Here is a 461373-nt window from a genome sequence, read left to right on the forward strand (position 1 = left end):
TCGCGGGGCAGAATACAGCGTGAATTTCCTGCCAAAGGTCAAAATTGATATCGCCATTGCTGACGATCAGCTGGACGAAGTGGTTGATGTCATCAGCAAGTCGGCCTACACCGGCAAGATCGGCGATGGCAAAATTTTTGTTGCAGAACTGCAGCGCGTTATCCGCATTCGTACCGGCGAAACCGACGAAGCAGCATTGTAATTTCAGGCACAGTGATGGGGTGGAATAAAATGAAAAAAATAGTGACCAAATCCGGTCTGGCCAGTCTGGCGCTGCTGCCCTCGCTGGCAATGGCCGCGGCTCCGGCCGTTGCGGACAAAGCTGATAACGCCTTTATGATGATCTGTACCGCGCTGGTACTGTTCATGACCATTCCAGGCATCGCGCTGTTTTACGGCGGCCTGATCCGTGGCAAAAACGTGCTTTCCATGCTGACCCAGGTTGCCGTTACCTTTGCGCTGGTGTGCGTGCTGTGGGTGCTTTATGGATACTCTCTCGCCTTCAGTGAAGGCAACGCTTTCTTCGGCAGCTTCCAGTGGGTAATGCTGAAGAATATTGAACTCAAAGCGTTAACCGGCTCTTTCTATCAATATATTCACGTGGCTTTCCAGGCTTCTTTCGCCTGTATCACCGTTGGCTTGATCGTTGGCGCTATCGCAGAACGCATTCGCTTCTCAGCCGTACTGATTTTTGTCGTGGTGTGGTTAACCTTCGCTTATCTGCCTATTGCGCACATGGTGTGGGCGGGCGGATTCCTCGCGCAGGATGGCGCGCTCGATTTTGCCGGCGGCACCGTGGTTCATATCAACGCAGCCGTTGCTGGCCTGGTGGGTGCTTATCTGGTTGGCAAACGTGCCGGATTTGGTAAAGAAGCCTTTAAACCGCATAACCTGCCGATGGTGTTCACCGGTACCGCTATTCTCTATGTGGGCTGGTTTGGCTTCAACGCCGGCTCTGCCAGCGCCGCCAACGAAATTGCTGCACTGGCTTTCCTGAATACCGTCGTGGCTACTGCTGGCGCGGTATTAACCTGGACCTTCGGCGAGTGGTTGCACCGTGGCAAGCCTTCGCTGTTAGGTGCCAGCTCTGGTTTTATTGCTGGCCTGGTCGCCATTACGCCAGCCTGTGGTTATGTTGGGGTAGGCGGCGCGTTGGTTATCGGCTTAATCGGCGGCGTTGCTGGCTTGTGGGGCGTCACCGTGCTGAAAAGATGGTTACGTGTTGATGATCCATGCGATGTGTTTGGCGTGCATGGCGTTTGCGGCATCGTAGGCTGTTTGCTCACCGGCGTGTTTGCTTCCTCTTCGCTGGGCGGCGTGGGTTACGCGGAAGGCGTGACTATGGGTCATCAGATGTGGATTCAGCTATTGAGCGTTGGCGTGACCATTATCTGGACCGGTGTGGTGGCGTTTGTGGGCTTTAAAATTGCCGATATGGTTGTTGGGCTACGCGTCTCTGAGGATCATGAGCGCGAAGGTCTGGACGTTAACAGTCATGGCGAGAACGCCTATAACCAATAATGTGCACCTGATTTAATGGGGCAGATATCAGAAGGGCGATGCAGCAGCATCGCCCTTTTTGTTACACGTTGCGCAGGCGCATCACGCCTTCCTGGACCGTCGAGGCAACCAGCTCACCCTGTTGAGTATAAAACTCACCGCGCACAAAACCGCGTGCGCCAGATGCTGAAGTGCTTTCAACGCTATAGAGCAGCCATTGGTTCAAATCGAAGGGGCGATGGAACCACATGGAATGGTCGATGGTGGCTATTTGTAGATCGGGTTCAAGAAAACCTTTGCCATGCGGCTGTAGCGCGACCGGCAAAAAATTAAAATCTGAAGCGTAGCCGAGCAGATATTGATGAATGCGCCGATCATCCGGCACGTCGCCATTGGCCCGGAGCCAGACCTGACGCGTGGGTTCAGCGACTGCGCCTTTTAACGGGTTATGAAAGGTGACGGGACGAAACTCAAGCGGCTTATCGGCGAGAAATTTATCACGCACCGCCGCGGGCAAATGCGCCGAAAGCTGGCGGGCTATCGCGGTTTCGGAGGGTAAATCATCCGGCGCCGGTGCGGCTGGCATCGTTTTTTGATGCTCCATGCCGCTTTCCGGGGCCTGAAAAGAGGCGGTCATAAAGAAGATAGGTTTGCCGTTCTGAATAGCACTCACGCGTCTTGCGCTAAAGCTCTGCCCATCACGCAAATTTTCAACGTCATAAACAATCGCTTTTTTGCTGTCGCCGGGGCGCAAAAAGTAGCTATGAAAGGAGTGCACCACGCGTTCCGTCGGCACGGTATGTTTGGCCGCGGATAGCGCCTGGCCCACCACCTGTCCGCCAAAAACCTGACGCAGGCCGAGATCTTCACTTTGACCGCGAAACAGGCCCTCTTCAATTTTTTCAAGATTAAGCAGATTTAACAGATTATCCAGCGCCTGACTCATGGTCACGTCCTCTTTAAAATGATGATCATAGTGTGCGAGATCGGACCAGTTTTCGTCAACCTGTCCACAAGCAGGCAGGATCGCGGGCAAAGCGAGAAAATTGTGCCAGAATGATAGACATGCAGCATTGAAAACGCTGTTCGGTAACGATGTTATCGATATTCACATTGATCTTAAGGAGATTACATCAATGAAATTATGGCAAGTTATGAGTGGCGCTGCGCTGGCAGCGATTTTGGCAGGTTGTGCGGACAAAGCGAAGGATGTACCTGTTCCAACATTAGGTGCGCCAACAGCCGGACAACAGGCGGCCATTGCCCAGCCTAACGTTAGCGGGGCGATCTACATCCGTCAGAAAATTGCACTGCCGCCAGACGCTGTGCTGACGGTGACCTTATCGGATGCGTCGGTCTCAGATGCGCCGTCGAAGGTTATTTCTCAGCGCGTTGTGCTGACTCAGGGCAAACAGGCGCCATTCCAGTTTGTGCTGCCTTTCAACCCGGCCGATATCCAGCCAAACGCACGTATTCTGTTAAGTGCGGCGATTACGATTGACGGTAAAATTACCTTTATCACCGACAACGTGAAGCCAGTGCTGAACGGCGGCGGTTCGAAAGCGGAGTTGACGCTGGTGCCGGTCCCATCGGTCGCGATGCCAACGCAGCCAGGCGCGGCAACCACGGTGCCATCTACCTCGCCAACCAAGGTGACGCCTTCTTCAGCCGTACCTGCACCAACCTCTTTGTAATACCAGACGCCCCGTCAGGGGCGTTTTTAAACCTCCCAGCGATACCTCTTTAGCTCAACGATGCCCGCATCGCTGATCTCAATGCCTTCCGCCTCCAGCGCGTCCCGTTGTCTCATCAGGCCATCGCCGATAAGCGAAATATGTCCATGGCGATTAAGCACCCGATGCCACGGAATCTTGCTGCCTTCTGGCAGGCGCTTCAGTACGCCGCCAACCTGCCTCGCAGCACGCGGTGAGCCAGCCAGCCGGGCCACGTCGCCATAAGTGGTAACTTTTCCCGGAGGAATTGCCGCCAGAATCTGCAGCACGCGCTGCGGAAAAGAGTCGTCATGGAATGTCATATTTGGCCTGCGAAGAAACAATCTTGCCGAAAGCATAATAAATTATGCGGATAAAGAGGCGGAAATGTGCGGTTGCTTAAGAAAACAGCGGTCGCCCGGCAGTGACTTGCAATTCGGCAGGGCATCATTGATAATGCCTGCGCTCTGAAGGTTGGAGCAATCAATGGGGATCCGGTTGGTTCTCCCGCAATGCTAACTTGTGAATTCGGTCAGGTCCGGAAGGAAGCAGCCGCAGCAGGTGACGCGTGTGCCGGGATGTAGCTGGCAGGATCCCCACCCAATTCTGCACTACCCCTTTCCCTCAACGTACAGCATGTTTATTTTTGATAAATAAAACGGGCTTGCGTTTCAGCATGCCCGTTCAGATCAGCGTACAAATTTCCAGACAGAAACCGGCACTTTATCGTAAAGCTTATTCATCGTCAGTTCTGCTAAACGATGATCGGCAGCTGAATAAAATATGGCCAGTTCATTATCGGGTAATTCATATTTGTTTTTTTCAATAACACGCTCAAGGGTATCGATAGATCGGCAACGTCTTAAGCGCATCAGGTAATCAGTTTTAGTCAGTGTTTTGTCACTCATGGTTTAACCGTCATTATCAATAAGAACTAAGTCTAAAATGAATGGCTCGGTTGTAACAGAGCGCATTCCTCGGCAAATATATTAAAAAGCCGCTTTGCCGAACGTTGCCAACGCTGCAGATCTTGCGCACTTACGCCATAGTTACTAAATAACATAAAAGTATCGTCAAGATATTCATCAATCTGAGTAATCAGTTCTTCATCTTCAACATGTTTAATTTTGTAATTCATGGTGAAGGATGCGATATGTTCAATCAGGTCATTGAGCTGCAAATTGCTGGCAGAGGTTGGATCATTAACCCAGCCGTGATGGCTGTCACTTAAGGTGGCCATGCTATCGTCATGCAGACTTTCGCACAGGTACTTAAGCTGCGCCATATCATGCCTTTTAGGTGAGTATTCGTCCATCTCTTTCCCCTCCATAGCCGACATCAACCCGCAGAGCTGCGGAACCGTATTCAGGTGTAATTGTGGAAGTGAGCGGTAGAATTAACGTTAAAGGACACAGTAAATATAATGCAGATCGGTAAATTCTGCTCATCGCTTTGACTAAAAATTACAATTCATCCGCGGGTGAAGGACGCTGATTTTCAATGATGTCAAACAGCAGGCCTTCCGGAACTACCTGAAAAGTCACTGTTTCAGTTTGCGTTTCGCTTTCATTAATATTCAGGCATGCATTAAAAACGTTCCACTGGTAATGATAATGCATTTTAAAGAAAGATGGGGCTATCGCACTGATTGAAATAATAACAAAACTGTCGGGAACTAATAGGGCATTTTGTGAATACCATTGTAAATCTCCTGCCAGCGCCGCTGACAATTTGAGAATATTCTGGTTAATAACCGCTATTAATTTAGTGGTATCGGTTTCATTTATTGAAAGTGTAGCAGGAATAAGGAGAGACACGACAATTCCTAAACAGCTGATCTGAACTTTATAATCAACATAGCAGGCATAAATTTCAAGTTATCTTGCTGATGATTTTGCAACAGTTCATTGACTGTTTATCTTTTACCCAGCTTTAGCCCTGCCAGCTGCGGAGTATTCGACGCCAAAGACACAGTTTGCAACATACGTACCGATGCCTCACTGCACGTAGCTGTGATAGATTATTGTTATGTTATAACATTATATCGGTGGCAATGGTGTTCTCTTCTGTTCCTTTGTTCTGCTTTTCCCTTATTCAGCGCCTGCTGGTCATTAGCCTGTTAGTCGCCATGCTGGTTTGCGCGGTACGGTGGGCGATCGCGATATGATCACCTTTTCTCAACTGCAGGTGGGCTATCAACGCCAGGCCGTTGCGCCTGAAATTACGCTGCATCTCAATACTGGCAGTATGACCGCGCTCACTGGCGCCAACGGCAGCGGTAAGTCGACCTTGCTGAAAACGCTGGCTGGATTGCTACCTGCGGTTTCGGGTCGATGGGCAATAGATAGCGCACGAGCGCAAATTGGCTGGATGCCGCAGCGCGCCGAACTGGAAAGTCATTTTCCGATCACCGTGTTTGAGCTGGTGGCGATGGGCTGCTGGTCACGCTGCGGATGGTTTGGCGGCATTAACCGTGCACATCGTAAAGAAATCATGGCTTGTCTGGAAAAGGTGAACATGGCGGATTTCGCCCAGGCACAGCCGGGTACGCTGTCCGGCGGTCAATTGCAACGGGTGCTGTTTGCGCGTTTGCTGATGCAACAGTGCCGCGTATGGCTGCTTGATGAGCCGTTCAGCGGCGTCGACCAAAACACCACATCACTGCTGCTGAAGATATTGCACCAGCAGCATCAGCAGGGCGGTACGCTGTTGGTCGTGCTTCACGATCGGGCAATGGTTGCACATGATTTTCCGCAGCAGCTTCATCTCGATGTGGAGAAAGCCCGTTTTCGACCGACCCTCAGCGTAACTGCATCGCAGTCTGAGGTAATAGCATGCTGAGCCTGTTCCATCCTTTCATTGAGTTCGGCTTTATGCGACGTGCGCTCATCGCCTGCGTGGCGCTTTCCATCAGTGCTACGCCGCTGGGCGTGTTTCTTTCCTTACGCCGTATGAGCCTGATTGGCGACGCCTTATCACACGCAGTTTTGCCCGGTGCGGCCATAGGTTATCTGCTTTCCGGACTCTCACTGGTGGCTATGGGCATCGGTGGATTGATCGCAGGCCTGGCCGTCGCGCTGCTTTCCGGCGCGGTAAGCCGTTTTACGCCCCTGCGCGAAGATGCCAGCTTTGCCGGTTTCTATCTGGGATCGCTGGCGCTTGGTGTCACGCTGGTTTCGCTGCGGGGATCCAGTGTCGATCTGCTGCACGTTCTGTTCGGATCCCTGCTGGCGGTTGATGCACCGGCAATTATTTTGGTGGGCGCTATCGCGGCGTTCACGCTTATCGCTTTGGCCTTTCTCTATCGCCCGTTAGTGATCGACGCTTTTGATCCCACCTTTCTGCGGGCGCAAAGCCGCTGGAGTGCGCCGCTGGTACATGGCCTGTTTTTAACGCTGGTGGTACTGAACCTGGTGGCGGGCTTTCAGGTACTGGGAACGCTCATGTCGGTGGGCTTGATGATGCTCCCGGCCGCCAGCAGCCGTTTCTGGAGCCGCCATCTTTCCATGATGCTACTGAACGCGATGGCGCAGGCGGTAGCGGCCAGCGTCACAGGGCTGCTGTTATCCTGGCATTTTTCATTGCCAGCGGGGCCAGCGGTGGTGTTAAGCGCGACGGCACTGTTTTTTATCTCCATTTTAACCGGGCCCTGCGGTGGCTTATTACGCCGCACATAAACTGAGAGGAAAAAGTATGAAAGCGTTACCCGTTGCATTGCTGATTGGTGCCATGAGCGCCGCGCCCCTGGCGATGGCGAAAGAGCTAAGCGCCGTGGCCAGCTTTACCGTGCTGGCTGATATCGTAAAAAATGTGGGTGGTGAACACGTGCAGGTAAAAAGCCTGGTGGGGCCGAACGGCGATCCGCATACGTTTGAACCGACGCCGCAGGACAGCCAGGCGCTGGCACAGGCTGATGTGGTGTTTGTCAGTGGTTTAGGAATGGAAGGATGGATGGATCGACTGGTGACCGCGTCTGGCTACAAAGGAAAAGTGAATGTGGCGTCGGCAGGCATTGATACACGCAGCATGGAAGAGGAGGGCAAGCGCATCACCGATCCACACGCATGGAACAGTATGCACAATGGCGCACGCTATGCCACTAACGTGATGAATGCGCTGATCGCTGCCGATCCCCAGGATGCCGCTTACTTTCGCCAGCGAGGATCCGCGTATATTGCACAACTCAATCAGCTGGACAGCTGGGCTGAAAAAACCTTCGCGGCCATTCCTCAGGCAAAACGCAAGGTGCTGACCAGCCACGACGCTTTTGGCTATTTTGGCCAGCGCTATCACGTCACTTTCCTCGCGCCGCAGGGGTTTTCAACGGAATCGGAAGCCAGCGCGGGCGATATGGCATCGCTGATTAACCAGCTCAAAGCAGAGAAGATTAAAACCTACTTTATCGAGAACCAGACCGATCCACGGCTGGTTAAGCAGATCGCCACCGAAACAGGTGCTGAGCCAGGCGGAGAACTCTATCCCGAAGCGTTATCAGCTGCGGACGGACCGGCGGCAAGCTACGTCGATGCTTTCAGGCATAACGTTACTGCCATTGCGAACAGCATGAAATAACAGGGAGCCCGCTGAGCGCGGGCAAAAAAAAAGCCGGATCAATCATCCGGCAAATCACATCATGCACAACGTGCTTATCTTCTTTTCTTTCTTCCCTGAACGGCCTTGAAACGTGGATTGGTTTTACAAATCACATAAATGCGACCGCGACGACGTACCACTTTGCAATCTTTATGGCGCGCCTTAGCGGAGCGCAGCGAGCTAAGCACCTGCATCTGTTTCCCTTACTTCGCTGAACCAAGAAAACGGCCAAAACGCTTATTGAAGCGTGCCGCGCTGCCTTCTTTAGCAAACTCTTTCTGCTTGCCGGTGTAATAGACATGTGAGGCGGAGGAGACATCCAGCGTGACGTAAGGATAGGTTGCGCCTTCGAATTCCACGCTGCGGTCGGTCTTGATGGTTGAGCCAATTTTAAACCAGCTGTCGACGGTGGTGTCATGGAAGACCACCTGACGATAGTCAGGGTGAATACCTGATTTCATACATGCTCCAATTTGTTATGTTATAACGTAACAATAGTATAGAGCGTGCAGAATGACTTTGCAATCCTCGAATAACAGGCAAAAAAAAGAGGCCGCAAAAGCGGCCTCTTAACGTGCAAAGATTACTTACTGATGGTGTTCAACCGGATGGCCTTTTTCCACTTCATCTTTGTTCTTGCTGAAGCGGCGGCGAACCACCACAAAGAACACCGGTACGAAGAAGATAGCCAGCACGGTTGCCGTCACCATACCGCCCATTACGCCAGTACCTACGGCGTTTTGCGCGCCGGAACCGGCACCGGTACTGATGGTCAGCGGCAGTACACCGAGAATAAAGGCGAGTGAGGTCATCAGAATCGGACGTAAACGCATACGTACCGCTTCCAGCGTCGCCTCAATTAAGCCTTTGCCCTCTTTCTCCATCAGATCCTTGGCAAATTCCACGATGAGGATGGCGTTCTTCGCCGATAGTCCCACCGTCGTCAGCAGGCCTACCACGAAGTAAACGTCGTTGCTCAATCCACGCAGCGTGGTAAAGATCAGCGCACCGATAACCCCTAATGGCACCACCAACATAACCGCAAACGGAATGGACCAGCTCTCATACAGTGCAGCCAAACAGAGGAAGACGACAATCAGCGAGATAGCATACAGCGCTGGTGCCTGGTTGCCCGACAGACGTTCCTGATAGGACATGCCGGTCCAGTCGTAGCCGATACCGGCTGGCAACTTAGACGTAAGCTCCTCCATCATTTTCATCGCATCGCCCGAACTCTTGCCCGGTGCAGGCTGACCCAGAATCTCCATTGACGGCAGGCCGTTATAACGCTCAAGACGCGGTGAACCATACTGCCATTTTGCCGTAGCAAAAGAGGAGAAGGGCACCATCTCGCCGTTGCTGGCGCGTACAAACCACTTATTAATATCGCCAGGCAGCATGCGCGATTCAACGTTACCCATGACATACACTTTCTTCACGCGACCGCGATCGATAAAGTCATTGACGTAGGAGCCACCCCAGGCTGCACCCAGCGTGGTGTTGATATCAGACAGTGATACGCCTAACGCCTGCGCTTTCTCCTGATCGATCATCAGTTTGTACTGCGGCGTATCTTCCATACCGTTTGGACGAACGCCGACCAGCGTATCGGGGTGCTGAGCGATCATGCCGAACAGCTGATTACGCGCCTGCATTAACTTGTCATGACCGAGGTTAGCCTGATCGATCAGTTCAAAGTCGAAGCCGGTGGCGTTACCCAGTTCGATAATAGCCGGCAGGTTAAACGGAATAACCATACCATCGCGAATCGCACCCAACGCCTGCATGGCGCGACCGGCAATGGCTGGCACTTTGTTGTCAGCGCCGCTACGTTCATCCCAGTCTTTCAGGCTGACGAAGGCGATACCTGTGTTCTGTCCACGACCGGCAAAACCGAAGCCACTCACGGTAAACACCGACTTCACGTTCGCTTTTTCTTTGGTCAGGAAGTAGTCCGATACCTGATTCAGCACCTTCTGCGTACGTTGCTGTGTTGCACCGGCAGGCAGCTGCGCCTGAGCCAGCAGCAAGCCCTGATCCTCTTCCGGCAGGAACGAAGAGGGCAGACGCAGGAACAGGAATGCCATACCAACTACGATCAGCAGATAGATCACCAGATAACGACCGGTGCTGCGCACGATGTGGCCCACGCTGTCGGTATAATGGTTGGTGCTCTTATCAAAGACGCGGTTAAACCAGCCGAAGAAACCGGTGGTTTTGCCGTGATCGCCTTTTTTGATCGGCTTCAGCATGGTGGCACACAGCGCTGGCGTCAGAATCAACGCCACAATGACCGACAGCACCATGGCAGAAACGATGGTGATCGAGAACTGGCGATAGATGACACCGGTTGAACCGCCGAAGAAGGCCATTGGAATAAAGACCGCAGAGAGCACCAGCGCAATACCGACCAGCGCGCCCTGAATCTGTTCCATCGACTTCTTGGTCGCTTCTTTAGGCGAGATACCTTCTTCGGCCATCACGCGCTCGACGTTTTCCACCACCACGATCGCATCATCCACCAACAGCCCGATGGCGAGCACCAACCCGAACATGGTTAAGGTGTTTATCGAATAGCCAAAGGCGTTGATGATGGCAAACGTTCCCAACAGCACTACCGGCACGGCAATCGTTGGGATCAACGTGGCGCGGAAGTTTTGCAGGAACAGGTACATAACCAGGAAGACCAGCACGATCGCTTCAAACAGCGTTTTCACCACTTCGTGAATAGAGATTTTCACGAACGGCGTGGTGTCGTACGGATAAACTGTTTTCATACCTGCCGGGAAGTTTGGTGCCAGTTTAGCCAGCTCCGCTTTTACCGCTTCAGCGGTATCCAACGCGTTAGCACCGGTAGCCAGTTTGATACCGATGCCGGAGGCAGGCTTACCGTTGTATTCGGCTATGGTTTCGTAGTTTTCACCGCCAAGCTCGATTTTCGCTACGTCGCGCAGGCGCACCTGCGAACCATCCTGATTGACCTTCAGCAAAATTTTGCCGAACTCATCAGTGGAGGTTAAACGTGTCTGTGCAATGATCGAGGCATTGAGCTGTTGGCCCGGCGCCGCTGGCGTACCGCCTAACTGACCTGCCGCGACCTGGGCGTTCTGCGTGGTGATTGCAGTGACGACATCCACAGGCGTGAGCTGATAGTTATTGAGCTTGTCAGGATCCATCCAGATACGCATCGCGTACTGCGCACCAAAGATTTGCGTATCGCCTACGCCGGTCACGCGGCTGATCGGATCTTTGATGTTAGAGGCAACATAGTCAGAAATGTCATTCTGCGTCATGCTGCCATCTTCGCTCACAAAGCCTGCTACCATCAGGAAGCTGCTGGAGGATTTCTGAACCTGAATACCCTGTTGTTGCACTTCCTGAGGCAGAAGCGGCATAGCCAGCTGCAGTTTGTTCTGCACCTGAACCTGAGCAATGTCTGGGTTAGTTCCTGATTCAAAAGAGATAGTCAGCTGCAGAGTGCCCGATGAATCGCTGTTTGAGGACATATACATCAGCCCGTCAATGCCATTCATGTTCTGCTCGATAACCTGCGTAACCGAATCCTGCAGGGTCTTCGCATCCGCACCCGGATAGCTGGCGCGAATTTGCACGGCCGTTGGCGCAACATTGGGATATTGCTCAATCGGTAATTGCAAAATCGACAGCGCGCCTGCCAACATGATGATGATGGCGATGACCCACGCGAAGATAGGGCGATCGATAAAAAACTTAGCCATGTGTCAGTGGCTCCTGTTAAGGCTGCTTGTTGTCAGCATTGGCTTGCGGAGCAGCATCAGCTTTAGCATCTGCTGAAACTTCCTGCGGCGTGACCTGCGCGCCTGGCTTCGCTCGCTGGGTACCCGTGGTAATCACCCGATCGCCATCTTTCAGACCTTCAGTCACTAACCATTTGTCGCCAATCGCCTGATCGGTTTTCAGCGAACGTACGGCCACTTTATTATCCGCACCCACGACCATTGCCGTTGCCTGACCGGTTGGCGTACGAGTTACCGCCTGTTGCGGCACCAGCAGCGCATTTGGATTGATGCCTTCTTCCAGACGTGCACGGACAAACATCCCTGGCAGCAGACGATGTTCCGGGTTAGGGAAGACAGCACGCAGGGTGATGGAGCCGGTGGTTTGATCAACGCTGACATCAGAGAATTCTAATGTACCGGTCTGACTATATTCGCTACCGTTTTGCAGCAGAAGGGTGACGCTGGCTTTGCCGTCATTCTGTTTCAGCTTGCCAGATTCGAGTTCGTTACGCAGACGCATGAAATCGTCACTGGATTGGGTGACGTCAACATAGATAGGGTCGAGTTGCTGCACGGTTGCCAGCGCATCCGTTTGGCCATTTTGCACCAGCGCACCTTCGGTAAAAGCAGATTTACCAATGCGGCCGCTGATAGGTGAGGTTACTTTGGTGTAGGCCAGGTTAATGCGCGCGGTTTCCACGCTCGCTTTTGCAACCTGAACTGCAGCAGAGGTTTGGCTCTGAGTAGAGATCGCCTGATCGTAATCCTGCTGACTGATATATTTGGTGCCGAGCAGCGGTTTGTAACGCTTAACCGTGGTGGCCGCGATTTGTGCATTAGCCTGCGCCTGAGCAAGATCGCCTTTTGCACTGTCGTAAGCCGCCTGGTAAGTCGCCGGATCGATCTGATAAAGCGATTCACCCGCTTTAATATCCGTTCCCTCAACAAAGTTGCGCTTTAAAATAATGCCGGAAACCTGTGGGCGTACTTCCGCAATGCGATAAGCATTGGTTCTGCCTGGTAGCTCAGTGGTAATTTTCAACGGCTCGCTTTTCAACGTTAACACGCCAACTTCGGGTGCTTGTTGAGCCGGTGCCTGTTGAGATTTGTTATCATCACAGCCTATCAGTGCCACGCTGCCTGAAAGCATCAGGAAGGCCGCCAGAGGCTTGATTCCTCTGTTCTTATTCATAAATAAACCTCGAGTGTCCGCTATCGATCGTCCAATGGATCACAAACCCTTGAACCCATTGCTGCGTTTAAATTATGGTCGTGCTATGGTACATACATTCGCAAATGTATGTAAATCTGCCTTTCCGCAAAAAAACACCTTATGGCACGAAAAACCAAACAACAAGCACTTGAAACACGAGGCCATATCATTGATGCAGCGATAAGCTGCTTTTCAGAACAGGGTGTTTCTGCAACCTCACTTGCTGACGTTGCGGCTGCTGCTGGTGTAACGCGCGGCGCCATCTACTGGCATTTTAAAAACAAGACCGATTTACTCAATGAAATCTGGATGCAAACCGATTCCAGTCTTGATGAAGTGGAGCTTGAGTATCAGTCAAAATTCCCTGGCGATCCACTCTCCGTTTTACGCGCCATGCTAATTCATCTGCTTGAGGCGACCGTCCATGACTGTCGCCGACGTGCATTAATGGAGATTATCTTTCATAAATGTGAATTTGTCGGTGAGATGGCTGTTTTGCAGCATATGCAGCAACGGTTGCTGGCAGAGTGTTATGAGAAGATAGAAGAAGTGCTGCGACAATGCATTGACGCCGGACAACTCCCTTTGGCGTTAAATACGCGACGCACCGCCATTATTATGCGCAGCTACGTTACCGGTTTAATGGAGAACTGGTTATTCAGCCCGGAGAAATTTGATCTTGCTGCCGAAGCCGCCACGCTTATCGATGGTTTTATCGATATGCTGCGGCTCAGTCCGTCGCTACGCTTGGCTGATTAAACGCGCGGCTTTTTTTTCATAATCCTGCTTAACGATCTCCAGCGCGGCCAATACCGTATCGGCCTCTATCTGGCTCTCTTCGAGTAGCATGATCAGATCAACGGCCAGTTTGACCTCATCCGGCGCACTTTCCAGGGACATTATCGTTTCCTCACAGGCGAAGTTTTCGGGCAACCAGAATCATCAGCAGGGCACCGACCAGCGCCAGCCCCAGCGCACGTGGATGAATCACCGCCAGCGTTCCCCAGTCAAAATAACTGCTGATATAGCCGCCGATCAGGGCGCCGATGACAGCCAGCACCAGAACGGCAACGAATCCGCCGGGACGGCCCGGTAAAAAATAGCGTGCCACCGCTCCGGCAGCAGCACCGGTGACAATCCATGACAACAAGCCCATAGCGCCTCCTCTGTTAAATCTGGCTCATAAGTATAGTTAACGCGCGGGCAAATCCGCTTTAAGTTGGTTCAGCGCCTGCATACAACGCTTGAGACGCTGCTCCAGCGCTTCCAGCTCACGTTTAAGCGTCTGCTGCTGAAGCAGCGTGTCAGCCTGCGCCAGCTGCGCTTCCCGCTGATCGAGCATCGCCTGCAAACGCCGGGCAAACTCCTCATGCTGCGCGATCGCATCCGGCACCACCGCGGGCACGGCGCGCACCACTGCAGGCTGGCTGGCGAATTGGCGCTGTAGCGCGGTGATCTGGTTAACCAGTTTCTCCGCCAGCCAGCCTGCTCGCGCCACATCTTTTTCATCCCTGAACTGCGTCAGGTGTTGCGAAATTTCCTGCAGGTAGTCCTGCGGCGCGCTGCTACGGGTAGTGAAAAGCTGGCGATCGAAACTGCCGCGCTTCACTTTATAATGTTTCAGATCGGCGGCCTGCGCCGTTAGCCGCTGCTGAAGTTTTTCGATTTCAAGGAACAGCTGTTGCCGGTTCATGCTTCAGGGGCCGCTATGATAAAGTGGCCTCAGTTTATTCCTGTTGAGCCGCATTATGCAGCGTATTATTTTAATCATTATTGGTTGGTTAGCGATTGTGCTGGGAACGTTAGGCATTGTGCTGCCGCTGCTGCCGACCACGCCGTTTATGCTGCTCGCCGCCTGGTGTTTTGCCCGATCGTCACCGCGTTTTCATCACTGGCTGCTGTGGCGCTCGTGGTTTGGGCGTTATATTCGTCACTGGCAGCAGCATCGCGCGCTGCCAAAAGGGGCTAAATCGCGGGCGATCCTGTTTATTCTGGCAACCTTTGCCCTGTCGTTATGGCTGGTGCCGGTGCTGTGGGTACGCATTATGCTTTTGATGATGTTGACCATTCTGCTGATTTTCATGGCGCGCATGCCGGTGATCGATGACGGGGAGTAATTTGCCGTGCCGCGGTAATGAGGTTGCAATTATTCGGCGGTTTGCTTAGATTTAGGCGTTTTCGTGCGTAGTTTCCCTGACTCATCATCATTTCGCCCTGTGGCCCCTCTGCTGCGGCGCGCTGAAGCTGCGCGTAACACTGTTTTTACCAGGCATCTCATTATGACCGCAACTGCTCAGCAGCTTGAATTTCTGAAACAGAGTATTAAAAGCGTCCCGGATTATCCAAAGCCAGGCATTCTTTTTCGTGACGTCACCAGCCTGCTGGAAGATCCCAAAGCCTTTGCCCTGGCTATCGATCTGCTGGTTGCGCGCTTCCGTGATAGCGGCGTCACCAAAGTGGTCGGCACCGAAGCGCGAGGCTTTCTGTTCGGCGCACCCGTTGCTCTGGGATTGGGCGTCGGCTTTGTGCCGGTGCGTAAACCTGGCAAGCTGCCACGTGAAACCTACAGCGAACGCTATGAGCTGGAATATGGCAGCGATCAGCTTGAACTGCACCGTGATGCGATCCAGCACGGCGATAACGTGCTGGTAGTGGATGACTTGCTCGCTACCGGTGGCACCATTGAAGCGACGGCAAAACTGATTCGCCGTGCCGGTGGTGAAGTCACCGATGCCGCCTTCATCATTAACCTGTTTGATCTCACCGGCGAAGCCCGTCTAAATGCCATGGGCATCCAGTGTTATAGCCTGGTAAACTTCCCGGGCCACTAAGCGTTTTCCGCTCCGCACAAGCGGGGCGGACTATTTTCATCTGTTCGGAACCCCTTCTTTCAGCCCACAACTCACTGTTTATCATCCTGAACAGCGAGGCGACTCAACGTGTGGCATCCATTATTAAACCTGTTAATCGGCACTTTCTCTGTTTTTCTGTTCGCCTGCGTGATGCACTGGCGTCTGCTGCGTAAAAGAAGCCTGCGCGCATCGCGCCTGCATCGCGCCTGCCTGAGGAGGCGATAATGGCGGGCCTAAGCGCAGAGCGCTGCTGTGCTGGCGCGTTATCTGCCGCCATCATCGACAGCTCATCCATGACGCTGCACGGCATTGCCACGCTGCTACAGAACTTGCCCGTGCCGGTTAACGTTGTCTGGCAGGAGCGGCAAACGGCGATCATGGCTGTGCGCCTGCAGCAGCAGCCGGTTGATCTTCTGATCAGCGAGCGAAGCGGCGTGGGAGAAAGCGATAAAGAAGGGATTACTATGCTGCTGAATCTGGCTGCGCAACTGCCCGCGCTGCGGATAGGGTTGTTCAGCGATAAGCTGTCGCAAGTCCAGCTCTGCCAGCTGCACGGTATGACACAGTTCAGCCTGTTGTCGCGTAAAGCCTCGTTGATCGCCATCCGCGAGCAGCTCATCGCTATTGCACTTGGCGAGCGGGTGATCAGCCCCTGTATTGCATCAAAACTGCCGGTTAACGCCCGCGCGTTGCGCTATCTGTGGGGAGAGTTGACCGCGCGAGAGAAAACCGTGCTGCGGGCGCTGATCGCCGGTGAGTCGATAAAGGCCATTGCTGAAGCGCAACAAATGAGTATAAAAACCGTCAGTAGTCATAAGTATAACGGCCTGCGTAAGCTCTATATTGATAGCAAGTTTGAGCGGGCGCGCTTTATTAGCGAAGGCATCGATCTGGATCATAACTGACTGTTTCCGCTAATCTTGTACAGTGCAATGCGGGCGGAAAACCGCGGCTGATGAGTGGCCCACCGACTGCCTAAAGTGATAGGCATATCAGGGTGCTGCTGCTAAACTAGCACGCAGTTTCGTTGCAATGAGCATGCGCTGTGTTGTTACCCACTTCCGCTCGCAACAGGTGCATTTTGCACTCCAGCTTACAACCACACACGTTCAACGATTGAGTCCTCATGAGCTATCAGGTTCTTGCCCGCAAGTGGCGTCCACAAGCCTTTTCTGATGTCGTTGGTCAGGAGCACGTACTGACAGCGTTGGCCAACGGTTTATCCCTTGGCCGCATCCATCACGCCTGGCTGTTTTCCGGCACGCGCGGCGTGGGGAAAACCACCATCGCACGGCTGTTAGCCAAAGGGTTGAACTGCGAAACCGGCATTACGGCCACGCCGTGCGGCCAGTGCGATAACTGCCGCGAGATTGAGCAGGGCCGCTTTGTCGATCTTATCGAGATCGATGCCGCGTCCCGTACCAAAGTCGAGGACACGCGCGATCTGCTGGATAACGTTCAGTACGCCCCGGCGCGGGGTCGCTTCAAGGTTTACCTTATCGATGAAGTACATATGCTGTCGCGGCACAGCTTCAACGCGTTGCTGAAAACGCTGGAAGAGCCGCCGGAGCACGTGAAATTTCTGCTCGCCACCACCGATCCGCAAAAGCTGCCGGTCACCATCTTATCGCGCTGTTTGCAGTTTCATCTCAAGGCGCTGGATGTCGATCAAATTCGTGGTCAGCTGGCGCATGTCTTGCAGCATGAGCAGGTTGAGGCCGAACCGCGTGCATTACAGCTGCTGGCGCGCGCCGCCGATGGCAGCATGCGCGATGCGCTCAGCCTGACCGATCAGGCCATCGCCATGGGGCAGGGCAGTGTCACCACCGACAGCGTCACCGCGATGCTGGGCACCATGGATGATGAGCAGCCACTGGCGCTGATTGAAGCGCTGGCCGCTGCCGATGGCGAAGCGGTCATGGCCTTGCTTAATCAGGCCGCGAGCCGCGGCGTGGAGTGGGAAGCGCTGCTGGTGGAGATGCTGCGCCTGCTGCACCGTGTTGCCATGATTCAACTGCTGCCCACCGCCTCAGGCGATGAAGACGCGATGAATCTGCAGCGCCTGCGCGAACTGGCGCGCACCTTGCCGCCGGTTGATGTGCAGCTCTATTACCAGATGCTGCTCACCGGGCGTAAAGAGCTGCCGCTGGCGCCGGATCGGCGCATGGGCGTGGAAATGACACTGCTGCGTGCGCTGGCGTTCCATCCTCAGCAAACTATCGATGAACCGGTCAACGCGCGTCCGGCGATGGTGGCACAGCCTGCGCCAGCGATGCCGCCGCAAAAGCTGCAGCCCGCAGCAGCGGCGCAGGTTGCCGAAAAAACGACTGACGTGACGCCGCCGCCCGCAGATGCTACGCCGGCGGCCTCCAGCACCACCAGCCAGCTCCTGCAGGCGCGTACGCAATTGCTGCGCCAGCAGGGAGTATCCCGGCCAAAAAAGAGTGAGCCGGCAGCGCCTGTAGCGCGGCCGGCAATCTCGGCGCTGGAACGCCTGGCTGCGGTCTCTGAGCGCGGCCTGCCGCGTAAAGCGCCCGCTGCCGAAAGCGAGCCGGCAAAAAAAGAGGCCTATCGCTGGACGTCCCAGCAGAAAGAGCAGGAACAGGTTGCCGAGCCGGTTGCCACGCCAAAAGCGCTACGCATGGCGCTGGAGCTGGAAAAAACGCCGGAGCTGGCTGCTCGTCTAATGTTGGAAGCGCAGCAGCGCGACAGCTGGGCAGCCGAGATAGCCACGCTGACACTGCCGAAGCTGGTGCAGCAGCTGGCGCTAAATGCCTGGAAAGAGCAGACCAGCAACGGCGTCTGCTTACATTTACGCTCCAGCCAGCGCCATCTACACTCACCTTCAGCGCAGAAAGTGCTGCAGGAGGCGCTAAGTCAGGCGGCAGGAGAGACGGTTGAACTGTCGGTCGTAGAAGATGATAATTTAGCAGTGTTGACGCCGCTGGAGTGGCGGCAGGCAATTTATGACGAAAAGCTGGCGCAGGCGCGTCAGTCTATAATCGCGGATAGCCATATTCAGGCGCTGTGTCGGTTCTTCGATGCAGATCTGGATGAAGAGAGCATTCGCCCCGTTTGAAAACGCTGCTCAATGCATATGCTTGATGCAGCCTTAGCTGAGAGAGACGACTATGTTTGGTGGTAAAGGCGGTTTGGGTAACCTGATGAAACAGGCCCAGCAAATGCAGGACAAAATGGCGCAGGTTCAGGAAGAGATCGCCGCCATGGAAGTAACCGGCGAATCAGGTGCCGGTCTGGTAAAAGTCACCATCAACGGTGCACACAACTGCCGTCGTGTTGAAGTCGACCCCAGCCTGCTGGAAGATGACAAAGATATGCTGGAAGATTTAGTGGCTGCGGCCTTTAACGACGCTGCACGTCGCGTTGCTGAAGCGCAGAAAGAGAAAATGGCGGGCGTGTCGTCCGGTATGCAGCTGCCACCAGGCTTTAAGATGCCGTTCTGATGCAAACCAGTCCGCTTCTTGAAGCCCTGATGGAGTCGCTGCGCTGCCTGCCGGGCGTGGGGCCAAAGTCGGCACAGCGCATGGCGTTTCAGCTGCTGCAACGCGATCGCAGCGGCGGCATGCGGCTGGCGCAGGCACTGACCCGCGCCATGTCTGAAATCGGCCACTGCGCGCACTGCCGCACCTTTACCGAGCAGGAAATTTGCACGATTTGCGCCAATCCTCGTCGGCAGCAAAATGGGCAAATCTGCGTGGTGGAAAGTCCGGCGGATATTCACGCCATTGAGCAAACCGGGCAGTTTGCCGGACGCTACTTTGTGCTGATGGGCCATTTGTCGCCGATGGACGGCATTGGTCCACAGGATATCGGCCTCGATCGCCTTGAGCAGCGGCTGGAAAGTGAAACTTTGCAGGAAGTGATCCTTGCCACCAATCCCACGGTGGAAGGCGAGGCCACGGCCAACTATATTGCTGAGCTCTGCGGGCAATATGGCGTGGACGCCAGCCGCATCGCGCACGGTGTGCCGGTAGGCGGTGAGTTGGAAATGGTCGATGGCACTACGCTGTCGCACTCGCTGGCCGGGCGTCACAAGATTAAATATTGACCATTCACCGGTGCGGTTCGCCGCACCGTCTTGAAAAGCTTTTTTTTATCCCCATCTTCTCCTCAACGTTCGTTAAACCTGCTTCAGTTGAGGTATCAATGACCATGAAAGGACAAGAGACACGTGGCTTCCAGTCAGAGGTGAAACAGCTTCTGCACCTGATGATCCATTCCCTCTATTCAAACAAAGAGATCTTCTTGCGTGAGCTGATCTCAAACGCCTCCGATGCGGCCGATAAGCTGCGCTTCCGCGCGTTATCCTCGCCGGATCTGTATGAAGGTGACGGTGAACTTCGTGTGCGAGTGGCCGTAGACAAGGAAAAACGCACCCTGACGCTAAGCGATAACGGTATCGGTATGCGTCGTGACGAGGTCATTGAGAACCTGGGCACCATTGCCAAATCAGGCACTAAAAGCTTTCTGGAATCCCTCGGTTCCGATCAGGCGAAAGACAGCCAGTTGATTGGCCAGTTTGGCGTCGGCTTCTACTCTGCTTTTATCGTGGCCGATAAAGTCTCGGTACGCACGCGCGCTGCCGGTGCTGCTGCTGACGAAGCGGTATTCTGGGAATCCGCAGGCGAAGGTGATTACACCATTGCCGATATCACCAAAGAAGATCGCGGCACCGAAATTACCCTGCACCTGCGTGAAGGTGAGGATGAGTTCCTCGACGCCTGGCGCGTGCGCAACATCATCAGCAAATATTCCGATCATATCGCGCTGCCGGTAGAGATCGAAACGCACGATGAAGAGAACGACACCACCAGCTGGGAAAAGATCAACAAAGCCCAGGCGCTGTGGACGCGTAATAAAGCGGACATCAGTGAAGAAGAGTACAAAGAGTTCTACAAACATATCGCCCATGACTTCACCGATCCGGCGGCCTGGAGCCATAACCGCGTTGAAGGTAAGCAGGAATACACCAGCCTGCTCTATATCCCGGCTCAGGCTCCGTGGGATATGTGGAACCGCGATCATAAGCATGGACTGAAACTCTATGTGCAGCGCGTTTTCATCATGGATGACGCTGAACAGTTCATGCCGAACTATCTGCGCTTTGTGCGTGGTCTGATCGACTCCAACGATCTGCCGCTCAATGTTTCCCGTGAAATCCTGCAGGACAGCCGGGTTACCCAGAGTCTGCGCAACGCGCTGACCAAACGCGCGCTGCAGATGCTGGAAAAACTGGCTAAAGATGACAGTGAGAAGTATCAGCAGTTCTGGCAGCAGTTCGGTCTGGTGCTGAAAGAGGGTCCGGCTGAGGACAGCGCCAACCAGGCGACCATCGCGAAGCTGCTGCGTTTTGCTTCCACCAGCAGCGAAGGCAGCGTGCAGAACGTCTCGCTGGAAGAGTACGTCAGCCGCATGGTTGAAGGTCAGGAAAAAATCTATTACATCACCGCAGACAGCTATGCTGCGGCGAAAAGCAGCCCGCACCTGGAGCTGTTCCGTAAAAAAGGCATTGAGGTGCTGCTGCTCTCCGATCGCATCGACGAATGGATGATGAGCTACCTGACTGAGTTTGACGGCAAAGCGTTCCAATCGGTCAGCAAAGCGGATGACGCGCTGAATAAACTGGCGGATGAGGAGAGCGAAGAGCAGAAAGAAGCGGAAAAAGCGCTTGAGCCATTCGTTGAGCGGGTGAAAACGCTGCTGGCCGATCGGGTGAAAGAAGTGCGTCTGACGCACCGCCTGACCGACACGCCAGCCATCGTCACCACCGATGCTGATGAGATGGGCACGCAAATGGCTAAGCTGTTTGCCGCCGCCGGACAGCCGGTGCCGGAAGTGAAGTACAACTTTGAAATCAACCCGGATCACGCGCTGGTCAAGCGCGCGGCAGAGACCACCGACGAAGCGCGCTTTGCCGAGTGGATTGAGCTGTTGATGGATCAGGCGCTGCTGGCTGAACGCGGCACGCTCGACGATCCAAACCAGTTTATCCGTCGCATGAACCAGCTGCTGACGGCATAAACAGCAACACGGGGCGGCAGCGATGCCGCCCTTTTTTTATTCCCGCACCGCCTGCCGTAACCAGTCACGAAACTGCGTAATCTCTTCTTCCTGCTGCCGACGACGAATCGTCATCATCCAGGTGGCCCGATCGGCCAGCTCAAATCCCAGCGGCGCGACCAGCGTGCCATTTTTCAGCTCCTGTGTGACCAGCGAACGCGGCGCCATAATAATCCCCAGACCATTGCGTGCAGCCTGAATGCCCAGAGTCAGATTGTCGAAACGGCGTCCGGCGTCAAAATTGCCCGGCACGCCGCTTTTTGCTGCCCATTCTGCCCAGGCGTAGCGCTTGGTATCCGCATGCAGCAGCGGCAGGGTAAAGAAATCGCTGTGCCCGGCGACGATGGTTGCCAGCTGCGGCGAGCAGAGTGGCCCAATGTAATCATCTTCGATCAGCGTGACGTCAATATCCTGCGCGTGCCCGGCGGTGGCACTGAGGATCAGCACGTCAATATCGCCGTTGCGCAGCTGATCGGTATCGCCCAGCGGCAGAAACTGCAGTTCTGTGGTGGGATAGCGGGCATAAAAGCTCGCCAGTCGGGGAATCAGCCACTGCGACAGAAAGCTCGGCGCGCAGGAGAGCCGCAGTCGCCGCACGTCATCGCTACGGATATGCTCACAGATGCGCGTCAGCTCACCAAACGCGCTGTGGCAGCTCAGCAGCAGGGTTTCACCCTGAGCCGTCAGCCGCACGCCGCCGTTAATACGCAGGAACAGGGGCTTGCCCATCCAGGCTTCAAGCTGGCGGATCTGATGGCTGATAGCGCTGTGCGTTACGTTCAGTTTTTGCGCCGCCAGGCTAAAACTGTTACAGGCCGCAGCCTGATGGAAGTAGTAAAGCGCCCGAAGAGAAGGCAGTCCGGCCATCGTTGCCTCCTGTAAGAAATACTCACAGGGATTGTTCATTTATATCAATTTAATGTCCAGCCACGTTCACCTAACCTGAGGTACAGATATTGGCAGGTTGACGTGCCCTTCGGGCTGTGCGTTGCCATTCGGCGAAGGAATGCCCTGATGAGAATAACGGTCGCACGTCATGCACACCCGATCAGATAAAACGCTATCCGCGCGACATCGCGAGAAACAATGTCATCAGCTACGCCTGCAGCTGTCACGTCTCTACAAGCTGGATCGCTTTGATCTGTTTTTCATGCCTTCGCAACGCGTTGCCCGTCTGATTCTTTCTCAGCTGATGATCCGTCAGGAAGCGATGAATCGTCAGCGGCGCCAGTTCGCGTTTGCCGCCAGCGAACTCCAGCCATCGCCGCGCGGGCTGCCGCCGCAGGCCGACAGCATCGCGATCATCGAACATGTCAGCCCGCTCAACGGCAAGGTAACAGCGCCTGACGATCACGGCAGTCAGGGGGTGATTGACGCCAGCGAGAGCTTCGCCACGCTGTTGCACGGTGAGCTGGTGGAGCACGGGCAGCTGTTCATTACCACGCTGGGGAGCCATGCCGCGTTGACCCATTCGCTTGTTCTGGTGGCATTACGCACCTGCGCCTTCAGCACCTGGATGCGTAGTGAACTGCGGCTGTTTGAGCAGTCGCTGGTAAAAGTCACCGCGGTGGAGGCCGCGTTACAGCGTATCGCCAGCCGCGGCTGGCAGCCTTATAACGTCGCGCGGGTCGCGCCCATTTGTCTGGAGCAGCCGTTGCTGGTACGTTCGGTCAGCGCGCCCGGCCTGCCATTTAGCTGCATCCCGTTGACGCCAGCGTGGGGCAGTGCACTGGCCTTGTCGTCTGGCGACGGCTTCTATTGCCGCGAGCGCGGCTTGTTGCATTTGGCTGCCAGCGCGCGCGGCGACGGCAGCCAGCCGGTAACAATGACAGAAGCGCTGACGCAGCGTCTGCAACGGCTGTTACTGGCGGCTGCGCGTTAGCCAGGATTCTGAAAAAAGGCGCTTCGTCCGCTTAAGGCTGGCAATTCGCTAAAAAGGTGGCGATCATGGCATGCAATGGCCGCTAACCGGGCCTTTCTTGCTGGGCGCAGCCGCTATCCGCTTCCTTGTGGAGAGCGGGCCATAATGGTATGTTCTTGGCCTTCGCAGTTTTTCACATGCTATTCGCAAGGGGATTTACGCAATGCGTATTATTCTGCTCGGCGCTCCGGGCGCAGGTAAGGGCACTCAGGCTCAGTTTATTATGGAGAAATACGGTATTCCGCAGATCTCTACTGGCGACATGCTGCGTGCAGCTGTCAAAGCGGGCACGGAGCTCGGCAACCAGGCTAAAGCGATCATGGATGCCGGTAAACTGGTCACTGATGAGCTGGTTATCGCGCTGGTTAAAGAGCGCATTGCGCAGGACGATTGCAAGTCAGGTTTCCTGCTTGATGGTTTTCCACGCACCATTCCACAGGCCGACGCTATGAAAGAGGCGGGCATCAAGGTGGATTACGTGCTGGAGTTTGCCGTACCGGATGAACTGATTGTCGATCGTATCGTGGGTCGTCGCGTCCATGCGCCGTCTGGCCGTGTCTATCACGTCAAATTTAATCCGCCGAAAGTGGAAGGCAAAGATGACGTCACCGGCGACGAACTGACCACGCGTAAAGACGATCAGGAAGAGACCGTGCGTAAACGTCTGGTGGAATACCATGAGATGACCGCACCGCTGATCGCTTATTACAGCAAAGAAGCGGCCGCAGGCCATACCGCGTACCACAAAATTGATGGCACGCGTAAAGTCACCGAAGTGAGCCAGGAACTGGCACAGATTCTCGGTTAATTTCAAAAAGGGGCCGCTCTGGCCCCTTTTGCAGCAATTGCTTTTCCCGTCGTGGTTTTCCGCTACAATCCCTCTGGTTTTTACTTATCCTGTTCTGCCGAAAGGAGTTTGACTTTGAGGCTCGATAAACCCGGCGTTCTGCTGGTCAACCTGGGCACGCCTGATGCCCCGACATCCGCTGCCGTTAAACGTTATCTGAAACAATTCCTCAGCGATCCGCGCGTGGTAGATACGCCGCGCTGGCTGTGGTGGCCGCTGCTCAACGGCGTGATTCTGCCGCTGCGCTCACCGCGCGTGTCAAAACTCTACGCATCTGTCTGGATGGACGAAGGTTCGCCGCTGATGGTTTACAGCAAGCGCCAGCGCGAGAAACTGGCGGCGCGGCTTGATATGCCGGTGGCGCTGGGCATGAGTTACGGTAATCCCAGCCTGAAAAGCGCGGTCGACAGCCTGATGGCGCAGGGTGTAACGCGCCTAATCGTGCTGCCGCTCTATCCGCAATTCTCCTGTTCAACCGTGGGTGCGGTCTGGGACGGTTTGACCGAGGTGTTCCGCGGTTATCGCTCGCTGCCGGACGTGCAGTTTATTCGCGATTACGCTGAGCATCCGCGTTACATCGCCGCCCTGAAATCATCGGTCGAGCGCTCTTTTGCAAAGCATGGTCAGCCCGACCTGCTGGTGATGTCATTCCACGGTATCCCGCAGCGCTTTGCCAACGAAGGGGATGACTATCCGATACGTTGCAAAGATACCTTCGCGGCGCTGACGCAGGCGCTGGGCCTGCCTGCCGACAGAGTGATGATGACCTTCCAGTCTCGCTTTGGCCGCGAGCCCTGGCTGATGCCTTACACCGATGAAACCCTGGGTGGCCTTGGCGCCAAAGGCATCAAGCATATTCAGGTCATGAGTCCGGGCTTTGCCGCTGATTGTCTGGAGACGCTGGAAGAGATCAGCGAAGAGAACTGCGAAATCTTCCTCAAAGGCGGCGGCGAGAAGTTCGAATACATTCCGGCGCTGAATGATGATGATGAACATATCGAGATGATGCTCGATCTGGTCAATGCGCAACGCTGAAAGCACGGGCAGAGAGTGATATCATTCTCTGCCTGATTTCTGCTGAAGCGCCCACACCTGATGAAATTTCCCGGTAAACGTAAATCCAAACACTATTTCCCCGTTAATGCCCGCGATCCGCTGCTGCACGCTCAGGTTGAAAATGAGCAGGGCAGCAGCTGGATAGCGGGTATCGATCAGACACTGGTCGATATCGAAGCCAAAGTCGACGATGAGTTTGTGCATCGTTACGGCCTGAGCGCCGGGCACTCGCTGGTGATTGAAGATGATGTCGCTGACGCGCTCTATCAGGAGCTGGTGGATAAGCAGCTGATTACCGATCAGTTCGCGGGCGGCACCATTGGTAACACGCTGCATAACTATTCGGTACTGGCCGACGATCGCTCTGTGCTGCTCGGCGTGATGTGCAACCACGTGCAGATTGGCAGCTACGCCTATCGCTATCTCTGCAACACCTCCAGCCGCACCGATCTCAATCATCTGCAGGGCGTCGATGGCGCTATTGGTCGCTGTTTTACCCTGATCGGCGACAACGGCGAACGTACCTTCGCTATCAGCCCGGGCTTGATGAATCAGCTGCGTCCGGAAAGTATTCCCGAAGCGGTCATTGCCGGTGCTTCTGCGCTGGTGTTAACCAGCTATCTGATTCGCTGCAAGCCGGGCGAGCCAATGCCGGAAGCCACCATGCACGCCATTCACTGCGCGAAAAAGCATAACGTGCCGGTGGTGCTGACGCTGGGGACCAAATATGTCATTGCCGACGACCCGGGTTTCTGGCGGGCGTTTCTGCGCGATCATGTCTCCATCGTGGCGATGAACGAAGATGAAGCTTGTGAGCTAACCGGCGAAAGCGATCCACTGCTGGCGTGCAATATGGCGCTGGACTGGGTTGATCTGGTGCTCTGCACCGCCGGGCCGAATGGCCTCTATATGGCGGGCTTTACGGAAGAGGCATTTAAACGCAAAACCAATCATCCGCTGCTGCCGGGCGCCATCGCAGAATTTAATCAGTATGAGTTTAGCCGCGCGATGCGCCATCAGGATTGCGAACAGCCGCTGCGTATTTTCTCGCACATTGCCCCCTATATGGGCGGCCCGGAACGTATCCGCAATACCAATGGCGCAGGCGACGGCGCGCTGGCGGCGGTGCTACACGATATCACCGCTAACAACTTCCATCGTTCCAACGTGCCGAACTCCAGTAAGCATGCGCGCAGCTATCTGACCTATTCCTCTCTGGCGCAGGTGTGCAAATATGCCAATCGCGTGAGTTATCAGGTGTTGAATCAGCATGCGCCACGGTTAACGCGCGGCTTGCCGGAGCGTGAAGACAGTCTGGAAGAGGCGTACTGGGAACGGTAATGCCAGTGTCAGCCCTTGCCATCACAAGGGCTGATAAAAAAGGGCGATCAGATGGGGCAGGCCTGCACCAGCGGTTTGGTGTCCAGTTCCTGCTGCAGCAGCTTTAGCATGCTGCCGGCGATTTCACGCTCGCCCATAATTACCTGATTGGCACCGCGATCAAAAATATAACTCACCTCGTCGTCGTAATGAGCGCGGGCGATAATCGTTAAATCGGGATATTTTGCCCGTGCGGCAGTGACCACTTCGCCAGATTCATAGCCATTGGGAATGGTGATAATCAGCCAGCGCGCGCAATCGAGCCGCGCCAGCTGCATGGTTTCTGCCCGCGCGGCATTACCCAGCACCGCGCTAATGCCCTGTTCGCGTAGCGCCTCAATGCGCGGCCGGGAATTCTCCACCACCACCATTGGCACTTCGCTTTCAATCAGGCTGATACCCAGCAGGCTGCCCACGCGGCCATAGCCCACAATCACCGCATGATTACAGACATCGACCGGAATCTGCTGCTCTTCGTCAGCAGGCACATCAGCGGTTCGATCGGCTTTGCTTTCCGCTCTTGCCAGATAGCGCTCCAGCAGTGAGAAAAGAATCGGATTAAGCATGATCGACAGGATGGCCGCCGCCAGCACCAGATTGCGACCTTCCTCGCTGAGCAGGTTAAGGGAAATACCGAGTCCGGCGAGGATAAACGCGAACTCACCGATTTGCGCCAGGCTCACGGAAATGGTCAAAGCGGTGCGGCGTGAATGCCCCAGCAGCGTGACCAGCAGCCAGGCGGCTGCGGATTTGCCGATAACCACGATCGCCAGCGCGCCCAGCACCGCCAGCGGCTGCTCAACCAGAATCATCGGATCAAACAGCATGCCGACCGAGACAAAAAACAGCACGGCAAAGGCGTCGCGCAGCGGCAGTGTATCGTGCGCAGCACGATGGCTCAGTTCCGATTCGTTGAGCACCATGCCAGCAAAGAACGCGCCGAGCGCGAAGGAGACGTCAAAAAACTCCACGGCGCCAAGGGCGATACCCAGCGCCAGCGCCAGCACGGCGAGCGTGAACAGCTCCCGTGAGCCTGTAGCGGCGCTTTTGGCGAGGATCCACGGCACCACGCGGCGTCCCACCACCATCATTAGCACCATAAAGGCGGCCACTTTGCCGATGGTCAGCAGCAGATCCCAGGCGAGCAGCGACGCGCTGGCGTTGCCCTGTTCCAGCATACCGGCAATCGCGGGCAGCAGCACCAGCGCCAGCACCATCACCAGGTCTTCGACAATTAACCAGCCAATGGCGATCTGACCACGTTGGCTGTCAATTAGCTGTCGCTCCTCCAGCGCGCGCAGCAACACCACGGTGCTGGCGGTGGAAAGACAGAGACCAAACACCAGTCCGGTCATGATCGGCCATTCCATGCTCCACGCCAGTCCCCACCCCAGCAGGGTAGCGACCACTATCTGGGCAATAGCGCCTGGAATGGCGATCGCTTTCACCGCCATCAGATCTTTCATCGAAAAGTGCAGGCCAACGCCAAACATCAGCAGGATAACGCCGAGTTCTGCCAACTCTGGCGCCAGGTTGGTATCGGCAACAAAGCCCGGGGTAAAGGGGCCCGCCAGCACGCCCGCCAGCAAATAACCGACCAGAGGAGAAATGCGCAGGCGTTGTGCCAGCATGCCCAGCACGAAGGCGAGAACCAGGCCACCAACAATGGTGGTAATAAGCGGTGTGGTGTGATGCATGCCAGTCTCCTTGTGAGTAATTGTGTCCGGTTGTAACCATTAAGTGTATGGCAAAAATAGCCATACCGTTTAAAAATTTACCGTTAAACTACAAAAAAGAGGACTCTGGTCAATACACTGGATGGAACACGCCTTTTTTGTCACTTATCTCTTTAAAAAGGCCAGTAATCGAGGGTTATTGCCACGGGGCGAAAGCAGATTTCCCTGCGGGAATGTCGTCAATTACAACAAACGAAGCCTGATAATGACGATGAGAGCACGATTTCCCTGACGCTGCACTGAATGCATTGCCTGATGATTGAGGCTTTTCGCCGCGTTGCAAAATGCGACATAATCGGTGCCAGCCCCTTTCCGGGTGTAGATAAAACACCGATTCCTGCTGGTCTCAGGCGGGACTGCCTGTCGCCACTGACAAGGAGATTGCTTTGCCATTCGCTAAAAAAACCGTTCTGGGTACGTTGCTGCTGTCGCTGCTTGCCGTTCCGGGCCTGTCACAGGCCTTTGAAAAAGATCGCAGCTACCGTTTCTCGGTATTGCACACCAACGATCATCATGGCCGCTTCTGGTACAACGAGCGGGGCGAATATGGTCTGGCGGCGCAAAAAACGCTGATGGACAGCCTGCGTTATGACGTACAGGCCAAAGGTGGCGGGGCGCTGATTCTGTCGGGCGGCGACATCAATACCGGCGTGCCTGAATCCGATCTGCAGGATGCCGAACCCGATTTTCGCGGCATGAACCTGATTGGTTATGATGCGATGGCCATCGGCAATCACGAATTTGATAATCCGCTGGCGGTGCTGCGCCAGCAGGAGAAGTGGGCTAAATTCCCGCTGCTGTCCGCCAATATCTACCAGAAAAGCACCGGCAAACGCCTGTTCAAGCCCTATGCCATCTTCAACCGCATGGGACTGAAAATTGCTGTTATCGGCCTGACCACCGACGACACGGCGAAAATCGGCAATCCGGAATATTTTACCGACATGGAGTTCCGCAAGCCTGCCGCGGAAGCGAAGGCGCTGATTGAAACCCTGCGTGCCACCGAAAAGCCTGATGTGATTATTGCCGTAACCCACATGGGGCATTACGACAACGGTAATCACGGTTCCAATGCGCCTGGCGACGTGGAAATGGCGCGTGAGCTGCCAAAGGGCTACCTCGATATGATTGTCGGTGGCCACTCCCAGGACCCGGTTTGCATGGCCAAAGAGAACGTTAAGCAGGCTGACTATGTGCCCGGCACGCCGTGCGAGCCCGATCGGCAGAACGGCACCTGGATCGTGCAGGCGCACGAGTGGGGCAAGTATGTGGGTCGTGCCGACTTTACCTTCCGCAACGGTGAGCTGACGCTGGAGCACTACGCGCTGGTGCCAGTGAATCTCAAGCACAAGGTGAAAAACAGCAGCGGCAACGACGAGTGGGTCAACTACGAAGCGGAGATCCCAAAAAACACCGCCATGATGAAGCTGCTGACGCCATTCCAGAAAAAAGGTGAGGCGCAGCTGAATGTGAAAATTGGTAGCGTTAATGGCCGCCTGGAAGGGGATCGCAACAAGGTGCGCTTTGTGCAAACCAATATGGCGCGGCTGATTCTGGCCGGACAGATGGCGCGTACCGGCGCGGATTTTGCCGTAATGAGCGGCGGCGGCGTGCGTGATTCGATTGAATCCGGTCCGATCACCTACAAAGATGTGCTCAAGGTGCAGCCGTTTGGCAACACGCTGGTTTACGTGGATATGAAAGGCAGTGAGATCGCCCGTTATCTGGCGGTGGTGGCAAACAAGCAGGTCGATTCGGGTGCCTATGCGCAGTTTGCCAACGTCAGCCTGGTGGCCGATGGCACCACGGTCAGCGACATCAAAATCAAAGGTGAGCCGCTGCAGCAGGATAAAACCTACCGTATGGCGACGCTGAGTTTTAACGCCACCGGCGGCGATGGCTATCCGCCGCTAAATCAGCTGCCGAGCTACGTCAATACCGGCTTTGTTGATGCTGAAGTGCTGAAGCAATATATCGAGAAAAACTCTCCGCTCGACGCCGCGAAATTTGCGCCGCAAAACGAGATAGTGCATCTCACCGCTGAAGAAAAAGCGGCGCGTGATAAAGCAGAGCAGCAGAAGAAACGCAGCTATCCGAAGATGATTCTGGCGTGGTTTGGCTGGGACGACGAGTAAAGGTAAAACCGGCCGCCGTGGCGGCCGGTTATCGTGATATCAGGCACGACAATCTTCTTTATTCACCCATTTCACGCGCAGGCGGTCCCACATCCAGTTCCACACCATGGTATAGGGCAGAAAGAACAGGAAAAAGCCGATCTCCAGCAGGAAGGCATTCCACAGCGGAATATTCAGCATAGCGGCCGCAATCGGCAGGCCAATCAGAATAAAACCGCCCTCAAAGCAGAGCGCGTGAGCCGCGCGCACTAGCCAGCTGCGCGGCTGACCTGGCGGAAACAGTCGGTCGAAGCCAACGTTGTAAATCATATTCCACAGCATCGCGACGGTAGAAAGCATCACGGCCAGCGCGCCCATCTGAAACAGCGGCTTATCCATGATCCAGGCCGCCAGCGGCGCGACGGTAATGAGCGCCACCAGCTCGAAGCCGACGGCGTGGAAAATACGTTCTTTGAATGAACGGGTCTGCATAACATCTCCTTACGGGTAGGCCGCTATTATCATCGGCTTTTATGCCAAAATTAAATGAGTTCCCATCGGAAAAAGCGATAGATCACCATGCGATATTCACCCGAATCCCTGCAGGCATTTGTACAAACCGCTGAAAGTGGGTCGTTTTCTGCCGCCGCCCGCGCATTGGGCAAAAGTCAGTCCACCGTTAGCGCGGCGGTGGCCAATCTGGAGATCGATCTGGGCTTCAGCCTGTTCGATCGACGCGGACGGCAGCCATCACTGACCGAGGCGGGGCAGCGGGCGCTGGCGCAGGTGCGAGAAATTCTGGCCGCCAGCCAGCGGCTGGATGAGTTAGCGGTACGACTGTCGGGCAACATCGAACCGCGTCTGAGCCTCGCGATGTCCGATTTCTGGCAGGCGAACCACCATGAGCAGCTGCTTAATCGCTTTGCCGAGCGCTATCCCGATATCGAATTTGAATGCATGATTGCTGAGGATGAAGATGTGATCGATCTGCTGCAGCAGGGCAGAACGCACATCGGCATTATTCGCAGCCAGGCACAGTTACCCGGCGACATCGCCACCTCGCGGCTCCAGGTGAAGGCGGAGATGGCCATCTGGCTGCATCATCAACATCCGCTGGCTCAGTTGCCGCAGGTTGAGATGGCGCAGCTCAGGCCGTTGCGTCAGCTACGGCTCAACACCTGGTTGCAAAACGCCGCGCAACCCGCCGTGGGACGCGTCTGGTCGGCACCCTCGTACTTGCTGCTGCTGGAGATGGCGGAACAGGGGTTTGGCTGGAGTATCTTACCGCGCTGGCTGGTGCATCAGTTTGGTCATCAGCTGCTGCACGAGCTGCCGATTGCCGGCTGGCCGCAGAGCATCTCGATGGACGCAGTGTGGAACCGCAACCGTCCGCCTGGGCCTGCCGGGCGCTGGATGATCGATCGCCTCTGCGCCCAGCGCGCCGATGATTAATCGCGGCGGGCGATATCCGCCAGCGTGGCGTTGAGCAGGCGGGCTAAATCGGCGGGTGCCAGTTCAATATCGAGGCCGCGCTTGCCGCCGGAAATAAACAGCGTGCTAAAACTGCTGGCCTGCTGGTCAATCACCGTCGGCAGGCGTTTTTTCTGCCCCAGCGGGCTGATGCCTCCCACCAGATAACCGGTAACGCGCTGAGCGATCTCCACGTCAGCCATCTCCGCTTTTTTTGCCGACAGCGCTTTTGCCACTTTCTTTAAGTCGAGCTGGCTGGCTACCGGCGTCACCGCCACCGCGAGGTTTTTGGCATCGCCGTTCAGTGCCACCAGCAGGGTTTTATAAACCTGCAATGGATCGAGATTGAGCTTGCGCACCGCCTCGTCGCCAAAGTGTGTTTCACTGCTGTCGTGCTCGTAAGGATGCAGGGTAAAACGGACTTTCTGCTTTTCCAGAAGTTTTATTGCCGGTGTCATGATCGTTTTTCAACCTCAGCAGAGCGCAAGGCGCTAAATAATAAGTAGTGGCGAAATTCCAGGCTTTAAGCGACAATCGCCGTCGCTCAACGAGTCCCTCGTTGATGACAACTAAAATTATACAAGAACTCCTCTTTGACAGGCCGATAGCAATATCGGCCTTCTTTTTTACCTGTTTTTCAGCAGATCCAGCAAGTTGCATTCGCCATACAGATGCAGCGCGCCAACCGCTACCACATAGCGGCCTGCGGGCAGCTGCTGCAGAAAATGGCACCAGCGCTGGTTGCGGGCGTTCATCAATACGTCATTCAGCTCGCTGCTGAAGGTGCCAGGTAAGGTCAGTGAGACCTCTTTTGGCGGCGTTTGCATCCACCAGCCGATCATCAGCTGCAACAGGCGGGCGTTGGTATGCCAGTGCTCCAGCGTGTCGCTGAGCAGCGCCAGTCCACCTTCCGGCAGATTTCGCAGCAGCTGCAGCTGCTCTTCCGGACTTTCCAGTTCAATAATCCGTTTTTGCGTGTTGCCGGCGATCTGCAACAGCTGATAGTCGATGCCATATTGCGGACGCAGGCCGAGCCGCTGCGCCTGCTGCGCCTGTAAGGTGAGGGCGATTTGCCAGGCGGGCAGGGTCATAAAGGGCGTGGCGCTCAGGCCGAGCTCGTCGCAGAGACGGGTAAAGTAAGCCAGCTGTTCGTCGGACAGGCGTTCTGATAAGGGGCGATCGGTTTCACGATGGCTGAACGGCGATGCGCCCTGGGTGATATCCGCTTCCACAATCAGCGCATCGGCGCGCTGCAGCTGCTTGATCAGCCCACCGGGCAGCGGCTGCATATCCTGCGTGCCCATGTGAATGCTGCCGACCAGATGCAGCCGCTGACCGCCAGCCAGCATAATATCGCGCGCTGGCCAGGCATAACTTCGCGGCCAGCGCGCGGCGATCTGCGCAATAAGTTTCTGCAGCACGCTCTCATCCTTCTGTTTTTCCGCGAGATCCCTATGCTAGCGGTTTCGCTGGCGCTTTAACAGGCGCGGCAGGCGGCTGAAAACGTAACAGCCGGTTAGCGTTGCTGACCACGGTAACCGAAGAGAGCGCCATCGCTGCCCCGGCGATCACCGGGCTGAGCAGCGTGCCGGTCAGCGGCCAAAGCACGCCAGCGGCCAACGGAATGCCCAGGCTGTTATAGATGAACGCGCCCAGCAGATTCTGCTTCATGTTGCGCAGTGTTGCGTTGGCAATGGCCAGCGCGTCGACAACCGCATGCAGATCCTGGCGCATCAGGGTGATCGCTGCGGTTTCGATAGCGATATCGCTGCCGCCGCCCATGGCGATGCCGACATCGGCCTGCGCCAGCGCTGGCGCATCGTTGATGCCATCGCCGATCATCGCCACTTTCTTGCCCTGCTGCTGTAGCTGCACGATCGCCGCCGCTTTGCCGTCGGGCAGCACATCGGCAATCACCTCATCGATACCGGCCTGGCGGGCAATCGCCTCCGCCGTGGCACGATTATCACCGGTCAGCATCACCAGTTGATAACCAAGCTCACGTAAACGCGCCAGCGCCGCGGTGCTCTCTTCGCGCAGCGGATCGCGGATCTCCAGCAGCGCCGTGAGTTTACCGGCCAGCGCCAGCAGCACCGGCGTGGCACCGCGCTGGGCCATGCGGTCGATTTCTGCCTGCGCCGGGCCGATATCCACCTGCTGCTCAACCATCAGCGCCGCGTTGCCGAGTAAAATCAGCTGGCCGTCGAGTTCACCGCTGACCCCTTTCCCGGCATGCGTGCGGAAACGCCTGACCGCGGGCAGGGCGCCTTGCACATCGGCGGCGGCGATAATGGCGTGTGCCAGCGGATGGCGGGAACCCTGCTCCAGCGCCGCTGCCAGCCGCAGCAGCCGGGCATCGTCGCTCTGGCCGCTGAGATTCACCAGCTGGGTCAGGCGCGGTTTACCTTCGGTCAGCGTACCGGTTTTATCGAATACCAGCGTATTGAGTTGGCTGGCCTGCTGTAGCGCATCGGCATCGCGCACCAGAATGCCCAGTTCGGCCGCGCGACCGACGCCGGAAATAATCGACATTGGCGTGGCCAGCCCCAGCGCACACGGACAGGCGATGATCAGCACCGTGGTGGCGATGACCAGTGTGTAGACCATCTGCGGTGCCGGGCCAAAGAGATACCAGACGGCGGCACTGATCAGCGCAATGGCGACCACCACCGGCACAAACACCGCGGAAATACGATCCGCCAGCTGGCCCAGCGCCGGTTTGCTGCTTTGCGCCTGACGCACCAGCTGGATAATGCGCGCCAGAGTGGTGTTTTTACCGGTGGCCTGAGCGGTAAAAATCACGCTGCCATCCTGCAACAGCGTACCGGCATACAGCGTAGCACCTGCGGTTTTACGCTGTGCGGCGGCCTCACCGGTCAACATCGCCTCATCAAGCCAGCCTTCGCCTTCCACAATTTCGCCGTCGACCGGCACCCGATCGCCGGTTTTAAGGCGAAGTCGCATGCCGGTACGCACCTCGCTGACCGGCAGCGTTTCGTCACCGCGATCGGTAACCTGCTGTGCCGTCGCGGGGGTTAAATCAAGCAGGCGTTCCAGCGCCTGTGACGAGCGCGCCCGTGCCCGCTGCTCCAGCGCATGGCCAAGATTGATCAGACCAATAATCATCGCGCTGGCTTCAAAATAGAGGTGCCGCGCCTGCGGTGGAAACACATCAGGCCAGATTGCCACGCTCATCGAATAGAGCCAGGCAGCCGCGGTACCGAGCGCCACCAGCGTATCCATGGTGGCACTGCGGTTCAGCAGGCTGCGCCAGGCGTTGCGGTAAAAATGGCCACCGGCTATCACCATTACCAGCAGCGTAGCGACCCCGACCGTCAGCCAGCCGGTGCGGTTACTGCTGGTGAGCTGCATATTGTCGCCAAACAGGCCGTACACCATCAGCGGCACGCCCAGCGCCAGTGCCAGCGCTGACTGCCAGCGAAAGCGACGGGTAGCACGCTGCGCGCTCAGCTGCTGCTTTTCACGGCGGCTCTGATCGTCATCGACCACTTCTGCGTCGTATCCCGCCTGTTGTACCGCCGCGACCAGGCTCTGCGGCGACACCTCGCCGATCACCAGCGCGCTACGGTCGCCGAGGTTAACGCGCGCCTGCTGTACGCCGCTTACGCCTTGCAGCGCACGCTCAACCCGACTGACGCAGCTGGCGCAGCTCATGCCTTCAATCAGCAACTGATGACCATCCTGATCTGCCGGAAGCTCGCTGTTCTCCGCTGTCAGCGCTTCCGGCTGAGGTTCTGATTCTGGCAACGGATCAGCCTTTGGGTATGCAGGCACCGCGTGATAACCGGCCGCTTCTACGGTGGCAATCAGCGCCTCAACCGGTGCCTCGCCGCTGACCTGCGCATCGGTGATCGTGACCTCGGCATGGGTCACGTCATCGCGCTGTTCAAGCGCCTCTTTAACGCGTTTAACACAGTGGCCGCAGGTCAGGCCCTCTAACGCCAGTGATATTGTCTGTGACATAGCTATCGCTCCTGTGAGGCCGGTTTGACCCGGCAGAAAATATCGATTAGTTATAGAGCGTAAACCTTCCATCAAGGGGAAGGTCAAGTGTCTGCTCCCGACAACGCACAATTTATTCAGCTCAGAACAACGGAACACACAGTATGAACATCAGCGATGTGGCGAAGAAAACTGGCTTAACCAGCAAGGCGATCCGTTTTTATGAAGAGAAAGGGCTGGTCACGCCGCCGCTGCGCAGTGAGAACGGCTATCGCAGCTATACGCCACAACATATCGAAGAATTAACCCTGCTACGGCAGGCGCGGCAGGTGGGATTTAATCTGGAGGAGTGTGGCGAGTTAATCAGCTTATTTAATGATCCTGCGCGTCACAGCGCCGATGTTAAAGCGCGTACGCTGCAAAAAGCTGCCGAAATTGAAGCGCATATCACTGAATTACACGCGATGCGCGAGCGCTTGCTGGCGCTGGCAGCGGTGTGTCCGGGCGACGACGGCGCCGAATGCCCGATCATTAAACAGCTTGCCGGTGGCTGCCGTTAAGCCGGGCAGAACAGCGGGCCGCGGAAACGGCCCGCGTCGCACTCAGTAGAGCAACGAGTAAAGCTGACGACGGTACTTAGCCGCCAGCGCATCGCCGGTGCCCAGCGCCGCGAGGATCTCCTGCAGCATCTTGCGCGCCTGGCCATCTGCCGCGTTAAGATCCTTCTTCAGGAAGCCCATCAACAATTCCAGCGCCTCTTCATTACGGCCAACATGATGCAGCTGTAGCGCCAGCTTGGCGGCCAGATCGGCATTGTCCGGCTGCTCGCTCATTTGCTGTTGCAGCTGCTGGATTTCCGGCGTATCGGCGGCCTGCTTCAGCAGATCGATCTGCGCCATCAGGCTCTGATAACGGGTGTCCTGATCCTGCAAAGGCACCGCGGCCAGCACCGTTTCCGCTTCGTCGCTGCGGTTCAGCGTGATCAGCACTTCGGCCAGCAGAAAGCCGATCTCCGATGCCTGGTTGCTCAGCTGCCAGGCCTCTTTCAGCAGCGGCAGCGCCTCCAGCGGCTTGCCTTCCTGCATCAGCGCCATCGCTTCCTGCGCTTTCATCTCTTCTTCGCGCGGCAGCACTTTTTCCAGCAGCGCACGAATCTGCTCTTCGGGCTGTGGCCCCTGGAAGCCGTCAACCGGCTGACCATTCTGGAACAGATACACGGTAGGAATCGCCCGCAGACCAAACTGTGCGGCAACCGCCTGTTCGGCATCGCAATCGAGTTTAGCCAGAATAAACTGCCCGGCATACTGCTGCGCCAGACGCTCCAGCACCGGCGTTAACTCCAGGCAGTGTTGACTACGCTCAGACCAGAAGTAGAACAGCACCGGCAGCTGCATCGACTGCTCAAGCGTCTGCTGCAGGTTGGTTTCATTGATATTGATAATAGTGGCTTGTGGTGACATGAGTGAGTCTCTCAGGCTGATGACTGTGTAACGATATGGGGATGGAATAGCCCGCTTCAAGTTCAGTGCGTTACCGCAGTTTAGTGGCCACGCAGAATACGATCCAGCATCCAGCCCGGCAGCAGGCGTTTGAGGATGGTCATCGCGTGCGCCACCAGCGTAACCGGATAACGCAGCCGGGGATGCGAACTCTCCAGCGCATGACGTAATTTCGGTAAAATGGCCTCTGGCGGCAGGGTAAAGCGGGCGGCGATACCGGGATTTTGCACCGGCTTATCCTGCTGTGCCTGGCTGACATTATCGGTAAAGCGGGAGTGAATCGGCCCGGGCTCGATCAAGCTAACGCGAATACCGTAGCGGCGTTGCTCCATTCGCAGCGCATCAGACCAGGCTTCCAGCGCATATTTGCTGGCAGCATAGGCACCACGGCCGGGCGTGGAGATCAGTCCCAGCACCGAGCTGGTGTTGATAATGCGGCCATTGCCGCTGGCCTGTAACGCCGGCAACAGCAGCATGGTCAGCTGATGCGTGCCGAAAAAGTTGGTCGAGAACTGCTGCTCCAGCTGCTGGCGGGAAAGGTGCGCCAGCGGCCCATAAACGCCAAATCCGCCGTTATTAAACAGGCCATGCAGGCAGTTATTGGTCAGGGCGATCACCTGTTCCGCCGCCCGGCTCACGCTTTCGGCATCGTCCAGATCGAGTAAAATGCCGCTAAAGCCTTGGTGTTCCATGCGCGCAACGTCATCGGGTTTACGGCAGGCGGCCAGCACGTGGTAACCACGCGCCTGTAAATCCATGGCGGCCGCCAGGCCAATACCGCTGGAACAGCCGGTAATCAGTACTGATTTTTGCATAACTTTACCTGTCGTCGATCACGGTTATCCGTTACTCGTGTTTTACTAATGGTGCCAGTTCCTGCGCCATTAGCCCGCTAATAAAGGGCTGCGCCGCCGGATTGGGGTGAATCCCATCCTGCTGCATCCATTCTGGCTTAAGATAAACCTGCTCCATAAAAAACGGCACCAGCGGAATGGCGTACTCTTTAGCCAGCGCCGGATAGATGCCGCTGAACGCTTCAGTGTAGCGACGGCCATAATTAGCGGGCAGACGCACCTGCATCAGCAGCGGTTTGGCATCTGCCGCTTTGACCGTGGTAATGATCTTACGCAGGTCCTGCTCAATCTGCTGCGGCGAAAAACCGCGTAGCCCGTCGTTGCCGCCCAGCTCAATCAGCACCCATTGCGGACGATGTTGCTTCAGCAACGAAGGCAGGCGTGCCAGCCCCTGTGTGGCGGTATCGCCGCTGATGCTGGCATTCACCACCGCAGGTTTTTTTTGCCACTTTTCATTCAGCAGTGACGGCCAGGCCGCCGTGGCTGACATGCGATAGCCGGCGCTCAGGCTGTCGCCAAGAACCAGCAGGGTATCTGCCGATACGCTGCGTGCAAATACCAGCAATAACAACAGGAAAGGGAAATGCCAGCGGAAAACATTGTTGAAGTTCATGGTCTTAGTAAGTCCGTAGGTCAGGGAGAGCATCAGTTAACCATCCTTACCGGAGTTGAGCTGGTTGTCAAACCGGCTGAAACCATCGCCCTGATTGGCGAGTCGGGTTCGGGTAAATCAACGCTGTTGGGTATTCTGGCCGGTCTTGACGACGGCAGCAGTGGCGAGGTGAACCTGTTTGGTCAGCCGCTGCATAACATGGATGAGGAGCAGCGCGCCGCGTTGCGTGCCAGCCAGGTGGGCTTTGTTTTCCAGAGTTTTATGCTGGTGCCGACTCTCAACGCGCTGGAAAATGTCCAACTGCCGTCGCTGCTGCGTGGTGACGGTGAAAAGCAGAGTCGTCAGCAGGCCACCGAATTGCTGACGCAGCTCGGGCTGGGCAAGCGGCTGCATCATCTGCCCGCGCAGCTTTCCGGCGGTGAACAGCAGCGTGTGGCGCTGGCGCGCGCCTTCAGTGGCCGTCCGGGGCTGCTGTTTGCCGATGAACCCACCGGTAATCTCGATCGCAAAACCGGTGAACATATTGTCGATCTGCTGTTCAGCCTCAACCGCGATACCGGCACCACGCTGATTCTGGTGACCCATGATGAGCAACTGGCGGCGCGCTGCGACCGTCGTCTGCGGCTGCGTGACGGCAAGCTGTGGGAGGAAGCATGATCTGGCGCTGGTTCTGGCGCGAATGGCGCTCGCCCTCGCTGCTGATTGTCTGGATGGCGCTGACGCTGGCGGTGGCCTGCGTACTGGCGCTGGGATCGATCAGCGACCGCATGGAAAAAGGCTTAACCCAGCAAAGCCGTGATTATATGGCGGGCGATCGCACCCTGAGCAGCAGCAGCGAAGTGCCCGCCGCATGGCTGCAGCAGGCGCGGGAAAACGGCCTGCAGGTGAGCCGTCAGCTAACGTTTATGACCATGACCTTTGCCGATCAGACGCCACAGCTCGCCTCGGTGAAGGCGGTGGACGACAGCTATCCGATGTTTGGACAGCTGCAAACCGATCCGCCGGGTCAAAAACCGCAGGCGGGCACGGTGCTGGTGGCCGCCCGATTACTGGCGCTGCTCAATCTGAAAACCGGCGATGCTATTGATGTCGGCGATGCCACGCTGAAGATTGCCGGTGAAGTGATTCAGGAGCCGGATGCCGGGTTTAATCCCTTTCAGACAGCGCCGCGGCTGCTGATGAATCTCAGTGACGTGGCAAAAACCGGTGCCGTTCAGCCCGGCAGCCGCCTGACCTGGCGCTATAAATTCGCCGGGGATGCGCCGCAGCTGGCTGCCTATGACGCGTGGCTGCAGCCAAAGCTGAAGCCGGATCAGCGCTGGACCAGCGTTGATAACGCTGACGATGCGCTGGGCCGCTCAATGCAACGTGCCCAGCAATTCCTGCTGCTTTCGGCGTTGCTGACGCTGATGCTGGCGGTGGCCGCGGTGGCGGTGGCGATGAGCCACTATTGCCGCAGTCGTTACGATCTGGTGGCGATCCTGAAAACCCTGGGTGCTGACCGCGCCGCTATCCGTAAGCTGATCGTCGGCCAGTGGCTGGCGGTGCTGCTGCTGGCTTCCGTCGCTGGCGGGCTGCTGGGCAGCGGGTTTGAGCAGATTCTGATGATCATGCTGCGGCCGGTGCTGCCCGGCCAGCTGCCCGCCGCCAGCCTCTGGCCATGGGTGTGGGCGATCGGCTCGCTGTTTGTGATCTCGCTGCTGATTGGCCTGCGTCCTTACCGGCTGCTGTTGGCTACCCAGCCGTTGCGTGTGCTGCGCCGCGACATCATCGCGCAGGTCTGGCCGCTGAAAATATACCTGCCGGTGATGGCGATAATTGTGGTGACGCTGCTCGCGCTGCTGGTTGGCGGCAGTAAGCTGCTGTGGGCGCTGCTGGGCGGCATTGTGTTGCTGGCGCTGCTGCTTGCCGCGCTGGGGTGGGGCAGTTTGCTGTTGCTGCGCCGCGTGTCGGTTCGGCATCTGGCGCTGCGTCTGGCGATCAATCGTCTGCTGCGTCAGCCGTGGACCACGCTCAGCCAGCTGGCCGCCTTCTCGCTGTCGTTTATGCTGCTGGCGCTGCTGTTGGTGATGCGTGGCGATCTGCTCGATCGCTGGCAGCAGCAGCTGCCTGCCGACAGCCCGAACTATTTTTTGCTCAACATGACCGCCGATCAGGTGCCGCAGGTGCAGGCGTTTCTGCAATCGCATCAGGTGAAAGCCGAGCCGTTTTATCCGGTGGCGCGCGTGCGGCTGACCGATATCAATGGTAAAGCTGCCGATCCGGGGCTGGATAACGCCCTTAACCGCGAGCTGAACCTCACCTGGCAGCGTGAACGCCCCGATCACAATCCGTTGGTGGCGGGCGAGTGGCCACCAAAAACCGGTGAAGTGTCGATGGAAGCGGAGCTGGCGGGAAGGTTGGGGGTGGGTCTCGGTGACAGCCTGACCTTTACCGGCGATACCCAGCAGTTCACCGCGAAAATCAGCAGCCTGCGCAAGGTTGACTGGGAGAGCCTGCGGCCTAACTTCTTCTTTATTTTCCCGCCGGGCGCACTCGACGATCAGCCGCAAACCTGGCTGACCAGCTTCCGTCTGGAGAATAATCCGCCGCTGCTGGCGCAGCTCAACCGGCAGTTTCCAACGCTCAGCCTGCTCGATATCGGCAGCATCATGCGGCAGATTGGTCAGGTGCTGGCGCAGGTGAGCCAGGCGCTGGAGATCATGGTGGTGCTGGTCACCGCCTGCGGTGTGCTGTTGCTGTTAGCGCAGATTCAGGTTGGCATGCGCCAGCGCCGTCAGGAGCTGGTGGTGTGGCGCACGCTGGGCGCCGGTAAAAAGCTGCTGCGCGGCACGCTGTGGTGGGAGTTTGCGCTGCTTGGCGGCGTCTCCGGCATTGCGGCGGCGATTGGCGCGGAGGCGGCGCTGTGGGGATTACAACGCAAGGTGTTTGATTTCCCGTGGGAGCCCGATCTGACGCTGTGGCTGGCGTTGCCGCTGACCGGCGCCATCCTGCTGTCGCTGTGCGGCGGCTGGCTCGGCGTACGACTGCTGAAAGGCAAGGCGCTGTTCCGGCGTTTTGATGGCGCATAAAAGAAGGGCCGCTAGTGCGGCCCTTTTTCATCTGCATCCGTGGCGATCAGCCATTAAGCTGCTGCTGCGCCCAAATGATGCCAGAAGCGTATTCCGCTGGCAGCAGCGGTTGTAGCGCCGCCAGTGCCGCAATCAGCGTGGCGGTATCGTTGTTGCACAGGTTCAAATGGCCCACCTTGCGTCCTTCACGTACCGCTTTCTCATACCAGTGCAGATGCACCAGCGGCTGCGACAGCCAGTCAGCATTCAGATCGGTGCCGATCAGGTTGATCATCACCGACACCGCACCGATCGCGGGCGTTGGCATCGGTAAATCGAGAATCGCCCGCAGATGTAATTCAAACTGGCTGATGGAGGCACCATTCTGCGTCCAGTGCCCGCTGTTATGCACGCGCGGCGCCAGTTCGTTAATCAGCAAACCCTGCGGTACCACAAAGCATTCCATCGCCATCACGCCGACATAATCGAGCTCCTGCAGAATAGCGCCCAGCATGCGCTCGGCTTCCTGCTGCAGCGCGTCATCAGCCTGAGGAAAGGCGACGCTGGCGCGCAGAATGCCTTCTTCATGCAGATTATGCGTCAGCGGATAAAACACGGTTTGCCCGGCACGATTGCGCGCGCCCACCAGCGACACTTCACCGCTGAAGGCGATGCCTTGCTCAACAATACATTCGCCGTAGCAGTCGTCGGGCAGGCTGTCGGCGCTGTCAGCGCGTAGCCGCCACTGACCACGGCCATCGTAGCCGCCGGTGCGGCGTTTAACGATCGCCAGCTCGCCTAAGGTGGCAAACACCTGCGGCCACTCGGTTTTTGCAGCCAGCAGCTGCCACGGCGCGGTGGCGAGACCAAGACGGTCAAGCAGCTGCTTCTGCGTCAGACGATCGGCCAGCTGCGGGAAAATATCGCGGTTAACAAAAGCGGGATGACGCGCCAGTTCGCGGGTCAGCGCGGTTTCCGGCCAGCGCTCAATCTCAGCGGTAATCACGCTTTGCTGAATCGGCAGGCTGTCCGGCTCGGCGTCGAGCCCGACCGGATAAACGGCGATGCCCAACGGTTCACCCGCCTGGCGCAGCATGCGTCCCAGCTGGCCGTTGCCCAGTACGCAAACTGACTTCATGCCTCCTCCCGCGGATCCGGATGGCTCAACACCTCATCGGTTTGCGCCTGGCGCCAGTTCTGCATGCGTGTCGCCAGTTCAGCGTCGTGCAGCGCAAGAATCTGCGCCGCCAACAGCGCCGCGTTAGCCGCGCCCGCTTTGCCAATCGCCAGCGTACCGACCGGAATACCGCGCGGCATCTGCACGATGGAGTAGAGGCTGTCGAGGCCGCTCAGCGCTGCGCTCTGCACCGGCACGCCCAGCACCGGCACCAGCGTTTTGGCCGCAATCATGCCCGGCAGGTGCGCCGCACCGCCTGCGCCCGCAATAATCACCTGAAAACCCTGGTCAGCCGCCTGTTCGGCAAAGCTGAACAGCTTATCCGGCGTACGGTGTGCTGACACCACTTCGGTATGAAACGGGACGTTAAGCGAGGTGAGGATTTCCGCAGTAAATTGCATGGTTGCCCAGTCACTTTTTGAACCCATGACGATGGCGATACGGGCCGGGGCGGCGTTGGATGACATGCGGTCAGCTCCTGTCGAGTGAAATCAATGCATACGTGCGCAGCGGCACAGGATTTGAAGGGCACCGAGAATAGCATGTCATGCCCGCAAGGAAAACGGTTGCGTCGCCGTAAAACGGGCAATTTAGAAGGGAAATTCCACTAGTCTGATGCCGCTGGCGTCCAGCACGATCATCGATCCCCGTTCATGCCAGGCGCCGAGCACCGCGCGTTCGCCCTTGGCGGAAACGTGTACGGCAGGGCGATGGGTATGACCGTGAATCAGCAGACTCACCTGATGACGTTGCATCGCCTCCTGCACCGCGGCTGCATTCACATCCATGATCGCCTGCGATTTATGCTGATTGGCCTGCTGGCTGTCGGCGCGCATACGCGTGGCCACTTTTTGTCGCAGAAACAGCGGCAGTGCCAAAAACAGCGTTTGCAGCCAGCGCTGATGCACTTTACGGCGGAAACGTTGATAGCCTTGATCATCGGTACACAGCGTGTCGCCATGCATGATCAGCACGCGATGACCGTACGCACTCAGCACCTGCTCTTCCGGCAGCAACTGCATGCCGCTGGCGCGGGCATAGCGTTTGCCGAGCAGGAAATCGCGGTTACCGTGAATAAAATAGACCGGCAGCGGCAGGGCGCTCAGCGCGGCGGCTACCTGCGCATGCAGCGGATTGGGATCGTCGTCACCAATCCACACTTCAAACAGGTCGCCAAGGATATAAAGCGCATCGGCCTGATGCGCTTCTCGCTGCAAAAAATGCAGAAAACCGGCAGTAATTGCCGGTTCTTGCTGACACAGATGGATATCTGCGATGAAGAGCGTGCGCGACATTACTCGCTGACGATCACTTTCTGGATCACCACGTCTTCTTTTGGCACATCCTGGTGCATGCCGCTGCGGCCAGTTTTCACCGCTTTGATAGCGTTAACCACGTCCATGCCTTCAACCACTTCGGCAAACACGCAGTAGCCCCAACCCTGCAGACTTTCGTCGCGGAAGTTCAGGAAGTCGTTGTCTGCCACGTTGATGAAGAACTGCGCGGTCGCGGAGTGTGGCGCGGAAGTACGTGCCATCGCCAGCGTGCCCACGGTGTTTTTCAGACCGTTGTTGGCTTCGTTGCGGATTTCGTCTTTGGTCGCTTTCTGCGTCATGCCCGGCTCAAAACCGCCGCCCTGAACCATGAAGCCATTAATCACGCGATGAAAAATGGTGTTGTCATAAAAGCCTTCACGGCAATAATCCAGGAAGTTTTTGACGGTCGCAGGGGCTTTGTCATCAAAAGTCTTGATCACGATGTCGCCGTGATTAGTCTGGAAGGTAACCATAATTTCGTCCTGTTCAGTATATTTGTCAGTGCCGGCGGCGGGTGAATCCTGCCTGCCATTTAATAGACGTTTCTTATATCACAATTTGCTATGACACGTCAGCCCACCGCGCGCGCGCCTTGCTTTACATCGCGCGAGCGTGAAAAATACGGCACAATATCAAATTCATATTTGTTAACCCGCACACGTAAAAACGGAATGTCTCAATGCTAAAGATTTATAACACCCTGAGTCGTCAGAAAGAGGAGTTCAAACCTATTCATGCCGGTAAAATTGGCATGTACGTGTGTGGCATTACCGTTTACGACCTCTGTCACATTGGTCACGGCAGAACCTTCGTGGCCTTTGATACCGTGGCGCGCTACCTGCGTTACTGCGGCTACGAGGTCAACTACGTGCGCAATATCACCGATATTGATGACAAGATCATCAAACGTGCCAATGAAAACGGTGAAAGTATTTACGATCTGACCGATCGCATGATCGCCGAGATGCACGCCGATTTTGCCGCGCTGAACATTCAGCCGCCGGACGTTGAGCCACGGGCAACGCAGCATATCAGCGAGATCGTCGAGCTGGTGGAAAAGCTGATTGCGCGTGAGCACGCCTACGTTGCCAGCAACGGCGACGTGATGTTCTCGGTGGCCAGCGATGCGGATTACGGCGTGCTGTCACGCCAGGATCTGGAGCAGCTGCAGGCGGGTGCCCGTGTTGAAGTGGCGGATGTTAAGCGCAACGCGATGGACTTCGTGCTGTGGAAAATGTCCAAGGCGGACGAGCCGGGCTGGCCGTCGCCGTGGGGCAAAGGGCGTCCGGGCTGGCATATTGAGTGTTCAGCGATGAACTGCAAACAGCTGGGCGAACATTTCGATATTCACGGCGGCGGTTCCGATCTGATGTTCCCGCACCATGAAAACGAGATTGCACAATCGACCTGCGCGCACGACGGCCCGTACGTCAACTACTGGATGCACTCCGGCATGGTGATGGTGGATCGCGAGAAGATGTCTAAATCGCTCGACAACTTTTTCACCGTGCGTGACGTGCTGGCGCATTATGACGCTGAAACCGTGCGCTATTTCCTGATGTCTGGTCACTATCGCAGCCAGCTTAACTACGGCGAAGATAACCTGAAGCAGGCGCGTGCGGCGCTGGAACGTTTATATACGGCGCTGCGTCAGACCGACGCTCAGGCTGCGGTAGCGGGTGGAGAAGAGTTTGAAGCCCGTTTCCGTGCGGCGATGGATGATGATTTCAATACGCCGGAAGCCTATTCGGTGCTGTTCGATCTCGCGCGTGAAGTGAATCGTCTGAAAAGTGAATCACCGGAAGCGGCCAACGGCCTGGCTGCGCGTCTGCGTCAGCTCGCGGGTATCGTTGGGTTGCTGCAACAGAATGCGGAAAGCTTCCTGCAAAGCGGCGCGCAAAACAGTAATGATGAAGTGGCGGAGATCGAAGCGTTGATCAAAATGCGTAACGACGCGCGTCAAAGCAAAGACTGGGCGCAGGCCGACGTGGCACGCGACAAGCTCAATGCGCTTGGCATCATTCTGGAAGATGGCCCGCAGGGCACCAGTTGGCGTCGTAAGTAATCTGTAATAAAGGCGCCTTCGGGCGCTTTTTTTTGGCTTGTTGAGTGGTTCAGAACGGTAAAAGAGGTGGTGGGGAAAAGCATTGCCCTCCGCAGAGGGCAGGGCAATCAGGCAACAACGGTCACGCTGTTGTCGGCAAAGCTCACCGTCTGGCCCGCTTTGATTTTGCAGCGCTTGCGGGTTTCCACATTGCCATCGACGGTAACGTGGCCTTCCGCGATCAGCGATTTGGCCATCGCGCCGCTTTCCACCCAGCCTTCCAGCTTCATTAAGTCGCACAGATCAACGTGCTCGTGTTTGTCTAAAGAAAAAGTCGCCATTGTTAAGCCTTTGCTCCATCGTGATATTCTTCGCACGCCTGCAGCGTGTTCTGGATTAGCGTCGCCACGGTCATCGGGCCAACGCCGCCCGGTACGGGCGTAATATAGGCGGCGCGCGCTGACGCCTGTTCGAAATCAACGTCGCCGACCACTTTACCGCTCTCAAGACGGTTAATACCGACATCAATCACAATTGCGCCGGGTTTGATCCATTCGCCGGGAATGAAGTTAGGTTTACCTACTGCCACAACCAGCAAATCGGCATGTTCAACGTGATGGCGCAGATCGCGGGTAAAACGGTGCGTGACGGTGGTGGTGCAGCCCGCCAGCAACAATTCCATGCTCATTGGGCGCCCAACGATATTAGAGGCGCCCACCACCACGGCATTCAGGCCGTAGGTATCGATATTGTAGCGCTCCAGCATCGTGACGATACCGCGCGGCGTGCAGGGACGCAGCTTGGGCGAACGCTGACAAAGGCGGCCGACGTTATAAGGATGAAAACCATCTACATCTTTATCGGCGGCGATGCGCTCCAGCACCTTAACGTTGTCGATACCGGCGGGCAGCGGCAGCTGAACCAGAATGCCGTCGATTTCACCGTCAGCATTCAGGGTATCGATCAGTTCCAACAGCTCCGCTTCGCTGGTGGTAGCAGGCAGATCGTAAGAGCGGGAGATAAAGCCAACCTCTTCACACGCACGACGTTTGCTGGTGACATAGATTTGTGAGGCAGGATTTTCGCCAACCAGCACCACTGCCAGACCGGGCGCGCGTTTGCCTGCGCTCAGACGCTGCTGAACTTTTTCCGCAACCTCTTGACGCACCTGCTGCGCAATCGTTTTACCGTCAATAATTTTTGCTACCATCAGAGAGGAAATCCACTGTGTTGAGTTGAAACGGGGGAGTTGCGCCTATTCTGGCAGAAGCGGTGGCGTCTGTCAGGCATTGAATTATCTGAAGTTGCGCAGAACTTCAGCATCAGGAGCGCCAGCGGCGCAAAAACGTTGACTCACCGGTCGCTGACCGTATAATTCGACCCAACTCCATGCGCCCTTAGCTCAGTTGGATAGAGCACCGGCCTTCTAAGCCGTAGGTCACAGGTTCGAATCCTGTAGGGCGTACCAATACTTTTCAATAAATTACTGCCATCCTCCAGTTTTCCAGCCCTTCACCCATTGCAACTAAACATCACCAACATATCTTCCTGAACCGCTATTATCTAAGCCCCGCTTTCACGAGGCTCTGTGATCTTTTCTATTCAATCGGCTCAGGATGGTGCAGATCGATTGCGTCGTCGATCTCATTGCTGGCCGCGTGCCTGTCGAGTGCAACGGCGTATATTTTACCCCGGCAGTAGTGCTTGTTAACCGCAACACGATGGTTATCAGTATTCGGGATGACGTTGCCCGCAGAGGTGTGCAGGGGCGGGGTAATCACTAATTCATCTTCAAGGGTGTCTGCGTCGATAATGCGATCGTTACCGTCGCTGGCAAGTAGCAAATGCTGAGTAGGCATGTTGTTCCTCCTGTTGATCAATGAGAATGAGTGAGTCATCAGGAAATTGTAGCGCAAGGTACCGGTCCTGGCAGAAGTCTGGTCTGGGCTAAAAGCCATGATGCCAGACAGCGTTTCGCTTGAACTGGCGTAATACATAGCGAATAAGCATCGATAAAAACCACTTCCGCAGCCAACGCGTTATCCCGTCGTCAACCCTGTCCCACCTCGCTTTACGCTTCGCGGGCTAAGCGTTTGCGAGCCGCGTCACACTTCGCGCCGCTTTAGCAGAATCGTCCATGGCAAGCAGGCGATCCCCCTAATGCCTTACCGCCGCCGTTTTGTATCCTGCTGAGACATTACATGCTGAATAGGCGGAGCTTAATGATGTCTCATGTAAACCAGACAATAAATTTCCAAACTCAACACCGGCAAAAAGTACGACGCATGAACCTGTTTGTCTCCATATCCGCGGCGCTGGCCGGGCTGCTGTTTGGCCTCGATATCGGGGTGATATCGGGAGCGTTGCCGTTTATTACGCAGCATTTCAGCCTGACCAGCCATCAGCAGGAGTGGGTGGTGAGCAGCATGATGCTGGGCGCGGCGGGCGGGGCGATCTGCAATGGCTGGGTCTCACACCGCCTGGGCAGAAAATATAGCCTGATGGTGGGCGCGGTGCTGTTTATTCTGGGATCGGCGGGCTCGGCGTTCGCGACCAGCGTAGAGTTTCTGCTGATGTCGCGCGTGTTGCTTGGCGTGGCGGTGGGCATCGCATCTTACACCGCGCCGCTTTATCTCTCGGAAATGGCCACGGAAAACGTCCGCGGCAAGATGATCAGCCTGTACCAGCTGATGATCACCTTTGGTATCGTGCTGGCGTTCCTCTCGGATACCGCCTTCAGCTACAGCGGTAACTGGCGCGCGATGCTGGGTATCCTGGCGCTGCCCGCGGTGATTCTGTTTGCGATGGTAATCTTTTTGCCCAACAGCCCGCGCTGGCTGGCGGCAAAAGGGTTACACGTTGAGGCGGAAGAGGTGCTGCGCATGCTACGCGATACCTCTGAAAAAGCGCGTCAGGAATTGAATGAAATCCGCGAAAGCCTGCGCATGAAGCAGGGCGGCTTTGCGCTGTTTCGGGCGAATAAAAACGTTCGCCGCGCAGTGTTTCTTGGCATGCTGTTGCAGGGCATGCAGCAGTTTACCGGCATGAACATCATCATGTATTACGCGCCGCAGATATTCAAAATGGCGGGATTCCAGAGCACGCAGGAGCAGATGCTGGCCACGGTGATCGTCGGCCTGACCTTTATGTTTGCCACCTTTATTGCCGTGTTCACGGTGGATAAAAGTGGCAGGAAGCCGATTCTGAAAATTGGCTTTGCGGTGATGGCTTTTGCCACGCTGGTGCTGGGCTGGTGCCTGATGAAAGCGGGAGAAGGCGAGATCTCAACCGGCCTGTCATGGGTGTCGGTGGGCATGACCATGCTCTGCATTGGCGGCTACGCGATGAGCGCCGCGCCGGTTGTGTGGATCCTCTGCTCAGAGATTCAGCCACTGAAATGCCGCGACTTCGGTATTACCTGTTCCACCACCACCAACTGGGTCGCCAACATGATTATCGGCGCCACCTTTCTGTCGCTGTTGGGCAGCATTGGCGCGGCAGGAACCTTCTGGCTCTACACCGGTTTTAACCTGCTGTTTATCGTCGTGACCTTTCTGCTGGTGCCGGAAACCAAAGGCGTGACCCTCGAACACATCGAAAAGAACCTGATGGCCGGCAAGAAACTTAAAGACCTGGGAAGCTGATTTCTTCCCCAGACGATGGCAGGCAGAAGATGTTCTGCCTGCCATCATCTCAATAAAAAATGCGCGCCATGATGCGGTTTATTGATCGCGTGCTGATTTATTCAAGGCGTCTTCTCAACGTCTTAAGTTATTCATCCGATATACAAACAGTTAATCAGCAAACGGAGCCGATGATGCAGATTAATAGCCGCTAATGTTGCGGCGTGTTGAGATCTGAAATCGAACTCAGAAAGCGTGACGCCATTGCCCATATGTAAACCGCTGTTCTGTGTAGCCACGCGGCCTGGATCCCTCGGTAAATCAGTTATTTTAATCGTAGCGCCTCAAGCACCAGTGAGAACGCCGGTGAAGGCTGCTTTCTGCTGGGATAATAGAGGTAATAGCCTGGAAAAGGCGCGCACCAGGCTTCCAGTACGCGAATCAAACGTCCTTCCTCAATGTGTGGCGCAAACTCCTCTTCCGGTAAAAAGGCGATTCCGGCCCCGGCCAGCGCGGCATGCACCACCGGTTCGGAAGTATTAAAAATCAGCTGCCCTTTAACCCGCACGTTGAGATCGCCACCGTCCTGATCGAAATCCCAGACGTAAAGCCCGCCAGAGCTGACCATGCGCTGATTAATACACTGATGTTGCGTGAGTTCGTGCGGTGTCTGTGGCGCCGGGAAACGCGTGAAATAGTCGGGTGACGCCACCGCTGCCATGCGCAGTGGGCCGCCAATCGGTAAGGCGATCATATCTTTGTCGATGGTGTCGCCAAGCCGCACGCCCGCATCAAACCGGTCGGCAACAATATTGCGGAAGCCGTGGTTGGCATCAAATTCCAGCGTGATATCGGGATAGTTTCTCAGCAGCGGCAGCAACCTTGGCAGCAGCGTGGCGCGCAGCACATCGGGGCCACAGGTGATGCGCACCGTTCCGGCAGGCTTGTCGCGCAGTTCGGTCAAATTATCCAGCTCTGTTTCAATCTCATCAAAACGATCGCCAATGGCATTCAGCAACCGTTCACCGGCGGTAGTCAGCGAGATGCTGCGCGTAGTGCGGGTAAGCAGGCGAATCTGCATGCGGTTTTCCAGCCCGGATATCGCCTGGCTAAGCGCAGGCTGAGTGACCCCCAGCCGCGCCGCAGCGCGGGTAAAGCTGCCCTCGCGCGCGACGGTAACGAAAGAGATCAGATCGTTATAGTTACGTTTCATCCTTCTGTCCTGTCCACTATTTATAAGTTCTACTTATAACCGCATTAAGTATTCATTAGCTAGTCAGGCGGCATTAAACGCGTACAATTTCTGCAATCCCACCGCAGTGCGCAGGTCGTAATAACGTACCGCCTGCTGATAACCCATTGATTACGTCGTTTTTATTCTGCGAATAAAAATGCGCCCCCGGCTTGCCTGAATTTGCAGGTCGGGATGAATAAGGAGACTGGTTTGACAACGCTTTCTGAACACGAATCTACCCGCCAGCCAGAAGCCCGCTGGAGCGCGGTGATGGCAATGACGCTGTGCGTTTTTGCGCTGGTGGCCTCGGAATTTATGCCGGTCAGCCTGCTGACGCCGCTGTCGCGCGATCTGGGTGTCAGCGAAGGCCTCGCAGGGCAGGGCATTGCGATTTCTGGCGCGCTGGCGGTGTTAACCAGCCTGTCGATTTCGCGGCTGGCACGCAATCTCGACCGCAAAATGCTGCTGCTGGGCATGACGCTGCTGATGGCACTTTCCGGCGGCATCATTGCCGTGGCGCCTAATTACCTGACTTACATGGCTGGACGCGCGCTGATTGGCGTGGCGATTGGCGGCCTGTGGTCGATGTCCGCGGCGATGGCTATCCGCCTGGTACCGGGCGACAAGGTGCCGCTGGCGCTGGCGATTTTTAATGGGGGCACCGCACTGGCAACGGTCATCGCTGCGCCGCTCGGTAGCTATCTCAGCAGCACCATTGGCTGGCGCGGTGCCTTCCTTTGTCTGGTGCCGGTGGCGCTGATGGTTTTCATCTGGCAGTGGATCAGCCTGCCAGCCATGGCGGCGGATAAGCCTAATCCACGCGGCGGCAGTCTGTTTAGCCTGTTGCGTAATCCGCTGGTGGCGGTTGGCATGGCGGCCTGCGGCCTGTTCTTTATGGGCCAGTTTGCGCTCTTCACCTACGTGCGTCCGTTTCTGGAAACGGTGATTCACGTCAGCGCGACCGGCTTATCACTCACGCTGCTGGTAATTGGCGTGGCGGGCTTTATCGGCACCTTGCTGATTGGCTGGTTTTTGCGCCGGGGATTTTACCTGACGCTGGTGCTGATCCCGCTGTTGATGGCCACCATCGCGGTATTACTGATCGCCGCCGGGCATAGCACCCTCACCGCTACGCTGCTGCTGGGCCTGTGGGGATTGATCGCCACCGCTGCGCCGGTCGGCTGGTGGGCGTGGGTGGCGAGAACGCTGCCCGATAACGCCGAGCAGGGCGGCGGATTGATGGTTGCCGTGGTTCAGCTGTCGATTGCGCTGGGATCGACCCTTGGCGGCGTCGCCTTCGACCATACCGGCTATCAAAGCACGTTTGTTATCAGCGCAGCGTTGCTGCTTATCGCTGCCGCACTGACTTTTTTCGCCTCACGGCGAGATTCTTTCACTGACCACTGAGAAACTGACCATGAAAAAATATACCCTGCTGTTCGGATTGATGATGAGCGCGTTTGCCGTCAGCGCTGCTGATATGTCTCGCGGTGCAGATAACTTCTATAAAAGCGCCACGGTTAGCCAGCAAAAAGTGACCTTTGTAAATCAGTACAATATGCGCGTGACCGGCAATCTGTTTATGCCGAAATCGATGGACCGCAACGCCAAACATGCGGCGATCATTGTCGGTCATCCGATGGGTGCGGTGAAGGAGCAGAGCTCAAACCTCTATGCGCAGAAGCTGGCGGAGCAGGGCTTTGTCACCCTGGCGATTGATCTGTCGTTCTGGGGGGAAAGCGAAGGCCAGCCGCGTAATGCCGTTTCGCCTGATATCTATGCGGAAGATTTCAGCGCCGCGGTGGATTATCTCGGCACGCAGGCTTTTGTCGATCGCACCCGCATCGGCGTGCTGGGCATCTGCGGCAGCGGCAGCTTTTCCATCAGCGCGGCAAAAATCGATCCGCGTATGAAGGCCGTAGCCACCGTCAGTATGTATGACATGGGTTCGGCTAACCGCAACGGGCTGAATCACGGCCTGTCAGTGGAGCAGCGTAAGAAAATCATCGCCGATGCTGCCGGGCAACGCTATGCGGAGTTTACCGGTGGCGCAACCCGCTACACCAGCGGAACGGTACAGAAGATCGATGCGAATTCGTCGCCGATTGAGAAGGAATTTTATGACTTCTATCGCACGCCGCGCGGTGAGTTTACGCCGAAAAACGCCTCGTCTCTGCACACTACGCAGCCTACGCTGACCAGCAACGTGAAGTTTATGAATTTCTATCCTTTCAACGATATCGAAACCATTTCACCCCGGCCAATGCTGTTTATCACCGGCGATCAGGCACATTCTAAGGAGTTCAGCGAGGATGCTTACCAGCGCGCCGCAGAGCCAAAGGAGCTCTATATCGTGCCGGGCGCAGGCCATGTCGATCTCTACGATCGCACCGATCTGATCCCGTTCGCTAAGCTCTCGCAATTCTTTAAAGATAATTTGAAATAGTCATCATGGCCGCTGAAAGGCGGCCTTTTTATTAAGGCGAGCTTCATGAACACCCGTCCGCTTATCGCGCTGTTGTTGGCGACTCTCATTGGCTATCTGCACGTCAGCCAGGCTGAAGCTGAAACGGCGAAGGAACATCCCATGAATATTACTGTGCAGATCGATCGGCAACATTTTACCCTGACGCTGAATGACAGCCCGGCCGCTCGCGCTTTTGTTAACAGGCTGCCGCTAACGCTGGATATGGCTGAACTCAACGGCAATGAAAAATATGCCGACCTTGCCGAAGCGCTGCCGGAAAATCCCGTGCGCCCTGGCCATCTGCGTGCTGGCGATCTGATGCTCTACGGCGATAAAACCCTGGTGTTGTTCTATAGCCGTTTTGATTCCGGCTATCGTTATACGCCGCTGGGCAGAGTCGATAATCCTGTTGGCCTGGCGCACGCCGTCGGCAACCAATCGGTCAGAATACACTTTGCTGTGAAATAACCCGGCAGACTGGCAGCGGTAACATTTGCCACATTACGCCATCAAAAGTTACATCCTGTGAGTAATCAAATCACCGGGATGTCTTATCACTGACGTAGATTAAGGACTCCTTTCTTCTCAGAGGCTGACACACTATGTCGTATCTTCCGCTGTTTCTCTCTTCTCTGCTGCTTTGCAGCTGTGCCGTTGCCGCCGCGCCGCCGTCACTTGACTCCCTTTCCACCGTTTTAAATCAGCGCATGCTGTTGATGAAGGAGGTTGCCACCTGGAAAGCGGAACATCATCTGCCGGTTGAGGACCTGCCCAGAGAGCAGGCGGTGCTGAAAGAAGCGCGTGAAAAAGCCGCGGCGGCGGGTCTGGCGCCACAGTCGGTGGATCCGTTTATGCACGCCCTGATGAATGCCGGTAAGGCGATTCAGTATCGCTACCTGGCGGACTGGCAGTCGTCGCCAGATGGGGCTCATCATGCGGTGGATTTAGCCGTGCTGCGCCAACAGATTATTGCGCTCGACAGCCAGCTGTTGCAGGCACTGCATCAACGTTTGCAGGCGGGGGCGTTTGCCGATGAGGATATCATGTGGCTCTCAGCGCAGCTGAATGTGCCGAACCTGAGCGCGGAAGACAAGAAGGCAGTGCTTGCCAGCCTGCGGCTGATTCGGCTCGGCACCTGAGAAAAGCACAGGCCGCTGTTGAGGCGGCCTGCACACAGATTAAGGCATTGATGCTCTGCGAGCCACAATGGTCAATGCAATATCGACGTGATCGTCAACGATACCCACCAGCCGATCGACATTAAACGCTGACCGTGAAATGCCGGTGGTGGCATGCATCGCCAGCTCCGGTGCGGCGTCGATCTCGCCCGCATCGAGTGTCGCTTCCATTACCACCGGACGCCGCACATCCTTCACCGTCAGCATGCCAAAAATCCTGAATTTGCCAGCGCCCAGCGCCACCACCCGGCTACTGCTGAAGAAAATCCACGGATAGCGATCCGCCGCAAAGAACATGTCGCTTTTTAGCTGGTGGGTCAGCAGCGCATTAGAGGCCACCAGCGTCGCCAGTGGAATTTTTACCTCAATATGGTCGTCGCGGTCATCCTGCGGATTGAGGATCACGGTGCCGGTCACGCCCTGCAGATGCGCCTGAGAAAAGCTATGGCCAAACGCCTGCCATGACAGGCCGATGGCGGTTTTATCGGTCGCGATCGTCCAGGTCAGCGGCGCGGCAACCAGCAGTGGGCTGGTGAACAGCAGGGTAAACAGCAGCAGGTAACGGATCATCGATGGTCCTTGGTGTCACAGCGCAGGGTTAAGCGGCTGCCCGCTTATTTTTTTATCCCTCCGCATGTCATCAACGCGGCAAAAAATAGCGCGGGCGGGGATGCAATAAACTGGCAGTTGCCCCGGTAATAAGTCAATAAAGCCCCGTCGTTTTTTACGTAACACATTACGTCGGTAAACACAGAAAATAACCGGCGTGCCTGTTGATATAATAATGCGAATGATAAACGATTGCGAATGAGAAGCCGGTATTATATTAGGGCTATTATTTATCCGGTAAGTCATAAGAAGGGTAAGCAGCAAGCTGTTATCGGCGGCGATAATTATTACTTTAGCGTTATTTTTCCTGGCTGAATTTTGCGGCTTTTAATTAATGCTTTACTAAATTTGATACTATTTTCTTATTTTAATTATATGATAAATATGTATTTAATTTGATTTGCGTTAAATGCAGGCTACAGAAAAAATTACCTGTTTATCGTGTGGACAATTCAATGGTGCAATCTATAATTCAATTTCTTAACGAAAGGGATTAATAAAAACATTAATTATTAATATTAGCGGGCCATTTGGTCTGCTCAGTTGCGTTTTTTATTCATTAAATCTGCATCGACTAAAAATAAAACGGGATAAGTGCAGGCAACAAACAATGCACAAACCTAAATCGCCACATTAATTAGATATGAGACACCATGAAAAACATTTTGGATAACATGAAGCTGCCTGCAAAATTTCTGCTGCTGGGGGTTTTCGCCCTGATACTGTTTATTTTTCCGACCTGGTTATTTATTCAAACCGGCAATCAGCAGATTGATGCTAAGAACAGAGAGTTGAGCGGTATTCCGGTAGAGAAAGAGATGCTGACGCTGCTTAACATGTTGCAGCGTCATCGCGCCGAAAGTGCGCTGGCCATTTCAAAAAATACGCCGGATACCGCCTCACGTAGCGAACTGGTGGCGCAGATTAATCAGCTCTCAACGGCGATTATTGCCGATCTCAGCCGCACGGATAAACAGGCGCAGCCGTTACAGCAGTTTGATAAGGTCAGTAATGAATGGAATCAGCTGCAGCAGGATATTTCTGCTGGCAAGCTGACGCTGGCCAACAGCCTGAACCGCCACGCCAGGTTGATTCAAAGCCTGCTGAGCGCTAATCAGGATGTGCTCGATTTTTATGGCCTGTCGCTGGATGCCGATCTGAATACTTATCAGCTGATCATCAGCATCTATTCACGCCTGCCTGATTTAACGGAAACCCTGGGGCAGATTCGCGCCGCCGGAACCTCGCTGATTGCTGCCGGTAATACCAGCGATGCCGATTATGCGCGCATGGAATTTCAGGTGGATAACGGCCAGAAGGCACTGCAAGATTTCAGCAGCAGCCTGCAAAAATCCTTTGCCATTGATGACGCGCTGCACAGCCGCTTTGCCAACGCGTCCGACGGTGCTAACGACGGCGCGGTGAAGGCGCTGCAGCTGGCAGAAAGTATCTTTATCACCAAAAACGCCAGCGTTACCCCAACGGAATATGTCCGTGTATTCACCGACGCCATCAACCGCTATACCAGCATGGGCAGCGACATCAGCGATACGCTGGTGCAGATGCTTGATGCTCAGGTAGAGAAAAGCCGTCATGAGCAATACACGCTGCTGGCCTGCTTGCTGGCGGTGGCGCTGTTGGTGATTTTCGTTGCCGTTATGATTACGCGCTCCGTGACGCGTCCGGTGCAGTCAGCGGTAATGATCGCCAGCAAGGTGGCTGCGGGCGATCTCACTTCACAGATTACCTTTGCCGGTAATAACGAAATGGCCGATCTGCTGCGCGCCCTGCATCTGATGCAGCAGCGTCTGGCACAGCTGGTGTCGGATATCAAAAACAATGCCGTGACCATTGCCAGCTCCTCAGAAGAGATTGCCAAAGGCAATGGCGATCTTTCGTCGCGTACGGAAGAGCAGGCGTCATCGCTGGCTGAAACCGCGGCCAGCATGGAGCAGCTGGCATCCATTATCAGCCAGAACGCTGACAATACCCGTTACGCATCGGGCATGGCGGTTTCCGCTACCGATGCCGCGCTGCTCAGTGGTGAAGCGATGGGCTCGGTGATGGCCTCCATGGAAAAAATCCACAGCAGCTCTGGTGAAATCAGAGAGATCACCTCGGTGATCGACAGCATCGCCTTCCAGACCAATATTCTGGCGCTGAACGCCGCGGTAGAAGCGGCCAGAGCCGGTGAGCTGGGTAAAGGCTTTGCGGTGGTGGCCTCAGAGGTGCGTGCGCTGGCGCAGCGCTCGGCGGCAGCGGCTAAAGAGATCAAAGGCCTGATTGAGCAGTCGGTTGATCATGCGCGGCAGGGCATTTCCATGGCGCAAAATGCCGGTGAGAAAGTGAAGCAGAGCGTGGCGGCGATTGAGCAGACATCGCAGCTGATTAAAGAGATTTCGTCATCATCTGACGAGCAGAGTGGCGGCATTTCGCAGATCAATATTGCCGTGAACCAGATGGATCAGGTGACGCAGCAGAATGCGGCGCTGGTAGAGCAATCCGCCGCCTCGGCAGATGAGCTGGCCGAACGCGCGGTTAGCCTGCGTGACATGGTGGCCGTGTTCCGCACCGCCTGATGCTCTCTCCTGCAGCGGCCTGCAACAGCAGGCCGTTCTTTGCAACGTGCTTGCACGGCGCGTTGCGTTTTCCGCCAGCCGCCAGCGCAAATTTCCCCCCTTTATCTTGTCGCCTCCCGCCGAACGTTCTAACGTAATGTTCTACACAGCGTTTAACGTTATTTTCGGATGGAGGAATTATGTCGCAGGTAAAACTGGTTGCGGTGGATATGGATGGCACCTTTCTGGACGACGCCAAAAAATACAACAAGCCGCGATTTTTGCAGCAATATGCCGAACTGAAACGGCGCGGCATCCGCTTTGTGGTCGCCAGCGGCAACCAATATCACCAGTTGATCTCGTTCTTTCCGGAGATAGTTAACGACATTGCCTTTGTGGCGGAAAACGGCGGTTATATCGTCAATCAGGGCGAAGATGTGCTGGTGGGCGAATTCTCGCGTGATGATATTGCCGCGGTGATCGATACCTTGCGTAAAGGCGGTTATCCCGATCTGCAGTTTGTGATTAACGGCAAAAAGAGCGCCTATATTCTGCCCGGGGCCAGCGAGGCGTTTTTACAGAAAATGCAGCACTATTGTCATCGCTTACAGCCGATCAACAGCCTTGATGATATTGACGATAAAATCTTCAAATTCGCCCTTAACCTCTCCGACGATTATGTTCCCCAGTTAATGAATGATATTAATCGACTGCATGCGGGCGCCGCAGCGGCAACCAGCAGCGGGCACGGTTCGGTGGATCTGATTATTCCCGGCCTGCACAAAGCCAACGGTCTGGCGCTGTTGCAGCAGCGTTGGGGAATCAACAATGACGAGGTGCTGGCGTTTGGCGATGGCGGAAACGATCTGGAAATGTTGCAGCAGTCAGGCTTCAGCTTTGCCATGGCCAATGCGCCGCAGGCGGTAAAACAGGCGGCCCGTTATCAGGCGGGCAGCAATAATCAGCAGGGCGTGCTGGAAGTGATTCAACAGATGCTGGACGGTGAACCGCCGTTTACCGCCGTTTACCGCCAATAGCGTGACTCAGCAATAGCAGGAAAGGGCGCGCTGTCGGGCGCGCCACCTCACTTCAGCCGCAGTGAAATGCGCCGCTGAGCAGCATCCGCTGCTGCGTTTTATCATAATCCACCACGCCGTTTTTATTGTTGGCACGGGTCAGCACCCAATCGATCTCTGCCGGCGTCAGCGCTGGCGGCTGCTGCCAGAACGGTGTTATCGCCGTGCGCTGTAACCATTCACTTAGCTGTGCGGCCGGAGAACCCGCAGTGCCGGGAAACAGCACCCGCTGCATCTCCGTTAGCCACTGCTGCTGTTGCGCATTGGGCGCGCTGTCCAGCAAATTGAGAAACGGCAACAGCAGTCGCCCGCAGACTTCACCGTGATGCCAGGGTTTGATGGCGCCAATTTCTCCCGCCAGCCCGTGAATCACACCTAATCCCGCCGTGCTCAAACTGACGCCGCCCAGCCATGAGGTGAGCATCATCGCTTCACGCGCCTCATCGCCCTGGGCATCATCACGCAGCAGATCCGGCCAGCCGCGCATAAAATTTTGCAATCCGGTGAGCGCCAGCTGGCGGGTGAAATGATTCCCCTTGCCTGAAAGGTAGGCTTCAAACAGGTGAGTAAAGGCATCAATGCCGCAGTGCGCCAGAATCGTCGCGGGCGTGCCGCGCAGCAGATCGGCATCCAGAATAGCCACTGCCGGGACGAATACCGGATGGCGCAGCGACGCTTTTACCGGTCGTTCGCCCTGATCGGTAATCACCGCATTCTGCGTGACTTCGCTGCCGGTACCGGCGGTGGTGGGAATGGCGATCAGCGGCAAGGTGGCGGCAATAACGGCTAAATCACCGACTTTTTCCAGGTAGCGCAGGGTATTCTCAGGTTGCTGACTCATTGCCGCAAAGGCTTTCGCCGCATCAAGCACGCTGCCGCCGCCGATCGCCACCACGCGATCGACATGGCCACGCCAGCGCTGCACCCAGGCATCGACGTCGGCCGGGCTCGCTTCATGGCCGACAATTTCGTAACCGATGATCTGCTCGTTAAGCTCAGCTTTGATCGCCGCATACGCTTCGCTGTTAAGGAACGAGCGTCCGCAAAAAAGCAGCGTGGGCTGCGGCGTCTCCGCCAGCATCGGCAGCAGCTTCTGCAGGCTGCCGCGGCCAAAAAGGGTGTGCTGCCCGCTGTACATCTGGCTGATAGTCACTTCAACTCCTCGCAGTTAATCTGATCGTATCGGCTCAGTGTATCCGCTTTATGCACCGGTGCGACGGCCGGAAGCGCGCTGACAGCGGCTGAAAAGTTTGATCCCCTTCGCAAAACGCAAATTACCTTAGCAGCCTACGTTTCAGCCTGTGATTGTTACCGTTAACATGTTATCGGTAACAGCGTGTAACACGCGTATTGTTTTCTGTCATCCTGCACGGCTCAGGCCGTCATCCTCATCATTAAAGTGGCTGTTGCAACGGCCCAACGACTCGGAGAAAGACCTATGCCATTAGTTATCGTGGCGATCGGCGTGCTGCTGTTGCTGCTGCTGATGATACGCTTCAAGCTGAACGGCTTTATCGCCCTTATTCTGGTCGCGCTGGCGGTTGGGGTCATGCAGGGCATGCCGGTGAACAAGGTGATCACCTCCATCAAGATGGGCGTGGGTGGCACGCTCGGCAGTCTGGCATTAATCATGGGTTTTGGTGCCATGCTGGGCAAACTACTGGCCGACTGCGGCGGCGCACAACGCATCGCCACCACGCTGATTGCGAAGTTTGGCGAAAAGCACATTCAGTGGGCGCTGGTGCTGACCGGTTTCACCGTGGGCTTTGCGCTGTTTTATGAAGTGGGCTTTGTGCTGCTGCTGCCGCTGGTGTTCAGCATTGCCGCGTCGGCGCGCGTGCCGCTGCTCTACGTTGGCGTACCGATGGCTGCTGCGCTGTCGGTGACTCACGGCTTTCTGCCGCCGCATCCGGGTCCCACGGCGATTGCCACACTGTTTAACGCTGACATGGGCAAAACGCTGCTTTACGGCACGCTGCTCGGCATTCCCACGGTGATTCTGGCCGGCCCGGTTTACGCCCGCTTTCTGAAAAGCATCGACAAGCCGATCCCGGAAGGGCTCTACAATCCCAAAACCTTTACCGAAGCGGAGATGCCGGGCTTTGGTGTCAGCGTCTGGACCTCGCTGGTACCGGTGATTTTGATGGCGCTGCGCGCGGTGGCGGAGATGGTGCTGCCAAAAGGCCATGTGTTGCTGCCCTACGCCGAGTTCTTTGGCGATCCGATTATGGCCACGCTGATTGCGGTGCTGATCGCGATTTTCACCTTTGGTCTGAATCGCGGCCGCAGCATGGATGAGGTCATGGGCACTATTACCGACTCTATTAAAATTATCGCCATGATGCTGTTGATTATTGGTGGTGGCGGCGCGTTTAAGCAGGTGCTGGTGGACAGCGGCGTGGATAAGTACATTGCCGGGCTGATGCATGAAACTAACGTGTCACCGATTTTTATGGCCTGGTCGATCGCCGCCGTGCTGCGTATCGCGCTTGGCTCAGCGACCGTGGCGGCGATTACCGCCGGTGGCATCGTCGCCCCGCTGATTGCCACCTCTGGTGCAAGCCCGGAGCTGATGGTGATTGCTGTGGGTTCCGGCAGCGTGATTTTCTCACACGTTAACGATCCCGGCTTCTGGCTGTTTAAGGAGTATTTCAACCTGACCATTGGCGAAACGCTGCGCTCCTGGTCGGCGCTGGAAACCATTATCGCCGTATGCGGCCTGATCGGCTGTCTGCTGCTTTCAACGGTGATATAAGCTGTCACGCGAGGGCAGGCCACTGCTCTCGCTTTTTGGTCCTACCAATCCCACCAAAAAACTTCTGAGCGTTCACATAACGCAAATATCCTCGCCGCATTTATTGCCTGTAAGCCCTCTGGCGTGAACTATGTGCGTTCTGAACGCTGTTTTGGTATGACCAATCATGAAAAATACCCCGGCGCGGCTGGTTGATGACATCGTCACGCAGCTGCGCGCGCTTATTGCACAACGTGACCTGCAGCCAGGCATGCGTTTGCCTGCGGAACGGCAGCTGGCGGCCGAGCTGGGCGTATCGCGATCGTCGCTGCGTGAGGCGATTCAAAAGCTGGTGGGCAACGGCCTGCTGGTCAGTCGGCGCGGCGGCGGCACCTGGCTGCAACAGCAGCTTGCCCCCTGGTCAGAACAGCAGATTGTTACGCCAATCCGTTCGCTGCTGGCGGCCGATCCCGATTACCGCTATGACATTCTGGAAGCGCGCCACGCCATCGAAGCCAGCACCGCCTGGCATGCCGCGCTGCGCGCCACCGAGGCGGATAAAGAGCGACTGCAATATTGCTTTGACGCCACGCTTGCCTTTCTGGAACACGACGATCCCGAACTGGCGGCGCAGGCCGACGTCCGTTTTCATCTCGCCATTGCGGAAGCGTCCCATAACCTGGTGCTGTTACAAACCATGCGCGGCTTTTTTGAGTTGATGCAGTCCAGCGTTATTCACAGCCGCAGGCAGATGGTGATTCAGCCGACGCTATTCGCCCAGCTTACCGATCAGCATCGGGCATTGTTGCAGGCGATTCTGGCGGGCGATGCCGAAGGTGCGCGCCAGGCAGCGATGACTCATCTGGCGTTTGTCCACAGCACGCTGAAAATCCAGAGTGAAAACAGCGCCCGCCAGGCGCGTATTACCCGCTTGCCCGGCAATCAAACTCATCAACAGGAACCTGAATCATGATTATTTCCGCCGCCAGCGACTACCGTGCCGCTGCCCAGCGTATTCTGCCACCTTTCTTATTTCACTATATTGATGGCGGCGCCTATGCCGAACAGACGCTGCGTCGTAACGTCGAGGATCTGGCTAACATCGCGCTGCGTCAGCGAGTGCTGAAAAACATGTCGGCGCTGAGCCTGGAAACACGTCTGTTCAACGAAACGCTGGCGATGCCGGTTGCGCTGGCACCGGTAGGACTCTGCGGCATGTATGCGCGCCGCGGCGAAGTGCAGGCGGCCCGTGCCGCAGACAGCAAAGGCATTCCGTTTACGCTTTCTACCGTTTCCGTTTGTCCGATTGAAGAGGTGGCACCGGCGATTAACCGCCCGATGTGGTTTCAGCTCTATGTGCTGCGCGATCGCGGCTTTATGCGCAATGCGCTGGAGCGGGCGAAAGCCGCCGGCTGCTCAACGCTGGTGTTTACCGTGGATATGCCCACGCCCGGCGCACGTTATCGCGATGCGCATTCCGGCATGAGCGGCAGCAATGCGGCGCTGCGCCGTTACATTCAGTCAGCGACCCATCCACAATGGGCGTGGGATGTCGGCATCAACGGGCGGCCGCACGATTTGGGCAATATCTCAGCCTATCTCGGCAAGCCTACCGGCCTGGCGGATTACATTGGCTGGCTGGCTAATAACTTCGATCCCTCTATCTCCTGGCAGGATCTGGAGTGGATCCGTGATTTTTGGGATGGCCCGATGGTGATCAAGGGGATCCTTGACGCCGACGATGCGCGTGACGCGGTGCGTTTCGGTGCCGATGGCATCGTGGTCTCGAATCATGGTGGTCGCCAGCTCGATGGCGTGCTGTCGTCGGCGCGCGCACTACCGGCCATCGCCGACGCGGTAAAAGGGGATATCGCTATTCTTGCTGACAGCGGTATCCGCAATGGCCTTGACGTGGTGCGCATGGTGGCGCTCGGTGCTGACTGCGTGCTGCTTGGCCGGGCGTGGCTTTATGCGCTGGCGACGCACGGTGAAAAGGGCGTCGCCAACCTGTTGACGCTAATCGAAAAAGAGATGCGTGTGGCGATGACGCTGACCGGCGCGAAGTCGATAGCCGAAATTAACAGCGATTTACTGGTGCGTGAACTCAGGCGAGGGATTGAAGAGGCGGCAGACAGTGTGTGGTGATCGCGCCGGGCAGAGTCAGCAATAACGGCGAGCAACCGGGCCACGCGAGTGTGGCCCGATGTCAGGGACTTAGTGCGGCTGTTCGAAGCCGGCTTTAATCATCTGTTCACGCAGCGCACGCGCAATATAGCGGTTGCCGCCGGTGACCGGATAAATGACGTTGTTAACTACATCGTCAAGATAGTGCTCTTCAAATTCCTGCTTACAGAGCTGCGTACCGCCTTCATCATTGATAGCGATGGACCCTTTGATCAGGTCACCTCTGTTTTTAGCTTTCAGGCTGTAACGCCCCATGCTGGTATTAATCGTACTCATGCGTTCTCCTTATGACTCACTAACAGGTCATATATCTGCATCTGCTCTTGGTACCGCATAAAGTTTAGACAGTGAGCAAAAGCAAAGCGAAGCGGCAAAACAGCAAAATATTCCATGACGCGATCGCCATCGCAAAAATTATTCCCGCAAAGCGCACCTGCTTAACGTGAGGGAAACAGAATTTTAGCAAGATGAGCGTGCTAACAGGCATAAACGCTGAAATAATCTATGCTTATTATGAACGTAATACATTGAACTAAAAGGCGAGGGAAAAGGGATGAAAATTTTACTGTGGATCATTGCCATCATCTTCATTGTGGGGCTGCTGACGCTGACCGGCGTATTTAAGCTGATTTTCTGATAGCAAGCGCTCCTGTCAGGGAGCGCGTTTCGCTACCGGCTGTTCTGACGATCGATCAGTGCGCGGGTAGCGGGATCGATTGGCGTCTGGGGTAGTAGATCGTGTAAGCAGAGTCGCTTACGGCATGCTGCACAGCAGGCGCCATGCAAATCCTGCGGATGTTTGCCAAAGTGAGTAAATGAAAATTTACTGCTGCCGCACGCAGTACATCTGATCTTCATGACCACAATCGTCCTCCCTGTTGCTTCTTAATAAGACAAATCTTAGCAAAACCCTCCCGCTATAAGTAAGTTTTATTTATTAATTGTTGCGCTAAATCAATTCGTCTTTTTCACCCCATCGAAGCTGAAAATGCCGGTACGTGCGATGAGTGCCTGATTGTAAAAAGAAAATTTACGCATTTCTGTTACCGGTTCGTCTGCTCACGCATGGGAGAAGAGAGGTAATGATGTCAACGCTGGAGGCAGTTTTGTTGCGCAAGAACCGCAGAAAGCCGCCTGCTACCCGGCTACAGAGCCAACTTTCTCTATTTTTAGCCAGTAAGCGCGCGTACTAATGATAAAACATAAATATAACAATCAATTAACATCGCAGGCGTGGTTAAAGTCGCAGCAATCAAGGCATAAACAGGGCTAAAAGCGCGTACATAAAATGCCCGGTTATGAAAAGAAATCGATATTTATCACTTTTTACGTAAGTGGCACTGGACAAACGCCACAGCAATTGCTGTACTTAATAGCGACACAGTTAAGTGTCCATTTTCAAGTAAAGGTAATTTAGATGTCCAAGATTAAAGGTAGCGTTAAGTGGTTTAATGAATCTAAAGGATTCGGTTTCATTACTCCTGAAGATGGCAGCAAAGATGTATTCGTACACTTCTCTGCTATCCAGAGCAACGGTTTCAAAACACTGGCAGAAGGCCAGACTGTTGAATTTGAAATCACTGATGGCCCGAAAGGTCCTTCTGCCACTAACGTTATCAGCGCATAACCTTCTGGCACAGATTCTAAAAACCTGCCGTTTGGCGGGTTTTTTTTTGCCTAAAAATCATCTCACTCATTAGCCTGACTGCACTTCTTGCCCTGCGTTAATTCGCTAAATTTTCTGTGTGGGCTGCCATAGCGCAGTGACATTTCTCACCTTTTTACGTTCTGGCGTCCATCCAGCAGCAATGATTGCTGCTTTTATTATGTGCACGCTATATAACTAGACGGAAAGAGACATCACGGGGAAGCGGCATGAATATTCGTCCGGCACAGGTTAATGACAGTTTTGCACTCAGCGCGTTGCTCAGCGAGTTGGGCTACGGCAGCACCGATGACGTTATGACCCGGCGACTGAGTCAACTGATCGCCGACGAAAAAGAGACGCTGCTGGTGGCGGAAGAGGGCAGTACGGTGCTGGGATTTATCTCGCTGCATTTTATTCCGCAGCTGGCGCTGGCCGGGGACTTCGCGCGCATTAGCTATTTCTGTATAGCGGAAGGTGAGCGCAGCAAAGGGCTTGGACAGCAGCTTCTGGCCCACGCCGAACAGATCGCCGTCCGGCACGGTTGCGATCGCATGGAAGTGCACTGCAACGCGCATCGACACAAAGCGAATCAGTTTTATCTGCGTGAAGACTATGAAGAGTCACCGCGCTACCACATCAAACCGCTGAATGTCGGACAGTGAGGCAACAGCATGAAAATTGCTATGGGACAGTTTGCCGTCAGCCGCGATCCGCAAGACAACGCGGCAACCTGCATTAGCCTGATGCAGCAGCAGGCGCTGGCAGGCGGTGCTGCGCTGCTGGTCCTGCCGGAAGCGGTGCTGGCGCGTGATAACGCCGATCCTGACCACGTCATCAACGCCGCGCAACCGCTGAATGGCCCCTTTATGACTGCGCTGCGAGCGGCCAGCAAAGACAACGCCTTAACCACCGTTTTTACCCTGCATGTGCCCACGGCCGATCGCAAAGCGCTTAATGTACTGGTCGCTCTGCGCGGCGGTGAAGTGATTGCCACCTACGACAAGTTACACCTTTACGACGCCTTTAACGTACAGGAATCACGACGGGTAATGCCAGGCACGCAGATTCCGCCGTTGATTGAGGTTGCCGGCATGAAGGTGGGATTGATGACCTGCTATGACGTGCGCTTTCCTGAACTGGCACGACGTCTGGTGCTCGACGGCGCTGAAGTGCTGGTTCTGCCCGCCGCATGGGTGCGAGGGCCGCTGAAGGAGCGCCACTGGGAAGTGCTGTGCAGCGCACGGGCGCTGGAGAATACGGCGTTTATGGTTGCGGTGGGGGAATGCGGGCCGCGGAATATCGGCAACAGTCTTGCCATCGATCCGCTGGGCGTGATCGTCGCCAGAGGCACGGAAGCACCGGGGCTTATTTTTGCTGAGCTTGCTGCGTCTCGCCTTGCTGAGGCCCGCAGCGCGCTGCCGGTGCTGGAAAATCGGCGCTTTGCTAAACCTGAGCTGGAGGCTAAGAAATAGCGCCGTTTTACGCTAATGTCGTTTACGGGCAGGGAAGCAGACCACTATCACGCCCTGTTACAGATTGCTGTTGTATTGAGCAATCAGAAAGGCGTATATAAGCAGAACAGCTTATTCTGAGGTTAAGAGTTATGGAAGGTATCAGCATTGCCAAGTTGCTTATCATCGGTGCGCTTATCGTACTGCTGTTTGGCACCAATAAACTGCGCTCGCTGGGCGGCGATTTAGGCTCCGCCATTAAAGGCTTTAAAAAAGCGATGAGCGATGATAGTACCACCGCGAAAAGCACGCCAGCAGAAGACGCCGCCGCCGCTGAGCGCGTAACGCATAAAGAATCCTGATTCTCTGTAAATAAATGTAACGACGCGCTGGGTTCACCAGGGCGTCGTTTTTTTATGGCTGCGAACCGGCGAGCAGGTCGAGATCCTGATGCCAGCGATCGCTCTCTGTGCTGCCTGCAGACATCGGCGTGATGGTCAGGCCAGAAGGCAGCAGATCGGTCCATATGTCGTCCGCTTCAGGCAAGATCTGCAGGCTAAACTCTTCTGACGCCGCTGCCTCTTCTGGGGGTAACAGCAGGCTAAAATCTATTTCGCTTGCCGGACTCAACAGTTCTTCAATCCACAGCCCGGAAGGTTGCTCAGCAACATCAATGGTAAAGGTTAACGGCTCTGCCAGTGAAAAAGTGCGTCCTTGGGGATCAATGATCGAAGTATCAAGTTGATACGTGCCGTTCTCCAGCCCTTCATCGTGTCGCCATGTCCAGATGCCCGCCGCATTGCTTTCGCTGATACCAGCCAGTTGATCGTTGATATAAATTTCAATCTGGCTGTTAGCGGGCGCTATGCCCTGAAGCAACGGATGATTGCCAGCATCAAGTACCACGTCGATACTGTCTGCTGAATGCGTTTCAGAGGCCGTTTCGACATTGTTGGCCTCTTCTGCAGGTTCGGCTGTTGCTGTGATGGGCAGCATGTCTGTGCTGACATCATTGTTGCCAGCGGCGTTGATCATCGCGGGTTCATCTGCGACAGCTAAAGACAAGTCGGCTGTATGGGCAGTCATGCTACGGTAGCTCCCTTCCTGAGCGTTAAGTGAAGGTGAAGGCAATGAAAAGCCATCGGCAAATACGGGCTGTTGCTGATAACCCGTATTCTGCGAGAACGACATGATGTGATCCTCAACGTTGCCGTTCTGCACTGCTTCCTGCGCCAGCCATTCGGCGATAAAAGCGGGCTGGTGTTGATAGAGATACTGCATGCTTACCGCAGTAGCGATCAGGGCCAGGCCACAGGTGGCGTGATTGGCGTGAAGGTGAGATGTATTTTCGAGCAGAAGCTTTTCCCGCATCTGCTCAATGTGCTCTGCTGAGGTAACGCCGCTGCCAACGTTCAGGCGAGAAGTGTTCAGGTGTGCCGGCATTGCCTCTGGCAATAAAGTGGCGCGTGTTTGCATAGCTGACCTTAATATAAAAAATAAAAGTGCAAAGGCACTTAAAAAGTGATTCAGCATTAACAGGCGGCCAAAAAGCGTGGGCCTTAAACGAAAAAAAGCAGCCCGCAGGCTGCTTTTTTGATCGAGCGCAAGTTTACTTCACTTCGAGCCCTTTGGCCTGCATATCGGCGTGATAAGAAGAGCGAACAAACGGGCCACAGGCGGCATGGGTAAAGCCCATCGCCATCGCTTCCTCTTTCATTTCGTCGAATTCGGCAGGGCTAACGTAGCGCTGCACCGGCAGGTGGTGACGGCTTGGCTGCAGATATTGACCCAGCGTCAGCATCGTAACGCCGTGGCGACGCAGATCGCGCATCACCTCAACGATTTCAGCGTTGGTTTCGCCCAGTCCAACCATCAAACCCGATTTGGTAGGAATGTCAGGATGCGCCTCTTTAAAACGCTCCAGCAGCTTCAGAGACCAATCGTAGTTAGCTCCCGGACGCACCTGACGATAAACGCGGGGCACGTTCTCCAGATTATGGTTAAACACATCTGGCGGCGTGGCGGTTAAAATGTCCAGGGCACGATCCATACGGCCACGGAAGTCAGGCACCAGCGTTTCAATCTTAATCGTCGGACTCTTTTCACGAATGGCCGTGATGCAGTCGGCAAAGTGCTGTGCACCACCGTCACGCAGATCGTCACGATCCACCGAGGTGATAACAACATAACGCAGCGCCATGTCGGCAATGGTTTGTGCCAGTTTGCCCGGCTCGTTGCTATCCGGCGTCACCGGACGACCGTGGGCCACGTCACAGAAAGGGCAGCGACGGGTACAGATTGCGCCAAGAATCATAAAGGTGGCCGTACCGTGATTAAAACACTCTGCCAGGTTAGGGCAGGAGGCTTCTTCACACACCGAGTGCAGTCCATTTTTACGCATTGCGGCTTTGATGCCCTGAATGCGACTGGAATCGGCCGGTAATTTAATCTTCATCCACTCCGGCTTGCGTAAGATCTCCTGACGCTCGGTCACCACGGTTTTCACCGGGATCAACGCCATTTTGTCTGCGTCACGATATTTGACGCCGCGTTCCATCTGAATTGGTTTACTCATAAATGTGCCGGTTCCGGTTTGGATAACGGTTCAACGGCGTCAGCGAGCACGCCATCAACTTTATTTGATAAATTGGCAAAAATTATATCATTCTGCCGGGCAATTATCAGCCTGCTGATGTGCGGTAACGTTACAATTTTGTAAAACAGCACATACAATCACAGAACATCCAGTTCATCTGCCGACCGCCACTCGCAACGGGTGATGGCCAGCTGCTGGCAGAAGGCATCGATCAGGCGTGGCTGAACGTCGGCTGGCGTTACGCCGGGCGCAACATCACTCAACTGCATCATCTGCATACCGGCATAGCCGCAGGGATTAATGCGCTGGAAGGGGGCTAAATCCATGGCGATATTCAGCGCCAGACCATGGAAAGAGCAGCCTTTGCGGATGCGCAGGCCAAGCGAGCAGATCTTCTTCTCGCCAACATAAACGCCCGGCGCATCGGCCCGTGCGCTGGCGCTGACATCATAGTGTGCCAGCGTCTCTACCACCGTCTGTTCCAGCGCGGTGACCAGCTCACGCACGCCGGTTTTACGGCGCTTCACATCCAGCAGCACATACATGATTTGCTGGCCGGGACCGTGATAGGTTACCTGGCCGCCGCGATCGCTTTGCACTACCGGGATATCACCGGGCACCAGCACGTGTTCCGCTTTTCCTGCCTGACCCTGCGTGAAAATAGGCGGATGCTCCACCAGCCAAATTTCATCGGCGGTTGTCGCGTCACGGGTATCGGTAAATTGATGCATGGCCTGCGAGACGTCATGCCAGGGGCGCAGACCCAGTTGGCGAATGATGAGAGTATCTGATTGCAAAGCTGCTATCCGCTGAGGGCACAAGAAGGGCAGTATAACGCTGGCAAAGGGCAACACCAAACGCCCTTTGCCGTCGGGCAAGGTCAGAGCACCATACGAACAATTTCGATGTTACCTAACTCTTCATACAGGATTTCAACCTGCTCAATATGCGTGGCGGTAATGGTAATAGAAACCGAGTGATAATTACCTTTACTGCTGGGTTTCACATCCGGCGAGTAATCGCCAGGCGCATGCCTTTGCACCACTTCAACCACGTGATCAACCAGCTCCGGTTGCGCCAGACCCATTACTTTGTAGGTAAACGGGCAGGGAAATTCGAGCAGCTCTTTCAGATTGGTTTTCATAATAACTCCGGTGCACAAAAAAGGCTCCCGCCGAAGCGGGAGCGAGAGATAATAATGTTATAAGGGCGGCGAGGGAGAAATTCAAGCCTCTCGCCGCGCCGGGCTTAACCGAACCAGTGGTGGAACATCAGTTTGATGTAATCCACGATGCGGCCAAGGAAGCCGCCTTCCGGCACTTCATTCAGCACCACCAGCGGATGCTGCTCAACGGTTTTGCCATCCAGCTGGAAGTTAATGCTGCCAACTACCTGATTTTTCTTCAGCGGCGCATGCAGTTCAGTGTTGGTCAGCACATAGCTCGCTTTCAGATCTTTCATGCGGCCACGGGGGATAGTGAGATAAACATCTTTATCCACGCCCAACTCAACCCGATCGCGATTACCAAACCACACCGGCTCAGATGAGAACTCTTTGCCCGCTTTCAGCGGCGCAACGGTTTCAAAAAAGCGGAAACCCCAGGTCAGCAATTTTTTACTCTCAACTTCGCGCCCTTTAAAGGTGCGTCCGCCCAATACGGCAGAGATCAGACGCATCTGGCCTTCGGTTGCTGAGGCGACAATGTTATAACCTGCCGCACTGGTATGACCCGTTTTGATGCCGTCAACGTTGAGGCTGGTATCCCACAGCAAACCATTACGGTTGGTCTGACGAATATTATTGAAGGTAAACTCTTTCTCTTTATAAACCGAATACTCTTCCGGCACGTTACGAATCAGTGCCTGGCCAATCAGTGCCATATCGCGCGCTGAGCTGTACTGACCATCGGCATCCAGACCGTGCACCGTCTGGAAATGGGTATTCTGTAGGCCAAGCGCCTTAACGTAGTTGTTCATCAGACCAACAAACGCATCCTGGCTGCCGGCAACATAATCGGCCATCGCCACGCAGGCGTCGTTACCTGACTGCAGCACAATGCCGCGTGTCAGCTGGGATACCGGCACGCGATCGCCTGGCTTCAGGAACATCAGCGATGAGCCTTTAAACACCGGATTGCCGGTCGCCCACGCATCCTGACCCACGGTGACCATATCATCCTGATGGATTTTGCCCGCTTTCACCGCCTGACCGATAACGTAGCTGGTCATCATTTTGGTCAGGCTGGCAGGATCGCGTCGCGCATCGGCATTTTTCTCTGCCAGCACTTTTCCTGAGTTGTAGTCGATAAGCACATAGGCTTCGGCATCGATATCGGGCACGCCCGGAATCATCGTTTTCAGATTAACATCTTCAGCCAGGGCGAAATGGCTAAGGCTAAGTGCGATCAGCGATCCCACTGATAAACGTTTAAAGAGAGAAGCAGGTTTCAAAGTGTTCATGTGTGGGACGACGGCATCCATGGGGTTAGGTTTAAAAAAGTGGCTTACTATAACAAATGCCGGTTTTACCGGCATCCTGTCTCGCCATTCCGTTGTGATCAGACATTGCTCAGTGCTTACATTTCAGGGCGAGCGCTGGTAATAAAGCCATCGATCTGCGCTTCACTTTTCAGGCGCTGCTGCAGGGCGGCTGCTTCCGCACGGGTTTTAAAGCCGCCAAGCTGCACGCGCTGCACATCACCTGCAGCTTCAACCGCACCCGGGACGCTGAAGCGCTGGCTCAGATTATTCATCAGCTGCTGCGCACGAGCGGGATCTTTCACCGCGCCGACCTGCACAACATAACCAACTGCCGGATGCGCCGTTGTGGCACTGGCAGCGGCAGGGGGAGCGGGCTGAGTCATGGCCGGAGCAGCAGGCGCAGGCTCGTTGCTTTCCAGCACGCCGCCTGGCAGCGGCTGTGGTGCACCAAGGAAACCGCTGCTGCGCACCGGTGCGCCCACATCGCTTTCGCTGTTTAGCGTGCTGTTGTCAACCGGATGGCTCTCACCCTGGTTCATCTCTGGCGCCGGTGCCGATGGCGTACCGAGCACCGTCATGCCGCCGCCAGCGATATCCGGACGTGCGGGCAGGGCATAGCTCTGTTTAGCGACGCGAGTGCCGATGGTACCGGGACCGGAAAGCGTGCCGTCTGGCGCCACATTAATAAAATCAATGCGCACCTTGCTGTTATTAGAGATGTTCAGGCGATCGCCCGCCGCACGCGACAGGTCAATAATGCGGCCTGGCTTATAAGGGCCACGGTCGTTGATACGCACTACAATCTGTCGGCCGTTGGCGATGTTGGTCACGCGAACGTAGCTGGGGATGGGTAGCGTGGGATGCGCTGCGGTAAGGGCTTCGGGATCAAAGTTCTCGCCCGAGGCGGTGCGCGTACCGTTGGCTTCCTCGCCGTACCAGCTGGCAAGGCCCGTTTCGCTGTAGTTCGACGGATCCTTAACGATACGGTAGTTTTTGCCGTTGACGCTGTAATCCTGGCTGGTGGCCGGATTCACAGGTTCATAACGCGGCTCAACGCCGCCGATTTCCACCACCGGTCCGTTGTAAGCGGCAGGCTGTTGCGATGAAATCGGTGCCTGTTGATCGTTGGTGCTACAGGCGGCCAGCAACAGTGAAGCCACGCCAATCCAAAGCCAGTCCTTACGCATGTGTGAAGCCTCTTAAACGCTTTTCGATAACATTTTTCGATGAGTGTGGATCGACATCACAATGCCAAATCCCGCCATAAGCACAATCAACGCTGAACCGCCGTAGCTGACTAACGGCAACGGCACGCCAACTACCGGTAAGATACCACTAACCATGCCGATGTTAACAAAGACATAAACGAATAAAATCAGCATCAGGCCACCCGCCATCACGCGGCCAAAGGTAGTTTGCGCTTTAGCTGCAATCATCAGGCCTCGAATGATCACCAGCAGATACAGGGCCAGCAGAATCAGCACGCCCACCAGGCCCAGCTCTTCAGCCAATACCGCGAAGATAAAGTCGGTGTGGCGTTCCGGCAAAAACTCCAGCTGTGACTGGGTGCCATGCAGCCAGCCTTTGCCGCGCAGACCACCGGAACCAATAGCGATTTTTGACTGAATAATGTGATAACCAGCACCCAGCGGATCGCTCTCGGGATCGAGCAGCATCATGACGCGGTCGCGCTGATAATCGTGCATCAGGAAGAACCAGAGCACCGGAATAAAGGCGGCAACCAGCAGCACCGCCACGCCAATCAACTTCCAGCTCATGCCCGACAGGAACAGCACGAACAGTCCGGATGCAGCGATCAGAATAGAGGTGCCGAGATCGGGTTGCGCAGCCACCAGCAGCGTGGGTAAAAAAATCAGTATCAGTGCGATACCGGTGTTTTTCAGCGTGGGCGGACAGACGTCACGGTTGATAAAGCGCGCCACCATCAAAGGTACGGCGATTTTAGCGATCTCCGACGGCTGAAAGCGCACCACGCCGAGATCGAGCCAGCGCTGCGCGCCTTTACTGATTTGGCCGAAGGCGTCAACCGCCACCAGTAAGATGACACAGACGACATAGAGATAGGGTGCCCAGCCTTCATAGACGCGCGGCGGCACCTGAGCCAGCGTAATCATCACCACCAGCCCCATCAGAATCTGGCCGATTTTGCGCTCCATCATACCCGGGTCCTGGCCGCTGGCGCTCCACATCACAAAGGCGCTGTAGATCAGCAGCCCGGAAATAATGACTAAGAAAATGGGATCGATATGGAGACGTGTCCAGATCGATCTTTTTTGCGGACTATCGCTCATGGACATGATTATTCACCTTCGTAGCCGGGTGGCACCGGCGCGGCGTCGGGCAGCACGGTGTTATTGTCGCCTAACATAATATGATCGAGGATTTGACGCATCACGGTTCCCACCGCCGGACCTGCGCCGCCGTTCTCCAGAATAATCGTTACCGCAACGCGCGGTTTGTCATAAGGGGCAAAGGCGGTCATCAGTTTGTGATCGCGCAGGCGCTCGGCAATTTTGTGGGCGTTATAGGTTTCGTTTTCTTTCAGGCCAAAGACCTGCGCCGTTCCCGATTTGGCCGCAATTTTGTAAGGCGCATCGGCAAAGCTTTTGTGCGCCGTGCCGTTGGCGCGGTTGGCAACGCCATACATGCCATCTTTGGCAATTTCCCAGTAGCCGGAGTGAATATCGGCAATTGGCTGACCCGGCGGCTGACGCCAGGGAACCAGTCGATTATTCTCACGGGTGGCGCGCAGCAAATGCGGCACCTTCACCTGGCCATCGTTAATCAGAATCATCATCGCTTTGTTCATCTGCAGCGGAGTAGCGGTCCAGTAACCCTGGCCGATGCCGACCGGAATGGTGTCGCCCTGATACCACGGTTTTTTGAACCGCTTCTGCTTCCATTCGCGGGTTGGCATGTTGCCGGGATTTTCCTGCGGCAAATCGACGCCGGTGCGCTCGCCATAGCCGAACTTGTTCATCCACTCGCCCAGACGATCGATGCCCATGTCATAGGCGACCTGATAGAAAAAGGTGTCCGCTGACTCTTCCAGCGACTTGGTGACGTTCAGCCGGCCGTGGCCCCACTTTTTCCAGTCACGGTAACGCTTTTCAGAACCCGGCAGCTGCCACCAGCCCGGATCGAACAGGCTGGTATTGCGGTTGATAACGCCAGCGCTGAGCGCTGAAACAGCAACGTAGGGCTTAACGGTTGAGGCGGGCGGATAGGCCGCCTGTATGGCGCGGTTGTAGAGGGGGCGATTTTCATCGCTGAGCAGCGCCTTGTAATCCTTACTGGATATACCGTCAACAAACAGGTTGGCGTCGTAGCTCGGGGTCGAGACCAGCGCCAGCAGTTCGCCGGTACGTGGATCCGAAACCACTACCGCCGCCCGGCTGCCAGCCAGCAGCGTTTCGATATATTGCTGCAGCTTGAGATCGATAGTCAGCCAAATATCACGGCCCGCCTGAGGCGACTGTTCATGCAGCTGACGGATCACGCGCCCGCGGTTGTTGACTTCAACCTCTTCATAGCCGGTTTTGCCATGCAGGACGTTTTCATAAAAGTTTTCGATACCGAGTTTGCCGATATCGTGAGTCGCGGCGTAGTTAGGCCACAGCCCCTCTTTGTCGAGGCGCGCAACGTCGCGATCATTAATTTTGGATACGTAGCCCACCACGTGGGTTAACGTCGGACCGTAAGGATAATAACGGCGCTGATAGCCTTTGACCTCAACGCCAGGAAAGCGGTACTGATTAACGGCAAAACGCGCGACCTGCACGTCGTTCAGCCCGGTCTTTAATGCAATTGAGGTAAAGCGGCGTGAGCGCTTGCGCTCTTTCTCAAACGCATCAAGATCGTCATCGGTGAGATCAAGCACCGGACGCAGCGCCTGTAGCGTCTGCTGCAAATTATCGACCTTTTCCGGCACCAGTTCGGCCTGATAGATCGTGCGATTCAGCGCCAGCGGCGTGCCGGCACGATCGTAAATAATACCGCGGCTCGGCGCCACTGGCACCAGCTTGATACGGTTCTCATTGGAGCGCGTACTGTAATCTTCGAAGCGCAGGATCTGCAGGTGGTAAAGATTAACCACCAGAATGCTGGAGAGGAGAAGAATGCCAAAAAATGCGATCAGCGCACGGCGCACAAACAGGGTTTGCTCGCCGGTATAATCTCGAAATGAGTTACGTTGTAATTTCATCCGCTGCTTGAGTTGTCCGGTTAGCTCTGTGGTTTATTCACGGTGATAAGGATGATTGGTCGTGATACTCCATGCACGGTATAAACTCTCCGCCACCAACACGCGCACCAGCGGATGAGGCAAGGTGAGGGCTGAGAGTGACCAGCTCTGCTCCGCTGCGGCTTTGCAGGCGGGAGCCAGTCCTTCCGGACCGCCGATAAGCAGGCTGACATCACGTCCGTCCTGTTTCCAGCGTTCAAGTTGCTGAGCAAGCTGTGGCGTTTCCCACGGCTGACCCGGTATATCAAGCGTCACAATGCGATTGCCTTTGCCGACCGCCGCCAACATCGCTTCGCCTTCTTTTTCCAGAATGCGTTTGATATCAGCATTTTTGCCGCGTTTACCCGCCGTGACCTCGATCAGCTCGAACGGCATATCCTTCGGGAAACGACGCAGGTACTCCATAAAGCCGGTTTGTACCCAATCCGGCATTTTGGTGCCAACGGCAACCAGCTGCAATTTCACCGCTTAGCTCCAGAGTTTTTCCAGCTCATACAGAACACGGCTCTCTTCCTGCATAACGTGGACAATCACTTCGCCCAGATCGACCACGACCCAGTCAGCGGTGTTCTTACCATCAATACCTAATGGAATCAGACCTGCGGCGCGTGATTCCTGCACGACATGGTCGGCAATAGACATAACATGACGAGTGGACGTACCGGTGCAGATAATCATGCAGTCGGTGATGCTGGATTTACCCTGCACATCCAGTGAAACGATATCCTGACCTTTAAGATCATCAATCTTATCAATAACGAACTCTTGGAGTGATTTACCTTGCAAAAGGTTCCCCTTCGATAACATCAGATTAGTGGGAGTAGCGGGCGCAGATGATAAACGGCTGTTGCCGCAGAGGTGAACCCGCGTTGCGCAGCCCGGCGCCTTGCCGAAAATTAAGCGGCGTAGTATATCATGCGTGCCTTAGCCGCGATACAAGCCAGCATGGCTAATATAATCGATAACCGCGTCGGGCAGCAGATCGCTGCAGGATTGTTTTTGTAAATATCGTTGACGGATTTCGGTGGCGGAAATATTTATCATCGGCGTATCGGCCAGATAAATTAAGCCGTGCGGCTGCTGGTGAAAGCGCGCCGTGTCGCGGCAAACATGGCGGTCGAGCCAGTTCTGCATCTCTTCATTGGCCATCTCAGCCGGATAGCCGGGCCTTTTACACACCAACAGGTGGCACAATTCCAGCAGTTCCTGCCACTGATGCCAGTGGTGCAGCGTCAGCAAGGAATCCTGACCGATAATGAATCCTACCGGTTGCTGTGGGCCACGTTCAGCACGTAATCCGCGCAGGGTTTCCACGGTGTAAGAGGGCGTTTGTCGCTGCAATTCGCGCAGATCGATGTTGAACAGGGGACGATCGGCGATTGCCTGTTCAATCATCGCTACCCGCTGAGCTGCGCTCGCTTCCGGCTGCGGTTTGTGCGGCGGAACATTATTGGGCAGCAGCGTGACCTGCTGTAACCCGATCTGGCGAGCCAGTGCCTCCACCGGGCGCAGATGACCATAATGGATGGGATCAAAGGTGCCGCCAAACAGCGCCTGCAGCGCCGGGCTATTCACTGGCGAACGCCGCTGGAAATTGAGGATGACATAACATCAGCGAGAGCGTCTCCAGCTGTGACCAGAGCGACTGGCCGTAATCCTGCTTCAACGTAATCTCCATCTGCGTCAGCAGGGAGATCGCCTGATGCAGGCGCTGCAGATTCAAACGTTGCAGCGCGTCGGTAAACAGCTGGCGTCGATTTTGCCAGACGCGCAGTTGATCAAGCTGCGTGCGCAACGGCTGATTGTTAACGTTACGCTGCAGCGTTAACAGCGTCATGAGATCGCGCTGCACGGTACGTAACAAAATTACCGGTTCGCCATCTTCACTGCGCAGCTGCTGCAAAATATGCAGCGCGCGTTTGCTTTTACCGGCCAGCAGCGCATCAACCCAGTGAAACGGCGTGAAATGTGCTGCATCATTGACCGCCTGCTCGACACGAGGCAGCGTCAGTTTGCCATCGGGCCACAGCAGCGACAGACGTTGGAGCGCCTGCGACAACGCCAGCAGATTGCCTTCATAGCAATAAGCCAACAGCTGAACCGAAGGGTCGTCAATGGTCAGTTGCATCGCTTTGGCGCGGCTGGCGATCCAGCGCGGCAGCTGAGCCTGTTCCGGCGTCTGGCAGGGAACCAGCACCGCATTGCTGCTTAATGCTTTAAACCAGGCGGCATTTTCCTGAGCTTTGGTCAGCCGATTACCGCGCACGATCAGCAAAATGTCGTCGTGCAGCAGCGTGCTGAGTTTCAGTAACTGTTCGGCGATAGCGGCATTGGGGCCGTTATCTGGCAAGGTTAAGGTCAGGGTTTGCCGCGTTGCGAACAAGCTTAACGCCTGGCATACGCTGAAAATGGTTTCCCAGTCGGTGCTGGCATCCAGCGGCATGCTGAGATGTTCAGTAAATTCCTGCTGATGTGCTGCAGAGCGTATGGCATCCTGACTTTCCTGCAGCAGAAGCGGCTCATTGCCCAGCAGGAAATAACAGGCGCGCAGCCCCTCACGGAGCTGCGCGCCAAGTTGCTCAGGATAAATCCTGATCATTGCAGGCTGGTTGCCGAAGAAGAGGGCACTTCTGCGGATCCGCTGCCGGGCTCAATGATCTCCGGCTCCGGCAGGGTCGCTTTGTTGTTCTGCTGTGCCGCATGAACCGTCAGCAGCTTGCGCACCAGTTGCTCGGCTGCACGCTGACGCATCTCCTGCACGATCATGTCCTGCTCGGTATCTTTAGCCAGCGCCGCCTGCGGGTTATCGAAGAACGAACGATAGACCGTGGTGCTTATTGGATAAATGCCCTTACCGGGCAACAAGACCTGCGCATTCAACGTCATGACCAGCGAGTACTCGGCCGTTTTACCATCACGAAAAACGGTCGCGGTGTCGCGGCCCTGCACTTCACCCTGCAAACGCAGCGAAGGAATATTGATACGATTTTTCTTGCTGTCCTCAACAATTTTAACGTTGTTGATACGCAGCTGCTGGCGTACCGCACGCGCCAGCGGTCCATACGGGTCGCCACTGTCGACGATGAGGGTTTTCATTTCAGACGGCACCTGCGTGGTGCCGCGAGGATGAAAGCCGCAACCGGCGGTGATTAACACCGCCAGCCCCAGAAACATACTCAGAATCGGATGTCGCACACTTCCTCCTGAACTCAACCTACAACCAGGTTAAGCAGTTTGCCTGGGATATAAATCACTTTACGGATGGTGACGCCTTCCAGATATTTTGCCACCAGATGCTCTTCCGCCGCGCGCGCCTGAACCTGCTCCTGCGTAGCCGCGGCATCAACGGTAATTTTACCGCGCACCTTGCCGTTCACCTGCACCACCACCAGCACGGTATCTTCTACCATGGCGGATTCGTCGGCCTGCGGCCATGGCGCATTGTCGATATCGCCGCTGCCACCCAACGCCTGCCACAGCACAAAGCTGGTATGCGGCGTGAAAGGATAAAGCATACGGGTTACCGCCAGTAACGCTTCCTGCATCAGTGCACGATCCTGATCATTTTCCTGCGGCGCACGCGCCAGCTTGTTCATCAGCTCCATAATGGCAGCAATAGCGGTGTTGAAGGTCTGACGACGACCGATATCATCCGCCACTTTTGCGATGGTTTTGTGCAGATCGCGACGCAGTGATTTCTGCTCATCATTCAGCGCGGCGCTGTTCAGTTCGCTGACGCCGCCTTTAGCGGTGTGTTCAAAAGCGAGTTTCCAGACGCGCTTCAGGAAGCGGTTTGCCCCTTCTACGCCGGACTCCTGCCACTCCAGCGTCATATCTGCCGGTGAGGCAAACATCATGAACAGGCGCACGGTATCGGCGCCGTAACGCTCAACCATGACCTGCGGATCGATGCCGTTGTTTTTCGACTTCGACATTTTGCTCATGCCCGCGTAGATCAGCTCATGACCGGCGGCATCGCTGGCTTTAGTGATACGGCCTTTCTCGTCACGCTCAACGGTAACGTCAACCGGAGAAACCCAGTTACGTTCACCGTTTACGCCAACGTAATAGAAGGCATCCGCCAGCACCATGCCCTGACACAGCAGGCGCTTTGCCGGCTCGTCAGAGGTCACCAGGCCAGCATCACGCAGCAGCTTGTGATAAAAACGGAAGTACATCAGGTGCATGATGGCGTGTTCAATACCGCCCACGTACTGATCCACCGGCAGCCAATAGTTAGCCGCTGCCGGATCCAGCATGCCCTTGTCATAGTCCGGGCAGGTGTAACGCGCATAATACCAGGAGGACTCCATAAAGGTGTCAAAGGTATCGGTTTCACGCAGCGCAGGCTGACCATTAACAGTAGTTTTAGCCCATTCAGGATCGGCTTTAATCGGGCTGGTGATACCATCCATGACCACATCTTCCGGCAGAATAACCGGCAGCTGATCTTCTGGTGTTGGAATCACGGTGCCATCTTCCAGCGTGACCATTGGAATCGGTGCACCCCAGTAACGCTGGCGCGATACACCCCAGTCACGCAGACGGTAATTCACTTTGCGCTCGCCGACGCCTTTATTAGCCAGCGCCGTAGCGATAGCATCAAAGCCTGCGGCGTGATCCAGCCCGTCGAACTCACCTGAGTTGAACAGCGTGCCTTTTTCGGTCATGGCCGCTGCGCTGATGTCCGGCGCGCTGCCGTCAAGATTCAACACGACCGGTTTGATTTGCAGGTCATATTTAGTGGCGAATTCCCAGTCACGCTGGTCATGCGCCGGTACTGCCATTACCGCGCCGGTGCCGTATTCCATCAGCACAAAGTTAGCCACCCAGACAGGCACATTTTCACCGCTCAGCGGATGAATGGCGTGCAGGCCGGTTGCCATGCCTTTCTTCTCCATGGTCGCCATGTCCGCTTCAGCCATTTTGGTGTTGCGGCACTCGGCGATGAAATCAGCCAGCACGGGATTATTCACAGAGGCCTGAGTCGCCAGCGGATGACCCGCGGCTACGGCAACGTAAGTTGCGCCCATGAAGGTATCCGGGCGCGTGGTATACACGGTGACGGTCTCTTCGCTTTCCGCAACCTTAAAGGTGATTTCAACCCCTTCAGAGCGGCCAATCCAGTTGCGCTGCATGGTTTTGACCTGCTCAGGCCACTCTTCCAGCTTATCGAGATCGTTGAGCAACTCTTCTGCATAATCGGTGATTTTAATAAACCACTGTGGAATCTCTTTGCGCTCCACTTTGGTATCACAGCGCCAGCAGCAGCCATCGATCACCTGCTCATTGGCCAGCACGGTCTGGTCGTTTGGACACCAGTTCACCGCCGAGGTCTTTTTGTAGACCAGGCCTTTCTCATAGAGCTTGGTGAAGAACCACTGTTCCCAGCGATAGTATTCTGGCTGACAGGTAGCCAACTCGCGGCTCCAGTCATAACCAAAACCCAGCAGCTTCAGCTGGTTTTTCATGTACTCGATGTTGTCGTAGGTCCAGGGCGCTGGTGCGGTATTGTTTTTAACCGCAGCACCTTCCGCTGGCAGGCCGAATGCGTCCCAGCCGATTGGCTGCAGCACGTTTTTACCCAGCATGCGCTGATAACGGGCGATCACATCACCAATGGTGTAGTTACGCACGTGTCCCATGTGTAGGCGGCCAGAAGGATAGGGCAGCATGGAAAGGCAGTAATATTTCTCTTTGCCTTCCTGTTCGGTCACTTTGAAAGTTTGATTTTCGTGCCAGTATTGCTGGACGTGGGATTCTATCTCTTCAGGGCGGAATTGCTCTTGCATGGCAGCCGGGAGTCCTTTGTGAATAGCGCGAAGCTTAAATCGTCTCATTTAGATCCGCATAGCATAGCCGATAAGGCCTGGCAGCAACAACACTTCAGGGAAGGGCCCGGCGCATTTCTCATTAAGCTGGAAGCCGCACGGCAATATTTGATTCTCCCCTGACGAACGACACGGCAAATTTACCAGACGCGCTATTCTTAATAGGTCACTTATGGGCTAAAAGGAGCAATAAAATGAATAAGGTTGCGCAAACCTATCGCGATCTGTTGGCCTCATTAACCGAGCGCTTGCATCAGGGCGATCGTGATGTGGATGCACTGGTTAGCGATGCGCATGACCAGCTTTTATCACGCGGTGAACTCACACCGGAACAGGTCGATGAGGTCACGCGCGCGGTGCGCCGAGATTTAGGCGAGTTTGCCCGCAGCTATCAGAAGACGGAATCGCCCGCCAGCGACAGCGTGTTCATGCGCGTAATCAGAGAAAGCATCTGGAAGGAACTGGCAGACATTACCGATAAAAGTCAGCTTGAGTGGCGCGAGGTGTTCCAGGATCTGCATCATCACGGCGTCTATCAAAGCGGCGAGGTGGTGGGATTAGGTAATTTAGTGTGTGAGAAATGCCATTTCACCCGCGCTATCTATACGCCTGAAACCCTGACGCGCTGTGCAGAGTGCGGTCACGATCAGTTTCAACGGCAGCCGTTTGAGCCCTGAGTGAAAAGGCGAAGCGGTGCTTCGCCCCTTTTTCATTGATGCAGATTTATCAGTGCAGAATCTTGGCGAGGAAATCTTTTGCCCGATCTGACTGTGGATTGTTAAAGAAGGCATCTTTAGGTGAATCTTCAATGATTTTGCCTTCGTCCATGAAGATCACCCGATTCGCTACCTTGCGCGCAAAGCCCATTTCATGGGTTACCACCATCATGGTCATGCCTTCGTGCGCCAGCTCAACCATCACATCAAGCACCTCATTGATCATTTCCGGATCCAGCGCGGAGGTGGGTTCATCAAACAGCATCGCCACCGGATCCATACACAACGCACGCGCAATCGCCACACGCTGCTGCTGGCCGCCCGACAGCTGACCTGGATTCTTGTTGGCATGCGCGGTTAATCCCACACGTGCCAGCAGCTTGAGGCCTTTTTCCTGCGCGGCAGCCTTATCACGCTTCAGCACTTTTACCTGCGCCAGCGTCAGGTTTTCCAGAATAGTTAAATGCGGAAACAGCTCGAAGTGCTGGAACACCATGCCGACTTTGGCACGCAGCTGCGCCAGATTGGTTTTCTTATCGGTCAGCTGAATACCATTGACGTCGATGACGCCTTTTTGAATGGGCTCCAGCCCGTTGACCGTTTTGATCAGCGTTGATTTACCCGATCCTGACGGACCGCAAACCACCACCACTTCGCCTTTTTTTACCTCGGTTGAGCAGTCGGTTAGCACCTGAAAGTGACCATACCACTTCGAAACATTCTTCAGGGTAATCATTTACACTGTCCTTCTTTTTTTCAAATAGCTCACCAACAGCGAGGCGCTGAGGCTGATCACAAAGTAAACCAGGCCCGCAAACAGCACCATTTCTACCTGAGTACCATCGCGTTCGCCGATAGACGAGGCGGTGCGGAAGAAATCCGCAAGGCTGAGTACATAGACCAGCGAAGTGTCCTGAAACAGCACGATGCCCTGCGTCAGTAACAGCGGCACCATCGCCCGGAACGCCTGCGGTAAAATAATGAGTTTCATCGATTGCCAGTGTGTCATGCCGAGCGCCAGTGCTGCATTGCCCTGACCGCGCGCCACGCTCTGGATACCGGCGCGAATAATCTCGGAATAGTAGGCGGCTTCAAACAACGAAAACGCTACCATGGCGGAAATCAAACGAATATCAGCCTTCGGTGACAGGCCCAATACCTGTTGTAAAAAGCTTGGCACCACCAGATAAAACCACAGCAGCACCATTACCAGCGGCACTGAGCGGAACAGGTTGACATACAGTTTGGCAAACCAGCTGATCGGTTTGAACGTAGACAGGCGCATGACCGCCAGCAGCGTGCCCCAGACAATGCCGAATACGATCGCCGTAACGGTGATTTTCAGCGTGATCGCTAAACCGTTCAGCAAATAGGGCAGGCTGGGAACAATGGAACTCCAGTCAAACTCGTACATTATTTACTCCCTGCCGCGCCCGGCAATCGAATCTTGCGCTCAACCAAACTCATAATGAACATGATCACCATATTGATGGCGATATAGGCCAGCGTAATCGCGGTGAAGGATTCATAGGCGTGCGCGGAATAATCGAGCAGCTTTCCTGCCTGCGCGGCCATATCGACCAGGCCAATGGTGGAAGCGATGGCGGAGTTTTTAACCAGGTTAAGCATTTCGGAGGTCAACGGCGGCACAACCACGCGATAAGCATTGGGCAGCAGCACGTAGCGGTAGGTCTGCGGCAACGTTAATCCCATCGCCAGCCCGGCATTTTTTTGGCCGCTGGGCAGTGACTGAATGCCGGCTCTGACCTGCTCGCACACGCGTGCAGCGGTAAACAGCCCAAGGCAAATCATCGAGGAGAGAAAGAACTGAATGTTGGGATCGAGCTCGGATTTGTACCACATGCCCAGATCTTCACCGACCAGCTCCGGTGCCACCAGATACCAGAAAAAGAACTGCACAATCAGCGGGATATTACGGAAAAGCTCGACGTAGCAGGTGCCAATAGCGGAAAGAAAGCGGTTAGGTACGGTGCGCAGAATCCCGAACAGCGAACCGATAAAAAAGGCGATCACCCAGGCACAAATCGATACCGCAATGGTGACCTGAAACCCCGACCATAGCCAGCCGAGATAGGTGGTGTTTCCGAACGGAGCCTGTTCAAGAAATATGCCCCAGTTCCAATCAATACCCATAACAAACTCCGGTAAAAAAGGGTAGCGAGGCTACCCTGAAGATTGATGTGAAGCTTGTGGTTAACGCCCGTCAGGGAACGACTGACCGGCGCTCTGTCTGTCCATGCTTCTTTACAGCAATCGAGAGGGCAGCGGGCTGCCCTTGTTTTTCTGATTAGTTTAACGCTTTGTCATTCGGCGTTTTGAACAGCGTTTTCATGTCATCCGACAGCGCAAAGCTCATGTTTAAGTTTTTAGGTGGGATCGGCTGCTTAAACCACTTATCAAACCATTTCTCCGCCTGACCCGAGGTCTGCGCTTTGGCAATGGTTTCATCCACTAAGGTTTTAAACGCCGGATCGTCTTTACGTAGCATACAGCCGTAAGCTTCTTTCGACTGCGGCGTGCCAACAATTTCCCAGTTATCCGGCTTCTTGGCTTTGGCGCGTTCGCCAGCCAGCAGTGCATCATCCATCATAAAGGCGACAGCGCGGCCGGTTTCCAGCGTACGGAACGAGTCGCCATGATCTTTGGCGCTGATAATACGCAGTTCAAGTTTTTGCTCATCGTTCAGCTTGTGCAGCAGCACTTCCGAGGTCGTGCCCGAAGTTACCACCACCGTTTTGCCTTTCAGATCGCTGAAGTCTTTAATCGGGCTGCCTTTCTTCACCAGCAGACGGGTGCCAATCACAAAAATAGTATTGGAAAAGGCGGCCTGCTTCTGACGCTCAACGTTGTTAGTGGTTGAGCCGCACTCGTAATCGTAGGTGCCGTTTTGTAGCAGAGGAATACGATTCTGCGACGTGATAGGCAGCATTTTGACCTGCAGATCGGGTTTGTTCAGTTTGGTTTTGATCGCTTCAACGATAGCGTTGGAATAATCCTGTGAGTAACCGACGACTTTTTGCTGGTTGTCATAATATGAAAAAGGAACTGAAGATTCGCGATGGCCAACAACGATAACGCCGTTGTCGTTGATCTTCTTAAGCGTGCCGGTGAGCTCCTCCGCCTGGGCTGCTCCAGCTGCTGTAGTAATAAGCAAGAGGGATAAAGCCACTTTGCGCATCTGCATGTTACAACTCCTTCGCTATGGTGACGCAAACGTTGCCCTGCGCCGATTATGATGTGGTGATGCATGCGTTGTCAGACCGGTGCCATGCGTAAACCAGCATGGTCGGGAGCCTGTCAGGCGCTGCGTCTTGCTGCTTTTCTTATCGTCCCAAAGCGTCTTGCGCTTTGAATAGCCCTAACATAACGGATTGTTAACGACTCGAAACAGAATTGTTCGCTTTTTGAGAGCCAGTCCGCACCAAAAAAAGGCATATCTGCGCGTTTGCCCCAATTCAGGGCGCCGGAATGTGCTTTTCTGGTGCGGTTAGCCAGGATATTTCTCAGCATTACTGTTTCGTTAACTTTTCCGATAAAAGGATAAGCAAGCGTTATGCCAATATTGAGAAGAATGCTGAAGCGAGCGCGGAAGATGCAGTGGAAAAAAGGGGCCGCAAGGGCCCCCAAAGCATTAACGGCGTTGTGAGAAGCGGCGAATAAGCGCTATTACGGTGCCAGCCAGTGTGATCAGCCAGATAGTGGTATTGCCTGTGCGGGCATAAGGCGTCAATCCGCTGGTTGGCATGACTCGGGTGGTCAGCACCTGACGCGTAAACTGCGGGATCATGCTTTGCACCTCACCGCTAGCATCCACCACGGCGGTCACGCCGTTGTTAGTACTGCGCAGCAGAGGGCGGCCCAGCTCCAGCGCGCGCATACGGGCCATCTGAAAATGCTGCCACGGCCCGATTGAATGGCCGAACCAGGCATCATTTGACACGGTAAGCAGGAAGTTAGTATCCGGACGGAAATTGTCGCGCACCTGTTGTCCCAGCACGATTTCATAGCAAATAGCCGCGGTGAGATGATAGCCCGCCACATTCAGCTGTGGCTGAACATAGTCACCCCGGCTGAAAGAGGACATTGGCAGATCGAAGAACGGCGCCAGAGGACGCAGCAGGCTCTCCAGTGGTACGAACTCACCAAAGGGCACCAGATGGTTTTTCTGGTAGCGATTACTGCTCTGATAATCGTAAGCCTGCTCGCCGCCCAGCACGATAATTGAGTTGTAATCGTGATAGCGATTTTGCTCCAGCCGTGAATCAACGATACCGGTGATTAACCCGCTACCGCCGCTACGTAGCGCACTATCGAGGCTGTGCAGGAAAGGCTGCTGGTTGACCTCTAAATCGGAAATTGCCGACTCAGGCCAAATGATAATGGGCGCCTTGCCGATAAAAGGCCGGGTAAGTTCGGTATAAATACGCAGCGTATTAATCAATTGCTGCGGATCCCACTTCAGCGACTGGGGAATATTCCCTTGCACCATAGCGACGTCAACGCTGCGATCGGGCAGAGGCTGATACCAGTGAATAAAGCGCAGTGGCCACGGCAGCGCCAGTAACAGTAGCGCGGCGATCGCAGGCAGCCAACGGCGCTGCATCACAGCGTACACCGCTAATCCTGCCACTATCATTAAGACAAAGGTGATGGTCTCCACGCCAGCCACAGGCGCGAGGCCTTTTAACGGGCCGTTGATCTGACTGTAACCAAACTGTAGCCACGGAAAACCGGTGAGGATCCAGCCGCGCAAAAACTCGGTAATCTGCCACAGAACCGGTGCCGCTATCGCCAGGCGTAGCAGGGTTGTGGTACGAAACAGGCGATTAAGCAGGGCGGCAAACAGCGCGGGATAGATGGCCAAATAGGCGGCCAGCAGGATCACCAGAAAGACGTTTACAGCGCCAGGCATACCACCAAAGGTGGCGATGCTGACGTAAACCCAGTTAATGCCGCTACCAAAAAGGCCAAATCCCCAGGCAAAGCCAAGAGCGCTGGCCTGTGGCGTGGTGCGATTAAGGATTAGCGCCTGCAGACCAAACAGCGAAAAAAGTGCCGCTGGCCAGAAGTCATAAGGAGAAAAAGCAAGGGTGCCAACGGCACCCGAGAGTAACGCCAGCAACAGGCGAATCCGCTGGCGTTGTAGGACAGAGGCAATAACCATAACGCTGTTATTCATCCAGTTGAGGTTGAGCCGAATTTTCCGGAATTTTTACATGGACCTGGATGATACGGCGGCTGTCGGCCATCGCAACTTTAAAATGGTAACCATCGATGGTAATGCTTTCACCGCGAGCGGGAAGATGACCAAACGCCTGCATGACGAGGCCGCCAATCGTATCCACTTCTTCATCGCTGAAGCTGGTTTCGAACACCTCATTGAAATCTTCAATCGGCGTTAACGCGCGAATGGTATAGGTGTGCTTGCTGAGCTGACGGATATCACGATCTTCTTCGTCGTCATATTCATCTTCAATCTCGCCAACAATCAACTCGAGGATATCTTCAATGGTCACCAGACCCGAGACGCCGCCAAACTCATCGATCACGATAGCCATGTGATAGCGCTGCGAGCGGAACTCTTTCAGCATGCGGTCAACCCGCTTGCTTTCCGGCACCACTACCGCAGAACGTAACACTTTTTCCATGCTGAAGGGTTCAGATCCGCTGCTCATAAAAGGCAGTAAATCTTTTGCCATCAGAATGCCTTCGACATGATCTTTATCTTCACTGATCACCGGGAAGCGGGAATGCGCGGATTCGATAATGACATCGAGGCACTCTTCCAGCGTCTGATTCCGCTTGAGGGTAATCATTTGTGAACGTGGAATCATGATGTCACGCACGCGTTGTTCCGCGATATCCATGACGCCTTCCAGCATGTCGCGGGTATCCTGATCGATCAATTCGTTTTGTTCGGAATCGCGGATAAGTTCCAGTAAATCCTCACGGTTTTTTGGTTCGCCGTGAAAAAGCTGGTTGAGGATCAGGGAAAAAAATCCCTTTTTACTACTGGGGCTGTCGCTATTTTGTGAATGGTCATCGCTCATGGCGTTTACGTTCAGGTCTCTCTACTGCGGATTGGGCTGCCAGCGTCATGCTGGCAGATGGGAATTGCTGTTACTCACGCCGCTCAGGGCGCTTCTTTCTCCGAAATGTACGGGTCAGGATAACCAAGAGCAAGCATTATCTCTGTCTCGATGCCTTCCATCTCTTCCGCTTCATCATCTTCGATATGGTCGTAGCCAAGCAGATGCAAACTGCCGTGGATGACCATATGCGCCCAGTGAGCTTCCAATGATTTTTCCTGCTCGACCGCCTCACGCTCAACCACCTGACGACAAATAATCAGGTCGCCCAGCAGAGGTAACTCTATGCCAGGCGGGGCTTCAAAGGGAAAAGAGAGCACATTGGTGGGCTTTTCTTTACCGCGATAAGTATGGTTGAGCTGTTGGCTTTCCGCCTCATCGACGATGCGGATCGTCACTTCGCTCTCCTCCTGAAACTGCGGCAGAACCGCCTCCAGCCAGCGCTGAAAATCAGATTCTGGCGGCAGGCCGACGTCAGATTCACAGGCCTGTTGCAGATCAAGAATCACTTCACTCATTTTGGCTCCTGCGCAGCAGCCTGCGCTGCCAGCGCCTCACGCTTGCGCTCTTCGGTTTGTTGATCGCGTCGCTTCTGGTCTGCTTCTTCCCAGGCTTCATAAGCCGTCACGATACGCGCAACCACCGGATGACGAACCACGTCTTCACTATGGAAGAAGTTAAAGCTTAGCTCTTCAACCTCGGAGAGTACTTCAATAGCATGACGCAAGCCTGACTTAGTATGTTTTGGCAGGTCAATCTGCGTAACGTCGCCGGTGATAACCGCTTTGGAGTTGAAGCCAATGCGCGTCAGAAACATTTTCATCTGCTCGATGGTGGTGTTCTGACTTTCATCCAGGATGATAAAGGCATCGTTCAGCGTACGGCCGCGCATATAGGCCAGCGGAGCCACTTCGATCACGTTGCGCTCCATCAATTTTTCAACTCGCTCAAAGCCCAGCATCTCAAACAGCGCATCGTAAAGCGGGCGCAGGTAAGGATCGACTTTCTGACTCAGATCGCCGGGTAAAAAGCCCAGTTTTTCACCCGCTTCGACCGCCGGACGCGTCAGCAGAATACGGCGTATTTCCTGACGTTCCAGCGCATCAACCGCTGCGGCGACGGCAAGATAGGTTTTACCGGTACCTGCCGGGCCAATGCCAAACGTAATGTCATGGGCAAAAATATTGGCAATGTACTGCGCCTGATTAGGCGTGCGGGGTTTGATCACGCCGCGCTTGGTTTTGATGTTAACCGCTTTACCGTATTCCGGTACGCTTTCCGCGGTCTGCTCTAAAACCCGGCTCTCTTTGATCGCCAGATGAATCTGCTCAGGCTCAATGTCCGGGCTGTTGCCGCGCATCGGGGCAGTATCAACATAGAGATCGCGCAGAATATCAGCCGCTGCGTTAACGCACAGCGTACGTCCTGAGAGCGTAAAAGCATTGTCATGACGTTTAATCTCAATCCCCAGGCGTCGCTCGAGTTGTTTAATATTGTCGTCAAAAGGACCGCACAGGCTCAGCAGGCGACGATTGTCGGCAGGTTCTAATACGATTTCACGCGTTTCAATATTCAAACTAATCCTTTGGGTCACTCAGGGCCAGGTTGGAAGTGTAATAGGGGCCGCGCCAGTTGCGAATAGCAGCAGCCATAACGAAATTATTTATTCCGTCCGGCAATGGCGCAAGGCTGAGAGTGGATATTTGGGCGAATTGTTGCGAAAGCAAGTGCAAAGCGGTGAAAACTCGCGGCGCATCAGGGTGATGCGCCGCAAATTTTCTATTACGGCTGGAACTGGCCTACGCCAATCTCATTTTCTTTGCGGGTGCGGGCAATCACCGAAGCGGGGCTTTCCATGAGACGTAATCCCATCTCTTCTTCTGTGCGTATCACTTTACCGCGCAGCGAGTTGGCATAGACGTCAACGATTTCAACATCAACGAATTTACCGATCATCTCCGGCGAGCCTTCGAAATTCACAACACGGTTGTTCTCTGTGCGGCCAGAAAGTTCCATCACGTTTTTACGCGACAGTCCCTCAACCAGAATACGCTGAACGCTGCCCATCATGTGACGGCTCAGGGACATCGCCTGCTGATTGATACGGTCCTGCAGAATATACAGGCGCTGCTTTTTCTCTTCTTCGCTGACGTCATCCGGCAGATCGGCTGCCGGCGTGCCCGGACGCGCCGAGTAGATAAAGCTGAAGCTCATGTCGAAGTTAACGTCGGCAATCAGTTTCATGGTCTTTTCAAAGTCGTCCTGGGTTTCGCCAGGGAAGCCAATGATAAAATCGGAACTGATCTGAATATCAGGACGCGCCGCACGCAGTTTACGAATGATAGCTTTGTATTCCAGCGCGGTATGGGCACGTTTCATTAGCGTCAGGATGCGATCCGAGCCGCTTTGTACCGGTAAATGCAGGAAGCTAACCAGCTCCGGCGTATCGCGATACACCTCGATAATATCGTCGGTAAATTCGATAGGATGGCTGGTGGTAAAACGAATGCGGTCGATACCATCAATGCCGGCAACCAGACGCAGCAGATCGGCAAAGGTACACATGCCGCCATCAAAGGTTTCGCAGCGATACGCATTAACGTTCTGACCCAGCAGATTCACCTCGCGAACGCCCTGAGACGCCAGCTGAGCGATCTCAAGCAGGATGTCATCGCTGGGACGGCTGACTTCTTCACCGCGGGTATAAGGCACCACGCAGAACGTACAATATTTATTACAGCCTTCCATGATGGACACAAAGGCGGTTGGGCCATCGGCACGCGGTTCCGGCAGACGGTCAAATTTTTCAATTTCCGGGAAGCTGATATCCACGACCGGACTTTTTGAGCCGCGTACGGTGTTGATCATTTCCGGCAGGCGATGCAGCGTCTGCGGCCCAAACACGATATCAACATAGTTAGCGCGTTGACGAATGTGATCGCCTTCCTGTGACGCGACGCAGCCGCCAACACCGATGATAAGATCGGGGTTACGCTCTTTCAGCGATTTCCAGCGTCCCAGCTGATGGAAGACCTTTTCCTGCGCTTTTTCGCGAATAGAACAGGTATTAAGCAGCAGGACATCCGCTTCTTCAGCGTTGTCGGTCAGCGTATAGCCGTGCGTGCTATCCAACAGATCGGCCATCTTCGATGAATCATATTCATTCATCTGACAGCCCCAGGTTTTTATGTGCAATTTTTTCGTCATCAGACTGGCCATTGATTTAGTGCAGAGAAGTGCAGGGCGCGTATTGTAATGCTTTGCTGCTGTTGTGACCAGTGCAGTGGCTTTTCTGTTTGCCTGCTATTTTTCCGGTACACTTTCATGATACCCGTCAGAACATTCGGTCTTAACGGTGGCGCTTTCTTAGAAGGAAAAAACAATGCAGCCTGAACAATATGATGTCGCGATCGTGGGTGGCGGCATGGTGGGCGGTGCGCTGGCCTGCGGGCTGGCACAGCACGGCTTTAAGGTTATCGTGCTGGACCGCGACGTGCCGACTGAATTCGATCGCAGCAGCGATCCCGACCTGCGTATTTCAGCCATCAGCTGCCGCTCGGTAGATCTGTTGAAACAGCTTAATGTCTGGCAGGCGGTGCAGGAAATGCGCCTGGCGCCTTATCGCAAGCTGGAAACATGGGAGTGGCAGACGGCGAAGGTTTCGTTTGATGCTGCTTCTTTGGGCTTGCCGGAGCTGGGATATATGGTGGAAAACCGCGTGCTGCAGTGGGCGCTCTGGCAGCAGATGCAGCAGGATAATGTCACCCTGCGCGCGCCAGCGACACTGCAGTCACTGCAGGAGAAAAATGCCGGCTGGGAATTGACGCTGGATAACGATCAGAAGATTCATGCCAATCTGGTGGTAGGCGCCGACGGGGCCAATTCACAGGTGCGGCAGTTGGCGGGCATCGGCATTCATGGCTGGAACTATGCACAGTCATGTATGCTGATCAGTGGTCGCTGCGCGCAGCCTGTTGGCGATACCACCTGGCAGAAGTTTACGCCTGACGGCCCACGCGCTTTTCTGCCGCTTTTTGATGAGTGGGCTTCGCTGGTGTGGTATGACAAACCGTCACGCTTGCGCCAGTTGCAGACACTCTCAATGGATCAACTAAGCAAAGAGATTAAAACGCACTTTCCGGCAAGGCTGGGGAATTTCACGCCGGTGGCGGCGGCCAGTTTTCCGTTGGTGCGCCGACACGCCACGCAATATGTGCTGCCGGGCCTTGCGCTGGTGGGCGATGCCGCGCATACCATCAATCCGCTGGCCGGGCAGGGAGTGAACTTGGGCTATCGCGATGTTGATGCCTTGATTGACGTGTTGCTGGCCGCGCGCAACGCAGCTGAAGCCTGGTGGACGCAGCCGGTGCTGCTGCGTTATCAGCGTCAGCGTCAGCGCGACAATATGCTGATGCAAAGCGGTATGGATCTGTTCTACTTTGCCTTCAGTAATCAGCTGGGGCCGTTAAAGGCGTTAAGAAATATAGGTCTGATGGCGGCGCAGAATGCTGGCGTGATGAAGCGTAAGGCGCTGCGTTACGCTCTGGGGCTTTAAGCGCAGGGGAGCCGGGCTAATTGCGGCGGCTCCTGTCAATAAATAGCAACCAATAAAAAACCCGCCGAAGCGGGTTTTTTACTTGATTTGGCTGGGGTGCAGGGATTCGAACCCCGGAATGCTGGTATCAGAAACCAGTGCCTTACCGCTTGGCGACACCCCAATAGGTGTTAAATCAAATTTTTTACATCTTAGTATGGCTGGGGTGCAGGGATTCGAACCCCGGAATGCTGGTATCAGAAACCAGTGCCTTACCGCTTGGCGACACCCCAATAATATGGTGGCTACGACGGGAATCGAACCTGTGACCCCAGCATTATGAGTGCTGTGCTCTAACCAGCTGAGCTACGTAGCCAAATTATTGTACTGCTCTGGATTGGCTGGGATACCTGGATTCGAACCAGGGAATGCCGGTATCAAAAACCGGTGCCTTACCGCTTGGCGATATCCCAATTCGTACACGTACCCGTGAACTCACCAGAAAAAATGGCTGGGGTACCTGGATTCGAACCAGGGAATGCCGGTATCAAAAACCGGTGCCTTACCGCTTGGCGATACCCCATCCGTGCAAACCGATGACTGAAATGGTGCGGGAGGCGAGACTTGAACTCGCACACCTTGCGGCGCCAGAACCTAAATCTGGTGCGTCTACCAATTTCGCCACTCCCGCAAAAAAGATGGTGGCTACGACGGGAATCGAACCTGTGACCCCAGCATTATGAGTGCTGTGCTCTAACCAGCTGAGCTACGTAGCCATCTTTTTTCGCGCTACCTTCATCGGCGTTGCGGGGCGCATTATGCGGAGTTGACCTAAAAGCGTCAACAAGTTTTTTCCCGTTTTTTACCCTGATGCGATTGTTTGTCTGGCTTATAACCAGCATGGTCGAATATTAAACAAAATTCATTGTTGCAGCTGTTTTTCTGCCAGATTAACGGGCCATTGCTGGCCCGCTGCACATCGTAACAGAGCGATCAGTAAGCTGACTGATGAACGCCCACCGCACGGCCTGACGGGTCATCCATGTTTTTGAACGCTTCGTCCCACTCGATCGCTTTGGCTGATGAACAGGCAACGGATGGGCCACCCGGAACGCACTCAGCAGCGCTCGGAACCGGGAACAACTCTTCAAAGATCTCACGATAGAGATAAGCTTCTTTGGAGCCAGGCGTGTTGTAAGGAAAACGGAAGTGCGCCGTTTTCAGCTGTTGATCGCTGACCTCCTGCGCGGCCACCACTTTCAACGAGTCGATCCAGCTGTAGCCAACGCCGTCAGAGAATTGTTCTTTCTGGCGCCAGGCGACGCTTTCCGGCAAATAAGAGGAGAAACATTCACGCAGGATATGCTTTTCCATTTTACCGTTGCTGCCACACAGCTTGTCGGCCGGGTTGATGCGCATGGCCACATCAAGGAATTTCTTATCCAGGAACGGCACGCGCGCTTCCACGCCCCAGGCGGACATCGCCTTGTTGGCGCGTGCGCAGTCGTACATATGCAATGCCATCAGCTTACGTACGTTCTCTTCGTGGAACTCTTTAGCGTTTGGCGCCTTGTGGAAATAAAGATAACCACCGAATACTTCATCCGCGCCTTCGCCCGACAGCACCATTTTGATGCCCATCGCTTTGATTTTACGCGACATCAGATACATTGGCGTTGAAGCGCGAATCGTAGTGACGTCATAGGTTTCAATGTGATAGATCACGTCACGGATAGCATCAAGGCCTTCCTGCACGGTGAAATGGATCTCATGGTGCACGGTGCCAAGATGCTCAGCCACCGCTTTGGCGGCTTTGAGATCCGGCGAACCTTCCAGTCCTACCGCAAACGAGTGCAGCTGAGGCCACCAGGCTTCGCTCTTATCCTGATCTTCCACGCGCTTGGCCGCAAACCGTTTGGTCACTGCGGAAATGATCGAGGAGTCAAGGCCGCCAGAAAGCAGCACGCCATAAGGTACGTCAGACATCAGGTGGCTTTTCACCGCATCTTCCAGCGCGTTTTTCAGCACGCCAGCATCGGTAACGTTGTGCTCAACGTTTTTATATTCCATCCAGTCGCGCTGGTAATAACGGTGAATTTCGCCGTCGGTGCTGCTCATGTAGCTACCGGCCGGGAACTCTTTGATCGAGCGGCATACCGGCACCAGCGATTTCATCTCTGAGGCGACAAACAGGTTGCCGTGCTCATCGTTGCCCATGTAGAGCGGAATTATGCCGATGTGGTCGCGGCCGATCAGCCAGGTCTGTTTTTCACTGTCATAGAGAATAAAGGCAAACATGCCTTCCAGCTCATCGAGGAAGTCGACACCTTTTTCCTGATAAAGCGCCAGAATCACTTCACAGTCGGAGCCGGTCTGGAATTCATAGCGATCGCTCAGTTCAGCACGCAACGCCTGGTGGTTATAAATTTCACCGTTCACCGCCAGCACATGGGTATGCGCTGCGTTATACAGCGGCTGAGCGCCATTGTTTACATCAACAATAGAAAGGCGTTCGTGAGCCAGAATCGCGTTATCATCAGCATATACGCCGGACCAGTCCGGGCCGCGGTGGCGCATCAGACGTGACAGCTCAAGCGCCTTTTTGCGCAGCTCGGTAGGATCGCTTTTTAAATCCAGAACACCAAAAATCGAACACATATCTTACTCCTGGCTCTCACCGCTGAGGTGATGTTGTCATAACGTCTTTGTATGAAGCAGCGCGAATGACTGCGTGATGTATAAGAAAATGCGCTATTTCCCCCCGATGATGCAACTGTTTTAGCGATTTGCTGATAAAAAGGCTGTTGCAGAGGTGATAAAATTAGATTTTATCTAATTTTATTGGCATTTCATTGAGGATTCGGCAATAAAAGTGGCGTTGAGTATGAAAAGTAGCCAGCATAAAGACCAAAAAAAACCTGGCGGCGCCAGGTTGGTTTCAGAACAGATCGATATCCGCCACGCTGGGATAGATATAGTTTGGCCGGAATGGCATGGCATCAATATCACTTAGCGTAGAAACGCCCGAAAGCACCAGAATGGTTTCGAGCCCCGCCTGGAAACCCGCAAGGATATCGGTGCGTAAATTATCGCCGACAATGACCGTCTCTTCCGAATGCGCCTGCATTTTGTTCAGTGCAGCGCGAATGATAAGCGGGCTCGGCTTACCGACATAGAAAGGCCGACGGCCCGAGATTTTTTCGATACCGGCACACAGAGCACCGCAGGCGGGCACAAAGCCACGCGCATGCGTATCCGGGTTGGTAGCGATAAAGCGTGCACCATTGGCCACGAAAAACGCCGCCTTGTGCATCATGTCCCAGTTAAAGGAGCGGGTTTCACCCACGATGACAAAGTCAGGATTGATATCCGTAATGGTAAAGCCTGCTTTATAAAGTTCGTGGATCAGCGCGCCTTCACCGACCACATACGCCTTTTTACCTTCCTGATGCTTGAGGAAATCTGCGGTTGCCATGGCCGAAGTATAAAAAGCGGAAGCGGGCAGTTCTATGCCAGCAGAAAGAAAGCGGTTGGCCAGGTCCTGCGCGGTTTGGGAAGGGTAGTTGGTCAGCAGAACCAGCGGCATCTCTTTTTCAACGATGCGCATCAGAAACTCGCCTGCACCTGGCACAGCGGTGTTGTCGTGCATCAGCACGCCATCAATATCGCAGATTACATTTTTAATCATCTTGGTTTTATCCATCGTAAAAGGCGCAGTTACTCTTCCAACAGGTGTTGTAAAAGAAGGCCATTGAGCATCGCGCGTTTCGCCAGGGCAAAAGCGCCAATAGCTGAGCGATGATCGAGTTCGGAACGTACCACTGGCAAGTTTTTGCGGAATGCCTTCAGTACCTGAGTATTAATGCAGCTTTCCACTGCGGGCAGCAATATCCTACCAGCATCGGTGATTTCACCTGCGATCACCACTTTTTGTGGGTTAAACAGGTTGATGGCAATGGCGATCGCCTTGCCTAAATAGCGTCCAACAAAGCCAATCACCTCGCAGGCCAGCGCATCACCTTTATTAGCCGCTTTGCAAATGGCGGCCATTTGGCAATTATCCAGCGTTAATGAGCTGGAATAGCCCTGCTGTAGCAGATGGCGCACGCGGTTTTCTATGGCACCGTTGGCCGCGATGGTTTCCAGGCAGCCGAAATTGCCGCAATGGCAGCGCTCACCCAAAGGATCGACCTGAATATGACCAATCTCACCGACATTGCCATTACTGCCGAGAAAAATATGGCCGTTGGTGATAATGCCGGCACCGGTTCCACGGTGGACACGCACTAAAATAGAGTCGGCGCAGTCGCGAGATGCACCAAAATAATGCTCTGCTAACGCCAGGCTGCGAATATCGTGACCGACAAAGCTGGTGACGCTGAATCTTTTTTTCAGGTTAGCGACCAGCGGCCAGTGGCTAACGGTGATATGCGGCATATAGCGGATTACGCCTTTATCAGGATCTACCAGTCCGGGCAGAATCACGGCAATGGCAATCAGTTCACGCAGCTTGCGCTGATAAAGCTCTTTAAATTGCGCAATGATGTCGAACAGCGCATTTTCCAGCGTTTCCTGCGTGCGCTGAGGCAAAGGGTAATGCTCTTCCGCAAGGGATTTACCGCTCAGGTCGAACAGCGTCAGGGTGGCATCATTGCGGCCGAGGCGCACGCCGATGGTATTAAAGCCGCGGGTTTCGGTGACGATAGAGATGGCGCGTCGTCCGCCGGTGGAGGCCTGCTGCTCGACCTCTTTGATCAGGCCGCGCTCAATCAGCTGGCGGGTAATTTTTGTGACGCTGGCGGGCGCAAGCTGGCTCAGTTCCGCAATCTGAATACGTGAAATCGGCCCTTGCCGATCGATCAGCCGATAGACGGCCGCGCTGTTGAGTTGTTTAACGAGATCAACATTTCCGATTTGTGCCTGGCCGCCAGTGGTCATTCAATACTTACTCGCTGAGGACTTCGTCGCCGTTAACGATAGTCTTGGTAATTCGATAATCGCGTGTAAAAACAGTAAGGTTAGCCACTTTTCCCGCTTCTATAGTGCCTAACTGCCGATCAACGCCGATTGCCCGTGCCGGATAAAGCGTCGCCATGCGCACCGTTTCATCCAGTGCAATGCCAACCTGTTCAACGCAGTTTTTGACCGCTTCAATCATGGTCAACGCTGAACCGCTGAGCGTGCCGTTTTCATCAACGCAGAGTCCGTCGCGATAGTATATTGTTTTTCCTGCAAAAATGAACTGGTCAATCTCTGCGCCTGCCGGGGCGGTGGCATCGGTGACCAATACCAGCTTATCGCCTTTGAGACGTTTGGCATTGCGCACATTGGCGTAATGCACGTGAAGTCCATCAACGATAATGCCGCAGTAAACGTCAGGCGCGTCGAACAGCGCGCCAGCGAGACCAGGCTCGCGGCCAATCATCGGCGGCATAGCATTATAAAGATGGGTAGCGAAACGGGCACCGGCGCCAATGCCTGCCTGCGCTTGCTCATAAGTAGCATTTGAGTGGCCAACCGAAACCACAATACCTGCAGCCACAAGCTGCTCAATCACCGCCGAGCCCGCCATTTCTGGCGCCAGCGTGACCTTGCTGATGACCTCTGCATGCTGGCAAAGGTAATCAACTAATGCCGGATCGGGCGTGCGAATCAAATCAGGATTGTGGGTACCTTTTTTAATCACGTTAAGCCACGGCCCTTCCAGATGCAGGCCCAGCGCCTGATGGCGATGTTCAGCCAGCCAGCTACCCATTACGTCAATGGCACGCTTCATCAGCGCATCGGTGCTGGTAATCAGCGTCGGCAGGAAGCTGGTGCAGCCCGATTTTTCATTGGCTTTTTGCATGGTGTTCAGTGTATCGAGGCTGATGGCCTCAATGTCGTCATTGAACTGCACGCCACCACAGCCGTTAAGCTGTAGATCGATAAAGCCAGGGGTAATATTCGCCCCCTGGACATCGCGTTGCTCAATTCCTGCGGGCAGCTCAGTGAACGGACAAACGCGGTCGATCAGGCCATCAGCGATGACGACAGCATGGTTATCAAGAACGTGATGACCGGTAAAAACGCGGCCATTGGTCAGAGCATACATATTTTCTCTCCCGACAATTCCGGGTAACTAAAACGCACCCCTTAAGGCAGATGCGTTTAGCGAAGCCCGGATAATTATCGATGTGTTCAAAGGTTTTTCATATTTTCCGCTTCCATCTCGCGGAAATATTTTACTGTTTTGACTTTCAATTCCATGGTGGCCGGCTCATCGCATACCACAATCGATTTGGCATGCAGCTGCAAACAGCTGATGGTCCACATGTGATTCACATTGCCTTCGACCGCGGCTTGTAGCGCCTGGGCTTTGACATGACCAGTAACCAGAATCATCACCTCTTCGGCATCAAGCAGCGTGCCAACGCCCACGGTCAGCGCATATTTCGGCACCTGGCTGACGTCACCGTCAAAGAAGCGTGAATTCGCCACGCGGGTGTCATGCGTTAAGGTCTTGATGCGCGTGCGGGAGGCCAGCGATGAGGCCGGTTCATTGAAAGCAATATGACCATCGTTGCCGACGCCGCCCATGAACAGATGGATCTTGCCATAAGCGCGAATTTTCTCTTCGTACTGGCGACATTCTGCGTCAATGTCCGGGGCATTGCCATTAAGAAGATTGATATTTTCTTTTGCAATATCAACGTGGTCAAAGAAATTGCGGTGCATGAATGTGTGGTAACTTTCCGGATGTGACTCCGGCAGGCCAACATACTCATCCATATTGAACGTCACCACATGCCTGAAGCTAACCTGGCCCGCTTTATGCATCTCAATAAGATATTTATAGGCTTCAAGTGGCGTGCCGCCGGTTGGCAGGCCAAGGACAAAAGGGCGATCGGCGGTGGGGTTAAACGCGTTGATACGGTTAACGATGTGGCGCGCGGCCCATTTGCCCACGTCGCTGGCGGAAGATAGTGGAATCAGTCTCATGCGGCACCTCAAATAAATGGAGAAGACAAGTTTAGTTGGAAAGGATTCGTGACGTTAATCTACCAATAGCAGCGGAAGTAGCCGTACAGCAGACATTTTTACGCCTTGTTATTTTTAATAATAAAATAAGTTTTGTCTGCAGGCCATTAGTAAGTGTCCTAATAAACATATTTAGGTGATAACTATCACACAAAGCGCGCTTTAATTTGCGAAGCGAATTAATTTCTTTTTACACTGCGCAGCGTGGTGTGTAGTGTCATGAAAATGCCTGAAGATGGTGACAAAAAAACAAACAACTTCAGGTACCGGTTCGGCTCACAGGGGGAAGGGTAAATGCTAGGTTACTTACAACGGGTTGGCAGGGCGCTGATGGTGCCGGTGGCAACGTTACCGGCGGCGGCAATATTGATGGGCGTCGGATACTGGATCGATCCTGACAGTTGGGGTGCCGGCAATGCCTTTGCCGCTTTACTGATTAAGTCGGGCGCGGCAATTATTGAGAATATGTCGGTGCTATTTGCGATTGGTGTCGCTTACGGCATGTCAAAAGATAAGGATGGCGCGGCAGCACTGACCGGTTTTGTCGGCTTTCTGGTGGTGACGACACTCTGTTCACCGGCAGCGGTGTCGATGATTCAAAAAATACCCGTTGAGCAGGTGCCGGCGGCCTTTGGCAAAATCAACAACCAGTTTGTTGGCATCCTTGTTGGGGTGCTCTCTGCTGAGGTTTACAATCGCTTCAGCCAGGTTGAACTGCCGAAGGCGCTCTCATTCTTCAGCGGACGTCGACTGGTACCGATTCTGGTCTCATTCCTGATGATCGTGGTCGCCTTTATTCTGATGTATATCTGGCCGGTAATCTTTAATGGCCTGGTGGGCTTTGGCGAACATATTCAGAAAATGGGCTCGGCGGGCGCGGGCATCTACGCCTTCTTTAACCGCATGCTGATTCCGGTCGGCCTGCATCATGCGCTGAACTCGGTGTTCTGGTTTGATGTTGCGGGTATTAATGACATTCCTAATTTCCTCGGCGGCGCGCAATCTATCGAAAGCGGTAAAGGCATCGTCGGCATCACCGGTCGTTATCAGGCGGGCTTCTTCCCGATTATGATGTTTGGCCTGCCGGGCGCTGCGCTGGCGATCTATCACTGCGCCAGGCCAGAAAATCGCGCCAAAGTTGCGGGCATTATGTTAGCCGCTGCCTTTGCCGCCTTTTTTACCGGTATTACCGAGCCGCTGGAATTCTCTTTCATGTTTGTGGCACCAGTGCTCTATGTTATCCACGCCTTCTTGACTGGCGTGTCGGTGTTCATCGCCGCCAGCATGCACTGGATTGCTGGTTTTGGCTTCAGCGCCGGGCTAGTGGATTTGGTCCTGTCGACGCGTAACCCGCTGGCCACCCACTGGTACATGCTGATTCCGCAGGGCATCGTCTTCTTCGTGCTTTATTATGTGGTTTTCCGTTTTACCATCAAAAAGTTCAACCTGATGACGCCTGGTCGCGAACTGGCCGTAGTGGGCGATGAAAGTGACGGCTATGACGTTAATATCGACACGAAAACGAATGGCGAAAGCGAGACCGAAACGCTGGCTCGTCGTTATATCAGCGCGGTGGGCGGTTCAGATAACCTGACCAGTATTGATGCCTGTATTACCCGTTTACGCCTGAACGTCAAAGATGCGGCCACCGTGAATGAAAGCGTAGCCAGGCGGCTGGGTGCCTCTGGCATTATTCGTCTTAACAAGCAGAGCGTGCAGATTATCGTGGGCACGCGCGCCGAAGCCATCGCCTCTGCTATGAAAAACGTGCTGGCTAAAGGACCGGTTGCCGCATCGACCGCGGTTCCCGCTACCGTGGCAGAACCGGCACCGCAGGCGGTAAGAAACGTCGATAAAACGGTGATTGCCACGCTGGTGGCGCCGGTGAGTGGCGAGGTCGTTGCGCTGGAGAAGGTTGAAGATGAGGCGTTCGCCAGCAAAGCCGTAGGCGAGGGTGTGGCCATTCGGCCCACCGGCAGTACGGTAGTGGCGCCAATTGCTGGCACCATCGTTAAAATTTTCAACACCAATCACGCTTTCTGTCTGGCCACCGATGATGATCTTGAGATTGTGGTGCACATGGGGCTCGACACCGTGGCGTTGCAAGGACAGGGCTTTACCCGGCTGGTGGAAGAGGGCGCCGTTGTGACCGCAGGCCAGCCGATACTGGAGATGGATCTGGCGTTTCTGAACGCCAATGCCCGCTCCATGGTTAGTCCGGTTGTCATCAGCAATATCGATGATTTTGCCGGTATTACGTTGCTGGCAGGACAGCAGGTTGTGGCGGGGGAAACGCCACTGTTTGAGGTCAAAGGCTAATCAGCTAAAACGTCACGCCAGGGCAGGAACACTTTCCTGCCCTTTTTTATGGGATTCAACGAACAAACGGTTGTTTCCCATCTCCGCTTTGTGGATCATACCGGTTATTTCGTGGTGCAAATCACAGACATTCGCGTTGAGGAAATTGAGATGAGTGAGGCTGAAGCCCGCCCAACTAACTTTATTCGTCAGATTATTGATGAAGATCTGGCGAGCGGTAAGCACGAACGTGTGCATACCCGTTTTCCACCGGAGCCTAATGGTTATCTGCACATTGGCCATGCAAAATCGATCTGCCTGAACTTTGGTATCGCGCAGGATTATCAGGGCGAATGTAATCTGCGCTTTGATGACACGAACCCGGCGAAAGAAGATATCGAATTCGTTGAGTCGATCAAGCAGGACGTCCAGTGGCTGGGCTTTCAGTGGAGTGGTGAGATTTGCTATTCCTCTAACTATTTTGACCAGTTGCATCAGTATGCTATTGAGCTGATCAATAAAGGCCTGGCGTATGTTGATGAGCTGACGCCGGAGCAGATCCGTGAGTATCGCGGTACGCTGACTTCTGCGGGTAAAAACAGTCCCTATCGCGATCGCAGCGTGGAAGAGAACCTCGCGCTGTTTGAAAAAATGCGTAACGGCGAGTTCGCGGAAGGCACTGCCTGCCTGCGGGCGAAAATCGATATGGCCTCTAACTTTATTGTGATGCGCGATCCGGTGATTTACCGTATCAAGTTCGCCACTCACCATCAGACCGGTGACAAATGGTGCATCTACCCGATGTACGATTTTACGCACTGCATTTCTGATGCGCTGGAAGGCATTACGCATTCACTGTGTACGCTGGAGTTTCAGGATAACCGCCGCCTTTACGACTGGGTGCTGGATAACATCACCATTTCTGTGCATCCGCGTCAGTATGAGTTTTCGCGGCTCAACCTTGAATACGCCATCATGTCGAAGCGCAAGCTGAGCCAGCTGGTCACCGAAAATGTGGTGGAAGGGTGGGACGATCCGCGCATGCTGACCGTTTCAGGCCTGCGTCGTCGTGGCTACACGTCTGCGTCTATTCGCGAGTTCTGCCGCCGTATCGGCGTGACCAAACAGGACAACATCGTTGAAATGGCCTCGCTGGAATCCTGTATTCGTGACGATCTGAATGAGAACGCGCCGCGTGCAATGGCGGTTCTGGATCCGCTGAAAGTGGTGATTGAGAATCTGCCATCAACGCACGAAGAGATCATCACCATGCCGAATCATCCGAATAAGCCGGAGATGGGCACGCGCGAAGTGCCTTTCAGCCGCGAAGTCTGGATCGATCGCGCCGATTTCCGCGAAGAAGCCAATAAGCAGTATAAGCGTCTGGTTCTGGGCAAAGAGGTGCGCCTGCGTAATGCGTATGTCATTCGTGCTGAACGCATTGCCAAAGACGAAGAAGGCAATATCACCTGCATCTACTGCACCTGTGATACCGATACGCTGAGCAAAGATCCTGCTGATGGCCGCAAAGTAAAAGGCGTGATTCACTGGGTGTCCGCGGTGCATGCGCAGGCTGCGGAATTCCGTTTGTACGATCGGCTGTTCAGCGTGCCGAATCCTGGCGCAGCGGACGAATTCCTGGCGACGATTAATCCAGATTCACTGGTTATCAGGCAGGGATTTGTTGAGCCTGGCTTACGCAACGTGGCGGTAACAACACCGCATCAGTTCGAGCGGGAAGGCTACTTCTGTGCGGACAGCGTCTATTCAACGCCATCTAACCTGGTGTTTAACCGCACCGTTGGCCTGCGTGATACCTGGGCTAAAACAGGCGAATAATACCTGTAACTGAATGAATGTTAAAAAGGAGCGAGGATTCGCTCCTTTTTTTATGCCTGCCTAGCAAACACAGCCGCTGGTCGCTGTTAAAAATACCCACTCAGTTAACAAAAATTAATCAATCTCCGGGTGTTAAATATTCTTTTTAAGGTAGGCTATGCGCACTTAATTCTACCGAGAGAAGCAGGAACAGGTAATGACAGATATGGTCCAGGAAGCGAAGCATAGCGTGGTCGTGGTGCACCAGCTGATCGAAAGAATATTTAATAACGCTTCCGAATCCGAAGAAACGCTTAATCTTTTCCTCTCTTACTTTCACCCCTCTTTTATGCTGATTACGCCTGCCGGGCAGCGACTCTCTCTGACCGCGATGGAAGCGCTGTTTCGTGGCTTGAAAGGCCAGCGGGAAGGGGTGCGTATTGCGACCGGGGAGTATGAAATCCTGTCACAGAATGGCACTGACGTGGTAATTCAGTACTGCGAGTTACAGATGCGCAATGGTGAAACCCAGAAGCGCATTGCGGTGGCGATTCTTGACTGTTCTACGGCTAACCCGCGCTGGCGTTATCTGCAGGAAACGTTGTGTGCCTGAATTCAGGCGTAAAAAAACCGGTGTATTCACCGGTTTATGACGCTACTGAGTCGAACTTACTTATCGTGCAGCGTGTCATCTTCACGGCAGTCGCCGGTTGAGCAGTGGCCGTACAGATAGAGACTGTGGTTAGTGAGTTTGATGCCATGACGCGTGGCGATATCGCGCTGACGCGATTCGATAGATTCATCGCTGAACTCAATGACCTTGCCACAGTCGAGGCAGATCAGGTGATCGTGATGATGCTGCTGCGTCAGCTCAAATACCGATTTGCCGCCTTCAAAATTATGGCGGGTTACGATACCGGCATCATCAAACTGGTTCAGCACGCGATAAACGGTCGCTAAACCAATCTCTTCGCCCATATCAATCAGGCGTTTATACAAATCTTCCGCGCTGACGTGATGGCCTTCAGGTTCCTGAAGCACTTCCAGAATCTTCAAACGAGGAAGCGTGACTTTCAGGCCGGCCTTCTTTAATGCGGAGTTGTTGTCAGTCATGCGGATATTGTCCTGTTACTTTGCTAGTCACAATGTGGCTGAAAAGCCCTGAACATCGGTCGACGTTTAGACGAATTGTGTCTCATTATAAAATTCAAGCATCGAAATGAAAACTACAGGGGAAGCCTGAAAACTCAGTTGGATGTAAGGAGAAATGTCGCTACGTCCGAAGAAATCATGCTGCAAGCATATGTTAACATTTCGCTTACCACCAACACTTTTATGGTTAAGATGATTAAGCGTGTGACCGATGGGGGTATTCTACAGATTTGCCGATTAAAGTTACAAATATGTATCTATTATTTCCATAGGAAAATCCATCTGCTCAATGTGAGCCAGCGCCCACATTGAGCGTTCAGCTTACGCCTCAATAATTTCCTGCAGATGAAGCTCATCAGAAATTTGTTTTACCCACGCGTCCACGCGTGCGTTGGTCAGCTCTGGCTGACGATCTTCATCAATAGCTAAACCAAGGAAGTGCTTATCGTCCGCCAGGCCTTTAGAAGCTTCAAAGTGATAACCTTCGGTTGGCCAGTGACCGACGATAACCGCGCCGTTCGGTTCGATGATATCGCGCAGAGTGCCCAGCGCATCACAGAAGTATTCTGCGTAATCTTCCTGATCGCCACAGCCAAACAGCGCCACCAGTTTGCCATTGAAATCCACTTCTTCCAGCGTCGGGAAAAAGTCGTCCCAGTCGCACTGCGCTTCGCCGTAATACCAGGTCGGAATGCCTAAAAGCAGAATATCGAACGCTTCGAGGTCCTCTTTGCTGCTTTTGGCAATGTCATGAACTTCTGCAACGTCTTTACCGAGTTGCTTCTGAATCATCTTTGCAATGTTTTCGGTATTGCCCGTATCGCTGCCGAAGAAAATGCCTACGATTGCCATGCGCTTGATAACCTCTTGAAACGTAATTAATTGGTGGTGAATTTTATTCACAGATAAACGCAATGATAGCAGAGAGGCGGAGAGGGCGGAACTCACAAAGCCCGTGCATTTGTCGCTTTGTGCGTTCTTCCCCTCGCGCGGCGATGACTATAGCTTTAATTGCGCCATGATCATCTCTTCAATCAACTCGCTGCGGCTCATCTGCCGCCGATCGGCCAGCTCATTAAGTGCATCAACCGCATCGGCGTTCATTTTCAGCTCAACACGACGCAAGCCGCGCACTTTATCGCGTTTTAGCTGGTTTCGCTTGTTGATACGGAGCTGTTCATCACGCGTCAGCGGACTGGTTTTTGGCCGACCCGGTCGACGTTCATCTGCGAACAGATCGAGTGTGGTGCGGTCCGTGTTTTCTTTTGCCATAGCTTCGCGATAGTGAAAGGATGACGAGGGTGAACCTGTCAAAGTGTAACTGAAATGAGCCGATTTACCTGATGCCGGTAAATTTTAGCGCGGTATAATAACCCAGCTGTAGCGCAGGGAACAATTATTTCCCGCTTCGACAGACATTTATGCTGGCAGAGCTAAAAACCGGCGCACGGCGCGCAGCACCGCATCGGGCTTCTCTGCGTGCACCCAGTGTCCTGCATCGGCAATCACATGGGCTCGCGCGTGCGGAAACTGCGCCAGCAGTGTGTCGCGATAGGCGTTATCCAGATAGGAAGAATCGCCGCCGCGAATAAACAGTGCAGCATGCGGCGAGGCGGGCAGGCTGTTCCAGCCAGAGATAGCAGCATAGTTGTCCCACAAAACCGGCACATTGAAACGCCATTCACCGGCGTGAAAAGACTTCAGTAAAAACTGAATAATGCCCTCTTCATCGATGTACTGGCGCATGAGCTCGGCGGCCTGAGCACGCTGTTCCACTCCCGCTGCCGTCACCGCGTTAAGCGCGGCAAAAATGGCGTCATGACGGCGCGTTTGATAATCCACCGGCGCAATATCGATCATCACCAGTTGCTCAACGCGCGCCGCGGCCAGCGATGCCATGGTCATAGCAATTTTTCCGCCCATTGAGTGACCAATCACCGATACTTTCTCAATGCCCAGCGTATCCAGCGTATCGAACATATCAGCTGCCATGGCGGCATAGCTCATCTGATCTGAACGCGGGGACAGCCCATGATTGCGCACGTCAACCTGGATCACCTGACGCCTATCGCGCAGGCCGCGCGCCAACACGCCTAAGTTATCCAGGCTGCCAAACAGGCCGTGGATTAACAGCAGTGGCGTGCATTGGGGCGCAGATTGTTCAGTTTGCAAGCGAGCATTCAAATTCATGGCAAAGTTCTTACGGCGGGGACGAAGGCTTAGGGTATCATGTTTTTTACTTGTCCTGGAAAAGGGCGCCGCGCGAATAAGGCATATTCTGACTTTTGTCTTCTGGCGACGTCAGCGCTACCGACCCTCAGGATTTAACTTTATAATCCTTATGTTAGAACCAGGTCACATTTTGCAGCGCATTGCGTACTGATGTCACACTCCAGGATGGACTGGTTCTGCCACTCGTTAAAACCGTACGGATAAAGATGAAAACGATTGAAGTCGACGAAGAGCTGTATCGCTATATTGCCAGCCACACACAGCACATTGGTGAAAGCGCCTCCGACATTTTACGGCGCATGCTGAAATTTACCGCAGGTCAAAGCGCACCGGTAAAAACCACCCCGGTGGTAGCTGGCTCGCCGGCTGTTGCGGAAAAAGAGGAATCGCGTCCGCAGGATCGCGTACGGGCTGTGCGTGAAATGCTGCTGTCTGATGAATACGCAGAACAGAATAAGGCGGTGAGCCGTTTTATGCTGATTTTGTCAACTTTATATCGTCTTGATCCTAAAGCTTTTGCTGATGCGACCGCCTCTTTGCAGGGCCGGACGCGCGTCTATTTTGCTGGCGATCAGCAAACGCTTTTACAGCACGGCACCCATACGAAGCCAAAACATGTTCCCGGCACTCCGTACTGGGTCATTACGAATACCAACACAGGCCGCAAAGGCAGCATGATCGAACACATCATGCAGTCCATGCAGTTCCCACAGGAACTGACTGACAAAGTCTGCGGCACCATTTAACCGAAGCGTCAGGGAGAAGCGCCAATGGCCAGTCACCCAAGAGCTGGGCAACCTGCTCAGCAGAGCGATTTGATTAACGTTGCACAGTTAACATCTCAGTATTATGTCCTTCAGCCCGAGCTGGGCAATCCGGAACATGCGGTGAAATTTGGCACCTCCGGCCATCGCGGCAGCGCGGGACGCCAGAGCTTCAACGAAATGCATATTCTGGCTATTGCGCAGGCAATTGCTGAAGAGCGTCAGAAGAACGGCATTACTGGCCCGTGCTACGTCGGTAAAGACACGCACGCGCTCTCCGAGCCCGCTATCATCTCCGTGCTGGAAGTACTGGCAGCGAACGGCGTGGATATCATTGTGCAGCAGGATAACGGCTATACGCCAACGCCTGCTATTTCCAATGCGATTCTCGAGCATAACAAAGCGGCTGGCGCACAGGCTGATGGCATCGTTATCACGCCTTCGCATAACCCACCGGAAGATGGCGGTATCAAGTACAACCCACCTAACGGCGGACCGGCTGATACCAACGTGACCAAAGTGGTGGAAGATCGTGCTAACCAGCTGATCGCTAACGGCCTGAAAGAGGTTAAGCGTCTGCCATTGAGCGAAGCCTGGGCCAGCGGACGTATTCAGGAACAAGATCTGATCCAGCCTTACATCGAAGGCCTGGCGCAGGTTATCGATATTCCAGCCATTCAGAAAGCGGGTCTGAAAATCGGTGTTGATCCATTAGGCGGTTCCGGTATCGCTTACTGGCAGCGCATCGCAGAGTTCTACAATCTTGATCTCACCATTGTGAACGATGCTGTCGATCAGACGTTCCGCTTTATGCACCTTGATAAAGACGGCGTGATTCGTATGGACTGTTCATCCGAATCTGCCATGGCAGGCCTGCTGGCGCTGCGTGATAAATTCGATCTCGCCTTCGCCAACGATCCTGACTACGACCGTCACGGCATCGTTACGCCGGCGGGCCTGATGAACCCGAACCACTACCTGGCGGTAGCGATTAACTATCTGTTCCAGCATCGCCCGCAGTGGGGCAAAGACGTTGCGGTCGGTAAAACACTGGTATCGAGCGCGATGATCGATCGTGTGGTTAACGATATTGGCCGTAAGCTGGTAGAAGTGCCGGTTGGCTTTAAGTGGTTCGTGGATGGCCTGCACGATGGCACCTTTGGTTTTGGCGGCGAAGAGAGCGCTGGCGCTTCATTCCTGCGCTTCGACGGTACGCCGTGGTCAACTGACAAAGATGGCATCATTCTTTGCCTGTTAGCCGCTGAAATCACCGCAGTTACCGGCAAAAACCCACAGCAGCACTATGATGAGCTGGCTGAGCGTTTTGGTGCACCAAGCTATAATCGCCTGCAGGCCTCTGCGACCTCCGCACAGAAAGCGGCGCTGTCTAAACTGTCACCAGAAATGGTCAGTGCTGACACGCTGGCAGGCGATCCAATCATTGCACGTCTGACCGCAGCACCAGGTAACGGCGCGGCAATTGGCGGACTGAAAGTGATGACGGAAAACGGCTGGTTTGCTGCGCGTCCTTCGGGCACCGAAGATGCATACAAAATCTACTGTGAAAGCTTCCTCGGCGCTGAGCATCGCGAAAAGATCGAAAAAGAAGCGGTAGAGATCGTCAGTGAAGTGTTAAAAAACGCCTGATAATTTCCCGTTACTGTGTGAAAGGCGCTGCTGGTCAGCGCCTTTTTTTATGGCCTTTTTGAGCGCGTTTTTCTTTTCCGTGTGCTGTCGTCTGGCGTGATTAAAAAAAGCACAACAATTCTGGTCTGATGAGTAGTAATTGTACAGCTCCGGGCGTAATATTAGAGCCAGATCACATTTACTTTCGCAGCACATACGCAAGAGGGAGGGCCGAACATGTATGAAAACTACTCTTCACTAAAAATAATTACACGACGCATCGCCGTTATCGTGATCGGCTTATTGGCATTACCGATTATGTTACTGCGCGACGATCGCGCGCGGTTTTACAGTTATCTGCACCGTGTCTGGTGTAAAACCAGCCAGAAACCGGTGTGGCTGGCTCAGGCTGAGGCCGCCGGACGCGATATCTGGTAATTTTCTGACTGGCATGATGAACAGATCGACAAAGCCCCGTATTAACGGGGCTTTTTTTATGGCTGCGGTTTGAGACATCGGCCAGGGCTGGGCTAAACGGACTGAATACGCTACACTGAAAACCTATACAAAATTTAAAAAGGTTGTACAAGTATGAGCGAGAAAATACCGGTTGGCATCAGCGCCTGTCTGCTTGGAAACAGCGTCCGCTTCGACGGCGGTCATAAGCGTCTTGCGTTTGCTACCGATGATCTCGCACCTTATGTCCGCTATGAGCCGATTTGTCCTGAAATGGCAATTGGTTTGCCGACGCCTCGCCCGGCGTTGCGATTGGTTAAAGCGGGCGAAGAAGAAGGTGAGGTAGCACTCTGCTTCAGCAAAGAGGGCGGTGAAGACATCACCGATCGGATGCGCGGTTGGTCTGCAGATCGCGTCGCTTCTCTGCATCATCTCTGCGGCTATGTGCTTTGCGCGAAATCGCCAAGCTGCGGCATGGAACGCGTGCGGGTGTATGAACCTGACAATAACAACAATCGCAAAGCGGGCATGGGCATTTTTGCCCGCGAACTACAGCGCGAAATGCCGTGGTTGCCGATGGAAGAGGATGGCCGTCTGCATGATGACGTGCTGCGCGAAAATTTTGTTGGCCGCGTGTACGCTTTACATGAATTCAATCAGTTGATGAATGAAGGCTTGAGTCGCTTTGAACTGATGGAGTTTCATACCCGCTACAAGCTGCTGCTGCTGTCACATCATCAGGATGAGTATCGTGAACTGGGACGCTTCGTGGCCAAAATGAGTGAATGGGATTCACTGGAAGATTATGCCGTCGAGTATCGCAGCCGGTTAATGCGTCTGCTGAGCTATCGCGCCAGCCGTCAAAATCACACCAATGTTCTGATGCACGTGCAGGGCTATTTTCGTGAGCAGCTCAAGCCGGCGCAGCGTCAGGAATTGACCCAGCTCATCGACCGCTATCGCAAAGGCGTGCAGCCGTTGCTGGCGCCCATCACGCTGCTGAAACATTACATGGCGGAATATCCGCATCCCTGGCTGGCAAAGCAGCGTTATTTCGACCCGTATCCGGAAGCACTGCGTCTGCGCTACGGCAACTAAACAGGGATCGTTATGGCAACTCATCTGGTTTGGCTGCGTAATGATTTACGCATCAATGATAACTATGCGCTGCATGCCGCCTGCCGCGACAACAAGGCTACCGTTATTGCCCTTTATGTTGCCACGCCCGGGCAGTGGCAGGACCACGATATGGCGCCCAAACAGGCCGCCTTTATTGCAAAAAGCCTGCATCTGCTGCAGCAGTCGCTGGCCGAGCGCGGCATTGCGTTGCACTACCAACAATGCGATCGCTATGACGATGCGGTGGAAACGGTAAAAACGTTTTGCCAGCAGCAAAAAGTCGATGCGTTTTTTTATAATTATCAGTATGCAATTAATGAACGCGAGCGCGATGCCGCCGTGGAACGTGCGCTCAATGCGCTAAACATTACCTGCCAGGGATTTGATGACGGCCTGCTGCTTCCACCGGGCAGCGTGCAGAGCGGCAGCAACGGCATGTATAAAGTTTTCACGCCCTTCAGTAAGGCATTTGTGCGTCGCCTGCATCAGGAATTGCCCGAGTGCGTTCCGGCACCGGCCGCACGCGACGGGGCGCCACTGACTACGCTGCACCGCCTTACGCCGTTTGATTATCCTCAGGAAGCGTTTGATGAAACGCTGTTTCCGCCGGGTGAGCAGGGCGGCCTGGCGCGACTGCGTGAATTTTGCCAGCAGCCGGTGGTGCAGTATCAGGATCGACGTAATTTTCCGGTACTGGACGGCACCAGCCGTTTATCGGTGCATCTCGCTACCGGTACGCTTTCGCCGCGCCAGTGTCTTCATCGGTTGTTAAAACACCATCCAGATGCGCTCGACGACGGCAAAAGCTTCATCTGGCTCAACGAGTTGATCTGGCGAGAGTTTTATACTCACCTGATGGTCGCCTGGCCAATGCTGTGTAAGCACCAGCCCTTCATTGGCTGGACCAGAAAAGTGCAGTGGCAGGAAAACAATGCTTTGCTCACCGCATGGCAGCAGGGGCAGACGGGCTATCCCATCGTGGATGCCGCCATGCGGCAGATGAATGCGCTGGGCTGGATGCATAACCGGTTGCGTATGATCACCGCAAGCTTTTTGGTCAAAGATCTGCTGATTGACTGGCGAACAGGTGAACGGTACTTCATGCGTCAGTTGATTGATGGTGACTATGCCGCAAACAACGGCGGCTGGCAGTGGGCAGCGTCTACCGGCACCGATTCCGCGCCCTATTTTCGCATTTTCAATCCCACCACGCAGGGCGAACGTTTTGATAAAGACGGCGAGTTTATCCGCCGCTGGCTGCCGGAACTAAAGGATGTGCCGGATAGCGACATTCACTCTCCGCAGCAGTGGGCAGAGAAAAACCATAAGAAACTCGATTATCCGCAACCGATCGTGGAACATAAGGACGCACGTAAAAAAACGTTGGACGCCTTTGAAGCGGCACGCAATGCCTCATAAGGCGCGGGAGAACGAGATATGCAAAATTTTCAGTTAGAAGCAGTCGTTAATCAGCAGCTTAATAGCGACAGTTTTAAGGATTACGCACCGAATGGCCTGCAGGTTGAAGGGCGGGCAGAGGTACGAAAAATCGTCACCGGCGTGACGGCCAGCCAGGCGCTGTTGGACGAAGCGGTGCGGTTACAGGCCGATGCTGTGATGGTACATCACGGCTATTTCTGGAAAAACGAATCGCCGTTGATCAAGGGCATGAAACGTTCGCGCCTGCGCACGCTATTGGTAAACGATATCAATCTGTACGGCTGGCATCTGCCGCTGGATGCGCACCCGCAACTGGGTAATAACGCCCAGCTGGCGCGCATGCTGGATATTCAGGTCAAAGGCGAAGTCATGCCGCTGGTGCCCTGGGGTGAGTTAACGGAAGCCTTAAGCGGCGAGCAGCTGGCTGAGCGCATCGGTACGGTGCTGGGGCGGCAGCCATTGCACTGCGGAGATAACGCGCCGGCACGCATTCGCCGTATCGCCTGGTGCAGCGGCGGTGGCCAGGGCTTTATCGATAACGCCGCTGAGTTTGGCGTGGATGCGTTTATCACCGGCGAAGTTTCAGAGCAAACGATCCACAGCGCCCGTGAAAACGGCCTGCATTTTTTTGCCGCCGGACATCATGCCACCGAGCGCGGCGGCATCAAGGCGCTGGGGGAATGGCTGGCCAGCGCCCATCAGCTCGACGTTACCTTTATCGATATCAACAATCCTGCCTGAGCCACTTCTTCCCGCATCCTCATGCAACTTCATGAGGATGCAAAGCAGTTGACACATTCCTGACACTTCCGCATAACTGTTTGCCTGCTTGAGGTTTTTGTTACATCAACCCGGAGGTACGTTTTGCAACGAGCACGTTGTTACCTGTTAGGTGAACGCGCGGTAGTGCTTGAGCTTGAACCCCCAGTCAGCCTGGTCAGCCAGCAGCGGATTTGGGGATTGTGTGAGCAGCTAAAAGATCATCCGCAGATAATCGAAGCCATCCCTGGCATGAATAACCTGACCTTACTGCTGCGTAATCCGCAAGAGATGGCGCTGGATGCCATTGAGCATTTGCAACGCTGGTGGGAAGAGAGTGAAAGCAGCATACCGGATGCCCGACAGGTTGATGTTCCGGTGACCTACGGCGGCAGGGCGGGCCCCGATCTCCCCGAACTTGCGCGCTACTGCCAGATGACAGAGAAACAGGTTGTCGAGCTTCACAGCAGTAGCCTTTACGTTGTCTATTTTATCGGCTTTCAGCCTGGCTTTCCCTATCTTGGCGGCCTCGATCAACGTCTGCATATGCCGCGCCGCGCCGAGCCGCGGGTCAGCGTTCCGGCAGGTTCGGTTGGTATTGGCGGTAGTCAGACCGGCATTTATCCGGCCGCTTCGCCAGGCGGATGGCAGCTGATTGGCCACACTTCAGCAGCGCTTTTTGATCCCTACCAGCAGCCACCTACGCTGCTGCGCCCCGGCGACAGCGTGCGCTTCGTGCCACAGCAGGAGGGCGTATGTTAACCATTATTCGCAGCGGTATGAGCGCCTCAATTCAGGATGCTGGCCGCAACGGTTGGCGGCAATCGGGTATTGGTCAAAGCGGCGCGCTTGATCTGCCCGCTATGACCACCGCCAATCTGCTGGCCGGTAACGATCCGCTTAGCGCAGTCATTGAAGTGACGCTTGGTCAGTTTTGCTGTCAGTTTGAACGGGATGGCTGGTTTGCACTGACCGGCGCCGGATGTCACGCTGAGCTGGATGGCAAAGCTGTCTGGACCGGCTGGCGGCTGCCGGTGAAAAAAGGCCAACGGTTGACCCTGGCGACGCCGGTGCGCGGCATGCGCAGCTATCTGGCGATCAACGGCGGCTTCGCCATTACGCCCGTGCTTGGCTCTGCCAGTACCGATCTCAAGGCGGGATTTGGTGGTTTTGGCGGCCGGGCTTTGCAGGAGGGCGATCGCATTCCCCTGAACGCAGCGACCCGACACTTCACTCAGCCCGCAGGTGTGCGGCAGCTGCTGTGGGGAAACCGCATCCGGGCATTGCCGGGACCGGAATACCATGAGTTCAGCCATGAGTCTCAGGAAGCGTTCTGGCGCGTCTCTTGGACGCTGAACCCGCAAAGCAACCGTATGGGTTATCGCTTGCAGGGGCGTCCGCTTAACCGCGAAATACCACGCGAGCTGCTGTCACACGGGACCTTGCCGGGCGTGGTGCAGGTGCCGCCAAATGGCCAGCCGATTGTGCTGATGTCCGATGCGCAAACCACCGGCGGCTACCCACGCATCGCCTGTGTTATTGAAGCTGATCTCTATCATCTGGCGCAGATTCGCCTGGGCGAGCCGATCCATTTTGTCCACTGTTCGCTGCAAGAGGCGCTGGAAGCGAAGCGGCAGCAACAGCACGTTCTCAATCAGATCTCATGGGGGCTGCAACATGAAAATTGATTTTAATGCCGATTTGGGTGAAGGCTGCGCCAGCGATCGCGCACTGCTGCAACTGGTTAGCTCCGCCAATATCGCCTGTGGCTTTCATGCAGGCGATGCGGCAACCATGCTGCAGTCGGTGCGCTGGGCGCAGGAGTTTGGCGTAGCTATCGGCGCGCATCCCAGCTTCCCCGATCGGGAAAATTTTGGCCGTACCGCCATGCAGTTACCGGCTGAAACGGTCTATGCGCAGGTGGTTTATCAGGTTGGTGCGTTGAAAGCGCTGGCCGAAAGCGAGGGGGCAAAGCTGGTGCATGTGAAGCCTCACGGCATGCTTTATAACCAGTCGGCACGCGATCCACTGCTGGCGGATGCGATCGCCCGTGCGGTCAAGGCGGTCGATGCAGGGTTAATTTTAGTCGGGCTGGCCAACAGCGTCTCAATCGAGGTGGCGAAACGAGTGGGGCTGAAGACCCGGCAGGAAGTGTTTGCCGATCGCGGTTATCAGGCAGATGGCGCACTGGTGCCGCGCGGCCAGCCTGGCGCGATGATCGACAGCGAAGATCGCGCTATTGCACAAACGCTGGCGATGGTGCAGCAGGGCCGGGTGCAAAGTGTCGATGGGCAATGGGTTCCATTGCAGGCAGAAAGCGTTTGCCTGCATGGCGATGGCGAACATGCGCTGAATTTTGCCCGCCGGCTACATCAGGCGTTTGCCAGTGAAAATATTACCGTCACCGGTCAATAGACCGGGCGGATTTGCCGCCCTCTGAACGGCGGTGCTGACCTTTACCTTGATGGGAAAATATGATGGAAACAGCAGTTAACCTCTGGCCTCTGGTGGGTATCGCCGCCATCGTCGTCGGCTTTTTACTTCGTTTCAATCCCGTATTAGTGGTTATCGTCTCGGGATTTATTACCGGATTTGCTGCACTGATGCCGGTGATGGATGTGCTGGAAAAGCTGGGCACCGGTTTTCTTAATACCCGCAATTTACCGTTGATTCTGTTGCTTCCACTGGCGGTGATCGGCCTGCTTGAGCGGCACGGTTTGAAAGAGCGCGCGCAGGGTTGGATCGCGCAAATCAAAAGCGCCACGGCGGGGCGATTGCTGATCGTCTACCTGTTCGTCCGTGAAATTACCGCTGCATTGGGCCTGACCAGTTTGGGCGGCCATCCGCAAATGGTGCGCCCACTGCTGGCACCGATGGCCGAGGGCGCAGCAGAAAATCGTTATGGTGAACTGCCTGCCGACGTGCGTCATCGGCTCCGGGCGATGTCCGCCGCGACCGACAATATTGGCCTCTTTTTTGGCGAGGATATTTTTGTCGCTTTCGGTGCGATCATTTTCATGCACAACTTTATGCTGGAGTCCGCCGGTATTCAGACCGAGCCGCTGCACATTGCGGTTTGGGGCATTCCCACTGCGGTAGCCGCCTTTATTATTCATGCCGTTCGCCTGCAGCGAATGGATAAAAAATTGGCTGCTGAGCTGGCGAGCCTGAATGCACAGGCATTGCAGTCACGGGGAGATCGCTGATGTTTCAACAACACTATCTTTTCTGGCTGGCCGGACTGATTTTACTGGTGGTGGCGGTGATGTCATGGCGTGACAGCGCCAATCCGCGACGCCTGACCACCGGCCTGTTTTGGGCGCTTTATGGGCTGATTTTCTTTGTCGGTGACTGGACGCAAAACCTGTTTGCGCAGCTGGTGGGCGTGGAAGAGAGTGCGCGTGCGCTGCATATTACCGTGGGCGTGCTGGTGGTGATTATGGCGGTCATCGCCGGTTGCGGCGGCGTGCGCCTGGGTCGTTACCATCAGCGCAGCGCTGAAGAGCGCCAGCAGAGCGCCAAACGTCTGCATAACAAACTGTTTCTGCCGGCGCTGGTGATCCCGCTGGTAACGGTAATTGGCGTGCTGGCCTTTAACCATATACCCGGCCTGCAAACCGCGATCTTTGGCGCCGGTAATCACGCCACGCTGGTAACCCTGTTTTCGATGACGCTGGGTTGTCTGCTGGCTTGGGTAATTACGCTGAAGCTGACGCTGGAGGGACCGGCGCAATCGCTGCAGGAAGCGCGTCGTCTGCTCGACTCGATCGGCTGGGCGTTTATCCTGCCGCAGATCCTCGCTACGCTGGGTCTGCTCTTTACTTCGGCGGGCGTGGGCACAGCAATTTCACATCTGACTGAAACCTGGCTGGCGGTCGATAATCGCTTTATTGCGGTTGCGGTGTACGCCATCGGCATGGCGCTGTTAACCATGGTGATGGGTAACGCCTTTGCTGCTTTTCCGATTATCACCGCAGGCGTGGGCATTCCGGTGCTGGTGGTCCAGCACGGCGGCGATCCGGCGGTTATGGCCGCTATCGGTATGTTCTCTGGCTACTGCGGCACGCTGATGACACCGATGGCGGCTAACTTCAATATCGTGCCTGCAGCGCTGCTTGAGCTACCCGATCGCAACGCGGTGATCAAGGCGCAGGTTCCAACCGGCGTGCTATTGTTAATGGTCAATGTGGTCCTGCTCTATTTCCTGATGTTTTAAAGAAGGCGTCGCCATGAAAACGGTGTTAATCACGGCTTTTGAGCCTTTTGAAAATGAAACAGTTAATCCTTCGTGGGAAGCGGTCCGGCAGCTCGATCAACATATTATCGCTGGCGCTAAAGTCGTAGCGAAGCAATTGCCCTGTGTATTTGGGCAGTCGCTGGACACGCTCTGCTCAGCGATTGAAAACCTGCAGCCCGAGCTGGTTATTGCCGTGGGGCAGGCGGGCGGGCGCGTGGATATCACGCTTGAACGCATCGGTATCAATGTTGATGACGCACGTATTGCGGATAACCACGGTAATCAACCGGTGGATATGCCGGTGGTAACGGGCGGGCCGGCTGCCTATTTTTCAACGCTGCCGATTAAAGCCATGGTTGAGGCGATACGGCAAGCCGGTATTCCGGCGTCGGTATCACAAACCGCAGGCACCTTTGTCTGCAACCACGTGATGTACGGCTTGCTGCACCATTTGCAGCAAAACGGCAACCGAACCCGGGGCGGCTTTATCCACATCCCCTACCTGCCTGAACAGGCTGCTCGCCATGCTGGCACGGCGAGTCTGTCGGCAGAAACGGTTATTGCGGCGCTGGAAACGGCTATCGCCGTGGCGCTGCGCACGGAAGAAGACAGCCGTATTAGCGGCGGTACCACTCATTAATCAAGGGAAGATGTTATGCCTGAAGGGCCAGAGATCCGCCGCGCCGCCGATCGCCTTGAGAAGGCCATTCTCGGAAAGCCGCTGACCGATGTCTGGTTCGCTTTTCCTCAGTTGGCTACCTACGCCTCCTCATTGATTGGCGAAACGGTAACAGCGATTGAAACGCGCGGCAAAGCGCTGCTGACCTACTTTTCCAACGGTCTGGTGCTCTACAGTCACAATCAGCTTTATGGCGTCTGGCGGGTGATGCCAGCAGGGAAAGAGCCGGAAACCAACCGTATCCTGCGCGTGCGGCTGAGCAATGCCAAAAAAAGCATCCTGCTCTACAGTGCGTCGGATATTGAGTTATTAAATCAGGATACGCTGGCGGCACACCCTTTTTTACAGCGGGTTGGCCCGGATGTACTTGATGCAACGCTAACGGATCAACAGGTGAAAGAGCGGCTGCTGTCCACGCGCTTTCGCCGTCGGCAGTTTAGCGGTTTACTGCTTGATCAATCTTTCCTGGCGGGGCTAGGTAACTATTTGCGGGCAGAGATTTTGTGGCTGGCAGCGCTGAAGCCGCAGCATAAGGCGCAGGATTTAACCGAAGACCAGCTGGATATCCTGAGCGCCGCATTGTTATCAGTGCCGCGTCATTCCTATCAGACGCGGGGTACCATGAAGGATTATCATCATGGCGCCGCATTTACCTTCAACGTCTTTCACCGCGGAGGTAAGCCGTGTCCACGCTGTGGCGAAACAATAGAAAAGACCACGCTCTCGTCGCGCCCTTTTTACTGGTGTCCTGCCTGCCAGCAATAAAAAAACGGGTCAATTGACCCGTTTTTTACACTTCTGCGTTAGGGAACGATCACTCTTTCAGCTGTGAGGAAAACTCACGCGCTTCGTAACCGGTATAAAGCTGACGCGGACGCGCGATTTTAATGCCGTCATCGTGCATCTCTTTCCAGTGAGCGATCCAGCCAACGGTACGCGCCATCGCAAAGATAACGGTAAACATTGAGCTTGGAATGCCCATCGCTTTCAGAATAATACCGGAGTAGAAATCGACATTTGGATAGAGTTTGCGCTCAATAAAGTAGGGATCGTTCAGCGCAATATGTTCCAGCTCCATAGCAACTTCCAGCAGGTCATCCTTCATGCCCAGCTCATTCAATACTTCATGGCAGGTTTCACGCATAACGGTGGCACGTGGATCGTAGTTTTTGTAGACGCGATGACCAAAGCCCATCAGGCGGAAAGAGTCATTTTTGTCTTTTGCACGACGTACAAACTCAGGAATGTGCTCAACGGTGCTGATCTCTTCCAGCATACGTAAACACGCTTCATTAGCACCGCCGTGCGCGGGCCCCCACAGGGAAGCGATACCTGCTGCGATACAGGCAAACGGGTTAGCACCGGAAGAACCTGCGGTTCTGACCGTTGATGTTGAAGCGTTTTGCTCGTGATCGGCATGCAGAATCAGAATGCGATCCATAGCGCGCTCAAGTACCGGATTAACCACGTACTCTTCACACGGCGTGGAGAACATCATATTCAGGAAGTTACCGGCATAAGAGAGATCGTTACGCGGATAAACGAAAGGCTGACCGATCGAATATTTGTAACACATCGCCGCTACCGTCGGCATTTTCGATAACAGGCGGAAAGCAGCGATTTCACGATGGCGCTCAATGTTTACATCCAGCGAATCGTGGTAAAACGCAGCCAGCGCGCCGGTAACACCACACAGCACCGCCATCGGGTGTGAATCACGACGGAAACCGTGGAACAGACGAGTAATCTGCTCATGGATCATCGTGTGACGAGTAACGGTGGTGCAGAAGTCATCAAACTGGGCCTGGGTTGGCGCTTCGCCATTCAGCAGAATGTAACAAACTTCGAGATAGTTAGAGTGGGTAGCCAATTGATCAATCGGGAAACCACGATGGAGCAGAATGCCTTCGTCACCGTCAATGTAGGTAATTTGGGATTCACAGGACGCAGTAGAAGTAAAACCAGGATCGTAGGTGAATAAGCCTTGCGCTCCCAGCGTACGCACATCGACAACATCCTGACCCAGGGTGCCGTGCAGTACATCCAGTTCAACGGGGGCTTCGCCTTGTAGGGTAAGCGTCACTTTTTTATCAGACATTTATGGTCTCCTTAGCGCCTTGTAGGTAGAGATCTTAGACACCTTTAAAACGGTCATGTTACCGACAGCCTCATATATTTTTGAGGTCAGTTCACTCTGCGGCACGGTGACTGTAGCAAGGTACAGAGTGAGGAGCGCATCCAGGCAAGAGTCCGGCAGGCATGGCTAACTGCGTTTCGCGGTTGTTAAAGATCTGTTCTGGTCATAACGTATGTTGAACCAATAACCTGATGCTTTTAAGCAATATTAACATGCCAATGTTACATAACTTATGCTTAGGGGAAAGTGTATCCCCATAACTTTTGCGCATCATCGGTTTTTTGATGCATCGTTTGTAACCGAATTGTTGAACTTTTGTCAAATCAGATAATTAAATTTGTATAAATTGTGAAATTCGTGAGTCAGATCACTGTTCCACCTAAATTTCACCAAAGAGATTGTAGGGGAATTGTAATAAGAATGTGATCCCCTTATACTTTCGCCAGGTCTCCGGAATATCCTGACACCGAGAGCCACCCAGCGTTTCTGGCGCCTTAATTAACACTGGATGTTGCTGTATTGGTGACGGTTAAAGTTTGATTGCAGCAGCAATTAAACTGGCACCTTCAGGACCGGAGGGAGCAAAATAAAAAAAAGCTGTGTGGGCAAAACCGTGAAAAAACAAAGACCTGTCAACTTGGATCTCTCTACGATCCGGTTTCCCGTTACTGCAGTATCATCCATTCTTCATCGCGTTTCCGGCGTCATCACCTTTGTGGCGGTTGGCATTCTGCTGTGGCTTTTGGGTCTCTCGCTCTCATCGCCTGAAGGTTTCCTGCAAGCATCCGCTGTTATGGATAGCTTTTTTGTTAAATTCATCATGTGGGGCATCCTTACCGCGCTGGCTTATCATGCCGCGAGCGGTATTCGCCATATGTTGATGGATTTTGGTTATCTTGCAGAGACGATGGCAGTAGGAAGGCGCTCTGCGTATTTTGCAATGGGTCTCACCGTCGTGCTTTCAATTCTGGCTGGAGTGTTCGTATGGTAAGCAATGCTTCTGCATTGGGGCGTAATGGCATCCATGACTGGCTGCTACTGCGTGCTTCTGCAATTCTGATCACCCTCTATATCGTGTACATCCTCGGCTTCATCTTGATGGCGGACACACTTACCTACGACATATGGCGCGGGTTCTTTGCCTCTTCATTTACCAAAGTGTTCACGTTGCTGACGCTGCTTTCGATTCTTGTCCATGGCTGGATTGGCATGTGGCAGGTACTGACCGATTACGTTAAATCGCTCAGCGTGCGTTTGATTGGACAGTTGGTGATTGTGGTTGTGCTGCTGGCGTATGCACTTTATGGAACCGTTGTGGTATGGGGTGCGTGATGAATTTACCCGTTAGAGAGTTTGATGCCGTAGTGATCGGCGCAGGTGGCGCAGGTATGCGTGCCGCACTGCAAATCTCCCAGGCAGGCCAGAGCTGTGCGCTGCTATCAAAAGTCTTTCCTACCCGTTCTCATACGGTGTCGGCGCAGGGCGGTATTACCGTTGCGCTGGGCAACAGCCATGAAGATAACTGGGAATGGCACATGTACGACACGGTGAAGGGCTCCGATTATATCGGTGACCAGGATGCCATCGAATACATGTGTAAAACCGGTCCGGAAGCGATTCTGGAACTGGAACATATGGGGCTGCCTTTTTCCCGTCTGGAAGATGGTCGCGTTTATCAGCGTCCTTTCGGCGGACAGTCCAAAAATTTTGGCGGTGAGCAGGCGGCGCGAACCGCAGCCGCTGCTGACCGTACCGGCCATGCGCTGCTTCATACCCTTTATCAGCAGAACCTGAAAAACAAAACCACCATCTTTTCTGAGTGGTATGCACTGGATCTGGTGAAAAATGAAGATGGCGCAGTGGTGGGATGTACCGCACTGAGCATCGAAACTGGCGAAGTCGTTTACTTCAAGGCTAAAGCAACAGTGCTGGCAACCGGCGGCGCCGGCCGTATCTATCAGTCAACCACTAACGCCCACATTAACACGGGTGATGGCGTTGGCATGGCGCTGCGTGCAGGCGTGCCGGTTCAGGATATGGAAATGTGGCAGTTTCACCCGACAGGCATTGCCGGTGCGGGCGTACTGGTCACAGAAGGCTGTCGTGGTGAGGGCGGATATCTGCTGAATAAACACGGCGAACGCTTTATGGAGCGTTATGCTCCAAACGCTAAAGACCTCGCCGGTCGTGACGTTGTGGCGCGTTCTATCATGATTGAAATTCGTGAAGGCCGCGGCTGTGAAGGTCCGTGGGGCCCGCATGCCAAGCTGAAGCTCGATCATTTGGGTAAAGATGTACTGGAATCACGTTTGCCAGGCATTCTTGAGCTTTCCCGCACCTTTGCGCATGTCGATCCGGTAAAAGAGCCGATTCCAGTCATCCCAACCTGTCACTACATGATGGGCGGCATTCCGACCAAAGTGACCGGTCAGGCATTAACCGTAAACGCGCAGGGTGAAGATGTTGTGATTCCTGGTCTGTTCGCCGTCGGTGAAATTGCCTGTGTATCCGTACACGGTGCCAACCGTCTTGGCGGTAACTCGCTGTTGGATCTGGTGGTATTTGGTCGCGCGGCAGGCCTGCATCTGCTGGAATCAATCCAGGAGCAGGGTGAACTGCGTGACGCCACAGCAGAAAACATTGATGCCTCGCTGGCACGCTATCAGCGCTGGGATAACAATACTACCGGTGAAGACCCAACCGAACTGCGTAAAGCATTACAGGCCTGTATGCAGAATAACTTCTCGGTGTTCCGTGAAGGCGATGCAATGGCAAAAGGCCTGGCTGAATTAAAAGAGCTGCGTGAGCGTTTGAAAAATGCCCGTCTGGATGACCGTTCAAGTGACTTCAACACCCAACGTGTGGAATGCCTTGAGCTGGACAACCTGATGGAAACGGCTTATGCGACGGCAATGTCGGCCAACTACCGTACAGAGAGTCGTGGCGCACACAGCCGCTTTGACTATCCGGAGCGTGATGATGACAACTGGCTCTGCCACAGTCTCTATCTGCCGGAGAATGAGAGCATGACGCGTCGTGAAGTGAATATGCAGCCAAAACTGCGTGCCGCTTTCCCGCCAAAAGCTCGAACCTACTAATTGCGGAGTAATGTCGATGAGACTTGAATTTTCAATTTATCGCTATAACCCCGATGTCGATGATGCGCCGCGCATGCAGGACTATACGCTGGAGTCAGACGAAGGGCGCGACATGATGCTGCTGGATGCGCTGATTCGCCTGAAAGAAAAAGATCCCACGCTGGCGTTTCGTCGCTCATGCCGTGAAGGTGTCTGCGGCTCTGACGGCCTGAACATGAACGGTAAAAACGGTCTGGCCTGCATTACGCCCATTTCTGCCCTGGGCAACGGCAAGCAGAAAATTGTCATCCGTCCACTGCCAGGTCTGCCGGTAGTCCGCGATCTGGTTGTCGATATGGGCCAGTTCTACGCGCAATATGAGAAAATTAAACCTTTCTTAATCAACAATGGCGAGAATCCGCCAGCGCGTGAGCACCTGCAGATGCCAGAGCAACGTGAGCATCTGGATGGGCTTTATGAGTGCATTCTGTGCGCCTGCTGCTCAACCTCATGCCCTTCATTCTGGTGGAATCCTGATAAATTTATTGGACCCGCAGGTTTGCTGGCGGCCTATCGCTTCCTGATCGACAGTCGTGATACGGAAACCGAAGCGCGTCTGGACAATCTTAGTGACGCCTTCAGCGTGTTCCGTTGTCACAGCATCATGAACTGCGTGAGCGTTTGTCCTAAGGGTCTTAACCCAACGAAGGCAATTGGTCATATCAAGTCAATGCTGCTGCAACGTGGCGCGTAAAGGCTAAATTTATCCTCCGCTGCCGGAAGCCCTGGGCTTCCGGCACGTTCGGAAATCCTGATAAAGCGTGTTCACCAAAACGCTTTATCAGGGTTCCCTTACGGGTACGCGCCCCGGTAGCGCAATGGACTCGTATCGCTGAACCTGTTTAGGCCGTGTCCCGCCCTTGTTTGTGAAGAAGTTACACGCGCAAGCGCAGGATGCAGTCTTAGGCAAGCCGTTAACCCGGTAACAATGAAACCTCGAAAAAAAGCATTTCATGCTTAAGGGATCACAATGCAGAACAGCGCGATGAAACCCTGGCTGGACTCTTCCTGGCTGGCCGGCGCGAACCAATCTTACATAGAGCAGCTCTATGAGGATTTTCTAACCGATCCTGACTCTGTCGATGCTGTATGGCGCGAAAGGTTCCAGCAGCTTCCCGGAACCGGAGTTAAACCAGAACAGATTCACTCCACGACCCGCGAATATTTCCGCCGTCTGGCGAAAGACGCTTCTCGCTACACCGCATCCGTTACCGATCCGGTAACGAACTCCAGGCAGGTTAAAGTCCTGCAACTGATCAACGCCTTCCGTTTCCGTGGCCATCAACAGGCCAATCTCGATCCGCTCGGCTTGTGGAAGCAGGAGTCAGTACCGGATCTGGCACCTGAATTCCACGATTTAACCGAAGCTGATTTCCAGGAAACGTTCAACGTCGGCTCGTTTGCCATTGGCAAAGAGACGATGAAACTGGGCGAATTATATCAGGCACTGCAGCAGACCTATTGTGGTTCGATTGGTGCCGAGTATATGCATATCACCAATACGGAAGAGAAACGCTGGATTCAACAGCGTATCGAATCGGTAATGGGCCAACCCTCTTTCACCGCCGAAGAGAAGAAAGGCTTTCTGAAAGAGCTGACCGCTGCCGAAGGTCTGGAAAAATATCTCGGCGCAAAATTCCCGGGAGCAAAACGCTTCTCGCTGGAAGGCGGCGATGCGTTAGTGCCAATGCTGCGCGAAATGATCCGCCATGCAGGCAAAAGCGGCACGCGCGAAGTGGTTCTGGGCATGGCCCACCGCGGTCGCCTTAATGTGCTGATCAACGTGCTCGGCAAAAAGCCGCAGGATCTGTTTGACGAATTTGCCGGCAAACATAAAGAGCATCTGGGCACCGGCGATGTGAAATATCACATGGGCTTCTCTTCTGATGTGGAGACGGAAGGTGGCATGGTGCACTTAGCACTGGCCTTTAACCCTTCGCATCTGGAAATTGTTAGCCCGGTTGTCATGGGTTCAGTGCGCGCGCGCCTCGATCGCCTTGATGAACCCGCAAGCAATAAAGTGTTGCCTATCACAATTCATGGTGATGCCGCGGTAACCGGTCAGGGCGTAGTGCAGGAGACATTAAACATGTCTCAGGCTCGCGGTTATGAAGTTGGCGGTACCGTACGTATCGTCATTAATAACCAGGTGGGCTTTACCACTTCCAACCCGAAAGATGCGCGTTCCACTCAATACTGTACCGACATCGGTAAAATGGTGCTGGCGCCAATCTTCCACGTCAATGCTGACGATCCGGAAGCGGTGGCGTTCGTGACGCGTCTGGCGCTCGATTTCCGCAACACCTTTAAACGTGACGTCTTCATCGACCTGGTGTGCTATCGCCGCCATGGACACAACGAAGCGGATGAGCCAAGCGCCACGCAGCCATTGATGTACCAAAAAATCAAAAAGCATCCAACGCCGCGTAAGCTTTATGCCGACAAGCTGGAAAGCAATCAGGTTGCTTCACAGGCCGATGCTACTGAAATGGTCAATTTGTACCGTGATGCGCTTGATGCCGGTGAATGCGTAGTACCGGAGTGGCGGCCAATGAGCCTGCACTCTTTTACCTGGTCACCTTACCTGAATCACGACTGGGAAGAGAGCTATCCGGAGAAGGTTGAAATGAAACGGCTGCAGGAGTTAGCGCGCCGTATCAGCACCGTTCCTGATTCAATTGAAGTGCAGTCTCGTGTGGCGAAGATCTACAACGATCGAGCTGACATGGCGGAAGGCAATAAACCTTTCGACTGGGGCGGCGCCGAGAATCTGGCCTATGCCACGCTGGTAGACGAAGGTATTCCTTGTCGCCTGTCTGGTGAGGATATGGGTCGTGGCACCTTCTTCCATCGCCATGCGGTGGTGCATAACCAAAGCAACGGATCGACTTACACGCCGCTGCAGCATATTCACAATGGTCAGGGCATCTTTAAAGTCTGGGATTCCGTGCTGTCTGAAGAAGCGGTGCTGGCATTTGAATATGGCTATGCCACGGCTGAGCCGCGTACGCTGACCATTTGGGAAGCGCAGTTTGGTGACTTTGCCAACGGCGCTCAGGTAGTTATCGACCAGTTCATCAGTTCAGGCGAGCAGAAGTGGGGCCGTATGTGTGGCCTGGTGATGCTGTTGCCACACGGCTATGAAGGTCAGGGTCCGGAGCACTCCTCCGCACGCCTTGAGCGTTATCTGCAACTTTGTGCTGAGCAAAACATGCAGGTATGCGTGCCTTCAACCCCGGCACAGGTTTATCACATGCTGCGTCGTCAGGCCTTGCGCGGTATGCGCCGTCCGCTGATCGTGATGTCACCAAAATCGCTGCTGCGTCATCCGCTGGCAATTTCATCTCTGGATGAACTGGCTAATGGCCGCTTCCAGCCAGCCATTGGCGAAATCGACGATCTGGATCCGAAAGCGGTTAAGCGCGTCGTGCTTTGTTCCGGCAAGGTATATTACGACCTGCTTGAGCAGCGCCGCAAAAATGAACAAACCGATGTTGCCATTGTGCGCATCGAACAGCTTTATCCTTTCCCGCACAAAGCGGTGCAGGAAGCGCTGCAAGCTTATGCACACGTGCATGATTTTGTCTGGTGCCAGGAAGAGCCACTGAATCAGGGTGCCTGGTATTGCAGCCAGCATCATTTCCGTGAAGTGGTTCCATTTGGTGCTTCGTTACGTTACGCCGGTCGTCCCGCTTCGGCTTCACCGGCAGTTGGCTATATGTCCGTTCACCAGAAACAGCAGCAAGAACTGGTCAATGACGCGCTGAACGTTAATTAATTAAAGGATAGATAATGAGTAGCGTAGATATTCTCGTTCCCGACCTGCCAGAATCCGTTGCTGATGCAACTGTAGCGACCTGGCATAAAAAACCTGGCGATGCGGTTAGCCGCGACGAAGTGCTGGTAGAAATTGAAACTGACAAAGTGGTATTGGAAGTGCCTGCTTCAGCCGACGGCATTTTGGAAGCCGTGCTGGAAGAAGAGGGCGCTACGGTGACCTCGCGTCAGATTCTGGGACGTCTGAAAGAGGGCAACAGTGCGGGCAAAGAGTCTTCTGCTAAATCAGAAGATAAAGATGCCACACCAGCCCAACGTCAAACCGCCTCTCTGGAAGATGAAAGCAACGATGCGCTGAGCCCAGCTATTCGTCGCCTGATCGCTGAACATTCGCTCGACCCGGCAGCCATTAAAGGCAGCGGCGTAGGCGGACGTCTGACCCGTGAAGATGTTGAGAAACATCTGGCGCAGAACACCGGCGCTAAAGCCGCAGCCCCAGCCGCAGCCGCAGCGGCAACTCCGCAGCCACCGGTTGCTGGCCGCACAGAAAAACGTGTACCGATGACCCGTCTGCGTAAGCGTGTTGCAGAGCGTCTGCTGGAAGCGAAAAACAGCACCGCAATGCTAACCACGTTCAACGAAATCAACATGAAGCCAATCATGGACTTGCGTAAGCAATATGGCGAAGTGTTTGAGAAGCGTCACGGTGTGCGTTTGGGCTTTATGTCCTTCTACATCAAAGCGGTGGTTGAGGCGTTAAAACGTTTCCCGGAAGTTAACGCATCGATTGATGGCGAAGATGTGGTTTACCACAACTACTTCGATGTCAGCATTGCGGTTTCCACTCCGCGCGGACTGGTCACGCCTGTGCTGAAAGACGTTGATGCGCTGAGCATGGCAGATATCGAGAAGAAAATTAAAGAACTGGCGGTCAAAGGCCGTGATGGCAAGCTGACGGTTGAAGAGCTGACCGGGGGTAACTTTACTATTACCAACGGCGGCGTATTTGGCTCACTGATGTCTACGCCAATCATCAACCCACCGCAAAGCGCGATTCTCGGCATGCACGCGATCAAAGATCGCCCAATGGCGGTGAATGGTCAGGTGGTTATCCTGCCAATGATGTACCTCGCACTTTCTTACGATCACCGCCTGATCGATGGACGTGAGTCCGTGGGTTACTTAGTGGCAGTGAAAGAGATGCTGGAAGATCCAGCCCGTCTGTTGCTGGACGTTTAATTCTCGCCGGGCGCGGCTCAGGCTGCGCCCAACCTTATTAATCTTTTCAGATATGAATGGATAGAACATCATGAACTTACACGAATACCAGGCGAAACAGCTGTTTGCACGGTATGGCATGCCGGCACCAACCGGTTACGCCTGTACTACGCCACGCGAAGCAGAAGAAGCGGCGTCTAAAATTGGCGCAGGCCCGTGGGTAGTAAAATGTCAGGTTCATGCCGGTGGCCGCGGTAAAGCGGGCGGTGTGAAAGTGGTTAACAGCAAAGAAGATATTCGTGCTTTTGCTGAAAACTGGCTGGGCAAACGTCTGGTTACCTATCAAACAGATGCGCACGGTCAGCCGGTAAATCAGATTCTGGTTGAAGCGGCCACTGATATCGATCAGGAACTCTATCTGGGTGCGGTTGTTGACCGTGCCAGCCGCCGCGTGGTCTTTATGGCCTCAACCGAAGGCGGTGTAGAAATTGAAAAAGTGGCGGAAGAGACCCCGCACCTGATTCACAAAATGGCGCTTGATCCTTTAGCAGGCCCACAGCCTTATCAGGGCCGTGAACTGGCATTCAAACTGGGTCTGACCGGCAAGCAAGTTAACCAGTTCACCAAGATCTTTATGGGTCTGGCAACCATGTTCCTGGAGCGCGATCTTGCGATGGTTGAGATCAACCCGCTGGTCATCACCAAACAGGGCGATCTGATCTGCCTCGATGGCAAACTGGGCGCCGATGGCAATGCGTTGTTCCGTCAGCCGGAACTGCGTGAAATGCGCGATCCAAGCCAGGAAGACCCACGTGAAGCGCATGCTACCCAGTGGGAACTGAACTATGTCGCGCTGGATGGCAATATCGGTTGTATGGTGAACGGTGCCGGTCTGGCAATGGGCACCATGGACATCGTGAAGCACCACGGCGGCGAGCCTGCTAACTTCCTCGATGTTGGCGGCGGCGCGACCAAAGAGCGTGTTACCGAAGCCTTTAAAATCATCCTGTCTGATGATGCGGTTAAAGCCGTATTCGTCAATATTTTCGGCGGTATCGTCCGTTGCGATCTGATCGCAGATGGCATCATCGGCGCAGTCGCTGAAGTGGGTGTCAACGTGCCGGTAGTGGTGCGTCTGGAAGGTAACAACGCCGAGCTGGGCGCCCAGAAACTGGCGGACAGCGGCTTGAACATCATTGCAGCAACCAGCCTGACAGACGCTGCACAGCGTGTTGTCGCTGCAGCGGAGGGAAAATAATGTCCATTCTGATCGACAAAAACACCAAAGTGATCTGCCAGGGCTTCACCGGCGGACAGGGCACGTTCCATTCAGAGCAGGCTCTGGCTTATGGTACGCAGCTGGTTGGCGGCGTAACGCCAGGCAAAGGCGGCACCGAGCACCTTGGTCTGCCAGTATTCAACACCGTGCGCGAAGCGGTAGAAGCCACCGGCGCAACGGCATCAGTGATCTACGTTCCTGCGCCGTTCTGTAAAGATGGCATCCTGGAAGCGATCGATGCGGGCATCAAGCTGATCATCACCATCACTGAAGGCATCCCTACACTGGACATGCTGACCGTGAAAATGAAGCTGGATGAAGCTGGCGTGCGCATGATCGGTCCAAACTGCCCAGGTGTGATCACGCCGGGCGAATGCAAAATCGGCATCATGCCGGGCCATATTCATCAGCCGGGCCGCGTGGGTATCGTTTCCCGCTCCGGTACGTTGACCTATGAAGCGGTTAAGCAGACCACCGACATTGGCTACGGCCAGTCAACCTGCGTCGGTATCGGCGGCGACCCAATTCCTGGCTCCAACTTCATTGATATCCTGAAGCTGTTCCAGGACGATCCGCAGACCGAAGTGATTGTCATGATCGGTGAAATCGGCGGCAGCGCGGAAGAAGAGGCAGCTGCCTTTATCAAAGAGCATGTGACCAAGCCGGTTGTGGGTTACATTGCTGGCGTGACCGCGCCAAAAGGCAAGCGTATGGGCCATGCTGGCGCCATCATTGCCGGTGGTAAAGGCACAGCAGATGAAAAATTTGCTGCGCTGGAAGCGGCAGGTGTGAAAACCGTACGCAGCCTGGCCGATATCGGCGATGCAGTGAAAGCGGTACTGCCACAGTAATTGCTGGCAGGTAGCAAAAAAAGGTCACCTTCGGGTGGCCTTTTTTATGTCCATCTTACAAACGTATTACGGTTAATTCATTAGAGATGTGCATTAATGCTTTGGAAAATAGCCTGGCGGAATGGCTGTTAAAAACTATTATTAAAAAGCGTCTAAAAATACCAAAAATAAACCACGGCTTTTTCTGAATACATTTAAAAGTTTCCATTAAACTAAACGATCGTATTCTTTAATTATTTTGCCACCAATTAAACACAATCAATTAACAGCGCCTTGCTACAGCCTTTTTCCCATTTTAATTCCTTAATCCAGATCAATTTGCTGCCGCTTATATCCAGCTATATCGCTGGATATGCTGCGCTTGTTTCGAGTAAATTGCTTTGCATCAAAATCGCAGGCTGAGCGCTGTCGATATCAACCTGCCAGATTGATCTACCACATTAATGCGTACGCCGCCTGTTTACTGGAATAAACAGGCGCTATTCGCTGTGGCAGTAACCGTAATCCGGAATTATTCAGCATTTATTAACTTACTGTCGCTCTGGCAGGGAACGCCTTGTCACCACGACTTACCCGGGATCACTTTCTATCGTTTCACATGAATGACGCAGGACTACGACCGGTTATTTCTGGTTATGCCTTGCTGAGTATGCGGAACAAGGAGTCAAGATGTTAGATATCGTCGAACTGTCGCGTTTGCAGTTTGCCTTGACTGCAATGTATCACTTTCTGTTTGTGCCACTGACGCTGGGTATGGCGTTCCTGCTGGCCATTATGGAAACGGTGTATGTGCTGTCTGGTAAACAGATCTACAAGGATATGACCAAATTTTGGGGCAAGCTCTTTGGCATTAACTTTGCGCTGGGCGTGGCTACCGGTCTGACCATGGAATTCCAGTTTGGCACCAATTGGTCTTATTATTCCCATTACGTGGGAGATATTTTTGGTGCGCCACTGGCTATTGAAGGGCTGATGGCTTTTTTCCTTGAGTCGACGTTCGTCGGTCTGTTCTTTTTTGGCTGGGATCGTCTTGGCAAAGTACAGCATCTGGCGGTAACCTGGCTGGTGGCGCTGGGATCGAACATGTCTGCATTGTGGATTCTGGTGGCTAACGGCTGGATGCAAAATCCGGTCGCCTCAGAATTTAACTTTGAAACCATGCGCATGGAAATGCTCAGCTTCTCTGAGCTGGTGCTCAACCCGGTGGCGCAGGTCAAATTTGTGCATACGGTAGCGGCGGGCTATACCGCAGGCTCAATGTTTGTGCTGGGTATCAGTGCCTGGTACCTGCTGAAGGGTCGCGATACCGCGTTTGCTAAACGCTCTTTCGCTATCGCCGCCAGTTTCGGCATGGCAGCAATTCTGTCGGTAATTGTGCTGGGTGACGAATCAGGCTACGAAATCGGTGACGTGCAGAAAACCAAGCTGGCAGCGATAGAAGCCGAATGGGAAACACAACCGGCACCGGCGGCCTTTACGCTGTTTGGCCTGCCGGATCAGGAGGCGCAGGAAAACCGTTACGCAATTCAAATTCCTTATCTTCTGGGTCTGATCGCCACGCGATCGGTGGATCAACCGGTTACCGGCCTGAAAGAGTTGTTGCAGCAGCATGAAGTGCGCATTCGCAACGGCATGAAAGCCTATGCGCTGCTGAATACGCTGCGTTCAGGCAGCCAGGATCCGGCGGTGCGGGCAGAGTTTGAGCGCCACAAGCAAGATCTCGGCTATGGTCTGCTGTTAAAACGCTATACCGATAACGTCGCCGATGCGTCAGAAACGCAAATCGCGCAGGCCACGCAGGATTCCATTCCACGCGTTGCGCCACTCTATTTCTCATTCCGCATCATGGTGCTCAGCGGCGTATTAATGCTGGGAATCTTCATCTTTGCCTTCTGGAGCGTGATCCGTAATCGCATTGGTCACCGTCCATGGCTGCTGAAGGCTGCACTGTACGGTATTCCGCTGCCGTGGATCGCCATCGAATCGGGCTGGTTTGTGGCGGAATATGGTCGTCAGCCGTGGGCGATTGGTGAAATCCTGCCGACGGCGGTGGCTAACTCTTCATTAACCACCGGCGACCTGCTGTTTTCCATGGGGCTGATTTGCGGGCTTTATACGCTGTTTCTGATTGTGGAAATGTACCTGATGTTCAAATTTGCGCGGCTGGGCCCAAGCAGCCTGCGAACGGGCCGCTATCACCATGAACAGCCGCTGACCCTCACCACCGCAACGGGAGCCTGATATGTTCGATTATGAAGTATTACGTTTTGTCTGGTGGCTGCTGATCGGCGTGTTGTTCATCGGCTTTGCGGTTACCGACGGTTTCGATATGGGCGTTGGCATGCTGTCGCGCCTGATAGGCCGCAATGATACGGAACGCCGCATCATGATCAACAGCATTGCGCCGCACTGGGATGGCAATCAGGTATGGTTGATCACCGCGGGCGGCGCGCTGTTTGCCGCCTGGCCGATGGTCTATGCCGCTGCATTCTCCGGGTTCTATGTGGCGATGATTCTGGTGCTGGCCTCGCTGTTCTTCCGGCCGGTGGGTTTTGATTATCGCTCAAAAATCGAAGATCGCCGCTGGCGTGAAACCTGGGACTGGGGCATTTTTGTCGGCAGCTTTGTGCCGCCGCTGGTGATTGGCGTCGCTTTCGGTAACCTGCTACAGGGCGTACCGTTCCACGCTGACAGCTGGTTACGGCTGTTTTATACCGGCAACTTTTTTCAGCTGCTCAATCCTTTTGGCTTACTGGCTGGCGTGGTCAGTCTGACCATGATCCTGGCGCAGGGAGCCACCTATCTGCAGATGCGTACGCTGGGCGAGGTAGAACTGCGCGCCCGTACCGCCGCACAGATTTCCGCACTGGTAATGATGATCGCATTTGCGGCGGGCGGCGTCTGGGTCATGTATGGCATTGACGGTTATGTCATTACCAGCGCGATGAACCACAGCGCCGTATCCAATCCGCTGAGCAAAGAGGTGGTACGTCAGGCAGGCGCGTGGATGACCAACTTCCACAACATGCCCGTCCTCTGGCTGATTCCGGCCGCAGGCGTGCTATTGCCGCTGTTCACCATTATCTGTTCACGCCGCGGCAACGGCGCCTGGGCATTTCTGTTCTCGTCGCTGACGCTGGCCTGCGTCATTCTTACCGCGGGCGTGGCCATGTTTCCGTTCATCATGCCATCCAGCACGGTGCCAAACATCAGCCTGACCGTCTGGGATGCTACGTCGAGCCTGTTGACGCTGCGCATTATGACCGTTGCCGCCATTATCTTTGTGCCCATCATCCTGCTCTATACCACCTGGTGCTACTGGAAAATGTTTGGCCGCATCAGTAAAGAGCAGATTGAAACGCACTCCCATTCACTTTACTAACAGGGGCTACATCATGTGGTATTTTGCCTGGATCCTCGGCACCTTGCTCGCCTGCGCATTTGGCGTGATCACCGCCCTGGCGATTGAACATGTCGACGCGACGAAATCTGGCTCCGATGCCAGATAATCGCTGACCTCTCACAGCGCTCCGTACGGGGCGCTTTTTTGTTGCCCCGCCTTTTATTACCTCATCTTTATCCGGATCGTTTTTAGCCCCCTTAACCCGCAGGATTCGTCTTATCGGCGAGGGGAAATAACGCCGCGCTTTCGTCAAGTTAGTGGCGATTTCAGTCAGTGAGCCTTGACGATGTTGGCGCAAATTTTCAGCACCGTTTTGCCGGCGATAATTATTTTCTTTGCGCTATGGCAATCCATTCCCAAGGCGTTGGCTCTTGCGTATAGTAGCAACGTTTAAAAGCCTGACCGGGATGTAGAGTGAGTACAACGCTGTTTCAATGGCCGGTTCGCGTCTATTACGAAGACACCGATGCCGGTGGTGTGGTTTATCACGCCAGCTATATCGCTTTTTATGAACGAGCACGGACTGAAATGCTGCGTCAGCGCCATTTCAATCAGCAAACGCTGCTGGAACAACAGGTGGCATTTGTGGTGCGAAAAATGACGGTTGAGTACATGGCGGCGGCGCGCCTTGACGATCTGCTGATCGTTGAGAGTCACGTCAGCGCGATGAGCAGAGCGTCGATGACTTTCGCCCAGCGTATCGTGAATGAAGAAGGCAAAGTGCTCAATGAAGCAGAAGTCCTGATTGCCTGCATTAACCCACATCTTATGAAGCCGATAGCGCTTCCCAAGTCTATTGTCGCGGAGTTCAAGCAGTGACTGACATGAACGTTCTTGATTTGTTCCTGAAGGCGAGCCTTCTGGTCAAACTTATCATGCTGATTTTGATTGGATTTTCCATTGCTTCATGGGCAATCATCATCCAGCGTACGCGTATACTTAACGCCGCAGGTCGGGAAGCGGAAGCGTTTGAAGATAAATTCTGGTCCGGCGTCGAACTTTCCCGTCTTTATCAGGAAAGTCAGGCCCGCCGCGATGAGCTGTCAGGCTCAGAGCAGATTTTCTACTCAGGTTTTAAAGAGTTCGCTCGTCTGCATCGCGCCAACAGCCATGCGCCTGAAGCGGTGCTCGATGGTGCGGGTCGCGCCATGCGCATCTCCATGAACCGTGAGCTGGAATCACTGGAAAACCATATTCCTTTCCTTGGCACGGTCGGATCAATCAGCCCGTACATTGGCCTGTTTGGTACCGTATGGGGCATCATGCACGCCTTTATTGCCCTGGGCGCGGTGAAGCAGGCGACCCTGCAAATGGTTGCACCGGGTATTGCGGAAGCGCTGATCGCCACGGCTATCGGCCTGTTTGCCGCTATTCCTGCGGTCATGGCTTACAACCGTCTCAACCAGCGAGTCAATAAGCTTGAGCAGGGCTATGACAACTTTATGGAAGAGTTCACCGCCATCCTGCATCGTCAGGCGTTCTCCAGCGAGAACAACAAGTAAGCGAGGTGACGCATGGCCAGAAAACGTGGTCGCGGTCGCCGCGAACTTAAATCTGAGATCAATATCGTTCCACTGCTCGACGTGCTGCTGGTGCTGCTGCTGATATTCATGGCAACGGCGCCCATCATCACCCAGAGCGTTGAGGTTGATTTGCCAGACGCTACCGATTCTAAAACCGTTTCCAGCGATGATAATCCGCCGGTAATTGTGGAAGTGTCCGGCGTCGGCCAGTACAGCTTGGTAGTGGATCACGATCGTATGGAGCAGTTGCCGTCTGAACAGGTGGTGGCTGAAGCGCAACGCCGTCTGGAAGCGAATCCGAAAACGGTGTTTTTGATCGGCGGCGCGAAAGATGTGCCTTACGACGAAATTATCAAGGCGCTGAACTTGCTGCATCAGGCAGGCGTGAAGTCTGTGGGTTTGATGACGCAGCCGATCTAATTTATTCGAACCGTTTTTTGGGAACCGAGAGTGTCGAAGGCAACCGAGCAGAACGCTAAGTTAAAACGCGCGATAATCGTATCCGTAATCCTGCACATCGTTTTGATTGGGTTACTGATATGGAGCTCGTTTAACGAAAATATTGAAGCGAGTGGCGGCGGTGGCGGCAGCGATATCGACGCGGTCATGGTCGATCCCGGTGCGGTCGTTGAGCAGTTTAACCGCCAGCAGAATCAGCAGAGCGACAGCCAGCGTGCCGCTCAACAGCGTAAAAAGCAGGCGCAGCAGCAGGCAGAAGAGCTGCAGCAAAAGCAGGCCGCTGAACAACAGCGGCTGAAAGCGCTGGAAAAAGAGCGTTTGCAGGCGCAGGAAGCGGCGAAGGCAGAAGCAAAAGCCCAGGCAGCAGAGCAGAAGCAGGCGGAAGCGGCGGCACAGCAGGCGCAAGAGCAGCAGAAAACCGCAGAAGCGGCGGCGGCCAAGGCGAAAGCCGATGCCAAAGCGGAAGCTGATGCACAGATGAAAGCCGCTGCCGACGCGAAAAAACAGGCTGATGAGCAGGCGAAAAAAGCTGCCGCGGCCGATGCGAAAAAACAGGCAGAAGAGCAGGCAAAAAAAGCGGCGGCCAACGCCAAAAAAGAGGCGGAAGAGCAGGCCAAAGCGGCTGCTGCAGAAGCGGTAAAAGAGAAGGAAAAAGCGGCGAAAGCGGAAGCCGCAGCCAAGGCCAAAGCGGATGCGCAGGCGAAAGCAAAAGCCGCTCAGGAAGCGAAAGAACAGGCCGCTGCCGAAGCTAAAGCGAAGGCGACACAGGAAGCAAAAGAGCAGGCCGCTGCCGACGCGAAAGCAGAAGCCAAAGCCAAAGCTGAGGCGAAAGCGGAAGCTGCGGCGAAAGCTAAAGCAGATGCCGCAGCCAAAGCGAAAGCGGCCGCCGACGCGAAGAAAAAAGCTGCCGCGGAAGCCGCCAGCGACAGCGATGCGGTAGACGATCTGCTGGGCGGTCTGGCTTCCGGCAAAAATGCGCCGAAAGCGGGTGGCGGGGCAGCAGGGCAGGGGAATCAGAAAAAATCGGGCGCATCGGGAGCCGATATCAGCAACTATGCTGGTCAGATCCAGGCGGCGATTCAAAGCAAGTTTTACGATTCAGATAACTACAAGGGCAAAACCTGTACGCTGCGGGTTAATCTGGCGCCGGACGGTTTGCTGATTAGCGTGAAGGCGGAAGGCGGCGATCCCGCACTGTGTCAGGCTGCGATGGCAGCGGCCCGACAGGCGCGCATTCCTAAGCCTCCGAGCCAGGATGTGTACCAGGTTTTCAAAAACGCACCACTCTATTTTAAACCGCAATAAGAGAGTAACAAATGGCAGCTTGAACTATGTTTAGCTTGCCGTAATCTAAAGCCTGTCGGCACCTGCATCAGGCTTCTGATGGTGCGGGAACAGTGCAGGCTATGTGCTGTGCATTTGATAGTTATTGAACACTGCTAATTATCGTGGACGTTGCGTTCAGGTAAGGGAGAGAAAATGAAGCAGGCATTTCGTGTTGCGTTAAGTTTTTTAATACTGTGGGCGGCCGCGCTGCACGCAGAAGTTCGTATCGAAATCACGCAGGGTGTAAATACCGCCCGTCCAATTGGCGTCGTGCCATTCAAGTGGACCGGACCAGGAGCGGCGCCGGAAGATGTTGGCGGTATCGTTGCTGCGGATCTGCGCAACAGCGGCAAATTCAATCCGCTGGATCGCTCGCGTTTGCCACAGCAGCCTACCACGGCCGCTGAAGTTCAGCCTGCCGCCTGGAGCGCGCTGGGTATTGATGCCGTTGTTGTTGGCCAGGTACAGCCAGGCGCCGATGGCAGCTATGTTGTCTCTTACCAACTGGTGGATACCGCAGGTTCGCCGGGCACCGTGCTTGCCCAGAACCAGTTCAAGGTGACCAAACAGTGGCTGCGCTACGCTGCGCATACCGCCAGTGATGAATCCTTTGAGAAACTCACCGGCATCAAAGGCGCATTCCGTACGCGCATTGCCTATGTGGTACAGACCAATGGCGGTCAGTTCCCCTATGAGTTGCGCGTAGCCGACTACGATGGCTACAACCAGTTTGTGGTTCACCGTTCACCACAGCCGCTGATGTCACCGGCCTGGTCACCTGATGGCAGCAAAGTAGCGTACGTGACTTTTGAAAGCGGCAAGTCCGCGCTGGTGGTACAAACGCTGGCAAACAGCGCTATCCGTCAGATCGCCTCTTTCCCACGTCACAACGGCGCACCGGCTTTCTCTCCGGATGGCAGCAAGCTCGCGTTTGCGCTGTCTAAAACCGGCAGCCTGAACCTGTACGTGATGGACCTTGGCTCAGGCCAGATTCGTCAGGTCACCGACGGCCGTTTTAACAGCACTGAACCGACCTGGTTCCCGGACAGCCAGACGCTGGCTTACACCTCCGATCAGGCAGGTCGTCCACAAATTTATAAAATTGGCGTCAACGGTGGCACTCCGCAGCGCGTGACCTGGGAAGGTTCTCAGAATCAGGACGCGGATGTCAGCACTGACGGTAAATCAATGGTGATGGTCAGCACCAATGGCGGTGCGCAGCACGTCGCCAGACAGGATCTGGAAACGGGAGCCGTTCAACCTTTAACGGACACGTTCCTGGATGAAACGCCAAGTCTTGCACCTAATGGCACCATGGTAATCTACAGCTCTACTCAGGGTATGGGTTCCGTACTGCAATTGGTATCAACAGATGGTCGTTTCAAAGCGCGTCTTCCGGCAACTGATGGACAGGTAAAATTCCCTGCCTGGTCGCCGTATCTGTGATGCATATGAAAATGTGTATGGCAAACAAAATAATAGGATTCAAAAAATGCAATTGAACAAAGTGCTGAAGGGTTTACTGCTGGCTCTGCCAGTGATCGCAGTGGCTGCATGTAGCTCACACAAAAACAATAACAACGACCAGACCAACGGTATGGGCGCTGATGGTGCTTATGCTAACGGCGGCATGAACGGTAGCGGCAACGGCGGCAACATGTCTTCAGACGAGCAAGCTCGCCTGCAGATGGAACAGCTGCAACGTAACAACATCGTTTACTTCGGTCTGGATCAGTATGACATCCAGTCTGACTTCGCTCAGATGCTGGATCAGCACGCGGCTTTCCTGCGTAGCAACCCATCTTACAAAGTGACCGTTGAAGGTCATGCGGACGAACGCGGTACGCCGGAATACAACATTGCTCTGGGCGAGCGTCGCGCCAGCGCAGTGAAAATGTATCTGCAGGGTAAAGGCGTTTCTGCCGATCAGATCTCTATCGTTTCTTACGGTAAAGAGAAACCAGCTGTACTGGGTCATGACGAATCGGCTTACTCGAAAAACCGTCGTGCCGTACTGGTATACTAAGAGAACCACATGATTAGTAGCTTCAGAACTCACCTGTTGAGTCTGTCGTTACTGGTTGGCGTAGCGGCCCCCTGGGCCGCTAATGCCCAGGCAACAATCAGTAACGTTGGCTCTGGCTCGGTTGAAGACCGTGTCACCACTCTTGAACGTATTTCTAATGCCCAGGCGCAACTTTTGCAGCAACTCCAGCAGCAGATGAACGCCAACCAAAGCGATATCGATTCGCTGCGCGGGCAGATCCAGGAAAACTCATATCAGCTAAATCAGGTGGTCGAGCGGCAAAAGCAGCTCTATCAGCAGATTGATGCGCTCAGTAGCAGCAATGCCAGCAACAGCAGCAATGCGGCTGCAGCAGATACCGGCTCGGCTACGGCAGCAGCAGCGGGCTCTGACAACAGCAGCAGCGATGCCGCCGCGGCACCGGTACAAAGCGGTGATGCCAATACCGATTACAACAACGCTGTTGATCTGGTATTGCAAAAGAAACAGTACGATCAGGCGATCGCTGCTTTTCAGGCTTTCGTAAAAAAATACCCTGATTCTACCTTTCAGCCGAATGCCAATTACTGGCTTGGGCAGCTCTTTTATAACAAGGGCAAAAAGGATGATGCCGCGTACTTTTTTGCCACAGTGGTAAAAAAATACCCGAAATCACCAAAAAGTGCGGAAGCGCTGTTTAAGGTCGGCGTCATCATGCAGGACAAAGGTGATAACGCGAAGGCTAAAGCAGTGTTTCAACAGGTGGTTAAGCAGTATCCCAACAGTGAATCTGCTAAGCAGGCGCAAAAACGCATAGCAGCGCTGTAAAAGGCGATGAAAAGCCAGATATCGTATGATTTCTGGCCTTAGTGCGTTAAAGGTAAGCAGTTAGCGGTATTCGCGGAAAAAGGGGTTGCGCTCCCCCGCTAAATCAGTAATATATGCCGCCGTTGCCGGGACATATCTTAAAGCGGTTCAGGTGGCATAAAGTGGGTCGTTAGCTCAGTTGGTAGAGCAGTTGACTTTTAATCAATTGGTCGCAGGTTCGAATCCTGCACGACCCACCACTTTAAAGTAAATCGCAGTACACCGCGTAGCGGGTCGTTAGCTCAGTTGGTAGAGCAGTTGACTTTTAATCAATTGGTCGCAGGTTCGAATCCTGCACGACCCACCACTTTAACGTGAAGCACAGTGTAAAATCGTGAAGGATGCGAACCTGCAGCAGGTTCGAGTCGAGCGAAAGCGAGACAACGTTGCGACAGCAACGGTCCGCAGGACAAGGCGAAGCCGGGTAATCCTGCACGACCCACCACTTTAAAGCAGATTGCAGTAAACCGCACAGCGGGTCGTTAGCTCAGTTGGTAGAGCAGTTGACTTTTAATCAATTGGTCGCAGGTTCGAATCCTGCACGACCCACCACTTTAATGTGAAGCACAGTGTAAAATCGTGAAGGATGCGAACCTGCAGCAGGTTCGAGTCGAGCGAAAGCGAGACAACGTTGCGACAGCAACGGTCCGCAGGACAAGGCGAAGCCGGGTAATCCTGCACGACCCACCAATGTAAAAAGGCGCCCTAAAGGCGCCTTTTTGCTTTTCTGTTTTCTGGACTTACAGGATCTAAACCTGCTGCAGGTTTGGCTACCTGGCCGCGAGCTACATTAGCTGGTGCATCAACATCACCCGCAAGACGAGGCGCATAACGCACACAAGCCTGCGTTCTTCTGCACATCCACCAGGCGCACAAAGGCTCCCTGAAGCGTTGTTTCTGCGTTTCACACTGCGACCGCTTATCATCGCTACTTCCTGATGCCGTTTTTCCCCAGGCTGCGCCAGATGTGCATTACGGCGTAGCTGCGCCAGGGGCGCCAAACTGCCGAACGCTGCTCTGCCTGCTTCGCGGTCATGCCACCGAGATTATTACGAATCACGATATCCCCCGCCGGAAAAGCGTCCGGCCAGCGCAGCGCGCGCATGGCAACATACTGCGCCGTCCAGTCACCGATGCCCGGCAGCGCTTTAAGCTGGGCGATAATTTTTTGCGGCCATGGGCAGGCATCGAGGATCAGCGCGCCGCTACTGCACGCCTCGGCCAGCGCGAGAATACATTTTGCCCGGGCGCTGATAATGCCCAACGACGCGATCTCATCCAGCGTGGCATGATGAATGCGCGTGGCGCTGGGGGGCAGTCGGCTAAGCGTCGGAAACGGCGTCTCGATCTTATCGCCAAAGGCATTGGCAAAACGGCCGCCCAGCGTGGTCGCCGCTTTCACGGTAATTTGCTGACCAAGGATGGCGCGCACCGTCAGTTCAAAACCATCAAACGCGCCGGGAATGCGCAGGCCCGGAAAATCAGCCACGCTTTTAGCCAGCAGCGGATCCTGACGCAGCGCTTCATCGATACAGGCGGGCTGCGCATTCAGATCGAAAAGATTACGCAGGCGGCGCAGCAGGGCAGGCAGCACCGGCAGCAGCGAATGGGTAAACTCAACCAGCAGCACCGGCTTTTTCTGATGATGGGTAACCCGAATCCAGCCCTGATGATGACCCAGCGCCACCGTGCGGCTATAGCTGATATCATCAACATGTTCGATATGCAGCACCGCATGGCCCCGCAGAAAGTCGAGCATAATCTGCCAGTCAAACGGCGGGCGATAGCTTAGCTCCAGCGTCGAGGTACTGTTTAGCGGCGGTGCGTGCTCATCCACCACTGTTTTGCGCAGCTGGCTGGGGGACATGCGATAACAGCGCTGAAAAACGTCGTTAAAACGACGCAGGCTGGCGAAACCGCTGGCATAGGCAATATCCGTCACCGGCAATGCGGTCTCGGTCAGCAGCTGTTTAGCCAGCAGCAGACGACGCGTCTGACGCAGTTCAAGCGGCGAAACGCCCAGCTCTTTATGAACAATACGGCGTAGCTGGCGCAGGCTGAGATCAAACTGCGCGGCAATCTCTTCCAGGCTTTCGGTCTCATCAATGGCGCCTTGTTCGAGTCGCTGCACCAGCAGATCGGCCACCCGATGGCTGTTATCGACCGGCGCATTTCCCGGCGCCAGTTCAGGACGACAGCGCAGGCAGGGGCGAAATTTCGCCTTCTCGGCCGCTTCAGCGTTGGCAAAAAACAGGCAGTTTTTTTGTAGCGGCGCTTTTACCGGGCAGATGGGACGGCAGTAAATCCCGGTCGAGGTGACGCCGACAAAAAACACACCGTCAAAGCGCGTGTCGCGAGAAGTAAGCGCCTGCCAGGCGATATCAGAATCGATCATGCCGTTCTCCTTGCGGCGGTAGTGCCGGACACTAAACATAGCTGGGGTTTCATCCTCGCACTCGCTGTTTTCGGACATTTAATCCTGATGACCGAAAACAGCCAGCCGGGCGAAAGAAAAAGGTAATAATAGAGGAAAAGCCCAGCAGGAGAGCACCATGTCCTATTACTACAAAATCACCACTACCCCAGTTGGCGTGCTAACGCTGATCGCCAGCGATCGTGGCCTGGCAGCGATTCTCTGGCAGGATGATTCACCGCGGCGCGTCAGGCTCGATCCTCGCGTTGAAAACGCCGACCATCCGCTGCTGCTACAGGCGGAGCAGCAGTTACAGGAATATTTTGCCGGTACGCGCCAGCGTTTTGATCTGCCGCTGGATTTTGCCGGCACCGAATTTCAGCGCAAGGTGTGGGCCGCACTGGTCAGCATTCCGTTCGGTGAAACGCGCAGCTATAAGCAGATCGCCGAGCAGATTGGCCACCCCAGCGCCATGCGGGCGGTGGGCGCCGCTAACGGCAGAAATCCAGTGTCGATCATTGCGCCCTGTCATCGTGTTATCGGCGCCAACGGTAAGCTGACAGGCTTCGCTGGCGGGCTGGATATCAAAGCATTCCTGCTCAGTCTGGAAAGCGGCGCATCGCAGGTGAAATAGCAGGACAGCAGGCCATTATTTGGTTATCTTGTTTAGCATATAAAACAGTGGCGGCAAAAAACCGCATTTCAGCCACCATAAATGCCAACTTCGTTAAGTCGAAGAAACGAGAGCGCCTGATGAGCCTGATGTTTGATCCTGAATCTGCTGTCTATCCTTTTCCGCCTAAACCCGCGCGTTTGAACGCTGAGCAGAAGGCGGACTACCGCACGCGCATTAAAGCGCTGCTGAAGGCGCGAGATGCGGTAATGGTTGCCCACTATTACACCGATCCTGAAATTCAGTCGCTGGCGGAAGAGACCGGCGGCTGCGTGGCGGATTCGCTGGAAATGGCGCGCTTTGGCAGCCAGCATCCAGCCAAAACGCTGCTGGTGGCGGGCGTGCGTTTTATGGGCGAAACGGCAAAAATTCTTAGCCCGGAAAAAACCGTATTGATGCCGACGCTGGCGGCAGAATGCTCGCTGGATCTGGGCTGTCCCATTGAGGCGTTCAACGCCTTCTGCGACGCGCATCCCGATCGCACCGTGGTGGTTTACGCCAACACCTCAGCGGCGGTAAAAGCACGCGCTGACTGGGTTGTCACCTCCAGCATCGCCGTTGAGCTGATTGAGCATCTCGACAGCCTAGGGCAAAAAATCATTTGGGCACCCGATCGTCATCTTGGCCGTTACGTTACGCAGCAGACGCAGGCCGACGTGCTCTGCTGGCAGGGCGCGTGTATCGTGCACGATGAGTTTAAGGTGCAGGCGCTACAGCAAATGAAAGCGCTCTATCCGCAGGCTGCGGTGCTGGTGCACCCGGAGTCGCCGCAGGCGATTGTCGAACTGGCCGATGCGGTGGGTTCCACAAGCCAGCTGATTCAGGCAGCAAAGACGCTGCCGCATCCGCAAATGATTGTGGCTACCGATCGCGGCATCTTCTACAAAATGCAGCAGGCGGTGCCGGAAAAGAAGCTGCTGGAAGCGCCAACTGCCGGAGAGGGCGCGACCTGCCGCAGCTGTGCGCACTGTCCGTGGATGGCGATGAATGGCCTACAGGCGATTGCCGACGGGCTGGAGCACGGCGGCGCGCAGCATGAAATCCATATTGATGCAGCGCTGCGCGAAAGGGCGCTGGTGCCGCTGAACCGCATGCTATCCTTTGCGGCGGAACTTAAACTCAAGGTCAAAGGCAACGCCTGAGACCCTTCTGAAGGTGCGCTATGGATTTCTTCAGCACGCAAAATATTCTTGTTCATATCCCTCTGGGCACCGGCGGCTACGATCTCTCGTGGATTGAGGCGGTCGGCACGCTGGCCGGACTGCTCTGTATCTGGCTGGCCAGTAAAGAGAAAATCATCAACTATCCGTTTGGCCTGCTGAACGTGGTGTTGTTCGCCATTATCTTTTTCCAGATTCAGCTTTACGCCAGCCTGCTGCTACAGCTCTTTTTCTTCGCCGCCAACCTTTATGGCTGGTACGCCTGGAGCCGGCAAACCAGCGATAACCAGACGGCGCTGCGCATTCGCTGGCTGTCGTTGCCCAGCGCCATTGGCTGGGGTCTTGCCTGCGTGGTCGGCATCGGCCTGATGACGCTCTATATCAATCCGGTATTTGGCTTTTTGACCCGCATCGCCGTGAACCTGATGCAGGGCATGGGTATGCAGGTGGCGATGCCGACGCTGCAACCCGACGCGTTTCCATTCTGGGATGCCTGCCTGATGGTGCTGTCGATTGTGGCAATGATTTTAATGACGCGGAAGTATGTGGAGAACTGGCTGCTGTGGGTGGTGGTCAACGTGATCAGCGTAATGATTTTTGCCCGTCAGGGCGTTTGGGCGATGTCGCTGGAATATATGATTCTAACCGTGATCGCCCTTAACGGCACACGGTTGTGGATGCAGAGCGCCCGCAAACAGGGTTCACGGGCGCTATCGACTCAGTGATGGGCGTGGGCATGCGCATGATCGTGATGCGCATGTTCCTGCGCTGCGCCAAGATCACAATCGTGACCGGCACAGGCCTGATACTCCATCTGCACCGTGGCATGCGCAATCTGGCAAGTTTCATGCAGGTAGTGATGAATGCGGTGCAGCAGCGCGTCATGGTCGTGCGGCGGAATCACCTGCACATGCAGCGTTAATACCGGCTTCTCGCCAACTTGCCACAAATGCAGATGGTGCACGTTACGCACTTCAGGAATATTACGCGTGATATCGCGCGCCAGTTTATCAACGTTAATCGACGCTGGCGCGCCTTCCAGCAGCTCATGCAGGCTTTCGCGCAGCAGCGCCCAGCCGCTACGTAACACCAGCAGCGACACCAGAATCGACAGAATCGGATCGGCAGGCGTCCAGCCGGTGTACATGATCACCAGCGCCGCAACAATGGCACCCACCGACCCCAGCAGATCGCCCATCACATGCAGCGCCGCCGCGCGCACATTCAGGTTTTTCTCTTCACTACCGCGATGCAGCAGCCAGAAAGAGAGCAGATTAGCCAGCAGCCCGGCAATGGCGATACCGAGCATCATGCCGCCTGCTACCGGCTGAGGTTGATAAAAACGTCGTACCGCTTCCCAGACGATCAGCGCGGTAATCACCAGCAGCGCCAGCGCGTTAACAAAGGCCGCCAGCGTGGTCAGGCGCAGCATGCCAAAGGTATGACGCGCGTTGGGTTTGCGCCGGGCGAACTGTACGGCCAGCAGCGCCATCAGCAGCGCGGCGGCATCGGTAAGCATATGGCCGGCATCAGCCAGCAGCGCCAGCGAACCGGAAAGCCAGCCGCCAACCACTTCGGCAACCATAAACAAGGCGGTAACGGAAAATGCCGCCAACAGGCGTCCACGGTTAGCGTCGCCTTCACCGTGGGAATGAGTGTGCGCCATAAGACTCCAGAGTAAGTAACAAACGATCGGTTAATGATATCAGTAATTTCGCCTCTGCCTGGCTGAGGTTGTGCTGTTTAGCACAATCGATCAGCTGCTGACAGAGCCGCTCTCCCTGCGACTGGCCCAGCAGTAACCAGCTGCCTTTCATGCGGTGTGCAGCCTGTTCAATCGTCGCATAGTCGTTCTGAGCGATGGCAGCTTGCAGCGCCTCGCGGTCGGCAAGAAAGGTCTGATGCAGCGTCTGGCAAATGCGCGGAATAAATGCCTCGTTATCACTGGCCAGACGACGGATATCCGTGCTGAGATGCTGCAAAGGATCGCCAGGCAGCGTGTGCAGAATTGCCGCCAGCGCTTTCTGGCTTACGGGTTTCAGCAGCAGATGATCAACGTGCCTCATCGCCGCCGTATCATCAGGCATCTGCGCATCTGCGGTACACAGCACCAGCAGCGCGCGCTGCGTGCGCTGGCGTTCACGCCGCCGCAGCAGGGCGGCGAGCAGCAGGCCGTCGGGGCGCGGCATCATGCGATCGATAAACAGCAGATCAAACGGCTGACGAGCATCGGCGGCCAGCAGCGCACGGCCATCCGCGTAACATTCGGCATTCACCCCCAGCGCCGCCAGCTGCTGCGCCATCACCAACAGGTTTGTAGGGTTGTCATCGACAATAGCGATGCGGCAGTGACTGCGGTCAGCGAATGACAACGGCGCTTCCTCTGCGGTTGGCGCCATGGCGGGAGCCAGCATCAGTGGCAGAGTCACGCTGACCTCGGTGCCGCTGCCCGGCGCGGAGGTGAGGGTGATGGTGCCGCCCATGCGCGTAACCAATTCCCGACAGATCGACAGGCCAAGCCCGCTACCCTGCACGCGCCGGGTTTTGCCCGAGGGTGCCTGATACCAGGGTTCAAACAGCCGTGCCTGCTCTTCCTGCGCAATACCAATGCCGCTGTCAACCACCCGCAGGCTGATCTGTTCATCAACACTCAGCGTTACAGTAATCGAGCCGCTACGAGTAAATTTAATCGCGTTGCCGATCAGATTGACCGCGATCTGCTGCAGTCGGGCACTGTCGATCCACACCGCAGGCGGCAGCGCTGAGCCTGGCGCAACGATCAACCGCGGGCCGTCGGCTGGCATCAGCGGCTGATAAAGATCGTTGAGCTGCTCCAGCCAGCGGCGAAGATCCACCACTTCTGGCGTCAGGCTAAAGGTGTTGCTCTCAATTTTTGCATGATCCTGCAGATCGTTCAGCAGCGTCATCAGCGAGCGGGCGCTGCTGTGCACGATCGCCAGCCGCTTGTTGGCAGTTGATTGCTGGATCTCCAGCTCCAGCAGGCCGAGAATCGCCTGCATCGGCGTGCGCAGCTCATGGCTGACCGTAGCCAGAAACTGACTTTTCATCTGGCTGGCGCGCTCCGCTTCCGCCCGCTGGCGCTCAAGGGCGAGACGCTGCTGCTGTTCCCGGCGCTGTTGCAGATAACGGCGCGCCAGCAAAATCAGCAGGATGACAATCGCCAGCAACGCAGCCAGCAGCAGCAGCTGTGATACCGAGCGCATCATGGTGTCCCCGGTATTGATGCGGCTGTTGTTGCTCCAGTAGTCGCGCAGGCGCTGCTGCGTATCGGCCGGCACCAGCAGCAAGCCTTTATCCATAATCTGCCGCAGCAACGGTGCCTGTGCGCTGACGCCAAAGGCGATCGGCCAGGCGGTATCGCTGGCGGCGAAAGCGAGTTGTAGCGTGGCGTTATAGCGCGCGGCAATCAGCCAGCGCGCCGATAAGACATTATCCACTACCGCATCGATCTGCCCGCTGTTCAGGGCATCATAAAGCGCGGTGGGCGTATCGAACTCACGCACCTGAATGCCCGCTGGCACCAGCTCACGTCCCAGATCGCCACGCCGCACGCCGACGCGCTGACCCTGCAAATCCTGCCAGCGCGCCGCGCGCGAGGACGGCATGCGGGTATAAACGCCCCATAACGCTCGCCACACCGGCAGGGTGGCGTTATTGCCTTCGGTGCCAGTGAGTGGGTGCATCAGCTGGAGATCGACGCGTGACTGGCTCAGCAGCTCAGCGGCCTGCTGCGGGTTATCCACCCAGTGCGGCTGAAAAGTCAGGCCGGTGGTTTGTGCGACCGCATTCAACAGCTCCACGCTGTATCCGCGCGCCATGCCGTTGCTGTCACGGTAGCTCCACGGATAATCATCGCGCAGCGCGGCATAGGTGGCCTGCGGATGCTGCTGTAACCAGTTCTGCTCCAGTGCGGTCAGCGGGCTGGTGCGGGTATCCTGATAACGCGGCTGCGGCGTGTTCCAGCGGTTTTCAATCGCGTTGACCATATCCAGCGGCAGCTGGCGTAACGTGGTATTCAGCCGCGCAATTAACGCCCGATCGCTGGCGGCCGCCACCAGATCGCGCTGACCTGGCTCGAGCGACGAGGCCAGCTGATAAATTTGCCCCTGCTGCAGCTGGCTAAGCAGAAAGCCTGCGGTGGTTTCATCGGCCACCACATAATCGCTGCGCTGATTCAGCAGCGCATAGAGCGCCTGAAGATCGTTATCAAACAGTCGCCAGTGATGGCTGGCGGCAAAGTCCGGGTTGAGCAGCGCGTAAGATTCCCGGCTGATCGCCAGCTGCGCCTCGCGCGAGTTAAACATCACCGGACGCTGATTGCTGCGGCTGCGATAGATACGCAACGGGCTGGAAAACCACGGCTGGCTGATGGCAAGCTGCGTGGGCAACAGCGGTTTGGGTACGCCGAAGATCAGATCAATTTTGCCCTGTTGCAGTGCAGCCAGCAGAGCAGGCAGGTCGGCGTAGCCGTTGATGGTGAGCTGCAGGCCGTGATGATGAGCGATGGCGTTCAGATAGTCGGCGTTGACGCCGTAAAGATCGCTGCCCACCACGATGTTCCACGGTGAGCCGTTGTCCTGCAAAATGCCGACGCGCAGATTTTTGTCAGGCCAGCTGATCTTCTCCTGCGCGGGCAGCAGCATCTGTGGCGGCAGCGTGATGCTGCTCACCGCATGCAGTGCGGCCTGAGCACAGAAACACCACAGCAGGAGCAGCCAGGCAATGTGTCTCACTGCTGTGCTTTCCAGATTTCAGCCAGCTCAACCACCGAACGGGCGCCGGTTTTATCCAGAATGTTTTTCTTGTGGGTGCTAACGGTTTTATTGCTGATGTGCAGCTGTCCGGCAATTTGCAAATTAGAGAAGCCGCGGGCCAGCAGGCTAAGAATCTGCTGCTCTTTCGCGGTTAACAGCGAAGACGCCTCTTCCGGCTCAGCCAGAGGTGGAAAGGCAAGATGGCCGCCGAGCACGGCGAGAATGGCGGACAGCAGCTGCGCCATGGTCTGACTTTTTACGATATACCCGGCTGCGCCCGCCGCCATAGCGGTACGAATGGCGTGCTGATCCTGTTGGGCTGAATAGATCAGCACCTTCTGCTGCTCGTCATGCGCTTTGATGCGGCGCAGCACTTCCAGGCCATTACTGTCCGCCAGGCTGACATCCAGAATGATCAGATCAACGGCGCGCGTGCTCAATACTTCACGTGCTTCAGCGGCGGTAGCCACGGAAATCAGGGTCAGCGGAACAGGAGAATGAGGCAGGGCGGCTTCTAATGCGACATGTACCAGCGGGTGATCGTCAATTAACAACAGAACGGCCATAGCGATGTTCCAGCAATCTTTGGGGCATCAGCATAGCGAAAAGCGGAGGGGCAATAAAGCAAACGGAGAGCTTGCGCTCTCCGTCGGGGAATTACTGTGTGGTGCCGTCAGTTTTGGTGTTCACTTCACCGCCGCCAACCTTGGTCTCAACCTTGCGGTTGATGTTCGGGCATTTGCCATCTTTACACTGCGCGTTCTGATCGATTTCATCAGCGGTCATGTGCTTGCTGCTGTGCGTGGAACTGCTGTGAGAGGTCCCGCTACCGTTGTTGATTTTGTTGTTATCAACGTTGTTCGGTGGCAGATTCTCTTTTGCGCCTGGCGCCACGGCACCGGCATCTGCAGCCTGATTAGACGTCCCGTTGTTGCCGCCTGCGGCCATCGCTGCACCACTACCCAGAGTCATTGCTGCTGCCAGACATACCATTGCAATCTTATTCATAATTATACTCCCGTTAATTATTCATTGTTGCTCTGCCAAACCCGTGCGTGCAGTTTGCCGAGAAATCAGGCGCCCAACGAGCGTATGGCCCGCTATGGCTGACAAAGAAGATAAAAGATGATTAAAACACCGTGTTCCAGAGTGCTTACGCTTAAAAGTGTAGTAAACGGCGGCAAAAGTGCAAATCAGCCTGCGAATCAACGCCGGTAAAGTGCATTTACAGCGCGGGATCGAAGAGATAAATTGAACGGGTTGTGCCCGGACGCATCGGGTAAGAAAATCAATGGAAACCCTATGAACTATCAAAACGATGACTTGCGTATCAAGGAGATAAAAGAACTTCTTCCTCCTGTTGCGTTGCTTGAAAAATTTCCCGCGTCTGATAAAGCGGCCGAAACCGTGGCGCAATCGCGACAGGCAATTCACAATATTCTGCAAAAACAGGACGATCGCCTGCTGGTGGTAATCGGTCCCTGTTCTATTCACGATACCGAGGCGGCGAAGGAGTATGGCGCGCGCCTGCTCGCACTGCGCGAGGCGCTGCGGGGCGAACTGGAAATCGTCATGCGGGTCTATTTTGAAAAACCCCGTACCACCGTTGGCTGGAAAGGGCTGATCAACGATCCTTACATGGACGGCAGTTTTCAGATTAATGATGGCCTGCGCATCGCGCGTAAGCTGCTGCTTGATATCAACGACAGCGGCCTGCCGGCAGCGGGCGAATTTCTGGATATGATCACGCCGCAGTATCTGGCCGATCTGATGAGTTGGGGTGCAATTGGCGCACGCACCACCGAATCACAGGTGCACCGTGAGCTCTCTTCTGGCCTCTCCTGTCCGGTAGGCTTTAAAAACGGCACCGACGGCACCATCAAGGTCGCTATCGACGCCATTGGCGCCGCCAGCGCGCCGCACTGCTTTCTTTCAGTGACCAAATATGGTCATTCGGCGATTGTGGAAACCCGCGGTAATGGCGATTGCCACATCATTCTGCGCGGCGGCAAAGAGCCAAACTACAGCGCCTCTCACGTTGAAGCGGTGAAAGCGGGCCTGGAAAAAGCGGGCCTGCCGGCGCAGATCATGATCGACTTCAGCCATGCCAACAGCAGCAAGCAGTATCAGAAGCAGCTAACCGTTGCTGAAGATGTGGCGCAGCAAATTGCGGGCGGTGAGCAGGCGATTATGGGCGTAATGATCGAGAGCCATCTGGTTGAAGGTAATCAGAGCCTGGAGAGCGGTGAACCGCTGGTCTACGGTAAAAGCGTGACCGATGCCTGTATTGGCTGGCAGGATACGGAAAACGTACTGCGTCAGCTGGCGCAGGCGGTGAAGCAGCGTCGGGAAGGATAAACAGACGGGCGTTAAAAAGCGGTTGCCGGATGGCAACCGCCAGATCAATTACTTCGCTTTACCCTGATTCGCAACCGCTGCAGCGCGCGCAGCAATTTCGTCGGCATCGCCAAGATAGTAGTGCTTGATCGGTTTGAAGTTTTCGTCGAACTCATACACCAACGGCACGCCGGTTGGGATGTTCAGCTCAAGAATCTCTTCTTCGCTCATATCATCAAGATATTTCACCAGCGCACGCAGTGAGTTGCCGTGTGCCGCGATGATCACTTTCTCACCGCTTTTCAGACGTGGCAGAATCGTTTCGTTCCAGTATGGCAGAACGCGATCGATAGTCAGCGCCAGGCTTTCGGTGGTTGGCAGCTGCTCAGCGCTGAGGTTAGCGTAGCGCGGGTCGTGGCCAGGGAAACGTTCGTCTCCGCGATCCAGTTCCGGTGGCGTGACCGCGAAACCACGGCGCCACTGTTTAACCTGCTCATCGCCATATTTATCAGCGGTTTCAGCTTTGTTCAGACCCTGCAGCGCACCGTAATGACGCTCGTTCAGACGCCAGGATTTTTCAACCGGCAGCCATGCCTGATCCAGTTCGTCGAGGATGTTCCACAGCGTATGGATAGCGCGCTTCAGTACCGAGGTGTAGGCGAAATCAAAGGTAAAACCTTCTTTTTTCAGCAGTTGACCCGCGGCTTTGGCTTCAGTGCGGCCTTTGTCAGAGAGATCAACATCATACCAACCGGTAAAGCGGTTTTCGTTATTCCATTGGCTTTCGCCGTGACGAACCAGAACCAGCTTAGTTACAGCCATAGCTTCACTCCTTAATACTTGACGTTTCTATGATAACAGCACCGCCGGCAGAGCCTGCCCGACAATGTTCCTGCCCGTTACCATAGCTGAAATATGCGCAAGGCGTAAGACTGTCGCCAACGCAGTGCGCGTTTTTCAACCCGTTAACCGATCGCGATCAATTGATAGACGGTTTCTGCCTGGTACTGTTGACCTGGCTTCAGCCAGCAATCAGGTTGCGGCCACTCGGCATGATTCGGCGAATCTGGCAGAAATTCACTCTCCAGCGCGATGCCCTGATGCGCGGCATACTGCCCCTGTTCACGTGCTGGCGTACCGGCCAGATAATTGCCGCTGTAAAACTGCAGCGCGGGTGCCGAGGTGTGCACGCGTAGCTGCAACTTGCCATCCGCAGAAGTGAGCTGCGCGGCGGTCTGGCTGACATCGCCGGCGCTGTCGAGCAGAAAGGCGTGATCGTAGCCTTTAACCCGGCGCTGATGCTCATCCTGCAGGAAATCGGTAGCGATAATTTTGCCATCGCGGAAATCGAAGCTGCTGTCAGCCACCGGCTGCAGGCCGCCATCAGGAATGCCGCTCTCATCAACCGGCAGATAGTGCGCGGCGTGCAGCTGCAGCTGATGCTGACGCGCGTCACCGTGCTCAGCATCAAGATTGAAGTAGGCGTGATTGGTCAGGTTAACCGGGCAGGGCCGATCGACGGTAGCCTGATAGTGAATGCTGAGCCGATTTTCATCATCCAGCCGGTACCAGAGATCGACCAACAAATTACCCGGATAGCCCTGATCGCCATCTGGCGAATCCAGACGATAGTGCACTTCGCTGTCGCTCTGGCTGACAATCTGCCAGCGACGGCGATCGAACCCTTCCGGGCCGCCGTGCAGCTGATGCGGGCCCTGATTGGCGATCAGCTGAATATTTTCCTGCTCCAGACGCGCATTGGCGATGCGATTGGCATAGCGGCCTACCGTCGCGCCAAGATAGGCGGTCTGTTCCAGGTAATCAGAAGGGGTGGCGCAGCCGAGCAGCGCTTCGCGCACCTTGCCATCCTGCATCGGCACGCGGGCCGACAGCCAGGTGGCGCCCCAGTCCATAAACGTTGCAACCATGCCGTTACGGTTGCGCAGCACCGTGATGTGCCATGGCTGGCCATCGGGTGCATGAGAATTTAGCATTGGCCCGCTCCTGCTGACGCTTTACAGACGTAGAAGGTCTCTTTGATGCCGGTTTTCGCTTCATACTGTGCGGCCACTGCAGCTTTCACGCCTTCCACCAGCTCTTCCGGCATCAGCGCCACTACACAACCGCCGAAACCCCCGCCGGTCATGCGCACGCCGCCGCGATCGCCGATTTCCGCTTTCACAATCTCAACCAGCGTATCCACCGGCGGCACGGTGATTTCGAAATCGTCGCGCATTGAGGCGTGCGATTCCGCCATCAGTTCGCCCATACGTTTCAGATCGCCTTTGCTCAGCGCGTCGGCCGCTTCCAGCGTGCGCGCGTTCTCGGTCAGCACGTGACGCACGCGTTTGGCAACGTCGGCGTCCAGCTCATTTTCCACCGCTTTAAACTGATTGATATCGACGTCGCGCAGCGCAGGCTGCGAGAAGAAGCGGGCACCGGTTTCGCACTGCTGGCGACGCGTATTGTATTCACTGCCCACCAGGCTGCGACGGAAGTTGGTGTTGATGATCACCACGGCAACGTTGTCCGGCATTGGCACCGGGCGCGTACCCAGCGTGCGGCAGTCGAGCAGCATCGCGTGATCCTGTTTGCCCAGCGCGGAGATCAGCTGATCCATGATGCCGCAGTTACAACCGACAAACTGGTTTTCCGCTTCCTGGCCATTCACCGCCACCGCCGCGCCGTCAATCGGCAGGTGCCACAGCTGTTGCAGAACGGTACCCACCGCCACTTCCAGCGAGGCGGAGGAGCTCAGACCGGCACCCTGCGGCACGTCGCCACTGATCACCATGTCCACACCGCCAACTTCCGGGCAGCGCTGCTGCATATGTTTCACCACGCCGCGCACGTAGTTGGCCCACATTGGCTCCGGCAGGCTGAGAATCGGTTCATCCAGCGAGAAGTGATCCTGCTGATTGTCGTAATCCACGGCGATAACGCGCACCTGGCGATCGTCGCGTTTCGCGCAGCTGATCACCGTCTGATAATCGATAGCGCAAGGCAACACAAAACCGTCGTTGTAATCGGTGTGCTCGCCAATCAGGTTCACGCGGCCCGGCGCCTGAATAGTGTGGGTTGGCTGATAGCCAAACTGCTCGTTAAAAATATCGTTGGTCAGGGTCTTTAAGCTCATGGTCACTCAGGCCTCGCGGAAGTGCAGATCGCTGACGGAACGCAGGCGCTCAGCTGCCTGCTCCGCCGTTAAATCACGTTGGGTTTCGGCCAGCATTTCATAGCCAACCATAAATTTACGCACCGTTGCTGAACGCAGCAGCGGCGGATAGAAATGGGCATGCAGCTGCCAGTGCTCGTTCTCTTCGCCGTTGAAGGGCGCGCCGTGCCAGCCCATGGAGTAGGGGAATGAACACTGGAACAGGTTGTCGTAGCGGCTGGTCAGCTTTTTCAGCGCCAGCGCCAGATCGGTGCGCTGCTCAGCGGTGAGATCGGTCAGGCGCAGAATGTGGCTTTTCGGCAGCAGAATGGTTTCAAACGGCCACGCCGCCCACCACGGCACCACGGCCAGCCAGTGATCGGTTTCCACCACGGTGCGGCTGCCGTCGGCCAGCTCGCGCGCGGCATAATCCACCAGCATTGGGCTGTTGTGTTGGGCAAAATAGGCCCGCTGCAGATCGTCTTCACGCTGCGCTTCGTTAGGCAGGAAGCTGTTCGCCCACACCTGGCCGTGTGGATGGGGATTGGAACAGCCCATCGCGGCGCCTTTGTTTTCAAATACCTGCACCCAGGGATAGTGCTGACCCAGTTCGGCGGTCTGCTCCTGCCAGGTGCGCACCACTTCAGCCAGCGCGCTCAGCGTCAGTTCCGGCAGGGTTTTGCTGTGATCCGGCGAAAAGCAGATTACGCGGCTGGTACCACGTGCGCTTTCACAACGCATCAGCGGATCGCTGCTCTGTGGCGCATCCGGCGTATCGGTCATCAGCGCGGCAAAATCATTGGTAAACACGTAGGTGCCGCTGTACTGCGGATTGGTGTCACCGGTGACGCGGGTATTGCCCGGACAGAGGAAGCAGTCAGGATCGTGCGTTGGCAGCTGATTCTGCGACGGCGTTTCCTGAGCACCCTGCCACGGACGTTTGGCGCGGTGCGGAGAGACCAGCACCCACTGGTCAGATAACGGGTTATAACGGCGATGCGGATGATCGACCGGATTAAATTTTTCCATGAGAAATCCTGGTAACGAGCCAACTTGAGAATTATTAGGGTAAACGTAGCACAGCTATTGCCACGAAAGCGTGATCAAGCCTGGATAAATGGAATCGTTTACACAAGCTTTAATTTCTCAGAAAGAGCGATTTCAGGCTTATTCCTGGTATCTTGCGATGAGAAGCACGGAGAAAAGTGGTAGCGTTTACATGGCGACTGGCCATGTTAAATCGCACCGCCGGAAAAGCAGCGGGCCGTAGCCCGCCGGATCAGCGAATTTTCTCCTGCTGATAACGGTAGCGCTCACCCTCTGCGATAAAGCTCAGACGATGGGTGATGCAACCAGGCGCATCTTCCGCATGGTGAGAGACAAACAGCAGTTGCGTGGCGCCTTCGCCAATCAGCACGTCGATAAACCGGCGCACCAGCTGGCGATTAATCGGATCCAGTCCCTGTAGCGGTTCATCCAGAATCAGCAGCGTTGGATGCTTTACCAGCGCGCGTGCAATCAGCACCAGCCGCTGTTGGCCCCACGACAGGCTGTGAAAGGGTGCATCGCCAAGTGTCTGCATGCCCAGCAGCGCCAGCCATTGATTACTCAGCGCCACCTGGCGATCGGAAACCGCATTGTAGAGGCCAATCGAATCAAAATAGCCGGAGAGCACTACATGGCGAACGCTGACGCTGACCCGATAATCGAGATGCAGGCTGCTGCTGACGTAGCCGATGTGCTGCTTGATATCCCAGATGGTCTCGCCACTGCCGCGACGCACGCCAAACAGCGTAAGGTCGTTGCTGTAACCCTGCGGATGATCGCCGGTGACCAGGCTCAGCAGGGTGGATTTACCGGCGCCATTGGGGCCGGTAATCTGCCAGTGCTCACCGGCATTCACCTGCCAGCTGAGCTGATGCAGCACCGGACGATCGTTATAAGCCACCACGCCGTCGCGCAACACGATGCGCGGCGTCTCTGTGGCGAGGGCATTAAGTGGCGTCAAATCCGCTTCCGGCAGGGTCATGCCCATCAACTGCTCACTGTGAGCCAGCTGCGCCACCAGCGCTTCGGCCAGAATAGCCTCGCGCGCACCAACGTGGGTCAGGGTGCATTCGGCCAGCACGCCAACCTGCTGCACAAACGGCGGAATATCATCGAACCGGTTAAGCACCAGCACCAGCGTATAACCCTGCTCGCTGAGCCTGGCCAGTAGCTCAGCCAGATTTTCACGCGAACGCTGATCGAGGCCATCAAATGGCTCATCGAGAATCAGCAGGTCGGGCTGCGCCATCAGCGCCTGACAGAGCAGCGTTTTGCGGGTCTCGCCGGTTGAAAGATATTTAAAGCGTCTGGTCAGCAGAGACGTAATGCCGAACAGGCTGGCCAGTTGCTCACAGCGCGCTGCATCTTTTACTTCCGCCTGAATAACTTCAGATGCCAGCAGGCCGGTATCCTCTTCGCCTTCGCTGACCATATCGGTGTTATTACGCTGCCACTCTTCACTGACCAGCTGTTGCAGCTGCTCCAGCGATAAACGCACCGGACGCTGAAAATCGCTGCGCACCTCGCCATGCATCGCGGTCAGCTCACCAGAAAGCGCTCGCGCCAGCGAGGATTTACCACTGGCATTGCTGCCAACAAAGGCCCAGGCGTCGCCGCCTTGTAGGGTGAGATCGTGCAGAGAGAGGATTTTTGTATCACTAAGACGAAACGTGCCTTGCGTAATTTGCAACGTAGCCATGTTGTGTTCCATATTATGCACCGTACTGCTGGTTTTAACGGCTGCCTGAACGAATGTCAAACCAGCGGTCTACAGCAGCGAGGCGATAATCACCTGCTCGGCGGCAAAATACGCGATCGCCTGCATGCCGGGACGCAGCGCTTCACGGTCGACGTCGGCGTTGCTTAGCGTGGCGCACAGCACATCGCCACCAGGTAGCGTCAGCAACAGTTCGCTGTGGCTGCTGCCGGTTTCAATCTGCGTCAGCGTGCAGGCCAGCTGATTTTCCGCCTCAACCGGTTGTGTCGTCACGCCGATCCACGGCGCCTTAATCAGCACCAGCACCTCTTTGCCAGGCTGCAGCTGTAGCCGCTCGGCACTGTGCTCGGTGATCGCCGCGTTCACCACGGTGACGCCGTCGTTGAGCATCACGGCGATATGCTGCTGCACCGGCTGGTGGTCGCGCTGCATCACGTGACCAAACAGCTGATTGCGGGCGCTGGTTTGCAGCGAAAAACGGGAAATCGCCGCCAGCAGGCTGTCGAGCGGCAGCCGATCGTCCTGCAGCACGTCAAACGCCTTTTGCTGCACCTGTTCCAGTAGCGCAAAAAGCTGAATTAGCCGCTGGCCCCAGGCGGTTACCGTGGCACCGCCGCCGCCTTTGCCGCCGGTCGCGCGTTCAACCACCGTGTGATCCGCCAGCTGGTTCATCTCATTGATCGCATCCCAGGCGCTTTTATAGCTGATGCCCGCCAGTTTTGCGCCCTGGCTGATCGAGCCAGTGTGCTGAATCTGCTGCAACAGTGCGATGCGGCGCGGATCGGCAAACAGTTTCTGCCGTAGCCGAATGATAAGAGAAATGTCTGCCTGCATGGCCGCTCCAGAGGGTCGATAAAGGGCAATTGTATGGGAGCCAGAACAGGCTGTCACGGCGCGCTAAAGGGCACAAAAAGCACAGTGCACTTTTTTTCGTTGTCGCTACAATAGCTTCTTTCAGAAAAGAGTGAGGCTGGCATGCTGGAATTACTTAAAAGCCTGGCCGTCGCCGTCATTATGGTGCCGGTTGTGATGGCAATTATGCTTGGACTGATTTATGGCTTTGGCGCGTTCTTTAACGTCATTTCCAAGTTTGGTCATTCTAAAGATCACACTGCAAAAAACCGTTCGTAATCCCCGTTTTTCCATTGCCCGCCGTGCGCGGGCGATACGCTCTCCTGGCAGTTAACCCCCTGATGACTAAAGCGCATGACACCTGCAGATGCTACGCTGTATGATTCTTTATACAACGAAATCTGGAGAAGAACATGTCTGTTAACTGGAGCCGCTGGCTCGCGGGTGCGGCGCTATTGACCGCTGGCGGTCACGCCGTCGCCGCAGAAAATATTACCGTGTTTGCCGCCGCCTCGCTGACTAACGCCCTGCAGGAGATTGCGCAGCAGTATCAGCAGGATAAGCCGGTGAAAATCGTCGCCTCTTACGCTTCGTCTTCCACACTGGCGCGGCAGATTGAGCAGGGCGCACCAGCCGATCTGTTTATCTCTGCCGATCAACAGTGGATGGATTATGCGCAGCAGAAAGATGCGCTGGATAATGCCAGCCGCACGACGCTGCTGGGCAACGAACTGGTGCTGATCGCGCCCAGCGCAGGTAAGCCGCAGCCGGTTACCCTGAACGCGCAAACCAACTGGAAAACGCTGTTGCACGGCGAACGGCTGGCAACCGGCGATCCCGATCATGTGCCGGCGGGCATCTATGCCAAAGAGGCGTTGCAGACGCTGGGCGCCTGGGATCAGCTGTCACCTTCGCTGGCGCGGGCCAACAACGTGCGGGCGGCACTGGCGCTGGTGGAACGCAATGAAACGCCTTACGGCATCGTTTATGGTTCCGATGCGGTCGCGAGTAAAAAAGTGACCGTGGTGGGCATTTTTCCTGAATCGAGTCACAAAGCGGTGGAATATCCGCTGGCAATCGTTAAAGATCGCGGCACACCGGCCGTTACTGCTTTTTATCAGTACCTGAAAAGCCCGCAGGCTTCCGCTATTTTTAAACGTTATGGATTCACGCCTCGTAGATGATGCTTAGCGATGTTGAATGGCAGGCTGTTGCGCTCAGCCTGCAGGTTTCCCTGTTGGCGGTGGCCTGTAGCCTGCCGCTGGGGATTCTGTTCGCCTGGATTCTGGTGCGCTGCCAGTTTCCGGGCAAGGCGCTGCTCGACAGCCTGATTCACCTGCCGCTGGTGCTGCCACCGGTGGTGGTGGGGTATTTGCTGCTGATCGCGCTGGGCAGGCGCGGATTTATCGGCAGCTGGCTGTGGGATCTGTTTGGTATCAGCTTTGCCTTTAGCTGGCGCGGCGCGGCGCTGGCCTCGGCGGTGATCGCCTTTCCGCTGATGGTACGCGCCATTCGCCTGGCGCTGGAAGCGGTGGATGTGCGGCTTGAGCAGGCGGCGCGCACGCTGGGCGCCGGACGGCTGCGGGTTTTCCTTACCATTACCTTGCCGCTGACCCTGCCGGGCATTATTGTCGGCACGGTGCTCGCCTTTGCCCGTTCGCTGGGCGAATTTGGCGCCACTATTACCTTTGTTTCCAATATTCCCGGCGAGACGCGCACCATTCCGCTGGCGATGTACACGCTGATTGAAACGCCAGGCGCCGAGGGCGCGGCGGCGCGGCTCTGTGTGATTGCCATCGTGCTGGCGCTGGCCTCGCTGCTGGCCTCTGAATGGCTGGCCCGCTGGGGCCGCAAGCGGTTGGGAAATTAAGATGCTTGAACTGCATTTTTCACAACGGCTTGGCGATCATCAGCTGACGCTGGATGTCAATCTGCCCGCCAGCGGCATTACCGCAATTTTTGGCGTCTCCGGCGCCGGTAAAACCTCATTAATCAACGCTATCGGCGGCCTGACGCAGCCGCAACAGGGCTATATCCGGCTTAACGATCGTCTGCTGAGCGACAGCGAACAGCGGTTGTTTTTACCGCCGGAGAAGCGGCGCGTAGGTTATGTCTTTCAGGATGCCCGCCTTTTTCCCCATTATCGCGTGCGCGGCAACCTGCATTACGGCATGGCGGCCAGCATGAAGTCGCAGTTTGACGAGCTGGTGGCGCTGCTCGGTATCGAACCGTTGCTGGATCGTTTTCCCGCCTCGCTCTCCGGCGGCGAGAAGCAGCGGGTGGCGATCGGTCGGGCGCTGCTCACCGCGCCCGATATTCTGCTGCTGGATGAGCCGCTGGCGTCACTGGATGTGCCGCGCAAGCGTGAGGTGCTGCCGTATCTGCAGCAGCTGGCGCGCCGCGTACAGACGCCGATGCTCTACGTGTCCCACAGCCTCGACGAAATTTTGCAGCTGGCGGATAACGTGCTGGTGCTGGATCAGGGCAGGGTAAAAGCCTGGGGGCCGCTGGAACAGGTGTGGGCCAGCAGCGCAATGCGTCCCTGGCTACCGCGCGCCGATCAGAGCAGCGTGCTGCGCGTGCAACTGCTGGAGCAGCATGCCAGCTATGCGATGACCGCGCTGGCGCTGGGCGATCAGGTGCTGTGGGTCAGTCGCATTGATGCGCCGCCTAAAACGCCACTGCGCATTCGCATCAACGCGGCCGACGTCTCGCTGGTGCTTCAGCCGCCGATCAGCAGCACCATTCGCAATATTTTACCGGCTCAGGTGCTGGAGCTGATTGAGATAGACGATCAGGTCGAGGTGAAGCTGAAAACCGGCAACAGCGAGCTGTGGGCACGGATCTCGCCGTGGGCGCGCGACGAGCTCAATATCCGCGTCGGCCTGTGGCTCTGGGCGCAGATCAAAAGCGTGTCGATCAGCGCCTGATTACAGCACTTCCTGATAGAGCATCTCGGCAATACCCGGTTCCAGGTTCGTGCCGATCACCCGTTTGGCACGCGCCTGAATTGCCGCGTCGGCGTTGCCCATTGCTACGCCAAGGCCAACATTTTCCAGCATGCTCAAATCGTTGTAGTTATCGCCAAAGGCGATGACGTCGCTCATCTGCAAACCTATGGACTCCACCCACTGCGCCAGCCGGCGGCCTTTGCTGTTGCCGCGTTGGGCGATATCCACCTGATCGTGCCATGACCATTCGCAGGCGAGACCCAGCTCAGCTTCCACGCTATCGGCGAACTGTTGCAGCGCCCGCGTATCAGGATGGGAGAGCGCAAACTTCCAGATAGCCGTGGCTTCCCGCGCTGCCTGCGCCAGATCCGGCACCTGTATAAAGTTCGGCCGTTGCGCTTCCGGCAGCGACTGCGCCCAGTTCAGGGTGCGCGTCACATGGCCGGTGGCGGTTTGATACAGCATGGCGTCATCGACGTAGAGCAGGCCATGAATCGCGTTCTGCGCCAGCTTGTCGATCACCTGCAACGCCTCGGGCTTGCCGAGCGGATCGGCCGCCAGCACCTTTTTCGCCTGATAATCATACAAATAGGTGCCGTTACAGCAGATAGCAGGTGTATCCAGCTGCAGCGCCTGATAAAAAGGGTGAATAGCACAATGGTGACGTCCGGTCACAATGATCACCTTCACGCCAGCCTGCTGCGCGGCGGCCAGCGCCTGCAGCGAAGCGTCAAGGATGGTTTTGTTGGGAGTGAGGAGGGTGCCGTCCAGATCGAGCGCAATAACGCGGTAACTCATCTCTTCTTACCTGTAGTGTCAGCAAAGCGTTGAGTCTACACCCGGTCACGGACGCCACCAAACCATCAGCGTACAAATCAATTTTTTTCGCCCCGGTGGCAACCAGGCTACGCTTTGCCACAGCCATTAACGAATATGAAGGAGAATTCATGAACCAGGTCGTTTATATCGCCAGCCCGGAAAGCCAGCAGATTCATGCGTGGCAGATGGATGAGCAGGGTGCATTAACGCTATTGCAGGTGGTCGACGTTGCCGGTCAGGTACAGCCGATGATCGTCAGCCCGGATAATGCCTTTCTCTATGTGGGTGCACGACCCGATTTTCGTGTTATCGCCTTCCGCATTGCGCAGGATGGCACGCTGAGCGAAGCGGGCCATGCGCCACTGCCGGGCAGCCCGACGCACATCTCCACCGATCGCGACGGAAAGTTTGTCTTCGTGGGCTCCTATAACGATGCCTGCGTCAGTGTCAGCCCGATCGGCAGTGATGGCGTGCCGCAGGCACCCGTGCAGGTCGTTAAGGATCTGGCGGGCTGCCATTCGGCGAACATCGATGCGGCAAACCAGACGCTTTACGTCCCGGCATTGAAGCAGGATCGCATCTGCCTGTTTAGCCTCGCCGCCGATGGCACGCTGACGCCGCAGTCCCAGCCGCAGGTCACCACGCCAGAAGGCGCAGGTCCGCGTCACATGACCTTCCATCCTAATCAGCAATATGCTTACTGCATCAATGAGCTCAACAGCACCGTTGATGTCTGGCAGCTGCGTAATGCGCACGGTGAAATGGTCTGCGTGCAGACGCTGGATATGATGCCCGCAGGCTTCAGTGATACCCGCTGGGCGGCGGACATTCACATCACACCTAATGGCCGCCATCTGTACGCCTGCGATCGCACCGCCAGCGTCATTGCTATTTTCAGTGTCAGTGATGACGGGGCGCTGTTAACGCTGGAAGGCCATCAGCCAACAGAACAGCAGCCGCGCGGCTTTAACATCGACCATACCGGCCGCTTCCTGGTCGCCACCGGTCAGAAATCGCATCACATTCAGGTGTATAAAATCAGCGGCGAGCAGGGGCTGTTACAGCCGCTGGCGCGTTATGCCGTGGGGCAGGGTCCGATGTGGGTAGCCATTCGGCCGTTATAAGCCAGAAGATAAAAAAAAGCCCTCATGCGAGGGCTTTTTTGATCAGAGGTAGTACGCGGTAAGCGTGGCGCTGGCTAACGCATGGAAATGCACGTTGAAGCCCACCATGGCGCCGCTTGCGCGCTCATCGACATCAATTCTGTCGATATCCAGCGCGTGTACGCTGAAGATATAACGATGGCGTTCGCCCGGCGGCGGCGCTGCGCCACCATAGCCCGGTTTACCGAAGTCGGTGCGGCATTCCACCGCACCGGCAGGCAGCTCGGCGCTGCCTGAACCTGCGCCCTGCGGCAGCATCGTCGCGCTGCCGGGCAGGTTCGCCACCACCCAGTGCCACCAGCCTGAACCAGTTGGCGCATCGGGATCGTAGCAGGTCACAACAAAACTTTTGGTGCCCGCAGGCACCTTATCCCAGGCGAGGTGGGGCGAAAGATTGCGGCCCTTATAGCCCATACCGTTAAACACGTGGTTTTCCGGCAGGGTGTCACCATCGTTAAAATCCTGACTGAACAGGTTCATTACAACTCCTTGCGTTATTGATGGAGCAACTTCAATAGCGCCTCGGCGGTAACTTCTGATGATCCCGGGTTCTGTCCGGTGACCAGATGACCATCGGTAAGGGTAAACGCACCCCAGTCATCGGTGCGTTCAAACTGGCCGCCAAGCCGCTTGAGCTCATCTTCAACCAAAAACGGCACCACATCCAGCAGACCCACGGCTTTTTCTTCGCTGTTGGTAAAACCAGTTACGCGTTTTCCCTGCACCAGCGGCGTGCCGTCAGGTTTGCGAACGTGACGTAAAACGCCCGGCGCATGGCAGACAGTGCCCACTGGCTTCTGATTGGCATAAAAGGTTTCGATCAGCGCAATGCTGTGTTTGTCTTCGGCTAAATCCCACAGCGGGCCGTGGCCACCCGGATAGAACACGGCATCAAATTCGCTGCTGTCGATCTCAGCCAGTTTATGGGTGTTAGCCAGCGCCTGCTGTGCGGCTTCATCATTATTAAAACGCTCGGTAATCTTGCTCTGCGCTTCCGGCTGGGTGCTTTTTGGATCGAGCGGCGGTTTGCCACCGGCGGGCGAGGCCAGCACCACATCGATATCCGCATCGCGGAATACGTACCACGGCGCGGCCAGCTCCTCCAGCCAGAAACCGGTTTTTTCGCCGCTGTCGCCCAGCTGGCCATGCGAGGTCAATATCATCAAAATTTTCATTATTTGCTCTCCGGTTGGTCATCAGCGATGCGCACAACCACTTTGCCAAAGTTTTTACCCGCCAGCAGGCCAATAAAGGCCGGCACGGCATTCTCCAGTCCTTCAACGGTGTGTTCGCGGAACACCAGACGATCTTCCTCAATCCACTGGCTCATCTGCTTAAAGAAACCGTCAAAGTCGTTCGGGTAATCCTGATTGATAATAAAGCCCTGCACGTGCAGGCGCTTACGCAGAATGGCGCTCTGGAACAGCGGCAGGCGGTTTGGCCCTTCAGGCAGGTCGGCGCCGCTGTTGTAGTCAGCAATCAGCCCACACACCGGAATACGGCCTTTGGTGTTCATCAGCGGCAGCACGGCATCAAACACTTTGCCGCCAACGCTTTCGAAATAGACATCAATGCCCTGCGGACAGTGCTGCTTCAGCGCGTCAGCCAGATCGTCGCTGCGATGGTCGAGGCAGGCGTCAAAGCCCAACGTCTCGGTAGCATAACGGCATTTCTCTTCGCCACCGGCGATACCGATCACCCGGCAACCTTTGATTTTGGCAATCTGGCCAACCATTGAGCCAACGGCACCGGTAGCCGCGGCCACCACCACGGTTTCGCCCGGCTGCGGTTTGCCGATGTCCAGCAGGCCCATGTAGGCGGTGAAGCCGGTCATGCCCAGCATGCCCAGCGCCCAGGAAGGGTGTTTCAGCACCGGGCCGCTGAGTTTATACAGGCCTTCGCCGTTTGAAATGGCGTAATCCTGCCAGCCGCTCTGGCTGACGACCCAGTCACCTGGCGCATAGTCATTATGCTGCGACTGTTCGACCACGGCAACGGTGCCCGCGCCAAGTACGTCGCCAACCTCGTAAGGGGCCACGTAGGAAGGGGCGTCGCTCATGCGGCCGCGCATATAAGGATCAAGCGAGAGCCAGATGGTCCGAAGCAGAATCTCTCCTTTGCCAGGTTGTGGAACCGACTGCTGCTCCTGGCGAAAATTTTCTTGCGTGGGTGCACCCTGTGGGCGCGACGCCAGCACAATGCGGCGATTCGTCTCTGTTGACTGCGACATACTTCGCTCCTTGGTTATGGTTTGCATAGAAGCGTAGTGCATCACGCCGCGCTGCGCCTGGCCGTTACATTTTTTGAAACAGCTGCGGGCGATCGAGTGCGGCCGCAATGGCAGCGGTCAGTGCGGTGAGCGCCTCGCGGCTAATGATGTAAGGCGGCATCAGATAGATCAGCCGGCCAAAGGGGCGGATCCAGACGCCACGCTCGACAAAGAATGCCTGAATCGCGGCGATATCTACCGGCTGGTGGGTCTCAATCACGCCGATGGCACCCAGCACGCGGGCATCCACCACGGCGGGATGATCGGCCAGCGGCAGCAGCGCCTGACGCAGCTGCGTTTCAATGGCGCTGACCTGTTGCTGCCACTGATTCTCCTGCAGCATCGCCAGGCTTTCGCTGGCCACGGCGCAGGCGAGCGGATTAGCCATAAAGGTCGGGCCGTGCATAAAGCAGCCCGCCGCGCCGTTGCTGATGGTATCGGCCACCGCGCGCGTCGTCAGCGTGGCGGAGAGCGTCATGGTGCCGCCGGTCAACGCTTTACCGACGCAGATCAGATCCGGCACAACTGCCGCATGTTCACAGGCGAACAGCCGACCGGTACGGCCAAAGCCGGTGGCGATCTCATCGGCAATCAGCAGCACGCCATGTTGGTCGCACAGCTCGCGCACCCGTTGCAAATAGCGCGGATGATAGAAGCGCATGCCACCAGCACCCTGCACAATCGGCTCCAGAATCACCGCGGCCACCGCGCTGCCGTGCTGTTCGAGCAGCGCGGCAAAATCGTTGATGTCTTCATCGTGCCAGGCATCGCCAAAAGCGCACTGCGGCTCACGGGCAAACAGGTGCGTGGGCAGATAGCCCTCATAGAGGCTGTGCATCGAATTTTGCGGATCGCACACCGACATGGCGGCAAAGGTATCGCCGTGATAGCCGCGGCGCAGGGTCAAAAAGCGCTGCCGCCGTTCGCCGCGTGCCTGCCAGTATTGCAGCGCCATCTTCATCGCCACTTCTACCGCCACCGAGCCGGAATCGGCCAGAAACACGCACTCCAGCGGTGCGGGCGTCATCGCCACCAGTTGCCGACAGAGCGCCACCGCTGCCGGATGGGTAATGCCGCCAAACATCACGTGCGACATGGCGGCAATCTGGTTATGCATCGCCGCATTCAGCCGCGGATGGTTGTAGCCATGAATCGCCGCCCACCATGACGACATGCCATCCACCAGCTCACGGCCATCGGCGAGTTGCAGTCGGGTGTCGCGTGCGGCCACCACCGGATAGCAGGGCAGCGGTTCAGACATTGAGGTGTAAGGGTGCCAGATATGCTGGCGATCAAACGCGAGATCGGCGGGTGTCATCAGGGAGTTGTAAACCAAATTAAAAAGATTTAGTTTACAAGTATAACCACGATCGTCAGGGTTAATCACCCCTTTTCTGGAGTTCGCAATGACACAACGCTGGAGCCTGGCACAAACCCAGGCGCTGTTTAACAAACCCTTTCTTGAGCTACTTTTTGAGGCGCAACAGGTGCACCGTCAGCACTTTGATCCGCGTCAGGTGCAGGTCAGCACACTGTTATCGATCAAGACCGGCGCCTGCCCGGAAGACTGTAAATACTGCCCGCAGAGCGCACGTTACAAAACCGGGCTGGAGTCGGAGCGGTTGATGGAAGTGGATGAGGTGCTCGCCTCGGCGCGTAAAGCCAAAGCCGCCGGATCCAGCCGTTTCTGCATGGGTGCCGCATGGAAGAATCCGCACGAACGCGACATGCCTTACCTGGAAAAAATGGTGCAGGGCGTGCGTGAGCTGGGCATGGAAACTTGCATGACGCTGGGCACGCTCAGCGACCGTCAGGCGCAGCAGCTGGCCGACGCCGGACTCGATTTTTACAATCACAACCTTGATACCTCGCCGGAGTTCTATGGCAACGTCATCACTACCCGCAGCTATCAGGAACGTCTTGATACGCTGGATAAGGTGCGCGATGCCGGAATCAAAGTCTGTTCCGGTGGCATTGTGGGCCTTGGCGAAACGGTTACCGATCGGGCCGGATTGTTGATGCAGCTGGCCAACCTGCCGGTGCCACCTGAAAGCGTGCCGATCAATATGCTGGTGAAGGTCAAAGGCACGCCAATGGCGGATAACGACGACGTCGATCCCTTTGATTTCATCCGCACTATTGCGGTGGCGCGTATCATGATGCCGCGTTCTCATGTGCGGCTCTCCGCCGGGCGCGAGCAGATGAGCGAACAGACGCAGGCGATGTGCTTTATGGCCGGAGCCAACTCCATTTTTTACGGCTGCAAGCTGCTGACTACGCCTAATCCGGAAGAAGATACCGACCTGCTGCTGTTCCGCAAACTCGGCCTTAATCCGGAACACACCACCACCGTTCATGGCGACGTGGCCCAGCAGCAGCAACTTACCGAGCAGCTGACCCACGGCGACAGCGAACAGTTTTACAACGCCGCTCTGTCATGAGTTGGCAGCAGCGCATTGGCGCCGCGCTGGAGCAGCGTCAGCAGCAGCAGGCGCTGCGGCGTCGGCAGCCGACCACCGCCAGCGGCCCCGGCTGGATTGAGGCCGACGGCCAGCGGCTGCGTAATTTCTCCGCCAATGATTACCTCGGCCTGGCGCAGGATACGCGCCTCGCCGCCGCCTGGCACGACGGCGCGCTGCGCTACGGCAACGGCGCCGGCGGCTCGGCGCACGTCACCGGTTATCATCCACTGCAACAGCGCTTTGAAGCCCGGCTGGCGGAATGGCTCGGCTATCCGCGCGCGCTGCTGTTTATCTCCGGTTTTGCCGCCAATCAGGCGATCGTGGCGGCGATGATGGCCAAAGGCGATCGGCTGCTGGCGGATAAGCTGGCGCACGCTTCAATTCTGGAAGCAGCGCACCTCAGTCCGGCAGAGCTGCGTCGCTTCAGCCATAACCAGAGCGCCAGCCTTGATCGCCTGCTGGCGAAACCGTGCGCCGGAGAAACCCTGGTGATCACCGAAGGCATTTTCAGCATGGATGGCGACAGCGCGCCGCTGGCAGAGCTGGCGGTCAGCACCCACGCTGCCGGTGGCTGGATGATGGTTGATGATGCGCACGGCATCGGCGTGGTCGGCGAGGGCGGACGCGGCAGCTGTTGGCAACAGCAGGTCAAACCGGAACTGCTGGTGATCACCTTTGGCAAAGCATTTGGCTGCGGCGGCGCGGCGCTGCTGTGCAGTGAGGATGTTGCCGATTACATGCTGCAGTTTGCCCGCCATCTGATTTACAGCACTGCTATGCCGCCCGCGCAGATCTGTGCGCTGGATGCGGCGCTCAGCGCCATCAAGCTGGCCGACAGCGAACGGCAGCGCCTGCACGACAATATTCAACATTTTCGTTCCGGTGCTGCCGAGCGCGGCCTGAGCCTGCTTGATTCCTCAAGCGCCATTCAGCCCCTGCTGGTCGGCGATAACGCCGCGGCGCTGGCGCTGGCACAGCGGCTGCGTCAGGCGGGCTGCTGGGTCAGCGCGATTCGGCCGCCCACGGTGCCGCCGGGCAGCGCCCGTTTACGCATTACTTTATCCGCTGCGCATCAGCCTGCGGATATCGATTATCTTCTGGAGGCGCTTGATGCAAGCCACGATCGATAAGCGCGCGGTTGCCCGTGCTTTTGGCCGGGCGGCCAACGCCTATGACCAGCACGCGGCGCTGCAGCGTGCGGCAGGCGAAAAGCTGATGTCGCTGGTGACCCTACCGCCTGCGCAGCGGGTGCTGGATGCAGGCTGCGGCACCGGCTGGTTCAGCCAGCGCTGGCAACAGCAGGGGCACGAGGTGATTGCGCTTGATCTCTCGCCGGGCATGCTGGCGCAGGCGGCGGGTCAACAGGCGGCCAGCAGCTATCTGGCGGGTGATATTGAACAGCTGCCACTGGCTGACCGCTGTGTTGATCTCACCTGGAGCAATCTTGCCGTGCAGTGGTGCAGCGATCTGCGTCGGGCACTGGACGAGTGTCGCCGCGTCACGCGCGTCGGCGGCAAGGTGCTGTTTTCCACCCTGACCGCCGATTCCCTCAGCGAGGTGCATCACGCCTGGCAAGCGGTGGATGCGGCGCCGCACGCTAACCGTTTTCTCACGCAGGCACAGATTGTCGCCCTCTGTACCGGTTTGCCGCTGCACTGGCAGCACGAAACGCTGACGCTGGCCTTTCCCGGCGTGCTGGAGGCGATGCGCTCGCTGAAAGGCATCGGCGCCACCCATTTACCGCAGGGCCGTACGCATACGCTACTCACGCGCTCGCGCCTGCAACAGCTGGAAGCGGCATGGCCACAGGATGCCCGCGGCTATCTGCTGACCTATCATCTGTTTTATGGAGTAATTGATGGTGACTAAACGCTGGTTCGTTACCGGAACCGATACTGAAGTAGGCAAAACCGTGGCCAGCAGCGCACTTCTGCAGGCCGCCAGCCGGGCGGGACTGCGCTGCGCGGGCTACAAACCGGTGGCTTCAGGTTGCGACATGACTGAGCAGGGGCTGCGCAACAGCGATGCGCTGGCGCTGCAACGCTACGGTTCTGTGGCGCTGAGCTATGACGAGGTTAACCCGCTGGCGTTTGCCGAGCCCACCGCACCGCATATTCTCAGTGCCGAAGAGCAACGCCCGATCACCGCTGCGCGGCTCTCAGCCGGGCTGGCGCATATTGCTGAGCAGGCTGAATGGGTGCTGGTGGAAGGCGCAGGCGGCTGGTATACGCCGCTGGCAGAGGATTTGACCTTTGCAGACTGGGTGAAGCAGGAGCAGCTACCGGTGATTCTGGTGGTCGGCATCAAGCTCGGCTGTATTAATCACGCGCTGTTGACCGCCGATGCTATCCGCGCCGCCGGGCTACCGTTTGCAGGCTGGATTGCCAACGGCGTTACGCCACCGGGCAAGCGGCATCAGGCCTATTTGCAGACGCTGCATACGCGGCTCACTGCACCCTGTCTGGGTGAAATTCCCTGGCTGACAGACAGTGCAGAGTTTGCGGAAGCGGGGCAGTGGCTGAGCCTGCCGCAGGCGTAAGCAGCATCAGACGGCCAGCCATTTATTAATGGTGAGGTCGTCGAGCTGAGCCATTTTTCCCTGTGCCACGTTACGTCCGCGGTGCAGCAGCAGGAAGTAATCTGCCACGCGGCGAATAAATGAGAGCCGCTGTTCCAGCAGCAGAATCGTCAGGCCAAAGTCGTGGTTCAGCCGGTACAGCAGGTTGCCCATCTCCTCTTCCAGCCAGGGCGACATGCCTTCGGTGGGCTCATCCAGAATCAGCAGCTTGGGTTCAAGCACCAGCGCACGCGCCAGGGCCAGCTGCTGTTGCTGTTCAATCGGCAAATCACCGCCACGCTTCTGGCGCACTGAATAGAGCGTAGGGAAGAGATCGTAAACCATGGCCGGAATAGCACGGTGGCGATCGTCCTGACCGGCCAGCAGCGCAATCAGCAGGTTATCTTCCACGCTCATCTGGGAGAAGATCTGTCGTCCCTGCGGCACGTAGCCAATCCCCATGCGTGCCCGTTTCTCCATCGGCAGCAGCAGCATATCTTCCGGCGGCGAATCTTTCTCCTGCCAGGTCATGCTGCCGCTGTTCACCGGCAGGTTACCCATAATGCAGTTAACCAGCGTGGTTTTTCCCATGCCGGGACGCCCTAAAATGCCGGTGCAGGTGCCGGGCGGCAGTTCGAGATCAACATCCCAGAGGATATGATTTGGACCGTAGAATTGATTTACCGAACGTAAACGTAGCATCAGACACCTCTCTTTCTGTTCCATGTTGAATCAGTCGCCGCTGCGTTGTGCCGTCAGGCTGCAACCTCTGCTGTCGGGCCGATTGACGCGGTTGCTGTCGCTCGTGCCAGGCTGAACCAATAGTGCAAAAACCAGGCCAATGCTGATAAGAGCGAGAAACCGACGCCAGCCCGCCTGCGCAAGGCTGAAATGGTCAGATAAATTTATCAATTACCGGCGTAAATAATTTCCTGCACTTTTGCGGTGCTCGGGTACTGACGCTGGTGGTGCAGTGCGGCAACAATATGGACTAAAAAAAGTTCGGTGCGGGGATTGACGCCACGCCGCGAATCAGTTTCAGGCCGCATGACGTATAGCATTTGGGCGGGTCACCCAGGCGAGAAAGTACAAAGAAAGACGAAAAAAAATAATTTTGCTTCTCCGGCCAGGGCGGGGGAAGATTTATACACCCCATATGGCATGGGCGCTAAAATCAGTTATCCACCATTCCTGTGGATAACCATGTGCATTAGTGTCTGAAAACATTCTACAAGCGAGAGGGGACGCGGGTTCAGCCTGAAGTGGCGGGAATCTGGCCTTTGAGAACAATGCATTTTCTTTCAATAAGTTAGTTAAAATCAAGCCCGTCTGAGCCGGTTAATATTCGCAGCCGAGGATCTGCTGTCACACTATTGACAAATGTTAAAAGTCCATCCCGTTTGGGGATAAGATTGCGCAACAACGCAGGTTGTGCGGTTATTCATCACGCCGGAATCAGGCGCAGCCACACTGCACAATGCAGTATGGATAAACACTGGTATTACATCCAGTATTTTTAACTGGAAAAATTTCAAATGGCGAGTAAAATTACTCTCCGGCTCGCGCATTTCATCTCCAGGTAACCCAGCAATGAGCAAAGTATTTAAACTTAATTCCGCTTTTAAGCCCTCCGGCGATCAGCCAGAAGCGATTCGTCGTCTGGAAGAGGGGCTGGAATCTGGTCTCGCCCACCAAACGCTGCTTGGCGTAACCGGTTCAGGTAAAACCTTTACCGTGGCAAACGTGATCGCGGATCTCAACCGCCCGGCCATGGTGCTGGCACCCAATAAAACGCTGGCGGCCCAACTCTATGGTGAGATGAAAGAGTTCTTCCCCGATAACGCCGTGGAATATTTTGTCTCCTACTACGACTATTATCAGCCGGAAGCCTATGTCCCCAGCTCCGACACCTTTATCGAGAAAGATGCCTCGGTTAACGAACACATTGAGCAGATGCGTCTCTCAGCGACCAAAGCGTTGCTGGAACGCCGCGACGTTATTGTGGTGGCCTCGGTATCGGCGATTTACGGTCTGGGCGATCCCGATCTCTATCTGAAAATGATGCTGCACCTGACGCGCGGCATGATCATCGATCAGCGCAGCATTCTGCGGCGGCTCACCGAGCTGCAATATGCGCGTAACGATCAGGCTTTCCAGCGCGGCACCTTCCGCGTGCGCGGTGAAGTTATCGACATCTTCCCGGCGGAGTCCGATGACATTGCGCTGCGCGTTGAGCTGTTTGATGAAGAGGTGGAGCGGCTGTCGCTGTTTGATCCGCTGACCGGCCAGATTGAGTCGGTGGTGCCGCGTTACACTATTTATCCTAAAACGCACTACGTGACGCCGCGTGAGCGCATTTTGCAGGCGATGGAAGATATTAAAGTTGAGCTGGCCGATCGGCGGCAAACGCTGCTGGCCAACAACAAGCTGCTGGAAGAGCAGCGTATTTCCCAGCGTACCCAGTTCGACCTCGAAATGATGAATGAACTTGGCTACTGTTCGGGCATCGAAAACTATTCGCGTTATCTCTCTGGCCGCGGACCGGGCCAGCCGCCGCCAACGCTGTTTGACTATTTGCCGGCTGACGGCCTGCTGATTGTCGATGAGTCGCACGTGACCATCCCGCAAATTGGCGGCATGTACAAAGGCGACCGGGCGCGTAAAGAGACGCTGGTGGAATATGGCTTCCGCTTGCCGTCGGCGCTGGATAACCGTCCAATGAAGTTTGAAGAGTTTGAGGCGATGGCGCCGCAGACCATCTACGTTTCGGCCACGCCCGGTAAGTATGAGCTGGAGAAGTCCGGCGACGAGGTGATCGATCAGCTGGTGCGCCCAACTGGCCTGCTGGATCCGATCCTTGAAGTCCGCCCGGTCGCTACCCAAGTGGACGATCTGATGTCGGAGATCCGCAAGCGCGTGGCGGTTAACGAGCGTGTGCTGGTGACGGTGCTGACTAAGCGAATGGCGGAAGATCTCACGGAATACCTCGAAGAGCACGGTGAGCGCGTGCGCTATCTGCACTCCGATATCGATACCGTTGAACGTATGGAGATCATTCGCGATCTGCGCCTCGGCGAGTTTAACGTGCTGGTCGGTATCAACTTGCTGCGTGAGGGTCTCGATATGCCGGAAGTGTCGCTGGTGGCAATTCTGGATGCCGATAAAGAGGGCTTCCTGCGCTCGGAGCGTTCGCTGATTCAGACCATCGGTCGTGCGGCGCGTAACATCAACGGCAAGGCCATTCTCTACGGCGATAAGATCACGCCATCGATGGCGCGCGCCATTGAAGAGACCGAACGTCGTCGTGAAAAACAGCAGCAGTACAACGCCGAAAATGGCATTACGCCGCAGGGCCTGAACAAGAAAATCACTGATATTCTGGAGCTGGGTCAGGGCATGAACAAGCCGAAAGGCCGCGGCGGCAAAGGCACCGCCAAAGGCGCGGCAGAAACCGAAGCCAATTACCTGGCACTGACGCCGCAGGCGCTGCAAAAGAAGATTCACGAGCTGGAAGGCAAGATGCAGCAGCACGCGCAGAACCTGGAGTTCGAAGAGGCAGCACAGACGCGCGACCAGCTTCACCAGCTGCGCGATCTGTTTATTGCTGCCTCCTGACGGGGACAACGGCGGCGCAGGCGCGCCGCCGGTTTAGATCGCCTGCAATACGTGCTCCAGCGCCACGCGCAGCAGCTGGCGGTCGTGGCGATAGCGAATGTCGGCGGCTTCGAGCGGATGTTGCACGATCAGCCGATCTTCCACGCCCTGGATATCGGCGTGCGGGCTGACCACCGCGGCATCAATCACGCGTTTACCAATATATTTTTCCAGCAGCGCCAGCTTATCCGCAAGGGTCAGGCTGGCGGCGGCGGGGCTCAGCTCGCGCCCCAGGTTGCCGATAAATACCATGGTGGCTGAAGTACGGCGCAGCGCCTGCGCCATTTCCGGCATCAGCAGAATCGGCATCAGGCTGGTGTAAAAACTGCCTGGCCCGATCAGAATCAGGTCCGCCTGCTTGATGGCCTCCAGCGCTTCGCGGGTGGGCTGCACCGCCGGATGCAGCATTAACTCCTGCGGCGGCTGTTTCATGGTATCGATCTCAGTTTCGCCCCAGATCATATTACCTTCCTGATCCATCGCCACCAGATCCACCGGCTGCTCCGACATCGGGATCAGAAAAGCGTCTACCTTGAGCAGGTTGCGAATGATGTTGATCGCCTCCAGCGGCCGCACGCTGAGATGATCCAGCGCCTTCAGAATCAGGTTGCCGAGGTTATGGCCCGCCAGTTCGCCGTTGCCGGTAAAACGGTACTCGAACATCGCCGAACCTACGCTTGGCTCGGTGATCAGCTGGTTGATACAGTTACGCATATCGCCCCAGGCGATACCGCCTTCGGAGCGGCGAATGCGGCCAGTTGAGCCGCCGTTATCAGTGGTGGTCACAATGCCGGTTAATCTCGATCCCAGCGGCGACAGGGCAGACATAACGCGCCCCAAACCATGGCCGCCGCCCAGGGCAACAACGCGATCAAGATCTGCCAGTGTACGATTCATAAAACTCCTTGCCTGCGCGCATCAGGGCGTGGCGACTGAAAACTGACTGTTGTGCTTTTTGACATGCTCAGACGCGAAAAAGTGTGACAACAAGCGGTACGAAAATTCCTGGTTATCTTAACGTAACTGGCGGAGAAAATGCGTTGAAAAAGCGATATGTACATAAATATACAGCGAAAAGTCGCGTGGCGAGTCACAGAATTTAGCGCTATTATTTGTCTTCAACGTTTTTGCCCGTCGGCAATCACACTATAGCCTTCCCGCCTACGTCTTCGGATAGGGTGTGCTGGCCGCAGCCATCGAGCTGCCAGGGTGCAGAAAGAAATGCCTGCATCTCCCGAATTTGGAAAGGTGTACTGGTGCCACAATTAACTGATGCTTTTGAGCGCAAGTTTTATTACTTGCGCCTGTCGATCACGGACGTTTGTAACTTCCGTTGTACTTACTGCCTGCCTGACGGCTACAAGCCCAACGGCGCGGCCAACAAAAGTTTCCTCTCTCTGGAGGAGATCCGCCGTATTACCCGTGCGTTTGCCGAATCCGGTACGGATAAAGTGCGCCTGACCGGCGGCGAGCCTTCGATGCGGCGCGACTTTACCGACATCATCGCGGCGGTGCGTGAAAATCCCGGCATTCGTCAGATTGCGGTCACCACCAACGGTTACCGTATGGCCCGCGATGTGGCCGAGTGGCGCGATGCCGGGCTGACGTCGATTAACGTCAGCATCGACAGCCTCGATCCGCGGCAGTTCCACGCCATCACCGGCCAGGATAAGTTTCATCAGGTGATGGCCGGTATTGACGCCGCGTTCGAGGCTGGATTTGAAAAGATCAAAGTCAACAGCGTGCTGATGCGCGATCTGAACCACAAGAGCCTGCAAAGCTTTTTGAACTGGATCCGCGAACGACCGATTCAGCTGCGGTTTATCGAGCTGATGGAGACCGGCGATCACAATGCGCTGTTCCGTCGTCATCATATTTCGGGCGAAGTGATCCGTGATCAGCTGATTATGCAAGGCTGGCAGCGTCAGCCGCGCGCGCGCAGCGATGGCCCGGCGCAGGTATTTACTCATCCCGAATACCGCGGTGAGATCGGCTTGATCATGCCCTATGAGAAAGATTTCTGCGCCAGCTGCAACCGGCTGCGCGTGTCGGCGGTAGGCAATCTGCATCTCTGTCTGTTTGGCGACGGCGGCGTGCCGCTGCGCGATCTGCTTGCCTCTGACGATCAGCAGGATGAACTGCAGGCGCGCATTGCCCGCAGCCTGGGACAGAAAAAGCAGACGCACTTTCTCCATCAGGGGAATACCGGCATTACCCAGAATCTCTCTTTTATCGGTGGTTAACGCAGGAGCAAACCATGAAAGCGCCCGTTGAATTTATTCCTGTCGCCGTTGCGGTGCTGACCGTTTCCGACAGTCGCGATGCCAGTGATGACACCTCCGGCGATTACCTGCGTGCAGCGGCGAACGAAGCGGGTCATCAGGTGGTGGATCATGCGATCGTCAAAAACGATCTCTACCGCATTCGCGCCATCGTCTCTCGCTGGATCGCCAGTGAGGATGTGCAGGTGGTGCTGATTAACGGCGGCACCGGTTTTAACCGAAAAAACACCACGCCAGAGGCGCTTTTGCCGCTGTTCGATCGGCAGATTGAGGGGTTTGGCGAAGTGTTCCGCATGCTCTCCTGGGAGGAGATCGGCAGCAGCACGTTGCAATCACGCGCGGTGGCTGGCATGGCTAACGGCACGTTGATTTTCGCTATGCCCGGCTCGGAAAGCGCCTGCCATATCGCCTGGGATCGCATCATTGTCGATCAGCTCGATGCCCGCACTAAACCCTGTCACTTTGTTTCGCATTTGAAGACGCTATAACTATGTCGCAATTTACCCATATTAACGCCTCGGGCGAGGCGCACATGGTGGATGTATCCACCAAAGCAGAAACGGTACGCGAAGCGCGTGCCGAGGCGTTTGTTGTCATGGCGCCTGCCACGCTGACGATGATCCTGCAAGGCAGTCACCATAAAGGCGACGTCTTTGCCACCGCGCGTATTGCCGGTATTCAGGCGGCCAAACGTACTTGGGAACTGATTCCGTTATGCCATCCGCTGATGCTCAGCAAAGTGGAGATCGCGTTGCAGGCTGAGCCAGAGAAAAATCGCGTGCGCATTGAATCGCTATGTCGACTGACCGGCAAAACCGGCGTTGAGATGGAAGCATTAACCGCCGCCTCGGTGGCAGCGTTAACCATCTATGACATGTGCAAAGCGGTGCAGAAAGATATCACCATTGAACAGCTGCGGCTGGTGAGTAAAAGCGGCGGCAAATCAGGTGATTTCCAGGCGGTGCCTCATGATTAAGGTGCTGTTTTTTGCGCAGGTGCGTGAACTGACCGGCACCGCCAGCCTGACGGTGCCAGCGGAATATGCCACCGTGGCCGAGTTGCGCACGGCGCTGGCCGCCCGTGGCGATCGTTGGGCGCTGGCGCTCGATGCAGGCAAGCTGCTGGCGGCGGTAAACCAGACGCTGGTGTCGCCCGACCACGCTATTCGTGCGGGCGATGAGGTGGCGTTTTTCCCACCGGTGACCGGAGGCTGACATGCAAACGCGGATTCGGGTCGAGCAGGCTACTTTTGCCATGGCGGAGGAGTATCACTGGCTGGCGGCCGATGATGAAGATGGCGCCGTGGTGACCTTCACCGGCAAGGTGCGTAATCATAATCTCGGCGATGACGTTGCGGCGCTGTCGCTGGAGCACTACCCCGGCATGACCGAAAAGGCGCTGGCGGAGATTGTCGACACCGCCCGTGGCCGCTGGCCGCTGGGTCGCGTCACGGTGATCCACCGCGTCGGCGAGATGTTTCCCGGCGATGAGATTGTACTGGTTGGCGTCAGCAGCGCGCACCGCGGCGACGCCTTTGCCGCCGCTGAATTTATTATGGATTATCTGAAGACCCGCGCGCCGTTCTGGAAGCGGGAAAAAACGCCGGAAGGTGAACGCTGGGTGGACGCCCGCGACAGCGACCAGCAGGCCGCTGCGCGCTGGGCGTAAATCAGTGCTGGTGGCCGTCGCCGGAAAGCTGCTCGGCCGGGCCAAAGCCGGTGCTGCCCCGTTTCTGTTCGCCTGCGCCTTTCACGCGCTGTAGCTGGTAAGTTTCGCCATCCTGCCAGGCGTTAGCGCCTTTCACCGGCGGATGCGCAATAATATCGGCACGCTGTGCCTTGATCGCCTTGCTGTCGACCTTGAAGCGCTTATCGCGGTCCGCTAACAGACGCGGATCGAGTTGACCGTCGGCGGTAAAGCCCATCATCAAGGCCGGTACGCCCAGCGGCAGCGTTTTGTCGCGATCGGTGTGCCAGGTGTGCCAGGTTTTGCCGTAGGTGTTGACGATTTTTTTCATCAGCGCTTTATCAGCGACATCCGGCAGGCCAGGCGCGATCAGCGTGCCCGATTTCACCTCATACTGATGGCTGTGCCACAGCTTTTTCTCATCGTCCGGCAGCGTTTTATAGAGCCGCTCGCTGATAATGTATTCCACGCCCATTAAGCGCGCGTCGGCGGTATTGCCGTCATAGATTAGCGCCTGCATCACATCGTCATTCAACACGGTGACGTAATGGTGCGCTTCCATCTGGCCATTTTTATCGCCGCTGTAAAAATGAAAACCGTCGAGATAGGTGCTGATGGCATCAATCGGCGGACGTGACTGCATCAGCGTCGCGCCGGTGGCAAGGGTTTTCATTTTGGCTGAGGTCGGCGCACCGGGCGTGTTGACCTGTGCCGGCGTGTTGTTGGCGCCGCAGCCGCTGAGCAGAAGTGCCAGCGCCGCGGTAAGACATAGCGTTCGCATTGCATAACCTTTTGTTACCTGTTGGAACCGCTAAACATAGTTCAACTTCGGCGGCTTAACAGGCGCAACGGCAGTGAAAAATCCGTTTAATCTGCTGGATTGCGCGGCAGGGAGTGGTAAGGTTCTTCACTTTGAGCTTGCCAGGGAACAGGAATGTCATTGACCACCATAAAACGCCTTGCCGCCGTGTCCACGGTGTTGCTGCTTGCCGCCTGTAGCAGCAGTAAAAAAACGCCGGAGGCGCCCGCACGTCAGCCGCAGGATGTGAAGGCGCAGATCGAAAAGCTGCTGCCGGCAAAAGTCAGCGATAAAGCGGGCTGGGCGACCGATATCTATACCGCATTCCGTACGCAGCAGCTGGATGCCAGCACCAGCAATATCTGTGCGGTGATTGCGGTGGCCGATCAGGAATCGGGCATGAATGCGGAATCTTCCGTGCCGGGTCTGGGGAAAATTGCCTGGGGCGAGATTAACCGCCGTGCGGCAAAGCTGCATATTCCGGCGTTTCTGGTGCGTACCGCGCTGCAGATCCCTTCGTCAAACGGCAAAAGTTACGCTGATCGCCTCGATAAAGTGCGCAATGAGAAAGAGCTGAGCGAAATTTTTGATGACTTTATCAATATGGTGCCGATGGGTCAGACGCTGTTTGGCAACCTGAATCCGGTGCATACCGGCGGGCCGATGCAGGTCAGCATCGCCTTTGCCGAGGCGCACGCTGCGGGCTACCCGTGGCCGGTCGACGGTTCCATTCGTCGCGAGGTATTCAGCCGTCGCGGTGGCGTCTGGTTTGGTACCAAACATCTGCTGGGTTATCCGGTGGACTACAGCGCGCCGCTCTATCGCTTTGCCGATTTCAACGCTGGCTGGTACGCCAGCCGCAATGCGGCGTTCCAGGCTGCGGTTGCCAGAGCAACCGGCATGGATTTAGCGCTGGATGGCGACCTGATCCTTTATGACAGTGATAAACCCGGCACCACTGAGCTGGCGGTGCGCACGCTGGCGAAGCAGCTGGATATGAGCCAGAGTGAAATTCGTCGCGATCTGCAGCAGGGCGACAGCGAAAAGTTCAGCCGCACCACGCTTTACAAGCAGGTTTATCTGCTGGCTGATAAAATGGCTGGCCGTAAGCTGCCGCGAGAAATGCTGCCCGGCATCAAGCTGAAGAGCCCGAAAATCACCCGAAATTTGACCACCGCCTGGTTCGCCCAGCGTGTTGATGGCCGTTATCAACAGTGCATGCAGCGACGTTAACGCTGGCTGGCGCAGGGCAGAAAAACTGTGCCACACTTAGTGCTGTTTCTCCTTAGCTAACAGAGGTGCATCATGGATCGATATCCACGTTCAAATGGTTCCGTTGCTTCACAGGCCAGTGCCGGTCTGCAAACTTATATGGCCCAGGTTTATGGCTGGATGACCTGCGGCCTGCTGCTTACCGCGTTTGTTGCCTGGTTTGCCGCCCGCACGCCAGCGGTTATGGAGCTGGTGTTTGCCAGCCGAGTGACCTTTTTTGGGCTGATTATTGCTCAGCTGGCGCTGGTTTTTGTGCTTTCCGGGCTGGTGCATAAGCTCAGCGGCGCCACCGCGACCGCCTTGTTTATGCTCTATTCAGCGCTGACCGGCGTCACCATGGCGAGCATCTTTCTCGTCTACACCTATTCGTCGATTGCCAGCACCTTTGTGGTCACCGGCGGAATGTTCGGCGTGATGAGCTTTTATGGCTATACCACCAAACGCGATCTGAGCCGCATGGGCAGCCTGCTGTTTATGGCGTTGATCGGCATCGTGCTGGCGTCGCTGGTGAACATCTGGCTGAAAAGCACGCCGCTGATGTGGGCGATTACCTATATCGGCGTACTGGTGTTTGTTGGTCTGACCGCGTATGACACGCAGAAGCTGAAGAACATTGGGGAAGGCATCGACGTTGACGACCGCGAGAATCTGCGTCGTTACTCGATTCTGGGTGCGCTGACGCTTTATCTCGACTTCATCAACCTGTTCCTGATGCTGCTGCGCATTTTTGGCAACCGCCGCTAACCAGCGGGCAGGGCAGCAACAACAAAAAGGCCGGCATAATGCCGGCCTTTTTATTTACTGCGACTGCTCCATTTTCCGCTCATTATGCTGTCGCAAATGCTTCGCCCGACTCTCCAGCCAGAGATAAAGGATCAACGCCAGCAGCAGCGGCAGAATGAAGTAGAGCACGCGGTAGGCGAGCAGTGCAGCGATAATGGTGCCATGAGAGACATTCTGGCCGCTGAGCAGCGCCAGAAAGACCGCTTCCAGTACGCCAATACCGGCAGGAATATGAATAATCACGCCCGCAATACTGCTGATCAGCAGCACGCCCAGCACGATCGGATAGTCCACCTTCTGGCCCAGCAGCAGCCAAATAATCGTGCCCATCACCAGCCAGTTGGCGCTGGAGACTGCATACTGAAACAGCGCCATGCGCAGTGACGGCAGTGCGAGCTTTTGCCCCTTGATGGTCCAGCGACGGCGTTTGGAAAAGGCGCAGAAACCGAGATACACCACCACGGAAATCAGCAGCAGGATACCGATCAGGCGCAGCGTGCCTTCACCCACAAACCAACCCGGTGGAATCGGCACCATGCCGGCGCTGAACACCACGCCCGCCAGCAGAATGTACCCCAGCCAGTTGGTAGCAATACTCAGTGAGAAGATGCGCGTAATGGTGCTGCCCGGCAGCCCCAGCCGCGAATAGAGACGATAGCGCATGGCGACGCCGCCCACCCAGGTGCTTAGCGTCAGGTTAAAGGCATAACAGATAAACGACACCAGCATGACCTGACTTTTTGCCAGCTTGTGGCCACAGTAGGCGCGGCCAATCAGGTCATAAATGCCGTAGGTAAGATAGCTGACGATCACCAACCCAACGGCGCTGAGAATGGCAAAGCGGTTATAGTTGATGACGACGTTATACACGTCTTCCCAGTTTACCTTGCGGGCGTAGACCACCAGCAGCACGACAACCGCGATAAAAAAGAGCCAGGTCAGAATTTTTTTGGCCACTCGCCATTTCGAATGTGTCTTTGCCATCAGGGTTTGGCTCCTTCGTTATTTGGGGTCACGCGATCCTGGGTTTCCATTTCGGGCTGCACCGGCGGATCGACCTGCGCCAGCTTCGGCGTATGCGCCGGCAGCCAGCCGGCAATCGCCGGGAAATGGCGCAGAAAGTGGAATACCAGCACGCCGCGCGTCAGTTGCCACCAGTTACGCTTCGGCAGTTTTGCTTCATCGACGCGCACGCAATCTTCTGCAATCAGCCGATCGAGGTTGCTGCTCAGACGCTGGTTAAAATCGCTGTCGTGAATAATCAGGTTAGCTTCAAGGTTGAGCGACAGGCTCAGCGGATCGAGGTTGCTGGATCCCACCGTTGCCCAGTGGCTATCCATGACCGCCACCTTGCCGTGCAGCGGACGGCGAATGTATTCATACACTTCCACACCGCCTTCAACCAGATAGTTATAAAGCAGCTCGGCGCCGACTTTGACAATCGGCATATCCGGTTCGCCCTGTACCACCAGACGCACAGTGACGCCGCGCTGTGCGGCATTGCGCATTTCACGCAGCATGCGGTAGCCGGGGAAAAAATAGGCGTTAGCGATGGTGACTGAGGTTTTCGCTTCGTGCAGCATATCGAGATAATGCTGCTCAATGTCGTCGCGATGCTCATCGTTATCGCGCCAGACAAACAGCGCCTGCGCATCGCCCGGCGTGCTGTTGCGCGCGGGCCGATGGTGACGATGATAGCGCCAGCGCCGCGTAATCTGTTCGCTGCCCATCGCATCCTGCACGTAACGCGTGATGTCATCGACAATCGGGCCTTTGACCTCAATGGCGTAATCCTGTTTTGCCTCGGGGCCAAAACTGATGTTGTGCTCGGCCGAGAAGTTAATGCCGCCGACAAAGGCGATATCACCATCGATCGCCACGATTTTGCGGTGCAGACGTCGGAAGACGTTAGTGCGCATGCCCATCACCAGCGGCCGCGGATCGTAATAGACAAAGCGCACGCCAGCGGAGGTCAGGCTGTTGACGAACTCAGGCGAGAGATCGGGCGAACCGTAGCCATCGACCATTATTTCAACTTTCACGCCGCGCTTCGCCGCATCCAGTACAACCTCATGCAGCGCATTGCCGACGTCATCTTCAAACAGGATAAAGGTCTCCAGCAGCAGGAACTGCTGAGCCCGACGGATAGCTTCAAACACGCGCGGGAAAAATTCCTCGCCGTTTTCGAGCAGGACGATACGGTTACCGTCGCGCCATTCACTACTCATAAATGGATCTCCACGGCCAGCGGGGCGTGATCGGACAGATGTGACCAGGGTTTCGCCGGTAGCGCCCACGGATGACTGATGCCCGCATTGCGAACATAAATGCGGTCAAGACGTAAAATGGGGAAGCGGGCAGGGAAGGTGCGCGCCGGGCGTCCATTGACGCGGCTGAACACCTCTTCCAGCCCGGCACCGCGCTGCAGAAAATCATTGGCGCGATGCTGCCAGTCGTTGAAATCACCGGCAACCACCAGCGGCGCATCGGGCGGCAGATCGGCAATCATGTCGCACATCATCTGCATCTGCGCGTTGCGGTGCGCGTCGCGCAGGCCGAGATGCACGCACATCACATGCACTTCAATATCGCGCTCTGGCACCTTGAGGCGGCAGTGCAGCACGCCACGTTTTTCACTGTTAGGTACTGAAATATCGCGGTTCTCATACTCAATGATGGGAAAGCGCGACAGCACCGCGTTGCCGTGATGGCCTTCGGGATAGACCGCGTTGCGGCCATAGGCAAAATCGTTCCACATGGTGTCAGCAAGAAATTCATAATGTGATGTGCCCGGCCAGCTCTCCTCCTGCAACGGATGAATCGCCTGCGTACCCATCACTTCCTGCAGAAAAACAATGTCGGCGGAGGTCGCGCGTACCGCTTCACGCAGTTCCGGCAAAATGAACCGCCGGTTGAAAGTGGTAAACCCTTTATGCGTATTGATCGTGAGGACTTTAAACGAAAATCCTTGCGCGTTATGTGACATACCTGAGGCGCTCTCCATTTCTTTTTTAATAAGGATAGAGTGTAGCGCCCGTCACAAAAAACGCTGACCAAAGCAAATAATAAGCGCGCGTTTATCCCGTGTTGAATAACGGTTCAGGGCGAGTTTTGCTGTCGGATGAACCAGGGCAAATGCACAGCGGAGGAAATTTATGTCTGAATGTGGCATAATAGCGCCGCGATTTGCTGCGACCGCAGAATAAACTGTAGTGCTGCTCACAAACAGCGCACGTCGGCAGCAGAATATTGCGTATTAATCTGAATTTGCGTTAATCTGAAAAAATTCGTCATCGGCACATCCGCCGGTTGCACTTGGGCGACCCGCAGGGTCTGCCAGGAGAAACTGATGAAATGGTCTAACCGTATCCAGATTGTCACCGGACAAACTTGTGTACATATTGCCCTGCATTTGCTGCTGATTGCGGCGCTGGTTTGGGGCTGGAAACATCAGGCGCTGATTGAAGTCAGCACGGTATTGATTTCCGCTTATGTCACGGTCTGTCTCGCGATGATTATCACCCAGCGCATTGAACACCTGCGCACCATTGGGGACTTTCTGGAAGAGGCAACTACCACCTATTATTTTGGCGCCGCGATGCTCACGCTGTTTCTGGTATCGCATGTGGTTCACAACAACCTGCTGGTCGGCGGTTTAGGCATTATTATGCTGGCTGGTCCTGCGGTGGTTTCGCTGCTGGCAAAAGAGCCGGCGCGTCACATCGTTAAAAAACGTTCCTGACGGGTCTTTCCCGCCGTAACAAGGGCCACCATCGTGTGGCCCTTGTTGTTTCTGTTTCGCCGTCACTGCCTGTTTTTCTCTGCGGTTTAAGAAAGTTAGCTCATCGTCCGCTTTTCTTTGACAGGACAGGGCGGCTGTACGTCGCGCCACAAACAGGGACGTTATTAAAGGGCAACAGGCTATGGCGACAAGACACCACGCATTTACAATCCGTATTGCCATTCTCGACGATCACCCCATCGTGCGCTGGGGTATGCAAAACTTTCTCAGTATGGAAAAAGATCTGGAGCTGACCGGCAGTTTTGGTCAGTCTACGGAACTGCTGGCCGCGCTGCGTGACAGCTGCCCGGATGTCTTGCTGCTGGATTACATGCTGGAAGAGGGCGAAATCGACGGTCTGGCGCTGATTCGCAATTTGATGACGCGCTACCCACGGCTGAAAATCCTGCTTACCTCCTCGCTGGAAAGCCCGGCGGTAATCCGCATGGCGATGAAGGCGGGCATCAAGGGGTTTGTCGGCAAAAGCGAACATCCGCAAACCATCGTTAAGGCGATTCGCTATGTGGCGCAGGGAAAAATCTTTCTCACCGATATGCTCGACTGGGAGATGCAGGATGCCCGCAAAGAGATAGGCGAGCCCAGCGGCACCAGCCTGGCGGTTGCCGCGCTCAGTGCGCGTGAATCGGAGGTGCTGCGCTGTTTTCTTGATGGCATGAGCGTTGGTGAAATTGCCCTGAAATATAAACGCAGCCGCAAAACCATCAGTGGGCAGAAGCAGTCGGCGCTGCGCAAGCTCAGCATCAAAACTGACGCCGAGCTGTTTCGTTATCGCGAAAGTTTGTTTACGCAACCCTGACTCGCGGTGCGGTGCGAAAGCTGATATACTCCGCCGCTTACGCACCGTAGTTTGTGCCCCCTTTCAAACGTCAGCTCAGGCTGGCGTCATTTTTCCCCCTGGAAACTACGCCGAGAATATCGGTCAGGGCGGAGACCGGAGTTAGCCTCATTTATGTCTTTTGATTCTCTCGGCCTGAGTGCCGATATTCTGCGTGCGGTTGCCGAGCAAGGCTACCAGGAACCTACTCCTATCCAGAAGCAGGCCATTCCTGTGGTTCTGGCAGGTCGCGACCTGATGGCCAGCGCGCAGACCGGCACCGGTAAAACCGCGGGTTTTACCCTGCCGCTGCTGCAACTGCTGAGCAATGCCGACGACCAGCCTAAAGGGCGTCGTCCGGTACGCGCGTTGATCCTCACGCCAACCCGTGAGCTTGCCGCCCAGATCGGTGAAAACGTTAACGATTACAGTAAATACCTTAACCTGCGTTCGATGGTGGTTTTCGGCGGCGTGAGCATTAACCCGCAGATGATGAAACTGCGCAGCGGTGTTGATGTGCTGGTTGCCACCCCGGGCCGTCTGCTCGATTTGGCACAGCAGAACGCCGTAGACCTGTCGAAGGTCGAAATTCTGGTGCTGGATGAAGCGGACCGTATGCTGGATATGGGCTTTATTCACGACATCCGTCGTGTGCTGTCCCGACTGCCTGCGCGTCGTCAGAACCTGCTGTTCTCCGCGACCTTCTCCGATGAGATCAAGTCACTGGCTGAGAAGCTGCTGACCAATCCTGAGGAAGTCTCGGTTGCCCGTCGCAACACCGCCTCTGAGCAGATTACCCAGAACGTGCATATGGTGGATAAGAAGCGTAAGCGCGAGCTGCTCTCTTTCCTGATTGGCCGTGATAACTGGCAGCAGGTGCTGGTGTTTACCCGCACCAAGCATGGCGCCAACCATCTGGCTGAACAGCTGAATAAAGATGGTATCACCGCCGCAGCGATCCACGGCAACAAGAGCCAGGGCGCACGTACCCGCGCATTGGCTGATTTCAAATCAGGTCAGATCCGCGTACTGGTAGCAACCGATATTGCGGCGCGTGGCCTCGATATCGAAGAGCTGCCGCACGTGGTGAACTATGAACTGCCTAACGTACCGGAAGATTACGTGCACCGTATTGGCCGTACCGGCCGTGCCGCCGCAACCGGTGAAGCGTTGTCGCTGGTATGCGTCGACGAACTGAAGCTGCTGCGTGATATTGAGCGCCTGCTGAAGCGTGAAATCCCGCGTATGGCTATCGACGGTTACGAGCCCGATCCAAGCATCAAAGCTGAGCCGATCCTTAACGGTCGCCAGCAGCGTGGCGGCGGTGGCGGTGGTAACGGCGGCGGACGCGGTCGTGCACCACAGGGCGGCGGTCGTGACCGTTCCGCTGGCGGTGAGCGTCGCAGCAGCAGCAGCGGCGATCGCAGTGCGGCAGGCGGTGAACGTCGTGCTTCCTCCGATCGTCCGGCAGCGGCCAGCGGCCAACGTCGTGCGCCACAGGCAACGACCGCTGACGGCGCACGCCGTACGCGTCCGCGCCGTGCCGCCAACGGCAATACCGGTAACCGCGGCAACGAATAATGCGTGTTTTGCTGGCGCCGATGGAAGGCGTACTCGATTCACTGGTGCGGGAATTACTCAGCGCCGTCAACGATTATGACCTGTGCATCACCGAGTTTTTACGGGTGGTGGATCAGCTGTTGCCAGCAAAATCGTTTTATCGTCTCTGCCCGGAGCTGCATCAGCAGAGCCGGACGCCCAGCGGCACGCGGGTACGCATCCAGCTGCTTGGACAACATCCACAGTGGCTGGCTGAGAACGCCGCGCGTGCGGTTGAACTCGGTTCCTGGGGCGTCGATCTGAATTGCGGCTGTCCGTCGAAGCTGGTTAACGGCAGCGGCGGCGGCGCCACCTTACTCAAAGATCCCGAACTGATTTATCGCGGCGCAAAAGCGATGCGTGCAGCGGTACCAGCGCATCTGCCGGTCACGGTGAAAATTCGCCTTGGCTGGGATTCCGACGCGCGGCAGTTTGAGATTGCCGATGCGGTGGAGCAGGCGGGTGCCAGCGAGCTGGTGGTGCATGGCCGAACCAAAGAAGATGGCTACCGTGCCGAGCGCATTAACTGGGCGGCGATTGGCGAGATTCGTCAGCGGCTACAGATTCCGGTGATCGCCAACGGTGAGATCTGGGACTGGCAAAGCGCGCAGGATTGTCTGGCAGTCACCGGCTGCGATGCGGTGATGATTGGCCGTGGCGCGCTCAATGTGCCGAACCTCAGTCGCGTGATTAAATACCGTGAACCACCGATGGCCTGGCCAGAGGTGGTGCAGTTACTTCAGCGTTACAGCGTGCTGGAAAAGCAGGGTGACACCGGGCTTTACCACGTCGCACGCATCAAACAGTGGTTGGGCTATCTGCGTAAAAACTACGTTGAGGCAGATTCCCTGTTCACGACCATTCGCACTTTGCGCACCTCCGGCGCCATTGCGGACGCGATCAACCAGATAGCGATGCAACTCAGCAGAGAAAAATCCACGACCCATTAGTCTGCTAAGTGTATGATGGCCTTTCCTTCACACACTCATAACATCTGTTACGTTTTCGCTATGACCCAATCAGCCCCCCTCAGTAATGCCCAGCTTAACCGGCGTATTCTCTCCGTTATTATTTTTACCTTCTTCTGCTATCTCTCCGTTGGCCTGCCGTTAGCGGTATTGCCAGGTTTCGTGCATAACCAGCTTGGCTACAGCTCATTTATGGCTGGCCTGATTATCAGCATTCAATATTTTGCCACGCTGCTCAGCCGCCCGCAGTCGGGTACGCTGGCCGATAAGCTCGGGCCGAAGCGCGTGGTGATGCTGGGACTGGTCTGCTGTGGCCTCAGTGGCCTGTTGACGATCGCTGCGGCGCTGGCCGCCTCGTTGCCCGCGCTGAGCTTAGGCCTGCTGGCGCTGGGCCGCGTCTTTCTCGGCATCGGCGAAAGCTTTACTAGCACCGGTTCAACGTTGTGGGGCATGAACATTGTGGGTCCGCTGCAAACCGCACGCGTTATCTCATGGAACGGCGTGGCGACCTATTTTGCCATGGCGCTGGGCGCACCGCTGGGGGTGTTGCTGAACACGTTTTTTGGCCTGCACGGCTTCGCTGCGCTGGTGCTGCTGATGGGTGCGCTGGGTTTTGTGCTGGCCAGCGGCAAACCGGCAGTAAGCGTGGCGCTCGGGGAGCGAATTCCGTTTCACAAGGTATTCAGCCGCGTCTGGTTTTATGGCCTCGGATTAGGTCTTGGTACGATTGGTTTTGGCGTCATCGCCACCTTTATCACCCTCTATTATGCCAGCCGAGACTGGCAGGGCGCCGCTTTTGCGCTGACGCTGTTCAGCCTGGGCTTTGTGGTAATTCGGCTGCTGCTGGGCCGCTTTATTACCCAGCATGGCGGCCTGAAGGTCTCGCTAATCTCGTTCATGGTGGAGTGCATTGGCTTGTTGATTATCTGGCAGGCAGATGCGATCTGGCTGGTGGATTTCGGCGCTTTCCTCACCGGCGCCGGTTTTTCACTGGTCTTTCCGGCGCTGGGCGTTGAGGCGGTCAAACAGGTTGAGCAGCAGAATCAGGGATCGGCGCTCGGCACCTATTCCGCTTTCCTTGATATGGGGCTGGGATTAACCGGCCCGGTTGCTGGTTTATTGATTGGCCGCTGGGGCATCGCATCGGTCTATCTGGCCGCCGCGCTGATGGTGGTGGGCGCAATGGCGCTGATTCTGCGGCTGATGCAGCAGCAGCGTATCCTCGCTAAAAGCCACTGAAAATCAGGTAAAGCAGCGCCGCCAGCAGGATCGACACCGGCAGCGTTAGCAGCCAGGCCACGGCGAGCCGACGCAGCGTTAACATTTGCAGGCCTGAACGGTTAGCTACCATAGTGCCCGCCACGCCAGACGTCAGCACGTGCGTGGTGGAAACCGGCAGACCGGCGCCGTCCGCCATGCCGATGGTCGCCATTGCCACCAGTTCGGCGCTGGCGCCCTGTGCATAGTTCAAATGCTGGCGACCGATGCGTTCGCCCACGGTAATAACGATGCGACGAAAGCCAACCACCGTGCCCAGGCCCAGCGCCAGCGCCACGGAAATTTTCACCCACAGCGGAATGGCCTGGCTGGCGCGATCCATCTCAACCTTCACCTGCATCAGGCTATGTGTGGTCTCAGCGGGCAGCACCAGCGTGCTGCGCTGCAGTTTGCCAATGGTGTCACTGGCGAGCAGCATGGCATCACGCAGTGCTAGCGCTCTGTCAGGGGGACTGTCGGCTGACGAACCAAACTCCCGCAGCTCGGCGGCGATGCGGCTGAGCAAACCCACCAGCGCAGGCAGTGTTTGTTGATCAAGGGTATCGCGCTGCAGCACGCTTTGTGGATCGCCCAACAGTAACTGATTCGGCACGACCCGGCTGAGCTGCAACTGGCTCTCCTGTACCTGTACAGCGAGCTGCCCGTTCTGTTCAGGCGAGAGTGCGGCATTCATCGACATGCCAACCGGCAGCGTGGTGGCCAGAATTAACATCATCAATCCCATGCCTTTCTGCCCGTCGTTAGAGCCGTGGGCAAAGGAGACGCCGGAACAGGTAAGAATCAGCATACCGCGGATCCAGAAAGGTGGCGGCTGATTGCCCTGCGGCGCCTGAAACAGCTGGCGATCGCGTAGTACTGCTTTTCCTGCCAGCAGCAGTAGCGCGGCACAGCCAAAGCCCACCAGTGGTGAAAGCAACAGTGCGTAACCCACTTTGATCGCCTGCTGCCAGTCAACGCCCTGCGCCAGGCTGTGATGGTGCAACAGCGCATTGGCCATGCCGACGCCGAGGACAGAGCCGATCAGCGCATGAGAAGAAGAAGAGGGCAGGCCAAAATACCAGGTGGCGAGGTTCCAGCTCAGCGCTGAGAACAGCAGCGCAAACACCATCGTCATGCCGTCGCCGCTGGCAGAGGCGTGCAGCATATCAGCCGGCAACAGCGCGATCATGCCGAAGGCCACCACGCCGCTGGAGAGCAGCACGCCGAGAAAGTTGCAGATACCGGACCAGATCACCGCCGTGGTGGGCGACAGCGAGCGGGTATAAATCACCGTGGCTACCGCGTTGGCGGTATCATGAAAACCGTTAACAAATTCAAAGGCCAGTGCGGTCAGCAGCGCTAACAGCATCCACGGCAGCGCGGCATTTCCGCCGCTCTGCTGCCATTCCTGCAACAGGCTGAAGGCAGCATAAAGCAGCGTGGCAATAATCAGCAGCGCAATAACGGTGGTGGAACGGTGGCGCGGCGCGGTAGCGCGTCCGGCAATCAGGCTGTACTGGCTCATCAGGACCCTTGAATTCGGTTAGCTCTGCTTCTGATACGCCTTTTTTGTGACAGTAAAATGACGCATCCAAACCTCTGCCGCAGAGCAGAAAGCGAAACAAATTGATTTTGCTACAGTCTTTAGCTGTTTCAGATGATCTCCGCTGTCAGTTGGCGCCGGTTACTGGCAGGCTTAACGCAGCACAGCGCCGATGAGGAAACGATCCGCTAATGAGATGTTTAGTTGTTTTGACCGGCCTGTTGTTGATGGCGCTAAGCTCTGGCGTCCAGGCCGATACGGTATGGATGCGCAACGGCGATCGGATTAACGGCACCATACGCTCATTGAGCGATGGCAAGCTGGTTATGGATACCACCTACGCAGGCACGCTGTCGATTAACTGGACGGAAGTGAGCACCCTGGCGAGTAACAACGCCATTGAGCTGCGCAACTCCACCACCAAAGAAGCATACCGCGTGCGGCTCATTGCCTCCGATCCTGGCTATATCGACGTGCAGCGCGACGATGCCATTGAAACGGTGTCGGTCAGCCGGGTGGATGAATTTATGAAGGCGAAGGTGCGCAGCGACCAGCTCAACTGGGGCGGCAATGTTGACGTCAATATCAAGCTGCTGAAAGCCTCAACCCGTACACAGGATTACAATTTTGCGCTGAATAATAAAATTACCCAGGGTCGCTGGCGACACGATTTTGGCAGCACGTTCAATCGCGAAAAAGAGAATGACTCGATCAATACCGATAACTACAGCCTGCGTTATGCGCTGGACTATCGCTTTCGCGAGCAATATTTCTGGCAGGGCCGCCTGAACTGGCGGCGCGACTGGGTTGAAGATCTCTCGCATCAGGCGGTAATAGGCACCGGGCCGGGCTATCAGTTCTGGGATAATGAGCTGGGATCGTTCTCGCTGTCATTGCTGGCCGGGGTATTCGAATATGGTTACAGCGACGGCAGCCGCGATCGCAATTTTGGCGGCACGCTGCACTGGGATTATGAGCGCTACCTTCGTGGCAAAACGCTGACGTTGTTCAGCCATGGCGACGTGACGCATTCCATTGATGAAGACGGCATTTTTACCCTAAACGGCGAAGTGGGCCTGCGTTTTGCCCTGACCAGCTGGTCAACGCTAAATGTGGGTTATGGACATAATCTGGTGAGCGGTACGCGGGATACGCTGAATGAACGACGCTTTACTACCGGGCTGGGCGTGAAGTGGTAAGGGATCGGCCTCTTCCGCGGGTGCGGAGGAGGCCGAAAAACATCAGGAAGGGTTGCTGCCGTTAAGCACTGGCGGCTGCGGCACGGTGTCTGGCGCTGCGGCGTTGCCATTGCTGACTGGCGCCGACTGCTGGCCGTTGGTCGCTGGCGCAGGCTGTGCTGGCTGCTCGCCGTTCATTACTGGCGCAGGTTGTGAAGGCTGTTCACCGTTCATCACCGGGGCTGGCTGTGCTGGCTGCTCGCCGTTCATCACTGGCGCAGGTTGTGAAGGCTGTTCACCGTTCATTACCGGCGCAGGCTGTGACGGCTGATCACCGTTCATCACTGGCGCAGCATCACTGTTAATGATGTTGGCACCCTGCGTGGTGGCGGGTGTCATTGGCTGTTCCTGCGGCTGGGCGCCAGGCGCCTGCGCGACCGGAACCGGTACATTGTTGATGTCGCTGGCGGCGGCATTCACTTTTACCGGCATGCCGGTACGTGCCTTCAGCGCGGCATCAATCTGCGCCTGATCAACGCTGGCATCCACCACCACTTTGCTGACCGCTGGCGTGATGCTTAACGGTACTGGCTCGCGGGAAGTGAACTGCTCTTCGGTGGTGGAGAGTGGGTTGTGCACTTCAACGTAGCGCGAACCGTCCGGCTCTACGCTGGCTTTGATCGGCTGATCGATGAACTGAACGCGTGTGCCAACCGGCACATTGTCGAACAGCCATTTGATGTCGTTAGCACGCAGACGCACACAGCCGTGGCTGACGCGCAGGCCGATACCAAAGTTAGCGTTGGTACCGTGAATCGCATAGAGACGACCGATGTAGAGCGCATACAGGCCCATCGGGTTATCCGGACCGGCCGGGAAAACCGCTGGCAGCGTTTCACCGCGTGCCTGATACTCTTCGTGCATTTTTTTGGTTGGCGTCCAGGTTGGGCCATCCTTTTTACGCTGCACGGTAGTGGTCCAGTTTACTGGCGTATCTTTGCCCAGTTCACCGATACCAATCGGCAGCACCACCACGGTTTTGGTGCCTTTCGGGTAGTAGTAAAGACGCATTTCGGCGCTGTTGATCACAATGCCTTCACGCGGCGCGTCAGGCAGAATCAGCTGCTGAGGAATAATGATTTTCCGGCCAGCCTGCGGCAAATAGACATCAATACCTGGGTTGGCTTCCAGCAGGTTGCTCAGGCCCATTTGATACTGCGCAGCAAAAGCTTCCAGCGGAAGTTTGCTGTCCTGCGGAACGGTAATTTCGAGGTTATCGCCGATCAGGCGGCTGTTAGCCGGCGGAAGGGGATAAACCACTGCAAAAGCGGACTGGCTAAAAGCCAGGGCGGCGATGGCTACTGTGAAGAACGCGCGAATACTTTTTTTCATGTTTTTTCAGGTAGTTAATGCCTTTTTCAGGCTTGTTAGAGAGTCAACCCAATTTCGGCTGCTGTGACCGGCTGCACATTATATGTGCATTGAGACGCGTTGGAAATCAACAATCTTCAGATCTTAAATGACTTTGCGTAAATTATCGTAAAACACCCCGAATAAACGGGGTGCAGAACGGGATTACGGCTGCCACTGCGTGGTTTCACCGCTGAGTTTACGATTGAGGAAAAACGCCGCGCTGATCAGCGCCAGGTGGGTTAATCCCTGTGGAATATTGCCCAGCGGATAACCCTGTACGTCAAACTCCTCGGCATAGAGGCCCAGCGGATTGGCATAGCTCAGCAGCTTTTCAAATTCGAAATGCGCTTCGTCGATGCGGCCCGCGCGCGCCAGGCACTCGACGTACCAGAACGAACAGGCGGCAAACGCGCCTTCACCGCCGCTAAGACCATCGGCAGGCGTTTCGTGAATGTTATAGCGCTGTACCATGCCGTCGGAGACCAGATCGCGTTTGATCGCATCCAGCGTCGCCAGCCAGGCAGGATCGGTGGCGCTAACAAACCGCACCAGCGGCATCAGCAGCATCGACGCATCAAGAAAATCGCCGTGGCGGGTAGCGGAGAAATGGCCTTTTTTCTCATTCCAGAAGTTCTGCCAGATATCATCACGGATTTCACCGCGCACACGATCCCAGCGATCGTACGGCATCGATAACGATCGCTTCATGCCCAGTCGCAGTGCGCGATCCAGCGCCACCCAGCACATCAGTCGCGAATGAAGAAAGTGTTCCGGCTCACCGCGCATCTCCCAGATGCCGGCATCCGGCTCCTGCCAGCGCTCGCACAGATGATCGATCATCTGCACCACATAATCCCAGCCGCGATGGCTGATCGCCTCGCCATATTTATTGGCCAAATAGATGGCGTCCATCAGCTCGCCGTAAATATCGAGCTGCGTCTGATTCCAGGCTTCGTTGCCGATGCGCACCGGCGTTGAACCGGCGTAGCCAGAAAGATGCGGCAGAGTGGTTTCATGCAGCTCGGTGCCGCTGTCGATGCGGTACATCACCTGCAAATGATCGCGGTCTTTATGGCTGTTCTGAATGCAGCGTCCGACCCACTGGGTAAAGTGCTGCGCTTCCTCGGTGTAGCCCAGACGCATCAGCGCATACATGCTGAACGAGGCGTCACGGATCCACGAGGCGCGATAGTCCCAGTTACGCTCGCCGCCCAGCTCTTCCGGCAGACCAAAGGTCGCGGCGGCGGCAATAGAACCGTGCTGCCAGTTGGTCAGCAGCTTCAGCGCCAGCGCCGAGCGGTTGACCATCGCCTGCCAGCGGCCACGATAGTTGCTTTTCTTGCTCCAGCTCTGCCAGTAATGCAGCGTCTCCTCGAAGCAGGTCAGGGTGGTTAACTGCTCAAGATGGGGATCGTCATGGCTGCCAAACATAAAGGTGGCGTGCTCGCCCGCTTTCAGAGTGAAGGTGGCCACCGCGGCGTTATCCTCTACCGACATCGAGACCGTGGCGGAGAGTCGCAGCGTGGGCTGCTCGCTGGCGCTAAAGGCGATGCTGCCGTTGACCACTTTTGCCGTGGTTTCGGCACGGGCGTAATCCATTTTAGGCGAACAATGCATCTTGTAAGTTGCCTCACCGCGCACCATTTTCACCCGACGAATAATGCGTGGCAGGGTATCTTCCTGCTGACAAATCGGCATGTAATCAGTGATTTCCGCCACGCCTTGTTCATCCAGCCAGCGGGTTTGCAGAATATTACTTTCCGGCAGATAAATTTGCTGGCGGCGAGCATTTTTCCACTGCGGAGCGATCTGAAACAAGCCGGCTTTATCGGTATCAAGCAGCGCGGTAAACACCGATGGGCTGTCAAGATTGGGCCAGCAGAAATAGTCGATAGCACCATCGTTTGCCACCAGAGCACAGGTGCGCAGATCGCCGATGACGCCGTGATCGCCAATAGGTCGTTTTGGAGCCGTCATGATATTCCTTGCCGGAGGGAGAGAAGTTAACTATAGCCAAACAGCCACAACGGGATGTCAATGGTGGGTAAATGGTCCAGATTCCTGCCCGTCAGAGGACGAAAGCGCAGGCGGCGGCGCACACCGCCTGCTGATCAAAAGTATCTCAGAACGTAACCGTGGCGCTTATTCACTGCGGCGATGGTGCCAGCGACGAATAAAAAAGCGCACCAGCATGGCGAAAATCGCTGCCGCCACCAGCCACAGCAGCGGCTTGAGATGCTGGTCGAGCTTATGTAACCACGGGGTAACGATCTCACCAGCAAAGTAACCAATGGTGACAAACAGTAGGGCCCAGATCGCCGCGCCAATCACGTTGAGAATAAAGAACTTCAGCGGCTTAAGGTGACTGGATCCAATAATGATCGGCCCGACCAGGCGAAAGCCATACATAAAGCGCGCGCCAATCACAAACAGCTCCGGGCGGCGGCGAATCATCTTGTTGGCCTTGACGATTTTGTCCTGATGCTTGTGCATTTTATCCAGGATGCGCGAGCCGTAGCGCCGCCCGACGTAAAACAGCAGCTGATCGCCAATAATGCCGCCCGCCATCGCCGCCAGCACCACGCCGGTAAAATGTAGCAATCCCTGATGCGCCGCCACGCCGCCCAGCAGGGTAAAGGTTTCTCCCTCGGCGATACAGCCAATCACCAGCGCGATATAGCCGTACTGCGCAATAACTCCATTAATATCAATGTGCAAAATCTCTCTTCCTGTCGTTGCGCCTGAAGCAGTAAGTCTATACGCCGTCACGGGAAGCGCGCAGCGAGAGCGAAAATATTCTCAGGCTGCTTTTTTTTTGCACAACAGGCGCTCCTGGCGCGCAAAAGCCGCAGCGGCTCGTATACTCAAAGAGAAGCCGCCTGGCGCCACGCCGACGGCAAGTCGTTTCAGAGGAGTGATTTTATGAATCATGTCTGGGGACTTTTAGCGCATCCCGGCCAGGAGATGCGTAGCATCAAGCAAGAAAACGAAACCGTTTCTCACCATTACACCCACCATGTTTTGCTGATGGCAGCGATTCCGGTGATCTGCGCCTTTATCGGCACCACGCAGATTGGCTGGAATCTTGGCAGTGGGCAAAACATCCCTATTAATCTGATGACCGGCCTTGGACTCGGCGTGCTCTTTTATCTGCTTATTCTTGGCGCCGTAGCGGTAATGGGGCGGGTTATTCACTGGATGGCGCGTAGCTATCCACAGCGTCCGGGACTGGCGCGCTGCACCGTTTTTGCTGGCTATGTGGCAACACCGCTGTTTCTCAGCGGCATTGTGGCGCTCTATCCGCTGGTCTGGCTCTGCCTGCTGGTGGGCGCGGTGGCGCTGGCCTATACCGGCTATCTGCTGTACGTCGGCATTCCCATGTTCCTGAATATCGATCGTGATGAAGGATTGCGCTTTTCGGGCTCGACACTGGCCATTGGCGTGCTGGTGTTTGAGGTTCTGCTGGCCCTGACCGTGGTGCTGTGGGGCTACGGTTATCATCTGGTGTAAACGCAAGGTTGCCGCCGCTCAGGCTGGCGGTAACCTGTTACCCACTGAAACAATCTCCTGTAGGAATTTACCTGGTGGCCGGAGTATGATGCCTGCGTTAGCCCCCGCCATGACTGGATTTCGGCGGTGGCGGCCTGTCTGAGACAGAGCATCATTTTAACCGGTAAAGATGTGCCACCATGCCTGCAAAAATCCGCTTTTCCCTGTTGAGCCTGGCGCTGCTGTTTGCCAGCCAGACCCTGTTGCCTTCTGCCGTGGCCGCGCCAGTTTCAGGCGATATCGCGCCGCTGAATCAGCCGCAAATTGCCTCTGGCAGCGCCATGATCATCGATCTCAACACCAACAAGGTGCTGTTCGCCAGTCATCCCGATCTGGTGCGCCCGATGGCCTCGATCACCAAATTAATGACCGCGCTGGTGGTGCTTGATGCGCATCAGTCGCTGGATGAAAAGCTGTCGGTGGATATCAGCCAGACGCCGGAAATGCGCGGCATCTATTCACGCGTGCGGCTTAACAGCGAAATCAGCCGCCGCAATATGTTGCTGCTGGCGCTGATGTCGTCAGAAAACCGCGCCGCGGCCAGTCTGGCGCACCATTATCCCGGCGGTTACAACGCCTTTATTCGCGCGATGAACGCCAAAGCGCGTGCGCTCGGCATGACCCACACGCGCTACGTTGAGCCAACCGGCCTGTCGATTCACAACGTCTCAACCGCCCGCGATTTAACGCGGCTGCTGATGGCAACCAAACAGTATCCGCTGATTGGCCAGCTCAGCACCACGCGTGAAGAGATGGCGACCTTTAGCAACCCGCCTTACGTGCTGCCGTTTCGCAATACTAACCATCTGGTTTACAAAGCCGACTGGCGCATTCAGCTAACCAAAACCGGCTATACCGATGAGGCAGGACACTGCCTGGTGATGCGCACGGTGATCAACAATCGTCCGGTGGCGCTGGTGGTCATGGACGCTTTCGGCAAATATACCCACTTTGCCGATGCCAACCGTCTGCGCGACTGGCTGGAAACCGGTAAATCGGCGCCGGTGCCCGCCGCGGCGCTGGCCTATAAAAAGCAGAAGGCATCGCAGGTGGTCAGCAACCGCACCGCAGGCGCTGACGGCGAGTAATGCACTATGGCCCGCCGACGCGGGCCGTTTTCAGAACAAAAACGCTTATCGTTTCACCGCGCATTTTCACCCGTCAATCCTATAGTCTGCGCGCCGTCAGGCGCATACACTTACGCGCTTACGGCGGTGGGGGATATCGCCATTTTTTGTCACAGTTGGAATGCTTCATGACCCGGACTTTCACTTTTCTTCGACTATGCCTGCTGGCGATGCTGCTGGCAGCAGGAGTGCCCACGCTGAGCGTTGCGGCCGATGCTGACGACAGTGCACAGACTAGCGCTGACAGCGACGCACCACCGAAAATCAATGCGGCGGTTGAACTGCCGAAAATGCAAAAAATACTCGATAAGATCAAAGGCCAGGTCTCGGGTGAAAACAACGACGCCAAGCTGGAGCCGCTTAACGAAATGGCGCTGGAGCTCTCCGGCAATGCCGATACGCTGGGTCAGACGCTGATTCCACAGCGCCAGCAGGTATTGGCTCAGCTGGCAGTTCTCGGTCCGGCTCCTCAGGCGGGCAGCGGCGTGAAAGAGACCGCCGAAGTGGTGCGTAAACGCGCCGCGCTGGAAAGCCAGAAGGCGAAGCTCGACGATCAGATCAAACAGGCCGAGGCGATCAAAAATGGCTCGCTGAACCTCTCCGGCCAAATCGTTAACCTGCGCCGTGAGGCGATTAAAAACCAGCTGGCGCTGAATTCTGGCACCATCTTCGGGCCACGTTTTTGGAGCCCGCTGTTTGGTGGCCAGGAGCTGGACGGCGCGAAAATCAGCGCTTTTGCCGACGAGCTACAGGCGACCGCCGCGCTCTCCTGGGAACCGGGCTGGCGCTTTGGCACCGTGGCCTGGACCATCGCCGCGATTCTGGTAGCGACCTTTGGCCGTCGCTATGGCGAGGAGTTTCTGGCGTGGGTCAGCATTAATAAGCTGCCGGAAGGGCGTTTACGTCGCAGCTTTCTGGCCGCGGCGATCGCCCTGACCACGCTGGTGGCCGTAGTGCTGGCCTTTAACTTCCTCGATCTCGCCTTTACGCGTCGGGCAGAAGTCTCTGACGATGTGCAGGATTTCATCAATAAGCTGGTGAAACTCAGCGTGTTCTGCGGGCTGATTGCTGGTCTGGGTCGCGCGTTTCTCTCTACCCGTCGCCCATCATGGCGGCTGCCGGCCATCTCTAACGAAGTGGCGATGGCGCTGAAGCCGTTTCCACCGATTACCGCGGTACTGGTATTTATCTTCCAGTCCGTTGAGGCATTTAATAACAGCGTCGGCACCAGCGTATCAACCACCATCATGGCCAACGGCATGACCGCCTTGCTGATTGGCCTGACGGCGGTGTCGATCAGCATGCGCATCAAGCGTGCCCGCCATCGCGCGGCGGAAAACGCCACCACTACCGAAGTGAAGTCGACCTTTGCCGGGCTGCTGCAAATCGCCATGACGCTGGTTGGCATCGCCATTCTGGTGTCGCTGGTGATCGGCTACGTCACTTTTGGCCGCTTCCTCAGCTATGAGCTGGTCTGGTTCAATATTGTGGTGGGCTCGTTCTATCTGCTTAGCCATCTGGTCAACGACTTCTGCGAAACGCTGCTGTCGACCAGTAACCCTACCGGCAAGCGTATTCAGAACCTGCTTAATCTGGATGAGCGGCATCTGCAACAGGCCGCCTCGTTGCTGGCGGCGTTGTGTAAAACCGTGCTGATCCTGGTGATGGTGGTGGCGCTGCTCAACGGCACCTTTGGTTCCTCCACGCCGATTGAGCTGCTGCAGAAAGCGGCTGAGTTCTGGGGCGGCAAAGGACTGGAGTCGCTGAACATTGTACCGGCGCATCTGGTTAACGCGCTGATCTGCCTGGTGGTCGGTATCTACGTGCTGCGTTCGGTACGTCGCTGGCTGGACAACGAGTTCCTGCCAAAAACCACCATGGACACCGGCATGCGCGTGTCGCTGGTGACGCTGTTCAGTAACCTCGGCTATGTGCTGGTGATTCTGCTGACGCTTTCAACCATGGGCCTGCAGTGGAACAAACTCGCGTGGATCGTCAGCGCGCTGTCGGTGGGTATCGGTTTTGGCCTACAGGAGATCGTGAAGAACTTTATCTCTGGCCTGATTCTGCTGACCGAGCGGCCAGTGAAAGTGGGCGATCTGGTGAGCCTCGGCAACGTCGAAGGGGATATTCGCCGCATCAACGTGCGCGCCACGGAAATTCAGCTGGGTGATAAATCCACGGTGATCGTGCCTAACTCGCAGCTCATCTCGCAGAACGTGCGCAACGCCACCATGAATAACGCGCAGGGCGTGGTCACGATTGTGCTGACTTTCCCGCTAAATATCGATCCGGTGCAGGTGCGTGAGATTCTGCTCGACGTTTACACGCAGAACGAGCGCATTCTGGAGACGCCGGAGCCCTCGGTGACCTTCAAAGATTTAACGCCGCAGGGCATCGTGCTCAGCGTCACCGGCAACGTCTCGGGTCAGCGGCAGATTGGCGGCGTTAAAAGCGATCTGCTGTTTGATATTTTGACCCGGCTGCGCAAAGAGGGCGTCGCGCTCTCCTTGCCGCAGACCATGGTTATTGAGCGCAAAGGCCAGCCGGTCGTGGTGGAAGAGGAACCGAAACCGCTTTCATGATGGTTTGGCGCTCTCCTGTTGCGGAGAGCGCCGTGCGGTTACGGCTGCAGTTTTTCTTCGCCGCAGCCGCACTCTGCCCAGTGCTTCTGCTTGCTGGTTTTGCCAATTCCCGGATTAAAACTGTTGGTGGGATCGATCTGCTGATAAAAGTGCTTCAGCGCCGGTTTCGCCGCATAGAGATGTCCGACGTTATGCTCCGCCGGGTATTCCGCACCGCGCGCATTCAGTCGCGCCAGCATCTTCTCTTTCAAGGCATGCACGTCGACGCCTTTTTTCACGATGTAATCCTGATGAAAAACATGACACAGGAAATGGCCGTAATAAAGGCGGTGCAGCAGGGCGTCATTAAACTCTTCGGGCAGCACTTCAAACCAGTCGCGATCGTTGCGCCGCAGGGCGATATCCAGCGCCAGGATCTCCTCCACCTGTTGATGGTGTACGGCGTGATAGCGCACCGCCGCGCCCGCCGCCGCATAGCGATGCAGAAAGGCCGCTGAGCCCTCTTTATCACTGCACAGGAAGAACTCGCCGCCGCCCTCTTTAAAGTAATCACGCAGATAGTCGTTCGCCTCTTTCACACCGTCGCCGGACATTTTCAGCATCAGGTGATGGGCATAGCGATCGCGGTACTGCTTGATGCGCGCAGGCAGATGAGCGGGAAACAGGCCGCTGACACGCTGCAACAGCCGATCGGTCAGATGCGGCTTCACAAAGCGAAACTTCTCCAGCCAGCTGTCGACGCGGCCTTTTAAGCTGAAAAACAGTGGCATCCGCTCGGTGCCGAATTTGTCGATCATCAAAAAGGTATCTTTGCCGTAGACCTCCGCGATATCAAAAATATCGCGGTGCATATACTCTCCGGCCACCGGCAGATGGGTAAATTCCCCGAGAATATGGCGGCGTATCTCATCCAGCACCGCGGTGTCGTTGGTGCCAATGTAGAAAACCTGCTGTTCCGGCTCTTTCTCGAAGGTATCGAGCCGCACCGCAAACACCGCCAGCTTACCGGCACAGCCGCTGGCCTCATGCAGACGCCGCGCATCGGCGTTGAAACGAGAAGGGGTATCGGCGTCGATGTCGCGCACCCGCTCAGCGTACTCATGATCGGAAGCGTGGCGCTGATCGTGCCTTACATCGCTGTCGCGCCAGCGCTCATCATCCAGCGCGCCGAGGATCTGCTCCGGCGTGCTGCCGAGATCGATGCCAAGGTGATTTACCAGCTGCAGCTGACCCTGTTCCGTGACCTGCGCATAGAGCGCCATTTCGCTCCATGCCGGGCCGCGCTTCACCAGCGAGCCGCCGGAGTTATTGCAGATGCCGCCAATAATCGAGGCGCCAATGCAGGATGAGCCGATCACCGAATGCGGCTCGCGTCCCAGCGGCTTAAGCAGCTTCTCCAGCTGCCACAGCGTGCTGCCGGGCAGCGCCAGCACCTGTTTGCCCTGATCGATCAGCTGAATGCCGTCGAGGCGACGGGTGCTGATAATCACAATCTCCCGATCGTAATCATTACCGCTGGGCGTTGAACCTTCGGTCAGGCCGGTATTTGCCGCCTGCATCAAAATAATGCGATCGGCCGCCACAATCAGCTGCAGCGCACGCCACAGCTCCAGCAACGTGCCGGGAAAAATCACCGCGATGGCATCGCCTTCGCCGGAGCGAAAGCCCCGACGGTAACGGGCGGTTTGCTCCGCATCGGTGAGCAAATTCGCGCCGCCGAGCAGCCGACGCAGATCGTTTATCAGGGTATGACGGGTCGTCTCTTCAGCATGTTGCATAGCATTTTCCTGTGGCTCTGATCGCTGAAACTGTAGCACGCGTAGCAAAAAGGCTGTACTGCTCCACTACCTGCTATTCTGTTCTTGTGGCACACTCAGTGGCCGCTGTTTACCCGCTTCGCATTGAAACTTAAGAGACCCCAATCTGATGAAATGGATTTACTCTGTTAGCCTTGCTGTCACGCTGGCGATGCAACCTGCGCTGGCTGAAATTGCCCACCCGTTAACTGAACAGGCACGCGACGCTTACGTCAGCGAACTGCTGCAAAAGATGACGCTCGATGAAAAAATTGGCCAGCTGCGTCTGATCAGCGTTGGGCCGGGGACGCCAAAAGAAGCGATTCGCGAGATGATCAAACAGGGCCAGGTGGGGGCGATTTTCAACACCGTGACGCGGCAGGATATCCGCGCGATGCAGGATCAGGTGATGCAGCTCAGCCGCCTGAAAATTCCGTTGTTCTTTGCCTATGACGTGGTGCACGGCCAGCGCACGGTGTTCCCGATTCCGCTGGGCATGGCTGCCAGCTGGGATCTTGATGCGGTTGCGGAAGTGGGTCGCGTGTCAGCGTATGAAGCGGCGGACGACGGGCTGAACATGACCTGGGCACCCATGGTCGATGTCAGCCGTGAGCCGCGCTGGGGCCGGGTCTCCGAAGGCTTCGGCGAAGATACCTATTTGACCTCAGAAATGGGGCGCACCATGGTGGAAGCGATGCAGGGAAAAAGTCCTGCCGATCGTTACGCCGTGATGACCAGCGTTAAACACTTTGCACTCTATGGCGCAGTGGAAGGCGGTCGTGATTACAACACCGTTGATATGAGCCCGCAGCGCATGTTCCAGGACTATCTGCCGCCGTACAAGGCGTCACTGGATGCAGGCAGCGGCGGCGTCATGGTGTCGCTGAACGCCATTAACGGTGTGCCGGCCACCGCAGACAGCTGGCTGCTGAAAGATCTGCTGCGTGACGAATGGAAATTCAAAGGCATCACCATCAGCGATCACGGTGCCATCAAAGAGCTGATTAAGCATGGCGTTGCCAGCGATCCGCAGGAAGCGGTGCGCATTGCGCTGAAATCTGGCATCGACATGAGCATGAGCGATGAGTATTACAGTAAATACCTGCCGGATCTGGTGAAAAGCGGCGCGGTCAGCAAGGCGGAAATCGATGACGCCGCGCGTCATGTGCTGAACGTCAAATACGATATGGGCTTGTTTAACGATCCCTACAGCCACTTAGGCGCGAAAGAAACCGATCCGGCTGATACCAATGCCGAAAGCCGTCTGCACCGCGCCGAAGCGCGTGACGTGGCGCGTAAAAGCATGGTGCTGTTGAAGAATGAGCAGGACACCCTGCCGCTGAAAAAAGCGGGCACCATCGCGCTGGTCGGGCCGCTGGCCGACAGCCAGCGTGACATCATGGGCAGCTGGTCAGCCGCCGGTCTTGCCCGTCAGTCGGTGACCCTGCTGCAGGGCATGAAAAATGCCACTGCCGGCAACGCCACGGTGATCTACGCCAAAGGCGCCAACATCAGCGACAACAAGTCCATTCAGGATTTTCTCAACCTTTATGAGCAGGCGGTCAGCGTTGACAGCCGCACGCCTCAGCAGATGATTGATGAAGCCGTTGCCGCCGCGCAAAAAGCGGATGTGGTGGTGGCCGCGGTAGGCGAAGCGCAGGGCATGGCGCATGAAGCGTCGAGCCGCAGCGAGCTGACCATTCCAGCCAGCCAGCAGAAGCTGTTGGCCGCGCTGAAAGCCACCGGCAAACCGCTGGTGATCGTGCTGATGAATGGCCGCCCACTGACGCTGGCAACAGAAGATGCGCAGGCCAGCGCGCTGCTGGAAACCTGGTTCAGCGGCACCGAAGGCGGCAACGCCATCGCGGACGTGCTGTTTGGCGATTACAACCCATCAGGCAAGCTGCCGGTTTCCTTCCCACGTTCAGTGGGTCAGATTCCAATCTATTACAACCACTTGCCTACCGGTCGCCCGTACAATCCGGCTAAGCCTAATAAATACACGTCGCACTATTACGATGCGCTTAACGGCCCGCTTTATCCATTCGGTTACGGCCTGAGCTACACCACCTTTACCGTTTCGCCGGTGACGCTGTCATCAAAAACCCTGGCGCGTAACGGTAAGCTGGATGCCAGCGTTACCGTGACCAACAGCGGTAAACGCGATGGTGCCACGGTGGTGCAGCTCTATCTGAACGATCCGGTTGCCAGCATGAGTCGTCCGGTGCAGGAGCTGAAGTCGTTTAAACGCATTATGCTGAAAGCGGGCGAATCGCAGACGGTGAGCTTCCCGATTGACGGCAACGCGCTGAAATTCTGGAATGCAAAAATGCAGTACGTCATGGAACCAGGCAAAATCAACGTGATGATTGGCCTCGATTCTGTGCATACGCAGGATACCTCGTTCGACGCCCTTTAATACCCCCGCGCGGCAGAGCCAGCCTCTGCCGCGCCAGAGAAAATCGTGTCACGCCTATGCAATCACTCCGTAACCGTATTCAACAACAGGTCTTTCGTCTGAATGGCCTCTCTCTCAACGAGTTTGACCTGTCGCAGCCGCCTGGCGATCCGGGACTGTTTGGCCCGGACAGCGTGATTTGGCGCGTTCACGGCGACTTTACCTCCATGCTCTGCGGCGGCATCAGCGCGCTGCTGATGCAGATGCTGCATCCCTCAGCGTTGGCGGGCGTTTGGGATCACTCCAGTTTTCGCGAAGATATGATGGGCCGCCTGCGACGCACCAGCCAGTTTATCGCCGTTACCACCTTCGGTAATCGTGCCGATGCCAACACGCTGATCGAGCGGGTTAAACGCATTCACCTGCAGGTTTCGGGCGTGGATGCTTACGGCACGCCGTATCAGGCCAGCGATCCGCAGTTGCTTACCTGGGTGCACGTCGCGGAAACCAGCCGCTTTCTGGCGGCGCATCTGCGCTACAAAAATCGGCTATTGAGCGGGGCAGAACAGGATCGTTACTACGCCGAAGCCGCGGTCGTGGCAGAAGCACTGGGCGCAGAGCAGGTGCCGAAAAGCCGTCAGGCGGTGGCGGACTATCTTGTCGCCATGCGTCCGCAACTGCGTTACGACGAGCGTACCGCGGAGGTGACGCGCCTGCTGATGAGCGCGCCTGCGCCGAGCTGGCAGGCAAAACCGGCGATGAAAACCATGATGCTGGCGGGTATCGGCCTGCTGCCGGAATGGGCTCAGGCGCAGTCCGGCTATCACTTTACGCCGCTAAAGCGCTGGCAAATTGATCGGCAGATTGACCTGCTGGCTGTTGGGTTGCGCTGGTCGATTAGCCAGGGCGCACACCATCGCGCCATGGCTCGCGTTGGCCGGTCACTTTGAGAGTTTTACCCTTGTTCGGCCGTGGCGGCGTGCGGCATCCTGCACTACTCTCGGGATAAGTATCCCTGCCCAGGACGTCGAGGCATTATGACCTATTCACACCGGATTGCTGAGGTTGCTAATCAGCAAAACACGCTGATTGCCACCGTCGAGCAGGATGAGCGCACCGCCTATTTTTATATCTGGCCCGCCGAAGCATTTCGCGGTCAGTATGCTGTACGCGGCTGCTGGCTGCGCAATCTGCTGCCCGCGCCGGCGCAGGAAGACAATGATGCGCTGGAGCAGGGTGTGCCACCGCTGTTAAGCGCGGCTTTCTGCCGTACGCTGGAAGCGGAGCCGCCGCTGGATAGCGCTGGACTGCAGGTGCTGTGGGAACCCACCGACGATGGCGCCGCGCTCTGGTATCAGGGACAGCTGTTGGCGGTGATTCCCGGCTGGAGCCTGTATCAGAACAAGCAGGTCAGCTTTTCGGCCAGTTGTATCAAAGAGAATCGCCTGACGGCGCCGCTCGGCTCCGCTTCCACCAATGAACACTATGCGCAGGCGGAGAAATTTCGCCACTTCTGGCGTGACTGGCACGATGGCCATCTCTGGCCGCTGGTGGAGCATGAGTTTCTCAGCTGCTATCAGCAGCAGTATGGTGAGTCGCTGAAGTATTACAGCATCGATCAGTCGGGCTGGCCGCCGATGGCAATTTCTCAGCATTACCATGACGGCATCTGGTATTTCCTGACCCTCGGCATGAGCACGCGCGCTATGCCGTGGGTTGATCATCTCTACGCCGATCTCGCGCCACAGCACCGGCGAATCGAGCTGGGCATGGCGATCGATGCACAGGTGATGAGCGAAGAGAATGCGGTGCAGATGGCGAGTGCGCTGGCCAGTTTTGCCCATTTTCCCTGGGCGCAGCTCAACTGGCTGGGGGAAGGGCATCTGCTCTCTTCCGATGTGGCACCGGTCGGCTTTGACGCCTTTCTAATCAGCGGCGAGTTGGCCAGTAGCAGCGGCCAGTTTTTGCTACCCAAACGCGACGGTGAGCGGCCGCGATTGCTGTGGACCACGCCGGTGACGCCAGCGGAGCGGGAATTTGCCGCTGCCAGCAGCAGCGGCGGCACCGAACTGGTGGCGCTGCTGCGCGAGCAGGCATGCGATCATATCTTTCGTCCGCGTCAGCAGGTGGTGGCAGAGCCAGTGTAACGGTGGCGATAGTCACGTTACGAAATTTTTTACATCATTTTCACATTTTGCTCTCAAGATCTCTTCTTCCGCGCCGTTAATTCGGATCAGGCAATCACGCCTGTTCCGAGTTAAGTGGTGCTCCCATGCTAAAAACAACCCAGGCCCGCTTTACCGCTGCACTTATCGGCTTTTTTGCATTGCTGATGATCGTCACCGTGGTGGTAATTAATCTTTTTGTCGCACCGCAGCTCACGGCGAATGAAAGCCGTCTGGTGCGCTATGAAGTTGACTCGCTGGCGGCACGCATCGTCGAACAGATGAACCGTGTGCAGGCGCAGCAACGTACGATCACCGAAACGGTCAGCGCCCTCGACAGCGCCAGTATTGACACGTTACTGCCGACGCTGGTTAACCAGTATCAGGACAGCAACGTGTTTGGCGGCGGCATCTGGCCACTGCCCAATGTGCGCGATCCGGCACGGGCTAAATTCAGTACCTTCTTTGCTCGCGACGCCAACAACGAACTGAAAGTTAACACTTACTGGAACAGCGACGCGGCCGACAATTACTACGATCAGGCGTGGCATAAAGCTGGTCAGGCAGCGCCGAAAGGGCAGTGTGCCTGGGCCAATGCCTATCAGGATGCTGCCAGCCCGCAGCCGCGCACCAACTGTGCGATGGCGATCTGGCGCGACGGCAAAGTGTGGGGCGTTTCCACCATCGACGTGACGCTGGGCTTCTTTAACCATCTGGCCAAAGAGATGAGCGAGGCAATCAAAGGCAACGTCCTGATCGTTGAAGCGGACGGCAAAATTGTCGGTAACGCTGCGCTGGTAGATGGCACGCCTAAGCTGGAATACCTCAGCGATCTGAAAAACGGCATGGCCGCACCGCTGAAAGCATTGCTGAGCACGGCCAGCGACAAGCCGATGGAAAGCAGCTATCAGGGCGACGATGGCGATCACACGCTGTTTGTGCAGCAGATCAGCGGCAGCCCGTGGTATCTGGCCAGCGACGTACCAACCAGCCTGTTAATGGCGCAAACCAACGGCATGCTGATGCGTCTGGGCCTGGTGCAGATCCCGCTTGCGTTAGTGCTGTTGCTGGTGCTGCTGGGCTTTATCCGTACCACCATGGGCCAGCTGCGCGGACTGAACGACAACATTGTTGCGCTCTCCACCGGCGGTGCTGATTTAACCCAGCGCCTGCCTGCCAGCAAGAGTCCGGAGTTCAACGCGGTGGCGCAGAGCTTCAACCAGTTTATTGAATATTTGCAGGGGCTGATGCGCCAGGTTGGCAGCAGCGCGCTGGCGATTACGGCCGCATCACGCGAAATCGCCAGCGGCAACTCCGATCTCTCCTCACGCACGGAAGATCAGGCCAGCTCGATCGTCGAAACCGCCGCCAGCATGGAAGAGTTAACCGGCACCGTGCGCCAGAATGCCGATAACGCTACGCATGCTAACCAGCTGGCAGGTGACGCCTCTAAAGTGGCTGAACGCGGCACGCGCGTGGTGCGCGAAGTGGTTGCCACCATGGGCGCTATCAATACCTCATCGCGTAAGGTGGTTGATATCATCAGCGTGATCGACAGCATCGCTTTCCAGACCAATATTTTGGCGCTGAACGCCGCGGTGGAAGCCGCACGCGCCGGTGAACAGGGTCGTGGCTTTGCGGTAGTCGCCTCCGAAGTGCGTAACCTTGCTCAGCGTTCGGCCAACTCAGCACGTGAAATCAAGAAGCTGATTGAAGAGTCGGTGGCCAATATTGACGCCGGTAGCGGACTGGTGGAACAGGCCGGTCAGACCATGGATGAGCTGATGCAGGGCGTCAGCAGCGTTACGACGTTGATGAGCGAGATCATGTCCGCCAGCCGTGAACAGAGCATGGGCATCGATCAGGTTAACGTGGCGATTACCCAACTCGACAGCACCACCCAGCAGAACGCCGCGCTGGTGGAGCAGGTCTCTTCCGCCGCCCAGGCGATGGAAGAGCAGAGCGTCCAGCTGGAGCTGGTGGTGAATAGTTTCAAACTGTAAGAGGGGGGAGGGGGCCGTTGCGCTACGGTGGGGGCGTTTTGCCTGGCAGGCGGCTTTAAGGTCAACGTCTTGAGGTCAACGTCTTGAGGTCAACGTCTTTAAGGTCAACGTCTTAAGGTCAAAGGCGATTTCGTTCTGCCTGAAGGCAGCCCGAGCAGGGCCAGGTCAAAGGCGATTTCGTTCTGCCTAAAGGCAGCCCGAGCAGGGCCGGCAGTCGCCCCGGCCCTGCACCCGCGCTATCCGGCAAACACAACCGCCCGCCACAGGCGGGTACCTTCGTCAGTTCACATTTCTTTACGGACCGCTCGCGATTCGCTCCTGCTCAGCGCTCCCTTGCCCCGCCATCCATGGCGGGACATCCTAAAATGTTCACCTCCTCAGCAGTTGTGATGCCTCCTCAACGTCAACCCCCAAGTCAAAACCTTAAAAATAAAATCTAAAATCTAAAATCTAAAATCTAAAATCTGAAGTTCAAAGTTCAAAGTTCAAAGTTCAAAGCCCAAAGCCCAAAGCCCAAGGTTCAAAGTCCAAAGTCCAAAGCCCAAAGCCCAGTGCCCAAACCTCAACACCAAAAGTTAAAAAGTTAAAAAGTTAAAAAACTGAAGTATCTTCGTTTTTATCTTCATCATCGTCTTTGTTTTTTATTTAATTTTTTCTTTTGTTTTTGACTTGGGTTTTGACCTTTAAGAGGCATCACAAACGCCGAGGCGAAAGCGTTTTCCAGGGCGAGCCGCAGGGATGTGGCGAGAGGGCGCGTTGAGCTGGGAGCGAATCGCGTCCGGTCCGTCAGGAAAAGGGTTTTGCTGAGGGCACCCGCGCAGCGGGCGGTTGTGTTTGCCGGATAGCCGGGGTGCAGGGGCGGGGCGCATGCCGCCCCTGCTCGGTCTGCCTTCAGGCAGAACGAAATGGCTGTTGACCTTAAAGACATTGACCTTAAAGACATTGACCTTAAGACATTGACCCTAAAAGCCAGCCTGCAAGGCAGAACAAAGTCACCTTTGACCTTAAAAGCCGCCCGCGATCGGGCATCACGAAATCTGCCCCTCTGTCTGGAAGACCAAAAAATCGGCTACGCTTAATCTCATCCGAAAAAAACCATTTTACTGAAGGATATCAACCATGACCCTGACTCCTTTTCGCCGGACGGTGCTGGCGCTGGCCGCTTGTATGGCGTTGAGTGCCACCGCGCAGGCAGCCGATGCGGTGCGCGTCGGTTCGAAAATCGATACCGAAGGCTCGCTGCTGGGTAACATCATTTTGCAGGTGTTGGAAAAGCATGGCGTCGAGACGGTGAATAAAATTCAGTTAGGCAATACGCAGGTGGTGCGGGCGGCCATTACCGCAGGCGAACTGGATATCTATCCTGAATACACCGGCAACGGCGCATTTTTCTTTAGTGATGAGAAGGATGCGGCGTGGCGCAATGCCGAGGCGGGCTATCAAAAGGTCAAACAGCTCGACGCGCAGAAAAATCATCTGGTCTGGCTGACGCCTGCGCCCGCTAACAACACCTGGACCATTGCCGTGCGCGGCGATGTGGCCCAGCAGAACAAGCTAAGTTCGCTGGACGATCTCAGCGCCTGGCTGAAAAAAGGCGGCAAATTCAAGCTGGCGGCATCGGCCGAGTTTATTGAACGATCTGATGCGCTGCCAGCGTTTGAAAAAGCCTACGGCTTCAAGCTGGAACAGAGTCAGCTACTTTCGCTGGCCGGTGGCGACACCGCGGTAACGCTGAAGGCGGCCGCGCAGCAAACCTCCCGTGTAAACGGCGCCATGGCTTACGGCACCGATGGCCCGGTGGCTGCGCTGGGATTACAGACGCTCAGCGATCCCAAAGGCGTGCAGCCGATCTATGCGCCAACCCCAGTGATCCGCGAGGCAACCTTAAAGCAGCACCCGCAGATTGCCGAGTGGCTGAAGCCGGTTTTTGCCTCGCTGGATGAAAAAACCTTACAGTCGCTGAATGCGAAAATTGCGGTGGAAGGCCAGGATGCCAAACAGGTCGCCGCTGACTATCTGCAGCAGAAAAAACTGCTCTGATCGCTATCGCAGACGGGCGGCGTTGCTGCCCGTAACAGGGAAACCATGCCTTTGCGCTTTGCTCCTCAAAATCGTGTTCTGCTGCTGCTGGTCGTGCTGTTAGCGGGTGCGATGCTGCTGCCTGTTCTCAACTATGCGCCAAACCGACTGGTGTCTGGCCAGCCACTGTGGCTGGCAGGGCACCTTTCTTTCGTCGATCTGCTGTGGCTGCCGATTGTTCCACTGTTGCTGCTGCTGGCATGGTTGCCGCGTCAAAAAGCCACGCTGCTGCTGACGCTGCTGCTCGGGGAAGCGCTGCTGTTTGCGTTGCTCTACTGGAGCGGCCGTGAAGCCACCCAGCTGGCGACGCAGGGCAGTGCACTGGCGCGAACCAGCTTTGCCAGCGGGCTGTGGCTGAGCCTGGCGCTAAGCATATTGTTGGCCGCCGACGCTATCAGCCACCTCACTCGTCAGCCGCTGTGGCGACTGCTGCTCAATGCACAACTCTGGCTGCCGGTGATCGCCCTGATCGCCAGCGGACAGCTCAGTGAGCTGGCGCTGATGAAAGAGTATGTAAATCGTCATGATGTGTTTGATCAGGCGCTGGCCCGTCATTTACTTCTGCTGATCGCCACACTGCTACCCGCTTTGCTGATTGGCATGCCCATCGGTGTGATGCTGTTCCGCCGCGCGCCGCTGCAGGGGCCCGCCTTCTCGCTGCTGAACATTATTCAGACGGTGCCGTCGGTTGCGCTGTTCGGCCTGCTGATCGCACCGCTGGCAGCACTGGCAAAAGCCGTGCCCTGGCTCGGCATCAGCGGCATTGGCCTGGCACCCGCGCTGATCGCATTGGTGCTTTACGCGCTGTTGCCGCTGGTGCGCAGCGTCGTCACTGGCTTGCAGCAGGTGCCCGCCAGCGTGCGGGAAACCGCGCGCGGCATGGGCATGTCGACCCGGCAGATTTTCTGGCAGGTCGAGCTGCCGCTGGCGTTGCCGGTGCTGCTCACCGGCCTGCGTGTGGTTGCCGTGCAAACCATTGGCATGGCGGTGATCGCCGCGCTGATCGGTGCCGGTGGCTTTGGCGCGATCATCTTTCAGGGTTTGCTGAGCAGCGCGCTGGAGCTGGTGCTGCTCGGCGTCATGCCGGTGATTGCGCTGGCGGTGATCGCCGATGCGCTGTTCAAATTCCTTATTTCGTTACTGGAGGTCAGAAACGGATGATCGCATTTAATCAGGTCAGCAAATCGTTCGCCGGTAAAGCCGCGGTATCCGATCTCACTTTCACCCTGAATAAAGGGGAGTTTACGGTGCTGATTGGCACCTCAGGCTCCGGGAAATCCACCACGCTGAAGATGATCAACCGGCTGATTGAGCACGATGCCGGCACCATTACCTTTGCTGGTGAAGAGATCAGGCAGATTGACGCACAGCAGCTGCGGCGGCGCATGGGCTATGCCATTCAGTCTATTGGCCTGTTTCCACACTGGACGGTGGCGCGCAATATCGCCACCGTGCCCGCGCTGCTGAACTGGCCACGGCAGCAGATTCGCGCACGCGTGGAGGAGCTGCTGGCCCTGCTCAATCTGGATGCCAGCTTTGCCAGCCGCTATCCCCATCAGCTCTCGGGTGGCCAACAGCAGCGGGTCGGCGTGGCGCGAGCACTGGCCGCCGATCCGGAACTGCTGTTAATGGACGAGCCGTTTGGCGCGCTCGACCCGGTTACCCGCGCGGCGTTGCAGCAGGAAATCATGCGCATTCATCAGCTTTCAGGCCGCACCATCGTGCTGGTCACCCACGATATTGATGAAGCGCTGCTGCTGGCGGACAAAATTGTGCTGATGGACGGAGGACGCATCGTGCAGCAGGGCAAGCCGGTGACATTGTTAACGCAGCCCGCCAGTGAGTTTGTGCGCGATTTTTTTGGCCGCAGCGAGCTTGGCGTAAGATTGCTGTCGCTGGGCCATGCGGGCGCGGCGGCGCGGCGCGGTGAGTTTCTGCCCGGCGAGGCGATCGGTGAAAGTATGAACCTGCGCGAGGCGTTATCGCAGTTTATTGCCAGACGAGTGGATAAACTGCCGGTGGTGGATAAGCAGCAGAAGCCGTTGGGCGTGCTGCACTTCAGCGATCTGCTGCGCCAGCGGGAGCTGAACTGATGCGCCTGCTCCGCGATCCGTTACTCTGGCTGATTGCGCTGTTCGTGGCGCTGTTGCTGCTGATGCCTCTGAGTGGGCCACTGTTTGCACGACTTTTTCCCGAGCTGGAACGGCCGCTCTATCAGCAGGAAAGTTTTGTGCAGCTGGCACTATCCCATATGGTACTGGTGGCGATATCCAGCCTGTGCGCGGTGGCGATTGGCGTTGGCATTGGCGTGTTGGTCACGCGTAAGCGGGGCGCGGAATTTCGTTCGCTGGTAGAAACGGTGGTCGCGGCAGGACAGACTTTTCCGCCGGTGGCGGTGCTGGCGGTTGCCGTGCCGGTGATGGGATTTGGCGCGCAGCCTGCGATTGTCGCGCTGCTGCTCTATGGATTATTGCCGATTCTGCAAAGCACGCTGGCGGGCATCGATGGCGTACCCGCCGCCAGCCGCGAGATTGCGCGCGGCGTCGGCATGAGCCCGTGGCAGATTCTTATTCAGGTTGAGCTGCCGCTGGCAGCGCCGGTGATTCTGGCGGGGATCCGTACGTCGGTGATTGTGAATATTGGCACCGCGGCTATCGCCTCAACGGTAGGTGCCAGCACGCTGGGTACGCCGGTGATTATCGGCCTGAGCGGTTTTAATACGGCGTATGTGATTCAGGGCGCGCTGCTGGTGGCATTGCTGGCGATCGTCACCGACCGGCTGTTTGAACGCCTGCAGCGTGCCGTTAGCGTGAATGCAGAATAAGGGTGTAGCCGACCAGCATTAAGCCGCCGGTGCCGCCGAGCGCCATCAGCGCGAAAAGACAAATCACGGCAATTTTTTGCACATTCATGAGTAAACCTGCTTGTTGCGGAAGAGGGCAAATGATAGCGCGTTAGGCGCGTCGCGCCCAAATAAAAAACCGTGCATTTTTATTGCGAAGTATCAGAAGAAGAAAAGCCCGCCGCTGGCGTGCAGGCTTAGTTGCCGTGAGGAGTGATGGAAAAACCGAGTTGTTGCCACTGCTCAAGCTGTTCGAGCTGACGCCGCGTCATCTTCTTTTCGGTCCAGACAAACAGTTGTTGGCCAGGAAAAAGTTCCGGACGCAGTATGTCGAGCGGTTCTGCCAGCACGTCAATCCGCCAGCCGCTCTGCGACAGCCGCCAGGCTTCTAACCAGATGCGCGTACGATCTTCTGCGCCCCATCCAATCAACAACGCGTCTTTGCCCGCTTTCTTGCGCACGCCAGTCAGGCAGAACGCAACATAATCGATCAGCACGCCATCGAGCAGACTGCACATGGTGCGTGCAGTGTTTTGATCAAGACCAAGCCGCTGACGCACCGGCATATAAACGTGGTCGATCAGCGCATCAATCGGATTTTCGCGACCAATAGCCGCTACTTTGGCGCGCAGTTTTGAGGGTCTGGCATGGCGCAGCACGCTCATCAACTCCTCTTGCAGCGTGGTCCAGCCGTCGTGTACCCGCACATTTTCGCCATCCAGCAGCGCCCGTACTTTGCCTACCGGCACGCCGCTTTCCATCCAGCGCTTAATCTCTTCGATACGCTGCACATCTTCATCATCAAACTGACGATGGCCGCCCTCTGTGCGTTGGGGCTTTAACAGGCCATAACGGCGCTGCCACGCGCGCAACGTTACCGGGTTGATCCCGCAACGTTCAGCCACATCACCGATGCTATAGATAGCCATAATTCCTCGTCATCTCTTGCTATCCAGTAACCTTAGCGGAGCCAGGCAAGTTGTACAATCCTTTTTTAACTGTACAACTTGACCCCATGCGTATTAAAGGGTAGATCTCATAAATGAGAAAATATTCCAAAAGTGAGAATTAACGGTGGATTTACTGGATCGCCCGCTGGCTGCGCGCCTGACGGAACTGCGCATTGCACAAGGCTGGTCGCTGGAAAATCTGGCGTCCATCACCGGTATCAGCCGCGCCACGCTGTCGCGAATTGAGCGCGCTGAAACCAGCCCAACCGCGGCGCTGCTGAACCGACTCTGTGTCGCCTATGGCATGACGATGTCACGTCTGCTAAGCGAGGTGGAATCGCGGGCGCCGCTCTGGCTGCCGCGTGAGCAGCAGCCGCTGTGGCAGGATGCCGAGAGCGGATTTATTCGTCGCACTGTCTCACCGCCTGCCAGCGATTTTCAGGCGGAACTGATTGAGGGTGAGCTGCGCGCCGGAGCGCTGATTGACTATCACGCGCCGCCGGTGACCGGCATGGAGCAGCATATCTGGCTGCTTTCCGGGGAACTGGTCATTCGCATGTCAGAACAGCAATGGCATCTACACGCCGGGGATTGCCTGCGTTTTCATTTGAGCGGTTCGTCTTCTTTTCACGCGCCATCCGCACAGGACGCGCACTACCTTCTGGTGATATGCAAATCATGATCGAGTATGCCGAAATTCATGCCGATGAGGCGAAACAGCAGTTTGGAGATATCTGTCGGCTCACCATCGCTTGCGTGGCGGACGGTGCCAGCATTGGTTTTATTGACGCCAGTGATGGCGACGCCATCGTCCGTTTCTGGCTCGGCGCGCTGGAAAGCCTTGAGCGTGGCGAACGGCGCATCTGGCTGGCGTGCCATGAAGGCAAGGTAGTGGGCACCGTCACGCTGGCCCAGAGCATGATGCCCAATGGCCGCCACCGTGCTGAAGTCGCCAAGCTGATGGTGCACCCACAGGCGCGGCGGCAAGGCATTGCGCGTGAACTGATGCAGCGGGCGGAACAGGCGGCGTGGGAAAAATCGCTGTCGCTGCTGGTGCTGGACACGCGCAGCGGCGATCCGGCCACCGCACTCTATCTTTCACTTGGCTGGCAAATTGCTGGCGAGATCCCAGACTATGCGCAATCGACGATGGGCGCCTTTGACGCGACCACGCTGATGTACAAAACCGCCGCGCCGGGGATTTCCTGAAGCACGCTCGATAAAGCGGATATTGCGGCTGACTCATTCTGCATACTGTGTAAAAATACAGGCCACATTTTTTTAGTTAGTGGTGATTATGGCGTTAACTCCGGCGCTCAAAGCAGAAATCGGCCAGTGGTATAAAGCGCTCCAGCAGCAGGTTCCCGATTTCATACCCCGTGCGCCGCAGCGCCAGATGATTGCCGAAGTGGCAAAAACGCTGGCGGGCGACGGCGGGCGCCATCTGGCGATTGAAGCGCCAACCGGCGTCGGCAAAACGCTCTCCTATCTTATTCCGGGCATCGCCGTCAGTCGCGCCGAAGAGAAGCTGCTGGTGATCAGCACCGCCAACGTGGCGCTGCAGGATCAGATCTTCAGCAAAGATCTGCCATTGCTGAAGAAAATCATCCCTGATTTGAAGTTTACCGCCGCCTTTGGCCGGGGCCGCTACGTCTGCCCGCGTAACCTCTCCGCACTCGCCACCGACAGTGAGCAGCAGGGCGATCTGCTGCTGTTCCTCGACGACAACATGACCGCCAGTAAAGATGAGCGGGCGCTCTGTACCAAACTGGAAAAATCGCTGAACCGCCATCAGTGGGATGGCCTGCGCGATCACGCGGACGATGCTATCGATAACGGTCTCTGGCAGCGCCTGAGCACCGATAAAACCAACTGCCTTGGGCATCACTGCCAGTGGTACCGCGAATGTCCCTATTTCGTGGCGCGGCGTGAGATCGAACAGGCAGATGTGGTGGTGGCTAACCATGCGCTGGTGATGGCCGCGCTGGAGACGGAATCGGTGCTGCCGCCGGCCAAAAATCTGTTGCTGGTGCTCGACGAAGGTCATCATCTGCCGGAAGTGGCGCGCGATGCGCTGGAGATGAGCGCCGAAATTACCCCCGGCTGGACCAGCCTGCAGCTCGATCTGTTTGTGCGGCTGGTGGAGCAGGTAATGGCGCAGTTTCGCCCAAAATCCCCGCCGCCACTTAGCAACGTTGAGCGCCTGAAAGGCCACTGCGAAAGCGTGCGCGAGCTGCTCAACGAGCTGTCACAGCACCTGCTGCCGCTGCTGCCCGCGGGCCAGCAGGAAGGGGAATATCGCTTTGAAATGGGCGAGCTGCCCGAAGAGCTGCTGTCGCTCTGCGCCCGGCTGTTCAAGCTGATGGATGCGCTGCGCGGGCTGGCGGAAGGCCTGCTCAACGATCTCAGCGATAAAACCGGTCAGTTTGACGTGGTGCGCCTGCACCGCACCATGATTCAGATGAACCGCACGCTGGGCTGGTTTGAGTCGGTGAGCAAGCTATGGCGACTGGCGGCAATGGAAAAAGCCTCTAACGCGCCGGTATCAAAATGGCTGACGCGTGAACTGCGCGAAGGCAATCCGCATTTGATCATGCACTGCGCGGGCATTCGCGTCAGCGATCAGCTGGAAAAGCTGCTGTGGCGCAAAGTGCCACACGTGGTAGTGACCTCCGCCACGCTGCGATCGCTGAACAGCTTTACCCGCCTGCAGGAGATGTCTGGCCTCAGTGAGAAAGCGGACGACCGCTTTGTCGCGCTCGACTCGCCGTTTAACCACTGTGAACAGGGCAAGCTGATTATCCCACAGATGCAGCATGAACCGACGCTGGCTAACGAAGCGAACCACATCGCCGAGATGGCACGCTTTTTCCATAGCCAGATCGCCGATAATCAGCACAAAGGCGTGCTGGTGCTGTTCGCCAGCAACCGCGCTATGCAGCAATTTCTGACCCACGTCAGTTCGCTGCGGCTGATCATTCTGGCGCAGGGCGATCAACCGCGATCGCGGCTGGTTGAGCTGCACCGTAAGCGGGTGCGCGAAGGCAAAACCAGCATTCTGGTTGGGCTGCAATCGTTCGCCGAAGGGCTGGATCTCAAGGGTGAACTGCTGACGCAGGTGCATATTCATAAAATCGCTTTTCCGCCGGTGGACAGTCCGGTAATTTTGACCGAAGGTGAGTGGCTGAAAAGCTTGCGCCGTTATCCGTTTGAAGTGCAGAGTTTGCCGAGCGCCTCTTTTACCCTGATTCAACAGGTTGGCAGGCTGATCCGCAGCCATGACTGTACCGGCGAAGTCGTGATCTACGATCGTCGCTTGCTGGCGAAAGCTTACGGTTCACGGCTATTGGCCGCACTGCCGGTCTTCCCCATTGAGCAGCCGGAAGTGGCCGCCGCGGCCGCCGTCACCGCCACTAAAAAGAAGCCGGTTAAACGTAAACGGGCAAAAAGTTAACGTCATGCTGGCGGCGATGCCGCCTTTCAGGCAGGAGCAGAGATGATGGAATATAACAAAATCATTAAAGAGATCGGGCGCGGTAAAAACCATGCGCGCGATATGGATCAGGAGACCGCGCTGGCGCTTTATCGCGCGATGCTCGATGACGAGGTGCCTGCGCTGGAGCTGGGCACTATCCTGATCGCGCTGCGTATTAAAGGCGAAGGCGAAGAGGAGATGCGCGGATTTTATCAGGCGATGCAGGAGCGCGTGCTACGTCTGACGCCGCCAGCCGGTCAGCCGATGCCGATTGTCATTCCCAGCTATAACGGGGCGCGCCGTCAGGGCAATCTTACGCCGCTGTTGGCGATGCTGCTCTCCCGGCTGGGCTTTCCGGTGGTGGTGCATGGCGTCAGCGACGATATCACGCGCGTCACCAGCGAGGCGGTGTTCGCTGAGCTGGGCGTTAAGCCGGTAACTGATGCGGCCAGCGCGCAGGCAACGCTGGATCGCGGCGAGCTGCTGTTTATGACGGTAGAAACCTTTGCCCCGGCAATGGCAAAACAGCTGGCGCTGCGCTGGCGCATGGGCGTGCGTAACAGCGCGCACACGCTGGCCAAGCTGGCGACGCCGTTTGATGATATGGCGGCGCTGCGGATTGCCAGCGTGTCGCATCCGGAATATGTGCCGCGCGTGGCGAAGTTTTTCAGTGAGATTGGCGGTCTGGGATTATTGCTGAACGGCACCGAAGGCGAGGTCTATGCCAGCCCGCTGCGCTGTCCGGCGATTAACCTGATCCGCGGCAGCGGCGCAGAAGCTGAACAGTTAATTACCCGTCAGGCAGAGTGCGCGGAAGTGCTGCCGGAAAGTAAAGCGGCGGCGGTGACCGCAGCATGGATTGACGATGTGCTGGCGCAACGTCGTCCGTTACCGCAATCGCTGCGCCTGCAAATTGCCTGCTGCTACGTTGCCACCGGCCGCAGCAATACGCTGGATGGCGCGCTGGAGCAGTTGACGGTAGCCGGTTTTTAAGCCTGACCGCGCTCAGCGCGCAACCTGGCAAGATTAAAACAGCGAGCGGTTAAGCTTCTCCGCCAGCATTTCCAGCGCCGCCACGCCCGCCAGCGAATTGCCCGAGGCATCCAGCGCGGGCGACCAGACCGCAATGCTCATTTCACCCGGTACGATCGCGACAATGCCGCCGCCGACGCCCGATTTCGCCGGCAGGCCGACGCGCCAGGCAAATTCGCCGGCGCCGTCATACATGCCGCTGGTCATCATTAGCGCGTTGATATGTTTGGTTTGCCGCGGCGTGATAATCGCCAGCTCGCCGCTGAGATCGCGCCCCTGATTTGCCAGAAAGGCGAAGCAGCGTGCCAGCTCAGTGCAGCTCATCGACAGCGAACAGTAGTGAAAGTAGGTTTGCAGTACGGTAGCGACATCGTTATCAAAGTTACCAAACGCCTTCATCAGCCAGGCAATCGCCGCGTTACGCGCTGAATGCTCAAACTCCGAGCGTGCCACCTGGCGGTCATACTGAATATCCGGCTGTTGCGCCAGTGAACGCACCACTTCCAGCATGCGCTGACGCGGGGCGGTAAGTCGAGTTTCCAGCATGTCACAGATCACCAGCGCGCCCGCATTAATAAACGGATTGCGCGGCTTGCCTTTTTCCAGCTCCAGCTGAACCAGCGAATTAAACGGCTGGCCCGAGGGATCTTTGCCCACCCGCTGCCAGATTTCACTCTCCTGATAGCGCGTCTGTGCCAGCGCCAGCGACAGCACTTTGGAGATCGACTGAATAGAGAAACGTTCATCCGCATCGCCTGCCTGCCAGAGCTGACCGTCCAGCGTGCAAACCGCGATGCCAAGATAATCCGGCGCTACCGTCGACAGTGCCGGGATGTAATCGGCGACGCGCCCCTGCGCAATAAGTGGACGCACATCATCAAGAATTTGCTGCAGTAACTGATTGCTGAGGCTGGCCACAACCGTTTTCCAAAGTGACAAATGAATGCGCAGGATGATGGCGAGGAATAGCAGAGGGGTCAACGAACTTATGGCTAAAGCTTGAGGACGGTCGGTTGACCGTCCGGTTTTTAATCAGCGGCTGACCGGCAATAGCTGCTCAACCAGCTGCTGCCAAAAGGCGATGCCGTCGCCGATAAGCTGGTCGTTGAAATCATAGAAAGCGTTGTGCAGCGGACGCGACGGCGTGGCGCCATCGGCACCGAGCCAGAAATAGGCGCCTGGACAGTGCTGCAGCATGCAGGCGAAATCTTCTGACGCCATCGACGGATTGACCTGCCAGTGGACGCGATCGGCACCCAGCGTGCTCAGCGCCACATCGCGCACTTGCTCAGCCTGCACCGCATGATTGTGGGTAACCGGATAGCCCGGTAGCCATTCGATCTCGCCGGTCACGCCAAACGGCTGCGGCAGATTGTTGACAAAATCTTCAATCAGCCCACGCACCTTTTGACGCACATCCGCCTGTAAACAGCGCACCGTGCCACGCAGCTGGACGCGCTCCGGAATGACGTTGATCGCTTCACCGCCGTTGATCTGGGTAATGCTGACCACCGCCGACGCCAGCGGCGACAGGCGACGCGCCGGGATAGTCTGCAACGCCAGCACCAGCTCGGCGGCGGCCACCACCGGATCGGCGCCGCTTTCTGGCATCGCCGCGTGGCAGCTGGTGCCGGTCAGCGTAATGGCAAAAGCATCCAGCGAGGCCATCATCGCACCGCTGTTCACTGCCAGATCGCCAGCGGGCAGGCCGGGCCAGTTGTGCATCGCATAGATGGCATCCATCGGGAAAAACGTAAACAGGCCTTCTTCGACCATGCGACGTGCACCACCGAGATTCTCTTCGGCGGGCTGAAAAATAAAGTGCACCGTGCCGCTAAACCGCCGGGTTTGGGCCAGCAGCGTAGCGGCGGCCAGTAAAATAGCGGTATGGCCGTCGTGACCGCAGGCGTGCATGACGCCCGGTTGCTGCGACTGCCAGGCTGAGGTGCCGAGTTCGGTGATGGGCAGGGCGTCCATATCAGCACGCAATCCGATCACCGGGCCGGGGCCGTTTTCCAGCGTACCGATCACGCCGGTACCGCCCAGGCCACGATGAACCTGTAATCCCAAAGCAGTCAGCTGCTGCGCCACCAGATCGGCGGTGCGCTGCTCGTTGTAGCCCAGTTCAGGCCAGGCGTGAAGCTGATGACGCCAGGCGGTGGCTTCCTTGATCAGGGTGTCAGGAACAGACATGGAAATCCTCATAAAGTGACTGCGATAACCGCAACAGGCTGGCTTAACTGTAGAGGGTTTTGCTGCTGGTCGTCCACGACAAAAGCGGGAGCCGGGACGCAAAAAAGCCGAAAGCACGCTTTCGGCTGATTCGAGACACAGCATGAAGGTAAGGCGCGAGGTTCCGCACCCGACAAACAGTATAGCGCTAACGGCATATAACGAAATTCAAAGCATTTCATTTTGTTATTCAGAATTACTGTGCAACCGGCTCAGGGTTTGCGGGCATCCGGGCGCACCAGATCGAAACGCTGATCTTCGCTGATACCGTAATAGGCGCTCGGCCCGCCGGCGCGCAGGATCGGCTGCGCCTTCGCCGTCTGATAAATGCCCTCTTCCAGCAAGGAGGTGGCGATGTGCACCGCGACCACTTCGCCAAGGATAAGCCAGGTCGGAACCTGCTCACCGTTCATATCCGTTAACTGAATGCATTGCGTCAGTCGACATTCAAAGTTAACCGGGCTTTCCGCAACCATGCTGACATCGATCTGCGAAGCGGGCAGCGGCGTCAGTCCTGCCAACGCAAACTCATCTTCATCGTGAGCAATCGACGCTGAACTCTCGTTCATCGCCTCGGCCAGCGGACGCGTCGCCAGATTCCAGACAAAAGCTTTGGTTTCGGTGATATTGCGCACGCTGTCTTTCCAGCCGGTGCTGGCAAAACCGATGATTGGCGGCTGATAATTGAAGCAGTTAAAAAAGCTGTAAGGTGCCAGGTTACGCGCGCCGCTGCTGCTGGTGGAGCTGATCCAGCCGATAGGACGCGGCCCGACGATGGCGTTCAGCGGATCGTGCGGCAGGCCGTGACCGGCGCGCGGCTGATAGGAATAGCGTTGATGTGACATAAGCACCTCTTTTCAAATAGTTATGTTTATAGTAGACCGATTCTCACAGGAAAATAGCCGCCAATTGTTTACGCATTTTTCCAATACGGGTATCTTACGCGCCTCCAGCCAAGGGAAGCCGATGAAAAACACAGCAGAAAAGAGCGGATTACACCCGCGCAACCGCCATCGCCAGCGCTACGATTTCAGCGCGCTGGTTGCCACCCATCCGCCATTGGGCGAGAAAATCGCCGTTAACACCTGGGGCGATACCTCGATCGATTTTGCCGATCCCGAGGCGGTGAAGGCGCTGAATCAGGCGTTGCTGCACCACTTTTATGGCGTCGCGCACTGGACCCTTCCCGACGGCTTTCTCTGTCCGCCGGTGCCGGGACGTGCCGATTACCTGCACCATCTTGCCGATCTGCTGGCGGAAGATCACGGCAACAGTGTGCCGACGCACTGCAACGTGCTGGATATCGGCTGCGGCGCCAACTGCATCTATCCGCTGATTGGCCAGGCGGAATATGGCTGGCGCTTCACCGGCACCGAAGTCAGCGAGCCCGCATTACGTGCGGCTAACGCCATCGTGGCGGCTAATCCTGGTTTGCAGCGCAGCATCCGTCTGCGTCGGCAGAAGCTGGATAACGCCATCCTGAACGGCGTGATCCACAAGAATGAGTTTTATCACGCCACGATCTGCAATCCACCGTTCCACGCGTCAGCCGAAGCGGCACAGGAAGGCAGTTCGCGTAAACAGCGCAATCTCGGCCAGAAAAGCAGCGCGCCGCTTAACTTTGGCGGGCAGCAGCATGAGCTGTGGTGCGAAGGTGGTGAGCAGGCGTTTATCGCGCAGATGATTACCGAGAGCGTCGATTTTGCCCGTCAGTGCATCTGGTTCACCTCGCTGGTTTCACGTAAAGAGCATTTGCCCGCGCTGCGCGACCAGCTGCGCGAGCTCGATGTCGCCGAGGTGCGCATTATCGACATGGCGCAGGGCCAGAAGCAGAGCCGCTTTATCGCCTGGAGCTTTATGGATAAGGGCACGCGCGCCAAACGCCTGACCAAACCCACGGCTTGATCGACCGCTGCCGCGTTTATGCCGGCGGAGGCAGCGCAGCAGCGGCACCGGCAACATCGGTGCCGGTCTGCATGACCTCAACGGTTTGATGCGGCGGCTTGATGCCCGCGGCGTCAAAATGCTTCTTCACCTGCTCATCGAGCGCAAAACGCACCGTCCACTGCTTGAGCGGCTGTGTGGTAAACGACACGCGCACGGTAAACGCCTGGTTGGTTAATCCCACCAGACCGGCAAAATTCGGCTCACCAATCACCATGCCGCGAATCTCCTCATTTTCCATCAGCGCCTTCACCGCAGCCTGCAAGGTGGCATTGACACGATCGCTCTCTTCGCTGCGATCGACATCATAGTTGGCGACAAACGAACCGATACCGCGCACAAAGTTGGCGAAGGTGGTGATCGATGACCACGGAATGATGTGATAGGCGCCGGTATCTTGCCGCACACCGACCGAGCGGATCGACATGCGTTCCACCGTGCCGGTAATGGCGCCGATGGTGACCAGATCGCCGGTGTTCATGCCGTTTTCAAACTGGATAAAAATGCCGGTAATAATATCCTTAACCAGCGTTTGCGAGCCGAAAGAGACCGCCAGACCCAGCGCCCCGGCACCCGCCAACAGTGGCGCAATATTCACGCCAATCTCCGACAGCAAAATCATAATGGTAATGGTGCTGATTACCACCGCCAGCGCGTTGCGAAACAGCGTTAACAGCGTGCGGGTGCGCGCGCTCGGCATTGGCCGACCGTGCGAATCCGACGCGAGACGGCTTTCAATCAGGCTGGCGAGCAGCGTCCAGCCCACCGCCGAGAAGAACAGAATCATCGCCACGCGAATGATCACGTCCACCAACTTTTCACCCCCGCCAACCGTTAACCATTCCCAGAGATTGAACAGATGCCAGGCGTTGAGCAGCAGCAACATGACCGCAAACACCGTCAGAATGCGCGCTGCTTTCAGCGAGACGTGAATCCAGCTATTGACCCGCTGCTGCAGCTGCGGGTAGTTACGGCGCAGATCGGGTGAAAGGATAATGGTCTTGGCGATCCAGCGGGTCAGCATGCCGGAAAGCAGGGCGCCGAAGCCAATAATCGCCAGACTCTGCACCGTTGCCGACATCATAAATTTCAGGCTGTTGCCGGGATTAAACATTGAGAAGAAGAACAGCGCGATAAAATAGGCGCCCGCCAGCCAGTGCCAGATCACCGCAAAGGCGCGAATGAAAATAGCGAAAAAGCTTAAGGTGCGGTCAGCCAGTTGCAGCAGCGCCAGCTGCACGTCACGTTTGTTGGTGATGATCAGCCACAGCGCCCAGACGGTGATGGATCCCATGATGACCACGTTAACCAGCGCGCCGGTCTGCACGTTCACCTGATTGGTGACGATAGGCACGATGACCAGCAGCCCGTAGCCAATCACGCCGCTCAGCCAGCTCAGACGGGTGTTCCAGTAAAAGGCGCTGGGATTGCGGATGTGGAAAAAACGCAGATCGGGATAATGCGGACAGAAAATCAGCCGCAGAATCGTCTTGAAGAATTCAATCAGGGCAAAGGCGTTGAGAAAAAGCCCTTGCTGATAAGCGATGGTGCGGTTGCCGCCGTTCAGGTTGTCGCTGAGGATCTGGCCGATAAACAACGCGGCGGCCAGCAGGGCAAGGTCGATAAAAAATGCGCCGAGAATAGTCACGGGCAGATGCAGCCAGTTGGTGCGCTGATGGTTATTGCGTCTTCCCCAGCGGCCCATACGGCGAAACAGCGGCGACACGCACCAGCGCATCAGCCAGTAAATGGCAAACAGCGCCGCCGCCAGCATCAGAAAATGGTTTAGCGCGTTGAAAAAGGTTTTCTTGTTAAAGCTCTTATGCGGCGCAGAGACGATATTGTTATGCAAACGAACAAACTGGCTGGCAAAGGCGCCGCCATACTGGCGCGTCAGTTCGGTCAACGATTGCAGCACGGTTTTCTCTTCCGGTTCCGGTGGCACAATCACCGGCGTGGTGCTGCTTTCTGACTTTTGACTGCCTGCGTCACGCAGCTGCTTTACCAACTGCTGGCGAGCGCTGTCATTTTCCAGAATCTCCGCCAGCGCGGCATAGCCCGCTTTTTTATCTTCTTCAGAGGGCGTCGATTCGCGGCTGGCCGATTTTTGCTGCTGCGCGCCCACTGCCGCTGCGGGCAGGGAGACCGCCTGCGCGGCGAAACCGCAGCCAAGCAAAATAACCAACAGCAACCACCGAACGGCAGACAGCGGTGGGAAACAAGACGGCATACCTTTCTCCTGGGCAGCGTCTGATAACGCCAGTGGAGAAGTATAGACGCAAGGGGGTTGCACCATTCTGAAAAATAAAGAAAAGGGCGGCGGCGCAAAGCCACCGCCCACAGAGCGAGGATCAGGAAACGTGTTGCAGGAAGTCGCGCAGGCGGTCGCTGGGCGGGTTATTGATCAGGCTGTCGGGATCGCCATCTTCAGCAATACGGCCTTTATCGATAAAGATCAGACGGCTCGCCACTTTTTGCGCAAAGCCAACTTCATGCGTCACAATCACCATGGTCATGCCTTCTTCAGCCAGATCCTGCATCACCTTGAGCACTTCGTGGCGCAGTTCAGGATCGAGCGCAGAAGTTGGCTCATCAAATAACATCATCTTCGGCTTCACCGCCAGCGCACGGGCAATGGCCACGCGCTGTTGCTGACCGCCGGAAAGCTCAGACGGAAAATGGTGCGCGCGTTCCGCAAGGCCGACCTTGCCGAGCAGAGTTTTTGCCAGCTGGTGCGCCTCTGCTTTCTTCGCGCCACGCACGCGAATCGGGCCAAAGGCGACGTTATCCAGCGCGCTCATCTGCGGAAAGAGATGAAACTGCTGAAACACCATGCCCGCTTCCTGACGAATCAGGCGTTCATCAACATGCGGATCGTTAACCTTCATGCCATCAACGATCAGATCGCCGCTGGTGATCTCTTCCAGCTTATTAATGCAGCGCAGCAGGGTTGATTTGCCAGAGCCGGACGGGCCGATAATTACCACCACTTCGCCCTGATTAATTTTCAGATCGATGTTGTGCAGCACCTGAGTCTGGCCAAAATGTTTTGAGACGTTTTTAAATTCAATCACAGGATTTTCATCCTCTTTTCAATACGACGCAGCACGAAGCTCAGCACCAGCGTAATAACCAGATAGATGATGGCAACCGCACTCCAGATTTCCAGCGCGCGAAAGTTACCCGCGATAATTTCCTGTCCCTGACGCGTCAGTTCGGCCACGCCAATCACGATAAACAGCGAGGTATCCTTGATGCTGACGATCCACTGGTTGCCCAACGGCGGCAGCATACGGCGCAGCGCCAGCGGCATAATGACATAGCGCAGCGTTTCACGACGGGAAAGGCCCAGCGCAAGGCCCGCTTCACGGAAACCGTTGTTAATCGACAGCACGGCACCGCGGGTAATTTCCGCAATGTAGGCGCCGGAGTTGATCATAATGGTGACCACCGCCGCCGAGAAGGGATCGATACGCAGATCGGGAATCGCCATCGGCAGGGCAAAGTAGATAAACATCACCTGCACCACAATCGGCGTGCCGCGAATCAGTTCGATAAAAACCAGCGCAATATTACGGCTCAGCCAGCCGCCGTAAGCGCGGGCAAAACCGGCGATCAGACCGATAATCACGCCGCCAATCAACCCCAGCACGGAAATTAGCAGGGTCATTTTGGCGCCTTCGATCAGCAGCGGTAACGCTGGCCAGACGACGCTCCAGTCAAACTCCATGGTGTTTACTCCAAAACCGTTTGAATTGTGAAAAAACGCGAGGGCACGATGCGGCCCTCGTCGTTAAAGATGCCAAACGGCAAACTTACTTAGGTTCAGTACCGAACCATTTTTTATAGATGGTGTTATAGGTGCCGTTGTCGCGCAGCGTTTTCAGCGCGCCGTTGATCTTGTTACGCAGATCGTCGCTGCCTTTTGGCAGGGCGATGCCATATTGCTGCGCCTCGATTGAATCACCGACGGCCTTAAAGCGGCCTTTGCCAGCGGTATGAATGAAGTAAAGGATGTTTGGCGTATCGTGCAGCACGGCGTCAGCACGGTTGGTGCCCAACTCCATGTACGCGCTGTCAATGTTCGGGAACTGACGCAGATCTTTGGATTTAATATTCTTTTTCGCATAATCAACCGAGCCGGTACCGCTTTTAACGGCGACAACTTTGTCGTTAAGATCGTTGATGCTGTGAATTTTCTCTTCGTTATTGCGTACCATCACCGTCAGGCCGCTTTTGTAATAGCCATCAGAGAAGTCGATCGCCTTTTTACGGTCGTCAGTGATGGTGATACCGGCTAAAGCAACATCAACGTTGCGGGTCTGCAGTGCAGGAATGATGCCGCTGAAATCCATCGGCTTTAGCTCATAGCTGAGTTTCAGCTGCTTCGCGATAGCATCCCAGAGATCGATATCAAAACCGACGTAGCTGTTACCCTGTTTGAATTCAAAGGGCACAAAGGCGGTATCGGTAGCGACAACCAGTTTCTTTTCCGCTGCGGTAGCAGAGAGGGCGAAGGCCAGCGCGGCGGCGGCAACAGTAGCTTTAAACAGTGACTTCATCATTTTTCCTTATTACCTTCGGGGCGAACCGCCCGAATGGGCTTGCAGCCATATGAAAAAGTTATGCCAGGTTTGAGAAAGGCATCAATTTCATTGGGTTAACGGAATAATCTGACGGAATTGGTCAGATTGTTCTGAGAATGCACCAATAATGGTCACCAGTAAAGTGCGACTGGTCTGTTTTGGTGCATGGCAACAGGCTAAATGACGGACACAAAAAAGGGCGCCACTGGCGCCCGATAGTTTGCGTAAAGCAATGTCTTATTCGATGTTGGATTCAATGAACCACAGGAACTTGTCCAGATCGCGGGAAGCGGCGGTAAAGATATCAGCGGTATCTTCATCTTCTACTTCATTAATCGCTTTGCGGGTATCGTTAGCGACGATGGCGTAACGATCGGCCAGCGCTTTCAGATGATCCTGTACGCTGTGAATATTCAGCGGGTAGCTCTGCAGTGGCGTTCTGTCGTTAACCACCTGGCTGGTACCCAGTGCGGTGCCGCCCAGCTGTACAACACGCTCAGCAATGGTGTCCTGATGATCGGTAATCGCGGTACGGAAGCCGTCAAGCATCTCATGCACACCGATAAAGTTAGAGCCGCGCATGTTCCAGTGCGCCTGCTTGGTAATCAGCGAGAGATCAATGAATTCAACGACGATACGATTGAGCACCTCGATGGTGGCTTTCTTATCCTGATCGGCCACATCATTACGGGTGTAGATCAAATCGGACGACGTATTTTTTACCAGTTTTGCGGTACTCATCATTAATATCCTCTAATGTTGGTTGTCCTAATTAAGCACGAAGGTAAGTATAGCAGCGCTTTGGCATCCTGCCGGAAAGTTCCTGTCTATCGGCATAATAGGTTGCTCTGTCACAAAGTTTCATTACTCTGGCGCAGTTTTTTAACTAGTTTGCTGAAAAATAAGCATTTATCTTCTCTCGCTCCGATAAATCTATCCGCGCTGCTGCTCACCTGACTTAATTACAAATATTAACAAAATCAGAATGCCTTCGGTAAAGCGCTTATTTAATGACAATTTTGCGACACGCCATAAATATCTGATCACGCCAAAGCGAAACAGGAATTATTCAATTTTTACCTGGTTCAGCTCTGTTTTTGTCGGACGCAGCGTGAGCGTCGATCCGGCAGAGGCCACCACGATAGCCAACAGCGCCAGCCACTGCACCGGTGTCAGCAGTTCACCCAGAAACAGCATGCCCGAAATCGCCGCCATGGCCGGTTCGATGCTCATTAGCGTGCCAAACAGCCGTGCTGGCAGGCGGGTTAACGCCACCATTTCCAGCGAATAGGGCAGGGCGCTGCACAAAATGGCGATGGCAATGGCGACAGGCAACACCGAAAGGCTCCATAAACCGCTTTCGGCAAACGCCAGGCCGATTGGCACAAAAATCACTGAGGCAATCACCGAGCCCATCGCCACGGTGGCCGGACCGTGGCCGCTACCGGCGCGCTGACCTGACACAATGTAAATCGCCCAACAGGCACCGGCGGCAATAGCCAGCGCCGCACCCAGCGGATCGATCTCGCTGAGACCCTCGCCAAAAGGCAGCAGATACCATAAGCCTACCAGCGCCAGCAGCACCCAGACGAAATCGAGCGGACGACGTGAACCGGCCAGCGCCAGCGTCAGCGGGCCGATAAATTCCAGACCCACCGCAATGCCCAGCGGTACGGTGCGGATGGCGAGATAAAACAGCGTATTCATCGCGCCAAGCGCAATGCCATAGATAATCAACGGCGGCAGATTGTGACGACTGATGCGCATGCGCCAGGGTTTGAAAATAACGCAGAGGATCAGTGTGCCAATACCAAGCCGAATGGCGGTGATGCCGGTAGCGCCTACCTGAGGAAAAATGGATTTCGCCAGCGCGGCACCACCCTGAATAGAGATCATGGCAATCAGCAAGGCGGTAATCGGTAGCCAGTGCGAAGCAGAGCGAGATGCAGGTAACATAATGGAAGAAAGTCCTTTTACTGTTTTCAGTGCGGTTTTCAGCTGCCAGTGTAACGCAACAGGGTGGTAAAAAAGCGCGCCATCAAAAATATCCTGTAACTTTTATGCTCAAAAATTGAGCGATTCAGGGCCACGAGCGTAAAGTTATGTCAGATTTAATTAGGATTTTTCTTAATGAACGAATTTTTATTTTTGAGAATTGTTGCACGCAGATGAAGGGAAAAATAAGAAAAAAGAATGACCTATGAAACGTCATTAACTTCCTGTTACAGCAAACATTCTCTTGGACAACAATTTGAAGGCAGAGTTTCTCGCTAAGTTTTGTTATATTTTTAGCGTTGTCAGGAGATGAAGTACTTTCACATTTGAGGTGGTTATGAAAAAAATTGCATGTCTTTCTGCACTGGCTTGTGTACTGGCTGTATCAGCGGGTTCAGCAATGGCTCAAAGCACCGTTACCGGTGGCTACGCACAGAGCGATTACCAGGGCGTTGCTAACAAAGCTAACGGCTTCAACCTGAAGTATCGCTATGAAAACGGCAGCGATCCACTGGGTTGGATCGGTTCTTTCACCTATACCGAAAAAGACCATGATGTAGACGGTTTCTACAACAAAGGTCAGTACTACGGTCTGACTGGTGGTCCTGCTTTCCGTCTGAATGACTGGGCAAGCATCTACGGTGTTGTGGGTGTTGGCTACGGTAAATACCAGGAAACTGGCGCAGACCGCGAAAAATCTGATTCCAGCGACTACGGTTTCTCCTATGGCGCAGGTATGCAGTTCAACCCAATCGAAAACGTGGCACTTGACGTTGGTTACGAGCAGAGCCGTATCCGTAACGTTGATGTTGGCACCTGGATCGCTGGCGTTGGTTACAGCTTCTAATTCTGAGCTTTCAGCTTAAGAATGATAAACGGCCCCTTTTGTGGGCCGTTTTCTTTTTTACCGCCCTAACAGATCGATTGCCATCCTTAATTTCTTTTTCTGCGCAGGCAGAGGCACCTTGGCGATCAACATGCAGGGTTCTGATGTGGACAAGCAACGGCCGTGAAAATAGCGCAGGCAGGAAAGGGGATAACAGGAACGCGATCAGGAATGGCGAGGGTCGTGCGGTTTTTGCGTTTTGCCCATTTTTGCGCTCAGCATCTCAATCAGCATCAGCCTGACCTTGAATGGCGATCGGCACCATAATTTCAGCAGCAGTGTGAAAGGCATGATTCTCTCCTCATAAGCGGCCATGGTCATCAAACAGGCGCGCCGGGCAGCGGCAAACAACAGGCAACGGCAGAGCAGATTGAACGGTATCGCGGGCTTAACCGTAGTAATGCTGTGGTTGCAATATAACCAGTTATAGCACTGGCTATACCCTTTAGCCAATGCTATTTACAGAAAATTTGTGCTTCGTTGTGCATGGTTTACAATGTGGCTCCAACAGCGTCGCCAGGGCTTTTTCTGCGGGCGCAATAATAAGAGGAAGCTGTATGAGTCGTCGCGCGAAAACCGCCGCAACCCCCCATGGGCCATTGAAAGATATTGAGGAGCATGTCGAGGGTTTTCGACAGGTGCGTGAAGCGCATCGACGCGAATTGATTGACGATTATGTTGAGCTTATCTCCGATCTTATCCGGGAATTTGGCGAAGCGCGTCAGGTAGACATGGCTGCACGTCTGGGCGTTTCGCAACCCACTGTTGCAAAAATGCTGAAACGACTCAGTAGCGCGGGTTTGGTAGAACAGGTACCTTATCGTGGCGTCTTCCTCACCCAGGAAGGCGAGACGCTGGCGGAAGAGAGTCGGGCGCGTCATCACGTGGTGGAAACCTTTCTGCTGGCGCTGGGGATCAGTCCTGATACCGCGCGGCGCGATGCAGAAGGCATTGAACATCACGTCAGCGATGAGACCCTGGCTATTTTTAAAACCTTCTACGAAAACCAGCATTCCTGAGACTTATAACTTCAGCGGCGGCCAGCTATCGTGGCAACACTCATTACCCCGTTTTTACGCGATCGTTTTTTGCACCTTCTTGTTGTTCTTGGCATTGTACTTGGCTGCTTTGCCCGCTTTCAGTGGCGTGAGCTGCCCGGCGCCGTAGACTGGCACACCATTATTACCCTGTGCGGGCTGCTGCTGGTGACCAAAGGCATCGAAAGCAGCGGCTACTTTGATCTGCTGGGCCAGCGGTTGATTCAGCGCTTTAATCAGCAGCGCACGTTGGCGCTATTTCTGGTTGCCGCCGCCGCACTGCTTTCCACCTTTCTGACCAACGACATCGCCTTGTTCATCCTCGTGCCGCTAACGCTGTCGCTGCGTCAGTTCTCCACGCTCCCGGTCAGTCGCCTGATCATTTTTGAGGCATTGGCGGTCAACGCTGGATCGCTGCTGACGCCGGTCGGCAACCCGCAAAATATCCTGCTGTGGGGCCGCGGCGATGCCAGCTTTGTCGGATTTATGCTGCAAATGCTGCCGCTGGCGGCGTCAATGGTGGCGATTTTGCTGGTGCTGACGTGGTTCAGTTTTTCCCATCGCACGATTGAACGGCACGACAACATGACCACGCCGCAGTGGCAAAAAGGGCTGCTCTGGTTGAGCATCGCGCTGTATCTGCTGTTCGTGGTGGCGCTGGAGCTTAAGCTTACCGGATGGGCGTTGCTGCTGGTAATCGCCTGCTTTGCGCTGCGTGCACGCCGCGTCTTACTGGCGCTTGACTGGAGCCTGCTGGCGGTGTTTATCGTCATGTTTGTCGATGTCTGGCTGTTTATGCGCCTGCCGCAGCTACAGGGTCTGGTGCAACAGGTGGCGCACGCCAGCGACGCGGTGCATTTCTTTGCCGCTATCGGTTTATCGCAGGTTATCAGCAACGTGCCGGCGACCATTTTGATGATTCAAATTGTCCCTGCGTCGGTTTCGCTAGCGTGGGCGGTGAACATTGGCGGCTTCGGCCTGTTGCCGGGCTCGCTGGCCAACCTGATCGCCTTGCGTATGGCAAAGGACAAAGCGATCTGGTGGCGTTTCCATCTCTTCTCGGTGCCGATGCTGTTTATCGCCATTGCCGTCGGCTGGCTGCTGCTCAAAGCACTTCACTAACCGCGTTTGTGCTGCGTATTCTGCGCAGCACGTCATCTCTCCGGCAAAAAATAAGCAACGGGTGCGGCTTTTGTAAAGTTGTACTGGAATTTGTCAAGTTAACTTCCTACTGTTAATAGGCCAAATTTCCAGCGCGCCCTTCGCGCATACAGCCAAAGATGGATACGATGACTGATAAAAACGACGTGAATAAAAAGGATGAGCAACAGCATGCGGATGCGGAAGCCCATCAGGATGAGCAGAAGCAGGAGAACCAACAGCAGGATGATCAGCAGGAGCAGCCGCGCAAACGGCCAGGCAAAAAGCCGCTGATTATTCTTGGCGTGCTGGTGATCGTCATGATCATCGTTGGCTTTTTCTTCTGGTTCACCACCCGCAATGAAGAGACCACCGACGACGCCTTTACCGAAGGCGATGCGGTGACCATTGCGCCCAAAGCGTCCGGCTATGTGGTCAAGCTGCTGGTTAACGACAACCAGCGGGTGAAGAAGGGCGATCTGCTGGTGATGATCGATCCGCGTGATAATCAGGCGCAGCGCGATCAGGCGAAAGCGCAGCTTGGTCTGGCACAGTCGCAGTTACATCAGGCACAGGCACAGCTTGCGTTGTCGCGGGTACAGTATCCGGCACAGCGCGATCAGGCACTGGCCGATCAGGCGAAAGCGCAGGCGAACCTGCTTAATGCTGAGGCGGACTATCGTCGTCAGCGCGGCGTTGATCCCCGCGCCACCTCGCAGCGCAATATCGATAATGCCAACGTACAGCTGCGTTCAGCGCAGGCACAGTTGCAAAGCGCGAAAGCGCAGGTGGAAGTGGCTTCTCAGGTCGCGCTGCAGATTCGTCAGCAGGAAACCAACGTTGAGGCGCGTCAGCGTCAGGTTGAGCAGGCGCAGGCGCAGCTCAATACCGCCGAACTCAATCTCTCCTATACCGAAGTGCGTGCGCCATACGATGGCTTTGTCACTAAGCGTAACGTACAGGTCGGCACGCTGGTGCAGGCAGGCAGTGCGCTGTTCTCACTGGTCTCAACCGACATCTGGATCACCGCTAACTTTAAAGAGTCGCAGCTTGAGCACATGAATCCTGGCGACAAAGTGGCGATCACTGTGGATGCCTGGCCAGACATGAAGCTGGAAGGGCACGTCGACAGTATTCAGATGGGCTCCGGTTCGCGCTTCTCTACCTTCCCGTCGGAAAACGCTACCGGTAACTACGTGAAAATCGTGCAGCGCGTACCGGTGAAAATCGTGATCGATAAAGGCCTTGATGCCAACCATCCGCTGCCGCTTGGCCTGTCCGTTGAACCGAAGGTAACGGTGGAATGAGCCAGTCGCAAAGCTGGCAGCCTGCCAGCAATCCGTGGCTGGTCGCGATGACGGTAACGCTGGCGGTGTTTATGGAGATCCTCGACACCACCATCGTTAACGTGGCGTTGCCGCATATTGCTGGCTCGCTCTCTTCCAGCTATGACGAATCAACCTGGGTGTTGACCTCCTATTTGGTGGCCAACGGCATCGTGCTGCCGATCTCGGCATTTTTCTCGCGACTGTTTGGCCGTAAGCAGTTCTTTCTGATCTGCATCGTGATGTTTACCGTCTGCTCTTTTCTCTGTGGTATCGCCACCGAACTGTGGCAGATCATCCTGTTTCGTGTGCTACAGGGCTTCTTTGGCGGTGGCCTACAGCCGGTACAGCAGTCGGTACTGCTCGATTACTTTAAACCGGCCGATCGCGGCAAGGCCTTTGGCCTCTCCTCCATTGCGATCATCGTGGCGCCGGTGCTTGGCCCAACGCTGGGCGGCTGGATCACCGATAACTACAGCTGGCGCTGGGTCTTTTTCATCAATATTCCGGTGGGCATTCTGACCGTGCTGGCGATTTACCAGCTGCTGGAAGATCCGCCGTGGGAGAAAAAATGGGCTAAAGGTAAGCTGACCATCGATTACATCGGCATCAGCCTGATTACGCTGGGACTCGGCTGTTTGCAGGTGATGCTCGATCGCGGCGAAGATGAGGACTGGTTCGCCTCCAGCTTTATCGTGCTGTTCGCGATTCTGGCGGTAATCGGCCTGGTGGGCGCGGTTTACTGGCTGATGTACGCCAAAAAGCCGGTGGTGGATATTCTGGTCATGAAGGACCGCAATTTCTGGGTCGCTGGTCTGCTGATGGCGGGCATGGCGATGATTCTTTATGGCAGCTCCGTGGTATTGCCACAGCTGGCGCAGCAGGATTTGGGCTATACCGCTACCTGGTCGGGACTGGTGCTGTCACCGGGTGCCGTGCTGATTGTGCTGACCATTCCGCTGGTGCTGAAGCTGATGCCGATCGTGCAGACGCGATGGATTATCGTGTTTGGCTTCACCTGCCTGACGCTGGCTTTCCTCTATTCGGCAACCTTAACGCCCAATGTCGATTTCGCCACGCTGGTGCTGATGCGCAGCGCGCAGTCAATCGGGCTGGGCTTCCTGTTTGTGCCGCTGACCACCATCGCCTTTGTCACCATTCCGCAGCGGTTAAATGCTGACGCCTCGGCGCTGTTTACCATGTTCCGTAACGTTGCGGGCTCGATCGGTATTTCGCTGTCGACAGCGGCGATTACCGAACGCGAGCAGGTGCGCAGCGCGCATATGGTGCATAACATGTCGCCGCTAAACGAACAGTTCAATATCACCGTGCAGCACTGGGCGCAGTCGATTCGCGACTTCACCTCGGCGGTGGGCGATCCGATCACGCTGGCAACGGGCCAGCTCTATCAGGAGATGATCGTACAGTCGCGCATTCTCGCCTATATCGACGTATTTAGCGGCCTGAGTATTGTCGCCCTTATTATGATTCCATTTTGTTTTCTGCTGTCGCCGATTAAGAGCGAAGGCAGTGCAGGAGCACACTGACATGAACGTTACTTCTCTGCGTCAGCCCCGCCTGAGCGTGCTGATGCTGACGCTGCTGCTGGCCGGCTGTGCCGTTGGGCCCGATTACCAGACGCCGCAGCCCAACACGCCGGCCCGCTACAACGATCTTGCATCGGCAGAGGGTTCGCGGCCGCAACCGGCGGCGCCGAACCCGCAATGGTGGCAAAGCTTTAACGATCCGCAGCTCGACAGTCTGATTAGCCGCGCTATCAGCGATAATATCTCGCTGCAACAGGCGGTGCTGCGTATCGCCGGTGCCCGTGAACAGCTGTCGCAGGCGCGTGGTGGCCTCTTTCCGTCGCTCAACGGCGCGGCTTCGTTCAATCGCCAGCAGCTCGGCGCGAAAGGGCTGCTACAAGCCAATGGCGCTTACGATCTGGTGGATCAACAGGCACCGCAAGCGCGCGGTGCGCTCGACAGCCTGACCCAGCCGGTCTCGCTCTATCAGGGCAGTTTTGATGCCAGCTGGGAGCTGGATTTGTGGGGCAAAGTGCGGCGTCAGGTAGAGATGGCCAATGCACAGCAACAGCAGTCGATTGAGAGCCGCAACGATGCGCTGGTCTCGGTTGAGGCGGAAGTGGCGCGGGCCTATTTGCAGCTGCGCGGTGCACAGGCGGTCAGCAGCACGTTGCAGTCGCAGATTGATGTGGCTCAGCAGACGGTTGAGCTGACGCAAAGCCAGCAGCGCAACGGACTGGCGCCTGAGCTGGATGTGGAAAACAGCCGGGCGCAGCTCAGCTCGTTGCGGGCTCAGTTGCCGCAGTATCAGGCTCAGGCTCGTCAGGCAATGAATGGACTGGCGGTGCTGCTGGGCAAACCGCCGGGCATGCTGGATGGTGAGCTTCAGGCACCGCGTGCGTTACCCGTGCTACCCGATGCGGTCGCGGTCGGCATTCCGTCCACCCTGGTGCGTCGTCGTCCTGATGTGCGTCAGGCTGAAGCCACGCTGCACGCGCAAACCGCAAACATTGGCGTCAACGTCGCACAGCTTTTTCCGAGCCTGTCGCTGACCGGTCAGCTCGGCGTGCGTAACACTGATGCCAGCTACCTCGATAACTGGAGCAGCCATTTTTACAGCTATGGGCCATCATTATCGATTCCGATTTTTGAAGGTGGCCGGCTGGTTTCCAGCGTTAAGCTGGCACGCGCACAGCAGGCGAATGCCGCGCTGGCGTATCGACAGACGGTGTTGACCGCGCTGCAGGATGTGGAGAACGCGCTGGTTAGCTATCGCACCGATCAACAGCAGGTCACGCAGCTTGATGAAACGGTGGAGTCGTTGCAGCGTAGCTTTGATTTAGCCAGCGACAGTTACGGTAAAGGCATCAGCACCTTCCTGGATGTGCTCGACGCTCAACGTCAGCTGGCGCAGGCGAAGCAGCAGGCGGCGCGTGCCCGCGTGCAGAGCAATCTTGACCTGGTTGCGCTCTACAAGGCGCTGGGCGGCGGCTGGGAACCTTACCAGCAGGTTACATTGCCATCGTTTGACGTCTTCGGTCCGGCAAAAGCCGCGCAATAACCTCGCAACAAGCTTAAGCGGGCAGCGCTGGCTGCCCGCCGTATTTTTTATGCATTTCTCCGCTCAAAACAGAATGAACGTTTTATACGCAGTTCAGTTCCCTCCAGGCTGTTCCGAATAGCGGTGCAATAACAACCCTGCAAAGCCTGATGTGTGTTCCGGGTCACAGCGAAAATAAAAGTTTATGAGGTCTGCCACAGAACCAATTTTCCACCATGAATGAAAATGAAAGTTATGTACTATTTTATGTTTCATAAGGGTGAAAAGTTGTTAAGCGCATGAGCTCAACGCTTTTAGTTTTTTTGTCACACTACGGGGACATTATCATGGCCAAAGAAGAGTACATTACCGTCAGCAGAGCATCGGGGCCGAACAGCGCCGCGCGCACTGAGCCGATGGTAAAGGTTATTGCGGTTATCGCGACGCTGGGCGGCCTGCTGTTCGGTTATGACACCGGCGTTATTTCGGGCGCCTTGCTGTTCATGGGCACGGAGCTGCATCTCACGCCGTTTACCACCGGCCTGGTGACCAGTTCGCTGCTGTTCGGTGCCGCTTTTGGTGCGTTGCTGTCAGGGCATTTCGCCGCGGCCGCCGGGCGAAGAAAAATCATCGTTATTCTGGCCGTTATTTTTGCTGCGGGCGCGTTGGGCACCGCACTGGCGCCCAACGTTGAGTGGATGATTTTCTTCCGTCTGGTTCTGGGCGTCGCCGTCGGCGGTGCGTCAGCCACGGTGCCGGTATACATCGCAGAGATCGCCCCGGCCAATAAGCGCGGCCAGCTGGTGACCCTGCAGGAGTTGATGATCGTCTCTGGTCAACTACTGGCTTATATCTCCAATGCGGGCTTTAACGCTGCCTGGGGCGGCGATACGACCTGGCGCTGGATGCTGGCGGTAGCGACCATTCCCGCAGTGCTGCTGTGGGTGGGCATGCTGTTTATGCCCGATACGCCGCGCTGGTATGCGATGAAAGGGCGCCTCGCTGAAGCGCGCCGCGTACTGGAGCGCACGCGGGCCAAAGAAGACGTAGAGTGGGAGCTAACGGAAATTGAAGAGACGCTGGCGGAAGATGAAAAAAGCAAGCCGCGCCTGCGTGAACTGAAAAAGCCCTGGCTGTTGAAGCTGTTTATGATCGGTATCGGTATTGCGGTTATTCAGCAGCTTACCGGGGTAAACACCATCATGTATTATGCGCCAACCATGCTGAAAGCGGTGGGCATGAGCGACAACGCGGCGTTAATTGCCACCATCGCTAACGGCGTCATTTCCGTGCTGATGACCTTTGTCGGCATCTGGTTGTTAGGAAAAATTGGCCGTCGCACCATGGTGAAAATTGGGCAATTTGGCTGCACCTGCTGCCTGTTTATTATCGGTGCCATCAGCTATTTTATGCCCGAAACCATCAATGGCCAGCCGGATGTATTACGCAGTTATCTGGTGTTAGGCGGGATGTTATTGTTCCTGAGTTTTCAGCAGGGCGCCTTATCACCGGTGACCTGGCTGCTGTTATCGGAAATCTTTCCGACCCGCCTGCGCGGCATTTTTATGGGCGGCGCGGTGTTTGCCATGTGGATCGCCAATTTCCTTATTTCGCTCTCTTTTCCGATGCTGTTAGCCAGCGTGGGCTTATCCGGCGCCTTCTTTATATTTGGATTGATTGGCATTGCTGGGGCGATATTTGTCATGAAATGCATTCCGGAAACGCGCAATCGCAGCCTGGAGCAAATCGAACACTATTTGCACGACTGGCTCAGCAATGATGAGGAGACGCGCCCGCTGCGTCGCCCGGTAATTTCACCCAAAACCGGTTCGTGATCGCCCGACGATAACGGCCATACGTTTACCCCGGTTCATTCAGCGCGTAGACTTTACTTTACTCTGCCGCTGAAGGAACCGGGTTAGCATGTTTATCACGCTGCTGCATCAGCTCTATCTCTCCACGCCGCTTTTTATCTTAATCTTCCTCGGTTTTTCCCTGATTCGTTTTGCACAGTGGTCAACCAGCGTCAGCGATGGCCTTAATCAGCTGGTATTCAATGTCGCCTTACCTTGCATGTTATTCGGCGTGATGAGCAATTTTTATAAAAGTCCGCCAATGGATGTTCGGCTGCTGCTGGCCTTTTTTGGCGGCTGCCTGTTGGTATTTGTCATTGGTCGTGTGGTGGCAATAAAAATCTTCCGCCTCGAAGGCGTCGCCAGTTCTGTGTTTGCCCTCGGCGGCATCTTTTCTAATAACGTGATGTTGGGCATTCCGATTGCCGGATTATTACTGGGACCGCGCGCCTTGCCGATTGTGGCGCTGGTGCTGATATTTAACAGCCTTATTCTCTGGTCGCTGCTGACCATTTCGGTGGAGTGGAGTAAAAATGGCCGTTTGTCGCTGGCTGGAATAGGCGCTACCGCCAAAAACGTGCTTAAAAATCCGCTGATCATCGGTATTTTGGGCGGTGCAGCCTGGAGTCTTTTTCACCGCCCGTTGCCGACCATTATTGCGCAGCCGGTTTCTATGCTGGGTCAAATGGCCGCGCCACTGTCGCTGGTCGCGCTGGGCATGAGCCTGGCGCAATATCGCATTCGTGAAGGACTGCGCATCAGCTACACCATCTGTGCGCTCAAGCTGGTGGTGCAGCCGCTGACCGTCTGGCTGCTGGCCTGGGCGCTGGGCCTGCCGTCGCTGGAAACGCACGTGGTGGTGCTGTTAGGGTCGATGTCGGTCGGCGTAAACGTCTATCTGATGTCACAACAGTTTCAGGTGTTGACCGGTCCGACCGCCAGCAGCATGTTATTTTCCACCGTTCTCGCCGCCTTCACGACACCGCTGCTAATGTTATTACTGGATAAATTTTATCCCATTATTCCTTTGTAGAGGTGATCATGAAAAAAAATATCGATGAAATCGCGAAACAGCAGCGGATCGTTTTATACGATGGAAAATGTAAGCTCTGTAATTCATGGGTAAAACTAATCATTCGTCACGATAAAGCGCAGCAGATCCAACTGGCAGCGGTACAAAATAGCATCGGCAAAGCGCTGCTTAACTGGGCGGGATTACCGGAGGAGGAGATTCATACGCTGGTACTGATCGACCATGGAAAGGTTTCAATTCGTTCCGCAGCCATTCTGCGGGTGATGGCGTATTTACCGTTTCCCTGGCGTGCCTGCGCCGCGCTTCGCTTGTTTCCGCGTCCGATTGGCGATTTTTTTTATGATGCCGTGGCGAAACGTCGCTATCAAATTTTTGGTCAATATAATCAGGTTAACGCTTTGCAGGCCGATCATCCGCATCGTTTTTTATCCTGATATATATCCAGCAATGCGTAACATCTAATTGTCATGTTATGTCGTTTCTCTTCCTGCTTTACATAAAGAAATATAAAAAAATACTTATGCTAATTACCGGCAATGGCGGGAAATAAAGTTGCATCTAAAAAGCATTTATTCTCGAGCTATTCACAAAATCGCTAACTAAGATTATTCTGCACGAGAAAAATAATTTATTTTTCGTCGGGAGTTATGTAATCTTTAACCGACAGTAACCTCTATTTTCACAGGACATTCCAATGAGCGAGACACTCAAAGTATTAAACAATATACGTACGCTTCGTGCTCAGTCACGTGAGCTGTCACTGACAGATTTAGAAGAAATTCTGGAAAAGTTCTCTGTTGTTGTTGCCGAGCGTAAAGAAGAAGTAGAAACCGAAGCTGCACAGACGCGTGAGAAAGAGGAAAAACTTTCTAAATATCGTGAAATGCTGATCGCAGACGGTATCGATCCAGGCGAATTATTGGGCGCAATGGAAGGCGGCAAAAAAAGAGCAAAACGTGCTCCTCGCCCGGCTAAATATAAATATACCGATGAGAACGGCGAAGAAAAATCATGGACCGGCCAGGGCCGTACGCCAGCCGCGATCAAAAAACTGCTCGATCAGGGTAAAAAACTCGAAGACTTTTTAATCTGACCTTTACGGTTATATTGCCCGCCAGCGGTCGATCTCCGCTGGCAGCATGGCAACACTCCCCGTCTGCCGTATCGCGCCTGCTACAGGCACCTGTCGTTTTTAATCAGAAAATTAGCCTGAAATTACGCTGAAGTGGTCAGAGATAAAAAACTGTTACATTAATCCTGCATTGGGTAAATAATGCTGCCAGAATATTCTTAACCTGTTAAATCAGCCTTATTGCAAAGTGCCTGTGGTCCTGATAATCCTTTTTGCCTTTCTGCGTTGCCCAACGGGGGATGATCCCCGCGTTCACTCTGTGGCATAATGCGCGCTCATTTTCCGAACGCTTCGTAATCGTAGGGCTATTCCAGTGCTAGTTTCCAGCAATGTCACCATGCAGTTTGGCAGTAAGCCGCTGTTTGAAAATATCTCCGTTAAATTTGGCGGCGGCAATCGTTATGGCCTGATTGGTGCCAACGGCAGCGGCAAATCAACCTTTATGAAAATACTGGGTAATGATTTGGTTCCTTCCGCGGGAAACGTGTCGCTCGATCCCAATGAGCGTATTGGTAAACTGCGCCAGGATCAGTTTGCTTTTGAAAAATTTAGCGTGCTCGACACCGTTATTATGGGCCACGACGAATTGTGGCAGGTAAAAGAAGAGCGCGATCGTATTTACGCCTTGCCTGAGATGAGCGAAGAGGATGGCTATAAAGTTGCCGACCTCGAAGTGACCTATGGTGAGATGGATGGTTACACCGCCGAATCACGCGCCGGTGAGCTGCTGTTAGGCGTGGGAATTCCGCTGGAGCAGCATTATGGCCCGATGAGTGAAGTGGCGCCCGGTTGGAAGCTGCGTGTTCTGCTGGCGCAGGCGCTGTTCTCTAATCCTGATATTCTGCTGCTTGACGAACCCACCAACAACCTCGACATCGATACCATTCGCTGGCTCGAGCAGGTGCTGAATGAACGCAACAGCACCATGATCATTATTTCGCACGACCGTCACTTCCTGAACATGGTCTGCACGCACATGGCCGATCTCGACTACGGCGAGCTGCGTGTCTATCCGGGCAACTATGACGAATACATGACCGCGGCCACCCAGGCACGCGATCGTCTGCTGTCTGACAACGCCAAGAAAAAAGCGCAGATTGCCGATCTGCAATCCTTCGTCAGCCGCTTCAGCGCTAACGCCTCTAAATCGCGTCAGGCGACCTCGCGCGCCAGGCAGATTGATAAGATCAAGCTCGACGAAGTCAAAGCCTCCAGCCGTCAGACGCCGTTTATCCGTTTTGATCAGGATAAGAAACTGTTCCGTAATGCGCTGGAAGTAGAAGCACTGACCAAAGGCTTTGAAGAGGGTCCGCTGTTCAAAAAGCTGAATCTGCTGTTGGAAGTGGGTGAGAAGCTGGCGATTCTGGGTCCAAACGGTATCGGTAAAACCACGCTGCTGAAAACGCTGGTGGGCGATCTGGCCCCTGACAATGGCACCGTGAAATGGTCTGAAAACGCGCGCATCGGTTATTACGCCCAGGATCACGCTGCTGACTTCAGCGACAACCTCACCGTGTTTGACTGGATGAGCCAGTGGAAGCAGGAAGGTGATGACGAGCAGGCGGTACGCAGCATTTTAGGCCGCTTGCTGTTCTCGCAGGATGACATCAAGAAGCCAGCAAAAGTGCTGTCCGGTGGTGAAAAAGGGCGCATGCTGTTCGGCAAGCTGATGATGCAGAAGCCAAACGTGTTAATCATGGATGAGCCGACCAACCATCTCGACATGGAATCGATTGAAGCATTGAACATGGCGCTGGAGATGTACGAAGGCACGCTGATTTTTGTTTCACACGACCGCGAGTTTGTGAGTTCACTGGCGACGCGCATCATTGAGATGACGCCGAACAAGATCGCTGACTTCACCGGTAATTATGAAGATTACCTGAGCAGTCAGGGCATCGTTTAACCGGGGTGAGGTGGCCGTGTTGACCGGGTGCTTACTGACGCCGTAAAGGCGGGGGAATGTGCCCGGAAGCGGGCGGCTTCTGCCTTGTAGGCGGCGTGCCTTTCAAGAGCCAGGTCAAAAGCCGTTTCGCCCCGGCTAAAGCCTGCCCGAGCAGGGCCAGGTCAAAGGCTATTTCGTTCTGCCTAAAGGCAGCCCGAGCAGGGCCGGCAGTCGCCCCGGCCCTGCACCCGCGCTATCCGGCAAACACAACCGCCCACTTCGTGGGTGCCCTCAGCAAAAGCGTTTTCCTGACGGACCAGGCGCGATTCGCTCCCGGCTCAGCGCACCTTCTCGCCGCATCCCTGCGGCTCGCCCTGGAAAACACTTTTCCCTCGGCGGTGGTGATGCCTCTAAACGTCAAAACCCAGGTCAAAATCGAAAAGATAAAACCCAACACCCAACACCCAACACCCAACACCCAACACCCAACACCCAACACCAAAAGATCAGACCCAAAAGCTAAAAACTGATATCTGAAACTAGAAATTAAAGTGTCTTTGTCTTTGTCTTTGTCTTTGTCTTTGTCTTTGTCTTTGTCTTTTGGGTTTGACCTGGATGTTGACCTTGAGGAGGCATCACCACCGCTGAGGAAGTGAACATTTTAGGATGTCCCGCCATGGATGGCGGGACAAGGGAGCGCTGAGCAGGAGCGAATCGCGAGCGGTCCGTGAAGAAATGTGAACTGACGAGGGTACCCGCGTTAGCGGGCGGTTGTGTTTGCCGGATAGCGCGGGTGCAGGGGCGGGGCGACTGCCGCCCCTGCTCGGCCGCCTGCAAGGCGGAAGAAATCGCTTTTGACCTCAAGACCTTGACCTCAAGACCTTGACCTAAAGACTTTGACCTTAAAGCCGCCCGCTTTCGGGCACCTGCCCACAGACTTCGCATTGCGCATCCTTCGCTACCTTCATCTCGCGAAACTGCAGCGTCATCGCATCATAAAGCAGCAGCTTGCCCGCAACCGGCTCGCCGAAATTGGCCAACAAGCGAATCGCCTCCATTGCCTGCAGGGCACCGATCACGCCAACCAGCGGCGCCATGACGCCTGCCTCGACGCAGCTCAGGGTCTGATCGCCAAACAGTCGGCTGATACAGCGATAGCACGGCTCGTCAGGTTGCCAGTGAAAAACGCTGAGCTGGCCTTCCATGCGGATTGCCGCACCGGATACCAGCGGCACGCGTTTGGCGTAGCAAAGGCGATTAAGCTGCTCGCGTGTCGCGACGTTGTCGCTGCAGTCGAGCACCACATCATGCCCGGCGATCAGTGCGGCCAGTTGCGCATCGTCCAGCTGGCCGTCGTGCGTCTCAATGCGACAATACGGATTAATGCGCGACAGCTGCGTGGCGGCTGAAGCCACCTTGGCGACGCCGATATGGGCATCGTCATGCAGAATTTGCCGCTGCAGATTGGAGAGCGAGACGCGGTCAAAATCCACCAGCGTAAGCTGACCGATGCCCGCGGAAGCGAGCCACGGCGTTGCCGCGCAGCCCAGGCCTCCCAGACCGATAATCAGTGCCCGCGAGGCTTTCAACCGCTCCTGGCCATCAAAGTCGAAGCCGCGCAGCACAATCTGACGGTTATAGCGCAGCATCTCCTCGTCGCTGAGTTCGATCATCTCAGCCTCCCAGCAGATGATTGAACGGCTCAATATCCACCCATTCGCCCGGCTCAACACTACCGCGCTCGCGTTCCAGCACGATAAAACAGTTTGCCGCCGCAAAGGCGCTGAAAATATGTGAACCCTGATGGCCGGTGCTACGTACTTCCAGCGTGCCGTCGGCGGCCCGCGAGACGATGCCACGCTGAAAGTCGAGCCGACCCGGCGCCTTTTTCAATGCCGTTGTGGTGCGAACACGCTGGCGTGGTGGCAATGCCGCGCCGTGCTGTCCGGCCAGTGCGGCCAACAGCGGCTGCACCAGCTGATAAAAGGTCACCGTGGCTGAAACTGGATTGCCCGGCAGGCCACAGAACCAGCTCTGTTGCAGGCGGCCAAAGGCAAACGGCTTGCCCGGTTTGATCGCCAGCTTCCAGAAGCCAATTTCGCCCAGCTCGGCTAACAGCTCTTTGGTGTAATCCGCTTCGCCAACCGACACGCCACCGCTGCTGATCACCACATCGGCCTGCGCATCCGCTTTCAGCAGCGTTGCACGCAGCGCCGCCGGATCGTCGCGAACCACGCCCAGATCGATAACTTCACAGCCGAGCTGATGCAGCATCAGGCTAACGGCAAAGCGGTTGGTATCGTAAATCTGCCCCTCTTGCAGTGGCTGGCCCACCGCCTGCAGTTCGTCGCCGGTCGACAGCACCGCCACGCGCAGGCGGCGCTTCACGCTGACCTCGGCAATGCCCAACGAGGCGAGCAGCGGCAGCTCGGCGGCACCAAGCCGCACGCCCGATGCCAGCACGGCGTCGCCAATGCGAATATCTTCACCGCGACGGCGAATATGCTGGCCCGGCTTAATCTTGCCCGCAAAGCGCACGCCTTCTGCGCTGACTTCCGCATCTTCCTGCATGATCACTGATTCGGTGCCCGGCGGAATTGGCGCCCCGGTCATGATACGAACACAGCTGCCGCCTGGCCATTCACCGTGGAAAGGGGCACCCGCAAAGGCTTTACCGGCCACGGTCAGCGGATGCTCAGAAAGTAAATCGCTGAGCTTGATCGCATAACCGTCCATCGCGGCGTTATCAAATGGCGGCACATCCAGCGGTGAGATCACCGCCTGTGCAGTAATGCGCCCGGCGGCCTCGGTGATGGGAATCAGCTGCTGTTCATCAATGGCGGTAACCTGTGACAGCATGCGCGCCAGCGCCTCTTCCAGCGAAATTAATCCGGCAGTATGGTTTTCCATCGTTTCTCCAGCTTTTTTCATATTCATGGCGTCATTATGGCGCTAATTCGGCGATGGGTCACATAACGTATTAATTAGATGATTTCGTTATTATCAGTAAGCAAAGTTTCTGCTTTACAAGCGGGCAGTGGCTTTCTATAGTCAAAAATCTTTGAAAAATTAATAACCTCCGCAGTCACGCTGTTTATTACCCGAAAGACACGCACAGGAAACCCATATGGCCAGAGCAGTGATTGCTATTCATGGCGGCGCCGGGGCGATCACCCGCGCGGCAATGAGTACGGAAAAAGAGCAAGCCTATACCGATGCGCTGGCCGCTATTGTGGCCAGCGGTCAGGCGATCCTCGCGGCGGGCGGCAGCGCGCTTGATGCGGTAACCGAAGCGGTGCGGCTGCTGGAGGAGTGCCCGCTGTTTAACGCCGGCAAAGGCGCAGTTTTTACCCATCAGGGCACGCATGAGCTGGACGCCAGCATGATGGATGGCCGCACGCTGGAAGTTGGCGCGGTAGCGGGCGTGAAGCACCTGCGCAATCCGGTGCTGGCGGCGCGCGCGGTGCTGGAAAACAGCCCGCACGCGCTGTTTATTGGCGAGGGCGCGGAAGTGTTTGCCGAACAGCACGGTCTGGAGAAGGTGGCTGCGGATTACTTTTCCACCCCGGAGCGCTTTGCGCAGCTACAGCGCGCGCTGGGCAGCGAGCAGGCTATTCTCGATCACGACGGTGCCGCTGGCGATCCGCTGGATGCTGACCGCAAGCTGGGCACGGTCGGCGCGGTAGCGCTGGATCGGGACGGTAACCTTGCCGCCGCGACCTCTACCGGCGGCATGACCAACAAACAGGCGGGGCGCGTCGGTGACTCGCCGATTATTGGCGCCGGATGCTATGCCAGCAATCACACCGCCGCGGTCTCCTGCACCGGCACCGGCGAAGTGTTTATGCGCTCGCTGGCCGCCTACGACCTCGCCGCGCTGATGGAATATGCAGGGCTTTCTCTGCAGCAGGCAGCCGACCGCGTCATCATGGAGAAGGTGCTGGCGCTGGGCGGCAGCGGCGGCTTGATCGCCGTGGATGCTCAGGGCAACGTCGCACTGCCGTTTAACAGCGAAGGCATGTATCGCGGCTACGGTTATGTCGGCGAACCCGCCGTGATCAACATTTACCGCGAGGAATAACAGAGCATGAATAAGCCGGGGGCGATGGCGGAAGACCAGGTACTGGCGGTGCGCGATTTAAGCGTGCAGTTTCGCCATGAAGGCACCATTACCGAGGCGGTCAGGCATCTCAATCTCGACGTGAAGCAGGGCGAAACGCTGGCTATCGTCGGTGAATCTGGCTCGGGGAAATCGGTTACCTCGCTGGCGTTGATGCGCCTGATTGAACAGGCGGGCGGCGAGCTGACCAGCGGTGAAATCTGGCTGCGGCGGCGACATGGCGAACCGATCGACCTGATGCAGGCGCGGCAGAGCCAGATGCGCCGCATTCGTGGCGCCGATATGGCGATGATTTTTCAGGAGCCGATGACCTCGCTGAATCCGGTGTTTACCGTTGGTGAACAGATCGCTGAGTCGATTCGCCTGCATCAGGGCAAAAATCATCAGCAGGCGCTGGCAGAAGCGCGACGCATGCTCGATCTGGTGCGTATTCCTGAAGCACAAAATGTACTGTCGCGTTATCCACATCAGCTCTCTGGCGGCATGCGTCAGCGCGTGGTCATCGCCATGGCGCTGAGCTGTCGGCCTTCCTTGCTGATCGCTGATGAGCCAACCACCGCGCTGGATGTCACCATTCAGGCGCAGATTTTGCAACTGATCCGCGTGCTGCAAAAAGAGATGGCAATGGGCGTGATTTTTATCACCCATGATATGGGCGTGGTGGCAGAGATGGCCGATCGGGTGCAGGTGATGTACCGCGGTGACGTGGTGGAAACCGCCGACGTGCGCACGCTGTTCTCCGCACCGCAGCAGGATTACACCCGCGCGCTGCTGGCTGCCGTGCCAAAACTCGGCTCGATGCACGGCCAGCCGCTACCGGCAAAGTTCCCTTTGATTAACAGCACGGAAGATACGCCCGATCGACCGCAGGATACCGTGCAGCCGGGCGAGCCGATTCTGCAGGTGCGCGATCTGGTGACCCGCTTCGATATTCGCGGTGGCTTTTTTAATCGCGTCCAGCGGCGGGTGCACGCGGTGGAAAAGGTCAGCTTTGATCTGCGCGCCGGGGAAACGCTGGCGCTGGTGGGCGAATCGGGCTGCGGTAAATCTACCACCGGACGTTCGTTGCTGCGCCTGGTTGAGAGCCAGAGCGGCACCATTACCTTTAATGGTCAGCGCATCGACCAGATGAAAGGCGCGCAGTTGCAGCACCTGCGGCGCGATATTCAGTTTATTTTTCAGGATCCTTACGCGTCGCTCGATCCGCGTCTGACGGTGGGCTTCTCCATTATGGAGCCGCTGCTGGTGCACAAGGTGATGAACCGCACGGAGGCGGAAGCACGCGTCGCGTGGCTGCTGGCGCGCGTTGGCCTGCTGCCGGAGCATGCGCGACGTTATCCGCACGAATTTTCTGGCGGCCAGCGCCAGCGCATTTGCATTGCTCGCGCGCTGGCGCTGAATCCGAAAGTGGTGATTGCCGATGAGTCGGTGTCGGCGCTGGATGTCTCGGTACAGGCGCAGATTATTAACCTGATGCTCGATTTACAGCGTGAGTTTGGCATCGCGTTTCTGTTTATTTCACACGATATGGCGGTGGTTGAACGCATCAGTCATCGCGTGGCGGTGATGTATCTCGGCCAGATTGTCGAAATGGGGCCGCGCCAGGCGGTATTTGAAGCGCCGCGCCACCCCTATACTAAAAAGCTGATGTCCGCCGTGCCGGTGGCCGATCCTGGTCATCACCGGCGGGAAAGGGCGTTGATGGTGGATGAGATCCCCAGCCCGATTCGGGCGCTCAACGATGAACCTGATGTGGCACCGCTCACCGAAGTGGCGCCGGGCCATTATGTTGCACAACATGTGATTAGCGGCGCCTGAGGCGCCACGCTTATAACCGATCGGAGACACACCAGAATGACCTATCCAACGCGTAAGTGGCTATTGACCGCCGGTCTGCTCGGCAGCATTGCCGCCGTTCCGGCCTGGGCGGCAAAAGATGCGGTAATTGCCGTGGCCTCCAACTTCACCACGCTCGATCCCTATAACGCTAACGACACGCTGTCTCAGGCGGTTGCCAAGTCGTTTTATCAGGGGCTGTTTAGCTTTGATAAGTCGATGAAGCTGACCAACGTGCTGGCGGAAAGCTATCAGGCCAGCGACGATGGGCTGACTTACACCATCAAGCTGCGTTCCGGCGTGAAATTCCAGGATGGCACCGATTTCAACGCGGAAGCGGTGAAGGTCAACCTCGATCGTGCCAGCAACCCGGATAATCATCTCAAACGCTACAACCTGTTTAAATATGTCGCCACCACCGAAGTGGTCGATCCGACCACGGTGAAAATCACGCTGAAACAGCCGTTCTCCGCCTTTATCAATAACCTGGCGCATCCGGCGGCGGTGATGATTTCGCCAACGGCGCTGAAAAAATATGGCAAAGATATCGGCTTTCATCCGGTGGGTACCGGGCCTTACAAATTCGTGACCTGGAACCAGACCGACTTTGTGAAAGTTGAGAAGTGGGAAGGCTACTGGAAAAGCGGCTATCCGAAGCTGGACAGCATTACCTGGCGTCCGGTGGTCGATAACAATACCCGCGCGGCGATGCTGCAAACCGGCGAGGCTAACTTTGCCTTCCCGATTCCGTTTGAGCAGGCCAAAGTGCTGGAGAAAAACAGCAAGCTGAACGTGGTGACCTCGCCGTCGATCATGCAGCGTTATATCAGCCTGAACGTTACACAGAAGCCGTTCGACAACGCCAAAGTGCGTGAGGCGATCAACTATGCGATCAACCGTCAGGCGCTGGCCAAAGTGGCGTTTGCCGGTTACGCCACGCCAGCCACCGGCATCGTGCCGCCGAGCATCGATTTCGCGCAGACCTATCCGCCGATCGCCTACAATCCGGCCAAAGCGCGCGAGCTGCTGAAAGAGGCGGGTTACCCCAACGGCTTTGAAGCCACACTCTGGTCGTCGCATAATCACAGCACCGCGCAAAAAGTGCTGCAGTTTACCCAGCAGCAGCTGGCGCAGGTGGGCATCAAGCTGAAGGTCACGGCGATGGATGCTGGCCAGCGTGCCGCAGAAGTGGAAAGCAAAGCACAGAAAGAGAGCGGCGTGCGCATGTTCTACACCGGCTGGTCCGCCTCAACCGGTGAAGCTGACTGGGCGCTGACGCCGCTGTTCGCCACCGCCTCCTGGCCGCCAACCATCTTCAACACCGCGTTCTACAGCAATGAACAGGTGGATAAAGATCTGGCTGACGCGCTGAAAACCACCGACCGCGAGCGCAAGGCGAGCCTCTATAAAGATGCGCAGGATCGTATCTGGAAAGATCAGCCGTGGGTGCCGCTGGTGGTCGAGAAACTGGTTTCGGCCAACACCAAAAACCTTACCGGTTTTGACGTCATGCCAGATACCTCATTCAGCTTTGACGACGCCGATCTGAAGTAAATCACGGTTGCGCCAGCCGCGGATGGCTGGCGCAATAGCGCGCAGGATAACGCATGCTTAACTACTTTATTAAACGCCTGCTGGGGCTGATTCCCACGCTGCTGATCGTGGCGGTGCTGGTGTTTCTGTTTGTTCACCTGCTGCCGGGCGATCCGGCGCGGCTGATCGCTGGCGCAGAGGCGGATGCCTCGGTGGTTGAACTGGTGCGTCAGGATCTCGGGCTGGACAAACCGCTGCCGCAGCAGTTTTTGCATTTCATGGTCAATGCGGTGCAGGGTGATTTTGGCCAGTCAATGGTGTCAAAAAGGCCGGTATCGGAAGAGATCGCCGCGCGCTTTTATCCCACGCTGTGGCTGACGCTCACCAGCATGGTGTGGGCGGTGATCATCGGTATGGGCATCGGCATTGTCTCTGCCGTGTGGCGTAATCGCTGGCCGGATCGCATCGGCATGACGTTGGCGGTCTCAGGCATATCTTTTCCCGCTTTTGCACTCGGCATGCTGCTAATGGAGCTCTTTTCCGTGCGTCTCGGCTGGCTGCCGACGGTGGGCGCCGACAGCTGGCAGCATTACATTCTGCCTTCGCTGACCCTTGGTGCGGCGGTGGCAGCGGTGATGGCGCGCTTTACCCGTGCCTCTTTTGTAGAAGTGATGCAGGAAGATTACATGCGCACCGCACGGGCAAAAGGGGTGCGCGAGTCGCTGGTGGTGGTGAAACATGGCCTGCGTAACGCCATGATTCCGGTGGTCACCATGATGGGATTACAGTTCGGCTTTCTGCTGGGCGGATCGATTGTGGTTGAGGTGGTGTTTAACTGGCCGGGACTGGGACGTCTGCTGATCGATTCAGTGGCGATGCGCGACTATCCGGTGATTCAGGCGGAAGTGCTGCTGTTTTCGCTGGAGTTCATTCTTATCAATCTGGTCGTCGATATGCTGTACGCGGCAATCAACCCGGCTATTCGCTACAAATAAGGAGTCGCAATGAAAAACTGGCGACGCGATGCGGCGATCAACGCCATGCCGACCATCAGGGAAAATCGGGTGCGCACGCCGTGGAGCGAATTCTGGCGGCGCTTTCGCCGACAACATGTCGCGCTGGCGGCGGGCCTGTTTGTGCTACTGCTGATCGTGGTGGCGTTTATTGCGCCCGCGATAGCGCCCTTTGATGCCGAAAACTATTTTGATTATGACCGGCTTAACGACGGGCCTTCTGCGTTGCACTGGCTGGGCGTCGATTCGCTGGGACGCGATATCTTCAGCCGGGTGCTGGTCGGCACGCGCATCTCGCTGATTGCCGGGTTTTTCTCGGTGGCGATTGGCGCGGCGCTTGGCACGCTGCTCGGGCTGCTGGCGGGCTATTACGAAGGCTGGTGGGACCGCATTATCATGCGCATCTGCGACGTGCTGTTCGCCTTTCCCGGCATTTTGCTGGCGATTGCGGTGGTGGCGATCATGGGCAGCGGCATGTCCAACGTGATCATTGCGGTGGCGATCTTCAGCATTCCCGCTTTTGCTCGTCTGGTGCGCGGCAACACGCTGGTGCTGAAACAGCAAACCTATATTGAGTCGGCCCGCAGCATTGGTGCTTCCGACGCCACTATCCTGCTGCGCCATATTTTGCCGGGCACCGTCTCGTCCATCGTGGTCTATTTCACCATGCGCATCGGCACCTCCATTATTACCGCTGCCAGCCTGTCGTTTCTCGGTCTGGGCGCACAGCCACCGACGCCGGAATGGGGCGCTATGCTTAATGAAGCGCGCGCCGACATGGTGATTGCGCCGCACGTGGCGATTTTCCCCAGCCTGGCGATTTTTCTCACCGTGCTGGCGTTTAATTTGTTGGGTGATGGATTGCGCGATGCCCTGGATCCAAAACTAAAAACCTGAGGAAAACAGCGTTATGGCTATGCGCCCTTTTGACTATGAGCAGGATTTTGACACCATCGATTTTCGTCAGCATCCGGAGAAATACCAGGTCGGGCGCGGCGAGCAGGGCGTGCTGATGGTGGAACCCTACAAGGGCGAGATCTTACCGCACTGGCGCTTTAAAACTGTGCCGATCGCGCAGGAGTCAGCGGAAAAAATCATGGCGCTGTTTGAAGACTATCGCAAGCAGGATGATTTTGTCGGCATGGACATGGCGCGAAAATTTATTCAGATGGGCTACACGCGGGCGCGTCGCTACAGCAATTACAAAGGCGGGCGCAAATATGATGCTGATGGCAATACGTTGCCGTGGGGCAGGGATGAAGAGAAAGCCGCGGCGGCGGCGATTTTCAAAGGTTACTGGGACAAACTGCGCGCCGACGAGGATTACTTAGCCCGTAAGCGCGCGCATCAACAGAAGTACGGTTAGCGCTTAGTTGCCCACAAATCGTATTCATCGGCGTGATCGACCACCGCGCGGATCACATCGCCCGGCTTCACGTCACGTTCACCGTTAAGGTAAACCGCGCCGTCAATTTCAGGTGCATCGGCCATACTGCGGCCGATAGCGCCTTCTTCATCGACTTCGTCAATCAGCACCAGAATTTCACGGCCCACTTTCTCCTGCAGCCGCTCGCTGGAGATTTTCTGCTGTAGCTGCATAAAGCGATCGTAGCGTTCTTCTTTCACCGCTTCCGGCACCTGATCGGGCAGCTGGTTGGCGGTTGCGCCTTCCACCGGGCTGTATTTGAAGCAGCCCACGCGATCGAGACGCGCCTCTTTCAGGAAGTCGAGCAGCATCTGGAACTCCTCTTCCGTTTCGCCAGGAAAACCGACGATAAAGGTTGAGCGCAGCGTCAGCTGCGGGCAGATTTCACGCCAGCGTTTGATGCGCTCCAGCGTGCGTTCTACCGCGCCAGGACGTTTCATCAGCTTCAGAATACGCGGGCTGGCATGCTGTAAAGGAATATCGAGATACGGCAGGATCTTGCCTTCCGCCATCAGTGGAATGACATCATCCACATGCGGATAAGGGTAGACGTAATGCAGACGTACCCAAACGCCAAGCTTCGCCAGTTGTTCGCACAGGCTGACCATGCTGGTTTTCACCGGCGAGCCGTTCCAGAAACCGGTGCGATGTTTCACATCAACGCCGTAGGCTGAGGTGTCCTGGGAGATCACCAGCAGCTCTTTGACGCCCGCTTCTACCAGACGTTTTGCCTCATCCAGCACCGAACCAATCGGACGGCTGTCGAGATCGCCACGCATGGAAGGAATGATGCAGAAGGTGCAGCGATGATTACAGCCTTCGGAGATCTTCAGATAGGCGTAATGACGCGGCGTCAGCTTGACGCCCTGTTCCGGCACCAGGCTTAGAAACGGGTTGTGCTGTGGCTTTGGCACATAACGATGCACGTGCGACAGCACCTGCTCATAGCTGTGCGGACCGGTAATCTCCAGCACCTTTGGGTGCACTTCACGAATTTGGTTCTCTTTCGCGCCGAGGCAGCCGGTGACAATCACCTTGCCGTTTTCATTCAGCGCTTCGCCAATCGCTTCCAGGGATTCCTGAACCGCGCTGTCAATGAAGCCGCAGGTATTCACGATCACGATCTCAGCGTCGTCATAACGGGGCACGACTTCGTAGCCTTCAGTGCGCAGCTCGGTGAGGATACGCTCTGAATCTACCAGGTTTTTTGGACAGCCGAGTGAGACGAAACCTACACGCGGCGGCATTGTTGTTGTTTGGGACATGGCTCATTTCCAGTTCAGCACAGCTTTGGCGCGTGATTCTACACGCGAGGCGATCAGATTTATACAGGTAAGTGAGCTGAAATAATGAGCATTTTATCGGGCCAAAATCGCCTGAAAAGCCAGTGCGCTTTTTTATGGAAATGTAAAAGCGAACAAAAAGCCATCACCGACAGCTACAGTTAACCCACGATGGATAACAAGGCGATCCCATGCGGCGAATAACCTTAACGGCACTGATTTCTCTCTCTTTATCATTTCCCGCGCTGGCTGCGCAGGTCAGCGTTGAACAGCTGCAGGACCGGCTCGATCATCCCTGGTCGCTTGCTTTCCTGCCCGCTAATCAGGGCGTATTGATTACCGAACGCAGCGGCCAGCTGCGGCTCTGGCAGGCCAATAGCGGACTGTCTCAGCCGATTAGCGGCGTCCCGCCGGTATGGGCAGAGCGGCAGGGCGGCCTGCTGGATGTGGTGCTGGCGCCCGATTTTGCACAGAGCCGTCGTCTCTATCTCAGCTATACCCGAGAGGAGAAAAACGGCGCCGGTGCGGTAGTGAGCCTCGCCCAACTCAGCGCCGACAACCGGCGGCTGGAGAATGTGCGCGAGATCTTTCGCCAGCAGCCGATGCTTTCCGGCGGGGCCAATATCGGCACCCGGCTGGCGTTCGACAGCCAGGGCTACCTGTGGATTGCGCTGGGCGACCACTTCCGCAGTGCCAACGCGCAGCACCTCGATAAATTGCAGGGCAAGCTGGTGCGGCTGAACGCCGACGGCTCGGTGCCGCAGGATAATCCGTTCGTTGGGCAGGCTGGCGCGCGGCCGGAGATCTGGGCATATGGCGTGCGTAATCCGCAGGGACTGGCGATGAATCCGTGGACGCAGCAGATGTGGGAAAGCGAGCACGGGCCGCGCGGCGGCGATGAGGTCAATATCGTGCAGAAAGGCAAAAACTACGGTTGGCCGCTGGCTACCTGGGGCGTCGATTACAGCGGCGAAAAGGTGCCGGAAGCGCAGGGCGGCAAGGTTGATGGCACCGTGCAGCCGGCGTTTTACTGGAAGGTATCGCCCGCCATCAGCGGCATGGCGTTTTATAATCACCTGCGCTTCCCTGCGTGGAAAAACAGCCTGTTTATCGGCGCGCTAAAAGAGAAAGCGCTGATTCGCCTGCAGGTTAAAGGGGAAAACGTCACGGAAGAGGAACGCCTGCTGGCTGACCGTGGCGAACGCATACGTGACGTTCGCCAGGGACCGGACGGCTATCTCTACGTGCTGACCGACGCCAGCAACGGCAAGCTGCTGAAGGTCGGCCTGCGTGACTAGCGCTTCCAGCGGCACACGTCCCAGCCGCGCCGCAGCGCTTCCTGCTCCAGCGGCGCGTCAGGATTAATCACATATGCCCGATCGGCCTGCATCAGCAGCGGCAGGTCGTTCATTGAATCACTGTAGGCCCACGTCTGCTGGAAGCGCGCTGCTTCCTGTTCCGCTTTCCAGCTGTTCAGCCGCACCACCTTGCCTTCTTTATAGGTCATGGTGCCGAAGGTCAGACCGCTGTAGCGCTGGTCAACAATTTCCACGCCAATAGCCAGCGCACCGTGCGCACCCAGCTGTTCAGCGATCGGCGCGACCAGATGCTCGCCGCTGGCGGAGATAATCACGATGGTGTCGCCGCGCTGCTGATGAAAGGCCAGCCGTTCGCGGGCGGCAGGGTAGACGCGCGGCAGAATATCGCGCTGAATAAAGCGGCGGATCCAGCCGCTGACCGTTAAGGTGCTCAGTCCGGCCAGCGGAGCGAGAATGGTGTGCATGTACGCTTCGATCTCCAGCGTACCCTGATAATATTGCTGCATCAGCGCCTGTTCCTGCTTGAGCAGCGCCGGTGGCGCAAATCCCTGGGAGACCAGCCAGCGCAGCCAAAGGCTGGTGCTGTCGTCGCAAATCAGCGTTTCATCAAGATCAAAAACGGCCAAATCCATCATCGTTCTCCTACAGCGAATTTTACCCAGCGTAACGTATTTTTGTGACGTTTCAGATGATTACCTGACAAATTCGGACCAGGGCGCAAACGCCCCGGTTGAGGTTTATCTACTAATCTTCAAAAAACTTTACGATTGGGCGGTTTTTTTCGCCCGTCTTAACAGGTAGCGTAGATCGCCCGCACGCTTGGCTATATCGCTGAAAGCGCAGATTTACTATGGATACCCTGGCACGCCATGACGAAAAAATCCCTCTTTGCCACGCCATGTTCGCTGGCATTCTGCACCGTATTCATGATGTTTACGCCACTTACCCATGCCGAGCAGGCGCCTGGTGCGCCGCAGGTGGAAGCCAAAGCCTGGATGCTGATGGATTTCAACAGCGGTAAAGTGCTGGCGGAAGCCAATGCCGATCAGCGGCTCGATCCCGCCAGCCTGACCAAAATGATGACCAGCTATGTGGTGGGCCAGGCACTGAAGTCGGGCAAAATTACCCGCGATGATATGGTTACCGTTGGCCAGGACGCCTGGGCGACCGGCAACCCGGCGCTGCGTGGCTCCTCGCTGATGTTCCTGAAGCCCGGCGATCGCATTCCGGTCTCCGAGCTGAATAAAGGCATTGTGATTCAGTCCGGCAACGATGCCAGCATCGCGCTGGCGGATTACGTCGCTGGCAGTCAGGACTCTTTTGTCGGCCTAATGAACAATTACGCCAAAGCGCTAAAACTGCAGAACACCCACTTCAAAACCGTACACGGACTGGATGCTGACGGCCAATACAGCACCGCGCGTGATATGGCGCTGATAGGTCAGGCGCTGATCCGCGACGTGCCGGAAGAGTACGCGCTGAACAAAGAGAAAGAGTTCACCTTTAATAATATTCGTCAGCACAACCGCAACCGCCTGCTGTGGAGCACCAACTTGCAGGTGGACGGCATCAAAACCGGACACACCTCTGGCGCAGGCAACAATCTGGTGGCATCGGCTACGGATAACGGCATGCGCCTGATTTCGGTGGTGCTCGGCGCGGATACCGATGCACAGCGCTTCCGCGAAAGTGAAAAACTGCTGACCTGGGGCTTCCGTTTCTTTGAAACGGTGACGCCGGTTAAGGCAGCGACGCCCTTTGCCAGCCAGCGCGTCTGGTTTGGCGATCGCAAGATGGTCAATCTTGGTGTGGCGCAAGATGCTGCACTGACCATCCCGAAAGGGCAGATGAAGAACATGAAGGCGAGCTTTACCCTGACTTCGCCGCAGCTCAGCGCGCCGCTAAAAAAACATCAGCAGGTTGGCGTAATCGATTTTCAGCTCAACGGCAAAACCATTGAGCAGCGGCCGCTGGTGGTGCTCGATGAGGTGCAGGAAGGCAGCTTCTTCAGCCGCATTGTGGATTTCGTGATGATGAAGCTGGATGGCTGGTTCGGCAAGTGGTTTAGCTAAGCGAGAAAAAAGGGCGGCGCCGGGCCGCCCTTTTCATTACTGCTGCACCCAGCCTTTGCGAATCGGCAGGGCAAACACCAGTCGATAAGCCTGATGCAGCGCGCTCAGCAGCCGCGTGCCGTACACCTGCCAGGCGAGATGCGACGTCAGGCAGCCGAGTAATCCCACCAGCAAGCCGCCGACCATATCCATAGGCCAGTGAACGCCAAGATAGACCCGTGACCAGGCGATGGCCGTGCCGATCGCCAGCAGCAACACGCCTGACCAGAGCCGGTGCCAGAACACAAAGGCCAGTGCGAAGGTGAAAATTGTGGTGCCGTGATCGCTGGGGTAAGAATCATCAGGACGATGGGCAAGAAACTGATGGCCAAAGCCGATAGCAAAGGGGCGCGGATGAGGCAGCAGCTGGCCAACACACCAGGAGATGGTTAACGCGTAAAGCAGCGCAATGCCGGTTTTCAGTACCAGTTCGCGCTGTGGCATCACGCGATGGCTGGGTGCCCACAGCCACATACCGACGATCAGCAGCGGCACAATCATAATCAGATCGCGGGCGATAAAAGTCGCCAGCGATAAAAGCCAGGCGGGCGATTGCGGCGTGGCGTTGATCCACAAAAACAGCGTGCGGTTAATCTCTTCCATCTCGTTTCCTCTTATTACCTTGCGGATGCAAAGGGCATCCTGAATAAACACCGGCGTGGCGATAATCTCCTGCGCACCGCCGGATAAAAAATAACGTCTGAATCCGGTGGGCTATCCTGCAGAGAGTCAACGCTGCGGTAAATGGCAGCACTCTTAATTACCCATCGGGTTGCGCTTTTGTTTAGGTTTCTCTGCTGATTAAGAGAACAACGACAATTTGCCTTAAGGCAGCGCTTTGATGGAATCCTGAATTTCAGGCATAAAAAAACCCGCTAATCAGAGATTAACGGGCTCCGCAATTAAGGGATTTCAAAGAAAAGCAGTGGCAATAAATAAGACTTCGTAAATATTTAAAAGTTCTGCAACGCTACGGATAATTTTTCAGGGGCCAATTAATGGCCAGATAATAACGATAATGGTGCCTGCCAGCGTCAGCAATACGTTGGCAATGGCATAGGTGCCGGCATAACCCAGCGCCGGAATATTACTGCGCGCCGTGTCGCTGATAATTTCCATCGCCGGGGCGCAGGTGCGGGCACCCATAATGGCACCAAACAGCAGGGCGCGGTTCATGCGCAGCAGATAGGCACCAAACAGATAGCAGATAATCACCGGCACCAGGCTTACCGCCAGGCCACACAGCAGCATCTGCAGGCCCGCGCTGCCGAGGCCATGCGACAATCCGCTGCCCGCGCTGAGACCCACACCCGCCATAAATACCATCAGGCCAAACTCTTTCAACATGGTCAGCGCGCCCTGCGGGATATACCCAAAAGTAGGATGGTTGGCGCGCAAAAAGCCAAGCAGGATGCCGGCAAACAGCAGACCGGCAGCGTTACCGATGGCAAAGTTAAAGCTGCTGAACTGGAAGTTCACCATGCCGATCATCAGGCCGATAATAAAGAAGGCGCAGAAGGCGAGCAGATCGGTAACCTGACTGTGAATAGCGATAAAGCCGATGCGGTCGGCGACGCTTTTTACCCTGCGCGCTTCGCCGCTAACCTGCAGCACATCGCCTTTATTCAGGATGATGCTGTCATCGATAGGCATCTCAATCTGGCTGCGAATGACCCGGTTGAGGAAGCAGCCGTGATCGGTGAGGTTAAGCTGGCTAAGGCGGCGGTTAACCACGTTGTGGTTTTTGACCACGATCTCTTCGGTGACGATGCGCATATCAAGCAGATCGCGATCGAACACCTCTTTACCGTTGCGAAAGCTGGGATCGAGCCGCGCATGCGCTTCCGGGTAGCCAACCAGCGAGATCTCGTCGCCTTCCTGCAGTACCGCGTCACCGTCCGGGCTGGCAAGGATGCCGTTGCGACGGATGCGCTCTATGTAGCAGCCGGTCTGCCGATAGATGCCGAGTTCTCGCAGGTTTTTACCGCCGCTCCACGCCACCAGCTCTGCGCCCACGCGATAGGCACGAATCACCGGCAGATAAACCTTGCGCTGGCTGTCGGCATCCAGACCACGTTCCCGGGCAATCTGTTGGGCGCTGGTCGGTAAATCCTGATGCTGCAGGCGCGGCAGATAGCGCGCGGCGACAATTAAACTCACCAGACCGATCAGGTAGGTCAGTGCATAGCCGAGGCTCAGGTGATCCTGCATCAGCGCCAGCTGCGGTTCGCCAAGGGTTTGTCGCAGGGTATCGCCAGCGCCAACCAGCACCGGCGTTGAGGTCATCGATCCCGCCAGCATGCCGGCGGTCAGGCCGATATCCCAGCCAAACAGTTTGCCCATGCCGATGGTCAGCAGCAACGCGCTGCCGACCATCACCAGGGCCAGCATCAGATAGTTTTTGCCATCGCGGAAGAAAATAGAGAAAAAGTTCGGCCCGGCTTCGACGCCAACGCAAAAAATAAACAGCATGAAGCCCAGGCTGAGCGCGTCGGTATTCATCGCAAAATGTTGTTGCCCTAAAAGCAGCGACACCACTAAAACGCCAATGGAATTACCCAGTTGAATCGGGCCAAAGCGTAATTTCCCTAAACAGAGGCCCAGCGCAAGCACGACAAATAATAACAAGATGTCATTGGCGCTTAACAAATTTGCGACATTTATATTCACGAGTTAACTTTTACTTTACCAGTAACTGATTGATAAGAGAGATGTTCTGCGCTAACTTACCACGCAGTGACGCAGCTTTTATTGACTTCATCCGCGGCAATAAAATTATCCAGCAGTGTAAACCTGAATATATTTTGTCGCCACGTATTCACGGTATTCAGCGCCACTCTTTTTTTCATCTCTCTTCACCCTTTTTGCACCTTCAGCCGGTGCTAATGTAGAGGTCGCATTATGCCATTGCGTGCCGTTCGCCTGTCCGCGGTGATTAATTGCCTGTCGCTTTACTGCGCGATTTTTATTCTGGCCCGCTACAGCGCGGCGCTGGGCCAACATGGTCAGCCGGCCCTGTTGCTGTTTATGCTGCCTGGCGCGCTGGCTGGGCTGATCGCGCGTCCCAACGCGGTCACGGTGGCGCTAAGCGGCGCGCTGCTGGCGACGCCAGTCTGTCTGCTGATGCTGGCCCTGCCGCTGTTAAATCTGTCGAGCCCGCTGCAGGAATTTGCCTGGCACGCCAGCGCCATTTTCCTCTGCGTCTGCGGGGCGCTGCTGGTCAGCCTGTGGCGCGCCTTGTTCCCGCGCCGTCAGCTGCACTAAAAAAAGGGCCTGCATTAGCAGGCCCTTTTTGGATCGTACTGCGCTTCAGGCAGTCATGAGATTCGCGTTGGCATAAGCGGCAAATTCGGTATAGCCGCCAACATGCTGCTCATCGACGAAAATCTGCGGCACGGTTTGCACCGGCTTGCCGACGGTTTTTTCTAAATCCGCCTTGGTGATACCTTCAGCCTGGATATCAACGTAACGGAAATCAAAATCCTCGCGTTGTCCGGCAATGTTCTCGGCCAGCTCTTTAGCACGCACACAATAAGGGCAGCCTGGGCGACCAAAAATTACAGCGATCATCGGTATCTCCTTGCAGTCGTTGAGTTGTGATTGCTATCACGCTCATCAATAATGGCGGTTATCATGCCCGCAACCCTTGCCGAAAGGAAGAAGGAAATGACTGTTAGTCTGATAAGCACTGACGATAGGCAAAAAGCGCATTATGGCGCGTAATCCGCAGGGTGCGCCGCGCCCGCCTGCGGCAAAAAGCCTGGCCTCGCTGCCGCTGCCGGTCCTGCTGCTGGAGGGCGCGGGCGCGCTGATGTTGGTGGTGGCGTGGATCGCCTTTAATGATGTATTGCCGCTGCCCGACTGGCTACAAGGCAAAACAGCTGCCAGGCTGCTTATCGCCGCGGCGGTCTGCTGTATGCTGCCCGCGGCGATAATAATGATGTGGCGCACGGCGCAAATTATCGCGCCGCAGCTGTTCGCCACATCGGCCCCTAAAAAAGAGAGAGACAAGCATGACGCCGACCATTGAATTACTTTGCTCACACCGTTCTGTTCGCGCCTTCACCGATCGTGAAGTCAGCGAGGAGACACGCCAGGCGATTATTGCCGCTGCGCAATCTGCATCCACCTCCAGTTTCCTGCAGTGCTCATCCATTGTGCGCATCACCGATCGCGCCATGCGCGAGAAGCTGGTCGAACTCACCGGCGGTCAGGAATGGGTTGGCAGCGCACCGGAATTTTGGGTGTTCTGCGCCGATTTTAATCGTCATCAGCAGATCGTGCCCGACGCACAACTGGGCCGCGCTGAACAGCTGCTGCTCGGCTGCGTTGATACCGCGCTGATGGCACAGAACGCCATGGTGGCGGCAGAATCGCTCGATATGGGCGGCGTCTTCATCGGCGGCATTCGTAATAACATCGCCGAAGTGACAGAGTTGCTGCAGCTGCCGAAGTTTGTGCTGCCGCTGTTTGGCTTTTGTCTGGGTTGGCCGGAATCGCATCCGGACGTCAAACCGCGTATGCCGCAGGCGATGCTGGTGCATGAAAACCACTATCAGCCGGTCGATAAGCAGGTGCTGGCGGAATATGATCGTCAGCTCAACGACTATTACCATCAGCGTGACAGCAACCAGCGTTCAGAAACCTGGAGCGGCCTGATTGAGCGGCTGATCATGAAAGAAACTCGTCCGTTTATTCTCGATTATCTGCACCAGCAGGGCTGGGCAACCAAATAATCTGCTGCGGAGCCGCACGGTGAAAATAGCCATTTTGTCGCGGGATGGAACGCTCTATTCCTGCAAGCGACTGCACGACGAAGCGCTGGCGCGTGGGCATGAGGTGGACGTTATCGATCCGCTCTCCTGCTACATGAATATCAATCCCGCGTCGCCCGCCGTGCATCTGCGCGGCCAACCGCTCGGGCCGTTTGATGCGGTGATTCCGCGCATTGGCCCGGCCACCACCTTTTATGGTACGGCGGTGCTGCGGCAGTTTGAGATGAGCGGCAGCTACCCGCTGAACGAGTCGGTGGCGATCACCCGTGCGCGTGACAAGCTGCGTTCATTACAGCTGCTGGCGCGGCAGGGGATAGATATGCCGGTTACCGGTTTTGCCTCCTCGCCGGACGACACCCATGATCTGATCGAGATGGTGGGCGGCGCGCCGCTGGTGGTCAAGCTGGTGGAAGGCACGCAGGGCATTGGCGTGGTGCTGGCAGAAACGCGCCAGGCGGCGGAGAGCGTGATCGACGCTTTTCGCGGGCTGAACGCGCACATTCTGGTGCAGGAATTTATCCGCGAAGCGCGCGGCTGCGACATTCGCTGTCTGGTGATTGGCGATGATGTGGTCGCCGCCATTGAGCGCGAGGCGAAAGAGGGCGATTTCCGTTCTAATTTGCATCGCGGCGGCCGGGCGCGTCAGGTCGAGATCAGCGAGCAGGAGCGAGCGATGGCGGTGAAAGCCGTCGCTACGCTGGGGCTGGACGTGGCAGGCGTGGATATTTTGCGCGCCGCGCGTGGCCCGTTGGTGATGGAAGTCAACGCGTCGCCCGGTCTCGAAGGCATCGAAAAGATCAGCGGCATGAACATCGCGGCGATGATGATTGCATGGATTGAACAGCACGCGCAGCCCGGTTTCTGTCTGAAAACCGGTGGCTGACCGGCATAATGCGTGCCGGATCGTGGTGTTTCGCCGCTTTTTTTCGTAAGCTAATGCGCTTCCTGAAACAGGTGTAGGACTCAACGATGGATTCACTCGTCGTTCCAGATATTGACGTGTTACGACGTTGGCTGGATCAACAAAGTATCAGCTGGTTTGAATGTGACGCCTGTCAGGCTTTACATCTGCCGCACATGCAAAATTTTGAAGGCGTATTCGATGCCAAGATCGACCTGGTGGACAATATCATCCTCTTTTCTGCACTGGCTGAAGTAAAACCCACGGCGTTAATTCCTCTGGTTGGCGACCTGTCGCAAATCAACGCCAGTTCGCTGACGGTTAAAGCGTTTCTGGATATTCAGGATGATAACCTGCCGAAGCTGATCGTCTGTCAGTCGCTGAGCGTCAGCGCCGGGCTTACCTTCGGCCAGTTTTCCGCCTTTATGAAGCAGAGCGAAGAGCAGATTTCCATGGTGATCATGGAAGCCTTTGCCAACAATCTGCTGATCGTCGGCGATGAAGAAGAAGAGGAACGTCCCTCGCTGGCCAGCGGCCATTCAATGCTGCATTAAGCCCTTTCGCTGTTCACCGCCACCCCGCGTGGCGGTTCCCTCCGCTTTCGCACCAACGTTTATTCCAGTTTTATCCGCAATCACCAGATATTTCTCGCTGTTTATGCCGGTTAAGCGCTATCTCATAGACAAAACCTGCATAAAAAATCGATAAAAGGCGTTTTTTACGCTGGGCACTGGCCTCGATGCGGTGAGGCCGCTATTCTTGCGGGGCGGCGTTACGCGTGCTCCTGGCTCGCCGGTCGCGGTCTGCTGACGGTTTCTTTTCGGTGAATAGTGATTCACTGCGTTACCGGGCAGGCATTATCTCAGCGCGGGGCTGCCCGTTCTGCATCGTGCGTTTTGATTGGCCTGGAGGAAGGAAGAATGTTCAACCCACGTAAAACAGGGTTATCGGCTGTGGTAGCGGGCGTGCTGATGCTGGCATCGGCCGGCGCGATGGCAGAACAGAAAACGCTGCACGTCTATAACTGGTCCGACTATATTTCGCCGGATACCGTGCCAAATTTTGAAAAGCAGACCGGCGACAAAGTGGTCTATGACGTGTTTGACTCCAATGAAGTGCTGGAAGGCAAACTGATGGCAGGCAGCACCGGCTATGACGTTGTGGTGCCATCGTCAAGCTTCCTCGCGCGTCAGCTGCAATCGGGCGTTTTTCAGGAGCTGGATAAGAGCAAGCTGCCAAACTACAAAAACCTCGATCCAGCCCTGTTGCAGAAGGTTGAGCAGCACGATCCCGGCAACAAATACGCCATTCCCTATCTCTGGGCGACCACCGGTATTGGCTATAACGTTGAGAAAGTGAAAGCGGCACTGGGCAAAGATGCGCCGGTTAACAGCTGGGATCTGGTGCTGAAGCCAGAAAACCTCGAGAAGCTGAAAAGCTGCGGCGTCTCTTTCCTCGATGCGCCGGAAGAGATTTTCGCTACCGTGCTGAACTACCTCGGCAAAGATCCCAACAGCAGCGATGCCAAAGATTACACCGGCGCCGCGACCGATCTGCTGCTGAAGCTGCGGCCTAATATTCGCTATTTCCACTCTTCGCAGTACATCAACGATCTCGCCAACGGCAACACCTGCGTGGCGATCGGCTGGGCGGGCGACGTATTGCAGGCGAAGAAACGCGCTGACGAAGCGAAGAACGGCGTCAACATCGCCTACAGCATTCCCAAAGAGGGCGCGCTGGCGTTCTTCGACATGATGGCGATTCCAAAAGATGCCAAAAATGTAGATGAGGCCTACAAATGGCTGAACTACATGATGGATCCCAAGGTGATTGCCGACGTTTCTGACAAAGTGTTCTACGCTAACGGTAACAAAGCATCGCTGCCGCTGATCAACGCGGATGTGCGCAATAACCCCGGTATTTTCCCGACGCCGGATACTCTCGCGAAACTGTTTGTGCTGAAAGTTCAGGATCCAAAGCTGGATCGTGTGCGCACCCGCGCCTGGACCAAAGTGAAAAGCGGTCGATAAATCGATCGGCCCGCGCTGGCTGGCGTACCAGTCAGCGCGGACTAACCTGAAATAATCTGACAACAGAGGCGCACCACCGGCCTCTGTTGTGCCATTTTTGCGGCTGGCTTAGCCCGGCTTTTGCCTGGCTCCGGAGAGTATTATTTGTGAACGATGCAACAACCCGCCCTCAACCGAAACCCGCTAAAGCGCTGACCCCGCTGCTGGAAATGCGTAACCTGACCAAATCTTTCGACGGCCAGCATGCGGTAGACGACGTCAGCCTGACCATTTATCAGGGTGAAATCTTTGCGCTGCTGGGCGCATCTGGCTGCGGTAAATCTACGCTGCTGCGCATGCTGGCGGGATTTGAACCGCCTACCAGCGGGCAGATTCTGCTGGATGGCCAGGATCTGTCGCACGTGCCGCCTTATCAACGGCCAATCAACATGATGTTTCAGTCCTATGCGCTTTTCCCGCATATGACCGTTGAGCAGAACATCGCCTTTGGCCTGAAGCAGGACAAGCTGGCGAAAGCGGACATTCGCGATCGCGTTGAGGAGATGCTGGCGTTGGTGCACATGCAGGAGTTCGCCAAACGCAAGCCGCACCAGCTTTCAGGTGGCCAGCGTCAGCGTGTGGCGCTGGCCCGCAGCCTGGCGAAACGGCCTAAGCTGCTGCTGCTCGATGAGCCAATGGGCGCGCTGGACAAAAAGCTGCGCGATCGCATGCAGCTGGAAGTGGTGGATATTCTGGAGCGTGTAGGTGCCACCTGCGTGATGGTGACCCACGATCAGGAAGAGGCGATGACCATGGCAGGGCGCATCGCCATCATGAATCGCGGTAAATTCGTGCAGATTGGCGAGCCGGAAGAGATTTACGAGCACCCAACCAGCCGTTACAGCGCCGAGTTTATCGGCTCGGTTAACGTGTTTGAAGGCCTGCTGACCGCACGCGAAGCGGATGGGCTGGTGATTCAGAGCCCGGGGCTAATTAATCCGCTGAAGGTTGATTCTGATATGTCGGTGCTGGAAAACGTGCCGGTTTATGTGGCGCTGCGCCCGGAAAAAGTGATGCTGTGCGAACAGCCGCCTGCCGATGGCTGCAACTTCGCCACTGGCGAAGTGGTGCATATTGCCTATCTGGGCGATCTGTCGATTTACCATGTGCGCCTGCGCAGTGGACAGATGCTCAGCGCGCAGTTGCAAAACGCCCATCGTTATCGCAAAGGCGCGCCAACCTGGGGCGATGAGGTGCAGCTCTGTTGGGATACCGACAGCTGCGTCGTACTGACGGTATAACGCAGGAGAAGATCATGAGCCACTATTCTGACGGCGGCCATCCGCCGCCGCGTCCCGGCGCGCTAAAACGCTGGGTTGCCCGCATGAAAATGCAGCACAGCCGTAAACTGGTGATTGCGCTGCCTTATCTCTGGCTAACGCTGTTTTTCCTGCTGCCGTTTTTGATCGTGCTGAAAATCAGCTTTGCGGATATTGCACGGGCGATTCCGCCTTACACCGATCTGATTAGCTGGGCCGACGATCAGTTCAGCCTGGTGCTTAACTTCGCCAACTATCTGCAGCTTACCGACGATCCGCTCTACATTGATGCTTACTTACAGTCGCTAAAAGTGGCGGCGATCTCCACGGTAATCTGCCTGCTGATCGGTTATCCACTGGCGTGGGCGGTGGCGCACAGCAAACCGTCAATGCGCAGCATTCTGCTGTTGCTGGTGTTGCTGCCTTCCTGGACATCGTTTCTGGTTCGCGTCTACGCCTGGATGGGCCTGCTGAACAACAACGGCATTCTCAACCGTTTTCTGATGTGGCTGGGCGTCATCGACCATCCGCTGGTAATCCTCTATACCAACACGGCGGTCTACATCGGCATTGTTTACTGTTATCTGCCGTTTATGGTGCTGCCGATCTACACCGCGTTGACGCGTATCGATTATTCTCTGGTGGAAGCGTCGCTGGATCTGGGTGCCCGACCGCTGAAGACTTTTTTCAGCGTTATCGTGCCGCTGACCAAAGGCGGCATTATTGCCGGTTCGATGCTGGTGTTTATTCCGGCGGTGGGCGAATACGTTATTCCTGAACTGCTTGGCGGCCCGGACAGCATCATGATTGGCCGAATTCTCTGGCAGGAGTTCTTTAACAACCGTGACTGGCCAGTGGCCTCGTCGCTGGCGGTGATCATTCTGCTGATTCTGATTCTGCCGATTATCTGGTTTCATAAACATCAAAACAAACAGCTGGGGGAGAAAGCATGAGTTTACCCGCCGTTCGATCCCCGTGGCGCCGCGTCATTTTGCTGGTGGGCTTTCTGTTTCTCTATGCGCCGATGGTGCTGCTGGTGGTCTACTCCTTTAACAGCTCGCAGCTGGTGACCGTATGGGAAAGCTGGTCGCTGCACTGGTATCGCGTGCTGTTTCAGGACAGCGCGATGATCAGCGCGGTTACGCTCAGCCTGACCATCGCCGCGCTGGCGGCCACCATGGCGGTGGTGCTCGGCACCATTGCAGCGGTGATCATCGTGCGCTTTGGTCGCTTTCGCGGTCATACCGGCTTTGCATTTATGCTGACGGCGCCGCTGGTGATGCCGGATGTGATAACCGGTTTATCGCTGCTGCTGCTGTTTGTGGCGATGGCGCACGCGCTTGGCTGGCCCGCCGATCGCGGTATGCTGACCATTTGGCTGGCGCATGTCACCTTTTGTACCGCCTACGTGGCGGTGGTGATTAACGCCCGTTTGCGCGAACTCGATCGCTCAATCGAAGAAGCGGCGATGGATTTAGGCGCCGCGCCGCTGAAGGTCTTCTTTGTGATTACCGTACCGACGATCGCTCCGGCGCTGGTCACCGGCTGGCTGCTGGCCTTTACCCTGTCGCTGGACGATCTGGTGATTGCCAGTTTTGTCACCGGACCGGGCGCCACCACGCTGCCGATGGCGATTTTTGCCACCGTGCGTCGCGGGGTGAACCCGGAGATTAATGCGCTGGCGTCGCTGATATTGCTGGTGGTGGGCATCGTTGGCTTTATCGCCTGGCGCCTGATGGCGCACGAAGAGAAGAAGCGAATACGCGATATTCAGAAAGCAAAACGTGGCTGAAATGCATAAAGTTTGCCACTATTCGGAAAGGGCCGCTTTGTCGGCCCTTTTTACGGAGTTGCACCATGTCTGAAACCTTTAAAACCGCGCCGCTGCATGATGCGCCGGTGCCGGTAATGATCGCGGGAATCGCGATTCTGGCGACGCGTACGCTGGGCGTCGCCATGCTGTTCCATGAGCTGGGCTTTCAGGAGATCGCCTCTTTTGTGCATCGCAGCGCGCAGGCGTGGGATTCCACGCTGATCTTTATCGCCAGCCAGCTGCTGTTTTGTATCGAGCTGCGCTGTGCGTTTATGTTGATGCGCGGCGCAAATCGAGGCCGCTGGGGCTACGCACTGACTCAGGCGATCGTGCTGAGCTACATGGTGGTAGCGTCGCTGGGCTGGGTGTATCCGGAGATTTTCAGCATCAGCGGTGAGAACGATGCGGAGATCGTCCATCGCGTGCTGCTGCAAAAGCTGCCCGATCTGTTGGTGCTGATATTGCTGTTTGTGCCCGCCAGCAGTCGGCAATATTTCCGTCCCTGATGGTGCTATAATCGCGCGCTGCTACAGGACACTCAACACAGGTTTAACATGCACTGCGCGCTTTATGACGCCAACCGCTGTCGCTCATGTCAGTGGCTGGAAAAATCCTATCCGCAACAGATCGACGACAAACAATCGCTGCTGCAACAGCTGCTGGCCGATCACCCGGTCGCCGAGTGGCGCGCACCGGTGCTCTCCGCGCAACAGGCGTTTCGCAACAAAGCGAAAATGGTGGTCAGCGGCAGCGTTGAGCGTCCGGTGCTTGGGCTGTTGCACGCCGACGGCGAGGCGGTGGATTTAATCGACTGCCCGCTCTATCCTGCGAGTTTCCGCACCGTTTTTGCTGCCCTGATCCCATTTATTGCCCGTGCCGGGCTGACGCCTTATCACGTTGCGCGCCGCCGTGGCGAACTGAAATTCGTCTTGCTCACCGAAAGCACGCGCGGCGAACTGATGCTGCGCTTTGTGCTGCGCTCAGAACAGAAGCTGACTCAGCTGCAGGCGGCGCTGCCGTGGCTACAGGCGGAGCTGCCGCAGCTTAAGGTGATCACCGCCAATATTCAGCCGGTACCGATGGCGATTCTCGAAGGCAAAGAGGAGATCTTTCTCACCGCGCAGCACGCTCTGGCGGAACAGCTGAACGATGTGCCGCTGTCGATCCGCCCGCAGAGTTTTTTCCAGACCAACGCGCCGGTGGCTGCGCAGCTTTATCAAACTGCACGCGAGTGGGTGCGGGCGCTGCCGGTTGAGAGCATGTGGGATCTTTTTTGTGGGGTAGGCGGTTTTGGCCTGCATTGCGCGACCCCGCAGATGCGGTTGACCGGCATAGAGATCAGCGCTGAAGCGATCGCCTGCGCACAGCAGTCGGCGCAGGCGATGGGATTACACCAGGTGAACTTTGCCGCGCTGGATTCGACGCAGTTTGCCACCGGCAATGACAGCGCGCCACAGCTGGTGCTGGTCAATCCGCCACGGCGTGGCATTGGTGAAACGCTGTGTCAGTGGCTCAGCGAGATGGCGCCGCCGTGGATCCTCTACTCGAGCTGCAATGCACGCAGCATGGCGGAGGATATCGCCCGTTTGCCGGATTATGCGGTGCAGCGGGTGCAGCTGTTCGACATGTTTCCCCATACCGCGCACTACGAAGTGCTGACCCTGCTGGAGCGGAAAAGCTAAGGGCCGCCTGGCGGCCCTGAAGGAGGACTTACTGCGGGAACCACTTATCATTGATGCGCTGCAGGGTGCCGTCAGCTTTGGCGGCGTTCAGAGCAGCGTTGAGTTTTTCCAGCAGCGCGTGATTATCCAGACGCACGGCGATGCCTAAACCAGTGCCAAAATAGGCGGGATCGGTAATGTGTTCACCCACGGTATGCAGCTCAGGATTGGTTTTCAGCCACTGATTAACCACCGCGGTATCGCCAAATACGCCATCCAGCCGATTATTTTTCAAATCCAGAATGGCGTTCTGATAGCTGTCATAGGCCACGGCCACTACGTCAGGATGTTTCTCCAGCAGGTATTTCTGATGCGTAGTGCCATTTTCCATGCCGATACGCTTGCCTGCCAGCTGATCCTGTTGCGTGAAGTTTTTACTGCGGGCGATCACTACCGCGGAGTTGGCGTAGTAAGGCTGGGTAAACGCCACCTGCTTGCTGCGCTCTGCGGTGATATCCATACCGGAGATCACCGCATCAAAACGGCGAAACTTCAGCGACGGGATCAGACTGTCAAACGCGTTATTGGTAAAGGTACAGTCAGCCTGCATCTTTTCGCACAGCGCTTTCGCTAAATCGATATCAAAACCCACTACCTGATTATTGCTGTCCAGCGACTCGAACGGCGGATAAGTCGCGGATGAGGCAAAGCGAATTTTGTCAGCAGCGTGGGCGGTTAACGTGGCGGTTGCCAGCACGGCAGCCAGGATCCATCTGTTCATCAATGTTGCTCCATAAGTTATGCGCCGTGCGCAGGTGCAGGCCGCGAAAAAGTCAGCAGGCGGGCAGGGCGGAAACCCTGCACCGCAAATCAGTTACGCCGTTCAAACGCCAGCGCGCGTCGCTCAATCAGCCGCATCATTAAGGTCAGCAGGCCGTTCACGCAGAGATAAATCAGTCCGGCGGCGGCGAACACCATCACATCATAGGTGCGGCCATACAGCAGCTGGCCGTGGCCCATCACTTCCATCAGCGTAATGGTGTAGGCCAGCGAGGTGCTTTTAAACACCAGCACCACTTCATTCGAATAGGAAGAGAGCGCGCGTTTAAAGGCATAGGGCAACAAGATACGCAGCGTATCTTTGCGATTCATCCCCAGCGCCGCGCACGACTGCCACTGGCCGGCAGGAATCGCTTTCACCGCGCCGTAAAACAGCTGTGTGGTGTAGGCGGCACTGTTTAGCGAGAGCGCCAGCAGCGCACAGAGCCAGGGCTGCGACAGCAGATGCCACAGCCAGGGAATGTTCTGGATAGACGGAAACTGGCCGGGTCCGTAGTAGATCAGGAAGATCTGCACCAGCAGCGGCGTGCCGGTAAACAGGGTGATATAGCCCCTGGTCAGCTGACTGACCACCGGCACCTTCAGCGCCAGCACCACGGTAAACAGCAGCGACAGCACCAGCGCGGCAATCAGCGAAGCCACGGTGAGCGTCAGGCTGGTTTGCAGGCCTTTCATTAATTCAGGTAAGTAGGCGAGCATCAGCTGTCACCTCGCTCAAAACGGGTGGTGCGCAGTTCAATGCGTCGCAACACCGCCTGGCTCAGCAGCGTAATCACCAGATAGATTGCCGCGGCGATCAGAAACCAGTTGAACGGCTCCTGCGTGCGTGTGGCAATGCTGCGGGTTTGCAGCATCAAATCGTTTACGCTGATCAGCGACACCAGCGCGGTATCCTTCAGCAATACCAGCCACTGATTACCAAGGCCGGGCAGCGCATGACGCCACATCTGTGGCAGGATCAGCCGGAAAAAAATGGCACCTTTCTTCATGCCCAGCGCCTGGCCCGATTCCCACTGGCCCTGTGGCACGGCGCGCAGCGCGCCGCGCAGAGTTTGCGAAGCGTAGGACGCGTACAGAATGGCCAGCGCGATTACGCCGCACAGAAACGGACTGACGTCGAAATTTTCAATGTTGACCTGAATCGGCAGCTGAAACAGGCCGAAATTCAGCGTAAAGCCGTCGGAGAGCAGCAACAGCAACTGCGAGGCGCCGAAGTAGATAAACAGCACCACGAGAATTTCTGGCAGGCCGCGAAACAGCGTCACCAGGCCCGTGCCGAGCCAGGCAACCGGGCGCCAGCGTGCTGATTCCCAGGCAGCGAAAATCATCGCCAGCACCAGGCCAACCACCAGAGCGGAAAGGGCAAGGCCGACGGTCATCCCGGCGGCGCTTGCGAGAGGCATGATCTCATTCATTTAATTATTGCTGAAACCATTTGCTGTAGATGGTTTTGTAGGTGCCATCGGCTTTGATCTTATCCAGCGCGGTATTGAACTGGCTCTGCAGGGCGCTGTTACCCTGGCGAACCGCAATGCCGAGGCCGGTGCCGAAGTAGGCTTTGTCAGTGACTTTATCGCCGACCGCTGCCAGATTAGCGTTTTGCTTCAGCCATTCGTTCACCACCGCCGTATCGCCAAATACCGCATCGATACGGCCATTTTTCAGGTCGAGCACGGCATTTTGATAGCTGTCGTAAGGCACAGTGGTGATCTCACTATGACGATCGCCAAGGTATTTCTGATGCGTGGTGCCGTTCTGCACGCCAACGCGTTTGCCTTTCAGCGCGGCGATATCAGCAACTTTGCCTTTTTGCGCGACGAACAGCGCTGAATTATCGTAATAAGGTTTGCTGAACAGTACCTGCTTCTCGCGATCCGGCGTGATATCCATGCCTGCCATTACCGCGTCGAAGCGGCGGAATTTCAGGCTGGGGATCAGGCTGTCGAACGCCTGATTCGTAAAGGTGCAGGTGGCGTCGATCTCTTTACACAGCGCGTTAGCCAGATCGACATCAAAGCCCTGAATCTTGTTGTTGGCATCAACGAACTCAAACGGAGGATAGGACGCTTCCGTCGCGAAACGGATGGTCTGCGCAGCGGTTGCGCTCAGGCTGCAGCCGGCAATCAGCGCGGCAAGAATGATTTTTTTCATTAGAGAATCCTGCGTTAGTGCGAAAGATAATGAGCAAACGCGTCGGTTTGCGGCTGTGTAAATCGGCTGGCGTCACCCTGTTCCACGATGTGGCCGTTTTCCATATATACCACGCGACTGGCGGTTTTACGGGCCACTTCCACTTCATGGGTAACAATCACCTGCGTAATGCGGGTTTGCGCCAGCTCACGAATAATGGCAACAATTTGGGCGGTAATTTCAGGATCGAGCGCGGCGGTAGGCTCATCAAACAGCAGTACCTGCGGCTCCATCATCAGCGCACGGGCAATGGCCACGCGCTGCTGTTGACCGCCGGAAAGGTGCAGCGGGAAACGATCGCTATAAGGCGTCAGACGCAGACGGTCCAGCAGTTTCTCAGCACGGGCACGCGCCTGATCTTTGCTCAGGCCCAGCACTCGGCAGGGCGCTTCCGTCAGATTTTGCATAACGGTAAGGTGCGGCCAGAGATTGTATTGCTGAAAGACCATGCCGACATTCTGCCGCAGCGTACGAATCGCTGCTTCAGAAGGGCGTTTGCTGAAGTCAAAATGGGTGCCAGCGATCGACAGGGTGCCTGAGCGCGGTGCCTCAAGCAGGTTAAGCACGCGCAGCAATGAACTCTTGCCTGCGCCGCTTGGGCCCAGCAATACCAGCGTTTCGCCTTCCGGGCAGTTCAGATCGATATCGAACAGCGCCTGATGCGGGCCATAGAAACAATTAATGCCGTTTAGTTGAATACTCATGCGCCAAAAGTGAATAGCAATTGATGCGGCAAATCTTAACGTCAACAGCATAGTTATGCAATTCAGCTGCGTTAAAATTTATTAATGATAAGCAGGATAACTGAATCGTAGCACAACGTGATGCGGAGCGGGCGGCAAGCAGGCGCATCATTGAGCGATGCGCCATATCAGTTATTTTCTCAACATCTCGCTCAGCGAGCCGCCGTCAGCGTGAGGCGCGCTGGCTGCATAGCGCACATCGTCTACTGCCCAGCAGTTGCCTTCATGCACCATCAGCACTTCATCCTGCCATTGCTTATCGTCACGGCTTAGGCTGACGCGCAGCGGAATATTGCGTGCATCACGATTGGGAATGGATGAGGCATCGGCAACGCTGGCTTCGGTTGGTCCGGCGGCCACGCTGGAGAAGAGATCGCCCTGATAACGCGCGTTCTGCTCACCGTTAGCTTTTACCAGTGACTGATAAAGTTTGTCGCTCAGATAAGGGCGATATTTCGCCAGTAGCTGGGCATTGGGCAGCCCCTGCGTCGGCTGAGCGGTGCGCAGATCGTAAAACTGCTGTGCGACGCTGTCCGGGCCGCCTTCAACGCAGCTGCCAAAACGCGGGCCGTTATCTTTGTAAACCGGTTCAACGGTGGTGCAGGCGCTAAGCAGCAGCGCCGCGGGAATCAGCGCAGCGAACGCAATGTTTTTCATCACTATTTCCTTGTTGTTATCTGGCAAAGCGGGTTTTTTAGCATAAAGTATAGCCATGGTTCTAAGCCGCACGGGCTAAAGTCGTGCTCAACGTCAAATTAGGGAGCGAATAATGCAATTTTCCACCACCCCCACGCTGGAAGGTCAACCGATCACCGAGTATTGCGGTGTCGTCACTGGCGAAGCGATTCTCGGTGCCAATATTTTTCGCGACTTTTTTGCCGGTATTCGCGACATTGTTGGCGGCCGATCGGGCGCCTATGAAAAAGAGCTGCGTAAAGCCCGCCAGATCGCCTTTGCGGAGCTGGAAGCTCAGGCCAGCGCGCTGGGTGCCAATGCGGTGGTTGGCATTGATATCGATTACGAAACCGTTGGCAAAGACAGCAGTATGCTGATGGTCAGCGTTAGCGGTACGGCGGTCAAAACCCGCTGATGCGCATCCGGTGTTTACTGCTGGCGCTGTTCGCATTGGCAGGCTGTCAGAACGGCCATTATGAAGCGCGCGACGGCTATGCGGTGGACAAAACTCACCCGGCGCTGGGTGCCCGGCCACGCGTTAAAGTGGTTGTTTTACATTATACCGCTGAAGATTTACCGAGTTCGCTGGCGACGCTAACCGATCGTGAGGTCAGTGCGCATTATTTGATTCCGGCGCATCCCAGCCGCTGGCGAGGCCAACCCGCCGTCTGGCAGCTGGTGCCGGAATCGCAGCTGGCATGGCACGCCGGGCCAAGCTTCTGGCGCGGCGCAACACGGCTCAACGATACGTCAATCGGCATTGAGCTGGTCAATCCTGGCTATCGCCGCACGCCAGGCGGCCTGGTGTGGCAGCCTTATACGCCTCAGCAGATAGCAGCGCTGACGCCGCTGCTGCGCGATATCGTGCAGCGTTACGGCATCTTGCCGGTCAATATTGTTGGGCACAGCGATGTTGCGCCACAGCGCAAACAGGATCCGGGACCGCTGTTTCCCTGGCAGCCGTTAGCTAGCCTTGGACTGGGTGCCTGGCCGGCCGCTGAACGGGTCGCCGCATTGCGACAGGGTATCCGTGACGATGATCCAGCTTTGACGCAGCGGCTGCTAAACGCTCTGGCGCGCTATGGCTATGGATTACCGGAAACGCTCACTGCGCGACAGCAGCAAAAAGTCATCGCGGCTTTTCAGATGCATTTTCGGCCAGCGGATTATCGCGGCATTGCCGATGCGGAAACGCTCGCTATCGCCGAAGCGCTGCTGGAGAAATATGGCGAGGCGGAATAGCCTCGCCTGAGGGTCAGGCGGCGAGAAATGCGCGCCACTCGCGCACCACGGTTTCCAGCGCCTGACGATCGACGTCAATGTGCGTTACCAGGCGCATGCGCGGACCCGTAAACAGCGCAATGCCGCGCGCCTTCATCCACAGTCGCAGTGGCTCGGCCTGTTCAGCCGGTATCGCTGCAAACACCATGTTGGTGTTCTGACTGGTCACCTGCACGCCAATATCACGTAGCGCCGCTGCCAGCCAGGCGGCATTATCGTGATCGTTCTGCAGTCGCTCAACGTTATGCTGTAACGCGTACAGACCCGCCGCTGCCAGAATACCCGCCTGACGCATGCCGCCACCGGTCATTTTGCGCCAGCGCTTCGCCTGCTCAATGTAGTCACGATCGCCGCAGAGCACGGAACCCACCGGCGTGCCCAGCCCTTTGGACAGGCAGATCGACAGGGTATCGCAATGACGGGTCAGCGTTTCCAGCGTGACGCCTTGCGCCACCACGGCATTAAAGATGCGCGCGCCATCCACGTGCAGCGCCAGCTTGTGCTCACGGGTGAAGGCCATTGCCTGTTGCAGATAATCAAGCGGTAATACTTTGCCGTTGTGGGTGTTTTCCAGACTGAGCAGGGTAGTGCGGGCAAAGTGAATATCGTTGGGTTTGATGAACTGTGCCACGACATCCAGCGGCAAGGTGCCGTCCTCGGCCGCCAGGATTGGTTGCGGTTGGATACTGCCCAACACCGCCGCACCGCCCCCTTCATACTTATAATTATGCGCCAGCTGGCCCACAATATATTCATCGCCGCGCTGGCAGTGGCACAGCAGCGCGACCAGATTGGCCTGCGTGCCGGTGGGGAAAAACAGCGCCGCCTGCTTACCGCTCATTTCCGCCAGCGTGTCCTGAAGCTGGTTGACGGTGGGATCGTCGCCATACACATCATCGCCTGTTTCAGCTTTCATCATGCTGCTGAGCATTGCGCTGCCGGGCCGGGTCACTGTATCGCTGCGTAAATCGATCACGTTTTGCTCCCTGTAAAAAAGGGCACCGCAGTGCCCGTATTCGCCTGAGATTGTTTTACCGCAGCCAGTTGGTTTTCGCCAGTTCAACCACCTCATCGCCGCGTCCATTCATGATCGCGCGCAACATATAAAGGCTGAAACCTTTGGCCTGTTCCAGTTTTATTTGCGGTGGCATGGCCAGCTCATCGGTCGCGGTGATGACATCCACCAGTACCGGACCGTCGTGCGCGAAGGCTTCCTGCAGTGCGCCATCGAGGTCGGAGGCTTTTTCGACGCGAATGCCTTTCACGCCACACGCCGCGGCAATCGCCGAGAAGTCAGGATTGTGCAGTTCAGTGCCGTCAGTCAGATAGCCGCCTGCTTTCATCTCCATCGCCACAAAGCCGAGCACGCTGTTGTTGAAGATCACCAACTTAACCGGCAGCTTGAGTTGAGCGACGGTAATAAAATCGCCCATCAGCATGCTAAAGCCGCCGTCACCGCACATGGCGATAACCTGACGGTCGCGGTCGATGGCCTGCGCTCCCAGCGCCTGCGGCATCGCATTGGCCATTGAACCGTGGTTGAACGAACCGAGCAGACGCCGTTTGCCGTTCATCTCCAAATAACGCGCCGCCCAAACGGTTGGCGTGCCGACATCACAGGTGAAAATGGCGTCGTCGTTGGCGTAGCGGCTGATTTGCTGGGCAACATACTGTGGATGGATCGCCTGCTTATCGTTGGCGGTGGCGAGATCGTCGAGATCTTTTCGTGCGTCGCGGTAATGTTTCAGCGCGCTCTCAAGATGATGACTGTCCGCTTTGTTACTGAGCTTCGGTAACAGCGCGCTGAGGGTCGATTTCACATCCCCAACCAGCGCCATATCGACGTGGCAGTGCGAACCGATACTGCCTGGATTAATGTCGATTTGAATGATTTTTGCCGACTGCGGGTAAAACGCGCGGTAGGGGAATTGCGTACCCAGCAGGATCAGCGTATCGGCATTCATCATTGCCTGAAAACCGGATGAAAAGCCGATCAGGCCGGTCATGCCCACGCTGTAAGGATTATCATATTCAATGTGTTCTTTGCCGCGCAGCGCATGTACCACCGGTGCTTTCAGCGTGGCGGCCAGTTCAATCACTTCCGCATGCGCACCGGCACAGCCGCTGCCGCACATCAGCGTGACGTTGCTCGCCTCATTCAGCGCCGCCGCCAGTTTTTCCAGCTCCTCATGACGCGGGATGATCAGCGGGGCCTGCGGAGGATACCATTCGGCAGAAGCGTGTTCCGGTGCCAGCTGCAGCGCAACATCGCCGGGTAACACCACCACGGAAACGCCACGGTTAAGGATCGCTTTACGCATGGCGATGCCGAGCACCTGAGGCAACTGTTCGGCGCTGGAAACCAGCTCGCAGTAATGGCTGCATTCACGAAACAGCTCCTGCGGATGCGTTTCCTGGAAGTAACCGCTGCCAATTTCGCTGGAAGGAATGTGCGCTGCGATAGCCAGCACCGGCACCTGATTGCGGTGGCAATCGAACAGGCCGTTGATCAGATGTAAGTTACCTGGCCCGCAGGAGCCGGCACACACCGCCAGCTTGCCGGTAATATGCGCTTCGGCACCGGCGGCAAAGGCCGCAACCTCTTCATGACGCGTTGGCATCCACTCAATGGTGCCCATGCGATTCAGGCTGTCGCTCAGGCCGTTGAGGGAGTCGCCGGTAACGCCCCAAATCCGTTTCACGCCGGCGTTTTCCAGCGTCTTCGCGACCAGCGCCGCAACGGTATTTTTCATGTTTAGCTCCTTTCAGCTGTATGGCCCGCATCCGTGGCCGGTAATGACAGTGAAAAAAGCATAGCTGAGCGAAAGAGGATCGGGCGGCGAAAAGTGCGCCCGATCACATTCAGGAAACAAACAGGGCGATGAGTACCGGTGCCAGCAGGCTCAGTAAAAAGCCATGCACAATCGCGGCGGGAACAATTTCATTGCCGCCTGAGCGCTGCAGCACCGGCAGGGTGAAGTCCATTGAGGTGGCGCCACATAATCCCAGCGCGCTGGAGCGATGTTGCGAAATTAAGCCAGGAATCAGCATGATGGCGATCAGTTCACGCAGCAGATCGTTGAAAAAGGCCGCGCTGCCAATTACCGGGCCGAAGGATTCGGTCATCAGAATGCCGGACAGCGAGTACCAGCCGAAGCCGCTCGCCAGCGCCAGGCCGGTGTGAATCGGTAATCCGAGCAGCAGCGCAGCAATGACTCCGCCAGCCAGCGCGCTCACGCAGACCGTCGCCGCCACAATTGTGCCACGCCGATTAAGCACTATTTGTCGAACCGTCATGCCGCTGCCGCGCAGCTGCATACCCACCAGAAACAGCAGAAAGATCAAGGCATATTCGCTGGCTTCACCGGCATGGGTCAGCGGTGACCAGTGGGTCAAGCCAAGCAGAAAGCCCGCTACCACCACGCCGCACAGCTTCAGTGAGTCGAGCGCCATATTCAGCCGCGACGGCAACGCCTGCTGCTTGTGCGCATGCCGCCACGGCATTTTTTTCTCCAGCAGTCGCAACGCCAGCAGATTGCAGATCAGAATAGCGACCACGCTAACCAGGGCAACGTGAAAAATCGCCAACAGGTTGCTGCTGAGGTTATCGAGAAAGGCGAGGCTGATGCCCATAAAAAACAGAATGACGTAAACCATGCCGCTGAGTAGACGATTGACCAGGCCCAGTATCGCCGGGCGACGTAAAGGCAATAAATAACCAAGAATCAGAGGAATAAGGATAATTAACAGGCCGGAATACATGAATCGCGCTCGTCCGTGAAAAAGTAACGAACACGCTATCCAAAAACGATCGCAGCGTAAACCCTGCTCACAGAATAAACTTTTTGTGCCCTGCATCACGACTGAGCCGGTGGCACCAGCCGTTAAATATGATTGCGTTTGGCACGCTACTATAGCGTCTGTTTTTCATGCAGCTGACGGGCGAAAAAGCGCAGGCGAGCAGGCAGTTCAGCGTTAACGTTGTGAACAAGCGCCGGGTGGAAAAAATAAAAATGCCAGCGGCGATGGCTGGCATTTTTCAACGGGGTTGTACAGAATAGCCAGAGTCAGGCGGTAGCCTGTAATTCGACGGGAACAATAACGCTGGCATGGTTGCCTTTGGGTCCCGGATGAACATCAAACTGGACATGCTGCCCGGCTTTCAGGGTTCTGTACCCTTCCATTTGAATCGTGGAGTAGTGCGCGAAAATATCCTCGCCGCCATCACCTGGGCAGATAAAGCCGAAGCCCTTGGCGTTATTGAACCATTTAACTGTACCCGTCTCCATGCTCTGGATCCCTCGCAAGACATTGTATTCGGTAGGTGAGGTAACATGCTGTGAGCTGATTGCTCAAATCTCAAACAGCTGTGCCTGTAGAATGTAGAGAAACCCTACAGGGCGTCAAGCAATCGGGCAGGGAAGGCGGCAGGAAAATCTCTAAAATTTGAAGCGGTTAACGCTATTGCAAATTTTGTGATGGGGGTCGCGCTAACTATTTTTGTACATCTTTCCACACGCGGCACAGGTCCTGAAGCACGTGTTAAACTTGAAGCAGTGAGGTGACGCCTCCTGCTCGTCACGCAGAACAGCAACGGAATTTTCATGGCAAACACTAACGACTGGCTTAATTTTGAACATCTTGCAGATGACAAACTGCGCGAAGGGCTTAAGCCACCTTCAATGTATAAAGTTATACTGAACAATGACGATTATACGCCTATGGAATTTGTTATTGACGTTCTGCAAAAGTTCTTTTCTTATGATATTGAACGTGCAACGCAACTGATGCTTAGAGTGCACTACCAGGGAAAGGCCATTTGCGGTGTATTTACCGCTGAAGTCGCAGAGACAAAAGTGGCAATGGTGAATCAATACGCGAAGGAAAATGAGCATCCGTTGCTGTGTACGCTGGAAAAAGCCTGAGGTTATCCCCATATCGGGAATGATTGTCAGACTATAATTGGGGGAGGTGCCTAATGCTCAATCAAGAACTGGAACTCAGTTTAAATATGGCTTTCGCCAGAGCGCGTGAGCACCGTCATGAATTTATGACCGTCGAGCATTTGTTGCTGGCACTGCTCAGTAACCCGTCGGCCAGAGAGGCATTGGAAGCCTGTACGGTGGATATTGTCGCTCTTCGGCAGGAACTTGAAGCCTTCATCGAACAAACCACACCGGTGCTGCCCGTCAGTGAAGAGGAGCGTGACACACAGCCTACGCTCAGCTTCCAGCGCGTTCTGCAGCGTGCGGTGTTCCATGTCCAGTCATCGGGTCGCAGCGAAGTCTCCGGCGCAAACGTGCTGGTGGCGATTTTCAGCGAACAGGAATCGCAGGCAGCTTATCTGCTGCGCAAACATGAAGTTAGCCGTCTTGACGTCGTGAACTTTATTTCACACGGCACGCGTAAAGATGAACCGGGCCAGGCGCCAGGCGCAGAAAATCCGGTAAACGAAGAGCAGGCAGGCGGGGAGGAACGTATGGAAAACTTCACCACCAATCTCAACCAGCTTGCTCGCGTCGGCGGTATCGATCCGCTTATCGGCAGGGACAAAGAGCTGGAACGTACTATCCAGGTTCTTTGTCGCCGCCGTAAAAACAATCCGCTGTTAGTGGGTGAATCGGGCGTCGGTAAAACGGCGATCGCCGAAGGACTCGCCTGGCGTATTGTGCAGGGCGACGTGCCGGAAGTGATCAAAGATTGCACCATCTATTCGCTGGATATCGGTTCACTGCTGGCAGGAACAAAATACCGTGGTGACTTTGAGAAGCGTTTCAAAGCGCTGCTGAAGCAGCTGGAGCAGGACACCAGTAGCATCCTGTTTATCGATGAGATTCACACTATCATCGGTGCCGGTGCCGCCTCTGGTGGACAGGTCGATGCTGCTAACCTGATCAAGCCATTGCTGAGCAGCGGCAGGATTCGGGTAATGGGTTCCACGACCTATCAGGAATTCAGCAATATCTTTGAAAAAGATCGCGCCCTGGCGCGTCGTTTCCAGAAAATTGATGTGACTGAGCCTAGCGTTGAAGAAACCGTTCAGATTCTCAACGGCCTGAAGCCGAAGTATGAAGCGCACCATGACGTTCGCTACACCGCGAAAGCGGTACGGGCGGCGGTTGAGCTCGCCGTGAAGTACATCAACGATCGTCATCTGCCCGATAAGGCCATTGACGTTATTGATGAAGCGGGCGCGCGTAGCCGTCTGATGCCTGCCAGCAAGCGCAAGAAAACGGTCAACGTGGCTGATATCGAATCTGTGGTGGCCCGTATTGCGCGTATTCCGGAACAGAGCGTGTCGGCAACCGACCGCGATACGCTGAAAAATCTGGGCGAGCGCCTGAAAATGCTGGTGTTCGGACAGGATGATGCTATCGAAGTGCTGACTGAAGCGATCAAAATGAGCCGTGCAGGTCTTGGCCAGGATCGCAAGCCGGTGGGTTCTTTCCTGTTTGCCGGTCCAACCGGCGTCGGAAAAACCGAAGTGACGGTTCAGCTGGCAAAAGCGCTGGGCATCGAGCTGCTGCGTTTTGATATGTCGGAATACATGGAGCGCCACACCGTGAGCCGGTTGATCGGTGCGCCTCCAGGTTATGTTGGCTTTGATCAAGGCGGTTTGTTAACTGACGCCGTTATCAAACATCCGCACGCGGTCGTGCTGCTGGATGAGATTGAAAAAGCGCACCCGGATGTCTTTAACCTGCTACTGCAGGTAATGGACAACGGTATGCTGACCGATAACAACGGGCGCAAAGCGGATTTCCGCAACGTGGTATTTGTCATGACCACCAACGCTGGCGTACGCGAAACCGAGCGCAAGTCGATTGGCCTGATTCAACAGGACAACAGCACTGACGCAATGGAAGAGATCAAAAAGATCTTTACCCCAGAGTTTCGTAACCGCCTCGACAATATTATGTGGTTTAACCACCTTTCACCTGAGGTTATTCATCAGGTGGTGGACAAGTTTATTGTCGAATTGCAGGCCCAACTTGATGCCAAAGGCGTGTCGCTGGAAGTCAGTGACGAAGCGCGCGACTGGCTGGCTGAGAAAGGGTATGACAAAGCGATGGGTGCGCGACCAATGGCGCGTGCCGTGCAGGAAAACCTGAAGAAACCGCTGGCGAACGAGCTGCTGTTCGGCTCGCTGGTGGATGGAGGATCGGTGTCGGTTGCTCTCGACAAAGAGAAAAACCAGCTCACCTATCACTTCATGAGCGCGACAAAAAACAAAACGGAAGGCACGGTGCATTAATCACTGATGTCTGAATGCAAAAAGGCCGGATAATATATCCGGCCTTTTTTATCGCCCTGTTTGCATCAAATGCTGGCGAAACTAAGCTGCAAACTAACGACTACGGAAGACAATGCGGCCTTTGCTCAGGTCGTACGGGGTCAGCTCAACTGTGACTTTGTCGCCCGTCAGGATGCGGATATAGTTTTTGCGCATTTTACCGGAGATATGAGCGGTTACCACGTGCCCGTTTTCCAATTCAACGCGGAACATGGTGTTAGGCAACGTATCAAGTACGGTACCCTGCATTTCAATGTTGTCTTCTTTGGCCATCGAATCCTCTGGGTGGACTACCATTGTTTTGAACCGGCAAGATAATGCCCAATTCAAAGAATTATGTAAAGAATTGTTGGTGATTTCACCAACGCTTCGCTGTGCCTGACGCAATGACGCAAGCACAAAGCTCAGAATGAGGTGTTATGGTTATGGGACGTCAGCGGGAGAATTTCGGGCCAGGAATCTGCATCAAACGCCTCCATGTGCACGTTTGCAACAGTACTGAAGTGCGTAAAGATTCTCAGCCTGGTAATTCCGGATTCGCATACGCGAAAAGCGGACGACATACCAAACGCTGGAATTGTATCACTTTTGCCGGAAGTTGTGTGCAAAACATCGTTTCAACGCCTTAAAAAAGGCGTTGTGACTGCCAACAAGCGGGATCAACAGGTTGATTCGCCAGTTCGTCCAGCTGCTCCAGATAGGCTGCGCGGCTGATATCCACCGCGCCCAGCGATGCGGTGTGTGCATTCAGCACCTGGCAATCGATCAATTTGCCGTGATAGCGCATAAAGTGCTGGCAAAAAACCAGCAGTGCGGTTTTGGAAGCGTTCTCCTGGCGGCTGAACATCGATTCACCGCAAAATATTTGTCCCAGCGCCAGACCGTACATGCCGCCAACCAGTTCACCCTCCGCCCACACTTCGATGGAGTGCGCCTGCTGCATAGCAAACAGACGGCTCCATGCGCGCCTGACCTCATTGGTAATCCAGGTGCCTTCGTTGCGATCGCTGGCACAGCCAGCAACCACCGCGTCAAAGTCGTGATTAAGTGTCACCTGATAAGGCGAATGGCGATGGAATCGTTTCATGCTGCGACTGAGATGAAAGGTGGCGGGATCCAGCACGGCGCGGGGATCGGGTGACCACCACAAAATAGGGTCGCCAGGCGAGAACCACGGAAAAATGCCGTTGTGATAAGCATTGAGCAGACGGGCAGGCGAGAGATCGCCGCCCATCGCCAGCAGGCCATTAGGTTCACGCAGCGCCATCGACGGCGGGGGGAAATTCAATGATTCACGGGAAAGCTGAACCAGTCTCATCACACTCTCTTCTCATCAAATTGCAGGCTAAGACTATAGCGTAAACGGCTGGTGAAAAGCGCGGTAGTGACTCGCTTTTGAGAGCAGTTCCAGATGGCTGCCCTGTTCAACGATTCGGCCTTCTGCCATCAGGCAGATGCGATCCATATGCTGCAGGCCCTGCAGTCGGTGCGTCACCATAATCACGGTTTTATCACGGCTCAGGCGCTGGAGCAGCGCCAGAATCTGCTTTTCCGTCTCGGCATCGAGGCCTTCGGTTGGCTCATCCAGCAACCAAATCGGGCCGTTGTGCAATAGTGCACGTGCAATGCCCAACCGACGACGTTCACCACCGGAAAGGTCTCTGCCGCCTTCACCCAGCCAGGCATCCAGCCCGTGCGGGTCGAGCAGCAATTTCTCCAGCCCGGTTTGGCGTAGAGCATCAATCATGCTGTCATCAGAGGCGGAGGCGCAGGCGACTTGTAAATTCTCACGCAGCGTTTGATTAAACAGATGCACCCGTTGCGTTACCACGGTGAGGGTTGCCCGCAGCGCCGCTTCACTCCAGTTTTGTAATGGGATTCCGCTTAGCAGGATGGTGCCCTGTTGCGGATCCCATGCCCGCGTGAGCAGGTTCAACAGCGTGGATTTGCCACAGCCGGTGTAACCCAGCAACGCCACTTTCTCACCTGCACGCAAATGTAAATCCACCGCGTCGACCGCTGGCTGCGCGCTGCCCGGATAGCTAAAGGTCACCGCCTGCAGGTCAATTGAAGCCGCCGTGAGCACCGATGAATTTTCTGGAAAACGCACCGCCGGCGGTTGCTCAATGATATCGGTAATGCGCTCTGCAGCGCGGGTGACCTGGCTGAGATGCAAAAACGCGGTGGCCAGCGGGCCCAGCGCCTCAAAAGCTGCCAGCGTGCAAAACACCACTAAAGCCAGCAGGGCGCCTGGCTGAGCGTGATCGCCCACGCCCGCTGCCGCCAGCCAGAGTACGGACACCACACAGGCGCCGGTGATGATCGTCAGTAACGCCTGTGAACAGGCCGCCAGTGTAGTCTGACGACGCTGTGCCTGCTGCCATTGTTCTTCTGTCTCATCCAGCCGCTGGCGCCATAATGCTGCCATGCCGAAAATTTGCAGTTCAGCCTGCGCCTGCAGCCAGCCGGTCAGGCGATCGCGCCAGACGCCGCGCAGCACACTGATGGCGTGTCCGCCAGGCTGGCCCAGCCGATAAAAAAGCAGCGGTAACAGGCATAGCGTCAACAGCATAATGCTACCGACCAGCAACCCGAGCTTCAGGTCGAGATAGCCTAAACCCAGAGCGACCACCAGCGTCACGATCACCGCGCTGATCAGCGGGGAGATAATGCGCAGGTAAAGATGATCCAGCGTATCGACATCCGCAACAAAACGGTTAAGCAGCTCACCCTGACGAAATCTCATCAGCCCGGCAGGCGCCAGCGGCAGCAGGGCACTGAAGGTATGCACGCGCAAAAAACGCAGTACCCGGAATGTCGCATCGTGGCTGACCAGTCGTTCAAAATAGCGCGACGCGGTACGCACAATCGCCGCGCCGCGCACGCCCGCTGCAGGCAGCATATAGTTGAAAGTGGTTAAGCCCGCCGCGCCCGCCAGCGAAGAGGCGGCGAGAAACCAGCCCGACAACGTGAGCAGTCCGATGCTGGCCAGCAGGGTCAGCAGCGCAAGCACCACACCGAGACTGAGCAGCCAGAATTGCCGACGCCACAGGCGAAAAAATGGCAGCAATGCTTTCATCGTTTCGTCTCCTCGCGCTGTTGCAACAGAGAAAATAGCGGGCCGGGCAGGTGATGCAATGCATCCCAACTGCCTTGCTGAATGATTTTTCCGTCGCGCATCACCCAGATTTCATCCCACGCCGCCAGCTCAGACATTCGGTGCGTCACCATCAGCGTGGTCTGCTGATAAGACGCGTTAATCAATGCCTCCGTAATACGCTGATGGTGGTGCGCATCCAGGCTGGCGCCCGGCTCATCCAGCAGCAGCAAGGCGGAAGGTTTCATGAGCGCTCTGGCAACGGCCACCCGCTGTGCCTGGCCTACCGAGAGACGCAGAGCATGTTCGCCCACTTCGGTTTCCAGGCCCTGCGGCAACAGTGGCAAAAACTCATCGATACCACAGGCAGCGATAACCGCAGGCAGGCGTTCAGTCTCTGCGCCTGCAGGCAGCAGATTTTCACCCAGCGTCGTGGCAGGCAGTTGTGGATTCTGGCCAACCCAGCTAAGGCATTGATGCCATTGCGTGGGAGCAAGTTCGCGAAGTTCAATGCCGCCAATGCGTAACGAACCCTGATAGGGAAGAAAGCCGAGCAGCGCATTGATCAATGAGGTTTTGCCCGCGCCGCTTTGCCCAACCACAGCCACGCGCCTGCCTGGCGGCAGGCTAAACGTCAGCGGCCCTGCCAGCGGCGTACCGGCTGGCGAACAGATCACCAAATCGCAGGCCTCAATATTCAAGACGGTAGCAGCGGGCAGGTTAATGCCCTGATGAGGCGCGGGATGATCCTGTGAGAGAAACTGTTCAAGTACGTCGGCCGCACCCACCGCCTGCGCTTTGGCATGATAAAAGGTGCCCAAATCGCGCAATGGTTGAAAGAATTCCGGTGCCAGCACCAGTACCAGAAATCCGGCGAACAGCGTGACGCCACTATTGTAGTGACCGAAGTTCAACTCGCCGAGATAGGAGAAGCCAAAATAGACCGCCACAATGGCAATCGCCAGCGAGGCGAAAAATTCCAGTACCGCTGAAGAGAGAAAGGCCAGGCGCAGCACTTCCATCGTGCGCAGGCGAAAATGTTCGGTTGCCTGGCCAATATGCTGTTTTTCCGCCTCGCCACGATGAAACAACCGCAGCGTGTCAAGCCCGCGCAAACGGTCAAGAAAGTCGCCGCTGAGACGCGCAAGGGCAGCAAAGTTACGGCGGTTAGCATCGGCAGCGCCAAGTCCAACCAGCGCCATAAACAGCGGAATCAACGGCGCTGTGGCAAACAGAATCAGCGCGGCGGCCCAGTTCAGCGGCAGGACCGTTAAAAGAATGACCAGTGGAATCAGCAGCGCCAGCGTCATCTGTGGCAGGTAGCGCGCGTAATAATCCTGCATGTCCTCAATTTGCTCAAGCAGCAGGCTCGACCAACTGCCTGCCGGTTTGCCCTGGATCCAGGCCGGACCTGACTGCTGTAGCCTGTTCAATACCTGCTGACGCAGCGCACGACGAATCGCCAGGCCAGCCATAAACCCGGCGCGTTCACGCAGGAAATTAACCGCAGCGCGCAGCACAAAGCAGCCGAAGAGAGCGATAAACAGGGGGAGCAGATCGTGGCGGTCGGCGTTTTGCTGAATCAGTGCCTGCAACAGCGAAGCGAGCGTCCAGGCCTGCAGGACGATCACCACCGCTGAAAGCGCGCCAAGCACCGAGCAGAGACGAAGCCAGCGCTGACCATGCGAACGCTGCTGGCGCAGCCAGTGGCTGAGAAACTGTTGACGCGTTTTATTCATCGTTGACCGTCTACAAAGGCGATGGCACTCGTGAAAGCGCCACTCAGGATGACGAAAAATGTATCACGGAGACAATAAAAAAGGCGACTGCATAAGCGTCGCCTGTGGTAATTAAGATCGAGTGATTAACAACTTAGCGATCGTTTTTAACCAGACCATCCAGATAGCGCTCGGCATCCAGAGCAGCCATACAGCCGGTACCGGCAGAAGTGATAGCCTGGCGATAGGTATGGTCCATCACATCACCTGCGGCAAAAACGCCTGGGATGCTGGTCTGCGTGGCGTTACCGTGCAAACCGGACTGAACGGTAATGTAGCCATTTTCCAGATCAAGCTGGTCGGCAAAAATAGCGGTATTTGGGCTGTGACCGATAGCGATGAACACGCCTGCCACATCCAGCTCTTCCGTAATCGTCTCATCAAGGCTGCCACGCAGACGAACACCGGTTACGCCCATCTGATCGCCCAGCACTTCTTCCAGCGCGCGGTCAGTGTGCAGCACGATATTGCCGTTATTCACTTTATCCATCAGACGATCGATCAAGATTTTCTCGGCGCGGAAGCTGTCACGACGGTGAATAAGATGTACTTCCGCTGCGATATTCGCCAGATAAAGTGCCTCTTCCACCGCGGTGTTACCGCCACCGACAACCGCGACCTTTTGGTTACGGTAGAAAAAGCCGTCGCAGGTCGCGCAGGCGGAAACGCCTTTGCCCTTAAAGGCTTCTTCACTCGGCAGGCCGAGATAACGTGCTGACGCGCCGGTGGCAATGATCAGCGCATCGGCCGTGTATTCACCGCTGTCGCCGATTAAGCGGAAAGGGCGATTTTGCAGATCGACGGTGTGAATATGATCGAACAAAATTTCGGTGTTAAATTTTACCGCATGCTCATGCATACGTTCCATCAGCAAAGGACCGGTCAAATGCTCTGGATCGCCTGGCCAGTTTTCAACTTCGGTGGTCGTAGTTAGCTGACCGCCTTTTTCCAGGCCGGTGATCAATACCGGGTTGAGATTGGCGCGTGCAGCATAAACTGCTGCGGTATAGCCTGCCGGGCCTGAGCCCAAAATAAGTAGCTTACTGTGTTTGGCCGTACTCATGACTTCCCCATTGCTATTCGGCATACAACATGTCCAAGGATTGTAGGCAAATTATGCAGGCAAAAAAAGGCTTGTGCGATTTTGTTACCGATAGATGCAAGTGGTGTAGCCGATAATCAGAAAATTTCCGCCTGCTGCGCTAAAAGGGGGCAAAAAACGGCCGATGCTGGTGCACCTGCCGCAAATTACCCATTTAAAAACAGTTAAGCAGCACTCCATCTGGCATCTTGTACTGATTTTGGTTGTTTTACTTTGACAATCGGCTGCGCTTTTGCGAAAACAAGGGAGGAAGCAGAGTGTGTTTAACGGTAACGGCCGGGCGTAATATCCTGTTTTAGCTAATTAAGCCAATAAACTCAGCCTGACATCAAAAAGGCAGCATGGTGTGGACAGACAACGTGCGTGCTTTTCGGGTGGTGCTTTGATCGGCACAGGCTTATCTCTTTCAAAGAAAACTCTGCGCTAATGAATGGTTGCAGGGTGTGGCAGGCAAAGGGAAGGAATGAAGAGAGACAATAATAATGGTAGATAATAAAAAACGCCCCGGGAAAGATCTCGATCGTATCGACCGCAATATTCTTAATGAACTGCAAAAAGATGGACGCATTTCCAACGTCGAGTTGTCGAAGCGTGTGGGGTTATCGCCAACGCCATGCCTTGAGCGTGTTCGTCGCCTGGAACGTCAGGGATTTATCCTTGGCTATACCGCGCAGCTGAACCCGCACTATCTTGATGCCTCACTGCTGGTTTTCGTTGAGATTACTCTGAATCGCGGCGCGCCAGATGTGTTTGAACAGTTTAATGCCGCGGTACAAAAACTTGAGGAAACTCAAGAGTGTCATCTTGTTTCAGGTGATTTCGACTACCTGCTGAAAACGCGTGTGCCAGATATGTCCGCCTACCGTAAACTGCTGGGCGAAACCCTGCTGCGTCTGCCGGGTGTCAACGACACGCGTACCTACGTGGTCATGGAAGAAGTGAAACAGAGCAACCGCCTTGTCATTAAAACGCGGTAACACAGGGCAGGTGCAAAACCTGACGGGTTTAGGTACACTCCTGTGAATTCATACAGGTTCAGCGTCGGGCTCCTATCCCGGCGCTGTTGCCTTCACTATTTACGGGCACCTGGAGAGTTCTCTTGAGCCAGGAATATACAGAAGATAAAGACGTTTCCCTGCAGCCTCTTAGCAGCGGACGTCGTCTGCTTGAAGCTTTGCTGATCATCGTAGCGCTGTTTGCTGTTTATCTGATGATAGCACTAGTGAGTTTTAATCCCTCCGATCCCAGCTGGTCGCAAACGGCCTGGCATGAACCGATCCATAACCTTGGTGGTGGCGTAGGCGCATGGCTGGCTGATACTTTGCTGTTTATCTTTGGCGTGATGGCGTATGCCATTCCTCCGGTGATTTTAGGCCTGTGCTGGATTACCTTTCGCCAGCGCGATCGCCAGGATTACATCGACTATTTTGCCGTAGGATTACGTCTGATAGGCGTGCTGGCGCTGGTGATCACCACCTGTGGTCTGGCAGCGCTTAATGCTGACGATATCTGGTATTTTGCGTCGGGTGGCGTAATTGGTAGCTTGGTAAGTAACGCTATGGCGCCGTGGTTCAACGGTGCAGCAGGCACACTGACGCTGCTGTGCATCTGGGCAGCGGGTCTAACCCTTTATACCGGCTGGTCGTGGCTGACTATCGCTGAAAAAATCGGCGGCGTCGTCATGGGCGTACTGACCTTTGCCAGTAACCGTTCGCGTGATGACGATCGCTGGCAGGATGAGGAAGATGAACCGCAGGCGCCGGTCATTCAGCGCGCAACGCCCGTTGCAGAAGATGATGAAGATATTCTGCTGGCTCCGCCACGCAAACTCTCCGCTCATGCAGCTGACGACAATACCGATAACGATGAGCTGGACGATCCGCTGTTTGCGCCGGTAGCGAAAACGCCTGCTGCACCAGCCGCCGTTGAGGCCGCTGCGCCAACAGTCCCGCCAGCTGCTGCGTCTCAGCCTCAGCCAGTGGCAACCGCGCCGGTGCAACAACCGCCTGCGTCGCCTGCTCAGCCCTTAGCAGCCAGCCAGCCAGCACCGCATTACGCAGCGGCTGAGTCAGAAACGCCACCGCTATATCACTTCGATATCCCAGAAGATGCTGCCCCTGCAGGGCAGATTGACGAGGATGAGCCTGTTATGGGCAACTGGCGCGGCACCACTGATCCAGCCTCACCGTTCGATTTCTCTTCACCGCAACCCTCACAGCCCGCTCAGATTCCTGCTGCGGCTACGGTAGCGGCGGCGAGTTTTGCCGCCAGCCAGGCTTCTGCCCATGCCTTTATGCCGGAATTTAGCGCCAGCAGTAGCGAAGAGATTAATCCACAGGTCAAGCAGGGCATTGGTCCTGAACTTCCTCGGCCTAATCCGGTTAAGCTGCCAACGCGCCGCGAGCTCGCTTCCTATGGCATTAAGCTACCGTCACAGCGCATGGCAGAAGAGAAAGCTAAACAGGAAGAGCAACGTCAGCCATCTACAGAACCGACCACGGATGCCGTAGAAAATGCGGCACAGGAAGCGGAACTGCGCGATGCCTGGCAAGAACAACAGCAACAGCGTTACGGCGAAGAGTATCAGCCCCAGGCTGAAAAAGAGGAAGAAGAAGCACGTGAACAGGCAGCGCTGGCTCGCCAGTTTGCCGATCAGCAGCAGCAGCGTTATCAGCCGCCTCAGCCAGATACGCCAGCGCCTGCTTTCTCTATCGATACAGCCGCCGCGTTTGATTTCTCGCCGATGGATGATCTGGTCGACGACGGACCCGGTGAACCGCTGTTTACCATCGCTGCCACGCCTGAAGTCGAGCTGCCGCAACAGTCAGCGCAGTGGTCCGCTCAGCAGCCGGTTAACACGCCACCGCGTTACGAGCCGCCAACGCCGCCCAAAGTGCATGATGCTGAACCGGTATTTGCACCCGAACCGGTACCACGTTATGTCGCACCTGAGCCGCCAGTGGCACAGCCGCCAGTGCAGCCCGAAGTGCATGATGCTGAACCGGTGTTTGCTCCCGAACCGGTGCCGCGTTATGTCGCACCCGAGCCGCCGGTGGCACAGCCGCCAGCCCAGCCCGCTTACGCCGCGCCGGTGGCACCCGCTGCACCAACACCGGAAAAAAACAGCATGCAGGATAGTCTGTTTCATCCGTTCCTGGTGCGTCATGAGCAACCGATGGAGAAACCGTCAACGCCATTGCCGGTGTTGGAGTTATTGACGGCACCGCCTGAAGAAGAAGAACCGGTAGATATGTTCGCACTTGAGCAGACGGCGCGGTTGGTTGAGGCTCGTCTGGCTGACTACCGTGTTAAAGCGGAAGTGGTCGGCATTTCTCCGGGCCCGGTTATCACGCGCTTTGAGCTGGATCTGGCGCCAGGCGTCAAAGCGGCGCGTATCTCAAATCTCTCTCGCGATTTGGCGCGTTCGCTTTCTGCAGTTGCGGTGCGTGTGGTTGAGGTGATTCCCGGTAAACCTTATGTGGGTCTTGAGCTACCAAACAAAAAGCGGCAGACGGTCTATCTGCGTGAAGTGCTGGATTGCGCCACCTTCCGCGACAATCCTTCGCCGCTGGCCGTTGTGCTGGGCAAAGACATTGCAGGCCAACCGGTAGTGGCCGATTTGGCAAAAATGCCGCACCTGTTGGTTGCCGGTACCACCGGTTCGGGTAAATCGGTCGGCGTTAACACCATGATCATCAGCATGCTGTATAAAGCGACGCCGGATGAAGTGCGCTTCATCATGATCGACCCGAAAATGTTGGAGCTGTCGGTTTACGAAGGCATTCCGCATCTGTTAACAGAAGTGGTTACCGACATGAAAGATGCCGCCAATGCGCTGCGCTGGAGTGTGGGTGAGATGGAGCGTCGCTATAAGCTGATGTCGGCGCTCGGCGTGCGTAACCTTGCTGGCTACAATGAAAAAGTGATGCAGGCCGAAGCGATGGGCAGGCCGATTCCCGATCCGTTCTGGAAACCCGGCGATAGCATGGACAGTACGCCGCCAGTGCTGGAAAAACTGCCTTATATCGTGGTGTTGGTCGATGAGTTCGCCGATTTGATGATGGCCGTCGGTAAAAAGGTGGAAGAGTTAATCGCACGCCTGGCGCAAAAAGCGCGTGCGGCTGGCATACATTTAGTACTGGCTACGCAGCGTCCGTCGGTGGATGTGATTACCGGCTTGATCAAAGCAAACATCCCGACCCGTATCGCTTTTACCGTCTCAAGCAAAATCGATTCGCGTACCATTCTCGATCAGTCGGGTGCAGAATCGCTATTAGGCATGGGCGATATGCTCTACATGCCGCCTAACTCATCGATGCCAATCCGTGTTCATGGCGCTTTTGTGCGCGATGAAGAGGTGCATGCGGTAGTCAGTGACTGGAAGGCACGTGGTCGTCCGCAGTACATCGAAAGCATCACCGCGGGCAGTGAAAGCGAAGCGGGCAGTCTGGGACTGGAAGGCGATGAAGAGTTGGATCCGTTGTTCGATCAGGCGGTGGCCTTTATCGTTGAGAAGCGGCGTGCATCGATTTCAGGTGTGCAACGCCAGTTCCGCATTGGCTATAACCGTGCTGCTCGTATCATTGAACAGATGGAAGTGCAGGGCATCGTTTCGCCACCAGGCCATAACGGTAACCGCGAAGTACTTTCTCCACCGCCTCATGAGATGTAAACCTCACACGTTGCATTAAGGCTTTCACAATGGACCAGACTCTCTGGTCCATTGTTTTTTCAAGCGTTGTCCCCATATCTGAACAGGCTTTCGGGAAATTCTCCTGTGCAGCTCTGTGGCCAGACGCTATGGTTATGACGGTTGTCACAGGATAAAAACGGTCAATAAGGAAACGTTAAATGAAAAAGATTCTTCTTTCTTGCTGCGTGCTCACGGCATTTGCATCAGCCAGCGCATTGGCCGACGGTGCCAGCGAACTCCAGCAGCGCCTTGATAAAGTAAACAGTTTCCACGCCAGCTTTACGCAGAAAGTCACCGACGGCAGTGGAGCAAACGTGCAGGACGGTCAGGGCGAGCTGTGGGTTAAGCGACCGAATCTGTTTAACTGGCATATGACCGCCCCCGATGAAAGCATCATCATTTCTGATGGCAAATCGCTGTGGTTCTACAACCCGTTTGTTGAGCAGGTTAGTGCCAGCTGGCTGAAAGATGCGACCAGCAACACGCCATTTATGCTGATTGCGCGCAACCAGGCGAATGACTGGAAGCAGTACAATATCAAACAGCAGGGCGATCAATTTTCACTGACGCCAAAAAGCGATGCCGGAAACCTCAAGCAGTTCACCATTAACGTTTCCCGCAGCGGCACCATCAATCAGTTCAGCGCAATTGAGCAGGATGGTCAACGTAGCAACTATGAGCTGAAGAGCCAGCAAAACGGTGCTATCAGCCCGGATAAATTTACCTTTACGCCGCCTAAAGGCGTAACGGTGGACGACCAACGACAGTGAGGCCAGTGTGGGCAACCTCTCTCTGAACTTTGCCAGTAACGAATTTCAACCTTTGGCCGCGCGTATGCGGCCAACCACGCTGGCCGAATATATCGGCCAGCAGCATTTGCTGGCTGCGGGTAAACCGCTGCCGCGCGCCATTGAAGCAGGCCAGCTGCACTCAATGATTTTATGGGGGCCACCTGGCACCGGCAAAACCACGCTGGCAGAAATTATCGGCCACTATGCCAGTGCCAACGTGGAGCGTATTTCAGCCGTAACCTCCGGCATCAAAGAGATTCGCGAAGCGATCGAACGTGCCCGCCAGAGCCAGCAGGTCGGCCAGCGCACCATCCTGTTCGTGGATGAAGTACATCGCTTTAACAAGAGCCAGCAGGACGCTTTCCTGCCGCATATCGAAGATGGCACCATCACGTTTATCGGTGCCACCACTGAAAACCCCTCCTTTGAACTCAACTCCGCACTGCTGTCACGTGCGCGCGTCTATCTGCTCAAGTCGTTAACCACAGAGGATATCGAACAGGTGCTGGATCAGGCGATGCGGGACAAAACCCGTGGTTACGGCGATAGCGATATTGTGCTGCCTGATAATACCCGGCGCATGATTGCTGAACTGGTGAATGGCGATGCGCGGCGTGCCTTAAACACGCTGGAAATGATGTCAGATATGGCTGAGCTTAATACGCTGGGTGAGCGTGAACTGACGCCGACATTGCTCAATGAGGTGTCTGGCGAACGCGCAGCGCGCTTTGATAACAAAGGCGACCGTTTCTACGATCTGATCTCTGCACTACATAAATCGGTGCGCGGTTCAGCACCGGATGCGGCGCTCTACTGGTATGCGCGCATTATCACCGCAGGCGGCGATCCGCTTTACGTTGCGCGTCGGCTATTGGCCATCGCTTCTGAAGATGTCGGTAATGCCGATCCACGCGGCATGCAGGTGGCCATTTCCGCCTGGGATTGCTTTACGCGAGTAGGCCCGGCGGAAGGCGAGCGCGCCATTGCACAGGCTATTGTGTATCTTGCTTGCGCGCCAAAAAGCAACGCCGTCTATAACGCTTTTAAAGCGGCAATGCGTGATGCGCGCGAGAATGCCGATCACGATGTGCCTGACCATCTGCGTAATGCCCCGACCTCACTGATGAAAGAGATGGGATTAGGCAAGTCTTACCGCTATGCCCATGATGAACCCAACGCCTATGCAGCCGGCGAAGACTATTTCCCGCAGCAAATGGCCGGTACGCGTTATTATCATCCTACCTCGCGGGGCCTTGAAGGTAAGATCGGCGAAAAGCTCGCCTGGCTTACTGAACAGGATCAAAATAGCCCGACAAAACGCTATCGCTAAAACGGACGTTACGGTAAGGTTAGCAGTAAATTCAACGCATTCGCACGTCGAATGCGTCTCCTTTTTTCATCCATTACTTAAAGCACAGGACAAGCATGCTCGATCCCAATCTGCTGCGTAACGAGCCAGACGCAGTCGCAGAAAAACTGGCACGCCGAGGATTCAAACTGGATGTGGACACGCTACGTTCGCTGGAAGAGCGTCGTAAAGTGCTGCAGGTCGAAACTGAAAACTTGCAGGCTGAGCGTAACGCACGATCCAAATCTATCGGGCAGGCGAAAGCGCGTGGGGAAGATATCGAGCCGTTGCGTGAGGAAGTGAACGTACTGGGCGAACGCCTGGACGCAGCGAAAGCTGAGCTGGATGCGCTGCAAAATGAGATCCGCGATTTCGCGCTGGCCCTGCCAAACTTGCCAGCTGATGAAGTTCCTGCTGGCAAAGATGATACGGATAACCTTGAAATCAGCCGCTGGGGCGAGCCGAAGCAATATGATTTTGCCGTGCGCGATCATGTTGAACTGGGCGAGATGCAGCAGGGCCTTGATTTTGCCACCGCGGCGAAATTGACCGGTTCACGCTTTGTGGTGATGAAAGGGCAAATTGCGCGGCTTCATCGTGCGCTGAGCCAGTTCATGCTCGATCTTCATACCGAACAGCACGGCTACATGGAAACCTATGTGCCTTACCTGGTTAACCACGCGTCACTGTTTGGTACCGGTCAGTTGCCGAAATTTGGTGAAGATCTTTTCCATACGCGTCCGCTCGAAGAAGAGGCATCAAGCAGCAACTATGCATTGATTCCAACTTCAGAAGTGCCGCTGACCAATCTGGTGCGCGACGAGATTCTGGAAGAAGAGTCGCTGCCGCTGAAGTATACCGCGCATACGCCGTGTTTCCGTTCGGAAGCGGGTGCCTATGGACGTGATACACGCGGACTGATTCGCATGCACCAGTTCGACAAAGTCGAAATGGTTCAGATTGTGCGTCCGGAAGACTCAATGCAGGCGCTGGAAGAGCTGGTTGGCCACGCGGAGAAGGTGCTGCAGCTATTAAACCTGCCTTATCGCAAAATGTTGTTATGCACCGGCGATATGGGTGCAGGCGCAACCAAAACTTACGATCTGGAAGTGTGGTTGCCTGCGCAGGATACCTACCGCGAGATCTCTTCGTGCTCCAACATGTGGGATTTCCAGGCACGTCGTATGCAGGCGCGTTGCCGCAGTAAAAGCGATAAAAAAACGCGTCTGGTGCATACGCTCAACGGCTCAGGCCTGGCAGTAGGCCGAACGTTGGTAGCCGTACTGGAAAACTATCAACAGGCCGATGGGTCGATTGTCGTACCTGAAGTGTTGCGTCCTTATATGCAAGGACTCGAGGTGATTGGCTAAACCATCATCCCAACATTAAAGCCTGCCGTTTGGCGGGCTTTTTTTTGGAAAAAAATGCGTACGGCTGAAATAATTACCACGATCTCATAAACTTAACAGTAAGAGTAATTATTATCGTCTTCCCGGCAGGCACCGGGAGTGAAAGCTATATTATTCATAGAGATAACTTTTTCCCTGTCCGCTACTTCAACCGCCGTAACCTCCTGTTAATGAAAAAAATTTATCGGTCAAAGACAAATTGTGCGCCTGTCTGAAAGCGCTCATTGACTTTAAAAAAGCTAATGGCATTATGCGCGCAAAATCTTACGCTTATTCTGGTTCCCTTCGCTATGTCCACCTGGTCCCGCCCCGTATTTATGCTGCTTTGCGGCCTGATGTTGCTGACGGTTTCTATTGCCGTGCTCAATACCCTGGTGCCGCTGTGGCTCACGCATGATCTTCTGCCAACGTGGCAGGTTGGGGTGGTTAGCTCAGCGTATTACACCGGTAACCTTGCGGGTACGCTTGCTGCGGGTATGGTGATTAAACGCTACGGCTTCAATCGCAGCTATTACCTTGCGGCTGCACTGTTTGCCGTTGCCAGCATGGCGCTGATGCTGACGCAAGGCTTCTGGTCATGGTCAATGGCGCGCTTTGTCGCCGGTATTGGCTGCGCTCTGATTTGGGTGGTGGTGGAAAGCGCACTGTTATGCAGCGGTACGTTGAAGAATCGCAGCCAGCTGCTGGCGGCCTATATGATCGTTTATTATCTGGGCACGGTGCTGGGTCAGCTGATGGTGAGCGGACTTTCGACGCAGCTGGCACAGGTTATTCCGCTGGTTACCCTGCTGATTATGCTGGCGTTTCTGCCACTGGTACTGGTGCGTATTTCTGCCAGCAGCGAACAGGAAGAATCTCCGGCATCGCGCATCTGGCCAATGCTGCGCCGTCGCGGAGCGCGTCTTGGCATCAACGGCTGTATCATTTCCGGTATTCTGCTCGGCTCGCTATACGGCCTGATGCCCGTTTATCTTTCTCATCAGGGCATGAATGATTCGGCGGTGGGTTACTGGATGGCACTGCTGGTGAGTGCAGGTATCGTGGGACAATGGCCGATAGGACGTCTCGCCGATCGCTTTGGTCGACTGATGGTTTTACGGGTTCAGGTATTTGTGGTGATTTTGGGCGCGGTTGCCATGCTGGGGAATGCTGCTATGGCACCAGCGCTCTTTATCCTCGGCTGTGCAGGTTTTACGCTTTATCCCGTGGCGATGTCATGGGCCTGTGAAGCCGTGCCGCACAATGAACTGGTAGCGATGAATCAGGCGCTGCTGTTGAGCTATACCATCGGCAGCCTTGCCGGGCCGACCATGACGTCATTGCTGATGCAAAACTATTCCGATCAGCTGCTGTTCGTCATGATCGCATTGGTGGCACTGGTCTATTTGGTTATGCTGCTTCGCAAGGCCGATCAGCAAATCACCCCCATCGCTCACGCCTAAAAATAACGGGGCGTCAGCCCCGTTAATAGATCACTTTGTGGCCATATTCCGCCAGAATACCTTTTATCCGATCCATGGTCTCTTTTGACGGCGGCTTAACACCTTCCAGCTGATACTCTTCGCCAAGAGCAACCCATTTATGCTTGCCAAGCTCATGATAGGGTAAAAGCTCTATTTTCTCGACATTACCCATATCACGGGTAAATTCTCCCAGCCTGTGTGCAGAGGCGTCATCGTCGGTATAACCGGGAACCACGACATAACGAATCCAGGTCCGAATGCCTTTTTTGGCAATATAACGCGCAAAATCCAGCGTGCGGTGATTAGACACGCCGACCAGAATCTGATGGATATCGTCATTCATCTGCTTCAGGTCGAGCATTACCAGATCGGTTACCGCCAGCAGTTCATCAATCACTGGATCATAACGGCGGACAAAACCGTTGGTATCCAGGCAGGTGTGAATGCCCTCAGCTTTGCAGGCACGAAACCAGTCGCGAACAAATTCTGCCTGCAGGATCGCTTCGCCACCAGAGGCGGTCACACCACCGCCGGAGGCGTTAATATAATGGCGATAGGAGGTGACATCGTTCATCAACTCTTCGACCGTGGTTTCGCGGCCGGCATGCGTGTCCCATGTATCGCGATTATGGCAATACATACAACGCATCAGGCAGCCCTGAAAGAAGGTGATAAAGCGAATGCCAGGGCCATCAACGGTGCCACAGGATTCAAAAGAGTGAATACGGCCGGTTACTGACATTGCGATGGTTCTCCCATTGTTATCTGGTGAGCAGGTGACGCAGTCTGTTGGTGCTGCGTTAAGTTAATCTGTTTTGCCCGGCGTCTGCTGCTGAGGCGACTGGCAAAGCGGACTGGAAGAAAAGGCTCCTGACGGAGCCTTTTTAACACTGTCAGCGCATTAGAGTGAGCGTGTAAAGGTACGCGTAATCACATCTTTCTGCTGCTCTTTGGTGAGCGAGTTGAAGCGGACCGCGTAGCCGGAGACGCGAATGGTTAACTGCGGATATTTTTCTGGGTTATCCATAGCGTCGAGCAACATTTCACGGTTCATGACGTTTACATTCAAGTGCTGGCCGCCCTCAATGGTGCTTTCGTGATGGAAATAACCATCCATCAAACCTGCCAGATTGGTTTTGCGCACTTCGTCATCTTTACCCAGCGCGTTCGGCACGATTGAGAAGGTGTAAGAGATACCATCTTTTGCATAAGCAAACGGCAGTTTAGCAACCGAGGTCAGGGAAGCCACCGCGCCTTTTTGATCGCGACCGTGCATGGGGTTAGCACCTGGTCCGAATGGCGCACCGGCACGACGGCCATCAGGTGTGTTACCGGTTTTTTTACCGTATACCACGTTTGAGGTGATGGTCAGCACCGATTGCGTCGGTACAGCATTACGATAGGTTGTCAGCTTCTGAATTTTCTTCATGAAGCGCTCAACCAAATCGCAGGCCAGATCGTCTACGCGGGCATCATTGTTACCAAACTGCGGATATTCACCCTCAATTTCAAAGTCGATCGCCAGGCCATCTTCATCACGCACCGGTTTCACTTTGGCATATTTAATCGCTGAAAGTGAGTCGGCGGCTACTGATAAACCGGCAATACCGCATGCCATAGTGCGATAAACATCGCGATCATGCAGCGCCATCAGTGATGCTTCATAGCTATATTTATCGTGCATATAGTGAATGATATTCAGCGATGTCACATACTGTTTGGCCAGCCAGTCCATGAAGTGATCCAGGCGTTCCATAACCACGTCAAAATCCAGCACGTCGTCGGTTATTGGATTCTCTTTCGGACCTACCTGCATTTTCAGTTTTTCATCCATGCCGCCGTTGATGGCATAGAGCATGGTTTTTGCCAGGTTGGCACGAGCACCAAAGAATTGCATGTGCTTGCCCACGATCATTGGGCTGACGCAGCAGGCGATAGCGTAATCATCGTTATCGAAATCAGGCCGCATCAAATCGTCGTTTTCGTACTGAACGGACGACGTATCGATAGAGACTTTGGCAGCGAACTTTTTAAAGTTCAGCGGCAGCTTATCTGACCACAAAATGGTCATATTAGGCTCAGGCGATGGGCCCATGGTGTAAAGCGTATTAAGGAAACGGAAGCTTGATTTGCTGACCAGCGTACGACCATCAACGCCCATGCCAGCCAGTGATTCTGTAGCCCAGATAGGATCGCCGGAGAACAGCTCATCATATTCTGGCGTACGCAGGAAGCGCACCATACGCAGTTTCATCACCAGATGATCGATAAGTTCCTGCGCGTCAAGCTCGGTGATTTTGCCAGCCTGCAGATCGCGTTCCAGATAAACATCAAGGAAAGTGGACACGCGGCCAAAGGACATTGCTGCGCCATTTTGTGACTTAACTGCTGCGAGATAGCCGAAGTAAGTCCACTGCACCGCTTCCTGAGCGTTAGTTGCCGGACGAGAGATATCACAGCCATATTTTGCTGCCATCTCTTTGATCTGTTTCAGCGCATGATGCTGATCGGCAATCTCTTCGCGCAGGCGAATCGTCGCCTCCAGATTCACGCCGTTCTCCAGGTCTGCCTGCAGCGAAGTGAACTGTGCCAGCTTATCCTGCATCAGGAAATCAATACCGTAGAGCGCGACGCGACGATAATCGCCGATGATACGTCCGCGACCATAGGCATCCGGTAAGCCAGTTAAAATACCTGATTTACGGCAGCGTAAAATATCGGGCGTATAAACATCGAACACGCCCTGGTTGTGGGTTTTGCGGTATTCAGTAAAGGTTTTCTTCAGCGCAGGATCCAGTTCGCGGCCATAGACTTTGCACGAACCTTCCACCATTTTGATACCGCCGAAAGGGATCAACGCGCGTTTCAACGGTGCTTCAGTCTGCAGGCCGACAATTTTTTCCAGCGGCTTATTAATATAGCCTGCGTCATGTGAAGTGATGGTAGAGGCAAGGTCGGTATCAAAATCTACCGGCGCATGAGTGCGGTTCTCAATCTTGATACCTTCCAGCACCTTGTTCCATAAAGCCGTAGTCGCTTCGGTTGCGCCAGCAAGGAAAGATTCATCACCTTCATAAGGCGTATAGTTTTTTTGGATAAAGTCACGCACGTTGACGCTGGTTTGCCATTCGCCAGCGGCGAAACCTTCCCATGCTGTAGCCAGTTTTTGGTTAAGTTCGGTCATGATATACCTACCTTTAAGAGTTGATTTCTTTACGTACCGATGTTGCTGAGGATGCTAACACCGGGCCAAAATGTTGTGGCTCAGTGAGCCTGTGCGTCACCGCGCAGATAGATCATCCAGTAGGTCAAACCTACCAGCAGTCCGCCGCCAATAATGTTGCCCAACGTGACCGGAATCAGGTTGTCGACGATGAAATTGATTGGGTTCAAGGCGGAGAACTGGGCTGCCGATGCGCCGGTCATCTGCCAGAAGTCAGGGGTGGCGAAGTCGCGGATGACAATCGCCAGGGGGATCAGAAACATATTGGCAATGCTGTGCTCAAAACCGCTGGCCACAAACATCGCAACCGGCAGTACCATAGCCAGCATTTTGTCGACCAGGGTATGGCCGGAGTAGCTCATCCACACCGCAAGGCAGACCATTAAATTAGCCAGCGTGCCGAGGCTGACCGCTTCAATGAAGGTGTGATGCATTTTGTGTTCGGCAGTTTGCAGTACGTTTAGCCCCCATGCGCCGCTGGCAACGCTGTGTTCACCTGCAAACCAAATCAGGGCAACAAAAAACAGGGCGCCAAACAGATTGCCGACGTAGACGTTAAGCCAGTTGCGCGCCAGTTGCCCCCAGCTAATACGGCCGCTGGCTTTAGCGACAACAATCAGTACGGTTGAGGTAAACAGATCGGCGCCGCAAATCACCACCAGCATCAGGCCTAATGAAAAACAGATGCCGCCAATGAGCTTGGCAATGCCATAAGGCATCACGCCAGAGCCGGTTGTGGCAGTGATATAGAAAACAAACGCAATGGAAATAAATACACCAGCGGTAATCGCAAGAAAAAATGTTGTGAGAGGATGTTTTGTGGCTTTGTATACGCCCGCATCTTCGGCCACTTTTGCCATCGCGGCGGGTAACAGAAGATTGAATGGGTTGTCAGTTTTCACTGTTGCGCTCTCCAAAAGAAGCCTGCGAGAAAATATTACCAAACTGCCTTAATGGAGAAGTTGATACAGATCATTATTCAGCGGGGATAAGCACAGGCAGGAAGGCTGTCAGAAGGGAAAATTAAATTAAGTAATTGATAATGATAAATAAAAAATATTTTAAAAGTTAAAATTATTTTTCATGGACGCAGGGTTTTAACTGAAAGATTATTCACTAATGTAAATTCTGAAGGGTGAATGTTAAATAAAAATGAAGGGCCGGAAATAATTTATCGTTTTAATAACAATAAAGGCATCGGCGAAAATTAGCCGATGCCTTTATTCACATTATTCAGAACATACCGAGAAAGGTATTATTTCCAGTTAGTCCGTTTAGCGTTCTGTAATTTTTCATAAGCAGCCAGCAGAGACTGATGAGCTGGAAACGCTTTTAAATCATCATCAACGCTTTGCAAACCATAGAAAGCCTGTTCGCCGGTTAATGCTGCAGACGCCGCCTCAACAGCATCACTGCCGTACATGCGTAAAAATACCTGGTGATACTGTACCGGATCGCGCTCCTCTTCCTGGGCCAGCAGCAGCAGGGTCTGCAGGCAGCGATAATAGTTCGCCCGCTCAGGGGTAAAGACAGAGCTGTTGAACTCCATGGTCCATTCAGTCCAGATCAGTGCCTGCTCCAGATCGCCTCCCGCAAGAGCCAGCATCGCTTTCAATTCGCCCACGCGCAGGGTGTACCAGCCATTATCTTTGCCTGTCGCCATGCCGAGCAGTTCACGTACGCGTGTGAAATCGTCCATGCCATCATCATCCAGACGGCTAATCAGATCGAGATAGTCTTGCTTTTTCCACTGGCTGTCAGGCAGTGAAAGCAGAACGTCACGAAGATGCGCTCCCATGTTGTTGTTGGCCAATAACAGGTCATCGGCTGGATAGATGTCAGACATGCCGGGCACGATAATGCGGCAGGCGTAAACATCAAGATGCTGATAATCCGCGATATACACTTCCTGATCTTCTGCTTTGAAGATTGCCATCAGGGTGTTGAATTCCTCTTCAGTTGATCCGCTAAAGCTCCAGTCAACAAAGGGATAGTCTGCATCTTCTTTAAACAGATCCCAGGAAATAGAACCGCTGGAATCGATGAAGTGAGTTTCCAGATTGGCGTGATCGGCGATCTCTTCGTCATCAAAGGTTGGCGGCGTAAACACATCAAGATCTTTCAGACCACGTCCCTGCAGCAGTTCGGTCACCGTACGCTCCAGCGCCACACCAAAATCGGGGTGGGCGCCAAAAGAGGCAAAGCAGGTGCCATTGGCTGGATTGAGCAGCACAACGCATATCACCGGATAGTTGCCACCCAGTGAGGCATCATAAGAGAGGATAGGGAAGCCTTCAGCTTCCAGGCGGTCAATCGCTTCCACCACGCCCGGATAGCGGTTCAGTACCTCGGCCGGAATCAGTGGCAGGCTAATTGCTTCGGCAATAATGCGGTTTTTGATGTGACGTTCGAAGACTTCAGACAGGCCCTGAACGCGTGCTTCGTTGGCCGTATTGCCCGCTGACATACCGTTAGAAACATACAGGTTGCCGATGATGTTCATGGGGATATAAACCGTCTGCAGATCGGACTGACGGGTAAAAGGCAGTGCGCAGATGCCGCGCGCCGTATTGCCCGATTGCAGATCGATCAGATCGCTGGCGCTGAGCTCATTTTCCGGATCGTAGTAAGCCTGCAGGCGCGCATCCAGGATCCCCTCTGGCAGCGATTCATCGGCCGGCAGTGGAAACCATTTTTCATCGGGATAGTGCACAAAGTCGCCGTTCGCGATCGATTTGCCTAACCAAAAATCGGCAAAGAAATAGTTGGTTGATAAACGTTCGAAGTATTCACCCAACGCCGAGGCCAGCGCAGCTTTTTTGCTTGCCCCTTTACCGTTGGTGAAACAGAGCGGGCAATCACGGTCACGAATGTGCACGGACCAGACATGAGGAACAGGGTTGAGCCAAGAGGCTTCTTCAATCGTAAAGCCTAAATCCTGCAGTTTTTGCTGAAAACGCGCAATGGAGTCTTCCAGTGCCGCGTCTTTTCCGGGAATAAATGTTTGAGTCATGAGCCCGCTCTTAGGTGTGAGAAAAATGAAAGCGCGTAATGATACGGGTTTTGCCATTGTCCCGCCAATGAAAGCCGAGGCAGCATGGCAGGCGAGTAAGCTGGTTGCAGCCATTAAAGGCGCTTTATGTATGAAACCTCACAAAATATCGTGACCATTTACATCGGCAACATAAGCTTTTGCTGCGGCTTTTCCAAAAATGTGATCGTTACCTGATTAATCGTTGCAGCATCCAGGAGGCAGTGATAAAACCGATAGGATATGCATAACCGTTTTATATGACAGTGGTGAGGGGAAATGACGCAGATTTATAATTTTAGCTCCGGTCCAGCAATGCTGCCGGTTGAAGTGCTTCGTCGGGCTGAGCAAGAGCTCACAAACTGGAAAGGGCTCGGCACTTCAGTGATGGAGATTAGCCATCGCAGCAAGGAATTTATTCAGGTTGCACAAGAGGCTGAAAGCGACCTCCGTGATCTTCTTAAAATACCCGCCAATTACAAAGTTTTGTTCTGCCACGGCGGTGCCCGCGGCCAGTTTGCTGCGATTCCAGGTAACCTGCTGGGCAGTGCGGCTACCGCTGATTACGTTGACGGTGGATACTGGGCCCATAGCGCCATTCTGGAAGCGGAGAAGTTCTGCGCACCAAATGTGATTGATGTAAAAACGGTGCTGGATGGCAAGCGCGCTATTCTGCCAATGAGCCAGTGGCAGCTTTCTGATGACGCAGCCTACGTGCATTTCTGCCCTAACGAAACCATTGATGGTGTTGCCATTGCGGAACAACCTGCCTTCGGCAATAAAGTGGTTGTGGCCGATCTCTCTTCCACCATTTTATCCAGCCCGCTGGATATCAATCGCTATGGCGTTATTTACGCCGGTGCACAAAAAAATATTGGCCCTGCAGGATTGACCATCGTTATCGTGCGCGAGGACCTGCTTGGCAAAGCCCGCAAAGAAGTACCTTCTATCCTCGATTATAAAGTGCTTGCGGATAATGACTCTATGTTCAACACGCCGCCTACTTTTGCCTGGTATCTTTCTGGTCTGGTATTTAAATGGCTGAAAGAGCAGGGCGGCGTAGCAGAAATCGATCGCATTAATCAGCAAAAAGCCGACCTGCTGTATGGCGTTATTGATAAGAGCGATTTTTATCGTAATGACGTTGCTACATCCAACCGCTCGCGGATGAACGTGCCTTTTCAGTTAGCAGATGCTTCGCTGGATAAGCTGTTTCTTGATGAATCTTACGCGGCAGGACTGCATGCTCTGAAAGGCCATCGCGTGGTTGGCGGTATGCGCGCTTCTATCTACAATGCCATGCCGTTTGAGGGCGTCAAAACCCTGACCGATTTCATGATTGAGTTTGAACGTCGTCACGGTTAATTATCGCGTAAGCACCACTACGGAAACCTCATAACACCATGAGGTTTCCTTGCCGCTGAATTTATGGAGTAAAGGTTTCACATGCAGGACTCTCTAACGTTACAACCCATTGCGCATGTTGAGGGCACAGTTAATTTGCCTGGTTCGAAAAGCGTATCAAATCGCGCGTTGCTGCTTGCTGCCCTGGCATCAGGTACTACCAGGTTAACCAACCTGCTCGACAGCGATGATGTTAAACATATGCTCAATGCGCTTAAAGCGTTAGGCGTCAGCTACCAGCTTTCTACAGATCGCACCGTGTGCGAGGTTACGGGCTGTGGTGGACCTTTATTTTCAGAGCAGGCTCTGGAGCTTTTTCTGGGTAATGCCGGTACCGCGATGCGTCCATTGGCCGCGGCCTTATGCCTGGGTAAGAATGATATCGTGCTTACCGGCGAGCCGCGTATGAAAGAACGCCCAATTGGCCATCTGGTCGATGCATTACGCCAGGGCGGCGCGCAGATTGATTATCTGGAGCAAACGGATTATCCACCTTTGCGCCTGAAGGGCGGATTTACCGGCGGTAAGATAACTGTAGACGGCAGTGTCTCAAGTCAGTTTCTTACTGCATTGCTGATGACGTCACCTCTGGCAGAGAAAGATACACACATTGCCATCAAAGGCGATTTGGTTTCAAAGCCCTACATTGATATCACGCTCAAGCTGATGAAAACCTTCGGTGTGGATGTCCATAATGACCATTATCAGCACTTTACCATCGCTGGTGGGCAGCATTATTCAGCGCCCGGTGACTATCTGGTTGAGGGTGATGCGTCATCTGCTTCTTATTTTCTTGCTGCCGGGGCAATTAAAGGCGGCACGGTAAAAGTGACAGGTATCGGGCGTAATAGCGTACAGGGTGATATTCGCTTCGCTGACGTGCTGGAAAAAATGGGCGCAGTGATTGAGTGGGGTGATGACTACATTTCCTGTACTCGTAATACGCTGCAGGCGATCGATCTGGATATGAATCATATTCCGGATGCGGCGATGACCATTGCAACAACCGCACTGTTTGCGCAGGGCACCACCGTCATGCGCAATATTTATAACTGGCGAGTTAAAGAAACCGATCGCCTGTTTGCCATGGCGACAGAGCTACGTAAAGTGGGCGCTGAAGTAGAAGAAGGGCATGATTACATTCGTATCACGCCGCCCGCACAGCTAAAACACGCTGAAATTGGCACTTACAACGATCATCGCATGGCAATGTGTTTTGCTTTGGTTGCCTTATCCGATACGCCAGTTACCATCCTCGATCCCGGCTGCACGGCCAAAACCTTTCCTGATTACTTCGAGCGCCTGAAGTCTGTAAGCCAATCGGCGTAAAACTCCGTTGCCTGAAGATTTCTTCAGGCAAATTCCCTCTTTGATCACAATTACTCAGCTGAAAAATCTGATTATTTCTCTTCGGTCTATGCTTAAGGGTAACTATCCACGGGCAAGCTGCGTATAATGCCTGGCGAAAAGTCTGGCTAACAGGCAGTGACATAGGCATTAACAGGAGATCAAGATGGCGGTTGTTGCACCGGTTATCACCATTGACGGACCAAGTGGTGCAGGTAAAGGCACCTTGTGTAAAGCGATGGCGGAAGCGCTTCAGTGGCATTTGCTCGATTCAGGCGCTATTTACCGTGTGTTGGCGCTGGCTGCGCTGCATCATCAGGTTGACATCGAGTCTGAAGAAGCATTAGTGCCGATTGCTGCACATCTTGACGTGCGCTTTGTTTCTACTGATGGTGAGCTTGCGGTGATTCTGGAAGGAGAAAACGTCACCAGCGAAATCCGTACGCAGGAAGTGAGTAATGCAGCCTCAAAAGTCGCTGCTTTTCCACGGGTGCGTGAAGCACTTTTGCGCCGCCAGCGTGCATTTCGCGATCGTCCCGGTCTGATTGCCGATGGTCGCGATATGGGTACGGTGGTTTTCCCGGATGCTCCGGTAAAAATTTTCCTTGATGCCAGTCCGGAAGAGCGTGCCCGCCGCCGTATGCTACAGTTGCAGCAGAGCGGCATTGATGTTAACTTTGAGCGCCTTTTATCTGAGATAAAGGAACGCGATGACAGAGATCGTAATCGTTCTGTCGCGCCGTTAGTACCTGCTGCTGATGCACTTGTACTGGATTCGACCAGTATGCCAATCGAAGAGGTGATTGAAAAAACAATCGCTTATGCTCGCAGCAAGCTGGATATTTAGCATTAAGGTGCTGAAAAGAATAATTTAACCTTGTGCAATGGATTGTCGCGAGGCATGTGAAACAACCCCATCCGGCAGGAAGTCAGGTGGACGTTAAATTGAAGAATCCTGAAGATTATCAATATGACAGAATCTTTTGCTCAACTATTTGAAGAATCCCTGAAAGAAATCGAAACCCGCCCGGGTTCCATCGTTCGTGGCGTTGTTGTCTCTATCGACAAAGACGTTGTTCTGGTTGATGCGGGCCTGAAATCTGAATCTGCAATTCCTGCAGAGCAGTTCAAAAACGCAGCCGGCGAACTGGAAATCCAGGTTGGCGACGAAGTTGACGTTGCTCTGGATGCAGTTGAAGACGGCTTCGGTGAAACCCTGCTGTCCCGTGAAAAAGCTAAACGTCATGAAGCTTGGATCACGTTGGAAAAAGCTTACGAAGACGCTGAAACTGTTACCGGTGTTATCAACGGCAAAGTTAAAGGTGGCTTCACAGTTGAGCTCAACGGCATTCGTGCGTTCCTGCCTGGTTCACTGGTAGATGTGCGTCCGGTGCGCGATACGCTGCACCTGGAAGGCAAAGAGCTGGAATTCAAAGTAATCAAGCTGGACCAGAAGCGCAACAACGTTGTGGTTTCTCGCCGTGCGGTTATTGAATCTGAAAACAGCGCAGAGCGCGATCAGCTGCTGGAAAACCTGCAGGAAGGCATGGAAGTCAAAGGTATCGTTAAGAACCTGACTGACTACGGTGCATTCGTTGATCTGGGCGGCGTTGACGGCCTGCTGCACATTACTGATATGGCATGGAAACGCGTTAAGCATCCAAGCGAAATCGTGAATGTTGGCGATGAAATTACTGTTAAGGTGCTTAAGTTTGACCGTGAGCGCACCCGCGTATCTCTTGGCTTGAAACAGCTGGGCGAAGATCCATGGGTTGCTATCGCTAAGCGTTATCCGGAAAGCACTCGTCTTACCGGCCGCGTGACCAATCTGACTGATTACGGCTGCTTCGTAGAAATCGAAGAAGGCGTTGAAGGTCTGGTTCACGTATCTGAAATGGATTGGACTAACAAAAACATCCACCCGTCTAAAGTTGTTAACGTAGGCGATGTGGTTGAAGTGATGGTTCTGGATATCGACGAAGAACGTCGTCGTATCTCTCTGGGCCTGAAACAGTGTAAATCTAACCCATGGCAGCAGTTTGCTGAGACCCACAACAAGGGCGACCGTGTTGAAGGTAAAATCAAGTCAATCACTGACTTTGGTATCTTCATCGGCCTGGACGGCGGCATCGACGGCCTGGTTCACCTGTCTGACATCTCCTGGAACGCAACCGGAGAAGAAGCAGTACGTGAATACAAAAAAGGCGACGAAATCGCAGCTGTGGTTCTGCAGGTTGACGCAGAGCGCGAGCGCATCTCCCTTGGCGTTAAACAACTGGCTGAAGACCCGTTCAACAACTACATCTCTCTGAACAAGAAAGGTGCCATTGTTAACGGTAAAGTGACAGCAGTTGACGCTAAAGGTGCTACAGTTGAATTAGCTGATGGCGTTGAAGGTTACCTGCGCGCTTCAGAAGCTTCACGCGACCGCGTTGAAGACGCAACTCTGGTTCTGAACGTTGGCGACGACGTTGAAGCGAAATTTACCGGTGTTGATCGTAAAAACCGCGTAGTTAGCCTGTCTGTTCGTGCAAAAGACGAAGCTGATGAGAAAGATGCAATCGCTACTGTTAACAACAAACAGGAAGAAAGCAACTTCTCCAGCGCTATGGCTGAAGCGTTCAAAGCGGCTAAAGGCGAGTAATCGACCTGATATTCAGGGCAGCGTTGTTGCCCTGGATATGACAGAACGCTGTCAAACCTTTTCCATTAAGGATTAACCGGAGGATTTATGACCAAGTCAGAATTGATTGAACGACTTGCTGGCCAGCACACTCATATTCCGGCGAAAGTCGTTGAGGATGCGGTCAAAGAAATGCTGGAGCACATGGCCACCACACTGGCACAGGGTGAACGCATTGAAATCCGGGGATTCGGCAGCTTCTCTTTGCACTATCGCGCTCCTCGTACCGGTCGTAATCCTAAGACCGGCGACAAGGTTGAGCTTGAGGGAAAATACGTACCTCATTTTAAACCGGGTAAAGAGTTACGCGATCGCGCAAATATACATGGTCAATGATTCCTGACGAATCCGTTAAAACGACACTCCGGTGTCGTTTTTTTTGGTTTTTTTCTGTCTTCTCAGCATGGTTTTTTTCATAACGCTTCACACAATTCTGCTCATCACTGTAATCCTTTCCCTGTCTTCTGAAGCCATATAACAAACAAGAAATTTGCTCATCGCATTGCAACGAACCAAAGCCGAAAGTAGGCGAGACGTTGCCGGGAGCACTTATGAACCTATCGCTTAACCAGTTGGCCATTTTAACTATTATCGCTGCCTTACCCTTGTTGCTCTTGCCGGAATTGCCGTCGCGCAGCACTATTCTCGCTCTGACAGCTTTCGCTATAGTTTGCGCAGTAATGCCATTGCGAAACATAACGCTGTTAGCTTTAGTGGTTTTGATGCTGTGTTGGATGCTCTGGTCAGCGCGCGGTGCCCTGTGGCAAGTTGAAAACTATAGCCAGAATATTTTGCCGGCGCGGGTGGTCGTCGATCGGGTTACGCCTGACGGCAAACGAGCCCAGGTACGATTGCTCACCGTGCATGAAAGATGGGTTTTTCCGCCTGTCTATGCCAGCGTTGCGTTACCAAAACAGGGTCACGTTTATTGCGCCGGACAACGCTGGCAGATGAGACTTAAATTAAGGCCGGTCCACAGCCAGCTTAATGAAGGTCACTTCGATCAGCAGCGTTATGCATTGGCTAATCACCATGCATTGCAGGGGCACGTCATGTCAGCCAGCATGATTGATGAAAATTGCTCCATACGCAGCCAATTTCTGACAAATACACAATCGGTATATCAACATCTGCCATGGAGCGGCGTACTGACTGCGCTGGCGTTCGGTGAACGCGGTGAGCTAAGCGCAGAGCTAAGCAAGCTTTTCCGTGAAACAGGCACCGCACATTTGATGGCAATATCAGGCATGCATATTGGCCTTGCTGCAGGTTTTGGCTGGATTCTGGCGCGCGGCTTGCAATTTCTTCTGCCTGCGAAATGGATTGGGCACCTTTTCCCACTGGCGATCACGCTGCTGGTTGCAGGCCTCTATACCTGGCTTTCGGGCGCTCATCCGCCAGCGCAACGCGCAATGCTGGCCTTGCTGTTATGGACGGCCATCCGGGTTAGCGGCAAAAATTGGCATGGCTGGCACATCTGGAATCTTTGTATTGCAGCATTACTTTTGCTCGACCCGCTGATGATTTTGTCGGAGAGCTTTTGGCTCTCAGCTTTTGCCGTAGCGGCGCTGATTGCCTGGTATCAATGGTTTCCTTTGCCTGAGTCTTTATCGCAGGGCATAAAAAGCTATCCGTTAAAGTTGCTGCATTTGCAGGCGGGCATGATGATTTTGATGCTCCCGGTTCAGGCCTGGGTTTTCTCTGGCCTCAGTCTCAGTGCATTACCGGCCAATCTGATGGCAATACCCGTTATCTCCTTACTGACGGTGCCACTGATTCTGCTGGCTTTGGCTCTGCCTTTCTCGCCGATAGAGGAGATGCTCTGGTGGCTGGCAGATCGTTCTGTTGCTGCGGTTATTTTATGCTTGCGCGCGTTTCCTTCAGGCTGGTTAGCCATTGAAGATGCGCTGCTAATGTTAATCTGCTTGCCGCTGGCAGCGCTGATAGTGTGGCGTTTTGGCTGGTGGCGTCATGCACCATTAAGCCTGGCTGGCTGCTGCTGTGCGCTGGCAATATGGCGCCTGACGATACCCAAGCCGGAATGGCGAGTGGATATGCTGGATGTCGGTCATGGTCTGGCAATCGTCATCTCTAAGCAAGGCAAAGCGATACTTTACGATACGGGCAATCGCTGGCTGACCTCAAATGCAGGCGAGCGCATTATCATTCCCTGGCTGGAGCGCAAAGGATTACAACCGGAGTGGATCATTCTGAGCCATGGACATCTTGATCACACCGGAGGGCTGCAGGCGATACAGCAACGCTGGCCAGATATCTCTGTCCGCAGCGCATTAGCGCATGATCGGCATTTTCCCTGTCATGCAGGCGAAAGCTGGCAGTGGTATCAGCTCAACTTTTCCGTATTGTGGCCACGCACCTCATCGACGTCGGGTGGGAATAATGATTCCTGTGTGGTGCGAATTGACGATGGAAGAACCGCGATACTGCTGACCGGCGATATTGAGCATGAGGCAGAACTCGCGCTGCTGGCTGCACATCGGCATCAGTTACGGGCAGATATCCTTCAGGTTCCACACCATGGCAGCAGTACTTCTTCGGTGGCGCCGCTGTTACGTGCGGTCGCGGGAAAGGCGGCGTTAACATCGGTGGCCCGCTATAACGCCTGGCGTATGCCGTCCCGACAGGTTATCGAACGCTACCAGCAAAATGGCTATGCAGCATATGACACTGCAACAGAAGGACAGATAAGTGTGCAAATAACCAGCAATGGCTGGCAGGTTTTGGGTTTCAGAACGCATTTATTGCCTCGATGGTACCATCAGTGGTTTGGCGTCCCCCGTGATTCCAGGTAGAATGAGCGGCTATTTCAAACAATGCTGGTTAAACAATGCATCAAGACAAAGACTTATCAACCTGGCAGACTTTTCGCCGTCTCTGGCCAATGATCGCACCGCACAAAGGCGGGCTGTTCGTGGCAGCCGTAGCGCTTGTCCTTAACGCTGCTGGCGACACGTTAATGCTGTCACTGTTGAAGCCGTTACTTGATGATGGTTTCGGTAAGGCTGATAAATCCGTGCTGATTTGGATGCCGCTGGTAGTGATGGGGTTAATGCTGATTCGTGGCGTTACCAGCTATGTCTCCAGTTACTGTATCTCGTGGGTGTCTGGCAATGTGGTGATGAACATGCGTCGTCGCCTGTTTAGCCATATGATGGGCATGCCGGTGGCGTTTTTCGATCAGCAATCCACAGGTACGCTGCTGTCGAGAATTACCTATGATTCTGAACAGGTAGCGTCATCGTCGTCGAGCGCGCTGGTAACGGTAGTCCGTGAGGGCGCGTCGATTATCGGCCTGTTTATTATGATGTTTTACTATAGCTGGCAGCTGTCGCTGATCCTGATTGTGCTGGCACCGGTTGTGTCATTTGCCATCCGCATGGTCTCTAAGCGTTTCCGCAGCATCTCCAAAGTGATGCAGAACACCATGGGCCAGGTGACGACCAGCGCTGAGCAGATGCTGAAAGGGCATAAAGAGGTGCTGATCTTTGGCGGTCAGGATATTGAAACCAAACGTTTCGATCATGTCAGCAACCGCATGCGCCAGCAGGGCATGAAGCTGGTTTCTGCCTCATCAATTTCCGATCCGATTATTCAGCTTATCGCGTCGCTGGCGCTGGCCTTTGTACTTTATGCGGCTAGCTTCCCCTCAGTGATGGAGAACCTGACCGCCGGTACCATTACCGTGGTGTTCTCTTCTATGATCGCGCTGATGCGTCCGTTGAAGTCGTTGACTAACGTTAACGCCCAGTTCCAGCGCGGTATGGCAGCATGTCAGACGCTGTTTTCTATTCTGGACAGCGAGCAGGAAGTGGATAACGGCACACGTCAGGTTGAGCGGGCCGAAGGCAATATCCAGTTTAACAACGTTACTTTCACTTATCCGGGCCGCGAGATTCCTGCGCTGCGCAACATCAACCTGTCGATTCCGGCAGGAAAAACGGTGGCGCTGGTGGGTCGATCTGGTTCAGGTAAATCGACCATCGCCAGCCTGTTGACGCGTTTCTACGACATCCAGCAGGGCGAAATCCTGATCGATGGTCATGATTTGCGTGAATATACGCTGCGTTCGTTACGTAATCAGGTGGCGTTGGTCTCGCAAAACGTCCATCTGTTTAATGACACCATTGCCAATAACATCGCCTATGCCCGCAGTGAGCAATATAGCCGCGAGGAGATTGAACGCGCGGCAACCATGGCGCATGCCATGGACTTTATCAAGAAGATGGATAAAGGACTGGATACGGTAATCGGTGAAAATGGCGTGCTGCTCTCTGGCGGCCAGCGTCAGCGTATTGCTATTGCGCGCGCACTGCTGCGCGACAGTCCGATTCTGATTCTGGATGAGGCGACCTCGGCGCTGGATACTGAATCTGAACGTGCTATTCAGTCGGCGCTGGATGAACTGCAAAAGAACCGTACGTCGCTGGTCATTGCCCACCGCCTTTCAACCATTGAAAAAGCGGATGAGATCGTGGTAGTGGAAGATGGTCAAATCATTGAGCGAGGTACGCACAGCGAACTGCTTGAGCAGGGCGGTGCCTATGCACAATTGCATAAAATGCAGTTTGGCCAATGATTGAGCGCATCTGGAGCGGCCGCTCACCGTTGTATCTGCTGCTGCTGCCGTTAAGCCTGCTTTATGGCATAGTGAGCTGCTTCATTCGGCTCACTTACCAACGCGGCTGGCGCAAAAGCTGGCGCGCACCGGTGCCAGTGGTGGTGGTGGGTAACCTCACTGCCGGCGGCAACGGCAAAACGCCGGTGGTGATTTGGCTGGTTCAGGCGTTGCAACAGCAGGGCCTGCGTCCTGGCGTGGTGTCGCGTGGTTATGGTGGCAAAGCAGAGCGCTATCCGCTGTTGCTGGATGCCAGCACCACCACTGACACCGCAGGTGATGAGCCCGTGCTGATTTTTCAACGCACGGGTGCGCCAGTTGCCGTGGCACCGCAGCGTTCAGCGGCGGTGCAGGCGTTACTGGCAGAGCATGCGCTTGACGTGATCATCACCGATGATGGGCTGCAGCACTATGCGTTACAGCGCGATATCGAAATTGTTGTCATTGATGGCGTACGCCGCTTTGGCAACGGCTGGTGGCTGCCCGCCGGTCCGATGCGCGAACGCGCGGACAGATTAGCGGAAGTAGATGCCATCATCGTTAATGGTGGCGAGGCGGCTGGCAATGAAATCGCCATGTCACTGGCCGTCAGCCATGCGGTGAACCTGTTGGACGGCACAACGCGTGCGGTATCCGCGTTAGCGCCCGCGGTGGCGATGGCGGGAATCGGTCATCCACCGCGGTTTTTTACCACGCTGCGCAATCACGGATTAACACCACAGGCAGAGATCGCCTTCGCCGATCATCATGCTTATGATGAAGCAGAGCTGGCTGCGTTAACATCAGAGGATCAGATGCTGGTGATGACGGAAAAAGATGCGGTGAAATGCCGCCACTTTGCCAGAGCAAACTGGTGGTATGTGCCGGTAGATGCTCAGTTAAGTGAAGCACCGTCATCGGCACTCATAAGCGCTATCGTTAAGCGTTGCCATCCACACTGAACGACAGACCGGTAGCGTTCCGGCTGCATCGTTCACCCGTATTGAGGAGAGCCAGTGATTAACCTTTCTCTGAAAACGGCGCGTAATCTGCAGCTCGCGGCGCAAGGCCTGTTGCATCCTGCCGACGAAGCAGCAACTCCAGAACGTCTGCTGGCGGCAATCCGCAAAATGTCCCTGTTGCAAATCGATACTATCCATGTTGTGGCCCGTAGCCCCTGGCTGGTGCTTTTCAGCCGCATCGGCAGCTTTCCGCTCTCCTGGCTGGAACAGGCACTTCGTGACGGCGCGCTGTTTGAATATTGGGCGCATGAAGCCTGCTTTATTCCCATCGAAGATTATCCACTGCTCCGTCATCGCATGTTATCGCCAGCATCGCTGGGCTGGAAATTCAGCGCTGACTGGATGCAGACCCATCAAACGGAGATTGCCGATCTGTTGGCCCACATTGAGCAGGCTGGTCCGGTCCGCGCTGCTGACTTTGCCGCACCGTCTCAGCAAAAGGCAGGCTGGTGGGCATGGAAACCGCATAAGCGTCATCTGGAGAATCTGTTTACCGCTGGTGAACTGATGATTAGCGAGCGACGAAATTTTCAGCGCGTCTATGATCTTCGCCAGCGCGTGCTGCCTGGCTGGCATGACGACCGCATGCTGAGTGAAACCGAGGCGGTCGAGCAGATGTTACGCAACAGCGCCAACAGTCTGGGGATTTTTCGCCCCGAATGGTTAGCCGATTATTATCGTCTGAAAAAAGTTGCGGTCAGAGAGGTGATAGCGCGCTGGCTGGAGCAGGGGTTTATTGTCGCCTGCAACATAGAAACACTGGGCACACTTTATCTGCATCATGTGCTGCTGCCTCTACTGGAGCAGCAGCTGGAAGCGACACACAGCACGGTACTTTCCCCTTTCGATCCTTTAGTGTGGCATCGCAAGCGTGCGCTGGAGCTGTTTGATTTTGACTATCGCCTGGAGTGTTATACGCCGGAAGCGAAGCGCCGTTATGGCTATTTTGTTCTGCCGATATTGCTGCGTGGCGAGCTGAAAGCGCGAATGGATGCCAAAATGATTCGCAAGAGCGGCGTATTGCAGATTAAAAATCTGTGGCTTGAACCTGGCGTACCAGCAACCGCCGCACTCTGCGCCGATTTAAAAGGCGCTATAGATCATTGCGCGCGCTGGCAGGGTGCAGACTCTGTTCAGTGCGATAATCTGCCCGTGGCGTTGACGCCGCGCTGGCAACCGGTCTGGTCGCTTACTGCGTGATCCACTCTGCTAATGACATTGTGATATGCTCACCGCACTGGCGAATCGGTCCGTAACGGAGGAAATATGGATCACCGTTTACTACAAATTGTGGCTTGTCCGGTATGCAACGGCAAACTGTACTACAACAACGAACAGCAGGAACTTATCTGTAAACCTGACGGCCTGGCATTCCCGGTGCGTGAAGGCATTCCGGTTCTGCTGGAAAATGAAGCGCGTGCGCTGACCATGGAAGAGAGCCATCCATGAGTTTCGTTGCCATTATTCCGGCACGTTACGCTTCAACGCGGCTGCCGGGTAAACCGCTGGTCGATATCAACGGTTTGCCGATGGTTTTGCACGTGATGCAGAGAGCAAAAGAGTCGGGGGCAGAGCAGGTTATTGTTGCCACCGATCATGCCGATGTCGCTGCAGCAGTGGAGGCGGCGGGAGGCGAAGTGTGCATGACCCGCGCCGATCATCAGTCAGGCACCGAGCGTCTGGCCGAGGTGATTGACCGCTACGGTTTTGCCGATGACAAAATCATTGTCAACGTGCAGGGCGATGAGCCGATGATTCCACCGACTATCATTCGTCAGGTAGCAAACAATCTTGCCAGCGCGGCAGCAGGAATGGCCACGCTGGCCGTGCCGATCGTCAGCGCAGAAGAAGCGTTTAATCCTAACGCGGTAAAAGTGGTCACCGACGCGGCCGGTTATGCGCTCTATTTTTCCCGTGCGGCCATTCCCTGGGAACGTGAGCGTTTTGCCGTCTCACGTGAAGAGATCGGCGATACCTTTTTACGTCATATTGGCATTTACGCCTACCGCGCCGGCTTTATCCGCCGCTACGTGACCTGGCAGCCCAGCAAGCTGGAGCAGATTGAGCTGCTGGAGCAACTGCGGGTGTTGTGGTACGGCGAAAAGATTCATGTTGATGTTGCGCATGAGGTGCCGAGCGCTGGTGTCGATACGCCAGAGGATCTGGCGCGTGTACGCCAGGCGATGCAGTAATCCGTTCAGAGGACCATTCGGTCCTCTTTTCTCATCAGGATTTGATGTCAGACGATGATTCCTCCGGCAAGTACGTTCATGATAACGACTCTGGTCAGTTAAAGGAGCCTGTTATGGAACAACTGCGCACAGAGCTGACGCTGGTGTTAGGCGAGCCGGTCGGTCGGCTTGAACATATCAGCGAGCAAGGACAGGCGAGCCTGTTTGCCCTTTATGACGATGCGGGGCAGGCAATGCCACTGGTGGCTAAATATTTTCGGCGGCAGGGCCTGGCGGCACAGGAAGCCGCCAAACTGTCGATGCTGGGTCGCGAAAGCGCGATAAAAGTGCCGGCGGTATATGGCGTGGTCATCAGCCAGCAGCAACCACGGCATGAAGTTTTACTGCTGGAGCGGTTACGTGGCGTTCCGGTTGAGGCGCCCGCACGCACGCCGCAGCGTGCTCAACAACTGGAGCAGCAGATTGTGGAATGCCTGCATGCCTGGCACAGTATCGACAGCCAGGGCGTGGTGGGCGCCGTTGACAGTACGCAACAGAACAGCTGGAGCAACTGGTATCAGCAGTATGTTGAAGTGCTCTGGGCAACGCTGGGCTGGCTTGCGCTACCCGGATTAACCGCGGAAGATCGGCATTTGCTGCTGCGTTGCCGTCAGCAACTGCCCAGGCTATTTAATGATTTCGCGGCGCGCTGCGTGCTGGTGCATGGCAATCTATCGCTGCAAAACCTGATCAAAGATCCCCGTTCCGATCGGCTTATTGCCGTTGTTCATCCTGGCCCGATACTGTGGGCGCCCCGGGAGTTTGAAATGTCAAAGCTGAGTGAAACCGGCGCAGCCGAGTCACTGATGTTTGCTTCGCTGCGCCATCAGCCGGCCGACGAGGGTTTTATCTGGCGACGCTGGCTCTATCTACTCTGGGAAACCGTAGCAGAAGCGATTGCGGGCATGCCGCTGAACCGCCCGCGGTTTGATCATGCTGCGCACCAGCTATTGCCGTGGCTCAATTAACGTACTCTCTTCTCCATGAAGCCGCTGCCACAGCCGCCCCAGCGTTTCATACCAGGCGCGATCGCTGTGGCCCAACCATACCGGCGACGGAATCGCCTTTTCCCATGGATTCAGCGGTGAAGTAATCGCCAGCTGATTGGCGGGAGCCACGATCGGCTGCAATCCCTGCGCGTAAAAAAAGCCCAGCGCACGCGGCATATGGTTAGCTGAGGTGATCAACATGAAAGGATGCTGGCCAATGTACTGCTTTACCGCCTCAGCTTCATGCGCGGTATCCCGTGGCCGATCGAGCATGATAGTGGCATCGGCAGGGACGCCGAGAGATTGTGCCACCTGCGCGGCAACGCGCGCGCTGCTCATCGGATTCTGGCCAGCGGCCGCACCGGTGAAGATCATGCGAGCACCCGGATTACGTCGCCACTGGCGCACTCCTTCAACCACGCGTGGCAAACTGTTGCTGATTAAATTTGAACCAGGCGCCCAGTCGGGATTAAAAGTATAGCCACCGCCCAGCACCACAATGTAATCCACCTTTTCGCTGCCGTTCCATGTCGGATAGCGGTTTTCCAGCGGTAATAGCAGCCGATCGGCAACCGGTTGCAGGCTCAGCAGCAGTAACAGCAGCCATGAAGCAGAGAGCAGGATTTTGCCGGTTTTTTGCCAGCGAGAGAACCAAAGCAATAAAATGGCGATTGCCATCAGCAGCAGCAGAAACGGCAACGGTAGTAACAGTCCACCCACCACCTTTTTTAAGGTAAAAAACATCGATTTCCGCTTCCTTTTGTCCGAAAAAACATCATCTGATTGCCTCGCGCTACGCTAAAGGTTCATTCTCCGCCGGGGTGTGACAAAATAGCCGTTTTGGCGGCGCTGACAGGAGCCAAAGCGATGCAGGATCGCAATTTTGACGATATGGCGGAGAAGTTTTCGCAAAACATTTACGGTACCACTAAAGGACGTATCCGTCAGGCGATCCTCGGCGAGGAGCTGGCCACTATTTTAGCCACGTTACCCGCGGGAGCACGTCGCGTGCTTGATGCCGGAGGCGGCGAAGGGCAAATGGCCTGTACGCTGGCGGCGGACGGCCATCAGGTACTGTTATGCGATCTGTCCGCAGAGATGATTGAACGGGCGAAGCGTCTGGCGGCGGAAAAAGGTGTGAGCGATAACATGCAATTCGCACAAATCAGCGCGCAGCAGGTGGCAGATTATTTGGATACGCCGGTTGATCTGGTATTGTTCCACGCGGTGTTGGAATGGGTGGCTGAACCCGAGAAAATTCTTAGGCAGCTCTATGATATTCTGCATCCCGGTGGCGTACTGTCGCTGATGTTTTACAACCTGCACGGCTTAACCATGCGTACGCTCACGCTGGGAAATTTCGGTTACCTTCAGGCTGACCTGAAAAAACGCAAAAAGAAAACCCTGTCACCAGACTTTCCCCGCGATCCTGAGCAGGTTTACCGCTGGCTCACCGCCTGTGGTTTTCACATTGAAAGCCGCGCCGGCATTCGTGTTTTTCACGATTACATGCGCGACAAAGAGAAACAGAGCGAACGCTTTGACGAAGTGCTGGAGATGGAAAAACGCTACTGTCGACAGGAGCCTTTTTTGAGTTTAGGACGCTATATCCACGTCACAGCGCGGAAACCCATCGAGAAGGACGTACTATGAGTGAATTCTCCCAGACCGTACCGGAACTGGTTGCCTGGGCGCGAAAAAACGATTTTTCCGTCTCGCTGCCCACGGAACGTCTGGCATTTTTACTGGCCATTGCCACGCTGAACGGCGAGCGCATGGACGGTGAAATGAGCGAGGGCGAACTGATTGACGCGTTTCGCCATGTCAGTAAAGCCTTTGAGCAAACCAGCGAAACCGTGCTGGTGCGCGCCAATAATGCCATCAACGATATGGTGCGCCAGCGCCTGATCAACCGTTTCACCAGCGAAATCACCGAAGGCAATGCGATCTATCGCCTGACGCCGCTGGCGATCGGCATCACCGATTATTATATTCGCCAGCGCGAATTTTCCACGCTGCGCCTCTCAATGCAGCTGTCAATCGTGGCCGGTGAGCTTAAACGCGCTGCCGATGCCGCCGATGAAAATGGCGATGAGTTTCACTGGCACCGTAACGTGTTTGCGCCGCTGAAATACTCGGTCGCGGAGATTTTTGACAGTATCGATATGACTCAGCGCTTGATGGATGAGCAGCAGCAGGCGGTGAAAAACGATATTGCTGAGCTGCTCAACAAAGACTGGCGTGCCGCGATCTCCAGCTGTGAGATGCTGCTGTCAGAAACCTCCGGCACGCTACGCGAGCTGCAGGACACGCTGGAAGCTGCTGGCGACAAGCTGCAGGCGAACCTGCTGCGCATTCAGGACGCGACGCTGAACAGCCCCGATCTCGGCTTTGTCGATAAGCTGGTGTTCGATCTGCAACACAAGCTTGATCGTATTACCAGCTGGGGGCAGCAGGCGATCGATCTGTGGATTGGCTACGACCGTCACGTTCATAAATTTATCCGAACCGCTATCGATATGGATAAGAACCGCGTCTTCGCGCAGCGTCTGCGCCTGTCGGTACAAAACTATTTCGATCAGCCGTGGGCGCTGACCCATGCCAACGCCGAGCGTCTTTACGATATGCGTGAAGAGGAGCTGACCCTGCGTAACGAAGAGGTCACGGGCGAACTGCCGGCGGAGCTGGAATATGAAGAATTTAACGAAATTCGTGAGCAGCTCGCCGCGATGATAGAAGAGGCGCTGGCCATCTATCGCACCCAGCAGAAGCCGTTAAATCTGGCCACTGTGATGCGTGATTACCTCGCCCAATATCCGCGCGCCCGCCATTTTGACCTCGCCCGCATCGTGATCGATCAGGCGGTACGTCTTGGCGTGGCTGAAGCTGACTTTACCGGTTTGCCAGCAGAATGGCAGGCCATTAATGATTACGGAGCCAAGGTGCAGGCGCATGTCATCGACAAATATTGAACACGTGATGCCGGTTAAACTGGCACAGGCGCTGGCGAATCCGCTGTTTCCCGCGCTGGACAGTCAGTTACGCGCAGGCCGCCATATCGGCATTGAAGAGCTGGATAATCACGCTTTCCTGATGGATTACCAGCTCTACCTGGAAGAATTTTACAGCCGCTACAACGTTGAGTTGCTGCGGGCACCGGAAGGCTTTTTTTATCTGCGTCCGCGTTCCACCACGTTGATACCGCGCTCGGTGCTGTCAGAGCTTGATATGATGGTGGGCAAAATCTTATGTTTTCTCTATCTCAGCCCGGAGCGCCTTGCTAACGAAGGCATTTTCACCCAGCAGGAACTGTATGATGAGCTGATGAGCCTCGCCGATGAAAATCGCCTGCTCAAGCTGGTTAACCAGCGCTCCACCGGTTCCGATCTTGACCGCGGCAGGCTGCAGGAGAAGATGCGCGCCTCACTGAACCGCCTGCGTCGTCTTGGCATGGTGTGGTTTATGGGCAACGACAACAGCAAATTCCGCATTAATGAATCGGTATTCCGCTTCGGCGCCGACGTGCGCAGCGGTGACGATCCCCGCGAGGCGCAGCTGCGTCTGATTCGTGACGGCGAGGCGGTGGCGCTAAGCCGTGCGGAAGAGGGTGACGATAACGACAGCGAAGCGGATGCGCCGCTGCCAGAGGATGAAAGTAATGATTGAACGCGGAAAGTTTCACTCGCTGACGCTGATTAACTGGAACGGTTTTTTCGCCCGCACCTTTGATCTCGATAATCTGGTGACCACCTTATCCGGCGGCAACGGTGCCGGTAAGTCGACCACCATGGCGGCCTTTATTACCGCGCTGATCCCGGATTTAACGCTACTGCACTTTCGTAACACCACCGAAGCGGGCGCGACGTCAGGTTCGCGTGATAAGGGCCTGCATGGCAAGCTACGCGCTGGCGTCTGCTATTCAGCGCTCGACGTGGTTAACTCACGTCACCAGCGCGTCATCGTTGGCGTGCGTCTGCAACAGGTGGCAGGCCGCGATAAAAAAGTCGATATCAAACCCTTCAGCATTCACGGCTTGCCAGCCAACCTGACGCCGACGGAGATGTTTACCGAAGCGGTGTCGGAACGTCAGGCGCGCGTTCTGCCGTTGAACGAACTCAAAGAGCGCGTTGAGGCGATTGAGGGCGTTCAGTTTCGTACCTTTAACTCGATCACCGACTATCACTCGCTGATGTTCGATCTCGGCATCGTGGCGCGTCGACTGCGCTCGGCCGGCGATCGCAGCAAATATTATCGCCTGATCGAAGCCTCGCTGTACGGCGGTATCTCCAGTGCCATTACCCGCTCGCTGCGCGATTACCTGCTGCCGGAAAACAGCGGCGTGCGCAAAGCCTTCCAGGATATGGAGGCGGCGCTGCGGGAAAACCGCATGACGCTGGAAGCGATTCGCGTCACGCAATCCGACCGCGATCTGTTTAAGCATTTGATCTCTGAAGCGACCAGCTACGTAGCGGCCGATTACATGCGGCACGCCAACGAACGACGCATCCATCTTGATGGCGCCTTATTGCTGCGTAACGAGCTGTTTACCAGTCGCAGCCAGCTGGCCAGCGAACAGTTCCGTCATATCGACATGGCACGCGAGCTGGCGGAACACGCCGCGGCAGAAAATGACCTTGAGGTGGATTATCAGGGCGCCAGCGATCACCTGACGCTGGTGCAAACCGCCATGCGTCAGCAGGAAAAAATTGAGCGCTACAGCAGCGATCTTGAAGAACTGAGCTATCGCCTGGAAGAGCAGAACGAGGTCGTTGCCGAAGCGCGTGATGTGCAGGAAGAGAACGAAGCACGCGCCGAAGCCGCCGAGCTGGAAGTGGATGAGCTGAAAAGCCAGCTGGCGGATTACCAGCAGGCGCTGGACGTGCAGCAAACGCGCGCCATTCAGTATCAGCAGGCGCTGCAAGCCTTACAGCGTGCGCAGCAGATTTGTCAGCTGCCTGCCCTGACCGTCGACAACGCCGACGAGTGGCAGGAAACCTTCCAGGCACGTGAACAGGAAGCCACCGACAAGCTGCTAATGCTGGAGCAGAAAATGAGCGTGGCCGAGGCCGCGCACGGCCAGTTTGAACAGGCGTTTGAACTGGTGAATAAAATTGCTGGCCCGGTGAGCCGCAGCGAGGCGTGGCAAACCGGCCGTGAACTGCTGCGCGACGCGGCTAATCAGCGTCATCATGCGGAGCAGCTGTCGTCATTGCGGCTGCGTCTCTCCGAGCTGGAGCAGCGGTTACGCGAGCAGCAGGAAGCGGAACGCTTGCTGAATGAGTTCTGCAAACGCCAGGGTCAGCATTACGAAGCCCATGAGCTGGAACAGCTGCAACGCGAACTGGAAGCGCAGATTGAACAGCTGTCACAGAGCGTCAGCGATGCCGGTGAACGCCGCATGACTCTGCGTCAGGAGCTGGAGCAGCTGCGCGAGCGCACCACGACGTTGACGGCACGCGCGCCGCACTGGCTGGCCGCGCAGGAGATCCTGACACAGCTGAGTGAACAGACCGGACAGACGCTGGAAAACAGCCAGCAGATCACCGAATTTATGCAGCAGCTGCTGGAGCGCGAGCGCGAAACCACGGTAGAGCGCGATGAAATTGCGGCGCGCAAGCGCGAAATCGAACAGCAAATCGAACGTCTCAGTCAGCCCGGCGGCGCGGAAGATGCGCGGCTTAACAGCCTGGCCGAACGTTTTGGCGGCGTGCTGCTCTCTGAGATTTACGATGATGTCACACTGGACGATGCGCCTTACTTCTCGGCACTCTACGGCCCGTCACGTCACGCGATTGTCGTGCCGGATCTCTCCCTGATCCGCGAGCAGCTGTCGGGACTGGAAGATTGTCCCGAAGATCTCTACCTGATCGAAGGCGATCCGCAGTCGTTTGATGACAGCGTATTTGGCGTTGAAGAGCTGGAAAAAGCCGTCGTGGTGAAAGTCGCCGAGCGGCAATGGCGCTATTCGCGTTTTCCAAAAATGCCGCTGTTTGGTCGTGCCGCGCGTGAGAATCAGCTGGAGCTGCTGCATATCGAACGCAACAGTCTGGCGGAACGCTACGCCACGCTGTCGTTTGACGTGCAGAAAACGCAGCGCCTGCATCAGTCGTTCAGCCGTTTTATCGGCAGCCATCTGGCCGTAGCATTTGAAGACGACCCGGAAGCGCAGATCCGTCAGTGCAACGCACGCCGCGCCGAGCTGGAGCGTGCGCTCAGCAATCATGAAAATGACAATCAGCAGCAGCGCCAGCAGTACGATCAGGCAAAAGAGGGCGTCGCCCAGCTGAACCGGCTGCTGCCGCGCATCAACCTGCTACAGGATGAGACGTTAGCCGATCGTTGCGAAGAGATTCGCGAGCGCATGGAGGAGTCGCAGGACGCCGCGCGCTTTATTCATCAGCACGGCAGCGCGCTGGCGCGCCTTGAGCCGATGCTCTCGGTGTTGCAAAGCGACCCGCAGCAACATGAGCAGTTAAAAGCAGATTATCAGCAGGCGCAACAGCAGCAACGTGATGCCCGTCAGCAGGCGTTTGCCCTCACCGAAGTGGTACAGCGTCGCGCGCATTTTGGCTACGCCGATTCGGCTGGCATGCTCACCGGCAGCAGCGATCTGAATGAGAAGCTGCGTCAGCGTCTTGAACAGGCCGAAGGCGAACGTGCGCGTGCTCGCGAGCGGCTGCGGGAGCATCAGGCCCAGCTGACGCAATATTCGCAGGTGCTGGCATCGCTGAAAAGTGCTTACGACGCCCGCCGCGATATGCTGAAAGAGCTGCATCAGGAGATGCAGGATATTGGCGTTCAGGCTGACAGCAGCGCGGAAGAGCGTGCACGCATTCGCCGTGACGAGCTGTACAACGCACTGAGCAGCAACCGAACGCGTCGCAATCAGCTGGAAAAACAGTTGACCTTCTGTGAAGCCGAAATGGATGCGCTGCAGAAAAAACTGCGCCGGGTTGAACGCGATTATCATCTGAATCGTCAGCAGGTGGTACAGGCGAAAGCGGGCTGGTGCGCGGTGCTGCGCCTGGTGAAAGAGAGCGGGGTGGAACGACGACTACACCGTCGCGAACTCGCCTACCTCAGCGGCGATGAATTGCGTTCAATGTCCGATAAAGCGCTGGGCGCGTTGCGTCTGGCGGTGGCGGACAATGAACACCTGCGCGATGTACTGCGTCTGTCAGAAGATGCCAAACGACCAGAGCGCAAAATTCAGTTCTTTATCGCCGTGTATCAGCATCTGCGCGAGCGCATTCGTCAGGATATTATTCGCACCGACGATCCGGTTGAAGCGATCGAGCAGATGGAAATTGAGCTGAACCGCCTGACCGAAGAGCTGACCGCGCGTGAAAAAACGCTGGCGATCAGTTCGCGCAGCGTAGCGAATATCATCCGCAAGACTATTCAGCGTGAGCAAAACCGTATCCGTCAGCTTAACCAGGGGTTGCAGACGGTGAGCTTTGGTCAGGTGCGCAGCGTGCGGCTGAACGTCAACGTACGCGAAACGCATGCGATGCTGCTGGATGTGCTGTCGGAAGAGCATGAGCAGCATCAGGATCTGTTCAACAGCAACCGTTTCACCTTCTCAGAAGCGCTGGCGAAACTCTATCAGCGTTTGAATCCACATATCGACATGGGCCAGCGCACGCCGCAAACCATCGGTGAAGAGCTGCTGGATTACCGTAACTATCTGGAGATGGAAGTTGAGGTGAATCGCGGATCTGACGGCTGGCTGCGTGCAGAAAGCGGCGCACTCTCTACCGGTGAAGCGATCGGTACCGGTATGTCGATTCTGGTGATGGTGGTGCAGAGCTGGGAAGAGGAATCACGCCGTCTGCGTGGCAAAGATATTTCGCCATGCCGCCTGCTGTTCCTTGATGAAGCCGCACGCCTGGATGCGAAATCGATCGCCACGCTATTTGAGCTGTGCGAGCGGCTGGAGATGCAACTGGTCATCGCCGCACCGGAAAATATCAGTCCGGAGAAGGGCACGACGTACAAGCTGGTGCGTAAGGTATTTAATAACACCGAGCATGTGCACGTGGTCGGCCTGCGCGGTTTTTCCGCTGACGTTTTGCCTGATAGCGAGACGCGGCTGGAAACGGAAAATAGCCAGGCGTAGGCATAGTAAAACGCCCGTTGAAGCGGTAATCTGCAAGTCGGCATTTGCTCACAGAGCAAATGCCGTTTTCATTTCTATACTTAATAAAAGCGTTTCCGCTTTTAGCGCGGTTCCGTACCCGCTCATGTTGATGTTAAAGGGGGCAAAGGATGTTGCTGGCAAATTCATTTTTACTAAAACGTGCCGCTTTGGCCTGTTGTCTCTCCCTTGGTCTGGCGAACATTTCCGCCGCCACTGCAGCGATAATAACGGCCGCGCCTTCCCGCGCGGTCAGCAAAAGTATGAGCGCTGGTGAAAGCCAGCGACAGATCCTCGCGGCCTTCAACGATGGCAGCAAGCCGTTCTATCTCGCTTCGCTGGCAACGCTCTACGCCGGGCGCGATATGCAGCCGGTGTGGCACGATCCCGTTGCGGTACAGCAGTTTCAGCAGCAACTGGCTGAAGTGGCGCTGTCGGGTGTGCAGCCGCAGTTTAACCGCTGGATTGAGCAGCTAACCAATCCATCCATCACCGGCCTTGCGCGGGACATTGTCCTGTCCGATGCGATGTATGGCTATCTGCAATTTATTGCCAATGTGCCCGCGCAGGGCGAGAACTGGTTATACAGCAACGTGCCTTATAAGATGGCGCTGCCGCCGCTCTCGACGGTGAACCAGTGGCATAAATCGATCGAGCAGGGCGTGCTGGCAACCTTTGTACGCTCGCTGGTGCCACAGCATCCGCAGTACCAGCGCATGCGCAAGGCGCTAATCACGTTAATGAGCGATAACCAGCCGTGGCCGCAGCTTAACGGCCGCGAGACGCTGCGCCCCGGCCAGGTCAGCGCCGATGTGCCGGCACTGCGTGAGATTTTGCAGCGCAGCGGTATGCTGGATGCGACGACAACGTCAACGACGCCGGTCACCGTCAGCGCCAGTCAGCCCGCGCCGGTGGCGGTCAGTCCGTCAGCGACGTCGGTCAGCACGATTCCGCCAAAAACCCCGGAAAACCCAGGCCTGGTGACGCCGCCTGCTGATGTCGCTGCCAGTGCGGATCAGGTTTATGATGACCAGCTGGTGGCCGCCGTTAAACGCTTTCAGCAGTGGCAAGGTCTGGAAGGCGATGGCGCTATCGGTCCGCGTACGCGCGAATGGCTGAATGTGTCGCCGCAGATGCGGGTTTCACTGATGGCGCTGAATATCCAGCGTTTGCGCCTGCTGCCGGATGATATGCACAACGGCATTATGGTGAATATTCCTAACTATTCGCTGATCTATTACACCAACGGCACGCCTGCACTGACGTCACGCGTGATCGTGGGACGACCGGATCGCAAGACGCCGTTGATGCGCAGCGCGCTGAATAATGTGGTACTGAATCCGCCGTGGAATGTGCCGACTACATTAGTGCGCAAAGATATTGTGCCTAAGGTTAAGCAGGATCCGAGCTATCTCTACAAGCATGGCTATACGCTGCTGTCGGGCTGGAACGCCGATGCTGAAGTGATCGATCCTTCAATGATTGACTGGAGCATGGTGTCCGCGGCCTCATTCCCTTATCGCATTCGTCAGGCACCTGGCGCGACCAATTCGCTTGGCCGCTACAAGTTCAATATGCCCAGCTCTGACGCGATCTATCTGCACGACACGCCGAATCATAACCTGTTTCAGCGCGATATCCGTGCGCTGAGTTCCGGCTGCGTGCGGGTAAATCGTGCGTCCGATCTGGCCAATATGCTGTTGCAGGATGTGGGCTGGAACAATGCGAAGATTTCCAGCTCGCTGCAGGAAGGTGATACCCGTTACGTGCCGATTCGTCATCGTATCCCGGTTAACCTCTATTATCTGACCGCATGGGTGGCTGATGACGGTAAGCCACAATTTCGAACAGATATTTACAACTATGATACAACTGCGCGATCGGGCACGCATATGCTCAGTAAAGCTGGCCAGCTCCTGCTTTAGTGCTTGATTCAGCAATCAGTTATTTTTGCTTACATGTGCAAGACTGGTCTCAAAAGGGGAAGATTAACCACGCTTCCCCTTTTTCTTGACCTTCGCCGGGTTGACGAACGGTTAGCTGGCGTTTAATGTGCGGCCTTGTGCACTTTTTGCACGACCCACTTTTCGCACTGTTGTAGGTAAACGCATTTCATGGCTACTTTTGATCCCCAACGTCGTAAACTCCTGGTTTTAGGCGGAGCAGCAGCCGGTCTGGCTTGTCTTCCCGGTTCTGCCTTTGCTACGCTTTCGACGCCTCGTCCGCGCATTCTGACGTTAAATAATCTCCATACCGGTGAAACCCTGAAGACCGAGTTTTTCAATGGAAAGAGTTATGATAAGGATGAACTGGCCAGGTTAAATCATTTTTTCCGTGACTATCGCGCCAATCAAACCAAGAAGATCGATCCTAAACTGTTCGATCAGCTGTACCGCCTGCAGGCGATGCTTGAAACGCGTAAGCCAGTGCAGCTCATTTCCGGCTATCGTTCGCTTGCTACCAACAACAATCTGCGTGCGCACAGCAGAGGCGTGGCAAAACACAGTTATCATACGCTCGGACAGGCCATGGATTTTCATATCGAAGGCATCCAGCTGAGCAACGTCCGTAAAGCAGCGCTCGCCTTGCGTGCGGGTGGTGTAGGATACTATCCAAGCAGTAATTTCGTACATATAGATACCGGCCCGGTGCGCAACTGGTCGTAACAGAAGCCAGTCGCCGGGCCATAATGGAGCGTTATGAACTATCACATTATTCCGGTGACCGCCTTCGTCCAGAACTGTTCTCTGATCTGGTGTGCTGAGACCGGTTCTGCCGCTATTGTCGACCCCGGTGGCGATGCGGAGATGATCAAGCAGGCAGTTGCCGCAGCCCCGGTAACGATTGAATCAATCCTGCTTACTCACGGCCACCTTGATCATGTTGGCGCCGCCGCTGAACTGGCTGCCCATTACGGTGTGCCAGTCATCGGGCCAGACCAACGTGATGCCATCTGGCTGGAAAATCTGCCAGAGCAAAGCCGCATGTTTGGTCTGCCGGAATGCGCACCCTTAACGCCGGCTCGCTGGCTGAAAGAGGGCGACAGCGTTGCCGTGGGCAAGGTGCAGCTGGAAGTATTACATACGCCAGGTCATACGCCCGGACATATTGTTTTCTTTGATCGTGTTGGCCGCTTGCTGGTGTCCGGAGATGTGATCTTCAACGGCGGCGTCGGACGCACCGATTTTCCACAGGGTAACCATCAGCATCTGATTTCAGCCATCAAAGAGAAGCTGTTGCCGTTAGGTGATGACGTGGCGTTTTTGCCTGGACACGGGCCCGGCTCCACGCTGGGACATGAGCGTAAAACTAACCCCTTTCTGCAATAATCTACGCAATAAAAAATGGGCCGCTCAGGCCCATTCTTGTTTCTGCTTATCTGCCGGTTTACAGCACTGCGACAATCGCTGCGCAGAGTGCAGACATATTATCTGGTGTCATACCCGCCACGTTAACGCGTCCTGAATTCACCGCATAAACCGCAAATTCGTCACGCAGGCGAACAACCTGATCTTTACTCAATCCGCTGAACGAGAACATGCCGTTTTGGCGAATGATAAAGCTGAAGTCGCCCTGCGCACCTTTTTCCTGCAGCGTTTTAACGAACAGCTCACGCATCAGATGAATGCGCTGACGCATTGCCGTCAGTTCCTGCTCCCATTCCGCACGCAGCGCGTCATTGCCAAGAATAGTGGCCACCACCGCTGCACCGTGCGCTGGAGGATTAGAGTAGTTGGCGCGGATAGTATATTTCACCTGGCTGAATGCGGTAGCCGCTGCATCGGCGTTTGCTGCCACTAAGGTGCAGGCGCCCACGCGTTCGTTATACAGGCCAAAGTTTTTGGAGTAAGAGCTGCAAACCAGCAGTTCCTGATGCGTGTCAGCGAAAATACGCAAACCTTCCGCATCTTCTTCCAGACCACGGGCAAAACCCTGATAGGCAAAATCAAACAGCGGTAACCAGCCTTTTTGCTGCGACAGCGCTGCCAGCTGCGCCCACTGCTCTTTGGTTGGGTCAATGCCGGTGGGGTTATGGCAGCAGCCGTGGAACAGCACCACGTCGCCTGCCTGGGCCTTATCGAGCGCGCTTAGCATGCCGTCGAAGTCCAGCGTATGGTTTTGCGCATCATAATAGGCGTACTCACACACCTCTAGGCCCGCAGAGTGAAAAACGTTCTGGTGATTGGGCCAGCTTGGGTTGCTTACCCAGATACGCTTAACATCGGTCTGCGTTGCCAGAAAATCAGCGGCAACGCGCAGGGCACCGGTGCCGCCTGGCGTCTGCGCGGTGCGCGCACGCTGATCGGTGATCAGCGCATGATTTTTACCAAACAGCAGCGCCTGCGTGCAACGGGCGAAATCAGCCAGGCCATCGATGCTCAGATAGTTTTTGGTGGTTTCATTTTCCAGCAGGAATTTTTCCGCTTTTTTAACGCTGGATAATACCGGCGTCTGGCCCGTTTCATCTTTATAAACGCCAATACCGAGATTGATTTTATTAGAGCGGTTATCGGCGCGGAAAAGGTCGGCTAAACCAAGAATAGGATCGGCGGGTGCAGCTGCAATTTTTTCAAACATAGTAGGGTCCATAGGCTTTGATAAAAGCGATAAGAGCCATCAGGTTAACGCCTGGTTGATGCTTTGCCAACCGTTTGCGACAAAAAGAAAGGGGAGTGAAATCGCAGATCGTACAAAAAGAAAAACGGAGCCAAAAGGCTCCGTTTTTATCGTCTGGTCGTTACCAGAAGGGGACTTAGAACTGGTAAACCAGGCCAACAGCCACGGTATCGCCAGAACCAATACCCAGTTCGTTGTCATCATCAATCTGGTTGATGATGTAGTCAACGTAGGTAGACATGTTTTTATTAAAGTAGTAAGACGCGCCAACTTCAAAGTATTTAACCAGGTCAACATCGCCAAAACCTTCGATGTCTTTGCCTTTAGTCTGAACATAAGCAATAGAAGGACGCAGGCCGAAGTCAAACTGGTACTGAGCAACCAGTTCAATATCCTGAGTCTTGTTAGCTATGCCGTCAACACTTGAGGTTCCGCCAGTTGCATTAGGCAGGTTAGCGCTAAAGCGCGTTGCGTTACGGCCTTCAGCATATGATGCCGCAAGGTAAATGTTGTTGGCATCATATTTTACCGCAGTACCCCAGAACTCTGCACGGTCTCCGCGACCAAACGTTAAGTTGTTTGGAGCAGCAGCGCCTGTCAGCAAACCATTCTGGCCGTTGGTACGGTCCTGAGAGCTATATGCAGCAACGATGCCCAAGCCAATTGGCGATACGTATGATGTTGACGCGCCGTAGCCGTCGCCATTAGAACGGGTCTGATCGGTACGATCATTTTTGCCCTGGTACTGAACAGCGAAGTCCCAGCCATCAACCAGACCAAAGAAGTTAGTATTACGGTAAGTTGCCACACCACCGGTACGGCCGGTCATGGAGTCAGACTGACCGAAGTCGCCACCGAATTCTGGCAGCATATCGGTCCAGGCCAGCGCATCATAACCCACTGCGTAGTTACGGCCGTAATCAATAGAGCCAGCATCAGCAAATTTCAGGCCAGCGAAACCTAAACGGGTTTTGTTATTATTCTGGGCATCACTGCCTTCAGAGTTATTTGCCTGAACGTTGTATTCCCACTGACCATAACCGGTCATGTACTGATTGATCTGAGTTTCACCTTTAAAACCGAAACGCACATAAGACTTGTCGCCATCGCTAGCATAACCGTCATCATCAGAGAAGTAATGCAGGCCTACCGCTTTGCCGTAGAGATCCAGCTTGTTGCCATCTTTGTTATAGATTTCGGCTGCATTGGCTGCACCAGCTGCTAACAGAGCGGGGATAACCACTGCAAGAATGTTGCGCTTCATCATTATTTATTACCCTCATTGGAGTTTTTTTGGACATCTGCCACTGCCGTCAAAAATTCTTTACAGAACCTTGAAGAGAGTTTGGTGTCTTCCTGTGTCTGCACGCATCTTTCCATTCAACCCCGCGTAATTCTAGCCCGAAAATGCTACAAAACTCGTAATCTAGTTTCAAAAGGAAAATATGTATTACAAAATGTAAAATATACGGAACTTTGTGAGACATCTCTAAATTTACAAAAATAAAAAAGGGCCAGCATAGCTGACCCTTTTATATATATGAATTTCTTATGTTTAATTCTGAAAATCAGAAATTCGCGTTGCGTGGCGTGCGTGGGAACGGAATAACGTCTCTTACATTTTGTACGCCAGTGACATAAGCGATCAAACGTTCGAAACCTAATCCAAAACCAGAATGCGGCACGGTGCCGTAACGACGCAGATCACGATACCACCAGTAATCTTCTTTATTCAGACCCATCTCAGCCAGACGCTGGTCGAGCACGTCGAGACGCTCTTCACGCTGTGAACCACCGATGATTTCGCCAATGCCCGGCGCCAGCACATCCATCGCCGCCACGGTTTTGCCATCGTCATTCATGCGCATATAAAACGCTTTAATATCTTTCGGGTAGTTTTTCACCACAACCGGCGCTTTGAAGTGCTGTTCTGCCAGATAACGCTCATGCTCGGAAGAGAGATCGACGCCCCAGTACACCGGGTTTTCAAAGCTCTGGCCGCAGTTTTCAAGAATGGTTACCGCGTCGGTGTAGTCAACCTGCGCAAAGTCAGTGGCGACAAAGCGCTCCAGGCGTGCAACGGCGTCTTTATCCACCCGCTCGGCGAAGAACGCCATATCATCAGCGCGCTCATTCAGTACCGCAGCAAACACATATTTCAACATACGTTCAGCCAGCGCCGCGGCATCGTCCAGTGAAGCAAAGGCGATTTCCGGTTCCAGCATCCAGAACTCAGCCAGATGGCGGCTGGTGTTGGAATTCTCCGCACGGAAGGTTGGACCAAAGGTATAGATGTTTGACAGCGCACAGGCGTAGGTTTCGCCATTCAGCTGGCCGGATACAGTGAGAAACGCTTCTTTGCCAAAAAAGTCTTCGCTGTAATCAACTTTGCCTTGCGCATCGCGCGGCAGATTTTCCATGTCCAGCGTCGAGACGCGGAACATTTCGCCAGCGCCTTCGGTATCGGAGGCGGTAATCAGCGGCGTCGATACCCAGAAGTAGCCGTTCTCATGGAAGAAGCGGTGCAGCGCCTGAGCCAGCGTATGGCGCACGCGCGCCACGGCGCCGATCAGATTGGTGCGCGGACGCAGGTGCGCGACTTCACGCAGATATTCAATGCTGTGACGCTTGGCGGCCATCGGATAGGTATCGGGATCGTCCACCCAGCCCACCACGTCAATCGCCGTGGCCTGAATTTCAAAGCTCTGGCCTTCGCCCGGGGATTCCACCACTTTGCCGGTGACCACGACCGAACAGCCGGTTGTCAGGCGCAGCACTTCGCTCTGGTAATTATTCAGAGAATTATTTACTACGGCCTGGACAGGATTAAAGCAGGAGCCGTCATAAACGGCGATGAAGGAAATACCGGCTTTTGAATCTCTGCGGGTACGCACCCAGCCGCGCACGGTGACTTCACTGTCAACCTCAACACGGCCGTGCAGTACATCCGCTACAGGCACTACGCTCATAAATATCTCTCTATTAATGAATTTGAATGAATGGAATAACCCCACATTCGGGGTAGTGCTATGTTACTTGCGGTCCGACAGGAAACAAGCAGAATTACGGGCAAGAAAGGGATTAATTTATGCAGAGCGGGGCAGGTTACTGCCCCGTGAGGTCAGGTTTAGCTGGCGAGTTTGATCGGCGGCAGGTCAAATGCCTTGCGCAAAGCATGAATGAAGGCTTCGTCATGACAAATGGTTTTGCCCGGACTGTCGGAAAGTTTTGCTACCGGCTTGCCGTTGCACTCAATCAGTTTAATCACGATGTTAAGCGGCTTCACCGCAGGAATATCGCAGGTCAGACGCGTTCCAATACCAAACACCACGTTGGTGCGTTGACCAAAATGCTGATAAAGCGCCAGTGCCTTGTTCAGGTCCAAATTATCTGAGAAGACCAGCGTTTTGGTGAGCGGATCAATGTTCAGCTTCTGGTAATGCGCAATCGCTTTTTCACCCCATGCCACCGGGTCGCCGGAATCCTGACGTAGCCCCTGATACTGATTGGCAAAAGCGGCGCCAAAGTCGCGCAGGAAAGCGTCGGTGGTAATGCAATCGGTTAAGGCGATACCGAGCTGTGAACCATATTCGTCCAGCCACGCCTGCAGGGCAGCGCGCTGACTATCGGCCAGCACCGGGCTGATCTGCTGATGCGCCTGAAACCACTCGTGCGCCTGCGTGCCCACCGGCGTGATACCGTTGCGACGCGCAATATCGTAGTTGCTGGAGCCAACCAGCCACGGGAAATCGGTGGTGAGTGTGCTGACGATCGCTTCCTGCACGTCACGCGAGAAGCGGCGGCGGGTGCCAAAATCCATCAGTTTAAATCGCGACATATCGACGTCTGCGGTGATCTCACGAAATGCGGCGAGCTTATGCTGGAGATGGTCCACCGCCTGCGCCACGGTAGCGTCAGGCGAACGATGACCATGCACAACTTCACTGATCAGCGCCAGCAGCGGCACTTCCCACAAAATCACTTCGCGCCACGGGCCGGTGATATGAATGTCGAGCCGGCCGTCAATATTACGAACATCGACCTGAGCCGGCTGAAAACGAAAGTTACGCAGCCAGTCGAGATAATCCTGCTTAAAAACCGGGCGGCTGGCGAGATAAGCATACTCGTCATCGCTCAGCGCTAAGGTGTGCATGGCGGCAATCTGCTCACGAATGTCGTCAGCGTAGATGCCCAGCAGCTCGTCACCACGGCAGCGAAACTCCGCCGTGACTGTTACATCCTGATAACGATGAAAAACGGCCTGCTGCATGTGAAGTTTGTACGCATCGGTATCGAGCAGCGTGGTAATAATCGGAGAGGCATGTCGAGTCATGGTGCGTTTCAGCATCCTTTTGCCGCGGCGCAAAGCGGACTAATTAAAAAAATTACAAACGAAAAGTATAACCGGATAAGCCGGCTCTGTCCCTGAATCGGGGCAATCTCAACATATTTCATCCCGGCGGGCGAGATTAAATCGTGCGATTGTTAAAATGGTGTATCAATTATACTGGATACAGCGGATCGACGTAGCAAGCCGTCGCCACTCAGAATAGACTCTGTCGGTTAACTTTCATTGTGAAGAGAAGGATTTATGACGCAACAGCCACAAATAAAATATCGCCATGATTACCGTGCTCCGGATTACACCATCACCGATATCGACCTGACCTTTGAACTGGACGCTGCCACCACGCGTGTCACCGCCGTCAGCCGCGTCAAACGCCTGGCCCAGGCCGATGCGCCATTGCGTCTTGATGGCGAAGATCTCACCTTGATCAGTATTGAAGTGGATGGTCAGCCGTGGAGTCATTATCAGCTGGAAGCGCGTGCGCTGGTGCTGAATCAGCTGCCCGCCACCTTCACACTGAAAATCGTTAACGATATTCACCCGGATAAGAACAGCGCGCTGGAAGGCCTCTATAAATCAGGCGAGGCGCTCTGTACGCAGTGCGAAGCGGAAGGATTCCGTCATATCACCTGGTATCTGGATCGCCCTGACGTGCTGGCCCGTTTTACCACCACCATTATTGCCGAAGAGGCGCGTTATCCGTTCCTGCTCTCCAACGGCAATCGCATTGATGGCGGCAAGCTGGAAAATGGTCGTCACTGGATGAAGTGGGAAGATCCCTTTCCGAAGCCCTGCTACCTGTTTGCGCTGGTGGCCGGTGAATTTGACGTGCTGCGCGACAGCTTTACCACGCGTTCTGGCCGCGATGTTGCTCTGGAAATTTATGTCGACCGCGGCAACCTTGATCGTGCCGACTGGGCGATGACCTCACTGAAGAACAGCATGAAGTGGGACGAGGAGCGCTTCGGTCTGGAGTATGACCTCGACATCTTTATGATCGTAGCGGTGGATTTCTTCAATATGGGCGCGATGGAGAACAAAGGCCTTAACGTCTTTAACTCCAAATATGTGCTGGCCAAGGCAGAAACCGCGACCGATAAAGATTACCTCGGCATTGAAGCGGTCATCGGTCACGAATATTTCCATAACTGGACCGGCAACCGCGTAACCTGCCGCGACTGGTTCCAGCTCAGCCTGAAAGAGGGACTGACGGTGTTCCGCGATCAGGAGTTCAGCTCCGATCTCGGCTCTCGTGCCGTTAACCGCATCGATAACGTGCGTGTTATGCGCAGCGCCCAGTTCGCCGAAGATGCCAGCCCGATGGCGCACCCGATTCGTCCGGATCAGGTGATTGAAATGAACAACTTTTATACGCTGACCGTGTATGAGAAGGGTTCAGAAGTAATTCGCATGATGCACACGCTGCTGGGCGAAGAGAATTTCCAGAAAGGCATGCAGCTCTACTTTGAACGCCACGACGGCAGCGCCGCCACCTGCGACGAGTTTGTCCAGGCGATGGAAGATGCCTCTAATGTCGATCTTTCTCAGTTCCGTCGCTGGTACAGCCAGTCGGGCACGCCGATTGTTTCGGTGCGCGATGACTACAATCCTGAGCTGGAACAGTACACGCTGCACGTGACGCAACACACGCCGATCACCGCCGATCAGAAAGAGAAGCTGCCGCTGCATATTCCGCTCGATATCGAACTGTACGATAACGAAGGCAAGGTGATTCCGCTGCAGCACAACGGTCATCCGGTGCATCACGTGCTGAACGTCACCGAAGAGTTCCAGAGCTTTGTGTTTGATAACGTCTATTTCCAGCCGGTGCCGTCGCTGCTGCGCGAGTTTTCCGCGCCGGTGAAGCTCGACTATAAATGGAGCGACGCTCAGCTGACCTTCCTGATGCGCCATGCCAGCAACGATTTCTCTCGCTGGGATGCGGCACAGAGCCTGCTGGCCACCTATATCAAACTCAATGTGGCGCGTTATCAACAGGGCCAGCCGTTGTCGCTGCCGCTGCACGTCGCTGACGCGTTCCGTGCCGTGCTGCTACAGGAAAACGGCGATCCGGCGCTGATGGCGCTGATTTTATCGCTGCCAACTGAAAATGAGATGGCTGAACTGTTCGATATCATCGATCCTGAAGCCAACGCCGCGGTGCGCGAAGCGATGATGCGTACGCTGGCTACCGAGCTGGCGGATGAGTGGCTGGCGGTTTATCTGGCACATCAAAGCAGCGAATACCGTGTTGAGCACGACGAAATCGGCCGCCGCGCGCTGAAAAACGTCTGTCTGACCTGGCTGGCGTTTGGCGATGCCGAACAGGCAGACAAGCTGGTGCAGGCGCAATACCATCAGGCAAATAACATGACCGATGCGCTGGCGGCCTTAAGTGCCGCCGTCGCGGCGCAGCTGCCGTGCCATGAAGCCCTGCTGGCGGCGTACGATGAGCGCTGGCATCAGGATGGTCTGGTGATGGACAAGTGGTTTGTGCTGCAGGCGACCAGCCCGGCTGCGGATGTGCTGTCGCGCGTGCGCGCGCTGCTGTCGCACCGCTCGTTCAGCATGGGTAACCCGAACCGCGTGCGCTCGTTGATTGGTGCATTTGCCTCGGCGAATCCGGCGGCGTTTCACGCCAAAGATGGCAGCGGCTATCAGTTTATGGTGGAGATGCTGACCGACCTTAACACGCGTAATCCACAGGTTGCCGCGCGCATGGTTGAACCGCTGATTCGTCTGAAACGCTACAACAGCGAACGTCAGGCGTTGATGCGTCAGGCGCTGGAGCAGCTGAAGGCGCTGGAGAATCTTTCCGGCGATCTTTACGAGAAAATCACCAAGGCGTTAAACGCCTGATAAAACCAAACGGGGCAATCGCCCCGTTTTTTATTGTGCCCGAAGGCGAAGCTGTTCCGTTGACGATCGCTTCATCACTCGATCCAGCACTTCCGCTTCCAGTTCCGCCAGCCGTGCCGACCCTTTGCGCCGTGGTCGCGGCAAATCGACAGCAAGATCCAGCCCAACTTTCCCTTCTTCAATCAACAAGACCCGATCGGCCATCGCCACCGCCTCGCTGACGTCATGGGTCACCAACAGCACGGTAAAATGGTGCTGTTGCCAGAGTGCCTCAATCAAATCCTGCATCTCTATGCGCGTCAGAGCATCCAGCGCCCCAAGCGGTTCATCCAGTAGCAGTAGGCCAGGACGATGGATCAGCGCTCTGGCCAGCGCCACGCGCTGCTTCTGACCACCCGAAAGTGCCGCAGGCCATTCGTCGGCACGATCCGCCAGCCCCACCGCCTGCAGGGCATCCTGTGCCGCATCACGCCAGTGGTTGCCACGCAGACCAAGACCGACATTATTGATTACGCTTTTCCACGGTAGCAGGCGCGCATCCTGAAACATCATACGGGTGTCATCACGAGCAGCGGCAAGCGGACGGTTTCCCGCCAATAGCTGGCCGTCGGTGGCATTCTCCAGCCCGGCAAGCAGGCGCAGCAGCGTGCTCTTGCCGCAGCCGCTGCGTCCCACTACCGCCACGAACTGACCGGACGGAATGTGCAGATCCAGCTGATTCAGAATGGTCTTTGTGCCGTAGGTTTTGGTGATGTTTTCAATTGCCACCGGCGTGCCGTTATTGAGACGCGCGGGGCGCGGGGTCATCTGATTCATGCGAACGCCTCCTTGTTTTGATAAGCGGGATGCCAGCGTAACCAGAGACGCTCCAGCAGCAGCGCGCTGACGTCTGCCAGCTTGCCGAGCAGGGCGTACAGGATGATGGCGACCACTACGACGTCAGTTTGTAAAAACTCACGGGCATTCATCGCCAGATAACCGATACCGGAATTGGCTGAGATCGTTTCAGCAACGATCAGCGTTAACCACATCAGGCCAAGGGCAAAGCGTACGCCGACCATAATAGAGGGCAGGGCGCCAGGCAGAATCACCTGAGCAAATAAACGCCAGCCGGAAAGACCATAGCTACGTGCCATCTCAACCAGACCGCGATCGACGTTCCGAATGCCGTGCCAGGTATTGATATAAATGGGAAACAGCGTGCCGAGCGCCACCAGAAAAATCTTCGCCGCTTCGTCGATGCCAAACCACAAAATCACCAGCGGGATCAGCGCCAGATGGGGCACATTGCGCAGCATCTGCACCGAGGTGTCCAGCAGCCGTTCTCCCTGGCGAGAAAGACCGGTAATCAGGCCCAGCGTCAGGCCGATTGAGCCACCGATGGCGAATCCCACCAGCGCGCGCCAGCTGCTGATCGCCAGATGCTGCCACAGCTCCCCGCTGGCCGACAGCCGCCAGAAGGCGAGAACCACGTTTTCCGGCGAGGGCAGAATGCGCGTGGAAAGCGCACCGATTTGCGAAGCGATCTGCCAGACTACAATCAACAACACCGGCAGCGCCCACGGCATCAGATGATTCAGGAACCTGCTGCGTATTCTGCTCATGGCGAATTATCCTCGCGCGGCTTTCTGCGGCGTAAAATCGTTAGCCACCGCCTCGCCGTGTGCATCGGCCACCCGCGGCTGTGGCACCTCCGGCACCTGCAAATCGAGGTGGGGGAACAGCAACTCACTGACCCGATACGCCTCTTCCAGATGTGGATAGCCCGATAAAATAAAGGTTTCGATACCGAGATCGGCGTATTCCTGCATACGCGCCGCTACCGTCGGGCCATCACCTACCAGCGCCGTACCGGCACCGCTGCGTACCAAACCCACGCCCGCCCACAGGTTAGGGCTGATCTCCAGCCGATCGCGACGTCCGGCGTGCAGGGCAGCCATGCGGCGCTGACCGACAGAGTCGGCGCGCAGGAAAGCCGCCTGCGCTTTGGCAATGGTCTCATCATCCACGTGAGCAATCAGCCGATCGGCGGCCTGCCAGGCTTCTTCATTGGTTTCGCGCACAATAACGTGCAGCCGAATACCAAAACGGACTTTACGTCCCTGCGCTGCCGCTTTATCACGCACCTGGGCAATCTTCTCTTTAACCTGGGCCGGTGGCTCGCCCCAGGTGAGATAGACATCCACCTGCTCTGCGGCCAGATCCTGTGCGGCATCCGACGAACCGCCGAACCACAGCGGTGGGCGCGGCTGCTGCACCGGTTTAAACATCAGTCGCGCACCGCGCACGTGCACATGCTTGCCTTCGTAATCTACGGTTTCGCCCTCCAGTACCCGGCGCCAGACGCGGGTAAACTCAGCCGATTCAGCGTAGCGCTCGCGGTGATCGAGAAACACACCGTCGCCCGCCAGCTCTTCAGGATCGCCGCCGGTGACCAGGTTAAACAGCGCACGTCCATTAGAGAGGCGATCCAGCGTAGCTGCCTGTCGCGCCGCCTGAGTCGGCGAAATCACGCCGGGACGCAGCGCCACTAAAAAGCGCAGACGTTGCGTTACCGGGATCAGCGAAGCGGCAACCAGCCAGGCATCCTCACAGGAGCGGCCGGTTGGAATCAGTACGCCACCAAAGCCCAGACGATCGGCTGCCTGCGCCACCTGTTGCAGGTAGCCGTGGTCCACCGGACGCGCACCTTCAGCGGTACCAAGATAACGGCCATCGCCATGCGTGGGTAAAAACCAGAATACGGAAAGTGACATCGTTTATTCTCCTGACTTATGGGCGGCCGGGCCGTGCCAGATACGATCGGCGACGGAGACTTTTACCGGCATTAAATGGTTTTGATAAAACAGGTCGGCTGTTTGTTGCTGCAGTTGCGCGGTTTTCTCGCTGACCAGGCTAATAGAAGTGGGCGGACGATGGTCGAGATAGCTGGCAAGCACTGGCTTGGGCAGGCCCATCGCCTGCGCCAGCAGATCGATACTCTCATCGCGATGGCTAAGCGTTAATGCATCCGCCTGGCTAAAGGTGGCCAGCACCTGCTGCACAAAGTCGCCATGTGCTTCGGTAAAGGATCGCGTAGCGAGATAAAACGAGCCGCTCTGCTTCAGCTTGCTGCCATCGGCCAGCACGCGGGCATTGCCCTGCAGCAGCACGGCGGAATAGTAGGGATCCCAGATAGCCCAGGCATCAACATCGCCTTGCTGAAAGGCGGCGCGGGCATCGGCGGGGGTCAGGTAGATCGGCTTGATATCGGTAAAGCTCAGCCCTGCCTGCTCAAGCGCGCGCAGCAGCAAATTATGTGAGCTGGAACCTTTCTGAAAGGCAACTTTCTTGCCTTTCAGATCGCTGACCTGTTGTAGCGGGCTCGATTTCGGCACCAGAATAACTTCGGCCAGCGGCTTTGGCGGCTCGGCGCCGACATAGAGCAAATCAGCCCCGGCGGCCTGAGCGAACAGCGGGGGAATATCGCCGGTGCTGCCCAGATCGATACTGCCGATGTTCAGCGCTTCAAGCATTTGCGGACCGGCCGGAAATTCAACCCACTGAATGCGCGTGTTGGGAAAGCGCTGCTCCAGCATATGATGCGACTTAGCCAGCACCATGCTCACTGAGCCTTTCTGATAGCCAATACGGAAGGTCGCGGGATCGCTGGCGAAAGCCGTCGCGGACCAGATAAGCAGCAGCAGACCCTGCAAAAAGAAAGCCATTTTACGCATCATGATTCACTCCTTTTACACCGCCAGCGCATAGGGCAAATGACGTCTGGCCAGCGCCTGCCAGAAGGTCTCAAGCGCCTCGTCAAGACGCAGCGTTAGCTGAGGGACCAGTTCGGGCTGGCGATCGTAATGGGTGATTTGCGTGTCATCGGCAAACACGCCATGCAGAATCTCCTGGGCTTTCAGGGCGTTCAGCACCGGTTTAAGTGCGTAATCTACCGCCAGCAGGTGGGCTACCGTTCCGCCAGTAGCCAGCGGCAGCACGACTGCATGTTCCAGTGCACGTTCGGGCAGCAGATCGAGCAGCGTTTTCAGGGCGCCGGTAAAGGAGGCTTTGTAGACCGGCGTCGCCACGATAAGGCCATCAGCGCTGGCCAAATCTTCTTTAAAAGCCAGCAGGGCCGGGGCGTCAAAGCGCGCATTAATCAGATCTTCCGGCACAAAGTTTTGGATATTCCAGGGAATAACCTCCACGCCACGGCTTTCCAGTCGTTGTTGACTGAGCGCCAGCAGGGCGGTTGAACGGGAAGGAAAGCGAGGACTGCCCGCCAGCGTTATCACGCGCATTGAAACTCCTTATAACTAAAAGTTATTGATTAACATCTTTAAAGAACTGATGTCTTCATCCTGGCAGAGCTGCGAGGTACCACTAAATGATTTATCCGGGATTATTTAGTCAGCTTTACGCTAAAGCCTTCCTGATGCTGGAAGCACAGAAGCGTGCCGCTGCGTAAGCGGGGGAATCAGGATGTTGCAGAAGCTGAACCGGCGTGAAGAAAGCGCCATTTGGGATGCGCAACGGTAATCACAGGGTTATCAGTCTGTTAGCTTAGGGTTTGGCGGGTTGAAAAACGCCTTAAGTGGCTGTATTTGCGTTTACTTTATCCACAAAGCGCTTTACCATTTTGGCGCACCTGTCGCCCTTACCCCCGCCATTCTGGAGAGCACATGTTTTATCCTTTGGTCCGAAAAGCGTTATTCAAGCTTGATGCTGAGCGCGCGCACGAGCTGACTTTTCAACAGCTGCGCTTTATTTCCGGTACGCCGCTGGAGATGATGATTCGCCAGCAGGTCGCTTCGCGTCCGGTGAAATGTATGGGGCTAACCTTTAAAAATGGTCTTGGGCTGGCGGCGGGTCTGGATAAAAATGGTGAATGTATTAACGCGTTTGCCGCTATGGGCTTTGGTTTTATCGAGGTGGGTACCGTAACGCCACGACCGCAAGCGGGTAATGATAAGCCACGCATGTTTCGCCTGCCGGAAGCAGAAGGCATCATTAACCGCATGGGCTTCAATAATCTTGGCGTGGATCATTTGGTTGAGAACGTGAAGAAGGCGCGCTTTGACGGCATTCTCGGCATTAATGTCGGTAAAAATAAAGATACTGCCGTAGAGAACGGCAAAGATGACTATCTCATCTGTATGGAGAAGGTCTATGCGCATGCGGGTTATATCGCCATTAATATCTCCTCACCCAACACACCGGGCCTGCGCACGCTGCAATACGGTGAAGCGCTGGATGAGCTGTTAGCGGCGATCAAAGCGAAGCAGGGCGAACTGGAGAAGCGCCATCTGAAGTATGTGCCGGTGGCGGTAAAAATTGCCCCGGATTTATCGGAAGAGGAACTGGTACAGATTGCCGACAGCCTGGTGCGACATGGCATTGATGGCGTGATTGCCACTAATACTACGCTTGACCGTTCGCTGGTCAGCGGTTTGAAATTCAGCGAGGAAGCGGGTGGACTCAGCGGACGCCCGGTGCAGTCGCGCAGCACCGAAGTAATTCGCCGACTGGCGGTTGAGCTGAATGGTCGCCTACCGATCATTGGCGTTGGCGGCATTGATTCGCTTACCTCCGCCCGTGAAAAAATCGCCGCGGGCGCCACGCTGGTGCAAATTTACTCAGGTTTTATCTACAAAGGCCCGCCGCTGATTAAAGAGATTGTTAATCACCTTTAAGCTCTTTTCTGCATGATGGGCCGAAAATTGCGGTTTTACGGCCCATTTTGCATTTTATCGTTTTATTTGCGATTAAACGCGCGGCGGCAGCTAAATCGTCTGATCTATCGGCCTGCTGCTAACCTTAATAACGCAACGTTTTGATATTAATGAATAATAAGGAGAAAAGTTGTTTAAATACGGTGTTAGTCTCCCCTAAGACTTTTCCTGCATTCCCGCCATTATCGCCGCGTTTTACGGCCCGTCTCAAATTTTGACATTTTTGTTTCTTATTTAAACAGACAGAGGCAGTCAAATTGTCTAGAATGTCGGCTGGTCGCTAATAAGAAGCGGGAAATGAGTTAATATTCAACAGGAAGGGCGAAGATGAAAATTAAGCCGGACGATAAGTGGCGTTGGTTTTATGACGCAGAACACGACCGAATGATGCTTGATTTAGCGGATGGCCAGTTATTTCGCTCCCGTTTCGCCCGCAAGACGCTCACGCCTGATGCCTTTGACTCCTCAGAATTTTCTGTTGATGACGCCGCGCTGTTTTACACCTTCGCTGAACATTGCCGTCAGACCGAACTCGATCATCAACAGCGTTCCGAACTGGTGCTTAATGCGCTGGTGGCCGCTCGCTTTGTGAAACCTTTGATGCCTAAAAGCTGGCACTTCTGCAATCAGCCAAACTACGGCTGGCAGCCGCAGGCGGGCGAGCTGGCCGATGTGATCCTGTGTGAGAATGGTGAAAAGGCGCGCCTGCTAACGGTTGAAAGTGGCGGCAGCGCCTCGCTTTGTGTGCTGGCCCAGGATTCGGTTACGCTGGCTGGCCGCGAAATGGTGCTTGGTGACGCGATTAAAGTGATGAACGATCGTTTAATCCCACGCTGCGAACCGGCAGTCATTCGCTACGACCGCGCGGTCTGAACCGCCCGGTTCAGGCCAGCTCTATATCACCATCCGGAATACAGCTGCACGATAACACCTTGCCGTCAGCCTGCAGCGCAGTTTGCTTCAGCGGTTTCACTTTTCCTGCCACCAGCCTTAATGCACAACTGCCGCAAATGCCTGCCCGACATGAATAGGCAATTTTTTCGCCCTGCATCTCCAGCTGTTCCAATAAAATTTGCTGATTATTCCCGCGAAAATGTCTGCCCTGATAGGTAATCGTCACGCTTTGCTCTGGCTGCACCAGCGGCTTAATACTTTCCGCCACCTCGCCAGCGCCATAGTGGCGAGGTTCACGCAGGGTTAAGATCTCGACCTCATCGCCGGTGCGGATGATGCCGCTGTTACGTGCGATCAGATTGAGACCAAAATCGACATCGCCACTGTTATCCTGAGCAGTACGAAAACATTGCAGCGTGGCCAATGGCTCGCCGCTGGGATGCTTCTGGCCGCGCGACGGGCTGACGGTGGTGAAGATGCAGCGGCTGCAGGGTTTCGGCACGTCAAAAATAATCTCGCCGATGCGCAGCGATGACCAGCTATCTTCCGCCCAGGCGCTCGCGCCGCCGATCACCAGGTTGGGGCGAAACTGTTCCATGCGCACGCCCGCCGGGCAGCGATGCTGCAGATCGCGCAGCGAGGCGTCGTTGGTGAGCAAAAAAGGGTAGCCGTCGGCAAATCCCAGCGGGACGTCATCGCGCTGCTTTACCCGCCGTGTCGGAAGGTTGCCGGTCCAACGCAGCTGCACCGCGCGCGGGAAAAAACCGCTCAGCCACTGATTAATCGCGGCGGGCGCGATGTGGGCGGTAAAGTGATTGCCCCACACTTCGGTGGCGGCGGCGTCAGCGGAGAAATCTGTAAAGCGCACGCTGGCGCTGCTGCCGTCAGGTGCGCTGAGGTGCAAACCATCCGTGAGCAGCGCCGCGGTAAACAGCACCATTTGGGGAAACTGACGGGCGGTAATAAAGGTGCCATCCGTGTCGGTAATCATAAAGATGCGATCAAACGCCAGGCCGCCAGGCAGAACCTGCGCATGTGAAAGCTGCAAACCGCGCATCGATTTCACCGGGTAGACCGCCAGGCGAGATAACATAATCATGGATTGCTCCGTGCAAAAGGTAAAAACCTGGTACGAAAGGAAGCTAACTTTATGACATAGGTCGGCGATTGGCTATAATGCGCCTCAATTTTCTCAATACAGTAAGTGACGATATGAATTCTCTGTTTGCCAGTACGGCGCGTGGGCTCGAAGAGCTGTTAAAAACTGAGCTGGAAGCGCTGGGTGCGCAGGAAGTGCGCGTGGTACAAGGCGGCGTCCATTTTGAGGGTGACGATCGTTTGCTGTATCAAAGTTTACTGTGGAGCCGCCTCGCCTCGCGCATTTTGCTGCCGTTGAGCGAATGCGGTGTTTACAGCGATCTCGATCTCTATATCGGCGCGCAGATTATTGACTGGCCAGCGCTGTTTGACAGTGACAAAACCTTTGCCGTGCATTTTAGCGGCACCAACGATGTGATTCGCAACAGCCAGTTTGGCGCCCTGAAGGTAAAAGACGCCATCGTGGACAGCTTTACCCGTAAAAATCTGCCGCGTCCGAACGTCGATCGTGAGCAGCCCGATATTCGCATCAACGTCTGGCTGAACAACGATCAGGCCAGTATTGCGCTCGACCTCAGTGGCGAAGGCCTGCATCAGCGCGGCTATCGCCAGCAGACCGGCCAGGCACCGCTGAAGGAGAACCTGGCGGCGGCCATTGTGCTGCGATCCGGCTGGCAGACGCAAACTCCGCTGATCGACCCGATGTGCGGCTCCGGAACGCTGCTGATTGAGGCGGCGATGATCGCTACCGATCGTGCGCCGGGCCTGCATCGTCAGCACTGGGGCTTTACCGGCTGGAAAAGTTTCCAGCCAGAATTGTGGAAGAGCCTGACCCAGGAAGCGCAGGTGCGCGCCCGTGAAGGCTTACAGGCGTGCCAGTCGCGCTTTTTCGGCTTTGATAATGATGAACGCGTTATCGATCGCGCTCGTGCCAACGCGCGCCGCGCTGGCCTGGGCGATCTGATCAGCGTGAAGGTGCAGGACATTCTGCAGCTGAAAAATCCATTACCGCAGGGTCCGCACGGCACGCTGTTAAGCAACCCACCGTACGGCGAACGTCTGGAAAGCGAACCTGCGCTGATCGCATTGCACAGCCAACTGGGACGCATTGCCAAAAGCCAGTTCGGCGGCTGGAACCTGTCGCTGTTCAGCGCATCGCCCGAGCTGCTAAGCTGCCTGCAACTGCGTGCCGATCGCCAGTTCAAAGCGAAAAATGGTCCGCTGGATTGTGTACAGAAAAACTATCATCTGGCGGAAAAAGCCGTCGGCGAAACCGGCGCGCAGCTGGCGGATGATTATGCCAACCGCCTGCGTAAAAACGTTAAGAAGCTGGATAAATGGGCGCGTCAGGAGGGCATCAACTGCTATCGCCTGTATGACGCCGATCTGCCTGATTACAACGTAGCGGTGGATCGCTACGATGACTGGGTCATTATTCAGGAATATGCGCCGCCAAAAACCATAGATCCGCAAAAAGCACGTCAGCGTCTGTTCGACGTGATCGCCGCCACGCTGAGCGTGCTGGCGTTGCCGGCCAATCGGCTGGTGCTGAAAACGCGTGAGCGCCAGAAAGGTAAAAGCCAGTATCAAAAACTCGGTGAAAAAGGCGACTACTTTGAAGTGCGTGAATATAATGCGCGATTCTGGGTCAACCTTACCGATTATCTCGATACTGGCCTGTTTCTCGATCACCGTATCGCGCGTAAAATGCTGGGCCAGATGAGCAAAGGCAAAGACTTTCTGAACCTGTTTGCTTACACCGGCAGCGCCAGCGTGCACGCCGGGCTGGGCGAGGCGCGCAGCACAACCACGGTTGATATGTCGCGTACCTATCTGGAGTGGGCGGAGCGCAATATGCGTCTGAACGGCCTGACTGGTCGCCAGCATCGCCTGCTGCAGGCAGATTGCCTGAGCTGGCTGCGCGATTGCGATGAGCAGTTCGATCTGATTTTTGTCGATCCGCCAACCTTTTCAAACTCCAAGCGCATGGAAGAGAGTTTTGATATCCAGCGCGATCACTTGGACCTGATGCGTGACCTGAAGCGTATTTTACGCAACGCTGGCACGATCATGTTCTCCAACAACAAACGCGGTTTCAAAATGGACCACGACGGCCTGAGCGCGCTCGGCCTGACAGCCCAGGAAATCACTGCTAAAACGCAGTCACAAGATTTTGCCCGCAATCGTCAGATTCACAACTGCTGGCTGATTACTCACGCCGGTAAGGAATAAGCGTTATATGTCATTAATCAGTATTCATGGTGCCTATTTATCGTTCAGCGACGCGCCGCTGCTGGACAACACAGAACTGCATATCGAAGAGAATGAGCGCGTCTGCCTGGTAGGCCGTAACGGCGCCGGTAAATCGACGCTGATGAAAATCATCAACGGCGAACAGCCGCTCGACGATGGTCGCATTATTTACGAACAGGATTTGATCGTTGCGCGCCTGCAACAGGATCCACCGCGCAATATCGCCGGTACGGTGTATGACTTCGTGGCCGAAGGCGTGGCCGAGCAGGCGGAGCATTTAAAAGCCTACCACGCGATTTCGCATGTGGTGATGGACGATCCGAGTGAGAAGAATTTTGATGAGATGGCGCGCCTGCAGGCGATCCTCGATCATCAGAATCTCTGGCAGCTGGAAGCGCGTATCAATGACGTGCTGGAAAAAATCGGCCTTGAGCCTGACGTTGAGCTTTCATCATTGTCAGGCGGCTGGCTGCGTAAAGCGGCGCTGGGCCGTGCGCTGGTCAGTAATCCACGCGTGTTGATGCTCGATGAGCCAACCAACCACCTGGATATTGAAACAATTCACTGGCTGGAAACCTTCCTGAAAACTTTTCAGGGCAGCATCGTCTTTATTTCCCATGACCGTTCGTTTATCCGCAACATGGCGACGCGTATTGTCGATCTCGACCGCGGTAAGCTGGTCTCCTGGCCGGGTAATTACGATCTCTACCTGGAAAGCAAAGAAGAAGCGCTGCGGGTAGAAGAGATGCAGAACGCGGAGTTTGACCGCAAGCTGGCGCAGGAAGAAGTGTGGATCCGTCAGGGCATTAAGGCGCGCCGCACGCGTAACGAAGGCCGTGTGCGTGCGCTAAAAGCGCTGCGTCGCGAGCGCTCAGAACGTCGTGAAGTGATGGGCAAAGCGAACATGCAGGTTGGCGAAGCCACGCGCTCGGGCAAAATTGTCTTTGAACTGGAAAACGTCGATTACAGCATTGCTGGTAAGCAGCTGGTTAAAGATTTCTCTGCGCAGGTACAGCGCGGCGACAAAATTGCGCTGGTGGGGCCTAACGGCTGCGGTAAAACTACGCTGCTTAAGCTGATGCTCGGTCAGCTTAAAGCGGACAGTGGTCGTGTGCATATCGGTACCAAGCTGGAAGTGGCGTACTTCGATCAGCACCGTGCCGAACTCGATCCCGATCGTACGGTGATGGACAACCTTGCTGAAGGTAAACAGGAAGTGCTGGTCAACGGTAAGCCGCGCCATGTGCTCGGCTACCTGCAGGACTTCCTGTTCCATCCCAAGCGCGCCATGACGCCGGTCAGAGCGCTGTCGGGCGGCGAGCGTAACCGCCTCCTGCTGGCCAAGCTGTTCCTCAAGCCCAGCAACCTGTTGATTCTCGATGAACCGACCAATGACCTGGATGTGGAAACGCTGGAGCTGCTGGAAGAGCTGATCGATGGCTATCAGGGCAGCGTGCTGCTGGTAAGCCACGATCGTGAATTTGTTGATAACACCGTGACCGAATGCTGGATTTTTGAAGGCACCGGCGAGATCGGCACCTTTGTTGGCGGCTATCACGATGCTCAGCTGCAGCGTAGCGCCTATAAACAGACCCGCGCGCCGGCAAAACCTACCGCCTCGTCAAAAAGCGAAAACGCGAAAAGCGAACCTGTTAAACGCAGCGCAAGCAAACTAAGCTATAACCTGCAGCGCGAGCTTGAACAGCTTCCGCAGCAGCTGGAGCAGCTGGAATCACGTATCGCCACGCTTCAGGCCCAGATCGGCGATGCTGACTTCTTCAGCCAGCCGCGTGAAACCACGCAGCCGGTACTGGATGCAATGGCGCAGGCGGAGCAGGATCTGGAAAAGGCCTTTGAACGCTGGGAATACCTTGAATCCCTGAAAAATAGTGGTGAGTAAGCAAGGGAGCAAGAGTATGTGTTCACAGGATCATGCGCATCAATGGATGCTCTGTCCGCAATGTGATCTGACCGTTGAATTACCCACCATGGCGCCCGGACAACGGGCGCGTTGTCCGCGCTGTCACACCACGCTGGCGACCAACTGGAGCGACCCGGGCAAACGCCCGGTCGCTTATGCCATCGCCGCGCTGGTCATGCTGCTGCTGGCTAACCTCTTTCCTTTCGTGAATATGCACGTTTCTGGCATCAGCAGTGAAATTGGGCTGATGCAGATACCGCGTGTGATGGTTAATGAAGATTACAGCAGTCTTGCCACCATTTTTCTGTTGCTGGTACAGGGCATTCCGGCCTGCTGCATGCTACTCATTTTGCTGTTAATGACCAATCTGCCGCTGCCGCACACGCTACGCGGCGGCCTGGCGCGCGTGCTGTTTCAGCTCAAAAATTGGGGCATGGCGGAAATCTTTATGGCTGGCGTGTTGGTCAGCTTCGTTAAGCTAATGGCTTATGGTGACATCGGCCTGGGCACCAGCTTTTGGCCGTGGTGTCTGTTTTGCATGATGCAGCTACGCGCGATCCAGTGCGTTGATCGCCGCTGGTTATGGCAGCGTATCGCACCGCAGCCCGCTTTGCCTCATCAGCCGCAAGGTGGTATCAGCGGTCTGGAGCAGGGACTGCGATCCTGTTCCTGCTGTACCGCTGTGCTGCCGGTTGGCCAGCTCAGTTGCCCTCGCTGCGGCGTAACTGGCCATGCGCGGCGCAAGCATAGCCTGCAATGGACGCTGGCACTGCTTTTTACCTCCGTAATGCTCTATATACCGGCCAATATTTTGCCGATTATGCTGACCAATACGCTGGGCAGTGAACACAACTCAAACATCATGGCGGGCGTTATTCTGCTGTGGAGCGATGGCTCATATCCGATTGCGCTGGTGATTTTCATCGCCAGTATTATGGTGCCCTCGCTGAAAATGCTCGCCATTGGCTGGCTCTGCTGGGATGCAAAAGGCTATGGCCGTGGCGACAGAGAAAAAATGCATCTGATTTATGAAGTGGTGGAGTTTGTCGGCCGCTGGTCGATGATTGACGTATTTGTCGTTGCTGTTCTCTCTGCACTGGTGCAGATGGGACGTTTAATGAGTATCAATCCCGGCATTGGGGCACTGCTGTTTGCGGTGGTGGTCATTTTAACCATCTTTGCAGCCATGGCGTTTGATCCCCGGTTGACGTGGGACATAAAACATAAAAACACTCTTAAGGAGCCGAGCGTTGACGGACAATAATCGCGGCATCGCCCAGGTTGACCAAATTAAGCGCTGGTCGCCGGTCTGGATCATTCCCATTCTCACCCTGCTGATTGGTGGATGGATCCTGTTTTATCACTTCAGCCATCAGGGCCCGGAAGTGACCTTAATTACCACCAACGCCGAAGGTATTGAGGCGGGGAAAACGGCGATCAAAAGCCGCAGCGTCAACGTTGGCGTGGTCGAAAGCGCCGTGTTGAGCGACGATCTCAACCATGTTGAGATCAAGGCGCGCCTCAATTCCGGCATGGGAAAGCTCTTGCACAAGGATAGCGTGTTTTGGGTGGTGAAACCGCAGGTAGGAAAAGAGGGCGTAACCGGTTTAGGCACGCTGCTTTCCGGTTCCTACATTGAGCTGCAGCCCGGTGCAAAGGGTGAGGTGGCGCCGCGTTATGAACTGCTCGACTCACCGCCGCTCGCCTCGCCGGATGCTAAGGGTATTCGCATTACGCTGGACAGCATCAAAGCGGGCCAGCTCAATCCGGGCGATCCGGTGCTGTTTCGCGGCTATCGCGTGGGCTCGGTTGAAACCAGTCAGTTCGATGCCGATAAACGCGTGATGCGCTATCAGTTGTTTATCAACGCGCCGTACGATCGCCTCGTGACCAGCAATGTACGCTTCTGGAAGGACAGCGGTATAGCCGTGGATATGTCCGCCTCGGGCATGCGGGTTGAGATGGGATCGCTGACCACACTGTTCAGCGGCGGCGTCAGCTTCGACGTGCCGGATGGCTGGGAGCTGGGCAGCGCTGCCAGTAATCAGGCCGAATACCATCTTTACGATAACCAGCGCAACATTCAGGATTCACTCTATACCACGCACATCGATTATCTGATGTTCTTTAACGACTCGATTCGTGGCCTGCAGGCGGGTGCGCCGGTTGAATTCCGCGGCATCCGGCTGGGTACGGTTGCCGAAGTGCCGTATTTGTTCCCTGGCGCGACACAGGCATTGAATAATGACTACCGTATTCCGGTGCTGATTCGCATTGAACCCGATCGCTTTATGCAGCGACTGGGCGATAACTTCGATCTTGAACAGCATCTGCAGGATGGTAAAAAACAGGGTCTGCGTGCGTCACTGAAATCGGCCAACCTGTTAACCGGCTCGCTGTATATCGATCTCGACTTTTATGACAATGTGCCGGCGTATAAAGGACCGAATAAAGTAGCGGGTTACGAGATCATTCCCACCACCAGCGGTGGCCTGGCGCAGATCCAACAGAAACTGACCCAGGCGCTGGATAAGATTAATCAGCTGCCGTTGAATCCGATGATCAATGAGGCGACCGGTACGCTGAAAGAGACGCAGCGTACAATGCGTGATGTGCAGAAAACGCTGGATAATCTCAACAAGATCACCGCCAGCCCGGCACTGCAGGCGTTGCCAGGCGATATGCAGCAAACGCTACGTGAGTTGAACCGCAGTATGAAAGGGCTACAGCCAGGTTCACCGGCCTATAATAAGCTGGTGGGTGATATGCAGCGGCTGGATCAAGTGATGCGTGAGCTGCAACCCGTACTGAAGACGCTGAATACCAAGAGCAATGCGCTGGTGTTTGAAGCGAAACCCGGACAAGATCCACAGCCAAAAAGGGCGAAACAGTGAAAGGATTAATTCTGGCTGCGGCGGTGTTGCTCACTGCCTGTAGCAGCACACCGCAGACGCACTATTATCAGTTGCCCACCGCACAGGTACCGGCAACGGTGATCGCTACGCCAGCTGACGGCCAGTCGGTGGTGTGGGTCGAGCATGTTTCGGTACCTGATTATCTTGCAGGTAATGGCGTGGTCTATCAGGCGAGTGAAGTGCAGTATGTCATCGCCGCTAATAATCTGTGGGCCAGCCCGCTGGATCAGCAACTGCAGCAAACACTGGTCAGTAATCTTGGTCAGGCTTTGCCCGGTTGGTTAATCTCGTCAAAACCGCTAGGCGCTAACTACGATACGCTGAATGTTAACGTCACCGGTTTCCAGGGGCGTTATGATGGCAAAGCGGTGATCAGCGGTGAATGGTTGCTGGAGCATCAGGGAAGGGTGATCAAGCATGCGTTTAACGTGGTGTTGCCACAGTCGGAAGATGGCTACGATGCGCTGGTCAGCACGCTGGCGCAGGGCTGGAAGCAGCAGGCAGATGAGATAGCAAAAACGCTGGTAACGATTAAATAATCTTACCTGAAGCCCGATAAAAATCCCCGATGCGCCAAAAGAAATCAGCGTGTATCGGGGATTTTTTTATGCCAGCTATCATTACGATAGCGCAATAAGTAAGCGAATTCAGGCTTTGACGCCGCTTTTCTTTATGCAAAAAAATGACATTGGCGTGAAATTTGCGCATTGACCTTTCGATCGATCCGCGTTAGAAATTAATAGTGGCAGCACGAAATGCGCCACTGTTTTCTTTCCACCAGATTCCACCAGACCTTAATGTAATGAGGGAAACGCGGCATGAAGAGACAGAAACGAGATCGCCTTGAACGAGCCCATTCACGTGGTTATCAAGCTGGCATCACAGGGCGCTCTAAAGAGATGTGCCCGTATCAAACAATTGATACGAAGTCTTACTGGTTGGGAGGTTGGCGACAAGCCATGGAGGACAGGACGGCTACGGCCGCGTAGTTGCTGTCTTCAAAGAAAACCTCCGCCAGAGCGGAGGTTTTTTAATTCAGAATGCCGTTGTGTCTTTGAACAGACCGACTTTCAGATCGGTGGCCGTATAGATAACGTGACCATCAACCAGCACTTCACCATCCGCCACACCCATCACCAGCTTACGGTTAATGACGCGCTTAAAGTGAATGCGATAAGAAACTTTTTTCGCGGTTGGCAAAACCTGACCGGTAAATTTCACTTCGCCCACGCCCAGCGCACGGCCTTTGCCTTCAGCGCCCAGCCAGCCGAGATAGAATCCTACCAGCTGCCACATCGCATCAAGGCCGAGGCAACCAGGCATCACCGGATCGTTGATAAAGTGGCAGCTAAAAAACCACAGGTCCGGATTGATATCCAGTTCAGCTTCCACAAAGCCTTTACCATAATTACCGCCGTCTTCCGTCATTTTGACAACGCGGTCCATCATGAGCATGTTGCCGGCAGGCAACGGCGGACCTTCAGCGCCGAAAAGTTCACCGCGTCCGGAAGCGATTAAATCTTCTTTCGAGTAGGATTCGCGTTTATCTACCATGTTTTAAATTGCCCTATTGTAGTGAGTTACGGAGGTTAGCTAACTGGCACAGGCTGATCAAGTTCAATCAGCGCGGTTAAACCAGTTCAACCACCGCAGCGGCCAGGGACGCTGGCGTGCGTCCAGCTGGTTAATTTGGGTAATGCGCTCCTGAATGCTCTGTAGCAAAGAGGGCGCTTTCTCATGTTGCCAGACAACACCGGTCAGCAACGGTAACGCTTCTTCTGCGCGATTCACTGCCCAGATCGAGAACTGTCCTTCACGCACCGCATTGACCACGTCGTCGCTGAGGCTGAGATGGCGCACATTACTGGCAGGAATGATGACGCCCTGTTTGCCGGAGAGCGTGCGCTGTTGGCAAATCTGGAAGAAGCCTTCAATTTTTTCATTCAGGCCGCCGACCGGCTGTACGTTGCCAAACTGATCGACCGAGCCGGTGACCGCCAGCTGTTGGTTAATAGGCTGCAAGGCCAGCGCGCTGATTAACGCACAAAGCTCAGCCAGCGAGGCGCTGTCACCGTCGACTTCAGAATAGGATTGCTCAAACACCAACGAAGCAGAGAAGGGCAGCTGTTGATCGAGTTCCAGTTCTGCGATCAGATAAGCCTGCATAATCATCATGCCTTTGGCATGAATATTCCCACCGAGCTCCGCTTTTCGCTCTACATCGGTAAATTCACCGTCGCCAGCATGCACCACGCAGCTTATACGGGAAGGTTCACCAAACGCGCGCGGATGGCCCGGAAACTCCACGACGGACAGCGCATTGATCTGACCAATCGCTTCGCCTTCGGTTTCAATCAGTACCTGGTCGAGCAAAATTTCATCGCGCATGCGATCGGCAAGGAAGCTTTCCCGCCATTCACGCGTCGCATAGGCTTCACTCAGGCTGGCAGCGGTAATTTCACCCTGTAACAGCGCGGCTTCACGCAGCTGCTGTGCCAGCCAGCATGGGCAGAGTGGTAGCGTTTCCTGATCGCCGGTATAGCGCGTACAGGCTTTAATCAGTGTTGGCCAGGCATCGACAGCCAAGGGCGGTAACGCATTACGTACAGCTACCTGCTGCACCCAGTTGCGCCAGGCGATGAGTTCTTCTTCATCAGCAATCTGCAGATTCTCTTCAAATTCGCTGTAAATCGCCTGAGTGCTGAGTTCGTATTCCATCTCCTGAAAATCAGCCAGCGCTTCACGCTCACCGCATAACACCAGGCGGAGCTGTAAAGGCATAGAGGGAATGGAAACAGGCAGCGGGCGATTGCTGTCAGGTGAGATCCAGCTAAACGTCTGCTGGGTCAGCATCGCCTTCAGACGGAGCCACATCACCGGCTGCGCCAGCAACGTACGCAGTGATAGCACCAACGTGCCACCATTAGCTTTATGCAACAATCCGGCTTCCAGTGAGATCTGGTTCTGGAAGATACGTACGCTACCGAACAGCTGATCGTCTTCAATCCAGTCGGCGTAGTGAATACCACCATTACTGACAAAGTCACCGGGTTCGTCATCCGCATCAGCCGCCTGCCAGCTGATAACCGGGCCATTAATATGATAATGGCCACCGTAACGCTGGTCGTCAGCTTCGGTGTGGCTTTCCAGCGCTTCGCTAATTAATTGCAGATATTCATACTGTTCACTACAACGTAATAACAACAGCGGGCAAGCGACCTGACTCGCCTGAACCAGCATCAGCGCATTAAACAGGCGAGGTTGCACGTCTGGCAAGGCGTCAGTGGAGTCATCGAAGGGCTGAGTAAACAGGTGGTGGTAACTGTCGGTATCAGGCTGTAGCGCGCGCCATGTAAGTTGGTTGCTGGTCAAAGTTATCGTATCAATCTGCATTATGAAAACCGTGATTATACTGGATTTCAGCGCGTTAAGCACCGTTGAGTTATTTTTTGCGGCATCTGCCGCAAGGATTTTTGATTGCCGCAAGCAGTAAAAAAACTGTTATTCTTAGTTTGTTACGTGTCCACGATGAGATTCCGATGAAATATCAGCAACTCGAAAATTTGGAAAGCGGCTGGAAATGGAAATACCTGGTCAAAAAACACCGGGAAGGGGAGCTGATTACGCGTTATGTGGAACACAGTGCGGCTCAGGAAGCGGTGAGGGTTCTGTTAACGATGGAGAATAATCCCGTCGAGGTGCTTGAGTGGATCAGCCAACACATCAATCCCGACCTTGATAACCGCATGAAGCAAACCATTCGTGCCAGGCGCAAACGTCACTTTAATGCTGAACATCAGCACACGCGTAAAAAGTCGATCGATCTGGAATATCTTGTCTGGCAGCGTTTGGCAGGATTGGCCCAGCGGCGTTCAGCGACGCTCTCCGAAACCATCGTGCAGTTGATTGAAGATGCGGAAAGAAAAGAGCGTTATGACAATCAAATGTCATCTTTAAAGAAGGACTTGAAAGATATTCTCGGTAAGCCGGACTAGCTGAACTGTTGACTCATGCAGGCGAAACAAGATTTCAGGCAATAAAAAACCCCGCGTAGGCGGGGTTTTTTTACGCTATAACATCTTAGCCCTGTGGCTGAGTTACAACGTCTTTGATGCCTTTAACTTCGATTTCTACACGACGATCCGGTGCCAGGCAATCGATCAGGGCATTACGGCCTTTCACGCTGTCACAGGTATTGCCGGTAACTGGGTTAGTTTCACCCATGCCACGTGCAGAAACTTTGTCAGAAGGGATACCTTTAGAGATCAGGTAATCAACAACAGACTGAGCACGTTTCTCAGACAGTTTCTGGTTGTACTGCTCTGAACCGATACGGTCGGTGTAACCCAGAACAACAACAGAGCCGTCTTTAGGATCCATTGAGCTCAGCTGAGTGTACAGCTGATCCAGTGCCTGCTGGCCTTCAGGCTTCAGAGTCGCCTTGTTGAAGGTAAACAGAACGTCTGATTTCAGAGTGAAACGCTTGGTTTCAACAACTGGAGCCGGAGCTGGTGTTGGAGCTGGTGCTGGAGCAGCAGCTTCTTCCTGACCAAAGCGGTAAGAAACACCTACGCTCAGCATGCCGTTGTCTGGACGAGTGCCCACGGTCTGTGCGTCGCCGATGTTGTTAACCCACTGGTAGTCCAGGCGAGTTGCCCAGTTCTGAGTCAGTGCGTATTCCAGACCAACTGCTGCCAGAGGTGAAACGCCGGTGTCGTGATCGCTGATGCGATTGCCGCCAACAACCTGCTGAGTTGAATCAGCACGCCACACCATACCACCCAGACGGGTGTAAACATCCAGGTCATCATTGATCGGGTAGCTTAATTTAGCTGCCAGCTGAATGCCCTGTGCTTTGAATGCGCCATTAACCTGGTTGCCTTTGTTAGGCATACGACCCAGCCAGTCATAACCCAGCTCGAAGCCCAGGTAAGGATTAGCCTGATAACCACCGAATGCACCGGCACCCAGTTGGCTTTCGTGAGTTGGGCCGTCGTTGTTTTGGTAACCGTTACCGTAGTAGCCAGTATCGTGATACTGAGACCAGCCCAGTTTAGCACCGGTGTACCAGGTGTCATCTTTAGGGGCGGCCTGCGCTACGGTAGCGAAGCCAGCCAGTGCCACTGCAATTGCGATAGCTGTCTTTTTCATTTTTGCGCCTCGTTATCATCCAAATAGGCAATGAGCAAAAAAGTTGCTCTTGGTTTAATCCTTTGCCGGGTTTCTGCGCTCGATTGTTACTCTACCGTCTAAAAAAGCGGAGGTTATTGAGCACCCTGGCGAGATAAAGTCTACAACGTCATTGGAAACTTACAAGTATGATGTGAGGCGAGGTGGCAAAAAAACAGCGTTTTATACACAATTACTAACATTTGATTAAGGGAACTCTTCACTAACAATTCCCTCTAACGCTCGCTAACCCGTTGCCCGCTCTGGATCCGCGTGCATCAGAGAGATATTTGAGCAGATGATAAAATAAAAACTGGGACTGCTCTTATTTTTACTTAATGATACAAAGTCGACTGAATTTTTAGCTGATTTGTTGGTCTTGATGTCGCACGCAACGAAAGTTGTGGTCGCATTATTAACCCCAATGCCTGACCTTGCGCCGCAGCTTTATCCAGGCGAAGACGTTCATCCGGCGTAATATCCTGAGCAATCCAGCCCAAAACCACGCTGTAATTCCCGCTGCTTAATGCTTTAATCATCGCCTCAACCGAGGCAATCTGACTGGAAAGCGGGATCTGCATTATTTTATCCAGCGGTAAACCCGAACGCTGTAACCATTCACGATTCAACTTTTGCGGTGGCGTTAACCATAACTGCCAGCGTGACTGAGTGCTCAGTTGCTGAAGCAAAGGCAGTAAAAGTTGTTGAGTCATGCCTGAATGATCTTCACTGTAACTCAGTTCAGTTATCCAACCGGCAGATGGAGCAGAAGTTGATGCTGCATGCATAGTAGGCTGTCTGTAAGTTGAAGGTCGTATTTGGGTACGCATCGTTATCTACTCACCGTGTTACTGTATGGATGTACAGTAATGCGATCGCGAGCGAAGATCAACCATTAATTTCGGAAAACGGATCGCATTTTTTGATGAAAATAAATGCAATCGAAATTAATGATTGAACCCGTAACCAGAATTGCCTATTTTCACTAATGCTCTGTAAAACATGACGTTTTATGTAATTTCCTATGGAAGGACAGGTCAGCTATGAAAAACTCCCGTCACACAATCGAACAGTCTCAACGCATTCTCTCTCCGCTGGGCCGTATAGACGTACGCACCCAGTTTGGCGGTTACAGTCTCGCTGTTGAGCAGGTCGTTTTTGCTGTAGTCAGAGAAGATGAGCTCTATTTGCGCGCCTGCGAAGGTTTGCAATGTTATGTCATCGATAAGCAGATCCCACAGCTGATAATCCAGAAGCGCGGCATGCCCGTAGCGCTAAATTACTTCAAGGTTACGGATGAGATTTGGCAGGACGAAGAGCAGTTGTGCAGCCTGTCGCAATCTGCGCTGGAGGGAGCCAGACACGCGCGGCTTAGCAAGCAGCGCGAACAGCGGCTCAAAGACTTACCCAATCTTGGGTTAAGCCTGGAAACACAGCTGCGACAGGTTGGTATTTCCACCGTGCAGAGTCTGCGTGATGCCGGTGCTAAAAGCTGCTGGCTGCGACTCAAAGCGGTGAATAAGCATCTGGGCATTAACACGCTGTTCGCCTTACAGGGCGCTATAAGCGGTTATCACCAGGCTGCGCTACCGGAAGAGATACGTCAGGAGCTACAGGCCTGGTACCTGCTCGCGTTAACGCAGGGTGCATTGTCAGACAAACCTTCTGGCTAAACGACGTTGAGTTCACGTTTTAACTGAGCCAGTTCAGGCAGCAGAGCAATAATCAATCCCAGCTGTTGCAATACAAGGGGCGCTTTGCTTTCGCTACCGATCTCGAAGCTGTTAATCCTGAGATTGAGGTCAGCGAGCATTTTGTGTGCCCTTTCATTATCTCCGCTATTTTCCTGCAGCATAAGGTCAATTGCCTGTACCGCATCACCCAGCAATGTCAGCAGTTCGGCGTGATGAAGCTGTTCGCGATGAGCGCCAAGCGTTGAGACATAGCTTAAAAATGAGTGATTAAGACAGAGCAAACGGAAGGCTGCATCGCGCGATTGTTTGATCGCTTTAGGCTCAGTCGCCAGATTCGATACCACCGACGCCAGCTCAGCATCAGCATTGTGGGCATCACGGCGCGCGATACGGTAATCGAGACTGTTATCTTTACCTGCCTGATACTGATGATTAATGGCGTCGAGATAGCGACATCCGGCATGCAGTGCGCGTGATGCGACGGCATTAAGCGGACGAAAACGCCAGTCGGGCCAGATAACCACGACTGCCAGCCAGGCGATAAAGCAGCCGAGCAGCGTATCCACCACGCGCGGTAGTGCGACGGCGAACCCTTCGCCCAGCAGATTAAAACAGCATAATACCAGCAGGGTAATAAACATGGTGGCGTGTGCATACTGTATCAGGCGGAAAGAGAAAAACAGGACGCCGGTAATCACAATCAGAATCAGCTGGCCTTCAATAGAGGGTACCAGCCACAACACCGGCAGACCGATGGCCACACCCGCCAGCGTACCCACGATTCTCAGCGCCAGGCGTCGCTTGGTCGCATTGTAGTTGGGCTGGCAAACAAACAGACTGGTCAGCAAAATCCAGTAACCGCGATGCAGGCCTGTGAGCTGGATAAAAGCGTAGCCCACACAAAGTACGAAAGTCATGCGCACCGCATGGCGAAAAAGGGCGGACTGTGGCGAAAGATGCCGTCCCACGCGCAGGCGGACATCACTCCAGCCGGTTAATCCTTCGCTGGAAAGATGCGTATCGCCCTGTTGCCACGCCTGTTCAAGCACCTGTTCAGATTCAATAGTGGCTAATTGCGCATCAATAGCCTTCAGGTTAGTGAACAGATAGCGCAGCGCCTTGCGATCTTTGCCGGGAAGATTACGAGCCTCCAGCCGGGTCAGCGCGCTGTCGAGATGGGTAAAACTGCGCTCAAAGTGCGTATCATGCTGATAACGCTGGCGGCTGATGATCGCCTGTGACAATCGACGACACGCCTTAGCCTGCAGACTGAGAATGCGTTGAAAGCGGAACAACACTTCGCTGTTTTGCTCCTGCTGACGCAAAAGATGATACTGCGCATGCGACGAGCTGACGCGCTCGTGAATATCCTGCGCCACAAAGTAGTAATGCAACGTACGACGCGTGCTGCGCTGCCCGCGGTCGCCCCGCAGTCGGCTCTGAATGGACGCTTTGGTAATGTTGAGTTGCGTAACCAACTGGCTGTTGGCCATCGCTACGTCAATCAGTGCGGCGTCATCGGTATCGTCGCCATCCGGATCAAACAGCGAGGCTTTTGCTTCGAGGCTGTTTGCCAGCAACATATAGCTTTTTGCCATCTGTTCCTGCACAGGCCGAACCGGAAACAACATGTGACCAATTAACGTCAGCAGGTTATACCAGACAGCGCCAGTCAGAAGTAAAGCTGGCTGCATATACCACTCATCAAACAGGCCAATACCCAGCATGGTATACACAGCGATCAGTAGCGCACCAAAGGCGATGGTTGCATAACGTTGCCCGAGGGCACCGAGCAAGATAAATCCCCACGTTGAGAGTGCCAGTCCGAGCATGAACCAGATCGGCCAGGGGAACAGCAGTTCAACAGAGACGGAAGCAAGGCAGAAGCATAAAAGGGTAATGATGAGATTGCGCAGACGCCCGGTTAAGCGATCGTCAAGATCGGCGAGCGCAGCGGCTACGACGCCTAACGTTAGCGGAATTGTCCAGGTGACGCTGTTCAGCCACCAGGGCAGTGCCGCACAGCCGGTGAGTGCAATAAAAATGCGCAGGTTGTAGCGCCATGCACTGCTTAAAATAACGCTTTTTCCCAGGACGTCAGGCAATTTCATGCTGTTTACTCACGAATAACGGCGGCGGGCGTTGGCTTCACGCGCAGCACGTGCTTCTTCAACCGACACGACGCGTCTGCCCACCGGCCAGAGAGCAATCGCCGCAATTTTAAAATTGGCAATACCCACCGGAATACCAATGATTGAGATACATTGCGCAATGCCGACGGCGATATGGGAAATACAGAGCCACCAGCCGAAAAAAATTAGCCACAGCACATTGAGCAGCGTGCCAGCGGAATTAAACAGGGCGTTCTTGCTGTCCGGGCGAAGCTCATCAACGTGAACGGCTTCGTTGCCGTAGGGCAACAGAGAGAGCCTGGTGATTTCCCAACAGGAGCGAGTGAGAGGCAGGGTGAAAATAAATACGATGCTGACCACCGTCGCAAAAAGCCAGGCCAGCGTGGTGAAAAAACCGCCAAGAAAAAAGTTAAGGATATTCAGTACTGTTCGCATTGCATTACGTCCTTTTAGGAGTGATTTTTCATCTGAGATGCTTCGACAATTGTAACCTGTTTTAACGCTGGAGCGGTAAACTCCAGCCGGTTAAACTGTTGAGCAGATTATCTATCCGCAGCCATGGCCTGAATGAATGGAACTTAAAGCAACATCGATGGGGAAACGTCTCGCACAGCACCCTTACAATCGCGTCCGTCTGCTGACGGCCGGTGTTGAAGTTAGCGGTGATAAACATGAATACCTTATTCCGTTTAATCAGTTGCTCGCCATCAATTGCAAAAGGGGCATGGTGTGGGGGGAACTTGAATTTACCCTGCCGGAAGAGAAAGTGGTGCGATTGCATGGCACCGAGTGGCAGGAGACACAGCGTTTTTATCATCATTTGCTCCAGCACTGGCAGCGCTGGAGCCAGGAGATGAGCGATATTTCTGCTGCGGTATTACATGAAACCTGTGAAAAGATTTCACAGATTGAGCAGCAGGACGTCTGGCTCAGACAGGAAGCTCTGCATGAAATAGAGCGGGAGATTCAGCGTGCCTGTGGTGCCATTCCTTTGCCGGTAGAAAGAATGGCAGAGTTTCCGCATTGCATAGCGCCTTACGCTTCGTGTTGTCGTTGGCTGCAACAGGGCAAGGTGACCTTGAGCGATCGCAACAGTCGCTGGACTGAAAAAATGCTGAGGCAGTATGCGGATTTTTTCAGTCACGTCGAATCTTCTCCACTCAATCAGGCGCAGGCACAAGCGGTAGTCAATGGCGAAACGTCGCTGCTGGTGTTAGCGGGCGCAGGCAGTGGCAAAACCTCAGTGTTGGTGGCTCGGGCAGGCTGGCTGCTGTTACGCAAGCTTGCGCAACCAGAGCAAATTTTATTGCTCGCGTTTGGCCGCAAAACGGCTGATGAGATGAATACCCGCATCGCCTCTCAACTTCATCAGGACGCTATTCAGGCCAGAACATTTCACTCTCTTGCCTGCCACATCATTGAGCAGGGCAGCAATAAGATACCTAAAATCAGTCGGCTGGAAAGCGACGATGACGTTCGCCGCGCTCTGCTGATTTCCGTCTGGCAGCAGCAATGTAGTGAAAAAAAAGCGCATGCCAATGGCTGGCGTCAGTGGCTAACCACCGAGCTGAAGTGGCAGATTGATGAAGGCCCCTTCTGGGAAGACACCTGGCTCTGTCAACGGCTGGCGACCCGGCTGGAATATTGGATTGGACTGATGCGTATGCACGGCGGCGCGCAGAGCGCGATGATTGACGATGCGCCGGAGGCGGTACGCGAGCTATTCAGCAAGCGGATAAAATTGCTGGCACCCCTGATGAAAGCATGGAAAAGCGTATTGAAAGAAGAAGGTGCCGTGGATTTCTCCGGACTGATTCATCAGGCTATCGCCATCCTGGAAAAAGGGCGATTCATCAATCCGTGGAAACATATTCTGGTTGATGAACTACAGGATCTGTCGCCACAACGTGCCGCGCTGTTAAATGCGCTGCGTAAGCAGAACAAGCAAACGTCACTGTTTGCCGTTGGTGATGACTGGCAGGCTATTTATCGCTTTAACGGCGCAGAAATGACGCTGACCACCGCCTTTCATCACTATTTTGGGCAGGGCGATCGCGGCGTGCTGGATACTACCTATCGTTTTAACGAGCGTATTGGCGATATCGCCAATCGTTTTATTCAGCAAAATCCACAACAGCTGGTCAGACCGCTTCGTAGCCTGGTGAAAGGCAATAAAAAATCGATTTCACTGTTGCCAGATGAGCAACTGGAACCGCTCCTCGATAAGCTCAGCGGCTATGTTCAGCCCCAGGAGCGGGTATTGATACTGGCGCGTTATCACTATCTGCAGCCTGAGATTTTACAGAAAGCTAAAACGCGCTGGCCAAAAATGCAGCTGGAATTTATGACGATGCATGCCAGTAAAGGCCAGGAGGCTGATTATGTGCTGGTGTTAGGTTTGCAGAGCGGGGAGGGTGGATTCCCGGCCGCGGCAAGAGAATCGGTAATAGAGGAAGGACTGCTACCAGCGCCTGAGGCGTTCCCCGATGCCGAGGAACGCCGTTTAGCCTATGTGGCGATGACACGAGCCAGACAGCAGGTCTGGCTGCTCTATTCTCGTCAGCAGCCTTCAGTATTTGTTGATGAATTACACCGGCTTGGCGTGCCGCAACTGCGCAAGCCCTGAGGTCACTTCAGGCGGTCCGCCAGATAGCGCTGATAATCAGGGGTAGCGACATCCACCGCCAGCGCAAACAGCGGCGAATGAATAATAAAATCAGCGGTGGCACGATTGGTGGCAACCGGAATATTCCAGACGGTGGCAAGCCTGAGCAGTGCCTTAACATCGGGATCGTGTGGTACCGCATTCAGCGGATCCCAGAAGAAGATCAATACGTCAATTTTCCCTTCAGCGATCAATGCACCGACCTGCTGATCGCCGCCCATCGGCCCGCTGAGCATGGCGTTCACAGGCAGCCCGGTTTCACGCTGAATCAGGTTTCCGGTGGTGCCGGTGGCAAAAAGGGTATGCTGACTGAGCACCGCTTTATGCGTAGCGGTCCAATTTAACAACGATGATTTACAGTGATCGTGGGCAACAAGCGCGATCTGCTTGGCAGCAGCAAGGGTACGACTGGTCTGTTCCATTAACTTTCCCGAATAAAAGACGTTAGCAGCCTTCTGGCCAGAATAAGCCGACAGATTAACTCGTTCGCGGCGCTTTCATCCACAACAGAAGACGTTGGCGAGTCGCCAAATCAACCTGCTCCAGCCAAAGATGCAATACGCGCGAGGTGTGGTTGTCACGATAAACCAGCTCATCAGGCAGGGCAGGTTGGGGAAGCTGAGCAGCCACAGGCCGAGCAAAGCGGGCAACCGAAGCCACTTTGCCGTGGCCGTTATAGGTCATTAACGCCTGCTCAAGGTTACCATCCGGCATGGTGGGCAAATGATCGCGTCGGCTGGCGATTTCATTGCCTTTCTCATCGACCAGTTTGAAGGCGAGCGTTTTTTCGAACCGTCGACTTTCAGCCACTGAACGAAAAGCGGGCAGCTGAATAGAAATCGTTTTTGCTTCAGCTTTAAAGGTGACGATCAGCGGATCTGAGCGCCAGGCGACGCTTTTTTTGGATGACTCGTGAGACAGTGTTTTATCAATGCGAAAAAGAAATTGATGTTCGCCGCGTTCCAGCTCAAGACCATCGGCACCTTTAAGCAGTGAGCCAGAGATTTTGCGTCCGTCCAGCACCAGCAAATCAATGTCGGGATGAAGTTTTAGCGTAATAGCCAGGGTGGGTGCTGATAATAACAGTGCCATTAAGCCGACAAAAGCCAGACGCAAATTCATTGGTGCTCCGAAACATCCACAGGGCGGGTGTTAATGTATCAAACTCTTACATTATGCCATCATGTTAACATTTTAACACACTTATGCGTGCGTGTGATCGCATTATCAAGCGCAGCGTGCCCGATTGCCATTTGTGTTAACGCTACACTTTAAAGAAAGAAAAGGAGATAAAGATGAACGATGAGCTTATCCGCAGCGTATTAACCGACACACGTCATATCGCGCTGGTGGGTGCCAGCGACAAGCCCGAACGTGCCAGTTATCAGGTCATGACCTATCTGTTGGCGCAGGGCTATAAGGTAACGCCAGTGAGCCCGAAACTGGCTGGCAAAACGTTACTGGGCCAGCAAGGCTACGCCAGCCTGGCGGAAGTACCGGATAAAATCGATATGGTTGATGTGTTTCGCAATTCTGAAGCCGCGTGGGAAGTCGCTCAGGAAGCGATCGCGGTGGGCGCAAAAACGCTGTGGCTGCAACTTGGCGTCATTAATGAACCGGCGGCGGTGCTGGCCAGAGATGCAGGCCTGACGGTTATCATGGATCGTTGTCCTAAGATCGATATTCCGCGGCTGGGACTGCAAAAGCAGGCATAAAAAAACCCGCTTGCGCGGGTTTGATCAGTGACGTAAACGTGGAGCCTGTAATTGCTGGCGGATAGAAGCAGCAAGGTCGTCGAGCGAGGTTTGCTCAGGATGCTCCGCCTGTGCTTCACCGAATATCTGCGCTTCGGCGAGGTAGGTGTGAACCGCTTCGCCATCATCATCCTCCATCACAACGTGATACCAGGGAGCAGAACGCAGCGTTTCGCTGCCGCAAACTTCTTCAATTTTCGGATCCAGCAGCGAATACTCTGGATCGACATCAACAATCACGCCCAGATAGCCCAACAGTTTGTGTCGGACCTGCTGGCCGATTCCAAATTTACTGGCAATCATTATTGTGACCTCCCGATACATGCCGTTGTACATCCGATATGGAGATAAAATCGGCATTTTTCAAGTCACAGAACGCGGCAGGCAAAACCTTTTAAATACATGCCTTCCGGATAGCTGGCGATCACCGGATGATCGGCTGCCTGACGGAACTGCTCAATAAATTGTACATCACGCTGAGCATCAAGCGCGGCATCGGCAATGATTTTTTGAAACAGGTCGGTCGCCATTAATCCTGAGCAGGAGAAAGTCAGCAGAATGCCGCCGGGATTGAGCAGCTGCATCGCCAGCATATTAATATCTTTATAACCGCGGCATGCACCGTTCAGTTGATTTTTATTCTCAACGAATTTCGGTGGATCCATAACGATCAAATCAAACTTTTCACCTTCATCACGATAGCGGCGCAGCAGCTTGAAAACGTCATCGCGTACAAACTGCGCTTTGGTCAAATCCAGACCGTTCAGCTCGACATTTTCACGCGCGATATCCAGGGCAGCCTGCGACGTATCCACGCTAAGCACTTCAGTACAGCCGCCCAGCAGAGCAGAAACCGCAAAGCCGCCGGTGTAGGAGAAGCAGTTTAGTACACGCTTGTTTTGCGCATAGCGACGGGTCGCCAGACGGCTGTCACGTTGATCCAGGTAATAACCCGTTTTATGCCCGGTCTGAATATCGACCAGCAGTTTCATGCCGTGCTCGGTAATCGGCAGTAACGGCGGCGGTATTTCACCGGTAACCGGACCCTGTACCAGCTCCAGCCCCTCTTTTTTACGCACGGAAACATCAGAACGATCGTAGATAGCGCAGTCGGGATAGCATTTTTGTAGCGCAGTAATGATGGCCGCACGTTGATATTCAGCCCCGGCCGACAGCAGCTGCATCACTAAAAAAGTGCCAAACCGATCGATGGTCACGCCGGGCAAGCCATCAGATTCACCAGCGATCAGACGGTAGCTATCGAGGTCGTCACGTTCTGCCAGCCAGTCACGCAGCTGTTGAGCCGCCTGTAATCTTTTTACAAAGAAGTCGATATCAATCGATTCATCCGCCTGCCAGCTCCAGACGCGGGCACGAATTTGCGACTCCGGTGACCAGGCACCTTTGGCGAGCCATTTGCCCTGGCTGTCACAAATATCAATGGTTTCACCCAGCTGGGCTTTTCCTTCCATACGCGCTACGGCGCCGGAAAACACCCACGGATGGCGACGTAACAAGGATTTTTCACGCCCTTTGGCGAGGATCAAGCGAACGGTCATATTTTGCTATGCTTACCTGTATAAAATGAGCCGACATTGTCGGGTGGATACCGCTAAATTGCAATCAGCCCTGAAGGGGAGCGATGTGGAAAAAACAATCAGACGAGCCTGGGTACACGGCGTTGTGCAGGGTGTGGGATTCCGTTACAGCACGCAAAGGCGTGCCATGGAACTTAACCTGACCGGCTATGCGCGAAATCAGAGCGATGGCAGCGTGGAGGTGTTGGCATGCGGCACTGATGAAGATGTGGATGCACTTATCCTCTGGTTAAAAGCGGGCGGTCCGCGTCAGGCAAAGGTGGATAAGGTGCTGGTGGAACCCGATTCAATGACCGACATACCTCCCAGCTTCACCACGGGCTAACTAGAGGCATTTCACCGGCTTGGGCAAACCGGCAATTTTTGTTGCCTGTTTAGCGGGCCCATCTGGAAACAGGCGAAACAGATAGCGGCTGTTACCTTTCTCTTCGCCGAATTGTTGGCCCATTGCTTTAACCAGCATGCGGATGGCCGGTGAGGTATTGAATTCCAGATAGAAGTTGCGCACAAAACGTATGACTTCCCAGTGCGCTTCCGTTAGTTCAAGCCCTTCCTCTGACGCAATGTGTTCCGCCAGTTCTTCACTCCATTCATCGACATTTTTGAGATAGCCCTGAGCATCCAGCGCGATCTCTTTACCTTTAAATAACATGCGTTCCTCCCATCGTAAAAACCGGCACAGTGTACAAATTCCCACATGCAAAAAAAACAGGCTCCGCCGAAGCGAAGCCTGTATCTAACAACTTTATCGGAAAAACAGACGTTTTAGTTACTGCGTGAGAAACCTAAGATGCTTAACAGGCTGATAAAGATGTTGTAGAGCGACACATACAGGCTGACAGTGGCGCGGATATAGTTGGTCTCACCGCCGTGAATAATATTGCTGGTTTCCCACAAAATTGCGCCGGCTGAAAACAGAATAAAGAGAGCACTGATTGCCAGATGCAGCGCCGGGATTTGCAGAAACAGGTTGGCGACAACGGCAACCAAAAGCACCACAAAACCTGCCATCATCATGCCGCCCAAAAAGGACATATCTTTACGGGTGGTCAGGACATAGGCTGAACAGCTAAAAAACACCACTGCCGTGCCGCCAAGCGCTAATGCGATGACATCGCCCATACCCGCTGACAGGAACGAACTGAGAATGGGGCCAAGGCTGTAGCCGAGAAAGCCCGTGAAGGCGAAGGCTGCCAGAATGCCCAACGGGCTGTTAGCTAAACGGTGGGTTAAAAACATCAAGCCGTAAAAGCCTACCAACATGATAATCAGGCCAGGGCGGGGTAGGCCAAGCAACGTGCTGGCAGCCGCGGTGACGGCAGAGAAAGCCAGCGTCATTCCCAGTAAGAAATAGGTGTTACGCAAAACCTTATGCGTACTAAGCAACGAACTGTTTCGAGCTGAAGTAATGATCTTTTCCATGGAGCGCCTCTTTATCAGGTCACATTATATTGGGCTGAGAATACGGAGCCGCCAGAAGCGGGGGAAGCCGTTTTACCCTTCTTTACGCGTAATTCTGGCTGCTGAATAAGCAAAGTGTCGATTATCGCAGCAGCAGAAAGATAATCGCCTGTTTTTCAAGCAAACGATCGGCTAAGTGCTTTACATCATCCAGGCAGATGTTTATAGTTCGCCTCATTGCGGAGGGGTGGCCGAGCGGCTTAAGGCAGCGGTCTTGAAAACCGCCGATGGGAAACCATCCGAGAGTTCGAATCTCTCCTCCTCCGCCATTAATTTTAAGAGCTGGCACCGCGTGCTGGCTTTTTTAATGTGTAACCGGCGACAAGGGCATGATTAGCCCGCAGCGATGAAAATTCACGCAAACGAACCAGTTACATATTGCAGAGTCTGTTGTTAGCGGATAGACTTCTGCTCCAGAAATACCTGAGAACGTGTTCAGGGATGCGGAGGGGTGGCCGAGCGGCTTAAGGCAGCGGTCTTGAAAACCGCCGATGGGAAACCATCCGAGAGTTCGAATCTCTCCTCCTCCGCCATACTATTCTGAAGGCCAGCACAGCGTGCTGGCCTTTTTCGTTTCTGCACTCTCATTAAAATGTGATCGCTTTCACGTCTTATCAACCCCGCCGTTAAAAACAGAACCGCTGTCTTTTCAATCTCCTGCTGACGCTCTCCTCTGTCCGCTATTTTGCTATAGTGCTGTAACGTAATTTGCCTACAGCTGGCATCATTTGCTGGTGCGCTGAGGTAAACTGTGCTGCAGTGACCGTTAAACTAGCCACTCATGACTTCCAGACTTTAGGGAATAAGCAGAATGATCAACAAGTTCAGTCTTTGCGCGCTTTCCGTGCTCGCCGCAATCACCCCCACACTGGCGGCTCAGGCAGCCGAAGGCGATTTGCAGCTGCAACAGGTGCTGCTTTTCAGCCGTCATAATTTGCGTGCGCCGCTGGCGGATAATGGCAGCGTGCTAGCTCAGGCAACCAAAAAATCCTGGCCAGCCTGGGAAGTACCGGGCGGTCAGCTCACCACCAAAGGCGGTGTACTGGAAGTCTATATGGGCCATTACACGCGCGAGTGGCTGGCACAGCAGGGGCTGATCAAGAAAGATCAGTGTCCTGATGATCAACAGGTTTTCGCTTATGCCAACAGCCTGCAACGCACGGTAGCCACGGCACAGTTCTTTATTAACGGTGCTTTCCCTGGCTGTGACGTTGATGTAACGCATCAGGATGCGATGGGCACGATGGATCCGGTGTTCAACCCGGTGATTACCGACGACAGTGAAGCATTTAATAAGAAAGCGCTGACCGCGATGAACGCGGCGGGCGAAAAGCTTGATCTGCAGCCAGCCTTCCAGCGGCTGGAAAAAATCATCGATTATAAAAATGCACCAGCCTGTAAAGATCAGAAGAACTGTTCGCTGAGCAGCGGCAAGAATAGCTTCAGTGCGGATAATGGCAAAGAGCCTGGCGTCAGCGGACCGCTGAAAATCGGCAACTCACTGATCGATGCGTTTACCCTGCAATATTATGAAGGCTTTCCGCTTGATCAGGTCGCCTGGGGGCAAATCAAAACGCCTGAGCAGTGGCAGGAACTTTCCGCCATCAAAAATGGCTATCAGGATGCGCTTTTCACTTCACCTGAGGTCGCACGCGAAGTGGCTGCACCGCTGGTGGATTACATTCGTAGCCAGCTGGTCGATCAGGATAAGGCCACGGCACCTAAGGTTATGCTGATGGTGGGACACGATTCCAATATCGCTTCTCTGCTGAAAGCGCTGGATTTTAAACCTTACCAGCTGCCAGGTCAGTATGAGCGTACGCCGATTGGCGGACAGATTGTTTTCGAACGCTGGCATGATGAGAAAAATAAAAAAGATTTACTGAAGGTGGAGTATGTCTATCAGACCGCCGATCAGCTGCGCAATGCCGAGCCGCTAACGCTGGCCAATCCTGCTAAACGCGTAACATTACAGCTTAACGGCTGCGAAGCAGATGCCAATGGTTACTGCAGCTGGGATCAGTTTGCGCAGGTGCTGAACAACGCACTGCAGGGCACGCCGATGCAACCCGTTGCTGCACCAGCTCCACAGGCTGCGCCTGAACATGCAGCTGCAGAGAGCAAAGCCGCTGACAAACCGACTCAGGATAAAGCATCAGGCGAAAAAACGGCGCCAGCGAAAACCACGCCAGACAACGCTACGGCCAGTAAAGAGAGCACTGATAAAGCAAACAAAGATCAGGCTAAAGAGAAAGCTGCACAACCTAAGGCAGAACAGCCGAAAGCAGAACAGCCGAAAGCAGAACAGCCGAAAGCAGAACAGCCAAAACCGGCACCGGCTGAAAAAGCGCCAGAAAATAAACCGGCCAGCGAAAAAGCGGCATAAAAAAAGGGCCGACATTGTCGGCCCCTTTTTTTACTTCCCGGCGATAACCACCAGTTTTTGATTCACAAACTCTTTAATGCCTAAATCGGATAGCTCACGACCATAGCCGGAACGCTTCACGCCGCCAAACGGCAATTCAGCCGACGTATCACTCTGCGAATTAATAAACACCATGCCGGTTTCAATGGCAGACGCCAGCTTACGGCCGCGTGCGGTATCGGCAGTGAACACCGCGCCACCCAGACCATAATGTGAGTCGTTGGCCAGCGTCGCGGCCTCTTCATCGCTGCTGACAACATACATCTGCGCTACCGGGCCGAAAAACTCTTCGAAGTAAGCCGGATTGTCGCGCGTGATGTCAGTAAGAATAGTTGGCTGATAATAACAACCTTCGCCCTGCACAACGCTGCCACCGCACACCACTTTCGCGCCGTTGGCTACCGCATCGTCAACCTGTTTGGCCAGACGATCGCGCGCATCAGCTGATGAAAGCGGGCCCAGCGTAGTTTTCTCATCCAGCGGATCGCCGATAACGCTTTTCTCAAACGCATCGCGCATCTGGCTGATAAAACGATCGGCAATTTTCTCATGCAGAATAAAGCGTTTTGCTGCGGTACACACCTGACCGGCATTGCTCAGCCGCGCCTGCACACCCTGTCGCACCGCTTCATCAAGATCGGCATCGTCCAGTACGACAAACACGTCATTGCCACCCAGCTCCAGCGTGGTTTTTTTCAGGTATTTTCCTGCCTGCTGAGCAACGGCGCTGCCTGCGCGTTCAGAACCGGTCAGCGCAGCGCCCTGAACCCGATCGTCAGCAATCAGGTCGGCAATCTGCTCATTGGAAATAAACAGATTGGTCCAGACACCTTCTGGAGCGCCAGCTTCGCGCACCAGCTCTTCAAACAGCGTCGCGCAGTGAGGCACGTTAGCAGCATGCTTAGCCAGCACCGGGTTACCGGCAGCAAGGTTTGGCGCCAGTACGCGCATCAGCTGGTAATAAGGGAAATTCCAGGGTTCAACCGCGACCAGTACGCCAATCGGATGATGTTCAATCCAGGCTTCGCCAAGTTCGGAAGGATAGCTCACCGGCTGCAGAAAACGTTCGGCGTGCTCTGCGTAATAACGGGCGATCTGCGAACAAATTTTCACTTCGCCACGGCTTTGGGCAATCAGCTTGCCCATCTCTTTACTGGCAACCTGTGCCAGTTCTTCCGCGCGGCTGTCGATCAGATCGGCCATTTTCTTCAGCACCTGAAGGCGCGGTTGAATATCGCCTTTGCTCCAGGAAGATTTGAATAATTTATGCGCCGTATCCAGTGCGCTGGCAACGTATTCTTCGTTATGTGATGGCCAGGTTTTAAGCAGCTGATTGGTGGCGGGATTGATGCTTTGATATGAGGACATTCGGTGCTCCTTGGTGAAAAAAATAGCGCGGGCGGCATATGTGGCCGCCCGAAAAGGCATTACACGTTCTTACGTTCAACCGTTTTACCGTCCCAGGTCAGGACGTCTTCTTTAGTTTTATCAAAAGCGCGGAACAGCACTTCATCGTTGCCTTGCTGTTCCCAAATCGCTTCGGCTTTTTTCTCGTCATATTCAGCAACCTCGAAAATCGCTTCGGCAATTTCCGTTGAGGTTTGACGCAGGGTTGCCCATTCGCCCACATGATGTTCTTTAGATTGTTGCGTAGCCATTTTGCTCTCCTGTTAAGTCGTTTCCGTTAGGTGTCCGCCTGAAGGGCGACCTGTTGGCCCATTTAGCGGGCAATGACGGGTTTCGCGTCAATAATCAGGATTTTTTATCCGCATCGGGCTGTTTGTCGCCAGACTCCGGCGCATTGTTTGGATCATCTTTCGCCGGTTGCGGTGCTGGGGAAGTTGCCATGTCGTCTCTCCTGTAGTGGAAAAATTATATTGCCTGTTCAGTATAGAAGATGTGTCACAGGCTGCTTATTCCAGAGTAAAACGTTATGGCTAAGAGGCGCTAAGGTAGGGCGAGGCGGGGCATAACGGGAAAGTCAGCGCTTTGTGACAGGATGTAAATTAAGCCATAGCCGGGAGAGAATAGCAGGCGCAAAAGGCATCGCGCCTGCTGTATTTTTAGCCTTTTTGTACAACCACTTCGGTCATCGCTGGCCTGCGCCAGTTTAGAATGACATTCAACAGAATGGCACCAAAGGTGGCGGTGCCGATGCCGCCGAGGGTAAAGTTACCAATACGCAAAGAAAAATCACCGGCACCGAGCACCAGTGTGGTGGCCACCATGATCAGGTTGCTGTTTTGACTAAAATCGATACTGTTTTGTAGCCAGATACGCGCGCCTGCGACCGCAATTAGACCAAAAACTACGATTGATGCGCCACCGATCACCGGACCGGGAATGGCATGGATCAACGCACCGAACTTAGGCGAAAAGCCCAGCAGCAGCGCAATAATCGCTGCGGCGACAAAAGCCAGCGTGGAGTAAACCCGCGTTACCGCCATGACGCCAATATTTTCGGCATAGGTAGTTACACCGCTGCCGCCAACGCTGCCAGAAAGCATGGTCGCCAGACCATCACCAACAAATGCCCGACCCATGTAAGGATCGAGGCTGCGCCCGGTCATGCCAGCCACCGCTTTTAAGTGTCCGAGATTTTCAGCAACCAAAATCACCGCCACGGGCGCAATCATCACGATTGCCTCCATGTTAAAGGTCGGCGTCGTCATCGTGGGTAAACCAAGCCAGGGCGCGCTGGCGAGACCGCTGAAATCCACCGGTTTGCCCAAGCCGAGCAGGTTGGTCATCACCGCATAAAGTGCCCAGGCAACAATCAATCCGACCAGAATGAGCAGTCGCTGAACCATGCCGCGGGTAAATACCGCGACCACGCCAATACAGAGCACGGTCATCACCGCCATCCAGCTGTCAAACATGGAGGAGGAGACGCCACGAACGGCGATGGGTGCAAGGTTAAGGCCGATCGCCATCACCACCGCACCGGTCACCACCGGTGGCATAAGGCGCTCTATCCAGCGCGTACCCGCTTTCATCACCACGATGCCGATCAGCGTATAGAGTGCACCGCAGGCGACGATGCCACCCAGCGCCAGGCTCAGGTTGGGATTGATTCCCTGGCCGGTAAAGCCGGTTACGGCAATGACCACCCCAACAAATGCCGCGCTGGAGCCGAGGTAGCTGGGCACGCGTCCGGCGGTAATCAAAAAGAACAGCAGGGTGCCGATGCCGGACATCAAAATAGACAGGTTAGGATCGAGCCCCATTAACAGCGGCATCAGCACGGTGGCGCCAAACATCGCCACCGCGTGCTGTAAGCCGAGTATGATCGTTTGACCCGCCGGAAGCGTTTCATCAGGCGCGATAATTCCGCTCTCTGTGACCGCCGATTTTTTACGCCATTGAGGAAACCAGGAATGTGCCATCATCTTCTCCAGAGAAAATACGCAGTGACCGCCAGCGGGCGGATTAACCGGCGTCCTGCCGTATAGCCTGAAAAATCCTGTGTAGGTTTTGCCTCAGCCCGCCTGTGAAAAACGCGGTGTCGCGGTGTCGCTCAGCCAGTTGAGCAGCAGGTTATTGAAATGGTCAGCTTCGGTCACGCTCATGGCATGACCGCCGCGCGGCAGGGTGAGCAGGCTGGCATCAGGCAAAGCGGCCTGTAATGCCACGGAACAGTGCCACGGCACCAGCAGGTCGTCCTGCGAGCAGATCGCCAGCACGGGATGATGCAGGCTGGCTGCCAGCGGCCTGAAATCCGCTTTCATCAGCGCTTGTAAGCGGCGGAGCAAGTTGTCTGTCCCCTGAAAATGCGCCAGATTCAGCGCATCTTCCGCCTCAATGCGTTCAGCGTGTTCAGCCATCCAGTCGGCGGGATAGAGAAACAGCGGCTGGGCACGGACAAAGGCCTCCACGCCAACATGGCGCAGCAGATCCTGACGCACCTGAAAGCAGCGCCGGGTATGGGCATGCAGGCTCAGCCAGCCGTTGATCACCACGATGCGATTGACACGCTGCGGATAATCCAGCGCCAGCTGCATGCCAATCAGGCCGCCCAGCGCATGGCCCATAATGTCAAAATGGGTAATGTCGTGCTCTGCCAGCGCGTTGGCCAGCTCGGCGGCCATATCCGTCAGGTGATAGGTTTCCGGCAGGGTGTCCTGACTCCTGCCGGTGCCACGCTGATCGTACTGCACTACGCGGAACTGTTTTTGTAAAACCGCCAGCTGCGGCAGCCAAAACTGGCCCGAACCGCCCAGTCCGGCCGACAGCACCAGCGTGGGTGCATCGTTATCACGTAAACCTGAGATCTCAACGTACATAGCTACTCCTCGCCGCGACCGATATGCGCGATGCTGGCAATTTCGATCAGGGCATCAGGTTTGACCAACCCGCACTGAATGCAGTAGCGCGCCGGTTTATCACCGGGGAAAAATTCGGCATACACGCGATTGACCGCGGCGTAGTTGCTCCAGTCGGTCAGGAAGATCGAATTAAAAGTGACGTCGTCCATGGTGCCACCGGCGGTTTCGACAACGCCTTTAATCAACCCAAGTACGTGGCGCGTCTGCGCTTCGGCATCACCCACGTGCACCACATTGTTGTCGCGATCAAAAGGCAGCGTGCCTGAAACATACAACACGCCATCGGCCAGCGTGCCGGGTACAAAGGGGGCCAGCGGCGTGCCGCTGCCGGCAGGAATAACAACGGTTTTTGGCATAGTGATCTCCTCAGGCGCGACGCTGTAGCTGCTGTTCCGGGCGCAATGCCGCACAGAAGGTGGCGACATCCGAAACCCAGCCGAAAAATGTTTCGATATTAAAAAGGGCAGCCTGCTGAGCAAAAGCCGGGCCCGCCTGATAGGTTGCGTCCTCCAGCACTACGCCGAAATATTCCAGAAAGAAGCCGTCGCGCAGCGTTGATTCGACGCAGACGTTAGTGGCAATGCCGGTGAAAATCAGATGGCGAATGCCGCGACTGCGCAGCATGCTGTCGAGCGGCGTGTTGAAAAATCCGCTGTAGCGCGGTTTCGGCAGCACGATATCACCGGGTTGTGGCACCAGTTCATCGACCAGCTCATAGTCCCAGCCACCTTTGGCCAACAGTTTGCCCTGCAATTCAGGCTTTTTGCGCATGGTCTTCAACGCGTTGGATTTGTGATAATTGGGGGATCCAATATCACCCGCCTCAACATATTCATCATCCCAGCCATTCTGAAACCAGATAATCTGGATGCCAGCCTCGCGGGCAGCGGTCACCGCTACGCTGATTTTTTCAATCACCGGCGCGGTGGCCGAAACATCAAAACCGGCAAGATCGAGATAGCCGCCAGGGGTGGCATAGGCGTTTTGCATATCAACCACGATCAATGCGGTCTGTTCCGGTGGAAATGCGATCGCCTCCGGGCGAGCGGGCAGGGTAACGCTGGTTGACGAGCTGTTTGCGGTGTGGTGAACAACAGACATTATGCCACCTCCTGTGCAGCATCAACGATGCCGGCACGGCACTGCATCAGCGGCTGAATGCGCTCGCCGAAGGCTTCAATACCCTGCAGGAAATCATCAAAAGTGAGCAGCACGCCTTCAGCGCCTTCAACGCGCGCCACTTCATCCAGCATGCGCGCGACGTTGGCATACGAGCCGACCAGCGTGCCCATATTGATGTTAACCGCCGAGGTAGGATCCGCCATCTGGCGTACGTTGGTATCGCTGCCGGAACGCTTGTCCTGCTGACTTTGGGTAGTTAACCAGGCGAGGGCATCTTCATCCGCACCCGCTTTGTAGTGCTCCCATTTTGCCCGTGCGGTCTCATCAGTTTCATCCGCGATGATCATGAACAACACGTAAGAGCCGACATCGCGACCTGCTTGATCGGCGGCGGCCTTCATGCGCGCGGCGGTACCAGAGAAAGCCGTTGGCGTGTTCACTCCCTTGCCGAAGCAGAAATTGTAATCAGCGTGGGCCGCAGAGAACGCCATACCGGCATCGCTCTGCCCGGCACAAATCACTTTCATCGGTTTTTGTGGCTGTGGGCTGAGGCGACAATCGTTCATGGTGAAGAAGTCCCCTTTAAAATCAGACTGCCCGGTGCCCCACAGATCACGCAGCACGGAAACGTATTCCGTCAGGTAGTCATAACGGCGGCTAAAATAATCATCGCCAGGCCAGATACCCATCTGCTCATATTCCGGCTTCTGCCAGCCGGTCACCAGGTTGACGCCAAATCGACCGCCGGAGATGGAATCGATCGTTGATGCCATGCGTGCCACAATGGCTGGCGGCAGCGTTAAAGTAGCCGCCGTGGCATAAATTTCGATGCGTGAAGTGACGGCGGCGAGGCCAGCCATTAGGGTAAACGACTCCAGGTTATGGTCCCAGAATTCGGTTTTGCCACCGAAGCCGCGCAGCTTGATCATCGAAAGCGCAAAATCAAAATGATAATGTTCTGCTTTCTGTACGATCGCCTTATTCAGCTCAAAGGTCGGCATATACTGAGGTGCCGTGGTTGAAATCAGCCAGCCGTTGTTACCGATGGGAATAAATACGCCAACTTTCATAGGAGATCCTCTTTTCGCATGGACAATAAGGGAAGTGCTGGGAGTACCTGGTGCATCTGTACCTGATTAAGTCGTTGCAAGCCCTGTGCCATAAAATATAAATTATTTATAATCAGTAGGTTACTTATCATGCAGCGAATTGAAGTTGAGTAACTGGTCCAAAACAGACCATTTGGTAAAATTTGCTGCACAACAAACAGGCGTCGGTGGACAAAATCAGTGCACCGCGGTTTATCAGGACGCATTTCGCCGTTTAGATAAGAAGGGCGGCAAAAAAGGATGAGGTGACAGTGTGAAAAGTACCGAGAAAGTCTCCACGCGCCGTTCGCGTGCGGTTGCGGCAAAGCGCGAGGCGATTCTGGCCGCCGCGCTGGAATTTTTCTCCCAGTTTGGCATTCATGGCACCAGCCTGGACAAGGTGGCAGAACGTGCCGATGTCTCAAAAACTAATCTGCTCTATTACTTCCCCTCGAAAGAGGCGCTTTACGTTGCGGTACTGAAAGAGATTCTTGACGTCTGGCTGGCTCCACTGCGCGCCTTGCATGACGACCAGCAACCGCTGGATGCCATTCGCGACTACATTCGGCTAAAGCTGGAGGTTTCTCGCGATCATCCGCAGGCATCAAAACTCTTCTGTCTCGAGATGCTGCAAGGGGCGCCGCTGCTTAAAGGCGAGTTGGCGGGTTCACTTAAGGCGCTGGTGGATGAAAAAGCGGGTGTTGTGGAGCGTTGGATCAATGAAGGGAAGCTGGCGGCCGTGAAGCCGCATCACCTAATTTTTATGCTGTGGGCGACCACGCAGCACTATGCCGACTTTGCCACTCAGGTTGAGGCGATTACCGGCCAGACGCTCAGCGACAGCGCTTTCTTCAACGAGGCGGTGGATAATATTCAGCGCATGATCATCGAAGGTATCCGCATTCGCGGAGCATAAGCAGAGGAAACACCATGGATTCTGTGTCGCAGTTCGTGCTGGGTGCCTCGGTGGTCATGGCGGTGCGAGGGCGCCGCTCGCCGCTCTGGCAGTCTGCCCTGTGCGGGGGGCTAATCGCCACCTTGCCTGATTTGGACGTGTTTATCGATCATGGCGATGCGATCAGCAATATGACGCTGCACCGTACCGAGAGCCACTCGCTGTTCTGGCTGACGCTGATATCACCGCTGCTCGGCTGGCTTATTGCCCGTGTTGTCAGGCAAAAAGCCGCATGGCAAAGCTGGTGGCTGGCAGTCTGGCTGGCATTAATTACTCATCCGTTGCTCGATCTAATGACGGTTTACGGCACCCAACTGGCCATTCCGTTTAGCCATTTCCCCTGGGCGGTCGGCAGCGTCTATATCGTTGATCCGCTCTACACCTTGCCGCTGATGATCGGTCTGGCGATAGCGCTGTGGCGTCAGCGCACCGGCTGGAACCAGTTGGGATTGCTGCTCAGCACGCTGTACCTCGCCTGGAGCGTAGCAGCGCAAGGCATCGCTGGCCATCAGGTGAACCGTGAACTGGCGAATCAGCAGATTGATCACCAGCAGGTACTGGTGACGCCGACGCCATTTAATACCCTGGTCTGGCGGGTGGTAATCATAACGCCGGAACGCTATGGAGAAGCCTGGGTGTCACTGTTATCACCACAGCGGCCGTTGCAGGTTCACTGGCATAGTCGCCACGCTGAACTCTACCGGCCATTGCAGGAGGACCGATGGGTTAAGCGGGTTGCCTGGTTCAGCCACGGATTTTTCGCCATGCAGCAGCGGCAAGACGGTGCGCTCACCATCAGCGATCTGCGAATGGGCGAAAATGAGAGCTACATCTTCACTTTCAATCTGGGCAGCGCCACCGCGCGAAATCCACATCCCTCTCGCGAGCCTTCGTCACGCGAATCACTGGCCACCAGTTTCCAACAGCTGTGGCAACGGCTATAAAAAAAGCCGGCAGCGATGCCGGCTTTTTCTTCTAAGGCGAAGTGTTTATGCCGCTTTACGACGACGCAGCCACCAGCCGACCGCCAGCAGGACAAACCACAACGGCGTGACCATCAGCGCCTTGCGGGTATCCTCTTCCAGCGACAGCAGCACCAGTACAAAGACAAAGAACGCCATCACTATCCAGCACATGACTGGGCCCAGCGGCAGGCGGAAAGTCGATTTAGCCACCTGTTCCGGACGCTTCTTACGCCAGGCCAACCATGAGCAGAGGATAATGGTCCAGACAAACATAAACAGAATGGCCGATACGGTAGTGACCAGCGTAAACACCGTCATCACATTGGGGATCAGGTAGATCAACGCCACACCGCCAAGCAGGCACAGGCAGGAGAAAAACAGGCCGGTGGTCGGCACCGCGCGACGAGAAAGACGCGCAAATCCGCGGTGCGCAACGCCTTGCTCTGCCAGGCCATACAGCATGCGGCTGGTAGAGAAGATGCCGCTGTTAGCAGATGAAGCCGCCGAGGTCAGCACCACAAAGTTTACCAGGCTGGCCGCTGCAGGCAGGCCAATCAATACAAACATCTCCACAAACGGGCTGCGGCTCGGCACCACCTGATCCCAGGGGGTGACCGCCATAATTACCATCAATGCCAGCACATAAAACATAATGATGCGCAGCGGAATCGAATTAATGGCGCGCGGCAGCACTTTCTCAGGATTGTGCGTTTCTGCCGCGGCGGTGCCCACCAGTTCAATACCAACAAAAGCAAACACAGCAATTTGAAAGCCAGCAAAAAAGCCGCTCAGGCCTTTGGGGAACATGCCGCCATGATTCCAGATGTTGGACAAGGCCGCCGTACCGCCGCCGGGTGCTGGATAATGCATCGCCACCAGCACGATGCCGGTCACGATCAGCGCAATAATCGCCACGATTTTGATAATGGCAAACCAGAATTCAAGCTCACCAAACAGTTTTACGGTGGCGATATTCAGGCTGAGAAACACCACAATACAGAGCAGGGCGCTCATCCATATCGAAAAACCTGGAAACCAGAGTTGAAAGTAGGCGCTGATCGCCACCACGTCGGCAATGCCAGTAACGACCCAACAGAACCAGTAGGTCCAGCCGGTGAAATAGCCTGCCCAGGGGCCGAGCAGGTCAGCAGCAAAATCGCTGAAAGATTTATATTCCAGATTCGCCAGCAGCAGTTCGCCCATTGCCCGCATCACGAAAAACAGCATAAAACCGATGATCATATAAACGAAGATAATCGACGGCCCGGCGAGGCTGATGGTTTTACCTGAACCCATAAATAAGCCGGTACCAATGGCACCACCAATGGCGATGAGCTGAATATGTCGGTTATGCAGATTGCGCCGAAGTTTTTCCGGTGGCTCCGTCTGCAGGGGTAGGTCTTTAGAACGATCAACCATAGTTGCTTATCCTGTTTTGATGGTGTGTCAGCTCTGCTGGCTGTTAATTTACGATCTTACCGGAAGGCAAGTGGGGCATAAGATAAGGTATTAAGGCATTGCGTTGGTAATAGTTTTTCAGCTTTGCGCGCCTTATCACCGTCACGTGCCTGGGATGACCAGAATAAAGAAGATTATCTCGACAGATTGCACAGATTCCCTCCAGCTGTCGGTAAAGTTGCGTATTTCTGCACTGGCCCGCGCCGCCTGACACTACACTTATTCTCTTTATTCAGGGGCGATGATGTGAAAGGTTTGATTGTGACAGGGCTGTTTATTCTGCTGGCTTATGTCAGCTGGCCGTGGCTGGCTCGGCATATTCCGCCTGCGTTGAATCCCTTTGCACCCTTATCGGTCACCGATCCGCCCGGCATGATTAGCCGGTTTAAAATGAAGCAGTTGAGCACCGATCCTGCAGCCTGCCTGGACGTGCTCAAGCGTGCAGCAGGCGCGGGCTATATTCGTTTTACCCAACCCGCGCCCATGTGGGGCAAATGCCCTTTGCCAAATCCGGTTCGCATTCAGCAGTTTGGCGATGTCCGGTTAAGTAGCAGCTTTCTGGCGACCTGTCCGCTGGCGGTAGCCAGTACCCGCTTCGTGTTGCAGGCGAACGCGCTGGCAGCACAGAGCGAGCTCCATTCTCCTCTTGCGCGCATCGATCATGTCGGCAGCTACGCCTGTCGCAATATCTATCATCGCAGCGAAGGTCGTCTTAGTGAACATGCCACTGCCGAAGCGTGGGACGTGACTGCTTTCCGGCTCAAAAACGGCCAGCAGCTTAGCATTATCAAAAATTGGCAGCAGCCACCTGCTCATGCAGCATTACTTAAACAGCTGTTTACCAGCAGCTGTGATTACTTCGGTAATTCCCTTGGCCCGGAGTATAACGCAGCGCACGCCAGCCATTTTCATCTCGGTATGCGCGGGTTTGGCCTGTGTCGTTGAGCATTTTGCGCTCGGACACAAAGGGCAGACAGAAAAAAGGGCGGCAATGTTAAGGAATTATTACTATAAGTCTTCCCAGTCCTGGCAGCAGTGTTTATCGAGCATGATGATAAAAAGTGAAGACACGGTTGAATTGACGAATTAATTAACCACCAAAGATGAAGAAGCCATAATTTTACAAAAGTTAATTTTAGTCGCGTAATTACTTTCAATGCATTTTACGCAACGCACACCAACATACCTGCGGAAGATATTCACTTAATAGCCGTTAAGTTAACCGACAGCCAATAAGCCTGTGCGCCACGCGTTGCCTGCGCTGGTACTAAAAAACAGCGACCACTCTGTTATGGAATTGCTGAAATCAACACGATATTAATGCAGCCATATTAGCGAAATTAAAGAGTCGACGACATTATAAGCGGCCTCTTTATCTACGGCTCATTGAAAAAAAGTAAGTAAAATCCTATTCTCTGTTATAAGGCTAACAGGCACTGACGAATCCACTTAAATTGTGGATGCTAACAGCGAATCTTTTCATTGTATGTTATTGCGTCTCGCGGCAATTGCGGCGGCGCCGTTGATAATATGTTTGTGCAGGTTGCACCAAATAATAATCACTATAATTTTCTGATGTAGCACAACACGTTTTTAAGGGAAAGGTTTGAGCGTTAAAGCCACCAGTGAGATGACATTCGATTCTTATTTTGCCTGGCGAAATGAGGTCAGTATGCTTTTTGAACGTGCTACCCGAAGTAGCCAGATAAATAAAATTTTGCAGGCGCAAACGGAACGTCTTGAACATGACGCTTTTTCACTGCTCATAAAGCATCCTGTGCCTTTTACGCGACCAAAAACTTTTTTATTCAGCACCTATCCAACCCGCTGGGTAAAACGTTATATGGAGAAAAACTACCTGACCGCCGATCCTGTGGTAAAGCGCTGTGCTGTACCGGGCGTGCTTTTCGCCTGGAGCGATGCCAGTGGTGAAGATGAGAAAACCTTCTGGCAGGATGCACAGGATCATGGTTTAAAATCAGGATTTTCCTGTTCATTTATGGCAGCAAACCGGGCCGCTGGTATATTATCTATATCATCACGCAAGACGATAAAAAAATGCATGGTGATACGTGAAGTCGAACTCAAACTATTACTGCTGGCCGAGTTGAGTCTGGCGACGCTGGTCAGGTTAAAAGATGAGTCGATGAGAATCTTTGAAAACGATTTTAGCCAGCGCGAACTGGAAATTCTTAAGTGGACCGCCGAAGGTAAGACCTCAGTGGAAATCGCACTGATTCTCGCCATTTCAGAGCATACGGTTAATTTTCACCAGAAAAATATGCAAAAGCGCTTTAATGCGTCTAACAAAACGCAGATAGCGTGTTACGCCGCCGCGATCGGTTTGATTTAGCCTGCGGCAACTACCATTTTTAGTAGTTTCGTCAACGTAAGCGGTTGTCTACCCTTCGGCCAGGATGACAGTTGACCCGTGCTGGTTATCAGCCTAACGAGGGAATGCAACAGGGGAACACAATGAAAATAATTCAAACCCAGCTCAAGGATATGCCGTCATCACTGTTGGCAGAATTAGGCAGCTACCGATACGACGTTTTTGCACGTGGGGAAGGGTGGTCAATCCCGCCGCGTCTGAGTACACCCGGCCAGGAGTACGATCGCTTTGATCGCTCTGATGTGACCTGGCTGCTGGCCTGGACGGCACAATACGGTATCTGTGGCTGCATGCGCCTGATTCCGTGGCATCCATCAGAATTGCCTGAAGGCACCGCCTCGCCTTTTCCTGACGGTGAAGTCTGGGAAATGTCACGCTTCTCCGCCCGTCTTGATGTCGACGCTGAATTGCCACTGCTTCTGTTGTGGCATGCGGTGCAGCTGGCAGAACTGTCAGGCATCCAGTGCTTAATCAGCGCCACTACGCCGATGCTGGAAAAGATGTTTGAAGCCCACGGCGTAGTTTATGAACCTCTTACGCCGGGCATTATTCAATCAGAAGACAATCTGTTTGCAGTGAAAATTGCCATCGAACAACCCGCGTTGGCTGAAAAATACCGGGGTTCACGACGTTATAATCCTGAAGAAGTGCTGCCGACCTTTGGTGTGTCCGTAAACTGGCAGGTGCGCGGGCGCTAACGTCGCGGACAACCCGCATGTAGCGGTGCGGGGAGGAGGAGCGTCGTTAGTGTTAAAAGCCATCGGCAATGGTTCGATCTAGTTTTTAGGCAATGAAAAGCCGTGTTGAAAACGCGTTATCAACACGGCAAATTCAGGGCCAGACTTATCTACAGCAAGCATTAAGGTGCCATGGGACGCAGCGTGCTGCCGGATTCGTCACTGGCGGTAGGCACCTTTAATCTGTTTGATGGTGTTGCTGAACACCTGCGCCTGCGGCTGATCGCCCAGTTCTGCAATATACCGTTCCATGTTAATGATTACCTTACCCGCATCGGCCTGACCCATTCCTTTCAGCATCAGCGTTACCATCGCCTTTAAACAGGCGACTTCATCAGCCAGCTCGCGTGTCTCTTGCGATGTCGTAAAATCTGTAACGTGCATAACTTCTCCCGTGGGGTCGTAAACCCATTGTTGTGGCATATGAGCAATAAAGGATAAACAGTTTGAATGAGACTATTATCTCATTCAAGGGCTGCGCGTGTTAATTTGCGCTGACTTTGTGACGCCATATAGTGGCTTTTTCTTCGCTATTCAGGACGTTATTTATCATAGCTTTTATTGACGAAACGCGTGGATTATCTTATTTCAATGCGTGACTCAAATTTAATTTCCTGAGCTAAAACAACCCAGAAATGGCTCATTTGCCAACATTTTCATCGTTCAGCGGTTATGCTCTCAATTTTACCCTTTTATAAAAATGCACTATTCATTTTCTGCTAGAGTTAGCGTCACAAAATGCATTTTATAAGCCATACAAAAAGAGTAATATATTGACTCCTTTTTTATCGCCTTCTTTTCACAGCATGCGGAGTAATTCTCTTTGATCAGCATCCTTTTGGTTGATGACCACGAACTGGTACGCGCAGGGATACGCCGCATACTGGACGACGTTAAAGGCATGATGGTCGCCGGCGAAGCGTGCTGTGGTGAAGACGCGGTAAAATGGTGTCGCAGCCATGCGGTTGATGTGGTGCTGATGGACATGAATATGCCCGGCATCGGCGGTCTGGAGGCGACACGTAAAATCGTGCGCTATAATCCCGACTGCAAAATCATCATGTTAACCATCTACACTGAAAACCCGCTGCCGGCTAAGGTGATGCAGGCTGGCGCATCGGGCTATCTGAGCAAAGGCGCCGCGCCGCAGGAAGTGATCAACGCGATACGTTCGGTGCACTCTGGTCAACGCTATATCGCCTCAGATATCGCTCAGCAGATGGCGCTCAGTCAGATCGAACCGCAACGGGCAGAATCGCCGTTCAGCTGTTTGTCGGAACGGGAATTGCAGATTATGCTGATGATTACCAAAGGCCAGAAGGTGACCGAAATTTCGGAGCAGCTCAATCTGAGTCCTAAAACCGTTAACAGCTATCGTTATCGTATGTTCAGCAAGCTGAACATCAGCGGTGACGTAGAGTTAACGCATCTGGCCATTCGACATGGCCTGTTTAATGCGGAGCCGATGATCAGTAGTGAATGAAGTTTTTGATGCCAAATCTTTTCTGCAAACCGTTACCAGCCAGCCCGGCGTTTATCGCATGTATGATGCTGGTGGAACGGTCATTTATGTGGGCAAAGCCAAAGATTTAAAAAAGCGCCTGACCAGCTATTTCCGCGCGAACCTGGCCAGCCGTAAAACAGAAGCTTTGGTTGCTAACATCCATCAAATTGATGTCACCGTAACGCATACCGAGACGGAAGCGCTGCTGCTTGAGCATAACTACATCAAGCTCTATCAGCCACGTTACAACGTGCTGCTGCGCGACGATAAATCATATCCTTACATTTTTCTCAGTGCCGATCCGCATCCGCGGCTGGCGTCGCACCGTGGTGCCAAACATGCCAAAGGTGAATATTTTGGGCCGTTTCCCAACGGCTATGCGGTGCGGGAAACGCTGGCGCTGCTGCAAAAGGTCTTTCCGGTTCGCCAGTGTGAAAACAACGTCTATCGCAACCGCACGCGGCCTTGCCTTCAGTACCAGATTGGGCGCTGTCTGGGGCCTTGCGTGGCGGGTCTGGTCAGCGAAGAAGAGTACGCACAGCAGATCAACTACGTGCGGCTGTTTCTGGCCGGAAAAGACGATCAGGTGCTGAACCAGCTGGTTTCACGCATGGAAGTCGCCAGTCAGGCGATGAAGTTCGAAGAGGCGGCACGACTGCGCGATCAGATTCAGGCAGTGCGCCGCATCACCGAGAAGCAGTTTGTCTCCAACCAGGGAGACGATCTGGACGTCATCGGCGTAGCGTTTGAATCCGGGCTGGCCTGTTTGCATGTGCTGTTTATTCGACAGGGCAAAGTGCTGGGTAGCCGAAGCTATTATCCCAAAGTGCCAGGCGGTACCGATCTGGCCGAAGTGGTACAAACCTTTGTCGGCCAGTTTTATCTGCAGGGCAGTGAGGCGCGCACGTTGCCAGGCGAGATTTTACTCGACTTCCTGTTGCCGGAGCGTGAACTGCTGGCCGACTCGCTGAGCGAGCTGGCCGGGCGGCGCATTCAGATTCAAAGCAAGCCACGCGGCGATCGCGCCCGTTATCTCAAGCTGGCGCGTACCAACGCGGCCACCGCGTTGACCAGCCGACTGTCGCAGCAGTCAACCATTCATCAGCGAATGATTGCGCTGAAAGAGGCGCTGGATCTCGATGAGATTAACCGCATGGAGTGTTTTGATATCAGCCACACCATGGGTGAGCAGACTGTTGCGTCCTGCGTGGTGTTTGATGCTAATGGTCCGGTGCGCTCGGAATATCGTCGCTATAACATCACCGGCATTACGCCAGGCGATGATTATGCCGCGATGAATCAGGTGTTGCGTCGCCGTTACGGCAAGGCGTTGGAGGAGAATAAAATCCCCGATCTGATTCTGATTGACGGCGGTAAAGGCCAACTGGCGCAGGCAAAAAACGTTTTCGCCGAACTGGATGTGCCCTGGGATAAAGATCGCCCGCTACTGTTAGGCGTGGCGAAGGGCGCTGATCGTAAAGCGGGTCTGGAGACGCTGTTTTTTGAGCCGGAAGGCGAGGGATTTTCACTGCCGTCTGATTCACCCGCGCTGCATCTGATCCAGCATATTCGTGACGACTCTCACAATCACGCAATTGCCGGTCACCGGAAAAAACGGGCCAAGGTTAAAAACACCAGCGCACTGGAATCGATCGAAGGCATCGGCCCGAAACGGCGTCAGCAGCTGCTGAAATACATGGGTGGCCTGCAGCCGCTGATGAATGCCAGCGTAGAGGAGATTGCTAACGTACCGGGGATTTCGCACGGTTTGGCTGAAAAAATCTACTACTCGCTCAAACACTAGCATTGAAACAGCGCAGGCAATGTAGGAACATACGGTAAATTCTTCTCTTGCCAGACATTTACCGCGCATATGCAACTTAATATTCCGACGTCGCTTACCCTGTTTCGTGTCGTGCTGATCCCGTTCTTCGTGCTGGCATTTTATCTGCCTTTCAACTGGGCACCGCTCGCTACCGCCGCTATCTTCATTGTCGCCGCCATCACCGACTGGTTTGATGGCTTTCTGGCGCGTCGCTGGAAACAGACTACGCGTTTTGGTGCCTTTCTTGATCCGGTGGCGGATAAAGTGATGGTGGCCATTGCGCTGGTGCTGGTGGCGGAATATTTCCACTCGTGGTGGATTACGTTGCCTGCGGCGACGATGATTGCGCGTGAAATTATCATTTCGGCCTTGCGCGAGTGGATGGCGGAAATTGGTAAGCGCAGCAGCGTGGCGGTGTCATGGATTGGCAAAGTGAAGACCACCGCCCAAATGCTCTCGCTGTTTGCCCTGTTATGGCGACCGAACGCCACGGTTGAGGCGATTGGCGTAGTGGCGTTGTACATTGCGGCAGTGCTGACCTTCTGGTCAATGTTCCAATATTTAAGCGCTTCTCGTAACGATCTGTTTGAAGGGTGATCGATACGATTTAAAAAGCAGCAAACGCGCCTGACGAACGGATAATTTTATTGACTCGCTGCGACAGGTCAGTAGAATGCAACGCATCGAAAGGCAGCACCGCGCCAGACGATAAAAAAATCAGCAGGTTCGGATAGTTAGCTGATGAATTGCGGGAATAGCTCAGTTGGTAGAGCACGACCTTGCCAAGGTCGGGGTCGCGAGTTCGAGTCTCGTTTCCCGCTCCAAATTTGATAAGCAGCGCTCGCTGATTATCGTGCAGGACAAAGGCGCGTTGGCAGAGTGGCCATGCAGCGGATTGCAAATCCGCCCACCTCGGTTCGACTCCGGGACGCGCCTCCACTTTATACCCCGCCCGGGTGGTGAAATCGGTAGACACAAGGGATTTAAAATCCCTCGGCTTATGGCTGTGCGGGTTCAAGTCCCGCCCCGGGCACCATCTTCGTACTACCGAAGAATCTGAATAAATAAAAAAGCAATATGTAGTAATGTCGTAGCCGCCGAGAGGCGGTTTTTTTGTGCCTGAAATTCACCAGCTGGTGATGAAAGGGCAGCGTATGAGCGGCGTGGTGAACGGTCAGCGAAAAAAAACCGGCCCGCAGGCCGGTCTTGTTATACGGTCTGGCAATCAGGACTGTGGCTGACCCACCGGGCCGGCACCCAGCGTACCACCTGGTACCGCTTGTCCGCTTGGCGCGTGTGGACGGCCTTCGCTGTCTACCGCGCTGCTGCGATGCTGACAACCCGCTAACGCCGCAAGGGCCACCAGCACACAGATTCCTTTTGAAAATTTATTCATCATCTTCCCCGTCAGAGTGGTTAACCGCAGATAGCCTGCAAGATTTTCATTACTCGTTTACCTTTTTGCTCACCGCTGTAGAAACAGCAGCAGCACGGCCATGCTCATTAAGCATAGCCTGGTACAACCCTATGAAAAGAAAGCGGATAGAAAAAAACGGTCGTGTGGTCAGACGACGAATAAATCAGCAGATAACCAGCAGAAAATGGGATCTGCCGCAGAATGCACTACAATATTGCCTCTGTCAGGGCGAATAATATTCCTGCCTGAACAGGATGTTACGGATTGCCTGAATCGAAACAGTAGAAGGAGAACAGGATGAGCGACCATTTTGATGCATTTAACACCGGTGAACATTACGGGGTGCTCTGCACCATTGTTGGCGATGCCATATTTAACCTGCACCGTGAGGGTGAGGCGGTATCAGAAGCGTCGATAATCAAGCGGCTGGCACATGAGCGCCGTACCCGAAACGATAAGTTTGAAGACAAGTTTTACGAAATGGCGATCAGGGTGCTCTCGCAGTAATCGCCGTTTACGTATTGCGCCTTCAGCCAGTGCCGAAGGCGTTGAGTTACAGTGTGCCGCTGAGCTTGTTGTGCATATCGCTGCTGCGATCGTCGAGCCCGATCAGCGTTACCGCAATATTGTGGCGCTGATAGCGATCGACAATGCCATCAATCGCCGCCACGCTGGAGGCGTCCCAAATCTGTGCGTGGGTTAAATCGATAGTGACCTGCGCCGGATCGTTGCCGTAATCAAAGTGTTCATACAGGTCGTTGCTGCTGGCGAAGAATAGCGGCCCGCGCACCTGATAATTTGCCACCGTGCCTGCGTCGTTCAGGGTGCGTTCCGCGTGAATCACGTGGGCGATGCGCCGCGCAAACAGCATCATTGCCAGCAGCACGCCGCTCAGCACGCCAATGGCCAGGTTGCCGGTCCAGACGGTAATGGTGACGGTTAACACCATAATTAGCGTCTCAGAAAGCGGCATGCGTTTCAACGTGGCGGGCTGCAGACTGTGCCAGTTCAGGGTTTTCAGCGCGACGATCATCATGATACCCGCCAGCACCACCATCGGAATCTGCGCCATCACTTCACTCAGTCCGGTCACCAGCAGCAACAGCACCATGGCGGCGGCGAACGTTGACACGCGGGTGCGCGCTTTGCCCAGCTCGACGTTAACGATGGTCTGGCCGATCATCGCACAGCCGCCAACGCCGCCATAAAAACCGGCAAAGATATTGGCAACGCCCAGACCCCAGGATTCGCGACGTTTGCTGGAGAGGGTGTCGGTCAGGTCATCAACCAGCTTGGCGGTCAGCAGGGATTCCATCAGGCCGACAAAAGCGATGCTGAGCGCGGTGGGCCAGATAATGGCAAAAGTTTGCCAGTTAAGCGGCACCAGCAGTTCGGTAAAGCCCGGCAGACCCGGCAGCATTTCACCTTCATCACCAACATTGGGCACCTGATAGCCCATCACCATCACCAGCGCCGTGATACCGACAATGGCGATCAGCGGCGACGGCACGCTCTTCAACAGGCGCGGCAGCAGTACCACGATCGCAATGGTCAGCGCGAACAGCAGCCAGACCAGCGGCGATTGTCCCAGCACGTGCGGCACCTGCGCGACAAAAATCAGAATTCCGAGCGCATTAACAAAGCCAATCATCACCGAGCGTGGGATATAGCGCATCATGCGCGCCAGGCCCGCCAGGCCGAAGATAATCTGAATGATCCCGGCAAAAACCACCGCGGGCAGGATATAGGCGGTGCCGTGAGCGTGCACCATCGGGCCGATCACCAGCGCCACTGAACCGGCGGCGGCGGTGACCATCGCCGGTCGGCCGCCAAGCAGGGTGAGCGTCAGGCAGAGCACAATAGAAGCGATAATACTGGCCTTGGGATCAACGCCGGAGATCACCGAAAACGAGATCACTTCAGGAATTAACGCCAGTGCGGTGATGGTTCCGGCCAGGCATTCCCGGGTCAGTAACCGTGGCGAACGCAGCACGCTGGCCACGTTCAGGTTCGCATTGCTGTGCGGCTGCACCGATGCATCTGAAGTCGTCGTCATAATTATTAACAGGCTCTTTTATCATGTATCCGGCGGCATCAGTAGCGTGCGCCAGGAGAGGAGAAGGGAAGGTATAACGCGGGAATGTTACCGGGGATAAAGCGCAGATGCCAGCGCTAAGTCAGCGGCATGCCACCGGCAAGCGCCTGCACGCTTTCAGGATTCGCCTGGGGTTTTCTGGATCACCCGTTCCAGCACACAGCGGCAAACATCCACCTTAACCGCATCGGTTTCGTCCGCCAGCAGCTGAGACAGGCGGGCAATTAGCGTGTGGTGGTTAACCTGTTCACCCTTAATCAGCAACTCGGCCACCACCGCGCCCAGAATTTCCCGTTCATTTAACGCGCTACCATAATTGAAATAGTCAGCAAGCTCGCTGGCGCCGTGAGGCAGGGTACGCAACATGGAGTCATCCTTATCGGTTTCGCTAAGTTTAAATATGACGATCGACAGGCGCGCAACCATCATCACGGCACAGGCATAAAAAAAACCTCTGAAAGTGGAAATCCACTAACACCTTCAGAGGCGACGCAATCGCATCATTCGTTACTGAATCGTTATCCGATTCACGGGGAATAAAGTTATACAAATCAGCGAAATCTGTACAATCGCTTTATAAGCTATTTGTGATTATGATTTAAAATCAAATAGTTAAGATAAATAAAAAGCTGTACAAATTTAAGGTTATCGTTACGCCTGTTTGGATAAACATGGACGTAAGGCTGTGTAAGGCTGCTTGAAAGCGAGACGGCCACACGCTTGAATAAGCTCTTTTTTATCAAGGAATTCTTATGTCACTGCGCGCATTGCTGTTGATAAACCGTTTTTCCCGTCATGGCCAACGCCACTGGCAGCAGGCGGTTGACCAACTGCGTGCAGCGGGGGTGATGATAGTGATGCCCGATCCGTCACTCTCTATCGCCGAAGCGATTGACCGGCATGCGGCGGAGGTGGATCGCGTAATCGTTGGCGGCGGCGATGGATCGCTGAACGCCGCCGCCGATGCGCTGATTCGTCATCAGCTGCCGTTAGCGATTCTGCCTCTGGGCACCGCCAACGATCTGGCGCGTACGCTTAACCTGCCGCGCGATCTGCCGCAGGCAATTGCGGTTGCTGCCGGGCACAAGCTGCGCGCCATCGATGTCGGTATAGTCAATCAGCGCGCGTTTTTTAACGTGGCCAGCATCGGGTTTTCTGCATCGCTGGCGAAAAATCTTACCGCTGCCTCCAAAAAACGCTGGGGCGTGCTCGGTTACGCGCTGGCGGCCATCAAGATTTTTCGTCAGAGTCGGCCTTTCACCTTATGGCTGGAACATGACGGCAAGCGCGAGAAGGTAAAAACCTTGCAGCTGTCGGTGGGCAATGGCCGGTTCTACGGCGGTGGCATGGCGGTGGCGGAAGATGCGGCACCGGACGATGGGCGACTGGATGTCTACAGCCTTGAACTCCATCACTGGTGGGAAATGATGGCGCTGTTGCCAGCGCTGCGCCGCGGTACACAGGGGCGCTGGCGTAAAGTTCGCGCTTTTCCCGCCACCGCGCTCATCGTTGAGACGCGCCGCCCGCACGACATTAATGCTGACGGCGAAATTGTCGGCACCACGCCCGCGCACTTTTCTTTGCGGCGTCATGCCGTCCGGGTTTTCGTCGGCTGATATCAGGCAAAGAGCGTCAGCGCAGCGGTCAGCTTACGCAGCGCCTTCTTCTCTGCCACCACCGCCATGCCGCACAGCGGCCAGCGCGTGGCCTCGGTTTCACTGACCACTGCGGTCAGGGCAGCATAGTCGGTGGTCTGCTGCCCGGCGGCCGGAAACAGGATGCGATCCAACTGCTGTTCTTCACAGCGCGCATAGAGCGCCGCCAGCTGCTCATCGGAAGCGGCCAGCACCGGCACGCCGCTGGTGATCAAACCCGGAAAGGCGCGGCCCTGCGCATCGCACAGCGGTTCACCGACGAAATGTGGATAGCGCTGGCCAAGCGTCAGCGCCATCACGGCGGCGGCGTTGGCGGCTTTGCCGCTGGGCAGGGTGTGGTTCAGGATAATAACGCAGCGATCTTCCATTTTCAGTCCTCAATCGGCTATCAAAAGCCCAGCTTAGCGAGAGCGGATCGGGCGGTCTGGAAGATTTGTGCAGCGCTGGCGATAATCTGCGGGGGTCAGTTGATAGACGCGGCGAAACCAGCGGCCTAAATGGCTTTGATCGGCAAAGCCGACCTCGGCCGCCACCGCTACCGGCGTCTGTCCGGCGGCCAGCAGTCGTCGCGCTTCATTCAGGCGCTTATGAATCAGCCAGGCGTGGGGCGCCAGCCCAAAGCGTTGCTGAAAGGCGCGTGTCAGACGAAAGCGATCGGCCTCAAGCAGGCTGGCAATCTCACCCAGTCCAATATTCTCACCGTAATGCGCCTGCAAAAATTCATGTGTCTGCTCTGCCAGCCGATGCTCCTGCAGGTATTGACGCTGTTGCTTACGCCAGAACTGATGGCGGGTGAGGTGGGAAAATATCTGCTGCAAAGCCGCCTCTTTTACCATCAGTGGCGCATCACCGGCAAGATGCTGCCAGGCGTTGAACGTCGCCTGCGCCAGCGGACGATCGTCGCTGAGCGTGGCGGCAAAATTGAGTTCATAGCCCGCGGGCAGGTCGGCAAAAATCGCCGCCATGTGCTGGGCAATCAGCGCTGGTTGCAGATAAAGCATGCGGTAGGTAAAGCCCTGCGCGTCAATAGCGTCGCCATCGTGCAGATCGCCAGGCTCAAGCAGAAACACCGTGCCCGGACGGCTACGGTGGCGTTCGCGGCGGGAGTGAAACTGCTGAATGCCCTGTTCGGTCACGCCGATCAAATAGCTGTCATGCCAGTGCGGATCGTAAGCATGGCCAGTGAAATGGGCGCGTATCGCTTCGATCTGCATGTCGCTGTCGCGACGAAAATCGATCCAGTGGTGCGGTTGCTGACTCACGGTGCTCTCCCTCAAGCAAAGCGAGCAAGCAGATTACCGTTGCGGGCAAAAAAAAAGCAAACCGTGCAGGATCTTTTCTGCCGACCATTTCCAACCGTTAATGCGATGGCTATACTGTTGCCAGATTTAGTTAGACCTCTAATGATTAGGTATCTACATTTTGGATGACGCCTTTGTTCACTTTTCACGTCTGTTGCACCGTACGGCACACGCCTGGCGGCTGGCGATCGATCGTCGCGTCAAGGCCAGCGGCTTTGGCATGAGCAGTTGGCTGGCGGTGGCGGCCATTGCCGGTGAAGCGGAACCGATTACCCAGAAAATGCTGGCGCAGCTGCTTGGGCTGGAAGAAGCCAGCGTGGTGCCTTTGGTGCAGCGGCTGGTGAAACAGGATCTGGTGCAGCGCATTCAGCCGGATGAAGATCGTCGTAAGCGTCTGCTTTCCGTGACCGAAAAAGGCAGCGCGCTTTACAGCAGCGTCAAGGCGGAAGCGGACAGCCTGCGGGCCGAACTGCTTGCCGATATTCCCCCTGAGCAGTTGGCGGTGACTCAGCAGGTGCTGCAACGGCTGTTAGTGAAGATCGGGACGGTATAAGTGGCGAAAAGCAATCCTTACGGGCCGCGCGAATGGCTGCCTCATGAAAAGCCGATGCTACCGGGCTCGCCCTCAACGCCGCTGCATCCGTGGCCGCGGCGCATCGCCTTTGGCGTTATCGGCCTGCTGATTTCGATAACCGGCGCGCTGAGTAACGCGCTGGTGACCGCTAATTTAATCAATCTGCAGGGCACCTTTGGCGCCTACACCAATGAGATCGCCTGGCTGCCGGCGGTGTACGTGATGGGCAACATCTCCATCAACCTGCTGCTGGTGAAATTCCGCCAGCAGTACGGGCTGCGCACCTTTACCGAAGCCTTTCTGCTGCTCTATGCGCTGGTGGCCTTTTTCCACCTGTTCGTTAACGATCTCAGTTCGGCGATCATCGTGCGTGCCGCCCACGGCATGGTGGGCGCGGCGCTGAGTTCACTGGGTATTTACTATCAGATTCAGGCCTGGCCGGCGAAGCACCGACTGAAAGCGCTGACCATTGGCATCTGCGCTTCTCAGCTGGCGATTCCGCTGGCGCGTCTCTTTTCCAGCGAGCTGCTGCAACTTGAGGAGTGGCGCGGTCTCTATCTGTTTGAGCTTGGGCTGGCGATGATCGCCTTTGGCTGCGTGCTGGTGCTGAAGCTGCCGCCGGGCGATCGCATGAAGGTGTTTGAAAAAATGGATTTCGTCACCTTCATTTTGCTGGCACCGGGCATGGCGCTGATCTGTGCCGTGCTGTCGCTGGGGCGCATTGAGTGGTGGTTCAGCACGCCGTGGCTCGGCGTGGCGCTGGCACTGGCGGTGGTGCTGATTGTCGCGGCGATCGTGGTGGAACATAACCGTAAAAATCCGCTGATTAACACCCGCTGGCTCGGCAGCGGGGCGATGATTCGCCTTGGATTTGTGATGATCATGATGCGCATTGTGCTGGCGGAGCAGAACACCGGCGCCATCGGTTTTCTGCAGGCGCTGGGCCTGCAAAATGAGCAGATGCACAATTTAGCGCTGGCGATCATCTCTGGCGTGGTGCTGGGGATTGTCGCCAGTGCGCTGACCATCAAGCCCGGACACCTGAACTGGCCCATTGTAACCTCGCTGCTGATCATGATGGTCGCCTCGTGGATGGATGCGCAGGCGAGCCCGCTGACCCGCGGCAATAACATGTACATTAGTCAGTTTCTGCTCGGTTTCAGCAGCGCCTTTTTCCTCGCGCCGGCCATGCTGTTGGGCATTGGCAACGTGGTGACCCAGCCGAAAAACCTGGTGAGCTTTGTGGTGCTGTTTGGCATGAGTCAAAATCTGGGCGGGTTGATCGGCGCCGCAGTGCTGGGCACCTTTCAAACCTGGCGCGAGAAATATCACTCCAGCCTGCTGGGCGATCAGCTTTCACTGCTCGACCCGAACGTGACCGATCGACTGAATCAGTACGCCGCGCTGTTTAACAGCCAGCTCGGTGACCCCACGCTGCTTAGCGCGCAGAGCAGCGCGCAGCTGCAAACGGTGGCCACGTTGCAGGCTAACGTGCTGGCCTATAATGATACCTATTTGCTGACGGCGGCGCTGGCGCTTGGCACCCTGATGTGGGTGCTGTGGCGGTTGACGCGTCAGCGTTACCTGAACTGGCGCCAGGCGCAGCGGCTTCTGGCTGAGCAGCGACAGCAGGCTACTTTGGCAACATCAACGGAGAAAGAATGAGTCAGCAGGGCGAAAATCAGGCCAACGAGCGCGAACGCACGAACCGGCTACGTATTTTATCCATCGCCATTGGCGGCGGCATCGCGCTGGTTGGCGTGCTGGTTATCCTGTATGCATGGCAGATCTGGCCGTTCAACAGCGCCATTCAGAGCACCGAAAATGCCTATGTGCGTGGCCAGGTCACCTTTATCAGCCCGCAGGTCAATGGCTATATCACCTCGGTTGAGGTGATCGATCTGCAGCCGGTGCACAAAGGCCAGCTGTTGATGACCATTGACGATCGGATTTATCGTCAGCGCGTGCATCAGGCCGAAGCGCAGCTGGCAATGAAGCTGGCGGCATTAGCCAATAACCAGCAGCAGCGCCGCAGCGCGCAGGCTACCATTGAAAGCAATAATGCGGCGCTGGCCAATGCCAAAGCGCAGGCGCAGCGCAGCGGTTTTGACCTCAAGCGCGTGGAAAACCTTGCCGCCGACGGCTCGCTCTCGGTGCGCGAACGTGATGCCGCGCGGGCCAGCAACACGCAGGCGCAGGCGGCCATTCAGCAGGCGGCCGCGACGCTGGAAGTGTCAAAGCAGAATTTGCAAACGGTGATCGTCAATCGCGCCTCGCTGGAAGGCGATGTGGCCAGCGCCAGAGCCGCGCTGGAGCTGGCGCAAATCGATCTGGTTAATACGCGTATTATTGCGCCCGACGATGGCCAGCTTGGGCAGATAGCGGTGCGGAAGGGCGCCTACGTCAGCGCCGGCACGCGGCTGACCTCGGTGGTGCCAGCGGAAAAATGGGTCATCGCCAACATGAAAGAGACGCAGCTGGCAAACGTCCATCCCGGCATGGCGGTGACGTTTACCGTTGATGCGCTCAATCATCAGAAATTCAGCGGTGAAGTGGAATTTATCTCACCGGCGGCGGGCTCGGAGTTCAGCGCCATTTCGCCGGATAACGCCACCGGCAACTTTGTGAAGATTGCCCAACGCATTCCGGTGCGTATCAAAATCACCGGCGATCAGCAGCGTCTGCGGCCAGGCATGTCGGTTGAGGTCAGCATCGATACGTCAGCCGCCGTGCCGCCGCGCGAGGCTCAGCAATGAGGCGCAAAACGTTACTGATCTGCCTGCTACCGCTGCTGCTGGCGGGATGCGCCACCGAGGTCGATCGCGCACCGGCGTCACTGCTGATTCCCACCGCCTGGCGCGGCCAGGTGGGGCCATCTTCGGCAGTGGAGGCGCAATGGTGGCGCGCCTTTGGCGATGAAAATATGAACCGGCTGGTGGATCAGGCGCTGCGCAACAATCCTGACGTGCTGGTCGCCCGGTCACGGGTCGATCAGTTTCGTGCTCAGCTACGTGGCGCTGAAGGCGCCGATCTGCCGGTAGTGCAGGGCGGCTTCTCGGCCGGGCGCTCGCGCACCTTAAGCGCCGCGACCGGTCAGCCGCACGACAGCGATCTGTTTCAGGGCCAGCTGCAAACCAGCTACGAAGTGGATATCTGGGGGGCACGCAGCAGCAGCATTGCCGCGGCAGAGGCCTCACTGGCGGCGCAGCAGGCAGCGGCCAGCGCCGCAGAACTCACTATCGCCAGCTCGGTGGCCTCCAGCTACCTGACGCTCTGTTCGCTGGATGAGCAGCTGCGCGTCACCGAAGCGACGCTGGCGACGCGTGAAAACTCACTGAAACTGGCGCAGCGGCAGTTTGAAACCGGCTATACCTCACGGCTGGAGTGGATGCAGGCCTCCACCGAATACCAGACAGCGAAATCACAAATCCCGCAGTTGCAGCACCAAATTGCCCGTCAGGAGAATGCCCTCAGCATTTTGGTTGGCATGAATCCGCGTGAGATTGCCCGCCGCTACGACTTCAGTCAGGTGTTGCCGCAGCAGCTGCCGGGCGTGCTGCCCTCGACGCTGATGCAGCGTCGACCCGATATCGTTCAGGCACAGCGTCAACTGCTGGCCGCAGACGCCTCGTTGAGCACAGCCAAAGCCCGCCTGCTGCCGTCGCTGAACCTCACCGCGTCCGGCACGCTGGAGAGCATGGAGCTGCATCAGCTGGTGGATAATCCTTTCCGCCTGTGGAGCATTGGCGGCAGCGTGCTGGCGCCGCTGCTCAATCGCGAAGCCCTGACCGCGCAGGTCGATCAGTCAATGGCGGCGCGTAACCAGGCGCTGTTTAACTATGAAAAGGTGGTGCGTAACGCCTTCAGTGAAGTTAATGACGATCTGGATGCCATTACGCGCTATCGCGAGCAGTTGCAGGAGCTGACGAAGCAGCAGGAGTTTGTCACCGAGGCGTTGCGCATTGCGCATAACCGTTATCAAAATGGTTACGCTTCTTTCCTTGATGAGCTTGATGCGCAGCGCACCCTGTTCAGTACCCAGCTCAATCTGGTGCAGCTGAAAAACAACCTGCTGCTGGCCCAGATTGATCTCTATCGCGCGCTGGGCGGCGGCTGGCAGCCCTGAGCCCACCAGTACCACGATGAACAGACTAAACGGGCCAACGGCCCGTTTTTTTTGCCGCTGTTTCGCCCCGCAACCCCACGCCTCGCCGCTTTACCCAACTTGACAATAAGTGCTACTCTACGCGCGATTTTTACTGCCCGCTTCGTTAACACCCCTCCGTACCGCGCCACCGATAGCTGGAATAGGTTATCTGAAGCGCCTTAATTAAAGGATTGATTTTGTGAAAAACCGTTATCTTATTGCCGTGATCGTGGCGGTGGCATCACTGGCTGGTTGTGCACGTACCGCGCCGATCAACAATATTGATCAGCCGGTTATCGGTCATTACAGCGACAATCAAATGCGTCAGGCGATCGTCGAAGCGGGTATCACGCGGCACTGGGTGATGACGCCGGTAGCACCGGGCGTCATCAACGGCCGACTGGCACAGCGTGGCCACGTAGCGAATATTCGCATCGACTACACGCCATCGCGTTACAGCATTCATTACGTCAGCAGCGAAAACCTGCTGGCAGCGGATAACGAGATCCACCGCAACTACAACAACTGGGTGACCGCGCTGAATCAGGATATCCAGGTGCGTTTATCCGCGCAGCAGCTGAAGTAATATCCCCGACGATGAGAAATCTGCCGGGGAACGTAAAGATCGGTAGCAGCGTGCCGATGGAGTGAACTCCGTAGCGTTATCCGGCTGTTTCGCCAGCTGGCAGGCAGGGATAGCGCCCAGATCAATCGCGTTTAACTATAGAACGGTTGCATGAAATTCACTTTGAGACTCATTGACTGGCAGGCGAGTGCGCCTGGGCTTACCTCGGCAGAAGAGTGGCAGCGTTGGGCCGCCGCGCCTGAGGTGCCGGATAGCGAACTGCCGCTGGCAAAATGCAGCCATTTGCCGATGATGACCGCGCGTCGTCTCAGCAGCGGCAGCCGGGCGGCGGTTGACTGCGGCCTGGCGGTGCTCAAGCGCCAGCCAGTGGATGCGCTGGTGTTTACCAGCCGCCACGGCGAGCTGGAGCGTAACCTGCGCATTCTTACCGCTATCGCCAGCGATCAGCCGCTGTCGCCGACCGATTTTGCCATGTCGGTGCATAATGCCGCGGCCGGCAGCCTGACCATCGCCGCTGCCCAGCCGCTGGTTGCCACCTCGGTGGCCGCGGGCATCGACACTTTTCAGCAAGGGCTATTTGAGGTGTTGGCGATGATGGAGGCGGGTCATCAGCACGTGCTGCTGGTCGATTTCGACGGCGCCGTGCCAGGACATTATCAATCCTTCCTGCCAGGCGAGTTCAGCGCACCTTATGCCGTGGCGCTGCTGTTCGCTAAAGATGAAGTGCTGAGCTGCCGCTACGAGCTGGCAGAACGCGAAGTGATGCCGCTGCCGCAAAGCATGCAGTTTTTACAGGGCGCGCTCAGTGGCGATCCGGCATTTCAGGTGCAGGGCGCGCAAGGGATCTGGCACTGGGATCGGCGCTGTGGCTAAGCTGGCTTCTCTGGCCAGCCGTCTGAACTATCTCTGGCGGCTGTTGATGACCGCCGTGAGTTTTTCGTTGTTCAGCATCGGTGGCCTGCTGCTGTCGCTGACCTGGTTTAACGTGCTGCTGCTCTGCGTGCGCCAGCCGGTGCGTCGCCGCCAGCTGGCACGCCGTTCTATCGCCTTTAGCTTCCGCTGTTTTTTACGCTTTTGTAAGGCCGTTGGCGTCTACAGCTATCACTTCGAGGGGCTGGAGGCGCTGCGTGCCGATCGCGGCTGTTTGATCGTCGCCAATCATCCATCGCTGATCGACTATGTGTTGATCGCCTCGCAGCTGCCGGACGTGGATTGCCTGGTGAAAGCCGAGCTGCGGCATCACCCGTTTTTTCGCGGCGTGATCCGTTCTGCGGATTATCTGCTTAACAGCGAGGCGGCAACGCTGTTGCCGGAAAGCCAGCAGCGGCTGGCGCAGGGCGATACCCTGCTGATTTTTCCGGAAGGCACCCGCACACGCTATGGCGAACCGCTGAAGCTACAGCGCGGCGCGGCCAACATTGCCGTTCGCGCCGGATGCGATCTGCGTATCGTTCATATTACCTGCGACAGGCGCATGCTGGACAAACAGAGCCGCTGGTATCAGATCCCGGCGGCCAGGCCCCATTTTACCGTGCGCGTGCGTGAACGCATCGCCGGTCAGCACGACGATGATGCGCAGCCGCTGGCTGCTCGCCGCCTGACGCGCGAGCTGCAGCAGGCGTTAACACCAAAAGATGACTTGTGATGTGGAAACAATAATGGATGCGTTAATCCCTGAGATTAAACAAATGATTATCGATACGTTAAACCTTGAAGATTTAACGCCAGAGGATATCGACGCGCAGGCACCGCTGTTTGGCGACGGACTGGGGCTCGACTCCATCGACGCCCTGGAGCTGGGACTGGCGGTTAAAAATCGCTACGGCGTGGTGCTCTCTGCGGAAAGCGAAGCGATGCGGCAGCACTTCTTTTCGGTCGCCTCGCTGGCCGCGTTTATCAGCGCGCAGCGCAGCTAAACCTGTTTGATGAGTAACCTATGAACAAAAACGCGATTTATCAGGAAGTCACCGATCTGCTGGTGCAGCTGTTTGAACTTGATGCGGCGGAGATTACGCCTGAATCACGGCTGTATGAAGATCTGGAGCTCGACAGTATTGACGCGGTGGATATGGTGGTGCACCTGCAAAAACGCATCGGCCGTAAAATCAAACCGGAAATTTTCAAAGCGGTGCGCACGGTGCAGGACGTGGTCGACGCGGTTGAGCAGCTGCTTAACGAAGACGTCGAAGGCTAAGCCATGCGGCTACCCGGGCTGACCGGCGTCGCCACGCTCGCCTGGCCATTGCTGGTCTGGCTGGCGCTGCGGCATCACGTGGCGCTGTTGCTGCCGCTGGCGCTGCTTTTTCTGCTGCGCGGCTGGCTGTTGCGCCATCAAGCCGGCCCGTTTAACGCGCTCAGTCAGCGGCTGGCGCTGGCCGGCGCGGCGCTTTGCCTGTTTAGCCTGCTGCCGGGTCAACAGCATCTGCTGCTGTGGTATCCGGTGGCGGTCAATGGCGCGCTGCTGCTGCTGTTTGGCAGTTCACTGTTCAGCGGTATACCGCTGGTCGAACAGCTGGCGCGGCTGCGCGAACCCGATTTGCCGCCGCGTGCCGTGCGCTACACGCGGCGCGTCACGCAGATCTGGTGCCTGTTTTTTATCCTGAATGGCACTATTGCGACCTTTACCTGCCTGCACGGCGATATGGCATTGTGGACACTATGGAACGGTTTACTCAGTTATCTGCTTATTGGCCTGCTGATGGCCGGGGAATGGCTGGTGCGTCAGCGCATCAGGCGGGCGGCGTGACCATCGCGCCTTTTGCCAGTTGGCTAAGCGGCAACGAACGACTGGTTGCCTGGCGCGATGCGCAGCCGATCATGCTCAGCACGCTGCGCCAGCAGGTCAGCGCGCTTTGTCAGCAGCTGCAACAGCGGTCGGAAATGCGCTGGGCGCTCTGCTTCGACGACAGCTACCTGTTCTGCGTTGCGCTGCTGGCCTGCCTGCATGCTGGAAAGACGCCGGTGATGCCGGGCCATGCGCGGCCTGCGCTGCTACGCGAACAGCGCCGCAGCTTTGATGCGCTGCTCAGTGACAGTCTGATCGCGATGGGCAAACCGGCGTTGCGCATCGGCAAACGCGCCGGACGCTCAGCCGCGCCGCTGCCCGCGGTGGAGGATAGCGCTCATCTGGTGCTGTTCACCTCCGGTTCTACCGGTCAGCCACGTGAAATCATCAAGCCACTGGCCGGACTGCTGCGTGAAGCGCAGTGGCTGGCAACGCTGTGGGGCGACCAGCTGGCCAACAGCCAGATCATCGCCTCGGTCAGCCATCAACATCTTTATGGCCTGACGTTTCGCATCCTGCTGCCACTGGCGCTGCGCCTGCCGTTCGATGCGCGCCAAATCCTCTATGCCGAACAGCTCTCTGTGCGGCCACCCAGCCCGAAAACGGTCTTTATCAGCAGCCCGGCTTTTCTGCGTCGTCTTGATCAGGCGCTACAGGTGCCCGCCTGCGCGCTGGTGATCTCTGCCGCCGGCGCGCTCAGCACCGCTGAGAGCGCGCGCGCCGCTGCCTGGTGTGGCTGCCCGGTCGGCGAAATCTACGGCAGCACTGAAACCGGCGTCATCGCCTGGCGGCTCGGCGCAGGCGTCTGGCAGCCGTTTGCCGACGTGACCTTTACCCCGCAGCCGCAGGATCGCTGGCAGATTCACTCCCCGCTGATTGCAGGCGAAGGCACGCTAATGCTGGACGATCGGCTGACGTTTCACGCGGAGCAGGGCTTTGACATCGTTGGCCGCCATGACCGCGTGGTAAAAATTGAAGATAAACGCATCTCGCTCAGCGAGGTGGAGCGTCGCCTGATGGCGCTGCCCGGCATTGTCGACGCCGCCACGCTGGTGATCTCCCGTCATGGTCGCCGCGCGGTGGGCGTGGTGCTGGTGGCCGCTGACCTGCCGGATGCCGACCAGCTGCCGCTGCTGAAACGGCAGTGGAAGCAGGCGTTGCAGCCGTGGCTGGAGCCGCTGGCGGTGCCGCGCTACTGGCGCTGCGTTACGTCGATACCCCACAACAGCCAGAGCAAGCGTGACTGGCAACGGATTGAGGAGCTGTTTGATGCTGCCGACTGAGCTGGCTCGTCACCAGGTGGACAACCGTGCGGAACTGCTGCTGCGTGTTGATCCTGACCTGTTCTGGTTTCGCGGTCACTTTCCCGACCAGCCGTTGCTGCCCGGCGTGGCGCAGCTCGACTGGGTAATGCATTACGGCATCCTGCTGCTGGCGCCGAATCATCATTTTGCCGCGGTGGAAAACATCAAGTTTCAGCAGCCGATCCTGCCGGGCAGCACGCTCTGCCTGCGCATCAGCTGGCTGGCGGAGAAGCGGCAGCTCACCTTTAGCTACGCCAGGATAGCGGGGGCATCAGAAACCGTCGCCAGCAGCGGGAAGATCGGCCTGTGCTAGGTGATGCCTTTTCGCCCTGCGTGGTGATTCCCTGCTACAACCACGGCGCGATGATCGCCTCGGTGCTGGCGCGTCTGGCGCCGTTTCACCTGCCGATCATTGTGGTTGACGATGGCAGCGATGCCGCCACCGTTGCCGCACTGGCCAGCCTGCAGGCAGAGGATCTGCAAATTCTGCGGCTGTCGCCTAACGCTGGCAAAGGCGCCGCGGTGATCCACGGCCTGCGCGCTGCCGCCGCCCGTGGCTTCAGCCATGCGCTTCAGCTCGACGCTGACGGCCAGCATCAGGTGGAAGATGTGCCACGGCTGCTGGCGGAAGCCAAAGCCTGGCCAGAGTGTTTGATTTCCGGCCAGCCGCTGTATGACAGCTCGGTGCCGAAAGCACGGCTTTATGGCCGCTACATCACGCACTTTTGGGTCTGGGTGGAAACGCTGTCGTTTGCCATCAAAGACAGCATGTGCGGTTTTCGCGTTTATCCGTTAGCCGCCACGCTGGCGCTATGTGCAGAGCGGCCGATTGGCCAGCGCATGGATTTCGACACCGAAATCATGGTGCGCCTCTGGTGGCGCGGCACCCGCAGCCGTTTTATCACCACCCGCGTCACCTATCCGGCCGATGGGGTATCGCACTTTGATGCGCTGCGCGACAACCTGCGCATCTCCTGGATGCATACCCGCCTCTTTTTTGGCATGCTGCCGCGCATTCCCCAGTTGCTGCGCCAGCGGCCGGAAGCGCACTGGTCGGCGGTTTCTGAACGCAAAGGGCAGGCTGGCCTGCGGCTGATGCTGGCGGTGTGGCGCTACGGCGGGCGATTGCCGTTTACCCTGCTGCTCTGGCCGGTGGTGGCGGTCTACTGGCTCAGTGGTTCCACCCAGCGCCGCGCATCACAACAGTGGCTGCAGCGGGTGAAAAAACAGGCGGCAGAGCGACAGATTGCGCTGCCACCGCCGCTTAACAGCTACCGTCACTTTGTGCGCTTTGGTCAGGCGATGCTGGATAAGGTCGCCAGCTGGCATGGCGAACTGCGCTGGGGCAAAGAGGTAGTATTTGCCCACGGCGCCGAGCAGGCGTTGCGTGCGGAACAGCCCGGTGGACGACTGATCCTCGCCTCGCACTTAGGCGACATCGAAGCATGCCGCGCGCTGGCGCAGCAGGTGAGTGGTCTGGTGATCAACGCGCTGGTATTTACTGAAAACGCACAGCGTTTCCGTCAGGCGCTGGAGGCGATCGCTCCGCAGGCGGGCGTTAACCTGCTGCCGGTGAGCAACATCGGCCCGGAAACTGCCATTTTGCTGCAGCAAAAACTCGACGCCGGTGAATGGGTGGCGATCGTGGGCGATCGCACGGCGGTAAACCGGCAGCGCGGTGGTGAACGTCGCGTGATCTGGAGTGATTTTATGGGCCAGCAGGCGCCGTTTCCGCAGGGGCCGTTTGTGCTGGCGGCGGCGTTGCGTTGCCCGGTGATCCTGATGTTTGCGCTGCGTCAGCAGGGCAGGCTGCATATCCACGCAGAGCCTTTTGCCGATCCGTTACTGTTGCCGCGCGCGTCACGCCAGCAGGCGTTGCAGGCCACGGTGGATCGCTATGCACAGCGCCTTGAGCATTACGCCTTACTGGCGCCGCTGGACTGGTTTAACTTTTTTGATTTCTGGACGTTGCCAGGCGCAGCGCCCTCGTGTGAGGAACGCCATGAACAGCAGTGATCTGAGTATTGAGGTGAATATCGTGGTGCCTTTCCACGATGTCGACGCCATGAAGGTGGTCTGGCACGGCAACTACTTTCGTTACTTTGAGGTGGCGCGTGAGGCGCTGCTGGGCAAATTTGGTTACGGCTATCGGGCGATGGAAGCCAGCGGTTACGCCTGGCCGGTGGTCGATACGCGGGTGAAATATCGGCAGGCGGTGAGCTTTGAACAGGCGATCCGCGTGCGTGCCACCATTGTGGAGTATGAAAATCGCCTGCGCATTGATTATGTCATTTTTGATGAAGCGGGACGGCGTACCACCACCGGTTACACCATTCAGGTGGCGGTGGCGATCGCCAGCCGCGAAATGTGCTTTGTTTCCCCGCCGGTGCTGCTGGAAAAATTAGGAGTGACGCTGTGAAAAAAGGGCTATTTCTTCTGTTGTGGTGCTGGGCGGCGGCGACGCAGGCAGTGACGCTTGACGATCTGCAGCAGCGCTTCGCCAGCCAGCCGGTGGTGCGCGCGGACTTCACCCAGCAACGACAGATTGACGGCATGGCGCAGCCGCTGCGCTCCAGCGGTCGCATGGTCATTGCGCGCGAAAAAGGGCTGTGGTGGCGACAGGATGCGCCTTTTGCCATGACGCTGCTGCTTGACGATCGGCGCATGGTGCAAGAGATGGCGGGTCAGCCTGCACAGGTAGTGACCGCCGCCAACAATCCACAGATGTTCCAGTTTAATCATCTGCTGCGGGCGCTGTTTCAGGCCGACAGGCGGGTGCTCGAAGAGAACTTTCGCCTCGACTTCCACGACGGCGGCCAGGGAAACTGGCGGCTGGTGCTGACGCCAAAGGCGGCGCCGCTCGATAAGCTGTTCAACACCATCACTCTTACTGGTGAGCGTTTTCTCAATACCATCGACCTTGACGACAAGCAGGGCGATAAAACCCACATCGTTCTCAGCCATCAGCGCAGTGAACCGGCGGTGCTGAGCGACGCAGAGCAGCGGGATTTTGATGTTCACTAAACGTCGGCTGGCGCAGCTCTGGCTACTCTGTGTCGCGCTGCTGCTGATCGCGCTGTTGTGGCTGTTGCCGCAGGCGCGCATTAACAGCAGCGTGCTGGCGCTGTTGCCCCAGCAGACGCTGGGTGCGACGCCCGCTGCGGTGCAGTCCGGTTTTATGCAGCGGCTGGATCGGCAGATGGTCTGGCTGGTTGCCGCCGATGAGGCGCACGGTGAGCAGGTGGCGCAGAGCTGGCTGACGGCGCTGCGTGGCATACCCGCGCTGACACAGTTGCAGGGGCCGATCGATAGCGCGCAGCAGCAGGCGTGGGGCGCATTTGCCTGGCAGCACCGCAATGGTTTGCTGGATCCGGCCACCCGTGAACGGCTGCAGCAGGGCGGTGAGGCGCAGGCCCGCTGGGTGCTGGCGCAGCTTTTCTCGGCGTTTGCCGGGGTGAGCGGCAAAGAGATTCAGCAGGATCCGCTGTTGCTGACGCGCGGCGCGCAGCTGGCACTGCAGCAGAATGCCAGCCGCATGACGCTGCGTAACGGCTGGCTGACGGTGCAGGATGCCCAGGGACGCCGCTGGTATTTTCTGCACGGCGAACTGACGGGCAACGCTTTCAGCATGCAGCAAAGTCATACGCTGGTCGCCGCGCTGGCCGAGCGTGAAGCGGCGTTAAAAGCGCGCTGGCCCGACGCCACGCTGTTGACCCGTGGCACGGTGCTGTTCAGCGATCACGCCAGCCAGCAGGCGCAGCACGATATTTCCACGCTGGGCAGCGCCACCGTCGCGGGCGTGTTACTGCTGGTATGGCTGGTATTTCGATCGCTGCGCCCGCTTCTGCTGTGTGCGCTGTCGGTAGGCATCGGTGCCATGACCGGCACCGTGCTGACGCTGCTGCTGTTTGGCGAACTGCATCTGATGACGCTGGTGATGAGCCTGAGCATCGTGGGCATTTCGGCTGATTACACGCTCTATTACCTGACTGAACGCATGGTGCATGGCGCCGAAGCCTCGCCAACCGACAGCATGCGCAAGGTGCGTCCGGCGATGCTGCTGGCGCTGGGCACCACGGCGATTGCCTGGCTGGTGATGCTACTGGCCCCTTTTCCGGGGCTGCGCCAGCTGGCGGTGTTTGCCGCCAGTGGCCTGGCCGCCGCCTGTTTAACGGTGATCTGCTGGTATCCGCTGCTGGTACGCGGCCTGCCGGTACGGCCTGTGCCCCTGATGATTACGCTGGCGCGTTGGCTGGCGGCCTGGCGTCGTAATCAGCGGGTGCGCATTGGCGTGCCGTTGGCAGTGCTGCTGTTTTCGCTGTTCGGGCTTATGCAGCTGAAGATCGATGATGATATTTCGCGCCTGCAGGCGCTGCCGTCGGCGCTATTAGCACAGGATCAACAGGTTGCGCAGTTGACCGGACAGCAGGCCGATCAAACCTGGTTTGTGGTTTCCGGCGCCTCGCCACAGCAAACGCTGGAGCGGCTGGACGCGCTGGCGGCAAAACTGCCTGCGGCGCAGCGTCAGCAGTGGCTGGGCGCATACCGGCTGCTGCCGCTGAACTCGCTGGCCCGTCAGCAGCAGGATCGTGCGCTGATTAACGCCGCCGCGCCTGCGGTTGTCGCGGCCTTGCGTACCGCGGGTATAAGCGCGCCGCAGGTCAACGGCGATGCCATGCCGGTAACGGTTGAGAGCTGGCTCAACAGCCCACTGTCAACCGGCTGGCGGCTGCTGTGGCTCAGCGTTAACGAGGGTGAAAGTGGCGTGCTGGTGCCGGTCAGCGGCGTGAAAAACAGCCAGGCTCTGGGCCAGCTGGCTGCCAGTCTACCGGGCGTGAGCTGGGTCGATCGCAAGGCAAGCTTTAACGATCTGTTTGCCCACTATCGGGCCATGCTGTCGATGTTGCTGGCGGTAGCGCTGGCGATCATCGCGGTGAGTTATATGTGGCGTCTCGGCTGGCGCCGGGGCCTGCGCAGCATGCTGCCTTCGCTGCTTTCGCTGGCCGCCGGACTGGCCGCGCTCGGTTACAGCGGGCAGGCGCTCAACCTGTTTGCGCTGCTGGCGCTGGTACTGGTGCTCGGCATTGGTATTAATTACAGCTTATTTTTCAGTAATCCGCGCGGCACGCCGATAACCTCTCTGCTGGCGGTGACGCTGGCGATGCTGACCACGCTGTTAACGCTGGGCATGCTGGTATTCAGCACCACGCAGGCGATCGTCAGCTTCGGCATCGTACTCTGCTGCGGTATCTTTACCGCCTTTTTGCTGGCGCCGCTGGCGCTGCCTGAACAGAAGAGGAAGCGAAAATGAGAAGATTGGCAATAGTGCTGTGCGCCGTGCTGCTGCTGGCAGGCTGCGCACGGCCGGTAACCACCGCGACGCCGCAGGCGTGGCTGAAGCCCGGCGTGCAAGTCTCGCTGCCGCCGCCGGGTATCCGCCCAGCGTTCAGCGAGCAGCAGCTGTTGACCGGCAAAGTAAAGGGTCAGCAGCAGTCGCTGATGGTGCTGCTAAGCGCTAATAGTGACAGTGTCACGTTAGCCGGGCTGTCATCGCTCGGCATTCGTTTGTTCCGTCTAACTTACAGCAGCAGCGGCATTCACAGCGAGCAGGCAATAGCGCTGCCGAAAATGCCGCCCGCCAGCCAGGTGCTGGCTGATGTGATGCTGAGCCGCTGGCCGGTGAGCGCCTGGCAGCCGGTCTTGCCGCGCGGCTGGACGCTGGTCGATGTCGGATTGCAACGCCAGTTACGCGATCAGAACGGCACGCTGGTTACGGATATTCACTACCTGATGCGCGGCGATCGGCGCCAGCCGGTGTCGATACAGCAGTTCGCTTTTGGTTATCTGATTACTATACAAACGCTGGATCCCTGATGATGTTTATCTCTGCCGTCGGCATGCTGAGCGCGCTGGGCAATAATCTTGATGAAACCGCAGATAACCTGCGGCGTGGCGTGGCGCCCGGCATGCAGCCAGGCCAGCAGTGGTTGATCGGTAACAAGCCTTGCTGGGCCGGGCAGGTGACCGGGGATCTGCCGCCAGTGCCGACGTCGCTGTCCGCGCACGATACGCGTAATAATCGGTTACTGCTGGCGGCGCTGGCGCAGATTCGTCCTGAGGTGGATGCGGCGATCGCACGCGTAGGGCGGCAACGGGTGGCGATTGTGCTGGGCACCAGCACCTCCGGTGTTGATGAGGGCGATCGTCATATCAGCGATGGTTCGCGGCCTTTTCATTATGCGATGCAGGAATTAGGCGATCCGTCGCGCTTTCTGGCGGCGACGCTGGGGCTACACGGCCCGGCTTACACGATTTCCACCGCCTGCTCCTCCAGCGCGCGCGCGGTGCTCAGCGGCGCGCGGCTGATCGCCGCCGGGCTGGCGGACGTGGCGCTGGTCGGCGGTGCTGATTCGCTCAGCCGCATGCCGATGAACGGTTTTGACAGCCTGGAATCGCTGTCAGCCCGGCGCTGCGTGCCGTTCAGCAGTGAGCGCGACGGCATTACTATCGGTGAAGGCGCGGCGCTGATGCTGTTGACCCGCGAGCCACAGCCGGTGGCGCTGCTCGGTGGCGGCGAATCCTCCGATGCCTGGCATATGTCAGCGCCGCATCCGCAGGGCGAGGGCGCGCAGCGGGCGATGGAGATGGCGCTGCGTACGGCGCAGCTGACGCCGCAGCAGATCGGCTATATCAACCTGCACGGCACCGCCACGCGGCTCAATGATGAGATTGAAGCGGGCGTGGTGCAACGCATGTTTGGCGACAGCGTGCCCGCCAGCTCCACCAAACACCTGACCGGCCATACGCTGGGCGCCGCAGGCATCTGCGAAGCGGCGCTAAGCTGGCTGCTGCTGACCCGCGCGCTGCCGTTGCCGCAGCAGGATTTCAGTCAGTCACCGCTCGACAGTAGCCTGCCACCATGCGGTCTGCTGCACACCGGCGCACCGCTTAGCACGCCGGTTATTCTGTCGAACTCTTTTGCTTTTGGCGGCAATAACGCCTGCCTGATTTTAGGACGTTGCGATGAGTGATTATCTCTCTGCCGCTCACTATTTACCGCACGCCGCGCCGATGGTGCTGCTTGATCGGGTGATCGCCGTCAGTGACGACGGCGCCCATTGTCAGGTGCGCGTCAGCCACGATGGCGTTCTGGCGCCGTTTCTCGATGCACAAGGGCAGTTGCCCGCCTGGTTTGGCGTGGAGATCATCGCCCAGACAGTGGGCGTCTGGTCGGGCTGGCACGGCCTGCAGGCGGATGGCGCCACGCCACAGCCGGGGATGCTGCTGGGCGGACGCGGTTATCGGGCGCAGCAGCCCTGTTTCTCCGGCGGCGCGCTGCTGGATGTGCAGGTAAAGCTGCTGATGCGCGATGCCAAAATCGGCAGCTTTGAGGGGCAGATTTTTATTGATGGCGAGCCGGTGGCAGCGGGGCGTCTCAACACCTATCAGCCCGATCGCCACGAACTTCAACAGCTTCTACAACAGGATTTACCATCATGACGCGTTCCGTATTGGTTACCGGCGCCAGCAAAGGCATCGGCCGCGCCATCGCGCAGCGGCTGGGCAGCGAAGGCTTCACTATCATCGTGCATTATCACAGCGATCGGGCGGGTGCCGAACAGACCGCTAGCGCGATCTGCGAGGCCGGTGGCAGCGCGCGAACGCTGGGATTCGACGTGGCGGATCGCGTCACCTGTCGTGAACAGATCGAGCAGGATATCGCGCAGCACGGCGGCTATTACGGCGTCATCAGCAACGCGGGCATCACCCGTGACGGTGCTTTTCCTGCGCTGAGTGACGATGACTGGGACCGCGTGATCCATACCAACCTCGACAGCTTCTATAACGTCATTCATCCCTGCGTCATGCCGATGATTGGCCTGCGTAGCGGCGGTCGCATTATTACCCTGTCGTCGGTTTCCGGCATGATGGGCAACCGTGGGCAGGTCAACTACAGCGCGGCTAAAGCGGGCATTATTGGTGCCACCAAGGCGCTGGCGGTGGAGCTGGCCAAACGGCGCATCACCGTCAACTGCATCGCGCCGGGGCTGATCGATACCGGCATGAGCGGCCTCGAGCCGCATGTGGTGGAAGAGGCGATGAAAATTATTCCGATGAAGCGTATGGGCGAGGCGGAAGAGGTAGCTGGGCTGGCGAGCTATTTGATGTCCGACATTGCGGGCTACGTGACGCGGCAGGTGATTGCCATCAACGGAGGTATGCTGTGATTCATCGTGTGGTGGTAACCGGTATGGGCGGCGTGACGGCGTTTGGTGAACGCTGGGAAGCAGTGGCGCAGCGTCTGCGCGCCGGACGCAACGCGGTACGCAGCATGCCGGAATGGCAGATTTATGACGGGTTGAATACGCTGTTGGGCGCGCCAATTGATGATTTTTCGCTGCCCGCGCACTACACGCGTAAGCGTATTCGCTCTATGGGTCGCGTGTCACTGCTGGCGACCCGCGCCTGTGAACTGGCGCTGGAGCAGGCGGGTTTGCTGGAGCATCCGGTACTCACCAGCGGCGAGACCGGCATCGCCTACGGATCCTCGACCGGCAGCACCGGTCCGGTAAGTGAATTTGCCACCATGCTGACCGAAAAGCATACCAACAACATTACCGGCACCACCTATGTGCAGATGATGCCGCATACCACCGCGGTCAACGCCGGGCTGTTTTTTGGCCTGCGCGGGCGGGTGATTCCCACCTCCAGCGCCTGTACTTCCGGCAGCCAGGCGATTGGCTACGCATGGGAAGCGATTCGCCACGGCTATCAGACGGTGATGGTTGCCGGTGGCGCGGAGGAGCTCTGTCCCAGCGAAGCGGCGGTGTTTGATACGCTGTTCGCTACCAGCCAGCGCAATGACGCGCCGCACAGTTCGCCCGCGCCGTTTGACGCCGAACGCGATGGCCTGGTGATTGGTGAAGGCGCAGGCACGCTGGTGCTGGAATCGCTGGAGCATGCACAGGCGCGCGGCGCCACGATCTATGCCGAGCTGGTGGGCTTTCATACCAACTGCGATGCGGCGCACATTACCCAGCCGCAGCGCGAAACCATGCAGATTTGCATTGAAAAAGCGTTGCAGAGCGCCGGTCTGCGGGCCGACCAGATTGGCTATATCAGCGCGCACGGCACCGCCACCGAACGCGGTGACAGCGCCGAGAGTGCGGCCACCGCCGCGGTGTTCGGTGCCCACACACCGATCTCATCACTGAAGAGCTATTTCGGCCATACGCTGGGTGCCTGCGGTGCGCTGGAAGCGTGGATGAGCATTGAGATGATGCGTGAAGGCTGGTTCGCGCCGACGCTGAATCTGCGGCGGCCAGCCGATGATTGCGCCGGTCTGGATTACATCACCGATGTGCCACGGGCGATCGACACGGACTACATACAGTCGAACAACTTTGCTTTTGGCGGCATCAATACTTCGCTGATTTTTCGCCGCTGGTCATAAGCAGATTTACGGCGCCGGATGGCGCCTTTTTTATCGCCATTTGCCATTGAGTTGCGCAGTAAATATGTCGCTATTGTCTTAAATCAACCTTTCTGGCTGCCGGAAGCGTAAACTGCAGCAGGATGTTAAAAAAACGTAATATTTACTCGCGAATTCGCGCGCCTGTGTCACAATAGCGCACCGAAACCGGTTCCAGCAGGATGCGGCGGCAGGATTTAACCTGTTGAGAGCGGTTTGGGATTTACTTTTCGCCGGTCAGAATAAATCTACTTTATCTGATTTGCGGTTGCGCCAGGCGCCTTTGCGTACTGATACACAGCAGCAGGTTTTGTCACTAAAAATAATGAATAACACGCCGCCCGATCATAAACATGAGTATCGCCCGCCGATGGACGATGCCCACTTCGCTATTGTGGTGCTTGCAGTGGCATCGCTAACGCTTATAATCTTTGTCCTGTTGATTACCTTATGGATGAGCTGATCTGTCGCCTGCGCGCGGCCAGCACAGCAAGGGAGCGCGTATGGAATCCCGGGATGATAAGCTTATTGCCGTTATTGGCCTGCTCTCTGCTTCCCTGATTGGCATGATTTTTCTGTTCATCATGACCTGGCTGGCGGACGTGCGTCGTTTCAGCGATGACGCCACCACCCAGCAATCGTGCCACAAGAAAATCAGCCCTCCGCCGATTCGTCATCACTGATGCCAGCTTTGCATCCTGATCTGCTGACTGCGTAATTCCAGCGCCAGCGGCTCATGCAGCGTGCGGTTGCCATTGGCGTCAGCCAGTCCAAACAGTGCGCCGGGCGAACGACGATCGTCGGCCCAGGCGGGATATTCCACTACCGGATAGATCGACACGCCTTCCAGCGCCACGCCCTGCGCCAGCGCCTGATTCGCCTGTTCTGCCACCTGCCGCAGCCAGGGCGCGCGCGCCGCGCCTTCCGCACCCGTTTCCGCCAGCAGCAAAGGCCGCTGATAACGCTGCCAGCAGGCGGCAAGCAGCGCGCTGAGCGGCTGCCGCGCCGGATGATCCGCGGGCAGGGCGCTGCCGTCGGTGAACCACTGGTTATCGTCATAGTAATTAAGGCCGATGATATCCAGGTAAGCCGCATCGCCACCGAGCGTCGGCTCGATGCGGCCCGCCAACATATCCCAGGCTTCAAACTGCGCTTCATGCAGCCGCGTGGCCAGCTCACGCTCGGCGCTGCTCTCATCGCGTGGCACCACGTTGACCAGCGGATCGGTAGCAACAAAACGGGCATCGGGGAAGACTTCTCTGATCGCAGCCATCGCCGCCAGCGAGGCGCGCACCAGCTGCTGCTTCAGGGTACGGCCACGACCACTGGCCCAAGGATTAAGCCAGGCGACGTCACCGCCGGCCCATGACCAAAAAGAGATCTGATTCACCGGGGTAAAAAACGGCCGCTCAATGCCTTCATCGCGCATGACCTGCGCCATCTCACGCGCGAAGCGCTGAAAACTGTCGACAAACGTCGGCGACCAGATATCAAGATGGGTCGGATAGCCAAAGTGGGCGAGTTCCCAGATCACCTCAAGCTGCTGATTCTCGGCGGCATGGATCATCGGCAGAAAGGTTGACCAGTCATAGTTCCCAGGCACTTTCTCAATCAGATGCCAGCGCGCGCCGTCGCGGGCGGTGCTGACATGCAGCGCCCGCAGCGCCGCGTAATCTTTCTCCAGCAGCATATCGTGGCCGCTGCTGATCACCATATCGAGCCGTTTGCCTTCGGCGCGGCAGGCGGTTGAGCAGCCAAAGCTGCCCTGAAAAAAACTGCGGAAAAGCTGCGGCTGGTGGCGCAGCGGGGGTGAATTAGGCTGCTGATCGACCATCGGGCATTCCTCTTTCCACACATGAAGGTTCGCTAAGTTTAGGTGTTGTCTGTCGATTGCACACGCCAGGCGACAGGGCGAGGTCAGCGCAGCGTAACAATTGCGTGGGATAGCCTAAACTCATTGCTGGCTAAGATATTCTTATCGGTCTAAGGAGAAGGGCATGCCTCATCGAATTCGGGTTGTACAGGGCGATATCACGCGTATGCAGGTCGATGCGATAGTCAATGCGGCGAACAGCAGCCTGCTCGGCGGTGGCGGCGTGGATGGTGCCATTCATCGTGCCGCGGGACCGGCGCTGCTTGACGCCTGCAAGGCCTGGACTGCGGTGCATGGCAGCTGCGCCACTGGCGAGGCGGTGATCACCGCCGCCGGACGTCTGCCGGTGCAGGCGGTGATCCACACCGTGGGCCCGGTCTGGCGCGGTGGCACGCAGGATGAAGCGCGGCTGCTGGCTAACGCCTATCGTAACTCGCTGCAGCTGGCGCTGGACAATCATATCGGCAGCCTGGCGTTTCCAGCTATCAGCACCGGCATTTACGGCTATCCGCCCCAGCAGGCGGCGCAGATCGCTTTTGCCACGGTCAGCGCGTTTCTGCAGGATCATCCGCTGCCGGAACGCGTCTGGTTTGTCTGTTTTGGCGAGGAGAGCTTCGTGCTTTACCAAAAACTGCTGGCTGAACAGCAGCATTCAGAGAAGTCGCATGACAATAGCTGGGCGCAGGATGAATAATCAGCATTCATATCTTATGACAAGGAAGCATCATGGTTGAGGCGGTCGACATTCCGGAGTACGCCGCGGCGAACCGGCTGGCACGGGCAATTGCGCCGCGGCTGGCTCGCCATCCGGGCAAATGCGGTATTCATCCGCTCAGTGATGGCCTGGACGCCTTTGCCGCTCGCTATCTGTTGATGGAGATGGCCGAGCAGACGCTGGATGTGCAGTATTACATCTGGCAAAACGACATGTCGGGCCGCCTGCTGTTCAGCGCGCTGCTGGATGCCGCCGATCGCGGTGTGCAGGTGCGGCTGCTGCTGGATGACAACAACACCATGGGGCTGGACGACATTCTCAGCGAGCTGAATCGCCATCCCAACATCGCCATTCGCCTGTTTAATCCGTTCTCGTTTCGCACCCTGCGCGCGCTCGGCTATCTCACCGATTTTGCCCGCCTTAATCGCCGCATGCACAACAAAAGCTTTACCATTGACGGCATGGCCACCATCGTCGGTGGCCGCAACGTCGGCGATGAATATTTTGCCGCAGGCGAACAGCCGCTGTTTTCTGACCTTGACGTGCTGGCGATTGGGCCGGTGGTGAACGATGTGGCGCAGGATTTTGAACGCTACTGGCAGAGCAAAGCGGTATCGCCGCTGAATGAGGTGGTGGAGCGCGGCGAGCAGGATCCGCATCAGACGGTGCGCCTGCCCACCGAATGGCAGGAGAACGATCAGGTAAAAAAATACCTGAATCGCCTGCGCGCATCCGCCTTCGTCAGCCAGTTTGACAGCGGTTCCCTGACCATGACCTGGGCGAAAACGCGCCTGCTCAGCGACGATCCGCGTAAGGGTTTGGGCAAGGCCACGCGCGGCTCTCTATTGCCGGTTCGCATGCTGGAGGTGATCGGTAAACCGGAAAAGCAGTTTGATATTATTTCAGCCTACTTTGTGCCGACCCGCGCCGGCGTCGCCCAACTGCTGTCGCTGGTACGCAAAGGGGTTAAAATATCGATTCTGACCAATTCGCTGGCGGCCAACGACGTCTCTATTGTGCATGCCGGTTACGCCAAGTGGCGGAAAAAGCTGCTGCGCTACGGTGTCGAGCTCTATGAGCTCAAGCCGCACAGCGATGGCCGTGACGCGCCGCATGACCGCGGACTTACCGGTAATTCCGGCTCCAGCCTGCATGCGAAAACTTTTAGCGTGGATAACGAAAAGCTGTTTATCGGCTCGTTTAACTTCGATCCGCGATCGGCGGTGCTCAATACCGAAATGGGGCTGGTGATTGAGCATCCGATGTTGGCGACCGAAGTGCATGAGCGCTTTATCGATAGTATCCGCGATCGCGCCTGGAAGCTGCGTCTGGATAAATGGGGACGGGTTAATTGGATTGAACATGCCGGTGAGCCTGAGGAAATGGTGCACAAGCATGAGCCACGCACCAAATTCATTCAGCGGCTGCTGGTGCGCCTGGTATGGCGCTTGCCGGTGGAGTGGCTGTTGTAAGCGCGGGCGGCGATAACGGGCCGCCCGCATCAGCGCTATTTTTTGGCGCTGCGCCCGGAGAACAGGAAACGCAGCAATGGAATGCGCAGGTGAATCTCATAGAGCAGAAAGGCAAGGGCAAAAATCAGCGCCAGGCCAACAAAAAAGCCCAGCGTATTGTTAGCGATGTGTGGCGTGATAAAGATGCCGTACAGCAGCGTCAGCGGATGGTGCACCAGATAAATGAACAGCGACGCGTTAACCAGATAGGTGATGCGCGGCGAATGGGCATTTAACAGCCGGTGACCAAAGGCAAACACCACGTTAGTCATAAACACGCCCATCATCAGCACAATCAATGCATCCAACTCATAGAGCCAGCCTTCACCGCTGCTGTAGCGCTGATTCGCCACGTAGAGCGCAAAGGTCACCGCTGCGCCAAGGTGCATGGCGGGGTTGAAACGGACAAACAGCGCTTTCAGCGGCGGATGTTTCCACGCCAGCGCGCCCAGCATAAAGAACGGCAGGAACAGTGTGGTTTGCATCACGCCGATGCTGAACAGACCATCCATCAGCCAGGTCGGCTGGAAAATAAAGATCAAACGGCGCAACAGGCACCAGACCAGGCCATAGGCGAGAAACGCGCCCAGCAGCGTACCCCAACCCACCTGGCGATAGTCACGCTGCGAAGCGGGGCGATCGCGTAGCCAGCGAAAGACGAGCATGCCAAGGGTGGTCAGAATCACCAGCACCAGCAAAAACCACAGGTGTGAAATCAGGTTCCAGGCGAGGGTATTAAACTTCTGGTAAAAATCGAAGCTGTTCCAGTCACCAACGGCACTGGTGTAATGCTTCAGCAGAAAGAATTGCGGCAGAGTAAACAGCGGCACCGCTGCCAGCATGGGGATGCCCACGCGCTCCAGCCTGACTTTCAGCCAGCGCGCGGGTTCATAGCGCAAATAGAGCATGTAGGAAAAATAGCCTGAAATAACAAAGAATACCTGCATGCGAAAGGCATGGATAAACTCGTTAAACAGGGTCAGCCATTGGGACGGATCGGCGCTGTTTACGGCCCAGGATTGACTGGAGTAAATCAGGGAGACGTGAAAGGGCACGCCCAACAGCATTAAATATGCCCGAATGGAATCAAGAAAATATTCGCGTTGCTGAGTTGTGGTAGGCATAGGTATCCGGAATCTGTGCTGTTGTTGCACTGGTTCACCCTGAACCAGCTTTCTGCGCAAAATACTTTATAGTGCATATTGCGCTTATACTATCAGGCTATTCTGTAAGGTTGAATTATCCGAAAACAAGCGGATAAACCCGCGAAAACAGTGAACAAATTGGCTCGGCCGCTGTCGGAAAGCGGAATAATCCATTAATATGGGTGCGATTGATTTAAGCACACGAAAGGGGGGGATGTGCTAATTAAAAGTAAAACCAAAAAAGAGAATACGTTGCGCTGGTTAAGTGCGGCGGTTCTTCTTGCGATGTACGCCAACAACAGTTGGGCTTTCAGCATTGATGACGTCGCAAAACAGGCGAAAGATTTGGCAGGAAAAAGCTTTGAAGCGCCTAAAAGCAATTTGCCCTCTCAGTTGCGTGACATGAAATATGCCGATTACCAACAAATTCAGTTTAACCACGACAAAGCTTACTGGGGCAAGTTAAAGACCCCGTTTAAGCTCGAGTTTTACCATCAGGGAATGTATTTTGACGTGCCGGTTAAGCTCAATGAGGTAACCGCCAACACCGTTAAAGAGATCAAATATAATCCTGAATACTTTAACTTTGGCAGCGTGCAGCACGATCCGGAAACGGTTAAAAACCTCGGTTTTGCTGGGTTTAAAGTGCTCTATCCGCTGAACAGCAAAGGGAAAGATGACGAGATCACCAGCTTCCTTGGCGCGAGCTATTTCCGCGTCATTGGCGAAGGTCAGGTTTACGGCCTTTCAGCGCGCGGCTTAGCGATCGACACGGCGTTGCCGTCTGGCGAAGAGTTCCCACGCTTTAAAGCGTACTGGATTGAACGTCCAAAACCACAAGACAAGCAGCTGGTGATTTATGCGCTGCTTGATTCGCCACGTGCAACCGGTGCCTACCGTTTTGTTATTCATCCAGGCCGGGAAAGTGTGGTTGACGTGCAGTCCAAAGTCTATCTGCGTGACAGCGTAGGTAAACTGGGCGTGGCACCGCTGACCAGCATGTTCCTGTTCGGGGCTAACCAGCCTTCGCCGGTCACCAACTATCGTCCTTCACTGCACGATTCAGACGGCCTCTCTATCCACGCTGGCAACGGCGAGTGGATCTGGCGTCCGCTGAATAATCCACGTCATCTGGCGGTCAGCACCTTTACGGTTGAAAATCCGAAAGGCTTTGGTCTGCTGCAGCGTGGCCGCGAGTTTAATCAGTATCAGGACCTCGACGATCGCTACGATCTGCGTCCAAGTGGCTGGGTTGAGCCGCAGGGCGACTGGGGCAAAGGACGCATTGAGCTGGTGGAAATTCCAACCGCTGACGAAACCAACGATAACATCGTGGCGTTCTGGTCACCGGAAACCCTGCCAGAGCCAGGCAAAGAGATGAACTTCAAATATCGCCTGCACTTTACGCGCGATGAAGATCAGCTGCACTCGCCAGAAACCGCATGGGTGAAAAATACCCTGCGTTCTACCGGCGATGTTAAGCAATCTAACCTGGTGCGTCAGCCAGACGGCTCCATCGCTTTCGTTGTTGATTTCAATGGCAAAGAGATGAGCAAGCTGCCGGAGAATACGCCGGTTACGCCGCAGGTGAGCGTGGGTAAAAATGGCGATGTGGTCGAGCAGACCGTACGTTATAACCCGGTCACCAAAGGCTGGCGTCTGATTCTGCGCCTGAAGGTAAAAGATGCCAAGCAAACCACTGAAATGCGTGCCGCACTGATGAGCGGTGATAAAACGCTGACGGAAACCTGGAGCTATCAGCTGCCTGCCAATGAATAAATCGATTGTTACTCCCGAAGAGTATATTGATGCGCTGCCGCTGGATGCGGCACGTAAAGCGCAACTGGTCAGTGAACTTCCCGGACCTGGGGAAGATCACCGTTACACCAGGCTGCACCAGCAGCTTGGTCAGGATGGACCGGTAGAAACTCGCCCCGATGATGCACCGCTGAACTCGGTGAAATCACGTATTGAAATGAGCTGGCCCGATTCACTCGCTAACGGCGAGCAGTTCAGTACCGACTATCAGGGCCGTACCACGCTGAAAGCGATGCCGCCGGTTAAGCGTTCACTGATGTTTCCGGAAGCGTGGCGCACCAACCCGGTGGCGCGCGCCTGGGATTCATTCCGTGGCCGTAAATCGACCATGCGTTATGCCAACGCAGAAGAGCAACGCCAGGAAGATAAGTGGCGGCACGTAGGGTCGATTCGTCGCTACATCCTGCTGATCCTGACCATGTTCCAGACCGTCATTGCGACCTGGTACATGAAAACCATTCTGCCTTACCAGGGCTGGGCCTTGATCGATCCGATGGAAATGATCAACCAGAACTGGCAGCAGTCGGTGTTGCAGATCCTGCCGTACGTGTTGCAAACCGGTATTCTGTTCCTGTTTGCCATCCTGTTCTGCTGGGTTTCGGCGGGCTTCTGGACGGCGCTGATGGGCTTTCTGCAGCTGCTGATTGGACGCGATAAGTACAGTATTTCGTATTCCACCACCGGCGATGAACCGATCAATCCTGAGCATCGTACCGCGTTGATCATGCCGATCTGTAACGAGGACGTAGAGCGGGTGTACGCCGGTCTGCGCGCCACCTGGGAATCGGTGGTGCGTTCCGGTCAAAGCGAGCATTTTGACGTCTACATCCTCAGCGACAGCTACGATGCCGATATTGCGGTAGCCGAGCAGAAAGCCTGGATGGAACTGGTCAAAGATGTTGGCGGCGCCGGTAAGATCTTCTATCGCCGCCGTCGTCGTCGCGTGAAGCGTAAAAGCGGCAACATCGATGACTTCTGTCGTCGCTGGGGCAGCAACTACAGCTACATGGTGGTGCTGGATGCGGATAGCGTCATGAGCGGTGAGTGTCTGACCGGTCTGGTTCGCATGATGGAAGCCAACCCGAAAGCGGGCATTATCCAGTCGTCGCCAAAAGCGTCCGGCATGGATACGCTGTATGCGCGTTGTCAGCAGTTCGCCACCCGCGTTTACGGGCCATTGTTCACCGCCGGTCTGCACTTCTGGCAGCTTGGTGAGTCGCACTATTGGGGCCATAACGCCATTATCCGCGTGAAGCCGTTTATCGAGCACTGTGCGCTGGCGCCGTTGCCGGGCGAAGGTTCCTTTGCCGGTTCCATTCTCTCGCATGACTTTGTGGAAGCTGCGCTGATGCGTCGTGCCGGTTGGGGCGTCTGGATCGCCTATGACCTGCCTGGCTCCTATGAAGAGCTGCCGCCAAACTTGCTGGATGAGCTGAAGCGTGACCGTCGCTGGTGTCACGGTAACCTGATGAACTTCCGCCTGTTCCTGGTCAAAGGCATGCACCCGGTTCACCGTGCGGTGTTCTTAACCGGCGTGATGTCCTATCTGTCAGCACCGCTGTGGTTCCTGTTTTTGGCACTTTCAACGGCGTTGCAGGTGGTGCATACGCTGATGGAGCCGCAGTACTTCCTGCAGCCACGTCAGCTCTTCCCGGTTTGGCCGCAGTGGCGACCCGAACTGGCGATTGCGCTGTTCTCTACCACGCTGGTGCTGCTGTTCCTGCCGAAGCTGCTGAGCGTGGTGCTGATCTGGTGCAAAGGAGCGAAGCCTTACGGTGGCGCTATCCGGCTGTTCTTCTCGCTGCTGTTGGAAATGCTGTTCTCGGTGCTGCTGGCACCGGTGCGTATGCTGTTCCACACGGTGTTCGTGGTCAGCGCCTTCCTCGGCTGGGAAGTGGTCTGGAACTCACCGCAGCGTGATGATGATGCCACCCCCTGGGGCGAAGCGTTTCGTCGTCACGGTTCGCAGATGCTGTTGGGTATTGTCTGGGCGGCAGGGATGGGCTGGCTGGATCTCAACTTCCTGTGGTGGCTGGCGCCCATCGTCTTCTCGTTGATTCTGTCGCCGTTTGTGTCGGTGTTCTCCAGCCGGGCCACCAACGGCCAGGCGAGCCGCCGTATGCAGCTGTTCCTGATTCCGGAAGAGTACGATCCGCCGAAAGAACTGCTGGATACCGATCGTTATCTGATGCTGAACCGCGAACGCGTGCTGAAAAATGGCTTTATGCATGCGCTGTTCCATCCATCATTTAACGCGCTGGCCACCGCCATGGCGACCTCGCGTCACCTGAAGAGCGATCTGCTGGAGCACGCACGCGATCGGCATGTCGATCAGGCATTGAGCGATGCGCCAGCTAAGCTCACACGCGATCAGCGTCTGGTGCTGCTAAGCGATCCGGTCACGCTGGCGCGGGTGCACTATCGCCTGTGGCAGAATGCGGATAAATATCATGAATGGATCGAGCAGTACCGTACGTTGCAGTTGAATCCGCTGGCGTTGCCAGCAGGACAACCGCGCGATTAATCGGGCTGGAGAGATGAAAAAGCGGCAGCGATGCCGCTTTTTTTATGCAGTTTTATCGCGATTTGCCGATAATATCCCCACCTCTGACGCCGGGAAGAGACGGTTTTTCGCCGGTGAATTACCATGCCGCGCCGACAGGCAGGATAACCTCATGATTTTACGTCGCTTACTGATTACAGGATTATGCATCACGCTGCTCAGCGGATGTGGCAGCATTGTCAGCCGCACGTTTCCGGGGCAGGGGAAGGGAAATCAATACTATCCGGGCGTGCAATGGGATGTGCAGGACGGACCGTGGCGCTTTTTGACCATTATCGATCTTCCGCTATCACTGGTGGTGGACACCCTGCTGTTACCAGTGGATGCCCACCACGGGCCTTACGAATAATCAGGCGCGATTATCCGCGTCGGTATTATCGTCGGCCCATTCGTCGGCCGCAGTAGCGCCTTCTTCAGTATCTTCCGGCGGAGAGAGTTGAAATTCGCCGTCATCCCATTCGTGCAGCGTGTTTTCTGGCAGCCACTCTTGACGCAGTTCAATCTCGTCAAAGTCACCGTCAAAAATAGCCTGTGCCGCTTCGCCGCTGCACAGCGGCAGGCAATCGCCTTCGCTGCCTTCATCAGTGAAAAATTCCGCCTGCCACATGATGTCGCCATCCTGCATGACAAACTTTTGCAGGTTGAACTGGGCAACGCTGGCCTCGTCTTCGTCCGTGTCCGGATTTTCTTCAAGGTACAATTCACGTGCTGCATCAATGGCTTCTTCTAAGGTGCTGTACATATCACGCTCTACTTTGAACTCGTCGTCCATTGTCTTTCTCCTGGCAGGTTAAAATCATTCCCGGAAAGAATAGCTTAAAATTTCGCGAATAAACCGTCATCTGCAGGGGTTGCGACAAATTTGACCAGCAGCGCCCGCCTTACGCATCGCAGGTTAACGCCGGTTGCAGCTCCAGCTCCAGCGCCGACAGCAGTGCAACGCACCCGACGATGGCGTCCGACCGCTCCGCGACGGTTAACGTGCTCACCTTTTGCAGCCGTGAACAGAGGTCGATCAGTGCCTGATGCTGCACCATCCTGGCGCTGCCGAGCAGTCGGTGCGCCAGTGACGCCACGCGTTCCAGCTGCTGCTGCTGAAAGGCCTGCTGTAATCGTTCGCTGTCCTGCCGGTTCGCCTCGATCAGCGTGGCGACAATCTCCGCCAGCGCCTGCGGATCGTTTCCGGTCATGGTTTTCAGGGTCGCCAGCACGCCGGATTCCTGCGGCAGCGGCAGCGGCAGCGGCGTGCGCGGACCATATTGATTCACGCAGGCCAGCAGGGTGGCCAGACGCAGCGGCTTGAACAGGCAATCATCCATGCCCGCCGCCAGCGCGCGCTGCTTCATCGCCTCCTCCGCCTGCGCGGTGTAACCAAACAGCGGGCAGGGCGCAACGCCGCGCTGCTGCTCGGTCTGACGTATCGCCTGGGCCAGCGCAAAGCCATCCATTCCCGGCATGTGGCAGTCGGTAATCACCAGGTCAAACGTTTGATCTCGCCATAACGTCAGCGCCTGTTCGCCGCCGCTGGCTTCGGTGGCCTGATGTCCGGCGGCGGCCAACTGCTGTTTCAGCAACAGGCGATTGGGCTGGTGATCGTCAACGATTAATACCCGCAGCGGTGCCACCCTGGCGTGGGCCGTTTGCAAACGCTCGCTGGCGAGTGCCGATGCTGGCGCCGCGGTAAAGCTAAAGCAGAAGGTACTGCCAACATTTTCCTCGCTTTCAAGCGTCAGCTCGCCGCCCAGCAGCGTAGCCAGCTCCCGGCAGATGTTCAGTCCCAGCCCGGTGCCTTGTGCCGGATGGTCGTTATCGAGACGGATGAACGGCTCAAAAATCGCCTGCTGCTGGGCAGCGGTAATGCCCGGTCCGCTGTCGCGCACGCACAGGCTATAGCGATCGCTGCCTGCCTGTTGGGTGAGCGAGAGAAAGACAGTGCCGCTGTCGCTGTAGCGCACGGCGTTGCTGAGCAGATTAGACAGGATCTGATGCAGTTTAGTGCCGTCAAACAGCACCACGCGCTGCGTGATATCGCAACGCAGCTGCAGCTGCAGGCCTTTCTCTTCCGCTGAAGCAGCGAAAAGCTGATGAGCATTTTCCAGCGCGGCGGCAAGATCCACCTCCTGTAACGAGATCTCCAGCTTGCCCGCTTCGATACGCGCCAGATCCAACAGATCCCCCACCAGCGCCATCAGGGTATTGGCCGCCTGCCAGGCAACGGCAATATTTTTCTGCCGCTGTTCCGGCACGCTGATCTGATGATGTTCCAGCTCGAGCAGGCCGGTGAGCGCATTCAGCGGCGTGCGGATTTCATGGCTGATGCGCGATAAAAAGCGGCTTTTCATCGCGTTGGCGTGGTCGGCATCAGATTTGGCCAGCTGCAGCTGACGCGCATAGTCGCGTTTAATCTGCAAACGCTGCTGTAAATGTCGGTTGCGCCAGTAAATCAGGGTGATAATCAGCAACGCTACCGCGGCCGCCTGCAAAAAGTAACGGCTGTAGAGATCCCAAATCAGGTAGGCGGTCATCTCCGGGCCATGTTGCCAGTTCGCCAGCTCGCGCTGCTGCTCCTGCGGCGAGGTCTCGGTCAGGACTTTATTGATGATGGCCAGCAACATGGGATCGCCCTGCTGCAGGCGGAATGCCACCGCGGCAGGCGCCATGCGCAGTGGTGCAGTGAGCTTCATGCGATTGGGATAGTCGTGATTGACCCAATATTCCGCCGAGATTTGCATGTCGATTACGGCGTTGACTCGCCCGCGGTCCAGCATGCCGTAAGCGGCTTTGGCATCCTCCGCCGTCACGATATGCAGCAGTGGATAGTGCATCAGCAGCGCCTGCGCCAATCCTTCCACTGCAGGAATGGCGACGGTAAAGTGCGCGTCTCGCCGCAGCACGCGCGCAGGCTGTTGATGGCTGGTGACCAGCACCCACGGCGAGCGGGCGTAAGGGCGCGAAAGCTGCGCATCATTATGCGGCGACAGATGCGCCACGCTGGCCACCAGCAGGGTGGTCGGTGCGTGATCCGCTGCGCCTGCTGTCAGGGTGCGGAAGACAATGCCGCTGCGCTGGGTAATTTGCGTCAGCAAAGGTTGTACCAGCCCGGTCTGATGTCCATAGCGATCAATGTAGCTGAAAGGCGCGACCGCACGCGGCAGCACCACATCCACGCTGCGATGCTGCTGCAGCCACTGTTTCTCCTCTTTGCTGAGGTTCAGCGGGTCATAGCGGGTGACAAAAGAGGCATCCAGCCCCCAGTTACTGGCGATACGAATTTTCGCTGCCAGCGGCATCGCGGTCAGCACCTGATTTACGGCGTCCATCAGTGGCTCGTGGGCGCGATCGGTGGCGAAACTCAGCGAGAGATCCTGTAAAAATGGCGGCGCAAAAAAACGCAAATCGCCTTTATGGTTATATTGCAGCAGCGATTGCGCGGTGGCGCGATTAAGCAGCACGCCATGTATCTGCTGATACTGTAACGCGGCGACGGCATTCGCATAGTGATGCCAGGAACTCAGCGTGATCGCCGGCCAGTGCAGGCGGGTGCGCGCTTCCAGCTGGCCACGCTGAATCATACCCAACGTTTTGAAGGGCATCGTGGCCTGATCCTGGCGGGTCAGACGACGATCGTGCATGACCACCAGATTATCCAGAATCCATGGCTGAGAAACTAACCACTGATTTTCTTCGTTGAGCGCGGGAGAATAGAGCGCCAGCAACGTCACTTCGCCGCGCGCCAGCGCCTGTCGGGCAGCGTTGAAATCGGGATAATGGTGGACGATAACCGGTTTCTTTAATGCCTGAGCGATGGCGTTGATGTAATCCGCCGCGATGCCTTCCCACTGCGATTCTGCTGGTTGCTGGAGCAGCGGCGGATGCGCATTGCCCCAGATCGCCACGTGCAGCGCCGGATGAACGGCCAGCCAGGCTTCTGAGACAGCGGTCAGTTGTGGATCGCCCTGAGCAATCGAGGTGCGACTGATGAGTTCCACCGGCGCGTGCTCACCCTGAGCGGTGAAGGTAAAGCTGAAAAAGGTAAGCCAAACCACAGCCCTGATAACACGCCGCATAGAACCCCATCTAAGAATATTCCTAACTGGCGCGCATCATGGTGAACTTTTACGTGATACTCAAGGCTCTGCGGCGATCAGCTGCGGTTTTGAGACGGTTCTTGTTCGTCGCCAGTCATCATCTGCTGCTGCAGCGTCAGATCCAGCGCCTCAATTTGCTGCGCCAGTTGCGCATACAGCGTGGCAATTTCCGCCCATTGCGTGTGTCGCGCCACCGTTTCCAGCTGCTGACAGCAGTGAAACAGGCTGTCCAGATGCAGCAGGCGTGCGCCGCCGGCGATCAGATGCGCAATTTGCGCCACCGCCTGCGCATCCTGCTCTGCAATGGCGGCGGCCAGGCGCTGGATATCGTGACGGTTCTGCTGACGCGTCGCGGCAGCCAGTTCCTGCATGGCATGCTGGTCAGCTTTTGCCAGTGCCTGAATACGGGCGATCACCTGCGGCGGCGCGGTCTGATTGCCTACCTGGCGCAGCAGTTCCTCCAGCTCCAGCGGTTTGAACAGACAGCCATCCATGCCAGCCTGTTGAGCGCGCTCAATAATGTGCTGCTCCGCCATGGCGGTCAGTCCCAATAGCCTGACCGGTGCGCGCTGTGCCTGGCGCTCGGCATCACGTAGCCGCTGCGCAAAAGTAAAGCCGTCCATTACCGGCATATGGCAGTCGGTGATCACCACGTCAAACGGCGCGCTGTTATGCCAGATGCACAACGCCTGCTCGCCCTGTTCCGCGGTGGTGACGTCGCAGCCCGCCAGCTCAAGCTGTTGCGACAGCAGCAGGCGGCTCGGCGCGTGATCGTCAACAATCAGCACGCGTTTATTGAGCTGCAACGAAAGCGCCAGCGGTGCAGCGCGCTCGACCGGTGTGGTAATGGGTGCCGTAAAGCGCAGCATGAAGGTACTGCCTTCGCCGGGTTCGCTCTCGACGCTGAGCGTCGCGCCACACAGCTCCGCCAGCTGGCGACAGATACTCAGGCCGAGGCCGGTGCCTTTTTGCAGCGTTTCGCCCTGCACGTAAGGCTCGAAAATGGTTTGCGCCAGCGCCGCACTCATGCCGATACCGCTGTCGCTGACTTCCAGCATATAGAGACCCTGAGCGACATCCGCCGATTTCCCCTGATACAGCGCGACGCTGACTTCACCCTGGTCGGTGAATTTGATGGCATTGCTCAGCAGATTAGAGAGCAACTGCTTGAACATCAGCGCATCGAACAGCACCCACGGCTGATGCAACTCGCACTCATATTGCAGGGTAATGCCTTTTTCCGCCGCCTGAGGGCGGAACAGGGTAATAATCTGCTCGGTCAGGCGGGTCAGCGACACCGGCTGCGGGCGCATTTGCAGGGTGCCCGATTCGATTTTGGCCAAATCAAGGATATCGCCCACCAGCAGCAGCAGGGCGCGGGAAGAGTCCGCCGCCGCCTGAATATTGTGCTGATGCTGCGCGGGCTGGCTGAGACCGCGCTGCTCAAGATCCAGCAGCCCAACCAGCGCATTCAGCGGCGTACGGATTTCATGGCTCATCTGCGCCAGAAAACGGCCTTTGGCGTCGTTGGCGTTATCCGCCCGCTCACGCGCTTCCAGCAGCGCCTGCTCGTTGTTACGCCGCTCGTGCAGGTTTTTCTTCAGGATGTAGTTGCGCCAGAAGATGAACAGCACAATCAGCGCCGCCACCGGGGCGTATTGCACAACATAATCGCGATAATCGCTCCACGGGGTCAGACGCGCCGGACCGGCATCGCTGATCCACTGCGACATTTGCAGATTCAGCGCCTGCGGCGGAAAAGCAAGCAGCCCCTGATTCAAAATCTCCATCAGCGGCGTATTGTGTTCGCGTGTGGCAAAGGTGACATCGGAAGGCGAGACCGGCGCAGGCATCAGAATGCGAAAGCGATCGCCCAGATAGATTTTCAGCAAATAGCTGGTGATCTGTTCCGGCAGTACCACCGCATCAATCTGGCCGGTAAAGAGCTGTTCTACCGTGCGAAAGGCATAATCAGTGTGGACAAACTTCACCGCGGGAAAGCGTTTGGCCAGCGAGTCGACAAAGGCGAGAGGCTGATAAACCGCCACTTTTTTTCCAGCCATGTCGGCCAGCGATCGCCACGCCGGAGCATCCTTCCGCGCGACCAGTACCCACGGGCTTTGCATATAGGCGCGCGAGAACAGCAGATGCCGATTGCTGCTGTCCGCAGGATCGGCTACCGCCAGCATGCCCTGTGCATCCTGTTCCAGCGCTGTTTTTAACGCGATGGCATTATCCACTGGGACAAAGTTGAAGTTCAGCCCGCTACGGGCGGCGATCATTTTTAACAGATTAATGCTCAGCCCACTGATATCGCCTTCGTCATCAATATAGCTGAGTGGTAGGTGGGTACGGGCAAAATAGACGTTGATCTGCGGATGCTGGGCAATCCAGTGCTGCAGGTCAGGGCTCAGCGCAAAAGGCACGCGCACCGGTATGTGTTCAAGTCCCATTCCCCAGTATTCATTAATGGCGGTATAGCTGCTGACCGGCAGGGCGGCCAATACCGCATTAACCGCGTTAATCAACACGTCGTTGTCTGCGCGCGCGGTAAACGTCCAGCGCGTTGCAACAGGCGTAGCCGGTTCACGGCTGGTCAGCTCGTAAAAACGTCGCTGCTGCAAAAAATAGTTAATCACCGATGCGTGACCCCACATCAGCGTGTCGCTGTCGTAACGGATAGCCAGTAAACCTTCCAGCACGGAATAAACGGCTTGCAGCGTTGCTTTCGGCCAACGCTGCTGCAGGTTGAGGGGCGCGGTGCTGCCATCGACGTACATCAGGCGCTGCTGACGTAAATCGTCCTTGGGATCGCTGCTGAGCCGCTGCACCAGCAGGTCATGATCGAGCATCCACGGCAAGGAGTGAAGCATCCCGTCGTTACGATCGTTCTCGGTCGACCAAAACGCCAGCATATCAATGTTGCCCGCCTGTAATGCGTCGCGCGCTTGCTGGCTGTTTTCGTAGCGGGTCAGCCTTATCGGTCGGTTAAACGACGCGCCGATCAGCTGTAAAAATTCGGCGCTGACCCCTTCCAGTTGATCGGCCTTACGATCCAGAGAGATCGGTGGCTGTGACGTAGCCCAATAGCCCACGCGCAGCACCTTGTGGGTCGCGAGCCACTGCTGGCTCGCTGCGCTGAGTGTCACGGCAGGCAGCGGAACCTCGACGCGCGGCAGCAGGCTGCTGTTATTGGCCGCGGCTGCGCCAAAGCAGAGGCACAGCAGCGGCAACAGCAGGCGGAAAAAGGGGATCACAATGGCGCACTCCAGAGCAGTCAACCGAACGGCAGGCCGCCAGCTTAGCCTGAATAATATAATTAATCTTTAATCAGGCACACGCTGAGGCAAATAGGTACTATTGTGCACCGCGCCTCATCATTAAAAGGATTCATCATGTATACCGCGCCGCTTTCGCCTTACTGCATTGCTATTCTGGACGATCATCCCTCGATTCGTACCGCACTGCGTTTTACTCTGCAGTCGGAACGCGATATGCAGCTGGTGGGCGAATATGGTCGACGCGAGGAGATGCTGACGGCGCTGCAAAGCGTCACGGTTGACGTGCTGGTGCTGGATTACCTGCTGGCGGACGATGAGATTGACGGTTTGCAGATGGTGCGGCATCTGTTAACGCGCCACGACAAACTGAAGATTCTGGTCTCGACCTCGCTGGAGAGCGTGGCGGTGGTACAGCTGCTGCTGAAGGCAGGCGTACGTGGCTTCATTGGCAAAAGCAAAGAGCAGAGCGAGCTGTTACAGGCGATTCGACGGGTGGCACAGGGCGAGCGTTATCTCAGTGAAGATATGCGCGACGCGCTGGAGAAGGCGCACAGCGACGATCGGCACAAGCCCGATGAACCGCTGACGCCAGGCAGCGGCGAAGCCTTACTGACCATGATGCGCGATCTGTCGCCGCGGGAAGAAGAGGTATTGCGCTGTTACCTTGATGGACTCAGCGTGACGGAAATTGCCGTGAAGTTTGCCCGCAGCCGAAAAACGGTCAGCGGGCAGAAACAGGCGGCGCTGCGTAAGCTCGGTCTGCGCAGCGACATTGAGCTGTTTAAATATAAAGACTATTTCACTAATAAAGCTTAGCGGCGCCCTGTGGACGGGTTTTGAAACGACGGTGCAGCCACATATATTGCTCTGGCGCCATCAACACCGCATCTTCCACCACTTTGTTCATGCGCGCCGCGGTTTCACGCTCATCATTCAGCGGAATATCGCTGACGTCAGGCAAAATCACCATTTCATAGCCGCGGCCATGCGGCAGGCGGCGCGGCACAAACGGAATCACCGCTGGCTGACCGGTGCGAATCAGTACGTAACTGCCTTTGGTGGTTGCCGCTTCGTCCACGGCGAAGAACGGCACGAACACGCTGGCGCGTGGGCCGTAATCGTGATCGGGCGCGTACCAGATGATGTCGCCCTGTTTCAGCGCGCGGATCATGCCCTTCAAATCTTTGCGATCGAGCATGCTTTTATTCGAGCGCATCCGCCCCCAGGTTTGCAGCCAGTCGATCAGCGCATTGTTGTGCGGCCGATAGACCCCAATGCCGGGGTTATAGATGCCAAAAATGCGCGCGCCTAGTTCCAGCGTCAGAAAGTGAATGCCCACCAGCAGCACGCCTTTCTTTTCGGCATGGGCTTTTTCAATATGTTCGAGTCCGCTGACCTGAAACCATTTGCGAATGCGCCAGTCAGGCCAGAACCACGCCATGCCAGTTTCCAGCAGGCCCATGCCGACCGATTCAAAATTGTGTTTGATCATCGCTTCGCGCTCGGCTTCTGGCATCGCGGGAAAGCAGAGCTGCAGGTTACGGCGGGCAATGGCCACACGACGACCCAGAAAGCGTCGCGACAGGCGACCTAATCCACAGCCGAGCCAGTAAAGTACCGGGTAGGGCAACAGCACAATGAGATAGAGCAGGGCGATGCCCAGCCAGGTTGGCCAATAGCGAGGATGTAAAAGTGCACGCCTGAATTGAGGCAATTGAGTCATCGTAATCCAGTTATTATCGTTGGCGCCGCTGCGCTTTTCTTAATGTTAATAACATATTGTGCCAGTTTTTTTCGCTAAGCCAAAACCATCAGCGGAAATGTCCCATTTTATGCAAAAAAGCCAGCCGGCTGGCTGGCTTTCGCGATTATTGTTTGAACAATCCTTTTACTTCATGCGGTTCACAACGCCAGTATTGCGGCGGCGCCTGCACCTTTTCACCCAACTCGGCGGCGGCGTGCCACGGCCAGCGCGGATCGTACAGCATGCCACGTGCCAGCGCGACGGCGTCCGCCTGCTGCGAATGCAGCACCGCTTCTGCCTGTTTCGGCTCGGTGATCAGGCCAACGGCAATCACCGGAATGGTTACCGCTTTTTTAACCGCTTCCGCGAAGGGAACCTGATAGTTTGGACCGACGCTGATCTGCTGCTGCGGCGCTAAACCACCGCTCGACACGTGCATGTAATCACAGCCGATCGCTTCCAGCGCCTGGCTTAATGCCACCGACTGCTCAATATCCCAGCCGCCTTCCACCCAATCCGTAGCGGAGATGCGCACGCCCACCGGCTTGCTTGCCGGCACCGCGGCGCGTACTGCGCTGAACACTTCCAGCACGAAGCGCATGCGGTTTTCCAGCGAGCCGCCGTAGTTATCGTCACGCTTGTTCGCCAGCGGCGAAAGGAACTGGTGCAGCAGATAGCCATGTGCAGCGTGCACTTCGATCAGCTCAAAGCCCAGACGATCGGCGCGTTTGGCGCTCTCGACGAAGGCCTGCTTCACTTCATCCAACTCTGCCAGCGAGAGGGCGTGCGGCGTACCGTCGCCATCATTAAACGGCAGCGCAGAAGGCGCTTTAGTTTGCCAGCCGTGCTGCTCAGGCGTTAAAAAACCACCGCCGCGCCACGGCACATCAGTAGAGGCTTTTCTACCGGCGTGTGACAGCTGAATGCCCAGCGGCATGGTGCTGTATTGCCGAATATCTTTCAGTACATCAGCCAGCGCGGCTTCAGTCTCATCGTTCCACAAGCCGAGATCCTGCGGCGTAATGCGACCATCTTCCTGCACGGCGGCGGCCTCAACGATCAGCAGCCCGGCGCCCGACAGCGACAGGTTTCCCAGGTGAATGCGATGCCAGGCGGTAGCGCGGCCCTGTTCAGCTGAATACTGGCACATCGGGGCGATCACGATGCGGTTCTCCAGTGACAATTTGCCAATCTCTAACGGCGAAAATAGCTGACTCATGGGCTCTCCTCATTTTTATTAGCTGGCTAACTTATAGTGAGCGCACGGCAGGGCGTCAAGCGAGCCGCTTAACCTCACGTGCGGCGGTGAAGAAAGTCCGCCCCGGCGCTGTGCATTCATTCTCATTCAGGTATGATGTGCGCGTTTTTCGCTTATTACACAGGAAAAGGTACACCATGCCAGTGTTACATAACCTTGTATCTAATGAAGAGCTGCGGGCGCGCATGCTGGCCGAAACCGAGCCGCGCACCACCGTCTCTTTCTATAAATACTTCCACATTGCCGATCCCAAAGCCTTTCGCGACGCGCTTTATCGCACCTTTACCGCACTGAAGGTGTTTGGCCGCGTTTACGTGGCCCATGAGGGCATTAACGCGCAGATCAGCGTGCCCGCCAGCCGTTACGAAGAGATGAAAGCGCAGCTCTACGCTTTCGATCCGGCGCTGGACAACCTGCGCATGAACGTCGCGCTGGACGATGATGGCAAATCTTTCTGGGTGCTGCGCCTGAAGGTGCGCGATCGCATCGTGGCCGACGGCATTGCCGATGAAACCTTCGATGCGTCGCAGGTCGGTACCTATTTGCAGGCGGCGGAGGTCAACGCGCTGCTCGACGATCCCAACGCGGTATTTGTGGATATGCGCAACCACTATGAATATGAAGTGGGCCATTTCGACAAGGCGATGGAAATTCCTGCCGACACCTTCCGCGATCAGCTGCCGATGGCAGTGGAGATGTTGCAGGAGCACAAAGACAAAAAGATTGTTATGTACTGCACCGGCGGTATTCGCTGTGAAAAAGCCAGCGCCTGGATGCTGCATAACGGCTTTGACGACGTCGCGCACATTGAAGGCGGCATCATTGAGTATGCCCGCCGCGCTCGCGAGCAGGGTTTACCGGTACGCTTCAAGGGCAAGAACTTCGTGTTTGACGAGCGGATGGGTGAGCGCATCTCCGATGACGTGCTGGCGCATTGTCATCAGTGCGGCACGCCGTGCGATACCCACGTCAACTGTAAAAACGACGGCTGTCATTTGCTGTTTATTCAGTGCCCGAGCTGCGCCGAAAAGTTTCAGCACTGCTGTAGCCCGATCTGTATGGAAGAGCTGGCGCTACCGCCGGAAGAGCAACGTGCGCGTCGTGCCGGTCGTGAAAACGGCAATAAAATTTTCAACAAGTCGCGCGGCTTGCTGAACGTCACGATGGCGATTCCTGCACCTGAGGAAAAATAGCGCATAAAAAAGGCCGACAATGTCGGCCTTTTTACTGACAAACGTCGTGATTACTGACGCACACCTTCCACCGAGATAATCAGCTGCACCTTCTGCGATGCCGGACCGAGATCTTTCTTGATATTAAAATCTTTCAGCACAATTTCACCTTCGGCTTCAAAACCTGCACGGTAGCCGCCCCACGGATCTTTGCCTTCGCCGAGCATTTTCGCTTCCAGCGTCACCGGTTTAGTCACGCCATTCAGCGTCAGGTTGCCGGTGATATCGAGTTCATCGCCATCTTTTTTCACGCTGGTCGACACAAAGGTGGCCTGCGGGAATTTGCCTGCGTTCAGGAAGTCCGCGCTACGCAGATGCTTATCGCGTTCGGCATGATTGGTATCAAGGCTGTTGGTGTTAATGGTGACGTTCACTTTGTCTGCAGAAGGGTTCTTCTCATCAAAGGTGAAGCTGCCGTCGAAGTCTTTGAAGGTACCGTAAAGCCAGCTGTAGCCCAGATGTTGGATACGGAAATTAACAAAGGCGTGTTGGCCCTCCTTGTCGATTTTGTAATCGGCGGCCAGCGCAGCAGCGGAACTCATCAGCAGCGAGGCGGCAATCATGCCAGTTAACGTCTTCTTTAACATAGTATTTCCTTTCCAGAGATCATTGGATGCGGAATCCCAGCATCCTTTTCAGGGTGATGTCGCGATCGATAAAGTGGTGTTTTAGGGCCGCAAGGCCATGAAGCACCGAAATGATCACGACGGTCCATGCCAGCCAGAGATGGATGTCGCCAGCCAGATCCGCCTGCTCGCCGCTACCAGCCAACGTGGCCGGGACGGTAAACCAGCCAAACACAGAGATAGGATCGCCATCCGCGGTTGAAATCAGGTAGCCGCTGATAAAAATGGCGAACAGTAGGGTATAGAGCAACAGGTGGGCGACCACCGCGCTAATACGCACCAGCGGTGAATAGCTGCTCAGCGGCGGCGGTGGGGGTGAGATAAACCGCCACACCACACGCACGATCATGACGATGAACAGCAAAATGCCGATACTTTTATGAATTTCAGGCGCCTGATGATACCAGCCGTCATAATAGCCGAGCGTGACCATCCACAGGCCCAACGCAAACATGCCATAAACCGCGAAGGCCACCAGCCAGTGCAACAGAATGGTGAAATGGCTGTACGCACCGGGCGCAGAAGTGTGTTTCATTGTCGTGTTCTCCCTCACATGATGCTGCGAGAATGACCAGCTCATTGCAGAAAATCAACGATAATTACGCTTCTTCATAAATTAGTTTTTCTTATTCAGAAAAAATGATTTTTACGCGGATTTATTATCAGAAATTATGTAAAACCAGCGTCTCATCTTTGAATCATCTGCCTGTGTCGGGCTTGCGGCAATTATTGATCTGCATCAAAAAAATTGATGCTTAAGGGCTGTTTTTTGCCGTTGTGTCAGTGTTTGTAAATCAGCGCTGCTGGATTTCTGTGCGAACGGTAGGTGTCGTGCCGGTGAAACGCAGAATTTACGCTACGCTTGCGTGTTGAAAACGAGCGAGCCGGAGTAAAAAACTGGCTTTACACGACTTAGTGGTGATTCATGCCGCCAAATTTGCATGTTCGCGCTATGCCGTTTACGATAGTTTTCAGTTCATTACAAAGCGCTGCGATATAGCTTTCTCCATCCACAGTTGGATCAAGACGGCGAAAGCTATGCTGCTGCATCATCATCACTGATATGAGGCATAACATGGGCGATAACCTTGCCGCTGGCAAAAAGCACTTCTGGAATAAGAAGCCGAAGAAAGAACTGACGGTTGACGATATCACCATCGTTGACCGCAAAATGCTGCGTCGCGCGGTCGGTGCTGCGGCACTCGGCAACGCTATGGAGTGGTTCGACTTTGGCGTTTACAGCTATCTTGCCGTGACCATCGGTAAAATCTTCTTTCCTGGCGCCAGCCAGGCCGCGCAGCTGATCGCCACCTTCGGGGCGTTCTCGGCGGCGTTTTTGGTACGTCCGATCGGCGGCCTGTTCTTTGGGCCACTGGGCGACCGCATTGGCCGACAAAAAGTGCTGGCGATCACCATGATCATGATGGCGATCGGTACCTTCTGTATCGGTCTGATTCCCAGCTACGCTAGCATCGGCATTCTGGCGCCGATTCTGCTGTTGACCGCGCGTCTGGTACAGGGTTTCTCCACCGGCGGTGAATATGGCGGTGCGGCAACCTTTATTGCGGAATACTCTACCGATAAGCGTCGCGGCTTTATGGGCAGCTGGCTGGAGTTCGGGACGCTGGGCGGCTATCTGCTCGGTGCGGGACTGGTGACCGGCATGACGGCGGCGATGTCCACCGAAACGCTGATGTCATGGGGCTGGCGCGTGCCGTTTTTTATCGCCGCACCGTTAGGGCTGTTTGGTCTTTACGTGCGTCTGAAGTTGGAAGAGACGCCTGCGTTCCAGAAGCACATGGAAGAGCAGGATAAGCGCGAGCATGAAAAGCCGCCGATCGGCGTCTGGCAGATGCTGCGCAAATATCAGGCGCAGATGCTGAAGTGTATCGGTCTGGTGCTGCTGTTTAACGTCTCCAACTACATGCTGACCTCTTACATGCCAAGTTATCTCACCGGTATTCTGGGCATGAGCGAGCTGAGCGGCCTGCTGCTGGTGCTGGTGGTCATGTTTGTCATGATGCCGCTGACGCTGTTCTGGGGTCACTGGAACGACCATCTGGGCCGCCGTCCGGTTATTGCCCTTGGCGCAATCGGCCTGCTGATATTTGCGCTGCCCTGTTTCTGGCTGATCGGCACCGGCAATCTGCTGTGGGTATTTGTCGGACTGATGATGTTGGGCATTATCCACACCTGCTTCAGCGGGACTATGCCGTCGGCGCTGCCGTCACTGTTTGCCACCGATGTGCGCTACAGCGCGCTGGCGATCGGCTTCAACATTTCCGTTTCGCTGTTTGGTGGCACCACGCCCTTGATGACCGCGTGGCTGGTGGAGAAGAGCGGCAACGTGATGATGCCAGCATGGTATCTGATGGGCGCGGCCGTGATTGGCTTGATTACCGTGTTCTTTATGCGCGAAAGCGCCCGTAAGCCGCTGCACGGTTCGGCACCTGCCGTAGCTTCAGAAGCGGAAGCGGAATCGCTTATCAAGAAAATTAAACTGCGTCGTCAGCAGAAGAATCATTAAGCTCAGCCCTGAAACAGGCTGGCCAGGCGTGGAAGTAACTTGAAATATAAAAAAGGCGCACTCAGGTGCGCCTTTTTTTATTGCAGAACGCGGTTCAGGAAAAGCGATTGAGTGAGAAGGGCGCTAAATCAAAAGCGGTGGGTTGATCGGCCGCAAATTGCGCGGCAATTTCGCCCAGCACGCTGGCAAATTTAAAACCGTGACCGCTTAAGCCGGTGATAATTAATCGATTAGGATGGCCAGGTAGCCGGTCGATAATAAAATCCTCATCGGGAGAATTATCGTAGGTGCAGGCCGCGCCGTGCAGGCAAACGCCAATACCGGGCAAAAACTGACGCAAAAACGAGAAGGCTTCACTGCCATCCGCCGCATAACTGCCAAACGGTGTACGCTCCTGTGGGGTATTAATCCACTGGCCGCCGTCGTGGCGACCGACCTTCAGCGCGTTATCCTTCGCCGGGAAACCGTAGAACTGGCTGCCGTTGGCCATCTCAACGGTAAATGCCGGAAACTTATTATTTTCACTGTAGCGGCCATCGGCCTGATACCAGGCAAAGACTTTACGCAATGGCCGAACCGGCAGGCCGGGCACCAGCTGATTGACCCAGGTGCCAGCGCTGATCAGCAGCTTACGGGCGTGAAAAACGCCGTCGCCAGTAGTAACCGTTTGCAGATCGCCTTCGGTGCCGATGCTGTCGACGCCGCAGTTAAACAGTTGCGCACAGCCCGCTTGTTCAGCCAGGCGAATGTAACTACGAATCGCCTGCTCAGCGAGCAAATAACCGGAATCCGCTTCAAACGCGCCGAGATAGCCATCGGGAACGTTGAGCTGTGGCCAGCGCTGACGAATCTCCTCGGTTTGCAACACCTGCACATTCAGCTGATGTGCGTTGGCGCTTTCGATAACGTTATTCAGGAAGGTGGAGTCGGCGGGTGCCAGGTTGATCACGCCGCTGCGATGCATAATACGCTCGCCGCTCAGCTGCTCCAGCTCGTCCCACAGCGTCTGGGCGCGCAGCACCAGCGGCACATAGCGAGCGCCTTCACCGTACGCATGACGAATCAACCGGGTTTCGCCGTGATGGCTGCCCTGCTGATGCGGCGGATGCGCGCTGTCAATCATCAACACTTTCAGGCCAGCGCGGGTGGCGTAATAGCCCGCCGCTGCGCCTACCGATCCGCTTCCTGCCACGATCAAATCATAAACCATCTGTTCTCTACTCCTGAGCGCTACTGCCATGGCGGGAGCATAACAAAAGATAGCGGGCATTAAAAAGGCACCCGCGGTGGGTGCCTGTCTTTAGCCTGCAGAAATGCTTAATGTTTCTTGTAGTCACGATCGTGGAACTCGGTCGATTCGATTTTTGCAATGCCAGCTTCAAGGATAGAGATAAACTGTCGGGCGACGTCGGTGGTAATCCAGTAGGTTGGGCCAACGTCAGCGTCATCTTCCTGCTGTTCCTGGGAAGAGAGTGAATGCAAGCGAAGCATCATGGCGTCATAGCTGTCAACAGTACTGATATCCCATCCAACCAGTGGATGTGTCTGAATAACATCTTTGTTCTTATCCATTATAACCTCCTTATTACTCGTTAAACGAAGTGTACTATTGAGGTCAATGCGGGCTTTTTTCTGACAGCAGCGGGCTAATTATAACACGGGTTGAACACCCGGACTGCGAGGGCACGATAAAATAGTTTTGCGCAGGAATAAAGCAAATATTCATGCGGCGAAAACACCGCATAAAAAATAATCAGCGTAATAAATAAGCCAATTAATTATTCAATAACAGGTTCACTTTTACTGCTGCCGGTGCGTTTTTCCAGCGCCTCGGCGAGTCGGGCATAATGGGTCTGCAACGCCGCATCATTTTCCTGATTCTGCGATTCCAGACGCATGCTGTGCGACAGCAGCTGGCTGGCACGTTCGTCAAGGCAGAAGGGGAGCCAGGAAAAGGCAGTTTCAAGTACGGTCAAACGGCGTTGCTGATCGCCAATCAGCGTCAGTAATTCACCAAAGGTCATCGCCTCTTCGGGATTTTCATAGGTCATGGTAGACACCTCCTGTAAGTCATCACAGGCGCAAGAATAGGTGAAGGCATAAAAAGAGTCTATATCGCGATACGCGATCTGGCGAGGCAGGCAGCGGGATAAAAAAGCCGGATGGCGACACCCGGCAAAACAGCACAAAATAAAACGGTTATTGCGGAAACCAGTCGTCAGCACTTTCCCAGGTTTCCTGCAGAATATGGCTCACCTGCTCACGCGCCTCTTTCCCTTTGCCCATCACCGTGAGGTTGTTGGCGCTGGCGTAACGTACGCTGACGTGCGCTTCATCGTCGGGAAAATGTTCGTTCAAACGTCGGGTCAGTTCTTCTGCCAGCGCATCCAGTGCGCCCGGCGGCAGCGTCTGCGTTTTTGCTACGGTAATTTCAACACGCATGAGGACCTCCGTGAATATACTGTCTATTTGTACAGTATTGTTCGGCAGCACGCAAGTGAAAGAAACGGAAGACAACGGGAAGGCGGATACCTTCCCGTCAGATTTACAGCGCGACGCGCCAGTTCAGGCTTTCACCGGCTAAAAAGGGCACTAGGCTCTCTTCGCCCAGCGCAATGCTCTCGGGCACCGTCCAGGCTTCGCGCACCAGCGTAATGCGTTCTTCATTCAGCGGCAGGCCATAAAAGCGCGGGCCGTTTTCTGAGCAGAATGCTTCAAAGTGGCTTAGCGCGCCCATCTCTTCAAACACCGTGGCGTAAGCAGGCAGCGCCACCGGCGCATTGAACACGCCCGCGCAGCCGCAGCTCGACTCTTTACGATGGCGGGCGTGCGGCGCAGTGTCGGTGCCCAAAAAGAAGCGCGGATTGCCGCTGGCGATCACGTCACGCAGCGCCTGTTGATGCACATTGCGCTTGAGGATCGGCAGGCAGTAAAGGTGCGGCCGCACGCCGCCCACCAGCATGTGATTACGGTTAAACATCAGGTGCTGTGGCGTGATGGTGGCACCGAGCAGATCATTGGCTTCCAGCACATACTGTGCTGCTTCACGGGTGGTGATGTGTTCCATGACAATTTTTAAGCCCGGAAACTGCTGGCGCAGCGGGATCATCACCGTTTCAATAAAGCGCGCTTCACGGTCGAAAATATCGATATGGGCGTCGGTGACTTCGCCATGAATCAGCAGCGGCATGCCGATCGCCTGCATGCGTTCAAGCACGCTGGCAATAGCGGCGATGCTGGTTACACCGTGGCTGGAGTTGGTGGTGGCGTGCGCCGGATAGAGCTTGGCGGCGGTAAACACGCCTTCACGAAAACCGTGCTCCACTTCTGCTGCATCCAGCGAATCGGTGAGGTAGCAGGTCATTAGCGGCTGAAAACGGTGCTGTTGTGGCAGCGCAGCCAGAATGCGTTCACGGTAGGCGCGGGCTGCGGCCACGCTGGTCACCGGCGGCACCAGGTTGGGCATCACAATCGCACGGCCACAGACTTCACTGGTATAGGGCAAAACGGTATGCAGCATCGCATCATCACGCAGATGAATATGCCAGTCGTCTGGGCGGCGAATCTGTAGTTGCTGGGGTTGTGCGGTCATCAATCAGGCTCCGGCGAGGATAAATGTCAGGGATACTTTATGCCGGGACATAAGCATAAGGGGCAAGGCAATCGATTGCACCTCATTTATATCTCCATCACATAAAAAAGCCCCTTTACGGGGCGGCTATCACTTTATTGCGTAAAAGGAATGATCAACTCGCCGGGCTTCACTTCGATACCGGTGGCAAAGCGTTTGGCCAGCGCTTCAGCCTTGCTGCGGTCGCTGCTCAGCAGATAGGCCGGTTGCTGGTTGAAGTAACTTTTCAGCGACTGGTTCAGATAGGGCGTCAGCGTTTTCAGCACCGGCTGCATTTTCTCCGGCTGCACATCGACCTGCACGATCTCCAGATCCTGCAGGAAGATAGCGCCCTGTTGGCGATCAAAGCGCGGCTGAGCGCGCATGGTCAGCAGCATCTCCGCCTGCTGTGGGCCAAACAGCGAAGTGATATTGACGGCGGCATGGCCGGTGAGCGTCACTTTGCCTGGATCCTGACGGCCAATCTGGCTGTTAAGCTGAGAGAGCACAATATGCGCGTTAACCAGCCCCGATACGCCAACCTCTTTTTCGAAGTTATTGTGTTTCGCCAGCGCCTGGTTGATCTCCTGTTCGCTGATGGTGTATTGCGTGAGCTTGTTACAGCCGCTCAGGCAGAGCATCAGCAGCAGCATCGACGCCCCGGCGATAATCTTTTTCATTGCACGCTCATCTGGTCAGTAAATAGTGAGGGCGCATAGCTTGCCTCAAGGCGGACACGCTGTCACCAGGTGCAGGCGTAAAGAAGAGGATTGGGAAGGGGGAAAAGCGGGCAGCAGAATGCCACCCGCAGCAGGTTACTGCGCAATAGAGGAGAGCAAGTTAATCTGCGTCTGTTTCGCCATGTTGTCGCGGTATTCCGCCACGCGCGACGGGTAATTCACGCCGGCTACCAGCGTCAGCGAGCGCAACAGCGGAAACAGATTGATGTCATCTTCAGAGAGTTCGCCGTTAACCGCGTTGGGCTGCACGATCAGCTTGTCGAGCTGGCGCAGATCATCACTGATATTTTTAATCAGGCCGGCCGAATGGCTTTTCAGCTCGCTGAAATCGCCCATCGTCGCTTCCTTTTTGTTTTTGAAGTAAGCGCGCGCTTCCGGCGTATCAAACTCGGCAAAGGGTGCCTCAGCGACGCGTGGCGTAATCAGTTTGTAGACATAGCCATTGACCCGGCGTAGCCAGTCGGCGATGGCGGCATTGGTGCCGCCGGTCAGCAGCGGCTGGCCGTCGCTGTTATCCACAAAATGCACAATGTCCATGCTTTCCGCCATGGCGCTGCCATCCGCTTTCTGCAGGATCGGCACCATTTTCTGCCCAATCAGGCGGCGCGGCGTCTCTTCATCGTCGTTGGACAGGACGATCAGTTCCACCGGCAGGTTCTTCAGACCAAAAATCATGCGTGCCTTTACGCAAAAGGGGCAATGTTCGTAAATGTATAATTTCACGTTAGCGTCTCCTTGTTGTATTTGGTCACAGGCCTGGTAATGGCCTCAATAAAGTATGGAAGAGAACGGGCGCAGGTCAACCCGGCTTCGGTTGTAGCCAGACAGATGACCATCAACAGCACGGCAAACGCAGACGAAGAGAAACCGGTTAAGCGGCTGAGCTGCGGACGGTTTTTTCAGGGGTTTCGCCGTGCGGTGGGTAAGAATTGTCCTGTTTGCGACAGCCTCACGAAAGTGAAACTGTGGTTTTACCCTTGTGCCTGTTGAAGGTTATAGTTAACCGCAGGCGCGGAGATTTCCCGGCTGGCTGTCGCCGCCGTTGCCCATTGCGCCCACTATCACCGATGCGTTTTGCAGGCCACAACTTCAGGAGAGAAAATGTTTGGCTACCGTTCTGCTGCTCCCCGGGTACGTCTTACCACCGACCGCTTAGTGGTCAGGCTGGTTCATGAACGTGATGCTTGGCGAATGGCTGACTACTATGCGGAGAACCGCGATTTCCTCAAGCCCTGGGAGCCGGTGCGTGATGAGAGCCACTGTTATCCTTCCGGCTGGCAGGCACGGCTGGGGCTGATCACCGATATGCATCGTCAGGGCAGCGCCTACTATTTCATCCTGCTGGATGAGCAGGAGAGCGAAGTGCGCGGCGTCGCCAACTTCAGTAACGTGCTGCGCGGCTCGTTCCACGCCTGTTATCTCGGTTACTCGCTGGGCGAAAAATGGCAACAGCAGGGCTTGATGTTTGAAGCGCTGCAGGCCGCCATCGGCTATATGCAGCGTCAGCAGCGAATTCATCGCATCATGGCAAACTACATGCCGCACAATGCGCGCAGCGGTAACCTGCTGGCGCGTCTGGGTTTTGAGAAAGAGGGCTACGCCAAAGATTATTTGCTGATCGACGGGCGCTGGCAGGACCATGTGTTAACGGCGCTGACCTGGCGAGAATGGACGTCAGAGCGGCGCGGTAGTTAACCCTTTAAGGGACGTGAAATGAAAATTGATTTATCCGCCCACGAGGCGCGGGTGATTGGCGCCATGCTGGAGAAGCAGGTCACCACGCCGGATCAGTATCCGCTATCGATCAACGGCGTGCTGGCCGCCTGTAACCAGAAATCCAACCGCGATCCGGTGCTAACGCTGAATGAACGCCAGGTGCAGGACACGCTCGACCTGCTGGTTAAAAAGCATCTGCTGAGCACGCAAAGCGGCTTTGGCCAGCGGGTGGTGAAATATGAACAGCGCTTCTGCAACTCCGCTTTTGGCGATCTGAAATTCACCGCTGGCGAGGTGGCTATCGTCACGCTGCTGCTGCTACGCGGTGCGCAGACGCCGGGCGAACTGCGCAGCCGCAGCGGTCGACTGCACGAATTCAGCGACATGGCCGAAGTGGAAGCCACGCTGGAAACGCTGGCGAGCCGTGAAGACGGGCCTTTTGTGCTGCGTCTGCCGCGCGAAGCGGGTAAACGCGAAAGCCGTTATGCGCATCTGTTCAGCGGGCAGCCCGACGTCACGCCGTCAGCCGAGCCGGTCATGGCGGCGGAAGAGAGCGATATGGCGCAGCGCATCACGCAGCTGGAGCAGGAGATGGCAACAATAAAGCAGCAACTGGCTGCGCTGATGGCGGAAAAGGGTGCACGTTATGACGATTAAGATTGGCATGGTCGGCTTAGGCAGCATCGCGCAGAAAGCCTGGCTGCCGGTACTGAGCCGCGCCGACAGCTGGCAACTGGTGGGCGCTTTTTCACCAAATCAGGCGAAAGCACAGCCGGTGTGCGATCGTTATCGCATCGCCAGCTACGCCAGGCTGGATACGCTGGCCGCTGATTGCGACGCGGTGTTTGTGCACAGCAGCACCGCGTCACATTACGCGGTGGTGAAAACCCTGCTGCTGGCGGGGGTGGACGTTTGCGTCGACAAACCGCTGGCGCAGACGCTGGCCGAAGCGGAAGAGCTGGTGGAACTGGCCGCAGCGCGCGGGCGCAAATTGATGGTGGCCTTCAACCGGCGTTTTGCCCCGCGTTATCTGCAACTCAGGGCAGAACTGGGCGATCTGGCGTCGCTGCGCATGGACAAACACCGCAGCGACAGCATCGATCACGATCTGCAGTTCACCCTGCTGGATGATTACCTGCATCTGCTGGATACGCTGATCTGGCTGGGCGGCGGCAAGGTCACGCTGCTGCAGGGCCAGCTGCTCACCAACAGCAGCGGGCAGATGCGCTACGCCGAGCATCTGTTTGCCGCCGGCGACGCACGATTAACCGCCAGTATGCATCGTCGGGCGGGCAGCCAGCGCGAAACCCTGCTGGCGGTCAGCGACGGCGCGGTGACCGAGATCGCCGATATGCGCGAATGGCGTCAGGAACGTAACGGTATTATTCACACGGAGCCTGCGCCAGGCTGGCAAAACGTGCTGACGCAGCGCGGATTTGAGGGTGCGGCGCACCATTTTATTCACTGCGTACAAAATCAGACTCAGCCGCAGACCAGCGGTGAACAGGCGCTGGTGGCGCAGCGCATGGTGGAAGCCATCTGGCAGGCACACGCGCAGCAATAACCTTTGCTCACAATCGAAAGTGGTTATTTAGCGCGGTGTCAGTAGACTATCGCCCCGGGCAGCCCTGCGCTGCCCCTTCTTTTTTTACTTTCAGGATGCGCAGTAAACCATGAACCTGTTGAAATCGCTGGCAGCGGTCAGTTCTATGACGCTGTTTTCGCGCGTGCTGGGCTTTGCCCGGGATGCGCTTGTTGCACGCGTGTTTGGTGCCGGTATGGCTACCGACGCCTTCTTTGTTGCCTTTAAGTTGCCTAATCTGCTGCGCCGTATTTTTGCTGAGGGCGCCTTTTCACAGGCCTTTGTGCCGATCCTCGCGGAATACAAAAGCAAGCAGGGTGAAGAGGCGACACGGGTGTTTGTAGCCTACGTTGCGGGCCTGCTGACGCTGGCGCTGGCGATCATCACTTTTCTCGGCATGATCGCCGCGCCGTGGGTGATCATGGTGACCGCGCCCGGTTTTGCCGACACCGCCGATAAGTTTGCGCTGACCTCGTCGCTGCTGCGCGTGACCTTTCCCTATATCATGCTGATTTCGCTCGCCTCGCTGGCGGGGGCGATCCTCAATACCTGGAACCGTTTTTCGGTGCCGGCGTTTGCGCCGACCTTGCTGAACGTCAGCATGATCGGCTTTGCGCTGTTTGCCGCGCCGCATTTCCATCCGCCGGTGATGGCGCTGGCGTGGGCGGTGGTGGTGGGCGGCGTGCTGCAGCTCGGCTATCAGCTGCCGCACCTCAAAAAGATCGGCATGCTGGTGATGCCGCGCCTGAACCTGAAAGATGCCGGTGTCTGGCGAGTGATGCGCCAGATGGGGCCGGCGATTCTGGGCGTGTCTGTCAGCCAGATTTCGCTGATCATCAATACCATCTTCGCCTCTTTTCTGGTGTCCGGTTCGGTCTCCTGGATGTATTACGCCGATCGCCTGATGGAGTTTCCTTCCGGCGTGCTCGGCGTAGCGCTGGGCACCATTCTGCTGCCGTCACTGGCCAAAAGCTTCGCCAGCGGCGATCACGATGATTACTCGCGTCTGATGGATTGGGGTTTACGGCTCTGCTTGCTGCTGGCCCTGCCAAGTGCGGTGGCATTGGGCATTCTTTCCGGCCCGCTGACCACCGCGCTGTTTCAGTACGGCAAATTCACCGCCTTTGACGCGGCGATGACCCAGCGTGCGCTGGTGGCTTATTCGGTGGGCTTAACCGGACTGATTGTGGTGAAAGTGCTGGCACCTGGCTTCTATTCGCGTCAGGACATTAAAACGCCGGTGAAAATCGCTATCGTGACGTTGATTTGTACCCAGTTGATGAATCTGGCCTTTATCGGTCCGCTGAAGCACGCCGGTCTGGCGCTGTCGATTGGCCTGGCGGCCTGCCTGAACGCCGCGCTGCTGTACTGGCAGCTGCGTAAGAAAAATATCTTTATTCCCCAACCGGGCTGGCACAGCTTTTTGCTGCGTCTGGTGCTGTCGGTGGTGGTAATGGCAGCGGTGCTGGTGGGCGTGCTGATGCTGATGCCGGCATGGGAAAACGGCAGCATGCTGTGGCGATTACTGCGTCTGGCAGCGGTCTGTGCGGTGGGTGGTGGCAGCTATTTTGTCATGCTTGGGCTGATGGGATTCCGCCTGCGCGATTTTAATCGCCGGACTTCAGCATAAATGAAAGCGAGGCGGCCTGCGGGCCGCCTGTACCGATTACGCTTTTCTGCTGAGCATGACGTGGCCTTTCGCCTGGCCATCGGGGCCATAAAAAGGCTGACTTTGATGCGGCTTTAACACCGCCAACGCATGCTCAGTAAAGTGCATCTGGTGATCCAGCAGCATGCCGTTGTGCGTGTTGGTGTCACGCAGTCGCTCGGTACGCAGTTGAATCTCCTGCCAGCGCAGCGCCATATCCTGCCGATCGCTATAGGGTGCCTGCACGCCTTCGCTTTTCTCGGTGGTTTTACGCATCTCATCGAGATAGTTCAGCGTGGTCAGCAGCAGCGTTTTGTCTTCGGTAATACGTTGCAGCTGGCTGCTATTGATGCGACCCGCCGAGAGCATTTCCTGCTCTTCATTCATGATCGCATGTAACGATGACAACACTTCCAGGATCTTATTCAGCGTAGTCTGCAGGTTATTCATGGCGCACGGTTATCCTGTAAAACTTAATTGTTCCCCAGCCACTGTTTGGTGTCCTGAATCAGCGCATCGGCAATTTTGCCAGCATCCATTTTCAGTTCGCCATTACGGATGGCCGTTTTGAGTTGCTCAACGCGAGCGGTATTAATGTCCTGGCTGCCCGGCTTCATCAGCTCGGCCTGCGCATTGCTCAGACTAACCTGCGCGGCGGTGCTGCTTTCGCTGGCTTTCACCGGTGTGGCAGCGGTGCGCACTTTGGCGGTCTGCGCGTCATTGTTGTCACGTGACTGGACGGTGCTTACCGGTTTCAGGGGTTGAGTTCTGTCGATGCTCATAATGAAGCTCCTGTCAGGTTCAGGCGGTTTTTGCCGCATGCTAATTATAGAGTAATGTCGTTGTTGCTTACTCTATCGGCAGAACAGCACTGTTCTTTAATCGCTTAGAGCGTTATAAGAATATTCCCATTAGGGTCGACGCGTCCACTCACCACCTGCCCATTGTTCATTCTGACCCGCACCGGCTGCGCGGCGGTGGCATTATTCATCGCTTTGCCTTCGCCGCTGGCGTTAAAGCCTTCGCCCTGCGCAATCACCATCACGTTCTGACCCGCCTGCACGCGCCACGGTTGACGCACCATCATTAAGGTTACCGGTTGGCCCGGCACCAGGTCGCGCATGGCAACCGCATCGGCAAGCTGTTCCGGCGTATCGGCGATGCGCGCCGGTAACGTATCCAGACGGCCCTGTTTCACTTCCAGATCGGCGAGGGTTAAGGTTGCGCCACGCGCGACCTGGCGACTGACCACCACATAGTTACCGGACACCTGTACCTGCACCTGCAAATAACGACGCGTCTGGCCACAGTTGGCCGCCACGCTGATGTTGCCCCACATGCGGCTGTTACCCGGCAGCGAAAACTGCGGCGCCTCACAGGCGGGCCATTGATTCTGCGGCGTGCGAACCACCACCTGCATACCTTGCGCATGCTCAGCATCACGCGCCTGAAAAAACTGCGTTAACTGGCTGGTCAGATCGGCTGCGCTGGCGCTGTGTACCGCGAGAAGCAGGCCGCTAAGCAGCATTATGATGTTACGCATGGTCATTCCCCCGAAATCATTATGGTGAGGATTCTACCGATGATTACCAAAACTCAAGGCGACAAATAGCGACGCTTTTTAGCGCTATTCCGTCGATAGCGATTGTGCCTTCGCCCTTATGCTGTCAACTCGAAATTTCGAATGCCGGAGGAAGCATGATCGACAAACTGGATGCAGCACTGAGATTTGGCACTGAGGCGATTAACCTGCGCGCCCAGCGTCAGGAGATCCTCGCATCCAACATCGCCAACGCAGATACCCCAGGTTATCAGGCGCGTGATATCGACTTCGCCAGTGAACTGAGCCGGGTAATGAAGAATGGCCGGGCGGAAGGTAGCAGCATGTCGCTGGCGGTGACGTCGGCACGCCATATTCCGGCTGAGGTTAACCAGGCGGCGTCGCTGGATCTGCAATACCGTATTCCTGACCAGCCTGCGCTGGATGGCAACACGGTAGATATGGACCGCGAGCGTACGCAGTTTGCGGATAACAGCCTGAAATATCAGACCGATTTGACCCTCATCAGTAGCCAGATCAAAGGCATGATGAGCGTACTTCAGGGGCAATAATTATGTCTTTATTAAGTATTTTTGATATTGCCGGATCGGCAATGACTGCACAGTCACAGCGCCTTAACGTCAGCGCCAGTAACCTGGCCAACGCCGACAGCGTAACCGGACCCGATGGCCAGCCTTACGTGGCCAAGCAGGTCGTGTTCCAGACCGATGCGGCTCAGGGTCAGGCCACCGGCGGCGTTCGCGTCGTACAGGTGATTGACGATCCGACGCCGGCCAAGCTGGTGTATGACCCGGGTAACCCGATGGCTGATGCCAAAGGCTACATCAAAATGCCAAACGTCGATGTGATCGGTGAAACGGTGAATACCATGTCGGCGTCGCGCAGCTACCAGGCCAACGTCGAGGTATTGAACACCGTGAAATCGATGATGATGAAAACCCTGACGATGGGTCAATAACGGAGAACAACATGGGCATTGCGATTAGCGCGAATGATCCTCTTGATACCAGCAAGGTCACTACGGCAAGCGGCAGTCAGGATAAAAGCTCGGCGGATTTACAGAACCAGTTCCTGACCCTGCTGGTGGCGCAGCTGAAAAATCAGGATCCAACCAATCCGATGGATAACAGCCAGCTCACCACCCAGCTGGCACAGATCAACACCCTGAGCGGCATTGAGAAACTCAATACCACGCTGGGCTCGATCTCCGGCCAGATCACCAGCGGTCAGTCGCTGCAGTCTTCTGCGCTGATTGGTCGTGGCGTCATGATCGATGGCAGCCAGGTGCTGGTCGGCAAGGGCGAAACCACGCCGTTTGGCGTCAGCCTGGCCACCGCGTCAACCGCCACCACCGCAACGATTACCGATGCAGGCGGCAACGTGGTTCGCACCCTGGATCTGGGTGGAATGACCGCCGGTACCCATACGTTCTCCTGGGACGGCACCATGACCGACGGCACCACCGCGCCGGACGGTAAGTACAAGGTATCGCTGGCAGCGTCCAGTGGCACCACCCAGCTGGTGGCGCAGCCACTGAATTACGCCTACGTCAACGGCATTACCACTGCCAGCACGGGGTCAACATTAGATCTTGGAACGATGGGTAACGCCACGTTAGATGACGTCCGTCAAATTCTTTAACGACTTAACACTTTCTCAGGAGTGAATGAATCATGGGTTTTTCTCAAGCAGTCAGCGGTTTAAACGCAGCATCCAGTAATCTCGACGTCATTGGCAACAACATCGCCAACTCCGCGACCTCTGGCTTTAAATCAAGCACCATCTCTTTTGCCGACATTTTTGCCGGTTCAAAAGTGGGTATGGGTGTGAAAGTGGCCGCGGTAACGCAGAACTTTAAAGACGGCACGCCAACCACCACCAGTCGTGGTCTTGACGTGGCAATCAGCGATGCGGGCTTCTTCCGCATGACCGACGCATCGGGCGGCGTACTCTATTCCCGTAACGGTCAGTTTACGCTGGATGCCGATCGTAACATCGTCAACATGCAGGGCCTGCAGCTGACCGGCTATCCGGCAACCGGCAACCCGGCCACCATTCAGACCGGTGTTAACCCAACGGCGCTGCGCGTGCCGACCGAGCAGATGACCGCCAGCGCCACCACCAAAGGTGCTCTGATCGCTAACCTGAACTCGTCAGACAAAGTGAAGACCGGTGGCGCGTTCGACGCGACTAACCCGGACACCTACAACGTTAAAACCAGTATGACCACCTTTGACTCGTTGGGTAACGAGCACAAGATGGACCTTTACTACGCGAAATCTGCTGACAACCAGTGGGACGTCTATCCGATTGACTCCAGCACCGGCACCGCCAGCTATGCCAATCCAGGCAACCCAGGCGCGACTCCGCCAGTGGCACCAACGCCATTCCGTATGAGCTTTGATAACAACGGCACCATGACCTCAGCGCCAACTATCACGCTGAACATGGGCGCACTGAACGGCTCGAATGCACAGACGTTTGCCCTGAATATGGCAGGCAGCCTGCAGCAGAACACCGGCGCTAATACCTTTGGTAACCCAACGCAGGATGGCTATGCACCGGGCGACCTGACCAGCTATCAGATCAACGACGACGGCACGCTGGTAGGAACTTACTCAAACCAGAAAACTCAGGTGCTGGGTCAGATCGTGCTGGCGAACTTCGCTAACCCGGAAGGCCTGAAGTCTGAAGGCGACAACGTCTGGTCCTCAACCAGTGCTTCTGGTCAGGCGCTGGTTGGCCTCGCTGGCACCGGTAACCTCGGTAACCTGACCGCCGGCGCGCTGGAATCATCCAACGTTGACCTGAGCCAGGAGCTGGTCAACATGATCGTTGCGCAGCGTAACTACCAGTCAAATGCGCAGACGATTAAAACCCAGGATCAGATCCTCAACACGCTGGTTAACCTGCGTTAATTCGCTAACGGGATTGCACTATGGATCACGCGATATATACCGCCATGGGCGCGGCAAGTCAGACGATGGATCAGCAGGCGGTAACCGCCAGCAACCTCGCCAACGCCGCTACCCCAGGATTTCGTGCTCAGCTGAATGCGCTGCGCGCCGTACCGGTCGAAGGCTGGTCGCTGCCAACGCGTACGCTGGTTGCCGCCTCCACGCCGGGTGCCGACATGTCTCAGGGCACCATGGACTATACCGAACGTCCGCTGGACGTCGCGGTACAGCAGGATGGCTGGCTGGCCGTGCGCACTGCGGATGGCAGTGAAGCCTATACCCGCAACGGTAACATTCAGATCAGCTCCACCGGTCAGCTCACCATCCAGGGCAACCCGGTGATGGGCGATGGCGGACCGATTGCGGTACCGCAGGGCGCTGAAATCACCATCGCTGCCGATGGCTCGATCACCGTACTGAACGGCGGTGATTCGCCTAACGCTACGGTGCAGCTGGGCCGCCTGAAGCTGGTGAAAGCCACCGGTCAGGAAGTGACACGCGGTGATGACGGTATGTTTCGCCCGACCGCAGCGGCACAGGCCCAGCGCGGCGCCACGCTGCAAGCTGACGCCACGCTGAAGGTGATGCCGGGCGTGCTGGAAGGCAGCAACGTCAAGCCGGTAGAAACCATGGTCGACATGATCAGCAACGCGCGCCGTTTTGAGATGCAGATGAAAGTGATCTCAAACGTTGATGAAAACGAACAGAAAGCTAACCAGCTGCTCAATATGAGCTAAGGCTAAGGAAAAACCATGATTCGCTCTTTATGGATCGCTAAGACCGGTCTTGACGCCCAGCAGACCAACATGGACGTCATCTCCAACAACCTGGCTAACGTTAGCACCAACGGTTTTAAACGTTCGCGCGCGGTGTTCGAAGATTTGATGTATCAGACCATGCGCCAGCCTGGCGCACAGTCTTCTGAGCAGACCACGCTGCCGTCAGGCCTGCAGATTGGTACCGGTGTTCGTCCGGTGGCCACCGAGCGCCTGCACAGCCAGGGTAACCTGTCCAAGACCGACAACTCGAAAGATGTGGCGATCAACGGTCAGGGTTTTTTCCAGGTGCAGATGCCAGACGGCACGCTGGCCTACACCCGTGACGGTTCGTTTCAGGTGGATCAGAACGGTCAGCTGGTGACCAACGCCGGTTTCCCGGTGCAGCCAGCCATCACCGTTCCGGCAAACGCCCTGAGCATCACCATCGCCCGTGACGGCGTGGTGAGCGTAACCCAGCAGGGTCAGGCGGCACCGGCGCAGGTTGGCCAGCTGACGCTGACCACCTTTATCAACAACTCCGGCCTCGACAGTATCGGTGAGAACCTGTACCAGGAGACGCAGGCGTCCGGCACGCCAACGGAAAGCACACCTGGCCTGAACGGCGCCGGGGTGATCTATCAGGGCTATGTGGAAACTTCAAACGTGAACGTGGCGGAAGAACTGGTCAGCATGATCCAGACGCAGCGCGCGTATGAAATTAACAGCAAGGCGATCAGCACCTCCGACGAGATGCTGCAGAAGCTGTCACAGCTGTAACCCTGACCGACCGGCCAGCGTGAGTTGGCCTCTATAACAGATGAACAAAGGTACTTAATCCGTGGCGAAGCATGTAACTCAAAAGCCTGGACATTGGTTAGTGGCGATGGCGCTGTTAACCCTTAACGGTTGCGCATTAGTTCCCCGTACGGCGCTGGTGGAAGGCGCGACAACGGCCCAGCCGCTGCCCGCTTCGCCGCCCGTTGTTAACGGCTCAATTTTTCAGGGCGTGATGCCGATGAACTACGGCTATCAGCCGCTGTTCGAGGATCGCCGTCCACGTAACATCGGTGACACGTTGACCATTACGCTGCAGGAAAACGTCAGCGCCAGCAAGAGCTCGTCCGCCAACGCCAGCCGCGACGGCAAGAGCACGTTTGGCCTTACCGCCGTGCCGAGCGCGCTGGATGGCCTATTGGGTGGCAACAAAACCAACCTCGAAGGTTCGGGTACCACCGACTTCGGCGGCAAGGGTGGCGCCACGGCGAACAACACCTTTACCGGCACCATCACCGTGACCGTGATTCAGGTATTGCCAAACGGCAACCTGAAAGTGGTGGGTGAGAAACAGATTGCGATTAACCAGGGCACGGAGTTCATTCGCTTCTCCGGCATTGTTAATCCGCGCACGATTAGCGGTAGCAACACGGTGGTCTCTACCCAGGTGGCCGATGCCCGTATTGAATACGTCGGTAATGGTTATATCAATGAGGCGCAGACCATGGGTTGGCTGCAGCGCTTCTTCCTGAACATCTCACCGATGTAAGAGGTTTGCATGAAAACGAATTTTGTAACGCGTACGTTGTTCTCTCTGCTGCTGGCGTTTTCCACGCTGGCGCAGGCGGACCGCATCCGCGACTTGACCAGCGTGCAGGGCGTGCGCGACAACCAGCTGATCGGTTACGGTCTGGTGGTTGGCCTCGACGGCACCGGTGACCAGACGACACAGACGCCTTTTACCACCCAATCGCTGAACAACATGTTGTCCCAGTTGGGCATTACCGTGCCTGCGGGCACCAACATGCAGCTGAAAAACGTGGCGGCGGTGATGATCACCGCCAAGCTGCCGGCGTTTGGCCGTCAGGGACAGACCATCGATGTGGTGGTCTCCTCTATGGGTAATGCCAAAAGCCTGCGCGGCGGTACGCTGTTAATGACCCCGCTGAAAGGGGTTGATAATCAGGTCTATGCGCTGGCGCAGGGTAACATTCTGGTCGGCGGTGCGGGCGCCTCAGCCGGCGGCAGCAGCGTACAGGTCAACCAGCTGAACGGCGGTCGTATCAGCGCTGGTGCCACCATTGAGCGTGAAATTGCCAATAACTTCGGCACGCAGCAGACCCTGAACCTGCAGCTTAACCAGGAAGATTTCACCATGGCGCAGCGCATTGCTGATGCCATTAACAGCCGCGGCGGTTACGGTTCAGCGGTACCGCTGGATGCCCGTACCGTGCAGGTGCGCGTTTCAGCTAATAACAGCTCTCAGGTGCGCCTGCTGGCAGAAATTCAAAACATCGATGTCTCGGTGCCGGTAGAAGATGCCAAAGTGATCATCAACTCACGTACCGGCTCGGTGGTGATGAACCGCGAAGTGACGCTGAACACCTGTGCTGTGGCTCAGGGCAACCTGTCGGTCACCGTAAACCAGCAGCAGAATGTCAGCCAGCCTGATACGCCGCTGGCCGGTGGTCAGACGGTGGTCACGCCGCAAACGCAGATCGATCTGCGCCAGGAAGGCGGCGCACTGCAACGCGTTAACGCCAGTGCCAACCTGAATAACGTGGTGCGTGCCCTGAATGCGCTGGGTGCCACGCCGATGGAACTGATGTCGATTCTGCAATCAATGCAGAGCGCAGGCTGCCTGCGCGCCAAACTGGAAATTATCTGATGAGCAATACGCAAACGCTGATGAATGCGGCTTATGACAGCCGCTCACTGAACGACCTGAAACGCGATGCCAGCAAAGATCCCAACGGCAAAGCGTTACAGGTGGCGAAGCAGGTCGAAGGCATGTTTGTGCAGATGATGATGAAAAGTATGCGCGAAGCGCTGCCAAAGGATGGGCTGTTCAACAGCGACTCCACCCGCATGTACACCTCGATGTACGATCAGCAGATTGCGCAGCAGATTGGCAATCGCGGGTTGGGCCTGGCGGACGTTATCGTTAAGCAGATGCAGCCAGCCGCTGAGCTCGATCCGAAAGCGGGCACCGTACCGATGAAGCTCGATAACTCGGTGGTGCTTAACACGCTGGCGCCGATGCAAATGAGTCAGGCGCAGGTGCAGACGCAGCTGGAGCAGACGGTGCGTCGCGCCGTGCCGCGGCTGCCGGTGAAACCGCTGGGCGGCGACAGCAGCGACTTTATCGCCCAGCTGTCGCAGCCGGCGAAAATCGCCAGCGCGCAGAGCGGCATTCCTCACCACCTGATTCTGGCGCAGGCCGCGCTGGAGTCGGGCTGGGGACAACGGCAGATTCTGACCCGCGACGGCCAGCCAAGCTTCAACGTGTTTGGCATCAAAGCGGGCGGCAGCTGGCATGGCGAAACCACCGATATCATGACCACGGAATATGAGCAGGGCGCGGCGAAAAAAGTGCGCGCTTCGTTCCGCGTCTATGGCTCTTATCTCGAAGCGATCACTGATTACGTCAAGCTGCTCAGCAACAATCCGCGCTATGCCGCGGTGACCACCGCGCAGTCGGCGGAGCAGGGTGCGCAGGCGTTGCAGCAGGCGGGTTACGCCACCGATCCGAAGTATGCACAAAAGCTGGTCGGCATGATTCAGCAGTTCAAGCAGATGGGCGAGAAAGTGGTTAAAGCCTACGGCCAGGATATGGGCGATTTATTCTGATTCCCTGCTCAAGTTTTCACTGCGCAGGCCGATAAATTTAGGAGGCCAGGTGGGCGATTCGCCGACTGGCGCACCCTTTTGTTCAATGCCGGTCAACGTTGCCGACAGATAAGGAACTGAAATGTCCAGCTTGATTAACTCCGCCATGAGCGGTTTGAGCGCCGCTCAGTCAGCACTTTCCACCACCAGTAACAACATCACCAACTATACGGTGGCGGGCTACTCACGTCAGACCACTAATCTGGCGCAGGCGCAGAGCACGCTCAACGGCAGCGCCTATTATGGCAACGGAGTCACAGTGACCGGTGTAACCCGCGAATATGATGAGTTCATCACCTCGCAGCTGCGTACCGCCAGCAGCCAGAGCAGCGCGGCTGCCACGCAATACAGCCAGATTTCGAGCATTGACGATCTGTTATCGTCCTCGACGACCAATCTGTCTAAATCACTGCAAACCTTCTTTAATAACGTCCAGGGCGTGGTCAGCAACGCGGAAGATCCTTCAGCGCGTCAGACCCTGCTCAGCAATGCCAGTGGCCTGGTGAATCAGTTCCAGACCTCGGCGCAGTATCTGAATAACCTCGACAACAGCGTTAACACTGACGTGAAGGCGACGGTATCTCAGATCAACGGCTATTCCAGCCAGATTGCTAACCTGAATAAACAGATTGCCAAGATGCAGGCGATTGGCGGCGGCGCCACGCCCAATGCGCTGATGGATCAACGCGACCAGATGGTGAACAACCTGAATAAACTGGTAGGCGTGACCGTTTCTCAGCAGGACGGCAGTTATAACGTCTCGATGGCTAACGGCATGTCGCTGGTGTCGGGCAGTTCGGTGCAGTCACTGGTGGCTATGCCTTCCAGCAGCGATCCGGCGCGTATCACCGTTGGCTACGTGGATAACGCCGCGGGCAACGTGCAGATCCCTGAGAAGTTACTCACCAACGGCTCGCTGGGCGGCCTGCTGGCGTTCCGTTCGCAGGATCTGGATGGCGCACGCAATCAGCTCGGTCAGATTGCCGCCGCCTTTACCACCAAATTCAATGAGCAGCACGCCAAAGGCTTCGACAGCCAGGGCGATGCCGGCACTGACTTTTTTAACATCGGCGGCCCGGAAGCGTTAAATAACACCAAAAATCAGGGCACCGGCGTGATGACCGCCAGCTGGAGCAACGCCTCCGCGCTGCAGGCCTCCAACTACACGGTGAGCCTTGATACCAACAACAACTGGAACGTGACCCGTATGTCTGACGGCGTCAGCGTGACGCCAACCGTGACCAGTGGCGCCAACGGCACCACGCTGAGCTTTGAAGGTCTGGATCTGAACATCACCGGTGACGTGAAAGCCAAAGACAGCTTCCTGGTGAAGCCGGTGGAAAAAGCCATTACCGGTATGTCGGTTGCTATTACGCGTGAATCGCAGATTGCGGCCGCCAGTCAGCCAGGCGGCAAGAGCGATAACCGCAATGCGCAGGCGCTGTTGGGCCTGCAGGATGCGAACCTGGTTAACGGCAATGCCACGCTGACGCAGGCCTACGCCGGTCTGGTGAGCATTGTGGGCAATAAAACCAGCACGCTGGAAACCGCCAGCACCACGCAGGCGAACGTCGTGACCCAGCTGAGCGACCGCCAGCAGTCGGTTTCGGGCGTTAACCTCGATGAAGAGTATGCCAACCTGACGCGTTATCAGCAGTACTACATGGCGAATGCCCAGGTGCTGAAGACCGCCAGTTCGCTTTTTGATGCACTGATGAGTATTCGTTAATCGGCGTTGCCGCTTAACCGCACAGTTTAAGGAACCATCACCATGCGCCTTAGTACCACGATGATTTATGAACAGCAGGTTCGGGGAATCTCTGATTCTCAGTCCTCCTGGCTGAAAACCGGCGAGCAGTTGGCTACCGGCAAACGCGTTAACAATCCTT

General features: G+C 55.6%; 436 protein-coding genes, 16 tRNA genes, 3 other RNA genes, 1 riboswitch and 1 other annotated feature (2 of these 457 only partly in view). Of the genes, 262 read left to right on the forward strand and 193 right to left on the reverse strand.

Annotated features, from left to right (window positions below; translation table 11 throughout):
- Together glnK and amtB are read left to right on the forward strand one after the other, a co-directional pair.
- Positions 1-202, forward strand: partial view of a P-II family nitrogen regulator gene (gene glnK / locus EM595_RS04910; RefSeq protein WP_067428451.1) — the 3' portion only. Its footprint begins 137 nt before the window's first position; the window shows 202 of its 339 coding nt (coding positions 138-339); the start codon falls outside the window, past its left edge; the stop codon is at positions 200-202.
- 29 nt (positions 203-231) lie between these two features.
- Positions 232-1521 carry an ammonium transporter AmtB gene (amtB, locus tag EM595_RS04915; protein WP_067435167.1) on the forward strand — a complete coding sequence of 430 codons (1290 nt, stop codon included), beginning with the start codon at positions 232-234 and terminating at the stop codon, positions 1519-1521.
- A gap of 61 nt (positions 1522-1582) precedes the next feature.
- Here amtB and tesB read toward each other — a convergent pair whose 3' ends face one another.
- On the reverse strand, positions 1583-2446 hold the full coding sequence (gene tesB, locus EM595_RS04920; RefSeq protein WP_067435170.1) for an acyl-CoA thioesterase II: 864 nt from the start codon (positions 2444-2446) through the stop codon (positions 1583-1585).
- Positions 2447-2636: 190 nt separating this feature from the next.
- On the opposite strand from tesB, the gene EM595_RS04925 reads away from it, so the two are divergent.
- Positions 2637-3194, forward strand: a complete 558-nt coding sequence (locus tag EM595_RS04925) for a YbaY family lipoprotein (protein WP_067435173.1) — start codon at positions 2637-2639, stop codon at positions 3192-3194.
- 26 nt (positions 3195-3220) lie between these two features.
- Here EM595_RS04925 and EM595_RS04930 read toward each other — a convergent pair whose 3' ends face one another.
- Positions 3221-3535: an MGMT family protein gene (locus EM595_RS04930; RefSeq protein ID WP_067428454.1), complete on the reverse strand. Its 315-nt coding sequence runs from the start codon at positions 3533-3535 to the stop codon at positions 3221-3223.
- A 173-nt stretch (positions 3536-3708) separates the two neighbouring features.
- On the opposite strand from EM595_RS04930, the gene ffs reads away from it, so the two are divergent.
- Positions 3709-3805, forward strand: an RNA gene (gene ffs / locus EM595_RS04935) — signal recognition particle sRNA small type.
- A 96-nt stretch (positions 3806-3901) separates the two neighbouring features.
- On the opposite strand, the gene EM595_RS04940 is transcribed toward ffs, so the two are convergent.
- The 3 genes from EM595_RS04940 to EM595_RS04950 all read right to left on the reverse strand — a co-directional run bounded on the left by EM595_RS04940 (position 3902) and on the right by EM595_RS04950 (position 5029).
- Positions 3902-4120, reverse strand: coding sequence for a hemolysin expression-modulating protein Hha (locus EM595_RS04940; RefSeq protein WP_067428457.1), 219 nt, complete (start codon positions 4118-4120; stop codon positions 3902-3904).
- Positions 4121-4152: 32 nt separating this feature from the next.
- Positions 4153-4527, reverse strand: coding sequence for an Hha toxicity modulator TomB (tomB, locus tag EM595_RS04945; RefSeq protein ID WP_067428460.1), 375 nt, complete (start codon positions 4525-4527; stop codon positions 4153-4155).
- A 148-nt stretch (positions 4528-4675) separates the two neighbouring features.
- Positions 4676-5029, reverse strand: a complete 354-nt coding sequence (locus tag EM595_RS04950) for a hypothetical protein (RefSeq protein ID WP_067428462.1) — start codon at positions 5027-5029, stop codon at positions 4676-4678.
- 346 nt (positions 5030-5375) lie between these two features.
- Here EM595_RS04950 and EM595_RS04955 point away from each other — a divergent pair, with 346 nt between their 5' ends.
- The 3 genes from EM595_RS04955 to EM595_RS04965 are packed head-to-tail and all read left to right on the forward strand — an operon-like array spanning position 5376 to position 7784.
- Positions 5376-6053 carry a metal ABC transporter ATP-binding protein gene (locus EM595_RS04955; protein WP_067435176.1) on the forward strand — a complete coding sequence of 226 codons (678 nt, stop codon included), beginning with the start codon at positions 5376-5378 and terminating at the stop codon, positions 6051-6053.
- A complete protein-coding gene (locus tag EM595_RS04960) occupies positions 6050-6889 on the forward strand; it encodes a metal ABC transporter permease (RefSeq protein WP_067435179.1) in 840 nt (279 codons plus the stop codon). Before EM595_RS04955 ends, EM595_RS04960 begins: the two co-directional genes overlap by 4 nt.
- Before the next feature lie 16 nt (positions 6890-6905).
- Positions 6906-7784, forward strand: a complete 879-nt coding sequence (locus EM595_RS04965) for a metal ABC transporter substrate-binding protein (RefSeq protein ID WP_067428464.1) — start codon at positions 6906-6908, stop codon at positions 7782-7784.
- 74 nt (positions 7785-7858) lie between these two features.
- Here the strand turns inward: EM595_RS04965 and ykgO are convergent, their stop codons facing one another.
- The 4 genes from ykgO to EM595_RS04980 form a co-directional block, all read right to left on the reverse strand.
- The gene (gene ykgO / locus EM595_RS20585; protein WP_071852488.1) at positions 7859-7999 is read right to left on the reverse strand and encodes a type B 50S ribosomal protein L36; all 141 of its coding nucleotides are present in this window, start codon (positions 7997-7999) and stop codon (positions 7859-7861) included.
- Between the two features lie 9 nt (positions 8000-8008).
- Positions 8009-8266: a type B 50S ribosomal protein L31 gene (locus EM595_RS04970; protein WP_067428465.1), complete on the reverse strand. Its 258-nt coding sequence runs from the start codon at positions 8264-8266 to the stop codon at positions 8009-8011.
- A 126-nt stretch (positions 8267-8392) separates the two neighbouring features.
- Positions 8393-11542, reverse strand: coding sequence for a multidrug efflux RND transporter permease subunit AcrB (locus tag EM595_RS04975; RefSeq protein WP_067428472.1), 3150 nt, complete (start codon positions 11540-11542; stop codon positions 8393-8395).
- Between the two features lie 16 nt (positions 11543-11558).
- A complete protein-coding gene (locus EM595_RS04980; protein ID WP_067428475.1) occupies positions 11559-12755 on the reverse strand; it encodes an efflux RND transporter periplasmic adaptor subunit in 1197 nt (398 codons plus the stop codon).
- A gap of 141 nt (positions 12756-12896) precedes the next feature.
- Between EM595_RS04980 and acrR the strand changes: the two genes are divergently transcribed.
- Positions 12897-13535, forward strand: a complete 639-nt coding sequence (gene acrR / locus EM595_RS04985) for a multidrug efflux transporter transcriptional repressor AcrR (RefSeq protein ID WP_067428477.1) — start codon at positions 12897-12899, stop codon at positions 13533-13535.
- Here acrR and rsmS read toward each other — a convergent pair.
- Genes rsmS through priC form a run of 3 tightly spaced genes read right to left on the reverse strand, consistent with a single transcriptional unit; the run spans position 13518 to position 14469 of the window.
- Positions 13518-13676 (reverse strand): pleiotropic regulatory protein RsmS, encoded by a 159-nt coding sequence (gene rsmS / locus EM595_RS20590; RefSeq protein ID WP_071852489.1) that lies wholly within the window; start codon positions 13674-13676, stop codon positions 13518-13520. The two genes, acrR and rsmS, sit on opposite strands and share 18 nt — an antisense overlap.
- A 10-nt stretch (positions 13677-13686) precedes the next feature.
- Positions 13687-13932: a GlsB/YeaQ/YmgE family stress response membrane protein gene (locus EM595_RS04990; RefSeq protein ID WP_067428480.1), complete on the reverse strand. Its 246-nt coding sequence runs from the start codon at positions 13930-13932 to the stop codon at positions 13687-13689.
- Between the two features lie 36 nt (positions 13933-13968).
- Positions 13969-14469, reverse strand: a complete 501-nt coding sequence (priC, locus tag EM595_RS04995; RefSeq protein ID WP_067428483.1) for a primosomal replication protein PriC — start codon at positions 14467-14469, stop codon at positions 13969-13971.
- Positions 14470-14524: 55 nt separating this feature from the next.
- Between priC and EM595_RS05000 the strand changes: the two genes are divergently transcribed.
- From EM595_RS05000 to htpG, 7 genes are all read left to right on the forward strand, one after another.
- Positions 14525-14893 (forward strand): DUF454 family protein, encoded by a 369-nt coding sequence (locus EM595_RS05000; RefSeq protein ID WP_067435182.1) that lies wholly within the window; start codon positions 14525-14527, stop codon positions 14891-14893.
- Between the two features lie 162 nt (positions 14894-15055).
- The gene (gene apt, locus EM595_RS05005) at positions 15056-15607 is read left to right on the forward strand and encodes an adenine phosphoribosyltransferase (protein ID WP_067428485.1); all 552 of its coding nucleotides are present in this window, start codon (positions 15056-15058) and stop codon (positions 15605-15607) included.
- Between the two features lie 245 nt (positions 15608-15852).
- Positions 15853-16533, forward strand: a complete 681-nt coding sequence (locus tag EM595_RS05010) for a helix-turn-helix transcriptional regulator (protein ID WP_067428488.1) — start codon at positions 15853-15855, stop codon at positions 16531-16533.
- A gap of 221 nt (positions 16534-16754) precedes the next feature.
- On the forward strand, positions 16755-18707 hold the full coding sequence (gene dnaX, locus EM595_RS05015; RefSeq protein WP_067428491.1) for a DNA polymerase III subunit gamma/tau: 1953 nt from the start codon (positions 16755-16757) through the stop codon (positions 18705-18707).
- Positions 18046-18107 (forward strand) — a sequence feature (DnaX frameshifting element). It overlaps the preceding gene by 62 nt.
- A gap of 52 nt (positions 18708-18759) precedes the next feature.
- Positions 18760-19092 carry a YbaB/EbfC family nucleoid-associated protein gene (locus tag EM595_RS05020; protein ID WP_067428493.1) on the forward strand — a complete coding sequence of 111 codons (333 nt, stop codon included), beginning with the start codon at positions 18760-18762 and terminating at the stop codon, positions 19090-19092.
- Positions 19092-19697, forward strand: a complete 606-nt coding sequence (gene recR / locus EM595_RS05025) for a recombination mediator RecR (RefSeq protein ID WP_067428495.1) — start codon at positions 19092-19094, stop codon at positions 19695-19697. The genes EM595_RS05020 and recR overlap by 1 nt, the downstream gene beginning before the upstream one ends.
- 104 nt (positions 19698-19801) lie before the next feature.
- Entirely contained in the window at positions 19802-21670 is a 1869-nt protein-coding gene (gene htpG, locus EM595_RS05030; RefSeq protein WP_173645358.1) for a molecular chaperone HtpG, read from the forward strand.
- A gap of 36 nt (positions 21671-21706) precedes the next feature.
- On the opposite strand, the gene EM595_RS05035 is transcribed toward htpG, so the two are convergent.
- Positions 21707-22576, reverse strand: a complete 870-nt coding sequence (locus EM595_RS05035) for a LysR substrate-binding domain-containing protein (RefSeq protein ID WP_067428501.1) — start codon at positions 22574-22576, stop codon at positions 21707-21709.
- 169 nt (positions 22577-22745) lie between these two features.
- Between EM595_RS05035 and EM595_RS05040 the strand changes: the two genes are divergently transcribed.
- From EM595_RS05040 to EM595_RS05055, 4 genes are all read left to right on the forward strand, one after another.
- Positions 22746-23591: a DUF6024 family protein gene (locus EM595_RS05040; RefSeq protein WP_067428504.1), complete on the forward strand. Its 846-nt coding sequence runs from the start codon at positions 22746-22748 to the stop codon at positions 23589-23591.
- 202 nt (positions 23592-23793) lie between these two features.
- Complete coding sequence (gene adk / locus EM595_RS05045; RefSeq protein WP_067428507.1) at positions 23794-24438, forward strand: adenylate kinase; 645 nt, start codon at positions 23794-23796, stop codon at positions 24436-24438.
- A 114-nt stretch (positions 24439-24552) separates the two neighbouring features.
- Positions 24553-25512 carry a ferrochelatase gene (hemH, locus tag EM595_RS05050; RefSeq protein WP_067428510.1) on the forward strand — a complete coding sequence of 320 codons (960 nt, stop codon included), beginning with the start codon at positions 24553-24555 and terminating at the stop codon, positions 25510-25512.
- A 60-nt stretch (positions 25513-25572) separates the two neighbouring features.
- A complete protein-coding gene (locus EM595_RS05055) occupies positions 25573-26874 on the forward strand; it encodes an inosine/guanosine kinase (protein WP_067428513.1) in 1302 nt (433 codons plus the stop codon).
- A 47-nt stretch (positions 26875-26921) separates the two neighbouring features.
- Here the strand turns inward: EM595_RS05055 and ybaL are convergent, their stop codons facing one another.
- Positions 26922-28610, reverse strand: coding sequence for a YbaL family putative K(+) efflux transporter (gene ybaL / locus EM595_RS05060; RefSeq protein ID WP_067428516.1), 1689 nt, complete (start codon positions 28608-28610; stop codon positions 26922-26924).
- A 449-nt stretch (positions 28611-29059) separates the two neighbouring features.
- On the opposite strand from ybaL, the gene ushA reads away from it, so the two are divergent.
- A complete protein-coding gene (gene ushA, locus EM595_RS05065) occupies positions 29060-30784 on the forward strand; it encodes a bifunctional UDP-sugar hydrolase/5'-nucleotidase UshA (RefSeq protein WP_231938723.1) in 1725 nt (574 codons plus the stop codon).
- Positions 30785-30823: 39 nt separating this feature from the next.
- On the opposite strand, the gene EM595_RS05070 is transcribed toward ushA, so the two are convergent.
- On the reverse strand, positions 30824-31255 hold the full coding sequence (locus tag EM595_RS05070) for a multidrug/biocide efflux PACE transporter (protein ID WP_067428522.1): 432 nt from the start codon (positions 31253-31255) through the stop codon (positions 30824-30826).
- 87 nt (positions 31256-31342) lie between these two features.
- On the opposite strand from EM595_RS05070, the gene EM595_RS05075 reads away from it, so the two are divergent.
- Positions 31343-32215 carry a LysR family transcriptional regulator gene (locus tag EM595_RS05075; protein WP_067428526.1) on the forward strand — a complete coding sequence of 291 codons (873 nt, stop codon included), beginning with the start codon at positions 31343-31345 and terminating at the stop codon, positions 32213-32215.
- On the opposite strand, the gene ybaK is transcribed toward EM595_RS05075, so the two are convergent.
- The 3 genes from ybaK to copA form a co-directional block, all read right to left on the reverse strand.
- Positions 32212-32691: a Cys-tRNA(Pro)/Cys-tRNA(Cys) deacylase YbaK gene (gene ybaK, locus EM595_RS05080; RefSeq protein ID WP_067428529.1), complete on the reverse strand. Its 480-nt coding sequence runs from the start codon at positions 32689-32691 to the stop codon at positions 32212-32214. The two genes, EM595_RS05075 and ybaK, sit on opposite strands and share 4 nt — an antisense overlap.
- Positions 32692-32859: 168 nt before the next feature.
- On the reverse strand, positions 32860-33654 hold the full coding sequence (locus EM595_RS05085) for a TraB/GumN family protein (protein WP_067428531.1): 795 nt from the start codon (positions 33652-33654) through the stop codon (positions 32860-32862).
- A gap of 31 nt (positions 33655-33685) precedes the next feature.
- On the reverse strand, positions 33686-36217 hold the full coding sequence (gene copA, locus EM595_RS05090; RefSeq protein ID WP_067428534.1) for a copper-exporting P-type ATPase CopA: 2532 nt from the start codon (positions 36215-36217) through the stop codon (positions 33686-33688).
- Positions 36218-36360: 143 nt separating this feature from the next.
- Here copA and cueR point away from each other — a divergent pair, with 143 nt between their 5' ends.
- Positions 36361-36756, forward strand: coding sequence for a Cu(I)-responsive transcriptional regulator (cueR, locus tag EM595_RS05095; protein WP_067428536.1), 396 nt, complete (start codon positions 36361-36363; stop codon positions 36754-36756).
- Positions 36757-36798: 42 nt separating this feature from the next.
- Here the strand turns inward: cueR and EM595_RS05100 are convergent, their stop codons facing one another.
- The 3 genes from EM595_RS05100 to tesA all read right to left on the reverse strand — a co-directional run bounded on the left by EM595_RS05100 (position 36799) and on the right by tesA (position 39162).
- The gene (locus tag EM595_RS05100) at positions 36799-37656 is read right to left on the reverse strand and encodes a co-chaperone YbbN (protein ID WP_067428541.1); all 858 of its coding nucleotides are present in this window, start codon (positions 37654-37656) and stop codon (positions 36799-36801) included.
- Between the two features lie 80 nt (positions 37657-37736).
- Positions 37737-38510: an SDR family oxidoreductase gene (locus tag EM595_RS05105; protein WP_067428543.1), complete on the reverse strand. Its 774-nt coding sequence runs from the start codon at positions 38508-38510 to the stop codon at positions 37737-37739.
- A 31-nt stretch (positions 38511-38541) separates the two neighbouring features.
- Entirely contained in the window at positions 38542-39162 is a 621-nt protein-coding gene (gene tesA, locus EM595_RS05110; protein WP_067435188.1) for a multifunctional acyl-CoA thioesterase I/protease I/lysophospholipase L1, read from the reverse strand.
- Between tesA and ybbA the strand changes: the two genes are divergently transcribed.
- Both ybbA and ybbP read left to right on the forward strand, forming a co-directional pair.
- Entirely contained in the window at positions 39133-39819 is a 687-nt protein-coding gene (ybbA, locus tag EM595_RS05115) for a putative ABC transporter ATP-binding protein YbbA (RefSeq protein ID WP_067435185.1), read from the forward strand. The genes tesA and ybbA overlap by 30 nt on opposite strands.
- A complete protein-coding gene (ybbP, locus tag EM595_RS05120; RefSeq protein WP_067428546.1) occupies positions 39816-42233 on the forward strand; it encodes a putative ABC transporter permease subunit YbbP in 2418 nt (805 codons plus the stop codon). Before ybbA ends, ybbP begins: the two co-directional genes overlap by 4 nt.
- A gap of 46 nt (positions 42234-42279) precedes the next feature.
- On the opposite strand, the gene purK is transcribed toward ybbP, so the two are convergent.
- The 4 genes from purK to ppiB form a co-directional block, all read right to left on the reverse strand.
- Positions 42280-43350, reverse strand: a complete 1071-nt coding sequence (gene purK / locus EM595_RS05125) for a 5-(carboxyamino)imidazole ribonucleotide synthase (protein WP_067428549.1) — start codon at positions 43348-43350, stop codon at positions 42280-42282.
- On the reverse strand, positions 43347-43856 hold the full coding sequence (purE, locus tag EM595_RS05130) for a 5-(carboxyamino)imidazole ribonucleotide mutase (protein ID WP_067428554.1): 510 nt from the start codon (positions 43854-43856) through the stop codon (positions 43347-43349). Before purE ends, purK begins: the two co-directional genes overlap by 4 nt.
- Before the next feature lie 123 nt (positions 43857-43979).
- Positions 43980-44684, reverse strand: a complete 705-nt coding sequence (locus EM595_RS05135) for a UDP-2,3-diacylglucosamine diphosphatase (protein WP_067428555.1) — start codon at positions 44682-44684, stop codon at positions 43980-43982.
- A complete protein-coding gene (ppiB, locus tag EM595_RS05140; RefSeq protein WP_067428558.1) occupies positions 44684-45178 on the reverse strand; it encodes a peptidylprolyl isomerase B in 495 nt (164 codons plus the stop codon). The genes EM595_RS05135 and ppiB overlap by 1 nt, the downstream gene beginning before the upstream one ends.
- Before the next feature lie 206 nt (positions 45179-45384).
- On the opposite strand from ppiB, the gene cysS reads away from it, so the two are divergent.
- Positions 45385-46770 (forward strand): cysteine--tRNA ligase, encoded by a 1386-nt coding sequence (gene cysS / locus EM595_RS05145; RefSeq protein ID WP_067428561.1) that lies wholly within the window; start codon positions 45385-45387, stop codon positions 46768-46770.
- Positions 46771-46877: 107 nt separating this feature from the next.
- On the opposite strand, the gene ybcJ is transcribed toward cysS, so the two are convergent.
- Together ybcJ and folD are read right to left on the reverse strand one after the other, a co-directional pair.
- Positions 46878-47090 (reverse strand): ribosome-associated protein YbcJ, encoded by a 213-nt coding sequence (ybcJ, locus tag EM595_RS05150; RefSeq protein ID WP_067428564.1) that lies wholly within the window; start codon positions 47088-47090, stop codon positions 46878-46880.
- 2 nt (positions 47091-47092) lie between these two features.
- Positions 47093-47959, reverse strand: coding sequence for a bifunctional methylenetetrahydrofolate dehydrogenase/methenyltetrahydrofolate cyclohydrolase FolD (gene folD / locus EM595_RS05155; RefSeq protein ID WP_067428567.1), 867 nt, complete (start codon positions 47957-47959; stop codon positions 47093-47095).
- 181 nt (positions 47960-48140) lie between these two features.
- On the opposite strand from folD, the gene EM595_RS05160 reads away from it, so the two are divergent.
- A tRNA-Arg gene (locus tag EM595_RS05160) sits at positions 48141-48217 on the forward strand.
- Between the two features lie 130 nt (positions 48218-48347).
- Here EM595_RS05160 and EM595_RS05165 read toward each other — a convergent pair.
- Positions 48348-48608, reverse strand: coding sequence for a hypothetical protein (locus EM595_RS05165; protein ID WP_067428569.1), 261 nt, complete (start codon positions 48606-48608; stop codon positions 48348-48350).
- 366 nt (positions 48609-48974) lie between these two features.
- On the opposite strand from EM595_RS05165, the gene EM595_RS05170 reads away from it, so the two are divergent.
- Positions 48975-50393 (forward strand): sugar porter family MFS transporter, encoded by a 1419-nt coding sequence (locus EM595_RS05170; RefSeq protein ID WP_157883908.1) that lies wholly within the window; start codon positions 48975-48977, stop codon positions 50391-50393.
- Positions 50394-50697: 304 nt separating this feature from the next.
- On the opposite strand, the gene EM595_RS05175 is transcribed toward EM595_RS05170, so the two are convergent.
- On the reverse strand, positions 50698-51585 hold the full coding sequence (locus EM595_RS05175) for a LysR family transcriptional regulator (protein ID WP_067428575.1): 888 nt from the start codon (positions 51583-51585) through the stop codon (positions 50698-50700).
- Positions 51586-51798: 213 nt separating this feature from the next.
- Here EM595_RS05175 and EM595_RS05180 point away from each other — a divergent pair, with 213 nt between their 5' ends.
- The 4 genes from EM595_RS05180 to EM595_RS05195 all read left to right on the forward strand — a co-directional run bounded on the left by EM595_RS05180 (position 51799) and on the right by EM595_RS05195 (position 55212).
- Positions 51799-53013 (forward strand): MFS transporter, encoded by a 1215-nt coding sequence (locus tag EM595_RS05180; RefSeq protein WP_157883847.1) that lies wholly within the window; start codon positions 51799-51801, stop codon positions 53011-53013.
- Positions 53014-53023: 10 nt separating this feature from the next.
- Positions 53024-54052 (forward strand): alpha/beta hydrolase, encoded by a 1029-nt coding sequence (locus EM595_RS05185; RefSeq protein ID WP_067428581.1) that lies wholly within the window; start codon positions 53024-53026, stop codon positions 54050-54052.
- A gap of 45 nt (positions 54053-54097) precedes the next feature.
- A complete protein-coding gene (locus EM595_RS05190) occupies positions 54098-54541 on the forward strand; it encodes a cyclophilin-like fold protein (protein ID WP_231938716.1) in 444 nt (147 codons plus the stop codon).
- Between the two features lie 134 nt (positions 54542-54675).
- Positions 54676-55212 carry a chorismate mutase gene (locus EM595_RS05195; RefSeq protein WP_067428585.1) on the forward strand — a complete coding sequence of 179 codons (537 nt, stop codon included), beginning with the start codon at positions 54676-54678 and terminating at the stop codon, positions 55210-55212.
- A gap of 39 nt (positions 55213-55251) precedes the next feature.
- On the opposite strand, the gene EM595_RS05200 is transcribed toward EM595_RS05195, so the two are convergent.
- Positions 55252-55821 carry a YceI family protein gene (locus EM595_RS05200; RefSeq protein ID WP_067428587.1) on the reverse strand — a complete coding sequence of 190 codons (570 nt, stop codon included), beginning with the start codon at positions 55819-55821 and terminating at the stop codon, positions 55252-55254.
- A gap of 692 nt (positions 55822-56513) precedes the next feature.
- On the opposite strand from EM595_RS05200, the gene EM595_RS05205 reads away from it, so the two are divergent.
- Together EM595_RS05205 and EM595_RS05210 are read left to right on the forward strand one after the other, a co-directional pair.
- The gene (locus EM595_RS05205; protein ID WP_067428589.1) at positions 56514-58439 is read left to right on the forward strand and encodes a methyl-accepting chemotaxis protein; all 1926 of its coding nucleotides are present in this window, start codon (positions 56514-56516) and stop codon (positions 58437-58439) included.
- A gap of 179 nt (positions 58440-58618) precedes the next feature.
- Positions 58619-59455 (forward strand): Cof-type HAD-IIB family hydrolase, encoded by an 837-nt coding sequence (locus EM595_RS05210; RefSeq protein WP_067428591.1) that lies wholly within the window; start codon positions 58619-58621, stop codon positions 59453-59455.
- A 52-nt stretch (positions 59456-59507) separates the two neighbouring features.
- Here the strand turns inward: EM595_RS05210 and EM595_RS05215 are convergent, their stop codons facing one another.
- Positions 59508-60632 carry an iron-containing alcohol dehydrogenase gene (locus EM595_RS05215; protein ID WP_067435194.1) on the reverse strand — a complete coding sequence of 375 codons (1125 nt, stop codon included), beginning with the start codon at positions 60630-60632 and terminating at the stop codon, positions 59508-59510.
- 300 nt (positions 60633-60932) lie between these two features.
- Here EM595_RS05215 and gntT point away from each other — a divergent pair, with 300 nt between their 5' ends.
- The 3 genes from gntT to lldD all read left to right on the forward strand — a co-directional run bounded on the left by gntT (position 60933) and on the right by lldD (position 64373).
- A complete protein-coding gene (gene gntT, locus EM595_RS05220; protein ID WP_067428594.1) occupies positions 60933-62249 on the forward strand; it encodes a gluconate transporter in 1317 nt (438 codons plus the stop codon).
- Positions 62250-62415: 166 nt separating this feature from the next.
- Positions 62416-63201 carry a transcriptional regulator LldR gene (gene lldR / locus EM595_RS05225; RefSeq protein WP_067428596.1) on the forward strand — a complete coding sequence of 262 codons (786 nt, stop codon included), beginning with the start codon at positions 62416-62418 and terminating at the stop codon, positions 63199-63201.
- A complete protein-coding gene (gene lldD, locus EM595_RS05230; protein ID WP_067428599.1) occupies positions 63198-64373 on the forward strand; it encodes an FMN-dependent L-lactate dehydrogenase LldD in 1176 nt (391 codons plus the stop codon). Before lldR ends, lldD begins: the two co-directional genes overlap by 4 nt.
- A gap of 69 nt (positions 64374-64442) precedes the next feature.
- Here the strand turns inward: lldD and EM595_RS05235 are convergent, their stop codons facing one another.
- Positions 64443-64688: a hypothetical protein gene (locus EM595_RS05235; protein WP_067428603.1), complete on the reverse strand. Its 246-nt coding sequence runs from the start codon at positions 64686-64688 to the stop codon at positions 64443-64445.
- A 277-nt stretch (positions 64689-64965) separates the two neighbouring features.
- On the opposite strand from EM595_RS05235, the gene EM595_RS21575 reads away from it, so the two are divergent.
- The 5 genes from EM595_RS21575 to tatE all read left to right on the forward strand — a co-directional run bounded on the left by EM595_RS21575 (position 64966) and on the right by tatE (position 67873).
- Positions 64966-65049: a small membrane protein YohP gene (locus EM595_RS21575; protein ID WP_442548578.1), complete on the forward strand. Its 84-nt coding sequence runs from the start codon at positions 64966-64968 to the stop codon at positions 65047-65049.
- A gap of 780 nt (positions 65050-65829) precedes the next feature.
- A complete protein-coding gene (gene cspE / locus EM595_RS05240) occupies positions 65830-66039 on the forward strand; it encodes a transcription antiterminator/RNA stability regulator CspE (protein ID WP_067428606.1) in 210 nt (69 codons plus the stop codon).
- Between the two features lie 248 nt (positions 66040-66287).
- Positions 66288-66722, forward strand: a complete 435-nt coding sequence (locus EM595_RS05245) for a GNAT family N-acetyltransferase (RefSeq protein WP_067428609.1) — start codon at positions 66288-66290, stop codon at positions 66720-66722.
- A gap of 9 nt (positions 66723-66731) precedes the next feature.
- Positions 66732-67532: a deaminated glutathione amidase gene (locus tag EM595_RS05250; RefSeq protein WP_067428612.1), complete on the forward strand. Its 801-nt coding sequence runs from the start codon at positions 66732-66734 to the stop codon at positions 67530-67532.
- A 131-nt stretch (positions 67533-67663) separates the two neighbouring features.
- Positions 67664-67873, forward strand: a complete 210-nt coding sequence (gene tatE / locus EM595_RS05255) for a twin-arginine translocase subunit TatE (RefSeq protein ID WP_067428615.1) — start codon at positions 67664-67666, stop codon at positions 67871-67873.
- A gap of 52 nt (positions 67874-67925) precedes the next feature.
- On the opposite strand, the gene EM595_RS05260 is transcribed toward tatE, so the two are convergent.
- The 14 genes from EM595_RS05260 to leuS form a co-directional block, all read right to left on the reverse strand.
- Positions 67926-68987 (reverse strand): Ig-like domain-containing protein, encoded by a 1062-nt coding sequence (locus tag EM595_RS05260; RefSeq protein ID WP_157883848.1) that lies wholly within the window; start codon positions 68985-68987, stop codon positions 67926-67928.
- 133 nt (positions 68988-69120) lie between these two features.
- Entirely contained in the window at positions 69121-70086 is a 966-nt protein-coding gene (gene lipA, locus EM595_RS05265; RefSeq protein WP_067428620.1) for a lipoyl synthase, read from the reverse strand.
- A 158-nt stretch (positions 70087-70244) separates the two neighbouring features.
- A complete protein-coding gene (lipB, locus tag EM595_RS05270) occupies positions 70245-70904 on the reverse strand; it encodes a lipoyl(octanoyl) transferase LipB (RefSeq protein WP_067428623.1) in 660 nt (219 codons plus the stop codon).
- Positions 70905-70987: 83 nt separating this feature from the next.
- Positions 70988-71251 carry a DUF493 family protein YbeD gene (gene ybeD / locus EM595_RS05275; RefSeq protein ID WP_067428626.1) on the reverse strand — a complete coding sequence of 88 codons (264 nt, stop codon included), beginning with the start codon at positions 71249-71251 and terminating at the stop codon, positions 70988-70990.
- A 104-nt stretch (positions 71252-71355) separates the two neighbouring features.
- The gene (gene dacA / locus EM595_RS05280) at positions 71356-72567 is read right to left on the reverse strand and encodes a D-alanyl-D-alanine carboxypeptidase DacA (protein ID WP_067428629.1); all 1212 of its coding nucleotides are present in this window, start codon (positions 72565-72567) and stop codon (positions 71356-71358) included.
- 116 nt (positions 72568-72683) lie between these two features.
- Positions 72684-73775 (reverse strand): endolytic peptidoglycan transglycosylase RlpA, encoded by a 1092-nt coding sequence (gene rlpA / locus EM595_RS05285; RefSeq protein WP_067428633.1) that lies wholly within the window; start codon positions 73773-73775, stop codon positions 72684-72686.
- A 12-nt stretch (positions 73776-73787) separates the two neighbouring features.
- Positions 73788-74900 carry a peptidoglycan glycosyltransferase MrdB gene (gene mrdB / locus EM595_RS05290; protein WP_067435197.1) on the reverse strand — a complete coding sequence of 371 codons (1113 nt, stop codon included), beginning with the start codon at positions 74898-74900 and terminating at the stop codon, positions 73788-73790.
- A gap of 8 nt (positions 74901-74908) precedes the next feature.
- A complete protein-coding gene (gene mrdA, locus EM595_RS05295; RefSeq protein WP_067428634.1) occupies positions 74909-76813 on the reverse strand; it encodes a peptidoglycan DD-transpeptidase MrdA in 1905 nt (634 codons plus the stop codon).
- A 33-nt stretch (positions 76814-76846) separates the two neighbouring features.
- Complete coding sequence (gene rlmH / locus EM595_RS05300; RefSeq protein WP_067428638.1) at positions 76847-77317, reverse strand: 23S rRNA (pseudouridine(1915)-N(3))-methyltransferase RlmH; 471 nt, start codon at positions 77315-77317, stop codon at positions 76847-76849.
- Positions 77318-77320: 3 nt separating this feature from the next.
- Positions 77321-77638: a ribosome silencing factor gene (rsfS, locus tag EM595_RS05305; protein WP_067428642.1), complete on the reverse strand. Its 318-nt coding sequence runs from the start codon at positions 77636-77638 to the stop codon at positions 77321-77323.
- 138 nt (positions 77639-77776) lie between these two features.
- Entirely contained in the window at positions 77777-78427 is a 651-nt protein-coding gene (gene nadD / locus EM595_RS05310; protein WP_067428645.1) for a nicotinate-nucleotide adenylyltransferase, read from the reverse strand.
- A complete protein-coding gene (gene holA / locus EM595_RS05315) occupies positions 78420-79451 on the reverse strand; it encodes a DNA polymerase III subunit delta (RefSeq protein WP_067428648.1) in 1032 nt (343 codons plus the stop codon). Before holA ends, nadD begins: the two co-directional genes overlap by 8 nt.
- Complete coding sequence (gene lptE, locus EM595_RS05320; RefSeq protein ID WP_067428651.1) at positions 79448-80047, reverse strand: LPS assembly lipoprotein LptE; 600 nt, start codon at positions 80045-80047, stop codon at positions 79448-79450. The genes holA and lptE overlap by 4 nt, the downstream gene beginning before the upstream one ends.
- Before the next feature lie 14 nt (positions 80048-80061).
- Positions 80062-82644, reverse strand: coding sequence for a leucine--tRNA ligase (gene leuS / locus EM595_RS05325; protein WP_067428654.1), 2583 nt, complete (start codon positions 82642-82644; stop codon positions 80062-80064).
- 233 nt (positions 82645-82877) lie between these two features.
- Here leuS and EM595_RS05330 point away from each other — a divergent pair, with 233 nt between their 5' ends.
- Positions 82878-83360 carry a zinc ribbon-containing protein gene (locus EM595_RS05330; protein ID WP_067428656.1) on the forward strand — a complete coding sequence of 161 codons (483 nt, stop codon included), beginning with the start codon at positions 82878-82880 and terminating at the stop codon, positions 83358-83360.
- Positions 83361-83409: 49 nt separating this feature from the next.
- Here the strand turns inward: EM595_RS05330 and EM595_RS05335 are convergent, their stop codons facing one another.
- The 9 genes from EM595_RS05335 to miaB all read right to left on the reverse strand — a co-directional run bounded on the left by EM595_RS05335 (position 83410) and on the right by miaB (position 92716).
- Positions 83410-84135, reverse strand: a complete 726-nt coding sequence (locus EM595_RS05335) for an amino acid ABC transporter ATP-binding protein (RefSeq protein ID WP_067428659.1) — start codon at positions 84133-84135, stop codon at positions 83410-83412.
- Positions 84136-84813, reverse strand: coding sequence for a glutamate/aspartate ABC transporter permease GltK (gene gltK / locus EM595_RS05340; RefSeq protein ID WP_067428662.1), 678 nt, complete (start codon positions 84811-84813; stop codon positions 84136-84138).
- Positions 84813-85553, reverse strand: coding sequence for an amino acid ABC transporter permease (locus tag EM595_RS05345; protein ID WP_067428665.1), 741 nt, complete (start codon positions 85551-85553; stop codon positions 84813-84815). Before EM595_RS05345 ends, gltK begins: the two co-directional genes overlap by 1 nt.
- 154 nt (positions 85554-85707) lie before the next feature.
- A complete protein-coding gene (locus EM595_RS05350; protein ID WP_067428669.1) occupies positions 85708-86604 on the reverse strand; it encodes an amino acid ABC transporter substrate-binding protein in 897 nt (298 codons plus the stop codon).
- 447 nt (positions 86605-87051) lie between these two features.
- Positions 87052-88584: an apolipoprotein N-acyltransferase gene (gene lnt, locus EM595_RS05355; protein WP_067435200.1), complete on the reverse strand. Its 1533-nt coding sequence runs from the start codon at positions 88582-88584 to the stop codon at positions 87052-87054.
- Between the two features lie 7 nt (positions 88585-88591).
- Complete coding sequence (gene corC, locus EM595_RS05360; protein WP_067428672.1) at positions 88592-89470, reverse strand: CNNM family magnesium/cobalt transport protein CorC; 879 nt, start codon at positions 89468-89470, stop codon at positions 88592-88594.
- An 83-nt stretch (positions 89471-89553) separates the two neighbouring features.
- On the reverse strand, positions 89554-90027 hold the full coding sequence (gene ybeY, locus EM595_RS05365; RefSeq protein WP_067428674.1) for an rRNA maturation RNase YbeY: 474 nt from the start codon (positions 90025-90027) through the stop codon (positions 89554-89556).
- Entirely contained in the window at positions 90024-91085 is a 1062-nt protein-coding gene (locus tag EM595_RS05370) for a PhoH family protein (RefSeq protein WP_067428677.1), read from the reverse strand. Before EM595_RS05370 ends, ybeY begins: the two co-directional genes overlap by 4 nt.
- A gap of 206 nt (positions 91086-91291) precedes the next feature.
- Positions 91292-92716 (reverse strand): tRNA (N6-isopentenyl adenosine(37)-C2)-methylthiotransferase MiaB, encoded by a 1425-nt coding sequence (gene miaB / locus EM595_RS05375; protein ID WP_067435203.1) that lies wholly within the window; start codon positions 92714-92716, stop codon positions 91292-91294.
- Between the two features lie 175 nt (positions 92717-92891).
- Between miaB and ubiF the strand changes: the two genes are divergently transcribed.
- The gene (gene ubiF / locus EM595_RS05380; RefSeq protein ID WP_067428680.1) at positions 92892-94064 is read left to right on the forward strand and encodes a 3-demethoxyubiquinol 3-hydroxylase; all 1173 of its coding nucleotides are present in this window, start codon (positions 92892-92894) and stop codon (positions 94062-94064) included.
- Positions 94065-94152: 88 nt separating this feature from the next.
- Here ubiF and EM595_RS05385 read toward each other — a convergent pair.
- The 12 genes from EM595_RS05385 to nagB form a co-directional block, all read right to left on the reverse strand.
- A tRNA-Gln gene (locus tag EM595_RS05385) sits at positions 94153-94227 on the reverse strand.
- Positions 94228-94261: 34 nt separating this feature from the next.
- A tRNA-Gln gene (locus EM595_RS05390) sits at positions 94262-94336 on the reverse strand.
- Between the two features lie 6 nt (positions 94337-94342).
- Positions 94343-94419 (reverse strand) — tRNA-Met (locus EM595_RS05395).
- A 22-nt stretch (positions 94420-94441) separates the two neighbouring features.
- Positions 94442-94516, reverse strand: a tRNA-Gln gene (locus EM595_RS05400).
- 35 nt (positions 94517-94551) lie between these two features.
- Positions 94552-94626 (reverse strand) — tRNA-Gln (locus EM595_RS05405).
- A 23-nt stretch (positions 94627-94649) separates the two neighbouring features.
- Positions 94650-94734, reverse strand: a tRNA-Leu gene (locus EM595_RS05410).
- An 8-nt stretch (positions 94735-94742) separates the two neighbouring features.
- Positions 94743-94819 (reverse strand) — tRNA-Met (locus EM595_RS05415).
- A gap of 217 nt (positions 94820-95036) precedes the next feature.
- Positions 95037-96701 (reverse strand): asparagine synthase B, encoded by a 1665-nt coding sequence (asnB, locus tag EM595_RS05420; RefSeq protein ID WP_067428683.1) that lies wholly within the window; start codon positions 96699-96701, stop codon positions 95037-95039.
- A 280-nt stretch (positions 96702-96981) separates the two neighbouring features.
- The gene (locus EM595_RS05425; protein ID WP_067435206.1) at positions 96982-97731 is read right to left on the reverse strand and encodes an HAD-IIA family hydrolase; all 750 of its coding nucleotides are present in this window, start codon (positions 97729-97731) and stop codon (positions 96982-96984) included.
- 29 nt (positions 97732-97760) lie between these two features.
- Positions 97761-98981: a DNA-binding transcriptional regulator NagC gene (gene nagC / locus EM595_RS05430; protein ID WP_067428686.1), complete on the reverse strand. Its 1221-nt coding sequence runs from the start codon at positions 98979-98981 to the stop codon at positions 97761-97763.
- 7 nt (positions 98982-98988) lie between these two features.
- Complete coding sequence (gene nagA, locus EM595_RS05435; RefSeq protein ID WP_067428689.1) at positions 98989-100137, reverse strand: N-acetylglucosamine-6-phosphate deacetylase; 1149 nt, start codon at positions 100135-100137, stop codon at positions 98989-98991.
- 86 nt (positions 100138-100223) lie between these two features.
- Positions 100224-101024: a glucosamine-6-phosphate deaminase gene (gene nagB, locus EM595_RS05440; RefSeq protein ID WP_067428691.1), complete on the reverse strand. Its 801-nt coding sequence runs from the start codon at positions 101022-101024 to the stop codon at positions 100224-100226.
- Positions 101025-101357: 333 nt separating this feature from the next.
- Here nagB and nagE point away from each other — a divergent pair, with 333 nt between their 5' ends.
- The 3 genes from nagE to EM595_RS05455 all read left to right on the forward strand — a co-directional run bounded on the left by nagE (position 101358) and on the right by EM595_RS05455 (position 105792).
- Complete coding sequence (nagE, locus tag EM595_RS05445) at positions 101358-103382, forward strand: N-acetylglucosamine-specific PTS transporter subunit IIBC (RefSeq protein ID WP_067428693.1); 2025 nt, start codon at positions 101358-101360, stop codon at positions 103380-103382.
- Between the two features lie 150 nt (positions 103383-103532).
- Positions 103533-105200, forward strand: coding sequence for a glutamine--tRNA ligase (gene glnS, locus EM595_RS05450; RefSeq protein ID WP_067435209.1), 1668 nt, complete (start codon positions 103533-103535; stop codon positions 105198-105200).
- A gap of 196 nt (positions 105201-105396) precedes the next feature.
- Complete coding sequence (locus EM595_RS05455; RefSeq protein WP_067428695.1) at positions 105397-105792, forward strand: hypothetical protein; 396 nt, start codon at positions 105397-105399, stop codon at positions 105790-105792.
- Between the two features lie 56 nt (positions 105793-105848).
- Here the strand turns inward: EM595_RS05455 and fur are convergent, their stop codons facing one another.
- From fur to ybfF, 4 genes are all read right to left on the reverse strand, one after another.
- Positions 105849-106292 (reverse strand): ferric iron uptake transcriptional regulator, encoded by a 444-nt coding sequence (gene fur / locus EM595_RS05460; RefSeq protein ID WP_067428697.1) that lies wholly within the window; start codon positions 106290-106292, stop codon positions 105849-105851.
- A 360-nt stretch (positions 106293-106652) separates the two neighbouring features.
- Complete coding sequence (gene fldA, locus EM595_RS05465; protein WP_067428700.1) at positions 106653-107183, reverse strand: flavodoxin FldA; 531 nt, start codon at positions 107181-107183, stop codon at positions 106653-106655.
- 147 nt (positions 107184-107330) lie between these two features.
- Positions 107331-107603, reverse strand: coding sequence for a LexA regulated protein (gene ybfE / locus EM595_RS05470; protein ID WP_067428703.1), 273 nt, complete (start codon positions 107601-107603; stop codon positions 107331-107333).
- A gap of 147 nt (positions 107604-107750) precedes the next feature.
- Complete coding sequence (ybfF, locus tag EM595_RS05475) at positions 107751-108521, reverse strand: esterase (RefSeq protein WP_067428706.1); 771 nt, start codon at positions 108519-108521, stop codon at positions 107751-107753.
- A gap of 248 nt (positions 108522-108769) precedes the next feature.
- On the opposite strand from ybfF, the gene seqA reads away from it, so the two are divergent.
- The 13 genes from seqA (at position 108770) to nei (ending at position 120408) form a co-directional block, all read left to right on the forward strand.
- Positions 108770-109309, forward strand: a complete 540-nt coding sequence (gene seqA / locus EM595_RS05480) for a replication initiation negative regulator SeqA (RefSeq protein WP_067428709.1) — start codon at positions 108770-108772, stop codon at positions 109307-109309.
- Positions 109310-109333: 24 nt separating this feature from the next.
- Positions 109334-110974, forward strand: coding sequence for a phosphoglucomutase (alpha-D-glucose-1,6-bisphosphate-dependent) (pgm, locus tag EM595_RS05485; RefSeq protein WP_067428712.1), 1641 nt, complete (start codon positions 109334-109336; stop codon positions 110972-110974).
- Positions 110975-111190: 216 nt separating this feature from the next.
- Positions 111191-111391 carry a YbfA family protein gene (locus EM595_RS05490; protein WP_067428715.1) on the forward strand — a complete coding sequence of 67 codons (201 nt, stop codon included), beginning with the start codon at positions 111191-111193 and terminating at the stop codon, positions 111389-111391.
- A gap of 153 nt (positions 111392-111544) precedes the next feature.
- Positions 111545-112507, forward strand: coding sequence for a YbgA family protein (locus EM595_RS05495; RefSeq protein WP_067428717.1), 963 nt, complete (start codon positions 111545-111547; stop codon positions 112505-112507).
- A 12-nt stretch (positions 112508-112519) separates the two neighbouring features.
- Positions 112520-113947: a deoxyribodipyrimidine photo-lyase gene (phrB, locus tag EM595_RS05500; RefSeq protein ID WP_067428720.1), complete on the forward strand. Its 1428-nt coding sequence runs from the start codon at positions 112520-112522 to the stop codon at positions 113945-113947.
- A gap of 18 nt (positions 113948-113965) precedes the next feature.
- A complete protein-coding gene (locus EM595_RS05505; protein WP_067428723.1) occupies positions 113966-114709 on the forward strand; it encodes a type 2 GTP cyclohydrolase I in 744 nt (247 codons plus the stop codon).
- A 123-nt stretch (positions 114710-114832) separates the two neighbouring features.
- Positions 114833-115489: a 5-oxoprolinase subunit PxpB gene (gene pxpB, locus EM595_RS05510; RefSeq protein WP_067428729.1), complete on the forward strand. Its 657-nt coding sequence runs from the start codon at positions 114833-114835 to the stop codon at positions 115487-115489.
- Positions 115483-116415, forward strand: a complete 933-nt coding sequence (gene pxpC / locus EM595_RS05515; RefSeq protein ID WP_067428732.1) for a 5-oxoprolinase subunit PxpC — start codon at positions 115483-115485, stop codon at positions 116413-116415. The genes pxpB and pxpC overlap by 7 nt, the downstream gene beginning before the upstream one ends.
- Positions 116405-117142 (forward strand): 5-oxoprolinase subunit PxpA, encoded by a 738-nt coding sequence (gene pxpA / locus EM595_RS05520; protein ID WP_067428734.1) that lies wholly within the window; start codon positions 116405-116407, stop codon positions 117140-117142. The genes pxpC and pxpA overlap by 11 nt, the downstream gene beginning before the upstream one ends.
- A 62-nt stretch (positions 117143-117204) precedes the next feature.
- The gene (locus EM595_RS05525) at positions 117205-117933 is read left to right on the forward strand and encodes a DUF969 domain-containing protein (protein WP_067428736.1); all 729 of its coding nucleotides are present in this window, start codon (positions 117205-117207) and stop codon (positions 117931-117933) included.
- The gene (locus EM595_RS05530; protein WP_067428738.1) at positions 117933-118943 is read left to right on the forward strand and encodes a DUF979 domain-containing protein; all 1011 of its coding nucleotides are present in this window, start codon (positions 117933-117935) and stop codon (positions 118941-118943) included. The genes EM595_RS05525 and EM595_RS05530 overlap by 1 nt, the downstream gene beginning before the upstream one ends.
- Positions 118944-118956: 13 nt before the next feature.
- Entirely contained in the window at positions 118957-119604 is a 648-nt protein-coding gene (gene pcp / locus EM595_RS05535) for a pyroglutamyl-peptidase I (RefSeq protein ID WP_067428741.1), read from the forward strand.
- A 15-nt stretch (positions 119605-119619) separates the two neighbouring features.
- Complete coding sequence (gene nei / locus EM595_RS05540) at positions 119620-120408, forward strand: endonuclease VIII (protein ID WP_067428745.1); 789 nt, start codon at positions 119620-119622, stop codon at positions 120406-120408.
- Positions 120409-120457: 49 nt separating this feature from the next.
- Here the strand turns inward: nei and EM595_RS05545 are convergent, their stop codons facing one another.
- Complete coding sequence (locus EM595_RS05545) at positions 120458-121741, reverse strand: citrate synthase (protein ID WP_067428748.1); 1284 nt, start codon at positions 121739-121741, stop codon at positions 120458-120460.
- Positions 121742-122381: 640 nt separating this feature from the next.
- Here EM595_RS05545 and sdhC point away from each other — a divergent pair.
- The 23 genes from sdhC (at position 122382) to EM595_RS05660 (ending at position 142315) form a co-directional block, all read left to right on the forward strand.
- Positions 122382-122771, forward strand: a complete 390-nt coding sequence (gene sdhC, locus EM595_RS05550) for a succinate dehydrogenase cytochrome b556 subunit (protein WP_067428751.1) — start codon at positions 122382-122384, stop codon at positions 122769-122771.
- Entirely contained in the window at positions 122765-123112 is a 348-nt protein-coding gene (gene sdhD / locus EM595_RS05555) for a succinate dehydrogenase membrane anchor subunit (RefSeq protein ID WP_067428754.1), read from the forward strand. The genes sdhC and sdhD overlap by 7 nt, the downstream gene beginning before the upstream one ends.
- The gene (gene sdhA / locus EM595_RS05560) at positions 123112-124878 is read left to right on the forward strand and encodes a succinate dehydrogenase flavoprotein subunit (protein WP_067428757.1); all 1767 of its coding nucleotides are present in this window, start codon (positions 123112-123114) and stop codon (positions 124876-124878) included. The genes sdhD and sdhA overlap by 1 nt, the downstream gene beginning before the upstream one ends.
- Positions 124879-124894: 16 nt before the next feature.
- Positions 124895-125611, forward strand: a complete 717-nt coding sequence (locus EM595_RS05565; RefSeq protein ID WP_067428759.1) for a succinate dehydrogenase iron-sulfur subunit — start codon at positions 124895-124897, stop codon at positions 125609-125611.
- A gap of 276 nt (positions 125612-125887) precedes the next feature.
- A complete protein-coding gene (gene sucA, locus EM595_RS05570; RefSeq protein ID WP_067428762.1) occupies positions 125888-128695 on the forward strand; it encodes a 2-oxoglutarate dehydrogenase E1 component in 2808 nt (935 codons plus the stop codon).
- 14 nt (positions 128696-128709) lie between these two features.
- Complete coding sequence (gene odhB / locus EM595_RS05575) at positions 128710-129933, forward strand: 2-oxoglutarate dehydrogenase complex dihydrolipoyllysine-residue succinyltransferase (RefSeq protein WP_067428765.1); 1224 nt, start codon at positions 128710-128712, stop codon at positions 129931-129933.
- A 70-nt stretch (positions 129934-130003) separates the two neighbouring features.
- Entirely contained in the window at positions 130004-131170 is a 1167-nt protein-coding gene (gene sucC, locus EM595_RS05580) for an ADP-forming succinate--CoA ligase subunit beta (RefSeq protein WP_067428767.1), read from the forward strand.
- Positions 131170-132042, forward strand: a complete 873-nt coding sequence (gene sucD / locus EM595_RS05585) for a succinate--CoA ligase subunit alpha (protein WP_067428769.1) — start codon at positions 131170-131172, stop codon at positions 132040-132042. Before sucC ends, sucD begins: the two co-directional genes overlap by 1 nt.
- A 669-nt stretch (positions 132043-132711) precedes the next feature.
- Positions 132712-134283 carry a cytochrome ubiquinol oxidase subunit I gene (gene cydA, locus EM595_RS05590; protein ID WP_067428771.1) on the forward strand — a complete coding sequence of 524 codons (1572 nt, stop codon included), beginning with the start codon at positions 132712-132714 and terminating at the stop codon, positions 134281-134283.
- A gap of 1 nt (position 134284) precedes the next feature.
- The gene (gene cydB / locus EM595_RS05595; protein WP_067428773.1) at positions 134285-135424 is read left to right on the forward strand and encodes a cytochrome d ubiquinol oxidase subunit II; all 1140 of its coding nucleotides are present in this window, start codon (positions 134285-134287) and stop codon (positions 135422-135424) included.
- A gap of 13 nt (positions 135425-135437) precedes the next feature.
- Positions 135438-135551, forward strand: coding sequence for a cytochrome bd-I oxidase subunit CydX (gene cydX / locus EM595_RS05600; protein ID WP_067428775.1), 114 nt, complete (start codon positions 135438-135440; stop codon positions 135549-135551).
- A 308-nt stretch (positions 135552-135859) separates the two neighbouring features.
- The gene (gene ybgC / locus EM595_RS05605) at positions 135860-136264 is read left to right on the forward strand and encodes a tol-pal system-associated acyl-CoA thioesterase (protein ID WP_067428777.1); all 405 of its coding nucleotides are present in this window, start codon (positions 135860-135862) and stop codon (positions 136262-136264) included.
- Positions 136261-136947 carry a Tol-Pal system protein TolQ gene (gene tolQ / locus EM595_RS05610; protein WP_067428779.1) on the forward strand — a complete coding sequence of 229 codons (687 nt, stop codon included), beginning with the start codon at positions 136261-136263 and terminating at the stop codon, positions 136945-136947. The genes ybgC and tolQ overlap by 4 nt, the downstream gene beginning before the upstream one ends.
- A 12-nt stretch (positions 136948-136959) precedes the next feature.
- A complete protein-coding gene (gene tolR / locus EM595_RS05615) occupies positions 136960-137388 on the forward strand; it encodes a colicin uptake protein TolR (protein WP_067428782.1) in 429 nt (142 codons plus the stop codon).
- 30 nt (positions 137389-137418) lie between these two features.
- Positions 137419-138732 (forward strand): cell envelope integrity protein TolA, encoded by a 1314-nt coding sequence (tolA, locus tag EM595_RS05620; protein WP_067428786.1) that lies wholly within the window; start codon positions 137419-137421, stop codon positions 138730-138732.
- A gap of 174 nt (positions 138733-138906) precedes the next feature.
- The gene (gene tolB, locus EM595_RS05625; protein WP_067428789.1) at positions 138907-140199 is read left to right on the forward strand and encodes a Tol-Pal system beta propeller repeat protein TolB; all 1293 of its coding nucleotides are present in this window, start codon (positions 138907-138909) and stop codon (positions 140197-140199) included.
- A gap of 46 nt (positions 140200-140245) precedes the next feature.
- Positions 140246-140779 carry a peptidoglycan-associated lipoprotein Pal gene (gene pal / locus EM595_RS05630; protein ID WP_067428795.1) on the forward strand — a complete coding sequence of 178 codons (534 nt, stop codon included), beginning with the start codon at positions 140246-140248 and terminating at the stop codon, positions 140777-140779.
- 9 nt (positions 140780-140788) lie between these two features.
- Complete coding sequence (cpoB, locus tag EM595_RS05635) at positions 140789-141586, forward strand: cell division protein CpoB (protein ID WP_067428798.1); 798 nt, start codon at positions 140789-140791, stop codon at positions 141584-141586.
- A 163-nt stretch (positions 141587-141749) separates the two neighbouring features.
- Positions 141750-141825: transfer RNA gene (locus tag EM595_RS05640), tRNA-Lys, on the forward strand.
- Between the two features lie 31 nt (positions 141826-141856).
- A tRNA-Lys gene (locus EM595_RS05645) sits at positions 141857-141932 on the forward strand.
- A gap of 13 nt (positions 141933-141945) precedes the next feature.
- Positions 141946-142070, forward strand: a non-coding RNA gene (locus tag EM595_RS05650) — RtT sRNA.
- A gap of 31 nt (positions 142071-142101) precedes the next feature.
- Positions 142102-142177, forward strand: a tRNA-Lys gene (locus tag EM595_RS05655).
- Positions 142178-142190: 13 nt separating this feature from the next.
- Positions 142191-142315: non-coding RNA, RtT sRNA (locus EM595_RS05660), on the forward strand.
- Positions 142316-142553: 238 nt separating this feature from the next.
- On the opposite strand, the gene EM595_RS05665 is transcribed toward EM595_RS05660, so the two are convergent.
- On the reverse strand, positions 142554-144020 hold the full coding sequence (locus EM595_RS05665; protein WP_067428801.1) for an AlkA N-terminal domain-containing protein: 1467 nt from the start codon (positions 144018-144020) through the stop codon (positions 142554-142556).
- Positions 144021-144177: 157 nt separating this feature from the next.
- Between EM595_RS05665 and EM595_RS05670 the strand changes: the two genes are divergently transcribed.
- The 3 genes from EM595_RS05670 to pnuC all read left to right on the forward strand — a co-directional run bounded on the left by EM595_RS05670 (position 144178) and on the right by pnuC (position 146596).
- Positions 144178-144672 carry a methylated-DNA--[protein]-cysteine S-methyltransferase gene (locus EM595_RS05670; protein ID WP_067428804.1) on the forward strand — a complete coding sequence of 165 codons (495 nt, stop codon included), beginning with the start codon at positions 144178-144180 and terminating at the stop codon, positions 144670-144672.
- 119 nt (positions 144673-144791) lie between these two features.
- Positions 144792-145853, forward strand: a complete 1062-nt coding sequence (nadA, locus tag EM595_RS05675) for a quinolinate synthase NadA (RefSeq protein WP_067428807.1) — start codon at positions 144792-144794, stop codon at positions 145851-145853.
- A gap of 20 nt (positions 145854-145873) precedes the next feature.
- Positions 145874-146596 (forward strand): nicotinamide riboside transporter PnuC, encoded by a 723-nt coding sequence (gene pnuC, locus EM595_RS05680; protein WP_067428810.1) that lies wholly within the window; start codon positions 145874-145876, stop codon positions 146594-146596.
- On the opposite strand, the gene zitB is transcribed toward pnuC, so the two are convergent.
- From zitB to EM595_RS05700, 4 genes are all read right to left on the reverse strand, one after another.
- A complete protein-coding gene (gene zitB, locus EM595_RS05685; protein WP_067428813.1) occupies positions 146590-147537 on the reverse strand; it encodes a CDF family zinc transporter ZitB in 948 nt (315 codons plus the stop codon). The two genes, pnuC and zitB, sit on opposite strands and share 7 nt — an antisense overlap.
- The gene (locus tag EM595_RS05690; RefSeq protein WP_231938717.1) at positions 147512-150625 is read right to left on the reverse strand and encodes an ATP-binding protein; all 3114 of its coding nucleotides are present in this window, start codon (positions 150623-150625) and stop codon (positions 147512-147514) included. The genes zitB and EM595_RS05690 overlap by 26 nt, the downstream gene beginning before the upstream one ends.
- Positions 150622-151212 carry a response regulator transcription factor gene (locus tag EM595_RS05695; protein WP_067428819.1) on the reverse strand — a complete coding sequence of 197 codons (591 nt, stop codon included), beginning with the start codon at positions 151210-151212 and terminating at the stop codon, positions 150622-150624. The genes EM595_RS05690 and EM595_RS05695 overlap by 4 nt, the downstream gene beginning before the upstream one ends.
- A 91-nt stretch (positions 151213-151303) precedes the next feature.
- On the reverse strand, positions 151304-151657 hold the full coding sequence (locus EM595_RS05700; RefSeq protein WP_067428822.1) for a YbgS-like family protein: 354 nt from the start codon (positions 151655-151657) through the stop codon (positions 151304-151306).
- A gap of 291 nt (positions 151658-151948) precedes the next feature.
- On the opposite strand from EM595_RS05700, the gene aroG reads away from it, so the two are divergent.
- Positions 151949-153004: a 3-deoxy-7-phosphoheptulonate synthase AroG gene (gene aroG / locus EM595_RS05705; protein ID WP_067428829.1), complete on the forward strand. Its 1056-nt coding sequence runs from the start codon at positions 151949-151951 to the stop codon at positions 153002-153004.
- Positions 153005-153052: 48 nt separating this feature from the next.
- Here the strand turns inward: aroG and gpmA are convergent, their stop codons facing one another.
- The 6 genes from gpmA to modE form a co-directional block, all read right to left on the reverse strand.
- Positions 153053-153805 (reverse strand): 2,3-diphosphoglycerate-dependent phosphoglycerate mutase, encoded by a 753-nt coding sequence (gene gpmA, locus EM595_RS05710; RefSeq protein ID WP_067428832.1) that lies wholly within the window; start codon positions 153803-153805, stop codon positions 153053-153055.
- Between the two features lie 143 nt (positions 153806-153948).
- Positions 153949-154977 carry a galactose-1-epimerase gene (galM, locus tag EM595_RS05715; RefSeq protein WP_067428833.1) on the reverse strand — a complete coding sequence of 343 codons (1029 nt, stop codon included), beginning with the start codon at positions 154975-154977 and terminating at the stop codon, positions 153949-153951.
- Positions 154971-156119: a galactokinase gene (gene galK, locus EM595_RS05720; protein WP_067428835.1), complete on the reverse strand. Its 1149-nt coding sequence runs from the start codon at positions 156117-156119 to the stop codon at positions 154971-154973. Before galK ends, galM begins: the two co-directional genes overlap by 7 nt.
- A 6-nt stretch (positions 156120-156125) precedes the next feature.
- Entirely contained in the window at positions 156126-157166 is a 1041-nt protein-coding gene (gene galT, locus EM595_RS05725) for a galactose-1-phosphate uridylyltransferase (RefSeq protein ID WP_067428837.1), read from the reverse strand.
- A gap of 250 nt (positions 157167-157416) precedes the next feature.
- Positions 157417-158883 carry a molybdate ABC transporter ATP-binding protein ModF gene (gene modF, locus EM595_RS05730; protein WP_067428839.1) on the reverse strand — a complete coding sequence of 489 codons (1467 nt, stop codon included), beginning with the start codon at positions 158881-158883 and terminating at the stop codon, positions 157417-157419.
- A gap of 69 nt (positions 158884-158952) precedes the next feature.
- Complete coding sequence (gene modE, locus EM595_RS05735; RefSeq protein ID WP_067428844.1) at positions 158953-159735, reverse strand: molybdenum-dependent transcriptional regulator ModE; 783 nt, start codon at positions 159733-159735, stop codon at positions 158953-158955.
- Positions 159736-159876: 141 nt separating this feature from the next.
- Between modE and EM595_RS20600 the strand changes: the two genes are divergently transcribed.
- From EM595_RS20600 to modC, 4 genes are all read left to right on the forward strand, one after another.
- On the forward strand, positions 159877-160032 hold the full coding sequence (locus EM595_RS20600) for an AcrZ family multidrug efflux pump-associated protein (protein WP_071852491.1): 156 nt from the start codon (positions 159877-159879) through the stop codon (positions 160030-160032).
- Positions 160033-160166: 134 nt separating this feature from the next.
- Positions 160167-160937 (forward strand): molybdate ABC transporter substrate-binding protein, encoded by a 771-nt coding sequence (gene modA, locus EM595_RS05740; protein WP_067428847.1) that lies wholly within the window; start codon positions 160167-160169, stop codon positions 160935-160937.
- A complete protein-coding gene (gene modB, locus EM595_RS05745) occupies positions 160934-161623 on the forward strand; it encodes a molybdate ABC transporter permease subunit (RefSeq protein WP_067428851.1) in 690 nt (229 codons plus the stop codon). The genes modA and modB overlap by 4 nt, the downstream gene beginning before the upstream one ends.
- 1 nt (position 161624) lies before the next feature.
- Positions 161625-162683, forward strand: coding sequence for a molybdenum ABC transporter ATP-binding protein ModC (modC, locus tag EM595_RS05750; RefSeq protein ID WP_067428853.1), 1059 nt, complete (start codon positions 161625-161627; stop codon positions 162681-162683).
- Here modC and EM595_RS05755 read toward each other — a convergent pair whose 3' ends face one another.
- A complete protein-coding gene (locus EM595_RS05755) occupies positions 162684-163502 on the reverse strand; it encodes a pyridoxal phosphatase (RefSeq protein ID WP_067428856.1) in 819 nt (272 codons plus the stop codon).
- A gap of 149 nt (positions 163503-163651) precedes the next feature.
- On the opposite strand from EM595_RS05755, the gene pgl reads away from it, so the two are divergent.
- A complete protein-coding gene (gene pgl, locus EM595_RS05760) occupies positions 163652-164647 on the forward strand; it encodes a 6-phosphogluconolactonase (protein ID WP_067428858.1) in 996 nt (331 codons plus the stop codon).
- Positions 164648-164689: 42 nt separating this feature from the next.
- On the opposite strand, the gene EM595_RS05765 is transcribed toward pgl, so the two are convergent.
- The 4 genes from EM595_RS05765 to bioA all read right to left on the reverse strand — a co-directional run bounded on the left by EM595_RS05765 (position 164690) and on the right by bioA (position 168273).
- Positions 164690-165166 (reverse strand): kinase inhibitor, encoded by a 477-nt coding sequence (locus EM595_RS05765; protein ID WP_067428861.1) that lies wholly within the window; start codon positions 165164-165166, stop codon positions 164690-164692.
- 14 nt (positions 165167-165180) lie between these two features.
- Positions 165181-165861: a type 1 glutamine amidotransferase domain-containing protein gene (locus tag EM595_RS05770; protein WP_067428864.1), complete on the reverse strand. Its 681-nt coding sequence runs from the start codon at positions 165859-165861 to the stop codon at positions 165181-165183.
- Complete coding sequence (locus EM595_RS05775) at positions 165861-166916, reverse strand: NADPH-dependent curcumin/dihydrocurcumin reductase (protein ID WP_067428868.1); 1056 nt, start codon at positions 166914-166916, stop codon at positions 165861-165863. Before EM595_RS05775 ends, EM595_RS05770 begins: the two co-directional genes overlap by 1 nt.
- A gap of 64 nt (positions 166917-166980) precedes the next feature.
- The gene (gene bioA, locus EM595_RS05780) at positions 166981-168273 is read right to left on the reverse strand and encodes an adenosylmethionine--8-amino-7-oxononanoate transaminase (protein WP_067435212.1); all 1293 of its coding nucleotides are present in this window, start codon (positions 168271-168273) and stop codon (positions 166981-166983) included.
- An 88-nt stretch (positions 168274-168361) separates the two neighbouring features.
- Between bioA and bioB the strand changes: the two genes are divergently transcribed.
- Genes bioB through bioD form a run of 4 tightly spaced genes read left to right on the forward strand, consistent with a single transcriptional unit; the run spans position 168362 to position 171956 of the window.
- Complete coding sequence (gene bioB, locus EM595_RS05785; protein ID WP_067428871.1) at positions 168362-169396, forward strand: biotin synthase BioB; 1035 nt, start codon at positions 168362-168364, stop codon at positions 169394-169396.
- Positions 169393-170547, forward strand: coding sequence for an 8-amino-7-oxononanoate synthase (bioF, locus tag EM595_RS05790; protein WP_067428874.1), 1155 nt, complete (start codon positions 169393-169395; stop codon positions 170545-170547). The genes bioB and bioF overlap by 4 nt, the downstream gene beginning before the upstream one ends.
- Positions 170528-171286 (forward strand): malonyl-ACP O-methyltransferase BioC, encoded by a 759-nt coding sequence (gene bioC / locus EM595_RS05795; protein ID WP_067428877.1) that lies wholly within the window; start codon positions 170528-170530, stop codon positions 171284-171286. Before bioF ends, bioC begins: the two co-directional genes overlap by 20 nt.
- Complete coding sequence (bioD, locus tag EM595_RS05800; RefSeq protein WP_173645391.1) at positions 171279-171956, forward strand: dethiobiotin synthase; 678 nt, start codon at positions 171279-171281, stop codon at positions 171954-171956. Before bioC ends, bioD begins: the two co-directional genes overlap by 8 nt.
- Positions 171957-171962: 6 nt before the next feature.
- Here bioD and EM595_RS05805 read toward each other — a convergent pair whose 3' ends face one another.
- Positions 171963-172676, reverse strand: coding sequence for an ATP-binding cassette domain-containing protein (locus tag EM595_RS05805; protein ID WP_067428883.1), 714 nt, complete (start codon positions 172674-172676; stop codon positions 171963-171965).
- A gap of 888 nt (positions 172677-173564) precedes the next feature.
- Between EM595_RS05805 and uvrB the strand changes: the two genes are divergently transcribed.
- Positions 173565-175589 (forward strand): excinuclease ABC subunit UvrB, encoded by a 2025-nt coding sequence (gene uvrB / locus EM595_RS05815; protein ID WP_067428886.1) that lies wholly within the window; start codon positions 173565-173567, stop codon positions 175587-175589.
- A 33-nt stretch (positions 175590-175622) separates the two neighbouring features.
- On the opposite strand, the gene EM595_RS05820 is transcribed toward uvrB, so the two are convergent.
- A complete protein-coding gene (locus EM595_RS05820) occupies positions 175623-176525 on the reverse strand; it encodes a gluconeogenesis factor YvcK family protein (protein WP_067428888.1) in 903 nt (300 codons plus the stop codon).
- A gap of 237 nt (positions 176526-176762) precedes the next feature.
- Positions 176763-176895: riboswitch (molybdenum cofactor riboswitch) on the forward strand.
- On the opposite strand from EM595_RS05820, the gene moaA reads away from it, so the two are divergent.
- The 5 genes from moaA to moaE all read left to right on the forward strand — a co-directional run bounded on the left by moaA (position 176885) and on the right by moaE (position 179578).
- Positions 176885-177871 (forward strand): GTP 3',8-cyclase MoaA, encoded by a 987-nt coding sequence (gene moaA / locus EM595_RS05825; RefSeq protein WP_067428891.1) that lies wholly within the window; start codon positions 176885-176887, stop codon positions 177869-177871. It overlaps the preceding riboswitch by 11 nt.
- 14 nt (positions 177872-177885) lie before the next feature.
- The gene (gene moaB / locus EM595_RS05830; protein ID WP_067428893.1) at positions 177886-178398 is read left to right on the forward strand and encodes a molybdenum cofactor biosynthesis protein B; all 513 of its coding nucleotides are present in this window, start codon (positions 177886-177888) and stop codon (positions 178396-178398) included.
- A gap of 2 nt (positions 178399-178400) precedes the next feature.
- Positions 178401-178886, forward strand: a complete 486-nt coding sequence (gene moaC, locus EM595_RS05835) for a cyclic pyranopterin monophosphate synthase MoaC (protein ID WP_067428895.1) — start codon at positions 178401-178403, stop codon at positions 178884-178886.
- The gene (gene moaD / locus EM595_RS05840) at positions 178879-179124 is read left to right on the forward strand and encodes a molybdopterin synthase sulfur carrier subunit (RefSeq protein ID WP_067428897.1); all 246 of its coding nucleotides are present in this window, start codon (positions 178879-178881) and stop codon (positions 179122-179124) included. The genes moaC and moaD overlap by 8 nt, the downstream gene beginning before the upstream one ends.
- A gap of 1 nt (position 179125) precedes the next feature.
- On the forward strand, positions 179126-179578 hold the full coding sequence (gene moaE / locus EM595_RS05845) for a molybdopterin synthase catalytic subunit MoaE (protein WP_067428900.1): 453 nt from the start codon (positions 179126-179128) through the stop codon (positions 179576-179578).
- 1 nt (position 179579) lies between these two features.
- On the opposite strand, the gene EM595_RS05850 is transcribed toward moaE, so the two are convergent.
- On the reverse strand, positions 179580-180377 hold the full coding sequence (locus EM595_RS05850) for an OBAP family protein (RefSeq protein WP_067428903.1): 798 nt from the start codon (positions 180375-180377) through the stop codon (positions 179580-179582).
- A 153-nt stretch (positions 180378-180530) separates the two neighbouring features.
- Between EM595_RS05850 and EM595_RS05855 the strand changes: the two genes are divergently transcribed.
- Together EM595_RS05855 and EM595_RS05860 are read left to right on the forward strand one after the other, a co-directional pair.
- Entirely contained in the window at positions 180531-181628 is a 1098-nt protein-coding gene (locus tag EM595_RS05855; RefSeq protein WP_067428906.1) for a DUF1615 domain-containing protein, read from the forward strand.
- A gap of 72 nt (positions 181629-181700) precedes the next feature.
- On the forward strand, positions 181701-182411 hold the full coding sequence (locus EM595_RS05860; RefSeq protein WP_067428909.1) for a Bax inhibitor-1/YccA family protein: 711 nt from the start codon (positions 181701-181703) through the stop codon (positions 182409-182411).
- Positions 182412-182465: 54 nt separating this feature from the next.
- Here EM595_RS05860 and EM595_RS05865 read toward each other — a convergent pair whose 3' ends face one another.
- Genes EM595_RS05865 through EM595_RS05875 form a run of 3 tightly spaced genes read right to left on the reverse strand, consistent with a single transcriptional unit; the run spans position 182466 to position 185436 of the window.
- A complete protein-coding gene (locus EM595_RS05865) occupies positions 182466-183434 on the reverse strand; it encodes a lysylphosphatidylglycerol synthase domain-containing protein (protein ID WP_067428912.1) in 969 nt (322 codons plus the stop codon).
- Positions 183434-184678 (reverse strand): cardiolipin synthase ClsB, encoded by a 1245-nt coding sequence (clsB, locus tag EM595_RS05870; RefSeq protein ID WP_067428915.1) that lies wholly within the window; start codon positions 184676-184678, stop codon positions 183434-183436. Before clsB ends, EM595_RS05865 begins: the two co-directional genes overlap by 1 nt.
- Positions 184675-185436 carry an endonuclease/exonuclease/phosphatase family protein gene (locus EM595_RS05875; protein ID WP_067428919.1) on the reverse strand — a complete coding sequence of 254 codons (762 nt, stop codon included), beginning with the start codon at positions 185434-185436 and terminating at the stop codon, positions 184675-184677. Before EM595_RS05875 ends, clsB begins: the two co-directional genes overlap by 4 nt.
- A 363-nt stretch (positions 185437-185799) precedes the next feature.
- Here EM595_RS05875 and EM595_RS05880 point away from each other — a divergent pair, with 363 nt between their 5' ends.
- The 5 genes from EM595_RS05880 to EM595_RS05900 all read left to right on the forward strand — a co-directional run bounded on the left by EM595_RS05880 (position 185800) and on the right by EM595_RS05900 (position 190872).
- Positions 185800-186192 carry a YbhQ family protein gene (locus EM595_RS05880; protein ID WP_067428922.1) on the forward strand — a complete coding sequence of 131 codons (393 nt, stop codon included), beginning with the start codon at positions 185800-185802 and terminating at the stop codon, positions 186190-186192.
- A gap of 181 nt (positions 186193-186373) precedes the next feature.
- Positions 186374-187048, forward strand: a complete 675-nt coding sequence (locus EM595_RS05885) for a response regulator (protein ID WP_067428924.1) — start codon at positions 186374-186376, stop codon at positions 187046-187048.
- Positions 187049-187201: 153 nt separating this feature from the next.
- Positions 187202-188647, forward strand: coding sequence for an ATP-dependent RNA helicase RhlE (gene rhlE, locus EM595_RS05890; RefSeq protein ID WP_067428927.1), 1446 nt, complete (start codon positions 187202-187204; stop codon positions 188645-188647).
- Entirely contained in the window at positions 188647-189615 is a 969-nt protein-coding gene (dusC, locus tag EM595_RS05895) for a tRNA dihydrouridine(16) synthase DusC (protein WP_067428930.1), read from the forward strand. Before rhlE ends, dusC begins: the two co-directional genes overlap by 1 nt.
- A 60-nt stretch (positions 189616-189675) precedes the next feature.
- Positions 189676-190872, forward strand: a complete 1197-nt coding sequence (locus EM595_RS05900) for an MFS transporter (protein ID WP_067435215.1) — start codon at positions 189676-189678, stop codon at positions 190870-190872.
- On the opposite strand, the gene EM595_RS05905 is transcribed toward EM595_RS05900, so the two are convergent.
- Positions 190859-192415, reverse strand: a complete 1557-nt coding sequence (locus EM595_RS05905) for an inorganic phosphate transporter (RefSeq protein ID WP_067428933.1) — start codon at positions 192413-192415, stop codon at positions 190859-190861. The two genes, EM595_RS05900 and EM595_RS05905, sit on opposite strands and share 14 nt — an antisense overlap.
- A gap of 209 nt (positions 192416-192624) precedes the next feature.
- Here EM595_RS05905 and EM595_RS05910 point away from each other — a divergent pair, with 209 nt between their 5' ends.
- A complete protein-coding gene (locus tag EM595_RS05910) occupies positions 192625-193632 on the forward strand; it encodes a DUF481 domain-containing protein (protein ID WP_067428943.1) in 1008 nt (335 codons plus the stop codon).
- Between the two features lie 42 nt (positions 193633-193674).
- On the opposite strand, the gene EM595_RS05915 is transcribed toward EM595_RS05910, so the two are convergent.
- The 3 genes from EM595_RS05915 to EM595_RS05925 form a co-directional block, all read right to left on the reverse strand.
- Complete coding sequence (locus tag EM595_RS05915) at positions 193675-195003, reverse strand: L,D-transpeptidase family protein (RefSeq protein WP_067428946.1); 1329 nt, start codon at positions 195001-195003, stop codon at positions 193675-193677.
- Positions 195004-195186: 183 nt separating this feature from the next.
- Positions 195187-197001, reverse strand: a complete 1815-nt coding sequence (locus tag EM595_RS05920) for a glycoside hydrolase family 15 protein (RefSeq protein ID WP_067428949.1) — start codon at positions 196999-197001, stop codon at positions 195187-195189.
- A gap of 165 nt (positions 197002-197166) precedes the next feature.
- Positions 197167-197742, reverse strand: a complete 576-nt coding sequence (locus EM595_RS05925; protein ID WP_067428952.1) for a DedA family protein — start codon at positions 197740-197742, stop codon at positions 197167-197169.
- Between the two features lie 204 nt (positions 197743-197946).
- Here EM595_RS05925 and EM595_RS05930 point away from each other — a divergent pair, with 204 nt between their 5' ends.
- From EM595_RS05930 to EM595_RS05940, 3 genes are all read left to right on the forward strand, one after another.
- Positions 197947-198534: a Yip1 family protein gene (locus EM595_RS05930; RefSeq protein WP_067428954.1), complete on the forward strand. Its 588-nt coding sequence runs from the start codon at positions 197947-197949 to the stop codon at positions 198532-198534.
- A gap of 179 nt (positions 198535-198713) precedes the next feature.
- The gene (gene pbpG / locus EM595_RS05935) at positions 198714-199661 is read left to right on the forward strand and encodes a D-alanyl-D-alanine endopeptidase (protein WP_067428957.1); all 948 of its coding nucleotides are present in this window, start codon (positions 198714-198716) and stop codon (positions 199659-199661) included.
- Between the two features lie 167 nt (positions 199662-199828).
- Positions 199829-202285: a DUF3772 domain-containing protein gene (locus tag EM595_RS05940; RefSeq protein WP_067428960.1), complete on the forward strand. Its 2457-nt coding sequence runs from the start codon at positions 199829-199831 to the stop codon at positions 202283-202285.
- 38 nt (positions 202286-202323) lie between these two features.
- Here EM595_RS05940 and dld read toward each other — a convergent pair whose 3' ends face one another.
- Positions 202324-204063: a D-lactate dehydrogenase gene (gene dld, locus EM595_RS05945; RefSeq protein WP_067428965.1), complete on the reverse strand. Its 1740-nt coding sequence runs from the start codon at positions 204061-204063 to the stop codon at positions 202324-202326.
- 148 nt (positions 204064-204211) lie between these two features.
- Between dld and bglX the strand changes: the two genes are divergently transcribed.
- The 9 genes from bglX to EM595_RS05985 all read left to right on the forward strand — a co-directional run bounded on the left by bglX (position 204212) and on the right by EM595_RS05985 (position 215550).
- Positions 204212-206500 carry a beta-glucosidase BglX gene (gene bglX, locus EM595_RS05950; RefSeq protein WP_067428968.1) on the forward strand — a complete coding sequence of 763 codons (2289 nt, stop codon included), beginning with the start codon at positions 204212-204214 and terminating at the stop codon, positions 206498-206500.
- 56 nt (positions 206501-206556) lie between these two features.
- Positions 206557-207429, forward strand: coding sequence for an oxygenase MpaB family protein (locus tag EM595_RS05955; protein WP_067428971.1), 873 nt, complete (start codon positions 206557-206559; stop codon positions 207427-207429).
- 87 nt (positions 207430-207516) lie between these two features.
- Positions 207517-208626 (forward strand): suppressor of fused domain protein, encoded by a 1110-nt coding sequence (locus EM595_RS05960; RefSeq protein WP_067428974.1) that lies wholly within the window; start codon positions 207517-207519, stop codon positions 208624-208626.
- A gap of 125 nt (positions 208627-208751) precedes the next feature.
- Entirely contained in the window at positions 208752-210647 is a 1896-nt protein-coding gene (locus EM595_RS05965) for a methyl-accepting chemotaxis protein (protein WP_067428977.1), read from the forward strand.
- A gap of 905 nt (positions 210648-211552) precedes the next feature.
- Positions 211553-211726: a hypothetical protein gene (locus EM595_RS21040; RefSeq protein WP_157883849.1), complete on the forward strand. Its 174-nt coding sequence runs from the start codon at positions 211553-211555 to the stop codon at positions 211724-211726.
- Positions 211727-211814: 88 nt separating this feature from the next.
- A complete protein-coding gene (gene osmF, locus EM595_RS05970; protein WP_157883909.1) occupies positions 211815-212687 on the forward strand; it encodes a glycine betaine ABC transporter substrate-binding protein OsmF in 873 nt (290 codons plus the stop codon).
- A 45-nt stretch (positions 212688-212732) separates the two neighbouring features.
- On the forward strand, positions 212733-213887 hold the full coding sequence (locus EM595_RS05975; RefSeq protein WP_067428982.1) for an ABC transporter permease: 1155 nt from the start codon (positions 212733-212735) through the stop codon (positions 213885-213887).
- Complete coding sequence (locus tag EM595_RS05980) at positions 213884-214819, forward strand: ABC transporter ATP-binding protein (RefSeq protein ID WP_067428984.1); 936 nt, start codon at positions 213884-213886, stop codon at positions 214817-214819. Before EM595_RS05975 ends, EM595_RS05980 begins: the two co-directional genes overlap by 4 nt.
- Positions 214819-215550 (forward strand): ABC transporter permease, encoded by a 732-nt coding sequence (locus EM595_RS05985; protein WP_067428986.1) that lies wholly within the window; start codon positions 214819-214821, stop codon positions 215548-215550. Before EM595_RS05980 ends, EM595_RS05985 begins: the two co-directional genes overlap by 1 nt.
- On the opposite strand, the gene EM595_RS21045 is transcribed toward EM595_RS05985, so the two are convergent.
- Both EM595_RS21045 and EM595_RS05990 read right to left on the reverse strand, forming a co-directional pair.
- Positions 215531-215638, reverse strand: coding sequence for a protein YohO (locus EM595_RS21045; RefSeq protein WP_157883850.1), 108 nt, complete (start codon positions 215636-215638; stop codon positions 215531-215533). The genes EM595_RS05985 and EM595_RS21045 overlap by 20 nt on opposite strands.
- 127 nt (positions 215639-215765) lie before the next feature.
- Entirely contained in the window at positions 215766-216497 is a 732-nt protein-coding gene (locus tag EM595_RS05990; protein WP_067428988.1) for a MerR family transcriptional regulator, read from the reverse strand.
- A gap of 145 nt (positions 216498-216642) precedes the next feature.
- Between EM595_RS05990 and EM595_RS05995 the strand changes: the two genes are divergently transcribed.
- From EM595_RS05995 to ybiB, 4 genes are all read left to right on the forward strand, one after another.
- A complete protein-coding gene (locus EM595_RS05995) occupies positions 216643-217200 on the forward strand; it encodes a helix-turn-helix domain-containing protein (RefSeq protein WP_067428990.1) in 558 nt (185 codons plus the stop codon).
- Positions 217197-217727, forward strand: a complete 531-nt coding sequence (locus EM595_RS06000) for a GNAT family N-acetyltransferase (protein ID WP_067435218.1) — start codon at positions 217197-217199, stop codon at positions 217725-217727. The genes EM595_RS05995 and EM595_RS06000 overlap by 4 nt, the downstream gene beginning before the upstream one ends.
- 88 nt (positions 217728-217815) lie before the next feature.
- A complete protein-coding gene (gene dinG, locus EM595_RS06005) occupies positions 217816-219972 on the forward strand; it encodes an ATP-dependent DNA helicase DinG (protein ID WP_067428992.1) in 2157 nt (718 codons plus the stop codon).
- 45 nt (positions 219973-220017) lie between these two features.
- Positions 220018-220986 carry a DNA-binding protein YbiB gene (gene ybiB, locus EM595_RS06010; RefSeq protein ID WP_067435221.1) on the forward strand — a complete coding sequence of 323 codons (969 nt, stop codon included), beginning with the start codon at positions 220018-220020 and terminating at the stop codon, positions 220984-220986.
- Positions 220987-221019: 33 nt separating this feature from the next.
- Here ybiB and glsB read toward each other — a convergent pair whose 3' ends face one another.
- The 3 genes from glsB to EM595_RS06025 all read right to left on the reverse strand — a co-directional run bounded on the left by glsB (position 221020) and on the right by EM595_RS06025 (position 224102).
- Positions 221020-221943 (reverse strand): glutaminase B, encoded by a 924-nt coding sequence (glsB, locus tag EM595_RS06015; protein ID WP_067428994.1) that lies wholly within the window; start codon positions 221941-221943, stop codon positions 221020-221022.
- A gap of 114 nt (positions 221944-222057) precedes the next feature.
- Entirely contained in the window at positions 222058-223218 is a 1161-nt protein-coding gene (locus EM595_RS06020) for a M20 aminoacylase family protein (protein WP_067428996.1), read from the reverse strand.
- 251 nt (positions 223219-223469) lie between these two features.
- Positions 223470-224102 carry a flavin reductase family protein gene (locus EM595_RS06025; RefSeq protein ID WP_067428998.1) on the reverse strand — a complete coding sequence of 211 codons (633 nt, stop codon included), beginning with the start codon at positions 224100-224102 and terminating at the stop codon, positions 223470-223472.
- 121 nt (positions 224103-224223) lie between these two features.
- Here EM595_RS06025 and rlmF point away from each other — a divergent pair, with 121 nt between their 5' ends.
- Positions 224224-225162: a 23S rRNA (adenine(1618)-N(6))-methyltransferase RlmF gene (rlmF, locus tag EM595_RS06030; RefSeq protein WP_067429004.1), complete on the forward strand. Its 939-nt coding sequence runs from the start codon at positions 224224-224226 to the stop codon at positions 225160-225162.
- A 16-nt stretch (positions 225163-225178) separates the two neighbouring features.
- Here the strand turns inward: rlmF and ybiO are convergent, their stop codons facing one another.
- The 6 genes from ybiO to rhtA form a co-directional block, all read right to left on the reverse strand.
- Positions 225179-227431, reverse strand: a complete 2253-nt coding sequence (ybiO, locus tag EM595_RS06035; RefSeq protein ID WP_067429006.1) for a mechanosensitive channel protein — start codon at positions 227429-227431, stop codon at positions 225179-225181.
- Between the two features lie 121 nt (positions 227432-227552).
- Positions 227553-228275: a glutamine ABC transporter ATP-binding protein GlnQ gene (gene glnQ, locus EM595_RS06040; RefSeq protein WP_067429010.1), complete on the reverse strand. Its 723-nt coding sequence runs from the start codon at positions 228273-228275 to the stop codon at positions 227553-227555.
- Positions 228272-228931: a glutamine ABC transporter permease GlnP gene (gene glnP, locus EM595_RS06045; RefSeq protein ID WP_067429014.1), complete on the reverse strand. Its 660-nt coding sequence runs from the start codon at positions 228929-228931 to the stop codon at positions 228272-228274. Before glnP ends, glnQ begins: the two co-directional genes overlap by 4 nt.
- An 85-nt stretch (positions 228932-229016) precedes the next feature.
- Complete coding sequence (gene glnH / locus EM595_RS06050) at positions 229017-229763, reverse strand: glutamine ABC transporter substrate-binding protein GlnH (RefSeq protein ID WP_067429016.1); 747 nt, start codon at positions 229761-229763, stop codon at positions 229017-229019.
- Between the two features lie 261 nt (positions 229764-230024).
- Positions 230025-230528: a DNA starvation/stationary phase protection protein Dps gene (gene dps, locus EM595_RS06055; protein WP_067429026.1), complete on the reverse strand. Its 504-nt coding sequence runs from the start codon at positions 230526-230528 to the stop codon at positions 230025-230027.
- A gap of 324 nt (positions 230529-230852) precedes the next feature.
- Positions 230853-231743, reverse strand: a complete 891-nt coding sequence (gene rhtA, locus EM595_RS06060) for a threonine/homoserine exporter RhtA (RefSeq protein WP_067429028.1) — start codon at positions 231741-231743, stop codon at positions 230853-230855.
- Positions 231744-232119: 376 nt separating this feature from the next.
- Here rhtA and ompX point away from each other — a divergent pair, with 376 nt between their 5' ends.
- Positions 232120-232629 (forward strand): outer membrane protein OmpX, encoded by a 510-nt coding sequence (gene ompX / locus EM595_RS06065; protein ID WP_067429030.1) that lies wholly within the window; start codon positions 232120-232122, stop codon positions 232627-232629.
- A gap of 204 nt (positions 232630-232833) precedes the next feature.
- Here the strand turns inward: ompX and EM595_RS21440 are convergent, their stop codons facing one another.
- Positions 232834-232959, reverse strand: a complete 126-nt coding sequence (locus EM595_RS21440; protein WP_262410894.1) for a hypothetical protein — start codon at positions 232957-232959, stop codon at positions 232834-232836.
- Between the two features lie 266 nt (positions 232960-233225).
- Between EM595_RS21440 and mntR the strand changes: the two genes are divergently transcribed.
- The 11 genes from mntR (at position 233226) to EM595_RS06120 (ending at position 245669) form a co-directional block, all read left to right on the forward strand.
- Positions 233226-233687 carry a manganese-binding transcriptional regulator MntR gene (mntR, locus tag EM595_RS06070; protein WP_067429031.1) on the forward strand — a complete coding sequence of 154 codons (462 nt, stop codon included), beginning with the start codon at positions 233226-233228 and terminating at the stop codon, positions 233685-233687.
- A 30-nt stretch (positions 233688-233717) separates the two neighbouring features.
- A complete protein-coding gene (locus EM595_RS06075) occupies positions 233718-234827 on the forward strand; it encodes an SLC13 family permease (RefSeq protein WP_157883851.1) in 1110 nt (369 codons plus the stop codon).
- Between the two features lie 158 nt (positions 234828-234985).
- Positions 234986-236152: an HlyD family secretion protein gene (locus EM595_RS06080; RefSeq protein ID WP_067429033.1), complete on the forward strand. Its 1167-nt coding sequence runs from the start codon at positions 234986-234988 to the stop codon at positions 236150-236152.
- Positions 236149-237717: a DHA2 family efflux MFS transporter permease subunit gene (locus EM595_RS06085; protein WP_067429038.1), complete on the forward strand. Its 1569-nt coding sequence runs from the start codon at positions 236149-236151 to the stop codon at positions 237715-237717. Before EM595_RS06080 ends, EM595_RS06085 begins: the two co-directional genes overlap by 4 nt.
- Position 237718: 1 nt before the next feature.
- Entirely contained in the window at positions 237719-239257 is a 1539-nt protein-coding gene (locus tag EM595_RS06090; protein WP_067429040.1) for an efflux transporter outer membrane subunit, read from the forward strand.
- A 326-nt stretch (positions 239258-239583) separates the two neighbouring features.
- On the forward strand, positions 239584-241071 hold the full coding sequence (locus EM595_RS06095) for a sugar porter family MFS transporter (RefSeq protein WP_067429043.1): 1488 nt from the start codon (positions 239584-239586) through the stop codon (positions 241069-241071).
- Positions 241072-241159: 88 nt separating this feature from the next.
- A complete protein-coding gene (locus EM595_RS06100; protein WP_067429046.1) occupies positions 241160-242122 on the forward strand; it encodes an AEC family transporter in 963 nt (320 codons plus the stop codon).
- An 8-nt stretch (positions 242123-242130) separates the two neighbouring features.
- The gene (locus EM595_RS06105; protein WP_067435227.1) at positions 242131-242556 is read left to right on the forward strand and encodes a thiol-disulfide oxidoreductase DCC family protein; all 426 of its coding nucleotides are present in this window, start codon (positions 242131-242133) and stop codon (positions 242554-242556) included.
- 260 nt (positions 242557-242816) lie between these two features.
- The gene (locus tag EM595_RS06110) at positions 242817-243215 is read left to right on the forward strand and encodes an H-NS family histone-like protein (protein WP_067429047.1); all 399 of its coding nucleotides are present in this window, start codon (positions 242817-242819) and stop codon (positions 243213-243215) included.
- Between the two features lie 352 nt (positions 243216-243567).
- A complete protein-coding gene (locus EM595_RS06115) occupies positions 243568-245160 on the forward strand; it encodes an ABC-F family ATPase (protein WP_067429050.1) in 1593 nt (530 codons plus the stop codon).
- 56 nt (positions 245161-245216) lie between these two features.
- Positions 245217-245669: a hypothetical protein gene (locus EM595_RS06120; RefSeq protein WP_067429051.1), complete on the forward strand. Its 453-nt coding sequence runs from the start codon at positions 245217-245219 to the stop codon at positions 245667-245669.
- A 372-nt stretch (positions 245670-246041) separates the two neighbouring features.
- Here the strand turns inward: EM595_RS06120 and moeB are convergent, their stop codons facing one another.
- Positions 246042-246812: a molybdopterin-synthase adenylyltransferase MoeB gene (moeB, locus tag EM595_RS06125; protein WP_067429053.1), complete on the reverse strand. Its 771-nt coding sequence runs from the start codon at positions 246810-246812 to the stop codon at positions 246042-246044.
- Position 246813: 1 nt separating this feature from the next.
- Positions 246814-248049, reverse strand: a complete 1236-nt coding sequence (gene moeA, locus EM595_RS06130) for a molybdopterin molybdotransferase MoeA (RefSeq protein ID WP_067429054.1) — start codon at positions 248047-248049, stop codon at positions 246814-246816.
- Between the two features lie 217 nt (positions 248050-248266).
- On the opposite strand from moeA, the gene EM595_RS06135 reads away from it, so the two are divergent.
- From EM595_RS06135 to EM595_RS06160, 6 genes are read left to right on the forward strand one after another with little or no spacing between them, the layout of a single operon-like run.
- Positions 248267-249220: an isoaspartyl peptidase/L-asparaginase family protein gene (locus EM595_RS06135; RefSeq protein ID WP_067429056.1), complete on the forward strand. Its 954-nt coding sequence runs from the start codon at positions 248267-248269 to the stop codon at positions 249218-249220.
- A gap of 6 nt (positions 249221-249226) precedes the next feature.
- A complete protein-coding gene (gene gsiA, locus EM595_RS06140; RefSeq protein WP_067429059.1) occupies positions 249227-251077 on the forward strand; it encodes a glutathione ABC transporter ATP-binding protein GsiA in 1851 nt (616 codons plus the stop codon).
- 36 nt (positions 251078-251113) lie between these two features.
- Positions 251114-252649, forward strand: coding sequence for a glutathione ABC transporter substrate-binding protein GsiB (gene gsiB, locus EM595_RS06145; RefSeq protein WP_067429061.1), 1536 nt, complete (start codon positions 251114-251116; stop codon positions 252647-252649).
- 53 nt (positions 252650-252702) lie between these two features.
- Positions 252703-253623: a glutathione ABC transporter permease GsiC gene (gene gsiC, locus EM595_RS06150; RefSeq protein WP_067429066.1), complete on the forward strand. Its 921-nt coding sequence runs from the start codon at positions 252703-252705 to the stop codon at positions 253621-253623.
- A 9-nt stretch (positions 253624-253632) separates the two neighbouring features.
- Positions 253633-254538 carry a glutathione ABC transporter permease GsiD gene (gene gsiD, locus EM595_RS06155; protein WP_067429069.1) on the forward strand — a complete coding sequence of 302 codons (906 nt, stop codon included), beginning with the start codon at positions 253633-253635 and terminating at the stop codon, positions 254536-254538.
- Between the two features lie 19 nt (positions 254539-254557).
- A complete protein-coding gene (locus EM595_RS06160; protein ID WP_067435230.1) occupies positions 254558-255007 on the forward strand; it encodes a DUF4385 domain-containing protein in 450 nt (149 codons plus the stop codon).
- Here the strand turns inward: EM595_RS06160 and rimO are convergent.
- A complete protein-coding gene (gene rimO / locus EM595_RS06165) occupies positions 255004-256332 on the reverse strand; it encodes a 30S ribosomal protein S12 methylthiotransferase RimO (protein WP_067429073.1) in 1329 nt (442 codons plus the stop codon). The two genes, EM595_RS06160 and rimO, sit on opposite strands and share 4 nt — an antisense overlap.
- 209 nt (positions 256333-256541) lie before the next feature.
- On the opposite strand from rimO, the gene EM595_RS06170 reads away from it, so the two are divergent.
- Complete coding sequence (locus tag EM595_RS06170) at positions 256542-257648, forward strand: PQQ-dependent sugar dehydrogenase (protein WP_067429075.1); 1107 nt, start codon at positions 256542-256544, stop codon at positions 257646-257648.
- On the opposite strand, the gene EM595_RS06175 is transcribed toward EM595_RS06170, so the two are convergent.
- A complete protein-coding gene (locus EM595_RS06175; RefSeq protein ID WP_067429078.1) occupies positions 257645-258301 on the reverse strand; it encodes an HAD family hydrolase in 657 nt (218 codons plus the stop codon). The two genes, EM595_RS06170 and EM595_RS06175, sit on opposite strands and share 4 nt — an antisense overlap.
- Before the next feature lie 294 nt (positions 258302-258595).
- On the opposite strand from EM595_RS06175, the gene EM595_RS06180 reads away from it, so the two are divergent.
- Positions 258596-259741: a serine hydrolase gene (locus EM595_RS06180; RefSeq protein ID WP_231938726.1), complete on the forward strand. Its 1146-nt coding sequence runs from the start codon at positions 258596-258598 to the stop codon at positions 259739-259741.
- Between the two features lie 36 nt (positions 259742-259777).
- On the opposite strand, the gene ybjG is transcribed toward EM595_RS06180, so the two are convergent.
- Entirely contained in the window at positions 259778-260383 is a 606-nt protein-coding gene (ybjG, locus tag EM595_RS06185; RefSeq protein ID WP_067429082.1) for an undecaprenyl-diphosphate phosphatase, read from the reverse strand.
- A gap of 381 nt (positions 260384-260764) precedes the next feature.
- Entirely contained in the window at positions 260765-262450 is a 1686-nt protein-coding gene (locus tag EM595_RS06190) for an aspartate:alanine antiporter (protein WP_067429084.1), read from the reverse strand.
- 231 nt (positions 262451-262681) lie between these two features.
- Between EM595_RS06190 and ybjM the strand changes: the two genes are divergently transcribed.
- Complete coding sequence (gene ybjM / locus EM595_RS06200; RefSeq protein WP_067429090.1) at positions 262682-263044, forward strand: inner membrane protein YbjM; 363 nt, start codon at positions 262682-262684, stop codon at positions 263042-263044.
- A gap of 45 nt (positions 263045-263089) precedes the next feature.
- Here the strand turns inward: ybjM and EM595_RS06205 are convergent, their stop codons facing one another.
- Positions 263090-263350: a GrxA family glutaredoxin gene (locus tag EM595_RS06205; protein ID WP_067429093.1), complete on the reverse strand. Its 261-nt coding sequence runs from the start codon at positions 263348-263350 to the stop codon at positions 263090-263092.
- 142 nt (positions 263351-263492) lie between these two features.
- Between EM595_RS06205 and EM595_RS06210 the strand changes: the two genes are divergently transcribed.
- From EM595_RS06210 to rlmC, 10 genes are all read left to right on the forward strand, one after another.
- Positions 263493-263810 (forward strand): YbjC family protein, encoded by a 318-nt coding sequence (locus EM595_RS06210; RefSeq protein WP_067429094.1) that lies wholly within the window; start codon positions 263493-263495, stop codon positions 263808-263810.
- Positions 263794-264516 (forward strand): oxygen-insensitive NADPH nitroreductase, encoded by a 723-nt coding sequence (nfsA, locus tag EM595_RS06215; protein ID WP_067429098.1) that lies wholly within the window; start codon positions 263794-263796, stop codon positions 264514-264516. The genes EM595_RS06210 and nfsA overlap by 17 nt, the downstream gene beginning before the upstream one ends.
- A 19-nt stretch (positions 264517-264535) precedes the next feature.
- Positions 264536-265438 (forward strand): 30S ribosomal protein S6--L-glutamate ligase, encoded by a 903-nt coding sequence (rimK, locus tag EM595_RS06220; RefSeq protein WP_067429102.1) that lies wholly within the window; start codon positions 264536-264538, stop codon positions 265436-265438.
- 86 nt (positions 265439-265524) lie between these two features.
- Positions 265525-266010: a YbjN domain-containing protein gene (locus EM595_RS06225; protein ID WP_067429104.1), complete on the forward strand. Its 486-nt coding sequence runs from the start codon at positions 265525-265527 to the stop codon at positions 266008-266010.
- A gap of 366 nt (positions 266011-266376) precedes the next feature.
- Positions 266377-267486: a spermidine/putrescine ABC transporter substrate-binding protein PotF gene (gene potF / locus EM595_RS06230; protein ID WP_067429107.1), complete on the forward strand. Its 1110-nt coding sequence runs from the start codon at positions 266377-266379 to the stop codon at positions 267484-267486.
- Between the two features lie 146 nt (positions 267487-267632).
- Positions 267633-268766 carry a putrescine ABC transporter ATP-binding subunit PotG gene (potG, locus tag EM595_RS06235; RefSeq protein ID WP_157883852.1) on the forward strand — a complete coding sequence of 378 codons (1134 nt, stop codon included), beginning with the start codon at positions 267633-267635 and terminating at the stop codon, positions 268764-268766.
- A gap of 14 nt (positions 268767-268780) precedes the next feature.
- Positions 268781-269737: a putrescine ABC transporter permease PotH gene (potH, locus tag EM595_RS06240; RefSeq protein WP_067429113.1), complete on the forward strand. Its 957-nt coding sequence runs from the start codon at positions 268781-268783 to the stop codon at positions 269735-269737.
- Entirely contained in the window at positions 269734-270576 is an 843-nt protein-coding gene (gene potI, locus EM595_RS06245) for a putrescine ABC transporter permease PotI (protein WP_067429114.1), read from the forward strand. The genes potH and potI overlap by 4 nt, the downstream gene beginning before the upstream one ends.
- A gap of 65 nt (positions 270577-270641) precedes the next feature.
- Positions 270642-271103, forward strand: coding sequence for a YbjO family protein (locus tag EM595_RS06250; protein WP_067429120.1), 462 nt, complete (start codon positions 270642-270644; stop codon positions 271101-271103).
- An 18-nt stretch (positions 271104-271121) separates the two neighbouring features.
- Positions 271122-272279 carry a 23S rRNA (uracil(747)-C(5))-methyltransferase RlmC gene (gene rlmC / locus EM595_RS06255; RefSeq protein WP_269446996.1) on the forward strand — a complete coding sequence of 386 codons (1158 nt, stop codon included), beginning with the start codon at positions 271122-271124 and terminating at the stop codon, positions 272277-272279.
- Positions 272280-272307: 28 nt separating this feature from the next.
- Here rlmC and EM595_RS06260 read toward each other — a convergent pair whose 3' ends face one another.
- The 6 genes from EM595_RS06260 to EM595_RS06285 form a co-directional block, all read right to left on the reverse strand.
- Positions 272308-273039 (reverse strand): arginine ABC transporter substrate-binding protein, encoded by a 732-nt coding sequence (locus tag EM595_RS06260; RefSeq protein WP_067429126.1) that lies wholly within the window; start codon positions 273037-273039, stop codon positions 272308-272310.
- An 89-nt stretch (positions 273040-273128) separates the two neighbouring features.
- Complete coding sequence (gene artM, locus EM595_RS06265) at positions 273129-273797, reverse strand: arginine ABC transporter permease ArtM (protein WP_067429129.1); 669 nt, start codon at positions 273795-273797, stop codon at positions 273129-273131.
- Positions 273797-274513 carry an arginine ABC transporter permease ArtQ gene (artQ, locus tag EM595_RS06270; protein WP_067429132.1) on the reverse strand — a complete coding sequence of 239 codons (717 nt, stop codon included), beginning with the start codon at positions 274511-274513 and terminating at the stop codon, positions 273797-273799. Before artQ ends, artM begins: the two co-directional genes overlap by 1 nt.
- Before the next feature lie 4 nt (positions 274514-274517).
- Complete coding sequence (gene artJ, locus EM595_RS06275) at positions 274518-275249, reverse strand: arginine ABC transporter substrate-binding protein (protein ID WP_067429134.1); 732 nt, start codon at positions 275247-275249, stop codon at positions 274518-274520.
- A gap of 14 nt (positions 275250-275263) precedes the next feature.
- Positions 275264-275992, reverse strand: a complete 729-nt coding sequence (gene artP / locus EM595_RS06280; RefSeq protein ID WP_157883853.1) for an arginine ABC transporter ATP-binding protein ArtP — start codon at positions 275990-275992, stop codon at positions 275264-275266.
- 171 nt (positions 275993-276163) lie between these two features.
- Positions 276164-276688 (reverse strand): lipoprotein, encoded by a 525-nt coding sequence (locus EM595_RS06285; RefSeq protein ID WP_067429145.1) that lies wholly within the window; start codon positions 276686-276688, stop codon positions 276164-276166.
- A gap of 112 nt (positions 276689-276800) precedes the next feature.
- On the opposite strand from EM595_RS06285, the gene EM595_RS06290 reads away from it, so the two are divergent.
- Positions 276801-277121 (forward strand): heavy metal-binding domain-containing protein, encoded by a 321-nt coding sequence (locus EM595_RS06290; RefSeq protein WP_067429148.1) that lies wholly within the window; start codon positions 276801-276803, stop codon positions 277119-277121.
- Positions 277121-277948 carry an N-acetylmuramoyl-L-alanine amidase gene (locus tag EM595_RS06295; protein ID WP_067429151.1) on the forward strand — a complete coding sequence of 276 codons (828 nt, stop codon included), beginning with the start codon at positions 277121-277123 and terminating at the stop codon, positions 277946-277948. Before EM595_RS06290 ends, EM595_RS06295 begins: the two co-directional genes overlap by 1 nt.
- Before the next feature lie 13 nt (positions 277949-277961).
- Here EM595_RS06295 and ltaE read toward each other — a convergent pair whose 3' ends face one another.
- The 4 genes from ltaE to cspD form a co-directional block, all read right to left on the reverse strand.
- On the reverse strand, positions 277962-278963 hold the full coding sequence (ltaE, locus tag EM595_RS06300) for a low-specificity L-threonine aldolase (RefSeq protein ID WP_067429154.1): 1002 nt from the start codon (positions 278961-278963) through the stop codon (positions 277962-277964).
- A gap of 55 nt (positions 278964-279018) precedes the next feature.
- Positions 279019-280740 carry a ubiquinone-dependent pyruvate dehydrogenase gene (poxB, locus tag EM595_RS06305; RefSeq protein ID WP_067429156.1) on the reverse strand — a complete coding sequence of 574 codons (1722 nt, stop codon included), beginning with the start codon at positions 280738-280740 and terminating at the stop codon, positions 279019-279021.
- Positions 280741-280849: 109 nt separating this feature from the next.
- Positions 280850-281749: a LysO family transporter gene (locus EM595_RS06310; RefSeq protein ID WP_067429158.1), complete on the reverse strand. Its 900-nt coding sequence runs from the start codon at positions 281747-281749 to the stop codon at positions 280850-280852.
- A 305-nt stretch (positions 281750-282054) separates the two neighbouring features.
- Entirely contained in the window at positions 282055-282276 is a 222-nt protein-coding gene (cspD, locus tag EM595_RS06315; protein WP_067429160.1) for a cold shock-like protein CspD, read from the reverse strand.
- A gap of 315 nt (positions 282277-282591) precedes the next feature.
- On the opposite strand from cspD, the gene clpS reads away from it, so the two are divergent.
- A complete protein-coding gene (gene clpS / locus EM595_RS06320) occupies positions 282592-282912 on the forward strand; it encodes an ATP-dependent Clp protease adapter ClpS (RefSeq protein ID WP_067429162.1) in 321 nt (106 codons plus the stop codon).
- A 53-nt stretch (positions 282913-282965) separates the two neighbouring features.
- Entirely contained in the window at positions 282966-285242 is a 2277-nt protein-coding gene (gene clpA, locus EM595_RS06325; RefSeq protein WP_067429165.1) for an ATP-dependent Clp protease ATP-binding subunit ClpA, read from the forward strand.
- Between the two features lie 93 nt (positions 285243-285335).
- Here the strand turns inward: clpA and infA are convergent, their stop codons facing one another.
- The 5 genes from infA to trxB form a co-directional block, all read right to left on the reverse strand.
- Positions 285336-285554: a translation initiation factor IF-1 gene (gene infA / locus EM595_RS06330; RefSeq protein ID WP_002211347.1), complete on the reverse strand. Its 219-nt coding sequence runs from the start codon at positions 285552-285554 to the stop codon at positions 285336-285338.
- Between the two features lie 352 nt (positions 285555-285906).
- Positions 285907-286599, reverse strand: coding sequence for a leucyl/phenylalanyl-tRNA--protein transferase (gene aat / locus EM595_RS06335; RefSeq protein WP_067429168.1), 693 nt, complete (start codon positions 286597-286599; stop codon positions 285907-285909).
- 33 nt (positions 286600-286632) lie between these two features.
- A complete protein-coding gene (gene cydC / locus EM595_RS06340; protein ID WP_067429171.1) occupies positions 286633-288360 on the reverse strand; it encodes a heme ABC transporter ATP-binding protein/permease CydC in 1728 nt (575 codons plus the stop codon).
- Positions 288357-290117 carry a heme ABC transporter permease/ATP-binding protein CydD gene (cydD, locus tag EM595_RS06345; RefSeq protein WP_067429174.1) on the reverse strand — a complete coding sequence of 587 codons (1761 nt, stop codon included), beginning with the start codon at positions 290115-290117 and terminating at the stop codon, positions 288357-288359. Before cydD ends, cydC begins: the two co-directional genes overlap by 4 nt.
- A gap of 133 nt (positions 290118-290250) precedes the next feature.
- A complete protein-coding gene (gene trxB, locus EM595_RS06350) occupies positions 290251-291219 on the reverse strand; it encodes a thioredoxin-disulfide reductase (RefSeq protein WP_067429177.1) in 969 nt (322 codons plus the stop codon).
- A gap of 521 nt (positions 291220-291740) precedes the next feature.
- On the opposite strand from trxB, the gene lrp reads away from it, so the two are divergent.
- The 6 genes from lrp to EM595_RS06380 all read left to right on the forward strand — a co-directional run bounded on the left by lrp (position 291741) and on the right by EM595_RS06380 (position 300941).
- On the forward strand, positions 291741-292235 hold the full coding sequence (lrp, locus tag EM595_RS06355; protein ID WP_006118610.1) for a leucine-responsive transcriptional regulator Lrp: 495 nt from the start codon (positions 291741-291743) through the stop codon (positions 292233-292235).
- Positions 292236-292357: 122 nt separating this feature from the next.
- Positions 292358-295930 (forward strand): DNA translocase FtsK 4TM domain-containing protein, encoded by a 3573-nt coding sequence (locus EM595_RS06360; protein WP_067429180.1) that lies wholly within the window; start codon positions 292358-292360, stop codon positions 295928-295930.
- A 179-nt stretch (positions 295931-296109) separates the two neighbouring features.
- Entirely contained in the window at positions 296110-296721 is a 612-nt protein-coding gene (gene lolA / locus EM595_RS06365; RefSeq protein ID WP_067429184.1) for an outer membrane lipoprotein periplasmic chaperone LolA, read from the forward strand.
- 7 nt (positions 296722-296728) lie between these two features.
- Entirely contained in the window at positions 296729-298072 is a 1344-nt protein-coding gene (locus EM595_RS06370) for a replication-associated recombination protein A (protein WP_067429187.1), read from the forward strand.
- A 95-nt stretch (positions 298073-298167) separates the two neighbouring features.
- Complete coding sequence (gene serS / locus EM595_RS06375; RefSeq protein ID WP_067429190.1) at positions 298168-299460, forward strand: serine--tRNA ligase; 1293 nt, start codon at positions 298168-298170, stop codon at positions 299458-299460.
- Positions 299461-299789: 329 nt separating this feature from the next.
- Positions 299790-300941 (forward strand): MFS transporter, encoded by a 1152-nt coding sequence (locus EM595_RS06380; RefSeq protein WP_067429193.1) that lies wholly within the window; start codon positions 299790-299792, stop codon positions 300939-300941.
- 22 nt (positions 300942-300963) lie between these two features.
- Here EM595_RS06380 and pflA read toward each other — a convergent pair whose 3' ends face one another.
- From pflA to ycaO, 4 genes are all read right to left on the reverse strand, one after another.
- The gene (gene pflA, locus EM595_RS06385; protein WP_067429196.1) at positions 300964-301704 is read right to left on the reverse strand and encodes a pyruvate formate lyase 1-activating protein; all 741 of its coding nucleotides are present in this window, start codon (positions 301702-301704) and stop codon (positions 300964-300966) included.
- 159 nt (positions 301705-301863) lie between these two features.
- Entirely contained in the window at positions 301864-304146 is a 2283-nt protein-coding gene (pflB, locus tag EM595_RS06390) for a formate C-acetyltransferase (protein ID WP_067429199.1), read from the reverse strand.
- An 80-nt stretch (positions 304147-304226) separates the two neighbouring features.
- The gene (gene focA / locus EM595_RS06395; RefSeq protein WP_067429202.1) at positions 304227-305087 is read right to left on the reverse strand and encodes a formate transporter FocA; all 861 of its coding nucleotides are present in this window, start codon (positions 305085-305087) and stop codon (positions 304227-304229) included.
- 353 nt (positions 305088-305440) lie between these two features.
- The gene (gene ycaO / locus EM595_RS06400) at positions 305441-307198 is read right to left on the reverse strand and encodes a 30S ribosomal protein S12 methylthiotransferase accessory factor YcaO (RefSeq protein ID WP_067429204.1); all 1758 of its coding nucleotides are present in this window, start codon (positions 307196-307198) and stop codon (positions 305441-305443) included.
- 297 nt (positions 307199-307495) lie between these two features.
- Between ycaO and serC the strand changes: the two genes are divergently transcribed.
- From serC to EM595_RS06460, 12 genes are all read left to right on the forward strand, one after another.
- Positions 307496-308581, forward strand: a complete 1086-nt coding sequence (gene serC / locus EM595_RS06405; RefSeq protein WP_067429207.1) for a 3-phosphoserine/phosphohydroxythreonine transaminase — start codon at positions 307496-307498, stop codon at positions 308579-308581.
- Positions 308582-308662: 81 nt separating this feature from the next.
- Complete coding sequence (aroA, locus tag EM595_RS06410; protein WP_067429212.1) at positions 308663-309949, forward strand: 3-phosphoshikimate 1-carboxyvinyltransferase; 1287 nt, start codon at positions 308663-308665, stop codon at positions 309947-309949.
- 184 nt (positions 309950-310133) lie between these two features.
- Positions 310134-310814 carry a (d)CMP kinase gene (cmk, locus tag EM595_RS06415; RefSeq protein ID WP_067429214.1) on the forward strand — a complete coding sequence of 227 codons (681 nt, stop codon included), beginning with the start codon at positions 310134-310136 and terminating at the stop codon, positions 310812-310814.
- A 123-nt stretch (positions 310815-310937) separates the two neighbouring features.
- Entirely contained in the window at positions 310938-312611 is a 1674-nt protein-coding gene (gene rpsA, locus EM595_RS06420) for a 30S ribosomal protein S1 (protein WP_067429216.1), read from the forward strand.
- A gap of 87 nt (positions 312612-312698) precedes the next feature.
- The gene (ihfB, locus tag EM595_RS06425) at positions 312699-312986 is read left to right on the forward strand and encodes an integration host factor subunit beta (protein WP_067429218.1); all 288 of its coding nucleotides are present in this window, start codon (positions 312699-312701) and stop codon (positions 312984-312986) included.
- 200 nt (positions 312987-313186) lie between these two features.
- Positions 313187-315463, forward strand: a complete 2277-nt coding sequence (locus tag EM595_RS06430) for a ComEC family protein (protein WP_231938718.1) — start codon at positions 313187-313189, stop codon at positions 315461-315463.
- A gap of 35 nt (positions 315464-315498) precedes the next feature.
- Positions 315499-317247: a lipid A ABC transporter ATP-binding protein/permease MsbA gene (msbA, locus tag EM595_RS06435; protein ID WP_067429222.1), complete on the forward strand. Its 1749-nt coding sequence runs from the start codon at positions 315499-315501 to the stop codon at positions 317245-317247.
- On the forward strand, positions 317244-318227 hold the full coding sequence (lpxK, locus tag EM595_RS06440) for a tetraacyldisaccharide 4'-kinase (RefSeq protein ID WP_067429225.1): 984 nt from the start codon (positions 317244-317246) through the stop codon (positions 318225-318227). The genes msbA and lpxK overlap by 4 nt, the downstream gene beginning before the upstream one ends.
- Before the next feature lie 54 nt (positions 318228-318281).
- Positions 318282-319487: a winged helix-turn-helix domain-containing protein gene (locus tag EM595_RS06445; protein WP_067429228.1), complete on the forward strand. Its 1206-nt coding sequence runs from the start codon at positions 318282-318284 to the stop codon at positions 319485-319487.
- Between the two features lie 66 nt (positions 319488-319553).
- Positions 319554-319736 (forward strand): Trm112 family protein, encoded by a 183-nt coding sequence (locus EM595_RS06450; RefSeq protein WP_067429231.1) that lies wholly within the window; start codon positions 319554-319556, stop codon positions 319734-319736.
- A complete protein-coding gene (kdsB, locus tag EM595_RS06455) occupies positions 319733-320479 on the forward strand; it encodes a 3-deoxy-manno-octulosonate cytidylyltransferase (protein WP_067429234.1) in 747 nt (248 codons plus the stop codon). The genes EM595_RS06450 and kdsB overlap by 4 nt, the downstream gene beginning before the upstream one ends.
- 113 nt (positions 320480-320592) lie before the next feature.
- Entirely contained in the window at positions 320593-321486 is an 894-nt protein-coding gene (locus EM595_RS06460) for a phosphotransferase (protein WP_067429236.1), read from the forward strand.
- On the opposite strand, the gene elyC is transcribed toward EM595_RS06460, so the two are convergent.
- The gene (elyC, locus tag EM595_RS06465) at positions 321466-322251 is read right to left on the reverse strand and encodes an envelope biogenesis factor ElyC (protein WP_067429238.1); all 786 of its coding nucleotides are present in this window, start codon (positions 322249-322251) and stop codon (positions 321466-321468) included. The genes EM595_RS06460 and elyC overlap by 21 nt on opposite strands.
- 123 nt (positions 322252-322374) lie before the next feature.
- On the opposite strand from elyC, the gene cmoM reads away from it, so the two are divergent.
- The 7 genes from cmoM to EM595_RS06500 all read left to right on the forward strand — a co-directional run bounded on the left by cmoM (position 322375) and on the right by EM595_RS06500 (position 332973).
- The gene (gene cmoM, locus EM595_RS06470) at positions 322375-323160 is read left to right on the forward strand and encodes a tRNA uridine 5-oxyacetic acid(34) methyltransferase CmoM (protein WP_067429241.1); all 786 of its coding nucleotides are present in this window, start codon (positions 322375-322377) and stop codon (positions 323158-323160) included.
- Entirely contained in the window at positions 323157-324479 is a 1323-nt protein-coding gene (gene mukF, locus EM595_RS06475) for a chromosome partition protein MukF (RefSeq protein WP_067429244.1), read from the forward strand. Before cmoM ends, mukF begins: the two co-directional genes overlap by 4 nt.
- Positions 324460-325173, forward strand: coding sequence for a chromosome partition protein MukE (gene mukE / locus EM595_RS06480; protein WP_067429247.1), 714 nt, complete (start codon positions 324460-324462; stop codon positions 325171-325173). Before mukF ends, mukE begins: the two co-directional genes overlap by 20 nt.
- Positions 325166-329626 carry a chromosome partition protein MukB gene (gene mukB, locus EM595_RS06485; RefSeq protein WP_067429250.1) on the forward strand — a complete coding sequence of 1487 codons (4461 nt, stop codon included), beginning with the start codon at positions 325166-325168 and terminating at the stop codon, positions 329624-329626. Before mukE ends, mukB begins: the two co-directional genes overlap by 8 nt.
- Positions 329627-329775: 149 nt before the next feature.
- Positions 329776-331569, forward strand: a complete 1794-nt coding sequence (ldtD, locus tag EM595_RS06490; protein WP_067429253.1) for a L,D-transpeptidase LdtD — start codon at positions 329776-329778, stop codon at positions 331567-331569.
- A 189-nt stretch (positions 331570-331758) separates the two neighbouring features.
- Positions 331759-332310, forward strand: coding sequence for a peptidoglycan L,D-endopeptidase MepK (mepK, locus tag EM595_RS06495; RefSeq protein WP_067429256.1), 552 nt, complete (start codon positions 331759-331761; stop codon positions 332308-332310).
- 33 nt (positions 332311-332343) lie between these two features.
- On the forward strand, positions 332344-332973 hold the full coding sequence (locus EM595_RS06500) for an MBL fold metallo-hydrolase (RefSeq protein ID WP_067429258.1): 630 nt from the start codon (positions 332344-332346) through the stop codon (positions 332971-332973).
- A gap of 58 nt (positions 332974-333031) precedes the next feature.
- On the opposite strand, the gene EM595_RS06505 is transcribed toward EM595_RS06500, so the two are convergent.
- The 4 genes from EM595_RS06505 to pncB form a co-directional block, all read right to left on the reverse strand.
- On the reverse strand, positions 333032-334222 hold the full coding sequence (locus EM595_RS06505; RefSeq protein WP_067429261.1) for an amino acid aminotransferase: 1191 nt from the start codon (positions 334220-334222) through the stop codon (positions 333032-333034).
- 175 nt (positions 334223-334397) lie between these two features.
- Complete coding sequence (gene ompF, locus EM595_RS06510) at positions 334398-335528, reverse strand: porin OmpF (protein WP_067429263.1); 1131 nt, start codon at positions 335526-335528, stop codon at positions 334398-334400.
- Positions 335529-335829: 301 nt separating this feature from the next.
- Positions 335830-337230, reverse strand: coding sequence for an asparagine--tRNA ligase (gene asnS, locus EM595_RS06515; RefSeq protein WP_067429266.1), 1401 nt, complete (start codon positions 337228-337230; stop codon positions 335830-335832).
- A gap of 158 nt (positions 337231-337388) precedes the next feature.
- Positions 337389-338594, reverse strand: a complete 1206-nt coding sequence (gene pncB / locus EM595_RS06520) for a nicotinate phosphoribosyltransferase (protein ID WP_067435232.1) — start codon at positions 338592-338594, stop codon at positions 337389-337391.
- Between the two features lie 258 nt (positions 338595-338852).
- Here pncB and pepN point away from each other — a divergent pair, with 258 nt between their 5' ends.
- Entirely contained in the window at positions 338853-341468 is a 2616-nt protein-coding gene (gene pepN / locus EM595_RS06525; RefSeq protein WP_067429269.1) for an aminopeptidase N, read from the forward strand.
- 30 nt (positions 341469-341498) lie between these two features.
- Here the strand turns inward: pepN and ssuB are convergent, their stop codons facing one another.
- From ssuB to ssuE, 5 genes are read right to left on the reverse strand one after another with little or no spacing between them, the layout of a single operon-like run.
- The gene (ssuB, locus tag EM595_RS06530) at positions 341499-342284 is read right to left on the reverse strand and encodes an aliphatic sulfonates ABC transporter ATP-binding protein (RefSeq protein ID WP_067429272.1); all 786 of its coding nucleotides are present in this window, start codon (positions 342282-342284) and stop codon (positions 341499-341501) included.
- Positions 342281-343072 carry an aliphatic sulfonate ABC transporter permease SsuC gene (gene ssuC / locus EM595_RS06535; protein WP_067429275.1) on the reverse strand — a complete coding sequence of 264 codons (792 nt, stop codon included), beginning with the start codon at positions 343070-343072 and terminating at the stop codon, positions 342281-342283. The genes ssuB and ssuC overlap by 4 nt, the downstream gene beginning before the upstream one ends.
- A gap of 6 nt (positions 343073-343078) precedes the next feature.
- Positions 343079-344224, reverse strand: a complete 1146-nt coding sequence (ssuD, locus tag EM595_RS06540) for an FMNH2-dependent alkanesulfonate monooxygenase (protein ID WP_067429278.1) — start codon at positions 344222-344224, stop codon at positions 343079-343081.
- 3 nt (positions 344225-344227) lie between these two features.
- On the reverse strand, positions 344228-345184 hold the full coding sequence (locus tag EM595_RS06545; RefSeq protein ID WP_371317160.1) for a sulfonate ABC transporter substrate-binding protein: 957 nt from the start codon (positions 345182-345184) through the stop codon (positions 344228-344230).
- 15 nt (positions 345185-345199) lie between these two features.
- A complete protein-coding gene (gene ssuE / locus EM595_RS06550) occupies positions 345200-345751 on the reverse strand; it encodes an NADPH-dependent FMN reductase (RefSeq protein WP_067429284.1) in 552 nt (183 codons plus the stop codon).
- Between the two features lie 381 nt (positions 345752-346132).
- On the opposite strand from ssuE, the gene pyrD reads away from it, so the two are divergent.
- The gene (gene pyrD / locus EM595_RS06555; protein ID WP_067429287.1) at positions 346133-347143 is read left to right on the forward strand and encodes a quinone-dependent dihydroorotate dehydrogenase; all 1011 of its coding nucleotides are present in this window, start codon (positions 346133-346135) and stop codon (positions 347141-347143) included.
- 366 nt (positions 347144-347509) lie between these two features.
- Positions 347510-348055 (forward strand): cell division protein ZapC, encoded by a 546-nt coding sequence (locus EM595_RS06560; protein WP_067429289.1) that lies wholly within the window; start codon positions 347510-347512, stop codon positions 348053-348055.
- Positions 348056-348065: 10 nt separating this feature from the next.
- Here the strand turns inward: EM595_RS06560 and EM595_RS06565 are convergent, their stop codons facing one another.
- The gene (locus EM595_RS06565; RefSeq protein WP_067429291.1) at positions 348066-349175 is read right to left on the reverse strand and encodes a YcbX family protein; all 1110 of its coding nucleotides are present in this window, start codon (positions 349173-349175) and stop codon (positions 348066-348068) included.
- 113 nt (positions 349176-349288) lie between these two features.
- Between EM595_RS06565 and rlmKL the strand changes: the two genes are divergently transcribed.
- The 6 genes from rlmKL (at position 349289) to rmf (ending at position 357252) form a co-directional block, all read left to right on the forward strand.
- Positions 349289-351406 (forward strand): bifunctional 23S rRNA (guanine(2069)-N(7))-methyltransferase RlmK/23S rRNA (guanine(2445)-N(2))-methyltransferase RlmL, encoded by a 2118-nt coding sequence (gene rlmKL / locus EM595_RS06570; RefSeq protein ID WP_067429293.1) that lies wholly within the window; start codon positions 349289-349291, stop codon positions 351404-351406.
- Between the two features lie 7 nt (positions 351407-351413).
- Entirely contained in the window at positions 351414-353327 is a 1914-nt protein-coding gene (locus EM595_RS06575) for an ABC transporter ATP-binding protein (RefSeq protein ID WP_067429295.1), read from the forward strand.
- Positions 353328-353343: 16 nt separating this feature from the next.
- Positions 353344-354612, forward strand: a complete 1269-nt coding sequence (gene pqiA / locus EM595_RS06580) for a membrane integrity-associated transporter subunit PqiA (RefSeq protein WP_067429298.1) — start codon at positions 353344-353346, stop codon at positions 354610-354612.
- Positions 354599-356242 (forward strand): intermembrane transport protein PqiB, encoded by a 1644-nt coding sequence (gene pqiB / locus EM595_RS06585; protein ID WP_067429302.1) that lies wholly within the window; start codon positions 354599-354601, stop codon positions 356240-356242. The genes pqiA and pqiB overlap by 14 nt, the downstream gene beginning before the upstream one ends.
- Positions 356239-356802 carry a membrane integrity-associated transporter subunit PqiC gene (pqiC, locus tag EM595_RS06590; RefSeq protein WP_067429305.1) on the forward strand — a complete coding sequence of 188 codons (564 nt, stop codon included), beginning with the start codon at positions 356239-356241 and terminating at the stop codon, positions 356800-356802. Before pqiB ends, pqiC begins: the two co-directional genes overlap by 4 nt.
- A 279-nt stretch (positions 356803-357081) precedes the next feature.
- Positions 357082-357252 (forward strand): ribosome modulation factor, encoded by a 171-nt coding sequence (rmf, locus tag EM595_RS20610; protein ID WP_071852493.1) that lies wholly within the window; start codon positions 357082-357084, stop codon positions 357250-357252.
- Between the two features lie 46 nt (positions 357253-357298).
- Here the strand turns inward: rmf and fabA are convergent, their stop codons facing one another.
- Positions 357299-357817, reverse strand: coding sequence for a bifunctional 3-hydroxydecanoyl-ACP dehydratase/trans-2-decenoyl-ACP isomerase (gene fabA / locus EM595_RS06595; protein WP_067429307.1), 519 nt, complete (start codon positions 357815-357817; stop codon positions 357299-357301).
- A 63-nt stretch (positions 357818-357880) separates the two neighbouring features.
- Positions 357881-359656: an AAA family ATPase gene (locus EM595_RS06600; RefSeq protein ID WP_067429310.1), complete on the reverse strand. Its 1776-nt coding sequence runs from the start codon at positions 359654-359656 to the stop codon at positions 357881-357883.
- Positions 359657-359802: 146 nt separating this feature from the next.
- Between EM595_RS06600 and matP the strand changes: the two genes are divergently transcribed.
- Entirely contained in the window at positions 359803-360258 is a 456-nt protein-coding gene (gene matP, locus EM595_RS06605; RefSeq protein WP_067429313.1) for a macrodomain Ter protein MatP, read from the forward strand.
- A gap of 85 nt (positions 360259-360343) precedes the next feature.
- Here matP and ompA read toward each other — a convergent pair whose 3' ends face one another.
- Together ompA and sulA are read right to left on the reverse strand one after the other, a co-directional pair.
- Entirely contained in the window at positions 360344-361414 is a 1071-nt protein-coding gene (gene ompA / locus EM595_RS06610; protein ID WP_067429315.1) for a porin OmpA, read from the reverse strand.
- 353 nt (positions 361415-361767) lie between these two features.
- Positions 361768-362262, reverse strand: a complete 495-nt coding sequence (sulA, locus tag EM595_RS06615) for an SOS-induced cell division inhibitor SulA (RefSeq protein ID WP_067429318.1) — start codon at positions 362260-362262, stop codon at positions 361768-361770.
- Between the two features lie 213 nt (positions 362263-362475).
- Here sulA and EM595_RS06620 point away from each other — a divergent pair, with 213 nt between their 5' ends.
- Entirely contained in the window at positions 362476-363105 is a 630-nt protein-coding gene (locus EM595_RS06620) for a TfoX/Sxy family DNA transformation protein (protein WP_067429321.1), read from the forward strand.
- Here the strand turns inward: EM595_RS06620 and yccS are convergent.
- Entirely contained in the window at positions 363102-365237 is a 2136-nt protein-coding gene (gene yccS / locus EM595_RS06625; RefSeq protein WP_067429324.1) for a YccS family putative transporter, read from the reverse strand. The genes EM595_RS06620 and yccS overlap by 4 nt on opposite strands.
- Before the next feature lie 9 nt (positions 365238-365246).
- Positions 365247-365693 carry a YccF domain-containing protein gene (locus EM595_RS06630; protein WP_067429327.1) on the reverse strand — a complete coding sequence of 149 codons (447 nt, stop codon included), beginning with the start codon at positions 365691-365693 and terminating at the stop codon, positions 365247-365249.
- 136 nt (positions 365694-365829) lie between these two features.
- On the opposite strand from EM595_RS06630, the gene helD reads away from it, so the two are divergent.
- On the forward strand, positions 365830-367884 hold the full coding sequence (gene helD / locus EM595_RS06635) for a DNA helicase IV (RefSeq protein ID WP_067429330.1): 2055 nt from the start codon (positions 365830-365832) through the stop codon (positions 367882-367884).
- A 2-nt stretch (positions 367885-367886) separates the two neighbouring features.
- Here the strand turns inward: helD and EM595_RS06640 are convergent, their stop codons facing one another.
- A complete protein-coding gene (locus tag EM595_RS06640) occupies positions 367887-368345 on the reverse strand; it encodes a methylglyoxal synthase (RefSeq protein ID WP_067429333.1) in 459 nt (152 codons plus the stop codon).
- 55 nt (positions 368346-368400) lie between these two features.
- Positions 368401-369045, reverse strand: a complete 645-nt coding sequence (locus EM595_RS06645) for a YccT family protein (protein WP_067429336.1) — start codon at positions 369043-369045, stop codon at positions 368401-368403.
- 173 nt (positions 369046-369218) lie between these two features.
- On the opposite strand from EM595_RS06645, the gene EM595_RS06650 reads away from it, so the two are divergent.
- The gene (locus EM595_RS06650) at positions 369219-369638 is read left to right on the forward strand and encodes a CoA-binding protein (RefSeq protein ID WP_067429342.1); all 420 of its coding nucleotides are present in this window, start codon (positions 369219-369221) and stop codon (positions 369636-369638) included.
- Between the two features lie 24 nt (positions 369639-369662).
- On the opposite strand, the gene hspQ is transcribed toward EM595_RS06650, so the two are convergent.
- Positions 369663-369980 carry a heat shock protein HspQ gene (hspQ, locus tag EM595_RS06655; RefSeq protein ID WP_067429344.1) on the reverse strand — a complete coding sequence of 106 codons (318 nt, stop codon included), beginning with the start codon at positions 369978-369980 and terminating at the stop codon, positions 369663-369665.
- 65 nt (positions 369981-370045) lie between these two features.
- Positions 370046-371236 carry a 23S rRNA (cytosine(1962)-C(5))-methyltransferase RlmI gene (gene rlmI / locus EM595_RS06660; protein WP_067429346.1) on the reverse strand — a complete coding sequence of 397 codons (1191 nt, stop codon included), beginning with the start codon at positions 371234-371236 and terminating at the stop codon, positions 370046-370048.
- A gap of 85 nt (positions 371237-371321) precedes the next feature.
- Between rlmI and yccX the strand changes: the two genes are divergently transcribed.
- Positions 371322-371600, forward strand: coding sequence for an acylphosphatase (gene yccX / locus EM595_RS06665; protein ID WP_067429349.1), 279 nt, complete (start codon positions 371322-371324; stop codon positions 371598-371600).
- Here the strand turns inward: yccX and tusE are convergent, their stop codons facing one another.
- On the reverse strand, positions 371601-371927 hold the full coding sequence (tusE, locus tag EM595_RS06670) for a sulfurtransferase TusE (RefSeq protein WP_067429352.1): 327 nt from the start codon (positions 371925-371927) through the stop codon (positions 371601-371603).
- Positions 371928-372040: 113 nt separating this feature from the next.
- Positions 372041-372697, reverse strand: a complete 657-nt coding sequence (gene yccA / locus EM595_RS06675) for an FtsH protease modulator YccA (RefSeq protein ID WP_067429355.1) — start codon at positions 372695-372697, stop codon at positions 372041-372043.
- 220 nt (positions 372698-372917) lie between these two features.
- Here yccA and EM595_RS06680 point away from each other — a divergent pair.
- The 3 genes from EM595_RS06680 to agp all read left to right on the forward strand — a co-directional run bounded on the left by EM595_RS06680 (position 372918) and on the right by agp (position 375122).
- Positions 372918-373005 (forward strand) — tRNA-Ser (locus tag EM595_RS06680).
- Between the two features lie 176 nt (positions 373006-373181).
- Positions 373182-373269: transfer RNA gene (locus EM595_RS06685), tRNA-Ser, on the forward strand.
- Positions 373270-373547: 278 nt separating this feature from the next.
- A complete protein-coding gene (agp, locus tag EM595_RS06690; RefSeq protein WP_067429358.1) occupies positions 373548-375122 on the forward strand; it encodes a bifunctional glucose-1-phosphatase/inositol phosphatase in 1575 nt (524 codons plus the stop codon).
- 30 nt (positions 375123-375152) lie between these two features.
- Here the strand turns inward: agp and EM595_RS06695 are convergent, their stop codons facing one another.
- From EM595_RS06695 to rutA, 7 genes are all read right to left on the reverse strand, one after another.
- Entirely contained in the window at positions 375153-376529 is a 1377-nt protein-coding gene (locus tag EM595_RS06695; RefSeq protein ID WP_067429361.1) for an NAD-dependent succinate-semialdehyde dehydrogenase, read from the reverse strand.
- Positions 376530-376588: 59 nt separating this feature from the next.
- Entirely contained in the window at positions 376589-376819 is a 231-nt protein-coding gene (locus EM595_RS06700; RefSeq protein ID WP_067429364.1) for a YccJ family protein, read from the reverse strand.
- Between the two features lie 405 nt (positions 376820-377224).
- Positions 377225-378547, reverse strand: a complete 1323-nt coding sequence (gene rutG, locus EM595_RS06705) for a pyrimidine utilization transport protein G (protein WP_067429367.1) — start codon at positions 378545-378547, stop codon at positions 377225-377227.
- A 93-nt stretch (positions 378548-378640) separates the two neighbouring features.
- Positions 378641-379444, reverse strand: a complete 804-nt coding sequence (rutD, locus tag EM595_RS06710; protein ID WP_067429370.1) for a pyrimidine utilization protein D — start codon at positions 379442-379444, stop codon at positions 378641-378643.
- 2 nt (positions 379445-379446) lie between these two features.
- Positions 379447-379842, reverse strand: a complete 396-nt coding sequence (rutC, locus tag EM595_RS06715) for a pyrimidine utilization protein C (RefSeq protein WP_067429373.1) — start codon at positions 379840-379842, stop codon at positions 379447-379449.
- 10 nt (positions 379843-379852) lie between these two features.
- Positions 379853-380587 (reverse strand): pyrimidine utilization protein B, encoded by a 735-nt coding sequence (gene rutB, locus EM595_RS06720; RefSeq protein ID WP_067429374.1) that lies wholly within the window; start codon positions 380585-380587, stop codon positions 379853-379855.
- A complete protein-coding gene (rutA, locus tag EM595_RS06725) occupies positions 380587-381678 on the reverse strand; it encodes a pyrimidine utilization protein A (protein ID WP_067429377.1) in 1092 nt (363 codons plus the stop codon). The genes rutB and rutA overlap by 1 nt, the downstream gene beginning before the upstream one ends.
- A 292-nt stretch (positions 381679-381970) precedes the next feature.
- Here rutA and rutR point away from each other — a divergent pair, with 292 nt between their 5' ends.
- Both rutR and EM595_RS06735 read left to right on the forward strand, forming a co-directional pair.
- A complete protein-coding gene (gene rutR / locus EM595_RS06730; RefSeq protein ID WP_067429380.1) occupies positions 381971-382612 on the forward strand; it encodes an HTH-type transcriptional regulator RutR in 642 nt (213 codons plus the stop codon).
- 14 nt (positions 382613-382626) lie between these two features.
- Positions 382627-383595, forward strand: a complete 969-nt coding sequence (locus tag EM595_RS06735) for a metal-dependent hydrolase (RefSeq protein ID WP_067429383.1) — start codon at positions 382627-382629, stop codon at positions 383593-383595.
- Between the two features lie 45 nt (positions 383596-383640).
- Here the strand turns inward: EM595_RS06735 and cycA are convergent, their stop codons facing one another.
- Entirely contained in the window at positions 383641-385035 is a 1395-nt protein-coding gene (gene cycA / locus EM595_RS06740) for a D-serine/D-alanine/glycine transporter (protein WP_067429385.1), read from the reverse strand.
- Positions 385036-385320: 285 nt separating this feature from the next.
- On the opposite strand from cycA, the gene EM595_RS06745 reads away from it, so the two are divergent.
- The 3 genes from EM595_RS06745 to EM595_RS06755 all read left to right on the forward strand — a co-directional run bounded on the left by EM595_RS06745 (position 385321) and on the right by EM595_RS06755 (position 388164).
- Positions 385321-386019: an extensin-like domain-containing protein gene (locus EM595_RS06745; protein ID WP_067429388.1), complete on the forward strand. Its 699-nt coding sequence runs from the start codon at positions 385321-385323 to the stop codon at positions 386017-386019.
- A 685-nt stretch (positions 386020-386704) separates the two neighbouring features.
- Positions 386705-387427: an autoinducer binding domain-containing protein gene (gene sdiA / locus EM595_RS06750; RefSeq protein WP_067435235.1), complete on the forward strand. Its 723-nt coding sequence runs from the start codon at positions 386705-386707 to the stop codon at positions 387425-387427.
- 122 nt (positions 387428-387549) lie between these two features.
- Positions 387550-388164, forward strand: a complete 615-nt coding sequence (locus tag EM595_RS06755; RefSeq protein WP_067429391.1) for an acyl-homoserine-lactone synthase — start codon at positions 387550-387552, stop codon at positions 388162-388164.
- A gap of 198 nt (positions 388165-388362) precedes the next feature.
- Here the strand turns inward: EM595_RS06755 and EM595_RS06760 are convergent, their stop codons facing one another.
- Positions 388363-388587: a DUF2594 family protein gene (locus EM595_RS06760; RefSeq protein ID WP_067429394.1), complete on the reverse strand. Its 225-nt coding sequence runs from the start codon at positions 388585-388587 to the stop codon at positions 388363-388365.
- A gap of 439 nt (positions 388588-389026) precedes the next feature.
- On the opposite strand from EM595_RS06760, the gene uvrY reads away from it, so the two are divergent.
- The 6 genes from uvrY to EM595_RS06790 all read left to right on the forward strand — a co-directional run bounded on the left by uvrY (position 389027) and on the right by EM595_RS06790 (position 392568).
- Complete coding sequence (gene uvrY, locus EM595_RS06765; protein ID WP_067429397.1) at positions 389027-389686, forward strand: UvrY/SirA/GacA family response regulator transcription factor; 660 nt, start codon at positions 389027-389029, stop codon at positions 389684-389686.
- A complete protein-coding gene (uvrC, locus tag EM595_RS06770; RefSeq protein WP_067429399.1) occupies positions 389679-391511 on the forward strand; it encodes an excinuclease ABC subunit UvrC in 1833 nt (610 codons plus the stop codon). The genes uvrY and uvrC overlap by 8 nt, the downstream gene beginning before the upstream one ends.
- Positions 391512-391580: 69 nt before the next feature.
- Positions 391581-392129 carry a CDP-diacylglycerol--glycerol-3-phosphate 3-phosphatidyltransferase gene (gene pgsA, locus EM595_RS06775; RefSeq protein ID WP_067429402.1) on the forward strand — a complete coding sequence of 183 codons (549 nt, stop codon included), beginning with the start codon at positions 391581-391583 and terminating at the stop codon, positions 392127-392129.
- A gap of 151 nt (positions 392130-392280) precedes the next feature.
- Positions 392281-392356: transfer RNA gene (locus EM595_RS06780), tRNA-Gly, on the forward strand.
- 41 nt (positions 392357-392397) lie between these two features.
- Positions 392398-392471 (forward strand) — tRNA-Cys (locus EM595_RS06785).
- Between the two features lie 11 nt (positions 392472-392482).
- Positions 392483-392568: transfer RNA gene (locus tag EM595_RS06790), tRNA-Leu, on the forward strand.
- Positions 392569-392757: 189 nt separating this feature from the next.
- Here the strand turns inward: EM595_RS06790 and EM595_RS21050 are convergent.
- Positions 392758-392901, reverse strand: a complete 144-nt coding sequence (locus EM595_RS21050) for a hypothetical protein (protein WP_336470216.1) — start codon at positions 392899-392901, stop codon at positions 392758-392760.
- Between the two features lie 345 nt (positions 392902-393246).
- Here EM595_RS21050 and EM595_RS06800 point away from each other — a divergent pair, with 345 nt between their 5' ends.
- Complete coding sequence (locus EM595_RS06800) at positions 393247-393456, forward strand: DUF2767 family protein (protein ID WP_067429405.1); 210 nt, start codon at positions 393247-393249, stop codon at positions 393454-393456.
- A 46-nt stretch (positions 393457-393502) separates the two neighbouring features.
- Here the strand turns inward: EM595_RS06800 and EM595_RS06805 are convergent, their stop codons facing one another.
- Both EM595_RS06805 and EM595_RS06810 read right to left on the reverse strand, forming a co-directional pair.
- Positions 393503-395005 (reverse strand): SulP family inorganic anion transporter, encoded by a 1503-nt coding sequence (locus EM595_RS06805; protein ID WP_067429408.1) that lies wholly within the window; start codon positions 395003-395005, stop codon positions 393503-393505.
- A gap of 156 nt (positions 395006-395161) precedes the next feature.
- The gene (locus EM595_RS06810; RefSeq protein WP_157883855.1) at positions 395162-395410 is read right to left on the reverse strand and encodes a biofilm development regulator YmgB/AriR family protein; all 249 of its coding nucleotides are present in this window, start codon (positions 395408-395410) and stop codon (positions 395162-395164) included.
- Between the two features lie 386 nt (positions 395411-395796).
- Here EM595_RS06810 and EM595_RS06815 point away from each other — a divergent pair, with 386 nt between their 5' ends.
- The gene (locus EM595_RS06815; RefSeq protein ID WP_067429414.1) at positions 395797-396660 is read left to right on the forward strand and encodes a lipid kinase; all 864 of its coding nucleotides are present in this window, start codon (positions 395797-395799) and stop codon (positions 396658-396660) included.
- Positions 396661-396662: 2 nt separating this feature from the next.
- On the opposite strand, the gene EM595_RS06820 is transcribed toward EM595_RS06815, so the two are convergent.
- Positions 396663-397067 (reverse strand): DUF2000 family protein, encoded by a 405-nt coding sequence (locus tag EM595_RS06820; protein ID WP_067429425.1) that lies wholly within the window; start codon positions 397065-397067, stop codon positions 396663-396665.
- A gap of 33 nt (positions 397068-397100) precedes the next feature.
- Positions 397101-397961: an AraC family transcriptional regulator gene (locus EM595_RS06825; protein ID WP_419190145.1), complete on the reverse strand. Its 861-nt coding sequence runs from the start codon at positions 397959-397961 to the stop codon at positions 397101-397103.
- Positions 397962-398121: 160 nt separating this feature from the next.
- Between EM595_RS06825 and EM595_RS06830 the strand changes: the two genes are divergently transcribed.
- The 23 genes from EM595_RS06830 (at position 398122) to EM595_RS06940 (ending at position 417551) form a co-directional block, all read left to right on the forward strand.
- Positions 398122-398553, forward strand: a complete 432-nt coding sequence (locus tag EM595_RS06830) for a MarR family winged helix-turn-helix transcriptional regulator (RefSeq protein WP_067429428.1) — start codon at positions 398122-398124, stop codon at positions 398551-398553.
- Positions 398554-400239: an MFS transporter gene (locus EM595_RS06835; RefSeq protein ID WP_067429430.1), complete on the forward strand. Its 1686-nt coding sequence runs from the start codon at positions 398554-398556 to the stop codon at positions 400237-400239. It abuts the gene before it with no gap.
- Entirely contained in the window at positions 400236-401330 is a 1095-nt protein-coding gene (locus EM595_RS06840; RefSeq protein ID WP_067429433.1) for an HlyD family secretion protein, read from the forward strand. The genes EM595_RS06835 and EM595_RS06840 overlap by 4 nt, the downstream gene beginning before the upstream one ends.
- Positions 401327-402700, forward strand: a complete 1374-nt coding sequence (locus tag EM595_RS06845; RefSeq protein ID WP_067429436.1) for an efflux transporter outer membrane subunit — start codon at positions 401327-401329, stop codon at positions 402698-402700. Before EM595_RS06840 ends, EM595_RS06845 begins: the two co-directional genes overlap by 4 nt.
- 220 nt (positions 402701-402920) lie before the next feature.
- Positions 402921-403307: a hypothetical protein gene (locus tag EM595_RS06850; RefSeq protein ID WP_067429438.1), complete on the forward strand. Its 387-nt coding sequence runs from the start codon at positions 402921-402923 to the stop codon at positions 403305-403307.
- 150 nt (positions 403308-403457) lie between these two features.
- Positions 403458-404180, forward strand: a complete 723-nt coding sequence (locus tag EM595_RS06855; protein WP_067429440.1) for a beta-ketoacyl synthase chain length factor — start codon at positions 403458-403460, stop codon at positions 404178-404180.
- A 46-nt stretch (positions 404181-404226) separates the two neighbouring features.
- Complete coding sequence (locus EM595_RS06860; protein WP_082691682.1) at positions 404227-404952, forward strand: lysophospholipid acyltransferase family protein; 726 nt, start codon at positions 404227-404229, stop codon at positions 404950-404952.
- Between the two features lie 13 nt (positions 404953-404965).
- Positions 404966-405223, forward strand: coding sequence for a phosphopantetheine-binding protein (locus tag EM595_RS06865; protein WP_067429450.1), 258 nt, complete (start codon positions 404966-404968; stop codon positions 405221-405223).
- Between the two features lie 20 nt (positions 405224-405243).
- Positions 405244-405501: an acyl carrier protein gene (locus EM595_RS06870; RefSeq protein ID WP_067429453.1), complete on the forward strand. Its 258-nt coding sequence runs from the start codon at positions 405244-405246 to the stop codon at positions 405499-405501.
- A gap of 3 nt (positions 405502-405504) precedes the next feature.
- Positions 405505-406053 (forward strand): COG4648 family protein, encoded by a 549-nt coding sequence (locus tag EM595_RS06875; protein ID WP_067429456.1) that lies wholly within the window; start codon positions 405505-405507, stop codon positions 406051-406053.
- Positions 406017-407375 carry an AMP-binding protein gene (locus EM595_RS06880; RefSeq protein WP_067429458.1) on the forward strand — a complete coding sequence of 453 codons (1359 nt, stop codon included), beginning with the start codon at positions 406017-406019 and terminating at the stop codon, positions 407373-407375. Before EM595_RS06875 ends, EM595_RS06880 begins: the two co-directional genes overlap by 37 nt.
- Positions 407362-407709 (forward strand): 3-hydroxyacyl-ACP dehydratase FabZ family protein, encoded by a 348-nt coding sequence (locus tag EM595_RS06885; RefSeq protein ID WP_067429461.1) that lies wholly within the window; start codon positions 407362-407364, stop codon positions 407707-407709. The genes EM595_RS06880 and EM595_RS06885 overlap by 14 nt, the downstream gene beginning before the upstream one ends.
- Entirely contained in the window at positions 407703-409412 is a 1710-nt protein-coding gene (locus tag EM595_RS06890) for a glycosyltransferase family 2 protein (RefSeq protein ID WP_067429463.1), read from the forward strand. Before EM595_RS06885 ends, EM595_RS06890 begins: the two co-directional genes overlap by 7 nt.
- A complete protein-coding gene (locus tag EM595_RS06895; protein ID WP_067429465.1) occupies positions 409399-409815 on the forward strand; it encodes an acyl-CoA thioesterase in 417 nt (138 codons plus the stop codon). The genes EM595_RS06890 and EM595_RS06895 overlap by 14 nt, the downstream gene beginning before the upstream one ends.
- Positions 409812-410420 carry an outer membrane lipoprotein carrier protein LolA gene (locus tag EM595_RS06900; protein WP_067429468.1) on the forward strand — a complete coding sequence of 203 codons (609 nt, stop codon included), beginning with the start codon at positions 409812-409814 and terminating at the stop codon, positions 410418-410420. Before EM595_RS06895 ends, EM595_RS06900 begins: the two co-directional genes overlap by 4 nt.
- A complete protein-coding gene (locus EM595_RS06905) occupies positions 410410-412707 on the forward strand; it encodes an MMPL family transporter (RefSeq protein WP_067429470.1) in 2298 nt (765 codons plus the stop codon). Before EM595_RS06900 ends, EM595_RS06905 begins: the two co-directional genes overlap by 11 nt.
- Complete coding sequence (locus EM595_RS06910; RefSeq protein WP_067429472.1) at positions 412704-413270, forward strand: DUF3261 domain-containing protein; 567 nt, start codon at positions 412704-412706, stop codon at positions 413268-413270. The genes EM595_RS06905 and EM595_RS06910 overlap by 4 nt, the downstream gene beginning before the upstream one ends.
- Entirely contained in the window at positions 413270-414427 is a 1158-nt protein-coding gene (locus EM595_RS06915; RefSeq protein ID WP_067429474.1) for a beta-ketoacyl-[acyl-carrier-protein] synthase family protein, read from the forward strand. Before EM595_RS06910 ends, EM595_RS06915 begins: the two co-directional genes overlap by 1 nt.
- Positions 414420-414896 carry a hotdog family protein gene (locus EM595_RS06920; protein ID WP_067429477.1) on the forward strand — a complete coding sequence of 159 codons (477 nt, stop codon included), beginning with the start codon at positions 414420-414422 and terminating at the stop codon, positions 414894-414896. The genes EM595_RS06915 and EM595_RS06920 overlap by 8 nt, the downstream gene beginning before the upstream one ends.
- Positions 414893-415624, forward strand: a complete 732-nt coding sequence (locus EM595_RS06925; RefSeq protein ID WP_067429479.1) for a 3-ketoacyl-ACP reductase FabG2 — start codon at positions 414893-414895, stop codon at positions 415622-415624. The genes EM595_RS06920 and EM595_RS06925 overlap by 4 nt, the downstream gene beginning before the upstream one ends.
- Positions 415621-416850, forward strand: a complete 1230-nt coding sequence (locus tag EM595_RS06930) for a beta-ketoacyl-ACP synthase (RefSeq protein WP_173645360.1) — start codon at positions 415621-415623, stop codon at positions 416848-416850. The genes EM595_RS06925 and EM595_RS06930 overlap by 4 nt, the downstream gene beginning before the upstream one ends.
- A gap of 223 nt (positions 416851-417073) precedes the next feature.
- Positions 417074-417331 carry a hypothetical protein gene (locus tag EM595_RS06935; protein ID WP_067429482.1) on the forward strand — a complete coding sequence of 86 codons (258 nt, stop codon included), beginning with the start codon at positions 417074-417076 and terminating at the stop codon, positions 417329-417331.
- A 40-nt stretch (positions 417332-417371) separates the two neighbouring features.
- Positions 417372-417551, forward strand: coding sequence for a hypothetical protein (locus EM595_RS06940; protein ID WP_067429485.1), 180 nt, complete (start codon positions 417372-417374; stop codon positions 417549-417551).
- Here the strand turns inward: EM595_RS06940 and EM595_RS06945 are convergent.
- Entirely contained in the window at positions 417545-418702 is a 1158-nt protein-coding gene (locus EM595_RS06945; protein ID WP_067429487.1) for a glycoside hydrolase family 1 protein, read from the reverse strand. The two genes, EM595_RS06940 and EM595_RS06945, sit on opposite strands and share 7 nt — an antisense overlap.
- A gap of 163 nt (positions 418703-418865) precedes the next feature.
- Between EM595_RS06945 and ymdB the strand changes: the two genes are divergently transcribed.
- Both ymdB and EM595_RS06955 read left to right on the forward strand, forming a co-directional pair.
- On the forward strand, positions 418866-419435 hold the full coding sequence (ymdB, locus tag EM595_RS06950) for an O-acetyl-ADP-ribose deacetylase (protein ID WP_067429490.1): 570 nt from the start codon (positions 418866-418868) through the stop codon (positions 419433-419435).
- Positions 419436-419467: 32 nt separating this feature from the next.
- Complete coding sequence (locus EM595_RS06955; protein ID WP_067429493.1) at positions 419468-420928, forward strand: phospholipase D family protein; 1461 nt, start codon at positions 419468-419470, stop codon at positions 420926-420928.
- Between the two features lie 35 nt (positions 420929-420963).
- On the opposite strand, the gene mdoC is transcribed toward EM595_RS06955, so the two are convergent.
- On the reverse strand, positions 420964-422091 hold the full coding sequence (gene mdoC, locus EM595_RS06960; RefSeq protein WP_067429496.1) for a glucans biosynthesis protein MdoC: 1128 nt from the start codon (positions 422089-422091) through the stop codon (positions 420964-420966).
- A 306-nt stretch (positions 422092-422397) separates the two neighbouring features.
- On the opposite strand from mdoC, the gene EM595_RS06965 reads away from it, so the two are divergent.
- The 3 genes from EM595_RS06965 (at position 422398) to EM595_RS06975 (ending at position 426842) form a co-directional block, all read left to right on the forward strand.
- A complete protein-coding gene (locus EM595_RS06965) occupies positions 422398-423891 on the forward strand; it encodes a glucan biosynthesis protein G (RefSeq protein ID WP_082691683.1) in 1494 nt (497 codons plus the stop codon).
- Entirely contained in the window at positions 423884-426454 is a 2571-nt protein-coding gene (mdoH, locus tag EM595_RS06970) for a glucans biosynthesis glucosyltransferase MdoH (protein WP_067429502.1), read from the forward strand. The genes EM595_RS06965 and mdoH overlap by 8 nt, the downstream gene beginning before the upstream one ends.
- Before the next feature lie 151 nt (positions 426455-426605).
- Positions 426606-426842: a YceK/YidQ family lipoprotein gene (locus EM595_RS06975; protein WP_067429505.1), complete on the forward strand. Its 237-nt coding sequence runs from the start codon at positions 426606-426608 to the stop codon at positions 426840-426842.
- Here EM595_RS06975 and EM595_RS06980 read toward each other — a convergent pair whose 3' ends face one another.
- From EM595_RS06980 to EM595_RS06990, 3 genes are all read right to left on the reverse strand, one after another.
- Positions 426843-427265, reverse strand: a complete 423-nt coding sequence (locus EM595_RS06980) for a MysB family protein (RefSeq protein ID WP_067429508.1) — start codon at positions 427263-427265, stop codon at positions 426843-426845.
- 109 nt (positions 427266-427374) lie between these two features.
- On the reverse strand, positions 427375-430539 hold the full coding sequence (locus EM595_RS06985; RefSeq protein WP_162265763.1) for a response regulator: 3165 nt from the start codon (positions 430537-430539) through the stop codon (positions 427375-427377).
- Positions 430540-430637: 98 nt separating this feature from the next.
- Positions 430638-433838 (reverse strand): ATP-binding protein, encoded by a 3201-nt coding sequence (locus EM595_RS06990; RefSeq protein ID WP_067429513.1) that lies wholly within the window; start codon positions 433836-433838, stop codon positions 430638-430640.
- Between the two features lie 138 nt (positions 433839-433976).
- On the opposite strand from EM595_RS06990, the gene EM595_RS06995 reads away from it, so the two are divergent.
- Positions 433977-434678 carry a response regulator gene (locus EM595_RS06995; protein ID WP_067429517.1) on the forward strand — a complete coding sequence of 234 codons (702 nt, stop codon included), beginning with the start codon at positions 433977-433979 and terminating at the stop codon, positions 434676-434678.
- Here EM595_RS06995 and EM595_RS07000 read toward each other — a convergent pair.
- Both EM595_RS07000 and EM595_RS07005 read right to left on the reverse strand, forming a co-directional pair.
- Complete coding sequence (locus EM595_RS07000) at positions 434665-435585, reverse strand: Kdo(2)-lipid IV(A) acyltransferase (protein WP_067429520.1); 921 nt, start codon at positions 435583-435585, stop codon at positions 434665-434667. The genes EM595_RS06995 and EM595_RS07000 overlap by 14 nt on opposite strands.
- A 145-nt stretch (positions 435586-435730) precedes the next feature.
- Positions 435731-436825, reverse strand: a complete 1095-nt coding sequence (locus EM595_RS07005) for an NADH:flavin oxidoreductase/NADH oxidase (protein ID WP_067429523.1) — start codon at positions 436823-436825, stop codon at positions 435731-435733.
- Positions 436826-437001: 176 nt separating this feature from the next.
- On the opposite strand from EM595_RS07005, the gene trhO reads away from it, so the two are divergent.
- Positions 437002-438057 (forward strand): oxygen-dependent tRNA uridine(34) hydroxylase TrhO, encoded by a 1056-nt coding sequence (gene trhO / locus EM595_RS07010; RefSeq protein ID WP_067429526.1) that lies wholly within the window; start codon positions 437002-437004, stop codon positions 438055-438057.
- 50 nt (positions 438058-438107) lie between these two features.
- On the opposite strand, the gene EM595_RS07015 is transcribed toward trhO, so the two are convergent.
- Together EM595_RS07015 and EM595_RS07020 are read right to left on the reverse strand one after the other, a co-directional pair.
- Positions 438108-438683 (reverse strand): YceI family protein, encoded by a 576-nt coding sequence (locus tag EM595_RS07015; protein WP_067429529.1) that lies wholly within the window; start codon positions 438681-438683, stop codon positions 438108-438110.
- A gap of 19 nt (positions 438684-438702) precedes the next feature.
- On the reverse strand, positions 438703-439257 hold the full coding sequence (locus tag EM595_RS07020) for a cytochrome b (RefSeq protein WP_067429532.1): 555 nt from the start codon (positions 439255-439257) through the stop codon (positions 438703-438705).
- Positions 439258-439797: 540 nt separating this feature from the next.
- On the opposite strand from EM595_RS07020, the gene proP reads away from it, so the two are divergent.
- Positions 439798-441249, forward strand: coding sequence for a glycine betaine/L-proline transporter ProP (gene proP / locus EM595_RS07025; protein WP_067429535.1), 1452 nt, complete (start codon positions 439798-439800; stop codon positions 441247-441249).
- A 94-nt stretch (positions 441250-441343) separates the two neighbouring features.
- On the opposite strand, the gene solA is transcribed toward proP, so the two are convergent.
- From solA to grxB, 7 genes are all read right to left on the reverse strand, one after another.
- Positions 441344-442459, reverse strand: coding sequence for an N-methyl-L-tryptophan oxidase (solA, locus tag EM595_RS07030; RefSeq protein WP_067429538.1), 1116 nt, complete (start codon positions 442457-442459; stop codon positions 441344-441346).
- 107 nt (positions 442460-442566) lie between these two features.
- On the reverse strand, positions 442567-442821 hold the full coding sequence (gene bssS / locus EM595_RS07035; RefSeq protein WP_067429541.1) for a biofilm formation regulator BssS: 255 nt from the start codon (positions 442819-442821) through the stop codon (positions 442567-442569).
- A gap of 206 nt (positions 442822-443027) precedes the next feature.
- The gene (locus EM595_RS07040) at positions 443028-443300 is read right to left on the reverse strand and encodes a hypothetical protein (RefSeq protein WP_067429544.1); all 273 of its coding nucleotides are present in this window, start codon (positions 443298-443300) and stop codon (positions 443028-443030) included.
- Between the two features lie 148 nt (positions 443301-443448).
- Positions 443449-443691, reverse strand: coding sequence for a DNA damage-inducible protein I (gene dinI, locus EM595_RS07045; protein ID WP_067429549.1), 243 nt, complete (start codon positions 443689-443691; stop codon positions 443449-443451).
- Between the two features lie 103 nt (positions 443692-443794).
- On the reverse strand, positions 443795-444841 hold the full coding sequence (gene pyrC, locus EM595_RS07050; RefSeq protein ID WP_067429552.1) for a dihydroorotase: 1047 nt from the start codon (positions 444839-444841) through the stop codon (positions 443795-443797).
- Between the two features lie 134 nt (positions 444842-444975).
- The gene (locus EM595_RS07055) at positions 444976-445539 is read right to left on the reverse strand and encodes a lipoprotein (RefSeq protein WP_067429555.1); all 564 of its coding nucleotides are present in this window, start codon (positions 445537-445539) and stop codon (positions 444976-444978) included.
- A gap of 135 nt (positions 445540-445674) precedes the next feature.
- On the reverse strand, positions 445675-446322 hold the full coding sequence (gene grxB / locus EM595_RS07060; RefSeq protein WP_067429558.1) for a glutaredoxin 2: 648 nt from the start codon (positions 446320-446322) through the stop codon (positions 445675-445677).
- Positions 446323-446700: 378 nt separating this feature from the next.
- Between grxB and rimJ the strand changes: the two genes are divergently transcribed.
- From rimJ to murJ, 4 genes are all read left to right on the forward strand, one after another.
- Positions 446701-447294, forward strand: coding sequence for a ribosomal protein S5-alanine N-acetyltransferase (gene rimJ / locus EM595_RS07065; RefSeq protein WP_067429561.1), 594 nt, complete (start codon positions 446701-446703; stop codon positions 447292-447294).
- 18 nt (positions 447295-447312) lie between these two features.
- Positions 447313-447972 carry a DUF480 domain-containing protein gene (locus tag EM595_RS07070; protein WP_067429564.1) on the forward strand — a complete coding sequence of 220 codons (660 nt, stop codon included), beginning with the start codon at positions 447313-447315 and terminating at the stop codon, positions 447970-447972.
- Positions 447962-448879, forward strand: coding sequence for a Gfo/Idh/MocA family protein (locus tag EM595_RS07075; RefSeq protein ID WP_067429565.1), 918 nt, complete (start codon positions 447962-447964; stop codon positions 448877-448879). The genes EM595_RS07070 and EM595_RS07075 overlap by 11 nt, the downstream gene beginning before the upstream one ends.
- A 109-nt stretch (positions 448880-448988) precedes the next feature.
- Entirely contained in the window at positions 448989-450527 is a 1539-nt protein-coding gene (murJ, locus tag EM595_RS07080) for a murein biosynthesis integral membrane protein MurJ (RefSeq protein ID WP_067429568.1), read from the forward strand.
- Positions 450528-450563: 36 nt separating this feature from the next.
- Here murJ and EM595_RS07085 read toward each other — a convergent pair whose 3' ends face one another.
- From EM595_RS07085 to flgA, 3 genes are all read right to left on the reverse strand, one after another.
- Complete coding sequence (locus tag EM595_RS07085) at positions 450564-450995, reverse strand: flagellar protein FlgN (protein WP_067429571.1); 432 nt, start codon at positions 450993-450995, stop codon at positions 450564-450566.
- Positions 450996-451018: 23 nt separating this feature from the next.
- Positions 451019-451327 (reverse strand): flagellar biosynthesis anti-sigma factor FlgM, encoded by a 309-nt coding sequence (flgM, locus tag EM595_RS07090; protein ID WP_067429573.1) that lies wholly within the window; start codon positions 451325-451327, stop codon positions 451019-451021.
- 104 nt (positions 451328-451431) lie between these two features.
- On the reverse strand, positions 451432-452088 hold the full coding sequence (gene flgA / locus EM595_RS07095; protein ID WP_067435250.1) for a flagellar basal body P-ring formation chaperone FlgA: 657 nt from the start codon (positions 452086-452088) through the stop codon (positions 451432-451434).
- Positions 452089-452243: 155 nt separating this feature from the next.
- Here flgA and flgB point away from each other — a divergent pair, with 155 nt between their 5' ends.
- The 11 genes from flgB to flgL form a co-directional block, all read left to right on the forward strand.
- Positions 452244-452657 (forward strand): flagellar basal body rod protein FlgB, encoded by a 414-nt coding sequence (gene flgB, locus EM595_RS07100; protein WP_067429576.1) that lies wholly within the window; start codon positions 452244-452246, stop codon positions 452655-452657.
- Between the two features lie 2 nt (positions 452658-452659).
- Positions 452660-453064 carry a flagellar basal body rod protein FlgC gene (gene flgC, locus EM595_RS07105; protein ID WP_067429579.1) on the forward strand — a complete coding sequence of 135 codons (405 nt, stop codon included), beginning with the start codon at positions 452660-452662 and terminating at the stop codon, positions 453062-453064.
- 11 nt (positions 453065-453075) lie between these two features.
- Positions 453076-453747 carry a flagellar hook assembly protein FlgD gene (gene flgD / locus EM595_RS07110; RefSeq protein ID WP_067429582.1) on the forward strand — a complete coding sequence of 224 codons (672 nt, stop codon included), beginning with the start codon at positions 453076-453078 and terminating at the stop codon, positions 453745-453747.
- Positions 453748-453779: 32 nt separating this feature from the next.
- A complete protein-coding gene (gene flgE, locus EM595_RS07115; protein WP_067429585.1) occupies positions 453780-455024 on the forward strand; it encodes a flagellar hook protein FlgE in 1245 nt (414 codons plus the stop codon).
- Positions 455025-455044: 20 nt separating this feature from the next.
- Positions 455045-455800, forward strand: a complete 756-nt coding sequence (locus EM595_RS07120; RefSeq protein ID WP_067429588.1) for a flagellar basal-body rod protein FlgF — start codon at positions 455045-455047, stop codon at positions 455798-455800.
- 15 nt (positions 455801-455815) lie between these two features.
- The gene (flgG, locus tag EM595_RS07125) at positions 455816-456598 is read left to right on the forward strand and encodes a flagellar basal-body rod protein FlgG (protein ID WP_067429591.1); all 783 of its coding nucleotides are present in this window, start codon (positions 455816-455818) and stop codon (positions 456596-456598) included.
- Positions 456599-456704: 106 nt separating this feature from the next.
- Positions 456705-457364: a flagellar basal body L-ring protein FlgH gene (locus tag EM595_RS07130; RefSeq protein WP_222938570.1), complete on the forward strand. Its 660-nt coding sequence runs from the start codon at positions 456705-456707 to the stop codon at positions 457362-457364.
- 9 nt (positions 457365-457373) lie between these two features.
- Entirely contained in the window at positions 457374-458483 is a 1110-nt protein-coding gene (locus EM595_RS07135; protein WP_067429596.1) for a flagellar basal body P-ring protein FlgI, read from the forward strand.
- Complete coding sequence (gene flgJ, locus EM595_RS07140) at positions 458483-459445, forward strand: flagellar assembly peptidoglycan hydrolase FlgJ (RefSeq protein WP_067429599.1); 963 nt, start codon at positions 458483-458485, stop codon at positions 459443-459445. Before EM595_RS07135 ends, flgJ begins: the two co-directional genes overlap by 1 nt.
- Before the next feature lie 121 nt (positions 459446-459566).
- Entirely contained in the window at positions 459567-461213 is a 1647-nt protein-coding gene (flgK, locus tag EM595_RS07145) for a flagellar hook-associated protein FlgK (RefSeq protein WP_067429602.1), read from the forward strand.
- Between the two features lie 42 nt (positions 461214-461255).
- Positions 461256-461373, forward strand: partial view of a flagellar hook-associated protein FlgL gene (flgL, locus tag EM595_RS07150; protein ID WP_067429605.1) — the 5' end (the start) only. The gene runs 848 nt beyond the window's last position; 118 of the gene's 966 nt are visible here — the first part of the coding sequence; the start codon lies at positions 461256-461258; its stop codon lies beyond the right edge, outside the window.

It is taken from the genome of Duffyella gerundensis, assembly GCF_001517405.1.
Classification (GTDB): domain Bacteria; phylum Pseudomonadota; class Gammaproteobacteria; order Enterobacterales; family Enterobacteriaceae; genus Duffyella; species Duffyella gerundensis.

What these genes read in the sequence shown, in the direction of transcription:
- amtB (WP_067435167.1), top strand. Translation starts at nt 232, where the DNA reads ATGAAAAAAATAGTGACCAAATCCGGTCTGGCCAGTCTGGCGCTGCTG.
- tesB (WP_067435170.1), bottom strand. Translation starts at nt 2,446, where the DNA reads ATGAGTCAGGCGCTGGATAATCTGTTAAATCTGCTTAATCTTGAAAAA.
- EM595_RS04925 (WP_067435173.1), top strand. Translation starts at nt 2,637, where the DNA reads ATGAAATTATGGCAAGTTATGAGTGGCGCTGCGCTGGCAGCGATTTTG.
- EM595_RS04930 (WP_067428454.1), bottom strand. Translation starts at nt 3,535, where the DNA reads ATGACATTCCATGACGACTCTTTTCCGCAGCGCGTGCTGCAGATTCTG.
- EM595_RS04940 (WP_067428457.1), bottom strand. Translation starts at nt 4,120, where the DNA reads ATGAGTGACAAAACACTGACTAAAACTGATTACCTGATGCGCTTAAGA.
- tomB (WP_067428460.1), bottom strand. Translation starts at nt 4,527, where the DNA reads ATGGACGAATACTCACCTAAAAGGCATGATATGGCGCAGCTTAAGTAC.
- EM595_RS04955 (WP_067435176.1), top strand. Translation starts at nt 5,376, where the DNA reads ATGATCACCTTTTCTCAACTGCAGGTGGGCTATCAACGCCAGGCCGTT.
- EM595_RS04965 (WP_067428464.1), top strand. Translation starts at nt 6,906, where the DNA reads ATGAAAGCGTTACCCGTTGCATTGCTGATTGGTGCCATGAGCGCCGCG.
- ykgO (WP_071852488.1), bottom strand. Translation starts at nt 7,999, where the DNA reads ATGCAGGTGCTTAGCTCGCTGCGCTCCGCTAAGGCGCGCCATAAAGAT.
- EM595_RS04970 (WP_067428465.1), bottom strand. Translation starts at nt 8,266, where the DNA reads ATGAAATCAGGTATTCACCCTGACTATCGTCAGGTGGTCTTCCATGAC.
- EM595_RS04975 (WP_067428472.1), bottom strand. Translation starts at nt 11,542, where the DNA reads ATGGCTAAGTTTTTTATCGATCGCCCTATCTTCGCGTGGGTCATCGCC.
- EM595_RS04980 (WP_067428475.1), bottom strand. Translation starts at nt 12,755, where the DNA reads ATGAATAAGAACAGAGGAATCAAGCCTCTGGCGGCCTTCCTGATGCTT.
- acrR (WP_067428477.1), top strand. Translation starts at nt 12,897, where the DNA reads ATGGCACGAAAAACCAAACAACAAGCACTTGAAACACGAGGCCATATC.
- rsmS (WP_071852489.1), bottom strand. Translation starts at nt 13,676, where the DNA reads ATGTCCCTGGAAAGTGCGCCGGATGAGGTCAAACTGGCCGTTGATCTG.
- EM595_RS04990 (WP_067428480.1), bottom strand. Translation starts at nt 13,932, where the DNA reads ATGGGCTTGTTGTCATGGATTGTCACCGGTGCTGCTGCCGGAGCGGTG.
- priC (WP_067428483.1), bottom strand. Translation starts at nt 14,469, where the DNA reads ATGAACCGGCAACAGCTGTTCCTTGAAATCGAAAAACTTCAGCAGCGG.
- EM595_RS05000 (WP_067435182.1), top strand. Translation starts at nt 14,525, where the DNA reads ATGCAGCGTATTATTTTAATCATTATTGGTTGGTTAGCGATTGTGCTG.
- apt (WP_067428485.1), top strand. Translation starts at nt 15,056, where the DNA reads ATGACCGCAACTGCTCAGCAGCTTGAATTTCTGAAACAGAGTATTAAA.
- EM595_RS05010 (WP_067428488.1), top strand. Translation starts at nt 15,853, where the DNA reads ATGGCGGGCCTAAGCGCAGAGCGCTGCTGTGCTGGCGCGTTATCTGCC.
- dnaX (WP_067428491.1), top strand. Translation starts at nt 16,755, where the DNA reads ATGAGCTATCAGGTTCTTGCCCGCAAGTGGCGTCCACAAGCCTTTTCT.
- EM595_RS05020 (WP_067428493.1), top strand. Translation starts at nt 18,760, where the DNA reads ATGTTTGGTGGTAAAGGCGGTTTGGGTAACCTGATGAAACAGGCCCAG.
- recR (WP_067428495.1), top strand. Translation starts at nt 19,092, where the DNA reads ATGCAAACCAGTCCGCTTCTTGAAGCCCTGATGGAGTCGCTGCGCTGC.
- htpG (WP_173645358.1), top strand. Translation starts at nt 19,802, where the DNA reads ATGAAAGGACAAGAGACACGTGGCTTCCAGTCAGAGGTGAAACAGCTT.
- EM595_RS05035 (WP_067428501.1), bottom strand. Translation starts at nt 22,576, where the DNA reads ATGGCCGGACTGCCTTCTCTTCGGGCGCTTTACTACTTCCATCAGGCT.
- EM595_RS05040 (WP_067428504.1), top strand. Translation starts at nt 22,746, where the DNA reads ATGCACACCCGATCAGATAAAACGCTATCCGCGCGACATCGCGAGAAA.
- adk (WP_067428507.1), top strand. Translation starts at nt 23,794, where the DNA reads ATGCGTATTATTCTGCTCGGCGCTCCGGGCGCAGGTAAGGGCACTCAG.
- EM595_RS05055 (WP_067428513.1), top strand. Translation starts at nt 25,573, where the DNA reads ATGAAATTTCCCGGTAAACGTAAATCCAAACACTATTTCCCCGTTAAT.
- ybaL (WP_067428516.1), bottom strand. Translation starts at nt 28,610, where the DNA reads ATGCATCACACCACACCGCTTATTACCACCATTGTTGGTGGCCTGGTT.
- EM595_RS05070 (WP_067428522.1), bottom strand. Translation starts at nt 31,255, where the DNA reads ATGCAGACCCGTTCATTCAAAGAACGTATTTTCCACGCCGTCGGCTTC.
- EM595_RS05075 (WP_067428526.1), top strand. Translation starts at nt 31,343, where the DNA reads ATGCGATATTCACCCGAATCCCTGCAGGCATTTGTACAAACCGCTGAA.
- ybaK (WP_067428529.1), bottom strand. Translation starts at nt 32,691, where the DNA reads ATGACACCGGCAATAAAACTTCTGGAAAAGCAGAAAGTCCGTTTTACC.
- copA (WP_067428534.1), bottom strand. Translation starts at nt 36,217, where the DNA reads ATGTCACAGACAATATCACTGGCGTTAGAGGGCCTGACCTGCGGCCAC.
- cueR (WP_067428536.1), top strand. Translation starts at nt 36,361, where the DNA reads ATGAACATCAGCGATGTGGCGAAGAAAACTGGCTTAACCAGCAAGGCG.
- EM595_RS05100 (WP_067428541.1), bottom strand. Translation starts at nt 37,656, where the DNA reads ATGTCACCACAAGCCACTATTATCAATATCAATGAAACCAACCTGCAG.
- EM595_RS05105 (WP_067428543.1), bottom strand. Translation starts at nt 38,510, where the DNA reads ATGCAAAAATCAGTACTGATTACCGGCTGTTCCAGCGGTATTGGCCTG.
- ybbA (WP_067435185.1), top strand. Translation starts at nt 39,133, where the DNA reads ATGCCAGCGGAAAACATTGTTGAAGTTCATGGTCTTAGTAAGTCCGTA.
- tesA (WP_067435188.1), bottom strand. Translation starts at nt 39,162, where the DNA reads ATGAACTTCAACAATGTTTTCCGCTGGCATTTCCCTTTCCTGTTGTTA.
- ybbP (WP_067428546.1), top strand. Translation starts at nt 39,816, where the DNA reads ATGATCTGGCGCTGGTTCTGGCGCGAATGGCGCTCGCCCTCGCTGCTG.
- purK (WP_067428549.1), bottom strand. Translation starts at nt 43,350, where the DNA reads ATGAAGTCAGTTTGCGTACTGGGCAACGGCCAGCTGGGACGCATGCTG.
- purE (WP_067428554.1), bottom strand. Translation starts at nt 43,856, where the DNA reads ATGTCATCCAACGCCGCCCCGGCCCGTATCGCCATCGTCATGGGTTCA.
- EM595_RS05135 (WP_067428555.1), bottom strand. Translation starts at nt 44,684, where the DNA reads ATGTCGCGCACGCTCTTCATCGCAGATATCCATCTGTGTCAGCAAGAA.
- ppiB (WP_067428558.1), bottom strand. Translation starts at nt 45,178, where the DNA reads ATGGTTACCTTCCAGACTAATCACGGCGACATCGTGATCAAGACTTTT.
- cysS (WP_067428561.1), top strand. Translation starts at nt 45,385, where the DNA reads ATGCTAAAGATTTATAACACCCTGAGTCGTCAGAAAGAGGAGTTCAAA.
- ybcJ (WP_067428564.1), bottom strand. Translation starts at nt 47,090, where the DNA reads ATGGCGACTTTTTCTTTAGACAAACACGAGCACGTTGATCTGTGCGAC.
- folD (WP_067428567.1), bottom strand. Translation starts at nt 47,959, where the DNA reads ATGGTAGCAAAAATTATTGACGGTAAAACGATTGCGCAGCAGGTGCGT.
- EM595_RS05165 (WP_067428569.1), bottom strand. Translation starts at nt 48,608, where the DNA reads ATGCCTACTCAGCATTTGCTACTTGCCAGCGACGGTAACGATCGCATT.
- EM595_RS05170 (WP_157883908.1), top strand. Translation starts at nt 48,975, where the DNA reads ATGTCTCATGTAAACCAGACAATAAATTTCCAAACTCAACACCGGCAA.
- EM595_RS05175 (WP_067428575.1), bottom strand. Translation starts at nt 51,585, where the DNA reads ATGAAACGTAACTATAACGATCTGATCTCTTTCGTTACCGTCGCGCGC.
- EM595_RS05180 (WP_157883847.1), top strand. Translation starts at nt 51,799, where the DNA reads ATGAATAAGGAGACTGGTTTGACAACGCTTTCTGAACACGAATCTACC.
- EM595_RS05185 (WP_067428581.1), top strand. Translation starts at nt 53,024, where the DNA reads ATGAAAAAATATACCCTGCTGTTCGGATTGATGATGAGCGCGTTTGCC.
- EM595_RS05190 (WP_231938716.1), top strand. Translation starts at nt 54,098, where the DNA reads ATGAACACCCGTCCGCTTATCGCGCTGTTGTTGGCGACTCTCATTGGC.
- EM595_RS05195 (WP_067428585.1), top strand. Translation starts at nt 54,676, where the DNA reads ATGTCGTATCTTCCGCTGTTTCTCTCTTCTCTGCTGCTTTGCAGCTGT.
- EM595_RS05200 (WP_067428587.1), bottom strand. Translation starts at nt 55,821, where the DNA reads ATGATCCGTTACCTGCTGCTGTTTACCCTGCTGTTCACCAGCCCACTG.
- EM595_RS05205 (WP_067428589.1), top strand. Translation starts at nt 56,514, where the DNA reads ATGAAAAACATTTTGGATAACATGAAGCTGCCTGCAAAATTTCTGCTG.
- EM595_RS05210 (WP_067428591.1), top strand. Translation starts at nt 58,619, where the DNA reads ATGTCGCAGGTAAAACTGGTTGCGGTGGATATGGATGGCACCTTTCTG.
- EM595_RS05215 (WP_067435194.1), bottom strand. Translation starts at nt 60,632, where the DNA reads ATGTACAGCGGGCAGCACACCCTTTTTGGCCGCGGCAGCCTGCAGAAG.
- gntT (WP_067428594.1), top strand. Translation starts at nt 60,933, where the DNA reads ATGCCATTAGTTATCGTGGCGATCGGCGTGCTGCTGTTGCTGCTGCTG.
- lldR (WP_067428596.1), top strand. Translation starts at nt 62,416, where the DNA reads ATGAAAAATACCCCGGCGCGGCTGGTTGATGACATCGTCACGCAGCTG.
- lldD (WP_067428599.1), top strand. Translation starts at nt 63,198, where the DNA reads ATGATTATTTCCGCCGCCAGCGACTACCGTGCCGCTGCCCAGCGTATT.
- EM595_RS05235 (WP_067428603.1), bottom strand. Translation starts at nt 64,688, where the DNA reads ATGAGTACGATTAATACCAGCATGGGGCGTTACAGCCTGAAAGCTAAA.
- EM595_RS21575 (WP_442548578.1), top strand. Translation starts at nt 64,966, where the DNA reads ATGAAAATTTTACTGTGGATCATTGCCATCATCTTCATTGTGGGGCTG.
- cspE (WP_067428606.1), top strand. Translation starts at nt 65,830, where the DNA reads ATGTCCAAGATTAAAGGTAGCGTTAAGTGGTTTAATGAATCTAAAGGA.
- EM595_RS05245 (WP_067428609.1), top strand. Translation starts at nt 66,288, where the DNA reads ATGAATATTCGTCCGGCACAGGTTAATGACAGTTTTGCACTCAGCGCG.
- EM595_RS05250 (WP_067428612.1), top strand. Translation starts at nt 66,732, where the DNA reads ATGAAAATTGCTATGGGACAGTTTGCCGTCAGCCGCGATCCGCAAGAC.
- tatE (WP_067428615.1), top strand. Translation starts at nt 67,664, where the DNA reads ATGGAAGGTATCAGCATTGCCAAGTTGCTTATCATCGGTGCGCTTATC.
- EM595_RS05260 (WP_157883848.1), bottom strand. Translation starts at nt 68,987, where the DNA reads ATGCAAACACGCGCCACTTTATTGCCAGAGGCAATGCCGGCACACCTG.
- lipA (WP_067428620.1), bottom strand. Translation starts at nt 70,086, where the DNA reads ATGAGTAAACCAATTCAGATGGAACGCGGCGTCAAATATCGTGACGCA.
- ybeD (WP_067428626.1), bottom strand. Translation starts at nt 71,251, where the DNA reads ATGAAAACCAATCTGAAAGAGCTGCTCGAATTTCCCTGCCCGTTTACC.
- dacA (WP_067428629.1), bottom strand. Translation starts at nt 72,567, where the DNA reads ATGAACACTTTGAAACCTGCTTCTCTCTTTAAACGTTTATCAGTGGGA.
- rlpA (WP_067428633.1), bottom strand. Translation starts at nt 73,775, where the DNA reads ATGCGTAAGGACTGGCTTTGGATTGGCGTGGCTTCACTGTTGCTGGCC.
- mrdB (WP_067435197.1), bottom strand. Translation starts at nt 74,900, where the DNA reads ATGAGCGATAGTCCGCAAAAAAGATCGATCTGGACACGTCTCCATATC.
- mrdA (WP_067428634.1), bottom strand. Translation starts at nt 76,813, where the DNA reads ATGAAATTACAACGTAACTCATTTCGAGATTATACCGGCGAGCAAACC.
- holA (WP_067428648.1), bottom strand. Translation starts at nt 79,451, where the DNA reads ATGATCAGGATTTATCCTGAGCAACTTGGCGCGCAGCTCCGTGAGGGG.
- leuS (WP_067428654.1), bottom strand. Translation starts at nt 82,644, where the DNA reads ATGCAAGAGCAATTCCGCCCTGAAGAGATAGAATCCCACGTCCAGCAA.
- EM595_RS05330 (WP_067428656.1), top strand. Translation starts at nt 82,878, where the DNA reads ATGAATAAGGTTGCGCAAACCTATCGCGATCTGTTGGCCTCATTAACC.
- EM595_RS05335 (WP_067428659.1), bottom strand. Translation starts at nt 84,135, where the DNA reads ATGATTACCCTGAAGAATGTTTCGAAGTGGTATGGTCACTTTCAGGTG.
- gltK (WP_067428662.1), bottom strand. Translation starts at nt 84,813, where the DNA reads ATGTACGAGTTTGACTGGAGTTCCATTGTTCCCAGCCTGCCCTATTTG.
- EM595_RS05345 (WP_067428665.1), bottom strand. Translation starts at nt 85,553, where the DNA reads ATGGGTATTGATTGGAACTGGGGCATATTTCTTGAACAGGCTCCGTTC.
- EM595_RS05350 (WP_067428669.1), bottom strand. Translation starts at nt 86,604, where the DNA reads ATGCAGATGCGCAAAGTGGCTTTATCCCTCTTGCTTATTACTACAGCA.
- lnt (WP_067435200.1), bottom strand. Translation starts at nt 88,584, where the DNA reads ATGGTTATTGCCTCTGTCCTACAACGCCAGCGGATTCGCCTGTTGCTG.
- corC (WP_067428672.1), bottom strand. Translation starts at nt 89,470, where the DNA reads ATGAGCGATGACCATTCACAAAATAGCGACAGCCCCAGTAGTAAAAAG.
- ybeY (WP_067428674.1), bottom strand. Translation starts at nt 90,027, where the DNA reads ATGAGTGAAGTGATTCTTGATCTGCAACAGGCCTGTGAATCTGACGTC.
- miaB (WP_067435203.1), bottom strand. Translation starts at nt 92,716, where the DNA reads ATGACGAAAAAATTGCACATAAAAACCTGGGGCTGTCAGATGAATGAA.
- ubiF (WP_067428680.1), top strand. Translation starts at nt 92,892, where the DNA reads ATGCAGCCTGAACAATATGATGTCGCGATCGTGGGTGGCGGCATGGTG.
- asnB (WP_067428683.1), bottom strand. Translation starts at nt 96,701, where the DNA reads ATGTGTTCGATTTTTGGTGTTCTGGATTTAAAAAGCGATCCTACCGAG.
- EM595_RS05425 (WP_067435206.1), bottom strand. Translation starts at nt 97,731, where the DNA reads ATGATTAAAAATGTAATCTGCGATATTGATGGCGTGCTGATGCACGAC.
- nagC (WP_067428686.1), bottom strand. Translation starts at nt 98,981, where the DNA reads ATGACCACTGGCGGCCAGGCACAAATCGGAAATGTTGATCTCGTTAAA.
- nagA (WP_067428689.1), bottom strand. Translation starts at nt 100,137, where the DNA reads ATGTATGCTCTGACCAATGGCCGCGTTTTTACCGGTCATCACGTTCTT.
- nagB (WP_067428691.1), bottom strand. Translation starts at nt 101,024, where the DNA reads ATGAGACTGATTCCACTATCTTCCGCCAGCGACGTGGGCAAATGGGCC.
- nagE (WP_067428693.1), top strand. Translation starts at nt 101,358, where the DNA reads ATGCTAGGTTACTTACAACGGGTTGGCAGGGCGCTGATGGTGCCGGTG.
- glnS (WP_067435209.1), top strand. Translation starts at nt 103,533, where the DNA reads ATGAGTGAGGCTGAAGCCCGCCCAACTAACTTTATTCGTCAGATTATT.
- EM595_RS05455 (WP_067428695.1), top strand. Translation starts at nt 105,397, where the DNA reads ATGACAGATATGGTCCAGGAAGCGAAGCATAGCGTGGTCGTGGTGCAC.
- fur (WP_067428697.1), bottom strand. Translation starts at nt 106,292, where the DNA reads ATGACTGACAACAACTCCGCATTAAAGAAGGCCGGCCTGAAAGTCACG.
- fldA (WP_067428700.1), bottom strand. Translation starts at nt 107,183, where the DNA reads ATGGCAATCGTAGGCATTTTCTTCGGCAGCGATACGGGCAATACCGAA.
- ybfE (WP_067428703.1), bottom strand. Translation starts at nt 107,603, where the DNA reads ATGGCAAAAGAAAACACGGACCGCACCACACTCGATCTGTTCGCAGAT.
- ybfF (WP_067428706.1), bottom strand. Translation starts at nt 108,521, where the DNA reads ATGAATTTGAATGCTCGCTTGCAAACTGAACAATCTGCGCCCCAATGC.
- seqA (WP_067428709.1), top strand. Translation starts at nt 108,770, where the DNA reads ATGAAAACGATTGAAGTCGACGAAGAGCTGTATCGCTATATTGCCAGC.
- pgm (WP_067428712.1), top strand. Translation starts at nt 109,334, where the DNA reads ATGGCCAGTCACCCAAGAGCTGGGCAACCTGCTCAGCAGAGCGATTTG.
- EM595_RS05490 (WP_067428715.1), top strand. Translation starts at nt 111,191, where the DNA reads ATGTATGAAAACTACTCTTCACTAAAAATAATTACACGACGCATCGCC.
- EM595_RS05495 (WP_067428717.1), top strand. Translation starts at nt 111,545, where the DNA reads ATGAGCGAGAAAATACCGGTTGGCATCAGCGCCTGTCTGCTTGGAAAC.
- phrB (WP_067428720.1), top strand. Translation starts at nt 112,520, where the DNA reads ATGGCAACTCATCTGGTTTGGCTGCGTAATGATTTACGCATCAATGAT.
- EM595_RS05505 (WP_067428723.1), top strand. Translation starts at nt 113,966, where the DNA reads ATGCAAAATTTTCAGTTAGAAGCAGTCGTTAATCAGCAGCTTAATAGC.
- pxpC (WP_067428732.1), top strand. Translation starts at nt 115,483, where the DNA reads ATGTTAACCATTATTCGCAGCGGTATGAGCGCCTCAATTCAGGATGCT.
- pxpA (WP_067428734.1), top strand. Translation starts at nt 116,405, where the DNA reads ATGAAAATTGATTTTAATGCCGATTTGGGTGAAGGCTGCGCCAGCGAT.
- EM595_RS05525 (WP_067428736.1), top strand. Translation starts at nt 117,205, where the DNA reads ATGGAAACAGCAGTTAACCTCTGGCCTCTGGTGGGTATCGCCGCCATC.
- EM595_RS05530 (WP_067428738.1), top strand. Translation starts at nt 117,933, where the DNA reads ATGTTTCAACAACACTATCTTTTCTGGCTGGCCGGACTGATTTTACTG.
- pcp (WP_067428741.1), top strand. Translation starts at nt 118,957, where the DNA reads ATGAAAACGGTGTTAATCACGGCTTTTGAGCCTTTTGAAAATGAAACA.
- nei (WP_067428745.1), top strand. Translation starts at nt 119,620, where the DNA reads ATGCCTGAAGGGCCAGAGATCCGCCGCGCCGCCGATCGCCTTGAGAAG.
- EM595_RS05545 (WP_067428748.1), bottom strand. Translation starts at nt 121,741, where the DNA reads ATGTCTGATAAAAAAGTGACGCTTACCCTACAAGGCGAAGCCCCCGTT.
- sdhD (WP_067428754.1), top strand. Translation starts at nt 122,765, where the DNA reads ATGGTAAGCAATGCTTCTGCATTGGGGCGTAATGGCATCCATGACTGG.
- sdhA (WP_067428757.1), top strand. Translation starts at nt 123,112, where the DNA reads ATGAATTTACCCGTTAGAGAGTTTGATGCCGTAGTGATCGGCGCAGGT.
- EM595_RS05565 (WP_067428759.1), top strand. Translation starts at nt 124,895, where the DNA reads ATGAGACTTGAATTTTCAATTTATCGCTATAACCCCGATGTCGATGAT.
- sucA (WP_067428762.1), top strand. Translation starts at nt 125,888, where the DNA reads ATGCAGAACAGCGCGATGAAACCCTGGCTGGACTCTTCCTGGCTGGCC.
- odhB (WP_067428765.1), top strand. Translation starts at nt 128,710, where the DNA reads ATGAGTAGCGTAGATATTCTCGTTCCCGACCTGCCAGAATCCGTTGCT.
- sucC (WP_067428767.1), top strand. Translation starts at nt 130,004, where the DNA reads ATGAACTTACACGAATACCAGGCGAAACAGCTGTTTGCACGGTATGGC.
- sucD (WP_067428769.1), top strand. Translation starts at nt 131,170, where the DNA reads ATGTCCATTCTGATCGACAAAAACACCAAAGTGATCTGCCAGGGCTTC.
- cydA (WP_067428771.1), top strand. Translation starts at nt 132,712, where the DNA reads ATGTTAGATATCGTCGAACTGTCGCGTTTGCAGTTTGCCTTGACTGCA.
- cydB (WP_067428773.1), top strand. Translation starts at nt 134,285, where the DNA reads ATGTTCGATTATGAAGTATTACGTTTTGTCTGGTGGCTGCTGATCGGC.
- cydX (WP_067428775.1), top strand. Translation starts at nt 135,438, where the DNA reads ATGTGGTATTTTGCCTGGATCCTCGGCACCTTGCTCGCCTGCGCATTT.
- tolR (WP_067428782.1), top strand. Translation starts at nt 136,960, where the DNA reads ATGGCCAGAAAACGTGGTCGCGGTCGCCGCGAACTTAAATCTGAGATC.
- tolB (WP_067428789.1), top strand. Translation starts at nt 138,907, where the DNA reads ATGAAGCAGGCATTTCGTGTTGCGTTAAGTTTTTTAATACTGTGGGCG.
- pal (WP_067428795.1), top strand. Translation starts at nt 140,246, where the DNA reads ATGCAATTGAACAAAGTGCTGAAGGGTTTACTGCTGGCTCTGCCAGTG.
- cpoB (WP_067428798.1), top strand. Translation starts at nt 140,789, where the DNA reads ATGATTAGTAGCTTCAGAACTCACCTGTTGAGTCTGTCGTTACTGGTT.
- EM595_RS05665 (WP_067428801.1), bottom strand. Translation starts at nt 144,020, where the DNA reads ATGATCGATTCTGATATCGCCTGGCAGGCGCTTACTTCTCGCGACACG.
- EM595_RS05670 (WP_067428804.1), top strand. Translation starts at nt 144,178, where the DNA reads ATGTCCTATTACTACAAAATCACCACTACCCCAGTTGGCGTGCTAACG.
- nadA (WP_067428807.1), top strand. Translation starts at nt 144,792, where the DNA reads ATGAGCCTGATGTTTGATCCTGAATCTGCTGTCTATCCTTTTCCGCCT.
- pnuC (WP_067428810.1), top strand. Translation starts at nt 145,874, where the DNA reads ATGGATTTCTTCAGCACGCAAAATATTCTTGTTCATATCCCTCTGGGC.
- zitB (WP_067428813.1), bottom strand. Translation starts at nt 147,537, where the DNA reads ATGGCGCACACTCATTCCCACGGTGAAGGCGACGCTAACCGTGGACGC.
- EM595_RS05695 (WP_067428819.1), bottom strand. Translation starts at nt 151,212, where the DNA reads ATGGCCGTTCTGTTGTTAATTGACGATCACCCGCTGGTACATGTCGCA.
- aroG (WP_067428829.1), top strand. Translation starts at nt 151,949, where the DNA reads ATGAACTATCAAAACGATGACTTGCGTATCAAGGAGATAAAAGAACTT.
- gpmA (WP_067428832.1), bottom strand. Translation starts at nt 153,805, where the DNA reads ATGGCTGTAACTAAGCTGGTTCTGGTTCGTCACGGCGAAAGCCAATGG.
- galM (WP_067428833.1), bottom strand. Translation starts at nt 154,977, where the DNA reads ATGCTAAATTCTCATGCACCCGATGGCCAGCCATGGCACATCACGGTG.
- galK (WP_067428835.1), bottom strand. Translation starts at nt 156,119, where the DNA reads ATGAGCTTAAAGACCCTGACCAACGATATTTTTAACGAGCAGTTTGGC.
- galT (WP_067428837.1), bottom strand. Translation starts at nt 157,166, where the DNA reads ATGGAAAAATTTAATCCGGTCGATCATCCGCATCGCCGTTATAACCCG.
- modF (WP_067428839.1), bottom strand. Translation starts at nt 158,883, where the DNA reads ATGGCTACGTTGCAAATTACGCAAGGCACGTTTCGTCTTAGTGATACA.
- modE (WP_067428844.1), bottom strand. Translation starts at nt 159,735, where the DNA reads ATGCAGGCAGACATTTCTCTTATCATTCGGCTACGGCAGAAACTGTTT.
- EM595_RS20600 (WP_071852491.1), top strand. Translation starts at nt 159,877, where the DNA reads ATGCTGGAATTACTTAAAAGCCTGGCCGTCGCCGTCATTATGGTGCCG.
- modA (WP_067428847.1), top strand. Translation starts at nt 160,167, where the DNA reads ATGTCTGTTAACTGGAGCCGCTGGCTCGCGGGTGCGGCGCTATTGACC.
- modB (WP_067428851.1), top strand. Translation starts at nt 160,934, where the DNA reads ATGATGCTTAGCGATGTTGAATGGCAGGCTGTTGCGCTCAGCCTGCAG.
- modC (WP_067428853.1), top strand. Translation starts at nt 161,625, where the DNA reads ATGCTTGAACTGCATTTTTCACAACGGCTTGGCGATCATCAGCTGACG.
- EM595_RS05755 (WP_067428856.1), bottom strand. Translation starts at nt 163,502, where the DNA reads ATGAGTTACCGCGTTATTGCGCTCGATCTGGACGGCACCCTCCTCACT.
- pgl (WP_067428858.1), top strand. Translation starts at nt 163,652, where the DNA reads ATGAACCAGGTCGTTTATATCGCCAGCCCGGAAAGCCAGCAGATTCAT.
- EM595_RS05765 (WP_067428861.1), bottom strand. Translation starts at nt 165,166, where the DNA reads ATGAACCTGTTCAGTCAGGATTTTAACGATGGTGACACCCTGCCGGAA.
- EM595_RS05770 (WP_067428864.1), bottom strand. Translation starts at nt 165,861, where the DNA reads ATGAAAATTTTGATGATATTGACCTCGCATGGCCAGCTGGGCGACAGC.
- EM595_RS05775 (WP_067428868.1), bottom strand. Translation starts at nt 166,916, where the DNA reads ATGTCGCAGTCAACAGAGACGAATCGCCGCATTGTGCTGGCGTCGCGC.
- bioA (WP_067435212.1), bottom strand. Translation starts at nt 168,273, where the DNA reads ATGACACCCGCCGATCTCGCGTTTGATCGCCAGCATATCTGGCACCCT.
- bioB (WP_067428871.1), top strand. Translation starts at nt 168,362, where the DNA reads ATGACACAACGCTGGAGCCTGGCACAAACCCAGGCGCTGTTTAACAAA.
- bioF (WP_067428874.1), top strand. Translation starts at nt 169,393, where the DNA reads ATGAGTTGGCAGCAGCGCATTGGCGCCGCGCTGGAGCAGCGTCAGCAG.
- bioC (WP_067428877.1), top strand. Translation starts at nt 170,528, where the DNA reads ATGCAAGCCACGATCGATAAGCGCGCGGTTGCCCGTGCTTTTGGCCGG.
- EM595_RS05805 (WP_067428883.1), bottom strand. Translation starts at nt 172,676, where the DNA reads ATGCTACGTTTACGTTCGGTAAATCAATTCTACGGTCCAAATCATATC.
- uvrB (WP_067428886.1), top strand. Translation starts at nt 173,565, where the DNA reads ATGAGCAAAGTATTTAAACTTAATTCCGCTTTTAAGCCCTCCGGCGAT.
- EM595_RS05820 (WP_067428888.1), bottom strand. Translation starts at nt 176,525, where the DNA reads ATGAATCGTACACTGGCAGATCTTGATCGCGTTGTTGCCCTGGGCGGC.
- moaB (WP_067428893.1), top strand. Translation starts at nt 177,886, where the DNA reads ATGAAAGCGCCCGTTGAATTTATTCCTGTCGCCGTTGCGGTGCTGACC.
- moaC (WP_067428895.1), top strand. Translation starts at nt 178,401, where the DNA reads ATGTCGCAATTTACCCATATTAACGCCTCGGGCGAGGCGCACATGGTG.
- moaD (WP_067428897.1), top strand. Translation starts at nt 178,879, where the DNA reads ATGATTAAGGTGCTGTTTTTTGCGCAGGTGCGTGAACTGACCGGCACC.
- moaE (WP_067428900.1), top strand. Translation starts at nt 179,126, where the DNA reads ATGCAAACGCGGATTCGGGTCGAGCAGGCTACTTTTGCCATGGCGGAG.
- EM595_RS05850 (WP_067428903.1), bottom strand. Translation starts at nt 180,377, where the DNA reads ATGCGAACGCTATGTCTTACCGCGGCGCTGGCACTTCTGCTCAGCGGC.
- EM595_RS05855 (WP_067428906.1), top strand. Translation starts at nt 180,531, where the DNA reads ATGTCATTGACCACCATAAAACGCCTTGCCGCCGTGTCCACGGTGTTG.
- EM595_RS05860 (WP_067428909.1), top strand. Translation starts at nt 181,701, where the DNA reads ATGGATCGATATCCACGTTCAAATGGTTCCGTTGCTTCACAGGCCAGT.
- EM595_RS05865 (WP_067428912.1), bottom strand. Translation starts at nt 183,434, where the DNA reads ATGGCAAAGACACATTCGAAATGGCGAGTGGCCAAAAAAATTCTGACC.
- clsB (WP_067428915.1), bottom strand. Translation starts at nt 184,678, where the DNA reads ATGAGTAGTGAATGGCGCGACGGTAACCGTATCGTCCTGCTCGAAAAC.
- EM595_RS05875 (WP_067428919.1), bottom strand. Translation starts at nt 185,436, where the DNA reads ATGTCACATAACGCGCAAGGATTTTCGTTTAAAGTCCTCACGATCAAT.
- EM595_RS05880 (WP_067428922.1), top strand. Translation starts at nt 185,800, where the DNA reads ATGAAATGGTCTAACCGTATCCAGATTGTCACCGGACAAACTTGTGTA.
- EM595_RS05885 (WP_067428924.1), top strand. Translation starts at nt 186,374, where the DNA reads ATGGCGACAAGACACCACGCATTTACAATCCGTATTGCCATTCTCGAC.
- rhlE (WP_067428927.1), top strand. Translation starts at nt 187,202, where the DNA reads ATGTCTTTTGATTCTCTCGGCCTGAGTGCCGATATTCTGCGTGCGGTT.
- dusC (WP_067428930.1), top strand. Translation starts at nt 188,647, where the DNA reads ATGCGTGTTTTGCTGGCGCCGATGGAAGGCGTACTCGATTCACTGGTG.
- EM595_RS05900 (WP_067435215.1), top strand. Translation starts at nt 189,676, where the DNA reads ATGACCCAATCAGCCCCCCTCAGTAATGCCCAGCTTAACCGGCGTATT.
- EM595_RS05905 (WP_067428933.1), bottom strand. Translation starts at nt 192,415, where the DNA reads ATGAGCCAGTACAGCCTGATTGCCGGACGCGCTACCGCGCCGCGCCAC.
- EM595_RS05910 (WP_067428943.1), top strand. Translation starts at nt 192,625, where the DNA reads ATGAGATGTTTAGTTGTTTTGACCGGCCTGTTGTTGATGGCGCTAAGC.
- EM595_RS05915 (WP_067428946.1), bottom strand. Translation starts at nt 195,003, where the DNA reads ATGAAAAAAAGTATTCGCGCGTTCTTCACAGTAGCCATCGCCGCCCTG.
- EM595_RS05920 (WP_067428949.1), bottom strand. Translation starts at nt 197,001, where the DNA reads ATGACGGCTCCAAAACGACCTATTGGCGATCACGGCGTCATCGGCGAT.
- EM595_RS05930 (WP_067428954.1), top strand. Translation starts at nt 197,947, where the DNA reads ATGAATCATGTCTGGGGACTTTTAGCGCATCCCGGCCAGGAGATGCGT.
- pbpG (WP_067428957.1), top strand. Translation starts at nt 198,714, where the DNA reads ATGCCTGCAAAAATCCGCTTTTCCCTGTTGAGCCTGGCGCTGCTGTTT.
- EM595_RS05940 (WP_067428960.1), top strand. Translation starts at nt 199,829, where the DNA reads ATGACCCGGACTTTCACTTTTCTTCGACTATGCCTGCTGGCGATGCTG.
- dld (WP_067428965.1), bottom strand. Translation starts at nt 204,063, where the DNA reads ATGCAACATGCTGAAGAGACGACCCGTCATACCCTGATAAACGATCTG.
- bglX (WP_067428968.1), top strand. Translation starts at nt 204,212, where the DNA reads ATGAAATGGATTTACTCTGTTAGCCTTGCTGTCACGCTGGCGATGCAA.
- EM595_RS05955 (WP_067428971.1), top strand. Translation starts at nt 206,557, where the DNA reads ATGCAATCACTCCGTAACCGTATTCAACAACAGGTCTTTCGTCTGAAT.
- EM595_RS05960 (WP_067428974.1), top strand. Translation starts at nt 207,517, where the DNA reads ATGACCTATTCACACCGGATTGCTGAGGTTGCTAATCAGCAAAACACG.
- EM595_RS05965 (WP_067428977.1), top strand. Translation starts at nt 208,752, where the DNA reads ATGCTAAAAACAACCCAGGCCCGCTTTACCGCTGCACTTATCGGCTTT.
- EM595_RS21040 (WP_157883849.1), top strand. Translation starts at nt 211,553, where the DNA reads ATGGCTGTTGACCTTAAAGACATTGACCTTAAAGACATTGACCTTAAG.
- osmF (WP_157883909.1), top strand. Translation starts at nt 211,815, where the DNA reads ATGGCGTTGAGTGCCACCGCGCAGGCAGCCGATGCGGTGCGCGTCGGT.
- EM595_RS05975 (WP_067428982.1), top strand. Translation starts at nt 212,733, where the DNA reads ATGCCTTTGCGCTTTGCTCCTCAAAATCGTGTTCTGCTGCTGCTGGTC.
- EM595_RS05980 (WP_067428984.1), top strand. Translation starts at nt 213,884, where the DNA reads ATGATCGCATTTAATCAGGTCAGCAAATCGTTCGCCGGTAAAGCCGCG.
- EM595_RS05985 (WP_067428986.1), top strand. Translation starts at nt 214,819, where the DNA reads ATGCGCCTGCTCCGCGATCCGTTACTCTGGCTGATTGCGCTGTTCGTG.
- EM595_RS21045 (WP_157883850.1), bottom strand. Translation starts at nt 215,638, where the DNA reads ATGAATGTGCAAAAAATTGCCGTGATTTGTCTTTTCGCGCTGATGGCG.
- EM595_RS05990 (WP_067428988.1), bottom strand. Translation starts at nt 216,497, where the DNA reads ATGGCTATCTATAGCATCGGTGATGTGGCTGAACGTTGCGGGATCAAC.
- EM595_RS06000 (WP_067435218.1), top strand. Translation starts at nt 217,197, where the DNA reads ATGATCGAGTATGCCGAAATTCATGCCGATGAGGCGAAACAGCAGTTT.
- dinG (WP_067428992.1), top strand. Translation starts at nt 217,816, where the DNA reads ATGGCGTTAACTCCGGCGCTCAAAGCAGAAATCGGCCAGTGGTATAAA.
- ybiB (WP_067435221.1), top strand. Translation starts at nt 220,018, where the DNA reads ATGGAATATAACAAAATCATTAAAGAGATCGGGCGCGGTAAAAACCAT.
- EM595_RS06020 (WP_067428996.1), bottom strand. Translation starts at nt 223,218, where the DNA reads ATGTCTGTTCCTGACACCCTGATCAAGGAAGCCACCGCCTGGCGTCAT.
- EM595_RS06025 (WP_067428998.1), bottom strand. Translation starts at nt 224,102, where the DNA reads ATGTCACATCAACGCTATTCCTATCAGCCGCGCGCCGGTCACGGCCTG.
- rlmF (WP_067429004.1), top strand. Translation starts at nt 224,224, where the DNA reads ATGAAAAACACAGCAGAAAAGAGCGGATTACACCCGCGCAACCGCCAT.
- ybiO (WP_067429006.1), bottom strand. Translation starts at nt 227,431, where the DNA reads ATGCCGTCTTGTTTCCCACCGCTGTCTGCCGTTCGGTGGTTGCTGTTG.
- glnP (WP_067429014.1), bottom strand. Translation starts at nt 228,931, where the DNA reads ATGGAGTTTGACTGGAGCGTCGTCTGGCCAGCGTTACCGCTGCTGATC.
- glnH (WP_067429016.1), bottom strand. Translation starts at nt 229,763, where the DNA reads ATGAAGTCACTGTTTAAAGCTACTGTTGCCGCCGCCGCGCTGGCCTTC.
- dps (WP_067429026.1), bottom strand. Translation starts at nt 230,528, where the DNA reads ATGAGTACCGCAAAACTGGTAAAAAATACGTCGTCCGATTTGATCTAC.
- rhtA (WP_067429028.1), bottom strand. Translation starts at nt 231,743, where the DNA reads ATGTTACCTGCATCTCGCTCTGCTTCGCACTGGCTACCGATTACCGCC.
- ompX (WP_067429030.1), top strand. Translation starts at nt 232,120, where the DNA reads ATGAAAAAAATTGCATGTCTTTCTGCACTGGCTTGTGTACTGGCTGTA.
- EM595_RS21440 (WP_262410894.1), bottom strand. Translation starts at nt 232,959, where the DNA reads ATGCCTTTCACACTGCTGCTGAAATTATGGTGCCGATCGCCATTCAAG.
- mntR (WP_067429031.1), top strand. Translation starts at nt 233,226, where the DNA reads ATGAGTCGTCGCGCGAAAACCGCCGCAACCCCCCATGGGCCATTGAAA.
- EM595_RS06080 (WP_067429033.1), top strand. Translation starts at nt 234,986, where the DNA reads ATGGATACGATGACTGATAAAAACGACGTGAATAAAAAGGATGAGCAA.
- EM595_RS06085 (WP_067429038.1), top strand. Translation starts at nt 236,149, where the DNA reads ATGAGCCAGTCGCAAAGCTGGCAGCCTGCCAGCAATCCGTGGCTGGTC.
- EM595_RS06090 (WP_067429040.1), top strand. Translation starts at nt 237,719, where the DNA reads ATGAACGTTACTTCTCTGCGTCAGCCCCGCCTGAGCGTGCTGATGCTG.
- EM595_RS06095 (WP_067429043.1), top strand. Translation starts at nt 239,584, where the DNA reads ATGGCCAAAGAAGAGTACATTACCGTCAGCAGAGCATCGGGGCCGAAC.
- EM595_RS06100 (WP_067429046.1), top strand. Translation starts at nt 241,160, where the DNA reads ATGTTTATCACGCTGCTGCATCAGCTCTATCTCTCCACGCCGCTTTTT.
- EM595_RS06105 (WP_067435227.1), top strand. Translation starts at nt 242,131, where the DNA reads ATGAAAAAAAATATCGATGAAATCGCGAAACAGCAGCGGATCGTTTTA.
- EM595_RS06110 (WP_067429047.1), top strand. Translation starts at nt 242,817, where the DNA reads ATGAGCGAGACACTCAAAGTATTAAACAATATACGTACGCTTCGTGCT.
- EM595_RS06120 (WP_067429051.1), top strand. Translation starts at nt 245,217, where the DNA reads ATGTGCCCGGAAGCGGGCGGCTTCTGCCTTGTAGGCGGCGTGCCTTTC.
- moeB (WP_067429053.1), bottom strand. Translation starts at nt 246,812, where the DNA reads ATGATCGAACTCAGCGACGAGGAGATGCTGCGCTATAACCGTCAGATT.
- moeA (WP_067429054.1), bottom strand. Translation starts at nt 248,049, where the DNA reads ATGGAAAACCATACTGCCGGATTAATTTCGCTGGAAGAGGCGCTGGCG.
- EM595_RS06135 (WP_067429056.1), top strand. Translation starts at nt 248,267, where the DNA reads ATGGCCAGAGCAGTGATTGCTATTCATGGCGGCGCCGGGGCGATCACC.
- gsiA (WP_067429059.1), top strand. Translation starts at nt 249,227, where the DNA reads ATGAATAAGCCGGGGGCGATGGCGGAAGACCAGGTACTGGCGGTGCGC.
- gsiB (WP_067429061.1), top strand. Translation starts at nt 251,114, where the DNA reads ATGACCTATCCAACGCGTAAGTGGCTATTGACCGCCGGTCTGCTCGGC.
- gsiC (WP_067429066.1), top strand. Translation starts at nt 252,703, where the DNA reads ATGCTTAACTACTTTATTAAACGCCTGCTGGGGCTGATTCCCACGCTG.
- gsiD (WP_067429069.1), top strand. Translation starts at nt 253,633, where the DNA reads ATGAAAAACTGGCGACGCGATGCGGCGATCAACGCCATGCCGACCATC.
- EM595_RS06160 (WP_067435230.1), top strand. Translation starts at nt 254,558, where the DNA reads ATGCGCCCTTTTGACTATGAGCAGGATTTTGACACCATCGATTTTCGT.
- rimO (WP_067429073.1), bottom strand. Translation starts at nt 256,332, where the DNA reads ATGTCCCAAACAACAACAATGCCGCCGCGTGTAGGTTTCGTCTCACTC.
- EM595_RS06170 (WP_067429075.1), top strand. Translation starts at nt 256,542, where the DNA reads ATGCGGCGAATAACCTTAACGGCACTGATTTCTCTCTCTTTATCATTT.
- EM595_RS06175 (WP_067429078.1), bottom strand. Translation starts at nt 258,301, where the DNA reads ATGGATTTGGCCGTTTTTGATCTTGATGAAACGCTGATTTGCGACGAC.
- EM595_RS06180 (WP_231938726.1), top strand. Translation starts at nt 258,596, where the DNA reads ATGATGTTTACGCCACTTACCCATGCCGAGCAGGCGCCTGGTGCGCCG.
- ybjG (WP_067429082.1), bottom strand. Translation starts at nt 260,383, where the DNA reads ATGGAAGAGATTAACCGCACGCTGTTTTTGTGGATCAACGCCACGCCG.
- ybjM (WP_067429090.1), top strand. Translation starts at nt 262,682, where the DNA reads ATGCCATTGCGTGCCGTTCGCCTGTCCGCGGTGATTAATTGCCTGTCG.
- EM595_RS06205 (WP_067429093.1), bottom strand. Translation starts at nt 263,350, where the DNA reads ATGATCGCTGTAATTTTTGGTCGCCCAGGCTGCCCTTATTGTGTGCGT.
- EM595_RS06210 (WP_067429094.1), top strand. Translation starts at nt 263,493, where the DNA reads ATGGCGCGTAATCCGCAGGGTGCGCCGCGCCCGCCTGCGGCAAAAAGC.
- nfsA (WP_067429098.1), top strand. Translation starts at nt 263,794, where the DNA reads ATGACGCCGACCATTGAATTACTTTGCTCACACCGTTCTGTTCGCGCC.
- EM595_RS06225 (WP_067429104.1), top strand. Translation starts at nt 265,525, where the DNA reads ATGGATTCACTCGTCGTTCCAGATATTGACGTGTTACGACGTTGGCTG.
- potF (WP_067429107.1), top strand. Translation starts at nt 266,377, where the DNA reads ATGTTCAACCCACGTAAAACAGGGTTATCGGCTGTGGTAGCGGGCGTG.
- potH (WP_067429113.1), top strand. Translation starts at nt 268,781, where the DNA reads ATGAGCCACTATTCTGACGGCGGCCATCCGCCGCCGCGTCCCGGCGCG.
- potI (WP_067429114.1), top strand. Translation starts at nt 269,734, where the DNA reads ATGAGTTTACCCGCCGTTCGATCCCCGTGGCGCCGCGTCATTTTGCTG.
- EM595_RS06250 (WP_067429120.1), top strand. Translation starts at nt 270,642, where the DNA reads ATGTCTGAAACCTTTAAAACCGCGCCGCTGCATGATGCGCCGGTGCCG.
- EM595_RS06260 (WP_067429126.1), bottom strand. Translation starts at nt 273,039, where the DNA reads ATGAACAGATGGATCCTGGCTGCCGTGCTGGCAACCGCCACGTTAACC.
- artM (WP_067429129.1), bottom strand. Translation starts at nt 273,797, where the DNA reads ATGCTCGCCTACTTACCTGAATTAATGAAAGGCCTGCAAACCAGCCTG.
- artQ (WP_067429132.1), bottom strand. Translation starts at nt 274,513, where the DNA reads ATGAATGAGATCATGCCTCTCGCAAGCGCCGCCGGGATGACCGTCGGC.
- artJ (WP_067429134.1), bottom strand. Translation starts at nt 275,249, where the DNA reads ATGAAAAAAATCATTCTTGCCGCGCTGATTGCCGGCTGCAGCCTGAGC.
- artP (WP_157883853.1), bottom strand. Translation starts at nt 275,992, where the DNA reads ATGAGTATTCAACTAAACGGCATTAATTGTTTCTATGGCCCGCATCAG.
- EM595_RS06285 (WP_067429145.1), bottom strand. Translation starts at nt 276,688, where the DNA reads ATGAAAAACATTGCGTTCGCTGCGCTGATTCCCGCGGCGCTGCTGCTT.
- EM595_RS06290 (WP_067429148.1), top strand. Translation starts at nt 276,801, where the DNA reads ATGCAATTTTCCACCACCCCCACGCTGGAAGGTCAACCGATCACCGAG.
- EM595_RS06295 (WP_067429151.1), top strand. Translation starts at nt 277,121, where the DNA reads ATGCGCATCCGGTGTTTACTGCTGGCGCTGTTCGCATTGGCAGGCTGT.
- poxB (WP_067429156.1), bottom strand. Translation starts at nt 280,740, where the DNA reads ATGAAAAATACCGTTGCGGCGCTGGTCGCGAAGACGCTGGAAAACGCC.
- EM595_RS06310 (WP_067429158.1), bottom strand. Translation starts at nt 281,749, where the DNA reads ATGTATTCCGGCCTGTTAATTATCCTTATTCCTCTGATTCTTGGTTAT.
- cspD (WP_067429160.1), bottom strand. Translation starts at nt 282,276, where the DNA reads ATGGAGACGGGTACAGTTAAATGGTTCAATAACGCCAAGGGCTTCGGC.
- clpS (WP_067429162.1), top strand. Translation starts at nt 282,592, where the DNA reads ATGGCAAACACTAACGACTGGCTTAATTTTGAACATCTTGCAGATGAC.
- clpA (WP_067429165.1), top strand. Translation starts at nt 282,966, where the DNA reads ATGCTCAATCAAGAACTGGAACTCAGTTTAAATATGGCTTTCGCCAGA.
- infA (WP_002211347.1), bottom strand. Translation starts at nt 285,554, where the DNA reads ATGGCCAAAGAAGACAACATTGAAATGCAGGGTACCGTACTTGATACG.
- aat (WP_067429168.1), bottom strand. Translation starts at nt 286,599, where the DNA reads ATGAGACTGGTTCAGCTTTCCCGTGAATCATTGAATTTCCCCCCGCCG.
- cydC (WP_067429171.1), bottom strand. Translation starts at nt 288,360, where the DNA reads ATGAAAGCATTGCTGCCATTTTTTCGCCTGTGGCGTCGGCAATTCTGG.
- cydD (WP_067429174.1), bottom strand. Translation starts at nt 290,117, where the DNA reads ATGAATAAAACGCGTCAACAGTTTCTCAGCCACTGGCTGCGCCAGCAG.
- trxB (WP_067429177.1), bottom strand. Translation starts at nt 291,219, where the DNA reads ATGAGTACGGCCAAACACAGTAAGCTACTTATTTTGGGCTCAGGCCCG.
- lrp (WP_006118610.1), top strand. Translation starts at nt 291,741, where the DNA reads ATGGTAGATAATAAAAAACGCCCCGGGAAAGATCTCGATCGTATCGAC.
- lolA (WP_067429184.1), top strand. Translation starts at nt 296,110, where the DNA reads ATGAAAAAGATTCTTCTTTCTTGCTGCGTGCTCACGGCATTTGCATCA.
- serS (WP_067429190.1), top strand. Translation starts at nt 298,168, where the DNA reads ATGCTCGATCCCAATCTGCTGCGTAACGAGCCAGACGCAGTCGCAGAA.
- EM595_RS06380 (WP_067429193.1), top strand. Translation starts at nt 299,790, where the DNA reads ATGTCCACCTGGTCCCGCCCCGTATTTATGCTGCTTTGCGGCCTGATG.
- pflA (WP_067429196.1), bottom strand. Translation starts at nt 301,704, where the DNA reads ATGTCAGTAACCGGCCGTATTCACTCTTTTGAATCCTGTGGCACCGTT.
- pflB (WP_067429199.1), bottom strand. Translation starts at nt 304,146, where the DNA reads ATGACCGAACTTAACCAAAAACTGGCTACAGCATGGGAAGGTTTCGCC.
- ycaO (WP_067429204.1), bottom strand. Translation starts at nt 307,198, where the DNA reads ATGACTCAAACATTTATTCCCGGAAAAGACGCGGCACTGGAAGACTCC.
- serC (WP_067429207.1), top strand. Translation starts at nt 307,496, where the DNA reads ATGACGCAGATTTATAATTTTAGCTCCGGTCCAGCAATGCTGCCGGTT.
- aroA (WP_067429212.1), top strand. Translation starts at nt 308,663, where the DNA reads ATGCAGGACTCTCTAACGTTACAACCCATTGCGCATGTTGAGGGCACA.
- cmk (WP_067429214.1), top strand. Translation starts at nt 310,134, where the DNA reads ATGGCGGTTGTTGCACCGGTTATCACCATTGACGGACCAAGTGGTGCA.
- rpsA (WP_067429216.1), top strand. Translation starts at nt 310,938, where the DNA reads ATGACAGAATCTTTTGCTCAACTATTTGAAGAATCCCTGAAAGAAATC.
- ihfB (WP_067429218.1), top strand. Translation starts at nt 312,699, where the DNA reads ATGACCAAGTCAGAATTGATTGAACGACTTGCTGGCCAGCACACTCAT.
- msbA (WP_067429222.1), top strand. Translation starts at nt 315,499, where the DNA reads ATGCATCAAGACAAAGACTTATCAACCTGGCAGACTTTTCGCCGTCTC.
- lpxK (WP_067429225.1), top strand. Translation starts at nt 317,244, where the DNA reads ATGATTGAGCGCATCTGGAGCGGCCGCTCACCGTTGTATCTGCTGCTG.
- EM595_RS06450 (WP_067429231.1), top strand. Translation starts at nt 319,554, where the DNA reads ATGGATCACCGTTTACTACAAATTGTGGCTTGTCCGGTATGCAACGGC.
- kdsB (WP_067429234.1), top strand. Translation starts at nt 319,733, where the DNA reads ATGAGTTTCGTTGCCATTATTCCGGCACGTTACGCTTCAACGCGGCTG.
- EM595_RS06460 (WP_067429236.1), top strand. Translation starts at nt 320,593, where the DNA reads ATGGAACAACTGCGCACAGAGCTGACGCTGGTGTTAGGCGAGCCGGTC.
- elyC (WP_067429238.1), bottom strand. Translation starts at nt 322,251, where the DNA reads ATGTTTTTTACCTTAAAAAAGGTGGTGGGTGGACTGTTACTACCGTTG.
- cmoM (WP_067429241.1), top strand. Translation starts at nt 322,375, where the DNA reads ATGCAGGATCGCAATTTTGACGATATGGCGGAGAAGTTTTCGCAAAAC.
- mukF (WP_067429244.1), top strand. Translation starts at nt 323,157, where the DNA reads ATGAGTGAATTCTCCCAGACCGTACCGGAACTGGTTGCCTGGGCGCGA.
- mukE (WP_067429247.1), top strand. Translation starts at nt 324,460, where the DNA reads ATGTCATCGACAAATATTGAACACGTGATGCCGGTTAAACTGGCACAG.
- mukB (WP_067429250.1), top strand. Translation starts at nt 325,166, where the DNA reads ATGATTGAACGCGGAAAGTTTCACTCGCTGACGCTGATTAACTGGAAC.
- ldtD (WP_067429253.1), top strand. Translation starts at nt 329,776, where the DNA reads ATGTTGCTGGCAAATTCATTTTTACTAAAACGTGCCGCTTTGGCCTGT.
- mepK (WP_067429256.1), top strand. Translation starts at nt 331,759, where the DNA reads ATGGCTACTTTTGATCCCCAACGTCGTAAACTCCTGGTTTTAGGCGGA.
- EM595_RS06500 (WP_067429258.1), top strand. Translation starts at nt 332,344, where the DNA reads ATGAACTATCACATTATTCCGGTGACCGCCTTCGTCCAGAACTGTTCT.
- EM595_RS06505 (WP_067429261.1), bottom strand. Translation starts at nt 334,222, where the DNA reads ATGTTTGAAAAAATTGCAGCTGCACCCGCCGATCCTATTCTTGGTTTA.
- ompF (WP_067429263.1), bottom strand. Translation starts at nt 335,528, where the DNA reads ATGATGAAGCGCAACATTCTTGCAGTGGTTATCCCCGCTCTGTTAGCA.
- asnS (WP_067429266.1), bottom strand. Translation starts at nt 337,230, where the DNA reads ATGAGCGTAGTGCCTGTAGCGGATGTACTGCACGGCCGTGTTGAGGTT.
- pncB (WP_067435232.1), bottom strand. Translation starts at nt 338,594, where the DNA reads ATGACTCGACATGCCTCTCCGATTATTACCACGCTGCTCGATACCGAT.
- pepN (WP_067429269.1), top strand. Translation starts at nt 338,853, where the DNA reads ATGACGCAACAGCCACAAATAAAATATCGCCATGATTACCGTGCTCCG.
- ssuB (WP_067429272.1), bottom strand. Translation starts at nt 342,284, where the DNA reads ATGAATCAGATGACCCCGCGCCCCGCGCGTCTCAATAACGGCACGCCG.
- ssuC (WP_067429275.1), bottom strand. Translation starts at nt 343,072, where the DNA reads ATGAGCAGAATACGCAGCAGGTTCCTGAATCATCTGATGCCGTGGGCG.
- ssuD (WP_067429278.1), bottom strand. Translation starts at nt 344,224, where the DNA reads ATGTCACTTTCCGTATTCTGGTTTTTACCCACGCATGGCGATGGCCGT.
- EM595_RS06545 (WP_371317160.1), bottom strand. Translation starts at nt 345,184, where the DNA reads ATGCGTAAAATGGCTTTCTTTTTGCAGGGTCTGCTGCTGCTTATCTGG.
- ssuE (WP_067429284.1), bottom strand. Translation starts at nt 345,751, where the DNA reads ATGCGCGTGATAACGCTGGCGGGCAGTCCTCGCTTTCCTTCCCGTTCA.
- pyrD (WP_067429287.1), top strand. Translation starts at nt 346,133, where the DNA reads ATGTTTTATCCTTTGGTCCGAAAAGCGTTATTCAAGCTTGATGCTGAG.
- EM595_RS06560 (WP_067429289.1), top strand. Translation starts at nt 347,510, where the DNA reads ATGAAAATTAAGCCGGACGATAAGTGGCGTTGGTTTTATGACGCAGAA.
- EM595_RS06565 (WP_067429291.1), bottom strand. Translation starts at nt 349,175, where the DNA reads ATGATTATGTTATCTCGCCTGGCGGTCTACCCGGTGAAATCGATGCGC.
- rlmKL (WP_067429293.1), top strand. Translation starts at nt 349,289, where the DNA reads ATGAATTCTCTGTTTGCCAGTACGGCGCGTGGGCTCGAAGAGCTGTTA.
- EM595_RS06575 (WP_067429295.1), top strand. Translation starts at nt 351,414, where the DNA reads ATGTCATTAATCAGTATTCATGGTGCCTATTTATCGTTCAGCGACGCG.
- pqiA (WP_067429298.1), top strand. Translation starts at nt 353,344, where the DNA reads ATGTGTTCACAGGATCATGCGCATCAATGGATGCTCTGTCCGCAATGT.
- rmf (WP_071852493.1), top strand. Translation starts at nt 357,082, where the DNA reads ATGAAGAGACAGAAACGAGATCGCCTTGAACGAGCCCATTCACGTGGT.
- fabA (WP_067429307.1), bottom strand. Translation starts at nt 357,817, where the DNA reads ATGGTAGATAAACGCGAATCCTACTCGAAAGAAGATTTAATCGCTTCC.
- EM595_RS06600 (WP_067429310.1), bottom strand. Translation starts at nt 359,656, where the DNA reads ATGCAGATTGATACGATAACTTTGACCAGCAACCAACTTACATGGCGC.
- matP (WP_067429313.1), top strand. Translation starts at nt 359,803, where the DNA reads ATGAAATATCAGCAACTCGAAAATTTGGAAAGCGGCTGGAAATGGAAA.
- ompA (WP_067429315.1), bottom strand. Translation starts at nt 361,414, where the DNA reads ATGAAAAAGACAGCTATCGCAATTGCAGTGGCACTGGCTGGCTTCGCT.
- sulA (WP_067429318.1), bottom strand. Translation starts at nt 362,262, where the DNA reads ATGCGTACCCAAATACGACCTTCAACTTACAGACAGCCTACTATGCAT.
- EM595_RS06620 (WP_067429321.1), top strand. Translation starts at nt 362,476, where the DNA reads ATGAAAAACTCCCGTCACACAATCGAACAGTCTCAACGCATTCTCTCT.
- yccS (WP_067429324.1), bottom strand. Translation starts at nt 365,237, where the DNA reads ATGAAATTGCCTGACGTCCTGGGAAAAAGCGTTATTTTAAGCAGTGCA.
- EM595_RS06630 (WP_067429327.1), bottom strand. Translation starts at nt 365,693, where the DNA reads ATGCGAACAGTACTGAATATCCTTAACTTTTTTCTTGGCGGTTTTTTC.
- helD (WP_067429330.1), top strand. Translation starts at nt 365,830, where the DNA reads ATGGAACTTAAAGCAACATCGATGGGGAAACGTCTCGCACAGCACCCT.
- EM595_RS06640 (WP_067429333.1), bottom strand. Translation starts at nt 368,345, where the DNA reads ATGGAACAGACCAGTCGTACCCTTGCTGCTGCCAAGCAGATCGCGCTT.
- EM595_RS06645 (WP_067429336.1), bottom strand. Translation starts at nt 369,045, where the DNA reads ATGAATTTGCGTCTGGCTTTTGTCGGCTTAATGGCACTGTTATTATCA.
- EM595_RS06650 (WP_067429342.1), top strand. Translation starts at nt 369,219, where the DNA reads ATGAACGATGAGCTTATCCGCAGCGTATTAACCGACACACGTCATATC.
- hspQ (WP_067429344.1), bottom strand. Translation starts at nt 369,980, where the DNA reads ATGATTGCCAGTAAATTTGGAATCGGCCAGCAGGTCCGACACAAACTG.
- rlmI (WP_067429346.1), bottom strand. Translation starts at nt 371,236, where the DNA reads ATGACCGTTCGCTTGATCCTCGCCAAAGGGCGTGAAAAATCCTTGTTA.
- tusE (WP_067429352.1), bottom strand. Translation starts at nt 371,927, where the DNA reads ATGTTATTTAAAGGTAAAGAGATCGCGCTGGATGCTCAGGGCTATCTC.
- yccA (WP_067429355.1), bottom strand. Translation starts at nt 372,697, where the DNA reads ATGGAAAAGATCATTACTTCAGCTCGAAACAGTTCGTTGCTTAGTACG.
- agp (WP_067429358.1), top strand. Translation starts at nt 373,548, where the DNA reads ATGATCAACAAGTTCAGTCTTTGCGCGCTTTCCGTGCTCGCCGCAATC.
- EM595_RS06695 (WP_067429361.1), bottom strand. Translation starts at nt 376,529, where the DNA reads ATGTCCTCATATCAAAGCATCAATCCCGCCACCAATCAGCTGCTTAAA.
- EM595_RS06700 (WP_067429364.1), bottom strand. Translation starts at nt 376,819, where the DNA reads ATGGCTACGCAACAATCTAAAGAACATCATGTGGGCGAATGGGCAACC.
- rutG (WP_067429367.1), bottom strand. Translation starts at nt 378,547, where the DNA reads ATGGCACATTCCTGGTTTCCTCAATGGCGTAAAAAATCGGCGGTCACA.
- rutD (WP_067429370.1), bottom strand. Translation starts at nt 379,444, where the DNA reads ATGTACGTTGAGATCTCAGGTTTACGTGATAACGATGCACCCACGCTG.
- rutC (WP_067429373.1), bottom strand. Translation starts at nt 379,842, where the DNA reads ATGCCAAAAACCGTTGTTATTCCTGCCGGCAGCGGCACGCCGCTGGCC.
- rutB (WP_067429374.1), bottom strand. Translation starts at nt 380,587, where the DNA reads ATGTCTGTTGTTCACCACACCGCAAACAGCTCGTCAACCAGCGTTACC.
- rutA (WP_067429377.1), bottom strand. Translation starts at nt 381,678, where the DNA reads ATGAAAGTTGGCGTATTTATTCCCATCGGTAACAACGGCTGGCTGATT.
- EM595_RS06735 (WP_067429383.1), top strand. Translation starts at nt 382,627, where the DNA reads ATGGATTCTGTGTCGCAGTTCGTGCTGGGTGCCTCGGTGGTCATGGCG.
- cycA (WP_067429385.1), bottom strand. Translation starts at nt 385,035, where the DNA reads ATGGTTGATCGTTCTAAAGACCTACCCCTGCAGACGGAGCCACCGGAA.
- sdiA (WP_067435235.1), top strand. Translation starts at nt 386,705, where the DNA reads ATGACATTCGATTCTTATTTTGCCTGGCGAAATGAGGTCAGTATGCTT.
- EM595_RS06755 (WP_067429391.1), top strand. Translation starts at nt 387,550, where the DNA reads ATGAAAATAATTCAAACCCAGCTCAAGGATATGCCGTCATCACTGTTG.
- EM595_RS06760 (WP_067429394.1), bottom strand. Translation starts at nt 388,587, where the DNA reads ATGCACGTTACAGATTTTACGACATCGCAAGAGACACGCGAGCTGGCT.
- pgsA (WP_067429402.1), top strand. Translation starts at nt 391,581, where the DNA reads ATGCAACTTAATATTCCGACGTCGCTTACCCTGTTTCGTGTCGTGCTG.
- EM595_RS06800 (WP_067429405.1), top strand. Translation starts at nt 393,247, where the DNA reads ATGAGCGACCATTTTGATGCATTTAACACCGGTGAACATTACGGGGTG.
- EM595_RS06805 (WP_067429408.1), bottom strand. Translation starts at nt 395,005, where the DNA reads ATGACGACGACTTCAGATGCATCGGTGCAGCCGCACAGCAATGCGAAC.
- EM595_RS06810 (WP_157883855.1), bottom strand. Translation starts at nt 395,410, where the DNA reads ATGTTGCGTACCCTGCCTCACGGCGCCAGCGAGCTTGCTGACTATTTC.
- EM595_RS06815 (WP_067429414.1), top strand. Translation starts at nt 395,797, where the DNA reads ATGTCACTGCGCGCATTGCTGTTGATAAACCGTTTTTCCCGTCATGGC.
- EM595_RS06820 (WP_067429425.1), bottom strand. Translation starts at nt 397,067, where the DNA reads ATGGAAGATCGCTGCGTTATTATCCTGAACCACACCCTGCCCAGCGGC.
- EM595_RS06840 (WP_067429433.1), top strand. Translation starts at nt 400,236, where the DNA reads ATGAGTCAGCAGGGCGAAAATCAGGCCAACGAGCGCGAACGCACGAAC.
- EM595_RS06845 (WP_067429436.1), top strand. Translation starts at nt 401,327, where the DNA reads ATGAGGCGCAAAACGTTACTGATCTGCCTGCTACCGCTGCTGCTGGCG.
- EM595_RS06855 (WP_067429440.1), top strand. Translation starts at nt 403,458, where the DNA reads ATGAAATTCACTTTGAGACTCATTGACTGGCAGGCGAGTGCGCCTGGG.
- EM595_RS06860 (WP_082691682.1), top strand. Translation starts at nt 404,227, where the DNA reads ATGACCGCCGTGAGTTTTTCGTTGTTCAGCATCGGTGGCCTGCTGCTG.
- EM595_RS06865 (WP_067429450.1), top strand. Translation starts at nt 404,966, where the DNA reads ATGGATGCGTTAATCCCTGAGATTAAACAAATGATTATCGATACGTTA.
- EM595_RS06870 (WP_067429453.1), top strand. Translation starts at nt 405,244, where the DNA reads ATGAACAAAAACGCGATTTATCAGGAAGTCACCGATCTGCTGGTGCAG.
- EM595_RS06875 (WP_067429456.1), top strand. Translation starts at nt 405,505, where the DNA reads ATGCGGCTACCCGGGCTGACCGGCGTCGCCACGCTCGCCTGGCCATTG.
- EM595_RS06880 (WP_067429458.1), top strand. Translation starts at nt 406,017, where the DNA reads ATGGCTGGTGCGTCAGCGCATCAGGCGGGCGGCGTGACCATCGCGCCT.
- EM595_RS06885 (WP_067429461.1), top strand. Translation starts at nt 407,362, where the DNA reads ATGCTGCCGACTGAGCTGGCTCGTCACCAGGTGGACAACCGTGCGGAA.
- EM595_RS06895 (WP_067429465.1), top strand. Translation starts at nt 409,399, where the DNA reads ATGAACAGCAGTGATCTGAGTATTGAGGTGAATATCGTGGTGCCTTTC.
- EM595_RS06905 (WP_067429470.1), top strand. Translation starts at nt 410,410, where the DNA reads ATGTTCACTAAACGTCGGCTGGCGCAGCTCTGGCTACTCTGTGTCGCG.
- EM595_RS06910 (WP_067429472.1), top strand. Translation starts at nt 412,704, where the DNA reads ATGAGAAGATTGGCAATAGTGCTGTGCGCCGTGCTGCTGCTGGCAGGC.
- EM595_RS06915 (WP_067429474.1), top strand. Translation starts at nt 413,270, where the DNA reads ATGATGTTTATCTCTGCCGTCGGCATGCTGAGCGCGCTGGGCAATAAT.
- EM595_RS06920 (WP_067429477.1), top strand. Translation starts at nt 414,420, where the DNA reads ATGAGTGATTATCTCTCTGCCGCTCACTATTTACCGCACGCCGCGCCG.
- EM595_RS06925 (WP_067429479.1), top strand. Translation starts at nt 414,893, where the DNA reads ATGACGCGTTCCGTATTGGTTACCGGCGCCAGCAAAGGCATCGGCCGC.
- EM595_RS06940 (WP_067429485.1), top strand. Translation starts at nt 417,372, where the DNA reads ATGGAATCCCGGGATGATAAGCTTATTGCCGTTATTGGCCTGCTCTCT.
- EM595_RS06945 (WP_067429487.1), bottom strand. Translation starts at nt 418,702, where the DNA reads ATGGTCGATCAGCAGCCTAATTCACCCCCGCTGCGCCACCAGCCGCAG.
- ymdB (WP_067429490.1), top strand. Translation starts at nt 418,866, where the DNA reads ATGCCTCATCGAATTCGGGTTGTACAGGGCGATATCACGCGTATGCAG.
- EM595_RS06955 (WP_067429493.1), top strand. Translation starts at nt 419,468, where the DNA reads ATGGTTGAGGCGGTCGACATTCCGGAGTACGCCGCGGCGAACCGGCTG.
- mdoC (WP_067429496.1), bottom strand. Translation starts at nt 422,091, where the DNA reads ATGCCTACCACAACTCAGCAACGCGAATATTTTCTTGATTCCATTCGG.
- EM595_RS06965 (WP_082691683.1), top strand. Translation starts at nt 422,398, where the DNA reads ATGTACGCCAACAACAGTTGGGCTTTCAGCATTGATGACGTCGCAAAA.
- mdoH (WP_067429502.1), top strand. Translation starts at nt 423,884, where the DNA reads ATGAATAAATCGATTGTTACTCCCGAAGAGTATATTGATGCGCTGCCG.
- EM595_RS06975 (WP_067429505.1), top strand. Translation starts at nt 426,606, where the DNA reads ATGATTTTACGTCGCTTACTGATTACAGGATTATGCATCACGCTGCTC.
- EM595_RS06980 (WP_067429508.1), bottom strand. Translation starts at nt 427,265, where the DNA reads ATGGACGACGAGTTCAAAGTAGAGCGTGATATGTACAGCACCTTAGAA.
- EM595_RS06995 (WP_067429517.1), top strand. Translation starts at nt 433,977, where the DNA reads ATGTATACCGCGCCGCTTTCGCCTTACTGCATTGCTATTCTGGACGAT.
- EM595_RS07000 (WP_067429520.1), bottom strand. Translation starts at nt 435,585, where the DNA reads ATGACTCAATTGCCTCAATTCAGGCGTGCACTTTTACATCCTCGCTAT.
- EM595_RS07005 (WP_067429523.1), bottom strand. Translation starts at nt 436,825, where the DNA reads ATGAGTCAGCTATTTTCGCCGTTAGAGATTGGCAAATTGTCACTGGAG.
- trhO (WP_067429526.1), top strand. Translation starts at nt 437,002, where the DNA reads ATGCCAGTGTTACATAACCTTGTATCTAATGAAGAGCTGCGGGCGCGC.
- EM595_RS07015 (WP_067429529.1), bottom strand. Translation starts at nt 438,683, where the DNA reads ATGTTAAAGAAGACGTTAACTGGCATGATTGCCGCCTCGCTGCTGATG.
- EM595_RS07020 (WP_067429532.1), bottom strand. Translation starts at nt 439,257, where the DNA reads ATGAAACACACTTCTGCGCCCGGTGCGTACAGCCATTTCACCATTCTG.
- proP (WP_067429535.1), top strand. Translation starts at nt 439,798, where the DNA reads ATGGGCGATAACCTTGCCGCTGGCAAAAAGCACTTCTGGAATAAGAAG.
- solA (WP_067429538.1), bottom strand. Translation starts at nt 442,459, where the DNA reads ATGGTTTATGATTTGATCGTGGCAGGAAGCGGATCGGTAGGCGCAGCG.
- bssS (WP_067429541.1), bottom strand. Translation starts at nt 442,821, where the DNA reads ATGGATAAGAACAAAGATGTTATTCAGACACATCCACTGGTTGGATGG.
- EM595_RS07040 (WP_067429544.1), bottom strand. Translation starts at nt 443,300, where the DNA reads ATGACCTATGAAAATCCCGAAGAGGCGATGACCTTTGGTGAATTACTG.
- dinI (WP_067429549.1), bottom strand. Translation starts at nt 443,691, where the DNA reads ATGCGTGTTGAAATTACCGTAGCAAAAACGCAGACGCTGCCGCCGGGC.
- pyrC (WP_067429552.1), bottom strand. Translation starts at nt 444,841, where the DNA reads ATGACCGCACAACCCCAGCAACTACAGATTCGCCGCCCAGACGACTGG.
- EM595_RS07055 (WP_067429555.1), bottom strand. Translation starts at nt 445,539, where the DNA reads ATGAAAAAGATTATCGCCGGGGCGTCGATGCTGCTGCTGATGCTCTGC.
- rimJ (WP_067429561.1), top strand. Translation starts at nt 446,701, where the DNA reads ATGTTTGGCTACCGTTCTGCTGCTCCCCGGGTACGTCTTACCACCGAC.
- EM595_RS07070 (WP_067429564.1), top strand. Translation starts at nt 447,313, where the DNA reads ATGAAAATTGATTTATCCGCCCACGAGGCGCGGGTGATTGGCGCCATG.
- EM595_RS07075 (WP_067429565.1), top strand. Translation starts at nt 447,962, where the DNA reads ATGACGATTAAGATTGGCATGGTCGGCTTAGGCAGCATCGCGCAGAAA.
- murJ (WP_067429568.1), top strand. Translation starts at nt 448,989, where the DNA reads ATGAACCTGTTGAAATCGCTGGCAGCGGTCAGTTCTATGACGCTGTTT.
- EM595_RS07085 (WP_067429571.1), bottom strand. Translation starts at nt 450,995, where the DNA reads ATGAATAACCTGCAGACTACGCTGAATAAGATCCTGGAAGTGTTGTCA.
- flgM (WP_067429573.1), bottom strand. Translation starts at nt 451,327, where the DNA reads ATGAGCATCGACAGAACTCAACCCCTGAAACCGGTAAGCACCGTCCAG.
- flgA (WP_067435250.1), bottom strand. Translation starts at nt 452,088, where the DNA reads ATGCGTAACATCATAATGCTGCTTAGCGGCCTGCTTCTCGCGGTACAC.
- flgB (WP_067429576.1), top strand. Translation starts at nt 452,244, where the DNA reads ATGATCGACAAACTGGATGCAGCACTGAGATTTGGCACTGAGGCGATT.
- flgC (WP_067429579.1), top strand. Translation starts at nt 452,660, where the DNA reads ATGTCTTTATTAAGTATTTTTGATATTGCCGGATCGGCAATGACTGCA.
- flgD (WP_067429582.1), top strand. Translation starts at nt 453,076, where the DNA reads ATGGGCATTGCGATTAGCGCGAATGATCCTCTTGATACCAGCAAGGTC.
- flgE (WP_067429585.1), top strand. Translation starts at nt 453,780, where the DNA reads ATGGGTTTTTCTCAAGCAGTCAGCGGTTTAAACGCAGCATCCAGTAAT.
- EM595_RS07120 (WP_067429588.1), top strand. Translation starts at nt 455,045, where the DNA reads ATGGATCACGCGATATATACCGCCATGGGCGCGGCAAGTCAGACGATG.
- flgG (WP_067429591.1), top strand. Translation starts at nt 455,816, where the DNA reads ATGATTCGCTCTTTATGGATCGCTAAGACCGGTCTTGACGCCCAGCAG.
- EM595_RS07130 (WP_222938570.1), top strand. Translation starts at nt 456,705, where the DNA reads ATGGCGCTGTTAACCCTTAACGGTTGCGCATTAGTTCCCCGTACGGCG.
- EM595_RS07135 (WP_067429596.1), top strand. Translation starts at nt 457,374, where the DNA reads ATGAAAACGAATTTTGTAACGCGTACGTTGTTCTCTCTGCTGCTGGCG.
- flgJ (WP_067429599.1), top strand. Translation starts at nt 458,483, where the DNA reads ATGAGCAATACGCAAACGCTGATGAATGCGGCTTATGACAGCCGCTCA.
- flgK (WP_067429602.1), top strand. Translation starts at nt 459,567, where the DNA reads ATGTCCAGCTTGATTAACTCCGCCATGAGCGGTTTGAGCGCCGCTCAG.